The 406471-nt window shown below is 48.9% G+C and carries 348 protein-coding genes, 3 tRNA genes, 1 other RNA gene, 5 pseudogenes, 2 riboswitches and 3 other annotated features; of the genes and pseudogenes, 294 read left to right on the top strand and 63 right to left on the bottom strand.

Features of this window, described 5'->3' with window-relative positions:
• Positions 1-988 precede the first annotated feature (988 nt).
• From NFX39_RS01775 to NFX39_RS01750, 6 genes are all read right to left on the bottom strand, one after another.
• Positions 989-1432 carry a hypothetical protein gene (locus NFX39_RS01775; RefSeq protein ID WP_252442440.1) on the bottom strand — a complete coding sequence of 148 codons (444 nt, stop codon included), beginning with the start codon at positions 1430-1432 and terminating at the stop codon, positions 989-991.
• A 20-nt stretch (positions 1433-1452) separates the two neighbouring features.
• Positions 1453-1890 (bottom strand): hypothetical protein, encoded by a 438-nt coding sequence (locus NFX39_RS01770; protein ID WP_252442438.1) that lies wholly within the window; start codon positions 1888-1890, stop codon positions 1453-1455.
• Positions 1891-1893: 3 nt separating this feature from the next.
• A complete protein-coding gene (locus tag NFX39_RS01765; protein ID WP_252442436.1) occupies positions 1894-2115 on the bottom strand; it encodes a helix-turn-helix transcriptional regulator in 222 nt (73 codons plus the stop codon).
• Positions 2116-2254: 139 nt separating this feature from the next.
• A complete protein-coding gene (locus tag NFX39_RS01760) occupies positions 2255-2698 on the bottom strand; it encodes a hypothetical protein (protein WP_252442434.1) in 444 nt (147 codons plus the stop codon).
• A 98-nt stretch (positions 2699-2796) separates the two neighbouring features.
• Positions 2797-3759: a thymidylate synthase gene (locus tag NFX39_RS01755; protein WP_252442432.1), complete on the bottom strand. Its 963-nt coding sequence runs from the start codon at positions 3757-3759 to the stop codon at positions 2797-2799.
• Between the two features lie 172 nt (positions 3760-3931).
• Positions 3932-4408, bottom strand: a complete 477-nt coding sequence (locus NFX39_RS01750; RefSeq protein WP_252442430.1) for a deoxycytidylate deaminase — start codon at positions 4406-4408, stop codon at positions 3932-3934.
• Positions 4409-4498: 90 nt separating this feature from the next.
• On the opposite strand from NFX39_RS01750, the gene NFX39_RS01745 reads away from it, so the two are divergent.
• From NFX39_RS01745 to NFX39_RS01695, 11 genes are all read left to right on the top strand, one after another.
• The gene (locus NFX39_RS01745; RefSeq protein ID WP_252442428.1) at positions 4499-5353 is read left to right on the top strand and encodes a bifunctional 5,10-methylenetetrahydrofolate dehydrogenase/5,10-methenyltetrahydrofolate cyclohydrolase; all 855 of its coding nucleotides are present in this window, start codon (positions 4499-4501) and stop codon (positions 5351-5353) included.
• Between the two features lie 107 nt (positions 5354-5460).
• On the top strand, positions 5461-6396 hold the full coding sequence (locus tag NFX39_RS01740; RefSeq protein ID WP_252442426.1) for an ATPase, T2SS/T4P/T4SS family: 936 nt from the start codon (positions 5461-5463) through the stop codon (positions 6394-6396).
• Positions 6389-7414 carry a type II secretion system F family protein gene (locus NFX39_RS01735; RefSeq protein WP_252442424.1) on the top strand — a complete coding sequence of 342 codons (1026 nt, stop codon included), beginning with the start codon at positions 6389-6391 and terminating at the stop codon, positions 7412-7414. Before NFX39_RS01740 ends, NFX39_RS01735 begins: the two co-directional genes overlap by 8 nt.
• Positions 7411-7767: a competence type IV pilus major pilin ComGC gene (gene comGC, locus NFX39_RS01730; RefSeq protein ID WP_252442422.1), complete on the top strand. Its 357-nt coding sequence runs from the start codon at positions 7411-7413 to the stop codon at positions 7765-7767. Before NFX39_RS01735 ends, comGC begins: the two co-directional genes overlap by 4 nt.
• Complete coding sequence (locus NFX39_RS01725) at positions 7733-8158, top strand: type II secretion system protein (RefSeq protein ID WP_252442420.1); 426 nt, start codon at positions 7733-7735, stop codon at positions 8156-8158. Before comGC ends, NFX39_RS01725 begins: the two co-directional genes overlap by 35 nt.
• A gap of 227 nt (positions 8159-8385) precedes the next feature.
• Positions 8386-8850, top strand: coding sequence for a prepilin-type N-terminal cleavage/methylation domain-containing protein (locus NFX39_RS01720; RefSeq protein WP_252442418.1), 465 nt, complete (start codon positions 8386-8388; stop codon positions 8848-8850).
• The gene (locus NFX39_RS01715) at positions 8847-9155 is read left to right on the top strand and encodes a hypothetical protein (protein ID WP_252442416.1); all 309 of its coding nucleotides are present in this window, start codon (positions 8847-8849) and stop codon (positions 9153-9155) included. Before NFX39_RS01720 ends, NFX39_RS01715 begins: the two co-directional genes overlap by 4 nt.
• 37 nt (positions 9156-9192) lie before the next feature.
• On the top strand, positions 9193-10233 hold the full coding sequence (locus NFX39_RS01710) for a class I SAM-dependent methyltransferase (protein WP_252442414.1): 1041 nt from the start codon (positions 9193-9195) through the stop codon (positions 10231-10233).
• Between the two features lie 22 nt (positions 10234-10255).
• A complete protein-coding gene (locus tag NFX39_RS01705; RefSeq protein ID WP_252442412.1) occupies positions 10256-11488 on the top strand; it encodes an acetate/propionate family kinase in 1233 nt (410 codons plus the stop codon).
• A gap of 84 nt (positions 11489-11572) precedes the next feature.
• A complete protein-coding gene (locus tag NFX39_RS01700) occupies positions 11573-12784 on the top strand; it encodes an endolytic transglycosylase MltG (RefSeq protein ID WP_252442410.1) in 1212 nt (403 codons plus the stop codon).
• 185 nt (positions 12785-12969) lie between these two features.
• On the top strand, positions 12970-13914 hold the full coding sequence (locus NFX39_RS01695; RefSeq protein ID WP_252442408.1) for a GRP family sugar transporter: 945 nt from the start codon (positions 12970-12972) through the stop codon (positions 13912-13914).
• Between the two features lie 200 nt (positions 13915-14114).
• On the opposite strand, the gene greA is transcribed toward NFX39_RS01695, so the two are convergent.
• Both greA and NFX39_RS01685 read right to left on the bottom strand, forming a co-directional pair.
• Positions 14115-14606, bottom strand: coding sequence for a transcription elongation factor GreA (gene greA / locus NFX39_RS01690; protein WP_252442406.1), 492 nt, complete (start codon positions 14604-14606; stop codon positions 14115-14117).
• Positions 14607-14684: 78 nt separating this feature from the next.
• Positions 14685-17294: a YfhO family protein gene (locus NFX39_RS01685; RefSeq protein WP_252442404.1), complete on the bottom strand. Its 2610-nt coding sequence runs from the start codon at positions 17292-17294 to the stop codon at positions 14685-14687.
• A gap of 107 nt (positions 17295-17401) precedes the next feature.
• Between NFX39_RS01685 and NFX39_RS01680 the strand changes: the two genes are divergently transcribed.
• Positions 17402-19453 (top strand): peptidoglycan D,D-transpeptidase FtsI family protein, encoded by a 2052-nt coding sequence (locus NFX39_RS01680; RefSeq protein WP_252442402.1) that lies wholly within the window; start codon positions 17402-17404, stop codon positions 19451-19453.
• 119 nt (positions 19454-19572) lie between these two features.
• Here NFX39_RS01680 and NFX39_RS01675 read toward each other — a convergent pair whose 3' ends face one another.
• On the bottom strand, positions 19573-19983 hold the full coding sequence (locus tag NFX39_RS01675) for a Fur family transcriptional regulator (RefSeq protein WP_252442400.1): 411 nt from the start codon (positions 19981-19983) through the stop codon (positions 19573-19575).
• 131 nt (positions 19984-20114) lie between these two features.
• Between NFX39_RS01675 and NFX39_RS01670 the strand changes: the two genes are divergently transcribed.
• The 5 genes from NFX39_RS01670 to NFX39_RS01650 all read left to right on the top strand — a co-directional run bounded on the left by NFX39_RS01670 (position 20115) and on the right by NFX39_RS01650 (position 24494).
• On the top strand, positions 20115-20789 hold the full coding sequence (locus NFX39_RS01670) for a VIT1/CCC1 transporter family protein (protein ID WP_252442398.1): 675 nt from the start codon (positions 20115-20117) through the stop codon (positions 20787-20789).
• A gap of 12 nt (positions 20790-20801) precedes the next feature.
• Positions 20802-21518 (top strand): VIT1/CCC1 transporter family protein, encoded by a 717-nt coding sequence (locus NFX39_RS01665; protein WP_252442396.1) that lies wholly within the window; start codon positions 20802-20804, stop codon positions 21516-21518.
• Between the two features lie 101 nt (positions 21519-21619).
• Positions 21620-22981 (top strand): FAD-dependent oxidoreductase, encoded by a 1362-nt coding sequence (locus tag NFX39_RS01660; RefSeq protein WP_252442394.1) that lies wholly within the window; start codon positions 21620-21622, stop codon positions 22979-22981.
• Positions 22982-23047: 66 nt separating this feature from the next.
• Positions 23048-23905 carry a YihY/virulence factor BrkB family protein gene (locus tag NFX39_RS01655; protein WP_252442392.1) on the top strand — a complete coding sequence of 286 codons (858 nt, stop codon included), beginning with the start codon at positions 23048-23050 and terminating at the stop codon, positions 23903-23905.
• Positions 23889-24494: a DUF1054 family protein gene (locus tag NFX39_RS01650; protein WP_252442390.1), complete on the top strand. Its 606-nt coding sequence runs from the start codon at positions 23889-23891 to the stop codon at positions 24492-24494. The genes NFX39_RS01655 and NFX39_RS01650 overlap by 17 nt, the downstream gene beginning before the upstream one ends.
• Before the next feature lie 67 nt (positions 24495-24561).
• On the opposite strand, the gene NFX39_RS01645 is transcribed toward NFX39_RS01650, so the two are convergent.
• Entirely contained in the window at positions 24562-26631 is a 2070-nt protein-coding gene (locus NFX39_RS01645) for a cation:proton antiporter (protein WP_252442387.1), read from the bottom strand.
• A gap of 175 nt (positions 26632-26806) precedes the next feature.
• On the opposite strand from NFX39_RS01645, the gene NFX39_RS01640 reads away from it, so the two are divergent.
• Positions 26807-29341 (top strand): M1 family metallopeptidase, encoded by a 2535-nt coding sequence (locus tag NFX39_RS01640; RefSeq protein ID WP_252442385.1) that lies wholly within the window; start codon positions 26807-26809, stop codon positions 29339-29341.
• 53 nt (positions 29342-29394) lie between these two features.
• On the opposite strand, the gene NFX39_RS01635 is transcribed toward NFX39_RS01640, so the two are convergent.
• A complete protein-coding gene (locus NFX39_RS01635) occupies positions 29395-30747 on the bottom strand; it encodes an HD domain-containing protein (protein ID WP_252442383.1) in 1353 nt (450 codons plus the stop codon).
• Between the two features lie 76 nt (positions 30748-30823).
• On the opposite strand from NFX39_RS01635, the gene NFX39_RS01630 reads away from it, so the two are divergent.
• From NFX39_RS01630 to NFX39_RS01610, 5 genes are all read left to right on the top strand, one after another.
• Positions 30824-31243: a YwiB family protein gene (locus NFX39_RS01630; protein WP_252442381.1), complete on the top strand. Its 420-nt coding sequence runs from the start codon at positions 30824-30826 to the stop codon at positions 31241-31243.
• A gap of 46 nt (positions 31244-31289) precedes the next feature.
• Positions 31290-31850 carry a DNA-directed RNA polymerase subunit delta gene (gene rpoE / locus NFX39_RS01625; RefSeq protein ID WP_252442379.1) on the top strand — a complete coding sequence of 187 codons (561 nt, stop codon included), beginning with the start codon at positions 31290-31292 and terminating at the stop codon, positions 31848-31850.
• An 81-nt stretch (positions 31851-31931) separates the two neighbouring features.
• Positions 31932-32005 (top strand) — tRNA-Lys (locus NFX39_RS01620).
• Positions 32006-32200: 195 nt separating this feature from the next.
• Positions 32201-32416: a binding site (T-box leader), on the top strand.
• Positions 32417-32489: 73 nt separating this feature from the next.
• Entirely contained in the window at positions 32490-33878 is a 1389-nt protein-coding gene (locus NFX39_RS01615; RefSeq protein ID WP_252442377.1) for an amino acid permease, read from the top strand.
• A gap of 99 nt (positions 33879-33977) precedes the next feature.
• Entirely contained in the window at positions 33978-34691 is a 714-nt protein-coding gene (locus tag NFX39_RS01610; RefSeq protein WP_252442375.1) for a DUF975 family protein, read from the top strand.
• A 51-nt stretch (positions 34692-34742) separates the two neighbouring features.
• Here NFX39_RS01610 and NFX39_RS01605 read toward each other — a convergent pair whose 3' ends face one another.
• Positions 34743-36254, bottom strand: a complete 1512-nt coding sequence (locus tag NFX39_RS01605; RefSeq protein ID WP_252442373.1) for a glycoside hydrolase family 68 protein — start codon at positions 36252-36254, stop codon at positions 34743-34745.
• A gap of 642 nt (positions 36255-36896) precedes the next feature.
• Between NFX39_RS01605 and NFX39_RS01600 the strand changes: the two genes are divergently transcribed.
• From NFX39_RS01600 to NFX39_RS01585, 4 genes are all read left to right on the top strand, one after another.
• Complete coding sequence (locus NFX39_RS01600) at positions 36897-38519, top strand: CTP synthase (RefSeq protein ID WP_252442371.1); 1623 nt, start codon at positions 36897-36899, stop codon at positions 38517-38519.
• Positions 38520-38593: 74 nt separating this feature from the next.
• Complete coding sequence (gene uvrC / locus NFX39_RS01595; protein ID WP_252442369.1) at positions 38594-40393, top strand: excinuclease ABC subunit UvrC; 1800 nt, start codon at positions 38594-38596, stop codon at positions 40391-40393.
• Positions 40394-40707: 314 nt separating this feature from the next.
• The gene (gene obgE / locus NFX39_RS01590; protein ID WP_252442367.1) at positions 40708-42027 is read left to right on the top strand and encodes a GTPase ObgE; all 1320 of its coding nucleotides are present in this window, start codon (positions 40708-40710) and stop codon (positions 42025-42027) included.
• Positions 42028-42159: 132 nt separating this feature from the next.
• Complete coding sequence (locus tag NFX39_RS01585) at positions 42160-43587, top strand: DEAD/DEAH box helicase (protein ID WP_252442365.1); 1428 nt, start codon at positions 42160-42162, stop codon at positions 43585-43587.
• 42 nt (positions 43588-43629) lie between these two features.
• Here NFX39_RS01585 and NFX39_RS01580 read toward each other — a convergent pair whose 3' ends face one another.
• Complete coding sequence (locus NFX39_RS01580) at positions 43630-44934, bottom strand: APC family permease (protein WP_252442363.1); 1305 nt, start codon at positions 44932-44934, stop codon at positions 43630-43632.
• Between the two features lie 277 nt (positions 44935-45211).
• On the opposite strand from NFX39_RS01580, the gene mutM reads away from it, so the two are divergent.
• From mutM to NFX39_RS01530, 10 genes are all read left to right on the top strand, one after another.
• On the top strand, positions 45212-46042 hold the full coding sequence (gene mutM / locus NFX39_RS01575; protein ID WP_252442361.1) for a bifunctional DNA-formamidopyrimidine glycosylase/DNA-(apurinic or apyrimidinic site) lyase: 831 nt from the start codon (positions 45212-45214) through the stop codon (positions 46040-46042).
• 12 nt (positions 46043-46054) lie between these two features.
• Entirely contained in the window at positions 46055-46765 is a 711-nt protein-coding gene (locus NFX39_RS01570) for a DUF975 family protein (protein ID WP_252442359.1), read from the top strand.
• Positions 46762-47361: a dephospho-CoA kinase gene (gene coaE, locus NFX39_RS01565; RefSeq protein ID WP_252442357.1), complete on the top strand. Its 600-nt coding sequence runs from the start codon at positions 46762-46764 to the stop codon at positions 47359-47361. The genes NFX39_RS01570 and coaE overlap by 4 nt, the downstream gene beginning before the upstream one ends.
• Positions 47362-48798 carry a DnaD domain protein gene (locus NFX39_RS01560; RefSeq protein ID WP_252442355.1) on the top strand — a complete coding sequence of 479 codons (1437 nt, stop codon included), beginning with the start codon at positions 47362-47364 and terminating at the stop codon, positions 48796-48798. It begins immediately after the preceding gene.
• Positions 48799-48802: 4 nt separating this feature from the next.
• A complete protein-coding gene (gene dnaI, locus NFX39_RS01555) occupies positions 48803-49756 on the top strand; it encodes a primosomal protein DnaI (RefSeq protein WP_252442353.1) in 954 nt (317 codons plus the stop codon).
• 15 nt (positions 49757-49771) lie between these two features.
• Positions 49772-50854 (top strand): YibE/F family protein, encoded by a 1083-nt coding sequence (locus tag NFX39_RS01550; RefSeq protein WP_252442351.1) that lies wholly within the window; start codon positions 49772-49774, stop codon positions 50852-50854.
• Positions 50855-51643, top strand: coding sequence for a YibE/F family protein (locus tag NFX39_RS01545; protein WP_252442349.1), 789 nt, complete (start codon positions 50855-50857; stop codon positions 51641-51643). It abuts the gene before it with no gap.
• Positions 51618-51920 carry a hypothetical protein gene (locus NFX39_RS01540; RefSeq protein ID WP_252442347.1) on the top strand — a complete coding sequence of 101 codons (303 nt, stop codon included), beginning with the start codon at positions 51618-51620 and terminating at the stop codon, positions 51918-51920. Before NFX39_RS01545 ends, NFX39_RS01540 begins: the two co-directional genes overlap by 26 nt.
• Positions 51921-52011: 91 nt before the next feature.
• Positions 52012-52082, top strand: a tRNA-Cys gene (locus NFX39_RS01535).
• Between the two features lie 135 nt (positions 52083-52217).
• Positions 52218-52430, top strand: coding sequence for a type II toxin-antitoxin system HicB family antitoxin (locus NFX39_RS01530; protein WP_252442345.1), 213 nt, complete (start codon positions 52218-52220; stop codon positions 52428-52430).
• Between the two features lie 89 nt (positions 52431-52519).
• On the opposite strand, the gene NFX39_RS01525 is transcribed toward NFX39_RS01530, so the two are convergent.
• Positions 52520-52912 (bottom strand): DUF16 domain-containing protein, encoded by a 393-nt coding sequence (locus NFX39_RS01525; RefSeq protein WP_252442343.1) that lies wholly within the window; start codon positions 52910-52912, stop codon positions 52520-52522.
• Positions 52913-52948: 36 nt separating this feature from the next.
• Entirely contained in the window at positions 52949-53236 is a 288-nt protein-coding gene (locus NFX39_RS01520) for a hypothetical protein (protein ID WP_252442341.1), read from the bottom strand.
• A 340-nt stretch (positions 53237-53576) separates the two neighbouring features.
• On the opposite strand from NFX39_RS01520, the gene NFX39_RS01515 reads away from it, so the two are divergent.
• From NFX39_RS01515 to udk, 8 genes are all read left to right on the top strand, one after another.
• A complete protein-coding gene (locus NFX39_RS01515) occupies positions 53577-53891 on the top strand; it encodes a SemiSWEET family transporter (RefSeq protein ID WP_252442456.1) in 315 nt (104 codons plus the stop codon).
• A gap of 165 nt (positions 53892-54056) precedes the next feature.
• Positions 54057-56090 carry an ATP-dependent DNA helicase RecG gene (gene recG, locus NFX39_RS01510; RefSeq protein WP_252442339.1) on the top strand — a complete coding sequence of 678 codons (2034 nt, stop codon included), beginning with the start codon at positions 54057-54059 and terminating at the stop codon, positions 56088-56090.
• A 205-nt stretch (positions 56091-56295) separates the two neighbouring features.
• Entirely contained in the window at positions 56296-57324 is a 1029-nt protein-coding gene (gene plsX / locus NFX39_RS01505; protein WP_252442454.1) for a phosphate acyltransferase PlsX, read from the top strand.
• Between the two features lie 66 nt (positions 57325-57390).
• Positions 57391-57642 carry an acyl carrier protein gene (gene acpP, locus NFX39_RS01500; protein WP_252442337.1) on the top strand — a complete coding sequence of 84 codons (252 nt, stop codon included), beginning with the start codon at positions 57391-57393 and terminating at the stop codon, positions 57640-57642.
• 7 nt (positions 57643-57649) lie between these two features.
• Entirely contained in the window at positions 57650-58195 is a 546-nt protein-coding gene (locus NFX39_RS01495) for a SprT family protein (protein WP_252442335.1), read from the top strand.
• 182 nt (positions 58196-58377) lie between these two features.
• The gene (gene ccpA / locus NFX39_RS01490) at positions 58378-59385 is read left to right on the top strand and encodes a catabolite control protein A (RefSeq protein WP_252442333.1); all 1008 of its coding nucleotides are present in this window, start codon (positions 58378-58380) and stop codon (positions 59383-59385) included.
• 218 nt (positions 59386-59603) lie between these two features.
• Positions 59604-60950: an MFS transporter gene (locus tag NFX39_RS01485; protein WP_252442331.1), complete on the top strand. Its 1347-nt coding sequence runs from the start codon at positions 59604-59606 to the stop codon at positions 60948-60950.
• A 120-nt stretch (positions 60951-61070) separates the two neighbouring features.
• On the top strand, positions 61071-61700 hold the full coding sequence (gene udk, locus NFX39_RS01480; RefSeq protein WP_252442329.1) for a uridine kinase: 630 nt from the start codon (positions 61071-61073) through the stop codon (positions 61698-61700).
• An 86-nt stretch (positions 61701-61786) separates the two neighbouring features.
• Here udk and NFX39_RS01475 read toward each other — a convergent pair whose 3' ends face one another.
• Positions 61787-62650 carry a MurR/RpiR family transcriptional regulator gene (locus NFX39_RS01475; protein WP_252442327.1) on the bottom strand — a complete coding sequence of 288 codons (864 nt, stop codon included), beginning with the start codon at positions 62648-62650 and terminating at the stop codon, positions 61787-61789.
• A 136-nt stretch (positions 62651-62786) separates the two neighbouring features.
• On the opposite strand from NFX39_RS01475, the gene gnd reads away from it, so the two are divergent.
• From gnd to NFX39_RS01390, 17 genes are all read left to right on the top strand, one after another.
• A complete protein-coding gene (gnd, locus tag NFX39_RS01470) occupies positions 62787-63698 on the top strand; it encodes a phosphogluconate dehydrogenase (NAD(+)-dependent, decarboxylating) (RefSeq protein WP_252442325.1) in 912 nt (303 codons plus the stop codon).
• A 126-nt stretch (positions 63699-63824) separates the two neighbouring features.
• A complete protein-coding gene (gene gntK, locus NFX39_RS01465) occupies positions 63825-65378 on the top strand; it encodes a gluconokinase (RefSeq protein WP_252442323.1) in 1554 nt (517 codons plus the stop codon).
• 39 nt (positions 65379-65417) lie between these two features.
• A complete protein-coding gene (locus NFX39_RS01460) occupies positions 65418-66797 on the top strand; it encodes a gluconate:H+ symporter (RefSeq protein ID WP_252442321.1) in 1380 nt (459 codons plus the stop codon).
• A 134-nt stretch (positions 66798-66931) separates the two neighbouring features.
• Positions 66932-68569, top strand: coding sequence for an APC family permease (locus NFX39_RS01455; protein ID WP_252442319.1), 1638 nt, complete (start codon positions 66932-66934; stop codon positions 68567-68569).
• Between the two features lie 252 nt (positions 68570-68821).
• Positions 68822-70249, top strand: a complete 1428-nt coding sequence (locus NFX39_RS01450) for an APC family permease (protein ID WP_252442317.1) — start codon at positions 68822-68824, stop codon at positions 70247-70249.
• Between the two features lie 312 nt (positions 70250-70561).
• Positions 70562-73243, top strand: a complete 2682-nt coding sequence (alaS, locus tag NFX39_RS01445; protein ID WP_252442315.1) for an alanine--tRNA ligase — start codon at positions 70562-70564, stop codon at positions 73241-73243.
• Between the two features lie 164 nt (positions 73244-73407).
• Positions 73408-73659, top strand: a complete 252-nt coding sequence (locus tag NFX39_RS01440; RefSeq protein ID WP_213809093.1) for an IreB family regulatory phosphoprotein — start codon at positions 73408-73410, stop codon at positions 73657-73659.
• A complete protein-coding gene (ruvX, locus tag NFX39_RS01435) occupies positions 73659-74090 on the top strand; it encodes a Holliday junction resolvase RuvX (RefSeq protein ID WP_252442313.1) in 432 nt (143 codons plus the stop codon). Before NFX39_RS01440 ends, ruvX begins: the two co-directional genes overlap by 1 nt.
• 36 nt (positions 74091-74126) lie before the next feature.
• Complete coding sequence (locus NFX39_RS01430; protein WP_252442311.1) at positions 74127-74426, top strand: DUF1292 domain-containing protein; 300 nt, start codon at positions 74127-74129, stop codon at positions 74424-74426.
• A gap of 122 nt (positions 74427-74548) precedes the next feature.
• Entirely contained in the window at positions 74549-74932 is a 384-nt protein-coding gene (locus tag NFX39_RS01425; protein WP_252442309.1) for a hypothetical protein, read from the top strand.
• A 126-nt stretch (positions 74933-75058) separates the two neighbouring features.
• Positions 75059-75685, top strand: coding sequence for a glycoside hydrolase family 73 protein (locus NFX39_RS01420; RefSeq protein WP_252442307.1), 627 nt, complete (start codon positions 75059-75061; stop codon positions 75683-75685).
• A 148-nt stretch (positions 75686-75833) separates the two neighbouring features.
• Positions 75834-78086 (top strand): DNA helicase PcrA, encoded by a 2253-nt coding sequence (pcrA, locus tag NFX39_RS01415; RefSeq protein WP_252442305.1) that lies wholly within the window; start codon positions 75834-75836, stop codon positions 78084-78086.
• A gap of 87 nt (positions 78087-78173) precedes the next feature.
• Entirely contained in the window at positions 78174-80213 is a 2040-nt protein-coding gene (gene ligA / locus NFX39_RS01410; protein ID WP_252442303.1) for an NAD-dependent DNA ligase LigA, read from the top strand.
• A gap of 146 nt (positions 80214-80359) precedes the next feature.
• On the top strand, positions 80360-81499 hold the full coding sequence (locus NFX39_RS01405; RefSeq protein ID WP_252442301.1) for a CamS family sex pheromone protein: 1140 nt from the start codon (positions 80360-80362) through the stop codon (positions 81497-81499).
• 231 nt (positions 81500-81730) lie between these two features.
• Complete coding sequence (locus NFX39_RS01400; RefSeq protein ID WP_252442299.1) at positions 81731-82084, top strand: hypothetical protein; 354 nt, start codon at positions 81731-81733, stop codon at positions 82082-82084.
• A 168-nt stretch (positions 82085-82252) separates the two neighbouring features.
• Positions 82253-86149, top strand: a complete 3897-nt coding sequence (locus NFX39_RS01395) for a DUF1542 domain-containing protein (RefSeq protein ID WP_252442297.1) — start codon at positions 82253-82255, stop codon at positions 86147-86149.
• Positions 86150-86360: 211 nt separating this feature from the next.
• Positions 86361-92702 carry a DUF1542 domain-containing protein gene (locus tag NFX39_RS01390; RefSeq protein WP_252442295.1) on the top strand — a complete coding sequence of 2114 codons (6342 nt, stop codon included), beginning with the start codon at positions 86361-86363 and terminating at the stop codon, positions 92700-92702.
• A gap of 176 nt (positions 92703-92878) precedes the next feature.
• Here the strand turns inward: NFX39_RS01390 and NFX39_RS01385 are convergent, their stop codons facing one another.
• Entirely contained in the window at positions 92879-93772 is an 894-nt protein-coding gene (locus NFX39_RS01385) for a hypothetical protein (RefSeq protein ID WP_252442293.1), read from the bottom strand.
• A gap of 67 nt (positions 93773-93839) precedes the next feature.
• Positions 93840-93924, top strand: a riboswitch (SAM riboswitch).
• A gap of 101 nt (positions 93925-94025) precedes the next feature.
• Between NFX39_RS01385 and metK the strand changes: the two genes are divergently transcribed.
• Together metK and NFX39_RS01375 are read left to right on the top strand one after the other, a co-directional pair.
• Entirely contained in the window at positions 94026-95186 is a 1161-nt protein-coding gene (metK, locus tag NFX39_RS01380; RefSeq protein WP_252442291.1) for a methionine adenosyltransferase, read from the top strand.
• Between the two features lie 88 nt (positions 95187-95274).
• Positions 95275-95505 (top strand): hypothetical protein, encoded by a 231-nt coding sequence (locus NFX39_RS01375; RefSeq protein ID WP_252442289.1) that lies wholly within the window; start codon positions 95275-95277, stop codon positions 95503-95505.
• Positions 95506-95549: 44 nt separating this feature from the next.
• Here the strand turns inward: NFX39_RS01375 and NFX39_RS01370 are convergent, their stop codons facing one another.
• Genes NFX39_RS01370 through NFX39_RS01360 form a run of 3 tightly spaced genes read right to left on the bottom strand, consistent with a single transcriptional unit; the run spans position 95550 to position 98449 of the window.
• The gene (locus NFX39_RS01370) at positions 95550-96485 is read right to left on the bottom strand and encodes a hypothetical protein (RefSeq protein WP_252442287.1); all 936 of its coding nucleotides are present in this window, start codon (positions 96483-96485) and stop codon (positions 95550-95552) included.
• 58 nt (positions 96486-96543) lie between these two features.
• Positions 96544-98226 (bottom strand): ribonuclease J1, encoded by a 1683-nt coding sequence (rnjA, locus tag NFX39_RS01365; protein WP_252442285.1) that lies wholly within the window; start codon positions 98224-98226, stop codon positions 96544-96546.
• Between the two features lie 7 nt (positions 98227-98233).
• Entirely contained in the window at positions 98234-98449 is a 216-nt protein-coding gene (locus tag NFX39_RS01360) for an RNA polymerase epsilon subunit (protein ID WP_252442283.1), read from the bottom strand.
• Positions 98450-98642: 193 nt separating this feature from the next.
• Between NFX39_RS01360 and efp the strand changes: the two genes are divergently transcribed.
• From efp to NFX39_RS01295, 13 genes are all read left to right on the top strand, one after another.
• Complete coding sequence (efp, locus tag NFX39_RS01355; protein WP_252442281.1) at positions 98643-99203, top strand: elongation factor P; 561 nt, start codon at positions 98643-98645, stop codon at positions 99201-99203.
• A 93-nt stretch (positions 99204-99296) separates the two neighbouring features.
• Entirely contained in the window at positions 99297-99761 is a 465-nt protein-coding gene (locus NFX39_RS01350; RefSeq protein WP_252442279.1) for an Asp23/Gls24 family envelope stress response protein, read from the top strand.
• Positions 99758-100168, top strand: a complete 411-nt coding sequence (gene nusB / locus NFX39_RS01345; RefSeq protein ID WP_252442277.1) for a transcription antitermination factor NusB — start codon at positions 99758-99760, stop codon at positions 100166-100168. The genes NFX39_RS01350 and nusB overlap by 4 nt, the downstream gene beginning before the upstream one ends.
• 99 nt (positions 100169-100267) lie before the next feature.
• Entirely contained in the window at positions 100268-101062 is a 795-nt protein-coding gene (locus tag NFX39_RS01340; protein WP_252442275.1) for a TatD family hydrolase, read from the top strand.
• Positions 101055-101687, top strand: coding sequence for a ribonuclease M5 (gene rnmV / locus NFX39_RS01335; protein WP_252442273.1), 633 nt, complete (start codon positions 101055-101057; stop codon positions 101685-101687). Before NFX39_RS01340 ends, rnmV begins: the two co-directional genes overlap by 8 nt.
• Positions 101671-102561 (top strand): 16S rRNA (adenine(1518)-N(6)/adenine(1519)-N(6))-dimethyltransferase RsmA, encoded by an 891-nt coding sequence (gene rsmA, locus NFX39_RS01330; RefSeq protein WP_252442271.1) that lies wholly within the window; start codon positions 101671-101673, stop codon positions 102559-102561. The genes rnmV and rsmA overlap by 17 nt, the downstream gene beginning before the upstream one ends.
• 96 nt (positions 102562-102657) lie before the next feature.
• On the top strand, positions 102658-102888 hold the full coding sequence (locus NFX39_RS01325; RefSeq protein ID WP_252442269.1) for a Veg family protein: 231 nt from the start codon (positions 102658-102660) through the stop codon (positions 102886-102888).
• 59 nt (positions 102889-102947) lie between these two features.
• Positions 102948-103652: a metal ABC transporter ATP-binding protein gene (locus NFX39_RS01320; protein WP_252442267.1), complete on the top strand. Its 705-nt coding sequence runs from the start codon at positions 102948-102950 to the stop codon at positions 103650-103652.
• Positions 103642-104430, top strand: a complete 789-nt coding sequence (locus NFX39_RS01315; RefSeq protein ID WP_252442265.1) for a metal ABC transporter permease — start codon at positions 103642-103644, stop codon at positions 104428-104430. The genes NFX39_RS01320 and NFX39_RS01315 overlap by 11 nt, the downstream gene beginning before the upstream one ends.
• 159 nt (positions 104431-104589) lie before the next feature.
• The gene (purR, locus tag NFX39_RS01310; protein WP_252442263.1) at positions 104590-105417 is read left to right on the top strand and encodes a pur operon repressor; all 828 of its coding nucleotides are present in this window, start codon (positions 104590-104592) and stop codon (positions 105415-105417) included.
• A gap of 15 nt (positions 105418-105432) precedes the next feature.
• Positions 105433-106806, top strand: a complete 1374-nt coding sequence (gene glmU, locus NFX39_RS01305) for a bifunctional UDP-N-acetylglucosamine diphosphorylase/glucosamine-1-phosphate N-acetyltransferase GlmU (protein WP_252442261.1) — start codon at positions 105433-105435, stop codon at positions 106804-106806.
• A 180-nt stretch (positions 106807-106986) separates the two neighbouring features.
• Positions 106987-108333: a dihydrolipoyl dehydrogenase family protein gene (locus NFX39_RS01300; protein ID WP_252442259.1), complete on the top strand. Its 1347-nt coding sequence runs from the start codon at positions 106987-106989 to the stop codon at positions 108331-108333.
• Between the two features lie 105 nt (positions 108334-108438).
• Positions 108439-108927 carry a hypothetical protein gene (locus tag NFX39_RS01295; RefSeq protein WP_252442257.1) on the top strand — a complete coding sequence of 163 codons (489 nt, stop codon included), beginning with the start codon at positions 108439-108441 and terminating at the stop codon, positions 108925-108927.
• 52 nt (positions 108928-108979) lie between these two features.
• Here the strand turns inward: NFX39_RS01295 and NFX39_RS01290 are convergent, their stop codons facing one another.
• Positions 108980-109228 carry a hypothetical protein gene (locus NFX39_RS01290; RefSeq protein WP_252442255.1) on the bottom strand — a complete coding sequence of 83 codons (249 nt, stop codon included), beginning with the start codon at positions 109226-109228 and terminating at the stop codon, positions 108980-108982.
• A 154-nt stretch (positions 109229-109382) separates the two neighbouring features.
• Here NFX39_RS01290 and NFX39_RS01285 point away from each other — a divergent pair, with 154 nt between their 5' ends.
• From NFX39_RS01285 to NFX39_RS01255, 7 genes are all read left to right on the top strand, one after another.
• Entirely contained in the window at positions 109383-109604 is a 222-nt protein-coding gene (locus tag NFX39_RS01285) for a hypothetical protein (protein WP_252442253.1), read from the top strand.
• Positions 109605-109949: 345 nt separating this feature from the next.
• Positions 109950-111227, top strand: coding sequence for an exodeoxyribonuclease VII large subunit (gene xseA / locus NFX39_RS01280; protein ID WP_252442251.1), 1278 nt, complete (start codon positions 109950-109952; stop codon positions 111225-111227).
• Positions 111220-111447: an exodeoxyribonuclease VII small subunit gene (locus NFX39_RS01275; protein WP_252442249.1), complete on the top strand. Its 228-nt coding sequence runs from the start codon at positions 111220-111222 to the stop codon at positions 111445-111447. The genes xseA and NFX39_RS01275 overlap by 8 nt, the downstream gene beginning before the upstream one ends.
• Positions 111440-112315 (top strand): polyprenyl synthetase family protein, encoded by an 876-nt coding sequence (locus NFX39_RS01270; RefSeq protein ID WP_252442247.1) that lies wholly within the window; start codon positions 111440-111442, stop codon positions 112313-112315. The genes NFX39_RS01275 and NFX39_RS01270 overlap by 8 nt, the downstream gene beginning before the upstream one ends.
• A gap of 3 nt (positions 112316-112318) precedes the next feature.
• The gene (locus NFX39_RS01265) at positions 112319-113143 is read left to right on the top strand and encodes a TlyA family RNA methyltransferase (RefSeq protein ID WP_252442245.1); all 825 of its coding nucleotides are present in this window, start codon (positions 112319-112321) and stop codon (positions 113141-113143) included.
• Between the two features lie 50 nt (positions 113144-113193).
• Positions 113194-114873, top strand: a complete 1680-nt coding sequence (recN, locus tag NFX39_RS01260; RefSeq protein ID WP_252442243.1) for a DNA repair protein RecN — start codon at positions 113194-113196, stop codon at positions 114871-114873.
• A 414-nt stretch (positions 114874-115287) separates the two neighbouring features.
• The gene (locus NFX39_RS01255) at positions 115288-115713 is read left to right on the top strand and encodes a hypothetical protein (RefSeq protein ID WP_252442241.1); all 426 of its coding nucleotides are present in this window, start codon (positions 115288-115290) and stop codon (positions 115711-115713) included.
• 53 nt (positions 115714-115766) lie between these two features.
• Here NFX39_RS01255 and NFX39_RS01250 read toward each other — a convergent pair whose 3' ends face one another.
• Positions 115767-117074, bottom strand: coding sequence for an NCS2 family permease (locus NFX39_RS01250; RefSeq protein ID WP_252442239.1), 1308 nt, complete (start codon positions 117072-117074; stop codon positions 115767-115769).
• Between the two features lie 277 nt (positions 117075-117351).
• Here NFX39_RS01250 and pepA point away from each other — a divergent pair, with 277 nt between their 5' ends.
• The 8 genes from pepA to holA all read left to right on the top strand — a co-directional run bounded on the left by pepA (position 117352) and on the right by holA (position 125495).
• Positions 117352-118422, top strand: a complete 1071-nt coding sequence (pepA, locus tag NFX39_RS01245; RefSeq protein WP_252442237.1) for a glutamyl aminopeptidase — start codon at positions 117352-117354, stop codon at positions 118420-118422.
• On the top strand, positions 118422-119606 hold the full coding sequence (locus NFX39_RS01240; protein ID WP_252442236.1) for an FtsW/RodA/SpoVE family cell cycle protein: 1185 nt from the start codon (positions 118422-118424) through the stop codon (positions 119604-119606). Before pepA ends, NFX39_RS01240 begins: the two co-directional genes overlap by 1 nt.
• On the top strand, positions 119606-120178 hold the full coding sequence (locus tag NFX39_RS06430) for a YlbG family protein (protein WP_338030497.1): 573 nt from the start codon (positions 119606-119608) through the stop codon (positions 120176-120178). The genes NFX39_RS01240 and NFX39_RS06430 overlap by 1 nt, the downstream gene beginning before the upstream one ends.
• Positions 120179-120733 (top strand): 16S rRNA (guanine(966)-N(2))-methyltransferase RsmD, encoded by a 555-nt coding sequence (rsmD, locus tag NFX39_RS01230; protein WP_252442234.1) that lies wholly within the window; start codon positions 120179-120181, stop codon positions 120731-120733. It begins immediately after the preceding gene.
• A gap of 11 nt (positions 120734-120744) precedes the next feature.
• Positions 120745-121221 carry a pantetheine-phosphate adenylyltransferase gene (gene coaD, locus NFX39_RS01225; RefSeq protein WP_252442232.1) on the top strand — a complete coding sequence of 159 codons (477 nt, stop codon included), beginning with the start codon at positions 120745-120747 and terminating at the stop codon, positions 121219-121221.
• A 200-nt stretch (positions 121222-121421) separates the two neighbouring features.
• The gene (locus NFX39_RS01220) at positions 121422-122195 is read left to right on the top strand and encodes a ComEA family DNA-binding protein (protein ID WP_252442230.1); all 774 of its coding nucleotides are present in this window, start codon (positions 121422-121424) and stop codon (positions 122193-122195) included.
• Positions 122196-122413: 218 nt separating this feature from the next.
• On the top strand, positions 122414-124519 hold the full coding sequence (locus tag NFX39_RS01215) for a DNA internalization-related competence protein ComEC/Rec2 (RefSeq protein WP_252442228.1): 2106 nt from the start codon (positions 122414-122416) through the stop codon (positions 124517-124519).
• The gene (holA, locus tag NFX39_RS01210) at positions 124500-125495 is read left to right on the top strand and encodes a DNA polymerase III subunit delta (RefSeq protein ID WP_252442226.1); all 996 of its coding nucleotides are present in this window, start codon (positions 124500-124502) and stop codon (positions 125493-125495) included. The genes NFX39_RS01215 and holA overlap by 20 nt, the downstream gene beginning before the upstream one ends.
• A 615-nt stretch (positions 125496-126110) precedes the next feature.
• Here holA and NFX39_RS01205 read toward each other — a convergent pair.
• The gene (locus NFX39_RS01205; protein WP_252442224.1) at positions 126111-127073 is read right to left on the bottom strand and encodes a Dyp-type peroxidase; all 963 of its coding nucleotides are present in this window, start codon (positions 127071-127073) and stop codon (positions 126111-126113) included.
• A 230-nt stretch (positions 127074-127303) separates the two neighbouring features.
• Between NFX39_RS01205 and recX the strand changes: the two genes are divergently transcribed.
• From recX to NFX39_RS01045, 32 genes and pseudogenes are all read left to right on the top strand, one after another.
• Positions 127304-128104 (top strand): recombination regulator RecX, encoded by an 801-nt coding sequence (gene recX, locus NFX39_RS01200; protein ID WP_252442222.1) that lies wholly within the window; start codon positions 127304-127306, stop codon positions 128102-128104.
• Positions 128105-128186: 82 nt separating this feature from the next.
• Positions 128187-128756, top strand: a complete 570-nt coding sequence (ntdP, locus tag NFX39_RS01195; RefSeq protein WP_252442220.1) for a nucleoside tri-diphosphate phosphatase — start codon at positions 128187-128189, stop codon at positions 128754-128756.
• A 229-nt stretch (positions 128757-128985) separates the two neighbouring features.
• Positions 128986-132771: a PD-(D/E)XK nuclease family protein gene (locus NFX39_RS01190; protein WP_252442218.1), complete on the top strand. Its 3786-nt coding sequence runs from the start codon at positions 128986-128988 to the stop codon at positions 132769-132771.
• Complete coding sequence (gene addA / locus NFX39_RS01185; RefSeq protein WP_252442215.1) at positions 132764-136729, top strand: helicase-exonuclease AddAB subunit AddA; 3966 nt, start codon at positions 132764-132766, stop codon at positions 136727-136729. The genes NFX39_RS01190 and addA overlap by 8 nt, the downstream gene beginning before the upstream one ends.
• Before the next feature lie 200 nt (positions 136730-136929).
• Positions 136930-137181, top strand: a complete 252-nt coding sequence (locus tag NFX39_RS01180; protein WP_252442213.1) for a YqgQ family protein — start codon at positions 136930-136932, stop codon at positions 137179-137181.
• A gap of 163 nt (positions 137182-137344) precedes the next feature.
• Entirely contained in the window at positions 137345-138307 is a 963-nt protein-coding gene (locus NFX39_RS01175; protein WP_252442211.1) for an ROK family glucokinase, read from the top strand.
• Between the two features lie 128 nt (positions 138308-138435).
• A complete protein-coding gene (locus NFX39_RS01170) occupies positions 138436-139002 on the top strand; it encodes a GTP pyrophosphokinase (RefSeq protein WP_252442209.1) in 567 nt (188 codons plus the stop codon).
• A 113-nt stretch (positions 139003-139115) separates the two neighbouring features.
• Positions 139116-139910: an NAD kinase gene (locus tag NFX39_RS01165; protein WP_252442207.1), complete on the top strand. Its 795-nt coding sequence runs from the start codon at positions 139116-139118 to the stop codon at positions 139908-139910.
• 218 nt (positions 139911-140128) lie between these two features.
• Entirely contained in the window at positions 140129-141034 is a 906-nt protein-coding gene (locus NFX39_RS01160; RefSeq protein ID WP_252442205.1) for an RluA family pseudouridine synthase, read from the top strand.
• 89 nt (positions 141035-141123) lie between these two features.
• The gene (mgtE, locus tag NFX39_RS01155; RefSeq protein ID WP_252442203.1) at positions 141124-142491 is read left to right on the top strand and encodes a magnesium transporter; all 1368 of its coding nucleotides are present in this window, start codon (positions 141124-141126) and stop codon (positions 142489-142491) included.
• A gap of 129 nt (positions 142492-142620) precedes the next feature.
• On the top strand, positions 142621-142767 hold the full coding sequence (locus tag NFX39_RS01150; RefSeq protein WP_252442201.1) for a hypothetical protein: 147 nt from the start codon (positions 142621-142623) through the stop codon (positions 142765-142767).
• Between the two features lie 15 nt (positions 142768-142782).
• Positions 142783-144840 (top strand): annotated as a pseudogene (locus NFX39_RS01145) (AAA family ATPase); the annotation flags it as partial.
• Between the two features lie 468 nt (positions 144841-145308).
• Positions 145309-145983: a phosphatase PAP2 family protein gene (locus NFX39_RS01140; protein ID WP_252442197.1), complete on the top strand. Its 675-nt coding sequence runs from the start codon at positions 145309-145311 to the stop codon at positions 145981-145983.
• Positions 145984-146196: 213 nt separating this feature from the next.
• Positions 146197-146571: a hypothetical protein gene (locus NFX39_RS01135; RefSeq protein WP_252442195.1), complete on the top strand. Its 375-nt coding sequence runs from the start codon at positions 146197-146199 to the stop codon at positions 146569-146571.
• A 19-nt stretch (positions 146572-146590) separates the two neighbouring features.
• The gene (locus tag NFX39_RS01130; protein WP_252442193.1) at positions 146591-148081 is read left to right on the top strand and encodes a GH25 family lysozyme; all 1491 of its coding nucleotides are present in this window, start codon (positions 146591-146593) and stop codon (positions 148079-148081) included.
• A gap of 64 nt (positions 148082-148145) precedes the next feature.
• A complete protein-coding gene (locus NFX39_RS01125; RefSeq protein WP_252442191.1) occupies positions 148146-150197 on the top strand; it encodes a GDSL-type esterase/lipase family protein in 2052 nt (683 codons plus the stop codon).
• Positions 150198-150315: 118 nt separating this feature from the next.
• Positions 150316-151353, top strand: a complete 1038-nt coding sequence (locus NFX39_RS01120) for an acyltransferase (protein WP_252442189.1) — start codon at positions 150316-150318, stop codon at positions 151351-151353.
• 185 nt (positions 151354-151538) lie between these two features.
• A complete protein-coding gene (locus tag NFX39_RS01115; protein WP_252442187.1) occupies positions 151539-153083 on the top strand; it encodes a glycoside hydrolase family 68 protein in 1545 nt (514 codons plus the stop codon).
• Between the two features lie 24 nt (positions 153084-153107).
• Positions 153108-154556, top strand: a complete 1449-nt coding sequence (locus NFX39_RS01110; RefSeq protein WP_252442185.1) for a flippase — start codon at positions 153108-153110, stop codon at positions 154554-154556.
• Between the two features lie 52 nt (positions 154557-154608).
• Complete coding sequence (locus NFX39_RS01105; protein WP_252442183.1) at positions 154609-155241, top strand: sugar transferase; 633 nt, start codon at positions 154609-154611, stop codon at positions 155239-155241.
• Between the two features lie 28 nt (positions 155242-155269).
• The gene (locus tag NFX39_RS01100) at positions 155270-155893 is read left to right on the top strand and encodes a YveK family protein (protein WP_252442181.1); all 624 of its coding nucleotides are present in this window, start codon (positions 155270-155272) and stop codon (positions 155891-155893) included.
• A 9-nt stretch (positions 155894-155902) separates the two neighbouring features.
• Positions 155903-157297, top strand: coding sequence for a hypothetical protein (locus tag NFX39_RS01095; protein WP_252442179.1), 1395 nt, complete (start codon positions 155903-155905; stop codon positions 157295-157297).
• Complete coding sequence (locus NFX39_RS01090; RefSeq protein ID WP_252442177.1) at positions 157297-158067, top strand: DUF4422 domain-containing protein; 771 nt, start codon at positions 157297-157299, stop codon at positions 158065-158067. The genes NFX39_RS01095 and NFX39_RS01090 overlap by 1 nt, the downstream gene beginning before the upstream one ends.
• Positions 158067-159257: a UDP-galactopyranose mutase gene (gene glf, locus NFX39_RS01085; RefSeq protein ID WP_252442175.1), complete on the top strand. Its 1191-nt coding sequence runs from the start codon at positions 158067-158069 to the stop codon at positions 159255-159257. Before NFX39_RS01090 ends, glf begins: the two co-directional genes overlap by 1 nt.
• Positions 159258-159340: 83 nt before the next feature.
• Positions 159341-160297, top strand: a complete 957-nt coding sequence (locus NFX39_RS01080) for an acyltransferase family protein (RefSeq protein WP_252442173.1) — start codon at positions 159341-159343, stop codon at positions 160295-160297.
• Between the two features lie 119 nt (positions 160298-160416).
• Entirely contained in the window at positions 160417-161358 is a 942-nt protein-coding gene (locus NFX39_RS01075; protein ID WP_252442171.1) for a glycosyltransferase family 2 protein, read from the top strand.
• Positions 161359-161393: 35 nt separating this feature from the next.
• Entirely contained in the window at positions 161394-163157 is a 1764-nt protein-coding gene (locus tag NFX39_RS01070; protein ID WP_252442169.1) for a hypothetical protein, read from the top strand.
• Positions 163127-164134: pseudogene (locus tag NFX39_RS01065) on the top strand (glycosyltransferase family 2 protein). Before NFX39_RS01070 ends, NFX39_RS01065 begins: the two are co-directional and overlap by 31 nt.
• A complete protein-coding gene (locus NFX39_RS01060; protein WP_252442167.1) occupies positions 164121-165725 on the top strand; it encodes a hypothetical protein in 1605 nt (534 codons plus the stop codon). Before NFX39_RS01065 ends, NFX39_RS01060 begins: the two are co-directional and overlap by 14 nt.
• A gap of 21 nt (positions 165726-165746) precedes the next feature.
• Entirely contained in the window at positions 165747-167429 is a 1683-nt protein-coding gene (locus tag NFX39_RS01055) for a DUF6056 family protein (RefSeq protein ID WP_252442165.1), read from the top strand.
• Between the two features lie 41 nt (positions 167430-167470).
• Positions 167471-168439 (top strand): glycosyltransferase family 2 protein, encoded by a 969-nt coding sequence (locus tag NFX39_RS01050; protein WP_252442163.1) that lies wholly within the window; start codon positions 167471-167473, stop codon positions 168437-168439.
• On the top strand, positions 168423-169769 hold the full coding sequence (locus tag NFX39_RS01045) for a DUF2142 domain-containing protein (protein WP_252442161.1): 1347 nt from the start codon (positions 168423-168425) through the stop codon (positions 169767-169769). Before NFX39_RS01050 ends, NFX39_RS01045 begins: the two co-directional genes overlap by 17 nt.
• 299 nt (positions 169770-170068) lie before the next feature.
• On the opposite strand, the gene NFX39_RS01040 is transcribed toward NFX39_RS01045, so the two are convergent.
• Entirely contained in the window at positions 170069-171643 is a 1575-nt protein-coding gene (locus NFX39_RS01040) for a glycosyltransferase family protein (RefSeq protein ID WP_252442159.1), read from the bottom strand.
• 138 nt (positions 171644-171781) lie between these two features.
• Here NFX39_RS01040 and NFX39_RS01035 point away from each other — a divergent pair, with 138 nt between their 5' ends.
• The 8 genes from NFX39_RS01035 to NFX39_RS01000 all read left to right on the top strand — a co-directional run bounded on the left by NFX39_RS01035 (position 171782) and on the right by NFX39_RS01000 (position 181534).
• Entirely contained in the window at positions 171782-172684 is a 903-nt protein-coding gene (locus NFX39_RS01035) for a glycosyltransferase family 2 protein (protein ID WP_252442157.1), read from the top strand.
• 27 nt (positions 172685-172711) lie between these two features.
• Positions 172712-173608, top strand: coding sequence for a glycosyltransferase family 2 protein (locus NFX39_RS01030; protein WP_252442155.1), 897 nt, complete (start codon positions 172712-172714; stop codon positions 173606-173608).
• A 109-nt stretch (positions 173609-173717) separates the two neighbouring features.
• On the top strand, positions 173718-175262 hold the full coding sequence (locus NFX39_RS01025) for a glycoside hydrolase family 68 protein (RefSeq protein ID WP_252442153.1): 1545 nt from the start codon (positions 173718-173720) through the stop codon (positions 175260-175262).
• A 13-nt stretch (positions 175263-175275) separates the two neighbouring features.
• On the top strand, positions 175276-176619 hold the full coding sequence (locus tag NFX39_RS01020) for a DUF3329 domain-containing protein (RefSeq protein WP_252442151.1): 1344 nt from the start codon (positions 175276-175278) through the stop codon (positions 176617-176619).
• Positions 176620-176731: 112 nt separating this feature from the next.
• Positions 176732-178237, top strand: a complete 1506-nt coding sequence (locus NFX39_RS01015) for a glycoside hydrolase family 68 protein (protein WP_252442149.1) — start codon at positions 176732-176734, stop codon at positions 178235-178237.
• A gap of 119 nt (positions 178238-178356) precedes the next feature.
• Complete coding sequence (locus NFX39_RS01010; protein ID WP_252442147.1) at positions 178357-178767, top strand: GtrA family protein; 411 nt, start codon at positions 178357-178359, stop codon at positions 178765-178767.
• 129 nt (positions 178768-178896) lie between these two features.
• Positions 178897-180699 carry a C39 family peptidase gene (locus NFX39_RS01005; protein WP_252442145.1) on the top strand — a complete coding sequence of 601 codons (1803 nt, stop codon included), beginning with the start codon at positions 178897-178899 and terminating at the stop codon, positions 180697-180699.
• A 250-nt stretch (positions 180700-180949) separates the two neighbouring features.
• Entirely contained in the window at positions 180950-181534 is a 585-nt protein-coding gene (locus NFX39_RS01000) for a hypothetical protein (RefSeq protein ID WP_252442143.1), read from the top strand.
• A gap of 100 nt (positions 181535-181634) precedes the next feature.
• Here NFX39_RS01000 and rpsT read toward each other — a convergent pair whose 3' ends face one another.
• Positions 181635-181886 carry a 30S ribosomal protein S20 gene (gene rpsT, locus NFX39_RS00995; protein ID WP_213809475.1) on the bottom strand — a complete coding sequence of 84 codons (252 nt, stop codon included), beginning with the start codon at positions 181884-181886 and terminating at the stop codon, positions 181635-181637.
• 49 nt (positions 181887-181935) lie between these two features.
• Positions 181936-182205 (bottom strand): 30S ribosomal protein S15, encoded by a 270-nt coding sequence (gene rpsO, locus NFX39_RS00990; RefSeq protein ID WP_213809476.1) that lies wholly within the window; start codon positions 182203-182205, stop codon positions 181936-181938.
• Between the two features lie 222 nt (positions 182206-182427).
• Here rpsO and gatC point away from each other — a divergent pair, with 222 nt between their 5' ends.
• The 22 genes from gatC (at position 182428) to NFX39_RS00880 (ending at position 211609) form a co-directional block, all read left to right on the top strand.
• The gene (gene gatC, locus NFX39_RS00985; RefSeq protein ID WP_252442141.1) at positions 182428-182736 is read left to right on the top strand and encodes an Asp-tRNA(Asn)/Glu-tRNA(Gln) amidotransferase subunit GatC; all 309 of its coding nucleotides are present in this window, start codon (positions 182428-182430) and stop codon (positions 182734-182736) included.
• Complete coding sequence (gene gatA, locus NFX39_RS00980) at positions 182736-184202, top strand: Asp-tRNA(Asn)/Glu-tRNA(Gln) amidotransferase subunit GatA (protein WP_252442139.1); 1467 nt, start codon at positions 182736-182738, stop codon at positions 184200-184202. Before gatC ends, gatA begins: the two co-directional genes overlap by 1 nt.
• An 11-nt stretch (positions 184203-184213) precedes the next feature.
• Positions 184214-185668, top strand: a complete 1455-nt coding sequence (gene gatB / locus NFX39_RS00975) for an Asp-tRNA(Asn)/Glu-tRNA(Gln) amidotransferase subunit GatB (protein WP_252442137.1) — start codon at positions 184214-184216, stop codon at positions 185666-185668.
• 178 nt (positions 185669-185846) lie between these two features.
• Complete coding sequence (locus tag NFX39_RS00970; protein ID WP_252442135.1) at positions 185847-186905, top strand: diacylglycerol kinase family lipid kinase; 1059 nt, start codon at positions 185847-185849, stop codon at positions 186903-186905.
• A gap of 135 nt (positions 186906-187040) precedes the next feature.
• Positions 187041-188432 (top strand): 23S rRNA (uracil(1939)-C(5))-methyltransferase RlmD, encoded by a 1392-nt coding sequence (gene rlmD / locus NFX39_RS00965; RefSeq protein ID WP_252442133.1) that lies wholly within the window; start codon positions 187041-187043, stop codon positions 188430-188432.
• A 175-nt stretch (positions 188433-188607) separates the two neighbouring features.
• Positions 188608-191409: a DNA mismatch repair protein MutS gene (mutS, locus tag NFX39_RS00960; protein ID WP_252442131.1), complete on the top strand. Its 2802-nt coding sequence runs from the start codon at positions 188608-188610 to the stop codon at positions 191407-191409.
• Complete coding sequence (gene mutL / locus NFX39_RS00955; protein WP_252442129.1) at positions 191402-193684, top strand: DNA mismatch repair endonuclease MutL; 2283 nt, start codon at positions 191402-191404, stop codon at positions 193682-193684. Before mutS ends, mutL begins: the two co-directional genes overlap by 8 nt.
• A 115-nt stretch (positions 193685-193799) precedes the next feature.
• A complete protein-coding gene (locus NFX39_RS00950) occupies positions 193800-194288 on the top strand; it encodes a YehS family protein (protein ID WP_252442452.1) in 489 nt (162 codons plus the stop codon).
• A gap of 268 nt (positions 194289-194556) precedes the next feature.
• Complete coding sequence (gene murB, locus NFX39_RS00945) at positions 194557-195435, top strand: UDP-N-acetylmuramate dehydrogenase (RefSeq protein WP_252442127.1); 879 nt, start codon at positions 194557-194559, stop codon at positions 195433-195435.
• A 4-nt stretch (positions 195436-195439) separates the two neighbouring features.
• Positions 195440-197536, top strand: coding sequence for a cation:proton antiporter domain-containing protein (locus NFX39_RS00940; protein ID WP_252442125.1), 2097 nt, complete (start codon positions 195440-195442; stop codon positions 197534-197536).
• Positions 197537-197539: 3 nt separating this feature from the next.
• Entirely contained in the window at positions 197540-198364 is an 825-nt protein-coding gene (gene cdaA / locus NFX39_RS00935; protein ID WP_252442123.1) for a diadenylate cyclase CdaA, read from the top strand.
• Positions 198364-199311, top strand: coding sequence for a CdaR family protein (locus NFX39_RS00930; RefSeq protein WP_252442121.1), 948 nt, complete (start codon positions 198364-198366; stop codon positions 199309-199311). Before cdaA ends, NFX39_RS00930 begins: the two co-directional genes overlap by 1 nt.
• A gap of 55 nt (positions 199312-199366) precedes the next feature.
• Complete coding sequence (gene glmM, locus NFX39_RS00925) at positions 199367-200734, top strand: phosphoglucosamine mutase (protein WP_252442119.1); 1368 nt, start codon at positions 199367-199369, stop codon at positions 200732-200734.
• Positions 200735-200857: 123 nt separating this feature from the next.
• Entirely contained in the window at positions 200858-201553 is a 696-nt protein-coding gene (gene rnc, locus NFX39_RS00920) for a ribonuclease III (RefSeq protein ID WP_252442117.1), read from the top strand.
• A gap of 20 nt (positions 201554-201573) precedes the next feature.
• Positions 201574-205134, top strand: coding sequence for a chromosome segregation protein SMC (gene smc, locus NFX39_RS00915; RefSeq protein WP_252442115.1), 3561 nt, complete (start codon positions 201574-201576; stop codon positions 205132-205134).
• Between the two features lie 92 nt (positions 205135-205226).
• Entirely contained in the window at positions 205227-206693 is a 1467-nt protein-coding gene (ftsY, locus tag NFX39_RS00910; RefSeq protein ID WP_252442113.1) for a signal recognition particle-docking protein FtsY, read from the top strand.
• Positions 206693-207034, top strand: a complete 342-nt coding sequence (gene ylxM, locus NFX39_RS00905; protein ID WP_252442111.1) for a YlxM family DNA-binding protein — start codon at positions 206693-206695, stop codon at positions 207032-207034. The genes ftsY and ylxM overlap by 1 nt, the downstream gene beginning before the upstream one ends.
• 35 nt (positions 207035-207069) lie before the next feature.
• Positions 207070-208548, top strand: a complete 1479-nt coding sequence (gene ffh, locus NFX39_RS00900; protein WP_252442109.1) for a signal recognition particle protein — start codon at positions 207070-207072, stop codon at positions 208546-208548.
• Positions 208549-208611: 63 nt separating this feature from the next.
• Positions 208612-209418, top strand: coding sequence for an HAD-IIB family hydrolase (locus NFX39_RS00895; protein WP_252442107.1), 807 nt, complete (start codon positions 208612-208614; stop codon positions 209416-209418).
• A gap of 67 nt (positions 209419-209485) precedes the next feature.
• Positions 209486-210256 (top strand): class A sortase, encoded by a 771-nt coding sequence (locus NFX39_RS00890; RefSeq protein ID WP_252442105.1) that lies wholly within the window; start codon positions 209486-209488, stop codon positions 210254-210256.
• A 15-nt stretch (positions 210257-210271) separates the two neighbouring features.
• Entirely contained in the window at positions 210272-210886 is a 615-nt protein-coding gene (ruvA, locus tag NFX39_RS00885) for a Holliday junction branch migration protein RuvA (protein ID WP_252442103.1), read from the top strand.
• Between the two features lie 90 nt (positions 210887-210976).
• Positions 210977-211609, top strand: coding sequence for a deoxynucleoside kinase (locus tag NFX39_RS00880; protein WP_252442101.1), 633 nt, complete (start codon positions 210977-210979; stop codon positions 211607-211609).
• An 81-nt stretch (positions 211610-211690) separates the two neighbouring features.
• Here the strand turns inward: NFX39_RS00880 and mscL are convergent, their stop codons facing one another.
• The 4 genes from mscL to NFX39_RS00860 all read right to left on the bottom strand — a co-directional run bounded on the left by mscL (position 211691) and on the right by NFX39_RS00860 (position 214752).
• Positions 211691-212077, bottom strand: coding sequence for a large-conductance mechanosensitive channel protein MscL (mscL, locus tag NFX39_RS00875; protein ID WP_252442450.1), 387 nt, complete (start codon positions 212075-212077; stop codon positions 211691-211693).
• A 26-nt stretch (positions 212078-212103) separates the two neighbouring features.
• Positions 212104-213816, bottom strand: coding sequence for an NFACT RNA binding domain-containing protein (locus tag NFX39_RS00870; protein ID WP_252442099.1), 1713 nt, complete (start codon positions 213814-213816; stop codon positions 212104-212106).
• A gap of 148 nt (positions 213817-213964) precedes the next feature.
• A complete protein-coding gene (gene rpmF, locus NFX39_RS00865) occupies positions 213965-214138 on the bottom strand; it encodes a 50S ribosomal protein L32 (protein WP_091501350.1) in 174 nt (57 codons plus the stop codon).
• Positions 214139-214263: 125 nt separating this feature from the next.
• Positions 214264-214752, bottom strand: a complete 489-nt coding sequence (locus NFX39_RS00860) for a YbaK/EbsC family protein (RefSeq protein WP_252442097.1) — start codon at positions 214750-214752, stop codon at positions 214264-214266.
• Positions 214753-215043: 291 nt separating this feature from the next.
• On the opposite strand from NFX39_RS00860, the gene NFX39_RS00855 reads away from it, so the two are divergent.
• From NFX39_RS00855 to tuf, 7 genes are all read left to right on the top strand, one after another.
• On the top strand, positions 215044-215736 hold the full coding sequence (locus tag NFX39_RS00855; protein ID WP_252442095.1) for a DUF1361 domain-containing protein: 693 nt from the start codon (positions 215044-215046) through the stop codon (positions 215734-215736).
• A gap of 60 nt (positions 215737-215796) precedes the next feature.
• Positions 215797-215920, top strand: a sequence feature (ribosomal protein L20 leader region).
• A 12-nt stretch (positions 215921-215932) separates the two neighbouring features.
• Entirely contained in the window at positions 215933-216472 is a 540-nt protein-coding gene (gene infC, locus NFX39_RS00850; RefSeq protein ID WP_252442448.1) for a translation initiation factor IF-3, read from the top strand.
• 49 nt (positions 216473-216521) lie between these two features.
• A complete protein-coding gene (gene rpmI, locus NFX39_RS00845) occupies positions 216522-216719 on the top strand; it encodes a 50S ribosomal protein L35 (RefSeq protein ID WP_213809500.1) in 198 nt (65 codons plus the stop codon).
• Positions 216720-216761: 42 nt separating this feature from the next.
• Positions 216762-217181 carry a 50S ribosomal protein L20 gene (gene rplT / locus NFX39_RS00840; RefSeq protein ID WP_252442093.1) on the top strand — a complete coding sequence of 140 codons (420 nt, stop codon included), beginning with the start codon at positions 216762-216764 and terminating at the stop codon, positions 217179-217181.
• A gap of 223 nt (positions 217182-217404) precedes the next feature.
• Positions 217405-219237, top strand: coding sequence for a ribonuclease J (locus NFX39_RS00835; RefSeq protein ID WP_252442091.1), 1833 nt, complete (start codon positions 217405-217407; stop codon positions 219235-219237).
• Between the two features lie 89 nt (positions 219238-219326).
• Positions 219327-220241, top strand: coding sequence for a hypothetical protein (locus tag NFX39_RS00830; protein WP_252442089.1), 915 nt, complete (start codon positions 219327-219329; stop codon positions 220239-220241).
• 230 nt (positions 220242-220471) lie between these two features.
• A complete protein-coding gene (gene tuf, locus NFX39_RS00825) occupies positions 220472-221659 on the top strand; it encodes an elongation factor Tu (RefSeq protein WP_252442087.1) in 1188 nt (395 codons plus the stop codon).
• A 109-nt stretch (positions 221660-221768) separates the two neighbouring features.
• Here tuf and NFX39_RS06420 read toward each other — a convergent pair whose 3' ends face one another.
• Together NFX39_RS06420 and NFX39_RS00820 are read right to left on the bottom strand one after the other, a co-directional pair.
• Positions 221769-221903, bottom strand: a complete 135-nt coding sequence (locus NFX39_RS06420) for a hypothetical protein (RefSeq protein ID WP_256469564.1) — start codon at positions 221901-221903, stop codon at positions 221769-221771.
• Between the two features lie 56 nt (positions 221904-221959).
• Positions 221960-222481, bottom strand: a complete 522-nt coding sequence (locus NFX39_RS00820) for an SAM-dependent methyltransferase (RefSeq protein WP_252442085.1) — start codon at positions 222479-222481, stop codon at positions 221960-221962.
• 319 nt (positions 222482-222800) lie between these two features.
• On the opposite strand from NFX39_RS00820, the gene leuS reads away from it, so the two are divergent.
• The 3 genes from leuS (at position 222801) to NFX39_RS00805 (ending at position 228840) form a co-directional block, all read left to right on the top strand.
• Positions 222801-225230 carry a leucine--tRNA ligase gene (leuS, locus tag NFX39_RS00815; protein WP_252442083.1) on the top strand — a complete coding sequence of 810 codons (2430 nt, stop codon included), beginning with the start codon at positions 222801-222803 and terminating at the stop codon, positions 225228-225230.
• 116 nt (positions 225231-225346) lie between these two features.
• Positions 225347-227644: a putative polysaccharide biosynthesis protein gene (locus NFX39_RS00810; RefSeq protein WP_252442081.1), complete on the top strand. Its 2298-nt coding sequence runs from the start codon at positions 225347-225349 to the stop codon at positions 227642-227644.
• A 182-nt stretch (positions 227645-227826) separates the two neighbouring features.
• Positions 227827-228840, top strand: a complete 1014-nt coding sequence (locus NFX39_RS00805) for a YitT family protein (protein WP_252442080.1) — start codon at positions 227827-227829, stop codon at positions 228838-228840.
• Positions 228841-228885: 45 nt separating this feature from the next.
• On the opposite strand, the gene NFX39_RS00800 is transcribed toward NFX39_RS00805, so the two are convergent.
• Positions 228886-229380, bottom strand: coding sequence for a GNAT family N-acetyltransferase (locus NFX39_RS00800; RefSeq protein WP_252442079.1), 495 nt, complete (start codon positions 229378-229380; stop codon positions 228886-228888).
• Positions 229381-229526: 146 nt separating this feature from the next.
• Positions 229527-229623: riboswitch (purine riboswitch) on the top strand.
• 86 nt (positions 229624-229709) lie between these two features.
• Here NFX39_RS00800 and guaB point away from each other — a divergent pair.
• From guaB to NFX39_RS00715, 17 genes and pseudogenes are all read left to right on the top strand, one after another.
• A pseudogene (gene guaB / locus NFX39_RS00795) lies at positions 229710-230810 on the top strand (IMP dehydrogenase); the annotation flags it as partial.
• A gap of 3 nt (positions 230811-230813) precedes the next feature.
• Complete coding sequence (locus NFX39_RS00790; protein WP_256469568.1) at positions 230814-231731, top strand: IMP dehydrogenase; 918 nt, start codon at positions 230814-230816, stop codon at positions 231729-231731.
• 1 nt (position 231732) lies between these two features.
• Positions 231733-233274, top strand: coding sequence for a glutamine-hydrolyzing GMP synthase (gene guaA / locus NFX39_RS00785; protein WP_252442078.1), 1542 nt, complete (start codon positions 231733-231735; stop codon positions 233272-233274).
• Between the two features lie 298 nt (positions 233275-233572).
• Positions 233573-237349: a DUF1542 domain-containing protein gene (locus tag NFX39_RS00780; RefSeq protein WP_252442077.1), complete on the top strand. Its 3777-nt coding sequence runs from the start codon at positions 233573-233575 to the stop codon at positions 237347-237349.
• 343 nt (positions 237350-237692) lie between these two features.
• Complete coding sequence (locus NFX39_RS00775; RefSeq protein ID WP_252442076.1) at positions 237693-239387, top strand: lectin-like domain-containing protein; 1695 nt, start codon at positions 237693-237695, stop codon at positions 239385-239387.
• Between the two features lie 9 nt (positions 239388-239396).
• Positions 239397-240284, top strand: a complete 888-nt coding sequence (locus NFX39_RS00770) for a mucin-binding protein (RefSeq protein WP_252442075.1) — start codon at positions 239397-239399, stop codon at positions 240282-240284.
• Between the two features lie 157 nt (positions 240285-240441).
• Positions 240442-240648, top strand: a complete 207-nt coding sequence (locus NFX39_RS00765; RefSeq protein ID WP_252442074.1) for a hypothetical protein — start codon at positions 240442-240444, stop codon at positions 240646-240648.
• A gap of 155 nt (positions 240649-240803) precedes the next feature.
• A complete protein-coding gene (locus NFX39_RS00760) occupies positions 240804-241184 on the top strand; it encodes a hypothetical protein (protein WP_252442073.1) in 381 nt (126 codons plus the stop codon).
• Positions 241185-241289: 105 nt separating this feature from the next.
• Positions 241290-241520: a hypothetical protein gene (locus tag NFX39_RS00755; RefSeq protein ID WP_252442072.1), complete on the top strand. Its 231-nt coding sequence runs from the start codon at positions 241290-241292 to the stop codon at positions 241518-241520.
• A gap of 510 nt (positions 241521-242030) precedes the next feature.
• Entirely contained in the window at positions 242031-243962 is a 1932-nt protein-coding gene (gene dnaG, locus NFX39_RS00750; RefSeq protein ID WP_252442071.1) for a DNA primase, read from the top strand.
• Between the two features lie 8 nt (positions 243963-243970).
• The gene (gene rpoD, locus NFX39_RS00745) at positions 243971-245263 is read left to right on the top strand and encodes an RNA polymerase sigma factor RpoD (protein ID WP_252442069.1); all 1293 of its coding nucleotides are present in this window, start codon (positions 243971-243973) and stop codon (positions 245261-245263) included.
• A 198-nt stretch (positions 245264-245461) separates the two neighbouring features.
• On the top strand, positions 245462-246016 hold the full coding sequence (locus NFX39_RS00740) for a QueT transporter family protein (RefSeq protein ID WP_252442068.1): 555 nt from the start codon (positions 245462-245464) through the stop codon (positions 246014-246016).
• Positions 246017-246129: 113 nt separating this feature from the next.
• Positions 246130-246738 (top strand): annotated as a pseudogene (gene recU / locus NFX39_RS00735) (Holliday junction resolvase RecU); the annotation flags it as partial.
• A 104-nt stretch (positions 246739-246842) separates the two neighbouring features.
• Positions 246843-247412, top strand: a complete 570-nt coding sequence (locus NFX39_RS00730; protein WP_252442067.1) for an SLOG family protein — start codon at positions 246843-246845, stop codon at positions 247410-247412.
• 305 nt (positions 247413-247717) lie between these two features.
• Positions 247718-248077, top strand: a complete 360-nt coding sequence (gpsB, locus tag NFX39_RS00725; RefSeq protein ID WP_252442066.1) for a cell division regulator GpsB — start codon at positions 247718-247720, stop codon at positions 248075-248077.
• A gap of 44 nt (positions 248078-248121) precedes the next feature.
• Positions 248122-248489, top strand: an RNA gene (rnpB, locus tag NFX39_RS00720) — RNase P RNA component class B.
• A 259-nt stretch (positions 248490-248748) separates the two neighbouring features.
• Positions 248749-249675 carry an aldo/keto reductase gene (locus NFX39_RS00715; protein ID WP_252442065.1) on the top strand — a complete coding sequence of 309 codons (927 nt, stop codon included), beginning with the start codon at positions 248749-248751 and terminating at the stop codon, positions 249673-249675.
• A gap of 62 nt (positions 249676-249737) precedes the next feature.
• On the opposite strand, the gene fni is transcribed toward NFX39_RS00715, so the two are convergent.
• From fni to mvk, 4 genes are all read right to left on the bottom strand, one after another.
• Positions 249738-250778, bottom strand: coding sequence for a type 2 isopentenyl-diphosphate Delta-isomerase (fni, locus tag NFX39_RS00710; RefSeq protein WP_252442064.1), 1041 nt, complete (start codon positions 250776-250778; stop codon positions 249738-249740).
• 11 nt (positions 250779-250789) lie between these two features.
• On the bottom strand, positions 250790-252013 hold the full coding sequence (locus NFX39_RS00705) for a mevalonate kinase family protein (protein WP_252442063.1): 1224 nt from the start codon (positions 252011-252013) through the stop codon (positions 250790-250792).
• Positions 252006-252959 (bottom strand): diphosphomevalonate decarboxylase, encoded by a 954-nt coding sequence (mvaD, locus tag NFX39_RS00700; RefSeq protein WP_252442062.1) that lies wholly within the window; start codon positions 252957-252959, stop codon positions 252006-252008. Before mvaD ends, NFX39_RS00705 begins: the two co-directional genes overlap by 8 nt.
• 64 nt (positions 252960-253023) lie before the next feature.
• Positions 253024-253953: a mevalonate kinase gene (gene mvk / locus NFX39_RS00695; RefSeq protein ID WP_252442061.1), complete on the bottom strand. Its 930-nt coding sequence runs from the start codon at positions 253951-253953 to the stop codon at positions 253024-253026.
• Positions 253954-254230: 277 nt separating this feature from the next.
• Between mvk and NFX39_RS00690 the strand changes: the two genes are divergently transcribed.
• The 5 genes from NFX39_RS00690 to NFX39_RS00670 all read left to right on the top strand — a co-directional run bounded on the left by NFX39_RS00690 (position 254231) and on the right by NFX39_RS00670 (position 260991).
• Positions 254231-256630, top strand: coding sequence for an exonuclease domain-containing protein (locus NFX39_RS00690; RefSeq protein WP_252442060.1), 2400 nt, complete (start codon positions 254231-254233; stop codon positions 256628-256630).
• Positions 256631-257103: 473 nt separating this feature from the next.
• Complete coding sequence (locus NFX39_RS00685) at positions 257104-257631, top strand: hypothetical protein (protein ID WP_252442058.1); 528 nt, start codon at positions 257104-257106, stop codon at positions 257629-257631.
• Positions 257632-257638: 7 nt separating this feature from the next.
• Complete coding sequence (locus tag NFX39_RS00680; protein ID WP_252442057.1) at positions 257639-258832, top strand: pyridoxal phosphate-dependent aminotransferase; 1194 nt, start codon at positions 257639-257641, stop codon at positions 258830-258832.
• A 65-nt stretch (positions 258833-258897) separates the two neighbouring features.
• Positions 258898-260208 (top strand): asparagine--tRNA ligase, encoded by a 1311-nt coding sequence (gene asnS, locus NFX39_RS00675; protein WP_252442056.1) that lies wholly within the window; start codon positions 258898-258900, stop codon positions 260206-260208.
• A 66-nt stretch (positions 260209-260274) separates the two neighbouring features.
• Positions 260275-260991 carry a DnaD domain-containing protein gene (locus NFX39_RS00670; protein WP_252442055.1) on the top strand — a complete coding sequence of 239 codons (717 nt, stop codon included), beginning with the start codon at positions 260275-260277 and terminating at the stop codon, positions 260989-260991.
• A gap of 42 nt (positions 260992-261033) precedes the next feature.
• On the opposite strand, the gene NFX39_RS00665 is transcribed toward NFX39_RS00670, so the two are convergent.
• Positions 261034-261333, bottom strand: coding sequence for a hypothetical protein (locus NFX39_RS00665; protein WP_252442054.1), 300 nt, complete (start codon positions 261331-261333; stop codon positions 261034-261036).
• A 25-nt stretch (positions 261334-261358) separates the two neighbouring features.
• Here NFX39_RS00665 and NFX39_RS00660 point away from each other — a divergent pair, with 25 nt between their 5' ends.
• The 3 genes from NFX39_RS00660 (at position 261359) to NFX39_RS00650 (ending at position 272286) form a co-directional block, all read left to right on the top strand.
• A complete protein-coding gene (locus NFX39_RS00660; protein ID WP_252442053.1) occupies positions 261359-262498 on the top strand; it encodes a THUMP domain-containing class I SAM-dependent RNA methyltransferase in 1140 nt (379 codons plus the stop codon).
• 287 nt (positions 262499-262785) lie between these two features.
• On the top strand, positions 262786-271548 hold the full coding sequence (locus NFX39_RS00655) for a DUF1542 domain-containing protein (protein ID WP_252442052.1): 8763 nt from the start codon (positions 262786-262788) through the stop codon (positions 271546-271548).
• A gap of 195 nt (positions 271549-271743) precedes the next feature.
• Positions 271744-272286, top strand: coding sequence for a GNAT family N-acetyltransferase (locus NFX39_RS00650; protein WP_252442051.1), 543 nt, complete (start codon positions 271744-271746; stop codon positions 272284-272286).
• A 60-nt stretch (positions 272287-272346) separates the two neighbouring features.
• On the opposite strand, the gene NFX39_RS00645 is transcribed toward NFX39_RS00650, so the two are convergent.
• Together NFX39_RS00645 and NFX39_RS00640 are read right to left on the bottom strand one after the other, a co-directional pair.
• On the bottom strand, positions 272347-272622 hold the full coding sequence (locus tag NFX39_RS00645) for a hypothetical protein (RefSeq protein WP_252442050.1): 276 nt from the start codon (positions 272620-272622) through the stop codon (positions 272347-272349).
• A gap of 111 nt (positions 272623-272733) precedes the next feature.
• Positions 272734-273123 (bottom strand): ribonuclease HI family protein, encoded by a 390-nt coding sequence (locus NFX39_RS00640; RefSeq protein WP_252442048.1) that lies wholly within the window; start codon positions 273121-273123, stop codon positions 272734-272736.
• 91 nt (positions 273124-273214) lie between these two features.
• Between NFX39_RS00640 and NFX39_RS00635 the strand changes: the two genes are divergently transcribed.
• The 8 genes from NFX39_RS00635 to NFX39_RS00600 all read left to right on the top strand — a co-directional run bounded on the left by NFX39_RS00635 (position 273215) and on the right by NFX39_RS00600 (position 282722).
• Positions 273215-273571 carry an EbsA family protein gene (locus tag NFX39_RS00635; RefSeq protein WP_252442046.1) on the top strand — a complete coding sequence of 119 codons (357 nt, stop codon included), beginning with the start codon at positions 273215-273217 and terminating at the stop codon, positions 273569-273571.
• Positions 273564-274499, top strand: coding sequence for an RluA family pseudouridine synthase (locus NFX39_RS00630; RefSeq protein WP_252442043.1), 936 nt, complete (start codon positions 273564-273566; stop codon positions 274497-274499). Before NFX39_RS00635 ends, NFX39_RS00630 begins: the two co-directional genes overlap by 8 nt.
• 67 nt (positions 274500-274566) lie before the next feature.
• Complete coding sequence (gene pyrR / locus NFX39_RS00625; RefSeq protein ID WP_252442041.1) at positions 274567-275094, top strand: bifunctional pyr operon transcriptional regulator/uracil phosphoribosyltransferase PyrR; 528 nt, start codon at positions 274567-274569, stop codon at positions 275092-275094.
• Positions 275095-275136: 42 nt separating this feature from the next.
• Positions 275137-276216: a carbamoyl phosphate synthase small subunit gene (locus tag NFX39_RS00620; RefSeq protein ID WP_252442039.1), complete on the top strand. Its 1080-nt coding sequence runs from the start codon at positions 275137-275139 to the stop codon at positions 276214-276216.
• Positions 276197-278716 (top strand): carbamoyl phosphate synthase preATP-grasp domain-containing protein, encoded by a 2520-nt coding sequence (locus NFX39_RS00615; protein WP_252442037.1) that lies wholly within the window; start codon positions 276197-276199, stop codon positions 278714-278716. Before NFX39_RS00620 ends, NFX39_RS00615 begins: the two co-directional genes overlap by 20 nt.
• A complete protein-coding gene (locus tag NFX39_RS00610; RefSeq protein ID WP_252442036.1) occupies positions 278717-278998 on the top strand; it encodes a DUF7671 family protein in 282 nt (93 codons plus the stop codon).
• 102 nt (positions 278999-279100) lie between these two features.
• Positions 279101-280282 (top strand): DNA repair exonuclease, encoded by a 1182-nt coding sequence (locus NFX39_RS00605; protein ID WP_252442034.1) that lies wholly within the window; start codon positions 279101-279103, stop codon positions 280280-280282.
• On the top strand, positions 280272-282722 hold the full coding sequence (locus NFX39_RS00600; protein ID WP_252442032.1) for an ATP-binding protein: 2451 nt from the start codon (positions 280272-280274) through the stop codon (positions 282720-282722). The genes NFX39_RS00605 and NFX39_RS00600 overlap by 11 nt, the downstream gene beginning before the upstream one ends.
• A gap of 98 nt (positions 282723-282820) precedes the next feature.
• Here NFX39_RS00600 and NFX39_RS00595 read toward each other — a convergent pair whose 3' ends face one another.
• From NFX39_RS00595 to NFX39_RS00585, 3 genes are all read right to left on the bottom strand, one after another.
• A complete protein-coding gene (locus NFX39_RS00595; protein ID WP_252442030.1) occupies positions 282821-283720 on the bottom strand; it encodes a peptidylprolyl isomerase in 900 nt (299 codons plus the stop codon).
• Positions 283721-283846: 126 nt separating this feature from the next.
• Positions 283847-284065 carry a hypothetical protein gene (locus NFX39_RS00590; RefSeq protein WP_252442028.1) on the bottom strand — a complete coding sequence of 73 codons (219 nt, stop codon included), beginning with the start codon at positions 284063-284065 and terminating at the stop codon, positions 283847-283849.
• A 3-nt stretch (positions 284066-284068) separates the two neighbouring features.
• Positions 284069-284497: an HIT family protein gene (locus NFX39_RS00585; protein ID WP_252442027.1), complete on the bottom strand. Its 429-nt coding sequence runs from the start codon at positions 284495-284497 to the stop codon at positions 284069-284071.
• A gap of 71 nt (positions 284498-284568) precedes the next feature.
• On the opposite strand from NFX39_RS00585, the gene NFX39_RS00580 reads away from it, so the two are divergent.
• The 3 genes from NFX39_RS00580 to trmB are packed head-to-tail and all read left to right on the top strand — an operon-like array spanning position 284569 to position 287203.
• The gene (locus NFX39_RS00580; RefSeq protein WP_252442025.1) at positions 284569-285279 is read left to right on the top strand and encodes an ABC transporter ATP-binding protein; all 711 of its coding nucleotides are present in this window, start codon (positions 284569-284571) and stop codon (positions 285277-285279) included.
• Positions 285276-286529, top strand: coding sequence for an ABC transporter permease (locus tag NFX39_RS00575; protein ID WP_252442024.1), 1254 nt, complete (start codon positions 285276-285278; stop codon positions 286527-286529). Before NFX39_RS00580 ends, NFX39_RS00575 begins: the two co-directional genes overlap by 4 nt.
• 14 nt (positions 286530-286543) lie before the next feature.
• Positions 286544-287203 (top strand): tRNA (guanosine(46)-N7)-methyltransferase TrmB, encoded by a 660-nt coding sequence (trmB, locus tag NFX39_RS00570; protein ID WP_252442023.1) that lies wholly within the window; start codon positions 286544-286546, stop codon positions 287201-287203.
• Between the two features lie 49 nt (positions 287204-287252).
• On the opposite strand, the gene NFX39_RS00565 is transcribed toward trmB, so the two are convergent.
• Both NFX39_RS00565 and NFX39_RS00560 read right to left on the bottom strand, forming a co-directional pair.
• Complete coding sequence (locus NFX39_RS00565) at positions 287253-287510, bottom strand: hypothetical protein (protein WP_252442021.1); 258 nt, start codon at positions 287508-287510, stop codon at positions 287253-287255.
• A 404-nt stretch (positions 287511-287914) separates the two neighbouring features.
• Positions 287915-287988, bottom strand: a tRNA-Arg gene (locus tag NFX39_RS00560).
• 187 nt (positions 287989-288175) lie between these two features.
• On the opposite strand from NFX39_RS00560, the gene NFX39_RS00555 reads away from it, so the two are divergent.
• The 19 genes from NFX39_RS00555 (at position 288176) to NFX39_RS00465 (ending at position 307395) form a co-directional block, all read left to right on the top strand.
• Entirely contained in the window at positions 288176-288502 is a 327-nt protein-coding gene (locus NFX39_RS00555) for a DMT family transporter (RefSeq protein WP_252442019.1), read from the top strand.
• Positions 288503-288547: 45 nt separating this feature from the next.
• Positions 288548-289318 (top strand): nicotinamide riboside transporter PnuC, encoded by a 771-nt coding sequence (gene pnuC, locus NFX39_RS00550; protein ID WP_252442018.1) that lies wholly within the window; start codon positions 288548-288550, stop codon positions 289316-289318.
• Between the two features lie 186 nt (positions 289319-289504).
• Positions 289505-290116, top strand: coding sequence for a TetR/AcrR family transcriptional regulator (locus NFX39_RS00545; RefSeq protein WP_252442017.1), 612 nt, complete (start codon positions 289505-289507; stop codon positions 290114-290116).
• A 45-nt stretch (positions 290117-290161) separates the two neighbouring features.
• Positions 290162-290238 (top strand) — a sequence feature (ribosomal protein L21 leader region).
• A 13-nt stretch (positions 290239-290251) separates the two neighbouring features.
• Positions 290252-290551: a 50S ribosomal protein L21 gene (rplU, locus tag NFX39_RS00540; RefSeq protein ID WP_010690655.1), complete on the top strand. Its 300-nt coding sequence runs from the start codon at positions 290252-290254 to the stop codon at positions 290549-290551.
• Positions 290552-290578: 27 nt separating this feature from the next.
• A complete protein-coding gene (rpmA, locus tag NFX39_RS00535) occupies positions 290579-290890 on the top strand; it encodes a 50S ribosomal protein L27 (protein WP_274705056.1) in 312 nt (103 codons plus the stop codon).
• Between the two features lie 147 nt (positions 290891-291037).
• On the top strand, positions 291038-292129 hold the full coding sequence (locus NFX39_RS00530) for an aminopeptidase P family protein (protein ID WP_252442016.1): 1092 nt from the start codon (positions 291038-291040) through the stop codon (positions 292127-292129).
• Positions 292130-292239: 110 nt separating this feature from the next.
• A complete protein-coding gene (locus tag NFX39_RS00525) occupies positions 292240-293589 on the top strand; it encodes a bifunctional metallophosphatase/5'-nucleotidase (protein WP_252442015.1) in 1350 nt (449 codons plus the stop codon).
• 15 nt (positions 293590-293604) lie between these two features.
• Positions 293605-294591, top strand: coding sequence for a YutD family protein (locus tag NFX39_RS00520; protein ID WP_252442014.1), 987 nt, complete (start codon positions 293605-293607; stop codon positions 294589-294591).
• 125 nt (positions 294592-294716) lie between these two features.
• Positions 294717-295271, top strand: a complete 555-nt coding sequence (locus NFX39_RS00515; RefSeq protein WP_252442010.1) for a biotin transporter BioY — start codon at positions 294717-294719, stop codon at positions 295269-295271.
• Between the two features lie 29 nt (positions 295272-295300).
• On the top strand, positions 295301-296323 hold the full coding sequence (locus NFX39_RS00510; RefSeq protein ID WP_252442009.1) for a biotin--[acetyl-CoA-carboxylase] ligase: 1023 nt from the start codon (positions 295301-295303) through the stop codon (positions 296321-296323).
• Between the two features lie 132 nt (positions 296324-296455).
• On the top strand, positions 296456-297058 hold the full coding sequence (locus tag NFX39_RS00505) for a non-canonical purine NTP pyrophosphatase (RefSeq protein WP_252442008.1): 603 nt from the start codon (positions 296456-296458) through the stop codon (positions 297056-297058).
• Between the two features lie 209 nt (positions 297059-297267).
• Positions 297268-298299, top strand: a complete 1032-nt coding sequence (locus NFX39_RS00500; protein WP_252442007.1) for a tRNA dihydrouridine synthase — start codon at positions 297268-297270, stop codon at positions 298297-298299.
• A gap of 149 nt (positions 298300-298448) precedes the next feature.
• Positions 298449-299594 (top strand): cation:proton antiporter, encoded by a 1146-nt coding sequence (locus NFX39_RS00495; RefSeq protein ID WP_252442006.1) that lies wholly within the window; start codon positions 298449-298451, stop codon positions 299592-299594.
• A gap of 281 nt (positions 299595-299875) precedes the next feature.
• The gene (gene murE, locus NFX39_RS00490; RefSeq protein WP_252441996.1) at positions 299876-301411 is read left to right on the top strand and encodes a UDP-N-acetylmuramyl-tripeptide synthetase; all 1536 of its coding nucleotides are present in this window, start codon (positions 299876-299878) and stop codon (positions 301409-301411) included.
• A gap of 3 nt (positions 301412-301414) precedes the next feature.
• Positions 301415-302650, top strand: a complete 1236-nt coding sequence (coaBC, locus tag NFX39_RS00485; protein ID WP_252441994.1) for a bifunctional phosphopantothenoylcysteine decarboxylase/phosphopantothenate--cysteine ligase CoaBC — start codon at positions 301415-301417, stop codon at positions 302648-302650.
• 40 nt (positions 302651-302690) lie between these two features.
• Complete coding sequence (locus NFX39_RS00480) at positions 302691-302942, top strand: hypothetical protein (RefSeq protein WP_252441990.1); 252 nt, start codon at positions 302691-302693, stop codon at positions 302940-302942.
• 220 nt (positions 302943-303162) lie between these two features.
• Positions 303163-304854, top strand: coding sequence for an arginine--tRNA ligase (gene argS / locus NFX39_RS00475; protein ID WP_252441988.1), 1692 nt, complete (start codon positions 303163-303165; stop codon positions 304852-304854).
• Between the two features lie 72 nt (positions 304855-304926).
• Positions 304927-306996 (top strand): PBP1A family penicillin-binding protein, encoded by a 2070-nt coding sequence (locus NFX39_RS00470; RefSeq protein ID WP_252441986.1) that lies wholly within the window; start codon positions 304927-304929, stop codon positions 306994-306996.
• A 42-nt stretch (positions 306997-307038) separates the two neighbouring features.
• Positions 307039-307395: a YlbF family regulator gene (locus tag NFX39_RS00465; protein ID WP_252441984.1), complete on the top strand. Its 357-nt coding sequence runs from the start codon at positions 307039-307041 to the stop codon at positions 307393-307395.
• A 113-nt stretch (positions 307396-307508) separates the two neighbouring features.
• Here the strand turns inward: NFX39_RS00465 and lexA are convergent, their stop codons facing one another.
• Complete coding sequence (gene lexA, locus NFX39_RS00460) at positions 307509-308141, bottom strand: transcriptional repressor LexA (RefSeq protein WP_252441982.1); 633 nt, start codon at positions 308139-308141, stop codon at positions 307509-307511.
• Between the two features lie 194 nt (positions 308142-308335).
• Between lexA and NFX39_RS00455 the strand changes: the two genes are divergently transcribed.
• Positions 308336-308557, top strand: coding sequence for a YneF family protein (locus NFX39_RS00455; RefSeq protein ID WP_252441980.1), 222 nt, complete (start codon positions 308336-308338; stop codon positions 308555-308557).
• A 134-nt stretch (positions 308558-308691) separates the two neighbouring features.
• Here the strand turns inward: NFX39_RS00455 and NFX39_RS00450 are convergent, their stop codons facing one another.
• Positions 308692-309321 (bottom strand): lysophospholipid acyltransferase family protein, encoded by a 630-nt coding sequence (locus NFX39_RS00450; RefSeq protein ID WP_252441979.1) that lies wholly within the window; start codon positions 309319-309321, stop codon positions 308692-308694.
• Between the two features lie 63 nt (positions 309322-309384).
• On the opposite strand from NFX39_RS00450, the gene NFX39_RS00445 reads away from it, so the two are divergent.
• The 22 genes from NFX39_RS00445 (at position 309385) to NFX39_RS00340 (ending at position 333123) form a co-directional block, all read left to right on the top strand.
• Positions 309385-310152, top strand: coding sequence for a tRNA1(Val) (adenine(37)-N6)-methyltransferase (locus NFX39_RS00445; RefSeq protein ID WP_252441978.1), 768 nt, complete (start codon positions 309385-309387; stop codon positions 310150-310152).
• A gap of 190 nt (positions 310153-310342) precedes the next feature.
• Positions 310343-310636: a GIY-YIG nuclease family protein gene (locus NFX39_RS00440; protein WP_252441976.1), complete on the top strand. Its 294-nt coding sequence runs from the start codon at positions 310343-310345 to the stop codon at positions 310634-310636.
• Between the two features lie 154 nt (positions 310637-310790).
• Positions 310791-311564 carry a 30S ribosomal protein S2 gene (rpsB, locus tag NFX39_RS00435; protein ID WP_252441975.1) on the top strand — a complete coding sequence of 258 codons (774 nt, stop codon included), beginning with the start codon at positions 310791-310793 and terminating at the stop codon, positions 311562-311564.
• 87 nt (positions 311565-311651) lie between these two features.
• Positions 311652-312530 carry a translation elongation factor Ts gene (tsf, locus tag NFX39_RS00430; protein WP_252441970.1) on the top strand — a complete coding sequence of 293 codons (879 nt, stop codon included), beginning with the start codon at positions 311652-311654 and terminating at the stop codon, positions 312528-312530.
• 101 nt (positions 312531-312631) lie between these two features.
• Positions 312632-313357, top strand: coding sequence for a UMP kinase (gene pyrH, locus NFX39_RS00425; protein ID WP_252441969.1), 726 nt, complete (start codon positions 312632-312634; stop codon positions 313355-313357).
• 2 nt (positions 313358-313359) lie between these two features.
• On the top strand, positions 313360-313905 hold the full coding sequence (frr, locus tag NFX39_RS00420; RefSeq protein ID WP_252441968.1) for a ribosome recycling factor: 546 nt from the start codon (positions 313360-313362) through the stop codon (positions 313903-313905).
• 289 nt (positions 313906-314194) lie between these two features.
• Entirely contained in the window at positions 314195-315574 is a 1380-nt protein-coding gene (locus NFX39_RS00415; protein ID WP_252441967.1) for a DUF2130 domain-containing protein, read from the top strand.
• Between the two features lie 64 nt (positions 315575-315638).
• A complete protein-coding gene (glyQ, locus tag NFX39_RS00410) occupies positions 315639-316586 on the top strand; it encodes a glycine--tRNA ligase subunit alpha (RefSeq protein ID WP_252441966.1) in 948 nt (315 codons plus the stop codon).
• Positions 316586-318643: a glycine--tRNA ligase subunit beta gene (gene glyS, locus NFX39_RS00405; protein ID WP_252441965.1), complete on the top strand. Its 2058-nt coding sequence runs from the start codon at positions 316586-316588 to the stop codon at positions 318641-318643. The genes glyQ and glyS overlap by 1 nt, the downstream gene beginning before the upstream one ends.
• Before the next feature lie 209 nt (positions 318644-318852).
• Positions 318853-320028 (top strand): MrcB family domain-containing protein, encoded by a 1176-nt coding sequence (locus tag NFX39_RS00400; protein ID WP_252441964.1) that lies wholly within the window; start codon positions 318853-318855, stop codon positions 320026-320028.
• A 1284-nt stretch (positions 320029-321312) separates the two neighbouring features.
• Positions 321313-323166 carry a translation elongation factor 4 gene (lepA, locus tag NFX39_RS00395; RefSeq protein ID WP_252441963.1) on the top strand — a complete coding sequence of 618 codons (1854 nt, stop codon included), beginning with the start codon at positions 321313-321315 and terminating at the stop codon, positions 323164-323166.
• Between the two features lie 227 nt (positions 323167-323393).
• Positions 323394-324599, top strand: coding sequence for a zinc-binding alcohol dehydrogenase family protein (locus NFX39_RS00390; protein ID WP_252441962.1), 1206 nt, complete (start codon positions 323394-323396; stop codon positions 324597-324599).
• A gap of 193 nt (positions 324600-324792) precedes the next feature.
• Positions 324793-325683 carry a 50S ribosomal protein L11 methyltransferase gene (gene prmA, locus NFX39_RS00385; RefSeq protein ID WP_252441961.1) on the top strand — a complete coding sequence of 297 codons (891 nt, stop codon included), beginning with the start codon at positions 324793-324795 and terminating at the stop codon, positions 325681-325683.
• Positions 325684-325685: 2 nt separating this feature from the next.
• The gene (locus tag NFX39_RS00380) at positions 325686-326426 is read left to right on the top strand and encodes an RsmE family RNA methyltransferase (protein WP_252441960.1); all 741 of its coding nucleotides are present in this window, start codon (positions 325686-325688) and stop codon (positions 326424-326426) included.
• Positions 326427-326639: 213 nt separating this feature from the next.
• A complete protein-coding gene (locus tag NFX39_RS00375; protein ID WP_252441959.1) occupies positions 326640-327032 on the top strand; it encodes a hypothetical protein in 393 nt (130 codons plus the stop codon).
• Between the two features lie 97 nt (positions 327033-327129).
• Entirely contained in the window at positions 327130-328755 is a 1626-nt protein-coding gene (locus tag NFX39_RS00370) for an ABC-F family ATP-binding cassette domain-containing protein (RefSeq protein ID WP_252441958.1), read from the top strand.
• A 53-nt stretch (positions 328756-328808) separates the two neighbouring features.
• Positions 328809-329999 carry a hydroxymethylglutaryl-CoA synthase gene (locus NFX39_RS00365; protein WP_252441957.1) on the top strand — a complete coding sequence of 397 codons (1191 nt, stop codon included), beginning with the start codon at positions 328809-328811 and terminating at the stop codon, positions 329997-329999.
• Between the two features lie 125 nt (positions 330000-330124).
• On the top strand, positions 330125-330568 hold the full coding sequence (locus tag NFX39_RS00360) for a nucleoside 2-deoxyribosyltransferase (RefSeq protein ID WP_252441956.1): 444 nt from the start codon (positions 330125-330127) through the stop codon (positions 330566-330568).
• A gap of 100 nt (positions 330569-330668) precedes the next feature.
• The gene (locus NFX39_RS00355) at positions 330669-330935 is read left to right on the top strand and encodes an ACT domain-containing protein (protein WP_252441955.1); all 267 of its coding nucleotides are present in this window, start codon (positions 330669-330671) and stop codon (positions 330933-330935) included.
• 37 nt (positions 330936-330972) lie between these two features.
• Positions 330973-332316: a PFL family protein gene (locus NFX39_RS00350; protein WP_252441954.1), complete on the top strand. Its 1344-nt coding sequence runs from the start codon at positions 330973-330975 to the stop codon at positions 332314-332316.
• A 221-nt stretch (positions 332317-332537) separates the two neighbouring features.
• On the top strand, positions 332538-332822 hold the full coding sequence (locus NFX39_RS00345; protein WP_252441953.1) for a hypothetical protein: 285 nt from the start codon (positions 332538-332540) through the stop codon (positions 332820-332822).
• A complete protein-coding gene (locus tag NFX39_RS00340) occupies positions 332812-333123 on the top strand; it encodes a type II toxin-antitoxin system RelE/ParE family toxin (RefSeq protein WP_252441952.1) in 312 nt (103 codons plus the stop codon). The genes NFX39_RS00345 and NFX39_RS00340 overlap by 11 nt, the downstream gene beginning before the upstream one ends.
• A 130-nt stretch (positions 333124-333253) precedes the next feature.
• Here NFX39_RS00340 and NFX39_RS00335 read toward each other — a convergent pair whose 3' ends face one another.
• Entirely contained in the window at positions 333254-333502 is a 249-nt protein-coding gene (locus NFX39_RS00335) for a hypothetical protein (RefSeq protein WP_252441951.1), read from the bottom strand.
• A gap of 145 nt (positions 333503-333647) precedes the next feature.
• Between NFX39_RS00335 and xerC the strand changes: the two genes are divergently transcribed.
• The 5 genes from xerC to NFX39_RS00315 all read left to right on the top strand — a co-directional run bounded on the left by xerC (position 333648) and on the right by NFX39_RS00315 (position 337214).
• Positions 333648-334562: a tyrosine recombinase XerC gene (gene xerC / locus NFX39_RS00330; protein WP_252441950.1), complete on the top strand. Its 915-nt coding sequence runs from the start codon at positions 333648-333650 to the stop codon at positions 334560-334562.
• A 79-nt stretch (positions 334563-334641) separates the two neighbouring features.
• The gene (locus NFX39_RS00325) at positions 334642-335517 is read left to right on the top strand and encodes an aldose 1-epimerase family protein (protein WP_252441949.1); all 876 of its coding nucleotides are present in this window, start codon (positions 334642-334644) and stop codon (positions 335515-335517) included.
• A gap of 51 nt (positions 335518-335568) precedes the next feature.
• A complete protein-coding gene (locus NFX39_RS00320) occupies positions 335569-336453 on the top strand; it encodes a type I 3-dehydroquinate dehydratase (RefSeq protein WP_252441948.1) in 885 nt (294 codons plus the stop codon).
• Positions 336454-336702: 249 nt separating this feature from the next.
• The gene (locus NFX39_RS06445; protein ID WP_420842943.1) at positions 336703-336948 is read left to right on the top strand and encodes a type II toxin-antitoxin system Phd/YefM family antitoxin; all 246 of its coding nucleotides are present in this window, start codon (positions 336703-336705) and stop codon (positions 336946-336948) included.
• A complete protein-coding gene (locus NFX39_RS00315) occupies positions 336948-337214 on the top strand; it encodes a Txe/YoeB family addiction module toxin (protein ID WP_420842950.1) in 267 nt (88 codons plus the stop codon). Before NFX39_RS06445 ends, NFX39_RS00315 begins: the two co-directional genes overlap by 1 nt.
• 31 nt (positions 337215-337245) lie before the next feature.
• On the opposite strand, the gene NFX39_RS00310 is transcribed toward NFX39_RS00315, so the two are convergent.
• Entirely contained in the window at positions 337246-338094 is an 849-nt protein-coding gene (locus tag NFX39_RS00310; RefSeq protein ID WP_252441946.1) for an N-acetylmuramoyl-L-alanine amidase family protein, read from the bottom strand.
• Positions 338095-338205: 111 nt separating this feature from the next.
• Between NFX39_RS00310 and abc-f the strand changes: the two genes are divergently transcribed.
• The 4 genes from abc-f (at position 338206) to NFX39_RS00290 (ending at position 344252) form a co-directional block, all read left to right on the top strand.
• The gene (gene abc-f / locus NFX39_RS00305; RefSeq protein WP_252441944.1) at positions 338206-340128 is read left to right on the top strand and encodes a ribosomal protection-like ABC-F family protein; all 1923 of its coding nucleotides are present in this window, start codon (positions 338206-338208) and stop codon (positions 340126-340128) included.
• 78 nt (positions 340129-340206) lie between these two features.
• Positions 340207-341097, top strand: coding sequence for a DNA-processing protein DprA (dprA, locus tag NFX39_RS00300; RefSeq protein WP_252441942.1), 891 nt, complete (start codon positions 340207-340209; stop codon positions 341095-341097).
• A gap of 131 nt (positions 341098-341228) precedes the next feature.
• Entirely contained in the window at positions 341229-343352 is a 2124-nt protein-coding gene (gene topA / locus NFX39_RS00295) for a type I DNA topoisomerase (RefSeq protein WP_252441940.1), read from the top strand.
• Between the two features lie 84 nt (positions 343353-343436).
• Positions 343437-344252 (top strand): hydroxymethylpyrimidine/phosphomethylpyrimidine kinase, encoded by an 816-nt coding sequence (locus NFX39_RS00290; protein ID WP_252441938.1) that lies wholly within the window; start codon positions 343437-343439, stop codon positions 344250-344252.
• A 52-nt stretch (positions 344253-344304) separates the two neighbouring features.
• On the opposite strand, the gene NFX39_RS00285 is transcribed toward NFX39_RS00290, so the two are convergent.
• Together NFX39_RS00285 and NFX39_RS00280 are read right to left on the bottom strand one after the other, a co-directional pair.
• Positions 344305-345090: a glucose-1-dehydrogenase gene (locus NFX39_RS00285; protein WP_252441936.1), complete on the bottom strand. Its 786-nt coding sequence runs from the start codon at positions 345088-345090 to the stop codon at positions 344305-344307.
• Between the two features lie 77 nt (positions 345091-345167).
• Complete coding sequence (locus tag NFX39_RS00280) at positions 345168-345716, bottom strand: helix-turn-helix domain-containing protein (RefSeq protein WP_252441933.1); 549 nt, start codon at positions 345714-345716, stop codon at positions 345168-345170.
• A 176-nt stretch (positions 345717-345892) separates the two neighbouring features.
• Here NFX39_RS00280 and NFX39_RS00275 point away from each other — a divergent pair, with 176 nt between their 5' ends.
• The 13 genes from NFX39_RS00275 to pepT all read left to right on the top strand — a co-directional run bounded on the left by NFX39_RS00275 (position 345893) and on the right by pepT (position 355901).
• Complete coding sequence (locus NFX39_RS00275; RefSeq protein ID WP_252441930.1) at positions 345893-347155, top strand: tetratricopeptide repeat protein; 1263 nt, start codon at positions 345893-345895, stop codon at positions 347153-347155.
• 182 nt (positions 347156-347337) lie between these two features.
• Positions 347338-348540 (top strand): CCA tRNA nucleotidyltransferase, encoded by a 1203-nt coding sequence (locus tag NFX39_RS00270; RefSeq protein ID WP_252441928.1) that lies wholly within the window; start codon positions 347338-347340, stop codon positions 348538-348540.
• A complete protein-coding gene (locus NFX39_RS00265; protein WP_252441926.1) occupies positions 348541-349065 on the top strand; it encodes a dihydrofolate reductase in 525 nt (174 codons plus the stop codon).
• Positions 349052-349906, top strand: coding sequence for a DegV family protein (locus NFX39_RS00260; RefSeq protein WP_252441924.1), 855 nt, complete (start codon positions 349052-349054; stop codon positions 349904-349906). Before NFX39_RS00265 ends, NFX39_RS00260 begins: the two co-directional genes overlap by 14 nt.
• Before the next feature lie 12 nt (positions 349907-349918).
• Positions 349919-350494, top strand: a complete 576-nt coding sequence (locus NFX39_RS00255; RefSeq protein WP_252441922.1) for a YpmS family protein — start codon at positions 349919-349921, stop codon at positions 350492-350494.
• Positions 350484-350711, top strand: coding sequence for a YozE family protein (locus NFX39_RS00250; protein ID WP_252441920.1), 228 nt, complete (start codon positions 350484-350486; stop codon positions 350709-350711). The genes NFX39_RS00255 and NFX39_RS00250 overlap by 11 nt, the downstream gene beginning before the upstream one ends.
• 16 nt (positions 350712-350727) lie before the next feature.
• Positions 350728-351576: a ribosome biogenesis GTPase YlqF gene (gene ylqF, locus NFX39_RS00245; RefSeq protein WP_252441918.1), complete on the top strand. Its 849-nt coding sequence runs from the start codon at positions 350728-350730 to the stop codon at positions 351574-351576.
• On the top strand, positions 351569-352339 hold the full coding sequence (locus NFX39_RS00240) for a ribonuclease HII (RefSeq protein ID WP_252441916.1): 771 nt from the start codon (positions 351569-351571) through the stop codon (positions 352337-352339). The genes ylqF and NFX39_RS00240 overlap by 8 nt, the downstream gene beginning before the upstream one ends.
• Positions 352340-352450: 111 nt before the next feature.
• The gene (locus NFX39_RS00235; protein ID WP_252441915.1) at positions 352451-352672 is read left to right on the top strand and encodes an AbrB/MazE/SpoVT family DNA-binding domain-containing protein; all 222 of its coding nucleotides are present in this window, start codon (positions 352451-352453) and stop codon (positions 352670-352672) included.
• Between the two features lie 2 nt (positions 352673-352674).
• Positions 352675-353064 carry a type II toxin-antitoxin system PemK/MazF family toxin gene (locus NFX39_RS00230; protein WP_252441913.1) on the top strand — a complete coding sequence of 130 codons (390 nt, stop codon included), beginning with the start codon at positions 352675-352677 and terminating at the stop codon, positions 353062-353064.
• 69 nt (positions 353065-353133) lie between these two features.
• The gene (locus NFX39_RS00225; protein ID WP_252441911.1) at positions 353134-353826 is read left to right on the top strand and encodes a tRNA (adenine(22)-N(1))-methyltransferase; all 693 of its coding nucleotides are present in this window, start codon (positions 353134-353136) and stop codon (positions 353824-353826) included.
• Positions 353819-354610: a Nif3-like dinuclear metal center hexameric protein gene (locus NFX39_RS00220; protein ID WP_252441906.1), complete on the top strand. Its 792-nt coding sequence runs from the start codon at positions 353819-353821 to the stop codon at positions 354608-354610. Before NFX39_RS00225 ends, NFX39_RS00220 begins: the two co-directional genes overlap by 8 nt.
• A gap of 49 nt (positions 354611-354659) precedes the next feature.
• On the top strand, positions 354660-355901 hold the full coding sequence (gene pepT, locus NFX39_RS00215) for a peptidase T (RefSeq protein WP_252441901.1): 1242 nt from the start codon (positions 354660-354662) through the stop codon (positions 355899-355901).
• Positions 355902-356012: 111 nt separating this feature from the next.
• Here pepT and NFX39_RS00210 read toward each other — a convergent pair whose 3' ends face one another.
• Positions 356013-356198 carry a YjzD family protein gene (locus NFX39_RS00210; protein ID WP_252441900.1) on the bottom strand — a complete coding sequence of 62 codons (186 nt, stop codon included), beginning with the start codon at positions 356196-356198 and terminating at the stop codon, positions 356013-356015.
• Between the two features lie 192 nt (positions 356199-356390).
• Here NFX39_RS00210 and NFX39_RS00205 point away from each other — a divergent pair, with 192 nt between their 5' ends.
• From NFX39_RS00205 to NFX39_RS00120, 18 genes are all read left to right on the top strand, one after another.
• Positions 356391-359834 (top strand): DNA polymerase III subunit alpha, encoded by a 3444-nt coding sequence (locus tag NFX39_RS00205; RefSeq protein ID WP_252441899.1) that lies wholly within the window; start codon positions 356391-356393, stop codon positions 359832-359834.
• A 94-nt stretch (positions 359835-359928) separates the two neighbouring features.
• Entirely contained in the window at positions 359929-361308 is a 1380-nt protein-coding gene (pyk, locus tag NFX39_RS00200; RefSeq protein WP_252441898.1) for a pyruvate kinase, read from the top strand.
• Positions 361309-361401: 93 nt separating this feature from the next.
• Positions 361402-362403, top strand: a complete 1002-nt coding sequence (locus NFX39_RS00195; RefSeq protein ID WP_252441897.1) for a PhoH family protein — start codon at positions 361402-361404, stop codon at positions 362401-362403.
• Positions 362403-362885 (top strand): rRNA maturation RNase YbeY, encoded by a 483-nt coding sequence (gene ybeY, locus NFX39_RS00190; protein WP_252441896.1) that lies wholly within the window; start codon positions 362403-362405, stop codon positions 362883-362885. Before NFX39_RS00195 ends, ybeY begins: the two co-directional genes overlap by 1 nt.
• On the top strand, positions 362863-363393 hold the full coding sequence (locus NFX39_RS00185) for a diacylglycerol kinase family protein (RefSeq protein WP_252441885.1): 531 nt from the start codon (positions 362863-362865) through the stop codon (positions 363391-363393). The genes ybeY and NFX39_RS00185 overlap by 23 nt, the downstream gene beginning before the upstream one ends.
• A 3-nt stretch (positions 363394-363396) precedes the next feature.
• Entirely contained in the window at positions 363397-364308 is a 912-nt protein-coding gene (gene era / locus NFX39_RS00180) for a GTPase Era (RefSeq protein ID WP_252441883.1), read from the top strand.
• 78 nt (positions 364309-364386) lie between these two features.
• Positions 364387-365172: a DNA repair protein RecO gene (gene recO / locus NFX39_RS00175; protein ID WP_252441881.1), complete on the top strand. Its 786-nt coding sequence runs from the start codon at positions 364387-364389 to the stop codon at positions 365170-365172.
• A 3-nt stretch (positions 365173-365175) separates the two neighbouring features.
• Positions 365176-366141, top strand: a complete 966-nt coding sequence (locus tag NFX39_RS00170; RefSeq protein ID WP_252441879.1) for an asparaginase — start codon at positions 365176-365178, stop codon at positions 366139-366141.
• Positions 366142-366305: 164 nt separating this feature from the next.
• Positions 366306-367538: a serine hydroxymethyltransferase gene (gene glyA / locus NFX39_RS00165; RefSeq protein ID WP_252441877.1), complete on the top strand. Its 1233-nt coding sequence runs from the start codon at positions 366306-366308 to the stop codon at positions 367536-367538.
• A gap of 24 nt (positions 367539-367562) precedes the next feature.
• Complete coding sequence (locus NFX39_RS00160) at positions 367563-368123, top strand: 5-formyltetrahydrofolate cyclo-ligase (RefSeq protein ID WP_252441875.1); 561 nt, start codon at positions 367563-367565, stop codon at positions 368121-368123.
• A gap of 140 nt (positions 368124-368263) precedes the next feature.
• Positions 368264-369613 (top strand): Y-family DNA polymerase, encoded by a 1350-nt coding sequence (locus NFX39_RS00155; RefSeq protein ID WP_252441871.1) that lies wholly within the window; start codon positions 368264-368266, stop codon positions 369611-369613.
• Positions 369606-370007, top strand: coding sequence for a hypothetical protein (locus NFX39_RS00150; RefSeq protein WP_252441870.1), 402 nt, complete (start codon positions 369606-369608; stop codon positions 370005-370007). Before NFX39_RS00155 ends, NFX39_RS00150 begins: the two co-directional genes overlap by 8 nt.
• Positions 369991-370251: a WGR domain-containing protein gene (locus NFX39_RS00145; protein ID WP_252441865.1), complete on the top strand. Its 261-nt coding sequence runs from the start codon at positions 369991-369993 to the stop codon at positions 370249-370251. Before NFX39_RS00150 ends, NFX39_RS00145 begins: the two co-directional genes overlap by 17 nt.
• Positions 370252-370339: 88 nt before the next feature.
• Positions 370340-372157 carry a pyruvate oxidase gene (spxB, locus tag NFX39_RS00140; RefSeq protein WP_252441861.1) on the top strand — a complete coding sequence of 606 codons (1818 nt, stop codon included), beginning with the start codon at positions 370340-370342 and terminating at the stop codon, positions 372155-372157.
• Positions 372158-372277: 120 nt separating this feature from the next.
• Complete coding sequence (locus NFX39_RS00135; protein ID WP_252441859.1) at positions 372278-372997, top strand: 2,3-bisphosphoglycerate-dependent phosphoglycerate mutase; 720 nt, start codon at positions 372278-372280, stop codon at positions 372995-372997.
• Positions 372998-373130: 133 nt separating this feature from the next.
• Complete coding sequence (locus tag NFX39_RS00130; RefSeq protein WP_252441857.1) at positions 373131-373787, top strand: nitroreductase; 657 nt, start codon at positions 373131-373133, stop codon at positions 373785-373787.
• A gap of 158 nt (positions 373788-373945) precedes the next feature.
• Positions 373946-375025 (top strand): BspA family leucine-rich repeat surface protein, encoded by a 1080-nt coding sequence (locus NFX39_RS00125; RefSeq protein ID WP_252441855.1) that lies wholly within the window; start codon positions 373946-373948, stop codon positions 375023-375025.
• 125 nt (positions 375026-375150) lie between these two features.
• Positions 375151-375804 carry an NAD(P)H-binding protein gene (locus NFX39_RS00120; RefSeq protein WP_252441853.1) on the top strand — a complete coding sequence of 218 codons (654 nt, stop codon included), beginning with the start codon at positions 375151-375153 and terminating at the stop codon, positions 375802-375804.
• A 79-nt stretch (positions 375805-375883) separates the two neighbouring features.
• Here the strand turns inward: NFX39_RS00120 and NFX39_RS00115 are convergent, their stop codons facing one another.
• Positions 375884-376582: a YjjG family noncanonical pyrimidine nucleotidase gene (locus NFX39_RS00115; RefSeq protein WP_252441851.1), complete on the bottom strand. Its 699-nt coding sequence runs from the start codon at positions 376580-376582 to the stop codon at positions 375884-375886.
• Between the two features lie 155 nt (positions 376583-376737).
• Here NFX39_RS00115 and NFX39_RS00110 point away from each other — a divergent pair, with 155 nt between their 5' ends.
• The 8 genes from NFX39_RS00110 (at position 376738) to phnE (NFX39_RS00075) (ending at position 384197) form a co-directional block, all read left to right on the top strand.
• Positions 376738-377733: a YeiH family protein gene (locus tag NFX39_RS00110; RefSeq protein ID WP_252441850.1), complete on the top strand. Its 996-nt coding sequence runs from the start codon at positions 376738-376740 to the stop codon at positions 377731-377733.
• Positions 377734-378129: 396 nt separating this feature from the next.
• Complete coding sequence (locus NFX39_RS00105; protein WP_252441849.1) at positions 378130-378321, top strand: hypothetical protein; 192 nt, start codon at positions 378130-378132, stop codon at positions 378319-378321.
• Positions 378322-378421: 100 nt separating this feature from the next.
• Entirely contained in the window at positions 378422-379219 is a 798-nt protein-coding gene (gene proB / locus NFX39_RS00100; protein WP_252441847.1) for a glutamate 5-kinase, read from the top strand.
• Entirely contained in the window at positions 379212-380453 is a 1242-nt protein-coding gene (locus tag NFX39_RS00095) for a glutamate-5-semialdehyde dehydrogenase (protein ID WP_252441846.1), read from the top strand. Before proB ends, NFX39_RS00095 begins: the two co-directional genes overlap by 8 nt.
• Positions 380454-380888: 435 nt before the next feature.
• Positions 380889-381833, top strand: a complete 945-nt coding sequence (locus NFX39_RS00090; protein WP_252441844.1) for a phosphate/phosphite/phosphonate ABC transporter substrate-binding protein — start codon at positions 380889-380891, stop codon at positions 381831-381833.
• A gap of 35 nt (positions 381834-381868) precedes the next feature.
• The gene (gene phnC, locus NFX39_RS00085; protein ID WP_252441843.1) at positions 381869-382627 is read left to right on the top strand and encodes a phosphonate ABC transporter ATP-binding protein; all 759 of its coding nucleotides are present in this window, start codon (positions 381869-381871) and stop codon (positions 382625-382627) included.
• Positions 382627-383409: a phosphonate ABC transporter, permease protein PhnE gene (phnE, locus tag NFX39_RS00080; protein WP_252441841.1), complete on the top strand. Its 783-nt coding sequence runs from the start codon at positions 382627-382629 to the stop codon at positions 383407-383409. Before phnC ends, phnE (NFX39_RS00080) begins: the two co-directional genes overlap by 1 nt.
• Positions 383406-384197: a phosphonate ABC transporter, permease protein PhnE gene (gene phnE / locus NFX39_RS00075; protein WP_252441839.1), complete on the top strand. Its 792-nt coding sequence runs from the start codon at positions 383406-383408 to the stop codon at positions 384195-384197. Before phnE (NFX39_RS00080) ends, phnE (NFX39_RS00075) begins: the two co-directional genes overlap by 4 nt.
• A 123-nt stretch (positions 384198-384320) precedes the next feature.
• On the opposite strand, the gene NFX39_RS00070 is transcribed toward phnE (NFX39_RS00075), so the two are convergent.
• The gene (locus NFX39_RS00070; RefSeq protein ID WP_252441836.1) at positions 384321-384629 is read right to left on the bottom strand and encodes a heavy metal-binding domain-containing protein; all 309 of its coding nucleotides are present in this window, start codon (positions 384627-384629) and stop codon (positions 384321-384323) included.
• 127 nt (positions 384630-384756) lie between these two features.
• Positions 384757-386304 carry a multicopper oxidase family protein gene (locus NFX39_RS00065; RefSeq protein WP_252441834.1) on the bottom strand — a complete coding sequence of 516 codons (1548 nt, stop codon included), beginning with the start codon at positions 386302-386304 and terminating at the stop codon, positions 384757-384759.
• 147 nt (positions 386305-386451) lie between these two features.
• Here NFX39_RS00065 and NFX39_RS00060 point away from each other — a divergent pair, with 147 nt between their 5' ends.
• The gene (locus tag NFX39_RS00060; RefSeq protein WP_252441832.1) at positions 386452-386616 is read left to right on the top strand and encodes a hypothetical protein; all 165 of its coding nucleotides are present in this window, start codon (positions 386452-386454) and stop codon (positions 386614-386616) included.
• 211 nt (positions 386617-386827) lie between these two features.
• Here NFX39_RS00060 and NFX39_RS00055 read toward each other — a convergent pair whose 3' ends face one another.
• The 3 genes from NFX39_RS00055 to NFX39_RS00045 all read right to left on the bottom strand — a co-directional run bounded on the left by NFX39_RS00055 (position 386828) and on the right by NFX39_RS00045 (position 388527).
• On the bottom strand, positions 386828-387298 hold the full coding sequence (locus NFX39_RS00055; RefSeq protein WP_252441828.1) for a DUF2798 domain-containing protein: 471 nt from the start codon (positions 387296-387298) through the stop codon (positions 386828-386830).
• A 97-nt stretch (positions 387299-387395) separates the two neighbouring features.
• Entirely contained in the window at positions 387396-388154 is a 759-nt protein-coding gene (locus tag NFX39_RS00050; RefSeq protein ID WP_252441826.1) for an ammonium transporter, read from the bottom strand.
• Positions 388087-388527, bottom strand: coding sequence for a hypothetical protein (locus tag NFX39_RS00045; protein WP_252441824.1), 441 nt, complete (start codon positions 388525-388527; stop codon positions 388087-388089). Before NFX39_RS00045 ends, NFX39_RS00050 begins: the two co-directional genes overlap by 68 nt.
• 155 nt (positions 388528-388682) lie before the next feature.
• On the opposite strand from NFX39_RS00045, the gene NFX39_RS00040 reads away from it, so the two are divergent.
• A complete protein-coding gene (locus NFX39_RS00040; RefSeq protein WP_252441817.1) occupies positions 388683-388886 on the top strand; it encodes an NAD(P)H-binding protein in 204 nt (67 codons plus the stop codon).
• The gene (locus NFX39_RS00035; RefSeq protein WP_252441816.1) at positions 388880-389335 is read left to right on the top strand and encodes an NAD(P)-dependent oxidoreductase; all 456 of its coding nucleotides are present in this window, start codon (positions 388880-388882) and stop codon (positions 389333-389335) included. Before NFX39_RS00040 ends, NFX39_RS00035 begins: the two co-directional genes overlap by 7 nt.
• A gap of 486 nt (positions 389336-389821) precedes the next feature.
• Here NFX39_RS00035 and NFX39_RS00030 read toward each other — a convergent pair.
• From NFX39_RS00030 to NFX39_RS00015, 4 genes and pseudogenes are all read right to left on the bottom strand, one after another.
• Positions 389822-390304: pseudogene (locus NFX39_RS00030) on the bottom strand (IS30 family transposase); the annotation flags it as partial.
• Positions 390305-390865: 561 nt separating this feature from the next.
• Positions 390866-391492, bottom strand: coding sequence for a bacterial Ig-like domain-containing protein (locus NFX39_RS00025; RefSeq protein ID WP_252441813.1), 627 nt, complete (start codon positions 391490-391492; stop codon positions 390866-390868).
• A 189-nt stretch (positions 391493-391681) separates the two neighbouring features.
• On the bottom strand, positions 391682-401434 hold the full coding sequence (locus tag NFX39_RS00020; protein ID WP_252441811.1) for a DUF1542 domain-containing protein: 9753 nt from the start codon (positions 401432-401434) through the stop codon (positions 391682-391684).
• A 598-nt stretch (positions 401435-402032) separates the two neighbouring features.
• Positions 402033-404717 carry a hypothetical protein gene (locus NFX39_RS00015; protein WP_252441809.1) on the bottom strand — a complete coding sequence of 895 codons (2685 nt, stop codon included), beginning with the start codon at positions 404715-404717 and terminating at the stop codon, positions 402033-402035.
• Here NFX39_RS00015 and NFX39_RS00010 point away from each other — a divergent pair.
• Complete coding sequence (locus NFX39_RS00010) at positions 404694-405779, top strand: hypothetical protein (protein WP_252441808.1); 1086 nt, start codon at positions 404694-404696, stop codon at positions 405777-405779. The genes NFX39_RS00015 and NFX39_RS00010 overlap by 24 nt on opposite strands.
• Before the next feature lie 175 nt (positions 405780-405954).
• Here NFX39_RS00010 and NFX39_RS00005 read toward each other — a convergent pair whose 3' ends face one another.
• Complete coding sequence (locus NFX39_RS00005; protein ID WP_252441806.1) at positions 405955-406377, bottom strand: 5-methylcytosine restriction system specificity protein McrC; 423 nt, start codon at positions 406375-406377, stop codon at positions 405955-405957.
• Between the last annotated feature and the right edge of the window lie 94 nt (positions 406378-406471).

Below are 406471 nucleotides of genomic sequence, written 5' to 3'. Positions count from 1 at the left end.
AGAAACAAATGAATTGATTAGAATGTATTTAACGGACGTAGCTCAAAATATTTTATACACTTATTTTTGTCCAATTTCTTGACATATGAGCCTTTGGTCCTGCGGTAATCGATGCTCCAGATGCGTCCAAAATTTCGTATGTCTTGGTTGCTGCATTCTATTTTGTTTTAATTTGGCTTATTTTTGAATGGCGCACCAGTCGGAAAGCTGGAAGGAAGCTTTCGAAGAAAGGAAAGTGGTTGCTAGCTGCAACAGTCTTCTTATTCCTAAGTATTGGTGTGTCGACGATCGCTGAAATCGCCAATACGCCACATGATTATCAGAAAACGGATATGCAAAGTCGGCTTGCAAACGCATGGTACGATATAACGAATCAGAAGGATTCTGAAACATCATCCTCTAAGTAAAAAAGGCGTTTACTTTGGCGTGGGATGGTGGTATATTTTTGCTAGAAAGTCATATAAAGTTGCGATACCAACTTTCGAAGAACCACCGTGGGGACGGTGGTTTTTTTGTATCCAAAAAAGCCCCGGTGGGGACCGAGGCTAATGTGACTATTCATCCACGAGGGTGTCAAGCCACTTATTCAAGTAAGTTAATACTAGCTCCGCGACTAACTGATCTAGTACGGCGATTAGCACTTGAATTAAAAAGTCATATAAATCGTTCATGCACTACCTCCTTTCCTGGCACCTAACTTCAGTGCCGTAAAAGAGGATGAACTTTCCTAATCAACAAATAATACGTAATATCATCAAGGTTATTGCAAATAAAAAAGACCAAATGTCATTTTATGCAGGTGAGGAATAATGCGTTTACTTTGGATGGGGATGGTGTTATATTTTAAGCGTAAAAGCATAAAAAGTTGCGATGCCAACTTTCCAAAACCACTGCCGGACAGCGGTGGTTTTTTATTTGAATGAAGGCTGTTCATCATTGTGATGACATAGTAAAAAAGGCCCAGTGAAATGCTGGGCCTTTTTGTTTGTTAATATTCTTTGTCGTATTTGTACCAGAGGGTCATGAAACGATAGCCGGGTAAGAAACTCGCCAGTCCAACCCACAAAATGAAGACGCATTTTGAAAAAGCGAAGTCGACGTTGCCATCGGAAAAGAATAGCAGCCCCCATGAAAAAGCCAATATTCCGATAAAGAAATAGGTCTGCATCTGCTCGGCATTGACCTTCGTTAAGATATCGCGCTCCCGTTCATCGGCTACTAAGTCGATGCTTTTCACCTTCCACATGTTGATGTTCAATTTCTTTTTAACGTAGTAAGAAAAGGCAATGAAAGCGAGGAGGTCCAGTCCGATAACGATAAACGCGGCTAGTTCAAAATTAAAGATGAAAAGACCGGTAAAAATCATAAGCAGGACGGTTTGAAAGGTATTGCCATAAAAATTCCAAATGACATACTGTTTAATTTTAGACATGCATTAAGCTCCTTGTATTGTTAGTCTTTGTCGAACTTGTTCCAGAGGTAGTAGTATTCGACATTTGAAAAAATCATCGCCATGATCATGTAGGCAACGAACATCAGGACCTTCATCCACGTGTCATTCATCGGGTTGAAGACGAACATGCCGACAATGATGAGGGAAAAAGCCATGTGATCGCGGTTATACTTCATCGTCCGGTTCACTTTCTCGGCAATCGCGGCGTCGCGTTCGTCTGCGATGTAGTCGCTTTGTTTTGCGGAAAGCAAGTTGACGCCAAAGCGTTGGCTCACGATGTACGTGCCGGCCAGGTAAGTGAAAAAGAAGGCCAGCGTGAGATACCAGGCGAGGTCTTTATGATTAAACGCCTCAAAAATAACCATGGCAATCGCAAGGCTTTGCCAGAGAAGCTTCCAATAAAAGGTAAAGCGGACAAATTGTTTTGTTTTCGACATGAATCAGTTCTCCTTTTCCGATAGGCGGATGGGCTTGTCGTAGTGAAAGAGGTCTTGCACCGTCGTGTGCAGGACGTAGGCCAGCTCGAATGCCAAGGCGAGCGATGGGTCGTACTTGTTGTTTTCGATGGCGTTGATGGTCTGGCGCGTCACGCCAGTGCGCTGGGCGAGCTCGTCTTGTGAGAAACGTTGACTCTTGCGCATATCGCGAATGTTATTGATCATAAGATTTTCTCCAATCAAAATGTCAAAGGCGTTTGACATAAATAGTAAAACATTCTTTACATAAAATGTCAAAGAGCTTTGACAAAAATGAGCGAAGAAAAAGCACAACGTGTTAGCGCTGTGCTTTTCTTTACTGCATTTAATAATTATAGGGTTCGGACTTGGATGCAATTTCGTCCAGGTCTTTTGCACCGATGAACTTCTGGTAATCGTCACCCTTATAGGTAAAGGATTGAATCTTATTCGTTGGTTGTTTTGTGTAGATGGAGAAGTAGCCCATCCGGTAGTAGGACGCAACGACAGTCGTTTTCTTTCCATCAATGGTCATCTTAGCCGTCCAATAAGTGGCGCCATTATCAACCGTGCCATCCGTCATTGGGATGTGGGTCACCTTCTGTCCGGAATAGTAGCTGAGTTTATCGGAAGAAGAACTGCTTTGTTGGGCATTTACGTCCCGATTTTGATCTTGATAGTGGTCGGGATGGGACTTTGGCTTGCTGTCTTGGGTCATGAAGACCAAGCTTGCCGTGGCGATAATAACTAGTATGGTAAAGGCGATTTTGATTTTGTGTGATTGAAACATCGAATTCTCCTAATAAGCAAGCTCATTTTATCGTTTAAAACATGTTGATGCAAACATATAAAAAGCACAGCGTTGCATACGCTGTGCTTTTGCTTGCTTTAAACCGCAACCGGTGCCTTGATGGCGGGTTCTGATTCGTAGTCGACCAACTTGATGTCGTCCATCGTGTAGTCAAAGATTGACTTCACTTCAGGGTTCAACCAAATCTTTGGCAGGTCGTGCATTGGACGTGAAAGTTGTTCTTCCACTTGGTCCATGTGGTTCTTGTAGATGTGTGTATCACCAATCGTGTGGACAAAGTCACCGACTTCGAGGCCAGTTTGTGCTGCAATCATGTGAATGAGCAATGAGTAAGAGGCGATGTTGAAGGGGACACCCAAGAAGAAGTCACCGGATCGTTGGTAGAGTTGTGCTGACAACTTGCCGTCTGACACGTAGAACTGTGAGAGAACGTGGCAAGAAGGAAGCGGTGCTTGTGGTGTTGTTTCAGCGTTCCAGGCAGACAAAATCAAACGACGTGAGTTTGGGTTTGTCTTAATCTGGTCAATCAAGTTTTGAATCTGATCAACTTCTTGGCCACCGGGCTTAACAGAAGCCCATGAACGCCAGAGCTTTCCGTAAACTTCACCGATGTAACCAAACTTTTCCATGAAGTCATCGTCTTCCAAAATCAATTGAACGAAACGATCCTTTTGCTTCAGGTATTCGGCCTTGAATTCGGGGTCCTTTTCGGAACGAAGTCCGAAGTCCGTCATGTCCGGACCATCGTAGTCTTCTGATTCAACACACTTCTTGAAGGCCCATTCGTCCCAGATGTGGTTGTTGTTTTGGAGCAAGAAACGGATGTTGTTATCACCGCGCAAGAACCAAAGTAATTCAGACTTGATGAGCTTGAAGAAAACCTTCTTCGTCGTCAACATTGGGAATCCTTCGTCCAAGTTAAAACGCATCCGCGTTCCGAAAATGGAGTAGGTACCCGTTCCGGTACGGTCGTCCTTGTAGTGCCCTTCGTCCAAGATGCGACGGGCTAAGTCCAAATACTGTTCTTCGTTTTTGCTCATGTTGCAACCTCATTTATCGTAATTCATTATTCTTAAGTATGCCAAATTAGGGGCTGTATTTCAAGGTTGACTACCGAGCATTTTTAAGGGTGGCCGGACTGCTTTCCTGTTGGCGAGGCAAAGAGCTGTTGTTTGTATAAAAAAGCCGCGAAAGCGGCGTTTTCATAAAACATTACTTTAAAAATTGTGCCAAATTAATTTGCTCAGAAGTTTCTTCTTCGAATGGCACCTGGCGCAATGGCACGTTCTTTTCCTTCAACAAGTTTTCGGCAAACTCGTCGTTTCGGTAATCGCGCATGAAGTTAATCTTTTTGATTCCGGCTTGAAGGAGCAACTTCGTACAGAACACGCAGGGCGCATCCGTCACGTAAAGCGTTGAACCCTCCACTCCAATGCCCATTGAAGCGGCCTGCATCAACGCGTTTTGTTCGGCGTGAACCGCGCGGATGCAGTGGCCATCAACGATGTAGTCACCCACTTCGGTACAGTGTGGCGTACCTGAAACGGCCCCGTTGTAACCCGAAGCGATGATGCGATTATCCTTGACCAAGATGGCACCAACGTGGCGGCGGGTACAAGTTGAACGCGTCGACAAGATGGCGGACTGGGCGATGAAATACTGGTCCCAAGAGATTCGTTCGTCGGTCATTTTCTGCTCCTTTGCTGCTCAGCTTTGATAGAATATAAGATATTGATATTTTACAACACTTCACTGTCTCAAGGAACGAAAGGGGCTAAAATGACTAATATTTTAGACGGAAAAAAAGTAGCAAAAGAACTCCGTGAAAAACTGGCGGAAGAGATCAGCGTTGCCGGAGAGTCCCTTTCACTCGCTGTGTTATACGATCCAAAAGACGATGGGTCACGCCTCTACGTTGGAATGAAGCAACGTGCGGCTGCCAAAGTCGGTATCGAAACGAAGGACTTTGAAGTTTCAGCCGGTCAAAGTACCGAAGATGCCATTGCAATGGTAGAAAAGTTGAACGCCGACGATTCCGTAAACGGTATTTTGGTACAGGCACCGTTGCCGGAAGGCATCGACGATGCGGCTGTTTTTGCGGCCGTTGCTCCGGAAAAAGACGTTGATGGATTGGGCGTTACGAACCAAGGGCGCTTGTTTGCAAACGAAAAGGGAAACTACCCAATTGCCGCAACGCCAAAGGGAGTCATGACCCTTTTGGACCACTACAACTTGGACGTTGCGGGTAAGACGGCCGTTGTTGTTGGCCGTTCCCAACTTTTTGGTCGTCCAATGGCCGCGCTTCTTTTAAACGCGAACGCCACGGTAACAATTGCCCACCGTTACACGCCAAAGGAAGTGCTGGATGAGATGCTCTTGAAGGCGGACATCGTGGTGTGTGGCGTTGGAAAGCCCAACTTCATCCGAGGCGACCAGATTAAAGACGGTGCCATCGTTATTGACGTGGGGATGAACCTCGTCGACGGGAAGGCCTGTGGGGATGTGAATGACGAGGAAGCACGCGCGAAGGCTTCTTGGTTGACGCCCGTTCCGGGCGGTGTTGGTCCCATGACAATTGCCAAGTTACTCGAATCCACGCGGCAGGCGGCTCTTGAACAGAAGACGTTAAAGTAAAAAGATGACGTTGAAGTCGAACCCTTTTTGGGGTTCGGCTTTTTTTTATAAAAATTTTGCGATAAATCTGACGACCTTACGTAATATTCGCGTGAAGGGAGGAAGACATGGCAAAACACTGCGCACCCTGGCCCGCCGAAAACGGCTGGACCCCCAAAGCCTGGATCGAACGCATCCTCGTCCTAGCAATCGAACAACATTACGCTGATTTGTATTTTAAGTCAGTCGGCAATTCCTACCGCCTATCCGGACAAGTTGACGGAACGCTTCGCACTCTCCAACAGCTCACCCCTCGCTTTGCCGAGCACGTTCTCTCCGTCATCAAATATTGGGCGCTCTTGAATCTGGCTGAAAAGCGCCGTCCTCAACTCGGCCGCTTTACCTTTGAAGAACACTTTATTCGTGTTTCTGTTGTTGGCGATTTTCTCGGGAAAGAAAGCCTCGTCATTCGACTGCTACAGCCAAGCTTAGGCGTCCAACACTTCACGGATAACGGTCATTTCGATGAACTTCTCAACACGCAACCCAGTTCCGGCTTGTATCTTATCGCTGGACCAACAGGTGCTGGGAAAACCAGCACGCTCTACCGATTATTACGGAAGTGGTCCAAAAACCGTGCGGTCTTAACCGTCGAGGATCCCGTTGAGTACGTCGAACCCGAGTACCTACAGCTTCAGGTAAACGAAACTGCCAACATTTTTTACGAAGACCTCATCAAGGTCGCCTTACGACAGCGACCAGACATCCTTGTCATCGGTGAGATTCGTGATAAAAAAACGGCGCACGCGGCCTTGCAAGCCGCCTTATCTGGCCATCTTGTACTCGCGACCATCCACGCCAATTCTGCGATTTTGGTTGTCGACCGCTTGCTCGACCTTGGTTTAGATGCCACGCTCGTTAGCGCTGCGCTCGTGAAGAGTGTCTATCAACGTTTGGTGAAAACAAAGACAGACACCTTAGCAGCAAAACTGTCCTGGGTTGATTGGAAGGAGGGTGAAGCCATCCGTATTGTGGATGATGAAAGGGGAACACGTGATGTTTAGTCGAAATAAGCAGCTACTTAGTAAAGCTGATCAAGTCGTCTTTTTAAAAGAACTGGCAGAGCTCGGACAGGCTGGCTACTCGTTAAATCAGTCGTTGGGTATTTTAGTTGACGCCCACCACTCTTGGCAATTCAAACTCAAAGCCGTTCAAGAAGAACTGGCGTCAGGGGTAACCATTTCGGATTCTCTTGGACCTTTATTTGATCCAGGTATTCGGATTTACCTACACCTGGCACAAGAACAAGGTCGCTTTTCGCAAACCGTCCAGCACCTCGCTGACAAAATGCAGTTAATGATGGATTATCAGCGCCAACTAAAGGCAGCGCTCACCTATCCCGCTCTGCTGTTAGTTGTTTTGTTTGCCATGGTGTATGGCTTGGAAACGACGCTTTATCCCGTCTTTTCCACGTTGACGGGCGCCTTGGGACATGGGGAGGGAAACGTTGCGCTCTTTGCCCTCCATTTGATACTCGGACTCGTCCTTTTCCTTTCCGGATTTGGCTGTTTAGTTTACGTCGTTTTGATGAACAAACGTCCGTTAAAACGCTGCAGGCTCCTTTCTAATATTCCTTTTCTCTCATCCTTGAGTAAAACCCTGATCTCCGGTTTGGTTGCGGAGCAGCTGGCCCTTTTACTCGCTGCAGGGTTAACATTACCAGCCATTGTGTCCACCTTCTGTCAGAAAGAAAAAGGAAAAACGAGTCTTGCACTGGAGTTGGCTGAGGACTTGAAACGCTATTTAGACCGAGGTGAAGACGTTTCATCTTGGGTGGGAAAGCAGTCGTTCTTGAATCCAACTTTGGGTGCCTATTTAAGTCGAGGCTTTGAGTCAACTTTGCTAGCCACGTATCTGTCTTATTTTGCCAAACACGAGTTCATGAGTTTCGACCGAAGAATCAAACGAGTGTTCTCCTGGATTCAGCCCATTCTATTCACCGTCGTCGGTGTCGCCATTGTGCTGCTTTATTTAGCCATGCTTTTACCCCTTTACCAAAACTTAGGAGGATTACCCACATGAGAACAGAAAACCAAAAGAAGTTAGTCGTGACGAAGACACATTTCCTTTCCAAGAAGCGAACGGCCTTCACGTTGATTGAAGCCACGATTGTGCTCTTCATCATCGGTTTGCTGATGCTTTTAATTTTGCCAAACCTAACCAAGCAGCGTGAAAACGCTCAAGCAACACACCGTGAAGCCATGGCTGCAACGGTTCAGACGCAAATTGACTTGTATATGAACGACCATCCAGGGCAGGACAGTGTTAACTTGGGACAGCTTGAGTCAGAAGGATACCTAACGAAAAACCAAGTGCAAAAGGTAAAGGATTTGAAGATTAATGTTGAAGGCGATTCAGCACAACTTCCGGAATAGAAAGGCGGCCTTTACCTTAGTTGAATCATTAATCGTTTTAGCAATCGTTTCAGCCACATTGTTTCTCTGTGTGACTTTGCAACCTAAAAAAGAGACGGGGATGGTGATGGCGACCTTTAAAAAACGCTTTTCGCTTCTTTATCAAAGCGAACGGCTGTTAGCTCAGGAAAAAGAGCAGATGTTATCAATGACCTTTTCTAAAAACGCTCTGTGGACAGAACACGAACGACTCGTTTTGCCAGAAGGCTATCGGGTGAGGGGAGAAGAGGTTGTTAAAATATCTGCTAGTGGATTTGTGTCACCAAAAACCATTCTTTTTATCGATGACATTCGAAAGAAAATCTTTCGATTAGTCATCTTGTTTGGAGGTGGTGACTATTACTTTGAATAGGAATAAAATGACGGCCTTGGTTAAGAAACGCTCGGCGTTTATGTTGGTCGAGTCCTTTCTCGCCCTGACTTTATTTTGTGGAATACTCTTGATTGAAATGCAAACGGTCCAAAAGTATTTGAAACAGGAACGACAGTTGCGACAGGAAAGGGTAGAAGTTCATCGAGAGAAAGTAAGACTGTTGAAGACGTTGGAACAGCAGGCCAAATCGAAAGGGCAGAAGTGACATGGTACAAAAGAGAATGGGTAGACATAGCCCGTCTTTCACATTGATTGAAAGCCTCGTAGCTTTGTTAATCGTCGCGATCGTTATTCAGGGACTTTCATTTTTGATGCAATGGGAAAAGCGCGTCATCGATGTGCATGCGTCCGAAGATCAGCGCATCAGTTTTCAGCTCTGCTTAAGCCAACTCGAAGAACAGGGGTACTTGCTTAACGATGTTCACTCAAATAGCCTGACGCTTAGCAGTCGCGAAAACAATGAGTTAAAACTTCTTCACGTGGTAAAGGAGCGGCTCGTTTTAGATGGCGACCGAAACGGGCGCATGGTTTTACTTGGTGATGTTGCCCAACTACGCGTTGAAAAGCACGGGTGTTATCAAACACTTCGGGTGATGAATGGACGAAAACGGGTCTTTAGTGGGGAACTGCTATTGCCTGAAAAAGTTCGCGGCAATGGAGGCGAACAATGATAAGAAAGCGCACTGCCTTTATTTTGTTACCAACCATCACGTTGATCATGCTCTTGACTGTGTTTTATTTGGCTCAGGGGAAGATTTTCGTCAATCGACTTGAGAACGAACGGCTTTTGATTGAGCGGACCAAGGTTGATTGTGTACAAATTTCGGCAAGTCGTGATTACCTTTTAAAGCAGCAGACCAAAGGGAAAAGACAAGACTATGCCTATGAAATTGACGAGGAAAAGCATCAAATAACCATTCATTCTGAAAAAGTGAAACACCATCGCCCGTTATTAGGAAAGAAGCCGACCAAATAGCCTTGTTTGACTGCCTAAAAGAGGCTAAAATGAAAGCATGACAAAAGTACAAATTCCAGAAATTTTCCAACAAATTCAAAACGTGGCAGACCAAGTGGTCTCTGAAGAAAAGGTGAATTATCGCCAGGCGCTGATTCAGACTTTAGCCACTTTACATGAGCAAAAGTTATCAGAAAAAGATCAAGAGATGCTCGGTGAAAAAACACAAGAAGCACTCCAAGGGCTCTTCGAGATTGACTGGGCGAGCTTCTCGTACCAAGACAAGCGCCACATCCTTCAGCTCCTAGTTCTAAAGGCTGATAAAGAGGATAAGGTACCAGCAAACAACCAGTTAACCCCAGATGGTATTGGTTATCTATTGGGTGATTTGGTTGAAAAAACAGCCAATTTGAATAAAAAAGATGGTGGAGTGGCCACTCTTACTGACATGACGGTCGGAACGGGAAACTTACTTTGGACCGTTCAAGAAACGCTTGCCAAAAAGGACATCCAAGTCCAAGCAGCTGGAATTGATGGTTCGGAAGAGCAGTTGGCACTCGCCTCTGTTTTGGCTGATTTACTTGGTGAAAGTGAAACCGAGCTCTTCTTAGGGGATGCGGTGAGCCTTCCTAAGAATGAGTTGCAACCTGCTGACGCGGTGATTGCTGATTTGCCAATTGGCTACTATCCAAACGAAGCACCTGAGGGGATGGTCACTGCCTTTTCTAAGGAAAAGGATGACGATAAGTCCTACGCCCATTTCTTGATGATTGAAAAGTCCTTAGACTTAATCAAAGAAGACGGTTGGGCCTACCTCATCGTGCCCGCTAACTTGCTTTCAGCTGAAAAGCGGGAAAGTATCTTGAAGTTGCTTTCGACAAAGGCACAATTGAAGGCGTTTTTGACTTTGCCTCAGGGCTTCTTCAAAAACAAAAATCAACAAAAAGCCATCTTGGTTTTGCGTCATCAAAATGCACAACCAAAGACGGAAGTAATGCTCGGTCAATACCCTTCAGTTAAGGAAAGCCAGGCCTTGGAAGAATTTTTGCAAGATTTGGGTGACTGGGGTAAACTGAATAAAGAAAATGTGGAAGACTAGAACAAGGATAGGTGGATAAGACATGGCAAAAATCATGGCCGTTAACGCTGGATCATCATCATTAAAGTTCCAATTGTTGGAAATGCCAGCTGAAGAAGTAATTGCCCAAGGATTGGTTGAACGAATCGGGATGGATGATGCCATCTTTACGATTAAGTTTGCAGCAAATGATAAGGCTGCCTCAAACGATCAAGTTGAAGTAAAGGGAGCAAAAGCAAAGTTCCAAACGACGACTGCAATCAAGGATCACCAAGTGGCTATCAACATGATGTTGGAACACTTGTCTGACTTGGACATCATCGCCGACTTCTCAGAAATCGTTGGTGTTGGACACCGTGTTGTTGCCGGTGGTGAATACTTCGACAAGTCTGTTTTGGTTAACGATGACGTCTTAGCCAAGATTGATGAATTGGCTGATTACGCGCCATTGCACAACCCAGCAAACGCATTGGGAATTCGTGCATTCCAAAAGTTGTTGCCTAACGCAACTTCAGTAGCTGTCTTTGATACATCCTTCCACCAAACGATGCCAAAGGAAAACTACCTTTACTCATTGCCATACGAATACTACGAAAAGTATGGTGCCCGTAAGTACGGTGCTCACGGAACGTCACACCGTTACGTTGCTCAAAAGGCAGCCGAATTGTTGAAGAAGGATTTGAAGGACTTGAAGTTGATCACCCTTCACTTGGGTGCCGGTGCTTCAATCACTGCCGTTAAGAATGGTGAATCATTCGACACGTCAATGGGATTCACGCCACTTGCTGGTGTGACGATGGCCACTCGTTCAGGTGATATCGATGCCTCATTGGTTTCATTCATCCAAGGTAAGGAAAACTTGTCAAACGATGAAATGTTGACGGTCTTGAACAAGAAGTCTGGTTTGCAAGGAATCTCTCAATTGTCATCTGACATGCGTGACTTGCGCGCTGCCCGTAAGGACAACGAAAAGGCTGAATTGGCTATCCAAATCTTCGTTGACCGCGTGGTTTCATACATCGGTCAATACGTTGCAAAGATGGACGGTGCCGATGCCATTGTCTTTACTGCCGGAATCGGTGAAAACGCTGATTGGGTACGTGAAGAAGTTGCTGCTCGTCTTGGATACTTCGGTATCAAGATTGACGCAGCCAAGAACGAAGGTTGCCGTGAAGAAGCTGACATCTCTGCAGCAGACGCTAAGATTAAGACATTGGTTGTCCCAACCGATGAAGAATTGATGATTGCCCGCGATGTACAATCTTTGATGGCTTAATCATCACGATTAATGAATTACTGGAAGACACCGCATGAAAAAGCGGTGTCTTTTCCGTCATTTGCACTAAGAAAGCCAATTATTATGGAAATGGAATTTACAAAACGTCCACGTCAAAAGCAAAAGCACCCAATTCGAAACTTCTTCTTATTGATTGTTATTGCAGCCGTTGCAATCGTAGCTGGAACTGCCTACATGAATCACCGCGGTTACGCTGCCAAGAACCCGAACGACTTTTCATTGATTGAAGTGAAGGTTGCTAAAGACGACAGCACGAAAGATGTTGGGCAAAAGCTTGAAAAGGCTGGTGCCATCCACTGTGAAAAGTACCTGACGAAGTATGCCAAGCGCTATGGAGCCAAGGAGATTCAACCAGGCACTTACCAATTCTCACCTGTTCAAAGCATTGATAACGTCTATCAAGAATTGACGGAAGGGGCGGGGAATGGCCCAGTCTTGGATCCGCAATATACGTACATCAACGTAAACAAGACGGCTGAACAGACCGCTGGGATGTTGGCCGACAATGCCAATGTTTCGAAGAAGGCCCTGTTGAAGGCTTACTCTGACAAGGACCTGATGTCTAAGATGAAGAGTAAGTACCCACGCCTCTTTAAAAACGCAAAGTCTGATTTGACGCTCTATGACTTGGTTTACCCAGGTATTTACCGGATTAAGGACGCGAAGAGTGCTGATAACTTGGTTGAAACACTCTTGGAACGCTCAAATAAGGAAATGTCTTCTTACTATGACACCTTGGAAAAGCGTGGCATGCCGGTTGCGTCAGCCATCCTGTTGGCCGAAAACGGTGGGAAGAAAGAATTCGACCGCCGCTTAGCCTTCATTGATAAGATTTCTGCCTATGCTAAGGAATTGAAGAGCCAATACGGTATTCTGCCATCCATCTCGATTGCACAGGCTATCCACGAATCAAACTGGGATGACTCCGTTTTGTCTTCCAAGTACAACAACTTCTATGGGGTGAAGTCAGATGATGAAACCGCTGGTAAGTCCGTTGTTTTGGAAACGCAAGAAGTTGAAAACGGGGAAACGGTAACGAAGAAGGCGCGCTTTGCCGCATACTCTTCTTACAAGGATTCCATGAAGGCGCATTCCAAGACCTTAGTCAACGGAAATAGCTGGAACAGCAATCAGTTTAAGGATGTTTTGGCCGCTGACAACTACAAGGATGCTGCCCAAGCCCTCTATGATAATGCTTATGCCACGGATCCAAACTATCCAAAGGCAATCATTCGAATCATCGAAAACTGGAACTTGTCACGTTACGACAAGTAAAAAAAGACCCGTAAGGGTCTTTTTTTTATATTTCTTTTGGATGTTAAAAGGCTGCTGTTAGTGACTTTGACAGCGTTTCTTTAAAGAAAACGGATAAAATCGTGATTTTTATGTAAAAAAAGCTTGTGTAAGCGTTTACATCACGTTATAATAAATCATGTAATCAAGTGAAAGGAGTCCAGGACATGGATTTTGCAATTATTATGGCTTTGCTGCCCGCACTTTTTTGGGGGTCAGTTGGATTAGTATCAACTAAGATGGGAGGGTCTGCTGCACAGCAGACGCTCGGAATGTCAACTGGAGCATTGATCTTCGGTTTGATCACGATGTTTGGCTTCGTTATGCCAAACGGCTACTACATGGGCGTTGACGTCTGGGTAGTTGGTCTCTTGTCTGGATTGGTTTGGGCAATGGGAATGGCCTTCCAGTTCTTGCTCTTCAAGCAAATGGGTGTGTCACTCGGTGTGCCACTTTCAACTGCTGGACAAATCATCATGAACGCTTTGCTTGCCGCAACGCTTCTTGGTGAATGGACGACTGGTGCAATGTGGATCGTTGGAGTTGTTTCCATCGCTCTTGTTGTAACCGGTGCCGTCTTCATCTCAAAGCCTGACAAGGATGCTGTTGAAAAGTCAAAGATCGACTCAAAGTCAATCTTCTACTTGATCATGTCAACTGCTGGATTCATGCTTTACTTCGTTTTGCCAAACTTCTTGGCAAAGGTTGGCTACGTTTCAGAAGAAACGCGTGCTGCTGGTCACGGTTTGCACTACATGACGGCCATCGTTGGACCACAAGGAATCGGTCAAGCAATCGGTGCCTTGTTCATCGCCATCTTCGTTTTGCGCGAAGGTAAGACGATGATTTCAAAGCCAACGACTAAGAACTTGATCACCGGATTGGTTTGGGCCTTTGGAAACATCTTCATGTTCGCCTCAGCCGCTAACCCACACGTTGGTCAAACGATTGCCACGACGTTGTCACAATTGAACATCGTTGTTGGAACGTTCGGTGGAATCTACATCTTGAAGGAAAAGAAGTCTTCAGCTCAAATGAAGGCCATCATCTTCGGAACAATCTTGGTTGTTGTAGGTGCCATGATTATCGGAAACATCCACGCTTTCGCTTAATCGAATCAATTGAATATAAAACAAGCAGGTGAATCAAATGATTCAACCTGCTTTTTCTTTGCCGTAAAAGTCCCAACCGACCCCGCCTAAGAGTTTTAGGTGGGCGAGTTGAAAAGTGCTCGCCGCCACATTCAATCGCTGTCGTCTTGGACTAGGGCAATAAAAAAAGGACCACCTGATGTGGTCCTTTTTGATTTAAATTAAGCTTCAGCTTGCTTAACTTCAAGAATCTTAACTTCGATTTCCACGCCGTTTGGCAATGGCACCTTAATCGTTTCACCAGTCTTCTTACCGAGCAATGCGGCAGCCATTGGTGATTCGTTTGAAATTTTACCTGACATTGGGTCGGCTTCAACTGAACCAACAATCGTGTAAGTTTCAGGTTCTTCATCAGGCAATTCTTGGAAAGTGACGCTCTTTCCCATGGCCACTTCGTCTGCGGCTGAGTCGTCAGCAGAAATGATCTCTGCGTTTTCGATCATCTTACGCAATGTCACGATGCGACCTTCGACAAAGGCTTGTTCGTCCTTTGCTGATTGGTATTCAGAGTTTTCAGACAAATCTCCGTATGAACGGGCGATTTGGATTCGCTTCGTAATTTCTGGGCGCTGACGTGTAATTAAGTCGTTCACCTCAGCTTCTAATTTTTCACGGCCTTCGACCGTCATTGGAAATGTTTTTTCTTCCGCCATGTTAATTCATCCTTTCAATGCCAGTGGCATAAAAAATACAGCAAACTGACTATATCACGGGCGTTGGCCCGGTGCAAGTTAGAATCTTCTTTTATTTATCATAACACCAAACAGGCAGAGTGACGCAGTCAATCCTGAAATTACCGCCCCGTAAACCAAGAGGGGCGGGGTGTAAGTTAGAGAAACGTGGTGCTTACCGGCCGTCGTCGGTACCGCGAGCAAGCCGTCGGCAACGGTCTTGGTTTTGACCGCCTTGCCGTCCACCTTAGCCTGCCATCCGGGTCCGGCAGGTATGCTCGTCATCACTAGCGACTTGTCCGTCGTCGTTTGAATCGTTCCTTCGATGTGACGGCTGTTTTGCTTCGTCACGGTCATCGGATTTTGCTGCAGGCTCTGCAGGTCCTTGTCGACCGCCTCCTGGTTGAAGGAGTAGAGGGCGAAGTCGTCAAGGTAGCGGCTCTTGATGCCCTTGTTCAAGATGATGGACAGGGTCTGCTCCTTGCCCTTCGCGTCCTTGACGAGGTTCAAGGCCGCCGTGTGGTTGTAGCCGGTTTCCTGCGTCAGCACCTTGCCGTTCAAAACGAGCTGCACGCCGGATAGGTCAAAGGCACCACCCAAGTTTAAGTAGTAAGGGTCGTTGCTGTCGGGTGTAAAAGTCAAGGTCACCCCAGACCGCTTTTTCTTGTCCTCTGGATGCAGCAAGCCACCAGTTAGTCGTTCAGGTTCCGCCATGTTATCCAAATGGGTGATGGTCAATGGCTTTTGGCTCAGGAAGATTTCGTCCGGTTTACCTGCCAGGTGGGTCAGAATCCGTTCCTGATTTGCCAGTGGATAACGAACGGTTAACGGCGTCTTCAGAGCATCCTTGGAAGCCGCGTAGGCAACGGGAAGTGCGTTCTTGTTTTCCTTTAACAGCCAGTCCTTACCAGAAGCGACGGTCGTGGCCTTGTCGTAATCCGGACGGGTGCTCTTCTTTAGCGTGTGCGGCTTAACATCGAATTGGTTGTTTGGTGCCAAGTAGTACTTAAAGGAAAGAAGTGAATCGGAAACGACCGTTCCATTATTATAGGAAAGCTTTGAGTCGCCGGATATCTGTCCGATGTTTCGGTAGAAGGTTGCGGACTGCGCGGGTAGGAGGGAAGAAAAGTGGGAGCCTGCATTAAAGTGGCCGAGGTAGGCGTCGTTGTACGTGCGCCCCATTCCTTGTGCGACCCGGTAGAAGGAATGATCACCCTTCAGGGCTGGCTTCACGTCCGTGACGACCTTTGCACCCTGCTGGTACTCGCTGTTTGTCAGATACGCGATGTTATTCAGCGTGAGTGTTGCGTTTAAAAGCAAGAAGAGAACTGTTAAACCTCCTAGCGTTAGTAAGCGAAGCGTTTTTCCATGAACAAAAAGCAAGGCCACAAACAGCAGCAAGTAGCCAAACAAGAAGACCAACAGCCCCGTCTTTCCGATGTAGGACAGCTGGTTAATCTTCAGCGAACCGTACACCGTAATGCCCAGAATGACCGTCAAGAAGAAGGCCCGCGCCGGAATCGACGGCTCCCAGATTTCATCGAAGCCCTTGGCCGCCAACACAATGAGGAAGAAGGAAATTAAGAATGAGAAACGCGATGGGTACCAGATTGGGTACTGGCCACCGTGGAACAGCAGAATCAACGGCGTCCACGTCGTTGCCAGCACCAGCACCGTGATAACCATACCCGCCGCGATTTTTTGCGCCAGGCGGATTTGCTTGCTTGCAAAGAAGGCCCACAAAAAGAAGATGATGAGCGGTGCCACCAGCCAGTTTGCCTGGCCCGTTTGCATCTGGTCAAAGTCAAAAGAACCCGGGAGAAGCTTCAACAGCAGGTCCAACGGGTTGTTCTCGAAGCCCAGCGTCCAACGTACGGTGTGTGCCGTCTTTCCGAGCTGCAGCTGCATCAAGGTTGGCAGCCACAGCCAAGCAGAAAGCAACACGGCCAAGACCCCTGCGCTAAACAGCTTAAATGTCTTTTGCCAACAATGGTGTGCTTTCTTTTGTCCTAGCAGCATGAAGGGCAAATACCAAATCAAAAACAGACCGACCATCCAGGCGATGTAGTAGTTGGTCAAGATAGTGGCCATTAATAGGAAAAGAAAGGGGCGGACCTTGTTTGTTTGATAGAAGTGGTGCAGGGACCAAACCACTAGTGGCAGCAAAATCGCCGTGTCCAACCACAGCAAGTTCAAATCGTTTGCGATGAACCAGGCCGAAAGCGGGTAGTTGATGGCAAAGACTGGCAGGTAGTAACCGCGCACCCAGTCCATCTTCTTCAAAAAGAAGCCCATCGTGAGCCCGGCCGACGAAATCTTCAGGACCGTCACCAGCAGAATCCAAGCGGGCAGTGTTTTGGCCGTTGCCAACAAAAGCAGCAGGTTAAAGGGGGACATCAGGTAGTAGGACCATTCGCCCACCATGTCGCCACCGAGTCCCGTTGAAAAGGAGTAAAAAAAGGCGGACGGATCTTGCAAGAGCGTGTGCTTAAACTGAGCGAAGTAATCGAGATACTGCTGGCCCAAATCGACGGTCAAGATAGTCGATGAGCCAAAGGGCGTCATACCCCGGTAAGCAAAGTAAGACAGCATGATGAAAAAAGGCGCCCAAAAGGAAAGCGCCAGTGGTGAAAGAAAGGCTAAGTTAACGTGTTTCTTAAAAGATTTCATAACTTAAGAATACCAAAAAAACACGCCTTTTTTAGCGGAAAAATTGCCCGATATGGTAAAGTGGAGAAGATTACTCGTTTTATCTTAAATAATGGAAAGAATAACTCATGAATCGCAACCGCTATTTAGAAGATGCAAATAAAAACGACGCCCGGGCCAACCTACCTGGACGTTTGAAACTCCTCTTTGGATTGGTCGTGGCTTTGATTGCTGCCCTTCTCATTCAACTGGCTTTCCTGACGTTGAAGCAAGGGCCCGGCTACCAATCCGAAGTCGCCCGTTCCGACGAGACGGTTGAAAAGGGAAACGCCCCCCGAGGTCTCATCTATGATTCCACTGGGAAGGTCATCACTGGGAACCAAGCTTCGCCGGCTATCACGTACACGCGTGGTTCAACGACAACGACTTACAAAATCGCTGGTATCGCCAAGGAATTGGCTAAGTACATCACGGTGGACACGGCCCGCATGAACGCCCGTTCAAAGGCCGATTACTACCTGGTGACGAATCCTAAAAAGGCAACCGCCATTCAAGAAAAGCTGAAGAAGCAGTACGGAAAGACCTATTCCGAATGGTCTGGTGTCCAACAAAACACCGCCATGGCTAAGTATGTCATGGATAAGAAGCTCGCGGATGGCAAAGTCGATGACAACGTGGCCATGATCTTCCAGAAGATGTCTGGTGCCTCCGCCTTGTCGACAACCTACATTAAGGAATCCGACATCTCCGACGACGCCATGGCCAAGATTGCCGAACGCCTCTCGGATATGCCTGGTGTGAAGATTGGCGAATCCTGGTCTCGTAACTATCCAGAAGGAGACGACTTCAAGTCTTTGACGGGTACGGTTTCAAACGAAGCGGCCGGACTTCCCGAAGATCGTTTGCATCGTTTGCTGGCGCAGGGATATTCTCACAACGAACCAGTGGGAACGTCTGCCATGGAAAAGCAGTACGAATCATTGCTGAAGGGTTCACCTTCCCAGACAACGGTCACGACGATGGGTAACATTAAGACGTCCGACCTGAAGTATGCCGGACAGGCCGGGGATGCTTTGAAGCTTACGGTTAACGCCGAGTTCCAAAAGAAGGTCCAACAAATCTTGGAAGACAACCTTCCGGGTGGAAACGCCGAAGGGGCCTACTCAACTGTCATCAACCCTTACACCGGTGGTATCTATGCCATGGCTGGTGTGACGCGTGATCACGCAACGGGTAAGAAATCCGCCGACCAGTTGGGTAACATTAACCACGCCATCGTCATGGGTTCTGTTGTGAAGCCGGCTATCTTAGCCACTGGTTTCCAAAAGGGTGTGATTACCCCATCATCCAACACCATTAATGACCAAGGAATTTCAATCTCCGGTACGCCGAAGATTACCTCCTACTGGAACAAGGGTGGTAACCCGGTTCCAATCGATGCCAAGACCGCCTTGGAACGTTCTTCCAACACGTACTTCGTTCAGTTAGGAATGAAGATTGGTGGCCAGGAGTACAAGGCAAACGATACCTTGCATCTTCGCTCTGACGCCTTCCAGACCCTCCGTAACGGTCTTGGACAGTTCGGTCTTGGTACAAAGACCGGAATTGATCTGGAAGGTGAGACGGCCGGTTACCGTGGTTTGACGACTGGTTCTAACATCGGTAAGTATCTCTTTGCTTCCTTTGGACAGTATGATTCCTATACCACCTTGCAGCTGGCTCGTTATGTTTCGGCCATCGCAAACGGTGGTTATCTTGTCCAACCGCACTTGGTTGGATCCATCATGCAAACCGATAAGGCGGCTAAGCACCTGAATACGGTTTGGACTGCGCAACCACAGCTCCAATCACAAGTTCAGTTGTCAGACGACGAATGGCAAGTGATTAAGGACGGAATGAATCGCGTGGCTAACGGAAGTGATTCCCATAACACGGGTTCTGCACTGCATGGACTTGATCCAAAGGTCTACGCCAAGACTGGTACGGCCGAAACCACGACAAACGGGGCAACGACTTATACCGAATCAATGGTTGTCTACGTTCCTGGAACGCCGTTTGCCATGTCACTGGCCATCCCTGGTATGGATTCCTACCTGGATGGAACTAACGGACGTGTTGCCCGCGAGATTATCAACGCCTTCTGGTCGATGGTTATCTCAAAGGATGGCTTAGCAAAATAAGCTGTTAAAGTCGCGCGCGACTCAGATTTCGCCAACAAAGGAATTAATACTCGCGCACGCAAAACGCGCATAAAAAAATCGCCTGTTTCGAAAGAGAAACAGGCGATTTTTTCTTGTATTTAGTTGTTTGCCTTATCATCAGGTTCTACTCCGTAGAGATCGATTCGATAATCGGTGATCTTCAAACCAGTTGCGGCTTGCGCTGCCTTAATCAAAGGCGCTGGATCGAAGTTCGCGGCATCAATAATTTCATTGGTGTTCGTGTTGATTACGTGGTAGTGCGGGTGGTCAGCAGCGTCGTAATGGCGCTTGCCGTCTGAGATGCCATCAATAATGACGACCAACTTCTTCTCGACAAACTTTTCCAAGGTGTTGTAGACCGTGGCCAAAGAGATGTGAGGAAGATCGTTGTGAATCATCTCCGCCGTTGGGTGGGTGTCGTGAGTCATCATATATTCTAGCAAGGTCAGGCGCTGACTAGTTGCTTTTAACTTGTGTTCTTGGAGAACCGATTTCAATGGGTTCAGCATGTTAACCTCCTAGCTAATATTAACTACATTTCAATTATAACATTAGAATGAAACAAGACAAAAGATTGACATAAAGTATTTTTCTTGGTAGAATAGTTTAGATTCATTCTTAACAACTTAGGAGAAGTATTATGGAAAAGCAATCGTTGATGGCGCACAACAATTTGGTGCGTGCCGGTGTGATGGGTGGTAACGATGGGATTTTGTCCGTTGCCGGTATCATCGTCGGAGTGGCCGAAGCCGGGCAAAGCCTGGGAGCAATTATGCTATCAGGTTTTGCCGGGACTTTGGCCGGCATGGTCTCCATGGCCATGGGTGAATTTGTTTCGGTTCGGTCATCTCACGATGCGCAGCACAAGGCGCGCATTAGCCAAGAGAAGGCCCTTAAAGATGATTATGATAAGGAATTTAACTTTGTCAAAGAAAAGTATCAAGGCGATGGTATTTCGGAAGAATTAGCCACGCAGGCCACGAAGGAGATGATGCAAAAGGATCCGTTGGAAACGACGGTTCGTGAGCGTCACGGTTTCTCATTGAAATCAGAAGTGTCCGCCTGGGGAGCCGCTTTGGTTTCCTTCGTCACGTTCCCAACCGGTGCTGCATTGCCAATGGCCTTCATGGCTTTGGCGACGCCGAACTTGCGTATCATGGCGACTTTCTTAGCCGTCTTGATTGCCTTGCTTTTGACCGGATACATGGCTGCCGTTGTTAACGGTGCCAACCGGACAAAGGGGGCCATTCGTAACTTGCTTTCAGGAATTTTGACCATGGTTGTCACGTTCTTGATTGGATCACTTTTCAAATAAGGGAGATTGACCATGTTGACATTATTCATGAATTGGCAAAAGAAGCGGGCTGAAAAGCAGTCCGGACAAACGATGGAAGAACGCTTGAACGCCATTCGAGCTGGAATCCTTGGGTCAAACGACGGTATCTTGACCGTTGTTGGTGTTGTGTTCTCCGTTGCAGCCGCAACGTCAGACCGTTTGGTCATCGTGCTGGCCGGTTTGTCAGATTTGTTAGCCTGTGCCCTTTCAATGGGTTCAGGAGAGTTCGCTGCGGTTTCATCCCAGTCTGACTCAGAAAAGGTTGCCGAAACGCTCGAACGCGCCCGTTTGAAGGAAGCCTTTGGCGAACAAGTTGAGACGGTTCAAGCCTTCTACACGGACCGTGGGGTTAGCCCTGAAACCGCAAAGGCCATCGCCTGCGAATTGTTGGCTGAAAAGCCTTTGGAAACGGTGTTGTCCGTGAAGTACGACATGCAGTTGGGACACTACGTGTCACCAATGTCTGCCGCCTTTGCTTCAACCTTCTCCGCTGCCTTGGGTGGCGCGTTGCCTTTGATCGCCCTCTTGGTCTTCCCAGTGGAATACCAATACGTGGCTGCTATCTTGGCAACGGTTGTGGCCTCTGCTTTGACTGGATTGCTTTCCGCTGTGTTCTCACAGGGAATGATTGGTCGTGCAGTCTGGAGAAATATTTGGGTTGGTTTGGTAACGATTGCTATTCACTACGGCATTGGGTTGCTATTCTAATTAATTGGTTTAGTCTGGATTTTTCGAAATTCAGGCTTTTCTTATGTGAGAAAAGACACTATAATAGGTGTCAGTAATTGAGTTAAATATGGAGGAAGAAAATGAAAGTAGTAATTATTGGTGCATCGCACGGTGGTCACGAATCAGCGCACGAATTGTTGACGCGCTATTCCGATATGGACGTAACGGTATATGAAGCGGGAGATTTCATCTCCTTCATGTCATGTGGAATGGAATTGTTCCTCGAAGGTAAGGTAACGAAGCGTGATGACGTTCGTAACTTTAAGGAAGCTGACATCGAACAATACGGTGGTAAGGTTTTGAAGTCACACTTGGTTGAAGCTGTTGACACGGACAAGCAAGAAGTGACGGTGAAGAACTTGGTATCAGGTGATGTATTCACGGACTCATACGACAAGTTGATTATTTCATCAGGTGTGACGCCAATGACTTTGCCAGTACCCGGCGCAGACTTGGACAACGTGTTCTTGATGCGTGGACGTGACTGGGCACAAAAGATTGATGACAAGGTGAAGGATTCATCCGTCAAGAACGTGGTTGTCGTTGGTACTGGTTACATCGGTATCGAAGCCGCCGAAGTGTTTGCCGAAGCTGGTAAGAACGTCACGGTTGTCGACATGATCAAGCGTCCTTTGGGAAACTACTTGGATGAAGAATTGGCCGAACCAATCGCCAAGGCTTTGACTGATGGTGGCGTTAACCTCCACTTGGGTCACACGGTTTCATCATTTGAAGGAAACGGTGCTGTTGAAAAGGTTGTGGCTGATGACGGCCAAAGTTTCGACGCCGACTTGGTTATCGTTGCTGCTGGTGTTAAGCCAAACACTGACTACTTGAAGGGACAAATCGACTTGGACCAACGCGGTTGGATCAAGACGGACCCATACTTGCGCACGAACGCTAAGAACGTTTACGCCATCGGTGATGCCATCTTGCCACTCTTTACGCCTGCTGGACAACCAGCACCAATCGCCTTGGCAACAACGGCCCGTCGCGAAGCCCGTTATGTTGTTGAAAACATCATGATTGATCAACCAGGACGCGCCTTTGCTGGTGTGAACGGTTCTTCAGCCTTGGCGGTCTTCGACTACAAGTTGGCTTCAACGGGTGTGAACGCCAACAACGCCGAGAAGATGGGATTGAAGACGGCTGGTTCTTTGTACCATGCAACGGTTCGTCCTGAGTTCGTGACGGACGGCAACCCTGAAATTTGGGTAAAGTTGACTTACCAACCAGAGACACACGAAATCTTGGGTGGACAAGTATTGTCAACGCAGGACGTAACGGCTCATGCCAACACGATTGCCTTGGCTATCAAGGGTAAGATGACCTTGGAAGACTTGGCCGAAGCCGACTTCTTCTTCCAACCTGGATTCGACCGTCAGTGGTCCGTTTTGAACTTGGCAGCTCAGGTTGCTTTGGGACAAACGCCATCAGTTTAAGCTGGATTATGATTTTAAAACAAAAAGAACGCCCTAAGGACGTTCTTTTTTTATATAATAGGGATTATGATAAATCGAATTACAAAAGGGTGGGCGAAGTTAGATCGCCTGCTTCACGTTAATGATCTCGTTCTCTACTTCTCACGAGCTCAAATCGGGTTGGTTGGTCCGACCTTTGCCTACTATGTTTTGCTGACGCTGTTTCCATTGTTGATTGCCGTTGTTTTGGTGATTTCAGCCTTGAACGTAACCACGTCGCGCTTATCGGAAATGATGGCGGACTTCTTGCCGGCAACGGTGAACGAATTCATCCATCCCATTTTGAATTCAGTGGCGCATACGAATACGCAATCTTACTGGTCACTGTCTCTGATTTTTATTATCTGGGCGTTGTCACGGGTGATTACGGTCTTGCGTGAAGCCTTTAACCGAGTAGCAGATGCCGAAGAACCATTCTTGCCAATCTTGGCTCGACTCTGGTCCTTCCTCTGGCTCATTTTAATGGTCGTGGTCTTCACAGTTCTCATTTTTGCCGGAAACATCCTGGGCGTTTACATCCAGGATTTGACGGGCTTGGGCTTCTGGGTGAAGCCAACGCGCTGGGTGCTCATGTTTGGACTTTGGGCCGTGTTGATTTGGATGAACTATGAGTTACCAACGAAAGAAGCCCGTGCACCGTTCTTGGCCTCATTGTTGGGGTCACTCTTCGACTTGGTTGCCTTGAACGGGCTGAACAAGGTGTTTGCGCTTGTGGCCAAATTCCAGTTCGGAAAGTATGGCTTCTACCAATCCTTGACATCGATCATCGTGTTCCTGCTCTGGCTGAACTTGGTTGCCACGGTGTTGGTAACTGGTTTCGTCTTGATGAATTGGTTATCCGGGTTCAACTGGATTGGAAGGAAGAAAAATGTTTCAAAAGACTGACTTTGATATTTTCAACGATCAAACCTTAGAAGGACGAATGGACAAGGTTCGAAACGTCATCGATCCAAAGTTCGAGGCCTTCGCTGAGTTGGCGATGCCTATTTTGAACGCTGACGGTCGTCCCTGGGTGGCACACGTGGCCAAGCACAAGATGCGAAAGGTGAACCCACCTGAAAACACCTGGGTGGCCTTTGCGCCAAACAAGCGGGGCTACAAGATGGAAGCCCACTTTGAGCTTGGTTTCTGGGATGATCACTTGTACTTCTACTTGGCCATCGAAGAGAACATGAAAAAGGTGAAGGCGGATGGCCCACGCTTGGCTGAGCAGATGCACGCCTTGGCTGACCAGGTTGCCGCCTTGCCATCTGACTACGTGTTGTCACAGGACCACATGGATAACAACCGCCACGAACTTGGTGAATACGAGGCCATCGTGACGCGTTACGGAAAAGTGAAGGCAGCCGAGGTGCTTCTTGGACGCCAAATCCCAAAGGATAGCCCCTTGTTCGACGAACCAGAGCAATTGACCAACTTACTGCTCGACACGTTGAAGGAGCTCTTGCCCCTTTACGAACAATTAGCGGATTAAGCAAACAATTTGATCAGTTAAAAAAAGAAGCAGGCCAATGCGGCCTGCTTCTTTTTGTTTTCACAGATTAATCTTCGTGGTTTTCCTGTTCCATCAGAAGAAGTGTCTGCGCTTGATTAATCTCGTTGTAGAGTTCATCGGCGACAGCCGCCTTCACCTTCCCGGCTGCAAGTTGCGTTGACAGGTAGGCGTACTCATCGGCAAAGGCCTGAATGTACTCTGACGTTTTCACAGACACGGCTTGCTTACGGTAATCGTGGTTCACGATTCGGAAGAAACGGTCCAACAGCTGGCGAACTTCCGCCACGTTTTCGGTATCCTCGTGGTTTTCAAGCTCGTTTTGCAAGGCATGTGACAAGAGACCATCCGCCGTGTGTTGCATCTCCTTATTCAAGGACAGCATGGCTTCGCGGCCATCCTTCCATTGGCGAACGAGACGCGCGCGTTCGGGGTCACGGGCCAACATATTTTCGCGGTACCGACGACGCTGACCCTGCGTGAAGGTCTTCGTCTTCATGTGCCAGGAAAATTCATGCCGGTAATGGTGCAAGCGCTGCTTAATCTGCATCAACGGATGTCGGGAAGTAGCGGGTGAAAGTAAACCTCGAACCATGAATCGGCTGTAACGATCAACAATGTTTTGATCGTAGCCTTCTTCCACCATCTGGTCCAAGCGCTCCTGCAGTTGATCCGAGATTTTCGTCAACAACGCGATGGATTCTTGCTCATGGCTTGGCTTTGGATGCCCAACCGTCAACTTCTGCGTTTGCAAGGTTTGGGCAATCGCCGTCTTCGTGTCGTGGTCAGCAATGCGCTGTTCCATCTTGATGATGGAAGCGTCAATCATTTCAGAACGTGCATCGTTTAGTTCCTTTTCGCTGTAGGCAAGTTCTTCCTCGTCCAAGAGCTTTGGCAAGACGAGCGTTGCAGCGATAAGTGAAATCAAAATCACCAAGGTGGAGACCAAAAGGATTTCGTTCAAGAATGGCAACGGCTGTCCGTTCACCGTCTTTGGCAAGGACATCGCCAAGGCTAAGGTCACGGCCCCGTGGACGCCGGCGATTCCGAAGATTTGCGCGCGGTGAATGCGGTCTTCGGTTTGGTGTTCCCCAAAGAAAGAAACCAAGCGGTCTTGTTTCTGGAAGGAGACCCAGATGAAACGGGCGGCGTACATCACGATGTAGATGATGACGGCTAACCAGAAGAGGCCGAGTGACTTTTCAAAACCAAAGTCACCGATGAGTTTCAAAATCTTCGGGAATGACAGTCCTAAGATAACGAAGACGATTCCGTTTAGAAGTGTCGTCAACGTCTGCCAAATCGTACCGGAAATCACGCGCGATTCCGTTGCAATCAACTGTAAGCGGGATTGCTCGTAGTTGTGCACGATTCCAGCGGCCACAACGGCTAGGATTCCAGAGAGATGGAAGTGTTCTGCCAAAAGGTAGATGGCAAAGGGGGTCATAATATTCAGTGGAATTGTCGTAGCCTGTGCCGATGAAGCGTGGAAGGAGAGGTAGAGACGAAGCATCACAATTAAGGCGGATGCGAGGGCTCCTACAATCAATCCTCCAAGAGCTACAATGGTGAAGTGGCTTACGGCCGATACCAAACTGAAGTGGCCTTCCTTATAAACGGAAAGGGCCAAGTCCAACAAAACGATACCCGTGGCATCGTTAAAGAGGGATTCGAGTTCCAGTGATTGGTTTAATCCCTTTGGCATTTTCAAGCCGGTTGTCATGGACTTCACGGCAACGGCGTCTGTTGGGACGACGATGGCGGCCAAGGCGATAGCGAGCGTCAGCGGCCAGGCGGATTGAATTTTATCCGTCACGAAGGCGACAATCCCGACCACGAAGAGCGCCAACAATACCGACAATTGGAAAATGGCGTTGAAGTGCTTCTTCATCGTGGCAAAGGAAATACCTTGACCCTCTTGGAACATCAACGGCGCGATGATCAAGAATAAAAAGAACTCGGGGTCTAGTTCGAAGTTTTTAAAGACGGGGATGAAAGTGAACAATCCTCCGACGATAATCAATACAAGGGCTTCGGGTACCCGGGGGATGAAGGGTTTAACAATGTTGGCTGCGATAACCGCAACCAAAAGTAACGCGATCAAAAAGAGTGTTGTCATAATCGTCCTTTCTTGTAACAGTGTTGCACTAATGACTATTATAGAGGGGTTTTTGAGTGTGAGCAAGAAAGGACGGAATTTTAAAAATAAGGCTATCTTTTTTGAAAGGCTTTCGCTATACTGGGGCTAAGCGATATTTTTATCATAATTCTTTAATAAAAGGAGAGAAAAAGCGATGGCATCAATTCAACGACTTTACGAGATTTTTCAACCGGAGCACTATGATTTGCAAATCCATGTGTCCCGTGCTGAAAAGGTGATTTCTGGAACAGCGGTAATCACGGGTGAGGCGAAGCAAAAGAACTTGGCTTTGCACCAACACGATTTGACGGTTTCTTCTGTTCAAGTGGACGGCGAAGACGTTGCCTTTGAGATGGATAAGGAAAACGATCAGTTTACCTTTGAAAGTCCAAAGGACGGCAAGGTTGAAATCAAGGTAGCCTACACCGCACCTTTGACGGACAACATGAACGGGATTTACCCTTCTTACTATAAGGAAGATGGGGAAGACAAGCAGGTTGTTTCCACGCAGTTTGAAACGTACTTTGCCCGTCAGGCCTTCCCATCCATCGATGAGCCGGAAGCAAAGGCGACCTTTAAGCTCGCGCTCTCCTTTGACGAAAAGGATGGCGAAGTCGCCATCTCAAACACGCCGGAAGAAAAGGTGGAAGACGGGGTTCACTACTTCGAAAAGACCGTTAAGATGTCAACTTACTTGGTAGCCTTTGCCTTCGGTGACTTCCAATCCGTTGAAACGAAGACGAAGTCCGGAATCAAGGTCGGTATCTACGCCACGAAGGCCCACCCTGCAAAGGACATGGATTTCGCCTTAGACATCGCCAAGCGTTCCATCGACTTTTACGAAGACTATTACCAAACGCCATACCCATTGGCCCAATCCTTGCAAGTGGCTTTGCCGGACTTTTCAGCCGGAGCCATGGAAAACTGGGGGATGGTTACGTACCGTGAAGCCTACCTCTTAGTCGACCCCGATAACACAGAACTCGAAATGAAGCAGGTCGTTGCCACGGTGATTGCCCACGAATTGGCGCACCAGTGGTTCGGTGACTTGGTCACGATGAAGTGGTGGGACGAACTCTGGTTGAACGAATCCTTCGCTAACATGATGGAATTCGTCTGCATTGACGCAATCGAACCCGATTGGAAGATCTGGGAAAGCTTCAACGCCAAGGATGCGCAAGCAGCCTTGAAGCGTGATGCCGTTCCTGGCGTGCAATCCGTTCACGTCGAAGTACACCACCCAGAAGAAATCGACGCCCTCTTTGACCCAGCCATCGTTTACGCCAAGGGTGCTCGTTTGCTCGTCATGGTTCGTTCGTTGATTGGTGACGACGCTTTGCGTAAGGGCTTGAAGGCCTACTTCGAAAAGAAGGCCTACGGCAATGCTTCTGGTTCAGACCTTTGGGATGCACTTGGAAAGGCGTCTGGTCAAGATATTGGTGCTGTGATGGCCACTTGGTTGGAACAACCAGGTTATCCTGAATTGCACGTGGCCATCGAAAACGGTCGTGTGAAGGTCAGCCAAAAGCCGTTCGTCTTGGGTGAAAAGCCTGCAAACGACGACCGTCGTTGGGCAGTACCTTTGGCAGCGTCTGTCAAAGGCTTGCCTGACTTGCTTTCAGAAGAAAGCTTGGACTTGGGTGACTGGGAAGAATTGAAAACGGCTTCTGATGGTCCGTTCCGTTTGAACGTTGGAAACGCCAGCCACTACATCGTGTCATACGATGATGAAATCGTGGCCGAACAGGTCGAAGGATTGGCCGAAATGTCAGCCATCGATCAGGCGCAATTCTTGCAGAATCAACTGTTCTTGGCTCAGGCCGGACAAGTGGGAATCGCTGACATCTTGCCTGTCTTGCCAAAGTTGAAGGACTCCGATTCTGCCTTGGTTCAAAACTTCGTTTACCAGGTAATCGGTCAAGCGAAGGTCTTTGCGGATGGTGGCAGCCAATTGGAAAAGGATTTGAAGGCCTTTGTAAAAACGCTGTCTGACGACAGCTACCAACGCCTTGGTTTGGACAAAACGGCCTCTGATTCCGTATCCGACGAGTTGATGCGTCCAACGGTGATTGCCGCTGCCTTGTTTGGAAAGAACGAGGCCATGAAAAAGGATGCCCACGCCCGTTATGCCTCTACAACGTCGATTGAGGCGCTTGCAGCTGACGGACGTACCCAAGTTCTTCAAAACGAATTGGCGAACTTCAACAGCCAAGAAGTCTTTGACGAAATGGTGAAGGCCTACGTTGATACGAGTAATGCTTCTTTGAAGCGTGACTTGCGCGCTGCCTTGGTCACGACCCCGGACGCCGGTCAGTTGGAGACGCTCGTGTCCTACTTCATGGACGCTGATGTCATCAAGCCGCAAGATTTGCGTGATTGGTTCGGTGGTGTCTTGGCCAACGACAAGGGCAAGGACATGGCCTGGGACTTCGTAACGACAAACTGGGGTTGGTTGGAAGACCGCCTCGGTGGTGACATGTCCTTCTCTTCTTACATCACGGTGATGTCCCGTACATTGAAGAGCCAGGCCCAGTTGGATGCCTTCAACGCCTTCTTTACGCCAAAGGAAGACCAACCAGGAATCGCCCGCGAAATTGTGGTCGACCGCATTGTGATTGAAAACCGAGTAAAGTTGGTGGAAACCCAACAGGCTACGGTTGCAACTGCATTAGCTGGATTGGTTAAATAAAAATATTAGGACAGAAAAAAGCCTCCGATGAAAATCGGAGGCGTTTTTTTATGTTAATCTTCACCAGGAATGAAGGTGTCGTTTTTAATCAATGATTGGAAGGAGTCATGCACGGCTTCGAACAAGTCGTCCGGCCCATTGTCCAGCATCTCGCGTGGGAAGAAGAAGCGCTGATCCAATGATGCGTGCCCCTTAATCGCCCCAACAAGCGTTGAAAGCTCAGACAATTCCTTTTGCGTACCGTCCGCCAGCAACAATTCGATTTGCGTCCGTGGCTTCTTTGCCGCCGGCTTGTAATCGTCGTATGGCAAATCGTAGGCGTCGTTGCGCGCCGTGTAGTACTCTGGATCAAAGCCGGCGTCCTTGATGATCTTTTCGAGTCGGTCCAAGTGAGGGGCTGACTCTTCGTTGATCTGGATGGACTTAAATGGCTTACGTCCCAAGAAACGCTGTGACAAATCAGCAAGGATTGTATCGTCTGAATCCTGCCAGCCGTTAATCGCCGTCAAGAAGAGGTTGTCATCCAAACGAAGGTATTCGTGCACTGTTAAATCGTGGTCCGGTTGGAACACTGGCAAGAGGAGTGGACCGACCAATGATTCGGGTTCCTTACCCGCTGCCAAGAGTTCCTTCACGCGCCCCAGGATGTGTTCCAAGATGATTTCCATTCCGCGGGAAACGGGGTGGAAGTACACTTGCAAGTACATCTGGTAACGGGCTACCAAGTAGGACTCGACGGCGTGCATCCCACCGATTCCAACGGCAATTCCCTTTTTGCATGGGCGAAGCATCCGCAAGATGCGGGAAAGGTCGAACTCACCGTATGAAGCGCCAGTGTAGTAAGCGTCACGGAGCAAGTAATCCATGCGGTCAACGTCCAACTGGGAGGAAATCAACTGCACCACCTGTGGGTTGGGGTAAGTCTTTGCAATGACGGACGCGACCTTGTTCGGGAAGTCCGGACCTTCTTGCAAGAGCACCTTGTTAATTTCGGTGTCCCCCGTGATGATGTGTTGCGTCATCGCCTCGTGATCCGTGTGGAAGAGGTGTTCGAAGGTGTGGGAGAAGGCGCCGTGTCCAACGTCGTGGAGCAGTGCGGCAGCCAAGGTAACCATGCGTTCTTCGGGGTTCCAAAGACCATCGCCTTCTTCCTTGGTGCAGTAGTACTGCTCAAAGTGTTCCGTTACCCGGCGGGCCAGTTCGTAAGCACCCGCGCAGTGACCAAAGCGGTCATGGGTTGCGCCGTGGAAAATCGTGTTGGCCACACCAAGTTGTTGCACGCGGCGCAAACGCTGAAATTCCTTCGTATTGATCAAATCCAAAATCAGCTGATCTTGGATGTGAATAAAGTCGTGAATGGGGTCTCTGAGGACTTTTTCGTGTTCTAATTTTTCCAAAAGATTCACCTTTCCCTTCGTCGATATCCCTATTATAATAGAAAGAAGCAAAACTTGCGAAAAATGAGGCGAGAAAGCGTTAAAAATGACAGGAAAAACCGTACAAGTACAATTCCAATCTAAGATTTTCCAGGATGAAGGGGACGAAAGTTTCGACATCCAAGCAACAGGGCGCTTGGTCGAAAAGGGGGATGCCCTCTATTTGACCTACGACGAAGAAATCGCCGAACAGCCCGTGACAAAGGTCATGGTTAAGATGGAAGAGGGACGCGTTGCCATCAGCCGTTCGAACGTGAACAAGACTCGCTTGGTCTTTGAGCCGGGCTTGCTTGCTAACCAGCCTTATCAAACGGCGGCGGGGATGATGTTGCTCGACACCAACACTCGTCGGTTTGAACTCGATTTGGCCGACAACAAGGAGAGCGGAAAGGTGCTGTTGGACTACTCTTTGGCAGCCAACGGCGAAGTTGTCGGACAGTATCAGGTTTCCTTGCAATTTTCCTGATTTTTCAGTATAGTTAACTAGTTAGAAGTGCGAAAGGATACGAGTCATGTCACAAATCGAAAACGGTCAACTCAAAGAAGAAATGGCATTGGTGGAAATCGCCACTGCCATCCTATCCGAACAAAAGAAGGCAATGGCCTTCGCAGATCTCGTTGCAGCCATCGAGGATTTCCTCGGGGTTGATGACGAAAACTTTAAGTCCCGTTTGTCTCAGTTCTACACGGACTTGAACACGGACGGTTCTTTCATCTCACTTGGGAACAACGAATGGGCATTGCGTGCCTGGTACCCAGTTGACGCCATCGACGAATCAATCCACGAAATCGATGACGAAGAAGAAAAGCCAAAGAAGAAAAAGAAGGCTTCTAAGAAGGTTAACGTCTTTGCCGACAACGCCGCTGATGACGACGTGATCGACTACAACGACGATGACCCTGAAGACGATGACTTCGACGACATCGACGGACACGACGCCGAAGACGGTGACGGAAACGACTCCGAAGATGACGACGATTCAGAAAAGGAAGAATCAATCGACCAAAACCTGACTGAATTGGCAGGAACGGACGACTTGGATGACCTTTCTGACGGTGATGAAGAAAAGTAATTTTCGCTGAAAATTTTCGGCTAAAGTGTTGCTTTTTAGAGGCGCCTTAGGTAATATATATAACTGTGCTAAGCACTGATTGCTTCCGTAACTCAGTTGGTTAGAGTAGGGGATTTTTAATCCCAAGGTCCTCGGTTCGAATCCGAGCGGAAGCACTGATAGTTTTATCAGGAGACCTTGGGAGATTTCCAAAAAAGCGTTCGGTAGAAATACCGGACGCTTTTTGTTTTGTCTTTAATAAAAGTCGGGCCCGTGCCGGCCCGGGGCGGACTTTGAAAATTCTTTTCATTTTTCTTTCATTTTTCTTTTGAATTCACTTGCATTTCCGCTTTGTATCTTTTATGATAGATACAACATTAAGAAGACGAGTAAAGCAGCCTTGTTATACAGCGACGTCATGGTTGGTGAGAATGGCGAACAACCTGCTTGAAGACTACTTCTTAAAAATGACATACGAGTAGCGTGTGAAAGTATGCCCGGTATGACCAGCCGTTATGGAGGTCTTAAAGGTTACGTGTGTTAACGTAGCAAATTTGGGTGGTACCACGCTTAACAGCGTCCCTAGCCTTTTGGCTAGGGGCGCTTTTTTGTTAACCAAGACCTTTAAATTGTTAATTCATTGTGAATAGGAGTGCTGTTATGGCAGAAAATAAAAAAGAATTAAATCGTTCACTATCGTCTTTCCAGATGGAAATGATCGCCCTCGGTGGAACCATCGGGGTTGGGCTCTTCATGGGAGCCTCTTCTACCATTAAGTGGACCGGGCCTTCCGTTATCTTGGCCTACCTCCTTTCTGGTTTGGTTTTGTACATCGTCATGCGTGCCTTGGGAGAAATGCTTTACGTTGATCCTGAAGTTGGTTCCTTTGCCAACTACGCGAAGCGTTACATTCACCCAGCGGCTGGTTATTTGACGGTCTGGGCCAACGTCATCCAATGGTTGATGGTTGGGATTTCCGAAACCATCGCCGTTGGTGTTTACCTCGATTACTGGTGGCCAGGTATCCCGACATGGGTAACGGGTGTCATCGTTTTGGCCACGTTGACTGCTGCCAACCTGGTAACGGTTAAGGCCTATGGTTCAATGGAATCATGGTTCTCATTGATCAAGGTGTTAACGATTATCTTCATGATTATCATGGGATTCTTGGTCATCTTGCTCGGTGTTGGTAACCACGGACACCCACTTGGTTTCTCAAACCTTTGGTCACACGGCGCTTTCTTCGCCGGTGGCTTCAAGGGCTTCATGTTTGCTTTGTCCATCGTCATGACTTCTTACCAAGCCATTGAAATTATCGGAATCACGGCTGGTGAAGCAAAGAACCCACAAGAAGCGATTGTTAAGTCCATCAAGTCCATCGTGGCTCGTATCTTGATTTTCTACGTTGGTTCAATCTTCGTTATCATTACGATTTATCCATGGAACCAATTGGACCAAGTTGGTTCACCATTCGTTGAAACGTTTGCCCGTGTGGGAATTACAGCAGCTGCTGGTATCATTAACTTCGTGATGATGACGGCCGCTATCTCAGCCTTGAACTCAGGACTCTTCTCATCATCTCGTATGATTTACACGTTGGCTTTGAACAAGGAAATCTCACCTAAGTTCTTGAAGTTGTCAAAGAAGCGCGTTCCTGAAGTAGCCGTTTTGGCTATGTCAGCTGGAATCCTTCTGGGAATCATCTTGAACGCGGTCTTGCCAATGATTTGGCACGACTCATCAAAGTTGTTCGTCATGGTTTACTCCGCTTCAACTTTGCCAGGAATGGTGCCTTGGTTTGTCATCTTGTACAGCCAAATCAAGTGGCGTAAGGAAAACCTCGATCAATTGAAGGGACACCCATTCAAGTTGGCCTTGTCACCATGGTCAAACTACTTTGCAATGGGAATGCTTGTCATCACGTTGGTCTTCATGACGTTGAACGCCGACACGCAAGTGCCATTGCTCATTGGATTCTCCTTGTTGGTTATTGTGTTGATTGCTTACTTTATCAAGCACCGCAACGACGCAGCGGATGCGGAATATTAAAGAATACTTAAAAAGGGCCCTATGGGGCTTTTTTTGTTTGACAAAGTCAGGGGCGAACTTGATACAATGGCGGGAGTTTAATTTACCTTTGGAGGGAACATGACAAAAGCAGAAATTCGTCGCCAGATTAAGGCGCAAGCAAAAGACAAGTTGCAAGGGAACTGGGTGTACGCCCTCTTGATTACTTTGCCAGCATTCATCTTTGACTGGGCTGGTAGTCCATCAGACTTCGACAGCACGTTCACTGACATGGCAAACGGGTACGGGTTCACGTTCCCTGTTGGGGCTGTTGCGAACGCTTCAGTTATGAACATTCTTGGCTTCTTCGCCACGACTGCTGCGATGTTTGCGTTGTTGAACTTCTTCCGTTCAGAAAAGCGCGAAGCACAACCATTCTTGCAAACGATTAACGCATACGGCGAATCAAAGGGGCTCTTCGTGGGTACTTTGGTTATCGGAATCTTGCAAATGGTCTTCACAACGCTTTGGGCATTGCTCTTGTTGGTTCCTGGAATCATCAAGTCATTCTCATACTCACAAGCATTGTTCATCTACAAGGATGCCAAGGCTGCTGGAGAAGAAATTTCATACACTGACGCTTTGACTCGTTCACGTCAAATGATGGACGGCCACAAGTGGGAATTGTTTGTCATTTACTTGTCATTCATTGGATGGATGATCTTGGCTAACTTGGCCTTTGGACTTGGAAACATCATCTTGTTGCCATACATGTACTTGACAATCGCTGGTTTCTACAACCACTTGAAGGACGAAGCAGCAAAGGGTTCAGAAGACGTTACATCTGAAGCATAATGTTATAAGAAAAACACCGCCGAATTCGGCGGTGTTTTTCGTTTTTATACCTTACCAAGGCTGTGGCTTTGAAGGAAGCGTTGCCCCGTCTAGCGACAGTGCGCCCTGGTCATAGACCTTTTGGTTTTGCACCCAAGTCTCATTGCCCTTAATCGTCAGCCCGACCGACGGCGCAAAGGTTCGATCCCCCGTAAAGGACGTAATGAGGAAAGCGTCATCACGCTCGTCCTTCGGTGGCAACACCGTGTACGCGTAGGTGAATTTTCTCGTGTTTCGTTTCGTGTTCGAACCGAGAACCAGCCCCGTTTTGTTTAATTTCTCGTAGGGACCATCGATGCCGGTTGTTGACACATAACCGTACAAAAAATTCTCGTCCATGAAACGTCTGTCCGTCGTGGCCAAGGATTTGCCCTGGAAACAGGTGAAGAGATACCACTTGTTCTTATAGAAGAAAAGGTCCGGCCGCTCCGTGATGTCGTTGGCCGAAGAGGTCATCAATAACGGTGCCTTCACCGTCTTCACCGTGAAGTCGTGGTTCAACTCCAAGAGCCCGATGGCACCGGAAGCAAGGGCGACCTTTGAGCCCAGCTCATTGTTTGTCGCCATCTTCTTGCGCTCGGACGAATAGCTTTCGAGTGATCCGTAATCCTCGGGCGAGTTCAAGGTAACTTGCCCGTTTCCGTAGTTTTTTTCCGTGTTTCCTTCGAAGGTTAGGTAGTAGTGACCGTTTGCCGAAACGAAATGTGGATCGCGCATGGCAAAGGAATCGTTTTTACTTTTAATCTGATTGACCGTTTGGTAGATTTTACCGTCGCCCAGAAAGACCGTCTCGTGGTCGGCTGCCTTTTGGTGGTTCACCTTCAAACCAGAGGACCAGTTCGAACCGTCCTTCGGTTCGACACTGACTTGGACAGTGCTTAACGACTGCGCCTGACCGTGCTGGGTCATGGCACCAGTGTAAAAGACACGAATCGTGTCGTCCTGTGGATTCATCATCGCGGCTGAACCTGACCACTCGTTGTTAATCTTTTTGATGGTTTCATCGGAGCTTTCGCTGCCCTCCGTAAAGGAGTTCAACACGTAACCCAGGTAAATCCAGGAGTCGGGTGCGGTGTTCTTATCGTCAATCTTTTGCGCGAAGAGGGCCATTTTCACGCCCTTTTTATCGCGCCGTTTCCCAACGGCTGAGAGGGCGATGGTCAGCCGGTAACCGTGGTAGTTGGCCACGCGGCCATCTTGGTCAGTGACTGGCCATGAATCCCAGAGGGAAAGGGGCTTCACCTGACCGTCCTTTGGGTCGATACCCTTTGCGTCCGGCATCACCTGCGCGCTTTTCTCTTTATCAAAAGTCGGCATCGCAAAGCGGCTGTCCTTCATCTGCTTTTGGATGTCTAACAAGTCCAAGCGGGTGAAGTGGGCGATGCTGCTAGCAACCGGGTTGCTCTTGCCGAGCGGCTGCTGACTAATGCCGAGTAAAATGGCGGTTGTGGTGAGAGAGCCCATCAAAATCGTCGTATAAGGAACTTTCTTCAAGTTCAGAAATGACAATGGGTGCCGATTCATGATTCTAATTGCCTTCGTTCTTTTCTTATTAGAATCATTATAACAAAGTGGGTGAAGGGTGGCGGAAATAAAAAAGGCAACCATCTCGCTTTGGCCGGTGCGATGGTTGCTTTTTAGAACTATGAATCCTGTCGTCGTTTTAGCGGCTTTGCTAGGGAAGGGCTTCTAGCGAAAGCTAGGAGCTCTTTTCTATTAACAGTATAACACGTCTTTTGAATGTGAGTCGTGTTATGAAGAGATGGAATGTTCAAGAAATAAAAAAAGGCAACCCCTGGTGCGATGATTGCTTTTAGTAGCTTAAACAATAGTCGCCGTTTTTGCGTCTATATTAGACATCATTAAAATGCCATGGTTTATTTGAATTTTGCGTGATTATTCGTTATCATAATAGTCGTTATACGAATAAATAAACGGTTTTTATTTCGATTGGTCTAGTGGTCTAGCCCGCTGGGTGAAAAAGAATGAAAAATTCTTGACATCCCTAGGGGCAATCAGTAATATATATTAGGGCTCACAATTACTGTGAAAAACGTTTAATAGCTCCCAAGCATTGCTTGGGAGTTTTTCTATTTTATATATGGCCTGGTTGACCGTATCCCATCGGAATGACACCGGCAGTTTGGCAGAGCTACAGGAGGCAGTATGGCTAAGAAACAAACCAAGTACATTTTTGTCACGGGTGGGGTTGTTTCCTCACTTGGTAAGGGAATTGTTGCAGCATCATTGGGACGCTTGCTCAAGAACCGCGGATTGAAGTTGGCGATCCAAAAGTTGGATCCATACATTAACGTCGACCCAGGTACGATGTCACCTTACCAACACGGTGAAACGTACGTTACTGGTGACGGTCTTGAAACCGACTTGGATATGGGTCACTACGAACGTTTCATGGACATCAACACGAACATGTACTCAAACGTCACGACTGGACGAATCTATTCAGAAGTCTTGGCGAAGGAACGTCGTGGAGACTACAACGGTGGAACTGTTCAAGTTATTCCACACATCACGAACGCCATCAAGGATAAGATCGTAAAGGCCGGAGAATCAACGGACGCCGATGTTGTCATCGTCGAAGTTGGTGGAACGGTTGGTGATATCGAATCATTGCCATTCATCGAAGCTTTGCGTCAGATGAAGTCTGACTTTGGTAGCGAAAACGTCTTCTACATTCACACGTCACTCTTGGTTTACTTGCGTGCCGCTGGTGAAGCAAAGACAAAGCCAACGCAACACTCAGTGACGCAATTGCGTTCACTTGGTATCCAACCAGACATGTTGGTTTTGCGTACTGAAAAGCCATTGGCTGACAGCTTGATTGAAAAGTTGGCAACGTTTACAGACGTTTCAAAGGAAGCCGTTGTGGAATCACGTGACGTGGAAACGCTTTACGAAATCCCAATGAACTTGCAAGCACAACACATGGACGACGTTGTCTTGAAGCACTTGCAATTGGATGCTCCTGAAGCCGACATGAAGGAATGGGCTGCCATGGTCGAAAAGATCAAGCACCCTAAGAAGGAAATCAACGTTGCCGTTGTTGGTAAGTACACGGATTTGCCTGATGCCTACATCTCAGTTAACGAAGCGTTGAAGCACGGTGGATACGACCAAGATACTGATGTTCACATCGACCACATCAACTCTGAAACGGTTAACGCTGATAACGTGGAAGAATTGTTGAAGGGTAAGGACGGAATTATGGTTCCGGGTGGATTCGGTCCCCGTGGAACGGAAGGTAAGATTCAAGCTATCAAGTACGCCCGTGAAAACAACATCCCATTCTTGGGTGTATGTTTGGGTATGCAATTGGCTTCCGTTGAATTTGCCCGTGACGTCTTGGGTTACAAGGACGCCAACTCAATCGAATTGGATCCTGAAACAAAGCACCCAGTTATCTCATTGATGAATGAACAAAACGAAGTGACGGACCTTGGTGGTACGCAACGTTTGGGATTCTACCCAACTTGCTTGCTCGAAGGTTCAAAGACGGCCGCTGCCTACGGCAACAAGTCCGAAGTGGACGAACGTCACCGTCACCGTTACGAATTTAACACGGAATTCCGTAAGCAATTCGAAGACAACGGTATGCTTTTCTCAGCCGTGTCACCTGACAACAAGTTGATGGAAGTTATCGAATACCCTAAGAACGACTTCTTTATTGCTGCGCAATACCACCCAGAATTCATCTCACGTCCTAACAAGCCTGAAGGACTTTACCACAGCTTTATCACTGCTTCGATTAAGCAAAGCGAAAAGAACTAAGTTTCGTTCTTTTCCTCATAAAAAGACCGCCTTTCCGGGCGGTCTTTTTGTCACGAAAAGGATATAATGGAGCTATGCTAGCCAAAACCTCAAAACATATTGAACAAAAATTGTCGCTTTTGCCCAGCGAACCTGGTTCTTACCAAATGAAGGACTACCAGGGGAAGATTATCTACGTCGGAAAGGCCAAGAACCTTAAGAACCGTGTCCGCTCCTACTTTAAGCAGGACCACGAGGGGAAGACGGCCGAATTGGTGTCAAACATCGTCGATTTTGACTTCATCGTCACCAATTCCGATAAGGAAGCTTTCCTGCTCGAAAACGAGCTGATTAAAAAGTATAAGCCCTATTACAACATCCGTTTGAAATACGGAACGGGTTATCCCTATATCAAGATTACCCAAGAACGCGACCCACGCCTGGCCCTCGTTTCGGAGGTGAAAAAGGACGGTGCTTTCTACTTCGGTCCCTACCCAAACGTGTATGCGGCGCAAGAAACCATTCATTTCTTGGAGAAAAACTATCCTTTACGGCGTTGTAAAGGCCGCCAGGGTCGCCCTTGTTTGTATTACTCCATGGGGCAGTGCCTGGGGGCCTGTTTTAAAACCGTCCCAAAGGAAGAGTACGACGTACAGGTCGAAAAGATTAAGCGCTTCTTGTCCGGCGATACCAAGGTCGTGAAGCGTCGCCTGCAGGAAGAAATGGGGCAGGCCGCCGAAAACATGGAGTTCGAGCGCGCCGCCGATTTGCGCGACCAGTTGAAGTACATCGACGAAACAGTGGAAAGCCAGCGGGTTTTGTCCAAGGATTCTACGCCGCGTGACCTTTTCAACTACTACCTCGACAAGGGTTGGATGACGGTTTCCGTCTTCTTCTTGCGTCAGGCGCGGTTGATTCGCCAGTTTAAGGAAACCTTCGCCGTCGTGTCCGATGGTGTGGACGAATTGACGACTTTCATTCAACAATTCTACCTGCAAAAGAATATCCAAAAGCCAAAGGAAGTGCTCGTACCGGACGTCATCGACACGGATTTGCTCTCCGAGGCCTTGGACCTGCCGGTGCGCACGCCGGTTCGTGGTGAGAAGAAAGACCTGCTCGACCTGTCCGAAAAGAACGCCCGCATCACGCTGGAAGAAAAGTTCCGCTTGATGGAACTAAACGAACAGAAGACCACGCAGGCCATGAAGGAGATTACGGACGCTCTCGGCATCTCCATGGGACACCGCATCGAGGCCTTCGATCACTCGCACACGCAGGGGGATGAGATTGTGTCTGCCATGGTCGTCTTCGAAGACGGTCGTCCAAACAAGGACCTCTACCGGAAGTACAAGATTCGGACCGTGACCCACGCCGACGAATGGGCGGAGACCCAGGAAGTCATCCGGCGTCGCTATTCCCGCTTGTTAAAGGAACACGACGACATGCCGGACCTTATCCTGATGGACGGTGGCTTGGCCCAGTTGCACGCAGCCAAGGAAGTGCTGGAAGATGAGCTTGGGTTGGACATTCCTGTCGCTGCCATGGTCAAAAACGACAAGCACAAGACAGCCGATTTGATTTCGAGTAAGACCGAGGAAATTGTGCCTTTGGATCACCGCTCCCAGGGATTCTTCTTGCTTCAGCGGATTCAAGATGAGGTGCACCGCTTCGTCATTACCTTCCACCGCAAGTCCCGTTCCAAGAAATCCTTGGCTTCCCGTCTGGACGCCATCTCTGGTGTTGGGCCAAAGACTCGTCAGAAGTTGTTGACGAACTTCGGCTCACTGTCGAAGATTGAGGCGGCCTCGCCAGAAGAGTTGAAGGCGCTCGGACTGTCTGAAAAGACGGCCCAGCTCGTTCACTGGTCACTTTCGCAATCAAAGGTCGATAAGTAAGGTTGGAAGGTGGCGGGTGCGTCGAACCGTGCTGGTGAAAATTGGCAGGGTCGGGTCGGACTTTTGAAACGGTCGAAAAGATGGCTGATTTTAGAAAGAACAGCGCCGTTTTCGGTCAAAAGCCACGCAACATAATAAACAATAATGAAGGGTTCTAAAGTATGAAAAACTTTTCTTTAGAACCTTTTTCATTTGCGATGTAAGGCGTATAATTAAAGTCATATTGCTACTTTTCAGCTAGTCAAGCAGGCGCTTCTGTGTTAAACTTATATGTCTGAAGTACGATTTAAGAAAGAAAAAGGAGAAACCGGTTCATGGCATTCGTTGACCAAGCACAAGTTGAATTAAAAGCCGGAAAGGGAGGCGACGGAATCGTCTCCTTCCGTCACGAAAAGTTTGTTGCCATGGGTGGTCCCTTTGGAGGGGATGGTGGCCATGGAGGTTCCATCATCTTGAAGGTTGACGAAGGACTCCGTACGCTGATGGACTTTCGTTACAACCGCCACTTTAAGGCGCAAGCCGGTGGTAAGGGTGGAACAAAGGGGATGACTGGGGCTTCAGCCGAAGACCGCATCATCAAGGTGCCGCAAGGAACGATTGTTTCGGACGCGGACACTGGTGAAATCTTGGGCGACATGGTCTACGATGGCCAAACGCTCTTGGTTGCCCGCGGTGGTCGCGGTGGACGTGGAAACATCCACTTCGCCACGCCAGCAAACCCTGCTCCTGAACTTTCTGAAAACGGGGAACCAGGACAAATCCGTAACATCAAGATGGAGATGCGGGTTTTGGCCGACGTCGGTCTGGTTGGTTTCCCATCCGCTGGTAAGTCCACTTTGCTTTCCGTTGTATCAAACGCAAAGCCAAAGATTGCGGCCTACCACTTTACAACGATTGATCCAAACATCGGAATGGTGCGTCTTTCTGACGACCGTGACTTCGTCATGGCGGACTTGCCAGGATTGATTGAAGGGGCGTCCGAAGGTGTTGGACTGGGATTCCAGTTCCTCCGCCACGTCGAACGTACCCGTGTCATTCTCCACTTGGTTGACATGTCTGGAATCGAAGGTCAAGATCCTTACACGCAGTACCGTAAGATTTTGACTGAGTTGGAACAATACGATCCAACGATTTTGGACCGTCCACAAATCGTTGTGGCTACCAAGATGGACATGCCTGACTCCGAAGCATTCTTTGAAGAATTCGTGAAGCAGGTAAAGGCCGACTCTGGTTTGAAGGAAACGCCTGAAATCATGGCTATCTCTGCTGTGACCCACAAGGGCGTGGACGAACTCTTGCGTGAAACCGCTAACGTCTTGGACAAGGCACCGGTTGCCGAAGCCTACAAGGTGCAAGAAGAAGCAAACGAAAACGAGAAGGTTTACAAGTTCGAAGAAGACAAGCCTGACCTTTCAGTCGACTGGGATTCTGAGTACGAGTGCTGGATGATTTCTGGTCCAGAAGTCGAAAAGTTGGCCGCCATGACCAACTTGCAGCGTGAAGCGACCGTTATGCGCTTTGCCCGTCAGATGCGCCACATGGGTGTTGACCAAATGCTCCGTGACGCCGGTGCCAAGGACGGCGACGACGTTCGCGTGAACAACACAAACTTTGTCTTTGAATATTCTGATTAAGAAAAAACCTGGGCGACCAGGTTTTTTTAGCAGGATAAAGTCAGAAGCGGGGGCGATGGGGCCTGGTCGGTTCTGACTTTGATATAATGATTTTGAAAAAGGGTGACGACGTCATCCTTTCTGGAGAACGATATGATTTTACCCGAATTACAAGCGGAGTTTGAGAAGAACTTTGCGACAAAAACACCCATTCAAGAGGCGCTCTTCGAACGGTTAGCGGACGGTGAATCCCTCTTTGGACTGGCACCAACCGGTTCCGGAAAGACACTGGCCTTTGCCTTGCCACTGCTTTCCCGCTTGGACTTGGACAAGAAGGGACACCAGCTCTTGATCTTGGCACCGTCCCAGGAATTGGGCGCGCAGTTGGCCCAGGTCATCCGTCCCTACGCAGCATTGGTTGGTGTGAAGGTCGCCGCCTTGATTGGTGGGGCCAACGGAAAGCGCCAGGCCGACAAGCTGAAGAAGGAAAAGCCGGCCGTGGTTGTTGGAACGCTTGGACGTATCCAAACGATGATCGACGGAAAGGCTTTGAAGACGAACAACTTCTCAATGTTGGTCGTTGATGAAGCCGACGCTACGTTGACAGACGAGCACCGTGAAGATTTGGAAAAGTTGGCCGACAACCTGCCAAACTTGAAGCAGGTCACGCTCTTTTCCGCCACTTCTGGTGTCGATTTGGCCTGGGTTCAAGAACTCTTTGGTCAATCCGTGAAGCCGGTTTCCGTTGGGCAACAATCACCAAAGGAAATCGCGCACACTTACCTGCACGTCGATGCCCGCGCCAGCCACAAAGTGTTGATTGAGCTGGCCCGTCGCCACGTTCAAGCCTTGGTGTTCTTTAACTCCATCAACGCGCTGGTTGCCGCGCAGGCTGCTTTGCGTCACGAACACGCTTCCGTGATGTCCGTTGGAAACAACGAGAAGTCCCACTTGAAGCGCGCCGACGCTTTGCAGGCCTTTAAGAAGGGGAAGTTGGACTTGCTCTTGGCCACGGACGTGGCTGGTCGTGGACTCGACATCACCGGCTTGCCATTAGTTGTGAACGCCCAGGTACCACGCAATTTGACGGCCTACCTGCACCGTTCTGGTCGTACCGGACGGGCGGGAATGGCTGGTCAGGTCCTGACACTTGGAAACGACCACGACATCCGCTTGTTGAAGCAGTACCTGCCCGACGAGTTGGACTTGGACAAGTTCTCCTGGGCCTCCGTGGACGACAAGAAGACGAAAGCCGCTGCGGTCGCACGCCGTGAACTTGCTCGTCGCAAGGGTGCTGACGAACGTTTCGAAGGCCGAATCGACGACGAACCAGCGCCCGTTTCCATCGCTTCAACGAAGAAGGAAAAGCCGGGCCAACGTGCTCAAGCTAAGAGCTCGGCCAAGGGTGTGGCCAAGAAGGGCGATTCTTCCGTGAAGAAACCCGGACAAGGCTTTGCTTCCCGCAAGGCTGCCGCACGTAAGGCAAATGATCCATTGGCACAAAAGAAGGTGAAGCAAAAGCACCAAGCCCGCAAGAAGAAAAATAAGGGTAAGCCAAAATGGGCTGAAAAAAGAGACTAAACAAAAAGCCACGCAGAAAAGCGTGGCTTTTTTGATGGGCGATTAACCCTGGGCTTTTTTCGTTAAGAAGTAGAATGGCACGGCCAAGAGCAAGGCGCCGAGTCCCCAAATCAAGTTGGCTGGACTCACGTGGCTGAGCAACCAGAGCGAAGCGAGCAAGGCCACGACCGGAATGAGCGGACCAAACGGCGCCTTGAAGCCGCCTTCCTTGTCGCCGAACTTTTTGCGGAAGACCAGGACAGCCAAGATTGTTGGGATGAACTGCGCGAAACGGGACACCGCTGAAATCTGGGCGAGGACCGCAAACGAACCGGAGAGGGCGATGACCAACGAAGCCGTTCCCGAAATCAAGATGGCGACGTACGGCGCCTGCTTCTTGTTACGCTTCTGCAGGACACTTGGCATCATCTTGTTATCGGACAAGGCCACACCGGAACGGGGTGACACGAACGATGACGCAATACAGATACCACCGATTGAAAGCAACGTTCCAATCGCGATGATGTTCCCACCGAAGTTTCCGGCGATGGCCTGGAACGTATCTTTCAACGGCACCGTTGACGTTGCCAGACGGTCACCCAAGACACCGATTGACGTCACCATCACGAGGATGTAGACCGTCACGACAGTTGCCAGTGAAATCAACAACGCCCTTGGCAGGTTCTTTTGTGCGTTCTTCATGTCACCCGCGGTGATGACCACGCGCTCGAATCCGGAGAAGATGTAGAAGAGCGTGATGGCCGCCGTCGCGAAGTTCGGCACCGTCGCCAACTTTGTCACAAAGAAGGGGTCAAAGTGTGCTGGCTTCATGAAGAAGAGGCCAACCACGATGACCAAGATGATTGGCGTCAGCTTTCCAACCGTAATCACGTTGGACAAAATCGTCGCCATCCGAACCCCCGAAACGTTCAAGGTGATCAAGAACAAGTAGAGGCAGACGATGATGATTGTCTTGTCCGCCGGGGTTCCGAGTGCTGGGAAGATTCCTCCAAGGGCCGTTGCGAAGGCCGTGTACATTGTTCCTTCCGCGATGATCCAAATGGCCCAAGTCACGAAACCAACCTCGTAACCAACGAAGCGCCCGAAGGCCTCACGGGCATAGACGTAAGCACCACCCGTTTCCTTAAAGTAGGACGCACATTCCGCAAAACAAATGGCGATACAGAATGCTAAGACCGCATCGAAGAGGAGGACCAGAATGCTGGCCGGCCCGAACAACTTCATACCCGTTGAGGGCAGCAGGAAGATTCCTGATCCGATGATGGCGTTGATCCCGAATAGAATCAGGGAAATGAAACCCATTTTGGCTGCTTTTGGTTGCTGCTCGGTGTTGCTTTCTGTTTTCATGTCTTGACCTTATCTGTTTTTCAGTGGGGAGGAAATTGTTATCTAGTCATTGTTTTACATTTTATGATTATTTTGTAATTTTGTCACGGATGTTTTCTTTTCTGATTTGAAATGGAAAATTGACTTCGGCAAGAAGACGACGGACCAGAAAAAGCAGCGCTCAGAAAACTGCGCTTTGTACGGTGCTATGCTAAAATATGAAGGTATACACTCAACGCATTTTTTGTCGTTTATGGACGAAAAAAGCTTGAAGAAGCTGCCTAACGGAGGGAAGAAGATGCCTGAATTACCCGAAGTCGAAACGGTTCGCCGCGGCCTCACCGCCCTGGTGAAAGAAGCCATCATCGAAAAAGTCGACCTGCCTTATCCAAAGGCGGTCACTTCCGATTTGAAGGCCTTCCAAGAAGAACCTGTCGGAAAAACAATCGAAGCCATCGAACGGCGCGGTAAGTACCTGTTATTCCGCCTTTCTGGTGATCAAACCATCGTTTCCCATCTCCGCATGGAAGGGCAGTACTCGGTGGAACCAAAAGGGGCAACGCCCCACAAGCACACCGAAGTCATTTTCACTTTGAAGGACGACCGCGTTCTCTTTTATAACGACACCCGTCGTTTTGGACGCATGACCTTGGTGAAAACAGGCGACGAACTGACCCAGGTTTCCGGTTTAAAAGACCTTGGTCCAGAACCAACCGAGGAAGATTTGAGCCTGGACTACATGAAGCAAATCTTCAAGAAATCCAAGCGTTTGATTAAGCCCTTCTTGCTCGACCAGTCCAACATTGCCGGTCTTGGAAACATCTACACCGACGAAGTCCTTTGGCAGACTCGGATCCACCCGGAGACCACAACGGACAAAATCTCGGCTCAAAAAATTCGCGAGCTGCGCGAAAACATCATCAGCGAAATTGCCCGCGCCACAAAGCACCACGGAACGACGGTTCACTCCTTCTCCAACGTCTTTGGCGAAGTCGGCAAATTCCAAAACGAACTCGACGTATACGGACGTGCTAAGCTGCCTTGCCGTCGCTGCGAAACGCCCCTCGAGAAAATCAAGGTGGGCCAGCGAGGCACGACGTTCTGTCCAAAATGCCAAAAGAAAAAGTAAAACGATACACCTATGCTAAAAGTTGAACCCATTTCAAGAAAACGCGTTAAAGTAACCGCCAAAAAACAATTGAAAGAACACTTCAAGAAGGGACTCCAGGCAACCTGGCCCATCATCTTGTTCCAGTTGGTAAAGACGGGGATGCTCGCCTTCACCGTCTACATGTTCTACAAGGGCTTTGTTCTAAGCCGCTCCGGTGTCCATGATTCCGGTGCCGACCTTTACTTCTCACGGACGGTTTCCGGTGCGCTTGGTCTTTTGGTTTCCTGGTCAGCAAAGTGGTCCATCATCGACGCCTTCCAGAAACCCGACCGTAAGCTGTCCTGGGCGTCTGGTTTGCAAGGGTTCTCATTCAAGGTTTTTTTCCCGGCCTTTTTGCTCGCCTTTGTTCAGAAAATCCTCCTCTTTTTCTGGTCGTTTTTGACTTTGCCAGCCCTTGTCAAAATGTTTTCGTATTCGCAAACGTATTACGCCTACAAGATGGATTTGCTCTTTGACCGCAAGCAGAATTCGCTCACGGACTACATCACGATTTCACGTCGTGTCATGAGCGGTCGCAAGCGCGAGTTATTCTTGCTCGAACTGTCCTTTATCGGCTGGCACTTGGTCGGCATCATGACGCTTGGGCTCGCCTATATCTGGATTACGCCATACATCAATACTTGTCGCGTGGTTTATTCAACGCAAGTTTTCTCAAAAGCAATTGAAGGAGTACTGCAATGAAAGTGATTGCCATTACGGGCGGCATCGCCTCTGGAAAGTCCTTTGTGACAAATGAAATTCGAGAAGCCGGCTACAAGGTAATCGACGCGGACCTCGTTGCCCGCCAAGTCGTGGAACCGGGGACGCACACCCTGGAAGAAATTAAGGCGGCCTTTGGAAATCAAATCGTTAAAAACGGTGTTTTGGACCGTAAGGCACTGGGTGAAAAAGTCTTTGCCAACCCGGCCTTGTTAAAGCAGTTGACGTCAATCACCGGACCGGAGATTGAGTCGAGCATTCAAGATTCCTTGTCCTTCTTCCGGATGAAGGGCGAAGAAATCGTTTTCTGTGCGATTCCTTTGTACTACGAACAAAACTATGATCAAACCGGCTGGTTTGACGAAGTGATTGTTGTCGTTTCCGACGAACGCGTTCAACTGGACCGCTTGATGGCCCGCGACGGCCTCGAAGAATGGGCGGCCCAAACGCGCATCAAGTCCCAAATGCCTGCAGCTGAAAAGCAAGCAAAGGCCGACGTTGTCTTTGAAAACAACGGCACCGAAGAAGAATTAACCAAGCAGGTACAGGCCTACTTACAAAACCTAAAGGAGAACTAAATGGTTGAGCAGCAAACAACGGATTTTCAAGCTAGTAAGCCCTTCGTCTTAGGCGCCAAGAGCTCGATTTCTGCTGCCGATTTGGGATTGGTTTTTAACCTTTACCTGCCGTTTTTGGGACCGAAGGCCTATGCTCTCTACCAGTTCTTGGTCGAGGAAGAAGCGGGTGCGGACGGTATGCAAAGCAGCGTTTCGATTGCTGGAGCGGATGGTCGTGCTAGCTTTTCGGACCACTACTTAATTCTGGATTCCCTTTCCATGTCGGCGCCGGACCTCGTTCGTGCCAAGCAGGCCCTGGAAGCCGTTTCATTGCTCAAGTCATACAAGGGCGTGTTGATGGGCAAGGAAACTTACCGCTATGTGCTGAACCGTCCGTTGTCGGCCGCCGACTTCTTCAAGGAAGATCTGCTTTCTGGTTTGCTTTACCATTACGTTGGCGAAGACCGCTATCTGGCTTTGGCAAAGCGCTATCAAGGACGCACGGGTCAACCGTTGAACGAGGAACAGGACCAATCTGCTTCCTTCTTGAAGGTCTTTGGAATGCCTGAGGCCAACCAGAAGCCAGCCGTTTCCCTGCAAGACGACTCACCGGTCATCAAGAAAGAGGACTGGAACAAGGTCAATTTTGCCTGGGCCGGCATGTGCGAACTCGTACACGGCACGACAAAGGATAAGCTTGAACAGGAAAAGGACCTCATCATGGCCCAACAAGTGCTCTATGGCTTGAACGAATCCGAAATGGCCACGGCCTTAACCCGTTCGATCAACCTGGATGACCACGAGCTGAACAAGCAGGGCTTCCTGTCATACCTGAGTCAGAACTGGAACGGCCAACGCCGGACCGAACAGATGGCTGATTTGAAGAAGGAAGAAGCAGGTGCTGCCGAAGGAGTTGCCGCTAAAAGAGAAACGAAAGCAGCGAACAAGCAGCCAGTATCCACGAGCAATCCCGATGTGAACAAGGCATTGAAGCGTTTGTACGACGCGGCAAACTCCCTTTCACCAATCGACTTCATTGGCCAGATTAAGGAACAAAACCGCGGCTACGTCACAAACGGTGAAGTCCGAATCTTAAATGATTTGATTGACCATAAGACGTTGCCCGTCCCTGCCATCAACATCCTGGTCTATCAGGTGCTGGTGAACATGGATCAGGCGGATTTGAAGCGCAGCCTCGTGGATGCCATCGCGAATTCCTGGTCAAAGGCCGGCGTGAAGTCAGCCGAAGACGCTGTGGCTGCCATTAAGGCCCACCAGGAAAAGAGCGCGCAGGGTAAGCAGAACGCCCGCCAAGCGCCACGTCGAAACAACTGGTCCAACCGTGCCCAAAAGCAGGAACCAGCCTTTGCCAAAAACGAGCAAAAGCAGGATAATGTTGACCAGCAGGCAGTCAAGCAAGCGCTTGATATGATGAAGAAGTACAAGACAAAGGATTAAATGCATGCAAGACTTAGGAACGGTTCTGAACGAATTTATGAAGCGCTACCCAGCCATGACGGAAGGGGCAACGGCGAAGACTTTGGAGTCCATTCAAGCAGATCCTGATATTCAGGCCTTCTGGAAGGAACACCAAAACGAATTAAAGACCGACGCCCTCGTCGTTTCCATGATGGACCTCTTTGAATTCATCCGCGAAAAGAAGCGCGAAGAGGATTCAAAGAAGGCCCTTTATCCTGGCTACCGTCCAACTTTGGTCGTCGAGAAGGGTTACCCACACGTGGCCTACGAACCAACGGAAAAGACCATCAAGCAAATGAAGCAAAAGGAATTGCTCACGGCCTTTGCCGTTCCAAAGGCAGTTCAAAAGGCCGACCTGGATGAAATCATGAAGGAGTCAGCCAACGACGCTGGTCGCGCGAGTGCTTTGACCGCCGTGGTTGCGACTTTTACAGGGCTTGTTGAAAAGAAAAAGCAAAAGGACGGCCGTTTCGTTCCCGGCGTCTACCTCTCCGGAGACTTCGGGGTCGGAAAGACCTACTTGATGGGCGCCTTGGCCAACGCCTTGGCCTACAACGAGATTCCGGTCATGATGGTGCACTGGGCATCCATGATTGAGCAGTTGAAGTCCACCTTTAACAAGAAAAACGACGTCTCATTAGAGACGACGGTTAACCAGATGAAGCAAGCGCCCGTTTTGATCATCGACGATATCGGAGCGGACGCCTTGTCCGCCTGGTCACGTGACGCCATCTTGGCCGTTATCCTGGAATACCGGATGCAACACGAACTGACCACTTGCTTCACGTCAAACTTTGATTTGGCTTCGCTGGAGCAGTACTTGGCGCAGACCAAGGACGGAAACGAACCTGGAAAGGCTGCGCGTTTGATGCAGCGTGTCCTCTTCTTGTCCGAATCCGTGAACATGTCCGGTGAAAACCGCCGTTTACAACGTTAGTAAAGAAGGTATCAGATGCAAGTTGTCATTAAAAAAGCAGCCATTCTGCTTGGAATGGCCTTGCTCTTCTTTTTTATCAGTCGCTTCGATAGCTTCTGCTACCAACAACCCGTAGGGGAAGTGCTGTCCGAAAAGACCAGCTTCGTTTCAGATAGCGAAGACGAACACGGAAATCAGGATAAGAACTACAAGCAAACGTTAACCGTGAAAATCGTCAACCGAGGCGGAAAAGTCGTGGAGGTGGACAATGGTTTTTTGTCTTCCAAGGCCGAAAGTAGCCAGTACAAGGTACATGACCAGCTGCTACTGACAAAGGTGGGCCAGCAGTACCAGGTGGACATGCCAAAAAGAGATTCGCTTCTCTTTGGTCTCGTGGCGCTGCTTCTTACCGGTTTGTACATGGCTTCAGGTTGGCGTAAGTTTTCGTACTTAACGCTGTCCTTGGTGGTGAACGCCCTCTTGTTCTTGAGTGTGGTGATTTGGGATTCACATTCCCGGTCCTTTCCAGTTCTGCCAATCTTTTCGGTGCTGGCCTTGGTGCTCGCGGCCGTTGCGCTTGTCTTAGTTCTCGGAAAGAACCAACAGGCGCTGATTACCTGGGTAGCGACCTGTGTCGCCACTCTGTTGGCCTTGATTGCCATGGCGCTAGCCTTGGCGGTGACGGGCTCTTCCGGCGTGCACTTTGAGACCATGTCCTACGTCACGCAGGTACCGGCACCAATCTTCTACAGCCAGGCTGTGATTGGTGTGCTGGGGGCCGTAATGGACGAATCCGGTGACATCGTCGCCGGTCTGTACGGCATGCAACGTGAATCGACCGACAGAAGCTTTATGGAATACTACCGATCCGGTCTATCCGTTGGAAAAGAAATCCTTGGAACGTTGACGAACGTCTTGTTCATGATTTTTATCGCCGAGACACTGCCGATGGTGGTCCTGATGCTCCGGAATGGCAATAACTGGGGCTACATCCTCGACCAGGCCATGAACCTGGGCATTCTCCAAACGGTGGTCTCTGCCCTTGGAATCGTCTGGGCGGTACCGGTAACGGCCTTCTTGGCTGCCAAGGTGCTCACAAGAAAAAGGGAGGTGGGCTAAATGAATGCGATTCTACTGCTCATCATCTTGCTGTTCTTATCCCTGGCATGGGTTGGAAAGAAGCAGGGGATGCTGACCTTCTTGGGACTCTTCTTGAACTGCTTCTTACTCTTCTTGCTCATCACCTTGGTCAACTGGGGCTTTTCGCCTTTGATTGTGCTGGTCGTGATGGCTGTTTTGATTCTGTCTGTCGCCATCTTCTTGTCGACGGGCCGGAGTCGGGTACTGACGATTACGTGGCAGTCGGCAATCATCGTGTTGATCTTCATTGTGGGGCTGGCTTATTTGGCTCAGTACATGGGCTACCTGCAGGGCTACACCCTAGAAAACTCGGATGAGTTGGAGGGGCTTTCAATGGCGGTCGGGATTGACTTTGGTAGCCTTGCCGTCATTGTGATGGTCATCTCGGCACTAGGTGCCATTGCGGAAGCAGCGATGGCCGTGACGGCCGACCTTTTTGAAGTTGTTGAACGAACGCCTGACATCACCTTGGATAGCTTAAAAAAGCAGGGGCAGGTGATCGGCTCCCAGATTCTGGGGACGGCGATTAACACGCTGTTCTTCGGAATGCTCGGGGCCAACATCCCACTGCTCGTCTGGTTCTTCCGCCTGCACTACTCGCTGTCGGAATTCCTGAACGCAAAGTTGCTGATCTTTGAAGTGGTGACGATGCTGCTCGGAATGCTGGGCATTCTTGCTGCCATTCAGGTGGCCAATTACTTGGTGGAACACGCTTTTGCAAAAGAAGGAAGGGAGATTCTAAATGAATCTGACATTTACGTTGATTGAAGAAATTACTCGTAACGACGGGTCAATTTACTACGAATTGGGAAACATCACGGAAAATTCCCGCGCGGAATACGCAGCCGATCACGGCTTCATCAAGGAAGTGCGGATCTTGAAGATGAACGTTCCCCGTTCCTCTCACTTGGAAAAAGTCGAAGCCTACCTGAACGAAACTTACGAAGAATTGCCAATTGAATGCGACCACTTCCCTGAATGGAAGAAGACGCCTGAAATTCAAAAGGAAATGGATCAAATTCTGTTGGATAACAAGCTGGGTTAAGACTTCTTTTGAAATCCGAATTTGCTGGGCTGAAACGCTTGATATTTAGTCCACATTTCTTTATAATCATAAGCGTTGTTTAACGCTTTTTGGTGGTATAGCCAAGCGGTAAGGCATGGGTCTGCAACACCCTGATCACCGGTTCGATTCCGGTTACCACCTTCATAAAAAAACGCTCACTCGATAAGGGTGGGCGTTTTTTGTTTTGGAAGGGAGTGTCCTAAATGATATGAAAACTTTCCATTTTGAATGGTTGGTCCGATAATAAAGTCGATAACGACATTGAGGAGGATGCCCATGTCTAACAATTATCAAGTAAAGGTTGAACAAAGCTATGCCGTGATTATTCATAAAGAGGGTGGTATGTACTGGGGAAGTGCCCCAGATGTGCCGAGTGCTTTTTCAACCGGTGAAACGGTGGAAGCGTTGTTGGTACACATGAAAGAAGCTATTGAATTAGCATTGGCAACAACGAATACGGCTCTGACTCTGACGAAGTCTGCTGAATAAGTGATTTTGCCAAGTAAACGTTAGAGCAAAAATACAGCATCGTTTAAAGAAAACACCCAGCTACTAGCTGGGTGTTTTTTTATTTATGCTTAACGGTTGAACCAGAAGAGGCCGATTGTCGCCAGTAAGGTTCCCACAAGCCAAAGGGTATGATGAATCACTGACTTGTGAAGGGTTACTTCTAATTCCTTACCTAAAAGTTTGATGTCCGCGGAAACTTTTTCGGTAATGGCATCAATTTTGTCGTTCTGAGCATCAATTTTGTCCGTAATTGCATCGATTTTGACGTTCTGAGCATCAATTTTATCGGTAAAGGCATCGATTTTGACGTTCTGAGCATCAATCTTTGTGTTCTGTACTCCAATGTCCTTTCTCAAATCAGAAATTTCACCGGAGATTTTTTCGTGGGCGAGTTCGCTCTTATGGGCGAAGTCTTTGAATTCCGAGTGGGTGACGTAGTCGGTTAGTTGTGCTGTGGTCATGTGGACCTCCTTTCAGTTGTACCTCGATAGGTCAGTTTAACGATGAGCGGCCACTGCAAGAACGAGCATAACGATGAATGGCAAGAGTAGTAAAAAACTATCTGGAAACAGATTGTCGAAAACTGAGTAGTTAACTTTGATGAGTAGCCGTTCAATCTTACGATTCAGGTCGTCGATTTTAACGTTCTGTTTAACGATCTCCTTTCTGACCTCCTTAACCTCTCCGCATATTTTGTCTTGGGTGAGTTCATTCTTGTCGATGGATCCTTCAAATTCGGAGTGGGTCACGTAGTCGTTTCGTTGTGCAGTGTTTTCTTTATTCATGGGAAATCTCCTTTTCTTTTCCCTTCAAGGGGTTATACGGAAAGAGGGGGAATCTGTCTTAACCGTTTTAAAAATATTTTTGTCACCCCAATTATATTTCCTCACACACCCAAAAATTATTCCGATAGTGAATGTTACAGACCTTGACTAGAATAAAAATACACCTGTAAAAAAGTGAGCATAACGACTAACAAAAAGACATTAAATGAAATATAAAGTTAGTACAAAGCCTTTTTATCAAAATAATTATTGAGCAAATTGGCCTTTTTTGCTCAAATATGTGTTATACTATAAGCAATTATTCGAGCGAATAATGGAATAGGAGATATAATTCATGGGAATGCGTGTTGATAATTTTGTTCATCCCGATGAACGAAAGGTTGTTGATGAACGTCGGATTAAGATGCTGAAGCTCTTTTCAAAAGTTGCGACGGCAATGTGCATCTTGATGTACGTTTCATACATTCCACAAATTCAGGCAAACTTCTCTGGAAACCCAGTTAACCCAGTACAGCCATTGGTTGCGATGATTAACGCAACGCTTTGGGTTGGTTACGGTTGGTGCAAGACTTACAAGGATTGGCCAATCATCATTTCCAACATCCCCGGTGTTATCTTTGGGTTGGTTACCGTCATTACGGTATACGTTCACTAGAATCATCACTTTGGTCGCTGTTAAACACAGCGGCTTTTTTTGTGCCTGAAAAAGTCAAAACCGACCATGCCCGACTTGTTCACGCTTCTGTTTTTGAATCGATTCACCGCGTTTCTTTTCTTATCTACTGGTGGTAAAATATTGCTTATCAAAGAGGGGGTGCTTATGGCCATTTCAGTTGAAGATTCAGTCGACGTTTTGTCCGGTGTCGGGCCTAAGCGCATACAGGCTCTGCAGGACTTGGGGATTTTTACAATCTACGATCTGCTGTCTTACTATCCCTTCCGCTATGACGACATGGGCGAACGCTTGCCCTCCCAAACGATGGATGGTGAAAAGGTCACCTTCAAGGGCGTGATTTCCACACCACCCGTTGTTCGACGCTTTGGAAAAAGGTCGCAAACGGTCATTGGCCTTCTGGTCGACCGGGAAAACGTCCGCGTGACCTTTTTCAACCAACCCTGGATTGGAAAGAACCTAGAAGTTGGACAAGAGGTTGCTGTTTACGGAACCTACCAAGCCGCCCGAGCAGCCATGACCGCCATTAAGTTGGTGCCGGCTTCCGTCGACGGCCTGTCACCGATTTACCCGGTTTCAAAGGCCATCAAGGCCAAAACGTTAGCTGAACTCGTGGAACAGGCCTGGGGCCAGATTCGCGGACAGATGGATAACCTGGTGCCAAAGCACCTGCGCGACAAGTACCGCCTGCTCGACAAGAACGATCAAGTGGAATACAGCCACTTCCCAAAGGATAAGATTGAGGCCAAGGCGGGACGCCGATCGGCCGCTTTCGAAGAATTCTTCTTGTTTCAGATGCGTCTGCAACTCATCAAGCAGGCCGACCAACGCTTCCTGGGTGAGGCGCTGGACTATGACCGCCGGGCCGTTTCTGACTTTGAAAAGGCCTTACCCTTCGAACTGACGAACGCGCAGAAGCGAGTTATCGAAGAAATCCTGGCCGACCAGGCTTCGCCCCAGCACATGAACCGCCTGCTCCAAGGAGACGTTGGTTCCGGTAAGACCGTGGTTGCGGCCATCGCGATGTACGCGGCGGTGTCGGCGGGTAACCAGGCGGCCATCATGGCGCCAACCGAAATTCTCGCTCAGCAGCACGCCAAGGGGCTTGCCAAGCTCTTTGATTCAGCCGGCATTGAGCTCCGCGTCGAACTGCTCACGTCTGGGTTAAAGGCGGCCCAACGCCGTCAGATCTTAGAGGGCCTCGAAAACGGCGACATCGACATCGTCGTTGGAACGCACGCCCTCGTCCAAGACGGGGTGCACTTCCACCACCTCGGAATTGCCGTGATTGACGAGCAGCACCGCTTCGGTGTGAAGCAACGGGCCAAGCTGCGTGAGGGCGGGGTGAACCCCGATATCCTCGCGATGACGGCCACGCCAATTCCAAGAACCCTGGCCATCACGGCCTACGGGGAAATGGAGGTTTCCGTGATTGACGAGCTGCCAGCCGGCCGTAAGCAAATCATTACGAAGCAGCTGCCAAACCGTCAGTACGACCAAGCGATTGCCATGCTGAAGGTGGAGCTGGCCAAGGGGGCGCAGGCCTACGTCGTGACACCGCTGATTGAAGAGTCGGAGTCGCTCGACGTGCAGAACGTGACGGCCGTCTACCAGGACTTGCAGGACGAACTGCAGGGCTACACGGTGGGGTTGCTGCACGGCCGCTTGCCAAAGGAAGACAAAGACATCCTGATGGCCGGCTTTTCGGACAACCAGATTCAGGTGCTGGTCTCAACGACCGTCATCGAAGTTGGCGTCGACGTGCCGAACGCGTCGATTATGTTAATATTAGATGCTGACCGTTTTGGTCTGGCGCAGCTGCACCAGTTGCGTGGGCGTGTTGGTCGTGGTGACCGACAGTCCTACACGATTCTGATGGCTGACCCGAAGACTGAATACGGGAAGGAACGATTACAGGCAGTGGTGGACACGACCGACGGCTTCGAACTTGCTCAAAAGGATTTGGAGCTTCGTGGTTCTGGTGATATTCTAGGAACGAAGCAGGCCGGAGTGCCTGAATTCCAGGTGGGTGATCCGGTGAAGGATTTGACGATGCTCACCATCGCCCAGGAAGAGGCCCTGAACCTGGTCCGCGAAGACGGCTGGGATCAAGAGCCCGATAACCAGGCTCTGGTCGACCATCTCTCAAAGACGATGGCGTCCTTCCGGCACTTCGATTAGGCTGGCAAAGTCAAGACCGAAGGCGACCCGTTTGTGGCAGATAGCTAACCGCCAACCGCTGCCCGGCTGCGCACGTTTTCGAAGCAGGGCCGGGTTTGACTTTGACAGTGCCAGCCGGCAAAGGCCAATCGGGAACGCTTGCAAAAACCTAACAACAAACAAAGCAAATAAAGAACCAACTGAAACACAGAGGAGAACTGTTTTGATTAAGATTGCAATTGATGCCATGGGTGGCGACCACGCCCCAGAAGAAATCGTAAAGGGTGTTGAAATGGCCCGTGACCGTTACCCAGAGCTTGAATTCATGCTCTTTGGAACGGAATCAGAAGTAAAGCCATTGATTCAATCAATGGACCGTTTGGAACTCATTCCAACGACCGAAGTGATTGCGATGGGGGATGAACCCGTCAAGGCGATGAAGGAAAAGCAGGACTCATCCTTGGTCCAAGCAGCCAACGCCGTGAAGGAAGGCAAGGCGGATGCCTTGTTCTCAGCCGGTAACACGGGTGCGCTTTTGTCATCAGCCATCTTCATCGTGGGACGTATCCGCGGTGTGGAACGTCCAGCATTGGCAACGGCTTTCCCAGCCTTTGGTGGCCCACACCGTGAATTCGTGTTCATGGACTTGGGTGCCAACGCCGAAAACAAGCCATCCCACTTGTACCAGTACGGTATCTTGGGAACCTTCTACGCCGAATCCGTAATGGGTATTTCAAACCCACGCGTTCGCTTGTTGAACAACGGTGGTGAAGAAGATAAGGGGGACGACGTCCACAAGGCTGCCCACCAGTTGATGAAGAACACGGACGCCTTTAACTTCCTCGGAAACGTGGAAGCACGTGAAATCATGGAAGGAACGGCGGACGTCGTTGTGGCCGACGGTTTCTCTGGAAACGCGACGTTGAAGGCCATTGAAGGAACGGCCTTGACGATGATGGGCCAGATTAAGGAAGCCATTAAGGGTTCAGGAATCCGCGGAATCTTGGGTGCCTTGATGTTAAAGCCAGCCTTGAAGGCGATGAAGCACAAGATGGACTTCCAGGAAAACGGTGGCGCCGTGGTCTTGGGTGTGAAGGCACCGGTGGTGAAGACGCACGGTTCAGCGAAGGCAAACGCCGTGGCGAACTCAATGGGACAGATCCAAACGATGGTAGAAGGAAAGCTGGTTGATAAGACGGCTGAATTCATCAAGGAAAACGCCGATAAGTTGAAGGTAAAGAAGGCTGCAAAATAAATCGAACAGCCGTGGCTTTTTTGTGTTAGTATAAAATTCGATTTAAAAGCTTGAGGAGAGTAATCAATGGCCTTATCGAAGGAGCAAATTTACGAGCAAATCAAAGATGAAGTTGCTAAGCGTTTTGCGATTTCAGAAGATAAGATTGAGCCAAACGCGGACTTCGTGGAGAAGATTGGCGCGGACTCAATCGACGTGGTGGAGTTAGTCGTTGAGCTCGAGGATGAGTTTGACATGGAAGTACCGGACGAAGAGCTGGACGACCTGACGACGTTGAACCAGGTGACTGATTACGTGTATGCGCACCAGGGTAAGTAATTTCTTCATGAAAAAACGGGCCCGTCCCGTGCCCTCAAAACGCGTGTCGCCGCAAAACGCAGCGCCAACCAAAAAACGCCAGGGCTTTCAGTCGAGCTTGGGTACCCCAGTGCAGGCTGCCCTCCAGCAGCAGGTGGAAGCGATATCCCTGGCCGCCTTCAATCGGCCCTTCACCCACCAGGCGGTGTGGAACGCACGCTTGCAAACGACGGGCGGTCGCTACCACCTGAAAGATCATCACCTGGATTTTAATCCCAAGATGAAAGAGCAAGAAGACTTCGAGGCCATCATCAAGCATGAACTCTGTCACTACCACCTCCATTTGCTGGGGCGGGGATACAAGCATGCGGATGCGGATTTCAAGGCCTTGCTCAAGCAGGTTGGCGGGTCGCGCTACGCACCGGACATTGGGGCCAGGCGGAAGGTCCAACGGAAGTACCACTACGCCTGTTCGTCTGGTCACACCTTTGACCGGGCACGGCCGGTGGACACGAAGCGCTACCGCTGTGGTCGTTGCCGCGGCCGTCTTTCGCTCATCAAAAAAGACAACTAAAAGCATTTAAAAAGAGCACCTGAAAAGGGGCTCTTTTTGTTTGCGTCCCAGGCACCATAACCGATACAAAAAGTACATCAGAAAAGCACAGGACAATTTGCGACCCTGTGCTTTTTTTGCTATGATATTTGACAGTATAAAGCGCTTTCAAATAAGGGCAAAAAAGGTAGGCTCCGCGTAAAATGGACGAACAAAAAAAGAACGCAACAATCTATGACGTCGCCGCTGCGGTTGGCGTTTCATTGGCAACCGTATCCCGCGTGGTGAACGGTTCTGACAGTGTCCGCCCAGCAACGCGGGACAAGGTGCTCGCTGCCATTGAAGAGCTCGGCTACCAACCAAATGCCGTGGCCCGTGGCTTGGCGTCAAAGAAGACGACGACGGTTGGGGTGGTGATGCCGGACATCACCAACTTGTTCTACTCGGAGCTGACGCGTGGAATCGACGACATCGCCCGAATGTACCGTTACGACGTGTTGTTGACGAACACGGACGACGAAGAGGAACAGGCCGTGACGGCCATCAAGAACCTGGCACAAAAGCAGGTCGATGGGATTATCTTCATGGGAACGAAGCTGTCCGATAAGGTGCTTTTGGCCATTAAGGCGACGGGCGTACCGGTGGTTTTGGCCGGATCCGTGGCCGAAAACGGGGCTTTGCCTTCCGTGAACATCGATTACGAGGCGGCCTTTGAAAAGGTGACGAGCCTGTTCTTAGACAAAAAGCATGAAAAGGTCGCCTTGACGTTGGGCTCAAACGACCGAACGATTGACCAGAAGTTCCGCTTGGCGGGTTACCAGAAGGCTTTGCAACAAGCGAAAATCGCCTACGATGACGCGCTCGTCTTCACCGGGGCCAAGAATTACGCGGACGGACAGAAGCTCGCGGACGAAATCCTGGCACAGAAGGCCGACGCCGTGGTGGTATACGACGATGAGGTGGCGCTTGGGATCTTGAACGCGGCGCAGGATGCGGGCAAGAAAGTGCCGGACGACTTGGAAATCATTTCGTCGAACAACACGACGTACACGTTGGTGGCACGGCCGGAGTTGTCCTCGATTGACCAGCCAAAGTACGATATTGGGGCGGTGGCGATGCGAATGCTGACCAAGCTGATGAACAAGGAAGAGCTGGGCGACGACCAGATTACCTTGCCGTACACGCTGGTGGAACGGGCGTCAACGAAGTAAATCACTGGAAAAACGCGCGCCGCTCCCCGAGCGGTCTCGCCGCGCTTACAAACGCCAAGCTCCGCCCGGATCACACCGGGCTCCGCACCACAATAACAGCCTTTAAGCGACTAACTTTATAAGTTAGTCCTTTTTGTTTGGAATGAGAACAAAGTAATTGCCTTTTTTTCGCCTCTCAACTAAAATATAACAAGCTAGAATATACGGAGGGAAGTTCGATGAAGAACATTCGTAGCTTGTCAGCATTCTCATTGGTGCTGCTGTTTATTTCATTTACCATGTCGATTTCACAGTCGACGATGACGACCGCTTACCCAATCTTGATGAAGCAATTCGGGATTGATGCGGCTGCCGTTCAGTGGGTGACCTCAGCGTTCATGGTGGCCATGACGCTTGTCATGCCACTCTCCCCCTGGTTGCTCGACAACTTGAAGTTGCGCACCTTGCTCAACTTGATTGTCGCCACCTTCTTGGTTGGAACGGCGATCGCCATGGTGACGCCTAACTTCTTGGGTGTCATCGTGGGCCGCTTGCTGGAAGGAGTTGCCGTTGGTGCGCTCTTCCCAACGTACCAGGCGGTCATCATGGAAAACACGTCCGAAGAAAACCGTGGGGTGGCCATGGGTGCCGTTGGTTTGGTGATGTCATCCGCCTTGGCCGTTGGGCCGATCGTTTCCGGAATTGTTTTGCAGTTCGGAACTTGGCGCTTGCTCTTCGCCTTCTTCTTCGTGGTGTTGCTCACGTTGATTTTGTCCGTGCAGGGCAAGATTAAGAACACCCACGAATTGAAGCCACGTAGCTTTGACTTTTTGTCATCCTTCTTGTTGATTGGATTTGCCGGATTGCTTTACACGATTTCAATCTTGCCAAGCAAGGGCTGGTCAATGCCATTGGCGGCCACGCTCATCATTTCCATCATCCTCTTGGTGGCCTTTGTCACGCGTCAATTGAAGGAAAAGACGCCGTTCTTGGATTTGCGGGTCTTCTTGCACCGCGGTTACTTGTCTGCGATGTTGCTCACTGGAATGTCCTACTCTGGTTTGATTACCGCCACGGTGATCATGCCTTTGTACTTCCAAAAGGTCTTCCACTTTGCACCAATCGTGTCTGGTTTCTTGATGATTCCAGCCGCCATCTTCTTGTCATTCTTGAACCCCCGCGCGGGTCGCTTGCTCGGTCAAATTGGCTTGCGTCCACTTGTCTTGATTGGTTCAACGATGATGGTGCTTGGATACTTGACGCTTGCCGTCTTTGGAACGAAGTTCTTCCTCTTGGCCATCATTGGGGCGATGTTGTTGGAAGGTGGGAACGCCTTCATCATGATGCCAGCCGTAACGGCCGCATCAAACGCCTTGCCTAAGAATTTGATTTCACACGGAACCGCCATCATCACGACGATGCGTCAATTGATTGGTGCTTTGTCCATTTTGGTTGCGGGAATCTTGATTGGTTTCTTCCAGAACGGCAACAGCTACGGTGCGTCATTGAACTTGACAGCCGCTTGGTTCATCTTGGTACCACTTTCTGGTTACCTGTTGGCTACCCGTTTGAAGGTTCAAAAATAAATGCTCGAAGAAGTCAGGCCTGGTTGGGTCTGACTTTTTGCTAGCCTTTTGTTTGATAGTCCGGTAAAATGGGAATAATATATAGATAGAACAGCATAGCATTTTTTTGTGGAGGCTATTTTGGCAAAGAAACCGTTTCTGATTGGAATTACCGGGGGCTCTGGTTCGGGGAAGACGACCGTCTCAAAGGCCTTGATTACGCGTTTGTCGGATAATCATCCCATCTTGCTTCAACAAGATGTCTACTACAAGGATCAGTCTGACAAGCCGATGGAAGAACGGATGAAGACGAATTACGATCATCCGGATTCGATTGAAACCGACCGTTTCGTGGAAGACTTGAAGAAGTTGATTAACTACGAAGCGATTGATACGCCGGTTTATGATTATGCGGAACACACGCGTTCGAAGGAAACGACGCACGTGGAACCGGGTGACGTGGTGATCGTTGACGGTGTGTTGTTGTTCAACGATGCGCGCGTCCGTGACCTCATGGACTTGAAGGTCTATGTGGATACGGATGACGATGTGCGCTTTATCCGTCGTCTCCAACGTGACACGCACGAACGTGGTCGTACGGTGGAAGGTGTGATCGAACAGTACACGGCAACGGTTAAGCCGATGCACAATCAGTTCGTGGAGCCAACAAAGCGCTATGCGGATATCATCGTGCCAGAAGGTGGTGGAAACTTCGTGGCCATCGACATGTTGATGAACCAGGCCATCGCCATGGTGAAAAAAGAAGATTAATTAAAAAGCCTGCAGACACAAAAAAGACTCGGATAAAACCGAGTCTTTTTTATATGCCCTGACGGAAGCAGGCTTTCATATCATTCTTAATGCCTTCTCGTTCCCTCGATGACGTCACGCATTGTGTCGACCACGGCCTGCGTGGCCTTTGGCAACTTTGATCCTGCCAACGTGAAGAGTGTGTCGACAATCGTCAACTGGGCAATCAGGGATGACATCGATTCGGATCGATAGTTGACCTCTTCGGCCAGTGACAGCAAGACGATGTCGGCGATTTGGGCCAGAGGAGAGTCCGCAAAGGACGTGATGGCGATGAAGGGGACTTGATGTTCTTTCAGCTTCTGAGCCAAGAACAACGTGTCGTCGTTTCGACCGGAGTGGGAGATGACCACGGCCATGTCCTGGGGGGTTAACTTGACAGCCTGCATCAACTGGATGTCGTAGTCCGGGTGGGAGATGACATCGATTGGGGTGCGCAGGAACTTGTGGTAGGCGTTGAAGGCGACGATGGAGGAACCACCGATACCAAAGAAACCAACGCGCTTGGCCGAAACTAACCAGGACAGCGCCTTGTCCAGATTTTCGGCTGGAAGAGCGTCCGAGGTCATCATCAAAGCGTTTTGGGCACCGGAGAAGACCTTCTGGGCGATGGCCTTCGTGTTGTCGTCGTCCGAGATTTCACCGAACAAGTCCAGAGGGCCTTCCTTTTGCTTATAAGAAGCAAGGGCCATCGAGAAGTCTCGGTAAGATGAAAAACCGATTTTCTTGACGAAGCGGGAAATAGAGGCCGTTGAAACCTTGGTCTTTTCGGCCATCGATTGGATGGTGTCGGCGGCTGCCTGGTCCAAGTCTTCTTTAATATAGGAAACCAGCTTGGATTCCGTCTGATTGTAATTGTTGGGGCCTTGGCTCAGTTGAGCAAGGATGGCCCGGGCCTGACTTTCTTTCATAAATACTGTCCTCTTGTGTAAACCAATTCTACCCGAGATGAAAGTTATTTTCAATTTTCGCCTTGTATTATGTAAATGATTTTCATATAATAGGAGACGTAGTATATAGATTAAGAATTTAAAAGAGGTAATAGACATGAAGTTTGCCATGATTGGTCTTGGAAAGATGGGTCTTAACTTGGTTAAGAACGCTGTCGACAACGGCCACGAAGTTGTTGCATTTGACTTGAACAAGGACTTTGTTGCAGAAGCAGATGCTTACTCAGACAAGGTTGAAGGTGTCAACACGTTGGATGACATGCTTGCTAAGTTGCCATCACCTAAGGTTGTTTGGGTTATGGTTCCTGCAGGAAAGCCAACGAACTCAACGATCGACACGTTGATCGAAAAGATGGACAAGGGCGACATCATCATCGATGGTGGGAACTCAAACTACAAGGACAACCTTGAACAAAACAAGCGCACGACTGAAGCTGGTATCAACTTGTTCGATGCTGGTACGTCTGGTGGAATGTCAGGTGCCCGTAACGGTGGTAACTTCATGATCGGTGGAGACAACGCCGACGCATGGAAGACTTTGGAACCATTGTTTGAATCAATCGCCCAAAAGGACGGTTACTTGTACACTGGTCGCCTTGGATCAGGTCACTACTTGAAGATGGTCCACAACGGAATCGAATACGGTATGATGCAAGCCATCGCCGAAGGTTTCGAAGTATTGGAAGCTTCACAATTCGACTACGACTACGAAGCAGTTGCTAAGTTGTGGAACAACGGTTCAGTTGTTCGTTCATGGTTGATGGAATTGATCGAAGAACAATTCGCTAAGGACCCTAAGTTGTCAGCAATCTCTGGTCGTATGCACTCATCTGGTGAAGGTAAGTGGACGGTTGAAGAATCACTTGACTTGGAAGTTCCAGCACCAGTTATCTACTTGTCACTTGCAATGCGTTACCGTTCATTGCAAGAAGACACGTTCACTGGAAAGGTTGTTTCAGCTTTGCGTAACGGCTTCGGTGGACACGCAATGGACTCAGTTAAGAAGTAAGCTTTTACTCTTACCAATAAGCTCCCGTGTTCGGGGGCTTTTTGTTTGTCAGGTTACGTAAGCGTTAACATAGAATCACTGTTAGAACGAATCACGACTCAACATTGTTAGAAATGGAGAAATGACATGGACTACATGATTGGAATCGACCTTGGGACTACCTCAACCAAGGCGGTTTTGTTCGATGACCAAAATCAAGTCGTTGCTCAGGCCAACTACGGTTACCCGCTCTACCGCGAAACGACCGACATGGCTGAAGAAGATTTGGACGAAATTTTTGTTGCTTTCACCAACGCCTTAGGGGCAGTGGTACGTAAGGCAGAATTGTCAAAGGGAAACACCATCAAGGCCGTTTCCTTCTCATCTGCCATGCACTCACTCATTGCTTTTGATAAGGATTGGAACCCATTGACCCGTGTGATCACTTGGGCCGATACCCGTGCCGTGAACTTCACGGAAGAATTGAAGGCTTCTGGTCAGGGGATGGAAATCTACCAAAAGACTGGAACGCCAATTCACCCAATGGCCCCACTTTCAAAGATGCTCTGGTTGAAGAACGACAAGCCAGAAGTCTTTGAAAAGGCTGCCCACTACTTGGGTATCAAGGAATACTTGTTCCACCGTCTCTTCGGCGCCAACAAGATGGACATTTCCATCGCCTCTGGTACTGGGATGTTCAACATCTTTGAACTCGACTGGGACAAGCAGGCCTTGGAAGTGACCGGTGTTAAGAAGGAACAGTTGCCTGAAACGGTTTCTCCTTACGAATACGAAACGGGCATGCACAAGGAATTGGCTGCTGTTTTGGGCTTGCCAGAAGACGTGCCGTTTGTCTACGGTGCCGGGGATGGACCTTTGTCAAACCTTGGTGTTGACGCGGTTCAGCCAGGTGTCGCAGCGATTACGATTGGTACTTCCGGTGCCATCCGTGTCGTTTCAGACAAGCCGGTGATCGATCCTAAGGGTCGTACCTTCACATACGCCTTGGATAAGGACCACTGGGTTGTTGGTGGACCGGTTAACAACGGTGGGGACGTCTTCCGTTGGGCAAAGGACAACTTGTTCGATGCTGAAAAGTCCACGGCGGCCTTGCTTGGACAAGACCCATACGACTTGATGACGGAAATCGCCTCAAAGATTCCTGCTGGTTCTGACGGTTTGCTCTTCCACCCATACTTGGGTGGGGAACGTGCCCCAATCTGGGACGCAAACGCACGTGGGTCATTCTTCGGTTTGAACCACGGACACACGCGTGCCAACTTGCTCCGTGCGGTGCTTGAAGGAATTACCTTCAACGTCTACATGGTGTCATTGGCCCTGGAAGAAGTGGTTGGTTCATTGAAGTCCATCCAAGCAACGGGTGGATTCGCCCGTTCACCACTCTGGCGTCAAATGTTTGCGGACATCTTCGAACAACCAGTGACGGTGCCGCAAGCCTTTGAATCTGGTGCCTTGGCAGCTGTTGTGGTTGCCCAAAAGGCGCTTGGTCAAATCGATGACTTGTACGAAATTTCAAAGTACATCGGGAAGTCCAACACCTACCAACCAGATCCAGAAAACTTTGAAGCTTACCGTGAACTCGCGCCAATCTTCATTCGCCTTTCTCGTCAGCTCCAAACGGAGTATGATAACATTGCGGCCTTCCAACGGAAGCACGTAAAGCCATCTGACAAGAAATAACAAGAAAAGGGGCTAAGCCCCAGAAACGGAAACAATAATATGGAATTTATTATGTTAGCCGTGTCCATTTTGCTTTTGTTGGTCTTGATCACCAAATTCAAATTGAACACGTTCGTCTCATTGATTATTACGGCCTTTGTGTTGGCCTTGCTCTTGGGTATGAACCCAGCTGATATTCCAAATGCCGTTGGTATCAACGGAATGGGTAAGACGCTTGGTCAAAACGCCGCGGTCTTCATCTTCGGAGGAATGATTGGACGTTTGGTTGCCGATGCTGGTGGTTCTTACCGCATCGCCAAGACGTTGATCTCTTGGTTCGGATTGAAGCGTTTGCAGTGGGCTGTTTTGCTCGCTTCATTCATCATCGGAATCTCAATGATCTTCGGTGTTGGAATGGTGCTTTTGATTCCAATCGTCTTTGCCGTTGCCATTGAAGCCGGTGTGCCACTCTTGTACTTGGGTGTTTCCATGACGGCTGCCTTGTCATCAGCACAGGGATTCTTGCCTCCACAACCAGCTCCAACGGCCGTTGCAAACGAAGTGCACGCCAACATCGGGTTGATGCTTGTGGTTGGTTTGTTCATCGCTATCATCACGGCCGTTGTTGCCGGACCAGTCTTTACGAAGTTGGCTAAGAAGTACGCGCCCGATGCTTTCCAATTCAAGGAACACATCGAAGCCGTTGGTGAAGTGAAGGAATACGATTTGGACAAGACGCCATCATTTGGTCTTTCCGTTTTGACTTCTGTCTTCCCATTGCTCTTCATGATTGTGGCAACGGTTTACAAGTTGGTGGTTACTGGTGGTGTAAAGCCTGAAAACCCAACGGTGACTTACCAAGTCATTGATTTCTTGGCCAACCCAGCCATCGCCATGACGATTTCATTGATCGTGGCCATCTTTACGATGGGAACCATGCAAAAGCGTGACATGAAGACGGTTGCGGGTTCATTGAACGAAGGAATGAACGCCGTTTCAGGAATCTTGCTCATTGTTGGTGGTGGAGGTGCCTTGTCAGGTGTCTTGGTCTCATCAGGAATGTCAGCCAAGATTGCGTCATTGTTCCAGTCATCTGGTTCAATGTCACCAATCATGATTGTGCTCTTTGCCTGGGCGGTTGCCTCAATCTTGCGTGTGTCTGTTGGTTCAGCCACGGTTGCAGGAATGACGGCCGCTGGTGTGGTAACGGGAATCTTGAACGTTGCCCCACACAACGACATGCTCTTTGTTTTGGTTGCCTTGGCAATCGGAGCAGGTTCATTGATTGCTTCTCACGTGAACGACGCGGGATTCTGGATTTTCAAGGAATTCTTCGACCTCACGGTTAAGCAAACATTCCAAATCTGGACTGTTCTTGAAACAGTTATCTCATTGACAGGTTTGGCAGTTATCTTAATTTTGACGGCGATCTTAGTCTAAAAAACCAAAACCACCGAAAAAATTTCGGTGGTTTTTTTGTAACATGTTTTGCATTTTAGAAAATCTCTGGTAAAATAGTGACCATCGGTGATTATATTTGAGTGGTCACTTTGAATATGTGAAGAAAGGTTATTATGAAATCTAATAAAATTGGTTTAGTGCAGCTGGTCCTGCTCGGCCTTGGTGCATTAATTGGATCAGGTTGGTTGTTCGGGTCCTGGGAGGCCACACGAGTGGCGGGTCCAGCGGCTATTATTTCATGGGTGATTGGTGCCCTTGTTATCGGTGTCATCGCCTACACATACGTTGAATTGGGAACGATGTTCCCACAGTCTGGAGGAATGTCAAAGTTCGCTCAGTACACGCACGGTTCATTGCTTGGTTTCATCGCCTCATGGGCCAACTGGGTTTCTTTGATTACGTTGATTCCGATTGAAGCCGTTGCGGCTGTTCAGTACATGGCTACTTGGCCATGGGCTTGGGCAAACTGGACGAAGAACTTCTTGGATGGTAGCTCCATTACGACCCCAGGTTTGATGGTGGTATTCTTATTCATCATCATCTTTACCTTGTTGAACTACTGGTCAGTGTCATTGCTGACGAAGTTCACGTCATTCATCTCATTCTTTAAGTTGGGTGTGCCATTGTTGACGATCGTGATGTTGACGATTGCCTCATTCCACCCATCAAACTACGGGTCAAACTTGTCAGAATTTATGCCTTACGGTACTGCCCCAATCTTTGCGGCAACGACTGTTTCTGGTATCATCTTCTCATTTAACGCCTTCCAGACCATCATCAACTTTGGTTCTGAAGTGAAGGACCCAACGAAGGACATCTCACGTGGAATCGTGATTTCACTTTCAATCGCTGCTTTGTTGTACGTCTTGATTCAATCAACGTTCATCACGGCGATCGAACCTTGGGAAATCGCTAAGCACGGTTGGCACGGCATTAACTTCCAGTCACCATTTGCTGACTTGGCCATCTTGGTTGGTTTGCACTGGTTGTCTGTGATGCTTTATACCGACGCCTTCATCTCACCATTCGGTACGGGAGTTTCCTTTGCGGCCTCAACTGGTCGTGTGTTGGCTGCGATGGCAGACGACAAGCACATTCCTTCATTCTTGGGTAAGATTAACAAGAAGTATGGAATTCCACGTGTTGCCATGTTGACGGATGCTGTATTGTCCATGATCATGGTTTCATTGTTCCGTTCATGGGGCACTTTGGCGGCCGTTATTTCAACGGCGACGTTGATTGCTTACATGACTGGACCTGTGACGGTTATGTCACTTCGTGAAATGGCGCCTGAATTTACGCGTCCATTCCACTCAAAGGCCATGAAGTGGATGGCACCATTGGCCTTCATCTTGGCATCACTTGCCACTTACTGGGCAATGTGGCCAACGACGATTGAGGTTATCTTGATCATCATCTTGGGTCTGCCATTCTACTTCTTCTACGAGTGGAAGCAAGGATTCAAGTGGGAACGTCACAAGAAGCAATTGCAGGGTTCATTCTGGTTGCTTTCATACCTGATTGTTTTGTCAATTGAATCATACATTGGTTCCGTTGAATTTAACGGTATTGGTTTGGTCAAGTACCCACTTGACTTCGTGATGGTTTCCGTTGTTGCTCTTGGTTTCTATGCCTGGGGTAAGGGATCACACTTGATCACGAAGTACTTCAAGCGTGCAAAGAAGATTAACGATACGGTTGACTACGAAGAAGCCATCGAAGACGTTGAACACGCTATCGAAGAAAAGTAATTTTCATCTTTAAAAGTCGGCCCCGACCCGGGGCCGGCTTTTTGTATGCTTGTAAGAGCTTCGCAAATCGTGCTGTGCTGATGAATCGCCGACTAAAATATGGGCGGGGCGGCTGTGACTTTTGGAGAAGACTTGTCGATACAGTTATACGAAGAGTGTATGTCTAGACCAGACACGTCAGGTAAATTGACTTTACCTTTTAAAATTGGTAAAATTTTCAGCAGTTTATAAAAGACAGTTTTGGGGAAAATGATGAACAAAAATCGCGGATTAAACGCTTGGTTTGAAAAGGCAAACCCGGCAAACTTTGAAGCTTCTGACGCCCACTTGGAAAAGACGCTGGGCGTGAAGGAAATGCTCGCTCTTGGTGTGGGAACAATCGTTGGGGCGGCCATCTTCACCTTGCCAGGAATCGTGGCAGCCGAACACGCGGGAGCGTCGGTAACGATTTCCTTCTTGTTGGCAGCCTTGGTTTCCGGACTCACGGCCTTTGCCTACGCTGAATTTGCATCGGTGTTGCCCTTTGCCGGTTCCGTATACTCCTGGGCCTCCGTTGTGTTCGGAAAGGTCTTTGGATGGATTGCTGGTTGGGCCTTGCTTGCCGAGTACTTCATCTGTGTGGCCTTCGTTGCAGCCGGATGGTCGGCTAACTTTAAGCTCTTCTTGTCCTCCTTTGGATGGACGTTGCCAAACGCTTTGGCTAATCCCGTTTCCGATGGGAACGGGGGCTTCGTCGACCTCTTTGCGCTTCTGGCCATCTTGATTGTCGGAACGCTTTTGTACAAGGGGACGGCCAACACGGCAAAGGTTGAAAACATCCTCGTCGTTTTGAAGGTCGGTGTCATCATCCTCTTCATCATCGTGGGTGCCACTGCGATTAAGCCAGTTAACTACGCCAACTTCATCCCAGCCCACGTGCCAGGAACCACTTTTGGTGGCTGGCAAGGAATTGCGGCGGGTGCCTCACAAATCTTCTTGGCCTACATTGGGTTTGACTCAATCGCGGCCAACTCCGCTGAAGCCAAGAATCCACAAAAGACGATGCCACGTGGAATCATTGGTTCACTTTTGATTGCCACGGTGCTCTTCGTGACGGTGGCCCTTGTTCTGGTTGGAATGTTCCACTATTCTGCTTACAAGAACAACGCGGCGCCAGCTGCCTGGGCACTCTTGCACTCAGGTCACACGTTGACGTCTCACATCCTGTCCGTTGTGGCCTTGGCCGGAATGTTTACGGGACTCATTGGGATGATGTTGGCTGGTTCCCGTTTGCTTTACGCCTTTGGACGTGATGGCCTCCTGCCATCCTTCTTGGGAAAGGTGTCAAAGTCAGGGCAACCAAACAACGCCTTGATCTTCTTGGCAGTGATTGCCATTTTGATTGGTTCCTTCTTCTCCTTCAACGAATTGGCTGGTTTGATTTCAGCCGGAACGTTGATTGCCTTTATCATCGTTTCGCTGGGTGTCTATGCCCTTCGTCCGCGTGAAGGAAAGGACCTTCCGGTTCCTGGGTTTAAGATGCCGTTCTACCCAGTGTTGCCTGCTTTGGCAGCCGCTGGTGCCGGTTACATCTTCTACACCCTTGACGGCCAAGCCAAGCTTTACGCTTTGATCTGGTTCGTTCTGGGACTTGTGGTCTACGCCTTTTACGGACACAAGAATTCATCCACGAAAAAATAAGAATTAAGAGCCGGTCCCGGCCTCGTCGGGACCGACTTTTTTTATTAATCACAGCCTTTGATTGTGCTATAATAAAGTCATTAATTGGTCATGCAGTTTTCGTGATTTCTTCTAGCGAGGCCCCGGTTGGTGGAAGGGGCTAGAAATCAGCTTTCTGTGCTCCCAATCAACACGTCGTCGAAAGACGACCGCGACCCAGCGTTAACGGGCTTGAGGTAAGACTTTAGCAGTCATTACAAACAGCGGTGGTACCACGGTCACGCGTCCGCTCTTTGTGATGGCTTTTTATTTTGTTTTTAAAAGGAGCTTGAGATGAAAGAATTATCATCAGCAGAAATCCGCCAAATGTTCTTGGATTTCTTTGCTAGCAAGGACCACTTGGTTGTTCCAGCCAAGTCACTCATTCCAGAAAACGACCCATCACTGCTTTGGATCAACTCTGGTGTTGCCACGTTGAAGAAGTACTTTGATGGTTCTGTTGTGCCACCAAAGCCACGTTTGACCAACGCGCAGAAGGCCATCCGTACCAACGATATCGAAAACGTTGGAAAGACGGCCCGCCACCACACGTTGTTTGAAATGATGGGAAACTTCTCCATCGGGGACTACTTCAAGGAAGAAGTGATTCCTTGGGCCTGGGAATTGTTGACGTCACCTGAATGGTACGGTCTGGACAAGGAAAAGCTCTACGTCACGGTCTATCCTAAGGACCAAGAATCACGCAAGATTTGGGAAGAAAAGACTGACTTGCCTGCTGGCCACGTCTACGAAGTGGAAGACAACTTCTGGGATATCGGTGAAGGACCTTCCGGACCCGATTCTGAAATCTTCTACGACCGTGGGGAAGCCTTCCAAGACATTCCTTCGGATGACCCTGAAATGTATCCAGGAGGGGAAAACGAACGTTACCTCGAAATCTGGAACATCGTCTTCTCACAGTTCAACCACTTGCCTGGCTTGACGGATAACTCGCAGTACCCTGAATTGCCACACAAAAACATTGATACGGGGATGGGACTTGAACGTTTGGTATCCGTTTTCCAAAACGGACGCACGAACTTCGATACGGACCTCTTCTTGCCAATCATCCGCGCAACGGAACCGTTGACGGACGGTAAGGTCTACGACACCACAAAGGACACGGAAGACAACGTTTCCTTCAAGGTTATCGCCGACCACATCCGTGCCGTGGCCTTTGCCATCACGGACGGTGCCAAGCCATCAAACGAAGGACGCGGATACGTTATCCGTCGTTTGCTCCGTCGTGCCGTGTTGCACGGACAAAAGCTTGGCATCAAGAAAAACTTCTTGGCCAAGTTGGTGCCTGCTATGATTGGTACCCTCGATTCCTTCTACCCAGAATTGAAGGAAAAGCAAGGCTTGATTGAATCCATCATGACGGCCGAAGAAAAGCGCTTTAACAAGACGTTGAAGGCTGGACTTTCCATGTTCGACGACTTCGTGAAGGAAGCCAAGAAGAACGGCTCAACGGAAATCTCAGGGACAGACGCCTTTAAGCTTTCTGACACGTACGGATTCCCAGTTGAATTGACGGCCGAACAAGCCGAGGAAGTGGGGATGACGGTTGACATGGACGGCTTCAAGCAAGCCCTCCAAGAACAAAAGGACCGGGCCCGTGCCGCCCGTGGTGACCAACATGCCATGGGTGTTCAAAACGCGGCTTTGACCGATTTGAAGGTTGAATCAACTTACGTTGGTTGGTCAAAGACGGCAGTTTCCGGCGCTAAGATTGTGGCCATCATCGCCCACGACGACTCCGGTGTTGCGGTTGATACGGATTCAGCCAAGGCCGGAAACCCAGCCTGGTTGGTCTTCGATCAAACGCCTTTCTACGCTGAAATGGGTGGACAAGTTGCCGACTGCGGAACGGTCAAGGACGAAAACGGTAACGTTGTTGCCGAAGTGAAGGATGTTCAAGCCGGACCAAACGGTCAAAACATCCACGAAGTAACCTTGGCAGAAGACATCAAGGTTGGCCAAGTGGTGGACCTTCAAGTCGACATGGAACGTCACCACGCGGTGTCATTGAACCACACGGCCACGCACTTGCTTGACCAAGCCTTGCGCAACGTCATCGGTGGTGACATCCACCAGGCTGGTTCATTGGTTGAACCAGAATACTTGCGTTTCGACTTCAACCACGAAGGACCAGTTGACCAAGCAACCTTGAACAAGGTGCAAGACGAAGTGAACTTGCAGATTCAAAAGAACCTGCCAATTTCATGGAAAGAAATGTCCATCGAAGACGCCAAGAAGCTTGGTGCCGTTGCCGTCTTTGACGACAAGTACGGTGACACGGTTCGAATCGTTTCCATCGGGGACTACAACCAAGAATTCGATGGTGGAACGCACGCTGCTTCAACCGCTGAATTGAACTTGTTCAAGATCACTTCTGAAGCCGGTGTCGGTGCCGGAATCCGTCGGATCGAAGCCATGACGTCATTGCCTGCTTTGACGGACTTCCAGGCCGAAGAACAAACCTTGCAAGCCATCGCTTCAAACTTGAAGGTGCCAAACCTCTTGGCTGTCTCTGACCGTGTGGCTGAATTGTCAGCTGAATTGAAGGACGCCAAGAGCCAAATCGAAAGCTTGCAAGCCCAATTAGCGGCTTACCAAGCTCAAAGCCTCTTGGACAACGCCGAAAAGGTTGGAAAGTTGACCGTTGTCGCTGCTCAAGTGAAGGTCGACAACGCGGGTGCGCTCCGTCAAATGGCGGACGCCTGGCGTGATAAGGCGGCTTCAAACGTTTTGGTCTTGGCCGCTGCGATCGGCGAAAAGGTCAACCTCTTGGTTGCCGCCGACAAGGATGCCAACGCCGCTGGCTTGAAGGCCGGTGACTTGATCAAGACCATCGCCCCAATCGTTGGTGGTGGTGGAGGTGGACGCCCTGACTTGGCTCAAGCCGGTGGTAAGGATGCCTCCAAGATTGATGAAGCTTTGGCCAAGGCCAAGAGCTTCATCGAAGAAGTCTAAGCAAAACGGATTTTCTAAGAAAGTTCGTCTCTGACTTTCAAAGCTAAGGCCGTAGGTCTAGACCGAAGGCTGAATTTAGACCGATTTAAGGTTTAAAATTCGAAAACGTGTTAGAATAGAGCCAGCTAGAAAGTTAAGATTTGATAAAGAAAGGAGTGTGTACGATGAGCGTAAGTGATGAAACAGCCATCTTTGATTTTGGCAATCAAGAACCAAAAGACATTCACGAAACCATGGTTTTGGTTTACGCCGCCTTGGAAGAAAAGGGCTACAACCCGTTCAACCAAATCGTCGGCTACTTGATGTCTGGAGATCCAGCATACATTCCTCGTTTGCACGATGCTCGTAACTTAATTAAGCGTCATGAGCGTGATGAAATCATCGAGGAACTCGTACACGCTTATTTGAAAAAATAATGCGGATACTCGGATTAGACGTAGGCTCAAAGACTGTTGGTGTGGCCTGTTCTGACCCAATGGGATGGACGGCGCAGGGTGTGGAAATCATCCGCATCAACGAAGATGAAAAAATCTTCGGCTTGGACCGCCTTGGTGAAATCATCAAGGAAAAGGGAGCCAAGGCAGTTGTTTTAGGTCTGCCCAAAAACATGAACAATACCGAAGGGCCACGTGCTGAGGCGTCTCGCGCCTACGCGGTCATGGTTGAGGAAAAGTTTGGACTGCCAACTGATTTTCAAGATGAACGGTTGACCACGGTGGAAGCCGAACGGATGCTGATTGAAGAGGCCGACGTTTCACGAAAGAAGCGAAAGAAGGTCATCGACAAGATTGCAGCCGAATTCATCTTGCAAAACTACCTGGATCGAAACGGGAAGTTAACCAAATAAAAATCGCTAGCAAATACCCAGAAAAAGGATAGAATGATGGCAAAAGAACAACCAGAAATTGATAAGATTACACTCGTGGACGAAAACGGTGACGAAGCATTATACGAAGTGCTCTTCACGTTCCACTCAGAAGAATACGACAAGTCATACATCTTGTTGGTTCCAGAAGGCGTTGAAGAAGACGAACAAGTTGATGTTCAAGCTTACATCTTCAACCCAGAAGAAGACGGCGAAGCAAAGGATGGCGACTTGATGCCAATCGAAGACGACGCCGAATGGTCAATGGTCGAAGAAGTGTTGAACACGTTCTTGGACGATGACGCCAACTTCGAATAAAAGATAAAAAGCAGGAAGCCTTGGGCTCCTGCTTTTTTCTTTGAAAAAGAGAAGTGTATTTTTTAAAATTTGACCTTTGTTTAAAAGAAGACTAATCTAGGGAAGAAAGGAAGGCTTCATTCATGATTAAGGATTTTAAATTAAAAGATATGTCAAAGAAGAATAAGTGGATTGCGGGAATCGTGGCAGCGGTCATTGTGATCGCCGTTGCGGCAACCATTATCGGGTTGCAAATCAAAGCCAGCGCCACCCAACTTTCCGGAACTTACTCAAATAAACAAGTGAAAAATAAGATTGAATTTAAGGGCAACACGTACAAGCTCTACAGTACGGAAAACAGCCAACAGAAGGTCAACGGAACCTACTACGTCAAAGACAACGTTGTCGTACTGCTCTACCCAGAGGGTTCAGACACGGTTAAGCAATCGGGTGTTCGTGGTATCGCCTTCCAAATGAAGGACAACAAGAAGACCATTGATATCCAAGGGGCTGACTTTAAGAAATAAGTCGGCCTGGCTGTCCCAGTCGTTCCGTTTTTCGGGACGGCTTTTTTGTTTGGGACATTTGCCCAGGTACGTCGAAAAAGCGTATACTCTACTTTAGAAAGTTTTTGCAAGAAAGGGGGATGACCCATGGCCAGAAGAAAAAGAAAGTGGATTAAGCTGCCACGGAATAAAAAGGCAAAAAGACGTTATTTCGCTGGCCTGATAATCCTCCTGGCACTTGTGGTGGCCGCTGCCACCTTGACGCCATCCTTCCTGGAGCGCCGTCAGGACCAGTTGATTGAGGACGCGCATTCTAATCAACTGAAGGAATGGGCGCCCTACGCCCAACAGTTGCAACAGACCTACGGGGTCTTTGCTTCGATTTCTTTGGCCCAGGCGGCCTTGGAATCCGACTTCGGGCAATCAAGCCTGGCCGTTCGTGCCCACAACCTCTACGGGGTGAAGGCAGGTGCCGGTCAGCCTTCTGTGACAATGTCTACCAAGGAGTACGAGGACGGGGAGTGGAAGACAATTGACGCTGCCTTTGTCTCGTATCCTTCCTGGCAGGCATCAATGAAGGCCCACGCTGAGCTCCTGCGAAAGGGAACGGCCTGGAACCCAACCCAGTACGCCCACGTTCTCTCGGCAAAGACCTATTCGGAGGCTGCCCAGGCGCTGGTGAAGGATGGTTATGCCACTGATCCAGATTACGCGGCCAAGCTGGTGCACGTGATTGAAAAGTACAACTTGCACCGTTTTGATATCGCACAATAGAAGTTTGCTTTAAAAGTCCGGGTCGTACCGGACTTTTTATTTGGCTTTTTTAGCCTGAATTGTCTTGCTTTTAGGCCTGGTTCAACCCGAATTGAAGGTGGCTTTATGATAAAATAAGGGAAGTAAATTAAGACTTTAGGATGGCAAAATGACTGTTGAAGAACTAACCAAAGGGATGAATGACAAGCAGGCCGAAGCGGTCCGGACAACGGAAGGACCGCTTTTAATTATGGCCGGGGCTGGTTCCGGTAAGACGCGTGTTTTGACGCACCGAGTCGCCCACCTGATTGAAGATTTAGACGTACGACCATGGCGCATTCTGGCCATCACGTTTACGAACAAGGCCGCCCGTGAAATGCGCGAGCGTATCGCCAAGTTGGTCGACCCCGAAATGGCCGCGTCCATTTGGGTCTCCACCTTCCACGCCCTCGCCGTTCGAATCCTCCGTCGTGATGGAGAAGCAATCGGTCTGGGAAAGAACTTTACCATCTTGGATGGTTCCGCCCAAAAGACTTTGATTAAGCGCGTGATTAACGAGTTGAACCTGGACACGAACCAGTACGACCCACGGACGGTGCTGGGAACCATCTCAAACGCCAAAAACGAATTGCTCACGCCAAAGGACTACCAAAAGGAAGCGGGTAACTTCTACGAAGAACGCGTGGCCGAAGTTTACGTGGCCTACCAGAAGGCCCTGCGTCAAGCGCAGTCCGTCGACTTCGATGACCTGATTATGCTGACGATTGAGCTCTTCGAAAAGGTACCGGAAATACTGCAACGCTACCAAGAACAGTTCCGCTACCTGCACGTCGACGAGTACCAGGATACAAACGACGCCCAGTACAAAATCGTAAATATGCTAGCACAGGGTTCTCACAACCTTGCCGTCGTTGGTGACGCCGACCAGTCCATCTATGGTTGGCGTGGGGCCAATATGCAAAACATTTTGAACTTCGAAAACGACTGGCCAGATGCCAAGTCCGTCTTCTTGGAACAAAACTACCGGTCAACGCAAAACATCCTGGACGCCGCAAACGACGTCATTAACAACAACCAGGAACGCGTGCCAAAGAAGTTGTGGACGGACAACGGAAAGGGTGACAAGATCACCTACTACCGTGCCCAGTCCGCACAAGACGAAGCTTACTACGTGCTCGGTAAGATTCAAAAGGGTCAACGTGAAGAAAAGAAGTCCTTGTCCGACTTCGCCATTCTCTACCGCACCAACGCCCAGTCCCGTGCGATGGAAGAAGCGCTGGTGAAGGCCAACATTCCTTACACGATTGTCGGGGGACACAAGTTCTACGACCGAAAGGAAATTTTGGATATCATGGCCTACCTCTCATTGGTGGCCAACCCAGCCGACAACGCGGCCTTCGAACGCATTGTGAACGTGCCAAAGCGTTCCATCGGACAAACGTCCGTGGACCGTCTCTTTAGCTTTGCCGACCAGATGGGCTTGCCAATGTTGGCGGCTATCGACCAGATTGAGATGGCGCCGGACATCCGTCCAGCCGCCGCAAAGAAGTTGCTTGAGTTTTCGGAGATGATTCATAACTTCAAGCAACAGGCTGAATTCTTGGACGTGTCCGAACTCACGGACTTGATTCTGGACCAGTCGGGCTACCGCAAGGAATTGCAGGCGAAGTCCGACCCAGAATCCCAGTCCCGACTCGAAAACTTGGAGGAATTCATTTCCGTTACCAAGGAATTCGAGACGAAGTACGACCCGGATGCTGAAGACGCCGTTGACCCGCTAACGGATTTCCTTGGCTCAACCGCCTTGGTCGCCGAACTGGACAACGTGGAAGAAGATTCCGGTCAAGTGACCTTGATGACCTTGCACGCCGCCAAGGGTCTGGAATTCCCAACGGTCTTCTTGATCGGTTTGGAAGAGGGACTCTTCCCACTGGGCCGTGCCGCACAAGACGAGGACTTGCTCGAAGAAGAACGTCGTTTGGCCTACGTTGGAATCACGCGTGCCGAACAGAAGTTGTACCTGACAAACGCCTTCTCCCGTATGCTCTACGGAAAGACGCAGGCTAACCAGCCATCACGCTTCATCGATGAAATCTCAATGGACTTGATCGATAAGGTTTACCCAGCCGGTTCATCGGCTACGCAACCAGGATTATCATCCAAGTTCTTGGCCGCCACGCAGACGACCTATAACGGCCGTCCGGTTAAGGCCTCTGCCGTGCAGAAGTCTGAAGCCAAGACGACCGGTGCCGAAGGTGTCTCATGGCAGGCCGGCGACAAGGTGCAACACAAGAAGTGGGGAATCGGAACGGTTGTTTCTGTTACCGGTTCTTCCGAAGACCAGGAATTGAAGGTTGCCTTCCCAGAAGACGGCATCAAGCAACTCTTGGCTGCCTTTGCTCCGATTACAAAGGCGGAATAAAAAGAATCACAGTCGGGTCTGACTTTGACAGCGTAAAAACCGTCAAAGTCGCCCTTGTACATAGTAAGAAAGTAAGGAAGGTGCGAAATGGTCGACGAAAAAGACATTAAGACGCTCACAACCGATGAAGCCAAACAGGAGATTTTGGGTCTGCAGGACAAGCTAACGGACTACGGAATCGCCTACTACGAAGACGATGCGCCGCTCGTGGAAGACCACGTCTACGACGCGATGTACGCCCGCTTGGTCGCATTGGAAGCCGCCTTCCCACAGTTCGTAACGCAGGATTCCCCAACGCAAAACGTCGGTGGGGCACAGACCAAGTCCGGACTGCCAAAGGTTCAACACCCAGTGCCAATGTTGTCTTTGGGGGATGTCTTCTCCTTAGACGAATTGCAGGAATGGGAAGACCGCACGGTGAAGGCCTTGGGATTCCAGCCCAAGTACAACTTGGAGCTGAAGATTGACGGACTCGCCATCAACCTGAAGTACGAACAGGGAAAGCTGGTTCAGGCTTCCACCCGTGGAAACGGACTCATCGGAGAAGACGTGACGGCCAACGTCATGACCATTAACGACGTACCCAAGCAGTTGAAGGAACCCGTGACCTTTGAGGCCCGTGGTGAAATCTACATGCCAAAGGCTTCCTTCGCCAAGCTGAATGAGGAACGCGAAGCGGAAGGACAAGAACCTTTCGCCAATCCGCGTAACGCAGCCGCTGGATCTTTGCGTCAGCTTGACGCCAATGAGACAAAGAAGCGAAATTTGTCCGCTTTCATGTACTACACGGCGGAGCCAGATCAAATCGACGTCACAACCCAGGAGGGACTCTTAGAGCGCTTCCGTGAGTTGGGCTTGCCTACCAACCCCGACAACCGCGTCATCAACAAGATGGCCGAAATCAGCTCCTACTTGGAAGAGTTCACGGAGAGTCGTGACGACTTGCCATACGGCATCGACGGGGTGGTCGTGAAGGTCAACAACTTCGACGACCAGGTCGACCTTGGAAACACGGTGAAGGTGCCACGCTGGGCCATCGCTTACAAGTTCCCACCAGAAGAAGAGGAGACGGTTGTTCGCGACATCGAATGGACGGTTGGACGCACGGGTGCCGTGACGCCAACGGCCGCCATGGATTCCGTCCTCTTGGCCGGAACCACGGTACAACGTGCCTCCCTCCATAACCCGGACTACCTCGAACAAAAGGACGTCCGTATCGGGGACACGGTAACCTTGCACAAGGCCGGTGATATCATCCCTGAAATCGGGCAAGTGGTCTTGTCCAAGCGTCCAGAGGGTGCGGAAAAGTACGTGATTCCAACGACTTGTCCCGTCTGTGACGCCGAACTCGTCCACGTCGAAGGGGAAGTGATTCTTCGTTGTATGAACCCGGCCTGCCCTGCTCAAATTCAGGAAGGGTTGACCCACTTTGCCTCACGAAACGCCATGAACATCGACGGCTTGGGACCACAAATCGTGTCTCAGTTGCTCGACAAGGGCTTGGTAAAGGACGTCGCTTCCATCTACTCCGTGACGCGAGAAGAATTGTTGACCTTGGATAAGTTCAAGGAGAAGTCCGCGGACAACCTGATTGCGGCCATCGCGGCCTCAAAGGAAAACTCAGCGGACCGCCTGCTCTTCGGATTGGGCGTGCGTTTGGTTGGCGCTAAGGCTGCTAAGACAATTCTGCAGAGTCTGGGTTCACTTGGCCGAGTTGCTTCCGCTTCGGTCGAAGACATCGTCGCCATCGACGGGATCGGACAGGCCATCGCCGATTCCTTGGTGAAGTACTTCAAGGAACCGGAAGCCCAGGCCCTAATCGCTGAGCTTGCCCAAGCCGGCGTGAACATGGATTACAAGTCTGACCAGGGTCCAATCGACGAAAATTCATTTTTCTATGGTAAAAAGATTGTTTTGACTGGTAAACTAGAGAAGAGTTCGAGAAGCGAAATCGCTGCCTGGTTAGAAGGGCACGGCGCTTCCGTAACGGGTTCTGTCTCAAAGAAGACGGACTTAGTCATTGCGGGAACGGATGCTGGTTCCAAGCTCACCAAGGCCGAAGACCTTGGGGTAACGGTTTGGAATGAACAGGACTTCTTGTCTGCTCAGCAAAACGATGGGGAATAGTGAAACGCTTTCCATCGGCAAGCGACTGTCATAGAGCCTCGCTTTTAAGACAGCAGTAAGCCGATGACGCTGGTTCCTTTGGCTGAGGCCAAAGGAGAAAAGCGCGAATGCCCCACTTTCAACCAAGCAATTAAAGAGGAAACACGATGTTTAAACGTATCAAAACGAAAAGCTGGATTTGGATTGGTCTTGCACTGGTCATCGTTCTTGGCCTTTTCTTCTACTTTGTTAACTTGTCATCCGTTGGTCCTTCCATCAACAAGAACAAGGGTGTGCAACTGACACAAAACGGAGCTGGTCAATATCAGACGGTTATCAAAGACGGTCACTACTTGACCTCTGCAGCCCGTGGTTTGACGGCTACGTCTCAAGGAAACCAAGTGGACACGAAGGACTTTGAGTCTGGTTTGCTAAACGTTGCTAAGAGTCACTTCAAGACGGGGCGTTACATCTTCCAAGAAGGACAGTACCTGAGTTCCGATACGATGTCTTCCTTGCTTGGGCGTCAGTCGGATTCCAATCAGAACGGTTTGAATCCAAAGGATAACGGGAAGACAGACAGCTCCCGTGAGCCGATCTACATTCAGAGCATGACCGAACAGGACTTCATGACAAAGGATGGTTCCAACCTGCGTTTGGCGGGGATGGTTGTCGGTGTGGCAATGAACACGCAAGACATCTACCAAAAGGAACAGTTCGGGGCAAACTACTACCAAAACATTTCCGAAGAACAACGCATTAACTACGGAAAGAAGATTGCACCGAAAATCATCAAGCGTATCCGTGAACAGGAAGGGGTGGCCAAGAACATCCCAATCGTCTTGGCGATGTACGCCAACGCGCCTGAAGATTCATTGGGTGGTGGATACTTCTACTCAGAAGCCACGTCAAAGCGTAGTACGAGCTTGACGGCTTGGACGCCAATCGATCAGAAGACGGTGGTCTTCCCGAAGGAATCATCCGATGGCTCATCACTTGGTTCCGACGAAAACACCGGCTTTACGAACTTCAAGAACGACATCGCGAACTTCTTCCCAAACATCGCTGGAGCAACCGCTACGGGTAAGTTTGAGAACGGCAAGATGACGTCGATGAAGGTGACGGTTACCACGCAGTTCTACTCACAGACTGAAATTGAGGCCTTTACGAATTATGTCTCATCGGCAGCCGTGAAGTTCTTGCCATCGTCAGCAAACGTTCAGATCACCATCAAGACGGCCAACGAAACACAGGCCCTCCTGGTTCGTAAGTCAGACGATAAGTCTTACGAAGTAACGATGATGTAAGTTTTAATTGAATCATTTAAAAAGCAGCTGGAAAACCAGCTGCTTTTTTATTTTTAAAATAATTCAATAATTTATAAAAGTATGAGTATTGTAAAGAATGTTTCTAATTTAGAATAACCTTTTGTAACAAAAGAGACACAAGAATGACACTGAAATATAATCGTCACTTTTTTAGAACAGGACTAAAATAAGTTTGTTGTTAATCACAAATATACAGAGGTTATTTTTAAGATGAAACACTTAAATAAGTCTAATAAGAAAATGACCCGCACTTGTTTGTACACATCAATGGCCATCATGCTATTACTTGGAACAAACGGCGTCGGGCCCACAGCGGCTGCGACAATTACAGCACACGATCAGGCGGTAATGGCTGATCAGGTACAGCTCGGTGGAAGACCAGAGGATAATCTTCCAAAATGGGCTGGGCTACCATACGATTCAACTCCACATGCGTCAACTGATACGATTAAATTCAGTTCCCCAGAAGCTGCCGTTGTTGGAAAATACGTTGATTTACTTCCGGTCAATGGCGTTGCAAAGGATAGTAAGAATTCAAATGAATTCATTGATTATCAAGTTTAAAAAATTTTTGTTCACCAAGATTCAACAACAGGAAAACTGATTGCCGATTACATTGGTGGTGTTACTCAAATTAAACTGACATCTTGTGGTGGGGATAATTCAATTCATGTTTATACGTCAAACGATAACAATCCATCGCGAACAGATAACGGTAAAGATAAAGATCCCATGCTAGCCTTCTTCTACACTGGAACGAACTACGGTGGTCAATCTGATGAAGAACGAAACGCCATGGTTGGTGGACGTGATCACACGGTTCACAATGATAGTGGAACACTTTATACCCTCCCAGTACAAGACTATTCAAATCATTACATTAAAATTTCATACACGTCAAATTCGAGAAAAGGTGGGTCAGGACACGATAACTTCTTCACTACTGAAAAAATTGAATTTACAAGCAGTAATGACAAACTAAAAGAGCGTGTTGCAGACGACCAGAAGAAAGCCGACGCTTCCACGGCTGCTAAAGTCAGTGCCCGTTCTGACATCAACGCCGCTCGAAAGGCAGCCGAAGAAAAGATTGCGAATAACCCAACCTGGACGAACGCTGAAAAGGCGACCGAAAAGCAGAAAGTTGAAGATGCTTACACAGCATCAGAGAACTTCTTTAATGACCAAACTAGCTTGGATGCGGTCAATCCGGATAAGATTAAGGAAATGGGTACCAAGACTGTCACAACCATGCAAGGCTATGGAAATGAAAACGGTGAATCCATTGCCGACCGTATAAAGGATGCCCGTGCCGCTTTGAGCCAGACAAAGTTAGCAAAAGACGCTGAAATTGCTTACAACAAGGACTTGACGAAGTCGGAAGCAACCGGCTTCCAAACTTCTTCTGATTCGTTTAACACGAGTTTTGGAAACCAACTGACGAACATTGTTGCGACGGATAAAGATGCCGCCCAAAAGATTTTTGATATCGAAAACGACATCCAGACAAAATATAGGCAAATCGTTGTGAAGGGTGGCAAGAGCTTTAGTGATTCATCCAAGCAATCAACCACCAACTTAACAAACGCATACAACGATGCTAAGTCTGCTATTCAAAACAACAAGACGTTGACCCACGCACAGATTACTGGTCGATTGACGGATTTGCAAAACGACTACACAAAGGCCTTGGCTGACTTACAGGCAGCCAAGAAGACGCAGGATCTGGAAACGGTCGCGTCAAACTTTGCCGATAAGATTGCCGTGGATGAAAAGGACCTTGATCGAAACGACCAACTTCAAAAGTTGATCAATGATTTCAAGAACCGGAGCGACTACGAAAATCAACGAAACGCCATCTTGAATGACAAGACCATTGATACGCCCGAACGAAACCGTCAGTTGCAGGCTTTGGATGCTGCTTACAACGCTGTGATTAAGCGGATGAACAACGCCACTAAGATTACGGATGCCGAAGACACGTCTTCCGATACGGGCGCAAAGACGGAAATCACGACGATTAAGGGCACACACAAGTCCGGCGACTCGATTCCTGACCAAATTAAGAAGGGTCAGAATGCTATGGACCAACAGGGAACCGACGCAGATAACACGCTCGCTGGCATGACGAACCTCTCAAAGAAGGAACAGGCTGTCGAGAAGGCGAAGATTGATGCTTTAGTTGCGGACGCCAAGAAGGCTTACGACGGAAACGCCGATGCTGACGCTGTTGAAAAGACCACTAAGGACTCGACTTTGGCAGCTCAAATTCAGGCTATTTTGGATGCTGATCGAAAGAAGACCATCACGGACCTGAAGAACGATGCCAAAGACGCAATCGATGGTAAGGCAAAGCAGGCAAAAGACGACATCGACAAGCGCGACGACCTGAACCAAGACGAAAAGAACAAGGCGAAGGACGCCATCGACAACGCAGCCGGTAAAGCAAAGACCAAAGTCGATGGTGACAACAACGCCGATGACATCGATACGGATGGTGATGTTGACCCATCGAAGGACACAGTCGACGGTTTGAAGGGACACCCATCTTTGGATGACCAGAAGAACAAGGCCAAGGGTGACATTGACGACGCAGCCAACAAGGCTAAGCAGGCCATCGATAACAATCCAAACTTGCCAAAGGCAGATAAGGACAAGCACAAGGCCGACATTGATAAGGCGGCTAAGGACGCCAAGGGTAAGATTGACGGTTCGAAGAATGCCGACGATTTGAATGGTAACGATGGGCAGGGCGGAAACGCCGCTGCCGCCAAGGGCGACTTCAAGAAGGCGGCCGATGGTGTTAACGACGACGTGAATCATCACGATTCTTTGGATAAGCAGAAGAATGATGCTAAAAAAGGCATCGATGACGACGCTGACAAGGCCAAGACGGCCATCGATAACAACCCGAACTTGCCACAATCCGATAAGGACAAGGACAAGGCTGCCATCGACGATGCCGCCAAGAAAGCCAAGGGTGAAATCGACGGCGCGAAAGACGCCGATGATTTGCACGGCAATGATGGTAAGTCGGGTAAAGCAGGCCAGGCCGCTTCGGACTTTGACAGTGACAAGAACAAGGTCGATGGGGATGTGAACAAGCACGAATCCCTGGACGACCAGAAGAAGGACGCCAAGGGCGCCATCGACAACGACGCCGACAAGGCAAAGAAGGCAATCGACAACAATCCGAACCTGCCCCAGCCTGATAAGGACAAGGCGAAGGCAAAGATTGACGACGCCGCCAAGGATGCCAAGAAAAAGATTGACGGCGCGCAGAACGCCGACGACTTGCACGGAAACGACGGCAATTCTGGTAAGGCGGGGGAAGCCGCAGGTGACTTCAAGAAAGCGGCCGACGACGTGAAGAACGACACCGACCACCACGAATCGTTTGACGACCAGAAAAAAGACGCCAAGAAGGGCATCGATGACGCCGCCGACAAGGCCAAAAAGGCCATCGACGACAACCCGGCTCTGCCTGAAGAAGACAAGGCAAAGCACCGGGCGGAAATCGACGACGCGGCCAAGAAGGCCAAGGACAAGATCGACGGTTCAAAGGATGCCGCGGACTTGCACGGAAACGACGGTCATTCTGGTAAAGCCGGGGATGCCGCAGGTGACTTCAAGAAGGCATCAGATGATGTCAACGACGACGTCAAGAAGCACAAGTCTCTGGACGACCAGAAGAAGGACGCCAAAAACAACATCGACAACGACGCTGACAAGGAAAAGAAAGCCATCGATGACGATCCGAACTTGCCAAGTGATGACAAGAAGAAGGATAAGGACGCCATCGACGACGCGGCCAAGAAGGCCAAGAATAAGATTGATGGTGCCAAGAACGCCGACGATTTGAACGGCGGTGCCGGTAAGGATGCCAACGCCGACTTCAACAAGGCCAAGGGCCATGTCGATGATGATATGAACAACCACAAGCCGTTTGACGACCAGAAGAAGGACGCCAAGAGCGCCATTGACAACGACGCCGACAAGGCTAAGAAGGCCATCGATGATAACCCAGCTCTGCCAGCCGCTGACAAGGCTAAACACCGCAAGCAAATCGACGACGCGGCCAAGAAGGCCAAGGATAAGATTGACGGTGCCAAGACGCCGGACGACCTGAACAATGGGACTGGTAAGGATGGTAAGGACGGGTTCAAGAAGGACCTGGACGACATCAACGACGACGTGAAAAAGCACAAGTCTTTGGCCGACCAGAAGAAGGACGCCAAGGCGGACATCGATGACAAGGCCAAGAAGGCCAAGGAAGCCATTGATAACCTGCCAAACGTGCCGCAGGCCGACAAGGACAAGGCGAAGGCGGCCATCGACGACGAGGCCCAGAGGGCTAAGAACCGCATGGATGGCGCCGGCAACATCGACGACTTGGATGCGATTAAGTTCGACACCTCCTTTGATCACAAGACTGAAGGTATCGTAACGGATATGGAAAATAAGAATAAGACGGGTGTTAAGCCTGGCAAAGTCACGGCCGAACCGTTGGCCTTTGCTAAGCATGTCATGCCACAAACGGCTCGCAAGGTAAAGAAGCACTTCCTGGCCTTTATCATGCTCGTCGCGACAGCGGGTACGAGCATTTTCTTTGTGACGACGAAGAAGCACTAAGCAGCCAGCACACGTTTTAAGAAAAAGAGGACAATGTCTAAGACATTGCCCTCTTTTTCGTTTTTATATTCTAATTCTTTTTAGTCAATTCTAGCGCTTTGCAAAGTACGATATAAAAATACATCTTTTTGTCATAAAACGCGTCATCGCCCGCAATATTAGGCGTTTAAACTTATTTAGTCAAAATAAATTTAAACTAGGATTACTGTATATGATCACGAAAACAGAAATGCAAAAAAAGAAGAAAGTCGTCCTACAGTCTTTCTTAATCTCAATCGCCTTAACCGGTGGAATCGGTACCAGTACCTTTTCCGCTCTTTTGGGGATGTCACCGCTCGGCTTAGACGCCTCTGCTGATACCTATTCATGGCAGGCCGACCAAGCGGTGAACTCGGGAAATCTCAACACGAACACAGAGTACGACACAGTTGACGACGTTACCTTTGACGACCCTGAAAGTGCCGTTGTCGGTAAGTGGGTCAACCTGAAAAAGGTCGAAAAAGTTGCTCGTATCAGTAAGGAAATTCAACGAGCAAAAAACGAAGGACGCGACCAGTTCTACATCGACTACTTGTTAAGCCTTCCCGAATCCAAGGATAAGAATAACTACGACCAGTGGATCGACTACCAAGTGAAGAACGTTTACGTTCGTAAAGATCCCGATACTGGAAAGAACATCGCCGCCTACGTTGGTGGAAAGACACAGATTTCGATCTGGCCCATAGGACGCGCCAACTCCGTTTCCATTCTTACTGGAAAAGACGGGCAACCAAACAGCTATAAGGAATATAAGCGCTATAGTCGTAACCGAAACGACTATCGGAAGGTTGACCCGAAGGGGAGAGTTGTCTTTGCCGGGGTTGCCGTTGAACCAACGAAGACGATTTTCACGAAAGTTGAATATCCAAACCTTGGAAAAGAACATAAAATTGTACTATCTGACGATTTTGATAAGAACGTTGATAGCATCAAAGTTGGTTATACGCCTGACGGTAGTACCGATGCCTTGAATCTTCCAGACCAATACTATACAACGCCACGTCTGCAGGTCCGTACTCAGACCGTTTTGAAGAAAGAAATTCAAGAAGCCTTGGCCAAGCGAGTGGAATCAAAGACTAAGAAGGCAGCGGCTAAGGCTGAAATCGAAAAGGTCAAAAAGGAAATTCACGCTCGCATTGACCAAGACGATACGTTGAACCACCAAGAAAAGCAGGACCAACACTTTGAAGTGGACAAGGCCTTTGCTGGTATTGACTACGACATCGATAAGAAGGATAACGCGAAGGATGTTCAGGACGTCATTGACGACCGAAAGAAGGCCGCCGAAGCAAAGCATAAGTCAAACGCTGCGGTAAAAGACCGTAAGCAAGAGGTCTTTGCAGCCATTGATGCTGCTGCCAAACAAAAGCGTGCAGAAATCGATTCCGACCCTGATTTGACCAATGAAGAAAAAGAAAAGATTTATCCTGATATTGATAAAGTAACCGAAAAGTTGAAGCAGAAGTTCGACACGGTTCAAAACGCCGACGACTTGGAAGACAAGATTTTCAGTCACCTCCCTGGTGAAGCCTACGCTGAAGTTGTGGTGAAGCCCAACCAAACGCTGGACGAGCGAAAGGACAGCGCGAAGACGTCCATCGAAAACACTGGTGAAACGGTTAAGACGGATTTGGAGCAACGCGCCACGACCGCCAAGGCCAAAATTGATTTAGATGGTGGTTTAACACCTGACGAAAAGCAGACTCAAAAGAACGCCATCGATAACGCTGTTAAAAAAGCCAAGGACGACTTGGACTCGAAAGAGGCCAACGATGCCATGAAGGTGAACGCCATTCGCGCCAAAGCGGAAGCTGACCTTAAGATTTTGACGGATAAGAAGAAGGAAGCCCGTCGTTCCGCTGCCCGTTTGGTAAACGATAAGTTGACGGACATCAAGCACAACGACCAGTTGACGTCTGAACAAAAGGCTCAGTACGATAACGATTTGACTGGCGACTACCAAGACTTTGTTCACCGTGTTGATGCTGCTCGAACAACCGACGAGATTCCGTCGGTCACGGCCGGGTCTGACTTTGCCAAGAGCGTTGAAAACAGCGTGAAGGTTGATGCGGACGCCTTTGAAAAGACAAAGTCAAAAGCAAAGGATGACGTTCAAAAGAAGGCTAACAAGGCCATCGCTGACATTAAAGAGATGAACAACTTGACCGACGGACAAAAAGACGAGGCTTATCGTCAGGTTCAAGTGGAAGCCGATCGAATCAATAAGTCCATTGGTGAGGCTACTGATGCCGCCCGCGTTGAGGAACTCGTTAAGAATGCTGAAATGCCAATTCCGAACAACTTGCCAATTGATCAGCTGATTCAAGTTGCCAAGAATGACGCGGATGCGGATGCCAACGAGGCGGAAGGTGAAATCGCCGCCAACCAGGGATTGGAAGGCGACCAGATTGCGCAGCTTAAGGCTGATATTGAATCTGCCAAGAAGGCCTTTCAAGAGTCCTTTGATGGTGCACCGGATGCCAACGAATTAGCAAGACGAAAGAGCGAAAAGACGCTGGCGAACGCCATTGAAACGGCCAGAACCAACATGGCACAATTCGCGGCAGACAACCTTCGAAAGAAGGAGGAGGCGCTGAAACAAGCGAAGAACAGCGCTAAGGACACTGTTCAAAAGGATGCGAATAACAAACGCGCTGCCATCGATGAGATGACGGACTTATCGCAGAACCAGCGAGATAAGTTGAAGCAGCTGATTACGGATGCTGAAAATAAGGTCGATCAGCGGATTGATGGCGTGACGAACTTTGACAAGCAAGACGATGATATCGCAAAGGCGAAGCAGGGGAATGACCTCGAAGATGCTTTGAATAAAGCAAAGGGCGAACTTGCCGGCAAGCTTTTGGATAACAAGAAGCAGGCCCGCAAGGCGTTGATTGACCAAAAGGAAAAGGATGCTATAGCGACGATTGATAAGCTTAATAGCTTGTCGACCGATGAAAAGAATAAGGCTAAGTCCGACATCGCAGCAGCTGCTAAGAAGAATCGAGATTCGATCAGCGCTGCGACGGATGATACTGACTTTGAAAACAAAAACACTGACCTTTCTGGCGATAAAGGCTTAGCAGACATTGTCGAACAGGCCAAGAACGCGGACTGGAACAAGGCGTCACAGGCTGCGGCCGAAGCTGAAAAGTCGAAGAAGGATGCTGAACAAGCGGCGAAAGCCAAGGAAAAGGCAGATGGCGAAGAGGCATCCGCTAAAGAAACCAACCGAATTGCTCAAGAGAAGAAGCAATCAGAAGCTGAAAAGAAACGACAAGCGGACGAGGCTAAGTCAACAGCCGATACCGATAAGAAAAAGGCGGATGGTGATAAAGCTAAGGCCGATAACGAGTATCAAGTTGCTAAACAAAAGGCCGACGAAGCAGAGAAGCAGTCAGAAAATTCTGAAAATCATAATGAAAACACTGGTGGCTCTGGTGATTCTGAACATGCTGGAGGTCAAGAAACAGGCGGACATGATGATAACAAACATCAGGATGGTTCCGATTCAAAACCATCAGTTGAAGATCTGAAGAAGGATGCTTCGGACAAAAAAGAAGCAGCTGACAGAGCTGGAATTGCTGCAAATGATGCGGCACAAGCTGCTGAAACAGCGGCCCAGAACGCCGAAACAGCTAAGACGAATGCCGACAATGCGGCTAATGCTGCGAAAGGTACGGCCGCTACATTGACCGATAAAGAGGCCGCAGCCAAAAACGCCGATTCAGCGAACACTGCGGCACAGGAAAAAGCAGCTAAAGATGATGCCAAGCGCCGTGAAGCACTTGAAACAGCCAAGAAGGCCGCTCAAGCTGCCATCGACAAGCAAAAGGCCGATGCGGAAAAGAAGGTTAAGGCCATGTTGGACTTGGCCAAGGATACAAACGGTACCATTGATAGCGACGTGCAAAAGAAAGCCACTGATGAGTTGAAAAAGATTGACGAAGACTACCAGAAGGCCAAAACCGGTATTTCTAGTGCCCAGGATTCTGATTCTGTTGCAAACTCAAAGAACGACTTCAACGCCAATGGTGCTGTTGATTCTGTGAAGGACGAGTTGAACAACAAGAAGTCTTCCATCGAAGATCAAAAGCAGGCCGCTAAGGATGCCCTTAAAAAGAAGATTGCTGACGCCAACGATAGCTTGGATAAGCTCGACGGCTTGGATGAACAAAGCAAGGCCATCGTGAAGGATAAGCTGAAGGCGGATGCCAACAAGGCAAAAGACGACATCGAAAACCGTGTGGCCGGGTTGGATAAGCTGGTCGATGGTGGAAAACATGATACCGACTCCCTTGTCGACATTGTGAACAACACGAACTTTGACCAGGATGTACAAGACGCGAAAAACAAGGTGAAGCAGTTTGCGGATGCCTTGAAGAAGGCCGAAGACAAAGTGAAAAATGAGTCGAACGACCAACAGGCACGCATCGACCGGATGGACAACATTTCTTCTGCCGACAAAGAGAAGGCGAAGGAAAAGGTTCGTGCTGCTGAACGAGATGCACTGGCCAAGGTTGATGCCTCAACCAGTGCAGATGATATCAAAGCTAAGGAAGCAGACGGTCATTCCTTCCGAATGGAAACGGATAACGTTTTTGCTGACTTGAATAACCAGGAATCCTTGGACAACCAAAAGAAAGAGCTCATCGGCTTAATTGAACAGGATGCAAGCTTAAAGAAGGACGCCATCAACGGGATGGACAACTTGAGTCAAAGCGAAAAGTCGCAAGCCGGCAAGAGCTTGGATAAGGAAGCCGAACGCGTGATTAAAAAATTGGACGGCTCTAAGACGAAGGATGAGTTGACACAAAACTTCCAAAACGACCAGTACGAAAAGAACGCCGCTGAGATTCTTGAAGGTGTTGGAAAGAACGATTCCCTTTACAAACAAAAGGTGAAGGGAATGAATGCCGTTGATGCTGACGCGGACGCACTTAAGGCCGAAATTGACGCCCTGGATAAACTGTCTAAGGACGATAAAGAAAAGGCGAAGGCGGATATTGATTCTGCGGCCACCAAGGCCAAGGACAAGATTGACGATAGTTCAGATACCGACACGTTGATTAAGAATGGTTTGGAAGCGACTTTCCCAGCTGCTCGAGACCGAATCAAGGAGAATGTAGCGCAAAAGCCATCATTGGCCGATCAAAAGAGCGAAGCGAAGGCGGCCATTGACCGCGACGCGGAAGCTAAGAAGTCTTCTATCGACGGCATGGACAACTTGTCAACGAAGGAAAAGGCCAAGGCAAAGGCTGACCTGGATGCCGCTGTTCTAAAGGATAAGGCGGCGGTTGACGGCGCCAAGAACAAGGACGCCCTCGTGGTTCAAAAGTCGGCCGATTCTTACGGTGACAACGTCAAGAACGTTGATGACGACGTGAAGAAGACGCCGTCCTTGGATGACCAAAAGAAGGCGTCAAAGCAGCAGATTGACGACGATGCCGACCAGCACAAGGAAAACATCAACGCGATGGACAAGCTGGCCAAGGACGAAAAGAAGAAGGCCGGTCAGACCATTGACGAGGCAGCCGATAAGGCGAAGAAGGGCATCGACGCCACGGATGACAAGGATCAGTTGAACGTCCGAAACGACGATACAACGTACTCTGACGCCGTAAAGGATATTTCGGATAAGATTGATGCCATTCCGTCGCTTGCTGACCAAAAGGAAGCAGCGAAGGCGGATGTCGACAAGGTTGCCGCTGAGAAGAAAGCAGCCATCGACAAGATGAAGAACTTGACCAAGGACCAAAAGAACAAGGCCAAGGCCGCCATCGATGCCGCTGCTGAAAAGAACAAGGCGGCCATTGATACGACGGTTAACAAGGACAAGTTGACGGATCAAATCGATGACCCAACCTTCGACGACCAGGTGCAAAAGGTCGATGAACAGATGGCTTCAAATGGTTCGGTTGATGACCAAAAGGCAAGCGTTGCCAAGCAAATGGAAGACGCGTTGGAAAAGGCCAAGGCCCGCATCGACCGCGACCCGACCTTGAGCGCGGAACAGAAGGCTTCACAAAAGGCAGCCCTTGACCAGAACTGGTCACAAAAGAAGGCGGCTTTGATGCAGGCTGAAGATGCGGACGTCCTTTCATTTGAAAAAGAAGCTGTTATGGACCTCTTTGAAGACGTTCATTTGTCTGGCCTGTCTCTGGACGAACAGAAGGACGCCGCTAAGAACAAGGTGATGGCCATGAAGCAGGTCATCGAAAAGGACCTGAACCTGACACACTTCAAGAAGGAACTGCGCTTGAAGATGTTAGACAAGGTGCAAAGCGACTTCTTTGCTAAGCTTGAAAAGGCTGAATCAACGGACGACATCCGCGGTTTGCTGATGGCCTTCGAAGAGGCATTGTCTTCCGCACAGGACGGTCATTTGACCGCTCTTCCAGAAGCCGGAAAGCGTGAAGGCTTGGCCAACATGCTGACCGAAGTGATTCTTGGCGTGATGGCTGCGATGACTTCCGTTGCTTACTTTGCAACGAAGAAGCGCAACGAAGGCTAATCAGTCGCTTTGAGTAATAAAAGCTTATGGCTCCTTTGGAATCTCGAGCAGGCAACTGCGACAAGAAGTCAGATCAGGCATAAGACGTGATCATGATTCGTTGATTGTAGGAATGAAACGAATCAAAAAAGACCGGATGGTTTCAGAAGAAACCGTCCGGTCTTTTTGTTTGTTGCTTAGATAAAAAGCATGGTCAAGCAGAGGGCAATCGAAGCCACGATGGCTTGCATGCGGTAGGTGAGTGGCCGAATGAAGGAGAAGACATAAGTCCCCAGGGTCAACACCAGGGCGATCATCACGCCCGCATCCAACTGATGGAAGCAGAGGACGTTAATCAAAAAGGCGGACCCGGTGAACAAACCTAACAGGCGGCCTTTCGCCTTTGGTAACACCAAAGGCGTTAAATAAAAGAGCGTGGTGTAGAAGAAAGTCCAAGCGCCGTTTAAGAAGGCGGTGTCGACGTAGTTGTTCGCCAAGAAAGTGATGCAGACAGGCACCGTGAAGGCGACCATGAAGGTCAAGGCCAGTAGGCCGAGACCGTTTTGCAATTGGACAAGGGAAAACGGCAAGATGGCGAGCACCAATAAAAAGAGCAGCAACAGTGCCAGCACCTCAAAGCGTGTCCGCAACGACGAGTTCACCAGCACGATGAGCGATGCCGCCAGCGCCGCGTACACCCGCCAGTCCTTTTTCACGAAGCGTTCGCTAATCAAGAAACCGAGCGCCAAGGCCGTACAAAACGAGTACAGGAGCAGCGGCCATATCTGTTCGATGGGCAAGCGGCTCGACAGTGTCCCGTTCAAAATCGGCTTCAGCCACCAGATCAACGGGAAGGCCAGTGCGACGACCGGTACCGTCCAACGGTGCACCGCCGGCAATTTCGCGTACACATCCTTTGGCTTTGGTTGGTTCGCCTCCGCCTGCGCCTTTTCCTCACGACTTCGACGCGAACGTGAGAAGAAGTTTTGCGCCCCCGCTTGTCCAAACTTAAAGCCGGATGGCGACTGTGTTGACGGGCTTTCTTGCACCCCGTTTGGATTCATATTGTGTTGGCTTTCGTTTTCCGCCATGGTTCTTCCTCTTTACTGTAGTTGTGCTTTTTTATTTTATCATTTATAATATGTTTTATACATTACAACACTATCAAGAGCAGGGAAGTGATACAGCACGATGAACCTGCACCAACCGGCATTCGCACGGTGGTAATTCTGTAAGATAGACCAAGTCGCATTGATTCGCTCAGGCTGGTCCTGGGCGTTTTTTATTTGCCTTTCTTGATGTGTGCCAAAGTAAAATGTGTGCCAACTAAAAGGAGACAGAAACATGACAAAGTATTTCACTGCCGAATCCGTTGCCAACGGACACCCCGATAAGGTCGCTGATCAAATCTCAGACGCCATCTTGGACGCCGTCTTGGAAAAGGACCCACAAGCCCGCGCCGCCATCGAAGTGACGACTTCAACCGGTGACGTTTCCATCTTCGGTGAACTCTCAACCTCAGCCTACGTCAACGTGCGTCAAATCGCCGTTGAAACGGTTCGTGCCATCGGTTACGACAAGCCAGAACTCGGCTTCTCAGCCGACTCCATCAACGTCTCAAACAAGATCGTTGAACAATCAGCCGACATCGCCCAGGCCGTTGACGCCGCCGAAGACGATCCGGACCAGTTGGGTGCCGGTGACCAAGGAATGGTCTTCGGTTACGCGACCAACGAAACGGACGACTACTTGCCACTTGCCTTGGACTTGTCCCACCAAATGATGCGTCAAATCCGTGCCGTTCGTGAAGAGGGCAAGGTCGACTACCTCCGTCCCGACGCGAAGGGGGAAGTGACTTTGGCATTGTCTGACGACGGTGAAGTGGAACGCATCGCCGCCGTTGTCTTGTCAACGCAACATGGTGAGGACGTCTCATTGGAACAGTTGCGTGCCGACATGAAGAAGCTCGTCTTGGACCCCGTTTTGCCAGCCAACTTGGTTGATGCCGAAACGAAGTTTTACATCAACCCATCAGGACGCTTCGTTCTTGGTGGCCCACAAGCCGATTCCGGTTTGACTGGTCGTAAGATCATCGTCGACACATACGGTGGAGCCGCTCACCACGGTGGTGGAGCCTTCTCTGGTAAGGACGCAACGAAGGTTGACCGTTCTGGTGCCTACTACGCCCGCTACGTGGCCAAGAACTTGGTTGCTGCCGGTTTGGCTGACAAGGCCGAATTGCAAGTGGCCTACGCCATCGGTGTGGCCGCACCCGTGTCATTAAACATCGACACGTTCGGAACGGCGAAGGTTTCAGAAGCTAAGATTGAAGAAATCGTGGCTGAACTCTTTGATTTCCGTCCATTGTCCATCATCAAGTCCTTGGACTTGCGTCGCCCAATCTACAAGCAAACCGCAGCCTACGGCCACTTCGGTCGCCCTGACTTGGACCTCCCATGGGAAAAGTTGGATAAGGTGGAAGCGATTAAGGCGAAGTTGGGTTAATCAAATTCAATTGCTAAATTAGAAAACGACTAGCGTCGTTTTTTTTTTGATAGAATGAAGCGAACGAACGGGATGTTGGAGGAGTTTTATGAATAAGAAAAATCTGAACTTTTTTGGACTTGTCCAACTCTTTCTCTGCTTGCTTTATTTTAAGACAGGCAATCATTGGCTCATTATACTAGTGGGCGCTGTTGCTTTGATTTGGTTACTTTTGTCTTTTTACGTTGATAAGAAAGAGGCGAAGGACGCTGAAATGACGAGCGTCGCTCGTCTCGTTTTGAAGTTGAAGCGACGTGAATTGAAGAACCAAGAGAAGTGATTGGAACAAAAAAGACGACCGCGATGGTCGTCTTTTTTTCTGCTTTATTTATGATGTTTGTGCTTGTGTTCAGCTTTAACCTGAACCGCTTCAATCAATGGGTAAGTGCCCCATGTGGATAAGGTAAAGGTGTAGGCCCCGTTATCCAAGAGCCGACCATCGGTTTTAACCGATTGCAGGTCGCGAATGTGGATGTCGGCCTTCTCTTTCACGTCAAAGGAAAGAAAACCACGACGGGAAGGGTTTTGACGTCCCTTCTTACCCTGAAGGTAAGTGAGGAAAATCTTTGGCCAAGGCACCTGGTTCACCAAGCGAATGGTGTAGGGGGCAGCGGCATCAGCGCCGTTGTTCAGCACCTGCATCCCGAGCGTCTTTGAGAAGTGCTGGTAGGTGCCACCGTGGCGAAGCGTCCAACCGAAGGTTAAGGCGTTCTGGTTACTTGAAAGGAAGTTCCAGAAGTTCAAGAACTGACGCCAGGCTTCCTTGAAGGCGAACTTTTGGTCAAACTTTGGAAGTAGGGCGGAAAAGTCCTGTCCGACCTGGACGTAATCGAGGAAGTATCGCTGCCCCTTTGTTGGCACGTCGCCGACGATTTGCCCCACCGGCGCTTCTGTCACCTGCATCGCCGCAAGCGAAGTCATGATTTGGCTAATCAAGTGGTCGATGTGCGTTGCCTTTTCCGGCCATGACACAAGGAGAAGCGGGTGCTTCTTGCTTTCGTCAACGGCCAAAAAGCCGGAGAGCACTTCGTTTCTTGATGCCTTGTTTCCAACAACGACAACGGGCAGGTTTACGTCGGAAAAGGCCTTGTCACGAGCCACTAACTTAGCCTTTTGAAAGAGCGAGTGGTGGGGGCGGGACTTCCGAAAGGAGGGCGCAACGCCGTTTTGTGTCAATTGTCCTTCGAGTTGATCCAGCAACCCTTTATCCTTTTGACGGATGAGTCCGGATTCAACGAAGATGTGAGCTTGTGTGGGCATCGTTCACCCTCCTAAAGATTTGCTTGAAAAAAGGCATGCCGAAGCATGCCAATTGTCCTTAAACCATGATGAGCATTGGCAAAATCATTGGCTTTCGGGCAGTTTCTTTGTGTAGATACTTTGACAAGTCATCGATGATGGCCTGACGAATGTCGGATTCAGAAGGCGTCTTTTGAGACATGGCCTTACGAATCGTATTGAAAATCACGTGACGACCGTCGTTAATCAAGTCACCGGATTCACGCATGTAAACGAAACCACGGGAGAGGATGTCTGGTCCAGACAAGATTTCCTTTTTCTTCAAGTCAATGGTTGCCGTGACGATGACCAAACCATCTTGTGACAGCTTGAGTCGGTCGTGCAAGACAACGGAACCGATATCACCGATACCAGAACCATCAATGTACGTATCGTCCGCAGGGAAGTGTCCAGCCAAGCGTGGTTCGTTTACGCCGTCGAAGGCCAAAACGTCACCGTTTTCTTGGATGAAAGTGTTTTCCTTTGGAATGTCTAATTCTTCAGCCAAACCGGCGTGAACCTTCAACATGCGGAACTCACCGTGGACGGGCATGAAGTACTTAGGCTTCATCAAGGAAAGCATCAACTTCTGTTCTTCTTGGCCACCGTGACCAGAAGTGTGAATGTTGTTTAGCTTTCCGTGGATGACGTTTGCGCCACCTTCTTCCAACTTGTTAATCACGGCGTTAACAGAGGCCGTGTTACCAGGGATTGGAGAAGAGGAGAAAATCACGTTATCCTTTGGCTTCAAACGCACTTGCTTGTGCGTTCCGTTGGCGATTCGTGCCAAGGCAGCCATTGATTCACCCTGTGAACCAGTCGACATGATCAACAATTCATCGTCTGGGATGTTTTTAATCTGTGACTGTTCAATCAAGGCGTCTTCAGGGATGTCTAAGTATCCCAGGGCACGACCATTCGTGATGGCCGATTCCATTGAACGACCGAAGACCGCAATCTTTCGGCCGTTTGCGATGGCAGCGTCCGTTGCCATCTTAATTCGGTTCATGTTCGAAGCGAAGGTGGCGAAGATGATTCGACCATGCTTCAACTGCTTGAACAACTTATCAACCGTCTTTTGAACCCAGGCTTCGGACTTGGTCCATTCAGGACGTTCCGCGTTGGTTGAATCGGACATTAAGAGCAAGACACCTTCTTCACCGATGCGAGCCATTGACCAGAGGTTTGGCTTTTGCTTGGTGGTAGGGGTCAAATCAAACTTAAAGTCACCGGTTTCAACGATTGTTCCAACGGGTGTCTTGATGGCAATTCCGAAGACGTCTGGAATTGAGTGGGTTGTACGGAAGAATTCAGCAGAAGTCTTACCGAAGTCCACCACGGAACCGTCTGTGATTTCGTGGAGTTCCACCCGGTTTAACATTTGCTTTTCTTCCAGCTTGTTGCGGATCAAAGCCATTGCTAATGGACCCGCGTAAACCGGTACGTTAACTGCTTGTAAGAAGTAAGCAATCGCACCAATGTGGTCTTCGTGTCCGTGGGTGATGACAAGGCCTTTAACCTTGTCGATGTTTTCGACTAAGTACGAGTAGTCGGGGATGACGTAGTCAATCCCTAAAAGGGAGTCTTCCGGGAACTTGATACCAGCGTCCACGATGACGATTTCATCTTGGTATTCGATACCGTAAGTGTTCTTCCCGATTTCGCCTAGACCACCAAGGGCGTAAACCGCAACTTCGTTGGGTTTGATGTCGACTTTTTCCATGAATTAATTAAAAAGTCGTAATTGAGAATTCTGGATCAGCCTGTTCGTACACCAGTGCTGCGTCAGAGAGTTCTTCAACTGTTTCAATGTTAAAGTTCTTGTTGTTCTTTTGAGCCATTGCGTATGCGTCGGCGTGATTGTCAGCCTCTACGTAGAAAGATTGCGTAAATTCACGCTTTGGGTTCTTGTCCATACTGTCTTGGTAATATACTTTAAAAACCATGTTTAGGTTCCTCCAAATATGTTCTTTTATTTTGTCACGAATCGAAAACCTTAACTGCTATTTTACCATATATAGAAAGGATTGACGACTTTTATTAGACAAAATCGAGCTAAAAATTCGCAAGAGACCCGTGCGGAACAGCATTTTTTTTGCTATAATAACAGGTAATCAAGAAAAACGAGGGATATGCTTTATGGCAATCGGAATGAACGATTTGAAGACAGGTTTGACAATTGAGTACTCAAACTCAATCTGGCGTGTATTGGAATTCCAACACGTTAAGCCTGGTAAGGGAGCGGCTTTTGTTCGCTCAAAGTTGAAGAACTTGCGTACTGGTGCGGTGAACGAAGTAACGTTCCGTCCTGGTGACAAGTTTGAACAAGCAGAAATTACGACACGTCCAATGTCATACTTGTACGCCGAAAACGACGGACGAGTATTCATGGACACGGAAACGTTTGAACAAATCAACGTCCCTGATTCTCACTTGCAAGAAGCTTTGAAGTACATGCTTGAAGGTATGGAAGTGAAGATCACGATGTACGGTTCAGAAGTGCTCGGTGCTGACTTGCCAGTTTCTGTGACGTTGAAGGTCGAAGAAACGCAACCAGGTATCAAGGGTGCCACTGCAACGGGTTCTGGTAAGCCAGCCGTTGTTGAAACGGGTGCAACGATTACGGTTCCTGACTTCGTTAACGAAGGTGACATGATCATCGTTAACACGGAAGACGGATCATACAAGGGTCGCGCCTAAATGTAACGACTGCTTTCCTAAACGGTGAGCAGTCTTTTGTCTTTTGTGAGACTGGATTTCGAATACAAAACTGGTCATAGAGGAGGAAAGCTGATGGCAAAGTCAACGGATTTGACGAACAAGAACTTTTTATTAACCAAAGAAGAAATGGCTGACGGGCAAATGCTCGTATCCAAGTCAGCATTGGAAGCGGTTGCTTCTTCTGCTGCTCTGGGCGTTAAGGGTGTGGTTTCGATGCAAGAAAACGTCTACGACCACTTGCCAAAGTACTTGACGAAGGTCGCTGGTGCGATGCCAAAGGCTTCCGGTGTTTCCTTGAAGCAAGAAGACGGTGAAATCTTTGTGGACATGGCCGTTGTTCTTGAATACGGTGCGGTGATCCCAAAGGTTGCCTTTTCCGTGCAACAGGCTGTTAAGTCTGACTTAGCCAACTTGGCTGGGTTGACGGTGAATACGGTAAACGTGACCGTTTCAAGCCTTGTGCCTGACGACGACCACCAAAACATCGATCCAGAACACCTTTTTGATCAAAGCAAGCAAAAGGAGCCTGCGAAATGACCCAACTGTCACGACACGAGGAGCGACAGGCAGCCTTGCAAATTCTCTTTGCATCGCTAAACGATGTTCCTGATGATAATAAATTAGATTTGGACTACGATCTCGTGGTTTCAGATAACGAGTACCAAGCCTTTTTGCCACAGTTGGTAAATGGTGTCTTGGCTTCCCGTAAGGAATTGGACGAAAACTTGGCCAAGCACCTTGCAACGGGTTGGAAGCTCGACCGAATTGCCCGGGTAAACTTGGCAATTTTGCGAATCGCCGCCTACGAATTGACTTTGCCAGAACCAACGCCTTACAAGGTTGTGGTCGACGAAGCCGTCGAACTGGCTAAGGAATTTGCGACAAAAGAAGATGCTTCGTTTATCAACGGAGTTTTGAAGAATTATGCACCTGAAAATGCATAACGTCGGATTGGACTAACCTCTGGTTAGTCCTTTTTCTATGGGAAACAGGTGAAAACGCCCGTCCTGTGCTAAAATAAGACAAGATAAAAGGAGATTTTCATGGCCATTTACGACCCTAGTGAACAACCAAATCCTAGCTTTGACACGCACAACCACCTAAACGACGATGCGCTCTACTTCGACGTGCCCGCCTACCTCGGTCGCGCCCACGAGTTCCAAGTTTTGGAAATGAACGTTGTCGGCTGCGAAAAGGAAGGTAACGAGCGTGCCATCAAGATTGCCGAAGAAAACGAGGGCGTCAACGCCATCATCGGTTATCAGCCCGAAGACGCGCCGGAATTCGACGAAGCTGCTTTAGCGACTTTGAAGGAACAAATCAAGAACCCAGTCGTCGTTGGAATCGGAGAAACCGGTTTGGACTACCACTGGGACACCGACCGTGATGCGCAGATGAAGGCCTTCCATGCCCAAATCGAACTCGCCAAGGAATCCGGTCTGCCCTTGATCATTCACAACCGCGAAGCTTTCGATGACGTTTACGCGATTTTGAAGGAATCCGGCTTGAAGAAGGTGATTATCCATTCCTTCTCCGGTACGCCGGAACAGGCCAAGGCCTTCGCCGACCTCGGCTACTACGTGTCCTTCTCGGGGGTGGCGACCTTTAAGAAGGCCGAAGAGGTTCGTGAGGCGGCCAAGGTTGTGCCGCTCGACCACATCCTAACGGAAACGGACGCGCCTTACTTGGCGCCGACGCCAAACCGTGGAAAGACCAACGAGCCCGGTTGGGTGAAGTACGTGGTTGATTCACTGGCGGAAACGTTGGGGATGGACCGAGATACCTTCGCTGACCAGACTGTCAAAAACGCCCACCGAGCTTTCTTCGATCATGACTAAGGGCCACGCTTCTCAATCAAAGGAAACGGCGTCCTCGACGACGTTACCAGCAATCAAAGCGGCGGTCGTTGTCGAAGGTTGGTCGGACACGCAACGTCTGAGTTTAGCCGTCGACTGCGACACGATTGAAACCCGGGGTTCCGCCCTGGAAAAACCCGTCCTTGATCAAATCAAGCGGGCCGTCAAAGAACGCGGTGTCATCGTCTTGACCGACCCCGACTTTAACGGGAACCGCCTGCGGAATATGATTTTGAAGGCGGTGCCGGAAGTCACGCTCGCCGCCATCACCAAGGACGAGGGCCGGGCGGACCACGACAACCCGCACAAGTCCCTCGGCATCGAACACGCGCCGCTAAAAACGCTGCAGGCCGTTCTCCTGGAGGCCGACAAGAAGGCTTCCTCGGGCAAAGAACGTCCCGCTTCAGACATCACCTTCGACTTTCTCTTCGACCTCGGCTTGCTCGGGGCGGGGGAGTCCAAGAAGAAGCGGGAGCAGCTCGGAAACGAACTGTCCTTTGGTTACGCCAACGGCAAGCAGCTCTTGAGCCGCTTGGTCGCGCTTGGCTACCAACAAGAAGATGTCTTAAACGCACTTAAAGGAGGCCAACATGGCCAAAACAATTGATATTGCCACGCCAATGCGGACACAGGCGATTTTGAACCAGTACGGCTTGCGAGCTAAGAAAAAGTTCGGACAGAATTTTTTGACAGATGGAAACATTTTGTCCGGTATCGTCGACGCCGCTAACCTGACAAAAGAAGATCACGTGGTCGAAATTGGACCCGGTATCGGTGGATTGACCGAATACCTGGCCCGCGCCGCCAAGGACGTCTTGGCCTTCGAAATCGACTCTGACATGGTGAAGGTGTTGTCCGAGACGCTGGCACCCTACGACAACGTCGAAGTCCGCGAACAAGACGTCTTGGAAGCTGATTTGAAGACGGTTCTGGCCGAGAAGTTTGGCGAAGGGGAAGGCGTCAAAGTCGTTGCCAACCTGCCTTACTACATCACGACGCCAATCCTATTGGCGCTCTTGCAGGCCGGCTTCAACTGGCGACAGCTCGTTGTCATGATGCAAAAGGAAGTGGCCGACCGCTTGGCTGCCAAGCCCGGGACGAAGGAGTACGGTGTCTTGACCGTCATGCTCGACTACTACGCTTCCGTCGAGACGGCTTTGAAGGTGCCGGCCGCCGCCTTCAACCCAGCGCCAAACGTCGACTCTGCCGTCGTTTCCCTGACGCCAAAGCCAGCGGAACGCCCGGTTGAAAAGCCAGCCAAGCTCTTCTCCCTCGTGAAGTCCTGCTTCGCGCACCGTCGAAAGTCAATGTGGAACAACTTGACGCAGCGCTTCGGTAAGGAAGAAGAAACAAAGGACAAGCTGCACGCCGCTTTGGATGAGGCGGGGATTGATCAGGGAATTCGCGCCGAACGTTTGACGCTTTCCGACTTCACTGACCTCTACTTGGCTCTCCAAAAGAATGGAGTCTATGACATCTAACCGTAACAATCGACACGCCCGTAACATTGTTAGACATTGAACAAATTATGACAATGCGTTATAATAGGAATTGTCTAGATGAGAAAGGCGGTTTAAATGTCAACCTTAGAAGAAATTAAAGCGCGTTTAGACGCGCACATCGGAGAGACAGTTACGGTAGTATCACAAGCTGGCCGCAAGAAATATACAGAACGTTCTGGGATCTTACGTTCAACTTTTCCATCATTATTCGTGGTAGAACTGGACGAAGAAGCCCAGTTTAAACAAGCATCGTACTCATACACCGACGTCTTGACTAAGACGGTCGACGTGAACTTTGCTGAATAATGCCCTCAAAAAAAGACCCGGCCGGGTCTTTTTTTATTGCTAAATGAACAGGTGATTTGATGACAGCACAAGTAGCAGTAAGCAACTACACCGCCGCCTTCGGGAAGAAGGTTATTTTACAAAATGTTTCTTTCACAATTCCAAAAGAACAATTGACCGTTATTTTGGGTGAAAACGGGGCGGGGAAGACCACCCTGGTGAAGGCGTTATTAGACGCCTTCTTAAAGACTAAGAATGCGGACCAAAGCATCGCTGTGGAAGCAAATAGGTTAGCCTACGTACCCCAATTCCGCGACCTCGGAGCGGACTACCCGCTTTCAATTGCGTCGTTTGTAGGCCTGGCCGTTCGGCAGAAGGGCTGGCCGTTTTTAACAAAGGCTGAAAAATCCCGCGTACAAGACGCTCTCAAACTCGTCGATCTCGAAGACCAACAGGACCTGCCGCTCTCCAAGGCCTCCGGTGGCCAGAAGCAGCGCGCCTACGTCGCTCAGGCCCTCGCCCAAGAGCCCGACCTTCTCGTCCTAGACGAGCCGACCGCCGCCTTGGACGGCAAGCACAGCCAGGAGCTCGTCGCCGCCATCCGCAACGCCCAGAAAGAAAAGCAGGTGGGTGTCCTCTGGATTTCCCACGACACCAGCTGGGTCAAGGATTTCGCCGACAACTACCTCTGGCTCCACGACCAGACCGCCGACTTCGGGGCTGTCTCAGAGTTGCCCGACGCCGCTTTGTCCAAGCACCACGAGGAGGTCAACCATGCTAACTGAACCCTACATGCAACACGCCTTTACCGCCGGGACCATCATCGCGGTCATCTCCGCTCTGGTCGGGACCTTCGTCGTCGCGCGTTCCTACAACTTTTTGACCCACTCGCTTTCTGAGATTGCCTTTGCAGGCGCCGCCCTCGGCTTCTGGCTCGGCTTCGCGCCGCTTCTCGGCATGATGGTGGCCACCTCGGCCGCCGCCTTGTCCATCGGGGCCCTCGAAAACGCCAAGGTCCGCTCCGACAACGTGACCTCCGCCATCTCGGCCGGGGCCATTGGGCTCGGAATCCTCTTCCTGGCCCTCGGGAACTCATCGTCGACTGCCGCCACCGGTATCCTCTTTGGATCCGTCCTCGGCATCTCCGTCGGCGACATCGTCCTGCTCGCCGTGATGGCCGCCGTCGTTTTTGCCATCATCTTCCTGCTCTTCCGTCCCTTGTCACTGTTGGCATTCGACGAAGCAGGCCTGCTTTTGTCCGACAAGAAGAAGGGTGCCTTGCGCATCGTCTTCCTGCTGGTCATGGCCTTATCCGTCGCCATTTCGTCCCAATTGGTTGGTTCACTGTTGATCTTCGTTTTGGTGACGTTACCAGCGGCCTCCGCCCGGGCCTTTCAAAAGTCCGTCGCGGGTCTCATTGCCCTTGGCATTTTCTTTGCCTTGTTTGGAACATGGGCCGGTTTGGCCCTGGCCTACCTCACGAATTTGCCAACGTCCGTCTTTATCGCTTTGATCGAAGTCGGCATCTATTTACTCTCATTATCGTTAGCTAAGTTAGAATAGGGCTAAACAGCTCTGCAGAGGGCGCTGAGCGCCCCTCTAACGTAACAAATATTTCAAGCGGAAAAGACGAATGTTCGTTTTTTGCCGCTTTTTTTATGCTATAATTGTTTGGATATTTTGTTTAGTAAAAGGAGGCGGGCTTAGGCCCGACGACCCATTATGAAGATAAGACGTGCTGACCGACTGGTCGATATGACGCATTACCTACTGGAGCACCCACGCGAGTTGGTGTCCTTAAACTTCTTTGCGGAACGCTACGAGACCGCCAAGTCTTCCATCTCCGAAGACTTGGCCATCGTTCGCCGCGTTTACAAGACTCGCGGAACCGGTGACTTGAAGACCTACCCAGGTGCCGCCGGCGGTGTCTACTACACGCCATTGATGGGCCAAGAAGAAGCCGAAGAGTTCGTGAAGGGCATCTGCGAAGCCGTTTCCGACGAAAGTCGTGTGCTCCCAGGTGGCTATGTCTACCTGTCTGATTTGCTCGGCCGCCCCGACGTGCTCCGCGCCACGGGACGCCTGCTCACCACGCAGTACGCCAACCAGGAAATCGACGCCGTGATGACCGCCGCTACCAAGGGGATTCCTTTGGCCCAGGCCGTTGCCAACGAACTGAACGTCCCATTCGTTATCGTCCGCGACGACGCCAAGGTGACGGAAGGTTCGATGATTTCCGTGAACTACTTGACGGGTTCATCCAAGCGAGTGGAGAAGATGGCCTTGTCCAAGCGCTCTCTTCGCTCCGGTGCCCGCGTTTTGATTGTCGATGACTTCATGAAGGCCGGGGGAACGGTTCAGGGAATGCAAACCCTTGTCCGTGAGTTCGGTGGTGAAGTCGTTGGTACCGCCGTCTTTGCGGAAGGCCGTTCCAACGTTCGCCTGATCGAAGACTACACGTCTTTGCTCCACATCGACACGAGCCTCGATGGTTCATCATCCATCAAGGTTTCGGATGGAAACTACTTAGAACGCATTTACAAGAAGTAAGGTTAGGATCGATTTATGGAAGGAACAAACGTTGTTATTTTGGCGGCGGGAAATGGTTCTCGAATGAAGTCTGACCTCCCAAAGGTCCTCCATGAAGTGGCGGGCCAAGCGATGGTCGACTGGGTGATTTCCGCTGTTGAACCTTTGAAGCCCGAACAAATCTTGACGGTGACCGGTGTTGGTGCCGAGAAGGTGCAAGAACACCTGACCGGACGCTCCGACTTTGTCATCCAAGAAAAGCAGTTGGGAACGGGACACGCCGTCTTGCAAACCAAGGACGCGCTCGGTGGCAAGACCGGGGCAACCTTGATTCTGTCAGGGGACACGCCACTCTTCACGACGAAGACCTTGGAAGCCCTCTTGGAAGAACACGCCCGCACGCAAAACGCGGTGACGGTTTTGACCGCCCATGCCGACAACCCAACGGGTTACGGCCGCATCGTCCGCGACGACGAGGGGATGGTCTTGAAGATTGTTGAAGAAAAGGACGCCTCCATCACGGAGCGCCGCATCCAAGAAATCAACACGGGTGTCTACGTCTTCGATAACGAATTGCTCTTTGAGTCCCTTGGCAAAGTCGGAAACGACAACGCCCAAGGCGAGTACTACTTACCCGATACGCTGGACATTTTGCGTGAGGGTGGAAAGCCCATCGGGGCCTACGAAACGATGGACTTCTTCGAATCCCTCGGGGTCAACGATCGCGTGGCCCTGGCCAAGGCCAACGAAATCATGCGCCAACGCATCAACGAAAAGCACATGCGTAACGGTGTCGAATTCATCGCGCCCGACCAGACTTACATCGAATCCGGTGTTGTGATTGGTAAGGACACTTTGATTGAAGGAAACGTGACCTTGAAGGGAAAGACGGTTATCGGTGAACGCAACGTCTTGACCGCCGGCACGCGTATCGAAGATTCAACGATTGGGGATGACAACGTCATCACGTCATCACACTTCGAAGAAGCTACGGTCAAGAACAAGACGACCATCGGGCCATACGCCCACTTGCGTCCCGCAGCCATCATCGAAGACGAAGCTCACTTGGGAAACTTCGTTGAAGTGAAGAAGGCGACTGTTGGCCTCCGTTCAAAGGTCGGTCACTTGTCCTACGTTGGAAACGCCACGCTCGGCGAAGACGTGAACATTGGTGCCGGTACCATCTTCGTGAACTACGACGGCGTCAACAAGTTTGACTCCAAGGTTGGGGATCGTGCTTTCATCGGTTCCAACACGAAGATCATCGCGCCGGTTAACATCGCAGACGAAACGATTACGGCTGCCGGCTCAACCATCACGGATGACATTCAAAAGCACGAAATGGGAATCGCCCGAAGCCGCCAGGAAAACAAGGCTGACTTTTGGGACCGCATGCCACACAAAAAATAACGAGGTCGTTTTAAAAACCGCCTCACGTTGAAGCAGCAACCGAAAGGTTGCTGCTTTTTTTACACAAAAATATGTAATAAATTTCAGCTAGACCAATTTAAAATCAGCGCGCTTATGTGTTAAAATATAAGCGACGATTAGTAAGACAACTTTTAGAAAAATGTTTCAAAGGAGATGCTCATGGACTTTTCAGTACTCTACATCGGATCCGGTCAAGCCACCTGGAACGGTGCCGTTCCGCTCGCTAAAACCGGCGTGAAGGTCGGCGTTATCGAAGAATCACAGTACGGTGGTGTCTGCTCCAACAAGGGCTGCAACGCCAAGATTATCTTGGACAAGCCCCTGCAATTGATTGACCAAATCAAGGCTCTTCAAGGCCGCGGTTTGGACGGTGTCCCCGCCGTCAACTGGGAAGACCTCATGGCCCACAAGCACGAACTCATCGTGCCACAAGACCAACACGGTAAGGACCGCCTCGACAACGTTGGTATCCAAACCATCAACGGCCACGCCGAATTCGTCGACGCCCACACGGTGGAGGTCGGGGAAAAGACCTACACGGCCGACAAGATTGTCATCGCGACCGGTCTTCGTCCACACCGTTTGGATATTCCCGGTGCCGAAAACTTTGAAAACTCCACGGACTTCCTCTCATTGCCACACATGCCTGAACACGTGACGATTTTGGGTGGTGGTTTCGTTGCCATCGAATTTGCCACAATCGCTTCAGCGGTTGGTGCCAAGGTCGACGTCATCACGCGCGGTAAGCAAATCTTGAAGCAATTCCCTAAGGAATACGTTGCTTCCATCCAAGCCGACTTGAAGAAGGCCGGTGTACGCTTCATCCCTGACATGGAAATCAGCCATGCCGAAAAGGACGAAGAAGCCGGAACCATCACCTTGCAAGGGCCAAAGGCCTTTGAACTCACGACCGACTACGTCTTGGACGCCACGGGTCGCGTGCCAAACCACGACCAGTTGAACCTCGAAGCCGTCGGCGTGAAGGCGAACAAGAACGGAATCGAAGTCAACGAATACCTGCAAACAAACGTTGAAAACATCTACGCTGCAGGCGATGCGGTCGACAAGACCACGCCGAAGTTGACGCCAACGGCCGCCTTCGAATCCCGCTACTTGGCTGCTAAGTTCATGGGCGAAAACAACGACCCAATCAAGTACCCAGCCATCTCAGAAATCGTCTTCACTTCACCACGAATCGCCCAAGTGGGTGTTCACTTGGATGAAGCAAAGGCCAACCCTGACAAGTACGAAATCGAAGAAGCCTCATACGACGGTGACTGGTACCGCCAGGTCGAAAACGAACAGGGCGGACAGCTCGCCTTGATCTTCGAAAAGGACACCCACCAATTGGTCGGTGCCGCCGAAAAGGCCAACGCCGCAGAAGAAACGATCAACACGATTGTGCCTTACGTGCAGATGCGCTTGACGAAGGAACAGCTAAACGACTTCGTTTACGTCTTCCCATCCATCGCCTACACGTTGCAACGCCGCTTGCCATTGGTTTAATGAATATGCAAATGAAAAAAGTCCCATCCAAAGTGATGAGACTTTTTTCTTTTCGGCCCACGGGGGCCTGTGCTATACTCTTTTTGTTAAGCAAAGGAGAATCTTATGGAATTATCAGGAGAAACCATCGTTGACTTGGTTGAAAACCAAAGCTACGAAGAAAAAGTTGTTACTAATCCGGCCGGTAAGGAAATCGACCTGGATTCTCTTTTTGCAGCCTTTACGGACTTAGCCAAGTCCGAGCAACCGGTTCGTGCAGCATTGGATGTCGATGGCGGAATCGAACAGGGTGGGACCACCTTGTCGATGGAAGCAAACGTCATTAACCTGCCTTTGCGCTACAAGAACCAGGAAAAGAAGTTGGTCTACGTGGACAAGGCCTACGAGCTATCCGTCTACTTGATCGTGGACAACGCCCACGTCTCAAAGTCCGCGTTGAAGATTGAAAAGCTGTCTTCCTTGACGGCTTTCTTGGACGATTCAGAATCCGTTTTGGCCAAGGGGGCCAAATGGTTCGCTACGCAGTTGGACGCCATCCGAGAAAACCAGGCGGCGGCTACTCTTGAAGAAGAGAAGCAGGATGAAAGCAAGTAAAACGTTTTAAAAAAAGCTGGTTCGTGTGAGACACGAGCCAGCTTTTTGTTTTTTAATCTGCTTTGACATGGGCCGACAAATGATAGGCCTGCCCGTCCTTTTCCAGCGTTGCCTTCAGCACCGCTTTTGATGACACGTGCGACAGCGCCGTCACCTCGCCCAAATCATAGGCCTCAGCCACCGCCTTCGCCAGTTCCTTCTTCGACGCGTAGTCGCTTTCCGGTATCGCCAAGTCGTCCCAGTCGTAGGACTCTGCGCGCCCGTCGTTCTTCAATTCTTTCGTCTTAATTTTCGTGATCATTAACATAGCGTCAGTATACGGCCATTTCGGCTAATAGTAAAGTCAAACCCGACCATGATAAAATGCGCGAAAACACATTTGTTTTTTGTTTAGATTATGTGATAATGTAAACATTGTTAAGAAACTTTAGACCAACACCCGAAAGGAATAGGGCATGAGGACGGGAACTTTTATTACTTTTAGCTTTGGCTACGCCTTCGTTTTGTTTTACGTATACGAAGAGTACATTTCACGGTACATCAACGGTTTCTGGACCAACTACGCCATCCAAACCGCTCTGCTCGTCTTCGGACTGATCATCATCTTTGCCTTCAAGATTTACCTTGATTTGAAAGCCGGCATCCTCACCGACGAAGAAGAGGGATTAGAAGAGTAACAGGAAATCCTTGCTATTTCACGTCATTCCTGCCATAATATAGGTATGCGATGAGTCGAGAGCGCCTTTTAAGGCGCCACACGCGGCCTGCTCGGATTAAATTCCAAGCCACGGATTTGGTGCAGGTGTTATGACTGTTGTGGAACTTTCATATCTCACCATGACTACTTGCTTTTGCAAGGGTGACGCTGACTTGTTTCAATCGTGACTGATTGAAACCGCCCGTCGAAGCGAATTCGGCATGCCAAACTAAGAGCTAACTACGGTTAGCTCTTTTTTATTGCCAAATTTTAAGAGGGCTTTTGTTATAATAAAGAAAGCAGTTTTTACTTTTTAGGAGTCTCCATGGTCGATCAAGCACAGTATTTAAGTGTTGGTGCACTAACTAAATATCTCAAGGCCAAGTTCGATAACGACCCCCACCTTGGTAAGGTTTATTTGACGGGGGAAATTTCCAACCTTGGAAACCGGCGCTCCCGCCACCTCTACTTCTCCATCAAGGACCCAAAGGAGAAGGCGGTCATCCGTGCGGCCATGTTCTCTTACGCCTCCCGCTTGAAGTTCGAGCCGGAAGAGGGGATGAAGGTCCAGGCCATCGGTCGCGTCCAAGTTTACGAACCAGCCGGTTCCTACTCGATTATCTTGGAGCAGATGACGCCGGCCGGTGTTGGGGACCTCTTCATGGCCCTCCAGCAGTTGAAGGAAAAGCTGTCTAAGGAAGGACTCTTCTCCCAACCAAAGAAGGCCTTGAAGCCACTGCCAAAGAAAATCGCGGTCATCACGTCACCAACCGGGGCCGTCGTCGAAGACGTGGCCAAGACGGTCGAACGTCGTCTGCCGCAGGCACAGGTCGTCCTATTGCCGGCAGTGGTGCAGGGGGATGGTGCGGTGCCATCTTTGCTGAAGCAACTCGACCGAGTCGATGACATGGGTTTTGACGCCGTCATCATCGGTCGTGGTGGAGGTTCCATCGAAGACCTCTGGGCATTTAACGATGAAAGTCTGGTCCGCCGAGTGGCGGCCATGAACACGCCGGTAATTGCCTCCGTTGGTCACGAAACCGACAATACGCTCGTGGACTTGGTTGCCGACCAACGCGCGGCTACACCAACGGCCGCCGCCGAACTGGCCACACCCGTCTCCAAGCAAAACTTGGTTGACCGGGTGATGGAGTTGTCATCGCGCCTGACGTTGGCCGGACAGCAGCTGGTTCAAAAAAAGAAGCAGGCCTTGAACTACGTGGTCGAACGACCAATCATGAAGCAGCCCGACCGTTTGTACGCCGCCTACCAGCAGGAAGTCGACTCTTTGGAAAAGCGTCTCTATCAGGCCTTCTCCCGCCGCGTCGACAACCGTCGCTACCAGGAAAAGGCCCTGGTCGAACGACTGGCCGCACAACAAGGTCAGCTACTTCGTCCTTACCAAGAAAAGGTTTCCTTGGCCGCCGCCAAGTTGGACCTGGTGTCACCGTTGAAAATTCTTTCTTCCGGTTACACCTTCGTGAAGGGACCCGACGGTTCCATCATCAAGAGTAAAGAGGATTTGAAAAAAGACGACGAGGTGCGCCTGACTTTTGCAGACGGGGACTTAAGCGCCAAGATTTTAGGAGAGCAAAATGACTGAAAAAGTATCTTTTGAAGACAAGTTGAAGCAATTGGATCAAATCGTAACGGCCTTGGAACAAGGTGACCGCCCATTGGAAACAGCGTTGGCTGATTTCAAGACGGGTGTGACGCTCGCAAAGGACTTGCAAAAGACGTTGGCCGAAGCCGAAAAGACGTTGGCCCAAGTGATGGCCGACGACGGTTCCATGTCTGATTTGGAATTGACGAACAATGACTAATTTCAAGGACTTCATCAACCAATACAAACCACGCGTTGAAGAAGCTCTCGTGGAAGAAAGCAAGCAGCACGGAAAAGAAGTTTCCATCGACTTCGAAAAGGCCCTGCAGTACGCCTTGCTCACGCCAGGTAAGCGCCTGCGTCCCTTGCTGGCCCTTGCGGTGATTCAGTCCTTTGGGCAAACCATCGACGACGAAGCCGTGAAGGCGGCTTCCGCCATCGAATGGGTACACGCCTATTCACTGGTTCACGACGATTTGCCAGCCATGGACAACGACGCCTACCGCCGCGGCAAGCTTTCCGTTCACGCGCTGTACGGACCGGCTACCGGTGTCTTGGTGGGGGATGCGTTACAAGCGCAGGCCTACCAGATTCTGAGTCAGGTCAAGGGCGTGTCAGCCGAACAAGTCGTGGCAATGATTCAGACTTTGTCTAGTCGTTCCGGTGCCTTTGGCATGGTCTACGGCCAGGTCTTGGACATGCAAAACCATGACACGGTGAAGGATTCCGTCGCCTTGGCGAAAGTCCTGGACCAGGTCTACCAGAAAAAGACGGCCGATCTCTTGATTGCCGCCGCCTTAATCGGGGGCCACTACCTGGACTTGAAGCCGGATGCACTCGCCTTGGTTGAGAAGTACGCCCAGAGTCTTGGGTTACTCTTTCAAATTCAAGACGACGTCGACGATTACGAACAAGACGAAGAAGAGGGGGTTGTCTCCCTCGTTCACCTCGTCGGCATGGACCGCGCCAAAGCAATGGTCGACGAGCTGTTGGCTGACGCAGAAGTGGCGCTTTGCGCCTTGTCCGACATGGAACCCACCTTTGACAAGTCTTTGCTAGAAGATTTAATTAAACTAATTGGAGCATAATGTATGGCAGTCGCAAAAGAGCGCGTTGACATTCTACTAGTTCAGCAAGGCCTCTTCACCTCCCGTGAGCAAGCCAAGCGAGCCGTCATGGCCGGTCAGATTCTCGGTGAGAACGAAGAACGCCTAGACAAGGCCGGACAAAAGATTCCGGTCACAACCGAATTACATTTTAAAGGACAACCACTGCCCTTTGTGTCTCGTGGGGGCTACAAGCTCGTCAAAGCCATCGACACCTTCGGCATGGCCATGCAAGACCAAATCGTCTTGGACATCGGTTCATCCACGGGTGGTTTCACCGACGTTTCCCTGCAAAACGGCGCCAAGCACGTTTACGCCCTAGACGTTGGAACCAACCAACTCGCCTGGAAGCTTCGCATCGACGAGCGCGTCACGGTCATGGAAAACACCAACTTCCGCTACGCCAAGTTGGCGGACTTCATGGAAGGGCAGCCAACGCGCGCCACCATCGACGTTTCCTTCATCTCGTTGTCACTCATTTTGCCAACGCTGAAAGACATCTTAGCCAAGGGCGGTGAAGTCGCCGCCCTGATCAAGCCCCAGTTCGAAGCTGGGCGCGAAGCCGTTGGTAAGCACGGCATTATCAAGGATCCAGCCGTTCACCGCCAGGTGTTGGAGAAGACACTACCCATGATGGTCGAGAGTGGCTTCTCCGTTAAGGGGCTCACTTATTCCCCAATCAAGGGAGGCCAAGGAAACATCGAGTTCTTGGCCTGGCTCGAACGCGATGACGATGCCAAGGTCTTTGACGACGTCAACATTGACCAAGTCATCGACGACGCCCACGGTCAACTCGACCAAGAAGGGTAAAGACGGCTTTTACCGGTCGTCTTATTTAACAAGAAATTTTGGAGAAAGCGATGTTAGAACAACTCGTAATTGAAAATTTTGCGATTATCGACCAGGTCGATTTGTCCTTTGACGACCGCCTGACGGTCCTCACGGGAGAAACCGGTGCCGGTAAGTCCATCATCATCGACGCCCTCGCCATGCTGGCCGGTGGCCGCGCCTCAACCGAAATGATTCGAAAAGGGGCCGACAAGGCCGTCCTGCAGGCCGTCTTCTCCTTGGAAGACGCCGGGGATGATTTGATTGCTGCTTTTGAAGAAGCGGGCGTCGACGTTTCGGAAGGCCAAGTGGTCATCTACCGGGAATTCAACCAGAAGGGGCGCTCCGTCTCACGAATGAACGGCGTGATCGTTCCGCTGAAGACGCTCGCCGGACTTGGTGCGCGTTTGGTTGAAATCCAGGGGCAGCACGACACGTCCTTGCTCTTGAATCCCGACTCCCACCTGTCCTTGTTGGACGACTTCGCGGACGCCGAGTTAAAGGCTTCTCGGCTTAAGTACGAGGCGCTCTTTGAAGACTACCGCGCCTTGGCCCTTCGCCTGAACCAGGTCAAAAACCAGGCCCAGGACCTGAACCAACGCTTGGACCTCTTGACCTTCCAAGCCGAAGAACTGAAGCAGGCCAACCTGCAACCGGGTGAAGAAGACGAGCTGATGGCCGAACGGTCCAAGCTCGCCAACCACAAGAAAATCGCCGATTCCCTAGATCAGGCCCAACAAGCCCTGAACCCCGGACTCGACGGTGGGGCCATCGATTTATTGGCCGCTGCGAACGCCTCACTGCAAACGGCCGCTTCGTTCGATGCCGAATACGAAAACGTCGCCAAAGCAATCTCTGAGGCCTACTACGCGGCTCAGGACGCGGGTCGTGACCTGGACGAGTCCGTTGCCAACCTTTCCTTCGACGAAGAATCCTTAGTGAAGATTGACGACCGCCTCCAAGTGATTCACTCCCTGAAGCGCAAGTACGGTGAGACCGTTGAAGACATCTTGGCCTTCCAGCAGAAGGTTGAAAAGGACCTGTCCGACTTGGACGGCGGTGCCCTGGACATCGACGCTTTGACAGAGCAAAAGGACGCCCTGAAAGTGAAAATCACCAAGGCGGCCGAAGAACTGACGGCCAAGCGCAAGCAAGTGGCGGCAAAGCTCGAAGCTGCCGTCAACCAAGAACTCGGCGACCTGTTGATGCCAGAAGCCCTCTTCGAAGTGAAATTCGAGCCGGTCGAAGGCTTCCTGCCTTCCGGCTCCGACCGTGTTTTCTTCCTTGTTCAGACCAACAAGGGAGAGGGGATGAAGCCACTCGAAAAGGCGGCCTCCGGTGGAGAAGCTTCCCGTTTGATGTTGGCCTTAAAGACGGTCTTCATCGCCCAGCAGGGACTCTCCACGGTGGTCTTTGACGAAATTGACACCGGGGTTTCCGGTCGTGTCGGATCCGCCATCGCACAGAAGATGCGGGCTATCAGTCAAAACACGCAGGTTTTGGCCATTACCCACCTGCCACAGGTTGCCGCCGCAGCCGACCACCACTTCCTGATTCAAAAGGAAGCAGTGGGCGACCGAACGGTGACCCACGTGGAAGACCTGGCCGATGGTAAACGCGATAACGCCGTTGCCATGATGCTGTCTGGGGATGAAATCTCAGAAGCGGCCCTGGCCAACGCACGCGATTTGCGAGAAAACGCTGGTAAATAATAAATGATTGAAAAGCAGAAACACATGGCGGTTTCTGCTTTTTTTGTGCGGGGCAACGAGAAGGGGGCTAACTTATAATCGAAGGCGGGAAGGGCGTGACTTTTTTAGCATGAGGAACTGATTTTAGAGTGTCCTTCCGGGCTTCTGGACTGTCATAATCGGTATGAGAATAAGAAAGTGGTATACGGCTACTAGTGCATTAGAAAAGAAGTTTGTGATGTATTTTAGAAAAACTCCTCCAAAAACGGTCGTGTTATTTTTAAAAGTGCACAAAACAGGCGTTTTTAGGGCGATGTAACATTTGCAATTTTGTGAAATTTCGGTAATATAGTGTACGTATAAATAGAGAGAATTATGGTACTTGGTGATCCGTAACCAGTTATCCGTCCTGAACTTGTTTAGGGAGAAAGCAAGATGAACGAAAACCGGCGAGAAGATTTAGCCAAATTAAATCTGAATGAAAAGCAACCCCGTAACCGGGCTGCTTTTATTTTCAATTGGCTTGTTTCGCTGGCACTGGTGATCACCTCCGCTTTTATTATTTACCGTTTACATGCTTATCAGAGTCTGGCCGGGACCTACTCCGTGATTGCGGCTGAGGACGAACGCCGGATGAGTGACAGCATGACGCTACACGACAACAACGTGGTGACGAACTTTACACCGGGCGTTGATTGGGCTGAAGGGAAATTTCACATCGAGGGTGAGTACCTTGAACTTCGTTTGAATGGTGTTAAGTATAAGGGACACTACAACAAGCAAGAGAAAACCCTCGCCGTGATGGTTGATGGTAAGATTGAACTCTTCAAAAAGACTGCCAAAGCAAACGGCAAAGAATGATAAAAGCAAAAAACGCTTCCGGTTTCTAACCGGAAGCGTCTTTTTTATTTGAATTAATGGTGGGTGTAGAACAAGAAAGCGACGAAGATTAACGCCAGGGCGTACATGAACATGTTCACTTCCTTACCACGTTTGGCCGCAATCATCGTGATTGGGTAAGCGATGAAACCAAGGGCGATTCCATCGGAGATAGAGTAGGTCAGTGGCATACCGATAACAATCAGGAAGGCTGGGGCCGCCATGGCCATGTCTTCCCACTGAATCTTCTTCAAGTTGTTGGCCATCAAGATTCCAACCACAATCAAGGCTGGGGCCGTCACTTGTGACGTTACCACGGCCAAGAGTGGTGAGAAGAAGAGGGCCAAAGCGAAGAAGCCGGCAGTCACAACCGATGCAAATCCGGAACGACCACCCACGGCCATTCCGGATGATGATTCCACGAAGGCGGACGTTGGGGACGTTCCCAAGGTTGCACCGACCGTCATTCCAACGGCGTCGGCCATCAAGGCGCGACCAGCACGTGGCATCTTGCCGTTTTCGAGCATGCCGGCTTGTTCCGTCAAACCAATCAACGTTCCGGCCGTGTCGAAGAACACGACAATCAAGAACGTGAGGGCCGTGACAATCATTCCGAACGTGTTGATGTCACCGAGGTGCATCCAGGCCTGACCGAACGTTGGGGCCAATGAAGGTGCTGGCGCGAAGATGGCCTTTGGCATGGCAATCAAACCCGTCACGATTCCAACGATGGTCGTTCCAACCATTCCGAAGAAGATGGCTGCTGGGACCTTCTTGATGATCAAAATCAACGTCAAGGCGATGCCGAAGATGGAAAGGAGCGTCGTCTTTTCCGTCAGGTTTCCCATAGCCACCATCGTTTCGGGGTTCGCCACAATCAAACCGGCGTTGTGCAAACCGATGAAGGCGATGAAGAGCCCAATTCCGGCTGCGATGGCAATCCGCAAGTTAGCCGGAATCGCGTGGATGATTTTTTCGCGGACGTGCGTCAGCGTCAAAGCCAAGAAGATTAAGGCCGCCACCAGGATACCGGCGATGGCCGTTTGCCATGACACGCCCATTCCAATGACAACGGAGTAGGCGAAGTAGGCGTTCACACCAAGACCCGGGGCGATGGCGATGGGGTACTTGGCGACAAGTCCCATGAAGAGCGTGGCAACGGCTGCGGAAATCGCAGTGGCCGTGAAGACCGCGCCCTTGTCCATGCCCGCTGCGGACAAGACGTTGGGGTTCAAGAACAGAATGTAAGACATGGCAACGAAAGTTGTCAGCCCGGCAATCACTTCTGTCTTAAAGGAAGTGCCCAGTTCTTTGAACTGGAAGTATGATGCAATTTTAGACATTTGGAAAACTCCTCTAGTAATCTTTGCTACTTATCTAGTTTAGCAGTAAATCACGGACTTGTTTCTTTATATTTTGTAAAAAGACAGAATAAAACCGAACGATAAGATTAGATTTCACTAATTGTTCGCTAAAATGTCACTTTTACATTAAAAAGTTCGTTTTTTGCCCCTTTGCGGTTGGAAAAACGGAAAAAATTGGGCCGATTCGCCTCGGACTTTGCCTAGACCCAACCGACTAGGCTATAATAAGGAAAACGAAAACAAAAGGAGAGCACGCATGGATCAAGCCACTTGGGAACGCATTGTCAAATACACGGAGCTGCAAGGTACCTCCGGTCAAGAAGCACGGGTCCGTGCTGCTCTAAAAGAGGAAATCACGCCCTTGGTCGACCGCGTCGAGACCAACCAAATGGGTGGCCTCTTCGGGATTAAAGAAGGAAAGAAAGACGACCCCCGCGTGATGTTCGCGGCCCACATGGACGAGGTCGGCTTCATGGTTTCTAACATCCTACCAACCGGTGCCTTGAAGGTCGTCTCACTCGGCGGTTGGAACCCTGTCACGGTTCCCGCCCACCGTTTTACGCTCTTTACAAAGGCCGGAGAATTCCCAGTAATTTCCTCCTCCATCGCCCCACACCTGCTTCGCGGAAAGGGCGGCGCCGGCAACTTGTCCATCGACGACATTCTCTTTGACGCCGGCTTCGAATCAAAGGAACAGGCCGAAGCCTTTGGTGTTCGTCCCGGTGATTTTATCGTGCCTGAAACAAAGACGATGCGCTTGGCAAATGAGAACCGCGCCGTCTCAAAGGCCTACGACAACCGCTTTGGTGTGTCCGCCATTGCCTCTGCCTTGACGGATTTGAAGGGGGTACAAACGCCAAACACGCTCATCATGGGCGCCAACGTCCAAGAAGAAGTTGGACTCCGTGGCGCCTTGCCAGCCGTTCAACAGTTCAACCCGGACATCTTCTTTGCGGTTGATTCTTCTGCCGCAAACGACTTGGATAGCACGGTTGGTCGTCAGGGCGTGATGGACCAGGGAACATTGATTCGCGTCTTCGACCCCACGGTCGTTACCTCACCACGCTTGAAGGAATTCATTCTGCAGACCGCAGAAGACAACAAGATTCCTTACCAATACTTTGTCTCACAGGGAGGAACCGATGCTGGTGCTGTTGAACAGTACCGTGCAGGGCTTCCAGCCGTTGCCCTCGGTGTTGCCTCACGTTACATCCACACGCACGAAACGGTTTGGTCCATCCCAGACTTCGACGCCGCCCGCGAACTCATCGTGGCCTTGTCAAAGAACTTGGACCGCTCGGCGGTGGATAGCATCACGGAGTTCTAATGTTTAAAAAACTACAACGCTTAGATTACTGGATTGCCGTGCCATTCGCCGTGCTTTCCCTTCTTGGAATCGTCATGGTTTTCTCGGCAACCCAAAACGCATACTTGGCACCGCTCTATTCCTTTGCCAAGCAGGCCGTTTTCGTTGCGGTAGGCTGGTCAGCAGCCTTTTTTGCTTTTAAGGTGAACCGGAAGGTGATCCGTGGGGAAGGTTTCTTGACCATGCTCATGATTGTTACCTTCGGGCTCTTGGTTGTTGCTCGTTTGGCCCCCGCCATTAACGGTGCCCACGGTTGGATTAACCTAGGACCAGTGACCTTGCAGCCGGTCGAGTTGGCTAAGATTGCTTTGATCTTATACTTCTCACACTACCTCGCGGTACGACACTGGTTGCCTGGAAAGGGCGTTCGAGGCTTCCTCCGTTCATGGAACCAAAGCGGTTACCTGCCAAAGCTGATTCTGCCCATCATGATGCTCGGTATCACGCTTGTCATGCCGGACATGGGAAACCTCTTCATCACGATGGCCGTGTTGATGATGCTTTTGCTCGCTTCCGGTGTGAAGGTGAAGGACAACATCATCTGGGTGGTCCTCTTCTTCTTGATTTTGGCCTTCTTGCCCGAAATCATCTCCTTCTTTGACTTGAAGGAGTCGAGTTCCTATGCCATTCGACGGTTATCGAACTTCGTTGATCCTTGGTATAATATGGACCAGAGTCGTCAGCTCTTGTATTCCTACTACGCCATCTCCCACGGGGGACTCTTTGGTGTCGGTTTGGGAAACTCTTTGCTGAAGCCCTACTTGCCCGAATCAAACACCGACTTCATCATGGCCGTTGCGGCCGAGGAGTTGGGGGCCGTTTTGGTCGTGGTGGTTTTGATTTTGATGCTGATTTTGATTGGCCGTTTGGTCCTCGTTGGCATCCGTCAAAAGTCCCAGTACAACCGCCTCTTCATGTACGGTCTGGCCGGGCTACTGATTATGCAATCCTTTGTTAACTTGGGTGGGGTCTTGGGACTTCTGCCCATCACGGGAGTGGTTTTCCCCTTTATCTCTGGGGGAGGTTCCTCCTTTGTCTTCTTCTCGGCGGCCGTTGGGTACGCCTTAAATATCGCTGCGACTGCCAAGAAGCCTGCCCGGCCGAACCCGCAGGATGACGCAGCCCGAAGGGAACTGAAACACTAATGTTTACAATGAAAAAACGACGCGCGCTCTACGTTTTCATGCGCGGGTTAAAGCAGGTCGAACAATTGAAGAAGTTCGGAGACATTGCTTACATTTCAAATAAGATGAACTACGTGGCGCTCTACGTCAACGAAGAAGAGGTCGACGACTTGGTGGCCAAGTTGAAGAAGTACCGCTTCGTGAAGACGGTGAAGCCTTCCGCCCGTCCGGACATCGACCCCGACCTGGGTGACGTGCACGACGACGTGTTCTTTGAGGCCTACGACAAGGAAGTGGCCGGCGAGGGCACGTTGGATGAGGAGATTGAAAAGGCACAGAAGGGCATCGACCGTTCGAAGGACGGGGATGCTTCGGATGTGAACTTTGACGTGGACTTGTCGGACGTGACGGATGCGGCTGATGGAAAGGTGGCGAGTGACAAGGTGGCGACTGATGTCGCTAATGATGGGAAGCCCGCCGATGACAAGGTAGCGACTGACGTTGCTAATGATGGGAAGCCCGCCGGTGACAAGGTAGCGATTGACGTTGCTAATGATGGGAAGCTCGCCGCTTCAAACAGGGAGGACGACTAAATGCGTGTGATTGCAGGACGTTTTGGTGGCCTCCGTTTGGAGGCTGTGAAGGGGCGTGAAACCCGCCCGACGACGGACAAGGTCAAAGAAGCCATCTTTTCCATGTTGATGCCGTATTTAAACGGTGGAACGGCATTGGACTTGTACGCTGGAACCGGTGGCCTTGGAATCGAGGCCGTTTCTCGGGGAATGTCGTCTGCGACTTTGGTCGATAAACAGAAGGCAGCCTTGGCGGTGATCGAAAAAAACATCGAGAAGACGCACGCCGAGGATTCCTTTACGGTTATGAAAACGGCGGCTTCCGCCGCCTTACAACGCCTTGTGGCAGCGGGACAGTCCTTTGACCTCGTGCTGTTGGACCCACCCTACGCTAAAGAGAAGTTGAAAAAAGACATCGACCAGATGATTGAGGGCGGCTTGCTGAAGAAGGGCGCCGTCTTGATGCTGGAATCTGATCAGGTGGCTGATTTACCAGAAGCAAACGAACAGTTAACCCTCCTAAAGCAAAAGGACTACGGCATCACGCGTGTGTCCTTGTACCAGTTTGAGGGTTAGGGAGATTAGTGATGAGAAAAGCAGTATTTCCAGGATCATTTGATCCGTTGACGAACGGGCACCTCGACATCATCGAACGTGCATCCGAACTCTTCGACGAAGTGGTCGTGGCCGTTGGAAAGAACACCAATAAGGCCGGCCTTTTCCAGCCAGACGAACGACTCGAATTAGTTAAGGCCGCCGTTTCCCACTTGGACAACGTTGAAGTTGGTCAAATCGAAGGCTTGACGGTCGACTACATGGAAACCATCGGTGCCAAGTACATCGTCCGTGGTTTGCGTAACTGTAAGGACTTCGAATACGAACGAGATATCGCCGGAGCCAACTCCGCCTTGGACGACGTCGAAACCATCCTGCTCTTCGCAAAGCCTGAAAACCAAAACATTTCCTCATCGATGGTGAAGGAAATTGCTAAGCTGTCATCCAAGCGTCTGGACGCTTTCGTGCCGGCTGTGGTGGTGAAAGCTTTGCAGGAACACTTTGGGTAAATTAAATGAAAAAAGCTCGCTTGAAAGCGAGCTTTTTTTGATGGAAGAAGGTGGCTTTCTGCTAAAGCAGAAAGCTTTAGATGCAATGGAGATTTTTATGGTTTCACCATAAAAACGCTGATTGAAAGCCGGCGAAAATAGATAGGACGTCTTTATGGTCTTACCATAAAGACGATGGATTGAAAGCCTGCGGAAAATAAATGAAAGAAGTTCGCTTAGATGCGAGCTTTTTTTGTAGTCTCTGCGTATCATTCCGCGAGGAGGAAGAAGAGATGAAATTTAATTTACGCAGAGATGAATGGGAGGAGTGGTTGGTTGTCCATTGGCAGGTTGTCGGTGCGGTCTTGGTCGGACTATGTTTGCTCGTTGGAACCGTTGTGCTGTTGGTGGCGGGCCATCCGAACGAGGAGAGCCAGGGCGTTGACCTGAAAGGGAGTGGATTGAGTCCCAGCCGAAAGGCGAAGGCTGTTGGAAGTTCTGCTGTCAATGCTTTCGGGGGTGATGATAGTAAGGCGTCGACTGGAAAGATGGCCGTCGACGTTGAGGGGGCCGTCAAACATCCTGGGCTCTACGAGTTCGAGTCTTCGGCGGTGAGATTGCGGGACGCAATCGATAAAGCCGGTGGACTAACGGAGCAAGCGGAGCGGAAACACCTGAACCTGGCGGAGCAACTATCTGACGGGATGGTCGTTTACTTGCCAGCTGTCGGTGAGGAGGCGAAGCCGTTTTTCCAGAAGTCAGGACAGCTACCCGGTGGCGAGGACGGTGCTCAATCGAATTCGTCCAGCAAAGTGTCGCTCAACCATGCCAGTCAAAAAGAGCTCGAAGCGCTTGATGGCATCGGCCCCAAAAAAGCCGAGCAAATCATCGCCTATCGCCATCAGCATCCCTTCACCTCTGTTGATCAGCTCAAAGAGATTTCCGGCATCGGCGAGAAACGCTTCGATAAATTAAAAGACCAGGTCGTTTTATGAGACGTGAACGTTTCTGGATGCTTTTGGCCTTCGCCTGGGCGTCGGTAGCACTCGTTGTCTACCGCCCCAACGCCTGTACCGTCAGTTTGCTGTTCATCGTGTTATCTTGCTGCCTCACCTTAAAAGTCAAAAAAGACCTTCTTCGAGTAGGTTTATTTAGCGCGCTTTTCTTATCCTTTGTACTCTTTGACCATGCCCTCTTAGTGAAACAGAAAGGCATGTCTGTTGGCGAAGGGCGTTATCAGCTGACCGTCTTACCCGACGACTACGAGATAAACGATGAGGGCGTGATTCGCGGCCGTGGCCGTAATGAAAAAGGACAGGTTGTTTTGTTTCAATACCGTACCAGGGGACAGGCTGACCTCGATACCTTCTTACAGGAGGACGCCACCCTGCAGGTTATGGGAAACGGTGATTTTCAACGCATTACGCCCGCGACAAACGACTACCAATTCGACTGGGCGGCCTTCATGGAAACGAGGCGAATCACGCACCAAATTCACTTCAATGACCTGACCGTGAAAAGAGCGCAGCCCAAGAATTTCTGGCAGGTGCTGCTCTTTGCTATGCGCTCCTGGCATGCCAAGGCGGCAACGTGGACGAATCAATTGCCCAGCCCACTGGGGAATTACACGAAGACACTCCTGCTAGGTGCTAAGTCCGAGGAGCTCTACGCCGAGAATCCTAAGATTCAAGAACTTGGCCTAGTACATCTATTCTCGTTGTCGGGCTTGCACGTTGGTTTCCTGCTGGCGTCATTAATGCGCCTGGGACAGCGACTCCGTATTTTCAAGGAAATCACCTGTGGTGTTCAGGCCGTTGCTCTTCCAATCTTCTACCTCTTTACGGGAGCGCCGCCTGTTTTGGTTCGAGCGGTTGTTGCCGGAGAGACACGGCTGGTCAAAGAACGGTTTGGAACCGTTATCGAAGGCGAAGTCATCTGGGCCTGGTCACTAATGGGTGCCTTACTCGTGACGCCGCAAATCCTACTCACGCTAGGTGGGCAACTATCCTTCGGCCTGACGCTCGCCTTAACTTTTGCAAAGGACCTCGATTTCTGGAAGCAGGGCCTCTTCCTTTCGGTTGTGGCCTTTCCCATTCTGATTGCCCAACAGTACGGGTGGAATTGCTGGCACACACTGGCAAACCTGATTGGCGTACCGGTCTTTATGGCCGTCGTGATGCCGGCCGTTTTGCTGAATGTTGCGTTGGGCTGGTTGCCCGGCCTTTTGCTGTTTGCCAACTTCGCCGTCTGGCTATTCGATCGTGCCATTTACTGGCTTGGGATGCTTCCTGGATACGTGGTGCTCGGGGCCTTTTGCTGGCCGGTATTAGTGGCTTTATTTCTGCTGCCCTTTTTCTTCTTTGGAAAAGGGCGCCGAGTGAAAGTCGCACTAGGCGTGATTTATTTCCTGTTGTTTTCTGGCAACTTTCTAGCAGTAAAGCTGAACCGAAGCGGTGAGTTCACGACCTTTGACGTGGGGCAGGGGGATGCCGCAGCTTTAATCGAACCCTTTAAAAAGTCTGTGACGGTCATTGATACAGGTGGAAGGGTCAGCTTTGGCCGACCGCGCAAACTGAACTTGAGGGAGCGGCGGCCGAAAAAGGGGAGTGATAAGGCCGAATGCCTGAAGGAACAGAAACGAAAGGAGGGGCAGGCGCGGACCGTCATCCTTCCTTACCTTCATGCGCGTGGCATTTCAAAAATCGACACGCTGTCCTTGTCCCATCAAGATCAAGACCACATCGGGGATGCCCGCGTCATCCTTGAAAACTTCCGGGTGAAGCAGTTGGTCGTGCCAGCGGGGATGGAAGACGGGCCCGCCTTTCAAAAGAAAGTGCGGCCTTATTTGAGACGAACAAAAGTGATTTCCGCCACCAACAAGGTGAAGGTGAAAAACTGTCCGTTGAAAGTGCTCTATCCTTTCAACAGAGGCGAAGCCAAGAACGAGGATTCTCTTGCGTGGGGAGGAAAGATTGGCAATTTAATCCTCTTTTCGGCCGGTGACTTGGACCGGCCGGGAGAAAAAAGAGTGGTGGCACAGTACCCAAACTTTTATCCAGAGGTCGTTAAATTCGGGCATCACGGTTCGAAGACGGCGACTTGTCCCGTCGTTTTTGCCAAATGGAAACCCAAGTACGGCATTGTCTCGGCCGGCCGCCACTCCCGCTACGGCCATCCTCATCCTGAAACCCTCGCCACCGCCCAAAAAGAGCACATGATTGTCTTCAGTACACAGCGCCAGGGTATGCTAAGATATGTATACAATACGAATCACGCACATTTCGAGGTAACACTGAAGCATGACCCTTTCGGACCTTAAATCACAAATTGAACACGACGCGCTCCCTAACCTCTACCTGGTTACCGGTGAAGAAACCGCCTTGCTCCAAAAGGCCAAGCGCATCTTCACCTCCATCATTCCCGAAGAGGACCAGGAGATGAACTTCGGCTCCTACGACTTTGCCTCCGTTGGCCTCGACGACGCCATCGCCGACCTCACCGCGCCGCCATTCTTCGGCGACCACCGCGTCATCATGGTCACGAACCCGACCTTTTTGTCCGCTACCGGTAAGCTCTCCGAAGGCGTCGAAAAGGCCTTGCTTTCCGCCATCGACAATCCCGTTCCCGGCAACCTCCTTGTGATTTTTGCCGCCGACATGAAGATGGACAAGCGTAAAAAGATTACGAAGACCATCATGAAATCCGGTGAAGTCCTCGACCTCCCACGTCTAAACGACCGCCAAGTCGACCAGGCGCTCACTCAACTCCTCAAGCAACGCACCTTTAAGATTGAGCCCGCCGCCAAGCAAGAACTCCTTCTTCGCACGCAGGCTTCCTACAGCAAGGTACTTCAAGAACTTCCAAAGTTGCTGGCCTACGGAGCAGACGCCAAGGAAATCACGGCCCAAGCCGTCAACGACCTCGTCATCAAAGAATCGACCGCCCAGGCCTTCGATCTGACCGATTTGGTCATGAAAGGAAAGAAAGAAGCGGCCATCGCCACTTACCACGATCTCGTGAAGAACGGCGAAGCACCACTTCGTTTGAACGCGCTCTTGCTCGGTCAGTTTCGTTTGCTGTTGCAGGTGGCTGGACTGCAAGGGTCAGACGCCGATGCCGGCAAGGCCTTGTCCGTTCATCCATACCGTGTGAAGCTGGCGCGTCAAGCGCTTCGTACTTATCCGCTTGGTAAGGTGCGCGACGGGTACCTGAAGATTTTGGACATGGAGATTGCCATGAAATCCAAGCAGGTGGATCCGCTCTTCTTATTCGAATCGTTCATCGTGAACTTTTAAAAAGGGCGGTATACTGGAGTTGGCGCCAACCAACTCCTCGGCGTTGCCGCAAATTGCGGTACCCGCCTAATCGAATTCTAAGAAATCAGAACCGAAAGCCTGGGAAAGCTATTTGCGGTTCTTTTTCTTTTTTGAAAAAAGAGGTATACTGATAAAGAAAAGAGGAGTTGGCAGCCACCAACTCCTCGGCGTTGCCGCTCAATGCGGACCCGCCTAATCGATTACAAAAAAGAACCGAAAGCGGCTAAGCTATTTGCGGTTCTTTTTTTCTGCTTCTTTTTCCTTGATTCTAGCCATTATGAAATCGGCCACGATGTCAGAGACATCAGGCGGATTAAAGACTAGATTGAATAAGAACTTCAAAAAGTCGATCATCACTGATCGAAACCCTCCTTTCTATGGGAGTTGAGTCAATTTGATTTCTCAATCATATTAACTTCCTTTCCACGAAAGGCGGGTCCGCATTTTGCTTCAACGCTGCTTCTATTATACGCTCGTAGACGCCTCTGTAGCGCGCTTATTCAGCATTTTAATAGGGCGGTTACGATGTTATACGTCCGAGTAAAAAAAGTCTCGAAACGCGTTTAGCGCTTCGAGACTTTTGTTTTTATATGCTTAGTTTAATTCGCCGTCGGCGATGGCTTCCAACGTTTCGCGTGATGGAATAAAGAAGAGTTGTCCTGACAAGATGTCTGAGAACGTGAGCAAGAAGTCGGATTGGTCCAACATGTTGATCAACATTCCCTTGGTTACGTGCCAGTAACGTGAGTATCCCATGAAGTACGTACCTGTGTTACCCGTTGCTGGGTCTGAGTAAGGCACGTTCATACGGATAATCTTTTGTTCTTCGCCGTCTTCTTCGTACTGTGACGCCTTGTTGTGGGCGTTTTCGTACTTGTCTTCGTCTTCCAACTCCAAGTCGGTGAACTTTTCACGACCAACGGCCGCTTCCTGGTGTTCCGTCTTCATCTTGTTCCAGAAGTCCATGTTGTGACGCCACTTTTGGGCGAAAGCGTATGAACCGTTGATGTAGTCGGGGTCTTCGTCACCGATGATGGCGTATGGTGCGGCATCGGCCATGGCTGGTGCTTCGGTACCATCGATGAAGCCGATGATGGCGCGACCTTCGAAGTAGCGGAATCCCTGCGTTGAATCAACAACTTCCGTCAATTCCTTCAAGAACTTCATGAATTGCGTTTGGCATTCCACAACAACGGCTTGGTTGTTGGCACGAATGTGGAAGAAGAGGTCACCCTCGGTTGCCGGCATGCTGTACTTTGGACCTGAAAGTGTTTCGTAAGTTTCCAATTCCTTTGGCTTGGCCGTGTTTGGGAACAAGATGTCCCAGGCGTGGTTGGAAATTCCAAAGGCGACCTTCAAAGTTGAAGGGGAACCATCGTTTTGACCGTCGCGAATCGTAAGCGAACGGATGATGGCTTGGCTACGGTCGGCGAATTCTTGAATGAGTTCTTGCAAGTCTTCTTGAGATGCATCTTCCTTGAACTTCAAGACCGTAAATTGTACGCTTTGCCCGATGTCCTTCCAGACGTCTTGGGCTAATGCAGGGTTGATTGGCATTTTTGATAAATCCTCACTTCTCTTTGATAAGGAATATTATAGCGCACATTGCATGACTTCTTGTATCTTTTTAGAGTCATTTTAATGTAGTCTAATTTAACTCAAAAGATTAGAATAATACTGTCAAAGTCAGGCCCGACCAGGGCCTTTAATCCCACCTTCTCTATCTTTTTCAACCACCCATGATAAAGTGCCTTTCTTTTTTAAAACAGCCTCGCTAAAATAAAGCCATGGCAAAAATCACGAAAATCGCCACTCAGAAACGAGCAGGGCGATACAATCTTGAATTAGACGGACGCTTCGCCTTCGGTATCTCCGAAAACGTCCTGGCTAAGTTCGGCCTAATGAAGGGGCGCGAACTTGATAAAGAAGAAATCGAGCGCATCAAAGAAGCCGACCTGGTCGATCAGGGGTTGAAGGTCGCACTGAACTTCTTGTCGCCGGCGCTTCGGACGGAAAAGCAGGTGCGCGAACGCCTGGTAAAAAAGGAAATTGATCCATCCGTCATCGACAAGGTGATTGACCATTTAAAGGAACAGTTGCTCTTAAACGATGCGACCTACGCCAAGGCCTACGTCAACACGAAGCAGGTCTTCACGCCGAAGGGGCCACGCGCCATTTTCATGGAACTGAAGAAGGCAGGCGTTAAAGAAGAGCTGATTGAAGATGCCTTAGTGGAATACCCGGAAGAGGCACAACTCGAAGTCGCCACAAAGATGGCTGAGAAGATGGCTCGTACCCACAAGCGCGTGTCGACGCGTACTCGCCAGCAGAAGGTGGCCCAAGGGTTAGTCCAAAAGGGCTTCTCCTTTGACATCGCCAGCCAGGCCATCAATGCGGTGGATATGGCATCGGATGAAGAAGACGAACAGGAAAACGCGCTCAGGGAAGCGGAGAAGGCCGCCCGGCGTCAACGGACAGGGACGGCAAAGGAACGTTTCTACAAGGTGAAAGCCAAACTCTACGCCAAAGGCTTTACTGCTGAGATTATTGAGCGGGCACTCGAACAACTCGATTTCGGCGAGGAATAGAAAAACTCTAAAGCTTAATCTTTTTTGACAAAATATATGGTATACTCGAAAAGGAATTTTTTGTCAGAAAAGTGGGACGAGCATGATTGTTGATAAACCAAGTCGCGGTCCTCGCGAAGGTGATGTCATCACGATCAAAAGTTATAAACATGACGGCTCGTTGCATCGAACATGGCGCGACACCATGGTGTTAAAGACCAGTGAGAATGCCATCATTGGATTAAACGACCATACTTTGGTGACAGAAGATAACGGCCGTCGCTGGGTTACCCGCGAGCCGGCTATTGTGTACTTTCATAAGAAGTACTGGTTTAATATTATCGCGATGATTCGCGATAACGGGGTTTCCTACTACTGCAACCTGGCTTCCCCCTATTCGCTAGATAAAGAGGCGCTCAAGTACATTGATTATGACTTGGACGTCAAAGTCTTCCCGGATGGCGAGAAGCATCTGTTGGACGCCGACGAATATGCGGCGCACAGTAAGAAATGGCACTATCCAAAAGAGGTAGACCAGATCTTGAAGGCCCACGTTAAGATTCTCGTTGACTGGATCAACGAGGGTAAGGGACCTTTTTCAAAAGGGTATGTGGATGTTTGGTACTCCCGTTACCAATATTTGATGCAACAGCGGTTAAATGATCGTCGTTGACGCAAGAAGAAAAAAGCAGCCGAAAAGGCTGCTTTTTTGTTTGCTTTTTTAGGGTAGAGAATCGGGCTGATGACTTGTCGGCTGGCAAAGTCCCGGCCGACTCGGCCGGACGAATGATTTCCTTCTTCCAAATTTGCCCGGAATAAACTGCTAAATTCGCCCGGAATAAACCGGGCTTTTTTTGTACAATAAAGCTAACTGATTCTTAACTAAGAGAGGCAGCAAAAACATGGCCGTTATTGTCAACATCAACCCAGGCGAAGTGGACCAACGACAACACTTTGTTCAGGAAATCAACGCTCGCATCGAAGCAGGCGAAAAGCGACGCATCTACTATCTGGTGCCAAACCACGTTAAGTTTGACGGGGAAGTGGACGTCTTAAAGCGCCTTGGACAAGCACAGGGGAAGGCCGCACAAGCCACCTACGCCCAGTCACAGGTCCAAGTTTATTCGCTGACCCGTTTGGCCTGGCGCTTCCTGCAGGACCAGGGAAAGGTGCAGCCACCCGTGCTGGGTTCAGCCGGTCTTTTCGTGCTGGTCTCAAAGATTTTGCAAGAACAAAAGGACGCTTTGCCTGTTTTTGCCCGCATGGCGGCTAAGCAGGGCTTTATCGAAAAGCTGGTGAGCCAGCTTTCTGAACTGCGCGCCTCACGCGTTTCGGCCAAGGACCTGCTTTCAATCGTCGAAAAGATTGAGGGCCAGGACCAGCAAACGGCACTGACCGCCTCCGCCTTGAAGCAGAAGCTCCGCGACCTGGCCATTGTTGCGGATGCTTTCAACGAGAAGATGGGCGACGACTACATTCTTGCCCAGGAAACGCTGCCCTACCTGGTTGACCAGGTGCAGGATATGGACCTCTCGGACGCTGTCTTCTACTTTGACAGCTTCACAGGCTTCACCGCCGCCGAATGGGCGCTGGTTAAGTTGCTCATCGAGAAGGCCGACGTGCACTTTGCCTTGCTCGGGCGCGTGGACGCCTCCGATCCGCTCAAGTATCAAAACGGCGCTTCGGTTTATAACAAGCCACTCGATACGGCCCGTACGGTGCGCACGATGGCCCACAATGCCGGGGTTGACTTTACCGTGAACACTGGCCAAGTCCAAAGCGACCAGGCGCTTGAAAACAACGCTTCAACCGCAGCCGGCACTCCAAGCGAAAACGGCGCTTCCGAATCCGGCGCTCCAACCGAATCAGGTGCTCAGCACACAACGGACGGCTCAAGCAAACAGGCCACCCGTACCCACCTCCTCCGTGCTTGGGAAAAGCTCGGCGCCTACGAGGATTTTTCCGCAACGCCAGCCTCGCAAGGCGAAACGGAGCTCGATGCCTTCGTAGCAGCGAACGTTGTTACAGAGCTGGAAGAGGTCGCCCGCCGTATTCGTGAGGACCTGCGGCAGAACCCGGACCTCCACCTTCGCGACATCCTGGTGCTCGCTCGTGATTTGAGCCCCTACAGCGCCAAGATTCCGGCCGTGATGGACAGTTTTGAGCTGCCATACTTCCTGGATAATGACGTGAAGATGGGCAACCACCCGCTGGTTGAGCTGACCACGACGCTCCTCAAGAACACGCACAGCCTCTACCAAAAAGAAAACATTTTAACGGTCTTGAAGACCGGCTATTTGCGACCGGTCATCGACGGCCAGCTGCAGGACGAAAAGGCCTACTTTGAAGCGGTCGCCTACCTTGAAAACTACCTCGCGGGACACCGCGTGTCACGTAAGGTTTGGGAGGACGACGAAAAGCCGTTCGAACTCTATCAGGTGCCACTGGACGACGAGAGCCAGGTGACGGACCACGACCGGGCCGTGAACCTCGCCATCACGAACTTGAAGCAGCACGTGCACCACTTGCTAAAGGACCTGTCTGCTGCCTTCGAGGGCGCCACGTCCATTGAATCCGCCGGTCGTGCCTTCATGGCCTACCTCCAGGAAAAGAAAGTGCCCGAAGCCATCATGGAGCAGCGCGACAAGCTGATTGACGACGGCCAACTCATGAAGGGCCAACAGCTCATGGAAGTCTGGCAGCTCTTCATCAGCATCCTCGACCAGACGGTGCAGGTGGCGGGGCCAGACACCTTCGACCGCAAGACCTTCCTGCAGGCGCTGGAAGCCGGATTCTCAGGTGGAACCTTTGCCGGCATCCCGAACCAACTCGACCAACTGACGATTTCCGAAGCGGGAATCGTGCAGTCGCAAAGCTACAAGGCGCTCTACTTCATCGGCGGAACGCGAAACGCCTTCCCGGCCCAGGTGAACAACAAGACGCTTCTGTCCGATCAGGACCGCTTGCTCGTGCAGCCGGCACTGGCAGAACAAGACGACCCACGCTATCTCCAGGAAACGGCCAAGCAGCAGATGGCCGAGGAATCACTGGTCTTCTACAACGCGCTCCAGGCCGCAGCCAACAAGGTGACGCTGTCCTACCCACTGTTGGACCAGGACGGAAACGTGAACGAACCGTCACCTTATTTCACACGCCTTCAAAAGGCCTTTGGGCTGGAAAAGTCACAGGCGATTGCCGCCCAAGCCAAGAACCCTGTTGATTTAGCCCAGCACTTTGCCGGAACCACGGCAGCCACACTCGGCCAGCTCGTTAAGCTGCCAGAAGAACAACGCCAGTCCCAAGATTTCCAGGCGGTGAAGGATAGCTTGAAGAAGAGCGGGGATGCCGCGCGGGCAGACCGCGTGCTTTCATCGGCAGACTACGAAAACAAGCCGGAGAAGCTGACCTTCGAGCTCGCTAAGAAGCTCTTTGCAGCGCCGCTCGTCGTGTCGATTTCCCAGGTGGAATCGTACTACCGAAACCCATACGAATACTTCCTCCGCTACGGTTTGCGCCTGCGTGAAAAGCCAACGGTTGAAATTGACGCCCGCATCGAGGGAACGGTCTACCACGCGCTCTTTGAGCAGGTGGTGAACGAGGTGATCAAGGCAAACGGCCGCCTGGCGGACGTGACCGACGACACTTTCTCAGACCAAGTGCAAGCTAAGCTCCAAGACCTTAGCGATCAGGCCGAGTTCGCCGAACTGACCGAAGAGGGGCAGGGACAGGCTCAGGCCCGCTTTATGCAGAAGCAAGCCGTGAAGGTGCTGCAACAGCTCCGCACGGCCGCCCGTTTGAACAACACGTCCAAGCCGACGCGGGTGGAAGCGCCTTTTGGGTTCCCTGGTTCCGACCTGCCAATGGTCAAGATGGGACAGGGCGCGCACGAGGTGCTCATCCGTGGTAAGGTCGACCGTTTTGACCGCCAGGACGGCGCTGGTGCCTACGGAACGATTGTCGATTACAAGTTGAACGGCAAGAAGTTCTCATACAAAGATGCCGCAAATGGTCTGGAACTCCAGCTCTTAACTTACTGGCAGGCCGCCAACGAGAACGCCCAGAAGATGGGACTTTCAAACGGGGGTCAGGTTGGGGGTGCTTTCTTTGCGCCGATTAACCAACAGAAGACGGCCTGGAAGGACTTCCACGGTAACGTGGACGAGTTACTTTCAGGCGAGTTGCCAGCCCAGAGCGGGAAGCTCGCGGGGCTGACTTTGACAGACGACGCCTACATCGACTCGCTGGACCAGCTGGAGAAGAGCGAGAAATCATCCGCCTACAATTTGGCTAAGAAGAAGGACGGTGACCTCGCCGCCACCTCCGACGGCATTGCGCCCGAGGAGTTGGATTTGCTCATGGCCCACAATAAGCAGTTGATTTTGCAGGCCGCCCAGCAGATCTCAGCCGGTGCATTTCCAATGAATCCGGTGCAGAAGAGCTTGACCTACTCCGCCTACACGGACGTGATGCGCTTCGACCGGGCACTCGGTGATAGCTACCAGGAGCCGGTTTATAACGGGAAGAAAAAGGACATTTTGTCCGCACTTCAAGACGAAGCAGCCGCAAATGTCTCAGATAACGATGTGACGGGCTCCGCCCAAAACGCCGGCCCAACGGGTCCGGCTCACAACGTGAGCCAACCACAGGACGGCCTTGAAACCCAAGGAAAGGATGGCCAAAATGCCTAATTATACAAAAAATCAGCAAATGGCCATCGACCATTCCGGACACAACATCCTGGTTTCGGCTTCGGCGGGATCAGGTAAGACGACGGTCCTGATTGAACGCCTGATTCAAAAAATTATGGCGGGAACGAGCGTCGACCAGTTCCTGATTGTGACCTTCACGCGCGCCGCGGCGGGTGAGATGAAGGAACGGTTGGAGAAGGCCATTACGAAAAAACTGCAGGAGACTGACGACCAGAAAACCAAGGTCTACTTGCAGGAACAACTTGCACTCCTGCCAACGGCAGCGGTGACCACGATTGATGGATTCGCCCTGCAGTTGATCGAATCCTACTACTATGAAATCGACTTGGATCCGGCCTTCCGCTTGGTCGCCGACAACGCCGAGGTGAGCCTCTTTAAGAACCGCGCCTTGGACACGCTTTTCGACGAGCTCTACCAGGAGGAGCATCCCGACCACCAGGCCTTCATGCAGTTGATTGAAAACTTCGCCTCCGTCTCACGTCACCAGGGCTTGAAGGACATCATCTTGAAACTGGCGGACTTCGACGCCGCCCGTCCGCAGGAGGACCACTGGCTCGATTCATTAGGAGACGCCGAGGACACGAGCCAACCACTCCACGAACAGAAAGCCTACCAGACTTTCTTGGACGGACAAGTGCGTCCAACGGTTGAGCAGGCCTTGGCCGATTTGCCAGCCGCGCTCGCCGCGGTCGAAGGAGAGCCCGACGAAAAGAAGTTCCAGCAGGCCGCGACGGCCTTGGTCGAACGGCAGGCCTACCTGCAAAACCTGCAGTCGTTGATGGACGAAAAGGCGGATTACGAAACCTTCGCCAAGGCCATCCAGCAGGGCTTCTCGGACAAGTTCCCGAGTCGTTACACGGTCAAGCAAATCGCCGGTGACGACGAGGTCGCCCAGAAGGCCGAGTACCTCGAGAAGGTGATTGCCTTCAAGGATAACTACTTCGCCGGTAAGGATGCGACTTTGACAGCCTTAGCCAAAGGCTTCTTTGCCCTGACTGAAGAACAGTGGCAGACCATCAACGCCCGGGGTCAACGACTGGTCCAGGGGTTGGTCAAGGTGACGCAGGACTACCTCGACGTGTTGGAGGAGCAGAAGCAAGACGAAAACGTGCTGCACTTCTCCGATTTGGTGGTGCTCGCGCGAAAGATTCTGCAAAACGACGACGTAAGGCAGTTGGTGCAGAGCCAGTTCGCCGAGGTCATGGTCGACGAATACCAGGACGTGAACCGCTTGCAGGAAGCCTTCTTGAAGGACATGTCGAACGGGCACAACATGTACATGGTGGGGGACATCAAGCAGTCCATCTACGGGTTCCGTCAGGCGGCACCACAGCTGTTTGCCGGCAAGTACGCCGACTTTGCTAAGGATGAAAACGACGACGAGCGAATCGAGCTCGCCGACAACTTCCGTTCCGAAAACAACGTGACAGAGGTCATCAACCAGATTTTCACTCAGGTGATGGATGAGGAGCTGGGGGATGTTGCCTACCAGGGCTCGGCCAAGCTGATTGCAAAGGCCGCCTATCCGGAAACGGTGAAGCCGGTCTTCAACCTGGACCTTTTGGCCATGAAGAAGCAGAACACAGCTTCTGGTCAAAACGCTGACGAAGATACGGAACAAAACGAAGAAGATGATCGCGATACTCGCGAAAAGAAACTGACCTATTTGCTTGAAAAAGTTCAGGAACTCGTCGCGGACGGCGAGGTCTACGACCAGAAGGAAGAGGTGATGCGTCCCGTTCGTTACGAGGATATTGCTATTTTGACCCGGTCGAAGACGGTCTATCCGGACCTCCTGCGCCTGGCTAACGAGGCCGGTATTCCGGTTCAGTCGGAGTCGGTTGGTAACTACTACCAGGCCATGGAAGTGTACCTGGTGTTGGACGTATTACGCGTCATTGACAACCCGCACCAGGACATTCCGTTGGCGGCTATCTTGCGCTCGCCGCTCTTTGACTTCAAGGAGCAGGCGCTCGCCGAGATTCGCTTGGCGGACCAGGAACACGACTTCTACTCCGCTTTGAAAGCACGGGCAACAGAGGACAAAAAGGCGCAAGCTGTCTTAGAGCAGTTAGACAGTTGGTGCGTTTATGCCCGCCAAAACGACCTGGTTGGCCTCATTTGGGCCATCTACCAGGACACGGGTTGGCTGGACTATGTCGCAGGGCTCCCTGGTGGGGCACAGCGTCAGGCCAACCTGCACGCGCTCTACCAGCGTGCCTCAACCTTCCAGGAAAACGGCCAGTCCGGTCTGTTTGCCTTCACCCGCTACATCGAAGAGGTGCAGGCGGGTGGTGCCGAGGTGGGTGAGGTCGCCCAGGAATCCGCGGAATCCGCGGTGAACCTGATGACGATTCACAAGTCCAAGGGACTGGAATTCCCAATCGTGATCCTGCCGGACCTCGACAAGGAGTTCAACCAGATGGACAGTCGCGCTTCCTTTGTCTTGCAAAAGGACGCTGGAATCGGGCTGGACTACCTCGAACCAAACGCGCAGGTGAAGGTGCCAACCTTGGCGAAGTACGCCGTGAAGCTCGCGCTCAAAAAGCAGGCTTGGTCGGAAGAAATGCGCCTGTACTACGTGGCGTTGACCCGTGCCAAGCAACAGTTGCACCTGATTGGTCGGATTGACCCAATCGAGGACAAGCAGACGCGCGAGCAAAAGCTCTACCAGAACACTTTGCAGGCAAGCGAGCAATTCCTTCTTGAGGAGCAACGCTTGACGGCCAAGTCCTACTTGGACTGGACGCTCCAGTCCTTCGCTCGTCTGGAAAACGATGAGCTTGACGCCGTCTTGATGGGGGATGCCAAGCGCGAACGTGCTTGGGTCGGACCGGAGACGGACCGCAAGGGGCAGATTCAGGTGAAGGTGGTGAACGAGGACGAGCTGACAACGAAGGCTGACCTGATGGCCCAGTCGGCGAAGGTGACGGCCCAAATGGCGGCCGAGAAAAATGCGGAAGCAAATGAGGCCGACGGCCAAAGTGCTGAGAGCGCTGCCGAACCAAACAACAAACAAAGTGCTACCGAACCAAATACCAAGCAAAGCGCGGCCACTCTCGACCTTCAAGAACTCGAGGCAAAGCTGAACTACCGCTACGCCCACTTGCAGGCCACGAAGACGGCGGCCTACCAGTCTGTTTCGGAAATCAAGCAGCTCTTCGAGGACCCGGACCGACCATTTATGGAAGATTTGTACCTGGATGAGAACGGCCAGGCAAAGGTGGGAGAAGAGATAGCGGCGCAAGAAGATGCACAAGAAACCGCGGCCACGTCAAAGGCAACCCCAACCACCGAGCCCACCCCTCAAGACGATAAGTTGAAGGCCAACATGCTCGCCCAAAACGAGCTGCCAATGCCGGCCTTCATGTCGGACGGAAAGGTGAAACCATCACCGACGGCCGTGGGAACGGCGACGCACTTGATGCTGCAGTTGCTGAACTTCAAGAAGGACTACAGCGTGCAGGATTTAAACGACTTGCTGGACAGTCTCGTGAAGACGGGACAGGTGCAGGAAGAAATCGCGCCGCGCGTGAACGTGGAACAGATCCACGACTTCTTGCAGACGGACTTTGCGGAGCGAATCGCAAACCACCCAAGTACGCTGCAGCGGGAGGCAACGTTTGCGATGCTGGTCCCGGCAAAGCAGGTGTACGAAGGGCTGGACGACGAGGCGCCAATCCTGATTCACGGAATCATCGACGGATACTTCGTGGATGAGCGGAAGAAGACGGTGACGGTGTTCGACTACAAGACGGACTTCGTGCCGCGGGCGAAGGGCCCAAGGCAGGATGAGGCGCTGGCGAAAATGAAGCAGCGCTACAAGGGACAGTTGAACTTGTACCGGGAGGCGTTGCAGGACGAATTCCCAGGATATGTACTGGAAAAGCCAAGGTTGATCTTGCTGTCGGCGAATAAGGTGCTGGAATTGGATTAGGGTCGGTTGTGACTTTGACAGGGACATTTTGTATAAAAACGTCCGGCCTCCTGCCGGACTTAAAACGATAAACTGTCTTGAAACTTGCACTTTCAAAAGAGTCCGCCTATAATGGCAGACAAGTTCCACGCGTTCTGACATAAATGGTGCAGCGCTGGCGCTCAAAGCTCGATAAACCCCAGGGATAGAGGAGGCTGATGATGAAGAATTTCTATGACATTCTGCAGTATTTAAAGAAGTATGAAATCTACATTCACGTGGGCCACCGGCTCTGGGACATTGAAGTGGCGGCGTTGGAGGTCGATAACCTCTACAAGGCGAAGGTACTGTCAGAACCGATGTACGAGACGATGAAAATCATCTTGGCAAAGGAACACAAGGACGAAGCAAAACGCTCCGGCTTGACAAGCTACTCGGAAGAAGAAGTGCAAAAGGCGCAAAAAGGTCTCTAAACCGGTCGTTAGAAGCAATACAATTCTTCTTGAAATGCTGAAATAAAAGTTTTGTAAACGCTTGCATTTCACAAGCGAGCTCTGCTAAAATAAGAGAGTAATAAAAGAGAAATAGGAGGCGGTTCCCGGTGAGCCTGTAACAGGTGGGAGCCAAAGGACAACTATGGCAAAAGATAAGTTAATTGGTGTTGACCTTGGTGGAACGACAATCAAGTTTGCAATCTTGACCGACGAAGGAGAAGTCCAACAAAAGTGGTCAATCCAAACGAACGTGTTGCAAGACGGTGCACACATCGTTCCTGACATCATCGATTCAATCAACCATCACTTGGACTTGTACCAATTGGACCGCGAACGCGTCATTGGTATCGGAATGGGAACGCCTGGAACGGTTGACCGTGTAAACGGAACCGTTAAGGGTGCTTACAACCTTGGTTGGGCCAAGGAAGAAGCCGTTAAGGAACCAATCCAAGCCGGAACTGGTTTTCCACTCACGATTGACAACGACGCCAACGTCGCTGCCTTGGGTGAAGCATGGAAGGGTGCCGGAAACAACGACGCCGACGTGTCATTCATCACGCTTGGAACGGGTGTTGGTGGTGGATTGGTCGCAAATAACGACTTGATTCACGGAGTTGCCGGTGCCGGTGGAGAAGTTGGTCACATCATCGTTGAACCACACGGTTACAAGTGTACTTGTGGAAACCACGGATGTTTGGAACAATACGCCTCAGCAACGGGTGTTGTTCACTTGGCACAGGACTTCGCTGAACAATACGTTGGTGAATCAAAGTTGAAGAAGATGATTGACAACGGTGACGAAGTGACGTCAAAGATCATCTTTGACCTCGCCAAGGAAGGCGACTACTTGGCCAACGAAACGGTCGACAAGTTGTGCTTCTACTTGGGATACGCAGCCGCTACCATCTCAAACATCTTGAACCCATCAGCCATCGTTATCGGTGGTGGGGTTGCCGCAGCCGGTGAATTCTTGCGCGAACGCGTGGAAAAGAACTGGACGGAATTTGCCTTCCCAACGGTTCGTACGTCAACGACTGTTAAGTTGGCCGAACTTGGAAACGACGCCGGTGTTATCGGTGCCGCTTCATTGGCAAAGAACAACTAAGAAAATAAACGTTAAAGAGCAATCCGTATGGATTGCTCTTTTTGTTTTGCTGGCCTTTTTGCCATTTATGGTAGAATAGAAAGTAATCTAGGCGTTATTTTGCTAACGTCATAAAAGGAGGTCCGATCATGGAATGGCCAACATTTTTTGAGCCGTATGAACAAGCGGTTTCAGAACTCAAAGCCAAGCTCGGCTACTTGAAGCACGGGCAGTTAAAAAACGGGGCACGTCCCGTTGAAGCCGTGACCGGCCGCGTGAAGTCACAAGCCTCAATTGAAGAAAAGATTGTGCGTCGGCACCTGCACGAGGACCGCTTGGCCCTCGACCTGCAAGACATCGCCGGTCTGCGCATCATGACCAAGTACATCGAAGACATCTACACGGTGGTGGAATGGCTGCGGAAGCGCACCGACTTCACCATCTTGGAAGAGCGCGATTACGTGGTGAACGCCAAGCCATCCGGTTACCGTTCTTACCACATGGTCATCGAATACCCGGTGCAGTTGTACTCGGGTGAAAAGAAGGTCTTGGCCGAGATTCAAATCCGGACGATGGGGATGAACTTCTGGGCCACAATCGAGCATGACCTCCGCTACAAGCACGGGGACATCGACGAGGAAATGGCCAAGAAGCTGACGGAAATCTCCGAGCAGACCTTTGCCCTCGAACAAGAAATCTCAGACATTCGCGGCTAAGGTGTTACTGGCCCAGTCGCCCATACCCCGGACAAATTCAAGTAAGCTGTCTACCAACAGCGAAGCATTAATAAGACAAAGTGTCGAATAACTACTTAAAAGAAAGGAACTCTATGCGCGTCGCCCTCTATCACAATGACCAAGCACGGTCTTTAGCGATTGTGGAAGAACTAAAAGAAGAATTGACGAAGCAGGGCATGTCCCTCGATAACGACAATCCGGATTTGGTGATTTCCGTTGGTGGTGATGGGACGCTCTTGGGGGCCTTCCACGAGTACATCGGCAAGTCCGATGACATCCGCTTTGTCGGACTGCACACCGGCCACCTCGGTTTCTACACCGACTGGTTGGGAGACGAGGTGAAAGAGCTTGTCCAATCACTCGTGCAGGACAAGGGTGAGAAGGTTTCCTACCCACTCTTGAAGCTCACGACCCGTCAGTCGGACGGGACGGAGAAGTCTTACTTGGCCTTGAACGAAGCAACGATCAAGCAGCCAATCGGAACGCTGGTCGCTGACATTTACCTGGGCGAGCACCTCTTCGAAGGGTTCCGTGGTGACGGTGTGGCCATCGCAACGCCAACGGGTTCGACGGCTTATAACAAGGCCAACGGGGGAGCCATTATCCACCCAACCCTGCCGGCCATCCAGATGTCCGAAATCGCATCGATTAACAACCGGGTCTTCCGTACCTTGGGGTCACCGCTGGTGGTGCCAACGGGACAGAAAATCACGGTGAAACCCTACCACGATTCCTTCTTAATCACGTGTGACCAGTTGGAATTGTTGGCAGAAGACGTGGTGTCGGTCACCTTTGAGGTGGCGAAGGAAACCATCAACTTTGCCTCCTACCGGCATCTCGACTTTTGGCACAGAGTGCAACAAGCCTTCATTTCCGACAGTGAATGAAATTCATTGTCTGGGTAAAGTTCTGTCCATTCACCCGACGACAAGGCGAAGCCGAGTCGTTGTAGCAAAGCATTCATTGGCATTTTGATTCACTCGACCGAGAACGAGCCGTAGGCGAGTTCTTGTAGGCAGCCACTACCGCTGTCTAACACATACGTATTAATTCCAACCCATGAAAGGACGCGAAGACCTCCCGGTCACCGCGAAAATCACAGCACATGAAATTTACTTGGACATTTGAAGGAGACGATGAACGCAAGGTTCGCTCCTTCCTCCAGGGCCACGGCGTGTCCCACCGGATGTTTTCTCAGATGAAGCACAACGGTGGCGCCATCCTGGTTAACGATAAGCAAGTTTACACATCCGATTACATTAAAAAGGGTGACGAGGTCACCATCATCATGCCGGTGGAAGCAGGAAACGACCTGGTCGTTCCTGACTTTACCCCGCTTGATGTCATTTACGAAGACGAGCACTTCCTCGCCGTTGACAAGCCTTACGGGGTTACCACGGTGCCCGGCCACGCTGACCGTTTGCACACGTTGGTGAACCGCGTGAAGGGGCACTTGATCGACGCGGAGGCCGAGGACCTGGTGCCACACGTGGTGACGCGATTGGACCGGGACACTTCCGGAATCGTCTTGCTCGCCAAGCACCGCTTCGCCCACGCCGTTTTGGATCAGCAGCTGCAGGACCACTCGGTTGAAAAGTTTTACACGGCCTATGTGTCAGGCATTTTGCCTGACGACCACGGCATCATCGAGGCACCAATTGGCCGGCTCGAAGGTGACTTTATCAAGCGGACCGTGACCGAAGACGGAAAGCCTTCGAAGACCGAGTACTGGGTGGAGCAGCGCTATGAAAAGGACCCCGAGCATCCGATGACGCGCGTGAAGGTTCAGCTGCACACCGGGCGCACGCACCAGATTCGCGTGCACTTCAAGCACATCGGCTTCCCGCTGGTGGGGGATGACCTCTACGGTGGTCCGCTCTGGTACGGGCTGAAGCGCCAGGCCTTGCACGCCTACCAGATGGCCTTCTACGATCCGTTCGCAGAAGAGACTCGCCACCTGCAGACCGATTTGCCGGAGGACCTGGTGGCCCTGAAGGCGGTCGAGGATTAAGCCGTTCGTACTTATCCAAATCAAGCATCAAATCAAAAATCACACACTCTGAAGACTGCGACCCAGCAGCCTTGAAAGGAAACAAAACGATGGAATTAGACAACGACCAGCAGTTAGAAAACGCGGTCCACGAATTATCGAACTTAATCACGACGGGTCAAGACGACCTCTTCATGAACCAATTCACGTCCTTGCACGACTTTGAAAAGGCACAGGTTTACGCCGAATTGCCAGCCGCAATCCGTGAAGTGGCATGGCGCATTATGGACGATGAAACGTTGGCCACGGTCTTTGACAACTTGGAAATTGATCCAGAAGAAATCGTTTCCTTGCTCCAAGAAATGCCAATGCAAAAGGGTGCCGACATCCTGGTGGCGATGTTTGCCGATAACGAGGCGGACTTGCTCCAGGCGATGCCAGCCCGTACGGTGTCAGCTTACCTGGCCTTGATGCCAGCCGACGAAGTCAAGGAAATCAAGCAGTTGATTAACTACGACGACGAGACGGCGGGATCGTTGATGGCCACGGAATACTTGGCCGTGAAGCAATCGGAAAAGATTAAGGACGTCTTGGTTCAGGTGAAGAAGCAGGCCGAAGAGGCTGAATCAATCATCTACGTCTACGTGGTGGACGATGAACACCGTTTGATCGGTGTTGTGTCACTCCGTGACTTGCTCACGCACCCGGATGAGATGACGATTGATTCTATCACCAACACCCGTGTGATCTCTGTCAAAGCCGAAAACGACCAGAAGGACGTGGCTCAGGTGGTCGCGGACTACAACTTCTTCTCGATTCCGGTCACGGATGACGAGGACCACTTGCTTGGAATCGTCACGGTGGACGACATCGTGGACGTGATTGACGAAGAAGCCGTCAGCGACTATTCAGGAATGGCGGCCGTTGACGTTTCGGATACGGACGATACGGCCTGGCATTCAGCTGTGAAGCGGATTCCATGGCTGTTGACACTATTGGTCTTGGGACTCGCCTCAACGGCGCTCGTGGGCATCTTCGAGCACACAATTCGGGAGGCACCAATCTTGGCGGCCTTTATCACCATCATCGCGGGAACGGCGGGAAATGCCGGAACGCAGTCATTGGCATTGGCGGTCCGTCACTTTGGTAATGGACAGGATCAATCGGGATGGCGTAACTTGGTGTCGGAGTTTATCTCGGCGTTCGTACTGGCCATCATTGCGGGAGTGGTGCTTGGTGTGGTTACTCTGTTGTGGCAGGGCAACCAAGGCCTTGCCTTGGCCGTTGGCCTGGCGTTGGCACTCTCAATCCTGGCGGCCTCATTGTTGGCGCACTTGGTGCCAGCAACCTTAAACAAGCTAAACATCGACCCAGCAATCGTGAACGGCCCATTGGTCGCAACGGTGTGTGACTGGGCCTCAATCTTAATCTACTTCTCAATCGCAACAGGCATGTTGAGCCAGTTTGTGGGGAAGTAAAGATATTTAAAATCAAACACTTAAAAACAACCAATTCGAAGGAGTTGGTTGTTTTTTTATGAAGTCAGTTGTCTTCCTGTAACATATAGGAAATAATAGTAATGATTAGCTGAAAAGTGGAGAATTATTATGATAGATGTGATTGATTTACCGAGTGATCGTTTTGAATCTGAACAAATCAGTGGTTTAAGAAAGAAAAACTATATTTTTGGAAAAAATGGATCCGGTAAAAGTAGTTTAACTAAATTATTACGTAAGCAAAAGAATGAAGAATGAGATGTATATGTTTATGACGGACCCCATGACTATATTGAGGAGAAAGAAGGATTAGATGCATTAGTCTTGGGAGAAGACAACGTTGATACCTCAAAACAAATTAATAACATTAATATGAAGTTGATTGATGTGGACAAAGCGTTGAATCCGGAAATAGCTGGCAGTGAAAAAAGTGATTTTGTAAGTGCTGAGAAAATATTAAAAACGTTAGTAACTAAAAAAGATAACATTTTAAAAAAGTATGCGAAAGAAATTTTCGCTGATGAAGATTTGAGTTTAAAAAGAAATTACAACCGAACTTCATTAGAAGAAGTATATGAAGATTTCAATTCAGAGAATAAGTTGGGAAAAACCGAAGAACTGGCACTGAGAAAAAAGATACAACAACAGACTGCAAATGTTCATTTTCCAAACATGAAGAATTTTGCGTATCAGGAATTATTGGGTCGAATCAATAAAGTTAGACAAGAAAGTGTAATAAAAAAGTCAACATTGAGTTTCACTGTCGAGAGTGAAAAGTGGGTTAAAGCTGGTTATGATTTACATGATTTGTCAGAAAGTACCCATGAAATAAATTGTTACTTCTGCGACCAAAAAATTTCTGATGAACGAATTGAAGAGTTGTCCGAGTTATTTAACACGAACTATGAATCCACTCAAAATGAAATACACCGTATAAAAGTTGATATTGAACAAATGAAGAAAGATGTAGATGAGATTCCACTATTAGAAAAAGATAGGGCTTATGTTGAATTTCATGAGGATATAATTCAATTAAATGAAATGATAAGACATTTTCAAAAAAAGTCTACTACATTGTTACAAAACTTTTTAAACTATATTGATGAGAAAGATAGAAATATATTTAAAAAATTAAGCGTTTATTTACCCAAAAATCCGCCTAGTTCGTTAATTATTAACAATATGATTGATGATTTAAACTCTAGAATGACGAGTTATACAAATGATATTGAAAACCATAAATCCGAATATCGCAAACAGCTCCAACTCCACTTGGAAACAACTGTATTGTTGCGAAAGGAAATCAGAGATTGTTTGACTGAACTGAATCACCAAGAAAAAGAGGTTGAGGACAAACGGAAAATAATAGTGAGTTTGGAGAAAAATGCAGCTAGCCTTTCATTAGAAAAAAAGGAATTAATAGCTGAAACTAAGAATGAAACAGTCTTGGTTGAACGAGTAAACCGTATTCTAAAAGAAATGGGTAACAAATCATTTGAGTTGTGTTACGTAGAACCTAAAGAAGATGAGATGAAAGGGCAGTATCAAATTAAAGGATACGAAGGTCATAGAAGATCGATTCATGAATTGAGTAAAGGTGAAAAAAATCTAATTGCCTTTCTTTGGTTCGTAAATAACATTTCCGAGAACTCAGATAAAAATAAGAAGAATATTGTTGTTTTTGATGACTTAATGGATAGTAATGATGATCATTCTCAGTATTTAATGATTGCGGTATTAAATGATTTGATGACAAAGATGTGTGAAAATTCTGAAAATCAATTTTTCATTTTGACGCATAATATCCATTTTTACATGCAATTGAAGCCTTCTAAGCCGCAATACAAGGACTCATATCGGAATGGAACTCTAATTAAGCAATCTTCTAGTGCCTTCTTTCATTTAAATAAGACTGATAGTAGAACTGTCGTTAAAAAGATTGAAAATCAAAATGAAGATATCTCGACGGTTTATGATAACTTGTGGGGGGAACTATATTTTGCTTATTATAATCAGAAAAAAGCGTTTATGTGGAATACGATGAGAAGAATTTTTGAATCGTATTGTCGATTCGTTTACTCTAAAGAATCACCTAGGGATTTATCTGATTTTATTAAGAAGAATAATCCGAACGAAGGAAACGAGTTGCTTTATATAGCATTATTAAAAAGCTTGCATGTGAATTCTCATGTGGCGTACGAAACGGATACAGATTTAAGTAATGTGGATGTTGAAGGCTTGAAAGAAATGTTTGAACAAACATTTGTATACTTAAATGTCAAAGACCATTTTGATACTTACTGGAATCGCGGAAAAAAACAAGCAATATAGTGATTATGAAAAAATCGATATTTAAGATTTCTAATTCAATATAATGGCTTTAAAAAATATTGTTCTTATATTTCTTTCTTATTGAAATACAAAATAGAAAAAACTGTAATCGTGTTTTAGAACTTTTTTATTATTTTTCTATCCATAAAATTTGGTAAACTATTATCATCACTTTATAAACAAGGACACGCACATGAACGAGAATGATTCATCTAAAAATATTCCATTCACGATGCATCGCATTGAAAAAATTGGGATGATTTTCCTTATTGTGTTTTCGGTATTCGTCTTTACGATTGCCTATCGATACGATCAGGGAATTTCCCGTCCCTAATTAATAAAACATCTATTTGGGCTGTTTCCATCCAGAATTACACAGTTCAGGGGCTGAATGTCTTAAACTTTGTTTCGCTGCAATTCCTAGCCTGGGTTGCCTGGCGTAAGATTGGCGATCGTATTGCAAAGTATATGGCAACGGGAGGATTGCTCCTTCTCTCGCTACACGAAATGTTCGATGTCTTGTGGAGCTACATCTACGTCACAATGGCCGTGTTCAACGAATTAGTTAGCGGGAAGTCTTTAGGCGAAGCGGTTATGGTCTTAACTAGCCGCGATTCGTTGACCTACGAGATTCAACACTGGGTTCTTTCTATTATTTGCACGCTGATGTTCGCGGTATTTTCATATAAGTACGTAGCTAAGCAAAGTGACAAGGAATTAGATTATTCAATGCGCGTTGCGTTGATGGGAATTGTTGTTGGATTCGTTGCACAATCAAGTGTTGATGGTATGAAGACTTGGTGGGGACGTCCACGGCCAATCGATGTTTTTGATAATGGTCAGGCTTTTACCAAGTGGTTCCAAATTAACGGCCACACTGGCTTTACATCATTCCCAAGTGGACACACTCGTTTGAGTTGGCTATACCTGTATTTGCCATTCTTCGTTAAGCGAAACCAAATTATGGTTCAAAAGATTTTGTTCTGGCTAACTCTGGCAATCGGAATATTGTCCGCCTATGCTCGCATTGTCATTGGTGTTCACTGGCTGACTGACATCACGATGTCAACACTGATTGTAGTTTCGACTATCTTCTTGGCGAGTCGGATTCTGCAAGCTCACTTCTACGAGAAAGATGCATAATAAAGATAAATACCACTGAGAAAAAGCGTTCGAATCCGAACGCTTTTTTATATTGCCGTTTAGAACTTCTCGATAAAATCGCTATTGTCTAAGTAAAAGGAAAAATTTACTTCATTTTCCACAAAAATCTGCAAATTTTTTGAAACTCCTGTAAAATAAAATAAGTATTAAAATGTCGATTAGAGTATTTGAATGGCAGTATAGGAGAGATAAATGAAAAAAGTTGTTATCACCTTGGTTGCTTTGTTGGCAGTTGCTGGAATTGGATACGCAGCCTTTGCGGCTGGTGTAAACCATAATGCAAAGCAAGAACAAAGCAAGCAAAGTACTTCCGCTACTAAGGAATCACAAAGCAAGAAAGCAAGTACTTCTTCTTCAACAACGAAGGCTGGACCAGCTTTTGGTGGACAAGGAACGGTACGTCCTGAAGTGACACAATCAACGATTGATGATGCTGAAACGCAATTGAAGAACGCAGGTTTTCCAGTCGATCAGTGGGCACCTTCAGATATTGAAAAGATTGTTAGCGATGCCAACCAACAAGGTGTTTCAGTTGTTGATTTCGCACAACAAAACTTCCACAAGTAAGAATTAGGATTTAATATTTATGAACTTAAAAAACGCAATGCTTACCTTAGCTGCCTTTTCCGTTTTCGGAGTTGCAGCTAACCAAATGAACGGGGATATTGTTTCAGCCCAGGGGCCATACATGGTTGCGGGTCAAGGAAACCATCCTCGAATGGATGTCGTTGATGTGGCATCTTACCAAGGTAACCTTTCAGTAGATGATTACAACAAAATGAAGGCCGCGGGTGTCCGTGGTGTGATTGTTAAGTTGACGGAACGCGATAACTATGTAAACTCATACGCCCGTACGCAAGTTAACAATGCTCGTGCTGCCGGTTTGAAGGTTTCCGCGTACCACTTTGCTCGTTACCATAGCGAAGACGAGGCTCGTCGTGAAGCAAACTACTTCGCGAATGCAGCACGTAATCTGGGATTTGCTGAGACAGATTTGCTTATTGATGACGTTGAAGACCAATCCATGGTACGAGATAATGTTTCAAAGAATGCTCGTGTCTTCAACGACCAATTGCACTCACGTGGATTTGGCAACACTGCCCTTTACACATACGCAAGTTACAACATCGACCGTTCATTCTTACCTAAGAACCGTGTTTGGATTGCTTCATATCCTGACCAGCCTTCAGCTGATCGTCTTTGGAACACAGATTATGGAATGTGGCAGTGGACGGATAACGCCCATGTTAACGGTGTAACTGGAACTTTTGACATGTCCATTGATTACTCAGGTATGGCTTCAATGTATCAAGGATTCGTCTTTGTTCCTGGACTCGGATGGCGCTGGATGGAAAACAACCAGCCATTCACTGGGTTCCGCTTCTACATGGGAACGTACTACTGGTTCGAAAATGGTATTCGTTCCGATAGCTCATGGCACGAAGCCTGGGGACGTTGGTACTACACGAATTCAGAAGGTCGTGCCGTACAAGGACATCAGAACATCAATGGTCAAGACTTTGACTTTGGTAACGATGGTTCATTCTACATGCGTTCTTCTGGATATCTTCATGATGGATCATCGCAAAACGGTGGTTACCGCTGGTATGAAAACGGACAACTCTTCACTGGTTTCCGTTACTACATGGGAACGTTCTACTGGTTCGTTGACGGAGTTCGTCAAAACGCTGGTTGGCGTGAAGCATGGGGAATGAAGTACTACACGGATCAAGATGGACGTGCCGTTCAAGGTAGTCAAATCATTGATGGAAAGCTTCACTACTTCGGTGATGACAATTCTTACTTTGAACGTCCAGTATCTGGATACGTTCATGATGGCTCATCCCAAAACGGTGGGTACCGTTGGTATGAAAACGGACAACTCTTTACAGGGTTCCGTTACTACATGGGAACTTACTACTGGTTCGTTGATGGTGTACGCCAAAACGAAGGATGGCGCCATGCCTGGGGAATGACTTACTGGACGAACGCTGAAGGGCGTGCCATGCAGGGCATCCAGGTCATCGACGGAAAAACTTATAACTTCGGTAATGACGGAACGTACTACTTGCGTTAATCCAATCAGCCACTACTGAGGTAGTGGCTTTTTGCGTACTAAAAGATAATTAAAGGAGAATCCCATGCGGATTAAAATGTACAAGAGCGGCAAGAACTGGGCTATGTCTGGTCTGTTGATTGCGGCTGTTGCTGGAACAATGGCAGTAAGTCAAGCTAGCGAAGTTTCAGCTAACTTAGAAACAACGGTTGAACAACCAACTACAACAACGACAGAAGTAACCACTGGTTTGCAGGAAAAGGCTAACCACGAAGGTTATACTTATGTTCAAAGCAACGGACAGCTGTTAAAAAATGACTGGAATGGTGACTACTATTTCGATAATGATGGGAATGCTGTAAAGGGCTTTGTCACCATCCAAGATAAGTTGTACCACTTCGATGATGACTTCAAGGTAACCAAGTCTGAACAAAGTATCGACCACAAGTTGTACGCTTCAAATGATAAAGGTGTTTTGACTGCAAAGCAGGGATTTGAACCTTATCAAAACGGTGCTTTTTTGTACTACATTGATGGTGTGCGTGCCAATAACGTTTTTGAAAATGATCAAAATGGTTACACGTACTACTTCGGATTAGACGGTGTCTCGGTTAATGGCTTGCAGACGATTAACGGGGATGAGTTCTACTTCGAAAACTATAAGTTGAAGAAGTCCGCTGACTTTGAATTGAACGGTGTGCCGTATCACTCTGATCAGGAGGGACATGCAAAGGCTAAGAATGGTATTCTTTGGGGATTCGGTGATTCAACAACGGTTGGTTGGAACCCTTACAACGATGGTTCACGTTCTTATGATTACTACGCTGCTCAGAATTTGAAGAAGTTGTACAAGAACACTTCCGCTTATTCAGGTACGCAAATTGGTAGTGATATGACTTGGATGACGGATCAAGTCTGTGCTGATCCTTCATTCCAAAACGCCTCCGAAATTGTCATTGCCTTGGGTGTTAACGACCTCAATTATGGTATGGGTCTTAACTTGAATACCATCGCTGATATCTACCAAAATAGCTTGCGTCGTATTCATGAAGCTAACCCAAACATCAAGATTTACATCTTATTGCCTCAAGGTGAATTCCCTGAAGGCCGTAACAACGATTGGATTGGAAACGATGGTTTCTCACTCAATCAATTGAAGGATGTGCTGACTCGTTTGGGACACAACTTGGGTGTAACGGTGATTGATGCCGGTGTTGTAACGAACGACAACCACCATGAAACAATGCCCGACGGTGTGCATCCAACAAATGATTCGTACAAGAAAATCGGTCAAAAGATCACCGACGCCATTAATCAAAATCCAAACAACAACTTCCGTGCCAACTATACGAACTATTCATTGCCTAGCCAAAATGGCTATGTGAATACATTAGCTGGATGGCGCTGGCTTGAAAATGGACACGTATACTCTGGATTCCGTTACTACATGGGAACTTACTACTGGTTCGTTAAGGGTGTTCGTCAAAACGAAGGATGGCGTGAAGCCTGGGGACGTTGGTACTACACCGATGCTGATGGCCGTGCCGTTCAAGGAATTCGAAACATCAATGGTCAAGTCTTTGACTTTGGAAACGATGGCTCCTTCTACATGCGTTCCTCTGGTTACTTGTACGATGGTTCTAGCCAAAACGGTGGATACCGTTGGTATGAAGATGGAAAGCTCTTTACCGGCTTCCGATTCTACATGGGAACATACTACTGGTTTGTCGACGGAGTTCGTCAGAATGCTGGATGGCGTCAGGCGTGGGGAATGACCTATTACACGGATGAAACTGGCCGTGCCGTTCAAGGAACACATATCATTGATGGCAAGGTTCATAACTTTGGAACTGATAACTCATACTACGAGCGACCAGTTTCCGGATACCTTTATGATGGTTCAAACCAAAATGGTGGATACCGCTGGTATGAAAACGGACAACTGTTCACTGGATTCCGTTTCTACATGGGAACCTTCTACTGGTTTATCGATGGTGTTCGTCAGAACGAAGGGTGGCGTCATGCCTGGGGAATGACCTACTGGACAAACTCTGAAGGTCGTGCTGTTGAAGGTATTCAAACCATTGATGGGAAGACCTATAACTTTGGAAACGACGGTGGCTTCTATCTTCGTTAATCTAAGTTGATGAAAAAACACTGCTAGTTTTAGCAGTGTTTTTCTTTTTCGGAGCAAAATCGGGTAGAATGTAAGAAGATTAAATTAATGATGCGAATCATTAGCAACAGAGGTTTACATGAAACGTTATTACTACATGGATGTATTGAATATTTTAGCTACTTTTGCAGTAGTTATGCTTCATGGATCAAGCTATGCTTTTTCCAATGCAATGGACCATCGCTGGGATGTCTCAGTTTTGATTCAAGTGCTCTTCATTTTTGCTGTTCCAATCTTCTTTATGTTGTCTGGAGCAAATAATCTTGACTATCGTGATCGAGAAGATACTAAAACCTTTTTCTTAAAGCGACTACGACGCGTAGGAATACCATTTATGACATGGTCAGTGCTTTGGTTTGTCTATGAAAACAGTCAAAATTGGCATCTTTCATGGACTTCATTACGAACATACAGTCAGTTGTTTGACGGTTTAATGCATAACGGGATTCAACCAATTTTTTGGTATTTCTACTTCATCATTGGTTTCTACTTATCTGTGCCATTGTTGAGTAAGATAACGGTCGATAAGCAAAAGCAGCTTGTACAGTATTTACTTGTTTTAAACATCGTCTTTGTTGAATTGGTCAGCTATTACTATTCAATGCGTCAACAACCCGACACGTTACTGTCAGGAGGGCTCAGTATCGGATTCAGCGGATCCATTGGATTCTTCATTTTGGGGTGGTATTTGAAGCATTTTCCGCTGTCAAAAAAATGGGCACGAATTCTTTACGTTGCTGCAGTTGTTTCAGCTTTGATTATGATTGTTTTGACAGTCGTCTTATCAAAGCACCGGGGAGAGTTCCAACGTCAAGTTTATAACATCTGGGGGATCTTTGGATTCTTGTGGTCAGCCGGTGTCTTCGTGTTCTTCCAAAACCATTTTTCAGAATGGATCCCTTCAATAAAAATGCAAGGTCTGCTGAAGCGATTAGCTGGGGCCTCGCTAGGGGTTTACGTTATCCACTACTTCTTTATCGAAAGTCTTGAGCAGAATAACATCCTAATGCCAAGGTCATGGTGGCACATTCTAGTGATGCCAATTATTGTATGGGCCATTTCAGTTATTCTTGTTTGGTTGATTAAAAAGATTCCATATCTTAGAAGAATTGTTTAAAGTCAAAAGCTCAGTATTAAGCTGGGCTTTTTTATTTTGTTAAATTTAGTTAAGACTTAATCATTTTGAAATCGCTTTTCCTGTAGAATGGAATAGTTAGGTTTATTGTCTATAAAATGAACAAGACCACCAATACTCTATTTAAAGGATCTATTATGCCTCGTCATTTTAAAACTAAGAAGCGAATGAAAAAGAGTACGATTGTTCTCTTGCATCTTGCAGGAATCGCTGCAATTGCTGGAGGATATTACTCATTTGATTCACACCAGAAGCATCAAGAAGAAAAAAGCATCAAAGCGGAAGTAAAAAAGCAAGAAAATGCTCAACCTGCTCACATGACTCGCTTGGCGATAGAAGGTATTCAAAATAAGCATAAAGACACAAATGATTTCCGTGCACCGGACTTGTCAAAAACGGATTTGATAAGTTCTGACATCCCATCATCAAAGCAATACAACCCAAAGACGGGGCAATACGATAAGGTTGTTGCGTGGGATTCATGGCCTGTGACGACACCTGATGGCACCGTAGCTAACTTTCACGGCTACCGTTTGCAAATGGCTTTAACTAGCCTTGGACGTCGTGACGATGGTCATGGCGCTAAGATTGGTCTCTATGCCCAAAAGATTTCCGATAAGAATGAGGATATCTCAAGCTGGCAATACTTAGGGGATGTTTTTGCAACCTTTGGAGAGGGTCGCGATAAGAACAAAGAGGATGAATGCCTCGATTCAATTGTCAGTGAATGGTCAGGATCATCCTACTTGATGGATAAGAATGATAGCACGCTGCGTGTTTTCTACACGAATGCCATGCCTCGTGGAGGTGACCAAGGGCAAGCGTTGACAACAGCGAAAATCCAATTAGAACCTAAACAAGGAAAAGACTGGTCGTCTGGTTTGACGATTAATCATGAAAAAGCTAGTGATCACAAGACTTTGTTCACAGGGGATGGAAAGATTTACCAAACGGCAAAGCAGGCCACTCGATACCGTAGTGTCGGGGACTCCTTTGCGATGCGTGATCCTCATTTTGTGAAGGATGGGAACCGCTATTACCTGACTTTCGAAGGAAACACCGGGACTGATTTCCACCCTCAAGGTGAAAACAACTTCTTGAATGCCGACTACTACGGTAATCAAAAAGAGTTTGAAAACGAAACGAACCGTTTGAAGAATCCTGCTGCCCAGGCGGAATACGATCGTATTTACATGGCCAATGCAGCGCATGGAAAGTTGGAGTTGAACAAGGACTTTACCGTTAAAAAGGTTTTGAATCCTATCCTTACTGCTAATGCTTCTTATGACATGATTGAACGTCCAAACCTTTTCGAATATAAGGGGAAGTGGTATTTCTTCACTTGTTTCTTTGGGGATGGTTATTCATCTGTCTATCAACACCCTTACACCATTAAGAAGACTTACCTCTTTGGTTATGTTTCTGACGATGGAATCAATGGGCAATACAAACCGTTGAATGGAAATGGCCTCGTCCTTCAAGGGGCACAGCAAGATCCATACTTTACCTATGCCTACCTACCAGTAAAGCCTGAAAAGATTAAGAATGATGAAATCATCATCACCTCTTTCCAAAATAGTCGCACCTTTGCACCAAGTTACCTCCTTAAATTGGATGGACACAAGACTAAGGTTATTAACGACCGTGTTCTGTCTCCTGGTGCGTTGACGACGACAGGAAAGACATTTAAATCTCAGCCACAGCACGACTGATAAAAATGATGAAAGTGAATGCTTATGCAAGTTACTAAGAATTACTTATATAACGCTGCTTATCAGCTATTAAATATCATTGTCCCAATTTTGACGCTGCCATACTTGGCACGTGTTTTGGGAAAAGAAGCGGTTGGAATCGCTTCTTGGACAAATTCCCTTGTCACATATTTCTTATTAATCGCGTCACTGGGTATCGTGACGTACGGTTCGCGAGAAATTGCTTATGTACATGATAATGAGGAAAAACGTCAGAAAAAATTCTGGGAAATTCAAATCATCCACTTCATTGCTGGTCTGGTTGCTTTGATTCTATACGTGGGCTTTATCTACGGTGGTGGGGCCCTCAACACTCGTATCCACAATAACGAATTGTTCTTGTGGTACCAGATTTGGGTCATCTTCTCAGGAATTTTTGATATCTCATGGTACTTCATGGGATTGGAAGACTTCCGTAAGACGGTTCTTCGAAACATGATGATTAAAATCATGATGACCGTGTTGATCTTCATCTTGGTCAAGCAACCGGGTGATGTCGGTGCCTATATTTTGTTATTGGCTATCTCACAGGTTGTTGGGAACCTCTCCATGTGGCTATACTTGCTTGGAAAGTTCAGCTGGCCAAAGTTTAGCCAGCTAGATTTAAAAGGGCATTGGAAGCCGGTTTTCCTGATGTTCTTACCAACGATTGCCACGCAGGTATACTTGCAGCTAAATAAGACGATGCTGCCATTTATCACTGGTGCAACGGCGACCTCCGGGGTATATGATAACGCTGATAAAATCATCAAGGTTTGTTTAGCCCTCGTTACTTCAGTCGGATTGGTGATGCTGCCCAGAATGTCGGCGCATTTTGCTGCTGGTGAACACGATAAAATGAAGGCTGCGATTCATTCCTCAATGGACTTTGTTTCAGCGATTGCTATTCCCATTGCGGCTGGAATTGCGGCCTTGGGTCCTACCGCTATGCTTTGGTTCTTGGGAAAGAACTGGGGGGATGTCGGAGTAGCTCTAGTTTTGCTGACACCAATCATTGTCTTTATTGGTTGGTCAAACGTCATTGGTAATCAGTTCTTGATACCAACGCAGCGTTTGCATGATTTCACTTGGTCCGTGACCTTTGGTGCCATACTAAACGTGATTTTGAACTTCCCATTGATCTATCTCTGGGGGGTCGCAGGAGCTGCAATTGCGACTGCTTTGTCTGAATTCGCAGTCATTGCTTACCAGCTTGTTGTCACGCGTAAAGATATGTCGGTTCTTGGACACTTTACTGGAATATGGCGTTACCTCGTTGCCGGTACCGTGATGTACTTTGTTGTTAGTCAATACGTTCAAAGCCACAGTATTGGATTCACATCTACGCTTGTGGAGGGAACGCTTGGATTCGTAACTTATGTTGTGATGTTGGTCCTATTGAGAGCGCCAATATTAACGATGCTGTGTAAACGCGTTTCCTTTCGCGTTAAATAGCAGTCTGGTATAATTAACAGTCGTGTACAAATAAATAATCGGAGGATGGAACATGAAAAGAATGCTGTTCTATCACTTTCCCAAGCGAATCTTAGACATCGTCGTATCAGCCTGTGCCTTGGTGTTTTTATCACCATTGTTCTTACTGATTGCGCTCTGGATTAAATTCGCGGAAGGAACTTCTCACGTTTTCTATAGCCAAGAACGAGTTGGCCGTTATGGAAAACGCTTTAAAATATATAAATTTCAATCAATGGTCGATAATGCTGACGAGATTCTTCGTTCCAACGATGAACTCTATGCAAAGTTTGTTGAAAACGGCTACAAGCTGCCAACAAAGGAAGATCCACGAATTACAAAGATTGGGGCCATCTTAAGAAAGACCTCTTTAGATGAACTGCCACAGTTCTGGAACACGTTGATTGGGAACATGTCGATCATTGGTCCGCGCCCCGTAGTTGAAACTGAACTCGTTGAGTATGGTGATGAAGAACGAATTGAAGAGTTTTTGTCTGTTAAGCCAGGAGTCTTCGGCCTCTGGCAGGCTTCGGGACGTTCAAATATTGGGTATCCTGAACGCGCACAGATTGAGCTCGACTACGTTGATCGAGCAAACCTTGGTTTGGACTTCAAGATTTTGTTTTTGACGGTTATTGCGATTTTCAAAGGGGATGGCGCTTTCTAAAAGGTGTCGATAAGTAGAGGAGAAAATAATGGAATTTACATTTACAGATATGATGAAGCGCTTCTGGCGTTTTTCTTGGGTTATTGTCTTAGTGATGATTCTTTTTGCCGGTGCTGGTTTTGCTGGCTCAAAGTTAGCTAAGAAGAATACCAACTACGCTGCTTCACGTACGGTGATTATTGCAAAGGATAACACCAACGTGAAGGACCCTAACTCACGCTTTTCCGCAGATAAGGCGTTGATTGACACGTACAAGAAGTTGGCAAAAGATGATGCCATTGTTTCTTCAGTTAAGAAGGCTTTGCCATTTAAGATGACCACTGACGAAATCACGTCAGCAGTTTCAGTTGAAAACCCAACTGAAACGTTGATGTTGAATTTTGAAGCAAATAGCAACACCGTTGCAAAGGCAAAGGCATTGGCTAACACATACGCTGAAGTATACAGCCAAGTAGCTCCAAGCCTTTACCCAGACATGGGACAACAAAAGCTATTGTCAAAAGCAAACAGCTCTGACGTGAAGGAAGTTGGATCAAAGTCTACCAAGAAGATGACAATCTTTGGTGCGGCATTCGGTCTCGTTGTTGCGATGTTTACGGTATTGGTAACGGGCATCTGGTCTAATTACAAGTTGGCAAAGAAACAAGGGTAAGTAAATCCTATGGTGAATTTTCTTTTACCAATCACATTCTTTTCGAAGAATTATACAAGTTCGGTCGCTGAAACAACGGCAATGATTGCGTTTCCATTCTTCGTAGCAGTCATCCTGATTCAGTTGTTTCGTTTCCCGACAAGAATCAAGGACATCATTCCTTCAAAGCTAGCTTTGGGATTGGGTTCTTTTTTCTGGGCTGTGCAGCTTTTTGCGATGGCTTACTCATACGGTAAAACCGGGGATACGGTTTTAACTTCTGGGTTACTACATTCCGTCATCATGTTGGCGAGTTGGACGATTACGGTTTATGTTGCTTGGGCTGTCATTCAGCTGACCGTGACGAACGAATCAGAAGAAAAGTCGTTCTTGAAGTCTGGTTTAATTGCTCTTGCGGTTTACTTCGTCTTCGTTATCTTCCCTCAGTTGGTTGCGACACTCACTCATATGAAGAGTATCGAAGGCTATGTCAATCATTTAGCGGGTCTTTTCGAGCGTCACTGGCGCGTTCATGGCGAATCCTATGACTTCTATAAAAAGGGATCATATGCCGTAACGCAGGGACGAGTAAATGGATTCGAACCCGAAGCGGCATTCCTTGCTAACTTTATCGGTGTCGTCTTTCTTCCTGCTCTGATAGGTGTGCTATCTTCAGGTGCTAAGATTTGGGACAAAGTGAAAAGTGCCAATACCGAGAAAATGTTAAATGTCATTTTGGTAGCTATTATTTTTGGAACATTGCTTCTCGCAAAGACAACAACTGGTATTTTAACTGCTGTCGTTGCCTATGTGCTTTGGATTGTTTGGTCTAAGGGCAAGAGTCGAGTGACGCTAATCGTTTTGATGCTTGCTGGGATTGTGCTGCTGGGTATTGCCTACCTTAAGGTTCATGCAGTGCAGCACTTGTTGAACCAGTTCTTGTTTGCAAAGGGCGGAACCGATAATCGATTGGGAGGAACAATTGGTTTGTTCCTGACCTTCCTAACGCATCCTATTCAGGGTGTGGGTTATGGATTCACATCCTTCTTTACGCTTCAAAACGTTCCAGAATTTACAACTCACAACTTCGAGTTTGAACATATTTATTCACAATTTGGCTACCCCAATCTGTCTGACTTGCTCGGATGGTTCGCATCGTTTGGTGTGATCGTCATGATTCCGGCAATGTGGCTGCTTCTGCGCTTGGTTGCTCGAACAAACCTCATGAAACATCGATTGAACACAAGTTTGATGGATGATAGTCAATTGGCATGGAATAGGGGAATGCTAACTGCTTTCATTACGATGATCGTATTGGCAGCCTTCTCATCCATCTTTGTTATTCAGGTCTTCTTATGGCCTTATCTCTTAATGTTTTTCTTCTATCGAAAGCACGTCTTGCGATTGGAAAAGGAGCTTAGCTAATGACAGTATATGTCGCAACACATAAAGAATACGACATACCTCAAGATGGCTGTTACCAACCAATCATGGTTGGATCTGCATTGCGAGAAAAAATTCCAGATGGTTATCTCCGTGATGATACTGGAATTAATATTTCTAATAAGAATCCAAACTTTAATGAGTTAACTGCTATTTACTGGGCGTGGAAGAATTCAAACTCAGACTTAGTGGGATTAATGCATTATCGACGTTACTTTGGAAATAAGGCATCGCATGATGTTAAAGCACGTTTAACGAAGGTTCAGTTGGAATATCTTCTCCGGGACCACGACGTCCTTTTACCTAAAGCGCGTAACTACTTTATTGAAAATCAACGTAATCATTACTTGCATGCCCATGCAAATGAGCCATATTTCATCATGGAGGATGTGATAAAAAATGATTTTCCGGATTTTTATCCGGCATTTCAAGAGATGGAAAAGTCCACGAAGGCTCATCTTTTCAACATGTTCGTGATGAAGCAGGAAACGTTCGATGACTATGCGGCTTTTCTTTTCGGAGTCTTGGATAAAGTCGAAGAAAGAGTCGACTTATCAACACTTGAAGGACAGGATCTTCGAGTGTTTGGTTTTCTTTCTGAACGTCTCATGGATACTTGGTTAAAAACAAAAGGATATTCATACGCTGAATTGCCAGTCGTTTCGCTTGAAAAGACGAACTGGATTGATAAAGGAACACAGTTCTTAAAGCGTAAGTTCTTCCCAAATTCAAAGAAAAAGGTACATTTCTAATGGCTAACAAATTTAACACTAAAAACTACGACTACTTGATTGTTGGGGCTGGCCCCTTCGGAATGACGTTTGCTTACGAAGCTGCCAAGCGTGGTAAGAAGTCACTTGTTGTCGAAAAGCGTTCATTTATCGGTGGAAACACGCACACGCACGTTGAAAACGGAATCACGGTTCACGATTTCGGTGCCCACATCTTCCACACGGATAACAAGATGGTTTGGGACTACGTTCGTCAGTTCGCCGAATTCAACGGATTCCAAAACCAAGTGGTTGCAAACTATAACGGTAAGCTCTTCAATTTACCATTTAACATGAACACCTTCTACCAAATGTGGGGTACGAAGACGCCAGCTGAAGCGAAGGCCAAGATTGAAGAACAAAAGGCTGAAGCGTTGAAGGAATTGGGTGACCGTCAGCCACGTAACTTGGAAGAGCAAGCCATCTCATTGATTGGTACAGACATCTACCAAGCTTTGATTAAGGGTTACACTGAAAAGCAGTGGGGACGTAAGGCAACGGAATTGCCTGCCTTTATCATCAAGCGTTTGCCAGTTCGTTTCATCTACGATAACAACTACTTTAACCACCGTTATCAAGGGATTCCTGTTGGTGGTTACACACAGATCTTTGAAAACATGGTTGAACGTTCAAACGGTTTGATTGATGTGTTGACTGACACTGATTTCTTCGACCACAAGGACGAATTCTTGGCTGAGTTCCCACGTGTCTTGTACACGGGAATGATTGACCAATTCTTTGATTACAAGCATGGTGAATTGGAATACCGTTCACTTCGCTTTGAATCCGAAACAATCGATTCTGATAACTACCAAGGAAATGCCGTTATTAACTACACGGATGCCGACACACCATTCACTCGTCAAATGGAATGGAAGCACTTCGATGGATTGGCTGACGAAGGGAAGACAATCATTACGCGTGAATACCCACAAGATTGGGACCGCACGAAGGAAGCTTACTACCCAGTGAACAATGAAAAGAACACGGAGTTGTACAAGCAATACGTGAAGGAAGCGCGTGAAAACGCTCCTGAAGTGATGTTCGGTGGTCGTTTGGGTAAGTACCGTTACTTCGACATGGATCAGGTGTTCAACGATGCGTTAAACACGGTTCGTGAAGAATTCGGTATCGATGATGATTTCAACTTCGCACACGACGATGTGAAGTAAAACATTAAAGCAGCTGTTTAGCTGCTGTACATAAGATTATGATTTCAGAATTCACTGACTGAGGGAGAGAAGGAGAGTCGGACATGGATACGCAAAAGCCAAAGCGAATTGAATGGGTTGACGTTGCGAAAGCCGTTGGAATTTTACTTGTTGTATACGGGCACGTGCTTTTAGGAGCACATGATGCCGGCCTTTGGTCTGATACGTTGAACTACCGTATTCAACATAGTGTTATCTATACAACGCACATGCCGCTGTTCTTCTTCTTATCAGGTATATTTGCAGTTAAGTGGGGGAAACGTGCCGCTAAAACAGCTGTTTGGCAGAAGATTCGTACCTTAATTATTCCATACTTCATTTGGGGAATCTTCCAGGCTGTTGTGATGCAAGCCGTTGCGAAGAATACAAATAACGGACAGGGGCTTTCAAATGCATTCACACTTCCATGGATGCCATACGCGCAATTCTGGTTCTTGTACGATTTATTTTGGATTTTCTTGATTTACTATTTGGCTGTAAACGTCATGAAAATGGGCAAGAAAGTTCTGTTTGTTTTCTCATTCATCCTGTTCTTGTTGTCTCCATGGCTGCACACATGGGAAGTATGGCGAATCTTCTACCACTTGATTTTCTTCGTGGCCGGAACCTTTGTTTTGGAACAGCAAGATCAATTAAATCAAATTAAGCTACTACCAAGTTTTATCGCAGCAGTCATATTAAACGTCGTCTACTTTATGTTGCCAGCTAACCAGGAATTGACAACGTTCGTATCATTTTTCGTTGCAATGTCTGGTATCGCTTTCTTAATTAACTTATCAAAGTTATTGAAGCATTCTTGGATTGATTTTGTTGGTCGTAACTCAATGGCCATCTACGTTCTGCACATCATCTTTACGGCGGGATCTCGCGTTTTCCTAATGAAACTAGGATTAACGGCCTTACCTTTCGTTTTGACCGTAGGGCTCTTGGCTGGAATGATCGGACCATTAATCATTTTCGTAATCTTAAAGAAAATGAAAATCAATCAATATCTATTTTAGTTAATTTGTAAAAAACACTAAAACATGTATTATTTATCAAACAATTTACACACGGGTAGCGTGAGTTAGGTTATAATCGGGAAGGCTTAGAACTAGTCTCGTTTTTTCAGGAGAGAATAATGACCCAAAAAATCAAAGCAAACAGACTCTCATTGGTTGTTCCTGTACACAATGAAGAAGATACCATCTCAATGTTTTACGACGCGATTCAAGAGGTGAAGCCACAAATAACTGTCGACATTGACTTTCATTTTATCGACGATGGTTCTACTGATGAAACGCTAACTATCTTGCGTGACCTATCTGTTAAAGATGATCACGTTCACTACGTTTCATTCTCAAGGAATTTTGGGAAAGAAGCTGGACTGTACGCTGGCTTGAAACAAGCGCAAGGTGATTATGTTGCTGTCATGGATGTTGATTTGCAAGATCCACCAGAATTATTGCCCGAAATGTTAGCGGCTGTTCAATCAGGCGAATACGATGCTGTCGGAACACGACGTGCGGATCGAAAGGGTGAGGCGAAGATTCGGTCATGGTTCTCCGCACAGTTCTACAAGTGGATGAATAAGATTTCTCAGACGCATTTAGTCGATGGAGCACGTGATTACCGTGTGATGTCTCGCCAAATGGTCGATGCTATTCTTTCGATGTCTGAAAATCAACGTTTCTCTAAGGGAATCTTTACCTGGGTTGGCTTCAAGACAAAGTATATTCCATTTGAAAACCGTGAACGTGTAGCTGGAAATACCTCATGGTCGTTCTGGTCATTGGCTAAGTATGCCATTGAGGGAATCGTTTCCTTCTCAACAATGCCACTGACAATCGTTACGTTCCTCGGCTTGGTCTCTTTTGGAGCTTCAATATTAGCAGGAATCTTCATTGTTATTCGCGCATTGATTTCAAACACATCAGTAGCTGGTTGGCCTTCAATGGTAACCATTATGCTTTTTATTGGTGGAATCCAGATGTTGAGCCTTGGAATTATTGGCCGATACATCGCGGCCATCTTTATGGAAACGAAGAACCGTCCAATCTTTATTGCTAAAGAAGAAAAGTAAGTTAAATTATAAAAATTATGCTTGTTGAAAAAACTTTGAACAAATTTAAGACATGGTTGACAAGAATCCCTGCGTTGCCCGGATTCTTTTTTGTTGGGGCTGTTTTTGCGGCACTCCTTCTGATGGTGGGACACGGAAACGTTCTTTACTTTGGGGCCGATCAGCAATTCCATTACAATCGAATTTACGAATTGTACCGTAATATTCAGCACGGGAATTTCTTTCCAACCATTTCTACTTATTCTGCCAACCAGATTGGTAGTAATGTCATCGCAATGTACCCATCGCTACCAAATTATGTAGGAGCTTTCTTGCTCTTCATTTTTCCACGAGTACCAGCTATTTACGTGCTGCTTTGGTTACAATTTATGGTTCAGTATGGTATTGGCCGCTTCGTTGCTAAGAAGGTGGGATTAACTAATTTCAACGCTGATATTGCAGCTTTCCTATACACAACTGCAACCCCACTCGTTACACAAACCATTCAACAGTGGTTGTTTGGTGAAGTTTGGGCGATGTCATTTATGCCCTTGGTGTTACTTGGACTATATCGGGTTTCCAAACAGTTCTTGTTTAAGAACGACGAAACTAAAAGAATTGACTGGAGTATCATTTGGCCACTCGCCATTGGTTTCGCTCTGATGTTAAACTGTCACGTGCTTTCGTTTGCCATTTTAATTGCCTACACCGCAATCTTTGCAGTGATTGTCTTTATCTTTGGACATAATCGATTGAACCTCATTGTGCAAATGGCTGTTGCAGCATTATGGGCAATTGGGTTGTCAGCGGGGTTCTTGATACCATTCCTTTACAATTCATTGAACAATGATTTAACGAGTCCACAACCCTACGAATCGCTCAGTTACTGGGCTGCGCCAAGAGCACAGGAAATGATTTCGGCTTCCTATTCGTTCTTTTCAAACACAGTTGGATTGATTGCGTTACTCGCTGTCGCTGTCGGTTTCTTTTTACTCTTTAATAAGCAAATCACTATTAATTTAAAGCTGTCTTATGTTACTGGGGTTGCCCTTACATTAGCAGGGACGTATTACGTTTGGAAGCCAATTTACCACACTGCACTCGGTACTATTCAATTCCCACACCGTGTGTTTGCGGTTGCTATCTTTGTTTTGACTATTGTCTTGGTTATGATGATTCAACAAGCAGTAGAGAAGGAAAGAGTGCAAAAAATTCTTTTGGTTGGATTAGTATTGATTAGCTTGTTCACTTTGTTTACTGGCGCTCGTAAGCACTGGTTGAATCAGATTCGAGCAACAAGTTCTGAAGTCAATTACGTACCTTCAGTAAATCATAAACTACCAGTTATGGGATCAGGAGTTACTTTCTATACAAAATCTAATACACTTGATAACCTAACTAAGTATTGGGAAACGTTTGGGGCTTTTGATTACCTACCTAAGCAATTCGATTTGAGTGAAGATTTGTTATTACACCACGTTGAAAAAGAATCTCACGTCCTTGTAAATACGTCATACCAGTCTGCTTCAAATGGAATACGTTACAACGGAAGTTTTGGTCAAGGAAAAGTAATTTTGCCATTTTTGCACTACCATGGTGACTATTTAGTTACAGATCAAAATAAGCACGCTTTGCGCTTCCAAATTGCTTCAAATAAGCAATTCGTTGTTGAAACAACAAATGATACAAAGAAAATCATCATTCAGCGGAAGCATAGTTTGATTGAATGCGTAGCATACCTAATTAATGCGATTGCGTTTGTAGTAACTGTTTATTACATTTTGGTAAAATGGTTAAAGAGAAAAAAGGGGGAGATCTGAAATTGGAGAAGGAAAATAATCGATTAATCATTGTTGTTCCCGCGTACAACGAGGAAGAAATTTTATCTAAATCAGTTAGTGTTTTAACTGACGTGATGAAAAATCTGGTTAGTGAAAATCTAGCAGCCAAAGAAAGTAGAATTTTGTTTGTTAATGATGGTTCTAAGGATCGAACTTGGAGTCAAATCGTTTAATTTTCAAACGAGAATTCTTTCGTGACCGGTATTAATTTTAGTCGCAATTTCGGTCACCAAAACGCTATCGTTGGTGGACTTTCGGAGGCTTATCAATATGGTGATGTATTCATTACTATTGATGCTGATTTACAGGATGACCCATGGGCAATCGTTGACATGATGAAGGCCTATCAGAACGGATACGATGTTGTGTACGGAGTGCGTGATTCAAGGAAGACGGATACTTTCTTTAAGCGACAGACTGCAGGTTCGTTCTACAAATTGATGGATAACTTAGGTGTGAAGATGGTTCCACAAGCTGCTGATTTCCGTCTTACTTCTAAGCGTGTTGTTAAACAATTACTGAGCTATTCTGAACGAAACTTGTTCTTGCGTGGAATTGTACCTGATATCGGTTTTCCAAGTACGAATGTATACTACTCGCGGAAAGAACGTGAGTTAGGCGAAACCAAGTATCCATTACGTAAGATGATTGGGTTAGCTTGGGATGGAATTACTTCTTTCTCAATGGCTCCAATGCGCTTTGTTCTTTTCTTGGGTGTGTTCTCAATGTTAGTTTCTTTGGGAATGTTTGTGTATACTGTGGCCCAGCATTTCTGGGGTGATACTGTGCAAGGGTGGTCATCTCTGATGCTTTCTATCTGGTTCTTAGGCGGTGCACAATTAATTGGATTATCTATCTTTGGAGAGTACCTAGGGAAAATCTTTAACAATACTAAAAAAAGGCCACGATTTATCGTTCAAAGTAATTTAATGAGAGAGGACAATGATGAAAATTAATATAAGTAAAATTAAAAGATTTGCTCTCCCACTGTTTTTTATTTTTTTAGGTAGTATATTTGCGCTTGGAAGCTCTCCCATTTATGTTACTAATCCATGGGATGATACCAATGCTATGTTAACAATGGGAAGAGCTTTAACGCACGGAATAATTCCCTTTAAAGACCTAGTAGATCAGCGGGGACCGATTTTATATTTCTTGTTTTCATTTGCTTCCTTAATTAAAGGGAATAGCTTTTTCGGTGTATTTTTTATAGAACTGATTAATCTTCTCATTGTTTATTTTTTGACGTATCGTATTTTGCAAGTGATCGGAAAATCTTCACGTCAAAATGAATGGTATAGTTTGATAGGTCCAATTATTTTGATTGGAAATAGCACGTTCAATCTAGGGGGAGCCCCAGAAGAATTCGCTTTCACCTCAGTTTTATTTTTGTTTTATGTCATCATTCGTTTTAATCACGATTTGTTAGAAATTAACGAGAGATATTTATTTTTATTGGGGTTAAATTTTGCCATTGTTTTTTGGAATAAATATTCAATGGCGGGACCATTTTTAGTTTTCTTTCTTTTACTAAGTGTCCATTCAGTAAATAAAATGAATTTTAGAGAATTCATAAAAAATAAATTTTTACCAGCTTTTTATGGTTTTGCTTCCATTAGCTTCATAATTATTCTTTTCTTTCTTTTTTCTGGTGGCTTGGTGGATTTGATTAAAGTTTACTTCATTGAAAACTTATCATATGGTCATACACCAGGTACTTTGATACATAGATATTTTTCAACAATGTCGTACATTACAATTATTGTAGGTAGGCATATCTATATACTTTTTATGATTTTTGTTGGATGGTTCATTGCTTCTCGCGAAAAAGTAAACATATTTCCAGAAATATATATAACAGTTGGTAGTATTTTAGTTATGGCCATACCACAACAATATACAGACTACTATAATATGATTTGGTTGCCTGTCCTTATTGTTTCAGTGATTCGAATTATGGTTAAAATTTTCAATCGAAATGAATTAGACACAAATTTGATTGGAAAGTACGCTAAGTTTTTAATTGTTATTATGCTCGTTTGTTTGCCGTTTTCGAATAATATCGATTTAGGTCGTCTAATTGTTAAAGGAAATGAAAAGGCTCGTGATTATGGAACGAGAGATGCACAAAAACAATTTGGTGAAATTATGAATTTTAAGAAGCATGACAAGCATCCTTCACTTGTTATGTTGAACTCTTTAGACGATGGGTTCTTTTTGTCAGCAAAAACATTACCAACAACACGTTACTGGCATAAACTTAATATGACGAGATCACAAATGCCTGAAATGTATGAGGACTTTAATAAGACATTAAAATACGAAAAGGTAGAATTTGTCGTGGTCAAATTAAATGAACGTCCGGCAATGAATATAAAACGTTTAAAGAAACAAGTAGTTCAAAATGTTGATGATTCATTACAAAAAAATCTTCAACAAAATTATGATATAAGTGCTATTGCATCAAATAGAGATAATATTGGTTACGTTCTTCTTCAGAATAAGAAAACCGAGAAAAATACTAACTATCTCTCAACTTTAAATTAAACATAGAAACAAGGGATTTATATGATTTTTGTAAAAAGTATTAAAGATAATAAGAAGATAACTGGATTGATATCATTCTTATTTGTCATTTTATTAGTACCTAATTTATTATTACCATTTATTTCTGATGATGTTTCGTTTGGAATGATTACTGGTGCACATGGCTTTATTCATAATTTTTTGAGTATCACCTATCACTTCTACTTCGACTGGTCAGGTCGTTTATTAACAGACTTTTCATCAAGAATAATTCTACAGTTGCCAACTTTTGTAATTGCTTTAATAAAAACTGTAAGTTTATTAATTGTATTGTATTTAATTGTACGGTTACCTCAAAAACTACTTAAATTCGATAATAGTAAATTTGTAATTTCTTATTTGTTGATCTTTTTAACTTATTGGTTATGTAATCCAAATCTTGGTCAAACGACCTTTTGGCTTGTAGGTGCATCAAATTACTTATTCACAAATTTATGGATTCTTCTTTATCTAAATGTTGCGTTTTCCAATTATCTCAATGTTCGAAAAACGTTTAGAATTCTTATATTTATTTTTATTGCTTTTGCAGCTGGTTTATCTAATGAGAATACCGCACCAATAATTGTGGCTTTTGGATTAGGTATGTTTATTTATAAATGGCTTGTAGAACACAAAATTTCTTTTAATTGGTTAATTGGATTCTTTTTCTCCTTGTTAGGTGCTATTGTCCTCCTGGCGGCACCAGGTAACCAGGTGCGTCAACAAGCAGGATCTCCCATATTTGCACAAGAACCCATGTGGTTAAAAATCCATGACTTCTTTATAAATGGAAGTGTTTTTTATACTTTTTCAAATTATTCGATACTTTTTCCTCTGTTCATTCTAGTTTTGATTGGGATCTTTTATATTAAGAGTTCTTCTACACAAGCAATAAATTGGATGATAATTTTCTTCTTAATGGCTATTTGTTCAAATTTCATGTTTGCTTTTTCTCCGGAAATTCCATTGAGAGCACTGAATGGAGCATTTATCTTATTCTTAGTTTCGTTTAGTTTCATTCTCCAATTCCTGTTGAACAATGTATCCGAATCGAAAATGATTCGAAACATTTCAGCTGTGTTATTTATTTCATTAATTTTTGTATTTCTTTTTAGCTATGTACTTGAAGTAAATTCATTTAATTTAGCACGAAAGGAGAGCACAATTCGTGTAAACACGTTGAAAAGAGCTTCTGCTCAAAAAGCAAATTATGTAAATATTCCATCCTGGTATATTGGGCGTGTTATGAGACCACATAATGACTCTTACGATAAATACTTCAATGTAAAATTGGGTGAACATTATGGTTTCATGGGTCAAGTTAAGGAACAGGATACGCACTTCAATTACACTGATAAGAGTCTTTTACAAGAAGTACAAAAAGCAATTAAGAATAACGATTCTTTTGAAAAAATAAATATATATAACAATAATGAGAATTTAAACAAAAAAACAATGGTTGTATTTTTGAAAAAGGATACTCTGTTGAATAGAAAATATGATGTAAAACTAAACACTGAACGCGGAAGTATGAATTTCCTTCTGAATAGCGATCAAATCGTAAGTGTGGATGGTTTTAATTTTGTAAGTTTTGATTTGGGAACTTACTTGTATAAAAACAAAATCACAAATGTTGAAATAAAAGATTCCAACAATACCAGTAACTTGTATTCAGTTAACTATTAGCTGAGTAATTTCCAATTTGAAAAGATGAGATGAGGAAGAATTTGAATAATTTAGCAATCTTAATACCAGCGTACAATGAAGAAATGACAATCGGTAAAGTCATCTCCGATGTACAGCGAGAAACAAAAAATATTCCTGATACAGCTATATATGTTTATGACAATAACTCTAAAGATAATACGGTTGATATCGCGAAAAAATCAGGTGCAATTGTACGACATGAATACGCTCAAGGAAAAGGGGCAGTAATTAGAAGGATGTTTAGAGAAATCGATGCAGATGTCTATATCATGATTGATGCTGATGATACCTATCCTGTAGACGTTATTGAAAAGATGTACAACAAAGTTAAAAATAAAAGTGTAGATATGGTTGTAGGAGATCGTTTGTCTTCAACATACTTTACTGAAAATAAAAGATTGTTCCACAACTTTGGAAATACTTTGGTTAGAAACTTAATTAATCGTTTTTTCAAGACAAATATTCGGGATATCTTAACTGGCTATCGTGCATTTTCATATCGATTTGTTAAAACTTTTCCTGTTCTTTCCCGTGGATTTGAAATTGAGACTGAAATGTCAATCCATGCCGCTGAGTATAATATGCTTGTAGAAAATCAAGTAGTGGACTATAGGGATCGTCCTGAAGGTTCAGAATCAAAGCTAAATACACTTCAAGATGGGTTCTCAGTATTGATAACTCTTAGTAATCTATTTCGAACTTATCATCCATTAGCTTTTTATTCAGTATTTTCAGCGGTATTCTTAGGATTATCAACAGTATTATTTATATTTAGAGTTTTCTTACCATATTCATCAACACATACTGTTGAAAACTTTCCAACGTTGATTGTATCTACCATTCTGCTTGTACTTTCATTTATTACATTTTTCTCGGGTGCAATATTGGATTCTATACAATCAACTAATCGAAGAAACTTCGAACTCAATTTAATTCAAGTAGAGATGAAAAAGCAAAAAATGGATAAAGAAAATGAAGCAGAAATTTAAGTCGAGCCTTGTAGCACTGATTTGGTTTTGGATTAGTATTCTAACACTAGGAATTTTGTATTTACAAAATGTTGGGCCAAAATCAGTTGGGGATTATGAAATGCATATGTATAACACCTATGCATTAGCCACAGGAAATATTTCAAATAAATTTGATCATCACGCGGATCAGTTTAAGAATGCGAAGTCTGTAGTATACGGACCGGAAAGTATCTTAACTATGAATGGTGGGGATCCTGGGTATCCAGATCAGCGTGTAATGAAACCCTTTACTCGTGATTATCAAGTTGATGAACAATTAAAAAACAACCTGATTCCATCTGATTTGAAAGGAGTTCATCCCGTTAGATCACAGTATCCTTCAATCAATTGGCTTTTTCAGGCTATAGGATTCAAAATAGGTTTGAAGTTACACTTATCATCCTACAATATTTGGCAGTCAGCAAGAATTGCTAATTTAATTGCATTTATTATTGTTATTTCTTTATCAATAATTATTATTCCTCAGGGAAAATGGTTAATTTCGTTAGCAAGCTCCTTCCCACTAACTGTTTTTATTGCAGCTTCGATTAGTGCTGATTCTATAAATATTTCGGTGGCTACTCTTTTTGTTTCTTTTGTTATGAGTTTACGAGAAAAGAGTTATTCGACTTCTAAAATTAATAAAAAAGAAATAGCTGCGTTGATGTTATTTGTATTGTTATTCTTCTGTTTAAAAGTAGCGTATGTACCAATGCTAATTTTGATTTTAGTAATTCCAAATCACTTTTTCAATTTTAAGTTAAAGACCATATGTATAGGTTTGGCCGGCATACTTTCCATGATTTACTACTTGGTTTGGTCAAAATTAAATGCTACGGTTTTGCTTGACATTGCTGATTTAAATCAAAATATTCATTACATTAAAACACATTTAATTCAAACGATTTTTTCTCTATTTAGCTTTAGTGTTAATTTGTTACCAATGAAGTTGGGAATGGCGCAAATTGATGGGGAGAGTTTCTTAGGACCTGTCACTTTTGCTTTCATTTTGATTTTATTTGCCATTGCATTTTATGCGAATATTGATAAATTTAAAATCCTACAAAAATTAAATTTAAAGGAAAAAGTCATTTATGGCTCTCCTCTTATTTATGCAGTTATAGCGTATATCGGATCGATTATGATTACCTCAGCAAGTTTACTAGCAACGTGGACAACGGTGTATTTCAGAACTGATGGTCCTGTTCAGGCATTATCAGATGTTCAGGGTTTTCAAATTAGGTACATTTTACCTTTAATTCCGTTATTAACTATTATGTATTGTCTTACAGATAATAAAAATAAATAGTATAAAAGTAGAAGATAATCTCTTCTACTTTTTTTATATGATTACTGAATATTTTGAAAAGATTGTTATAGTTTCATGTACTTTATATGTATCTCAATATGAACTATTTTAGTTCATTGAAAAAATTCATTCTTTTAATTGCAAATATTGTGATTAGAAGTGGTAAATTTTAGTGTTGCAGGTGAAGTTTTATAAATAGTTGAATCTTAAACGGAATATTTTTTCCTATGACATATAAATGATAATAAAAAAACAGCAGATTGATTTCAGCTGTTTTTTTGATTTGTAAGTAAAACTATTTATATTTTGTTAATAACTTCTAGCTTAATTGAGTGTTTTCCTGTTTCTAGTCTTGTATACAAAATGTTAGGATTAAAAATCGTCGCTTTATGGCCATCAACATAAATTTGATATTGAAAGTTATTGTAAAGGACAGCCGGTAATGCAAAATCTCCAGGTTTATTTACATTAACTTTATATTCAATTCCATTATTATATTTGTTGGTAGAAAGTATTTCGATGTTTGATGTGTATTTTATTTCAACATCTATTTTTTCAACACCTAATGGCAGATAATCACCAAAACTATATCGTGAAGCTACAATGTTTAGATAATTTTCAGAAGTAATTAGGTCACGGTGGTTTTCGAATTTGGGAACAATCTTATGGATTTGATATGTTCCATATAGAGAAAATGTAGAAATCAATATGCTTACGATGATGATACTAAATTTCAGAATTAATCCGCTCTTATTTTTTAGATATTGAACAGTGGCCATTGCCAAGAACAGTACGATGAAAACATTTAGGCGCCCCAGGAACTGTATGAGACCTAATGGCGTATTCTTTAAACCTTCAAGGGGAATGACATTCAGTGTGAAAAAGAAAAGAACATCTGAGACAATTACCCAATTTTTCCAGGTAGCACCTGACTTTTTCAAGAAGATTGAAATGGTCAGAAGAATCTGAATAATGATTAGTGGTAGACCATATGTCCAAGGTGTATTTTCACCCATGTTGTTGGTGATGAGGTAATTAATGTACTGGCCGAAATCAGCACCGCTTACGCCCGTAAATGGTGTTTGAAAGGTCGTTGTTGCATACATCGAAACGATATTGAATAACGAGTAGGATCCGATAAGCAGCGCAAGAATTGCTGCCATGACGAGTCTTTTAAGAACTACAACGTTGAATTGCTTTTTAATAATCTGGACAATTTCATAGATAAAAATGAACACTGCAGTCATCAAAAGCGAGAGGAGATGGCTATTTGCCATCATCCCCATCGAAATCGCTAAGAAACCAACACCATTTTTTTCATTGCGATGGATTCGAATCAAACCAAGTAATACAAGCGGTAGCCATGCATATCCAAAACATTCCCCTAATGCCACACGAGAATATAGGTCGATCAAGTGAAAATTATTGAACTGATAAATAATGACACCAAGCCAGATTAACCAAATGTTTTTGGTGAAGGCTTTCATCAATAAACGAGTATTAATGATAGTCACCATGTTGAGGAGAATGAATCCAACTATGAGACCATGGTAGGGGTTTGAAATAAGTAGCCGCGGAATAATGAAGAAAAAGCCACCAATCCATGGATACATTGCGTTGATCGCAACCCCGGGATAACTAAAGTATGTCGGAGCAAAGTAAAAGTTAAATTTACCAGGCATCTCACCGTGCTGGAAAGTAGCGATGATATTTTCCAATCGGTTGAAATGGAAAAAGCCATCAGCGGATGAATTAAAGTAGCCATGCCAAAATGCTGGAATGACACTTAGAACAGAGAACCCGAGGATTAAGATTACCTCGAATAGAAACACTTTATGTTTATTAATCGAATTTTTGACTACGGTGCTATTCATAATTTTTTCCTTTTATAAAGTTACTTTCTCATTATACTAGAGATAGCTTTTAGAATTTTATTAACCTACCAGTAACTTTTCTACACTAGAGAGCCTTTATGATATAATCAACTAGATAAATTACGATAAGGATGAAGCATGACAAAATCTGTATCAGCAGTTGTGGTGACTTATAATCGCTTAGAGCTGCTCAAAGAAGTTATTGAAAGTATTCAAAAACAGACCTACCCAGTTTCTCATTTGATTGTTGTTGATAATGCAAGTGAGAAGGACACGCAAGAATATTTGGAATCACTTGGCGATTCAATTGATTACTTGCGACTCGAAGAAAACCTCGGGGGAGCGGGTGGCTTCAACAAGGGAATTCGTTACTTCATGGAAGAAACGGATGACGACCTCGTATGGGTGATGGACGACGATACAGTGACTCATCCTGACACGGTCGAGAAATTAATCAATTTTGCTAATAGCGAAGATAACTTCTCCTTCCTTGCTTCCGATGTTCGTTGGACTGATGGCCACCGATCAAAAATGAACTTGCCTTCCGCCGTTGCAAAGTTGCCGGGTGATGGTGAAGTTCCTGAAGACCAAGTCGAACCATTGCAGCTAAAGAATGCCAGCTTCGTATCCATTATGATTAAGCGATCAATCGTCGAAAAGATTGGATTGCCAATCACGGATTTCTTCATTTGGGGTGATGACATTGAGTACACGGAACGTGCCGCTCGTATCGCTCCTGGGTACTTCGTACCTGCTTCAAAGGTAACGCACAAGATGGCAAGTAACGTTGGTTCATCGTTGATGAACGATGGTCCTAACCGGACACCGCGCTACTTCTATTCATACCGTAACCGGATGTACTATGTACGTCAGCGTAACTTTGTTCCAAAGCTGAAGGGACTGGTAAAGCTGTACCTCGAATTGTGGCAAATGCGTTTGGCGAAGACGGAACGTAAGGATGAAAAGCTTGCCGTTCTGAAAAAAGGGTTGCGTGCGGGTCTGACTTTTAACCCCGTCGTTGAATTTGCGAAGCGTCGCTAATCATTAGTTTTAGATAGGATTATGAACATGACTGAACAGAAAAAAGTATCAGCTGTTGTTGTTACTTACAACCGCTTGGATTTGTTGAAGAAGTCGCTTGATGCGCTCTTGAACCAGGAATATGCTCTTTCACACTTGATTGTTGTTGATAACAACAGTGAAAACGATACCAAGGAATACTTGGAATCTCTTGGCGACAAGATTGATTACGTTCGTTTGAACGAAAACCTTGGAGGAGCCGGAGGGTTCAACCGAGGTGTTCGTTACTTCATGGAAGAAACGGATGACGATTACGTTTGGTTGATGGACGATGACACGATGGCTCATCCCGATTCATTGGCTAAGTTCATGGAATACGCAAAGGAACAACCGGAATTCTCATTCTTGGCCTCAAAGGTTCTCTGGACTGACGGTTCATTGGCTAAGATGAACGTGATGCACTACATGAACAACCGCTTGATTCCTGCAACGGAAACAAAGGCTGTTCAAACGCGTAATGCGACCTTCGTTTCTTTGTTGGTTAGCCGCGTTGCCGTTCAAGAAGCCGGATTGCCAATCACTAATTTCTTTATCTGGGGAGATGATATTGAGTATACGGAACGTATTGCCCGTGTTCTTCCAGGATACTTCGTTCCATCATCTCAAGTGACCCACGCAACGAAGGCAAACTTCGGTTCATCATTGTTAAATGATTCAGCTGACCGTACGCCACGTTATTACTACCACTACCGTAATAAGATTTACTACGCACGCCAACGTGACTGGTACCGTAAGACACGTGCCGAGGTTCGCCCATGGTTAGACTACGTTCAAATCTTGTTCTCAAAGACGGACAACAAGAAGGAAAAGTTGGCCATCATTAAGAAGGGTGTGAAGGCTGGATTTGCATTCAATCCAGTTGTGGAGAAGGTCGAAGGTAAGTGATTTAGATTCTGACGCTAAATTGACATATTACTTTGATAAAATATCCCGTGAGTTTTTATAACTTTCGGGATATTTTCCTGTGTAAGGATAAAATTGTACGGAGAGAAAGATGCAAAGTTTTAATCGAACGAAACAGAGTAAGAAAAAGACGATATTTAAAATTTCTGGAATCGTGCTCATTGTCTTGATTGTGGTATCGGGCCTTTACGGCTGGAAACACCGTCGCGGCATTCGGATCATGTTGAACCAAGTCGGCGTGACTAGTTTGACTCGTCAAGACATGGACGACATTGAGAAGAAGGTCAAGGGTAGCAAAGACTACCGAATTCCTGACTACAAAGAAGATTCTTTGTTAACGAACGTGCCTTCAAGCAAGGCTTACAATGAAAAGACTGGCAAGTGGGAAACGGTCTATGTTTGGGATTCATGGCCAGTAACGATGCCGGATGGTACCGTTGCGAACTACCACGGTTATCGCTTGACCATGGGGCTGACCAAGGCTGGTGGGCGAGCTGATGCTGCCGGAGCAAAGATTGGTCTTTATGCTCAGAAGATTTCTGACGATTCTACGGACGTTTCTTCATGGCAATACCTTGGAAACGTCTTTGCTACTTATGGAGAAGGACGTGATAAGTCAAAGAGTGATAAGTGGCTGGATGATATTCAAAGTGAATGGTCCGGAACCACAACGCTGATGAAGAGTTCGGATTCCACTCTTCGTGTCTTCTACACGAACGCCATGCTCCGAGGTAACCAAGGACAAGCTTTGACGACTGCACAAGTTTCTGTGGAGCCTAAGGATGGTTCTGATTGGGATTCTGGATTAACAATCAACCACGAAAAGGCGAAGGACCACAAGACTGTCTTCGTAGGGGATGGGAAGATTTACCAAAGCGTTGATCAGGCAGTCATGAAGGGTAAGGCTGGTGATTCATTTGCTATGCGCGATCCTCACTTCGTTACTGATGGCGATAAGTGGTATTTGACTTTCGAAGGTAATACCGGAACAGATTACGGCTACCAGGGCGAAAATAACTTCAAACATGCGAAGTACTTTGGAAGCAATGCTTTCTTAAAGAAGGAAGTAACCCGTTTGAAGAAAAAGGAAAATGAGAACGAATACAATTGGTCATACTTGGCTAATTCCGCCCTTGGAAAGTTAGAGTTGAATAAGGACTTCACGGTTAAGAAAATCATGAAGCCAATGGTCACTGGGAACGCCACGATTGATGAAACAGAGCGTCCAAATCTTTTTGAGTACAAGGGGAAGTGGTATCTCTTTACTTGCTTCTGGGGTGATAAGTTCGCTCAAAGCAATCCATACCTTAAGGGAAAGACTTACATGTTCGGTTATGTATCGGATAATGGAATTAACGGAACGTATAAGCCTTTGAACGGTAACGGGCTCGTGCTTCAAAGTAACACACCTGGTCCTGATCCTCGGATTGCGTATGCATGGCTTGTTGTTAAGCCTTCAAAGATTGTGGATGACCGTTTTGTGGTCACTTCTTTCCAAGAATCACGTACTTTCTCACCTAGTTTTATTCTGGAAATTAAGGGTAATAAAACTAAGATGATTACAGATCGTGTATTAGACCAAGGTGCGTTAGAAACAACGGGTAAGACTTATTCAGCTAAGTCTGCATCAGCTTAATTGAGGTGTTTAAATGCTAAAAACATTTATCAAAAAGAACTGGGGATACGCCCTGTTGTTGATTTTCAGTTTTGTGTACCTTCTTGGGATGAACTTGGATACGCAGTTGTTTGACGATGACTTGTACATCAACGGGCCACAAACTCTTTCCGCTTTGTACAACCAAGCCTACGGCGACTACATGGGGTGGAATGGTCGTGCCGTCGGTCAGACATTCTGGCGCATCTTGGTTGCCAACCAAGGAATGGTGACGAGCCTACTCGTTTCTGCTGTTTCCATTCTTTTCTTAGTTGTCGCAACGAAGATGGCGAAAGTTGATTCAAAGATGGTTAAAAGTTGGCAAGCTTACTTAGTTTTCTTTGCCACGTTCTTATTCTTTGCCCCTGTCATTGGTCAAACCATGTTCTGGCGAGCTGGTGCAGGAAACTATCTCTTTACAACGACGTTGATTTTGCTCTTTGTTTTGCCTTTCTACCAATGGTACAAAGAAAACCCAGTTAATCAGAAGTGGGGTTGGTACTTGATGCCGGTTCTCGGTTTTGTGGCTGGATGGTCCAATGAAAACACCTCCGGTGGTGGACTTTTCTTAGTTCTGTTCTTCATGCTTGTTGGTCGTTTTTACAAGCAGCTGAAGTGGACATGGATGCAGTTAATCAGTATCATCTTCTACCTCGTTGGATACGGATTCTTAGTGTCGGCCCCTGGAAACAAGGTTCGGACGCATGCCCAAATGCCTGATTGGTGGTTTGAACAATCAACGTTCACCCACTTTAAGACCGGTTTCATTGCAGTAACGAAGTCACTTTATCACCAATACTTGCTGCTATTGGCTTTGTTGGTTATCTTGACGGTCGTTGTCTTCTTCTTGAAGGGATACAAGTCAGTCATTGAAAGCACGGCTTTCTTTGCTGCAGGGATGGCAACCATTTATGTCTTGTCACTTGCGCCAATTGGTCAAGACGGTGGACGTTCATTCTTCGGTGGGGTTGTTTTCCTTCTGATTGCACTGGTTAAACTCTTGCTGATTTTGGCTAGCGATTTGTCTTTGAATAAGCTTTGGCGTGTCGGAACAATTGCTTTCGCCGCTCTCCTTATTCTCGGAAGTGGCTACAAGCTTGTCCGTGGTACAGTCGATGCTCATAAGACAAACAACGCACTACGCGAACGCTACGTTGAACTCGATAAGCTACGCGGATCAAAGAAGGTAATTTCAGTCAAGAAGCTGAGTTACTACCCACAAAAGAAATTTGCAGTTAGTTATCAGTTAGAAGAATTGAATTCAACCGACTCTCAGATGTTCCCTAATTCTGGATATAATATTCATTATGACTTGAAGGGGATTGTCCTTGATAAGTAAAGCGATTGATTAAAAAGCCTTGCATGCTGCAAGGCTTTTTTGCTTGGTTGTTGCCAATTTGGTTCTAGTTTATAATGAGATGGTTATTATGAATTAAAAGAGGGAGCTTTCCTTGAAAAATAAAGTATTTATACTAGCTAGTGCCGTTGTACTGGGCTGCATCGGTTACGCTGCATACCAGAACTGGCATAACGCACAGCAAAAGAAAAACAGTACGGTAACCCACTATACCCGTGCAGAAATGGATAGTATTCAAACATCCTTACAAGATAAAAAGTATCGGGCGCCTAAGTTTGAAAATGCCTCTTTGCTAAAAGATGTTCCGTCTGCAAAAGTTTGGGATGAAAAGCTGCAAAAAGAAGTTCCTGTTTCCGTTTGGGATTCGTGGCCAGTAACCGATCGTGATGGAGCGGTTGCAAACTATCATGGTTATCGCCTGGTCATTGGATTGACTGCTAAGGGAGACCGTGGTGACGATTCAGGAGTCAAGCTTGGCATGTATGCTCAAAAGATTTCGGATAAAGAAGATGACATTAGTACCTGGAAGTATCTGGGGGATGTTTTCTCAGACTTTGGTGAAGGCCGTGATTTGAGCAAAGAAGATTATAATCTTGATCACATCAAGAGCGAATGGTCTGGTTCAACGACCATGATGAATTCAAATGACCAAACGCTGCGTCTCTTCTATACGAATGCCTGGAATAAAGAGCAACGACAAGCGTTAACGACGGCTCAGATTGCTGTGGAACCTAAGGATGGCACTGACTGGGCCTCTGGTTTGACGATTAACCATCAAAAGGCTACTGATCATAAGACGGTCTTCACCGGTGATGGGGAAATCTATCAGAAAGCGGAACAGGCCGTTGCGATGAATGGCGTTACAGATTCATTTGCGATGCGTGATCCACACTTCGTCATCGAAAATGGTAAGTACTACTTAGCTTTTGAAGGAAACACTGGACCAAAAAGTGGTGACTACCAGGGAGATAATAATTTTAAGCAATCAAAGTATTATGGCCTGAATGCTTTCTTCAAAACTGAGAAGAAACGTTTGGAAGCGGATAAGAAGTCCGAAGAATATGCCCGTGCCTATCTTTCAAACTCAGCCATGGGTAAAATTGAACTGAATTCAGATTTCACGTTGAAGAAGGTGATGAAACCAATGGTCACCTCTAATGCTACCCACGACATGATGGAGCGTCCCAACTTGGTGAAGTATAAGGGGCGTTGGTATCTGTTTGCTTCCGTCTGGGGGATTTACTTTGCTACTTCAGATCAAAACCTACAGAAGCAAAACTTCATGTTGGGCTGGGTTTCGGATGATGGCATTAATGGCACATACAAGCCGTTGAACGGCAATGCTTTGGTTCTCGCTTCATCTCTCCCAATGAATGCGCCTGACTTCACCTACTCATACTTAGCCTTACCATCCAACCGTAAGGATAAGAGCGAGTTTGTGGTCACTGCTTTCCAAGCAAATAAGACCTTTGCACCAAGTATTCGTGTCAAAGTGAATGGTGATCGAACATCTGTGGTGAATAACTCCGTCTTGAATCAGGGAGCGGTCATTGACTCTGGTCATTACTATCAAGCTAAAGCACAAAAAATCAATTATTGATATGAGTAAAAGCAGTGGTAACACTGCTTTTACTTTTTATTAAATTGCTAATATTTATGGAGCGAACCGTTCGCTAGTTCGCTATAATGGTTAAGTAAACTTTTCGATTGGAATAAATAATGACTAAACTACTCGACTTATATAAGCAGTACGAAGAAACCCTGCTTTACTTATTCTTTGGAGGAGCGACCTTTGTCGTTTCCGTTGTGACATACTCCGTATTCTCTGCGCTTTGGTACTGGGAATACACCGTTGCCTACGTGGCATCATGGTTTTTGGCTGTGCTCTTCGCGTACGTAACCAACCGTATCTGGGTCTTTAAATCAGAAGTGCGTGATTTCAAGGGATTAGCACGGGAATTCTGGCAGTTTTACCTTGCCCGTCTTGTGACTGGAATCATTGGTTGGTTGATCTTAGCCTTTGGAGTTCGCGTCCTACACCAAAATGATTTGGTGTGGAACGGTATTCAAAATATCTTTGTTATCGTCTCAAACTATGTATTGAGTAAGCTGATTATCTTTAAAAAATAACATTTTAATAGACGATTTCTTAAAGACGAACACGAAAGTGTTCGTCTTTTAATTTTTGTTTTATTTTCCAAAAAAAGCGTTATACTTAAATAGACACATTTGTAAAAAATGTCATTCAGGAGAAAGAAAATGCATAAAAAGTTATACAAGGCTGGTAAAAACTGGGTAGCTGTTGCGATTGTAGCGGCAGGATTCGGTTTGGTAAGCACGACTGCTTCAGCCGATGAAAATAATGGTATAACAGCTACCACAACGAAGGTTGCTGATGTAAAGCCAGCTGTACAGGAGTCGACAGGTCAAACGACTACTGAAGAAGCTTCTAGTCAAAACACTCAAGGAACTTCTAGCCAAGCTGCTTCTAGCCAAGCGACTCAGGAATCAGCACAGGCTGCTCCTGAGGTAGCACCACAAAAGTCAGCGCGTGATCAAGCGCTCGACAACTTTGCGGCAAAGGGTGTTTCCGGTTATATCTACTCACCAGAAGTTTCTGGCGCAAACGGTGGGTACAACTGGTTTGAAGGTGGACACTTGTTCACTGGTTTTCGTTACTACATGGGAACTTTCTACTGGTTCGTTGACGGTGTTCGTCAAAACGCTGGTTGGCGTGAAGCCTGGGGCATGACATACTGGACCGATAACGATGGTCGTGCTGTTCAAGGTCACCGCAACATTAACGGACAGGACTTCTACTTCGGTGATGATGGTGGATTCTACCTTCGCTCTTCTGGATACCTTCACGATGGTTCCAACCAAAACGGTGGCTACCGTTGGTACGAAAACGGTAAGTTGTTTACTGGTTTCCGTTACTACATGGGTACTTTTTACTGGTTCGTAGATGGTGTTCGTCAAAACGCTGGTTGGCGCCAAGCATGGGGAATGACTTACTACACGGATGAAAATGGTCGTGCCGTTCAAGGAACGCGTATCATCGATGGTAAGTTGTACGACTTTGGAAACGATAATTCCTACTACATGCGTCCAATTTCCGGATACTTGTATGATGGTTCCAACCAAAACGGTGGGTACCGTTGGTATGAAAACGGACAGTTGTTTACAGGTTTCCGTTTCTACATGGGAACCTACTACTGGTTCGTTGACGGTGTTCGTCAAAACCAAGGTTGGCGTCAAGCTTGGGGAATGACTTACTACACGGATAACAACGGACGTGCTGTTCAAGGACGCCAATACATTGATGGTGCTGGATACTTCTTCGGACACGATGGTTCGTACTACATGCGCACCAACGGATACGTTGGTGACAACGATGGCATTTACTTTGTTGGTGGGGATGGTCGCTTCTTAACCGGTCACCAAAACCTTTACGGACGTGATGTTAACTTCTTTGGTGACGGACGTTTGGACATGAACGGCATCCGCATTGACTTTGGTCACTGGTCATTGAACCAGAACCAGTTGGGTGCTCCCGAAGGTTGTGAAGGTGTCTCATTCCAGATGGCACTTTCTGCCAAGGGAAAGGGCGTACCTAGTGTGCAAGATATCTACAACCGTATTGGTTATGGATGGGGTGTTTCACCATACAACGGCTTCCACGGAAACCCATTTGGCCGTGGCGCTGGCGAAACACAAACGGTCTTGGCCGGTGCACTTGCCAACCGTTTGAACGGTGCTTTTGGTGTTCAAACGAAGGACATCACGGGTGCTAACGCGAACGATGTTATTGGACAATTGTTGGCTTACAACCCAGTTATTTCATACATTCCATGGGACTACCGTGTTGGGGCTGATGGGGATCACTTCCACGTTCAATTGATCTACGGTTACCGTGATGGTGGTTTCTTGATTGCCGACCCATTGCAAGCTGGTCGTGGTGCTAACTACTGGATGTCTGTTGGTGAGTGGTCATATTTGAACTCTCACTTGCAGCCAGTTGGATATGGCGCACCTGCTTCAATGAACGTCGCTGTTATTTAAATTAAACAAAAAGCAGTTATCTTGACGATAACTGCTTTTTTATTCTGATTATCTATATTGGAAAGAAATTTTTAACATCTTCTTGAAATCTCAATGTAATGAATATACTATAGACATTGGATGGTATTCGGAAAAATACGGATGGAAATCACATTTAAATTGGAGATAGAACAGTGTGATTAAGCAACATAAATTATTGACAATGGTACTGGCCACAACCGTTTTAGCGGTCGCAGCCATGAGTCTCATTATGCGGGACATGAGAAGTTCTGCAGCACTTCGCGAGCAGGAGTCGCGAGCGACTTTGCCAAAGACTGCGGATGCTAGTTGGACCAAAAAGGCACGTTCGGAAGGAGCTGTTTTACAGGACGACTCGACGAACTCACCAGAGCGTTCAGATGCCAAGCAATCTTCGGGTAGCACGAGCGACAGCGGTTCAAAGTATAGCGGGAACGCCAAGAGCCAAACGCTCACAATGGACGATTTCCGTTCGAGCGATGCGATGGCTTACCGTCTTATTGCCTTTTACGGCATGGGAAACGGGGATGCAAGCTGGCAGCAACTAAAGCGCTCGGCAACCTCCGGGATTACCATGACACGGCAACAAGCCAATACGCCTAGCTTTGTGGCGACGGCGAACGCCGGCTCTTCGGTGAAGGCCTATTACCGCTACGTGATGTCGTCGTCTGATCAAAAGACGCAGGCGCGTCCGTTGTCCTTTAGCCAGAACGATGACGCGGCATACCGCGCAACAATTGCCGATGTGCTGGCTTATGCCAATAACAACGGTGGCCGTGCGGCGGTTGAGAAGATGAGTTTTAAGTTAGTGAACTAAACAAAAGAAAAAAGTCCCTCACTCGAAAGAGTGGGGGACTTTTTTACCTTGGTACTGTATAAAAAAAGAAGCTCACCGAAGTGAGCTTCTTTAAAGAATATTACTTTACGTACTTAGCCAAACGTGACTTTTGACGTGAAGCCTTGTTCTTCTTGATCAAACCCTTTGAGTGGGCGCGATCGATTGCTGAAGAAACTTGCTTGTACAATTCTGCAGTATCTGCTGAACCGTTCTTAGCAGCCTTAACGAAACGCTTTACAGCAGTACGGTAAGCTGAACGTTGTGGTTCGTTGCGATCGTGTTGCTTCTTAGTCAAGCGTACACGTTGAATAGATGATTCAATAATCGGCATATGTCTGTCTCCTTAAATTTGATGCTGGTTTTTGAAAAGCAAATGTTGCTTAACGGCGCAAACCTAAGCGCTTGATCAATTCACGGTAACGCGTAACGTCCTTACCACGGAGGTAACGGAGCAAGTTACGACGACGACCGATCTTCTTCAAAAGACCACGTTGTGAATGGAAATCATGCTTGTGCGCTCCCATGTGTTCGTTCAATTCTGCAATGTCTGCAGTCAAAACTGCAACTTGAACTTCCACTGAACCAGTATCGCCTTCGTGGCGAGCATATTCTTTCATGATTTCGTTCTTACGTTCTTGTGTAAGGGCCATAATCATTTCCACCTTTCCTAAATGTCTCCAAAGTTCTGAGAAAAACGACGGTGAGACGTTAATCTAAGAATCTGGACAGTTGTTTTGACAACAGTCTTAATTATACGGACTTTTCCCAGAAAATCAAGGGGCAGAAAGGGCCGTTTAATGGTAGAATAGAACAGTAATTACATTGAAAGGATAGCCATGGTATCGCCTTAGGCGAGCCATGCAGGTGAAAACATGGCAGCATCAATTTCAAAAGAAGAAATCGCCCACGTGGCCGACCTTGCCAAGTTGCGTTTCTCGGATGAGGAATTGGATCACTTTACCAACCAACTCCAAGAAATCGTGACGCTCTGTGACGAAATGGCGCAGGTTAATACAGACGGGGTGGCACCGACTTTTTCAGTAACCGAAAACATCAACCACTTACGTGAAGACGTCGCCGACAACTGGCATCAAAAGAAGGAACTGTTGGCAGAGGCTCCTGACGAAGCCGCTGACTTAATCAAGGTTCCAGCCATCTTACACGGGGAGGACGAAGCCTAATGACTTACAACTACTTCGAACACTCACTGGAAGACATCAACCAGGCTTTGAAGAACGGCGACATCACCGCCGTTTCTTTGACGAAGGAAACATTGGATAACATCAAGCAGACGGAGCCACAGCTCGAAGCTTTTGTGCGTTTGCACGAAGAAACGGCTTTGGCCGAAGCGGCTGCGGCCGATGAGAAGGGTAACTTCTCAAACGTCTTGGCCGGTATTCCAATGGCCATGAAGGACAACATCGCAACCAAGGGATTGGAAACGACCGCTGCCTCAAAGATTTTGGCCGACTTCAAGCCCGTTTACGACGCGACGGTTACCAAGAAGTTGAAGGACGACGGTGCTGTCATCATCGGTAAGGCCAACATGGACGAATTTGCCATGGGTGGTTCATCCGAAACGTCTGCCTACAAGCAAACGAAGAACGCCTGGGACGAAACGAAGGTTCCCGGTGGTTCATCCGGTGGTTCCGCCGCTGCGGTTGCCGCTGGTCAAGTGGCCTACGCCCTTGGTTCCGATACGGGTGGATCAATCCGTCAGCCAGCCGCCTTCAACGGTATCGCTGGAATGAAGCCAACTTACGGTCGAGTATCTCGTTTTGGGCTCTTCGCCATGGCTTCTTCATTGGACCAAATCGGTCCTTTGACGCGTACGGTTCGCGATAACGCCTTGGTCTTGAACGCCATCGCCGGTTTCGACCAAAACGACTCAACGTCATCTGAACGTGCCGTGCCGGACTTCACCGAAAAGCTCGGTGATTCCATCAAGGGGATGAAGATTGCCGTTCCAAAGGAATACTTCCAAGAAGGTTTGTCAAACGAAGTCGCCTTGCAAGTGCGCGCCGCCATCGAACAATTGAAGACGATGGGTGCTGAAGTGACCGAAGTGTCACTGCCACACACGCACTACGGTGTCGCTGCCTACTACATCTTGATGTCTTCTGAAGGTTCATCAAACTTGCAACGTTACGACGGTATCCGTTACGGACACCGTGCAAAGGACGCCAAGGAACTGGAAGAAGTTTACAAGAAGACTCGTTCCGAAGGATTCGGAAACGAAGTCAAGCGCCGCATCATGTTGGGAACTTACTCCCTTTCAGCTGGTGCCTACGACGCCTTCTTCAAGAAGGCCGCTCAAATCCGTACATTGATCATCCAAGACTTCAACAAGGTCTTTGAAGACTACGATTTGATTGTTGGTCCTACGACACCAACGCAACCATACGGCATGGGTGAAGAACTCGGCGACCCTAAGACGATGTACTTGGGTGACGCCTTGACCATTCCAGTTAACTTGGCTGGTTTGCCCGCCATGTCCGTGAACGCCGGCTTCAACGCTGGCTTGCCAATCGGTTTGCAAATCATTGGTCGTCCGTTCGACGAATCAACGATTTACCAATTGGCCTACGCCTTTGAACAAGGCAACGACTTTCACGAAAACGTTCCCGCCATCGGGAAGAACTACTAAGGAGGCCAAAAATGGGAATCGAAAATTTTGAAACCACTATTGGACTCGAAGTTCACGTGGAAATGCAAACGAACTCAAAGCTGTTGTCACCATCTCCCGTTCACTACGGGGATGCGCCCAACGAAAACACCAACGTGATCGACTGGGCCTACCCAGGGGTCTTGCCCGTTGTGAATAAGGGGGCCGTTGACTACGGAATGCGTGTTGCCATGGCCTTGCACTGTGACATCACCCGCGACATTCGTTGGGACCGTAAGAACTACGTTTACCCCGACAACCCTAAGTCCTACCAGACGACCCAGTTGCACACGCCACTCGGAACGAACGGTTACTTGGACGTGACGATGCCTGACGGAAAGGTCAAGCGCATCGGAATCGACGAATTGCACGTCGAAGAAGACGCTGGTAAGAACACCCACGGGACGGACGGCTACTCTTACGTCGACTTGAACCGTCAGGGAACGCCACTGGTCGAAATCGTTTCAAAGCCTGACTTGGCTTCCCCTGAAGAAGCCTACGCTTACTTGGAACAACTGCGCCGGGTAATTCTCTTTACCGGTGTTTCTGAAGCCAAGATGCAAGAAGGACAAATGCGTGCCGACGTCAACGTCTCACTCCGTCCCCACGGATCAGACAACTACGGTACGCGTGTGGAAATGAAGAACGTCAACTCATTCCACTACGTTCAATCCGCACTTGAATTCGAAGAAAAGCGTCAAGCCAAGGTGATGCGTGCCGGTGGTCAAATCCGCCAGGAAACGCGTCGCTACGACGAACCAACGAAGTCAACAATCCTGATGCGTGTGAAGGAACAAGCAGACGATTACCGTTACTTCCCAGAACCAGACTTGTCACCAATTCACATTGATGACGCCTGGATTGAACGCGTGAAGGCCGAATTACCTAAGTCAGCCGCCGACCGGCAAAAGTCTTATGTCGAAGAACTCGGCTTGGAACCTTACGACGCCGGTGTCTTGACGCAGACTTTGGCGATGTCAAACTTCTTCGATGCAACCATTGCAGCGGGGGATGCCTCTGACAAGTCAGCCGCCAAGCGTGTTGCCAACACGTTGATCGGTGACGTGAACGCCTACTTGAACAAGAACCAAGTCGAATTGGCCGACACGAAGTTGACGCCTGAAAACTTGGCCGGTATGGTCAAGTTGATTGAAGATGGTACCATCTCAACGAAGCAGGCCAAGAAGGTCTTCACCGCCATCATGGAAGGTGAAGAACCCGAAGCCTACGCCAAGGCCCAAGGCCTTGTTCAGATTTCTGACCCAGCCGTTTTGACGCCATGGGTTACAGAAGTATTGGATCAAAACCCACAGTCAATCGAAGACTTTAAGGGTGGTAAGGACCGTGCCACTGGCTTCTTGATCGGTCAGTTGATGAAGAAGTCCAAGGGTCAAGCGAACCCTGGAATCTTGAACAAGATTTTGTTAGAAGAATTGAACAAGCGTTAATCGTTTGCCGGGACTGTTCTTGCAGTTCTGCTTCGCTAAACGAGGCGCAGCCAAAAGCGGACCGAATGCGGTTCGCTCTTTGTGCTTAATGGAAGCATCCCGTTTTGGGGGCTTCCGTACATACTTTATGGAGGTAAAAGGAGCCGTCACGATCACGGATGGCCCCTTTGATAGTTTTATGAAACGTGCACGCATCATCTACAACCCAAGCTCCGGCCGTGAAATGGTTAAGCGGGACATGCTGTCCATTTTGAACGTCTACGAAGAGGCTGGCTACGAAACGTCCACCTTCGCCACGACGCCCGAAACACTTTCCGCACAAAAGGAAGCCAAACGTGCCGCTTTGGCCGGCTTCGATTTGATTGTCGCCGCCGGTGGTGACGGAACCATCAACGAAGTCGTGAACGGGATTGCACCCTTGGACAAGCGCCCAAAGATGGCCATTATTCCTGCTGGAACCACAAACGATTACGCCCGTGCCCTGAAGGTCAACCGCGATGATCCTTTGGAAGCCGCCAAGGTTATCTTGAAGGATCAAACCATCAAGATGGACATCGGAAAGATCAGCCCCAAGGATGAAGCCGGACAGGTGGGCGAAGCGCGCTACTACATGAACATCGCCGCCCTCGGAACGCTTTCCGAGTTGACTTACGCCGTTCCTTCCGCCATGAAGTCCTTGTACGGCTACCTGGCCTACCTGGTTAAGGGAGCAGAATTGCTCACCCGTTTGAAGCCCGTGAAGGCCAAGGTGACCTTCGACGACGGTGAATACGACGGCGACATCTCCATGATTTTCTTGGCGTTGACGAACTCCGTTGCTGGATTCGAAAGCCTCGTGCCCGACGCCAAGTTGGACGACGGTAAGTTCACCTTGCTCATCGTCAAGAAGGCCAACATGTGGCAAATCGCCCAGATGGTCTCCCAGGTTCTCCAGGGAGGAAACCACATTAACAACCCCAAGCTCATCTACAAGAAGACGAGCCGCGTTTCCATCGAGCCGCTCGATGCCGACCCTATCAAAGTCAACCTCGACGGGGAATACGGTGGGGACGCCCCAATGGTCTTCGATAACCTGAAGCAACACATCGAATTCGTTGCCAACCTCGAAGACATGAGCAACGACGCCGTGACCGAAAAGATTCAAGAACAGTTCGTCGAACAAGTCGAACAGTTGGAGAAGACGGGGGCCGACGACATCGACCTTCCGGCTGACCCAGAGGACACGGCTAAGAAGTAAAAGCAGGGGAGGGCGAGCGCCATCGCGCGTCGTCTGCCCAAGCTGCAAGCATGGTGGACAATAGCGCCGGATACGGCGCGTTTTCCCCAGAGCATTTGTTCGATAAAAACGATTTAGACAGAAGAGGATTTTTTGATGGCCAAAGCCAATCGCACATTTAAAAAGAAGGCGCCCGTTGTCAAAAACGACATCGTCACCGCCGACATCATCGACCTAACCTACCAAGGAATGGGTGTTGCCAAGCTCGACGGGTTCCCCGTCTTCGTTGCCAACGGCCTTCCCGGCGAACGCGTCGACATGGTCATCACCAAGGTTTTGAAGAACTACGGTTTTGCCTCCATCAAGAAGCTCGTCAAGCCGTCACCCGACCGTGTCGAACTTCAAGACAAGCTCGCGTTGACCACCGGGATTGCACCCATGGCCAACCTGAGCTACACCGCCCAACTCGCTTGGAAGCAACGCCAGGTCCGCGAACTCTTCAAGAAGGCGCAGATTCAAGTTTCCGTTGCCCCTACGATTGGAATGGAAGACCCCACACACTACCGCAACAAGGCCCAGATTCCGGCGCAGATGGTGAACGGCCGTCTTGAAACCGGCTTCTACCGCCGCGGATCTCACAAGCTCATCCCAACGGATTCCTTCTACATCCAAGACGAAAACGTCGACGAAGCCATCCGCGTAACCCGTGACGTCTTGCAAGAAGAAGGCCTCACCGCCTACGACGAAGAGACCCGCAAGGGAACGATTCGCCACGTCATGGCTCGCTATGGAAAGGCGACCGGCGAACTCATGGTCGTCCTCGTCACAAACGGCGACAAGCTGCCTAAGAAGGAAGCACTGGTCGAAAAGATTACGGCCCGCCTGCCAAAGCTTGTCTCCCTTGTCCAAAATGTCAACAAGGCCCACTCAAACGTCATTATGGGCTTTGAAAACCACCTCTTGTGGGGACAAGAAGAGATTAAGGACATCTTGCTGGGCAAGTCTTACATCATCGGCCCTAATTCCTTCTACCAGGTTAACCCGGTCACAACGGCTAAGCTTTACTCCTTAGCCAAGGACCTCGCCGACCTCAAGAAGACCGACACCGTGATCGACGCCTACTGTGGTATCGGTACGATTGCCTTGACCGTCGCCGACGACGTTAAGAAGGTGCTCGGTGTCGAAGTCGTCGAACCCGCCATCGAAGACGCCAAGCAGAACGCCCGTGAAAACGGCATTTGGAACGCCGACTTCATCGCGGCCGACGCCCCCGAGCAGATGCACGCCTGGGCCAGCGAAGGCAAGACGGCCGACGTCATCTTCGTTGATCCGCCCCGCAAGGGTCTGACTCAAGACTTCATCGAAGCCGTTGGTGTCATGAAGCCAGAACGCCTGGTTTACGTTTCATGTAACCCGGCCACTTTGGCCCGTGACGTTTCCGATTTGCTCGAACAGGGCTACGAAATCGACGGACGCGTTCAGCCCGTCGACCAGTTCCCACAGACGATGCACGTCGAAGCCGTCGTGAAGTTGGTTTTGAAGAAGTAAGAAGAACTTGAATCCGCTCCTTGGAGCGGACTCGATGATTGAAATGACCGTCCGCTTTGCCGGACGGCTGGCCTGAATTGACAGGCTTTTTTATAAGAAAGTCGCGCCCGACCGCTCGCGGTCGCCGCGGACTTTTGTACATAGATTTAACGAAACACCCAGGAGGACCGATACCGTGGCCAACGCAGCTGACACCCCAATGATGGTTCAATACCACCAAATCAAGGATTTATATCCGGATGCCTTCTTGTTCTACCGCCTTGGGGACTTTTACGAACTCTTTGAAGAGGACGCCATCGTCGGTGCCAAGATTTTGGAATTGACGCTGACCGCCCGCAACAAGAACTCCGAAAATCCCGTGCCAATGGCCGGTATTCCTTACCACGCCGCCTCCAACTACATCGACATCTTAGTCGACGCCGGGCACAAGGTCGCCATCGTTGAACAGATGGAAGACCCCGCCACGGCAAAGGGGATGGTGAAGCGCGACGTCGTGCAGCTCATCACGCCCGGGACCAAGCTCGCCAGCCAAAACGGGGACGGGAAGACCAACAACTTCCTGGCCGCCGTCGTATACGACAATGATGACATTTCTGTTCATCACGTTGGCGAAACGAACCGTCCCTACGCCCTGGCCTACATCGATTTGTCGACCGGTGAATTGAAGGCCACCCGCCTCGAATCCGTCGCCGAAGTCCAAGACGAACTCGGCGCTTTGGAAGTCAAGGAAGTCGTCCTGGCAAAGGAAGACGGTCTGAAGGCCGACGACGTCGCCCGTGCCGTCGGTGAAAAGGGACTCGTGGTTTCCTTCCAGGGACCAGCCGAAGCCTCATCCACAATCACTTACTTAACCAAGGACCTGAAGGACAGTTTGGGACAGGCCGTAACCGGTCTCTTGCTCCAGTACTTGTTCGATACGCAGAAGCGTTCTTTGGATCACATCATGCCGGTTCAGTCATACGAACGCCAGGCTTATTTGGTTTTCAACCAAGTGACCCGCGTGAACTTGGACTTAGTTCAAAACGCCCGCACGAAGCAGAAGGCCGGATCACTCTTCGCCTTGCTCGACCAGACCAAGACCGCCATGGGTGGTCGTTTGCTCAAGCAGTGGCTCATCAAGCCGTTGAAGAAGCTGAATGACATTGAAGCCCGCCAGGAAGTTTTGGCCGCCTTCAACGACGATTTCTTCACCCGTGGAACCGTTCAGGACCAACTGAAGTACGTCTACGACTTGGAACGTTTGGCTGCCAAGGCCGCACTTGGTACCTTGAACGCCAAGGACATGGTGCAGTTGAAGAAGTCCTTACAGGCCGTTCCCGCGTTGGAAGGCGCGTTGACGGGCACGTCTACGGGCGCCGTTTTGCAAGAGATGGGCGAGGGACTCGACCCCGTTTCTGATTTGGCCGACTTGATTGAAGCCGCCTTAGTTGATGATCCGCCCGTCTCCGTTCGTGACGGTGACCTCATCAAGCCTGGCTACGACGACCTCGTTGACTCATACAAGCAAGCCCTCGTCGACAACCAAGACTGGCTCGCTTCCTACCAGGAACAAGAGCGCGAAGCCACTGGTATCCCAACCCTGAAGGTCAAGTACAACAAGAACTTCGGTTACTTCATCGAAATCACGAAGGCCAACTTGTCTAAGCTTGAAGACGGGCGCTACACCCGCAAGCAGACGTTGACCAACGCCGAGCGTTTCACCACGCCCGAGTTAAAGGAGCACGAAGATTTGATCTTCGCCGCCCAAACCAAGCGCTTCGACCGCGAGTACGAACTCTTCTTGGAAATTCGCGCGACCGTTAAGCAAGAAATGCACCGCCTGCAAAGTTTGGCGCACGATTTGGCACGGATTGACGTGCTTGCTGCCTTGGCCGAAGTCGCCGAAGAAAAGCACTTCGTGAAGCCAAGCTTCCATACGGATGGTTCACGTGCCGTTAACATTACGCAGGGCCGCCACCCCGTTGTGGAATCACTGCTCGGGGCGGGGGAATACGTCGCCAACGACGTGACTTTCCCACAGGACAAATTCATTCAACTGGTTACCGGACCCAACATGGCCGGTAAGTCGACCTACATGCGCCAGCTCGCCATCATCGTGATCCTGGCCCAGATGGGATCCTTCGTACCAGCAGACGCCGCCGAACTCCCAATCTTTGATCAAATCTTTACCCGTATCGGGGCAAACGACGACCTCGTCGCCGGTCAATCCACCTTCATGGTCGAAATGGCCGAAGCCAACCTGGCTCTGCAAGACGCCACCGCCCAGTCCCTGATTCTCTTTGACGAACTCGGACGCGGTACCGCCACCTACGACGGTATGGCGCTGGCCCAGGCCATCATCGAATTTTTGGCCGACAACTTGCATGCCACAACCGTCTTTGCGACCCACTACCACGAACTCACGGCCTTGGCGGATTCTTATGCTGCCATCGAAAACGTGCACGTCGGGGCCAAGCTCTCCGACGACGGCAAGCTCCACTTCCTGCACCAGATTCAGCAGGGTGCCGCCGACCGTTCCTACGGTATCCAGGTGGCCGCTTTGGCCGGTTTGCCTAAGCCTTTGTTGAATAACGCCGAGGCCATCCTGGCTGCTTTGGAAGCACAGGGAGCAGGGCAGGTGGACGTGGATGCGGATGCGGAAGCTGTTGCGGCTGATGCTTCTGGCACGGTTACGACGAAGGCGCCGGAAAAGTCAGAAGCGACCGCCGTTGAAGGCACCGGTTCTGAATCAGGGGCTGCGGTTGCGAGCTTTGAGGCGCCAGCCGCTGGCGTTACCTCTGATAAGATGGCGCAAGAGCTGCCATTGTTTGAGGTTGCTGAAAAGCGTTCCGAGGACGCTAGCGCGGCCACGCGGACTTCGAAGGCCGAACAGGCCGTTTTGGCAGAGCTGAAGAAGGCCAACCTGAACAAGCTCACGCCTTTGGACGCCCTGAACCTCCTCTACAAGCTTCAAGACATGGAGGCCCACCATGGCTGAGATTCACGAACTCTCCGACCTCCTCGCCAACCAGATTGCCGCCGGTGAGGTCATCGAGCGTCCCGCCTCCGTCGTCAAGGAGCTGGTCGAAAACGCCATCGATGCCAACGCCGACCAAGTTCAGGTCGTCGTCGACAACGCCGGCCTCGACCTCATCAAGGTCATCGACAACGGAGATGGGATTCCGAGCGAACAAGTTCCTCTGGCCTTCGTTCGCCACGCCACCTCTAAAATACAAAATCGCCACGATTTGTTTAACGTCTTAACCCTCGGATTCCGAGGTGAAGCCCTGCCGTCAATTGCCTCCGTGGCCGACGTCACGCTTCAAACCAAGACGCGTAACGCCGATGACGGCTACACCTACCAAGTCAAAGGTGGCCAAGTTGTTCAACAAACGCCAGCCGCCGGCCGCCTCGGGACCATCGTTTCCGTCCGCAACCTCTTCTTCAACACGCCAGCCCGTCTGAAGTACCTGAAGAAGCCGCAGACCGAGCTTTCGTTAATCGTGGACGTCGTCAACCACCTTGCGTTGGCGCATCCCGAAAAGGCCTTGACCCTGACCCACAACGGGAAGACCCTCGTGAAGACCACCGGTTCCGGCGATTTGCGCCAGGTACTGGCCGCCATCTACGACCGCAAGACGGCCGAAAAGATGGTTGGTTTCTCAGGTGAATCCGAGCACTTCAAGGTCTCCGGTTACCTGACGCTGCCAGAACAGACGCGTGCTTCGCGTTCGTATTTGGCCGTTTTGGTCAACCACCGTTTCGTCAAAAACTTCTCCGTCTCCAACGCCATCATCAAGGGCTACGGCTCCAAACTGATGGTCGGCCGCTTCCCAATCGGGGCGGTATCAATTGAGTTGGATCCGCTGTTGGTCGACATGAACGTCCACCCGCAGAAGGCGGAAATCCGTCTGTCTGAGCAGGGGGAGTTAACGGACCTTTTGACGGAGGTTGTCCGGGACCGCCTGTCCGCCGAGAATCTCATTCCCGATGCGTTGGAGAACCTTGGCCAAGCGGCTGAGGATTCGGCCCATCCGGGAATGGCGTCAGCTTCGGGAGTGGGGCAGACCGCCACTTCTTCTAAGAAAGACGAACGCGATTACACCGGGATTCCCGACCTTGGGCACGAGATGCCACCCGCCGTTCGTGCGGTGAAGTTGGCGTCCTTGCCTCCGATTGAAATCGATGAAGGCCACATCATCCAGCTGTCCGACAAGGCCTTTTTGGATGACGCCGCCGTTTTGAACTTTGCCAACCGCTACGCCAAAGAAGACTTCGTTGAAATCTTCGAGGAAGCGAAGACGGGGAAGAACACGAGCACCGAGGGTGCTGGAGCTGGTGGATTTGCTGGGGCCGGCGCCTCTGTGGCCCAAGAGCCCGCGGCCTATGCGCCTACCCAGACTCGAACTGAAAGTGCGGTTCAAGATACAAATGAAGGTGGTAACCGGGATCGAACCGCAGGGTTCGACTCTCCCTCAGCGCATGACTGTGTTGCTGGGGGAAAAGCCCAAGCTGCACCGGAAGCTGTTGGTGGGGCGGAAGCCGAAGTTGGCAGGGACGGGTTTGACTTTGCCAGCCAGAGCCAAGGCAACGCGAAAAAGCAAAAGCCGGTGAACCTCGACCTCGACGTCGACAACCAGGAGAGCCAGGGCTTCCCGAACCTCGACTACATCGGCCAGATGCACGGGACCTTCCTGTTCGCGCAGGACAAGGACAAGCTTTACCTCATCGACCAGCACGCCGCCCAGGAGCGCCTGAACTACGAGTTCTACCGCAAGCAGGTCGGCGAGGTTTCCGACAACCAGCAGGTGCTTTTGCAGCCGCTGACCTTGACCTATTCCACGGCCGACGTCCTCAAGATTTTGGACAAGCAGGACACGCTGCAGGCCGTTGGTCTCGCCGTTGAAGAGTTTGGTCCGAACACGCTCGCCTTGTACGAGCACCCAACGTGGATCAAGCCCGACCAGGTCGAAAGTACGGTCAAGGAAATGATCGACTGGGTGCTTGCCCAGGGCGATTTGACCGTCGCCGCCTTCCGTGAGAAGGCCGCCATCATGATGTCCTGTAAGCGGGCCATCAAGGCCAACTGGCACATCTCGTCAGACGAGGCGCGCACGCTCTTGGCCGACCTGGCCAAGGCCGAAAACCCATACAACTGTCCGCACGGCCGTCCCGTTTTGACGGCCTTCACGCTGACCGAAATGGAGCGCATGTTCAAGCGCATCCAGGACTCCCACGAGTCTTGGCAGAACTACGACAACCACCCGTTCTAAAAGGGGAAGTCGGAGCTGGGCGTTTTATGGGCACTGTGGTCGATTTGAACACCGGGTCGCACTTCAAGCAGGCAGCCTGCCGTTTCAAGCAATTAAAAAGGAAGATTTCTTTATGATGAACAACAACGACGTCATTATTCGACTGCGCTACGCGTTGAATTTGACGAACAAGCAAATCGAAGCCATCTTCAAAGAGGGTGGCGTGACGGTGACCGATTCCGATTTGGACACGATTTTGACCCGTCAGGACCCGGAAGAAAAGTTCGACGCGTTTTTGTCTTCCCACGACTTGGAAGCCTTCTTGAACGGTCTGGTCATCGATAAGCGTGGCCACCGCAAGGACAAGGACGGCAACATCGTACCGCCAACCTTCGACATCAAGAACGCCAAGCTGGTCAACAACGTGACAATCAAGAAAATCAAGATTGCCATGTCCTACATGTCCGACGACATCCAGGAGCTGATGAAGCTCGCTGGTGACAGCATCTCGAACGGTGAGCTGTCCGCCATTCTCCGCCGTCCCGACCACCGCAACTACCGCGAGGCCGGCGACCGCTACGTCCGCAAGATGTTGGCGGGGATGGGGAAGAAGTACCGCGGCTAAGCGACTGCTGCCCAAGGCGAAGCGATGGCTGTCAAAGTCAGGGGCGGGGAGGCCGCTTGGCTCCCAGCTCAATTGACTTGTTGGATTCGAAGGGGCGTGGCTTGGCCACCGCGCTTCGAAGCAGCGCCTCCTTGCTCACAAAAGTCGGGCAAATGCCCGTGCTATCAATCAAATTTCTGTTTAAGACGACCATTTTGGTCGTCTTTTTTCATATATAAAGTGGAAAATTTGTTATGATAGAGAAGATAGAACACTTCTGGAGAACCTCATGCAAAAGACCGCAGCTGCCTTACTCGAAAACACAGACATCGCGCCCTACGCCTACACCCAAGCCGGTGGACGGGCCGATTATTTGGCGATTCCCAAGTCCCTCGACGAGCTTCAAGAGCTTCTCGACTGGGCTAAGGAGAAGGACCTACCCGTCCACGTCTTCGGCCGTCTGTCCAACCTCGTCGTCCGTTCTGGCGGGCTCCGAGGCCTGGTCATCCTCATGACGGAATTGAAGGCGGTCTCTGCTGTTGGCGAGAAGTTGACGGCGCAAGCCGGCTGTGACATCATTTGGCTGGCGGCAATCGCGCAAGATAAGGGCTTGTCCGGGCTCGAATGGGCTGCGGGGATTCCCGGTTCCGTCGGTGGTGCCGTCTTCATGAACGCTGGTGCCTACGGGGGCCAGGCGGACATGGTCGTGGAGAGCGTGACGGCCTTGATGCCGGACAAGACCTTGCAGAAATTTGGCAGGGACGGGCTTGACTTTGGCTACCGACAGAGCGTCTTTCAGAAAAACGGCGGGGTGATTGTGGAAGCAACCTTCGCCTTGAAGAAGAAGGACAAGCGCCTCATCCAAGAAAAGATGGACGAAAACAACTACGCCCGCGCCTTGAAGCAGCCGCTTTCCTGGCCGTCCAACGGGTCCGTTTTCAAGCGTCCAGAAGGGTATTTTGCCGGGAAGCTCATCATGGATTCCGGCCTTCAGGGCACGTCCGTCGGTGGTGTGATGGTCTCAACCAAGCACGCCGGCTTCATGGTGAACGTCGACCACGGCACTGGAAACGACTACGAGGATCTCATTCACCTCGTCCAAAAAGAGGTGTTCAAGAACTACCAAGTGAATTTAGAACCGGAAGTCCGGATTATAGGAGACCGCTAAAACCATGACTTTAATCGAGTTAATGGTCGTCTTAGTGACGGGGGTGGCGCTGTCCAGCATCATCTCCCACTTTGTCCCGGCCATCCCAATCTCACTATTTCAAATTGCCATCGGCTTCATCTTAGCCTGGGGAGGGCACATCTTCGTCGAGGTGGATTCCCACTGGTTCATGATGATGTTCGTTGCGCCCATTCTGTTCAACGACTCCTGGCGCTTTCCAAAACGGGAACTCTGGGAGCTGCGCGCACCAATTTTGCTGAACGCCATCCTGCTCGTCTTAGTGACGACCATCGTTGGTGGTTTCGGGATTCACTGGCTGATTCCACAGCTTTCCTTGCCAGTTTCACTGGCCTTGGCCGCCGTGCTTTCACCAACGGATCCCGTGGCCGTGCAGGCCATCGCCAAGCGAGTGAAGCTGCCGGAAAACCTGCTGCACGTTGTGGCGGGGGAGTCACTGGTAAATGACGCCACCGGGCTGGTTTCCTTTAACACGGCCGTCAAAGCGACCGTTGCGGGGACCTTCGTGCTGGGTGACGCCTTGCTAAACTTCGCCTGGATGACGGTCGTCGGCATCATCGCCGGAATCGTTCTCGGCGCGGCGATGATTGGTATCCGTAACTGGGTCTCCCAGTTCGGTTTGGCCGACGTGGTCTTCTACACGATTTTCACGCTGCTCATGCCGTTCATCATCTTCTGGGTGGCCGAAGGGCCGCTCAAAGCTTCCGGTTTAATCGCCGTTGTAACCGGTGGAATCACCGCCAAGATTATCTCGGACAACCGTTCGAACCTCTTGTCGGCCGAAGCCACGATCGTTTCGGTTCACTCCTGGGAAGTGGTCGTCTACGTGCTGAACGGACTCATCTTCGTTCTGCTGGGCATCACGCTGCCAAACGCCTTGAACAACATCTTGAAGGACACGGCCATCGCCAACTGGCAGGCCTTCCTCTACGGTGCGGCCGTTTGGTTCATCGTCTTTGCCCTCCGCGTGCTCTGGGCCTACGCCATTCAGCTGGGCCAGCACGTGCACCATCGCTTTACGGTGCCGACCTTCCGGTCCGCCATTGTTTCTGGTTTGACCGGGGTCCGCGGGGCCGTTACGATGGCCGCCGTCCTGACGATTCCGACCGTGACCGCAGCCGGGAAGCCCTTTGCCGGGCGCGACCTCGTGGTCTTCATCGCCGCGGTCGTTGTGGTCTTGTCTTTGGTGCTCGCTTCCATCATGTTACCTTTGGTGACAAAGGAAGCGTCTACCCACGATTTTACCCAGCCAGAATCAGCTGTGGCGATTGAGGACAAAGTCGAACGCCCCCAGGCGGATATCTCGGAGAAGCGCGCGCGTCTCTGGATCACCCGTGTGGGTATCCAGCAGCTGCGTGATTTGCAGCGCGAGGAAAACCGACGCATCATTCACGAACTGATTTCCCGCCGCCAAAAGACGGCCCGTGTTCTTCGTCACGCCTTGCACGACGACTTGGACCAGTCCGATTTTGCGGCCGAAAAGGAATTGGAACTGCAGGAAATCGCCTTGAAGGCTCAGCGTTCTGCTCTCCAAAAGCTCCTGGTCGACGAAGAAATCGCGCCTCTGACCTACAGCTTGCAGGCCAAGCGCCTCGACCAGTTCGAAGCCGATCTCGGTTCCGACCGCGACCTGGCAGGGTTGAACCACCTGCGTTGGACTTGGCGTCGAATCCGTGCCAACTACCGCATCTGGCTATCGGACCAGGACTCCGATAAGGTCTATGAAGAAGCCGACTTTGCCCACATCGAAATGGCCAAAGCCGCCATCAAGGCCTTATCTGACTTTGTCAGTGGCCAGGTCGGGGATACGGTGACTCACCGTGTCCTGCGCCAGACCGCCTATAACTTGATCGTCGTTTACCGCTACGAGATTGAAAAGCACAAGCACGTAGCTTCCTTCGACCAGCAGGAAAAAGACGACAAGATTCGTCTGGAACTTGAACTAAAAGCCTTATCTGCCGAGCGTGACATGGTCCAACAGCTCTACGACCAAAAGCGCATCACAAGACAGACAAGCATTAACTTACGACAGTACATTAATTACGCGGAGACCCGGGCTTTGGTCGGCCGCAACGAGGAGTAAAAAATGGGAATTTGGGCATACATGACCTCAAATAACTTGGTACACATCATTGATATCTTGATTATTTGGTTCTTACTCTATAAGGTCATTACGTTTGTGGAAGGCACCCGTGCCCTCCAAATTATGTTTGGTGTTGGGGCCATCGTTTTGGTCAAGGTTATCGCCTGGTCACTCGGGTTGGTGGTCTTGTCCTGGTTGATGGACCAAGTGATTACCTGGGCGCCAATCGCTCTGGTTGTCATTTTCCAACAGGAAATCCGTCGAGGACTAGAAAGTCTTGGACGACGCATGACCGTTCGAAAGCGCCACTTGGATAACGAACAGGTTCGCGAATTGATTAAGGCCCTGGACATGGCCTTGCAGTATATGTCCAAGCGTCGTATCGGTGCCTTGATTACCATTAACGGAAAAGACACCCTGGAAGAATACATCAAGACGGGAATCGCCTTGGACGCCGACATTACCGGTCAGCTCTTGATTAACATCTTTATTCCAAACACGCCATTGCACGATGGGGCCGTCATCATTAACGACGACCAAATCGCCACGGCCGCTTCTTACTTGCCCCTTTCGGAATCAACGCGTATTCCAAAGGAATTGGGAACGCGTCACCGTGCCGCCGTCGGTATCTCTGAAGCAACGGATGCCGTAACGGTTGTCGTTTCCGAGGAAACGGGTGAAATCTCCATCACGCAGCGTGGTGACTTGCTCCGCAACATGGATCAAGAATCTTACTTGAACTTCTTTGAAAAGCAGTGGATCACACCGGTTTCAAAGCAAAAGAAGTTTGCTTGGTTGCAATTCTTCTGGAAGGGAGGAAAGGAATAATGAAAAAGTTTACTTCATCAAAAACGATTAACATTATCTTTTCATTGCTGTTAGCCATTTTGCTCGCAGCCTACGTTCTGTCCCTCAAGAACTTCAACAGTAACTCCAACAACTCTTACTCCCTTGTTCCTCAAAAGAAGGAGAGCATGACCGTTCCGTTGAAGTTGCAGTATAATGAAGACGACTACGTGGTCGTTTCAGCACCAAGCTCCGTTTCCGTCTCACTCGAAGGATCATCCGCTTTGGTTACGGCCGCAAAGAACGGCAACACCCTGGTCGCCACGGCCGACATGCGTGGCCTTGGTGCCGGACAGCACTCGGTGAACGTGGAAGTTCTTGGTATTAACAAGTCTTTGACCGCAACCGCCAGCCCACAAACGGTTTCCGTGACGTTGGCTGAAAAGAACACGGCGAAGAAGGATGTCCGCGTCCAATACGATAAGGACAAACTCGCGGACGGCTACCATGTCACGGACACAACCGTCGATCCAAAGACGGTGACGGTGACCGGACCAAAGGCCAACGTGGAAGCCGTTGAATATGTTGGTGCCGATGTGGACTTGGACAAGAACACCAAGTCCAACATCAACCAAAACGCTAAGTTGACCGCCTACGACAAGAACGGCGAACCCGTTCAAGTCACGTTGTCACAACCAAAGGCGATGGTGAAGTTGCAGGTTGCCTCAACGGAAGATAACAAGAAAGTGAGCCTGAAGGCCCAGGCTAGCTCTGGTTCATTGGATAACTACAACGTGTCCTTTGACCCTACTTCCGTGACAATCTATGGGTCAGATGGTACACTGGATAGCATCGACTCGTTGCTTGTTCCGCTCGATTTGAGCAGCATTCAAGATAAAACAACGAAAACCGTTGATTTGAACAAGCCAAGCGGCGTTGACCGTTTATCTGAACAAAAGGTGAAGGTAACGATTAGTCCAAAGTCCTAAACGACTTTGAACGCTTTCATTTGATGACATGAACCAAATGTGGAGATAAAAAACAATGACAGAATCACAGTTAAAGTACTTCGGAACCGATGGTGTTCGCGGAGTCGCTAACGAAGGGTTAACGCCCGAACTTGCCTTGTCCCTCGGACGAGCAGGTGGGGCCATCTTAACCCGTCACAACGATAACCCTGACAAGAAGCCAGTCGTTGTTGTTGGACAAGACACACGGATTTCTTCAGAAATGCTCCAAGAAGCTTTGATTTCAGGGCTTCTCTCAGTCGGTGTTGACGTCTTGAACCTCGGCGTTATCACGACGCCAGCCGTTGCTTACTTGGTGGAAGCCTTGGAAGCGGATGCTGGTATTCAAATTACCGCCTCACACAACCCGGCCAAGGACAACGGCATCAAGTTCTTCGGTCAAGACGGTTTCAAGCTTTCCGATGATTTGGAAGCTGAAATCGAAGCCATCTTGGATGGCAAAGACGGTGACCAATTGCCACGTCCTTCAGCCGAAGGAATCGGTCTTGTGTCCCACTACCAAGAAGGTGCCCAAAAGTACATGGCCTTCTTGCAAAAGACGGTGCCATCCGACCTTTCTGGTTTCAAGATTGCCTTGGATGGTGCCAACGGTGCCACGGCGGACTTGCTGCCACGTCTCTTCGCAGACATGGGCTTGGACTTCGAAACCATGGGAACGGAACCAGACGGTTTGAACATTAACGATGGCGTTGGTTCAACGCATCCTGAAAAACTCGTTCAGATGGTTCAAGAAGGTGAATTCGACGCCGGATTGGCCTTTGACGGAGATGGTGATCGTTTGATTGCCGTTGACTCCGAAGGAAACATCGTTGATGGTGACAAGATCATGTATATCACCGCCAAGCACATGAACGACCAGGGTCGCTTGAAGCACCAAACGGTTGTTTCAACGGTCATGTCAAACATCGGTTTCTACAAGGCTTTGGAAGCAGAAGGCATGTCTTCTGTTAAGACCAAGGTCGGTGACCGCTACGTCATGGAAAAGATGTTGGAAGACGACGACAACCTTGGTGGTGAACAGTCCGGACACATCATCTTTAAGGACTGGGCTAAGACAGGGGATGGCCTCCTCACGGCTCTGCAATTGCTGAACGTGATGAAGGAAACTGGTCAATCCTTGCAAGAATTGGCTGCACCCGTGACGATTTACCCACAGAAGTTGGTAAACGTGACCGTTTCTGACAAGAACGCGGTGATGGCCGAACCTGCCTTGCAGGAAAAGATTGAAGAAGTCGAAAAGCAAATGGCCGGTGACGGTCGCGTGCTTGTTCGCCCTTCAGGAACGGAATCAATCGTCCGCGTCATGGCTGAAGCCAAGACGAAGGAATTGGTTGATGCCTACGTTGATGATTTGGTCCAAACGGTTCAAAACATCGCAAAATAATTCGATTTAAAAAAGCTAAGAAAGTCAGTTCGACTTTCTTAGCTTTTTTCGTCTCTAATGACCCGAGTTAGTGGGGAAAATCTGCTATAATGGAAAGTAACTGAACCAAGAGAGGAATGGACATTGTCACCTATAGATTTTAAAGATTATTTGAAAGAAAATTTCCAAATTGACTTTACGGATTTGGATCTCTTGAAAGAGGCGCTCACGCAGCGTAACTATTTAAATGAGAACCCAAAGGAGACGGGTCGTGACTACCAACGACTCGAATTTTTAGGGGACGCCATCATGCAGGCGTCTGTGACAGAATACCTATTCAAGCGTTACCCAGAATGGGATGAAGGCCAACTGACTGAAATGCGAATCACCATGGTTCAAACGAAGTCCTTTGCCCACTTCGCGTCATTAATTCACCTAAACGAAGCCATTCGTTTGGGGAAGGGGGAGGAGATGAACGGGGCCCGTAACCGTCCTTCCTTGCTCGAAGATATCTGGGAAGCCTTCATCGGTGCCTTGTTCTTAGACCAAGGGCAGGTAGCCGTGACGTCTTTGTTGAACCAGACGGTCTTTGCCGCGGTCGATGATAACTTCTTCGACCAGTTCATCGACTTCAAGTCCCGCTTGCAAGAAAAGTTGCAGGCCAAGGGAACCGTCGATATCTCTTACCAGATTGAAGACGAAGTACGCAACGAAGACAACAGCCAAGTCTTTACCGTTTCCGTATCATTGGACGGTGAAGTCTTGGCCCATGGACAGGGCTCATCCATTAAGGATGCCGAAAAGGCAGCCGCCCAAAAGGCCCTGAATGATTTAAAGTAAGCAGTTTTGAGTAGAGAAGTATGAAATTAAAGACACTGGAAATCATCGGTTTTAAGTCCTTTGCAAATAAGACCGTCATTGACTTTCAAAAAGGGATGACCGGAATCGTTGGACCAAACGGTTCGGGGAAATCAAACATTATTGAAGCGATCCGCTGGGTTATGGGGGAGCAGTCCGCAAAGGACCTCCGTGGTAACAAAATGGCGGACGTTATTTTTGCGGGAACAAAAAACCGTAAGCCGTTGAACCGGGCGGAGGTTTCCATTACCTTCGATAACTCGGATCACTACATCCAATCTGATTTTTCAGAACTTCGTATTACGCGTCGCCTGTACCGTTCCGGTGAGTCTTCTTACCAGCTGAACGGGGCGGACTGCCGTTTGAAAGACATCCACGAAATTTTCATGGACACTGGTTTGGGTAAGGATGGTTTCTCCATCATCTCCCAGGGACAGGTTGAAAAAATCTTTTCTGCCAAGCCCGAAGATCGCCGTGGAATCATCGAAGAAGTGGCCGGTGTCTACAAGTACAAGCAAAACAAGACGCAGGCCGAACGTGACCTTGCGGTGACCGACGACAACTTGGACCGTGTCCAAGACATTATTTCCGAAGTGGAAAGCCGTTTGGCACCGTTGGAAAACCAGGCCCAGACTGCCAAGACGTACCTGGAAAAGCGTGAGACTTTTGAAAAGCTCGACAAGGTACGCTTGACCCGCTCCATTTTGTCCTTGCAGGGACAGGTCGTCAATCAGGACGGCTCTTTGCAAGAATTGAATCGAGACGTTGAAGAAAAGCAGGCAGCGCTTGCCGACCGTAAGCAGAAGCTCACGGCAGCCCGTAACCAGCTAACGGAAGTTCAGGAAAAGAAAGACCAACTGAACCAAGACATTCTGGCCAAGACGCAGCAAAAAGAACAGCTGATTGGTAACCAAAAGCTCGCTTCCCAGGAAGCTGAAAGCCTACGCCACGAGCAAGAAACGCTGCAGGGTCAAGAAGAAAACTTGAAGGCCCAGGGTGAAAAGGCTGCCGCTGATTTGGCCGAAGCCGACGAGAAGGCAAAGGCTTTGACCGAAAAGGCCACTTCGTTGAAGGCAACCATTCGCCAAATCGAAGAAGAGCACGGACAAGCCCAGGTCGAAAGCATCAAGGCTGAACTGGAAGAAAACCGCCAGTCCTACGTTGCCGTGATGCAGGAATTGGCTGCCTTGAAAAACAAGGTGACCTTCGAAGACCGTGCGCTCGAACAAGCAAAGGACCAACAGGCCCGTAAAGAAGAAGCGCTCGCCATTGCCCAGAAGGCCCTGGAAGAAGCGAAGACCAAGTTGGCCGACTACGAAAAGGAACACCCCGACAAGACGACGGGTGAAAATCCTTACGACGCCAAGTTGGTCGCCGCAAAGGACGATTTGAACAAGGCGAAGGCTTCCTACCAAGAAGCACAGGAAGCTTGGCAACAAGCCGCCTACAACTTGGATAAGGCCCAGTCTATTTTCCAAGCGGAATCTTCCTTGGACGAATACGCGGGCTTCTACCAAGGTGTTAAGAACTTGATGGCACCGAAGGTAAAGCGCAACTTTCCCGGCATTCGGGGTGTTGTGGCCGAACTCGTAAACGTACCAAAGGACTACACCAAGGCCATCGAAACGGTCTTGGGTGGGGCTTTGCAAAACGTCGTCGTGGACAATACCAAGACGGCGAAGGCCATCGTTTCTTACATGACTAAGAACCGCCAGGGACGTGTGACGCTGCTTCCTGAAGAAAGCATCAAGCCACGTCAGGCGCGCGATGTCTACCGTGCCGAGAGCGAGCACGGATTCATTGGTATCGCTGCCGATTTGGTTTCGATGCCAAAGGGGATGGACAACATTTTGTCTAACCTGCTCGGGACGACCTTGGTCGTCTCCGACTTGGACGCGGCAACGCGTGTGGCAAAGGCCGTTCAAAACCGGATGCGTGTCGTTTCCTTGGACGGGCAGTTAGTGAACGCCGGTGGATCCATCACCGGAGGTGCCAACCACCGTCAAGGTCCTTCTGTCTTGTCCCGCCAAGCGGACTTGAAGGAAAAGCAAGATGCCTTGGACAAGCAGGAACAAGCTGTTAACGACCTCGCCGCTGCCCGTAACAAGCAGCAACAGGCTGTTAACGATTTGTCCGACCAATTGCAGGACTTGCAAGCCGCGTACTACGACTTTGAAAACCAAGGCAACCAGGTTGATTACCAGTTGACCGCCTTGAAGGACGCCGTTGCACAGGAAGAGACCAAGGTTCAAACCTTGACCCTCGACCTGTCCGACTTGAAGGCCGAAGAAGAAGATGCTTTGAATGCTCAGGCTGAATCCAAGCAAGCTTTGTCCGACAAGGAAAAGGCTCAGGGTGAAGCCGAGGCCAAGACCAAGGAGCTGACCGACAAGTTGGCCCAGGTCGAAGAAGAACAAGCGGCCTACCAAGAAGAAAAGGCGCAGTTCCAAGCCGAAGAGGCGACGGTTTCTGCCAAGCAAGAAGGGGCTTTGGAAAACAAGCACCGCTTGCAGACCTTGCTTTCTGAACTACAGAGCCAACAAAACGAATTGCAGGCCCGCCAGGCTGAAATCAAGGAACGCCTTGACCAAGCCGCAAACGGCCCAGCCCTTTCCGAACAGTTGGCTGCTTTGGAAGAAGCACTTTTTGAAGCCGGTTCAAAGACCGACGAACTCACGCAGTCCTTCACGGACTTGACCAACCGGGTCAACGAGTTGGAAGAAAGCCTTACTTCCGAGCAAGAAGAGGTGAACAAGGCCTTGGTTGACCAAGCCAACGCCGCCCACCGCTTACAAACCGCCCAAGAGAAGCTGGCCAAGCAGGTATCGACGCTGCAACAGACCTACGGATTGACGGTACAGTCTGAAGAAGACTTGCCGGCATCCGATTTGTCCGATGCTGAAGTGGACAAGGAACTTGCCTCAACCAAGCGCGCCTTGGACGGTCTTGGACCAGTGAACATCGCTGCCATCCAAGAATACGACGAAATTAAAGAACGCCACAGCTTCTTGAGCCAGCAGGCCGAAGACTTGCACCGTGCCAAGGCAACGCTGCAAGCAACCATCGATGAGATGGACGAGGAAGTGAAGGTTCGCTTCAAGGAAACCTTTGATCAAGTGGCCGAACACTTCAAGGACGTCTTTACGAAGATGTTTGCCGGCGGGCAGGCTGAAATCGAACTGACGGATCCGGAGCACCTTCTCACCACTGGAATCGACATCAAGGCACAGCCACCTGGTAAGAAGTTCCAGCAGATGTCCTTGCTTTCCGGTGGAGAAAAGGCCCTGACTGCCATTTCCTTGCTCTTTGCCATCCTGCAGGTTCGTCCAGTGCCATTTGCCGTGCTGGATGAGGCCGAAGCCGCGTTGGATGAAGCCAACGTTGACCGCTTCGCCGCCTACTTGAAGAACTTTGGTGGCAGCACCCAGTTCATCACCATCACCCACCGTAAGGGAACGATGGTGGCCGCAGCCGTCCTCTACGGAGTGACGATGCAGGAAGCTGGTGTGTCAAAGATGGTTGCCGTTAACATCGATCAGGCGGAACAAAAGTTGGCTGAATAGTCGTACTTTGCTCTGCCTATCCGTTACGTGACCACCTTTCTTTTCAAGCCACAGACGCTGAATCATAACGATCCGAACAATGGAGGTCTTTCATGGGACTCTTTGATATTTTCAAAAAGAATCAAGCAGTAGACAACCAAGAAAAAATTGACGACGTCAAACAAGACGATGTGACCGCTTCAAATGACGCTTCAGACCAGCCTGAAAATGACTCGGCTGAGCAAAGCGCCGAAGCTGGTGCCCAAAACGCAGCAGAAGAAATGGCGTCAGACGACGTCGTTTCTGATGAAGCAGACGCGGCGGCTGTTGAAGCCGTAGAAGAAGCGAATGCCGAAGCCAAGCAAGACGTCGCTGAAAAGACGGAAGCTGCTGAAGCTGAAGTTGACGCTGACGTGGCTGAAAAGACCGAAGCCGCTCAGGCTGAAGTTGATTCAGCTGCTGTTTCAGCCGACCAAGGGACTGGCCAAAGTCAGGCCCAGGCCATCGCTGAAAACTTGCAGTCAAAAGACGACGTCCAAGCCGAAGTCGATGCAGAAGCCGACACCGAAGCCGTGATTGAATCACCGGTTGAAGCTGACGAGGACGAAGCAAAGGCAGAAGGCAAGGATGATGCCGACGAAGAAAGCGAACGGGCCGTATACGAAAAGGGCCTCACGCAATCCCGTCAGGGCTTCGCCTCCCGCTTCAACAAGTTCTTAGCGAACTTCCGCTCCGTTGACGAAGACTTCTTCGAAGAGCTCGAAGACACCTTGATTGGCTCCGACCTTGGCTTTGATTTGGCCATTTCAATTTCAAATCAGGTTCGCGAAGCCGTGAAGCTTGAAAACATCAAGGACAAAAAAGAAATCCGTGACCTCATCATCCGTTTGATGGTCGAGCAGTACGAAGAACAGGGCCAAGACGAAGACCAAAGCATGCACTTTGCACCAAAGGGTGCGCCAACTGTTATCTTGTTTGTTGGGGTGAATGGTGTCGGTAAAACGACGACGGTCGGAAAGATGGCCCAGCGCTACAAGGACGAAGGCAAGAAGGTCATGATGGCCGCCGCCGACACCTTTCGCGCCGGTGCTGTGAAGCAGCTACAGGAGTGGGGGACTCGAGTGGCAGTGCCGGTGGTTGCCGGGGCTGAGAAAGCCGATCCCGCATCGGTTGTCTATGAGGCGGTCGAGAAGGCCGTGGCCGAATCGGCCGACGTTTTGTTCGTGGACACCGCTGGACGCTTACAAAACAACGTCAACCTCATGCAAGAGCTCGCCAAGATGAACCGTGTCATCCAAAAGGTTTTGCCCGAAGCTCCCCAAGAAGTTCTCCTCGTCCTAGACGCCACGACCGGTCAAAACGCCTTACAACAGGCCAAGCTCTTCCAAGACTCATCCGAAGTGACCGGCCTCGTCCTAACTAAGATGGACGGAACTGCCAAGGGTGGAATCGTCTTTGCCATCCGCGACCAACTCCACTTGCCCGTCAAATGGGTCGGTTTCGGGGAAAAGGTTTCCGATTTACGCACCTTTTCCGCAGAAGACTTCGTTTACGGTATGTTTAAGGACCTGGTGGAATAATGGACATCGAAAAGAAAAACCGGGTTTGCGCCCTGTTAGCCTTCTACGGTGAACTCTTAGCCAAGAAGCAACAGACCTACCTGCGTTACTACTACGAAGACGACTTTTCCATCATCGAGATTGCCGAAGAAGAGACCGTTTCAAGACAAGCTGTCTCGGATAATCTCAAAAAGGGTGTCGACGTTTTGGAGCATTATGAGGATGTTTTGTCCCTTTACAAGGACTCCCTTGCCCGACAGGAAGAAGAGCAAAAGCTCTTGGACTACGTCGAAGCGAACTACGCACAAGACCAACATTTGAAAGAAATGATTGACCGCATGGTCAACGAAGAAATCAATTAAAAAGGAGGCAAGCTGGGTTTCCCAGTGAGCAGACTATGGCTTTTGAAAACTTGACGGACCGCCTGAGCAAGGCGCTGAAAAACTTAACGGGACAGGGCAAGATCAAAGAAGAAGATCTTCAGGCCTCCCTCCGCGAAATTCGCCTGGCTTTACTTGAAGCCGACGTTTCTTACCCAACGGTTAAGAAGTTCATCGCAAACATCAAAGACAAGGCCAAGGGTGCCGAAATCCTCGAAGGATTGAACGCCCCACAGCAAGTTGTCAAGATCGTGAACGACGAATTGACGGCTTTGATGGGTGAAGAAGCAGCCCCACTTAACCAATCCGAAAAGATTCCAACCATCATCATGATGGCTGGTCTTCAGGGTGCTGGTAAGACCACGACGGTTGCCAAGCTTGCCTACAAGCTGAAGAAGGAAAATAACGCCCGTCCATTGATGATTGCGGCCGATGTTTACCGTCCAGCCGCCATTGACCAGTTGGAAATCCTTGGTAAGGACTTGGACGTTCCTGTCTTCTCCGAAGGAACCGACGTTGACCCACGCGACATCGTCAAGCACGGGTTGGCCCAGGCCAAGGAAAAGAACAACGATTACGTCTTCATCGATACGGCCGGTCGTTTGCAAATCGACGAAGACTTGATGACGGAATTGTCTGACATTGCAAACATCGCGAACCCAGACGAAATTCTGTTGACGGTCGATGCCATGACTGGTCAGAACGCGACGGAAACCGCCCAAGGTTTCGCTGACCGTTTGGACTTGACCGGTGTTGTTTTGACCAAGTTGGACGGTGACACCCGTGGTGGTGCCGCCCTCTCAATCCGCGACGTGACGGGTAAGCCAATCAAGTTCGTCGGACAAGGGGAAAAGCCAACGGATTTGGATGTCTTTTACCCAGACCGTATGGCATCTCGTATCCTTGGGATGGGAGACATGCTTACTTTCATCGAAAAGGCTCAAAAAGAAGTCGATGAAAAGAAGCAGGCCGAACAATTGGAGAAGATGCGTCAAAACACCTTCGACTTCAACGACTTCGTTGACCAATTGAAGCAGGTTCAAAACATGGGCCCAATGGAAGATTTGATTAAGATGATTCCTGGTATGGCCAACAACCCTGCCTTGAAGAACATGTCAATCGATCCAAAGACCTTCACGCACATGGAAGCCATCGTGTCTTCCATGACGCCAAAGGAACGGGAAAACCCAGACTTGTTGAACCCATCCCGCCGTCGCCGTTTGGCCGCCGGTGCTGGTCGTCCCGTTGTTGAAGTCAACAAGATGATCAAGCAGTTCGACCAGATGAAGAAGATGATGAACCAGGCCACGAAGGGAAACTTCTCTGGAATGGATCAGATGATGGGCGGTGCCGGTATGGACATGTCATCCATGATGGGTGGCCAGGGAATGCCTGGTATGCCTTCCGGTAACTTCGGTCAAAAGGTGCAAAACTTTGCGATGAAGCAAGCAGCCCGTAAGATGAAGAAGATGAAGAAAAAGCGTGGTAAGAAGTAAATCTTCTCCTTGTCACGCGTGTTTCTGAATGGCCAATTGGACATTACTAAATGGGGTAAAACCATGACAGTTAAATTAATTGCAACGGATTTAGATGCTACTTTCTTAAACAATTTGAAGGGCTTTGACCACAAGCTTTACGAAGAAATGGTCGCAAAAGCCAAAGAGGAGGGTGCGACTTTTGTCGTGGCTACTGGAAACCACCCAGACAAGGTCGCACAGTACTTTGCCGGAGTGAACCAGGACTACACGTTGATTGCCAACAACGGGGCCGAAGTCGTCTACCAGGGTGAAGTCGTGGCGACTTACGCCATCGACAAAGCGGCCTTTGAACCGGTCGTGAAGATTATGGAAACCATTTCTGATAAGGTCGAAATGGGCTTGGTCTTCACGGGGACGGATAAGGCATACATGTTGAAGTCCCAGGCACAGTTGGGCATGGGCACGAAGAAGGCCAAGACCTACTTCAAGTCCTTGACGATGATCGACGATTTGTCCGAAATCGAAGAACCCATCTTGAAGATGACGGTGAACATCCCGAACTACGAGATGCCATTCATTGAACAGGTACAGCAATTGAAGCTGCCCGTTCACGTGACCACGTCAGGCTATGGCGCCATTGACTTTGTCGCCCCAAACGTCAACAAGGGTGTGGCGCTCGCTGACATTGGAAAGCGCATGGGACTCGAAGCCGACCAGATGGCGGCCTTCGGGGATGGTCTAAACGACCTTGAAATGCTCGAACTCGTGGGGCATCCCTACATCATGCCAAACGCCGATCCGCAGCTGTTCGGCCGTGGTTTCTCAGAAGCCGTTTCGGATAATAACCACGACGGTGTATTGAAGACGATTTTACAAAAATTGTTATAGTCTGTCGTCTTTCTGCAAAGTTCGACGTGTACACTTATGAGTGAAATGTCTTGTTTGGGAGGGCGTTATGTCGGAACGTTTACGCAAAATCTTACATCGGTTCTTCGGCCTGTTGACCATCTTCTTCGCCGTGTTGCTTTGCTACCAGTGGGTGTCTGGACAACCAGCCACCTCGTGGTTCAAAACGGCACCAAAGAAGGTACTCACACAAAAGCCTGGAACCTACTCAAAGAAACAGCGACAAGAAATCGCCGATGCGGTTTCAAGAGAGGACCAAAAGGGCCTCGGATTGAACAAGCAGGGCTACGTGGCCATGCCAAAGCTTTCCATCTTGATGCCTATCTACGACAACGCCTTCTCAAAAGTTGCCCTTGATAAGGGGGCCAACACCTCACAGGACAAGGGGCAAGCCGTTCCCGTGATGGGGCAGGGTAATTACACCCTTGCCGCCCACAACTGGGATAACGGCTACACCGGCTTTTCTGCCTTGCAAGAAAAGTTGAAGCAAAACGCGCCGTACGAAGATGCCGCTGGTCACTTAGGAACCTCATCTTGGTTGAACGGGGAGTACATCTACCTCGCCAACAAAAACGGCATTTACCGTTACAAGATTGTGGGCCAGAGTACCGTTGATCAAGATGACGGAACGGTACTTAGTCCGGACGAACGCATCAACAATAAGGCCAAGCTCACCATCGTGACCTGCCTGTTCCCAGACACGACAAAGCGCATCATCACGAGCGCCGAGTATACGGACTACCATAGCTGGGACAAGGCCAAGTCGGCTGAAGTCGCCCTGTTTGATTTGAAGAAGCAAAAGACCAACGTTTTACCATAAGCACGAGGTTGATTCATGTATGAATACTTAAAGGGGCTGATTACCCAGGTTTCACCCGGCACAATTGTGCTCGAGACCAAGGACGGTGTCGGCTACAAAATTTATCCAGCCAATCCTTACCACTTTGAGGTGAACCAAGAAGCGCAGGTCTTCGTCGAACAAATCGTTCGTGAAACCGAAATGAGCCTCTATGGTTTTGCCACGTTAACGGAAAAGCAGCTCTTCAATAAGTTGTTGAACGTTTCGGGGATTGGGCCAAAGTCAGCACTTGCCATTCTGGCCGGTGCGAAGCCAGCCGACCTGGTGACTGCCATCGAGCAGAGCCAAGTCGACTACCTCACGCAGTTCCCAGGCGTTGGAAAGAAGACCGCTCAGCAAATCGTGCTCGATTTGTCTGGTAAGATGGATGATTTCGCCAGCTTGGTCGAACAAGCCTCTGCCTCTTTTGCCGACTCTGGGGCCACGGGGGCAGCAAAGTCTTCTTCCAACTTGGAGGATGCTTTGGCGGCTTTGGAAGCTTTGGGCTACGGTCCAAAGGACATCAAGAAGGTCGAAAAGGCGCTTCTTGGTCAGGACGGTTCAACGTCCGATCTCGTTTCCAAGGGTTTGACACTCTTGGTGACAGGCTAAGTTTTCTTAGCCAGCTTTACTTGCTTTGCTCGTTAGTCTTAAGACTGACGCAAAACGGCAAAGCCACAATCAGATGGAAATGGAGTATCTATGGTGATTATTACAGCGGGGATGATTGGTGTCGGAAAGACAACCTTAACAGAATTAGTAGCAAAGCACTTTGGCACCCAAGCCTTTTACGAACCAGTTGGGGACAACCCGGTTTTGCCGCTTTACTATAAGGATCCAAAGCAGTACGGTTTCTTGTTGCAGATTTTCTTCTTAAACCGTCGCTTTTCCATGATTAAGAAGGCGTTGGCCGATGACAACAACGTCTTGGACCGTTCCATCTACGAAGACGAACTTTTCACGAAGGAAAACCACAAGGATGGAAACATCACCGACATGGAAATGGATGTTTACCACAACTTGCTCACCCGTATGATGGGGGAGTTGCATGAATTGCCAAAGAAGGCACCGGACCTCATGGTCTATGCCGACGCTGACTTTGACACCATCCTGCACCGTATCCGGAAGCGTGGTCGTGACTACGAACAGTTCGACGAAAACGACGACTTGTACAAGTACTACCACAAGATTTGGTCCGCCTACCGCGACTGGTACGAAGAATACGATGAATCACCAAAGATTCGTGTTGACCTTCAAAAGTATGACTTGGAAGATCCAAAGAACCAAGAAATCGTCTTGAAGCAAATCGAAGCCGCCCTGGAAGAGATTCGCTAATCAGGCGTCCAACATAAAAATGTTTAATAAAAAAGAGCTTCGTTTCAAAACGAAGCTCTTTTTGTTTGCTTAAATATTGAATTACTTTTGCTTGTTTTGTTCAGCAAGCAAGTCCTTGATTTCGCGAAGCGTAACCAATTCGTCGGAAGGAGCCTTTGGTGCGGCTTCCTTCTTCTTCAAGAACGTCTTGTTCAAAAACTTGATGATCAAGAACACGACAAATGCCGTGAGCAAGAATGAGAAGACGTCGTTCAGGAATTGACCGTAAGTGAAGGTCAAACGTGACGAAACGCGGAACTGCAATTCCGTCAGTGGGTGGTCGGAACCAGTGAAGAGTCCCAAAAGAGGGTTAATCAAGTTGACCGTAAAGGACTTAACCAAGGTCGTGAAAGCACCACCAATGATAACACCGACGGCCATGTCGACGATGTTTCCGCGGTTAATGAACTGCTTAAATTCGTGTAAGATTTTCATGTTGCCTCCTGTTTTCCTGCTTATTTTCTGAGTTCTTGTACGAGTTGTGCCGTTGGCGTGACGTAGAGGGTTTGTTGCCCTTCGAAAATCACGAATCCTGGCTTGGCGCCGTTTGGTTTGCGGAGCTTACCGGCTGGCAAGTAGTCCACTGGGACGTTTGCTGAATCGCGGGCCTTTGAGAAGTAGGCGGCTAACATCGCAGCCTCTGTCAAAGTCTGTTCCGATGGATTCTCCGAATCAATCAGAACGTGCGAACCAGGCATCTTTTGAACGTGGAGCCAAATCTTGTGTCGGTTTTGCTTCTTCAAGGACAACTGGTCGTTTTGAAGGTTGTTCTTACCAACTTCGATCAGCGTGCCGTCCGTTGCGACAAACTGGTCGGACTTTCCCATGACGTGCTTTGGCTTTTTGGTCTGCTTCCCCTTGGTCTTGACCTTTGTCTTTTCCTTCAAGTAACCCTGTTCCACTAACTCCACACGAATGTCTTCGACATCCTTTGGTGAAGCAACGGAAAGCTGGGTTTGAATGGAGGAGAAGTAGTCAATTTCTTCTTGGGTTGCTTCCATCTGTTCGAGGACGTAGTCCTTGGCTGAACGAAGCTTCCGGTACTTGTTGAAGTAGCGGTTGGCGTTTTGCAAACCATCGAAACGGGGATCCAAAGCAATCTTCAACAGGTTGTTGTTATCGTAGTAGTTCTCGATTTCAACTTCCTGCATGCCCTTTTTGACCAGGTGAGGGTAGGTAATTAAGAGGTCACCCTTCACCTTGAAGCTTTCGGCGTTTTCGGAATCCACCAGAGTTTGTTCCAGCTTCTTTTGCTTTGATTCATTTTTCTTCAACTCGTTTTTCACGAGACGAACGAGCGTTGCTGCCTGCTGGTTGACACGGTCGGCTTCGGCCTGACCTGCAAAGTAGGCGTCCAACAACTCACCAAGTGAATCAAAGGATTGCTGTTCACCATCCTGATTCCAAGGAAAGGCCGCGTAGGACAGGTTGCCCTTTTCCGAACGGAAGAGGGTTGGCTTTGGTTGGTTAAAGTTTGCCAACCATTCCTTCGTGGTCTTCAATGCGTCGGGGGCATCCACCAAGTCTTTCACAAGAGCCTGAGCCGATTGCGTTGAAAAACCTTGGTAACTTTGTTGAATGCTTTTTGCCCAAGTGTCTTTTTCTTGGTCTAGCAAGATAGTAGCTAACGTACCAAGCGTTGAATCAAATGGGTTTTCCTTATCCTGCTTTGGTGGCAGGGTGTAGGTGGCACCTGGAATCAAGGAACGAACCCGGTTTTGGTCGGCGGGCACGTGCTTAACCAGCTCCAGGATGCGTTGGTCTTTTTCCCGAACCAAGAAGAGGTTCGAGTGACGTCCCATCATCTCGAGCGTGAGCAACAGCGTTTGCTCGTCACCCAGTTCATCGTGGGTCTTCACCGAGAAGTGGAGAATACGATCGTTTTCGACTTGGCTCACCGAATCCAAACGGGCACCTTCCAAGTTACGACGTAAGAACATCGCGAAGTTGGTTGGCGTCTTTGGATTCTGGTAAGGAATCTGTGTAATCTGTGCTCGGGCGTATGCCGGGTGAGCTGACAAGAGAACGGGGTAGTTCGTCTGGTTGTTACGAACCACTAAAATGATTTCGTTTTGGTAGGGCTGGTGCACCTTTGTAATGCGTCCACCGGCCAGTTTTTCATTTAATTCGTGCGCGATGGCGTGCACGAAGAGACCATCAAGGGGCATGAGCTCCTCCTTTTTATATCCTTACCATCCATTATAAAGCATGCAAGCCCGAAATAAAGGGGGCGGGCCTGACTTTTGAAGAGTCTTAAAAGAAAAAAGGGTATAAAAAAATCCTCGTACCAAAGCACGAGGAACTCTTTTATTTAAATTACTTCTTTTCAGTAACTTGCTTACCGTTGTACATTCCAGAAGGAGAAACGCGGTGAGCAACACGGTATTCACCAGTGGTCTTGTCCAAAGTAATGTTTGGCACGTTCAAACCGATGTGTCCGCGGCGGTTACGCTTGTGAGACTTAGAATTCTTGTTTGATGGGGTAGCCATTCCGGCACCTCCTTTCGGTTCAATTTATCAACTTTTTAAGTTTATCTAAGATTGTCGATGTTGTCAATAAGTAGGGCGCAAAGTCATTCAAAAAATCTGATTTTTTCTAAACAGAATTCGCTAAGTTATTCTGAAATGACCTGTGCGGGATGTGAGATAAATGAAAGAACTTTGTTGAATTGCTCCCAGGATATGATAACGGATGCTTCGTTTTGGTTTGGATGGCAGGACATGATGCCATCATCGATGATTTCCTGATCCACGAGGAACTGAATCTGGTTCTCAGTGTCGAGGGCAAGGGCCAAGGGGTTCACCGTTCCAGGCGTCAGCCCGAGCAGTTCGAAGAGGTCTTCGGGTGAGGCGAAACGCAGCTGGCTCTTGCTCGTGTTCAGTTGCTCGGCCAGGTGCTTGAAGTCCACCTTGTCTTGTTTCGTCATATAAAGGTAGAACTGTTGCTCTTTTTTCGTCTTCAATAAAAGGTTCTTCATTTTGGGCATTCCAGCGGGTGCCGAATCATCATCGAGATGGTGGAGTGGGGGATGCTCAACGTATTGGTAGTCAGCCTGTGCTTTAACCAGTAGGTCTAAGGCCGCTTGTTCAGTTGCTTTCGTCATGGGTGCTCCTTTCATGGCTAATCGCACGTCATGGTTTATTAATAGAACAAAACGAATGGTTTGTTTAGTAAAGGGTAACCGAGGACACTTGACCTGTCAACGCTTAAGGCGACTAAGCACTACCTTGACGGTGGTTGAAAAACGGGTGAATCCATTCGGAAAAACACGGCAAAGGAATCCCTCAAAATTCCCGTTAAAAAGCTTAACGCTTAGCATGAAAACTGTTAAAATAGACACGTTATCCCTTGCTTGCTTTTCCGCAAGCGAGGTATTCGTTTTAAGGGGAAAAACATGTCGCTATTCAAGAAGAATGCCAACAGCATAATCATGGTGCACCTGGTGGTCGGGCTTTTTATTGCTTTCGTCTACCTGACGCCAACCCACTTCGATTTCTTGATGTGGAACGTTTTCTTGGCCTTGCTGCCATTGGACTTTGCTTTGCTGGCTTTGGCTTCACGCTTGAAGATCACTCAGTTCAGCTTCTCCATTCTCTGGTTGCTGTTCTTCCCGAACACCATGTACATGATCACAGATTTCATCCACTTGCAGTACATCTCAACGGCCTTGGACGTTCGCTACCAATACTTTAACTACTCCGTTTTGGCGGCTGGCATCTTCATCGGGGTCTTCCTCGGTATCTTGTCCCTCGAACTCATGATGCACCGCTTCTTGAAGCGTAAGGGACCTTGGCCATCACTGATTACTTTGGGAATCGTTTCTTGGCTTTCCTCCTTTGGGATTTACCTCGGTCGTTTCCTCCGTTTGAACTCATGGGATGTCTTTACCAACTTTGACATGGTGGTCTACTATATGAAGACGTCCATTTCCCGGCACATGTTTGCCTTCGTTGGTCTCTTCGCCTTAGCACAGTTTGGAATCCTCGTGGCTTACCACTACGGTGGCCGCTTACTGATTCACTTGGCTGAGCAGGAAAAGGATGGTCTGGTCCAAAGCGACCCCGCCTTCGAAACAGAAGAAAATTAATTCAATAAATTGCCAGATATTCGTTGACACGAGCGGATGCATCGTCTATACTTAATGACGTTGAACAAGTAGAAGCGCCCGCTTCTCGCCTCGTGACTCGCGTTGCTAGGCAGATACACGTTGTACTTCAGTACAGTAAGGTAAAAGTGGGCGGACTTCGGTTCGTCCACTTTTTTTCTTCGTTGTTCACACAAAAATATTTTGGAGGTATCGAACCATAGCACGTCAACCACGACAAGTTGACTTAGTCAACGATAATATCCGTGCCAGCCGCGTTTTGTTAATTCATGACGGCAAGCAAGAAGAAATGTCGACTCGCGATGCGCAAAGCAAAGCGGACGATATGGGCCAAGACTTGGTTTTGGTTCAGGCAAACGCACAACCGCCTGTAGCTAAGATCATGGACTGGGGTAAGGCAAAGTTCGAAGCGCAAAAGCGCCAGAAAGAACAGCGCAAGAACCAGAAGGTCGTTCAGGTCAAGGAAGTTCGTATGTCACCAGTTATTGATTCTGGTGATTTCGAAACTCGTAAGAAGGCAGCCATCAAGTTCCTTGAAAAGGGAAACAAGGTGAAGTTGAACTTACGTTTCCGTGGTCGAATGATCACCCACCAAGATATTGGACGGGAAGTCTTGGAACGCATGGCCAACGAATTGGATGACATTGCCAAGGTTGAGCAACGCGCTAAGATGGACGGTCGGCAAATGTTCTTGGTATTGGCTCCTAAGAAGGGCTAAGCCAAAAACACCGACTAAAGATACTGGAATACGATAGGAGAATGGACACATGCCCAAGATGAAGACTCACCGCGCTTCAGCAAAGCGCTTCAAGAAGACAGCAAAGGGTGGCTTTAAGTCAGCCTCAGCCTTCACGTCACACCGTTTCCACGGTAAGACGAAGAAGCAACGTCGTCAATTGCGTGGAACACGCATGATGAACAAGACAACGATCAAGAAGTACGCAAAGATGTTGTCAACCCTCTAATTTCAGGGTTTTATAATTAACTATTTCTAGGAGGAAATTCCCATGCGAGTAAAGGGTGGAACAGTTTCACGCGCACGTCGTAAGAAGTTTATCAAGTTGGCCAAGGGTTACCGTGGTCAACGCCGTATCAATTACAAGGTTGCTAAGCAACAAGTTTACAAGTCATACTTGTACGCTTACCGCGACCGTAAGAACCGCAAGCGCGACTTCCGTAAGTTGTGGATTGCACGTATCAACGCAGCTGCACGTATGAACGGAATGTCATACTCAAAGTTGATGCACGGTTTGACTTTGGCAGGGGTTCAATTGAACCGTAAGATGTTGGCCGACTTGGCAGTTTCAGACTTTGACACTTTCTCAAAGGTTGCTGACCAAGCAAAGGAAGCCTTGAAGAAGGAAAACGTCTTGAGCAAGGAACGCACTGCTGCAACGACTGACAAGACTGTTAACGTTAACCGTTAATATTCATACAAAAAGCCAATCTTCGGATTGGCTTTTTTGTTTTGCTTTTATTAGACGGAAAAGTCAAAAACGTCCAGGAATGTTTCACAGAAGAAAAGGATTGTTTCGGCAAAGTTTGTATAGAATATGTTAAGATAGAAGTAATTGAAATCGAGACAAGAGTGACTTTCAACGTAAAGACACTCAAGTGATAATTAAATTACACGATACAAAAGGAAACAACATGACAGATTTGAATATTATTCCCTTTGGGGGCGTGCGCGAAAACGGAAAGAACATGTACGCCGTCAACGTTAACGACGAGATTTTTATCTTGGACGCTGGTTTAAAGTACCCTGACACTGAACAACTTGGAATCGACGTGGTCATTCCTGACTTTGAATACTTGATTCAAAACCAAGACAAGATCGCCGGTATCTTCTTGTCCCACGGACACACGGATGCCATCGGGGCCTTGCCTTACTTGTTGCAGCAAGTGCAAGCCCCAATCTTCGGTTCTGAAATGACGATTGAATTGGCGAAGTTGGCCATCAACAAAGAAGAAGCCAACCGCAGCTTCGACGACTACCACGTCGTAAACGAAAAGACCGAAATCGACTTCGGCACGGTGAAAATTTCCTTCTTCAACACGACGCACACGATTCCACAAGCTTTGGGAATTGTTTTTACCTTGGACGAAGGGCAAATCGTTTACACGGGTCACTTTAAGTTTGACCAAACGGTGAAGGAAAACTTTGCTACCAACTACCAACGTTTGGCTGAAATTGGTTCAAAGCCAGTTTTGGCACTCTTGGGTGACGCCGCTGGAACGGAAGAGACAGGAAAGCCTGCCGCTTCTGAACGCCAGATTCACGAATACATTCAAGAAGCCTTTGAAGAAGCAAAGGGAAAGCGCATCATCGTTGCTGCCGTTGCTTCAAACATCCAACGCATCCAACAAGTGATTGACGCCACTGCTAAGACGCACCGTCGCATTGTCTTGGCTGGAAACGACGTGGAAAAGGTCATCTCAACAGCCATGAACCAGGGCGCTTTGGATTTGCCTTTGCCAGAAGAACAACTCTTCGCCAGCTTGAAGGAATTGGACAACATGCCTGATTCCGAAACGGTTGTTTTGGAAACGGGTCAAACCGGTGAACCGGTTAAGTCCTTGCACAAGATGGCCAAGGGTGAAGACCCAGACGTAACCATTGGTTCAAACGACTTCGTCTTCATTACGATGACGCCTGCCTTCGCCGTGGAATCATACGTTGCGCAAACGCGTAACATGCTCTTTAAGAAGGGCGCCAACGTCAAGCAGATTTCTGCTGATTTGCGTTCTTCCGGTCACGCTTCAAAGGGTGACTTGCAGTTGTTGATGAACATCTTCAAGCCACAGATGTTGATGCCTGTCTCAGCGGAATTCCGCGTGATGGTCACGGCCAAGGAAGCCGCCGAAGAAATCGGCATGGACCCCGAAAACATTATCCTTGCTAAGCGTGGTGATCAAATCAACTTTAACGGTGAAGGATTTGAAAAGTCCGGTGCCGTCTCAATTGCCGAAACGATGATTGACGGTGATTCCTTGAAGGACATCGGAAACGTCGTACTGCGTGACCGTCGCATCTTGTCCGAAGACGGTGTCTTCGTCACGGTCGTGACGATTGACCGCAAAAAGCGTAAGGTTGTTTCAAAGCCTAAGATGACGTCTCGCGGCTTCGTCTACGTTAAGGCAAACCGCGACCTCATGAAGGAAGCTGGAAAGCTCACGATTGAAGCAATCGAAGACTACTTGAAGAACGCGAAGGCGTTCGATTGGAACGAACTCAAGAACGGAGTTCGTGAAAAGTTGGCCCGCTTCCTCTTCAACGAAACGCGTCGCCGCCCAATGGTGATGCCCGTCGTGATGGAAGTTAACCAGAATCGCCGTCCACACCACAAGGGACAGGAAGGCGACAAGAAGGGTAAGAAGCCTTCAAACGCTAAAAAGCAAAAGAATTCTGCTAAGGGCAAGAAGCAAAACCAATCAGCAAAGAAGCAAGACAACAAGCCAAATACTTCAAAGAACGCTGAATAGTTGTAAAACAAAAAGACCCTGACGGGTCTTTTTTGCTGAATTTGAAGCCGAGTCGCTTTTGGCTTTGACAACACCGAGAGGAGAACGAGATGACCTCAGTGAACGAATGGCGAGAAGAAGGGCAGCAAGCCTTCGATAACGGTGATTACGAATTAGCCGTACAAAACTGGTCACAGTTGTATGACAGTGACCGAACATTTGAAAACAACCAGCTCTTTGCGCGGGCCCTCTCAAAGAGTGGACAGCCTCAGGCTGCCTTGACTGTCGCAAAGGAGTACGTGGGGGAGTATCTCGGTCAAAAGAAGGACTACCAGTTCTACTTTGAGCTCTGCTTGAACGCTTCATACTTCATCATGGCGCGTCGAATGGCGGTGGAGTCAATCGAGCCTGAGGACAAGGAACGTCGTTTGAAGGAAGTCGATGCGGCTGAAAAGGTGGCACAAATTGAACAAGGGGAAGCGCTGAAAAGGGCTGCTCGCCGCTTCCATCACATCTCCGGATACGACGTTTTAGAGCAGCAACAAATCTATCAAGACGCACTGTCACTCCCGGTCAATGACTATGTGGCGGGAGCACGTGCGGTGCTTCAAGATCCATACACGCTGCCGCTCATTCAGGCAAGCATCCTGACGGATGTCCAGTGCTTGGTTTTGCATCAGGAATTCACGTACCGTTTCTTGGATGGCAAAGAATACACGACCATCCTGTGTGAACAACCACGCCCACTCCGTGATCCGAACTTCGAAGACGGTCGCGCCTACTTGCTGAAGGCGGTTGGTCAAGATGACCCGGTTGCCTTTGAAATGCTGATGGACCAGCTGAAGTTGGAAATGCACGTGCTGTTCCCGCAGATTCACCGAATCGAAAATCCCATCGCCTGGGTTCAGGCGGACATGACACTTTTCAACGGTCATGACGAGGAAAATTTCGAAGAGGAAAGTGACGAACAAAAGAATTTGCATCAAATGGTTCACCACGCTCTCGAAGAGATGGGCGCATCGTAAACTGTTATTCCATTTGAGACGATAAAAAAGGCTTTGCAAAGCCTTTTTTTTCTGCCGAAAAAGAAGTGAAAAAATGTTTACAAAAAAATTATATATTAGTATAATTAATTCCGGCTCATAGGCCAGAAAAAACGGTTTATTCGGTTGTTTTTATCGGGTAATCGTTGTAAAATGTAAACATACGATTTTTCTCGGGTAAACTGAGGAAATAAAATTTGGAGGAAACTACATTGGCTAAAGAAACATATGTACGTAACAAGCCCCACGTTAACATCGGAACGATTGGGCACGTCGATCACGGAAAGACTACTTTGACTGCCGCTATCTCAAAGGTATTGGCTGAAGCTCAAGGTAAGGACGCAACTGATTTCGCCGAAATCGATAACGCGCCTGAAGAAAAGGATCGTGGAATCACGATCAACACTTCACACATCGAATACGAAACGGACGCACGTCACTACGCCCACATCGATGCCCCTGGTCACGCGGATTACGTTAAGAACATGATCACTGGTGCCGCTCAAATGGACGGTGCTATCTTGGTTGTTGCCGCTACTGATGGTCCTATGCCACAGACGCGTGAACACATCTTGCTTGCCCGCCAAGTTGGTGTTGAATACTTGGTTGTCTTCTTGAACAAGACTGACCTTGTTGACGACGAAGAATTGGTTGACTTGGTTGAAATGGAAGTTCGCGAATTGTTGTCAGAATATGACTTCCCAGGCGACGACTTGCCAGTTATCAAGGGATCAGCTTTGAAGGCCCTTGAAGGTGATGCAGAACAAGCTAAGGTTATCATGGAATTGATGGATGCTGTTGACTCATACATCCCAACTCCAGACCGTGAAGCTGACAAGCCATTCTTGATGCCTGTCGAAGACGTATTTACGATCACTGGTCGTGGTACTGTTGCTTCTGGTCGTGTTGACCGTGGTGTTTTGACTACTGGTACTGAAGTTGAAATCGTTGGTTTGAAGGACGAAGTAGCTAAGACTACTGTTACTGGAATCGAAATGTTCCGTCGTACTTTGGACGAAGCACAAGCTGGTGACAACATCGGTGCATTGCTCCGTGGTGTTGACCGTGACCAAATCGAACGTGGACAAGTTTTGGCAGCCCCTGGCTCAATCAAGACTCACAAGAAGTTCAAGGCCGAGGTTTATGTCTTGACTAAGGAAGAAGGAGGACGTCACACGCCATTCTTCACTAACTACCGTCCACAATTCTACTTCCACACGACTGATGTTACTGGTGTGGTTGAATTGCCAGCCGGTGTTGAAATGGTTATGCCTGGAGACCAAGTAACGTTCGACGTTGAATTGATCGCCCCAGTTGCCATTGAACAAGGTTTGAAGTTTACTGTTCGTGAAGGTGGCCACACTGTTGGTGCCGGAACGGTTACTGAAATCGAAGGTTAATTACAACTTTCAAAAAAGTCTGCTTACGCAGGCTTTTTTCTTTTGCAAAATTTATTTGAATACAAAAAACGCCCGACTGCCTAAAACAGTCGAGCGTTTTTTTTTATGCTTAGTTTTCGTTTTTATTTTGACCCAAGGCCTTTTCTCGGTCCTTCTTTTCTTCTTCAGAAATTGGGTCAGGGAAGGAAATGAAATCTTCCAAAGGGTTATTGGTCTTTTCTTCTTGGTTAACAATGCGTCCCATCGTGTACTCCTTAATGAATGAACTGTGCTTATTATATCACGGTCAATTAAATCAATTTAATCGTCTGCTGATTGCTTTTCAAACAACCATGTTAAGCCGTCTTCTGCTGTAAAGCTGGCTGAAGATCCAAGACTGCCCAATTCCTCTGCGTAGGCTTCAACGAAGTTGAAACCGTTTTTCACGGAGAGTAAGACGGTACCAGCCGGTTTCACGTATGGCCAAACAGAGGTCAGCGCTTCATCCACAGCGTCTGGCGAAACCGCGTCGTCCATGTAGTCCAGTACGACGCGGTCGACCTTCGTCAAGCGACCGAGTTCTTGCTTCAAGGTGTCTTCAAAAAGGGCGCCGTTTACGATGGTTGCCCGTTCCTGTAGGCCAGCCATGAAGAGGGAAGCGGCCGTCTTGTTGGCCTCTTCCTTGGTGTTGTGAAAGGAGAGGACTTGTCCGTCTTTTCCAACCCGTGAGGCGAGAAAACGCGTGTTTTGACCTTCCTTGGCAAAGCCGTCGATAACCAGTTGGTTTGTTTTTACGTGTTGCTCCAAAAAGTTTTTGATAAAGTGCCGGTTCGTATAAGACATATCGGCCTCCTTTTACAATCTATGCCCTAGTATAGCGAATTTTAGCTGCCTTGTGTTATAATTAGGATACTTTTCAACACTAGTAGTAGTCGCGGAGCATCAGAAAGTAAGCGGGGCTGGAAGCTTGCCAACCAACACTACGAACTCGGTTGAAAGCGCGATTGGTGAACAGCAGTAGTCAATCCGTCTTACCGCGTTAAGGTACCGAGGCCGAGGGGAGACTTGAGGCGAAATGTAGGTGGGACCGCGGTTTCAACCGCCCTACGTTAGTTTTTTTAAGCTGACGTGGGGCTTTTTTTGTTAGGTAAAGGAGAAGAATATGGGATACGATCACCAAAATATTGAAAAGAAGTGGCAGCATTTCTGGCAAGACCACAAGACGTTTAAGGCAATTGATGGTTCAGACAAGGACAAGTACTATGTCTTGGATATGTTCCCATACCCGTCTGGTCAAGGATTGCACGTTGGTCACCCAGAAGGTTATACGGCAACGGACATCGTCTCACGTTACAAGCGTGCGCAAGGCTTCAACGTCTTGCACCCAATGGGATGGGACGCCTTTGGTTTGCCAGCCGAACAGTACGCCTTGAAGACGGGTCACAACCCCGCCACGTTCACGGATGAAAACATCCAAACGTTCAAGAACCAAGTACAATCACTTGGATTCTCATACGACTGGGACCGCGAAGTGAAGACGACCGACCCCAACTACTACAAGTGGACCCAATGGATCTTCGAACAGCTCTACAAGAAGGGCTTGGCCTACGAAGACGAAATGATGGTCAACTGGGCGCCTGACTTCCCAGGTGGTGGTTTGGTTGTTGCCAACGAAGAAGTTGTTGATGGTAAGACGGAACGTGGTGGTTACCCCGTTTACCGCAAGCCAATGAAGCAGTGGGTCTTGAAGATCACGGCCTACGCTGACCGCTTGATTGACGACTTGGACGACCTCGACTGGCCAGAAGCCATCAAGGAACAACAACGCAACTGGATCGGACGTTCAATCGGTGCTTCCGTTCGTTTCGACGTTGAAAACCACGACGACAAGATCGAAGTCTTCTCAACGCGTGCCGACACGTTGTTCGGTGCTTCATACATCGTCTTGGCTCCGGAACACGACTTGGTTGACCAGATTACCACGGAAGACCAAAAGGCCGCCGTTGCCGAATACCAGAAGCAGATTTCTTTGAAGTCTGATTTGGAACGTACTGATTTGAACAAGGATAAGTCCGGTGTCTTCACTGGTGCTTACGCCATTAACCCAGTGAACGGCGAAAAGCTGCCAATCTGGATTGCCGACTACGTTTTGGCATCCTACGGTACCGGAGCCGTGATGGGCGTGCCTGCGCACGACCAGCGCGACTACGACTTTGCCAAGAAGTTCGACTTGACGATCACACCCGTTATCGAAGGTGGAAACATCGAAGAAGAAGCCTACGCCGGCGAAGGAAAGCACATCAACTCTGGCTTTGTTGACGGCATGGAAAAGGACGAAGCGATCGACACGATGATCGCTTGGTTGGAAGAACACGGTGCCGGTGAAAAGAAGGTCAACTACCGTTTGCGTGACTGGATCTTCTCCCGTCAACGTTACTGGGGTGAACCAATCCCTGTTATCCACTGGGAAGACGGTACGATGTCACTCGTCCCTGAAGAAGAATTGCCACTCCGTTTGCCTGAATTGTCCCAAGACGAAATGAAGCCATCCGGTACTGGTGAATCACCACTTGCTAATGCCAAGGACTGGTTGGAAGTGACCCGTGAAGACGGCGTAAAGGGTCGTCGCGAAACGAACACGATGCCACAGTGGGCCGGTTCATCATGGTACTTCCTCCGCTACATCGACCCAACGAACCCAGATGCCTTCGCAGCAAAGGAAAAGTTGGACTACTGGCAAAACGTCGACCTCTACGTCGGTGGTGCCGAACACGCCGTTTTGCACTTGCTCTACGCGCGTTTCTGGAACAAGGTCTTGTACGACCTCGGGGTTGTGCCAAACAAGGAACCGTTCCACAAGTTGGTTAACCAGGGAATGATTCTCGGTGAAAACCACGAAAAGATGTCCAAGTCCAAGGGGAACGTTGTGAACCCAGACGACATCGTGAACGCCTACGGTGCCGACACGCTTCGTATCTACGAAATGTTCATGGGACCTTTGACGCAAAACAAGCCATGGTCCGAAGAAGGGGTGACGGGTTCCCGTCGCTGGTTGGACCGTGTCTGGCGCATGCTCGTTCAAGACAACGGCAGCCTCTCAGACAAGTTGTCTGACCAGGGCGAAGACGCCATGAAGAAGGTTTACAACGAAACGGTCAAGAAGGTCACGGAAGACTTGGAAGAATTGCGCTTCAACACGGCCATCTCCCAGTTGATGGTCTTCGTGAACGAGGCCTACAAGCAAGAAAAGTTGCCTAAGTCTTACATGGAAGGCTTCGTTCAGTTGTTGGCACCGTTTGCGCCACACTTGGCCGAAGAGCTCTGGTCAAAGTTGACGGGGGCAACGGAATCCATCGCTTACGTTGCATGGCCTACCTACGACGAAAAGGCCTTGATCGACGACACCAAGGAAATCATCTTCCAGGTGAACGGAAAAGTTCGTTCAAAGCAAGTGATGCCTGCCGATGCTTCAAAGGAAGACATGGAAGCAGCAGCTTTGGCTGATGACAAAATTAAGAAGTACTTGGAAGACGCTGACGTGAAGAAGGTCATCGCCATTCCAGGTAAGTTCGTCAACATTGTTGCGAAGTAAAACGCACGCATCGTTGCACAGTAAGTTGCTCGTAACCAAGCAGTCAGCCAAAAGATTGGCAAAGTCAGCACCGGCCCATCCCGGTGCTGGGTACATATAAAAAAGGAAACACGATCATGACAGAAAACGATCCACGAAATGATCAAAATGAATACCTAAGCGTTGATGAACTGCTAGCCAAGCTTGAAAACAACCTGCAGCCCAGCAATCAACACAGCAAGTGGGCCTTTTGGAACAAGCGTAAGGACGACGAGGAAGGCTTGTCTGCCCGTAGCCCAGAAGAGCGCTACCAGCTATTTCAGCAATTAGGAAAAGAAGCTGAGGTCGAAGAAAAGAAGGCGAAGGCGGAGATTGACGCCAAAGCAGCTCGCCAACAACAAGAAGCCCAGGCGGCTCGTGAGGCGGAAGAACGCCAAGCCGAAGCAGCGCGCCGCCGCCAGGAAGCGCAGGCGGCCCGTGAAGCGGAAGAACGCCAAGCCGAAACAGCTCGCCAACAACAAGAAGCGCAGGCGGCCCGTGAAGCGGAAGAACGCCAAGCCGAAACGACTCGTAATCCAGAACCAGAAGAAACGCCTGAAGAAGAACCTGTTTCAGAACCAACTCAACCGGTTCAAGTAGACGAGCAGCAGCCCGCAGCCAACCCAGCAGCCGTCGTCGCTCCTCAGGTCAAAGAAGCCACCGCCAGCCCTGCCCAGCGCCTCGCCCAAATGGCTAAGCAGCTTCTGCCAAGCCCAAACAAGGGAAAGCGCACCAAGGCCGGCAACCAAAACGATAACCAGGCCCTGGTCAAAGGTTCCTTCTGGCTCTCCATGGGAAACATCGTTTCCCGGTTGCTTGGGGCGGCCTTTATCCTGCCTTGGCTGGCCATGCTTGGCGCAGCGGCCAACCAGGGGAACGCCTTGTTCTCACAGGGTTACAACATCTACGGTATCCTCCTGTCGATTGCGACCTTCGGATTCCCGTCCGCCATTTCAAAGGTGATGGCCGAGCTCATCGCTAAAGAAGACGAGGACGGCCTCTGGCAGTTGACCAAGCAGTCGCTTCAAATCGGAACGATTTTGGGAATTATCTTTGCGGTCTTGCTTTACGTATCGGCACCGTTGCTTTCAAACGGCAACGAAAACGTGATACCGGTCTTGCACTCACTGGCACCAGCCGTCCTGGTCTTCCCAGCCATGTCCATGGTTCGTGGAATCTTCCAGGGACACCAGCTGATGCACATCTCGGCCATCTCCGAAGTGGTCGAACAGGTGGGCCGAATCATCTACCTGTTGCTTGCCACCTGGGTCGTGTTGTCGGCTGACCCAGCCAATTGGACGGGCGCGGTTGTGCAAGCAACCTTCGCCGCCTTCATCGGGGCGCTCTTCGCCGTCGCCGTCTTGGCCTACGGATGGGTTTCCTACAAGGACCTCATCCACCCAACGGTTAAGGCCGAAGAGGAGCAGGGCGGACGCCCACTCGTCTACCAAAAGAAGGTGAAGGTGAAGACGAGCGTCCTCGACTTCATCCGTCCGGGACAGACCCGTGCGATGGTCGCAAACGTTCTGAAGGAATCCTGGCCATTTGTCATCATCGGCGCTTCGACGAACCTTTTCTTGTTCGTGGACCAGTACTCCTTCTTTCCATTGATGAAGGCCTTCTTCCAGGAGACGGGCAACACCTTGCAGGTGCAGTTTGCGCTCTTTTCGGCCAACCCAAACAAGCTCGTGATGATCGTCATCTCCTTCGCCACATCGATTGCGGCGACGGCTTTGCCAATCCTTTCGGCTAAGAAGGCGGTGGGAGACAAGGCTGGCTTGCAGCAACAAGTGCTCACGACGATTAAGTTGACCTCTCTAGTCTTGTTGCCATCAGCCTTGGGGATGTACGCTGTTTCAGACGTGCTCTACAAGTTCTTTTACCCAATCGACGGCACGGCGCAGGCAGGAATTTACCTCCTGCAGTTCTCAAGTTTGCTCACAATCATCATGGCTTTGTTCATGCTCCTGGCCTTCGTGTTGCAAGCCTTGTCCGAGCCAAAGACCGTGGTTCGCGCCTTCTGCTGGGGACTCCTGGTGAAGGTGTTGTTACAAGCGCCATTGATCTTCCTCTTCCAGGGGATGGGGGCCTTGATGGCTTCCTTCGTTGGATTTGGTTGGTCGCTCTACCTGATGTTGGCCTTCTTGAAGAAGGAATACCAGGTCTCCTTCGACGACTTGAAGGTGACGCTGGTGCCGGCCTACCTGGCTTCGGCTGCCATGGCCATCCTGGCCTTCTTGGTATCCGAGTTCTCGGCCAACTTCATCTTGTCGGATGCGACAAAGATTGGGGCCGGCTTGGCCACCTTCCTCGGAATGGCGGCCGGTGGGGCCTTGCTCTTCTACCTTTACAAGCGATTGGGACTGCTTCGTGCAATCTTCAACCGCGGACGCTAAAAGCATTCGTTAAAAAGATTAATGATTCTGTCAAAGTCACCCACGCGGGTGACTTTTTTATTCGCCTTCTAAACTTATAATGAAATATTCGTAACCAAATCGGCTCCAGCTCTTCTATCAGGCGGCTTGTCTGTGATATGATTGAAAGAGTGATTTAAAACGATTAAAAGGGGGAGCACACGATGGCTAAACCACAAAAGAAATGGCGTAAAGTTGCCTTAATTGTCATCTTTTTCTGCTTGTCAGTCGCTCTGCAAGTAACCGGATTGAACTACTTCCTGATTCCGAATAACATCTTTTCCGTTGGTTTGAACGGTATCGCGCAGCTCTTCTCGCTGTCATCGTCAGCCTTCTTTAACCTGAATATTCAGACCGGTGTGTTCTTCTTGCTGTTCAACATTCCAATCGGAGTCATCGGTTGGAAAATGATCGGTGGCCAGTTTACGGTGCTCTCATTCTTGAACGCCGTTGTGGTTTCCATCCTGTTGATTTTCTTGCCAACGCACGCCTTTACGACTGAACCGCTTTTGGCAACGCTCTTCGGTGGCCTCTTCGTCGGTGCTGCCATCGGTGTGGCCATGCGTTACGGATTCTCAACCGGTGGTTTCGACATCATCGCGATGATTATTCAGAAGCGTACTGGAAAGTCCATCGGGGCCTTCATGAACATCGCAAACGGTGTGATTGTGGCCTTCGCTGGATTCTTCATCGGTTGGCAAAACGCCATGTTCACGTTGATTGGGATTTATGCAACCGGACAGGTGGTCGACGCGCTCTACACGGGTTACCGGAAGTTGACGGCCTTGATTGTCACGTCAAAGGGCGAAGAGGTCATCGACGTGTTGCACCGGGACTTGATCCGCGGAATTACGATTCTGCCATCGTCTGGTGCCTACACGAAGCGTGAATCAACGACGTTGATGATGGTGCTTTCCCGTTTCGAACTGTTCGAAATGCAGGAAGCGGTGCGTTCGGTTGATCCGAAGGCCTTCATCAACTTGCTGTCAACGGTGTCAGTTGCCGGTGAGTTCTGGGACGCTGACCGTCAGCTCCAGATGAAGAAGTCAATGGGACCAAAGGCGGTCACGATTGACGCCCAGCTCGAGGCCGAGCAACAGTTGGAAGAACAGCTGGCTCAGTTAGAAGAGCAAAACAACGCTGGTTTGGAAACAAACACGGATGGCACTGATAAATAATTTATAAAAACAAAAAGGATGGACGCATACGCGTCCATCCTTTTTTTACTTACGCCAGGTATAGCGATTGAAGGTGCCAACAGCACCGTCCGGGATAAAGCCAACCTTCTCGGCCACCCGGCTGCTCGCTGCGTTAGCGGGTAAAACATTCACGTAGAGCCCGTCCAACTTCAGTTTGTCGATGGCGTACTGTTTGATTTCTTCCAAGCCACACGTGACGATACCGAGGTTCTGGTGCTCCTCAGTAAGCCAGTAGCCAACCTCGGCCAACTTCTCGTCTGCTTGAATCCGAAGGTCAATCGCACCAACGGCCTGTCCGTTCACGACAAAGGCGAAGGAGAGGGGGTGCTTACGGAAACGACGACGCTTTTCTTGAATCAAGTAATCCTTTTGCGCTTGCAAGGATGGTTCCTTGGCCCAGTCTAAAAAGCGACTTAAGTTGTCTTTACTCATGACAATCGCATGGAACATGGGCGCGGCGTATTTGACCTGAACCGGCTTAATCTGGACTAGACCGGCAGGTGATTGGAAGTTTTTCATTTTGGAAACCTCGAACTTGGTCTTCTCGTACTTTTGTTAATGTAATATTAAAGGAAAATGAGAGAAAGTGCAAGGGCCGATACGAGGGATGATGACGGGCTTTTTGACTTGTAAAATAGGGGGCGAGTCTGTATAATTAACCTTAACAATTCAAGTAAAAACGAACAGATATATCGCTGGAAAATGGCCAGCAGTCTCTACCGCGCCCCAAAAGTCGTGACTATCCGTAAGTGTGTTTGAAAAAGGCTTTTTTCAATGGCACTCTGCGGATCTGGAGATCAGTTGCAGAGTGCCTTTTTGTATGCGATTGTCTTAGTTAAAGGAGAATCATGGCAGCATTTCAAAAGAAAAACAAGTTCGTGCCAATGGGCTTGACCTTTGATGACATGGCAATGGAGGACCACTCCGAAGCCATCCAAACTTCTGACGTATCATTGAAGACGTCTTTGACGCCAACTTTGAATTTGAACATTCCATTGTTGTCTGCAGCCATGGATACGGTGACGGAAGCTCGCTTTGCCACGGCCTTGGCCGAATTCGGTGGTTTGGGTGTCATCCACAAGAACATGACCATCGCGGACCAGGCAGCAGAAGTTGCCAAGGTGAAGCAGACGGAAGTGGACTTGGATAAGACGCCAAACGCTGCCGTTGATGCAAACGGTCGTTTGATCGTTGCCGGCGCCCTCGGGGTGACAAACGACACGGTTGACCGTGCCAAGGCATTGGTTGAAGCCGGTGTCGATGCCGTTATCTTGGATTCCGCTCACGGACACTCAGAAGGTGTCTTGCGGAAGGTAACGGAAGTGCGTAACACGTTCCCTAAGTTGAATATCATCGCCGGAAACATCGCCACGGAATCTGGTGCGGCAGCGCTTTACGACGCTGGTGCCGACGTGGTGAAGATTGGTATCGGACCTGGTTCAATCTGTACGACGCGTGTGGTTGCCGGAATCGGTGTGCCACAGTTGTCAGCCATTCGCGACGCCGCTCGCGAAGCAAAGAAGCGCCACAAGGCCATCATCGCCGATGGTGGTGCTAAGACGGCCGACGACATCTTGAAGGCCATCTCAATGGGTGGAAACGCCGTGATGCTCGGTTCCATGTTCTCAGGAACGAAGGAAACGCCGGGTGAGGTCTTCGAAGACAACGGTCAACAGTTCAAGTTCTACCGCGGAATGGGTTCAATCGCTGCCATGGAAAACGGTTCAAAGGACCGTTACTTCCAAGGGGAAGTGAACGAAGCCAAGAAGATGGTTCCGGAAGGAATCGAAGCCCGCGTGGCTTACAAGGGTGAGTTGAAGGATGTCTTGATGCCAATCTTGGACCACTTGACGCAAGGATTTGCGGACATGGGTGCTAAGACGGTGATGGACGCCATCAACCACGGCTCATCAATCAAGAAGACGACGCCTGCCTTTGACTACCAAGCAGCCTTGGTAGACGGCACGGATGCTGGTCACGGTTTGGGTTATGATGAAACGCTGCTGGTTCCAGCAGCTTCAAACGTCTTACCTCACACGGTCGCCCTCGAAACGACCATCGGCAAGCTCACACTTGCTAATCCACTTGCTGCTACTGACTTAACCGGTAAGCGTCAAGCTGCCTTGGCTAAGGACATGGCTGAAGCGGGGGCCTTGGGAATCGTACCTGCCGAAGAAAAGATTGAAGACCAAGTCGCATTGGTCAAGGAAGCCAAGTCAGCTGACTCAAAGGGCAGCCTTGCTGCTGAAGTTTGGTTGGCCGATGACAGCCAAGTGCGTGTTGCTGAATTGGTAACCGCCGGTGCCGACGCCATCGTCTTGTACTTGCCAAAGGCATTGGACGAAATGACATTGACGGCCGTTTCAGACTTGAAGGCCGCCTTGGTGGACGCGACGTTGATTGTTGGTACCATCGAAGACGCCGAAGCCGCTCAAAAGTTGGCGAAGGTTGGCGTTGATGCCGTTATCGCCGGTCGCTCGGTTGATTCAAAGTGGGCCGATGACGCGCACTACCCATTCTTGACAACGGTCATGACCGTTGTTGAAGCATTGGCTGGGCAAGACACAGCCGTCATCGCCGCCGGTGGTATCCACTACTCAGGTGACGTTGTGAAGGCCATCGCCGGTGGGGCAGACGTCGTGATGATTTCCGACTTCTTGCCTCGCGAAGCCGTTGTGGAAGACGCCGTCTTCCAGATGGACGGTGGTCTCCGTGCCGGAATGGGTTACACGGGATCACAAAACGTGGAAGCGCTCCGCATGGATGCGCAATTCGTTCAAATCACCGATAACGGTTTGAAGGAATCACACCCACACGATGTTGAAATTACGAAGAAAGCACCAAACTACGTCGAACAGGAAAGGGACTAATATGGTTCAAGCAAACGACAAAATCTTGGTACTGGACTACGGTTCACAGTACAACCAATTGATTACACGCCGTGTTCGTGAAATGGGTGTTTACTCAGAGTTGAAGTCAAACAAGATGACGGCTGCTGAAGTAAAGGAATACAACCCGAAGGGAATCATCTTGTCAGGTGGACCTAAGTCAGTTTACGACGAAGACGCCTTCACGATTGACCCTGAAATCTTTGAATTGGGAATCCCAGTTCTTGGTGTTTGTTACGGTATGCAACTGATTGCCTGGCATTTGGGCGGTAAGGTTGAAGCTAACCCAGGTAACGGTGAATTCGGTCAAACTGAAATCACGCAAACGGCTCCTTCAAAGTTGTTTGAAGGAACCCCTGAAAAGCAAATCGTTTTGATGTCTCACTCTGACAACGTAACCAAGTTGCCAGAAGGCTTCAAGGTGGCTGCTGGTTCTGACAAGACACCAATCGCTGCCATCGCAAACGATGAAGCTGGACTCTACGGCGTTCAGTTCCACTCTGAAACGACGCTTTCAGAACACGGTAAGGAAATCATCAAGAACTTCGTGATGAAGGTCGCCGGTGCCAAGGCAACTTGGTCAATGGCCGAATTCATCGACGAACAAATCGACGTCATCCGTAAGGAAGTGGGGGACAAGAAGGTCCTTCTCGGTTTGTCTGGTGGCGTTGATTCATCCGTCGTTGGTGTGCTCTTGCAAAAGGCCATCGGTGACCAATTGACTTGTATCTTCGTTGACCACGGTTTGCTCCGTAAGAACGAAGCGAACCAGGTCATGGAAATGCTTGGTGGTAAGTTCGGTTTGAACATCATCAAGGTTGATGCCCAAGACCGTTTCTTGTCTAAGTTGGAAGGCATCACGGATCCTGAACAAAAGCGTAAGATTATCGGTAACGAGTTCGTTGAAGTCTTCAATGACGAAGCAACGAAGTTGAACGGAATGGACTACTTGGCTCAGGGAACGCTTTACACGGACGTGATCGAATCTGGTACGGAAACTGCCCAGACGATTAAGTCTCACCACAACGTTGGTGGTTTGCCTGAAGACATGCAGTTCAAGTTGATTGAACCATTGAACACGCTCTTCAAGGATGAAGTTCGTGAATTGGGTGAACAGCTCAACATGGACCATGAATTGGTATGGCGTCAGCCATTCCCAGGACCCGGTCTTGGAATTCGTGTGATGGGTGCCATCACCGAAGACCGCTTGGAAATCGTGCGTGAATCCGACTGGATCTTGCGTGACGAAATCGCTAAGGCAGGATTGCAAGGGGATGTTTGGCAGTACTTTACGGTCTTGACGAACAACAAGTCCGTTGGAGTCATGGGTGACTTCCGTACGTACGAATACACGATTGCCATCCGTGCCATTACGTCAATCGACGGAATGACGGCTGACTTTGCCCGTTTGCCATGGGACGTTTTGCAGAAGGTATCTTCTCGAATCGTAAACGAAGTTGACCACATTAACCGTGTAGTCTACGACATCACGGCTAAGCCACCAGCAACGGTGGAATGGGAATAGAGAAACCCATATAAAAAGAGAGAAGTAAAAAAAGCAGCACCTACCAAGGGCTGCTTTTTTTATTCTAAAAATGTAAATTAATTCAGAATTTGATTAGAAATATACGAAATACTATTGTATTTTTAAAGGATACGTGTGTAAAATATAACTGAAAAGTTACGAATATAACAAACATGTTCGAACACGATTGAACCAACCCTCTTTGAATACTGAGTCGATCCAAGCAATGCGAGGCATGTCCAAGCGGTTGCTTGGTTTTTTATATTGGTGACAAAAAGAAATTGGAGGGAGTTTGTCTATGTTGAAGCATTCAACAGAAACGCGAGTAACAAAGCATTATAAGATGTACAAAGCCGGTAAGAAATGGCTCTTTGCCGGTGTGATTGGATTAACCGTTGCTGGTTCGGCCCAAGGCTTGACCCAGGCGGTTTCAATCCCTTCATTCCCAGCCGGAATGAAGGCCTCCGCCGATGATGACGGAGCCCGTCCTTACTGGTTCGGACAAAGCACCGACTACTTCAAGCACTATAACGAAACACCTGATAAATCGTCGGTTCCAGAAAGCTTGCAGAAATCTTGGGGAACGGCTAACGGTGATATTAGCCACTTCAATGAAATCAAGTTCTCATTCGATGGCTTGCAGTATGATAAAGCAAGCAATACATTCACCATGAACCTAACCTTTAAGGTTCCAATGTTGTCAACTTCTGGTGCTGGTCGTCACTCGTACTTTGACATGGCCTTCTCACCATCCATGACGTCAAAGACGGATAATCCTATCTTGACGCCTGCTTCTGGTAATACGACCACCTTGCAACCGAAGAACAATATTTACAGTAATGATTTTGATGCCGGCTCAAACGTCGGTGGTACGTCAACCTTAAAGATTAACATCAAGCCTGTTAAGATTGTTGATTCGGACAAGATTACCGCGATGTTCTCATCTGATACGACAACAACTGGTTACCACCCAATCTGGTCATCAGTCCGTACCTTGGGATACAACGACTTCGGTGACGCCTTCAACAACGCCTTGATTGACCAGTTGAAGAAGAACGCCAACGAGAACGTTGATAATAAGAAGCACTTAACACCAGATCAAAAGAAGAAGTTCCACGATGACATCAACGGCGAAGACACGCACAAGGACTTCGTTAACGACTTGGACGGCTTGAACAAGAAGGCTGACCAAGCGGATGACGACGCTGCTAACGCTGACGCTGCAAAGGACAATGCCAAGAAGGATATTGATAACGCCGCTGACGCTGCTAAGAAGATTGACGGTTTGAACATCCCTCAAGACGATAAGGACAAGGCAAAGGCCAAAGTCGACACTGATGCCAACAACGCCAAGGATGACGTTGACAAGGGAACAACCCCAGATGACATCAACAACCGTAAGAACAACGGTATCAACAACATCAACAACGATGCCAACGACGCCGAAGCCAAGGGTAAAGCCAAGGCCGATATCGATGATGCCGCTGGTAAAGCCAAGAACAAGATTGATAACGACCCAAACATTCCACAAGCCGACAAAGACAAGGCCAAGGCCAACATCGACAACGACGCTAAGAATGCTAAGAATGATGTCGACAATGCTAAGGGTCAGGACGACATCGATGACAAAAAGAAGAAGGGTATCGACAACATCAACAACGATGCCGATAACGCCGGTGCCAAGGGTGGTGCTAAGGCCGACATCGATAACGATGCAAACGACGCCAAGAAAAAGATTGATAACTTGCCTAACTTGACTCCTGATGAAAAGAAGAAGGCCAAGGACAAGGTTGATAACGACGCTAACAACGCTAAGAATGATGTCGATAACGCTAAGAACAAAGATGACATCGACAAAGCCAAGACCAATGGTAAGACAAACATCGATAACGATGGAAACGACGCCCAAAATGACTCTGACAAGAACGGTGCTAAGTCTGACATCGATAACGAAGCCAACAAGAAGAAGGGCGACATCGATAACTTGCCTAACTTGACCCCTGATCAAAAGAAGAACGCCAAGGACAAGGTCGATGACGACGCTAACAAGGCCAAGAACGATATCGACAACGCCAAGGATAAAGCTGGAATCGATGATGCCACGAATAAGGGTAAGGCAGCCATCGACAACGACGGTAACGACGCCAACAACGAAAACGATACGGCCGGTGATAAGAACAACGCCAAGAAGGCCATCGACGACGAAGCCAACAAGAAGAAGGGCGACATCGATAACTTGCCTAACTTGACCCCTGATCAAAAGAAGAAGGCCAAGGACAAGGTCGATGACGACGCTAACAAGGCCAAGAACGATATCGACAACGCCAAGGATAAGGCTGGAATCGATGATGCCACGAATAAGGGTAAGGCAGCCATCGACAACGACGGTAACGATGCCAACAACGAAAACGATACGGCCGGTGATAAGAACAACGCCAAGAAGGCCATCGATGACGAAGCCAACAAGAAGAAGGGCGACATCGATAACCTGCCTAACTTGACCCCAGATCAAAAGAAGGATGCCAAAGCTAAGGTTGACGATGATGCCAACAAGGCTAAGAACAAGATTGATGGTGACACCAACAAGGGTGATATCGATAACGATACCAACGACGGTAAGAAAGCCATCGACAATGACGGTGACGCTGCCAACAACGACAACGATACGGCCGGTGACAAGAACAACGCCAAGAAGGCCATCGACGACGAAGCCAACAAGAAGAAGGGCGAAATTGACAACCTCCCTAACTTGACGCCTGATCAAAAGAAGGACGCCAAGGCTAAGGTTGATAACGACGCCAACAAGGCTAAGAGCGACGTCGACAACGCCAAGGATAAGGCGGGCATTGACGATGCTACTGACAAGGGTAAGAAGGCCATCGATAACGACGGTAACGATGCCAACAGCGACAACGATACCGCCGGTGACAAGAACAACGCCAAGAAGGCCATCGACGACGAAGCCAACAAGAAGAAGGGCGAAATCGATAATTTGCCTAACTTGACGCCTGATCAGAAGAAGAAGTTCAAGGACGATATCGACAACGATGCCAACAAGGCAAAGGGTGATGTTGATAAAGGTCAAAACAAGACCGACTTTGATAATGCCGCTAACAAGGGTAAGTCAGATATCGATAACGATGCTAAAAAAGCGGATGACGCTAATGACGCCAACGGTGGCGCTAAGGACAAGGCTAAGAAGGATATCAATAACGATGCCAACGATGCCAAGAAGAAGATTGATAACTTGCCTAACTTGACCCCTGATGAAAAGAAGAAGGCCAAGGACAAGATTGACGACGATGCCAACAACGCCAAGAAGAAGATTGATGGGGACACGAACCCTAGCGACTTTAACAATGATAGCGACAATGGTAAGAACGCCATCGATAACGATACCAAGGGCGACACCGACGAAAATGATAAGAACGGTGCTAAGAACGATATCGACAACGATGCCAACAAGGCCAAGGATAAAGTCGATCACATGAAGAACTTGACTCCTGATGAAAAGAAGAAGGCCAAGGACAAGATTGACGACGACGCTAACAAGGCGAAGGGCAATGTTGATAGCGCCACCGATAAGGGCGGTGTTGATGATGCCAAGAACAAAGGAAAGCACGCTATCTTTAACGACGCCAAGGACGCTGGACACAAGGATATCGATAACGGTGCTAACGACGCCAAGAAGAAGATTGATAACTTGCCAAACTTGACCCCTGATGAAAAGAAGAAGGCCAAGGACAAGATTGACAACGATGCCCAAAACGCACACAACAAGTTGAACGGCTTGAACGGTGACAAGGACTCTGACTGGGATGACTTCTCAGATGACTTGAACCAAGCTGATCAAGCGATTAACACTGATGTTAAGGTTAACCAAGATACCAATGACGGTCGTCACCCAAGTGAAGCCAAGGTAACCCCTACGGCTGAACACCACGTCTTGCCAAAGACAGCTAAGGAATACGCTGACAACATGATGGCGCGTGCTTTGGTTGTGCTCGCACTCGGTGCTGGATTGACCTACATTCTCTTTGATAAGATGACATCAAAGAAAGAACACAAGAACTAATCAAGTTAGTCCGTTAAAAAGAACCTCGGAAATTTTCCGGGGCTCTTTTTTGTTCTAATAACGGGATGAAGGACAAATAAATGGCTATGTGCATAACGGCGCTTTTTATAAAAGACATAACAGTGACCAATGTTACCTAATGTTTACAATTATTCTAATTCGGTTATAATAGTAGTGTAATTAAAAAAAAGACAACCCAACAAAAGTATATGAGCTCTCCGTAACGGATGAGTGTCAACATCCTGAATTCCAAGAACACACTCCTTCGTTTGGTGGGGTGTGTTTTTGTTTACGACTGACTGGTGGGCGTAAATAGGGGGTTGGGACAATTTGGAGGAATCGCATGGCATTGAAAGAAACATACAAGCTTTATAAAGCAAAAAAGTTTTTAGTAACTGGAATGACTGGGTTAGCTATGATTTCTATTGCTTCTGCTGGTGTTAACCAAATGGTTTCCGCTGACAGTGTGCAGCCAAGAGCTGAATCTGATAGTGATGATAGCGGTACTGTGTCAAATGAAGATTTGAAGGTGACCGTTGATTCAAGCAACTTTGAAAAATACTTCAAGGTTGGTGGTAACGCGACCTATGATCATGCAAGTAATACGACAACGTTGACTCAGGATACAGATGGTCAAGACGGTAATATCACCTTAAAGACAAAGATTAATGGAAAAGTACCATTCACCATCAAGGGTCGGATTAACCTTGGATCCAAGATTGATAACAATGCGGGTGGAGATGGAATCGGAATGGCGTTCCACCATGGTAAAAACGGTGACATCGGTTATCAAGGAGGAGGAATCTCTGTGAAGGGATTGCCTAAGTCTTCCGGATTTGTGTTCGATACGTGGGATGCACCAGGTTGGGGAGATTTTGCCAAACCATACATGGCAGGATTCCACAGTGATGTTGATCAAACGGATCAAAATCAACCATTCCGTTACGCATCAGAACCTTATTACTTTGACGGTTCGGAAGTGGCAGGAAAAGATCTTCCATTCGAATTAACCTATGACGGTGCTGGAAAGATGAGCATTACCTATAATAACAGCGTCACACGAACAATTTCCGTTGATGACTACGAGTCGCCACTTTCTTTGTCCATTGGTGCCTCGACTGGAGCGGACTATAATTTACAGACGGTAAGTATTGATAAATTCCAGTTTGTTCCGGCTCAGACGAACAGTGTTCAACGTAAGGTGAACTACGTGGACGATAAGGGAAATAAGATTGCCCCTTCTACCATTCAACAAGCTGTTTATCGTCGAAAGGGTAGTTTGGACGCAAACAATGAACCGGTTTACACCGATTGGCAACTGATTTCAGGAAATAATCACTTTGGTGAAATCAAGGCACCAACAATCGATGGATACAATGTGGAATCAAATCAGCAAACCTCATTTGATCCAATGACGGTTGACCCAAATTCTGGAAATACGGAATACACAGTAAAGTACTCAAAGACACCAAATGAGTCAACGCTAAACGTGCAGGATAGTACGATTGTCGCTGGTCCAAAGCAAAACTGGAATGCGGGGGATAATTTCCTACAGGCCGTGAACTCCAACAACGAAAAGGTTGATTTGAAGGATCTGACGGTGAACGGAAACGTTGATCCACACACACCAGGTACTTACGATGTGACGTATCAATTTACAGATCAACGAGGAGAACTTCAAAAGAAGACTGCTAAGATTACAGTGGTCGCCAGCAAGGCGTCCCTGAAGGTTCATGATTCAACCATTACCGTTGGTGACAAGTGGAACGTTGGTGATAACGTGACCTCTGCAACAGATGAGTACGGTAACCAATTGAACCTGAAGGATGTTGACTTTAATGGTCGAGTCGATAACCAAAAGCCAGGTATGTATCCAATCACTTACACGTACACGGATCCTAGTGGTAATCAATTTAGTGAAAAGGCCATTGTGACTGTAAAGGGTAAGCAACACGAAGAAACCCACAAGAAGACGGTTAACCGTGAAATTGATTACGTTGACGAAAACGGGAAAGAAGTGGCTAAGCCCACGACGTAATCCGTCGAAATGAGCCAGAAGGGAATGGTGGATGAGTCGACGGGTGCCTTTACCCCAACGGGCGATTGGACTGCCAATGGTCATTTCGACAAAGCAACCCCAGAAGACCTAAGCGCCCAAGGCTTTGACTTTGACAAGGCAGAAAACAATGACGAAGTAACGCCAACCAAGGATACGATGAATAATATTCCAGCCGTTAAGTTTATCTACAAAGATAAGCGTTCAGCGGGAACACCATCTGATCACGGTCCTGAGGATATTCAAAAGTCAGTGACGCGCACGATTAATTTCGTGGATGGTAAAACAGGTCAGCCAATGTCAAACATGCAAGCAGAAATTCAGCATGTCGACTTTGAACGTTCTTCAACGAAGGATGAAGCCACGGGCAAGTGGACATATGGTGACTGGCATCTTGCTGGATCTAATGCACAATCTGGCAGTTTTTCTGACTATGAACCAAAGGCAGTGGATGGTTACGAACAACCGGCTGCTGTTGCTGCAGAAGGCAACGTTAAAGCAAATACTGCTAATAGCAGCGTGACGGTAACTTACCAACACAAGAGTTCGGCTGGAACACCATCCGATCACGGTCCTGAAGACGTTCAAAAGTCAGTGACGCGCACGATTAACTTTGTGGACGGTACAACTGGTCAACCAATGCCAAACATGCAACCGGAAGTTCAACAGGTTAACTTTGAACGTTCGGCAACGAAGGACGACGCTACCGGAAACTGGACGTATGGTGATTGGCACGTGGCAGGCTCCGATGCAACCTCCGGAAGCTTTGCTGGATATGAACCAAAGACAGTGGATGGCTATGAACAGCCAGAAGGCGTTGCTGCAGAAGCAAACGTAACCGCACAGACGGCTAACGCAAGTGAAACGGTAACTTATTAAGCCAATTCACCACGATGACAACGGTGGTGGAAACACACCATCAAACAATGGTGGAAACACACCTGCTAACAATGGTGGAAACACACCATCCGATAAGTCTGGTGATCAGCCAACAAACGGCAGTGGACAAAATAATTCAAGCAAAGACAGCAGTGCGGTGAACACTCAGAATGCTGCTAAAGAAGAGAATCAGGCAGCTTCTCGTCTTAATAAATTCCGCGATGGTCAGCGGCACATGCCAAAGACTGCTGCAGAATACATTGGAAACGCGATGACACAACTTTTGCTTGTCCTTACACTGGGCGCAGGATTAATCTACATTCTCTTTGATAAGTTGACCTCAAAGAAAGAACACAAGAACTAAGACGGATTAGCTCTTAAAAAAGAACCTCGAAAATTTTCCGGGGCTCTTTTTTATTTTCCATTCTAATTAGAAATTAGGCTAAAGTCTTCTAAATTCGCTATTTAAAGGCATCCGTGTTAGACTGAGGCATGCTAAAACGAGTAGAGGAGAGCATTATGCAGCAATCGAACCGTAACACCAAGCACCAACAAATGAATCACTTTATTCTGGGGTTTGGGTTGGCTAGTTTAGCAACTGCCTCCCTCGGATACTATGCCTATAAAAAGAAGTCCCTGCTATCGGGTACCTACCGCTATGCCTTTTACTTTTCAAACGACACGTTGATGACGGCTTCTTGTCTTTTCGTTGGACGTTTCTACCGATACCAGACGCAGTCTGAAACGGGACGGAAGGTCGTTCAGATTGGACGCTACGAAGTGGAAGGAAAGCATGTCATTTTCAAACGCCATGACGGCTATAACCGCATTGGTATGCTGTCGGAAGATCACCGTCTGATTGACTTTGGGGATGGCGTTATCTTGAGTAAAAAGAAGTAAATATAAAGTCAACTGGACGCTTTAGAACAGTTGGCTTTTTCTATTGAATTCACTTGACCAAGTTCATTTTTGGGACTACTCTTTTATTGAAGGGGTGTTAATGACATGAATAATCAATTAAGTAAAAGTCACGTTTTACGCAACGGTTTAATCTTTCTCGTTGTCTTACTGGTCGTGATGACGACCGCCTTTATTCTTGGATCTGATAACGCCCGTACGAATTCAAACATCAAGGTTAACCAACCAAGCACGAGCCACAAACTCTCAAAGGAAGAGTCTGAAAGTCAGGTGGTGCAGAAGGCAAACGGTGATGAGGACAACAAGAACTTAGGTTAGTCTGAAAAAATATAAGAAAGAAAAAGCGCTTCGTTTTAAACGGAGCGCTTTTTTCTACACAAAAAAAGTCCGTGCATGGTGAACACGGACTTTGGTCCCGAAATGAGGGGGTTGATTGGAAACTGGAAACCTCGGTGAAACAGAAGTACAAATACGAGGGGCTTTAAACTGAAAACTCACACTCACCCAGGTTTGGGAGTGGTAAACAACTGGGTGCAATCAACGTCTTTCGGGAGAATGGTAAGGAGGCTGACCTGGGGTTGTCAGGCCAGCGAAGGGACAAGAACCAAGCCCACTCCTTACGCTGCAAGCATAGCACGGAAGTGGGGGTGGAATTATTTCGTGTTGGAATAAAATATTCCCCTTCATCATATTCCAGCACGACCTGGAATAATTATGCTAAAACGTGCTTTAACTTTGACAGGAGGGGCGTTTACCTCTTATAATTGTAGCTAGACGGTTTGACAGAAATTACGGACATTTTGCGCCCAAAAACACAAAGGAGGGGTTATGGCTGAGCGGATTCCGCAACAACTAATTGACGAAGTTCGCTCCCAGAGCAACATCGTTGACCTGATTCAACAATACACTCCTTTGGTTAAGCGTGGTCGTGAATGGAACGGGTCTTGTCCCTTCCACGATGACCGCCGACCATCCATGTTCGTGGATGATAAGAAACAGGTCTTTCACTGTTTCTCCTGTGGTCGTTCCGGAACGGTTTTCTCTTTCTTAATGGAAAAAGAAGGCTACACGTATCCGCAGGCCATCTTAAAACTGGCAGAAGACGAGGGGATTTCTGGTTTGGACGAGTATTCCGGCCAGCCTTCGGCCCGCCAGGAAAAGTTCCAAAAGATTTACGACCTCTACGACGCGGCACAAAAGCTCTACACGCACATCCTGCTGAACACCACGGCGGGTGAGCAGGCCTTGGCCTACCTGAAGGACGACCGTAAGCTGGACGAGGACACCATTAAGCGTTACGCCTTGGGATTCGTCCCAAGCAACAACGTACTCTTGTCCTATGCCCGTGAGCATAACATTGATGAAAAGGTCATGGCCGAATCTGAGCTCTTCATCGAACGCGATGGCGAATTGGTTCGGGACCGTTTTAACAACCGTGTCCTCTGGCCAATCCGAAACGACCGTGGTCAGGTCGTTGGATTCTCCGGTCGTTCACTTGATCCGGACAACCCGGCCAAGTACATGAACTCGCCCGAGTCGCCCTTCTTTAACAAGGGAAAGTTGCTCTACAACTTGGACCAGGCGAAGGCCAACATCCGCTCCGGTCAAAAAGCCATGATCTTCGAAGGATTCATGGATGTGATTTCCGCTGACCTCGCCGGTGCCGGCGGAGCGGTAGCGACGATGGGAACGGCCTTGACGCCGGACCACGTGGCTGCTTTGACCAAGTTAACCGACCAGATTACGCTGGTGTACGACGGGGATGCCGCCGGTCAAAAGGCGGCCAAGCGCTCGATTCCGTTGATTCGCGAACAGGCGCCACAGGTGGAAATCGGTGTGATTTCACTGGCCGATAACCGGGACCCCGACGAAGTTCGCCGGGAACTTGGTTTGGACGCCTTGAAGCAGGCCTTGGAGCAATCGACGCAAACGCCAACCGAGTACTTGATTGGTACGGCGAAGCTCGGAAAGAACCTGCAGAACCAAGCCCAGTACCTGGACTTCTTGAAAGAAGTCTGGCCAGTCTTGGTGACGGCCTCACCGGTCGAGCAGGACTACTTCTTAAAGAAGATTGCCGAAGACTACGGCTCCTCGCTTGAGTCCTTGCAGTCGGAATTTAAGACCTACCAGCAGGAACACCCAGGCGGGCGTTCAAATGCCGGGTCAGGTTCCCACCAAGGCGGGCACTCAGTCGCCCCTGAATGGGACAGCGGCATGCCCAGTGAATGGGATGATTCCTTCATTCCAGACATTGACCCGCTGGCCGGCCGAAACGAGGCTGGTCCCTACAACGGGCCAAACTGGCAGGACGCGCCAAAGGAAAAGGTTTCCGTCGTCGAAAAGGCGGAGCGGGGCTTGTTAATGGCCATCATTAAATCGTCGAAGGTTTATGATGAAATCAAAAACAGGCCGGACTTTTCCTTCGTCCACCCCGATTACCAAATCCTCTTGATGCTCTTTGACGCATACAAAGAGGAGAACGAAGGGGATTTCGACCTCGCCACCTTCATGGACTACGTCCAAAAGCCCGAGCTCAACCAGAAGATGCTTGCCATCGACCGGGAGTTCGGCAGCCTGGAGGCAGGGGACGAAGCGGTGAAGGATTACCTGAAGGTCATCTTGAACCTGGCGCCCTATAAAGAACAGGAAACAAAGTTAAAGCAGCAAATTGCCCAGGCGAGAAACGAGCACGACGATGCCGCGTTAATCGCTTTGACAAACGAGCTCATTAACCTGAAGAAAAAGCACGCGCAACATTAGGAGAAAATATGGCAAAGATTACTAGTTCTAGCAAAATTTCTGAAATCAAGGCTTACTTGGATGAGCAACACATTGCTTACCACGGCCGCGCACGCAAGGTTGAACTCTTAGCCTTAGCCGAAGGAAAGACGGCGGAAGAAGCTGCTGAAATCGCGAAGAACGAACCAGCAAAGAAGCCTGCCAAGAAGTCTGGACCAATCAAGTCCGCTGCCTACGATAAGGCCGTTCGTGAATTGATCAAGGCCTACAAGCCAATGGCCCAAATCAAGTACGCGGAATTGTCTGAAAAGATTGCCGAACCCTTCCACTTGGATTCTGAAAACATCGAACGTTTGATGGAAAAGGTTGAAGATTCCGGTATCGCCATTGTTGACGAAAAGGGTGATCCAGCACCCGAAGTTTTGAAGGCTAAGCAAAACAAGCCTTCAGAAGAAGAACGTGCCGCCGAAGACGCTGCCACTGGAATCAAGATTAACGACCCTGTTCGCATGTACCTGAAGGAAATTGGTAAGGTGCCATTGTTGAAGGGTGACGAAGAAATCGAAATCTCAAAGCGTATCGAAGCTGGTGACGAAGAAGCCAAGCAGGAATTGGCCGAAGCCAACTTGCGTTTGGTTGTTTCCATCGCCAAGCGTTACGTGGGACGTGGTATGCAGTTCTTGGACTTGATTCAAGAAGGTAACATGGGTCTTATGAAGGCCGTCGACAAGTTCGATTACACCAAGGGATTCAAGTTCTCAACTTACGCTACCTGGTGGATTCGTCAGGCCATCACACGTGCCATTGCCGATCAGGCCCGTACGATTCGTGTGCCTGTCCACATGGTTGAAACGATTAACAAGTTGATCCGTATTCAACGTCAGTTGCTCCAAGACCTTGGACGTGAACCAATCCCTGAAGAAATCGGGGCTGAAATGGATTTGACGGCCGACAAGATTCGCGAAATTTTGAAGATTGCCCAAGAACCCGTTTCATTGGAAACGCCAATCGGTGAAGAGGACGACTCACACCTTGGTGACTTCATCGAGGATAACGAAGCCGTTTCACCAGCTGACTCAGCTGCCTACGAAATGCTCCGTGGTCAACTCGAATCCGTTTTGGACACGTTGACTGACCGTGAAGAAAACGTCTTGCGTTTACGCTTCGGTTTGGAAGACGGCCGTACCCGTACTTTGGAAGAAGTGGGACGCGTCTTCGGTGTTACCCGTGAACGTATCCGTCAGATTGAAGCCAAGGCCTTGCGTAAGCTCCGCCACCCAAGTCGCTCAAAGCACTTGAAGGACTTCATGGACGAAAACTAAAGCCTTAAAAAAATCCGACTTCGGCCGGATTTTTCTTATGGTAAGCTTTTAATAAGCTGTCAAAGTCTAACCCGACCCAGCTTCGGGTCTTGCTGACTCAATTCGAACAAGCGCCGATTTGAAATCGGTCGGAAACGAGCAAAATCGACAAACACGCGGTTCATCAACCATCCCGCGAGAACAAAACTAGGAGTTACAATGAACAACTTTAACAACACCCGCGCGTCAAAGGCGCAGAACATGACCTTGGTGGCCATCGTTGCCGCCTTGTACGCCGCAGTCACGATGGTGATTGCACCCATCGGATTCGGTCCCGTCCAACTCCGTTTGTCCGAAGGATTGAATCACTTGGCCGCTTGGAACAAGCGCTACATCTTGGCCCTTTCACTGGGTGTCTTGATTGCCAACCTGGTTTCACCAATGGGCTGGATTGACTGGGTCTTTGGTACCTTGGACACGGTGGCGATGACGTCGCTTACTTATTACCTGACCCGTAAGATTGCTTCACCATTCAAGAAGATTTTAATCTCAACTGTATCGGTTTTGACCGTCGGAATGGCTATCTTGGCTGCGGAATTCACGTTCGCCTTTGCCATCAACGCCACGGGCTCCTTTGCCCCTGACCACGCTGGTTCCATCTTTGCGAACTGGTTGTCCTACTACGTGATGCTCGTACCAGGGGAGTTTGCTTCGCTTCTTCTCGGTGGTGTGGTCATCTATGCTTTGTCTAAGTTCGTTAACCTAGCAAAATAACGTTTTTAAAAAAAGCTCCCGCGTTTAAAACGGGGGCTTTTTGTTTTTTCATTGAAAAAAGTAATACCCGTCCTATGCTAAAATAGGAGGAAAGCACACGGGAGGGGGATGACATGGTCAACTATCCAAAGGGCGTTCACGGGCCGCAGTCCGGCGTCAAGAATCAAATCAAAGCCGGCAAGCAGTCCAAGCGCGGCCTCACCTTCGGCAAGCGTGGGATGGGTCTCGAAGACGAAATCAACGCCGCAAACGACTACTACCTTGCCAACCACCTCGCCGTCATTTACAAGAAACCCACGCCGGTCACCATCGTCAAAGTCGACTACCCGGCCCGTTCCGCCGCCAAAATCACCGAGGCCTACTTCCAAAAGCCTTCCACGACCGATTACAACGGTGTTTACGCCGGCAAGTACATCGATTTTGACGCCAAGGAAACCAAAAACAAGACGTCCTTTCCGCTTAAAAACGTCCACGAGCACCAGGTGCAACACCTGGCCAACGTCGTCTCCCAGGGAGGCGTCGGATTCTTGCTCATCAAGTTCACCACGCTTGATGAGACGTTTTTGTACCCAGCACCCGACCTCGTCGAAGCCTGGATGCGCCTCGACGGCCACAAGTCCTTGTCCTACGACGAGCTGAAGGCAAAGTCCTACCAGGTGCCAGCCAAGCTGAATCCGTCGCTCGACTACCTGCAGGCCTTGGACTCCTACCTGGCCGATTTGGCAGCGGGCGTGAAGACGGACAGGCCGAAAAGTGGTCGCAAGAATGCCGCTTCTGATGCTAAGGGCGGCGCTGCGGATGCTAAGCGTCGTCAAGGTGGCCGTTCATGAGCCGGATTTGGGTGACGGGCTACCGTTCCTACGAGCTCGGCGTCTTCAAGGACAACGACCCCAAGGTGGACGTCTTGAAGTACGCGCTGAAGATCCGGTTAAAAGAGCAGCTGGACCAGGGAATGGACTGGATTATCACCGGTGGTCAGCCCGGCATTGAGCTCTGGACCGTGGACGTGGCCCAGGAGCTGAAGGAAGAGTACCCGCAACTTCGCGTGGCGCTCTTCGTGCCCTTTGAGGGCTTCGGCAAGAACTGGAAGGAAGGCAACCAGGGCAAGCTCGCAAAAGCAAAGAGCCAGGCGGACTTCTACGCCGCCACCTTCAAGGGCGACTACCAGGGTCCTTTCCAGCTGAAGGGTTACCAGGAGTTCATCCTGGAACACACAGACGGCGCCCTGCTCGTCTACGACACCGAGTTCGAGGGCAAGAGCCTCTTCGACGACAAGGCCATCAAGGCCTTCCAGCAACAAGCACCGTATCCGTTGTCACGCTTGGACATGGATCAGCTGCAGGATTTCGCAAACGATTACCAAGAGGCAATCAACGAAGAGAAGTGGAATAGCTAGGCGGTGGTCAGCTGTGTTAGACGCCCGGAGAAGAAGGCGCGCTGGTAGTGGAAGCTGTTAGCGAGGCAGTGGTGCCGGCAGTGCGGATAGTCCGTTTCGTTGGCGTGGCAGCTGACGGTTGGAATGGTGGACGATAGGCCGGGGGAGCCGGCCGTTTTTATATCAAAAAGAAGGCGATTTTTATCGTCATTTAATGAAACTTATTTAGAGTAAATGTATGAGATTCCAGTCTAATCTTGCTCTCAGCAGGGCATACTGGTATGATTAAATTAAATTCGAAGAATGAATTCAAAGGAGAAACTCTTTTGGCACAAGTAAAGTTTACGCAAAAAGATATTTACGACAAGATTTTCAAGCAAAAGCGCGTCGGTGTCGGTTACGATCCCGAAGACGTGGATGACTTCTTGGACGGCATCATCGCCGACTACGGTGTCTTCACGAAGCGCATCAAGGAGTTGCAAGACCAAGTTGGTCAATTGCAAGGTGCCTTGCAAGACGCACAGGACCAACTTTCTGGTCAACCTGCCTCAGCACCCGCTGAAAATCCTGCTCCAGCACCAGTTGAAGCTGCTCCTAAGCAAGAAGCTCAACCAACGAACTTGGACTTGATCAAGCGTGTGGCAAACTTGGAACGTGCCGTTTTCGGTGCTGACCACGAAGCCTAAATCTGTGGTACAATAAATCGTCAATAGTCTTTGACTAATTGGCAGGTATCGAGTAATTGCGCATCGGTTATCCGGTGTGAGGAAGGTCCATGCTCGCACACTCTGCGATGGGTGTAGTGTTTGTGCTGGGATAAAAAATAAACCCAGGCGTGCTTTGCACGACGGCGGCCAAAAGGACTAAGGCTCTGCTATGTCTGAGTCGGCCTGAAAGTGCCATAGAGACGTATGCCCAGGTGAAAGCCTGGGACTTGAGACGAGGTAAACCCCACAAGCGGGCAACCCAAACTTTGGTAGGGGCGGCTGACCTAGTGAATTGAAACGATGGTCGGTATGGCAGCAATGCTTAGATAGATGATTACTGAAGGTTAGTGGATCCCCAAAAGCTAACTGGAACAAAACATGGCCTACAGATACCTGTCGGGGAGCTCGCGTAAGCGGGCTTTTTTTATTGCCTTTTTAGATTGTGAGTCGATCGAATTGTTTGGAATAGTTGCGTTTTTATGACGTTTTTGAATCTTTTTGCCCTGTGCTTTTATGATGGGATTTCTTTTTGGTTTGTATGAAAACGCCGGGATAACCCGGCTAAAACGGCATTCTGCCGTAATGGTTCATTTGAAATAACGGGGGCATTTGTTTTACAATAGAATAGAAATAAATAAAGGAGGCAACACATGACAAGCAAGATTTTGCAAGAAACAACAAAGCTTTCAAACGGCGTTCAAATGCCAGTCTTTGGACTTGGTGTCTGGAAGTCATCCAACAAGGAAGCGGCCGAATCAGTCCAAACCGCCATCAAGAACGGTTACCGCATGATTGATACCGCCAAGCAGTACGGAAACGAAGCTGGGGTCGGCTACGGTATTCAAAAGGCATTGGTGGACAACCACTTGAACCGCAAGGACCTCTTCGTTACCACGAAGATCTTCAACGGTGACCAAGGGTTCGAATCAACGCTTGAAAACTTCAACGAACAGTTGGATGCCTTGCGTTTGTCATACGTTGACTTGCTTTTGATTCACTGGCCAGTGGAAGGCAAGTACGTCGACACTTGGTTGGCATTGGAAGAACTTTACAATTCAGGTAAGGTTCGTGCCATCGGTGTTTCCAACTTTGACGAAGCCAACTTGGCTGACATCGAAAACTTGGGCGGCTTGATGCCACACGTTAACCAAATGGAATTCAACCCATTGATTCAAGAAGAACACCTCTTGAACAAGATGAACGGCTTGGGCGTTGCCATGGAAGCTTGGTCACCACTCGGTGGTGGGGAAGCGTTGTCAAACCCAGACATCCAAGCCATCGCCGACAAGCACGGTAAGTCAACGGCCCAAACCATTTTGCGCTTCGACTACCAAATGGGTGTCATCACGATTCCTAAGTCAGCCCACGAAGAACGCATCATTGCCAACTCAGAAATTGATGACTTCGCCTTGTCAGAAGACGAAATGGCAACCATCAAGGGCTTGAACCAAGAAAAGCACACCATCTGGCATCAAGACTTCGCATGGCACAAGGGTTCAGAAGAAACCGGTGTGAAGGACGAAGTGTCATCATGGCCTGATTACGACGAATACTTGACGAAGAAGGTTGAGTACTAAAATCGTCATTTAAAATAAAAAAGAGCGACTCGTTTCGAGTCGCTCTTTTTTTATCGATCATTTTATAGCTGGTTGATGGTGTTGATGAGTTCGCCGGAATAGAGGCGAGGGGCGTGGGGCAGCTGCTTGATTTCCGTGGCGCCCAAGAGCGTCATGTACTTTGGCAACTGTTCCTGCCAGGTGCGGATGGTTTGCTCCAGGCCTTCTTCGCCGTCTTTCATCAACACCGAGAGGAAGTAGCCCGCTGACGACGCAGCGCTTGCGCCAAGCATCAAGGCCGTCGTCACGTCCTTTGCCGACTGAACGCCACCCGTCGCGATGATTGGCACGTCGATGTCCGCCTTCTGCGCGGCCAACAAAGCTTCCACCGTTGAAAGTCCGAAGGAGGAGAGGTCGAGTGGTGCCTCGTTCTTCCGGTCGCGGGCCTGCTCAATCTGATAGAACGAGGTTCCGTTTCCACCACCGATGTTGATGGCGGCGGGTTGAAGTGAGGCAAGCTCTCGAATCTCATCGACGCCCATGCCGAAGCCGACCTCCTTGATGATGACCGGCACTGGTGATTCTTCGATGACCTTCTGCAAGTTGTTCAGCCAGTGGAAACTGCGGTCACCCTCGGCCATCGACAGTTCCTGCCCCACGTTCACGTGCATTTCAATCGCGTTGGCATCGATCATCTCGATGGCCTTCAACACGTTTTCGATGGGGTGGTTGGCACCCAGGTTTGCGATTAAGAAGCCGTTCGGGTGCTTTTCACGGACAATCTTGAAGGATTCCGCTTGCTTGGGGTCCTTCAAGGCCACGGACTGTGAACCAACGGCCATCGCAATGCCCGTCTTTTCAGCGACCGTTGCCAGTTGTTCGTTTACTTTTTTCGTGGATTCTGAACCGCCGGTCATGGCCTCGATGTAGAAGGGCCACTGGAACGTTTCGTTTAGAAGCGTTGTCTGCGTGTTCGCCGTTTCCACCGCGCGGGTGTGCAACGTACCTGGCACCCAACGCACGTCGTCAAAGCTTGCGCCGACGACTGGCTTTTGATCGTCCCGCCAGAACTTCGTGGCGAGGGAGAGGTGTTCGTTTTTTCGGTTGGAGTGCGCTTCTGTCATCGACTCTTCCTTTATGCTTCAAATAGTGTGGTTTTAATTTGCGAAAGGCCAGCTTCTTCGACTTGCTGGTCTTCATCTTCCGTTAACGGGCGCTCTGTGAGCCAGAAACCGTTGTCACCAAATCCTGCGCCTGATACCTTGCCCGCGAGTGAATAGTCGTTCTTGAGTGCGAGAAAGGCCTTTAAGCGAGACGTCAGGTACTCGGCTGGCAGGGCGTCCACAAGGGCGTCCTGATTTTGGTCGAGCGCCTGCTTCAAGGCGTCGTAATCAGCTGCTTCAAAGGCTGCCTTCGCCTTCTGCACCGCGTTGGCGGAATGGGGAAGTAGTTCGCCTCGGTCGACCTTCTTGCCCAGCGCCTTCTTGGTGGAGGCGGGCTCTTTTGTCGCGAGGATGCTGAGTTGCCAACTATTTGGCCAGTTCAACTTCTTAATGGCCAAGTTGGTCCAGTCAAGGGTCTTGAAGTCAGCCAAGGTGAGGTTACGTGCGTGAACCTGCTTAATCCACGCAGGCGCCTGGTAGTAAATCAGGCCGGTGTGGCTGGAGGCGGCGAGGTCACCCAAGGAACCGGAACCCTGCACCAGGTAGTGGGCGAAGGCGGCTTCCTTGAAAATGGCCTTGAGCTTGGCGTCTTTGGCGTCGACTGTTTCATCGCCTGCTTGCTGGCTAGCAAAGAGCCGGTGCAGGGCGGATACAACGGCGACCGTCACGGCCGCTGACGAACCCAAGCCAAGCTTACCCTCGGCCGTCTTCATCTCGGAGTGGATGGCAAGGGTGATTTCGCTTGCTTGCTGTTTAAACCAGTCGCCGTGTTCAAAGACGACGATGGCTAAGGCGGCCTTCACGAAGGCCCATGTGTTTTCCTTGATGTCCTGGGTAGACCAGGAGGCGATGGTTGGCACACTGACCTGCAGCGGTTCGTCGAACTGTTCGGAGTGGACGGTGATGTGGCTGTCGTCCCAGCTTCGATTGACGCTAAAATCGAGGGGTTCGCTGCTGGAGGGGGTGGTTTGAACGCTTTGTTGGTTCAAGTTGTTCTGCTTGGCGCCCTTCGTAAGCACACCACTCTTGTTTGGTTTACTCGTGTACAAGACGTCACTCACTTCAACCAGCGTTCCCTTGATCGTCATCCCATGGTCCACCGCCGCGATAAGGGCGGGTTGACCCGGTGTCGTCACCGCGTATTCGCCGGCCAAGAATAGCTTGCCGGGGATTGTGAGGCGAACTTCCTTATTCATAGGAGATACCCGGTCCCGGCGTGGCGATGTCGAACTGAATCTTGCGGAACTGTTCGGCCAAGGCCTCCTTGATGGCAGGAGCCTGTTCCTGGTTCGTAATGATTTTGACATTTGGCCCGGCGTCCATCGTGGCGTAGGCGAGGTAGCCTTCCGCACGGAGCGCCTTGATCGCGTCTAACACCTTCATTGTGTTTTGGTTGAAGTAGGTGAAGCGCTGGTCTTCGGCCGTCAGGTTCAAGTCGTGCATGGAAAGGGCGTTTGCTTCGGCCAACTGACCGACCTTTTCGAGGTCCTTTGCCTCAAGCGCCGCCTTCATTTCTTCCAGTTGCTTGGCGGATTCGTCCACCCAGGACTGGTAGTTTGGTGACGTCTGGGCCCGCACCATACCATCGGAAGAGGAGACCTTCTTCACCGTGCCGGCAATCTTGCAGACGACAAGGGCGATGGGAAGGTCGGGCACGTCGATGTGGTGGGCGTAAGACGTCTTGTCGTCTTCACCCTTTTCCCAGATGGCAAAGTCGGGGAAGAAGGAGCGCGTTGCTGAACCGGATCCACGACGGGCCAAGCGGGAGAGTTCTTCGTTTGAAAGGTCCCAGCCGTTGAACTTGGCAACCGCAGCCGTCAAGGCCGCAAAGGATGAGGCCGATGAGGCCAAACCTGCTGAAAGGGGCACCTTGTTGATGGAGATGACCGTGAGCGGTGGGAAGTCACCCATCTCGGCACGGAGCACGTCCAAGAACTGGTGAACCCGCTTGCTGTCCTGTGGCAGTTCGTTAATGTAGAGCTTGTCTTCTGGTCCTTCTTCGACCGTCGTCTTCGTGTAGTACTCGTCTAACGTCAACGACAACGAAGAGGTTGTGGGCAAGTTCAATTTGACGTCGCGCTTTCCCCAGTACTTGATTAAGGCGATGTTGGTGTGCGCAATGGCCGTCGCATTCGTTGTCATAAGTAACCTCAAATTCCTTTAACTAAAAGCGCTGACCGACCGGTCAGCGAACGATAATCTTTCTTTAAAGCGGTTGAATCCACGTCTCTTTGGCGCCGGCCTTTTCCAAGGCTTGGGCGATGTCGGTCGCCTGCTCGTCGTCTTCGGCGATGGCAAACATGGCACCACCAATTCCGGAACCGGTTAGCTTGGCCCCGAGGGCACCGGCCTCAATCGCGGCGTTCACGAGCTGGTCCAACTTCGGGTGGGAAACCTGCAGGGCCTGCAAGTCGTGGTGGGCGGCGGTGAAGAGCTGACCCAATAATACGGGATCGTTTTCACCGAGCGCTTCCTTCACGCCGTAGGCCAGTTCACCGAGGTGCTTGATGGCACCCCAGGCGCTTTCTGGGTTTTCCTTGAGCTGGCTTTTGACAATGTTGACCGCCCGAACGGTTTGGCCGCGCACGCCCGTGTCGGCTAATACCAAAGTCGCTTCCAACCGCGTCTCAAAGTTTGTTGTTTGTTTGTGCATGAACCACACCGGTTCTTCCGATGACACCGTGGCGGCGTCAAGCCCAGAAGGGGAACCGTGGGAAATGTTTTCCGCAAGGGAAGTGTAGTGCGTCAACTTTTCCTTGCTCAACGCTTCGCCCCGCCATTCAAAGAAGGCACGAACAATGGCTGTCGCCAAAGCCGCCGAAGCACCGAAACCGCGTTCTTGGGGGATGACCAACTCGATTTCAAGCAAGAAACCGTCTTGTTCGCATCCGAAGTCCTTTTGCAAGGAAACAATCAGTTGACGAAGCCCTTCGAGGTCGTCGCCCAGTTCCGAGAGTTCCTTCGCCTGACCGGCTAAGATAACGGTCTGGTTTTGCGTGAGTGATTGGAAAGTCGCTTGTACTTCTAAGTTTAAGAGGGGAATGGCCACGGCCGGTTGATCATAAACAACGGCGTGGTCCCCGATTAAAATGGCCTTGGCGTGCGACCGCCCGGTTCCAATACTTTGTTTTTTCATATGTAAAAAGCTCCATTAATTAATAATATTGTACCGCACCGGGGGAAGTAGTGTAAAATGGGCAACAGATAGTCATTTTGTCTTAAAACGTGTCGACTGTTGTTATACAGAAAGCTGCGCTTTGTCCGCGACCTTTTGACGATGAAGTCAGTCTGCTTGAGAATCGGCCGGTTGCTTTGTCCGCAAGCTTCTGATGATTGGACTTGAGCCGTGAAAATCAACGACCTGGCCGCTTTTGACTTTGACAAGATGATAAAAAACGATGGAAGGAGTCCTGATGAAAGAATCAGCCGCCTTTGTCATCGTCGATCTGGAAACGACCTCGCCATCCGTCGAAAACGGCGGGCGAATTATTCAGATTGGGATGACCTTTGTTAAAAATAAAAAAATCGTGGAGCACTTCGACTCCTTCGTGAATCCAGCGCAACCGATTGATAAAAAGATTCAACAGCTGACGCACATTTCGCCAAAGGACGTGCAGGACGCACCGTTCTTCGAGGAAATCGCGCCATCTTTGCAAGCCCTCTTGAAGGGACAGGTGTTCGTTGCTCACAACGTGAACTTCGACCTCCCTTACCTGAACGCCGAGTTCGAACGCGTCGGCCTCCCCGCCATGGATTTGAAAGCCATTGACACCGTGCAACTGGCCCAGATTATGTTCCCAACGGCACCGGGATACCGCCTGTCCGACTTGACGACCTACTTGGACCTGCCACTCGTTCAGGCCCACCGGGCAAACGCCGACGCCGAGGCGACCGCCCACTTGATGTTGGCCATCTGGCAAAAGGCGCAGTCGCTGCCTGAAAAGACGAAGCGCGCCCTGCTTTCAATGGACTGGGGCCTTCTTCGCGAGAGCCAAGAGTTCTTGAAGATGGCCTGCAAGTCCAAGGGTTCCTTTGAAGAAGTCGCCGAAGGGGCCTTGAAGAAGGTTAACCACGAATCACCTTTCAAAAAGAAGGCCAAGAAGGAAAAAGACCAAAAGCAGACGACTTTCCCACGCTCGATGGAAGAGAAGCGTGCCATCCTTGGTCCTGATTTGGACATCGACGAGCAGCGAAACGAGGTCATGAATACGACCAACGACCTGCTGGCCCGTTCCCAAAAAGAGGTGACCGTCTTAACCACGCCACCGCGCCTGAAGAAGACGGGGGCTTACTTGTTCCCACTCTTCTTCCAGAAGCGAAACAAGGCAACCTGGTTGATTTCAGACGACATCGGCCTCATCGTTCACCAGAAGATGATGCTGCAAAACATCTGTGAGCGTCTGCCAAAGCAGATGATCTCCTACGTGTCACTTTACAAGCCGGAAGGGTACTTGGACGAAACGAAGTTCCGCGCCTCGTTGAAGAAGGCTTCGACCAGCGGTGCCAGCTTCTGGCAGGCCCAGATTCTGGTCTGGCTCTCCGAAACGCCGACGGCTTCCTTCGCTGAATTGCCGCGCGGTCTTCGCGCCCACCAGGACTTGAAGAGCGTGGCCGCCGACGAGAATTCCAAGGTCTTCCAAACGGCCTTCGAACTCGCCGAAAAGGCCGACGTCGTCTTGACCACTTACGACAGCTTCTTTGGCTGGGGTAAGAAACTGGCCGACGCCCAGGACCGTTCGGACAAACCGGCCGTCATCTTGGAAAAGCCAATGAGCATCAAGGACGCTTTCCAGGACGCCGTTGGCCTGACGCTGCCGCTTGGCTTCTACCAGGACCAAGTGGCCAAGGTTGCCGATCAGGCGGCCCAGCTGCCGGCCAAGTTGCGCGGCCGCTTCCAAGTGGCCCTCCACAACTGGTCGGTTGCCTGCCAAAAGATTGACCAGAACCTGACCGAAAAGGATGCTTTGAAGGCGGGAAAGGCCATCTTAGACCGCTTGCTTTCGGTTCTCGAACTGGTCAACAAGGCCAACCTGAACACCCGCCTCGCCGACTACGAACTCGTGCAAAAGCGTGAGAAGCTCGCCTTCCTCGCCGCCCACCAGGAAGTCATTAAGAAGACCTTCTGGAAGATTGATGACGAAAAGGGTCAGCAAGAGATTCACTTTGAAGTCGACGAAAAAAAGATTTACCAGCGTTACTTCCTGAAGCAGGTGAGCCAGGTGCTTGCCGTTTCCAGCTTCTATCCAGAAGACGTCGAATCTTTCCTGCAGGCCGTCCCACGCGGGGTCTTTCTTCCAGAAGAATCCCAGACGCTGCAGAGCGAAACCCAGCTCAAGACGATTTTGAGCACGGAGAAAAACGAGGACAAGCAACTGCTTTCCTTATTTGAAGCCAACCGCGACCACATCCTCGTGATCACGGAAGACGAGGCCAGCCTTCGTCACTGGTACTTCAAGCTCTCCGCCAAGTACGGGGAAGAGTACGTGACCTACGGACAAGACCTGTCCGCGCCGTTAAAGAAGGCGGCGTGGCAGGCTTCCGGGGAAGAGAAGTCCATCTTGGTCGTTGACCAAGATTACTTCTCCGCCCTCTTCGAACAAAACGTACCGGTTCCAGAAGTGGCCTTTATCCCAAGGGCCAACCGATGGGCCGACACAGATGACTTGCTTCAATTAACGATGGCTCTCCAAAAGGACGCCCACTCTCTTTTGCTTTCGCCTTTAAGTCAGGGTCAGCTAAAGGGACTGAGCGGCCACCTCGCCGTCATGAATCCGAGTCGCAAAGTCATGAAGAAAAAAGCCTTCGAACGCTAAGGTTTTGCTTTAAGAAAAAGACAGGAATCCCTGTCTTTTTTCTTTTGCATTTGCATTGGCATTGGCTGGCAAAGTCAGGGGCGGGGAGGAACGAGTGGGGACGTTTGGGTTCGGAGATAGCGGGGACTTTGAAAGCGGATCGAGGGCGTGCTTAGGTTCGAAGGTATCGGGGACTTTGAAAAAGGAGAAGGCCGGGAACGCCGCGGCTTTCGCCTGGTGTTTTTAAGCGAGGGCGGGGACTTTGACCAACGTTTGTTAGGCGGAGCGGCTTGCGCTGTTCTGGCCGTTTGCCAGGCGGGTTCGATTCATGTGTGTCCGCCATTTTTCCGGCGGGGTCGGGTCGGACTTTGACAGTGTCTTAAAGCCGATTTGAAAGCGGACAAAAACGGGGCTTTTTGCCTTAGAATTTCCCGGCGAATGGTCGCGTTTTTTGCTATAATAGTGAACAGTATAGCGAACGTGAAGAGGTTTCCATGGAAATTCATGACAACTTACGGGTCAGAATGGCCCGCCCAAAGAAATTTTCCTGGTCAAAGTTTATCGCGATCATCGTCGCCATCGCGGTTGTCATCATAGCCGCCTTGGCCTTCTACGCCTACTTGGCCCTTCGCCCAATGGCAAAGGCCGAAAGCAACGTGCAAACGGTGGTCAAGCAAAAGACCAATCTACAAAACTTGCACGACATGACCGTCGACTACCGTGACGGGGCGACCTACGCGGTGCTCGGGGATGAAAACGGCAAGCAGAAAGTAGCCATCATCCACGGCAAGAGCAAGAACGTGAAAATCTTTGATTACGGCAATGGCATTTCACCCAGCGAGCTGAAAAAACGCTTGAAGGGGGATGACTACTTGGCAAGCAAGATTTACTCCGCCAACCTTTCCGAATACCAAAACGCTTTGGTTTGGGAAGTTTCCTACCGAGACGAAGGCGACAGCTTGAACTACCTCACGATGGATTACAAGACGGGAACGGTGTACCGGGCCGTGAACGGAATCTAGGAGCAATATGTTAGCAGAAGAAGAGTTTACAAAGCGGTCACAAAAGGTTCAGCCCTCCGCTACCTTAGCCGTCTCAAAGAAGGCCAAGGAAATGGCGGCGGCCGGGGAAGATGTCATCAACCTCGGAACCGGGGAACCGGACTTTACCACGCCAAAAAACATTGCACAGGCCGCCATCAAGGCCATTGAAACCGGCAAGACGTCCTTCTACACGCCCGTCGGCGGTGTCTTGGAACTTCGCCAGGGAATCGCGGACTTGACCAAGAAATTGACCGGCCAAGAAATCAAGGCCAACCAGGTCACGGTCACAACCGGTGCCAAGATGGCCCTGTACGCCCTGGTCCAGATTCTGGTCAACCCGGGCGACTTGGTCGTTTCGGCCAAGCCCTACTGGGTCTCCTACGCCGAACAGGTCAACCTGGCCGACGGGAAATTCCTCGCTTTGTCAGATGACACGACGGCTGGTAAGCTTACTGTAGGAGCCTTGAACCAACTGCAGAAGACGCCGAAGTTGATTATCTTGAATAATCCAACCAACCCGTCTGGTATCCTGTACACCAAAGACGAGGTCCAAGCAATCTTGGACTGGGCCGAAGAACACGGTTCTTTCCTAATCGTGGACGAAATCTACGGTCGCCTGGTGTACAACAACGCGGTGTTTACAAGCGCTTTGTCGCTTCGGGAAATCGCCAACTCCAAGCTCATCGTCGTGGACGGGGTCTCAAAGTCCTACTCCATGACTGGATGGCGTTTAGGTTGGGCGATTGCCGATGAGACGGTGATCAAAAACATGAACAAGGTGCTGGGTCATATGACCTCGAACCCGTCAGCTGTTTCGCAAGCCGCGGCGCTGGAAGCCGTTACCGGCGACCAGGGCGCGGTGGAGGAGCTGCGTTTGGCATTCGAAGGTCGTTTGAACGAAACCTTCGCCCGCATCGAACAAATCGACGGGATCCAATTAGCTGAAAAGCCTGAAGGGGCTTTCTACTTCTTCATCCGGATCGAGGACTGGCTCCTTGAGAAGATGGGGCTTTCAAACTCAGCTGCCTTTGCCGAAAAACTTTTGGAAGATGAAAAGGTGGCGGTGCCGGCGGGCGAGGGGTTCGGAATGCCTGGTTACCTAAGAATGTCTTACGCCAAGGACCAAGCATCCTTGAACGAGGCGCTTTTGCGCATCGAACACTTTATTCACAATGCTTAATCCGGCTGTTTTCAGCCATACATAGTAAAACTAAAAAGGAGGCGGGGGTTAGCCCCGACAACAAGATGACAGAACAAACGATTCCAACGATTCAAATTAAAGACGCACCACAATACGTGGGTCAAACCGTAAAAATCGGTGCTTGGTTGCGGAATAAGCGTGGTTCCGGAAAGATGGCCTTCTTGCAATTGCGCGACGGTACGGCCTTCTTCCAAGCCGTTGTTGCCAAGGCTGACGTTTCAGAAGAACTCTTCGAAACGGCCAAGGAATTGAAGCAAGAATCATCCATGTACGTCACGGGTGTCATCAACCAGGACGAACGTTCAAAGTTCGGTTACGAAATGAAGGTTTCTGACATCCAAGTGATTGGTGAATCACACGATTACCCAATCACGCCAAAGGAACACGGAACGGAATTCTTGTTTGACGAACGTCACTTGTACCTCCGTCACATCAAGCCATTCGCCACTTTGAAGATCCGTAACACGTTGATCGCCGCCACTTACGAATTCTTCAACAACGAAGGCTTCATCAAGTTGGACGCCCCATTGCTTACGGGTTCAGCCCCAGAAGGTACGACGGAATTGTTCGAAACGGACTACTTCGGTCAAGACGCCTACTTGTCACAGACTGGTCAGCTTTACGCCGAAGCCGGTGCCATGGCCTTCTCAAAGGTCTTCACCTTTGGTCCTGCCTTCCGTGCCGAAAAGTCCAAGACCCGTCGTCACTTGACGGAATTCTGGATGATTGAACCAGAAATGGCCTTCTTTGACCAAGAAGCTTCCCTCGAATTGCAAGAACGCTACGTGGCCTTCTTGATTGAAAAGGTCTTGGAACGAAACGAACAGGAATTGGACTTGCTTGGCCGTGATAAGGACTTGTTGAAGTCATACACGCAATTGCCATTCCCACGTGTCTCATACGACGACGCCATCAAGTTGTTGCAAGACAACGACTTCGACGTTGAATGGGGTGTCGACTTCGGTTCTCCAGAAGAAACGTTCTTGGCAAACCACTTCTCAAAGCCTGTCTTCATCATGAACTTCCCTAAGGCTATCAAGGCCTTCTACATGAAGCGTCACCCAGAATGTGAAGACGTGGTTGTGTCAGCCGATTTGTTGGCCCCTGAAGGATACGGTGAAATCATCGGTGGTTCAGAACGTGACACGGACTACGACTACTTGAAGCAACGCATCGAAGAAGAAGGTCAGTCTTTGGAAGACTACAATTGGTACTTGGACTTGCGTAAGTTCGGTTCCGTGCCTCACTCAGGATTCGGTCTTGGTTTGGAACGTATGGTGACCTTCGTTACGGGTGAAGAACACATCCGTGAAGCCATCCCATTCCCACGTATGACGCACCGTTTGCGCCCATAAGCAATTGATATTCGTGTTAAAAGCGCCCATTTTTAGTGGGCGCTTTTCGAGCAATGAGGAGTATTCATGAACGATCAGGTGAAAGAATTAATTATGGCCGGTCAAACGACCGTCTATAATCAAGTGCTGATTCATTACCAAGATCTTGGGTTGGACAACGACGACCTTGTTATCTTTATTCAAATTAACCGCTTGCAAAACCAAGGGGACCAGGCGACGCCGGCTGGCATTGCCTCCGTCATGAAGGTGACCGAAAAGGCCGTCTCCACCCGGATTCAAGCCTTCATGAAGAAGGGCTTGGTCAAGGTTCAAAGTATCGGGGCGCGCCAGGAGTTCTTTGACTTTTCCCCGCTCTACGAGAAGCTGATTGAGGGGAAGGGTGCTGCCGTCGAAAACCACGTGGTGTCAACCGGACAACAATCCCGTCGCGAAGTCATGAAGATTTTGCAGGGGGAGTTTGGCCGTGTTCTCTCACCAATGGAGATGCAGACTGTCAACCAGTGGTTTGACCAAGACCACTTTGACCCGAACATGATGACCTTGGCCATCCAGGAGGCCGTGGCCAACAACGCCCGGTCACTCCGCTACGTGGAAACAATTTTGATCAACTGGAAGCGCGACAACCTAACGTCACCTCAGGCGGTGCAAATCGCCAAGGAAAAGCGCCGGGCCGTGAGCTACCAAACCGGTAACAGCCGCTATCAAAACCGCGCCAAGAAGCAAGGCGAGCAGACGACAGGTCCAAAGCCTAAGGTGCCAAACTTCAAATTTGACCAGTTTTAAGACAAAAGAAAAGTCGCCGGGAGAATTCCTGGCGACGCTTTCTTATTTTAAGACCAAAACACCACTTTCATCCTTGTGAAAGCCCAGAACGGCCCGGGCGTTTTGCTGGATGAGGCAAAAGAGCTGCGCCTTTTGCCCGACTTGAGACAGGCGGGTTTGCATCTGCTCCAAAGTCAACGGCTTCCCGTTTGGGTCGATGACAAAGCCAATTTGGCTGTCGTCTTCCAAGAAGCGGAGACCGGTAATCGGGGCAAAGTCGGATCGCTCTTTACCTAGCTGAGCATAAAGCTTAGTATTGGTATTGAAGAATGTGGTTAATGAAAAGAAGTCAAATACGTTCATAATAGCTATATTATAAAGGAAAATCATGGAAAAGAAATACACCATTATGGTTACGGTCGCCGCCGGATTAGAATCCGTCGTCGGGCAGGAATTAAAGAACATGGGTTACGACGTCCGTGTCGACAACTACCGCGTCTTCTTCGAAGGTACGCAGGCCGACATCTTGCGCGCCAACCTCTGGTTGCGTACGGCGGACCGTGTGAAGATTGTTATCGGTTCCTTTGAAGCCAAGACTTTCGAAGAGCTCTTCCAAGGCATCAAGGCCTTGCCAGTTGAAGACTACTTGAACTACGACTCTGAGTTCCCGGTGGCAGGTCGTTCCCGTAACTCCGCCTTGCACTCCGTGCCAGACGTGCAGTCGATTACGAAGAAGGCCATCGTTCAAAAGTTGCAGGAAGCCTACCACGTGCGGACGCGTCTGCCAGAAAACGGCTTCTTCGCCCAATTGGAAGTCATGATTTCAAAGGACCAAGTGATGTTGACTTTGGATACGACGGGACCATCCTTGTTCAAGCGTGGTTACCGTGTCGAAAAGGGACCCGCTCCTTTGAAGGAAAACTTCGCGGCTGCCTTGATCTTGCTCACGAACTGGAACAAGGACATGCCTTTTGTGGACCCAACTTGTGGTTCCGGAACGCTGCCAATTGAAGCGGCCTTGATTGGTCGTAACTTGGCGCCTGGTTTGACCCGTACCTTCGACATCGAGAAGATGGACTGGTTCGACCACGAACTCTCCGACACCATCCGTGACGAGGCCGAAGACAAGGCGGACTATGATTCCGAGTTGAACATCAAGGGTTACGATGTGGACGCCCGCATGGTCAAGATTGCCCAAGAAAACGCCAAGCACGCCGGATTGTCCCAGGACATCACCTTCGGTCACATGGACTTGGCCGACTGGTACCCCGAAGAGGAAGCCGGGGTTTTGGTTTCCAACCCACCATACGGTGAACGAATGGGTGAGTTGGAAGCGGCCGAAGAACTCTACAAGACGATGGGAATCTTGTACAAGCCGCTTAAGCACTGGTCAAAGTACATCTTGACCTCCGACTTAAACTTCGAAAAGGCCTACGGTCAAAAGGCCACGAAGAAGCGGAAGCTTTACAACGGTCAGTTGCGCGTTGATTACTTCCAGTACTGGGCCAAGCCAAATTTTAAAAAGTAAAAAATGATGACGAAGTCGAATATGGCTTTGCTTAGATGAAAAAGAAGATTGCTTTGGCAATCTTCTTTTTATTTGCTAAAAAATTGGCCGGGTCGGGTCGGACTTTTGAAAGATTTGAAATAATGAAACGTACTAAATTTAGGAAAATGTATTGTTTTGTCAAAGCATTTTAATTGAAAATGTATAACATCTTTTTATAAATTAAAAATATCTTGACATTTTTAAAAGTTTGACCTTATAATTTCTGTAGAATGAGTAGTTAAAGCAGAAAAAAGAAGGATGAACATATGACAAAGAAAAATAATTTGCTGTCCATTGCTCAGTCAAAGAAGACCTGGCTGATCGCCTCGTCGGTCTTTCTTTCAACGGGTGTGGGTGAACTGACAAACCGCCACCACGTGGTGAGCGCGGACGAAGGTGCCATCAGTCAACAAAAGACCAGTGGCAGTCAACAATTTAGTCCAACGACGGAAGCAGGGGAAAAGACTGCTTCTGCTGTTTCTTCCTCCGATGCGCCGGTTAAAGATGATTCGAGTGCTCAAGCTGATAAGATCGCTTCGACGACCATTGAACAAAAGCGTGAGCAACAGAAATCGAATCATGAAAGCCAGCAATCTGAGGTAAAAGCGACAGAAGAGACAATGAAGGATAAGAAGGAAGGCGGGATGACGACACGCGACAAAGACGAACAAGCCGTGATTAAGCAACTCGGTGAAGCCTTTAAGAAGGAACAAACACTCTTCCCACAGGCCGACCTGGTGATTGATGAGGGTACCCGTGATCAATTAAAGAAGATTGCGGAGGAGATTTTGAACGAGGTGGCCGAAGGGGTTGCCGCTCAGTACGACGAAAATAATGAAAAAGCAGGACAGAATAACCCTTTGGAACCACTCTACAAAGCGACGAAGACGTCATCTTACGAAGAGTTGGTTGATAGCTTGGGTGGTTTCTTGCCAAACTTTGCCCACCCGGGTGATGCGAAATTAAACGAGACGAAGGACTACGTGAAAAAGCCTGGCGTCTTGGAATTTGGCGTTCCGGAATACCGCTTCTTCGGTATGGGCAGCAAGCAAAACGATTACTCCAACGTGTCGTCAATGCGCCTGATTACGGACAAGTCCTTTGTCCGGAAGGTGGCTGATAATCTGATTTCATACATCGGGACGCCATACCGTGGAACGACGGCCTCCTACCGTCCGGAAACAAACACGCTGGTCTACTCCGGGGGCTTCCCATTCTATGCAGTGGTACAGTCATCGAACGGATCCGTTTTGAGTCCAAGCTTCTTCTTTGCTCAATTTAACCGCATGCTTCAAACGGTTTCCAACATGTTAACGAACGGTTGGGTGCCAAACTATCTGAACAACCAGTACGACGCCGGCCAGTACGGCATCTACCTTCGGATGGAAGCACCGGAAGGAACGAACCCAAACGACTTCGTAAAGACGCTGTCCCTTGATAAGACCAAGTTTGGGGCCCAGATGGACTTCAATATTAACCTTAGTGTTGACGAGTTACTAAACCGGGTACCCGGCTTGGAAAAGGTGATTTCCGCTTCCATCGGGATTCCGATTTCCGGCTATGCCGGTTCCGCCGTTGATTACTTGTTGGCCCATGTGCTGAACCAAGTGAACGAAAAGGAAGGAACCAATTACAGCGTGCGTGGTATGGATAGCCCGTTCTACCCAATCACGCTCTATCCAAACGACATCAAGACCAACGTGAAGGAAGACCCACGGGGGATGTACTTCCTGGTGTGTGGTTCTGAATTAAAGGACTTTTCTTCCCGCTACGTCCAAGCTAAAATCCTGGTGACGAAGTTCTTTATGAACGCGTTGTCATGGGGTGGCAACATCGTCGGTGGTGCCTATGGTTACCTGAACTTCGACCTCGATCAGTTCCCGGGAAACCTTTCGTCACACGAGATGAAAAAGCTTCTTGGAAAGGGCGCTGCGCAGAGTGATGCCATGAACGGCTACGCCGACAATAGTCCGTATAAAGTGCTGACGCGCGGCCAATTGCCTCCGGCACCAAACGGACGCTTGAACATGAAGTTAAACTCCTTGGACGCCAACGCGATGCTGTCCAAGAAGAACAAGTTCTACTCCGATGGTGACTTAGGTCGCGACATCGCCATCGATAAGAATAAGATGCACGATAACGAGCTGAAGACCGAGGACGTCAAGACATGGCGGGCCTACATTTCACCGTTTGATAAGCTTGAAAAGCTGAACACGAAGACCGTTGCTTCCTCCGTCACCGAGTGGCCGGAAGTGAAGGGCGAAGACCGCGTGCTTCCGGGAGCTGACCTCGACCACCGGAAGATTACGATGGCTGTGGGCGAGCGCTTCTACAACATGCACGACCGTTTCGACCGGGTGATTGATTACTTTACGGGGGATGTCTTGCTCGACAAGAACGGCTTCCACCCAAACGACGAGGTAAAGGGCATCAAGCTCGTAAAGTCGGTTGACCCGGAAGGACAAAAGACAAGCGAAGCCGACTTTGACATCTATAACCGGCCGTTTACGGTCTACTACACTGGTCAGATGAAGCTCCGTGACGGTTCGATTATCGCGCTTCGACCAACCGCCGTGTCGGTCTTACAACCAAACGAAGACTTCGTAAACGAGCTGAACCAAAAGCGTACGGCTGCCTATGACGCGATGCAAAAGCAAATGCTTTTGGTACGAAAGACCATTACAAACTTACGACCAAAGGTGGCAGATAAGTCCTTGGTGGACTACTTGCACCGCTTGGATAATCTTCTTGTCGAAGCCAATCTGTCGCTCGAAAAGCAAAGCTCTTCGGCTGACATCGAGAAGGTCGCCCTTCAAACGATGAAGGACGCCGGAAACATTCAAGGTGAGGCTGGTTTGGAAGACGCCATCGACCAGGCCGTGCTGAAGTCGGTTCGTCAGTTGAACATTAAGAAGCTGGTTGAAGCCGCCCACGAGCAAGAAGTTCTCGTGAGGGACGCCCTTGATTTGATGGACGATGAACGCACGGACACTGAAAAAGAAATCAAAAAGATTAAGGCCGAAACCAAGAAGTTGATTGTGAAGGCAGCCAAGCATCGCTCGGCGCGTTCAGTCGATAACAATGACACGTTGGCACAAATCGAACGGGATGCCGCGCGTGGAATTGAGGCCATTGAAAACCTTTACCTTTCACGGGATAAGCGGGATAACGCGGTGACGAATCTTCGTCTCGCCTGCTGGTTGAAGAAGAATGATTTCGACAAGATTCCAAACGTCGATTTGAATTCCTTAACTGAGCAAAAGAAGGCCGTTCACACCTTGTTTGCCGACTACGCCCAACGGCTCCAGCGCTGCCGTGATAAGTCAGAATTGCAGCAAACCCTAAACGAAGGACTGTTGCTGTTGCGTAAGATTGACGACCCGAAGACCGCCGTTGACCAAGAACTGGTCACAAAGGAAGACCAGCAACAAGCCAAGCAAACGTTAAAGAAGTTGGCTGATGAGAAGAAGGCCGGCTTCGATAAGATTGAACACGTGGATGAAAAGTCCTTGCTTGAACAAAAGAGTCTCGTGGACCAGTTGATTATCCGTTCTAACGAAGCCTTTGACCAAGCGCACCTTAAAAAGGATTTGAAGGCTGCCTTAGAAAAGGCCATCACCGAATTACAAACGATTGCGGACCCGATGGTTGCCTTGGAATACCAGGTGCCAACGAACGAGGCCCGTCAGGCAGCAAAGAATCAGGTGGCCGAAGCCGCAAAGCAAAAGAAAGCAGCCATGGCAGCCATCGAGCACGTCTTAGAGAAGTCCTTGTCCCAACAGACCCAGTTGCTCAATGAAGTGGCTGAACAGGCCAATAAGGCCATCGATGACGCTAAGAACGTGGCTGAGTTGAACGAAGTGCTTGCCGATGCGTTGTCAAAGATTGATGGTATTGCAGATCCTGAAAAGGACCCAGCCTACCAAGCAGCCTCACCAAGCAGCCGTGAAAACGCGGTTGAGCGTCTGAATAAGAAGGCACAATCGAAGAAGGCTGGCTTTGACGAACTCGACGGTGCCCAAGTCGACAGTGTCATCGCCCAAAAGAAGGAAGTTGACCAGCGGTTGGCCAAGGCCTTGAAGGAAGTTGCGAAGGCTGAGACAGCCGGTGCGTTGGACAAGGCCTTCCGCGATGGTTTGCTTGCTATTGATGGCGTTTTGGACCCAGAGGTTTTGGAGGGACAAAAGGCCGTGACCGACGAGGAACGTGCTAAGGCAACGCAGAAGTTGGAGGACTTGGCGGGTCGCCGACTGACTGAATTCGAGCATGTGGTGCACGTTGACGAGAACTCGCTTGCTGATCAAAAGCGTCTCTTAAACAAGCTGTTAAACGTTTCCTTGGAGGATCTGAAGAAGGCCGAAAAGAAGGACGATTTAGCCCTTGCTTTGAGCCGTGGAAAGAAGCTCATTCAAGAAGTGGCCTTGCCTAAGCTTTCCTATGACTACCGTCCGGCAACCCAAGCCGACAAGAAGCGTGTTTACAATAAGCTGAAGGAAGCGGCGGATGCCAAGAAGCAAGACTTCGACAGTATGAAGCACCTGGACGCGTCATCGCTCTTTGACCAGAAACAACTGGTTGACTACGCTCTGCAGTTATCGAAGGAAAAGATTGATGAAGTTGAATTAAACAAGGATTTGAATCAAATTTTCCAAGATGGCTTGAAGGCCATCCAAGACGTGGCCAAGCCAGACCTTGCGCTTCGCTTCCGTGAAGCGGACGAAGCGGCAAAGGACGAAGCGATTCAGACGATTAAGCAGGCCGGAGCGGCCAAGAAGGCTAGCTTTGAGGCGATGGCACACGTGGATGAAAGTAGTCTGAACGTTCAAAAGCTGGCGGTTGATAATCAGGTAAACATCGGTAAGGAAGCTGTGGAACGAGCCGAGACAAACGGTCAGTTATCCGCTGCATTGGCCCAAGCCTTAAAGAGCATCGATCAGGTCGCAAAGCCGGTCTTGTCCGACGACTACCGGGTGGCCGACAAAGCCTATAAGGATGCTGCTAAGAAGCGCCTGGAAGACGAAAAGTTAGTTGTTTACAAGGCCTTTACACAGGTTGAACACGTTGATACTGCCTCCCTTGAAAAGCAGGACAAGATTCTCGAAACGACCCTGCAAAACGCGCTGGGATTCGTCGATAAGGCCAATACTCGTGGACAGGTCAACACGGCGTTAGCCAACGGTTTGATTGCCTTGAACAACGTTTCTGTGCCAAACATCCAGGTGGACTACTTGCCGGTCACAAATGAGAACCGGAAGGCTGCCATTGCGATGTTGCAACGGGTAGCCGACCACAAGAAGCAGGACTTTGAAAAGATTGAACACGTTGATCAGGAGAGCTTGAAGAAGCAGGAAGGCGTTCTGGAACACAACCTTCAGCTTGGGGAGGACCAGGTGAACCTGGCCCAGTTCCAAGGTGAGTTGAACGACGCCGTTGAACACGGTTTGGAACTCATCTCGATGGTGGCCAATCCAAGTCTCGAAAAGGCCTACCAGGTTGCTGAACCGGCCTCAAAGGATGACGCCAAGAAACAGTTGGATAAGGCTGCCGAAGACAAGAAGAAGTCCTTCAAGGACATCTTCGGCGTTGACCCGGATGACGAGAACAAGCAGGATAAGAAGGTTGACGACGCCTTAGACAAGGCGAAGAAGGCCGTTGATGAGGCCCAAACGAACGGGGAGGTCGACAAGGCCTTCCGCGATGGTTTGGCTGCGATTGACGATGTGCCGGATCCAAGTGTTCAAGAAGCGTTTAAGCCAAGCACGGCAGCCGAAAAGGATGCTGGAAAGAAGCGCTTAGACGAGGCAGCCTTCGAAAAGAAGAAGAACTTCCACGCGATTCCACACGTTGACCAAACGAGTGAAGCTAATCAGGACGCCTTGGTTGATGGCGCGGTCGATAAGGCCAAGAAGGCCGTTGATGCCGCCAAGACAAAGGGTGAAGTGGAAAAGGCCGTGAAGGATGGTCTGGATACTATTCAAACCATCGCAGACCCAACGCTTGAACCGGCTTACCAAGCCGCTTCTCAAGCCGATAAGAATGAAGCAATCGCAACGCTTTACCAGGCAGTTGATGATAAGAAGAAGGCCTTTGAAGGCATTGAACACGTCGATCAAAACAGCTTGTCCAAGCAAGTCGATGAATTGGCAGACATTGAAAAGTCGACAACTGATCAGATTCAAGCCGCCCAAACTAAGGGTGGGGTTGACCAAGCTTTGAAGGAAGGGTTGGCTGCAGTGAACCGAGTCTTGCCACCAGTGGTGGAACGCGATTACCGGGAAGCGACAGCGGCTGAAAAGTTGCACGCCAAGAAGGTTGTATCGGACGCAGCGGAACAAAAGAAGCAAGCGTTTGATCACGTTGCGTTCGCTGACAAGAATAGCCTGACGAAGCAAAAACATCAGGTTGACTTGATTGCACACGACGCAAAGGAGAACATTGCCAAGGCTGAGACGAAGGGACAACTTGATGGACTCGTTTCAAAGGCCCTTTCCGACATTGAAAAGGTGGCCGAACCTTCATTGGATGAAAAGCATGCGCCAGTCGAAGACAGTCAGCGTGACATGTACTTGAACCGTCTTGAAGAAGAAGCGAACCGAATTAAGAAGGACTTTGCGGCCATTCCACACGTTGACCAAAACAGCTTGGAGGAACAAGTCTCTTTGCTTGACCAAGCCCTGGTTAAGGGAAAGGATAAGATTAAGTCAGCTGCAACTGGTGGTGAGTTAACCGAAGCCTACTTGTCCGCACAAGACAGCCTTCGCAAGGTGAGTCGCCCACAACTGCAATTTGATTACTTAGCGCCAACAAAGCAAGCAATCGAAGCCATGCAGAATAAGCTGAAGGCTGTTGCCGAACAGCAAAAGCAAAGCTTCGAACGAATTGAAAACGTCGATCAAGGCTCCTTGAAGGAACAGGAAACGGAAATCGACCGTTTAACCAAGTGGTACCTCGAGGACCTGGGTCGTATGGAAACGAACCGTGCGTTGACGAAGGCCTACAACAAGGCGGTGGAAGACATTCAAAACGTTGCCTTGCCAACACTCAAGCCGACAAGAGCAACGCTCGCTGATCAATCAGCCGCAAAGCAGCACTTACGCAGTGCCGGTGAGGAAAAGAAGCATCACTTTGAGATGATTCACCATGCGGACCGCGAACAATTGCATCAGCAGTGCGAACGCGTTGATGAGCTGGTGGAAGAATATACAAACAAGATTGATAAAACAGTTTTGAAGGCTGACCTACCAAAGGTTTTGGCTGAAGGAACAATGGCCATTTCAAGCGTGCAAGACCCTGCTTTGAAGTGGGACTACCGTCTTGTTTCAGAGGCCGACCGAAACGATGCGAAGAATGAAATTACCGAGTTAGCAAACGTGATGAAGCACGACTACGCAAGCATTTACGGCGTTGATCAAAAGTCTTTGCAAACACAAATGGCAGCCATTGATACCGCTTTGGCACACGGACTGAAAAGCCTTGATTTGGCGGTTTATAACAAGGAACTCGTTCCGGCGTTGCAGAATGCTCGTCAAGAGTTGTTGGCGATTCAAAAGCCAAAACTTGAACGACGTTATCAAGCGCCGAACGCCGAAGATAAAAGCCAGATGCAAAATGAAATGCGCGCCCTTGGTGAAAGCAAGAAGGACGGGTTCAAGGCACTCCAAGGAGCCGTGGCAGCGAGTCTGAACGCCCAGTGCGAGAAGGTGGACAAGGCCGTCCAAAACGGCCTGAACAAGGTGAATGATGCGCAGTTCGTTTGGGAATTGGACAGCGCCTTTGACCAGTTGGTCAAGGATTTGGCTAACATCGCTGGACCTGAGATTGAAGAGGACATGCGTCCAGTAACCGAGGAAGCCATTGCGGCGGCACTCGCCGAACTGGCACAAACCCGTGACCAACGTCAAAAGGAGATGGAAAAGATTCCGTCCGTTGACGCTGACAGCCTTCATGAGCAGCAAGCTAAGGTCCAAAAGGTTTATGAAAACTACGTCCCAACGGTAAAGGCTACCAAGACGATGGGGGAATTGCACCACGTGACAAGTTTGGTGAAGGCCTTGTTGATGAGTATTTCTGATCCTTTGAAGGAGGCCGTTTCACAGGCTGACCGCGATGCGGCCAAGAAGAAGATTGACGATGCGGCCAAGGACTTCGAAGACAAGGTCAAGGAAATTCCAAACCCCGACCCAGCCGACCGTGATGAAATCGAAAAGGACTTGCATGACGACGTCGACGAAGCCAAGGCGGCCATTGACCGTGCGAAGACACCGAAGGAATTGGATGATGCCGTTTCAGATGGCTTGGACAAGATTAACAACTTGCCACTGCCAACCCCTGACAACCCAGCCGATGAAAACGGTGGCGCAGGTGGCGATACCTTCCGTGACGGGGATGACGCCGATAATAACGGCAATGACTCCGACGGCGAGAACAATAACGGCAATGACGCCGACGGCAAGAACAATGACGGTAAGGATTCCGACGGCAAAAACGATGCCGACGCCGGTAAGGATGGAAAGGACGCTGATGGCAAGTCCGATAAGGACGACAACGACGACCAACCTGACAAGAACGGCGGAAAGAACGGACAGCCTGGTAAGGACGGTGACGACTCCGACGGTCATAATGCTGACAAGCCAGCCGATGGCAACGAATCAAATGGTTCGTCCGATAAGGATGACGCTGCAAAGAAGCACGATGCAAACGGCCGGGATAAGAAGGGCGGAGACGCCATAAACCCTGATGCAGCAAAGCCTGCCGATAACGCCCACTCTGATTCAGATGCCTCCAAGCGTGATGCAAAGGCTGAAAAGGACGCCGAAAATGCGAAAACTGCAAGCGACCGCGATGCTTCAAAGGATAGTGATTTAAAGTTGAAGAAGTCTGCTAATGCCACGACCGTGCGTCCGGTGGCACACGCTTTGCCTGATACCGCAGAAAAGGATTCGGGTAAGCTGAAGCAAACCTTGGCATTTGTTATCGTCGGTCTTGCCTCCGCTTTTGGTTACAAGAAGACGAAGAAAAATGACGAGTAAGTTACGCCGCCACACGGCGTTGTGAGAAGGGAAAAGGGCCCGTTTGAGCGGGTCCTTTTTTCTTCGTTTTTACAGGAAAAAGATTGGATGTTTTAGAAAGGTTGTAAAAAGATAATGTTGTGCTATAATTTTCATCTGATGAAAAAACGGAAAGGAGCCGCACGCTAAAAATTACTTTGGGGTGCAACCATTTTTATGCCAGTAGTATACATGCGTCGTGCAAAAGCGCGCGATATTGATGCGATTGTCGAAATTTTACAGACGGCAAAAGGGTATTTAAAGGAACAGGGAATCGATCAGTGGCAGGCTGATTACCCCAATTCCGACACAATTCAGGAAGATTTGGACAAGCATCAAGCCTTTGTCTTGATGTCTGATGACCAGGTTGCTGGATATGCGGCGGCTTTCGAAGGGGAAGACCCTCTCTACACTGCCTTGGAAGAAGGTTCATGGTTGAAGGATGGCCACGACTACGCGTCATTGCACCGTGTTGCCATCTCTGATAAGTTCCGTGGCCAACGTTTGACGCCACGCTTCATCACAGCCTTGGTTTCCTACTTCTACGCCCAAGGAGCGCGCGATTTCCGAATCGACACGCACCCAGGCAACTTGCCAATGCAAGGCGTTATCGCAAAGAACGGATTTGAAAAGCGTGGTACGGTTCACATGCAAGAAGCCGACCACATTTCAACGGCTCGTTGGGCATACCAATTGCTCATCAACGATGACGAAAACTAATCATAATAAAAAAACGCCGCTTGAGTTTTTCTCAAGCGGCGTTTTGCTGTCATGATTGTTTTATTGTTGCTTCGCATTCCGGGTTGACCAGAGGCGGTAACTAATCCAGATGGCAACGAGCAGTTGGACGAGAAGGAGCAGATTGTTCCAGTTCCAGAGATATCCCCAGTAATTATCCTGAAAGCACATCTGAATCGTGCTGTACGTTTCCGTCCCTGTCATGTAAAAGGCAAAAAGAGCGGCAATGGTCCACACAGCTCGGTTTGTCCGGTATTCTTGCTTCCGTTCGAAGATAAGGATACCGATGAATAGTAAAAGATAAAGTGATTGCGGCATAGCCTCTCCTGTTTAATTCTTTCTAAACAACTACCAATACTATATCAAAAAAATTGGGGGGGGACAAGACACAGGGCGTTTGTTCACGCCACGCTGACATCCGAAGAAAGCTTACCCCTTCTTCAACGCCTGATTCGCCAGGTCGTGTGGTCCGCGGTTGTTGGCGTCCTTCACCCAGACGAAGAAGGTGAGGTCGGGATTTGGCAACAAGGCGAAAATGGCGTCGACAAAATCCTGGTAGTGTTTGGCGTAGCGCTTTTGCAGGGCGTCCACGAGGAGCTTGGAATCCGATTGAATCTCGAGCATTTCGTCCTTGCTTAGTTCGGCTTGTACCGTCTTCAAACCAAAGAGGAGGGCCTTGAATTCGGCCTCGTGGTTATCCGCGCATTCGTCCAGAATGGTTGAGTAGGGATGCTGCTTCTTGTTTTTGATGAAGACGATGCCCGCGCTAGCTTTTTCGTCTTTTTGACGAAAGGCGGCGTCCGTTTGGATTTGAATCATGCTATTCTCCTGTTATTTACCAGTCTAACAATAACAGAAGGGCGGAAAAATGTTAAAATAATAAAGGTGAAAATCGTTGGAGGAGACGAAAATGGCAAAAGTATCAGGATTTTATCAGCCAGCAGGTGACTGGAACAAGACAAGCTGGTTATTGTGGGCATCCTTTTTGTTTGTGAGCCCCATCTGGGCTTCCGAGCTGCTCTATGCCGTGAACCTCTATTGGGTGCTCTACACGGCCTTTATCGTACTCATTGGCTGCGGTCTCTTCTTTGGTCGCTACTTCGTGATTGAAGATGGTCAGATACTGATTCACTCCTTTTTAACAAAGAAAACGGTGTCCTTTTCCGGTGTACAAGTAAAGGGAAGACACTTACTTATCAACAACACTTACGACTTGCTCATCAGCAAGAAAAACAAAGGACTAGTAAAGGATATTCTACATGGCTGAAACCATTGAATTGACAATTAAAGAAGGCGGCAAGCGAATCGATGCGGCCTTGGCAGCATCCGGGCTCGAACAGTCACGTTCAACCTTGGCTGCTTGGATCAAGGACGGCTTGGTTGTCGTGAACGGCACGGCGGTCAAGCGTTCTTACAAGGCAAAGGAAGGCGACACGGTCACCATCCAAGTGCCGGAAACCAAGGAAGTGGAAAAGCTCGAAGCAGAAAACATTCCGCTCGACGTAGTCTACGAGGACGACGACTTGCTCGTGGTGAACAAGCCACAGGGAATGGTCGTGCATCCGGCAGCCGGACACGCAACCGGAACCTTGGTGAACGCGCTGTTGTACCACGCGCCGCTTTCAACGATTAACGGGGAGTTCCGTCCTGGAATCGTTCACCGAATCGACCGCGATACGTCGGGCTTGCTCATGGTGGCTAAAAACGACAAGGCGCACAAGGCCCTGGCCGCTGAATTGAAGGAACACAAGACAGAGCGTTACTACTACGCTTTGGTGAAGGGTGAATTCAAGGAGCAGAACGGAACGGTCGACGCACCGATTGACCGGCATCCAAAGGACCGCAAGAAGCAGGCGGTTGTGGCCGGCGGTCGCGAGGCCGTCACGCACTTTGAGGTTGTGGAACGCTACATGGGTTACACGCTGTTGAAGTTGGCGCTTGAAACGGGCCGCACGCACCAGATTCGTGTGCACATGCAGTACATCGGTCATCCGGTGGTCGGTGATCCGACTTACGGGCACCAGGCCGAAATCGCTGGAATTCGCTTGAAGGGACAGCTGCTGCACGCCAAGACATTGGTGCTGACACAGCCGACGTCGGGGGAGCGTTTGACTTTTGACTCCGACTTACCAAAGACATTCCAACGCGTTTTGGATGCAATTGACGATTTGAAATTAAAGAAAGACGACAATTAAGTCGCTTTTACTAATGGAAAAACGGCGACTTCGTCGCCTTAAAACGACAGGCTTGAAAGGAAACGACATGGCAAACAAAGTGGTATTGGACCAAGCTTCCATGCAACGTGCTTTGACACGGATTACGTACGAAATTTTGGAACACAACAAGGGCGGCCAGAACTTGATTTTGGTTGGGGTTAAGACCCGTGGGGAATACTTGGCCCACCGCATCGCGGACCGTTTGGAACAATTGGAAGGCGAAAAGATTCCAGTGATGGCCATCGACATCACGGATTACCGTGACGACCGTCTGGACCAGAACACGCAACTTGGCTTGAACGAAGAAGAACGCTTGAACATCGTGGACCAAAACATCGTCTTGGTTGACGACGTGCTCTTTACTGGTCGTACAACCCGTGCGGCCTTGGACGCTCTGATTCAGATTGGTCGTCCGAAGACCATCACGTTGGCCGTCTTGATTGACCGTGGCCACCGTGAACTCCCAATTCGCGCGGACTTCGTTGGAAAGAACATCCCAACGGCCCAAAACGAAAAGATTCAAGTGATGGTGGATGAAATCGACGGCGAAGACGGCGTTGAAATTGTTCACTAAGCAGTAAAAGGCTGTTTGAAGCACTTGTTAACGAGGTAATCGATGGAACGGCACCTGATTTTAGAAGACGGGACGGTCTTTTCCGGCCAAGGGTTTGGGGCACCAGCCACGACCTTTGGTGAAATCATTTTTGATACCGCCAGCTCCGGCTATCAAGAAACCATAACAAACCCCATTTACGACGGGCAGATGATTGTTTTTGCCATGCCCGTTGTGGGCGCGGATGGCATTCACGCGGAAGCATACGAATCCATCAACCCAAAGATTCGGGGGATGATTGTCCACGACCTGGCCGAGGTTTCGACCAACCGCCAGCGCCGGATGAACCTAGACCGCTTCTTACAACAACATAATATTCCGGGATTGGCTCAGGTGGACACAAGAAAGCTGATTCGCCACCTACGTGAAACGGGCTCCCAGAAGGCCACGATTGTTGACGTGGTGGACGACCACGCAAGAGATCAGCTGGCCGCCACGGTCTTGACCAACAAGCAGGTGCAAAACACCGCCACGCCAAAGGCCTACGCTAACCCTGGTCGTGGTTTTCACATCATCGTCATTGATTTCGGGTTGAAACACGGGATTCTCCGCGTACTGGGGGACTACGATGCCAATGTCACCGTTCTGCCCTACACAACGTCGGTGGATGAAGTGCTGACCTTGGATCCGGACGGAATCATTTTGTCGACCGGTCCGGGGAACCCAGAAGACTTGCCGGAGTCGGTTTTGACTTTGATACGCGTCTTACAGACCAAGGTACCCATGCTCGGCATCGGACTGGGGCACGAACTCTTTGCCTTGGCCAACAACTCGGCTCTGGCAACGTTACCAGCCGAATACCACGGCATGAACCATCCCATTCAAGAAATTATCTCAAAAGAAATTATATACGCCCGACAGGGTAGAGGGTATGTCGTTGATCCCGACGAACTCGACTCGAAGAAGTTGTTCGTGACACACCGGGATTTGATTGACCACTCCATTCAAGGACTGCGTCACCGCGAATACCCCGCCTTTTCCGTCCAGTTCTTCCCCGACGGGGCACCAGGACCGGAAGAAGCAAAACGTGTTTTCTTGGACTTTTTCGAAACGGTAGTCGACTATGTACAAAAGAACAACTGAAGAACAAGTTAAACGAGTGCTCTTTTTTGGGGCTGGCGAAACCGATTTTGGAATGCAGGGTGAAAACGACGCTGCCATCTACCAGGCGCTGCCCATCCTAAAGAAGCAGGGCTACGAGCTCTTCGTCGTCGAAGACAACCCGTACTCGCTCTCCCTTGAATCCGCCTTTGCCAAGACCATCGTGGCGACCTTGACGGTTCAAAACATCAAGGCCATCATCAAGGAAAATAACATTGACGCCGTGGTCCCAGCATTCGCTGGTGTCCGCGGGATTCGCCTTTGGCAACAGGTGCTCTTTGAGTGGCGCGAGGAAGACGGCAAAAAGCCACAAAGCCTCGGGCTACCTGAGCAGACGGTTGCCTTGATGGCAGAGCCAACGGCTTTATACGACCGCTTGGTCGAAGCCGGTCTCTACATGCCGGAAGCCACGATTGTGAAGAGCCAGGACGAAGCGAACCAGCTCCTTCGTGACTTGGAGTTGCCCCTGCTCGTCCGAGCCCACAACCCCGCCCAGGGAACGACGCGACGCATCGTGAAACGCTTAGACGACTTCGAACAGGTGGTGGGCCGTGTCTTGGACCAGTCCTTGACCAAGGAAGCCGTTATTTCGAAGGCCATCAACGGGCTGAAAGAAGTGTCGCTTCTGGTGCTCCGCGACTCAGCGGGAAACTGCCTGCAGGTCGGGGCGTCAGAAGATATGGATCCAATCGGAATCCACACCTCTGACTCACTCTCCGTGGCACCGGTCTTGACGATTTCAGACCAAATCTTGCAGAAGATGCGGACCCAGGCCTTCTTGGTTGCCAACATCTTGAAGGTGCAAGGACCCGTTCACGTGCAGCTTGCCTTAGATGAAAAGACGGGTGACCTCTACGTGATTAAGGTGTCGCCTTACCTGAACCAGTTAACCAACCGAATGGCCTTGCTCACGGGTTACCCCGTGATGCTCGTGGCCGCTCAGTTGGCCATGGGCAGGACCATTGATCAGGTACGCTTACCTGATTCCTACCACGAAAAGACCGCCATGCTGGAACCCGTGATGGACCACATCGCCGTTAAGCTGCCGGTCTTCTCCTTTGGAGACCTGGAAGCGGCCAACGTTAAAGTGGATCGGAAGCTTTCTTCCATCCAGAAGTCCGTCGGATCCGCCTTAGGATTCGGTCGCACCTTCCTGGAAGCCATGGAAAAGGCCATCCGTGCCGCCCACTTTAACAACCGTTCCTTCTCACCTAAGCACATGAAAAGCATCACCGACGACGAGCTCATCCAGCAGTTGATTCACCCACAGGATAATCGGGTGCTCTTGCTGATTGAGGCACTTCGCCGTGGTTACGAAGTCGATGAACTGGCCGAACTCACGAAGATTGATGAATTCTACTTCTACCAGTTGGGCCACCTTCTAGACATTGAGCAAAAGATTTTGAACGCACGGCCAACGCCTTCCGTGTTGGCTGAAGCGAAGAAGTCTGGTCTGTCCGACGGCCTCTTGGCCCGCTTCTGGCAGACCGACTTCCAGGCTATCCGAAACCTGGCCAAGGAAGCGGACATCATTCCGACTTACAAGGCCCTGGAACCTTCTGCGGGTGAGTTCCCAGAAAACGCCCACCAGTTCTTTGCGACCTTTGAGGAAGAAAACGAATCGGTTCCGGTTTCAAGCGAATCGATGCTCTTGATTGGTTCCGGAGCCTTCCGGATGGGGGATGGATCAGCGGCCGGTTACATGGTGACCGTTGCCTTGTCCGAGCTCCGCGCTTTGGGTTACAAGACCATCATCATGAATAACAACGCGGCCGACGCGACCCTGTTGCCACACTTGTCTGACAAGCAGTACTTGGAGCCGTTGGAAGTCTCCGATGTCATGGCCGTTGTTGACCAGGAACATCCGAAGGCCATTCTGGTACCTGGTAACCGTCGTAAGCTGATTGCGGCCTTGCAGGAGCTCGGCCAAAACGTCATCGTCTTGCCGAAGGATAAGCACCAACCAACGGGACCTGAAAAGGGCCAGTCGGAATTTGCGCTGAACTTCTTCTACGATGGAAAGGACGCGTACCCACTCGTTGTGACGGAACACCAGGACGGTGAAATCCGCTTAATTGACGAGGACGTGTCCGACGTCAACTTGGACGCCATTGAACTCAGTTCTCCTGGGATGTTCCAGTTAATCTGGCGGACGGAAAGCGACGGCTGGGCGAAGCGCGTCGACCTGCCAGACTTCGCGGTCGACACGTGGTTGCGACCAATGCCATACGGTCAGATTGCCTTCTTGTCGAAGGTGCTCGGTTTGTCACTGGTGCGCCTCGTCATTCGTTCATGGCGTGGTGGTTTGAAGCCGGAAGACCTGGAGGCCTTGGTGGCCCACATGCCACAGCTGAAGGACGGTGAATACGCCATGGTCTCCGACCGCACGGACTTCGACTTGCACTTGAAGCCGGAGGGGGAGATTGATTCGACCCGCTTTGAGATGGGGGCCAAGATCGTCCGCCTTCAAAAGGAGGACTAAATGGCAAAGGATAAGTACGACACGGCCATTTTAAACGGTCTGCCGGTCCGCGAGGATGCCTCGGGGAAGGCGGTCGTGGAAGAGGGCGCCAAGGTTCATCCCTGGCGAATCGGGAAACATACCAAGGGAAAGCTTGGAAAGCCCGGCCAGATTTTCTTGACGGAGCAAAACCAGAAGGTGGTGCTCGTTTCGGTTGAAAAGTTAGCGTTTAAAGACCGGCATGATTACACACCGATGGGGCGTTTCACGAAGGAAACGATGGACCTAAACGATAAGATTTAATTGATGAAAACGACTCGATAATCGGGTCGTTTTTTCGTTGTCAAAAAGAGTGCTTCTAGTATAATGAAGGATACGAACACCTGTTTGCAAGAGGAGGCACAAATGGTTTCATTTCTTCACGCGGGGGACGTCCACCTGGGCAATCCCTTTTCTGGTTTGAGCCGGCAATTGAATAAGAAATTTGAAAAGGCCGTGCTGAACGCGACCTACGACGCCTTTCGGGCGATGGTGAACAGCGCCATCGAACGCCGGGTGGACTTCGTGGTTTTTCCGGGGGATTTGTTGCACGGTTCGGGGAACTCGGCAAAGATTGAGGCAACCTTGAGCCAGGCTTTTTTGGACTTGGACGAGGCGGGCATCCAGGTGCTTTTGTCATACGGAAACCACGACTACCAAGCGCAAAACGAGCAGGGACGGTCATGGCCGGAAAACGTGCACGTGTTTGGAAACGAAGTGGAGACGGTCGTGTTGGCATCCCGTGCGGGCGAGAAGGTGGCCTTTACTGGTTTTTCTTATGCTGACCGCATGGAAAAGACGGACCGGCTTTCCACCTATCCCATGCGTGCGGCCAACGTTGACTACCAGATCGGACTCTACCACGGCTCCCTTGGCCAGGCCGGCCGGGATCAATACGCGGCCTTTTCGCTTCAAGACATGCTCCAAAAGGGCTATGACTACTGGGCGCTTGGTCACATCCACCAACGAGAAATCCTGCACGAAAAGCCCTTCATTGCCTACTCCGGTAATTTGCAAGGACTCAACCGCAAGGAGCTTGGGCAGAAGGGCTGCTACCTCGTGCAGACGAGCGACCAAGGCGAGCTAACGCCAACGTTTTTGGACTTCACGCAGGTGCTCTGGGACAAGGTCGAATACGAGGACGTACCATCCTTTGACGCCTTGGTCTCAAGGCTTAAAAACGCCGGGACAGATCAGCCAACCTTACTGTCGGTTGCGATGACGGGAGAAGTCGGGGATGACTTGCACTCAGCCGACGCCAAGGGCCAGCTTTTAGAGCAGGTTCAAAGCCTGAACTTCGCTCATCCGGTCTGGCCGGTCAACGTGAGCGTGGTACATGAACAAAAGACCGAAAAGCCGGCCTTTGCCTCGATGTCATTCGACGAGGCCGTTCAGGACGTCTTACAAGAAGACGATGTATTGGCGGCGCTGTTGACCAATCAGGTGCCCCTTGAATTACGCCAGTACTTCTTAAGCAACGAAGGGAAGAAAGCGATTAAAGACCGCCTAACGGTCCTGTTGGAAGGAGGTGAAGGTCATGAAGATTAAGCAGATAACGATTTCCGGTTTCGGGAAATGGTCCAACGTGACCTTTACCGACTTAGAGGACTGGCAGGTCTTTTACGGACAAAACGAGGCGGGAAAGTCCACGTTGAAAGACTTCGTACTCGGGGTTTTCTTTGGTTTTCCAACGGGAGGAAAAGCCAACGTCCAACTGTACGAGCCACGTTCCGGCGCTAAGTACGGAGGTTTTGTTGACATCGACTGTCAAAAGGGTGCCTTCCGCATCACACGGATGGGTCGCGTGCAATCCAAGCTTTCCGTGACCGAAAGGGAAACGGGAATGGACATGCCAAACCCTGAGAAATTCCTGAACGACCTCTTCTCCCCGCTAACAAAAGAGGATTACCAAAACATTTACTCCTTTAACGAGGTCGAGCTGGGCGAAGTCCAGCGACTGACCGAGGTTGACTTAGAGCAAACGCTTTTGTCCTTCACGAAACCGCAGGCCCAACGCTTCTTGAACTGGGCGCAAGGGCATGACAAAGAAGCCGCTAAACGCTTCGGAAAAAGTGTCACCAGTAAGCGCGAATTGAACCTCGCCATCAAGGACTACGGCCGACTCGAAAACGAGAGAAAGCAGAAGCAGTCCGGATTGGCCGACTATCGCCGTGCCGAGCAGGCAGTGCTTTCAGTCAGCGAGAAGCAAAACGCAGCCAAGCAGGCCGTTGCTAAAAGACAGGCCGACTACCAGGCAAGCCTCGAACTCAAGAAGGCCTGGGCCATATACAAACAGAACCGCTCCGAGCAGTCGGAGGACGCTCCAAACGCGTCAGAAAACCCGGCCGCCACGGCTAGCCCTGCCAATTTTACGGTTCAAGCCGCACAGCTGGCCGACCAAGACTGGCAGCCCGCCTTAGAGGAAGCCATCAACATCGAATCCGAGCTGAAGTGGCTGTCCGAGCAAATCGAGAAAAACGGCAAGGATCTCGCAACACTTCAAGCCCAACTCAAAGCAAACGAGGGGAAGAGGAACACCAGCGACTTGAAGCAGAAGTGCAAGGCCCTATCACAAAACTTGGACCGCTTGTTCACGCTGAATCAGGAACTTAGCCAGGCGGAGGAAACCTTTGGTGGTCATATTCCGGAACCCCTCAGCCGACGTGAGGAACTCATTTTAGACAAAAGCCGAAACGGTGTCTGGCCGATGGTTATTACTGCCTTGGTTGCCGCAGCCGGCTTCGTGCTCTCCTTAGCCTTCGGTCTCGTGTTAAGCTGCGCTTTCATCGCCGTGGCCGCGCACTTTACCTTGGAGAACAAGCGTGCCAAGGACATACTCGACCGCTTTGCGCCACTCACGAAGGAAGAGGTCTTTGAAAAGCAGGCTGAGTTGCAAGCCATTGTCGCCAAGCGTCACGAACGACGCGAAACAAGCGAGCAGCAGCAGACGCTCACGCAGTCCGTCTTAAACGCCATGGTAGCGGCTGGACAGAAAGCCCAGGCCGAAGCCATCCAAGGCGAGTCTAGCCAACGGATTCTGCAAGTGGTCCAGCAGTACTTGGCCCAGGAGGAGAGCGAGGGGCAAAACCGCACCTTCGTTCGTCTGGATGAAGCGACGACACAGCAGGCTGACTTGTACCAGAAGCAAGGAGACGCGCAGAAGCGTTTGGCGCTGAACTTGAACCGCTTTGGTTTCGAGACCTTGGACGACTTCAAGGCCTTTTCAGTACAGCAACGTCAGATGCAACGGTCGAAGGACCGCGAAAATGCCGCGCGCGACCAGGTTGGTGAGGCGCTTTGGGAAAAGGTCCAGGCCATCGAAAAGGAATGCCAAGGGGATACCCAAAAAGTTGACGCTCGTTTGAACGAGACTTTGGCAAGCAAAGAGACCGACTTACAGGCTGAAAAGAAAAAGCAGGACGCACTCCAGAATCAATTGGAGGACGCTCGTGTGGAGCTCAATTCCCTGGCTGGGGACGAGAGTCTTTCGGCCGTGGATCAAAAGATGGAGAACCAGATGGCCTACATGAAGGACGGCTTCACGGATTACCTGGCGAAGCGTTTGCTCGTGCCGGTCGTGAACCAGGCGTTCTTAGGAAAGCAGGACCGCCTGTCGGACGAGGTGCTGGTACAGGGTTCCGCGTACCTGGCCCAGCTGTCGGAAGGCGACTACGAGGAAATCGTGCTGGAAGACGGCAAGTTGAGTGTGGCAGGGAAGGCGGAGAGTCGCTTTGCTATCCACGAGTTGTCGGCGGGGGCGAAGGATATTGTGTACTTGGCGCTGCGTTTGGCACTGGCCACGTCGCTTGAGCTGAAGGAAAGCTTCCCAATTATGGTGGACGACGCCTTCGTGCACTTGGATGATGAGAAGAGAAAACGGGCACTTTCGCTGATGCAAGAGATTGCTTTTGATCAGCAGGTGCTGTTCTGGACGTTTAACCCGGAAGTGGAAGGAAAGAAGAAGGTGGATTTGAACGCCTATTCTTAGGAGGTCGTCACTGACTTTGCCCATGAAAAAACGCGCCCCTTACGGCGCGCTTAAAACACACAAAAAGCCAGTCCTTACGGACTGGCTTTTTCATTTCGTTAAACGGCCGCTTTCATGTAGCCGGACAAGGCACCCTTCAAATCAGAGTCCTTAACCTTAACGTCGGCTGCGCTCAGGAGCTTACCGATAATCTTCTTCATTTCGTCTTGGTTCTTTGAATCGTTGATGAAGTCGTTGGTTAACTTATCCTTCAACTTTGATTCAACCTTTTCCTGGGCTGGCTTTTCATCCATGTGGTCCATGCGAACAACATAGTAGTTACCCTTTGAACCCTTAACAGGGGTTTCGGAGTAAGCGCCTTCGCCCTGGTTGAAGCCGGCCATGCGAACCTCTTGTTCAATGGTTGTGTTCGTCGAATCAAAGGCAGGCAACTGACCAGTACCAGATACGGCAGCGTTTTGCTTTGAGTACTGGTGGAAGACATCGTCCCATTCGGCACCGTCGTTCAAAGCGTCGATGGCCGCTTGGGCGTCGTCTTCGTTGTCTGTGGTAATCAAAGAAACCTTTGTGTCAGGCACGTATTCTTCGTAAGCTTGGTTCAATTGGTCGCGCGTTGGCTTGTAGTTTGCCTTCACGGCTAATTGCATAACTTGCTTGTCACGCAGGTTTTGCTTGAACTGCTTTGTCGTCATACCGTTTTGAGACAAGTAAGACTTAAACTTTTCTTCCCCGTACTGGGACTTCATGTTGTTGAAGGACTTGTCAATTTCAGAGTCGGTCACTTGCTTGCCGTACTTCTTGTCCAAGACCTTGTTAATCACCATTTGGGCGAATACTTGACGACCAGCAGAAGACTGCTTTAATTCGTCCACGTAGTCGGCCTGGGTAATTTTTCCGTTGTCCGTCGTGGCTAACGTCTTTGAGCCGTTCACGGCTAAGAATGTCAAACCAGCGATGAAGACAGCAGCCAAAACACCCAAAATTACTTTGCGGGGCATAGTGTGTCCTTCTTTCAATTGTTAATCTTTATCATTCTAACATAGAAAAGACCAGGAAGTGCCAGGCAATAGGAAATGTCACATTCCCATTCTGAATAAGGCAACGACCTGCAGAAAAGAAGCTGCTTATTTCTTCTTCATGTGGTCCAAGGTTTCTTGGATGCGAGCAAGGGGCGCCTTGTTCTTGAAGTTTAAACGTTCAACGCCACGTTGGACGTCTTCAATGTCTTTTTTGGTCCCTTCCATCGACTTTTGAAGAACCTTCACTTGAACCTTGGCTTTCTTTTGCAAGGTGTTCACGTCCTTCAAGTTTGATGCGAGGTTTTTGATCTTGTTAAATGCCATGGATTATTTGAACTCTTTCTTAATTTCGTCTGCGATTGCTTGGTAGCGTTCGGCTGCGTAATCAGCTGAGTGGTCAATGGTAGGAACGAGGGTTTCGTTCAAGTTGTCGTCTTCAAAACGAGGAATCAAGTGCCAGTGGGAGTGCAAGACCGTTTGACCAGCGGCTTCCCCGTTGTTTGAGGTGATGTTCATCCCCGCAATCGACGCATCCGACGCCTTGATGGCCTTCGCCAACTTTAGCAAAGTCAAGAGCACGTGCTTGGCTGTTTCTTCGTCGTAGTCGAAGATGTTGTCCACGTGCTTTTTAGGAATCAAGAGCGTGTGACCTGGCGTCACCTGGGAGATGTCCAAAAAGGCGAGGACGTATTCGTCTTCATATACCTTGTAAGACGGGATTTCACCGTCGATAATCTTGTCAAAAATGTCGACCATTGTGTGGCTCCTTTTCACGTTTTTCTACAACTATTATAGCAAAGGCTGAAGAGCCTGTTATAATAAAGAACATGGGATTACAAGTAAACAATCTAAAAGCTGGCTATGCCGGCAAAACCGTCGTGTCGGATTTGACTTTTACAGTTGCTAGCGGGCAAATTGTCGCCTTAGTTGGTCTGAACGGCGCTGGAAAGTCCACCACGTTAAAGCAGGTCATCGGGCAGGGACGCCTCTTGGGCGGCTCCATTAGTCTCGATGGTCGTGACCTGGCCACGCAGCCCTTTGAATACAAGCAGCTTTTGGCCTACATCCCCGAGCAGCCCATTTTGTACGAAGAGCTGACTTTGGCCGAGCACCTTCACCTGATGCTTTCCTCACACGGCCAAGACGATGCCACGCACTGGCGCCGTGTCGAAGAGCTTTTGGCAATTTTCCGCTTGGACAACAAGGAACACTGGCTGCCCATCCACTTCTCAAAGGGGATGAAGCAAAAGGTGCTGCTGGTTGCCGCCTTTGCGGTGGACAGCCAACTTTTGGTCATCGACGAACCATTCCTCGGTTTGGACGTCCTGGCTCAAAAGCAGTTGATTGACCTGATGAAGGAAAAGGCCGCAAACGGTACGGCTGTCTTGCTCACAACCCACTTGTTGGATCAGGCAAAGAAGTACGTTGACAACTTCCTCTTGCTAGAAGAGGGTGGCTTGACCTTTGCGGGAACTGCTGATGATCTCGTCAAGGAAAAAAACGGCGGAAACGACCAATTGGATGACCTCTTCTCATGAAAAAGGTAGATGCCACAATTGAATTACGCGACTTATACGCACTGAGACGGGGTAAGAGCCTGAAGGAAAATCAAAAGTATCTGAAGCTGCTTTTCAACGACCACTTTCTGATTTTCTTGATGATTGCCTTTGGTGGGGCGGTACTCGTTTACCGCTCGGTCATGAACCAGGATTTGACGATTGGCAGCACAGGCTGGACCTACTGGCAACTCGCCCTTTTTGTCTGGTTGTCGCTTGGCTTACTCTTTGGTAACCTGCAGACCTACTTCAAAAAAGCCGACGCCGTCTTTCTGTCGGCGGGGGATGGACTGCTCGTTCACGGTTACTTGAAGCAGGCAAAGGTCTTTTCATTCGTGCTTTCAGTTTTCTGGCAGGCGATATTCTTCATCGTATCATTGCCCATCATCGCAAACACGGACATGGACTGGGTGTCTGCCTTCTTGCTCTTCTTATTGGTGCTCTTTTTGAAGGTCGCCATGATTGAAGGACAGGTGGCAAGCTTGATTTCAGCCAAGTTGGCTGAGCAGCCAAAGCTTTTGGCCCGCGTCAACTGGACAATCGCTCTTATCACGCTCTGGTGCTTTATCTACCTGAACGTGTGGGTGGAAGCGATTGCTTTGTTTTTCTCCTTTCTCTTTGCTTTCTTGCGTGTCTACCAGACGCGTTACATGAAGAAGCGGGGAACAATTAGCTTTTACAACGCCATCGCCTTGGCGGAAAAAGAGGAAGGGAAGCGCTACGGCTTCTTCTCACTCTTTGCTCAGGTGCCGGGCCGTCAAAGCAGTAGCAAGCGTCGCGCCTACCTCGACGTTATCGTCAACTGTCTCGGCAAGCAATCCGCCTACCAGCAGCTCATCTGGAAGAAGCTGTTCCGCAGCCAGTCCGGTTTGAACTTGGTGGTACGACAAGTGCTGGTCTTTTACGTGTTGCTTTTGGCGGTTGATTCGACAAGCGCTTGGCTCTTCGCCGCGTTGACCGCTTTGCTCATCTACTTGATGGGCAAGCAGCTCCTGCCGTTTTACGAAAAGGTCGAAGCGGTCCTTTGGACGGACCTGCTCTTTGCCGATAAGGAAAAAAAGCAAAGCGACTTCCGTCGCGTGCTCACCAGTATCAACGGCTTTGTCACCGTGCTATTAAGCATCGCTTTGCTACCATTGCAAGGCGTGCAGGCAGCGGCCATCGTCTTGGTAGCTGGTTTGGTCACTACGGTCGTACTCGACCGATTTTACTTCAAACAAAATCTTAAATAATAGAGGATAACATTATGCATTTACGTTCAAAACCATGGGCTAAGCCATGGCTCGAAGCTCACGAAGACTTGGTCATCACACAGGACCACGCCCAAGAATTGAAGGGCAACTGGCAGGGCATCTTTGACAAGGAACAACCCATCCACGTTGAAATTGGTTCCGGTAAGGGACAGTTCATCTTGGGGATGGCCTTGGCACACCCTGAAATCAACTACATCGGAATGGAAATTCAAGAAACGGCAGTGGCCATTGCTGGTCGTAAGTCATACGACCAGGTTGGTGTGTTGCCAAACCTCCGTTACATCTACGGAAACGGTTCAGGAGTCGAAACATACTTCGAAAAGGCCGAGATTCAAAAGATTTACTTGAACTTCTCTGATCCATGGCCAAAGACGCGTCACGAAGCGCGTCGTTTGACTTACAAGTCCTTCCTTTCCTCTTACAAGGCTGTCTTGCCTGAAGGTGGGGAAGTGGAATTCAAGACGGACAACCGTCACTTGTTTGAATACTCCATGGTTTCTTTCATGGACTTCGGGATGCGCTGGACGCCGGAAGACTACACGTTGGACTTGCACGCCGACGAAGACAAGGTCGAAGGAAACATCAAGACCGAGTACGAAGAAAAGTTCTTGGCCAAGGGGCAACCAATCTACAAGATTAAGGCTCACTTCTAATTGAAGAAACAAAAAAAGGACTGCCGGATGGCAGTCCTTTTTTAATTATTTATTTATCCGTTTCGACAAAGCCGCGTGTGTTTCGGAAACCGTCGATGGCAAGCTTTGCTGAAAGTTGATCAGGGAAGCGTTGCACGTGGACGTTCACGACGTCGGAGTTGGCGAACAGCTCAACGCGTTGCACCAAGTAGTGGGGCGTGTCAACGCCTGTGGTGAGTGAGATGACGTCGCCTGCGCGTGGGGCGAGGGGTAAAGAAACGTTCGTTTCGACCCGAGCGGAAGCCACTACGAAATTGTATTGGACCATAGTTTCCTCTTTCGATTTTTCTTATCTAAAAATTCAATTTAATCTTCCCCCTTATTGTATGGGACTTCAGAAAAATTGCAAGGTGTCTTAAAGCAACCAGTTCACGCCCTAAACGACACTCAAGCTATAAAAGTCAGACCCGACCCAAGATAATAAAAAGGGGTGATAATTTGTGCTTCCAAAAAGAGTAGTACCGAGACAAAAAAATTGAATAAAAATACTGTCATGGGAACGTTTAAAGTAGTTTACAAAGAAAGAATTAGGGTATAAACTTTAGGTACATCAAGTCCCCAGGCGAAAGAGTCTGGGATTTTTTTATGCCCTAAATCACCCTGAAAGTAGCCAACCTTTGAACGGCTACCTATAATAAAAAACAGCCAGGCGAAAGCCTGACTGTTTGATCATGCGCTGAGGGGGAGTCGAACCCTCGACCTGCCGGGTAGAAACCGGCTGCTCTATCCAGCTGAGCTACCAGCGCGAAAAATTCATAAAGCACAGGACTTAGTTTAGCAGAAAGAACAGGGCATTTCTAGTCTAATTAAAGGCTTGGTTGCCTTTTTATCGGGGGCGTCTCAGACTTTTATAAAAGCGGTCTAGGGACGATTGTTGTCCTTGTTAATTTCTGGTAAATAAAGGATAATATTCCGGTAGTAAAGGAGACGGAAATGTTACCGTATTTTTATCTATTTTTAGCTGTTGCCGCTGAGACCAGCGGTACCATGTTAATCGGCTCGACAGACGGCTTTACAAAATTGTTACCGACAATCTTAACTTTGGCTTGCTACGGGGTTTCATTCCTCTTATTAGCAATTGTCGTTCGTTACATTCCAGTTCACCTGGCGTATGCCACCTGGTGTGCGAGTGGTATACTAATAATCACGAGCTTAAGTGTGCTCCTCTTCAAAGTCTCTTTGAACTGGCAAACGATTGTTGGCCTGATTTTACTCATTATCGGGGTGATTTTGGTCAACCTCTTCGGGCGCGTACATTAATTTTTTTGCGCGAATAGCCATCTTCGCGCGATACAGGAGGAAAACATGGCAGAACAACAAACAAAGTCTGGTTTCACTTGGCCTGAAGTTAAGGCAAACATGAAGCAGATTTTCACTTGGTCATACTATAAGGAAGGGTTCTCAGGTTGGGACCGTTCATCATACGTATGGCTCGCAATTGGTCTTATTGTCATCGTCTCAACTGGTTTGGCCCACGGCTTGAACTACTTGTCAGTGATGTCAATGCTCGGGGGAGCCATCGGGTTCACTTGTACTTTGGCCATTACGGCAAACCGTCGAATCAACGGTTTGTTAGGATTCATTTCCGCCATCTTGATTTCAATCGTTGCGTTCCACTCACGCAACTACTCAGACATCGTGATGCAAATGATTTACTTGGTTACCTTGGACTTGAACTTCATGCTCTTTGGTAACGCATGGCAGAACCGTAAGATCAAGGCCATGGATAAGAACGGATGGGTAATCGGTGTCGTTACGGCCATCGTTGCCTACATCTTGTTGTTTGCCATGGACGCGTACGTCTTCAACGCTCCCCGTCCTGAAATCGATGCGGCTGCCGCAACGATTGGTATCGTCGGTGCAACGTTGACGATTTCAAAGTACCGCGCTCAATACTGGATGTGGACTTTGCAAGGAATTATGTCCGTTTCCCTCTGGGGACTTACGGCTTTGCAAGGGGATGCCAACTGGGTTCTCTTCGCAACGTACATCTTGTACTTAGGTAACGACGTTCTTGGATTGTGGTTCTCACCATGGGCCCGTTCCGTAAAGAAGGAAATTGCCGAAAGAGTGTAATAACTCGTTAACTTATTTCTTGAATAAAGAAAAGAAAAAGAGGTCAAAAGTGTCGTTTAGGACGCGCTTTTGACCTCTTTTGCCATTTCGTGTACAAAAAAGAGCCTTTGGGCTTGACCCTTGCTATACTCAGCGTGAATTAGTGTTGATTATTCAGCACGAATAAAAAGCGATGGGAGAAAGCTCATGGAAAAATTAATGGACGCACGTGTCTTGCGTTCGAGACAAGTACTACGTAGTTCGGCAATTGCTTTAATGACGAAAAAGGAGAAGTTCTCAATTTCAGAATTACTGGTTCACGCCCACATTACCCGGGGAACCTTTTACCGGCACTATAATAACAAGGCGGATTTAATCTACGACGTGAACAGCCACTTAGTTGATCAACTGCTGCAGCACAGCGAGGGAACCTTCTCCTGTTACAGCATGCTGCTAGAGGTAGCGGACAAGGGGACCTTCTACCACGCCGTTTTTAACCATAATAAGGATGCGAGCCTTGTCTACCTGTTGGTTGAACGATTGCGAAAGCAGCGGGACACCGCCTTGCTCGACATGGTGCCGGGACCGATGAAGACGCGGATTGTGTTCCAGTGGGAAATGATGGTGGCCGCCTACTTTGCGGCCGTCTCCCTGTGGTTGGAGGAGGGGATGCCCTTTCCACCGGAAGAGCTGGTGGAAGAATTCAAGCTGCTCTGGCGCAACTCAACGGGAAGAACGAAAAAATCCGCCCAGGCCCTCTTTGACTTTTCCTGCCATGTCCAGCAGAATAGGGGAGAAGAATTCTTTATCCAGAGCTAATTCTTGCAATTTTTAAAGTCCCCTGCTATACTTAATGAGTTGTTAGCGCAGCTACAACCACACAATTCAGGTTGAAAGATCGTTGTTAAAACCGCCTCGGATTGGTGAGTCTAAGTATAAAAGGAGAATTCAATAATGGCATACGCAATTATTGTTACTGGCGGCAAGCAATACAAGGTCGCTGAAGGTGATACCATCTTTGTTGAAAAGTTGGACGCCCAAGAAGGAGACAAGGTTGTCTTCGACCAAGTAGTCTTGACCGACTCAAAGATCGGTACACCTTTTGTTGAAGGTGCTAAGGTTACTGCTACTGTGGAAAAGCAAGGTAAGGAAAAGAAGGTTGTTACTTTCAAGTACCGTCCTAAGAAGCACTCCCACACGAAGCAGGGACACCGCCAACCATACACGCGCGTGACGATTGATTCCATCGCGTAATCATCACTGTAAAAGGAGAATAGACTTATGTTGATGAATCAAGATAACTTACAACTCTTTGCCCACCACAAGGGAGGTGGATCATCTGCCAACGGACGTGACTCAGCGGGTCGTCGTCTTGGTACGAAGGTTGCCGACGGACAAGCATTGACGGCTGGATCAATTATCTACCGCCAACGTGGAACGCACATCTACCCAGGTGTTAACGTTAAGCGTGGAAACGACGATACGTTGTTTGCATTGACTGACGGAGTGGTTAAGTTCGAACGTAAGGGTCGCGAAAAGCGCCAAGTTTCCGTTTATACTCGGGAAGAATACAACAAGATGTTGAATGCATAATTTGTTGAGAAAACGCAGCCTTCGGGCTGCTTTTTTTGTGCAATTTTGATTGATTCCGCCTTTTTATGAGAATTGGATGAGAACTTGTGCTACAATGACAAAAACGAAGACAGATAAAAATAACGTTCAGACATTTGGAGGTTTACCATGGGATACTTTGAAAAGCGCATCGAAAGGCTACAAAAGCTGTTGAAGCAGTTGGAATTGGACGGCTTGCTCATCACTAACGGTTCAAACATGAACTACTTGACTGGTTTCTCTGGTGGAACGGGGGATGGTGCCTTGGTTGTCTCCTTGGCCGACGCCGTCTTGATCACGGACGCCCGTTACGAAAACGAATACGTGGACACCTTGCCTCAAGGTGTTTCCCTTTCCATCACGCGTGGCTACTATGAAGAAGCCGTTCGCAAGGTACAAGCTATGGGTATCAAGAAGCTCGGATTCGAAGCCGACATGCCATACGCCATCTACGAACAAGTCGAAGATTTGCTCCCAATGAAGGTGACCTTCGACGCCATTCCAGGCGCCGTTGAAGCCCTTCGTGAAGTGAAGGACGAAGCGGAAGCCGAAGCCTTGCGCAAGGCCGCTGCCGCCTCAACAAAGGCCTTCAACCAATTGATGGAAGAAATCAAGGTCGGTATGACGGAACGCGAAGTCGCCAACCGCTTGGACGCCTTGCAAAAGGAATACGGAGCCGACAAGCCATCCTTTGACACGATTGTGGCATCCGGTGCCCGGTCAGCGATGGCCCACGGAACCGCAACGGACAAGAAGTTGGAAAAGGGAGACTTGGTCACCATTGACTTTGGTTACTACGTTGACGGTTACACGTCCGACGTGACCCGTACCATTGCCATGGGCGAAATTGATCCCGAATTGAAGAAGATTTACGAGATTGTCTTGCAGGCCAACAAGGACGGCATCGACGTCTTGAAGCCTGGCTTGTCCACGTCTGAAGTGGACGCCGTGACACGTGACTACATCTCAGACGAGGGTTACGGTCAATACTACAACCACTCAACGGGACACGGTGCCGGATTGGACATTCACGAAGGACCAGTCTTGTCCACGCGCTCATCCGACGAAATCGTTGCGGGTAACCTCTTAACGATTGAACCCGGCATCTACTTGCAGGGCAAGGGTGGTGTTCGAATTGAGGACGACGTGCTTGTAACAGAAGACGGTCATGAAGTTTTGACGTCAGGGATTCCAAAGGAACTGCTTGTCATCGAACGCTAAGACGTTTTAGTCGCTGCCTGTGGCAGCGACTTTTTTTATTACCCATTTTTAGATGAAATTTAAGAGAAGTACGCCAAAATAATGTTAAGATAAAAGTTAAGGAGGGCAACATGGAAACACTCGACATCAGACACACCAATGACATGCATTCGCACTTCGGCCCCTGGCCAAAGATAAAGCGCTTTTTGCTGAAGGGGACCGACGAAAACGGCACCATCTTCCGCTTTGACATTGGGGATGCCATCGACCGTTTCCACCCGTTGACCGACATCACACTTGGGAAGGCCAACATCGACATTCTAAACGAGGCCGACTACGACGCCGTCACGATTGGTAACAACGAAGGCCTCGTCATGCCCCACAACGAACTGAACCACCTTTACGACAAGGCCAAGTTCGACGTTCTCTTGGCAAACATGAAGGACGGCGCTGACCGGACTCAGCCAGCCTGGGCCAAGCCATACAAGATTTATAATTCCGCAAACGGTGCCAAGATTGCCGTGATTGGAATGACGGCGCCATATATGCAGACCTATCACACGCTTGACTGGTATCCCGAAGAACCCGAAGACGTCTTGGACCGCTACCTCCCCGAGATGCGAAAACAGGCCGACGTCGTCATCCTACTTTCCCATCTGGGACTGCCCGTTGACCGTGACCTCGCCAAGGACTACGACATCGATTTGATCATCGGTGCGCACACACACCACTTGCTGCCTGACGGGGAACTCGATAACGGTACCTGGCTCGCAGCTGCCGGTCGCTACGGCGCAAATGTCGGTCAAGTAAAGATGACCCTGGACGACAATCACAAGGTGACTAACGTCTGGGTGAAGGCCTTCGATACGGACGACCTGCCGGAAGAATCAGGTGACGCCGAATGGGTCGCTGACATCGACCAAGAGGGAATCGACCAAGAAGAGACCATCATGGCCACGACCTACGAAAAGGCCATTACCAAAGAAGAGCAAGCACAGGACTGTCTTTTAGCCCTGAAGGACTTCATGGACCTGCCCGTTGCCATCGCCTCAACCGGTCTTTTCTTAAACGATTTGCCGGCTGGGCCAAAGTCCAAGTACACCTTCCTAAAGGACATTCCACATTCCATTCATCCCATGAAACTCACGCTTTCCGGTCATGACCTGAAGGCCTGGGTGGCTGAATGGGAGAAGAAGGCGGGCAAATTACTCACCCAAAAAATCAAAGGTTCCGGTTTCCGGGGCAAAGTCTTTGGTAAAATGGTGACAGCCGGTCTTGGCGTCGACGAAGCAGGCAATCTGCTTTACAACGGCGAAGTGGTGGAGGATGAGAAGCACTACGACCTCGCCACTCTGGACCACTACCGTTGGCTCGACTTCTTTACGATGGTCGACGAGGCGCCAGCCGAGATATACTTAGCAACGCTCCTGCGTGAAATGCAGGCCGACTACTATCAAAAACTAGAGGAAAAGCAGTTTTAAACTGTCAGTAATTCGATGGATCACGCAACCTTAAAAGATAAGACAATCGAGCAACAACAAAAGCGGCAGGCCGAATTCGACGTGTCTCGTTTTGGTGACGAGATTGGCGTTGACGGCATGAAGCTCGTGTTGGTGGATGACTTTAAGGAAGCCTTTTCAGAAGAAGGTTTGGCACTCCGCTACACGCCTTTGTTGAAGCAATACGACTACATCGTTGGTGACCTGTCCGCTGGACAGCTTCGCCTCCGTGGTTTCTACCACGAAGAGCGAGAGGTGCCAGCCGACCAGAAGATCAACACGCTGGCCGATTACCTGTACGAAACGGTAAACTTCGGTGCGCCGTACTTCATCTTGCAAAACGAAACCGTTGCCTTCCGTCCACGCGCGGCCAAGGACTACCTGGCCTACTGGGAAGAAGAGCAAGAACAAAAGCGCAAGGAACGCCAGGCTTCTCAAAAGAAGCACAAAAAGTCCGGTTCAAATGGAAACGGCAAGAACAACCATTCGAACCGAAAGAACCGTCCAAACGGGAAGCGCCGTTCCGAACGTGAAAACGAGAAGCAGGAAGCGCAAAAGAAGCAGGGGAAGCAAGGGCAATCCAAGCGTCGCCACCGCTTCACGACCAAGAACAAGGACGAAGAAAAGAAGAATCAACCGGCGGCAAAACCAAACCAAAGCAATCAAGGTGCAAAGCCAAACCAAGGGACGAAGCCAAACGCAGGTGGAAACGAGGGGGATGGTAAGCCCAAGAAGCGCCGACGCCGCCGGAATAACCGTAAGCCAAAGGACGCTGCGTCAAAGCAGGGCCAGGGCCAAGGTCAGAAGCAAGCGGCGCCAAACAAGCCGGCTTCTGCCAACAAGCCCAACCAGAAAAAGCAATCGGCCCAGGCGAAGTCAAAGCAAAACAACAATCAAAAGCAGCAAAAGCCAGCCCAAAATCAGGACGGTAAGCCAAAAACTGCCAAGAAAAAGCGTCATTTCACGATTCAAGAACGAAAGTAAAGCGCTTGATATAAAAGGAATCCCGAGGGGATTCCTTTTTTTTGTGCCCGAAAAAGTCAGGGGCGGGCTTGACTTTTAGTAACCCTTATAAATATAATTAGGTTACTTAATTTAAGGAGAGAATTATGAATCATTCAAAAGTACGTAACTTAACCATTGACGCGGTCTTTTTGGCCCTCCTCATTGTCTTTGCGATGGTGCCTGCCATCCCCGTCGGCTTCATCCCCGTTCCCATTGTCTTGCAAAACGTCGCGGTCATGCTCATTTCATTGCTCCTTGGCGCACGCCGCGGTTCAGCTGTCATGGCCATCTTCATTATGATGATTGCCATCGGAATGCCTGTTTTGACCGGTGGACACGGTGGGATGGCTTCCTTGGTCGGACCAACGGCCGGATACATTTGGGCCTGGTTGTTCCAACCAGCAGCCTTTGCCTTCTTGGCCCGCTTTGTTCCGAAGAAGGAAGGCGCTTTGATGCCAAACTTCTTCCTCTCATTTGCCTTGATTTTCATCTTGGACATGGTCTTGGTCTTCGGATTGGGATCCGCTTGGTTGGCTCACGTGGCCCACATGGACTTCTTCAAGGCCTACCTTGGAAACATGGCCTTTGTACCCGGCGACATGATTAAGGTCTTTATCGCCACAACAGTTGCCACGGCCATCCAAAGTCGGGTAAAGTAAGAGTAAGCAAAAACACGTTGGAGATTGCCATGGCAGACGCAAAGTTGAAAACAAAAGACCGAGTCTTACAAGACCTCCTGGAACACGTTGGTTCCTATGTTTCTGGTGACCAACTGGCCCAGGACTTGGACATCAGCCGTGAATCCGTCTGGAAGGCCGTGAAGTCCCTGCAAAAAGACGGGCACGTCATCACTTCTAAGAAGAAGACGGGCTACGCCTACATGCGTTCCAACCACATCGACCAGCGGGTTGTGACCCACTACTTGAACGGTCTGAGCCACGGCAAGCAGGCCTTCGACAAGATTGAAATTGTCGAAAATACCGCCTCCACACAGACCGATGCCAAGGACTACTTGGCCAAGCATCCCGCTGAAAACCCCACGCTCTTCTCCTCACGGACGATGGGCGCGGGGTACGGTCGTCGCGGTCGCGCCTTCTTTGCGCCAAAGGACCACGGGCTCTACATTTCCTTGTCCTTGCCGATTAAGGAAAAGAACCAGGTCGTGGCCAGCTTGCTCACCACATCGGCGGCCGTTGTCATTGCCCAGGTGATTGAGCAAAACTTTCCAAAAGTTTCCGTCGACCTGAAGTGGGTGAATGATTTGATCATCAACCGCCACAAGGTCGGTGGTATCATCACCGAAGCGGTTTTCGACATGGAAACCCAGCAGTACACGGCCCTCGTGATTGGCTTCTTCGTGAACATCTTACCGGCTGACTATCCGGATGAGATTTCGCAGAAAGCTGGTTCCGTCTTGACCACCAAGGAAGCTTGGGTCGACTGGAACTTGCTGCTCGCCCAGTTCACGCTCGCGCTCATCAAGATGGGGGACGACTACTTGGATGGTCGTTACCTGGAAGACTATCGCAAGCGCTCCCTCCTCATTGGCAAATCGGTGTCCGTTCAAGTCGGACAAGATGTCATCGCCGGTGAGGTACAGGGCGTTTCGGACCAAGCTGGTCTTGAAATCAAACAGGACGACGGTTCGGTAAAGACGCTTTACGCCGGTGAAGTCACCAAGGTGAAGCTGCTAGAAAACTTGAATTTGTAAGTAATCGAAAATGAGGCGCCTTAGCAGAATTGCTGGGGCGCCTTGGTTCGTATCCAGATGGCTCCGCCGGCTGTCAAAGTCCGGGGCGACCAGGACCGATTTTTCGGTGTTCGAATGTAAGAGGGGGCAGGCATGCGCTTCGTATTTGCCACGAATAACCAAAAGAAAATCATGGAGCTGAAAAAGTTCGGCGCCTTGCTCGACCAGGAAGTGGTTGGCTACGAAGAGGTGCTCGGTAAGCGCTTGGCCTTTCCGGCCGAATCCGAGGACAGCCTCGAGGACAACGCCAAGGCCAAGGCCAACTTTGTCCACCAGTACCTGCCAGATGAGTGGGTGCTGGCCGACGACACCGGCTTCTTCCTGGAGGCCTTTCCGGACCGTTTCGGCGTGACGGCCGCCCGTGAGATGAAGGAGCTCGGTCTGTCTGGTTCTGAAAACATCAACCGCTACCTGTTGGACTTATATAAAGACGTACCCGATGAGAAGCGGGGTGCGTACTTCTTGGCCACGATGGCCTTGGTTTCACCCGAAGGGAAAGTGGTTGTTGTTGCCGAGCGTGGTGGCGTTGCCATTGCGCACGAACCCCACGGGGGACCGGAACTCGGTGGTATCACGGACATCATCTTGGGGGAGAACGGGCAGACACTATCTGCGATGCCGTTAGAAGAGGTCCTCGACTACCACGATCGTTCACGGGCACTCCGTGCTCTAATCGAGGCCGTTTCAAAGCAATAACTCGTTTTAAGCCAGCTGACGGATGTCGGCTGGCGTTTTTATATGGGTGAGAAGCGGGGCCGGATAAACGGCATGGCACACCGGTGGTTGAAGTGCGAAGCTGGGCCGCTCGCAAGCGGTCTGGACCAGCTTTTGAAAGGGCAGGCAAATCGTGCTAAACTATATTAGTTAATCTCACGATAGCCCACTCGGGCCAAAAAGGAGCTCTCATGCGACAAGCAAAGTCAGCATACTGGCAAAAGGTGGTTGATTCCGCCAAAAACTCAGACGGCACACCGCGCCCATTCTTTTCCATGGCGCCCATGGAAGCCGTCACCGACACCATCTTCCGCCGCGTCGTCGCCAAAGCCGGCGGCCCCAACATCTACTACACGGAATTCACGAACGCCGCCTCCATGGTTCACCCCGAGGCCAAGTTCTCCGTCCAAGGCCGCTTAGCGGTTGCCGATGGCGAAGAAATGCCCATCGCCCAAATCTGGGGCTCCAAGCCCGAAGTCATCGCCGGCGCTGCCAAGTTGCTCCCAGAAATGGGCTACGAAGCCGTCGACTTGAACATGGGGTGCCCCGACGGAACCGTCATCAAGAACTCCGCCGGTTCCGACCTGATTCGTCACCACGACACGGCTTTGGCTCTGATCGACGCCGCCAAGGAATCCGGCCTGCCCGTTTCCGTTAAGACCCGTCTCGGCTTCTACCGCATCGACGAGTACGAAGAATGGCTGACGAAGATTCTCCAGGCCGACGTTCAAGTTTTGACCATCCACCTGCGCACGCGTAAGGAGATGTCCAAGGCCGACGCCCACTTCGAACTGATTGACGACATCGTCGCTTTGCGCGACAAGTACGCGCCAAACACGCTGCTCCAAATCAACGGGGACATCAAGAACTTCAAGCACGGGCTCGAACTCGCCGCCGCCCACCCGGGTGTCGACGGGATTATGATCGGTCGTGGTGTCTTGGAAGACCCATACGCCTTCAACCACGAAGAGCGCGAACACAAGCTGTCCGAATCGATTGACTTGCTGAAGCTACAGCTTGAGCTCTTCGACGAAGTGAACAACACGGTTACGCCAAAGCACTTCGAAGCCTTGAAGCGCTACTTCAAGATCTACCTCCGCGGCTTTGCCCACGCGGCCAAGCTCCGTCAAGCGTTGATGGAAACGCACTCGACGGACGAGGTTCGTGCCTTACTCGCCGAACACGAAGAAGACTTGGTGAAGTGGGAGAAGGAACAGCGCTAGAGTGCTGTGGCTGGCAAACACCATTTATGCTAAAATAGAATTAATTTGATACACACGTTTTTGGTCGAGGTCGTACTCGAGGACTAGTCTAACGGGGGAGTTAGGCGGTCTTTGAGACGGCCTTTTTTCTTTGCAATGAAAGGATGATTATGACGGGAATTACTTTAGCCAGCATGCTGTTTTTTGCTTTATTGCTGGGATACTTAGCTGAAAAAGTCGGCCTTCCGGCCGTCGTCGGACAGATTGGGGCCGGGTTGGTCTTAGGTCCCGCCGGCCTCCATTTTCTGGAAGCAAACAGTGCAAGTGAGCACTGGGCCGAGATGGGCCTCTTGCTCTTAATGTTCTTAGCCGGAATCGAATCGGACTTCGGTTTGCTCAAGCGCCACTTGAAACAGGCGGTCGCAGTCGCTTTGGCCGGGGTTGTCACACCCTTTGTCGTCTTCTTTTTCTTCGGCCGTTTGATGGGCCACGGCAATGAGACCGCTTTACTTTGGGCGGTGCTCTTTTCCGCCACTTCGGTGTCCATCACCGCACAAATCCTAACGGAATACGGGAAGCTGAAATCCGACGCCGGTGCGACCATCCTTGGGGCAGCCGTCTTAGACGACATCATCGCCGTCTTCATGTGGACGGTCTTCCAAACGGTCTTCGGCGTTGGAACGAAGTCGTTGCTTGGCCTTGGCGTAACGGGCGACACGCTCTTCATGATTGTGGTAGTGGCTGCTGTTTTAGCGCTCCTATCTTTTGGATTACCACGCGTTTTGCCTTTGCTTTCTCGGATTCCACAACCGGGGTTGGTGTTGACGCTGACATTCGTGCTCATTTTAGCGACGGCGTTTGGTGCTGAGGAATTGGGACTTTCGGGCGCCATCATGGCCTTCATGGTCGGGGTTATTTTCTCCCGCCAGCAGGGCGAAGCAAGTATCGAACACGCCATAACACTGATTGGAAACACGGTCTTTATCCCGGTTTTCTTCGTGAACATCGGGCTGAAGGTCGCCTTCGATGGGCTCGGTAATTCTTGGATTCTAGTGATTGCGCTTACGGTACTCGCCATTTTGACTAAGTACTTTGGCGCTTACTTCTCGTCCTTTTGGACCGGCCTGTCAAAGTCCGATGCGACCGTTGTTGGAATCGGGATGGTCTCAAGAGGGGAGATGGCCCTGGTGATCTTGGACCTGGCACTGGCCGCTTCGCTCGTCGGACGCCAGTTCTACACGGACATGGTGCTGGTCATCCTATTGACGACAATCTTCACACCAATCGCCTTGAAACCGTTGATGAAGCGGGGGTAAGTGGTGGTTTTGAAGCGGTAATGTTGTTGGTTAGGGCCGATAATGTTGTTGGTTGCGGCTGATAATGTTGTTGCTTGCGGTCGATGAGCAAGCGAGCGTGTGCATCCGCTGCCTTTCGTCCGCCGTTTTGGTGGATAACTGGGAGAAATAGAGCGGTTCGTGCACGCTTCGTGAATCAAAGCAGAATAAATTGACATTCGAAAGAAGACGGCTGGTACAGCCGTCGTTTTTTCATTTTGAACAGCCTTTTTTAGAAGGCAAAATGGTATAATATAGGCACTATGATTATTACTTCAAAACAAGTGACAACGCTCCTCGACGAGCATCATCTCCTTATCGAAGCCCCCGCCTTCGACCACGATTTCGCCTTTATGCACTACGACTCCCGCCAAGTGCAAGACAACACGCTCTTCGTCGTCAAAGGCGCCTTCAAGAAATCCTACCTCGATGGTGTTGCCGGCGTGACCGGTATCGTTTCCGACCACGACTACGGTATCGAAGCGCCGCTCTGGCTCGTTTCAGACACCCAAAAGGCACTCGCCGTCCTCTCGGCCGCTTACTTCGGCTACCCACAACAAAAACTCTGGATCGGTGCCTTCACCGGTACCAAGGGGAAGACCACCGCGGCCTATTTCGCCCATGCCATTCTCAACGAAGCGACCCAGGGCAAGACCGCGCTCTTCTCCACGGTCGACCGCATCGTCGGCCCTAATCTAGAAGACAAAAAGAAGTCCGACCTCACCACGCCCGAGTCCTATGAGCTCTTCAAGGACATGGCCCGCGCCGTCGACAACGGCATGACGCACCTCATCATGGAAGTGTCCTCCCAGGCCTACCTGAAGAACCGAGTCTACGGCCTGCGTTACAACGTTGGGGCTTTCCTGAACATCTCACCCGACCACATCGGACCAAACGAGCATCCAACCTTCGCCGACTACCTGGCACACAAGGAAATGCTTCTGGACCACTCCGACGCGGTCATCTTGAACGCGGGGATGGACCACTTCGAAGAAATCTTTGACCGTGCCGCCTCGAAGCACGACCAGGTCCTAACTTATAACCGCAAGGGCGCGGAATGCCAGAAGGCGAACTTCAAGCCAACGGTTTTGTTCGAATCCCAAAAGTCCGAACTGCACGACTCCTACTTTGAAGCCAAGGATTTGGCCGACAAGAAGGAACTCGCGCAAGTGAGCGGTTCTTACCGTCTGAACCTTCCCGGTGACTTCAACGAGGAAAACGCCGTGGCTTCTCTGATGATGACGGCCTTGGCTGACGCCAAGCAACCCGCCATGAAGAAGGGATTGGACGAAGTGACCATCCCAGGTCGCATGCTTTCACTTGCACTGCCTGGACACGGTGTCGCCTTCGTCGACTACGCCCACAACTACACGTCTTTGAACGCGCTCTTGGCCTTCGCCAAGAAGCAGTCACCAAAGGGGCAGGTCATCGTCGTCTTGGGGGCGCCCGGTAACAAGGGGGTCTCCCGTCGTTTGGACTTCGCCAAGGTTTTGTCCAAGCAAGCCGACACCGTCTTCTTGACGGCCGACGATCCCCAGTTTGAAAAGCCAGAAGATATCGCCCAGGTCATCGCGGACGCCATCACAAACGACGCGCTCACAATCAACTACCAGATGGACCGCATCAAGGCCATCAACGAAGCCGTGGCACTTGCCGGTTCTGACGACCTGGTGGTCGTTGCCGGTAAGGGGGAAGACCCTTACCAGAAGGTCGACGGCGTCGACGTGCCTTACATCGGTGACTTCGCAGTGGTTTCAAACTGCAAAAAAGCAATTGAAGAAGGAACTTTTGAAGGATAAGTCATGAAAAAGACTTTGTCAGACAAAAACATACTCTTAGCCGTTACTGGTGGCATCGCCGCCTACAAGGCCGCCGAACTCGTGCGCGCCTTTAAGAAGCGCGGCGCCAACGTGAAGGTTGTGATGACGGCTGCCGCAGAAGGCTTCATTCCAGCTAAAACACTCGCCATCCTGTCAAAAGAAGACGTGTTGACGGACGAATCCCAGGCGGCAACTGCCGAAGTGGCCCACGTGCAACTGGCCCGCTGGGCGGACGCCCTGGTTGTGGCACCCGCCACGGCCAACACGCTGGCTAAAATGGCCAATGGCATTGCGGATAACGTGTTACTCGAAACCATCCTCGCCTCGGCTGCACCCGTGAAGGTCATGGCACCCGCCATGAACGATCAGATGTGGGCGAACCCGGCGACGGCACGAAACGTGAACACGCTGATCTCAGACGGCTTCTCATTGGTCGAACCCGATACTGGCTTCTTGGCCGAAGGCTACGAAGCCAAGGGGCGCCTTGCTGAACTCAACACGATTGTGAGTCAGGTGGAAGAGGAGTTAAACGAACGTTCTGCTGAAGACGAAATCCTGAGCCACTTAAAGGGGCAAAAGGTGGTCATCACGGCAGGCGGAACGCGCGAGCCCATCGACCCCGTTCGCTTTTTGACCAACCGCTCGTCTGGTAAGATGGGCTACGCGTTAGCGGAAGCGGCGCGGTTGGCTGGTGCGGACGTGACTTTGGTCGCTTCAGTCAAGCGAGACTGCAACGCTGGGATTAAAGTGCGGATTGCCGAAAGTGCCGAAGCGATGCTTTCTGCCGTGCAAGAAGCGATGGTTGATGCCGACGTCTTCATCTCGGCCGCAGCCGTTTCTGACTACCGCTTGAAAGAGCCTTTCACAGACAAAGTGAAGAAGCAGGGGGACGACGACGGTCTGACCTTGGACCTCGTGCAAAACCCCGACATCTTGAAGACGGTGGGGATGGCCAAGAAGCCGGGACAAATCGTCGTTGGCTTCGCAGCTGAGACCAAGGACCTGCTTGAAAACGCCACGGCCAAACTTCAAAAGAAGAACGCCGACATGATCGTTGGGAACGACGTGACCAAGGCCGGCGCTGGCTTTGACAAGGACACCAACGTGGTCACGATGGTTCGCGATGGCTTAGCGCCCATCGAGGCCGGGCCCGCTTCCAAGTTGGCCATCGCAAAAGAGATTTTAAAACAAGTCGCTGATATTCAAGAACAGCGGTAAATATGGTATAATAAATACCTAATCGAAAAGGGAGGCTGACATGGCTAAAACAGACGAAGAAAAAGCAGCAAAGTACCATGTAGGTGACATCTTGTTGGCACCTGCCTATGGCAATTTGGAAAAGCCCTTTACTGGAAAGGTCGAAAAGGTTTACGACAACGCATTACTCGTTGAAATTACCGAAAACGACCCAGCTGACCAGCCTGCTGTGAACGAAATGAACCACCGTGGTGTTGTCAAGATGGACGATGTCGAAGTGATTCAAGAAGCAGCACCTGAAGAAGAAAAATAACAGAAAAAGAAGAAGGCAGGTAGGCCTTAGACAGTGACCAAGCGGTTGGTGAAAGCTTGGAAGTCCTCCTGACCCGCGCCACTTTTTCTGAGAGCAACAACATTTTCATAAAAAGTGGTTGGGCAACCGACTATTAGAGTGGTACCGCGGGCAGGGCTCGTCTCTTCATGACACATGGAGGGGCGGGTCCTCTTTTTAAAAAGAAAGATAGGAAGAAATTATGGCAGAACATCAAACAGTGATTACAGCACTTTCGGCTGTACTACCAGATTTAGCACCAGCAGACATCACGTCAAAGCTTGAAGCACCAAAGGACGCCAAGCTTGGGGACGTGGCGTTTCCGACTTTTACACTCGCTAAGGTTTTGAAGAAGGCGCCACAAATGATCGCCGCTGAATTGGTTGAAAACATCGACCAGTCCGCCTTCGAAAAAGTCGTGGCCACGGGACCTTACATCAACTTCTTCTTGGACAAGAAGGAAGTGACGGCGCAAACGTTGAAGACGGTCTTGGCTGCCGGCTTGGACTACGGTCAAAACGATGATGGAAAGGGCGCAAACATCGCCTTGGACATGTCATCACCAAACATCGCCAAGCCAATGTCCATGGGACACTTGCGTTCAACGGTTATCGGAAACGCTTTGGCTAACTTGTCAGCTAAGAACGGCTACAACCCCGTGAAGATTAACCACTTAGGTGACTGGGGAACACAGTTCGGTAAGTTGATCTACGCTTACAAGACCTGGGGTTCTGAAGAAGAAGTGAAGGCAGACCCAATCGCCACGCTCTTGAAGTACTACGTGGAATTCCATGACAAGGCCAAGGAAAACCCTGAATTGGACGACGAGGGTCGTGCCTGGTTCAAGAAGTTGGAAGACGGTGATCCAGAAGCCCATAAGCTCTGGGCCTGGTTCCGTGAAGAATCCTTAAAGGAATTCACGGAAATCTACGACCGTTTGGGCATCACCTTTGATTCCTACAATGGAGAAGCCTTCTACAACGACAAGATGGACCGCGTGGTCAAGGCCTTGGAAGACAAGGACCTCTTGGAAGAATCACAGGGTGCCCAAATCGTTGACCTCTCAAAGGTGAACGAAAACCTGACACCTGCCATGATCAAGCGTACCGACGGTGCCACGCTCTACATGACGCGTGACTTGGCCGCTGCCATGTACCGTAAGGACGAATACAACTTCGCCAAGTCACTCTACGTGGTTGGTGGGGAACAACGTGAACACTTCCAACAATTGAAGGCTGTGCTCTCACTCCTTGATTTGCCATGGGCAGACGACGTGGAACACATTCCATTCGGTTTGATCACCTTTAACGGTAAGAAGATGTCCACTCGTAAGGGTGACGTGGTCTTGTTGAAGGACGTGTTGGACGACGCCCACGAGTTGGCCTTGAAGCAAATCGAAGAAAAGAACCCAACGTTGGCCAACAAGGACCAAGTGGCCGAAGAAGTTGGGGCCGGAGCCGTGGTCTTCCACGATTTGATGAACGACCGGACGAACAACTTCGACTTCAAGATTGAAGAAGTGGTTCGCTTCGAAGGTGATACGGGACCATACGTGCAATACACGAATGCCCGTGCCCAATCCATCTTGCGTAAGGCAGGAGTCGAAGTGGATACGTCAAACATCAGCTTGGATGACGCCGCAACCTGGGATACGATCACCACGTTGAACGAATTCCCTAAGACGGTTCGCCGTGCCTTTCTAAACCGCGAACCATCCATCGTCGCAAAGTTCGCCTTGCACTTGGCCCGTACCTTCAACAAGTACTACGCCAACTCAAAGATCTTGGCTGATGACGAAAACAAGAACGGTCGTTTGGCATTAGTTGCGGCCGTTTCAGACACGCTTTCTGCTTCTTTGCAGATTTTGGGCGTTTCTGCACCAAAAGAAATGTAATTCTAGAAAATTCGTTTTTCTTAGCAAAGTCTGATTCAGACGTTTTTGGCCTTATGGCTGTTAGGAATCGAGATGAAAAAAACATTTTCACTTAAAAAGACGGCTCTTTGGAAGAGTGTGGCTCCGGTCTGGAACCGATACCAACTCGGTCGTCTGATCATCGTCGTCGTGATGGCCTTCTTCGCCGCCGCATCCGTTTATGGTGTGGTCAACGCAAAGAACGCCCACGTCGAAAACCTCCAATCCTCTTTGTCACAGACGACAGACGTCTACGACAACGCAGGGGATAAGGCGGGTTCCCTTTATTCACAGAAGGGAACGTACGTGAAGTACGATCAAATCTCACCAAACTTGCGTAACGCGGTACTGTCCATCGAGGACCGGGACTTCTACAAGGAACACGGTTTCTCTGTGAAGGGACTGGCCCGCGCCGGTTTCCTCTTGTTAAAGAACAAGCTCACCGGTTCCAACATCATCTCCGGTGGTGGTTCAACCTTGACCCAGCAGTTGGTGAAGAACGCCTACTTGACGCAGGACCAAACCTTTAGTCGTAAGTTCAAGGAAATCTTCTTGTCCGTCCAGGTCGAAAAGAACTATTCCAAGGACGACATCTTAACGATGTACATGAACAACGCCTGGTTCGGTCACGGTGTCTGGGGTGTTGAAGATGCCTCCGAACGTTACTTCGGTGTGCACGCTTCTGAGTTGAACACGGAACAAGCGGCCACGTTGGCGGGAATGCTGACGAACCCATCCGGATTCAACCCAATCGATAACCCAACCCGTTCAAAGAACCGTCGGAACCTGGTCATCCAAACGATGTATGAAAACAAGAAGATTTCAAAGTCCGAGGCACAAAACGCCAAGGCCCAAGAAATCGTCTTGTCCGACAACTACACCGGTGAGGAATCTTATCGTTACCCTTGGTTCTTTGACTCCGTGATCAACGAAGCCATTAACAAGTACGGCTTGTCCGAAAAGGACATCATGAACAAGGGTTACAAGATTTACACGACCTTGAACCAAAAGGACCAAGACAACTTGCAAAAGGATTACCAAAAGGGCAACCTCTTTGGAAACCAATCCGAGGCTGAAGCCGCCACGGTTGTCTTGAACGCCAAGACTGGTGGGGTTCGCGCCGTCATCGGTGGTCGAAACACCACCCACACGTACCGTGGGTTCAACCGTGCTAACCAGTCACAGTTGCAACCAGGTTCTATCATCAAGCCGCTGGTCGTTTACACGCCAGCCGTTATCGCTGGTCACTCCATTAACGAGAAACTACCGAACAAGAAGATGAACTTCGGTACGAACAACTACTCACCAAACAACGCCTTGAACGTTGAAACGGGTGACATCCCAATGTACGAAGCCCTGGAACGTTCTTACAACATTCCAGCCGTCTACTTGTTGAACAAGATGGGCGTAAACACGGGTTACTCATGGGGTAAGAAGTTTGGTTTGAACCTCTCACCAAACGATAAGAACTTCGCATTGGCCCTCGGTGGTTTGACGAACGGGGTTTCACCACAACAAATGGCCAGTGCCTACACGGCCTTTGCCAACGAAGGAAAGATGTCCGAAGCCCACTACATCACGAAGGTGGTGGATGCTTCCGGTAACGTCATCGTCGACAAGCCAAAGGCTAAGCAAGAGCAGCTCTTCTCCAAGTCCGTTGCCAACAAGATGACCAAGATGATGCTTGGTACTTACTACAAGGGTACCGGTGCTGGTGCTGCGCCAGATAAGTACAAGATCGCCGGTAAGACTGGTACGACGGAAAACCCAAACACCCCAAATAACTCAAACTCATCAAAGGATTCATGGGCCGTTGCCTATACCAACGATGTCGTGCAAGTTTCTTGGGAAGGGATTGAAGATAACCATTCGTCATTGCCAATCGGTTTGATGTCAACGATCGGTAACCTGGTGAAGACCTCAATGGGTCAGATTATTCCGAACACGGAAGAAAGCAGTTTCACCGTCGCTGATGCCAGTCAAGAAGGGCAGAAGGACAAGCAACAAGACACCCAGAATACTTGGGCCGATAACGCCAAGGAAAACATTCAAAATGGGATTAACACAACTGTTGCCGGTGCAAATAAAGTGTGGGATACTATTAGTGGATGGTTTGGCGGTTAAGCTGAACCACTGCCATTGATAGATTGGAAAGGATATTTAAACATGTCAGTTAATATTTACGATAACGCCAACGAAATGGCGAACGTTTTGAAGGAAACGGAACAGTACCAATCATGGAAGACGGCCTTTGACGCCGTTCAAGGGGACAACGAAGCAAAGGATTTGTTCAAGCAATTCCAAACGATTCAAATGACTGTCCAAAAGATGATGCAAGCACAACAAACGCCAACTCCTGACCAAGAAAAGGAATGGGATGCCGTTGCTAAGGACGTGCAAGCAAACGAAAAGATCAAGGCCTTGATGGCTGCCGAACAAGTGTTGAACACGTTGCTCGGTGAAATCAACGACATCGTGACGAAGCCTGTTTCAGAAAGCTACGCCGCAGCTCACCAAGCTTAAGCAATATAAAAAAGGACCGCTAACGGTCCTTTTTTTATTTGCGTTGCAGTGGGGCAGTTGGCATCACGGCCTAAAAAAAACGAACCCGAGGGTTCGTTTTTTGTTTTTTCATTTTAATAAATCGCATCACGGTAAAGTGACACCACCTTACCGAGGATGGATACCTGGTCCAAAATGATTGGCGCCATCGTATCGTTTTCCGGCTGCAAGCGGTAGTGGTTTCCTTCTTGGAAGAAACGCTTCACCGTCGCTTCGTCGTCATCGTTCATCGCCACGACGATATCACCGTTGTCGGCCGTTTGCTGGCGACGCACAATCACCTTGTCGCCGTCCAAAATACCAATGTTAATCATGGATTCCCCGCGGACGTTCAACATGAACAAGTCCCCGTCGTATGGAATCAAGTTTTCTGGGATAGGGAAGAACTCTTCGGCCTCTTGCTCAACCGCCAAAATTGGTTGACCAGCCGTTACCAAACCAAGCACCGGAATCTTACCGGCGTTTGATGAAATACCGAGCATCTCAAATCCCTTGGCCGTCACTTCAATGGCGCGGGCCTTTGTCTTTTCACCCTTCTTCAAGAGGTAACCATTCTTAATCAATCGTTCGATGTGACCGTGAATCGTTGAAGAAGAGGACAACCCCACGTGTTCACCAATTTCTCGAATCGTTGGCGGAAAGCCGTTCTTCGATTGGTATTCGTGAATGAAGCGGAGTACTTGAATTTGTTTTGAATCAGATCCCATAATGTTCTTCCCATCTCATTAATACTGCCTTAATTCTAGCGAAAATAAGGCGAAAAAGCAAACGCATGTTCGTAAGATTTCCTTAAGATAGCAGACATTTCTTTACTTTTTGTATCCTTGTGTAAATTCGTGAAAAGTTTGCTCACACCCTGTGTTATACTTATTCTTAGATTTTAGTCATAAAGGAGACCACTATGCTTGTACCAGTTGGTATTTTGGGCTTGGTCGTTGGTTTGCTCGGAGGATTCTTCTTGGCACGCTTCACGATGAAGTCATACTTAGCAAAGAACCCACCAATTTCTGAAGAGATGATGAAGTCCATGATGATGTCAATGGGCCAAAAGCCATCACAAAAGAAGTTGAACCAGATGATGAGCCAAATGAAGGCCCAGAATCAAAAGGCCGCTAAGAAATAATTTAGCTAAGAACGAGCAGGTGAGAGCCTGCTTTTTTCTTTGGTGGAATGTAAAAAGCACCGAGCAGGATTGCTCGGTGCTTTTGTTTTCATATAATGGGCATTCTGATTTGGAATGTTCAGTGACACAAGAAATTACTTCTTCGCCTTAGGGTCAACGTACTGCCAGTTCGGATCGATTTCCTTATCCAATTCCTTGTAGGCGTTTTCAATCTTGTCGTTGTATTCGGCAACGACTTCGTCGGTCAACTTGCCTTTGATGTCGACGTAGATTGGTTCACCGAAGTTCATCGTGACGCGCTTGCGCTTGAACATATCCGCAAACTTCACGGGGCCTTGGTAAACGGCTGGCACGATTGGCTTACCTGACAGCTTAGCAATCAAAATGGAACCGGACTTCAACTTCTGTGAGTGACGTGAACCAGTGGGGAACATGATGAGCGAACGGTCGCCCGTCTTCAGTTCGGAAACCGGAATACGAATCACGTCGGAACCAGCGTTCTTGCGGTCAACCGGGAAAGCGCCCAAAGCCGTAATCAACTTGCGAGCGAAGAAGTTTTTAAACAATTCCTTCTTTGCCATGAAGATAAACTTCTTTGGGTAGGCCGCCATGGCGAACCAGATGGGGTCCCACCAAGTACGGTGCGTGGCCGCCAGGATGTAATTTGTATCTTTTGGCAGACGGTTCTTGTTCAAATAATACGTCCGTCCGTTTATAATAGAAACCAAGGTCACAGTAAAGACCCGGATAAAGCGATAAAACATATGCTTGTCCCTTTCTGTATGACTTAACTTTCTAATTTTACTTGTAAAAGGGGACAAAGGCAAATGAATCAAGCGGAATTAAAAGCGGGTGAACGCCTGGATGGTCTGCCATCGCAGGGCGTTTCCATCATTCAAAATCCAGACATGTTTTCCTATTCACTGGACGCGGTTTTGCTTGCCTACTTTGCCAACCCAAACAAGAAGGGGCGGGGGCTTACGGTGGACCTCGGTGCCGGAACAGGTGCCGTTGGTCTCTTTTACGCTAAAAAAGTCACTGGCGAGGTCCGGTTAGTCGAAATCCAAGAAGATTTAGCCAAGATGGCCGCTCGTTCGGTCGCCTTGAACGACATGGACGACCGGGTTTCCGTCGTTCACTCCGATATGAAGGACGTCTTCGGCCAGGTGAAGCCTGGTTCCGTTGATACGGTTCTCTGCAATCCCCCTTACTTCCCCGTAAAGGAAACGACCAAGCAAAACGAGGACGAGCACTACCAGATTGCCCGCCACGAGGTGGCAATTGACCTGCCGGCCTTGGCCCAGGTTGCCAACAAGCTACTTAAAAACAAGGGGAAGTTCTTTATGGTCCACCGTCCGGAACGACTCGGCGACATCTTCGCCGCTCTGTCCGACCACGGACTCGAAGTGAAGCACGTGCAGTTTGTTTATGGAAAGGCGGACCGGGAGGCCAACATGGTCTTGGTTGAAGCCATCAAGCAGGGCCGTCCCGGTGGGGTGAAGATTCTGCCACCAATCGTGGCCTACACGGATCAAAACGACTACACGAAGCAGGTCGAAGAAATCCTGTACGGTGCACCTTGGTCGATGGACTAAGAAAAGACCGTGTTTGCCTGGGGCAAGGGACTAAGGAATGGCCGTGATTGCCTGGGACAATGGACTAAGGAATGGCCGTGTCTGCCTGGAATGATGGGCTGGAAAAAAGGCATGGTCGCCTTAGACTTTGGCATCGAAAAAAGCGTGAAAAGCATTTACTTGATAGAAAATTAAAGGAGCAGGTCCTTTCATGACCGAGACCAACAAAACATACGACTTCTACGTCCTATACACCGCCGACGGCTTTTTCTATGGGGGCTATTCCGATGATGCCAGGCGACGCTTCAAAGTGCATGAGTCGGGCAAGGGGGCAAAGTTTACGCGGGTGAAGTCCCGTCATCCCTTGCAACTCATTCATTTCGAGACCTTTGATAACAAGCGCGACGCGATGCATGCGGAAGCGACTTTTAAAGCCTTATCACGGGTCAAGAAGGAACAATATTTGAAAGAACACCAGGTTGATGAAAAAATCTGGCGAAAATAGTTAAAAATGCTTGTCAGGGTAGGGATTATCCTGTAAACTATTAACCGTTGTGAAATCGCAACAAAAAAATACACACGACCGAGGAGAACGCATAGGTGCAGCAATGTTCATGCGAACCTTGAATCGGTCGGAGGTTTAACCTAGGAGGCCAAACATGGCAGTTATTAGTATGAAAGAACTCCTCGAAGCAGGAGTTCACTTTGGACACCAAACTCGTCGCTGGAACCCAAAGATGGCACCGTTCATCTTTACGGAACGTAACGGAATCCACATCATCGACTTGCAAAAGACGGTGAAGATGGTTGATGAAGCTTACAACTTCATCCGTAACGCATCAGCAGACGGCGCAAACATCTTGTTCGTTGGTACGAAGAAGCAAGCTTCAGACGCAATCGCAGAAGAAGCTTCACGTGCCGGACAATTCTACATCAACCACCGTTGGTTGGGTGGAACTTTGACGAACTGGAACACGATCAAGACTCGTGTAAAGCGCATGAAGGACATCGAAAAGATGTCACAAGACGGCACTTTCGAACGTTTGCCTAAGAAGGAAGTTGTATTGTTGAAGAAGCAATACGCAAAGCTTGACAAGTTCTTGGGTGGAATCGAAGACATGCAAGACTTGCCTGACGTTTTGTTCGTTGTTGATCCTAAGAAGGAAGAAATCGCTGTTAAGGAAGCAAACATGTTGAAAATCCCAGTTGTGGCTATGATCGACACGAACGCTAACCCTGATGACATCGATGTTAAGATTCCTGCAAACGATGACGCAATCCGTGCCATCCGTTTGATCACTTCAAAGATGGCGGATGCTGTAATCGAAGGCCGCCAAGGTCAAGACCAATCAGCTGAAGACGCTTTCATCGAAGGTGACGAAAACACTGAATCAATCGAAGAAATTACTGACATTGTCGAAAAGGACAACTAAGCAATTTAGTATCTGATTTGCCGTTCCGGTGGACCTGCTTGGGACGCTGGAACGGCTTTTTATATGTAGAAATAAAGGAGCAATCTCATGGCTGTTACAGCAAAGATGGTAAAGGAATTACGTGATAAGACGTCTGTTGGAATGATGGACGCCAAGAAGGCTTTGGTTGAAGCCGAAGGTGACATGGAAAAGGCAATCGACCTTTTGCGTGAAAAGGGTATGGCCAAGGCTGCCAAGAAGGGTGACCGTGTCGCCGCTGAGGGTATGACTTACGTTACTGAAGAAGGTAACAAGGCTGCCATCATCGAATTGAACTCTGAAACGGACTTCGTTGCCGGAAACAAGGAATTCAACGACCTTTTGGCTACTGTTGCAAAGACGATCTTGGCCGCAGAACCAGCTGATGTTGAAGCTGCTTTGGCATTGCCAGTTGAAGATGGACGTACGTTGAACGACTTGATCATCAACGTGTCACAAATCACTGGTGAAAAGATCACGCTCCGTCGCTTCGAAACGGCTACTAAGTCAGACGACGAAGTATTCGGTTGCTACTCACACATGGGTGGATCAATCTCAGCATTGGCCGTATTCTCAGGTTCAGACGCTGATGCAGCCCGTGACGTTGCCATGCACATCGCAGCCATCGCCCCACAATACGTTTCAGATCAAGACGTTCCTGCCGAAGTTGTGGCAAAGGAAAAGGAAGTTCAATTGGCTTCTGAAGACTTGAACGGAAAGCCTGACAACATCAAGGAAAAGATGGTTGAAGGACGTATCAAGAAGTTCTTGGCTGAAATCTCATTGTTGGACCAACCATTCGTTAAGAATGGTGACCAAACGGTTGCACAATTCGTTGAAGCAAACAACATGACGGTTAAGTCTTTCGTTCGTTACCAAGTTGGTGAAGGAATCGAAAAGCAAAACACAAACTTGGCAGACGAAGTTGCTAAGCAAATCGGTCAATAAGACCTTTAAAAAAGAGTGTCCAAGTGTTATTTTGGACACTTTTTTTACGGACGTTTTTGTCGCGCTCTGATATAATGGATGTTAAGAAAAAAGGAGACACCATGACTGATAAGAAGTACAAACGTGTTTTGATGAAGCTTTCTGGAGAAGCTTTGGCAGGTGCTAAGGGTCAGGGAATTGATTTGGAGACGGTTTCTTCAATCGCTCAAGAAATCAAGTCCGTTCACGATATGGGAACGGAAATCGCCATCGTTGTTGGTGGTGGTAACCTCTGGCGTGGTGAACCAGCTTCTAAGGTTGGAATGGAACGTTCACGAGCTGACTACACTGGTATGCTTGGAACGACCATGAACGCCTTGGTTTTGCAGGATGCTTTGGAACGTGCTGGCGTACCAACCCGTGTTCAAACAGCCATTACCATGCAACAAATCGCGGAACCTTACATCCGTGGGCGTGCCATTCGCCACTTGGAAAAGGGTCGCATCGTGATTTTCGCTGCTGGTGTGGGTTCACCTTACTTCTCAACGGATACGACGGCCGCTTTGCGTGCCAACGAAATTAACGCCGATGCTATCTTGATGGCTAAAAACGGTGTTGACGGAGTCTACGACTCTGATCCACGGACGAACCCAGATGCACAAAAGTTCCAACACTTGACGCACTTGGACATCATCAAGAAGGGCTTGAAGGTCATGGACGCCACGGCATCAACGATGTCAATGGACAACAACATGCCTTTGGTCGTCTTCAACTTAAACCAATCAGGTAATATTCAAAAGGTCATTGCCGGTGAAGAAATCGGAACGACCGTCACAGGAGAAGAATAATCATGGCGATTGATTTTAATCAAACAAAAGAAAAGATGCAAAAGGCCCAAGACGCCTTGCGTCGTGAATTGGCCGAAATCCGTACTGGACGTGCCAACCCACGTATCTTGGACCGTGTCCAAGTGGAATACTACGGTGCCATGGTACCGTTGAACCAAGTGGCTTCCATCTCTGTTCCCGAAGCTCGTATGCTTTTGCTTACGCCCTTTGATAAGAACGCCTTGGATGCCATAGTGGCTGCCATCAACATGTCTGACTTGGGCTTGAACCCAGCTTCTGATGGAAACATCATCCGCTTGGCCATTCCACAAATGACGGAAGAACGTCGTAAGGAATTGGCAAAGGAAGTGAAGGCCGAAGCCGAAAAGTCTAAGGTTGCTATCCGTAACGTCCGTCGTGACGCCATGGATACGATCAAGAAGGACAAGGACTTGACGGAAGACGAAGTTCGCGACCACGAAGACAAGATTCAAAAGTTGACGGACGAAAACATCAAGTCCATCGACACGATTGCTTCTGAAAAGGAAGCGGATTTGATGAAGATCTAATTCACTCATTTATTAAAAGGCTCAAGCTGAATAGCTTGGGCCTTTTTTATGTAAAATGATAAAATGTGCTGCTTTTTTTCTTGCCTTTTTTAGCAAGAAATAGCATAATATGGATAAGCAATTCGACGTTGATTCGGTTTGGAACCCGAGGAGTTGAATATCAACGAAAGTGTCAGGGCTTCTTTGAAGCCCTGGAATTCAGGTGGAACCGCGCGCAAGCGTCCTGATGTCAATGAACTTTGGCATTGGACCGTTTGGCGCGGTTTTTTGTCTAAAAAAAGGAGGCGTTATGGCAAAACTTTCCTACCACCTGGCATCCGAAACGACACTGGTATTAGACCAGGCCGGTCAGGTGGGTGACACCATTGATTTAAAAGATGAGCAAAAGGTTGACACCGAAGGCTTATCAAGCGCCGTGCAAGCCGCTTTCGAGCAGAAGCTTGCTTCTGAGAAGGCAGCCTGGCAAAAGAGCCAAGAAGAGCTCTTAGAGGCGCGTATCGCACAAGAAAAGCAATCCGCGGCCGTGAATTTGACAGAGGCTAAACAGGCCGAAAGCAAAAAGGCTGAAGAGGAGACGAACAAGCTCAAAGAAGAACTCGCCAACCTGAAGGCCGAATTAAAGAGCCAACAGGATCAGGGAGCTTCCAAGCAAGCCCTGGCCTTGGCCGAGCAGGAAAAGCAGCTTCAAAACGCCTACCAGGCCGAAAAGGAGCGCCTGCAGGCTGATCTGAACAAGCAAAAAGAGGCGGCTGGTCAGGAAAAGCAGAACCTCGAGCAACAGGTCTTCGAGCTGAAGAACCAGGTCAACAACCAGGACCGCGACAAGGAACTGGCCCTGGTCAAGACGAAGGCCGAGTTTGAAGCCCAGCTGAAGGCAGCCGAGGAAAAGGTGGCCTTCTACCAGGACTTCAAGGCCCGCCAGTCCACCAAGGAAATTGGGGAGTCGCTTGAAGTGTACGCGCATCAAGAGTTTAACAAGGTGCGGCCCTACGCCTTTCCAAACGCCTACTTCGAAAAGGACAACGAGGTTTCAAAGGAGTCTGGTTCGAAGGGGGACTTCATCTTCCGCGATTACCAGGACGGCGTCGAGTTCATCTCCATCATGTTTGACATGAAAAACGAGGCCGACTCGACCGAAAAGAAGCATAAGAACGAGGACTTCTTCAAGGAACTGGACAAGGACCGCAAGGAGAAGGACACTGAGTACGCCGTGCTCGTTTCGATGTTGGAAGCCGACAACGACTACTACAACACGGGAATCGTTCAGGTGGCAAACTACGAGAAGATGTACGTGATTCGTCCCCAGTTCTTCGTTCACTTCATCGGGCTGCTGCGAAACGCCGCGCTCGACTCCGTGTCGTACAAGCGTCAGTTGATCGAAGAGAAGAACAAGAACATCGACATCACGAACTTCGAAGACAACATTAACAACTTCAAGAACAAGTTCGCGAAGAACTACCAGTCCTATTCCAAGAACTTCGGCGAGGCCATCGAGGAAATCGACAAGGCCATCCGCCGAATGGAAGAGGTCAAAAAGAAGTTGCAGACGTCGGGAAACCAACTCCGGTTGGCCAACGCCAAGCTGGATGACGTCACCGTCAAGAAGTTGACCCGGGGAAACAAGACGATGCAAGAGAAGTTCAAGACGCTCGACGCTGAGAATCAATAAGCTGGCAAAGTCTCATCCGAATCGCTTTGAGTAAGTAAGTATAGTTATAAAAAGGAAGATTAACATGGCAAATGATGCATTATCTGTACAAGATATTATCTTAACCTTGCAAGAGTTCTGGGCCGAAAAGGGCGCCAACTTGATGCAAGCCTATGACAACGAAGTCGGTGCTGGAACGCAGAGTCCATACACGTTCTTGCGTGCCAACGGACCGGAACCATGGAAGGCCGCCTACGTGCAACCATCCCGTCGTCCGGCCGACGGTCGATACGGAGACAACCCAAACCGTCTCTTCCAACACCACCAGTTCCAAGTGGTGATGAAGCCATCACCTGATAACATCCAGGAATTGTACCTCGCTTCATTGGAAGCCTTGGGTATCAAGCCTTTGGAACACGACATCCGTTTCGTGGAAGATAACTGGGAAAACCCATCAATGGGTGCCGCCGGTATCGGTTGGGAAGTTTGGCTCGACGGTATGGAAGTGACGCAGTTTACGTACTTCCAACAGGTTGGTGGAATCGAAGTTGATTCTGTCACTGCCGAAATCACGTACGGGTTGGAACGTTTGGCTTCTTACATCCAAGACGTGCCAACGGTCTACGATCTCGAATGGGGTCACGGCGTTTTGTACGGTGACATCTTTAAGGAACCGGAATACGAACACTCAAAGTACGCCTTTGAAGAATCAAACCAAGACATGTTGCTCCGCCACTTCGACGACTACGAAGCCGAAGCCAAGCACAACTTGGAATTGGGTCTCGTTCACCCAGCCTACGACTACATTTTGAAGTCATCCCACACCTTTAACCTCTTGGACGCCCGCGGAACGGTTTCCGTTACGGAACGTGCCGGTTACTTGCACCGCATCCGTGCGATGGCCCGTCAGGTGTCAAAGGTCTTCATCGAAGAACGTGCCAAGCTTGGCTTCCCTTTGTTGAAGGACGAAGCTTTGCGCGACAAGTACCTTGGTGAAAAGGGTAAGTACACGAAGAAAGAGGAGCAGAACTAATGGCAGATTACATCTTAGAAATTGGTTTGGAAGAAATGCCCGCCCACTTGGTGACGTCTTCTGAAAAGCAATTAGTAAAGCGCGTGAAGGACTTCTTGGACGAACACCGTTTGGCCGTTCAAGAAATCAAGCCTTTCTCAACGCCACGTCGTTTGGCCGTCTCACTTGAAGGCTTGGCCGATGGTTCTGAATCCATTTCAGAAGAAAAGCGTGGACCAGCCGTGGATCGCGCCAAGGACGACGAAGGGAACTGGTCAAAGGCCGCCCAAGGGTTCGCCCGCGGACAGGGGACGACGCCTGAAGAATTGACGGAAAAGGACGGTTACCTCTGGGCTAAGAAGGAAATCGCCGGTGTGCCTGCCAAGGAAATCCTCGCCCTCATCGGTAAGGAAGTGGTTGAACAAATGACTTTCACCACTTACATGAAGTGGGGGAACCACAGCTTCCATTACATCCGTCCAATCCGTTGGATCGTGTCACTTTTGGACAACGAAGTCGTGCCATTCTCAGTGCTCGACGTCGAAGCGGGGAACACGACCCGTGGTCACCGTTTCTTGTCCACTGATGATATCAAAGTCGCATCCGCCCAGGACTACGAATCAGCCCTCGAAGCTGCCTTTGTCATGGTGAACGCCGACAAGCGTAAGCAAACGATTGAAGACCAATTGAACGCCATCGCCAAGAAGAACAACTGGCAGCTCGACCTGAAGTCTGAACTCGCCGTTGACCTCTTGGAAGAAGTGAACAACATCGTCGAATGGCCAACGGCCTTTGCCGGAAACTTCGACGAGAAGTACTTGGCCTTGCCAAAGGAAGTCTTGATCACGTCAATGCGTGACCACCAACGCTTCTTCTTCGTGACAAACGAAGCTGGCGACCTCTTGCCACACTTCTTGTCCGTCCGTAACGGAAACGATGAACACCTTGAAAACGTTGCCCGTGGTAACGAAAAGGTGCTTGTTGCCCGTTTGGAAGACGCGGCCTTCTTCTACAAGGAAGACCAGCAAAAGACCATCGCCGATTACATGGAACGTGTGCAGAAGCTCGTCTTCCACGAAAAGATTGGAACGGTCTACGAACACATGGAACGCGTGTCTGGCTTGTCAGCCCAGATGGCCGACGCCTTGAACTTGGACGCTCAAGAAAAGGCCGACTTGAAGCGCGCAGCTTCAATCTACAAGTTTGACCTCATGACGGGGATGGTCGGTGAATTCGACGAACTCCAGGGTGTGATGGGTGAACACTACGCCAAGATGATGGGCGAAAACGACGCCGTCGCTAAGGCCATCTACGAGCACTACTTGCCAACGTCAGCCGAAGGTGAAGTTGCCCAGACGAAGGTTGGTGCAGTTTTGGCCATGGCCGACAAGTTTGATTCCATCGTGACCTTCTTTGCCCACGACATGATTCCATCTGGTGCCAACGACCCTTACGGACTCCGTCGTGCCGCAGCCGGGGTTGTGAAGACCTTGGAAGCACACGATTGGCACGTGAACCTCTTGGACATTTTGACGGCCTTCAAGCAGGCAAACGGCGAAGTGACCGACGCCAACTTGAACATGGTCTTGTCATTCTTGACGGACCGTGTGCGCAAGCAAGCGCTTGACGCTGGTATCCGCAAGGACATTGTGACGGCTGGAACGGCCAACGTGATTATCGGAGACTACGTTTACGTGGCGGACCGGACGAAGGTCTTGGCAAAGCACAGCGAAGACGAAGACTTCCGTGACGTCATGGAAGCCTTGTCACGTGTGGCCCGCTTGGCGAAGAAGGAACCTGTGCAGGCTCCGGTAGACCCAGCGCTTCTCGCAAACGACCAGGAAAAGGCCTTGTACGAAGCAACCAAGGATATGTCAGTGGACGCGTTGAAGCCGGAAGGGGCGGAAGCCATCTACCAGGCATTGGCCAAGTTGCAGGCGCCAATTGCGGCCTACTTCGACCACACGATGGTAAACGACGATGACGAAGCGGTGAAGAACAACCGTTACGCACAGTTGGGTGCCATCAACACGATGATCGACGCCCTCGGTGACATTGAAGAAATCGTGATTAAGTAAGTTATTTAAGCTGTAAAAGTCGGCCCCGTCCCGGGCCGGCTTTTTTGTTTGCCCTGGTGCGCACCAACAGCAGGGAATGGCGGCGAGCAGCGAGAGTGTGTGGAAGGAAAAGATGGGGGATGAGGCCTGCCAAGAGAATATTTCTTTTTATTCTAAAATAGAATATTTGTTATACAATTATCTGTGGATAGTATAAAAGGAAGTTTAAGATGAACATACACGATACACTGGAAACTGTATTAAACAATTATTTAACAGAAACAAAAAAAGATTTTGCAGGGAATTGGCTTGCGGCAACGTTGCGTCGTGGATTTGATGCTGACGAGTTGTCGTTCAATAATGATAAGATCAAAGTCTATGGGTCTGGAGGCTCAGGTGGATGGGCTGGAGCCCCCTGGATTGCCATTTGCGATACTGAAATGACTACTTCTGTACAACGTGGTTTCTTTGTTGTTTATCTTTTTTCAGAAGATATGAAACGTGTCTATCTTTCACTTAATCAAGGGTGGACTTTTTGGGAAAAAGAATTTAAGAATGACAACTTTGAACAATCAGCCGTGGACAAAGTAAAAGAAGTTTCTTCCTATTTCCAATCGAAATTGTCCATTCGAAATACGGCACTACCTATGAAGCTAGCAACTACTAGTTCAAAATCGAGTAAGTTAGCTTTGGGCTATGAAGCTGGTGAAATTTATAGTATTGAGTATGATGCGAATGACCTTCCAGGCAATTCTGTTTTGGTAAAGGACGTTGAGCTGATGTGGTCGAAGCTAATGGACGTTAAGTCCTTAATGCAAGATGCTGGGGATCTCACCGAGAGTGTTACCTATATTTTGAATTATCAACGTAATGCTTCTTTCACGAATAACGTACAGGAAACGGTGTCCATTACAGATAAGTTATCGGAAGCTAAACTTATTGAAAAGCAACGTCCCGTTTCTCGAAAGACTCGAAAAAATAGTTCTGGTAAAAAGAAAAGAATAGCTAAAAAAAAAGATTACCTTGCCCAGCATGAAAAGAACCAAGAATTAGGTTTGAGTGGAGAAGAACTTGTCTTAGAATACGAGAAGCAGCGGCTTGTCGATTATCCTCAATTACAAGCAATGGTTAAGCGTGTTTCAAAAGATGGGGATGGTGACGGATATGATATTCTTTCATACAACATCGACGGCAGTCCGTTATACATCGAGGTAAAGACCACTAATGGCTCTTCAAATACGCCGTTTTATATGAGTCAAAACGAGTATGAATTCGCTGTTGAAAATAAATCGAACTACGTGATCTATCGTTTATATAAGTTCACTGACTTAGCTAAAAATGATGTTAACCAGGTGCAGTTTTATAAGATTCAAGGTGATGACTTCGAAAAAAAAAAGTGCAAATGACACCTGCTGCTTATCAGGTGCACTTACAATAATTTGTCTAAATTCTCGTATTCACCAATAAAATCAAAGAAAAAAAGACGAGCCTCGTGCTCGTCTTTTTTATCCTTTTACTCAAAATTTGGGGATGAAAATTTGTGTATATAATCTGAACTTAAATGTCTTATAAACCGCGTTATGGTGCGTTTTTTGCTTCTTTTCTTTTTCGCAAAGCCTGCTATAATGACCGTGTAGCAAACAAGCAAAGTTGGTGGCTATCCTTCGAAAAAATCAAAGGAGGTGATGCTTATGAAAATAAGAGATCACTCCCTTAATTTATGAAAGGGAAAGCCGTTGTTAACATACAAAGAGGCGATAGAACTTGCTTTAGCATTCGGATCATTCATCATCTTGATGTTTAGCTCCGTACTAAAGATGGTTCTTAAGTTGATTGAATTTAGCAATAAAAAATAACCATCTCTGCTTTGGCCAGCCTGAGATGGTTATTTGTATAATCTAATCGGGTAGCCACCACTTTGTGGGTTTGCTACTAGCCGGGTAGTTGACGCTACCTGGCCTTTTCTATGCCTTTATTATAAACCATCCCCCAGAATCTGCAAGTACTCTTGAAGAGCTTCTCATGACCAATCAGCAAGCAATAAAAAATAACCATCTCTGCTTTGGCGGCTCGAGATGGTTATTTCGGTAACATAATCGGGTAGCTACCACTTTGTGGGTTTGCTACTAGCCAGGTAGTTGAGGCTACCTGGCTTTTTCTATGCATTTATTATAGCAGCTTAAAACGTTAACTTTGATTCCAAAATGGCATAACAAAAATTTTTTTCATTACTTCAATACTGGCCTCCAAAAAAAAGACGAGCCGTCAGCTCGTCTTCTAGAAAGGAGGTGATGCAGGAAATAATATCTCATTCGAAAGGAGAAATGCATCACGTTAGAAGAAAGGCACATGGGGATGCCGAACACCAAACGCGTTTTCCGCCACGTTTGATGCTTCCTTCTAACACCCACAGTATATACCGACTTTTGAAGGGACGTGATGAACGTTTGGAATATTTGAGTCAAGGGAGCGAATCAAGTTGATTAACATGGCTAAGACGTTATCTTGCCACTTTGATTACCTTATCGAAAAAGAGGGCGTGTCAGGTCAAATAAGATGGCAGAGGTGAGAACGATAAAACCTGGTCGAATCTGACTTTGACAAGAGCAAAACGGGGATGAACGCTTTATTTAAAGGCCTTTTTCGTGTAAGATAGAGAAGACTAATAACTCTTAAAAAGTAGGATATACATGGCAGATTTTACGATTGACCAATTAAAAGAACGACAAAAGCGGATTCGAAATTTCTCAATTGTGGCGCACATCGACCACGGGAAATCCACGATTGCCGACCGAATCTTGGAACAGACCAAGACGGTGGCCGAACGTGACATGCAAAGCCAATTGCTCGATACCATGGACCTCGAACGTGAGCGTGGGATTACCATCAAGCTGAACGCCGTTGAGGTGAACTACAAGGCCAACGATGGCGAAGAATACATCTTCCACCTGATCGACACGCCAGGGCACGTCGACTTCTCCTACGAAGTTTCCCGTTCCCTCGCCGCTGCCGAAGGAGCTATTTTGGTTGTGGACGCCGCCCAAGGTGTCGAAGCGCAGACCTTGGCCAACGTTTATTTGGCCATCGACAACGACCTTGAAATCTTGCCCGTCTTGAACAAGATTGACTTGCCTTCGGCTGACGTTGACAAAGTCAAGGGTGAAATCGAGGACATGATCGGCCTTCCAGCCGATGACGCCGTCTTGGTTTCCGCCAAGAAGGGAATCGGTATTCCGGAATTGCTCGAACGCATCGTTTCGGACTTCCCAGCCCCAGACGGTGACTTGGACGCGCCACTACGTGCACTTATCTTCGATTCCCAGTACGACCCATACCGTGGGGTTGTGGTTAACATGCGTGTTCGCGAAGGTTTCGTGAAGCCTGGAGACAAGGTTCGCATGATGAACACCGGGGCCGAATACGAAGTCACGGAAGTTGGTGTGATGTCACCAAACGCTCAAAAGCGTGACTACCTGATGGCCGGTGATGTTGGTTACATGACCGCCGCCATTAAGGACATCTCCACGACCCACTCCGGAGATACGATTACGCTCGTGGACAACCCAGCCGACGAACCATTGCCTGGTTACCAGCCAATGACGCCGATGGTTTACTCCGGTATGTACCCGGCCGACAACGCCAAGTACGGTGACCTGCGTGAAGCGCTTGAACGCTTGCAATTGAATGACGCCGCCTTGACCTTCGAACCCGAAACTTCCCAAGCCCTGGGATTCGGATTCCGTGTTGGATTCCTTGGTTTGCTTCACATGGATGTTATCCAAGAACGTTTGGAGCGTGAATTCGACCTTGAGTTGGTCACGACCGCGCCATCTGTTACCTATAAGGTGGAAACGGTTGACGGCCAAACGCTCATGATTGAAAACCCATCGGAGCTTCCTGAATCACCACAAATTAAATCCATCGAAGAACCATTCGTTCACGCCCAGTTGATGGTGCCCGAAGAATACGTCGGTGCCGTCATGGAACTCGCCCAAGAAAAGCGAGGGGAGTTCGACACGATGGAATACTTGGATGACAACCGTGTCAACGTGAAGTACTACATTCCATTGGCCGAAATCATCTTTAACTTCTTCGACCGCTTGAAGTCATCCACGCGTGGTTTCGCCTCATTGGATTACGAACTGGACGAATACCGCCCAGCCGACCTCGTGAAGATCGACATCCTCTTGAACGGGGACAAGGTCGATGCGCTTTCCTTCATCGTCCACCGCAGCTCCGCTGCCGAACGTGGTCGCGTGATTACCTCGAAGTTGAAGGAAATCATTCCTCGTCAAAACTTCGAAATTCCTGTTCAGGCCGCCATCGGAAACAAGATTTTGGCCCGGACCAACATCAAGGCCTACCGAAAGGACGTTACCTCAAAGATTCACACGGGTGACCCTGACCGTCGTGCCAAGCTGCTCGACAAGCAAAAGCGTGGTAAGGCCCGCATGAAGTCCGTTGGTACCGTTACGGTGCCACAAGAAGCCTTCATGGCCGTTTTGAAGACCGACGAAGACGAAAAGTACGCTCGTGGTCACTAGCATCGAGACGCCTTATACGCATTTAGATTAGAAGAAAAAGGACCGTTTAGGTTCTTTTTTTTATTGCCCACCTTTCTTTTTAATTTTTTCAACGAATTGACCATACTAGGATATAGTTAACGTCAAAATATTTGAAAAAATATTCATACGTATTGCAAGTTTGAAAAATACATTTTTCTGGTTTAGAATAACCCTAAAGAGAGGAAGTCTCGTTAGGAGTTTTAACTATGGCTTTTAAATCAGTAATCAATGCAATTTCAGATCACTTCCACCCAAAGATGGATGCCGTGGGTGTAACGCACAACGGTCCTTTGGAGGCCGAAGACGCCTTCATTGAGCGGTCCGTCAATAAACCAATGCCAAAGGAGAACGAAGTGCTCGTGCAGGTCCTGGCCTCTGCGGTTAACCCCGTGGATACCAAGATGCGTGCAGGATACACCAACACTGGTGTCTTCCGTATCTTTGGATTAGACGTCGTGGGACGTGTTGCCGCCGTTGGTTCATGCGTCACCCGTTTCTCTGTCGGGGACCGTGTGTTCTACGTCGGTAAGCAACGGCAAGAAGGGGCCGACGCCACCTACCAGGTGGTGGACGCTGACCTGATTGCCCACGCCCCAAGCCGCCTGGACGACGTTGCTACTGCCGCAATGCCTCTGACATCCGTTACGTCCCACGACATCATGCACCACGGTTTCCACTTGCCCGTTGAACGCAACGCGGCCCGTGAACAATCACTTCTCATCATTAACGGTGCCGGGGGTGTTGGTTCCGTCTTGATTCAACTGGCCAAGTACATGGGCATGACCGTCCTTGCGACCGCCGGAAGTCCCGAATCAAAGAAGTGGGTCCACAAGATGGGCGCGGATTTCGTCCTCGACTACCACCTCGACTTGGTTAAGCAGACCAAGGCCGCTGGCTTTGATCAGGTGGACTACATTGCCAACCTGCAGGACACGAACGGTTACTGGGACCTCATGGTGCGCTTAATTCGCCCTTACGGACAAATCGCCTCCATCGTCGACACGACGGTTCCCGTGGACTTGGGTGAATTGAAGACCAAGTCGGCTTCCTTCACCTGGGTTTACATGCTCGCCCGCGGAAACGAAAACGTCTTCTTAGCCGAACAGGGACAAATCTTGGAAAAGATTTCGCAGCTCTTAGAGAGCGGCGACTTGAAGTCGACCGTTACCAAGGTCTACCACGGCCTCACAGCCCACAACATTCGTTCGGCTAACCAGGACGTCGCCGGTCACCACGTGAACGGGAAGGTCGTCGTGGACTTCGCGCCAAACATCCTGGCCGACGGTGATAACCTTGGTGCAGAAGGAGACGCCAAGTCAACCTTCGAAGACGGTCCAGACGACGTGAAGGAGCACGAAGGACAGACTCAAAAGGAAAGGAAGTCCGACCTGTCCCACGACGAAGACAAGTAAAGGTGATCTTTTTAAGCGCGAAAGTGGCCTTGAGGCGCTTTCGCCGCTTGACCTTCTGAGTGGAGAACGGTATGCTTGTGTCGAGCATTGCTTCTCTTTTGTTATACGAGCGAAGCTCGTATCAACGACAAAACTATTAAGTAATATTAACCGGGAACCTGGTTCCCGGTTTTTTATTGGAAAAGGAACACAGATGACAACTTACCAAAAAGTGAGCTGGACGGTCGCTCCCGAGCTTCAAGACCTCGTCGTCTCCGTCTTAATCGAACTCGGCGCTGACGGTGTCGAACAAGGCGACGATTCATTAACCATCTACGAAGACCAAGCAAACGCTGGCTGGGAACAGCGCGTTGCCACCTACGCCACCGGTCTTTCCATCTTAAAGGAGCAGGGCCTCGATATCGACGCCACGCCCGTCGAAAACACGGCGCTCTCCTCCGACACCTACGAAAACGAGTGGAAGAATTTCTACCACGCCACCCGTGTCACCAACCGCTTCACCGTCGTTCCCGCCTGGGAAGACTACCAGAAGGCACAGGAACAAGAGCGCCTCATCGTCATGGATCCCGACCAAGCCTTTGGTACCGGTACCCATCCCACGACCTCGCTCATGCTCCAAGCCATCGAAGCCGTCGTCCGCGGTGGTGAAAAGACCATCGACGTCGGAACCGGTTCCGGTGTCCTAGCCGTGGCCGCCAAGCACCTTGGTGCTGGTGAATTACTCGCCACCGACATCGACGAGGCTGCCGTGAAGACCGCCGAAGAGAACTTGGCCCTGAATCCGGTGGCCAAAGACGTGACCGTCATCGCCTCCGATTTGATGCAGGACGTACCTGCGTCATTCACCGACGGTGGGGTGGACTTGGTCCTCGCCAACATCCTGGCCGACGTCATTTTGCCTTTGATTCCACAGGTCGCCCCAATCGTCAAACCAGGTGGTCACTTCCTGGTTTCCGGTATCTACGACGACGTGGCCGACGGCATTGAAAAGGCGCTTCTCGAGCACGGCTTTACCATTCAACAGAAGATGGTTTCAGGCACCTGGCACGCCTTCATCTGCCAAAAGAAGACCAAGGGGGAATAAGCATGCACCGTTATTTCTTAGACCAAAACGTCGACTCACACTTTGACCTGGACGCCGAGTCCAACACCTATCACCACCTGGTTCGTGTTCGTCGTGCCAAAGTCGGAGCCAAGGCGGAGTTCGTTGATGCCTCTCAACGCTTAGTCGTGGCCGAATTGAAGGCCGTTGACAAGGACGGCGCTTCGCTCGACGTCCTCGAAGAACTCGACCAGAAGGTCGAGCTCCCAGCCAAGGTGACCCTGATTGTGTCACCCGTCAAAAACGACCGCACCGAGTGGTTCGTCCAAAAGGCGACCGAGCTCGGGGTCGACCGCATCGTCTTGACCAAGATGGAGCGGACGGTCGTCGACTGGGGCAAGCAGCAGGACAAGAAACTGTCCCGTCTGGAAAAGATCGCGTTAAACGCCGCCGAACAATCCCACCGCTTGAAGGTGCCAGACATCGTCTTTGAGTCCTACGCAGACGCCATTGCCGAGGACAAGGACTTCGGTCTTGTCGCCTGGGAAGAATCCGCCAAGAAGGGGGAGAAGGCCACGCTTGTAAAGGTCGCCGAAGAGGTGAAGGCCGGACAACGTTTGGCCGTTCTCTTTGGCCCCGAAGGGGGACTCTCCGAAGAGGAAATCACCGGCTTGAAGGCAGCGGGCTTTGCACCTGCTGGTCTTGGCCCTCGCATTCTGCGTGCGGAAACGGCGCCCTTGTACACGTTGGGGGCACTCTCAACGATTTGGGAGTTGGGGCTGTAAGCTGCTGTTTGGTGGGCGGATGACTGTTGGATGCTAGTGTTGAGCGTGGCCAGGGGCGGGAAGCCGTTGGCCGGGTGAAAGCGTCGTTGGCATGGCGGGTTTAGGGCCCGGAGGGGCCGTTTTTCCATGGCCAGCCGCAGCATCCTGAATCTTCTTGCCAGCCTTTTTAAAAACCACTATAATGTGAATAGATTACTTTAAAAGGAGACGACCATGAATCGATTCAAAGAATGGGCCAACCGACCAGTTATTTTCTGGTCTTTGATGATTGCTATTGTCACCATCGTCTTGCCCATGCTTGCCTCTTGGTTGAACCTGAGCACGTTGACCAAAGTCATCGCCCTCTACTTCTTGATCAACGGCCTCTTTGCCTTAGCCTTCGGCGCCGTTATCAAGCACCAGGCCTGGAAGTTACCCGTTGTCCTCGCACAGCCCCTTGTTTTCGCCGTCCTCTCGACCGCGCTCTTCGGCTTTGTGAACGACACCTACGGCTACTACCTAGCCTTTCTATACCTCGTCTTAACCACGTTCACCTACCTGAACGCCGACGCCTTAGAGCCCTCACTGGACGAACTTCCAGTGGACGGCGGCTACCAGGATGTCTAACAACTGATTTCATTAATAACGCCCATTTTCGGGCGTTTTTCTGTTAGACTGTTATAAGGCAATTCACACATTTATTGAATTTTGGAGGAGAAACACCTTGATTACAGTTTCTGATATGACATTTTCATTCTCTGGTAAGAAGCTTTACCAGGACGTTAACCTCAAGCTGGTTCCCGGTCACACCTACGGAATCATCGGAGCCAACGGAGCAGGGAAGTCGACTTTCTTGAAGTTGCTCCAGGGGCAACTCGAACCCACTGAAGGACAAATCAACATCACCACCGGTGAACGCATGTCCTCATTGGAACAGGATCACTTTAAGTACGACGACTCAACGGTCATGGACACGGTTATCCAAGGTCACAAGCGCTTGTACGAAGTGAAGACCGAAATGGACGCCATCTACGCGAAGCCCGACTTCTCCGACGAAGATGGTGTTCGCGTCGGTGACCTCTCAGCCGAATTCGAAGAACTCGACGGTTGGAACGCCGAAGCCGAAGCCGCTCAACTCTTGACGAAGCTTGGCATCGACGAAGGCATGCAATACACGTTGATGGGTGAACTCACCGAAAACGACAAGGTGAAGGTCCTCTTGGCCCAAGCCTTGTTCGGTAACCCCGACATCTTGGTTCTAGACGAACCAACCAACGGTCTTGACGTCCAAACCATCGCTTGGTTGGAAGACTTCTTGGCCGACTTCGAAAACCTCGTCATCGTCGTATCCCACGACCGTCACTTCTTGAACGTTGTTTCAACGAACATCTTGGACGTGGACTACGGTAAGATCACGCCGTTCGTTGGTAACTACGACTTCTGGCGTGAATCAGCCGAATTGGCCCAACGCTTGGCATCCCAACAAAACGCCAAGAAGGAAGAGCAAATCAAGCAACTCCAAGAATTCGTTGCGCGTTTCTCTGCCAACGCTTCCAAGTCCAAGCAGGCCACTGCCCGTAAGAAGCAGTTGGACAAGATTACCTTGGATGACATCAAGCCTTCATCCCGTAAGTACCCTTACATCTCCTTCCCAATGAACCGTGAACTCGGAAACGACATGGTGAAGGTAGAAGGCATTTCAAAGTCAATCGACGGCGAAAAGGTCTTGGACAACATCACCTTCACTGGTCGTCCAGGCGAGAAGATTGCCATCTTGTCCCGCTCTGACTTGGCAACCACGACCTTGATGCAAATCTTGGCCGGAACCATGGAACCTGACGAAGGAACGGTTACCTGGGGTGTGACAACGTCACAGTCATACTTGGCCAAGGATTTGAACGACAACTTTGACAACCAAGAAGACGTGATCTTGGACTGGTTGCGCGAATACGCCGAAGAAGAACAAAAGGACAACACGTCACTCCGTGGTATGCTTGGCCAAATGCTCTTCAAGGGTGACGACGCCTTGAAGCAAATCAAGGTCCTCTCCGGAGGGGAAAAGGTTCGTATCGTTGTGGCTAAGATGATGCTTTTGAAGGCCAACGTCTTGCTGTTGGATGACCCAACGAACCACTTGGATTTGGAGTCCATCCAATCAATGAACGATGCCGTTTCAGACTTCAAGGGTTCTGTGATCATGACTTCTCACGATCACGAGTTCTTGGAAACGACGGCCAACCACATTGTGGAAGTTTCAAACAAGGGTGTCGTTGACCGTTTGGATACGACTTACGATGAATTCATCTCATCTGAATCCATCCAAGCCAAGGTCAAGGCTTTGTACGATTAATGTTTTATCAAAGCGCTGAAAGGCGCTTTTTTGCTTAAAAAAAGGAGTTTATTATGGCAGTTGGAATTGAAGGCATTTCCTTTTACACGCCCGGTTATTCCTTGGACATGGTTGATTTGGCCAATGCCCGTGGTGAAGAGCCCGACAAGTTCACGATTGGAATCGGACAGACCGTCCAGACCGTCATCCCCAACCACGAAGACGTGGTCACGATGGGGATTAATGCAGCGAATAAGCTGTTAAAGTCGGACGCGGACCGCGCCGACGTTGAAATGCTTTTGTTTGCCTCTGAATCCGGGGTCGACAACTCCAAGTCCGGTGCGATGTTTGCCAAGGACCACCTGGGTCTTCGTGACAACATTCGCGCCATCGAAATGAAGCAGGCCTGCTACGCGGGAACCTTCGCCTTGATGCAGGCCAAGGACTTCGTCACGCTGCACCCGGACAAGAAGGTCCTGGTCATCGCCTCTGACATCGCCCGCTACGGTTTGAAGACACCGGGTGAGGTAACCCAGGGTGGTGGTGCCGTTGCCATGTTGATTTCTTCAGACCCTAAGGTCGCGGTCATTAACGACGACTCCGTCTACGAATCAAAGGACGAAAAGGACTTCTGGCGTCCCATCGACTCCGACATCGCCCTGGTTGACGGGCACCTGTCCACCGACATCTACAAGTCCATGTTCTTGGATTTGTGGGCAGCTTATAAGGAAAAGACCGGCTTGAAGCTGAACGACCTGACTGGTTTTGCCTTCCACCTGCCTTACACGAAGATGGGGAAGAAGGCTTTGGAGCAAATTCTTGATGAAGTGAAATCGACTGAACAGGCCTACTTCATGGAACAGTTAGCGGCCGCTCAGTTCTACAACCGCTACGTTGGTAACTTGTATACCGGTTCCGTTTATCTTTCACTGCTCAGCCTCTTGAAGGAAGGAAAGGGCTACAAGGCGGGCGACCGCGTGGGGGTCTTCTCATTCGGATCAGGTGCCGAAGCGGAGTTGTTCTCTTTGACGCTTTCTGATGGCTTTGAAGATGTCTTGGCAGCACAGGACGTGCAGGGCATGTTAGACGCGCGTACGAAGTTGACGGTTGCTGAATACGAAGACATCTTCGACAGTCAGAAGCTCGATTCATCTGATGAAGGGGCGACGGCTGGCGTTGAACTCGCTAAAGCCGGAAAGCTTTCTGACGGGCAGTGCTACTTTGCCGGTTGGAAAGACCACTACCGGGTGTATAAGACGAAGTAAGGGAGTCTTGTCCGCTCGATACCGAACACTTTATTCCAATTTGTTCTTTAAAAATAATCAGAAAAAGACCCCGTTTGGGGTCTTTTTTGATAAACTATAGAACAAGTAGAAAAGAAGGAGTTCTTATGGCAAAGAAAGTGTATCTCGCAGGACCATTTTTCTCTGAAAAGCAGGTTGACGAAGTCGCCCGCTTAGAAAAGGTCTTGGCGGACCATCCCCAAGTCGGTGACGTGTTCTCGCCACGTCAACACCAACACGAAGAGTTTGAAATGTTCTCACCTGAATGGCAGGTGGCCGCATACAACTCCGACGTGCAAGCCATCGATGACTGCGACGTCATGATTGCGCTCTCTGATTTCGATGGCGCCGACGCTGATTCTGGGACTGCCTGGGAAGTGGGCTACGCCTATGCCAAGGACATCCCCGTTATCATCATCAAAGAAGACGATGTGACGTTGAACCTGATGTTAGCGAAATCGTTGACGGCCTACCTCCACAAGGTGGAGGCCGTCTTAGACTACGACCTTGATAAGATGGAAGAAATTCCATACGACGGGTCCGTTATCTAAAAAGTGAACCAAGGCTGTTAGCCTGTCGTTAGGAGGCCCCGAAAGACCGCAAGGGAGCGGGGCCGTTTTTATAAAAAAGAAAGAAAAAAGAGGAATCACTATGCAAGCTGTAGTTACCGCCGTCGGAAAAGACAACACCGGAATCGTTGCCGGCATCGCCAACTGTCTGGCCGCCCACGAAGCCAACATTTTGGATCTCTCCCAAACCATCATGGGCACGACGTTTACCATGTCCATGCTCGTTGAAATCTCAGCTGACGAAGCTTTCAACGACCTCCACCAAGCCTTGAAGGACGCCGGCTCAAAGCTCGGCGTGACCGTTCACGTGCAACGCGAAGAACTCTTCGACTCAATGGCCCGGGTCTAAGCTACCCCCTAATCATACGCAAAGGATAGCCGAAAACATGGAAACCAATCAGATTTTAGAAACCATCAAGATGGTCGAAGAAGACAACTTCGACATCCGTACCGTGACCATGGGAATTTCCCTCTTGGACACCATCGGTGGAACGGTAGACGAAACCGCTGAAAACGTCTACAAAAAAATCACGAAATACGCCAAGGATTTGGTCGCCGTTGCGCAACAAATCGAACGCGAATACGGTGTGCCCATCACGAACAAGCGTATCTCCGTTACCCCAATCTCATTGATTGCCGGTTCAGCCAACGAAGAAGAAATTCTCGTTTTGGCCCACGCTTTGGACGACGCGGCCAAGGAAGTCGGCGTTGACTACGTCGGTGGATACGGGGCCTTGGTTCAAAAGGGCTTCTCACATGGTGACTTGGCCTTGATCAAGTCCTTGCCACGCGCCTTGACGGAAACGGACCTCGTGATGTCATCCGTGAACATCGGATCATCAAAGGCCGGCATGAACCTGGACGCCGTGAAGTTGATGGGTGAAACCGTCAAGAAGATTACCGATTTGTCCGACACGGCCAACGCCAAGATGGTCATCTTCGCCAACGCAGTCGAAGACAACCCATTCATGGCTGGTGCCTTCCACGGAATCACCGAACCCGACGTTGTCATCAACGTTGGTGTTTCCGGACCTGGTGTCGTGAAGCGCGCCTTGGACAAGGTGAAGGGCGAATCCATCACGACGGTTGCTGAAACCATCAAGAAGACCGCCTTCAAGATTACCCGTGTGGGACAACTCGTCGGTTCATTGGCTGCCGAACGACTCGGCGTGCCATTCGGAATCGTTGACTTGTCACTCGCGCCAACGCCAGCCCGTGGTGACTCCGTTGCCGAAGTACTCGAAGCCATCGGTTTGGAACAAGTCGGTGCCCACGGAACCACCGCTGCCTTGATGATGCTAAACGACGCCGTCAAGAAGGGTGGGGTCATGGCCGCACAAGGTGTTGGTGGTTTGTCCGGTGCCTTCATCCCCGTTTCTGAAGACGCCGGTATGATTGACGCCGTGAAGGCCGGAACGCTTTCACTTGCTAAGTTGGAAGCCATGACGTCCGTTTGTTCCGTTGGTTTGGACATGATCGCCATCCCTGGTGAAACGCCAGCCACAACGATTTCTGCGATGATCGCCGACGAAGCGGCCATCGGTATCCAGAACAACAAGACGACGGCCGTTCGTATCTTGCCAACAAACGGTGCCAAGGTCGGTGACATGATCGACTACGGTGGCTTGCTTGGAACGGCACCAGTGATGCCCGTTGTGGACCGTTCTTCGGCCGACTTCATCAACCGTGGGGGACACGTGCCCGCACCAATCCACTCATTTAAGAACTAATTGTCTAGTAGCTTAGCGGACAATTTTGGCTTAATTGTGGGCAATAATAAAGTAACTGTATAAAAACGCGTAAAGTGCTGATATTAAACACTTTGCGCGTTTTTGCTATATGCAGGGAGCGGGCAATCTTGTATGCTTTTTTCGAATAGAAGGTTTGAAGGCACGGCGCTGGGCCGGGCCGGACTTTGCAGCTTAAAAAACAAACAGGAGGACGATTGCCTATGCCCATTGCACTGACACACGCCACGTTGAAAGAGGACCTGCAAGCCTACTTGGACGACCTGAAGAAACGGCAGGGTGGCGAACTGACGATACCGTGTTCGAAGAGCGAGTATCCCTACATTCACCGGGATTCGCTCGAGTTGATCAAAATCGTGATTGAGGGCGAAGAAGGCTCGCTTGATTCGTCGATTGCCGAAGAGATACTGGAGGAGCGGGACCTGTTACCCTCGAATAGTCCCACCTCGAAGTACCGCAACTACCTAGCCGGCCGTGATGAAGTATAAAACGACCGAGAAGTTTGACCGAGACGTGCGTCGGCTGATGAAAGTCGACCCATCTATCTCGAAGGAAGCCTTTGAGATTTTGGATTTGCTCTGCGAAGAGATGGATGTCCCGGATGCCCTGCGGAACCATCGCCTACGGGAGAATTGGCAGGACTTCTTTGAGTGCCATGTTCGCACCCCAATCCACGGGCAAAAGCCACACGAGGGGAATGACGTTCTCTTGATTTATCGGATTCGACTCAGGGACTCATTGTTAGTGGCTGTTCGCTTGGGGTCGCACCGCGTGCTGTTTGGGAAGTAGTGGACCTGGTTGTGCTTACTTCTTGGAAGGCCTTTTTGATAAAAGAAAAAGGGAAGAATAGCCGGAATTTACAAGACAAAAAAGCCCTCTGCATCATGCAAAGGGCTTTTCTTTGTATTTTTTTTTGATCTTAACGGCGCTTGTTTGAACGGAATCCGTAAGCGTAACGGTCGTTTTCGGCAATCACACGCTTCGTCAAAAGGTCGTCTGCTTGGTGGTGTTGCACTTCGTATTGACGACCTTCTTCCATGGCAACGCGCTTGTCGCGGTTGTTCAGGATGTTGTCTCGGAAACGGAGGAAGAAGGCTTGAACCTTAACCTGCTTCAATTCCAAGTTGTGACGCATGTAATCTGCTGTTGAATTCATTGGTAAGTTCATGTTGTTGCCTCCTAGCACTTGTTTAACTATGTACACTATACTGCCCATTTCGTTTCATTAGTAGGCCTTTTGACGAATCGTAAGGGTCTTTACTTCTTCTTAACATTTGGCTTTTTGAATGCGGGTCTTATCGTATAATAAAGGTATGAACAAAGAAGTGGCACAATACCAATCGTACTTGCTGGCTGAGCGTGGTTATTCACGCTTGACCATCGAGGCCTACATGAAAGACATCGAGGGCTTTGAGGCCTACCTGAGCGAAAACGGGGGCTTTACCACCTTTCAAGTCGTGAAGCCGCTGGACGTCCGCGTCTTTTTGGCGAGCCTCTACGATGCGACTTTGGCCCGAACAACGATTGCACGGAAGGTCTCATCTTTGAAGAACTTCTATGCGTACTTAGTAAAAGAAGGGCAGGCGTTAGACAATCCGTTCGAGGGTGTGGCCTTGCGTAAGCATCAGGCACACTTACCTGAATTTTTATATGAAAACGAGCTCCAAGAGCTCTTCAAGGTCGCTTACGATCAAAAGGACCATCCGCTATTCAAAAGAGATGCCGCGCTCTTAGAATTTTTGTTTGCGACCGGTTGCCGTGTTTCCGAAATCGCCGGCCTTGCCGTCTCAAACATCGACTTGAGCAATCAACTCGTCCTCGTCCACGGAAAGGGGAACAAGGATCGTTACGTGCCCTTTGGTTCCTATGCCAAGAAGGCGCTCGTGAACTACCTTGAAAACGACCGACCGGAATTGCTAGCGAAAAACAAGGAAGTGGATAAGCCGGATGAGCTCTTCTTGAACTCAAACGGGGGGGCCTTAACCTCAGCGGGTATCACTTACATCTTGAACCAGTTAATGAACAAAACGTCCTTAACTGCTAAGATACATCCGCACATGCTTCGTCATACATTTGCGACGACTTTGTTGAATAACGGGGCGGACATGCGAACGGTCCAAGAACTGCTCGGACACGCCAACCTTTCTACCACGCAAATCTACACGCACGTTTCTAAAAAGATGTTGCAATCGTCTTATAATAACTTTTTCCCACGGGCGAAGCGTTAAAGAGTGTTACCGCTTTCAATTCCCGTTTAAAGGCGTTTTTTCCATTGTCAGAAAGCCACTTTGGTAGTAAAATAAAAATATGATTACGTTAGAAAATGACAACATGATAGTAAAGATTGACGAGCACGGAGCCGAGCTCGTCTCTGCCTGGAACAAGGAAGCGGAACTGGAATACATCTGGTACGGAGATCCAAAATACTGGGGTCGCCACGCGCCAAACCTCTTCCCAATTGTTGGACGATTGCAGGGCGATCAGTTCAACTTAGCCGGACAAACTTATTATATGAACCAACACGGTTTTGCCCGCAACATGGACTTCCAAATCATCGAAAACGACGTGGACCACGCCCGATTCCGTTTACAGGATTCGGAAGCCACTTGGCGTGTTTACCCGTTCAAGTTCCAGTTTGACGTTGTCTTTGATTTGAAGGGGACCGAATTGTTCATGAAGTACGAGGTGACAAACCCTGATAAGCAGGAATCCCTCTTCTTCTCAGTGGGTGGACACCCAGCCTTCAATTTGCCTTTGGACGGTGGAAAGTTCTCCGACTACTACTTGTCCGTGAAGCCGGAAAAGGTTTACGACCGCATCCGCTTAGTTGGTCCATACTCAAATCCTAACGTACCATCACCATTCAACGCCGACATTCCGCTTCGTTTGCGCCAAGAAGATTACCATGACGATGCCATCATCTTGAAGCTGGACCGTCAAAAGGCAACCTTCCTCTTGGCCCGCTTGGCGAACCAGCACGGAATGGAAATGACGGTGGATAACGCCCAGTTCCTTGGAATCTGGACGCCTGCTGGAAAGAACGCACCGTTCATCGCCATCGAACCTTGGTGGGGAATCGCCGACACGGTTGACGCGACCGGAAACTTCAAAGAGAAGTTTGGAAACAACGTCTTGGCCGCTGGTGATACATTTACCGCGTCCTACTCAATGAACTTTTTCTAAAACAAATAAAGGAAAGCCAGTTGCTTCGCAGCTGGCTTTTGTGTGATTATCATGGATTTCAAAACGCTCATTTCAGAAAAGCAAAACATTAACCAAGCCGCCTTGGCCGTGCCAATGGCACTCGGACCAAACGACAAGTTTACCCCCTTCAAGCACGCACTCGACGAACAAAACCCAGACGTTGTTATCTGGCAGGCGGACGCCATCGCCGATGACTTCTCAAAAGAGGTCATCTGGGACCAGGTGAAGCAAGGGGGCGCAAACGCCGTCGACGAGGGTGAGATGTCGGCCATGAAGAAGGCGTCGATGAAAGCTGAGCTCGACAAGGCCTACGAAGAGTTCATCGGCAACTGGCCGGCCATCCAAAAGCAGATCGTTCAAGAACTCGTTCAAAACGCTGCGCAGACGGCAAACGACCGTTTCCTTTTCTTGTCTTATGCAACGAAGGAAGAAGGCGGCATGGGCGAAATGGCACCAGCTGACCAGACGCTCTTCTTGGTTTCAGCCTTGAAGGTGTCAAACGGGGCATTCTCAGCCGTTTATCTGCCTGAGAACCTGGATGAGAACCTACAAGATAAAGTCCGTGAGGCCGCAAAGGAAGCCGGTGTTCTCGTCATTGAAACGATGACGATGCCAGACCTCGAAGAGGACACGATTCAATCAGCATACGACGCCTTTGTTCAAGCAGGATCAGATATCGTGAACTTGCAGGTGCCAAACGAAGTGTTGGGTGCCGCCGACGTGGCCGACGTAGAAGGCTACTTATCTGCTTTGAAGAAGGACGTGCCCGTGATGGTGACGTTGACCGGCTTGCTTACAAAAGACCAGGTGGAAGCCTGGTTGGTCTTCCCATCCGCGCTTGTTACGCTCGCTTTGGGTGAAAACTATCAAACACCATTGATTAAAAGCACGGTTCGCGAATTGGGTTGGGCCTAAAACGGATTGATGACAAAGGAGCGTTTCGCTTCTTTTTCTTTTAGAAGAAGCGTGCTATACTAGTTCTTGACCAACTGGGTAGTATCTATCTACCTACCCGGCACCCGCAAGGGTGCCGTTTTTTTTATGCTTTCTTTTCTTGATGAAAACGGCGTGTCCTAAATGACTGTCGACATTGACTTTTACAGCTTGGCCATCAATACTTAAGGCGACGTCAGAACGTTTTCGAATTTATAAGCAAAGGAGATTATGATGCAGGCAGTTTCGTACGTAAAAGCACAGAACCATCTGAACCGATTGATTGATCAGGTCAATGAGAAAGCAAAGCCGATTCTGATTAGCTCTAAACGGAGCAACGAAAAGGCGGTCTTGGTGAGCAAGGCAGAATACGACAACATGGTGGAGAACATCTATCTTCGGACGGATGCGAACCTTGAGAACATTCGAGAATCGTTGGCCTATCTTAAACGACACGATGAGAGGTACCATTCTTGATTTTTGATAGCTATATTTGGACGCCGACCTCGTGGTCAGAGTTCGAGTGGTGGCTCGACCATGACAAGAAAAAAGTGAAGCGAATTCGACAAATTATTAAAGACGTTGGGCGGAATCCCTTTGTTGGCATCGGAAAGCCCGAGCCGCTAAAACAGGGGATGGCCGGTTTATGGTCGAGACGGATTACCGATGAACACCGTTTTGTTTACATCATTCAAGAAGGTGAACTTAAAATTGTATCCACCCGCTACCACTACCAGAGATAACAAAAAGACCAGCCAATAGGCTGGTCTTTTTTTAGTTGTTTTCGAGGTAGCTGTCGAGTCCGACTTTGATGTCGTGGGCAGCCTTTTCTTGATAGCTTTCCGATTGGATGTAGGCGAAGTCCTTATCCGAATTGATGAACCCAAGCTCGAGCAAGACGGCCGGGCGGGACACGTCTTTAATCACGAGGTAGGGGATGGATTCGTAGCCACGGTTTTGCAAAGGCAGGTTGTCCAAGGACTTGTTCAAAGCCTGTGCAAGTGGCAGCGAATTATCATTGTAGTAGAACTGTGAAATTCCTGACGCGGAGTTGTGCGTGTCAGACGAGTCGAAGTGGAAGGAGATTTGAGCATCTGCCTGGTACTTCTCAGCCGTGCGGGGGATGTGAAGCAGCGGCACAATCACGTCTTTATCACGGGTGAGTAAGACGCGGGCGCCGGCCTTCGTCAGCTCCTTCTCCGTTACCTTAGCGGTCTGAAGCGTGTAAGTCTTTTCGTACTTCTTCTTATTCCAAGCCATGGCTCCGGTGTCGGAACCACCGTGACCAGGATCCAACACGATGGTGGCTTCTGAAAGCTTCGTTGGCTTCTTCAACCAAGTGTTGTTAGCCACCCAGGAGGCGACCCAACCCTCGTCGTTGTTCTTATCATCCTTCACACGCCACCAACCGTTCTTTCGTTCCAAAACGGTGAGCTTAGTGCCGGCTTTTAGACTGGCCAGCTGCTTCGACGTTCGGTTAGGCCCTTTCCGAAGGGGCACACCGTCTGGTCGCGTGGTTAATTGATTCTGTTGTGAAAGGGAAAAGACTAGCAGAAAAGTCGACAGCGCAATCAGTCCTAAGACCGAGAGGCCGACCTTTGTTTTTTGAATCCAAGCAATCATGGTGTACTCATTTTTTCTTTTTGTTTTATATCTTTTTTATTTTATCACGTGCGGGCAAGAATTTTGGCATGAGAGCCGACAAATGCCTCGGTTTTCAGTATAATAGGAGGCATGAAACAATTTCGAGTCGACAATTTAACTTCAGTTTACGGTGAAAAGGTGCTGTTTGACGACCTTTCCTTCATGATTGCCTCTGGTGATCGCGTCGGTTTGGTCGGTGTGAACGGTTCGGGGAAGACGACCTTGTTGAACGCGTTGTCCGGTAAGCACCCGGCCGACAAGGGCACCATCACCACGCAAAACGATTACCGCATCGGTTACTTGGAGCAGGAGCCACCACTGGATGGGCACCTGACCGTTTTGGATGCCATCTACGCGGGGGACCAACCGGTCTTTGCCACGATTCGTGCCTACCAGGAAGCGCTTGATTACTTCTCCTTGCATCCGGAAGAAGAGAAGGCGGCGACCCGCTTTGAAAAGGCCCAGGCCGCCATGGACACGGACGATGCTTGGACGATTGAATCACAGATTAAGACCATCTTGACCCAGTTGCACTTGACGGACTTGAAGGCCGAGGTGAAGCACTTGTCCGGAGGTCAGAAGAAGCGTGTTGGAATGGCGCAGGTTTTGATTCAAGAACCTGATTTGCTCATCCTAGACGAGCCCACCAACCACCTGGACTTCGATTCCATCGCCTGGCTGGAACAGTACTTGGCCAAGTACAAGGGGGCGCTTTTGACTGTCACCCACGACCGTTACTTCCTTGACCGGGTAACCAACCGCATCTTCGAGCTTTCCTTTGGAAAGCTTTACGAGTATGCCGGTAACTACCAGGACTACTTGGAAGGAAAGAAGGAGCGTCAGGCCGACGAAGCGCTCGCTGAACACAAGCGCGAGAAGAAGTACGAGCAGGAAAAGATTTGGATGAACAAATCCGCCCGTGCCCGTACAACGAAGCAAACGGCCCGTGAGAAGGCCTTTGCGGACTTGGAAGCCTCAATGGGCCAAGTCAAGCAAGACGAAGACATCGAGCTCTCCTTGGGCCAATCACGCCTGGGAAAGAAGGTCATGGAACTTGACCACGCCACGTTGTCATTCGGCGACAAGCTCATCTTTAAGGACCTGAGCTTGATTCTTGGTCAGCGTGACCGCATTGGAATCACGGGACCAAACGGGGTTGGGAAGTCTTCCTTGCTGAACGTGCTGGCTGGTAAGCTGCCACTGACAGACGGAACCTACGAAATGGGGCAGACCGTTAAGATTGGTTACTACACCCAGGTAACCGAGGATATTCCAGCCGACAAGCGCGTCATCGAATACCTCACCGACGTGGCTTCCTCCATCAAGAATCAGGACGGCGAGATGCTTTCCGCAAAGGACTTGTTGGAGCAATTCCTCTTCCCATCCTTCATGCACGGGACACTTGTTCGCAAGCTCTCGGGTGGTGAAAAGCGTCGCTTGTACCTGTTGAAGATTTTGATGCAGGCGCCAAACGTGCTGCTCTTGGATGAGCCGACAAACGATTTGGACATCGGAACGTTGACGGTCTTGGAGAACTTCTTGCAGACCTTTGAAGGAACGGTCATCACCGTTTCCCACGATCGTTACTTCCTGGATTCCGTGGCCGACTTCGGTTACTACCTGGAAGGGGATGGCGTTGTCGACCGTTATAACGGGGCCTTCTCGGCCTACTTGGACGACGTTGTGCTCGCAAAGGAGAGTGCTTCGACGCCTTCTTCAACCACTGCAGAGACGGACGCTGGCAAAGTCAAAAACGAGGGCGATGCAGCTTCTGATAAACCAAAGCCTCGTAAGTTAACTTATAAAGAAAAGCAAGAATGGGCTGTGATTGAAGATGAAATCGCAGCACTTGAAGAAAAGGTTGACCGTTGCAACGAGGAAATCGTTGAAAACGGATCTGACTATGAAAAGATTGCCGTCATCCAAAAGGATTTGGAAGCGACACAAGCAGAACTAGACGAAAAGATGGACCGCTGGGCGGTGCTTTCAGAAATCGTTGAAGGGCAGGGCTAAACGCCACTGCTCTTTTTATTTGGCTAAAAGGTGACGGTGTATCTTCCTCTTCGTATCACTTACTAAAGGAGGAAGACGATGCAAGAACGCGATTTTTTACTAGCCATCCATTTAACCAAGGGGCTCGGACGAACGAAAGAAGCACGGGTGATTGAAGCCATTCAAACCGGACGGATGAAACGACATTATCCTTGGTCGAAGGCGGCCTTGGGCTTTGTACTCTACGGGGGTCACATCAGCGCAAAGGATTGGGCATTATTTGAAAACTACGACAAAGCCATCCAAGAAGTGGAACATTCGCTTGATGTACAGGTAGCACGAGAGCCCTTCATCACTTACTTTGACGCGGCCTATCCGGAGATGTTGCGCCAGAGTTACCAGCCACCGCTTATTCTTTTCTACCGGGGCGACTTACGGTCGTTGCAGTTACCGCTTGTATCAGTTGTGGGTACCCGAACCGCTACACACTATGGCTTAAAAGCACTGAGAAAGCTACTCCCGGAAGTGATTGAAAACGGGGTAGGGATTGTCTCCGGTTTAGCGAAGGGAATCGACGTCATGGCGCACCAAATCACCATTTCTGCTGGCGGCGTCCCCATTGGAGTTGTCGCTGCCGGACTGAACCGTTCCTATCCTTACGTGAACCACTTAATTCAACAGGAAGTTAGCCAGCAGGGGCTGTTATTGTCCGAGTATCCCGCAGATACGCTGGCTCACCGTGGGCACTTTCCAGAAAGAAACCGGATTATTGCGGGCCTGTCGTCCGTGACTTTGGTCGTCGAAGCCAAACACAAGTCGGGCTCGCTCATCACAGCCAACTTAGCGCTCCAAAATAACCGGGAGGTGATGGCCGTCCCTGGTTCCATCTTTTCTTTAGAATCAGTGGGCTGCAACGAGCTCATTGAAGCCGGTAGCTTGCCAGCGTGTTCGGCCAGTGCTATTATGAGAGCTGTGAAGCTCATAAATTAGAAAATCTCGCTATTCTATAGAAGAAAGGTGTCTTTTTCGGCTAATTTATCAAGATTGGCTGGTACTTTTCTGTGTCATTTGATATTCTGAATGCTATGAGATTTTGAAATCGAGAACTGTGAGGATCTTTTGTGGTAGAAAAGAAGACCAGTAAAACGACGACTCGGAAAACAACGACTCGTAAGAAGACGACTAAGTCTGCTAAAAATAAAAAATTGGTGATCGTGGAGTCACCTTCAAAGGCGAAGACCATTGAAAAGTACTTGGGCTCCACCTACCAAGTGGTGGCTTCCATCGGGCACGTTCGTGACTTGCCAAAGTCCACGCTAGGTGTCGATGTCGAACAAGACTACCAACCAAAGTACATTAACATCCGCGGTAAGGGACCTGTCATCAAGGACCTGAAGAAGGCCGCTAAGGCTGCCAAGCAAGTCTACCTCGCATCCGACCCGGACCGTGAAGGTGAAGCCATTGCCTGGCACTTACAATACATCTTGGGCTTGGACCCAGAAAAGGCGAACCGCGTGGTCTTCAACGAAATCACGAAGGACACGGTTAAAAACGCCTTTAAGGAACCACGTACCATTAACCAGGATTTGGTCGACGCCCAACAAGCCCGTCGTATTATTGACCGATTGGTGGGATACTCGATTTCACCCGTCTTGTGGAAGACGGTGAAGCGTGGTTTGTCAGCCGGACGTGTGCAGTCCGTTGCCCTCGGTTTGATCATCGCTCGTGAAAAGGAAATTCAGGCCTTCCAGCCCGAAGAATACTGGACGCTGGATTCTGAATTCAAGAAGGGCCGTTCAAAGTTCAAGGCGAACTTCTACGGATTTGACGGCAAGAAGCAACCGCTTCCTGACAACGCCGCCGTGCAGAGTGTGATGGCTGACTTAGACACGACAAAGCCATTCACGGTTTCATCCGTGAAGGCTAAGGAACGTAAGCGTCAGCCACAACCTCCGTTCACGACATCAACGATGCAGCAAACGGCCAACACGCAGTTGAAGTTCCGGACGCGTAAGACCATGATGACTGCCCAACAGCTTTACGAAGGAATCAACCTTGGAAAGGGCTTGGGTCAGGTCGGATTGATTACGTACATGCGTACCGACTCCACGCGTTTATCATCCGTTGCAAAGAACGCGGCTGCGCACTACATCCACGACACTTGGGGCGAAGAATACTCAAGCCACAAGCCAGTGGCCGGTACGCCGCAAGAAGGAGCACAAGACGCCCACGAAGCCATCCGTCCAACGGATGTTACGAAGACGCCGGACTCCATCAAGGATAAGTTGACGCCCGATCAATTCAAGCTCTACTCTTTGATTTGGTCACGCTTCGTTGCGTCATTGATGACACCAGAAATTCTGGACACCATGGCCGTTACGGTTGAACAAAACGGTGTGCTTTTCCATGCCAACGGTTCAAAGACGAAGTTCCCAGGGTTCACGAAGGCCTACCCAGCCGCAAAGGAAAAGGACAACCTGCTTCCTGAGCTGGCTGAAGGGGACAGCGTGGACTTGTCGAAGACAAATCCAGAACAGCACTTCACGATGCCACCAGCTCGTTATTCCGAAGCCGCTTTGATCAAGGCCTTGGAAGAAAACGGTGTTGGTCGTCCATCAACCTATGCACCAACGTTGGACACCATCCAACGACGCAACTACGTCCGTGTTGACGCCCGTAAGTTCGTGCCAACTGAACTTGGTGAAGTGGTGCAAAACATCGTGGACGATAAGTTCCCGGACATCACGGACACGAAGTTTACGGCCCAGGTCGAACACTCACTCGATGACATCGAAGTCGGGGAGAAGAAGTGGGTCCCAGTCGTTGACGAATTCTACAAGCCTTTTGCAAAGGAAGTGGAGTCAGCCGAAAAGACGCTGGAAAAGATTACGATGCACGACGAACTCGCCGACATGGACTGTGAAGTCTGTGGTGCCCCAATGGTTATCAAGATGGGCCGTTACGGAAAGTTCTACGCTTGTTCTCGTTTCCCAGACTGTCGAAACACAAAGGCCATCGTCCAAGAGATTGGTATTGAATGTCCAAAGTGTCATAAGGGACAGGTCGTTGAACGAAAGACCAAGCGTGGTCGTAAGTTCTACGGTTGTTCCCGTTATCCAGACTGTGACTTCGTCTCATGGGACAAGCCAAAGGCACCTGGCGAAGAAGAAAAGACTGAAAAAGATTCAAAGAAGACTTTAACCAAGAAGTCAACAAAAAAGGCCACAAAGAAAGCAAGCAAGTAGTAAGTGTGCTTAGCAAAAATGAGGTCGTCGCAACCAAAAGACTGGCTTTACCGCCAGTCTTTTCTTTAGAGGAGGGATTTTACAATGGTTAAAAAGATATTGACCATCGCTGGTTCCGATTCGCTTGCAGGCGGAGGACTCCAGACAGATTTAGCAACATTTACCACGATGGGGATGGCGGGCTTTGCCGTTATTTCCTCCATTGTTTCCATCAAAAAAGACGGGGTTCAAATTGATCCTGTCCCAATCGAGACTTTTCAGGCTCAACTCGACAGCCTTGACCAAGTGGAACGCTTTTCTGCCATTAAGATCGGCTTGCTACGTTCCGTCGAGCAGATTGAGGCGGTCGCCGACTTCTTAAAAGACTACTTCGGCCCCGTTGTGGTCGACCCCGTGATGTCCTTTAAGGAGGGCGAAACGGAATTGAGCCGTGATGTCATTAAGGCCTACCGGGAAAAACTCTTGCCAGTTGCCTCCGTTGCCACGCCGAACCTAAACGAAGCCATGCTCCTCTTGGATGATGAGGACCGAACAGCACCAAAGAGTCGAAACGGCGCCTTGACCTTGGCGGCAGACCTTAGCCACCTGGTACGTTGTGCTATCTACTTGAAGGCTGGTGAAGGGATTCTTGAGGGGCAGTACACGGACGTCTTGATTGATGAAAGCAACCACGGCGTTGTGTTGCACTACGATGCTTTAAACGATGCTTACAACCACGGTTCTGGTTGTGTACTTGCCGCTTCCATGGCTGGGTTCTTAGCCGACAACTTAGATTTGAACGAAGCATCCCGGGCCGCCGCGGACTTTACCCGCCAAGCCCTCGTTCATTCCTATTCGTTGAACCGAGACGAAGAGGAAGGAAACGCCTTTCCAAATTGGCGCACACTAAAATGGGTATAAAAAAAGACGGACAGTTTTGACTGTCCGTCTTTTTGTTTGCTTGAATTGATGATTAGCCCTTACCATCCTTGAAGGCGGGGTAGAGCTTCATACCACCGTCGACGTAGAGCGTGTCACCGGTGACGTACTTCGATTGATTGGATGCCAGCCAGACCGCAGCGTTCGCCACGTCTTCCGGATCACCAATCTTAGCCATTGGAATCATGTCCTGTGTGGCCTTGTATTGTTCTGGGTCCGCAAACTTTTCGGCGTTGATTGGCGTGTTAATCGCACCTGGGGCGATGTTGTTCACCCGAATACCTTGAGGGGCGTATTCCATGGCGAGTGTCTCGGTAAAGAGCTTAACGCCACCCTTGGCCGTCGCGTAGGATGCAAAGGTTGGCCATGGGATTTGCTGATGGACGGAGGACATGTTGATGATGACACCTTGTTGCTTCTTAGGTAGCCAGTAGTTCAAGGCTTCCTTTGCGCCAAGGAAGACACCGGTCAAGTTGATGTCCAAGACCTTCTTCCAATCTTCCAGGCTCACTTCGTGGGTCTTCGACTTCAATTCCATCCCCGCGTTATTCACCCAGATGTCCATGCCACCGAAGTTTTGGTCCGCCGCTTCTAGGAGGGCCTTCACGCCTTCCTCTTTTGAAACGTCGGCTTGAACCGCCACGGCGTCACCACCGTTTTCCTTAATGGCGTTCACCGCTTTATCGGCGCCTGCTTTGTCAGAGTGGTAGTTGATGACCACCTTCATTTGTTCTTGGGCAAAGCGGAGGGCGATGCTTTGTCCGATTCCCTTGGAACCGCCGGTGATAACGGCGACTTTTCCAGTCAAATCCGTGTACATAAAAAACCTCCTTTATGCAAAAATCCCATTCACAAGTCCACTTTAGGACAAGGTGAATGGGATTGCAAATGGTGGCCTTAGCCTTGCTTTCGGTATTGAACAGCCGTCATACCAACTTGTTGCTTGAAGACCGTGTTGAAGTAGGAGAGGTTTGGGATACCAACCTTTAATCCAATGACGGCAACACCTTCGTTTGTTTCCTTCAAGCGCTTCTTTGCATGGTACATGCGAAGGCGAACGAGGTAAGCCTGTGGGCTTTCTTCTGTTGCGGACATGAAGGCGCGGTGCAAGACACCGCTTGAAACCTCAAATTCCTCGGCGATTGATTCAAGGGTCAATCGCTTTTGGTAGTTGTGTGCCAAGTATACTTTCACGTCGTAGACGAGCTTCTCTTTATCGGTTAAATCACCGAAGGGGTGACATTCAGGGCAGGGGATGAAGCCTTCGAATAAAGCTTCATCGGTCGTCTTGAAGATTTCAACCTCTTCTGGAACACAACTCTGTTCTTTTGGACAGGAAGGGCAGCAGACCCGGTGGTCGTCTAAAATCCCGTAGATGAACTCACCGTCGTAAGAAGCGTCTTTTTCGTGGATGGCTTGCCAACGTTTTTTAGTAAGTGAGTACATCGCTTGTCCTTTCTAAAAAATCTAAAATTTTGGTTTAAAGAAAAATGCCAATAAATTTATTCTAGCACGAATTGGTCTATTGCGAAATTGAAATTATGACCAGCTTTATTTTGTGCTTTTGAAGAGTGCTTAGTATAATAGAGTATTGATAAAACAGAGTTTGGAAAGGTGTTTTCATGACGAATTACGCAGAAGAAATGTTAGCCGCTTTGCGGCTCGGCCAGGTTGAAAAGGCCAAGGCCGCCTTTGTTTCCTCTTTGAAAGAAGATGACGACGACATGGTTTTCTCATTGGCAGAAGATCTTTACGCCATGGGTTTTGTGGATGAATCCAAAACCGCTTATAAGCACCTCTTAGAAAAGTACCCGGACGAAGACCAGTTGAAGTCCGCCTTGGCTGAAATGGCTATCGAAGAAGATAAGCTGGAAGAAGCACAGGATTACCTGGCACAAATCAGTCCGGATTCCGAAGCCTACTTACAAGCTTTGATGGTGAAGGCCGACCTCTACCAACAAGAAGGGTTGAATGAATCCGCTGAGTTGTCATTAAAGAAGGCACGTGAACTCGCCCCTGAAGAACCAATCGTGGCCTTTGCGCTCGGTGAGTTCTACTTCTCAACGGGGGAGTACAACAAGGCCATTGCCTTGTACCGTGGCCTCTTGTTACAGGGTCAACGACACATCGCTCAAGTTGATTTGGCTGCCCGCATCGGTACGGCCTACGCCGCGGTCGGAAACGTTGATAACGCCATTGCTTACCTTGAACAGATTAAGCCCGTTGACTTAACCATCGACACGAAATTCCAGTTGGCCTTTTTGTACCAAGAACAAGGGGATGTCGACAAGGCCATCGAGTTGTACGAAGACATCTTGGACCAAGACCCACACTACACATCGGTCTATCCATTACTTGGACAAAGCCAAGAAAAGAAGCAGGAACAAAAGCAAGCCCTTCAAACTTACCAAGCGGGTATTTCATACGATCAAACGAATCCATTATTGTTCCGTTTGGCCGCCGACTTGGCCTTCCGAATGCAAGAAGACGATCTCGCAAAGGAATACTTCGAGAAGTCACTCTCACTTGACGACATGGACATCACGACCATCCTGTCCTTTGCGGACTTCCACTTGGCCTTGCACGACATGGACGCCGTGGTTGCTTTGATTAAGCAGGCCAAGGACAAGGACCTTGTTGATCCAAAGTTCAACTGGGACCTTGGTCGTGCCTACCACGCCTTGGAAGACGACGAAAAAGCTAAGGAGTTCTTCGAAGCCGCCAAGGTCGACTACCCACAAAACATCGAGTTCCTACAAGACCTCGCCGACTTCTACCACGAAACCGGTGCGGTGAAGGATGAAAAGGCAACCTTGGAGAAGGTGGTCGCGTTGAACCCCGATGACTTCGACCTTGCGGAACGTCTCGCTGACCTAGAATTCTAAGCGTTCGCGTTCGAACTTGGAATGAGACGTGCAACTTGGTCGTTGGACACGTCGTTTTGAAATGGGGCATCACGTTTTAAGGCAGCCTTCGGGCTGCCGTTTTTTCATGACCAGCAGCGTGCATTTGACTAGAATTCTTGCTAAGATAAGAGGTAGTGTAATTTCCAACATGAGGTGACCAAATGCACTTTGATCAAGTACCGAGTGAATTAGAGGCTGCAAAGCCCATCCTAGAAAAAATCAACGATGCCGGTTTCGAGGCTTATTTTGTCGGCGGATGCGTTCGGGACATGATCTTAGGCCAGGCCATCCATGACGTCGACATCGCTTCGTCCGCCTACCCCAAGGAGATTAAAGAAATCTTCCAAAAGACGGTCGACACCGGCATTCAGCACGGAACCGTCATGGTCTTAGACCACGGTGAAGGCTACGAAATCACGACCTTCCGTACGGAATCCACCTACACGGACTTCCGTCGTCCCGATTCCGTGACTTTTGTTCGTTCTTTGTCCGAAGACCTGAAGCGCCGTGACTTCACCATCAACGCCTTTGCCCTCGCGGCAAACGGGGATGTCATTGACCACTTTGACGGCCTCACCGATTTGAAGCACAAGCAAATCAAGGCCGTTGGTGTCGCCCACGAGCGCTTTACTGAAGACGCGCTCCGCATGATGCGTGCCTTGCGCTTCGCTTCCAAGCTCGGCTTCAGCATTGAAGAGAAGACGCGGGACGCCCTGAAGGACCTCGCACCGAACTTGGAGAAGATCGCCATTGAACGTATCCAGGTGGAGTTCGAAAAGCTTCTGATGGGACAGGCGGCCGGGGATGGCTTGCGCGACCTCGTCGACGTCGATTTGCTCAGTCACATGCCGGGTGAAGCGGGAATGATGAGTGCCGAGCACGTCTTGCACTTGGCTAAACACCTCGATAAGAAACAGCCAAAGACACTACCTGTTTGCTGGCTTTTGTACCTCGGCACCGCTGGCTTATCAGCCGACGAACTCCAAAAGGAGCTTCATAGCTACAAGCTTTCCCGTGAAATTATGGGAACGGTGACCCGTCTGGCACCGATCGTACAAGCACCTGAAAAGGCAACGGTCTGGGACCTGTACCGGGTAAACGACCTGTCAGATGCACTGGTCGAAGCCCTCGCCATCCTCGAGGTAGACGAAGCAGTGCGAACGCGAGTACGAGAAACCCTTTCAAGCCTGGCCATCCGTTCACCACGCGAGCTCGCCTTGAACGGGGGACAGTTAATCAAAGAGGGCCTGGCCACGCCAGGGCCCGCTTTGGGCAATCTCTTAAAACAAATTGAACACGCTGTTGTTCTAAATGAATTAGACAACGATGCAGAGGCGATTCGCGCCTTTACAAAGGAGGCCTAAATGAAGACAGTTCGAATGGTCTGGGCTGAAGACGACAAGTACGCCATCGGTAAAGACGGCACACTACCTTGGCGCCTGCCAAAGGACTTGGCCCACTTTAAAAAAGAGACCATCAATTCTACAATGGTAATGGGACGTGCTACATGGGAATCCATCGGGCGCCCCTTACCAAAACGGAAGATGGTCGTTTTGAGCACCCAGCTCGACTTCGACCCCGGTTATGAAGAGGTGACGGTTGTGCACTCCCTCCGTGAGTTGCAAAACCTCATCGACGCGGAGTTAACGTCCGAACGCTTGGTCACCGTGGCCGGAGGGGCAACCCTCTACAAGTCCCTGATGCCAATCGCAACGGAACTGTCCATCACAAAGGTCGCCGGTGACTTTGACGGGGATACCTTTGTCGAGCCAGTCGACAACGCGTCTTTCGAACTCGTTTCCTCTCAAAAAGACGAGGACAACGGGCAAGCCATTGAATTCTTATTGTATAAACGAAAGCCATTAGGAGGCAGTCATGACGAAGGTTAAAATTGTTACCGATTCTGGTGCAAAGTTCACGAAGGAAGAGTTGGAAAAGTACGACATTAAGATCGTGCCCCTCACTGTTCAAATCGATGACACAATCTACCAGGACGGTGTGACGATTACACCAGAAGAGTTCTTGGACAAGATGGAAAAGAGCCAGAACTTACCACAAACTTCTCAACCATCCATCGGTGTGTTCCAAGAAACATACGAAGAATGCTTGAAGGAAGACCCTGAAATGGACATCTTGTCCATGCACATCTCATCCGGTTTGTCTGGAACGGTGAACGCCGCCCGCCAAGCTGGTGCTTTGGTCAAGGGGAACGTGGAAACGTTTGACACTCGCCAAGCCGATCAAGCCGAAGCCTTTGTGGTCCTTGCGGCTGCTCGGGTTGCGGCCGAGGGTGGTAGCTTAGAAGAAGTTATCGCCGCAGCTGAAGATGCCCGTTCAAAGACGCACATCTACTTGTCATTCCGTTCACTCGACAACATGGTTGCCGGTGGTCGTTTGTCTAAGACACAGGGGCTCATTGGTAACGTCTTGAATATCAAGGTCGGAGCCAAGGTCGACGACGAAGGAAAGGTCGACGTCGTCGTGAAGGGCCGCGGAATGAAGACCATCAAGGCCTTCAACCAAAAGGTCGTTGACGAGATGAAGACCAAGAAAAAGATGCTTTCAATCGGTGTGACCCACACGGGTATCCCCGAAGAAGCACAAGCCATGGCCGATGAACTAAACACCATCTGGCCTGATGTAAACATCGAAGTGATGGTCGCCTCACCATTGATTGCGACGCACACGGGGATGGGTTGCTTGGCTATTTTGTTTGAAGCAGAAGATTAAAAAGAGGCTGTCATGAAGAAACGTCGTTCGATTTGGTTTTTCTTATTTTGGTTATTAATTGTCGCTATCCTGGCTGGTGGTGCCTACACGGCCTACTTGGCCATGGTGCCAACGCGCACGAGCTTTGTCTCACAGCCTAAGCAAAACGAAACAACCGTTGACTTGTCACTGAACCGTGACCAATTGAACGCCTTAGCCAAGACGTACTTAAACGAACAGTCAAACGGTCAATTCGACTTCAAGGTGAACCAAGACAACGTGACGGCTTCTGGTACGGTTAAGATTTACGGCCAAAAGCTGGACACGAAGTTGACGATGTTGCCTAAGGTTGCCGAAGGCGGCAACGTCATCATGGACGTGCAAAAGGTTGAACTCGGGAAGCTCGACTTGCCAGTCAACGTGGCCTTGGGTTACGTGAAGGAAATGTATTCTGGTCCAAAGGGCGTTCAAGTCCAACCGGACCAAAAGCAAATCGCTTTGGATTTGACGCAGTTAACCAAGAAGAATTCTTGGTCAATTCGCGCTTCAGAATTGAACTTACAAGACAACAAATTTAACTTTACCGGAGTAATGAAGAATGCCCAGTAAATCACGGAGCTTTTACGGTTGGCTCATGACCAACCGCAATGCAGTTGCCGCAACTGAAATCCAACAATTCGCCAACAACGCCTTTTTGGACCCCGCTTTTCCAAAGCAGTCCATGGATTTTGACGAACTGTCCGAATACTTAGAGACATCAGCATCCTACCTGATGTCCATGACGATTTTTGATGAAGCCTGGGCCGAGTACCAGGCTTCTCGTTAGTTAGAAAGGAATTTCGATGGGAAAGAATATTCAATGGTATCCAGGCCACATGGCCAAGGCTTTCCGCTTGATGCGTGAAAACCTTTCCCTGGTCGATATTGTGTTTGAATTGGTAGACGCCCGTTTGCCACTTTCATCAAGAAATCCCGAAGTGGATAAGCTGATTGGTGATAAACCACGTCTGCTTGTTTTGACCAAGGCGGACTTGGCGGATCCTAAAGAAACCACGGCTTGGAAGAACTACTTTGAAAAGCAGGGCCTCCACGTGGCTGTTTTGGACACGCGTGGACCTAAGACCGCGCAGGTCATGTCAAAGAAGGCCAAGGATATCTTGGCGGATAAAATTGCCGCCCAAGAAGAGAAGGGGATTCACGACCGTCCCATCCGCGTGATGTTGGCCGGAATTCCAAACGTCGGGAAGTCCACTTTGCTGAACCACTTGGTGCAAAAGAACGTGGCCATCACGGCTAACAAGCCTGGTGTCACGAAGAAGGTCGCCTGGTTAAAGACGTCAACTGGTCTTGAAATTTTGGACTCACCAGGTGTCCTCTGGCCAAAGTTTGAAGACCCAAAGACTGGTCAGCGATTGGCTTTGACCGGTGCCATCAAGGACACCATCTTTGCCACTGATGACGCGGCTTTAGCTTTGTTGGCCTTTTACCGTGGTTATAACCCACAGGCCGTTGTCGACCGCTACCACTTAGCTGACGACGCCTTTGACACCATGACCGACGTCGAGGTGCTCTTGGAAATCACTTCGAAGCTCGGCTTTAAGGATGACTACGACAAGGCAGCCGTCAGGATGCTAAACGACCTCCGCTCAGGTAAACTGGGCCGCTACACCCTGGATCACGAACATGACTGAGACGATTGCGGCGATTAAGGCTGCTTTAAAAGAAGAGAACGTTACCGAATCAACTTTGGCCGCTTGGCGTTTAGACGAGCGAGCCGGCGTAAAGACCGCGCTTGCGAGCTACGACAAGCGCCTGGAGAAGAAGGCCAAATTGAAGGCTGACTTCATGACCCGCTTTAGCTTCGAGTCTGAATTGTGGGAGCAGGGTTTTCAGGCGATAGCCGGCATTGATGAAGTTGGTAGGGGACCGCTTGCGGGGCCCGTTGTCGCGGCAGCGGTGATTTTACCAGCCGACTTCGACGTCTACGGTGTCATCGACTCCAAGCAGCTTTCCGAAAAAGTCCGAGACGACCTCGTTTCGAAAATCAAGGAACAGGCCATTGACTACGGCATCGGAATCGTTGACGCCGCTCGCATCGACGAAATCAATATCTACCAGGCCAGTCGTGAAGCCATGAAGCAGGCAGTTTTGGCCATGGACGTGCCCGCTGATTACATGCTCGTCGACGCCATGAACGTTGACCTGCCCATCCAGCAGCAGTCTCTCATCAAGGGTGACGCCCGCTCTAATTCCATCGGTGCGGCTTCCATCCTTGCCAAGGTGACCCGTGATTCGTTGATGAAGGCCTATGACAAGGAATACCCTGGTTACGGCTTTTCACAAAACGATGGTTACGGCACCAAGGCGCACATGGAAGGGTTGGCGAAGTTGGGGCCATGTCCCATCCACCGCAGAACTTTTGCGCCAGTTAAAAAGTTACTTGAAAATGATTAAAATGAAGGCCGGAAACGGCTTTTTTTGTTGCCTAAATGTTAGTTAGGACAGGGCTATAGGGGATTGGCTGGGGGTGACCGTATAATAAAAGAAAAAACAGGAGGATTTGAAATGACGGTTACAACTTTACGTGAACACGGTGATTCCTATACCTTAACGTTGCCAGAAGAACTCAATCTCACAGCGGGTAGTCAGTATGTTGTCTTCGAAGAGGGGGACGGAACGCTGATTTTGTCGCCAAGGGTCCCTTTTAAGTTTGCGGACTCAGCTCCAGGAAGCGAATACGAAGGGGAAGACCCAATTTCCTTTTTCGAATCCGAAATTGGAGAATAGTCATGTACCGGCCGAAGCAGGGAAATCTTATCTGGGTAGACTTTGACCCTGCACTAGGAATTGAAATTAAAAAGCGTCGTCCTGCACTTGTGATTTCAACGAATTACTACCATGGCGTCACGAAAATGGCCATTCTCCTTCCGATAACCAGTCAGTTACGAAATTGGAAGGCACGATTCGATTTGAAGGGCTATCAAGTGATTGGTCAGATTAATACCAGTCAAATTTATTCCTTTGATCTGAGCAAAAGACATCCGGTTTACATTCAAACTTTGAAGAAAAATGAATTCTACCAGGTGATTCAGATGGTGCAGCAAAACGTCGACAGTACGCTCATCGATAAAAAAGCCCTTAGGGCTTTTTTTATTTCCCTTGATTGGATTGCCGAATAGGTTTTGAACCCGTATAATTAGAGTAATCTAATAATTCGTTTACAACCTTTTGATTTTAAGGAGTCTTTCATGTCCCAAATTAAGCTCACACCACGATTAGAAGCCGTCGCCAACCTGGTGGATGACCAAGCCAAGATGGCTGACATCGGTTCCGACCACGCCTACTTGGCGACCTATTTGGTCGAACAAAAGAAGAGTCCGGAAGCCATCGTCGGTGAAGTGGCGAAGGGACCGCTCGAAAACGCCAAGAGCACGGTTCGTGCACAAGGGCTGAGCAGCCGAATCGACTGTCGTTTGGCCGATGGCTTGGCCGCGTTGAGCAAGGACGACAACGTGCATTCTGTCGTGATTGCCGGGATGGGTGGTTTGCTCATCAAAAAGATTTTAGACGCGAAGAAGGAATTGGGGACTTTCCCGCAGTTGGTCTTGCAACCGAATACGGATCAGGACGCCTTGCGCGCCTGGTTGGTTGAAAACGGTTATGCCATTCAGCACGAGGAAATGGTGGCCGAAGGCCGTCACCGCTATGAAATCATCGTGGCTCGTCCAGGCGAGCAAACGTTGTCACGGGCGGATTTGACTTTTGGCCCAATCTTACGCAAAAAACAGGGACCAATTTTCAAGGCAAAGTGGCAGCACGAACGCGACCGCTACGCCCAGGTCGTCGACCGCTTGGAACAGAGCGGCCAGACGGCCTTACCTAAGTATCAGGAAGTCAAAGAATGGATTGAAGCCATTGATTCGGAGGTTTTCCATGGTTAAAGCACAGGATTTAGTAGACAAAATTGAAGCTTTTGCCCCTAAGGCATTGGCTGAAAAGGGCGATCCAACCGGTTTGCAGATTGGTGACCCAAAGCAGGAAATCAAGAAGGTGATGACCGCCTTGGACGTGCGGCCTGAAATAGTGCAAGAAGCCATTGAAAACGACGTGGACTTCATCTGGGCCCACCACGAGCCACTGTTCTTCCCAGCGAAGAACTTGGACTTGTCGGACCCGCAGAACAAGATGTACGCGGATCTGATTAAGCATGACATCGTCGTTTACTCCTCGCACACGAACTTGGATTCGGCAAAGGGCGGCTTGAACGACATGCTCTGTGCGGCCTTTGACATCGAAGATGCGAAGCCGTTGATGGTCGATGAAAACGACGCCGAAGCAGGCCTTGGTCGCATCGGACACTTGAAGGAGCCGGTAAAGCTGTCGAACTACGCCAAGCAGGTGAAGGCGATCTGCGGAGTTGATCAGCTACGCTTGATTGCCAAGCATCCGGATATGGTCATTAAAACCGTCGCCGTCTTGGGCGGCGACGGTGGCAAATTCTGGCGGCGTGCCCAGTCGCTCGGGGCCGACCTCTACATCACCGCCGATGTTTACTACCACGTGGGACACGACATCCTCGCGTCCGATTTTGCCGTGCTCGACCCCGACCATCACATGGAGGCGCTGGCCAAAAAACCAATGCAGCACCTTGTTGAACAATGGTTCGGCGATGGCGTGACCGCCATCTCAAGCCAAGTTAACACGGATCCCTATACCTATCTCTAAGCAGTTTGCTTAAGTAAACCAGCCATCGTTGAGGCAAAAGGAGGCCATTATGTCAGAAAAGTACCCTAAGCTCATCACACGTTTCTTGCGCGACGTGAAGATTAATACCCGTTCGAACGAAGAATCAAAAACGATTCCTTCTGACCCAAAGGAAGTCGCCTTCTTGAAGAATTTGGCTGCTGAGTTGCAAGAGATGGGGGTTTCCGACGTACAAACCATGAAGGACGGCTACGTCTTCGCCAAGCTCTCGGCAAACGGCGTGGACAACGCACCAACCGTCGGCTTCATCTCCCACGTGGACACGGCTGACTTTAACAGCGAGAACGTGAACCCGCAGGAAGTGAAAAACTACGACGGCCAATCCATTATCGAATTGGGTGATTCCGGTTTCTCCTTGGATCCGAAGGTCTTCCCAAACTTGCACAACTACAAGGGACACGACCTGATTACGACTGACGGAACGACTTTGCTCGGTGCCGATGACAAGGCGGGAGTCGCTGAAATTTTGGCGCTCATCGATTATTTGATTGAGCACCCGGAAGTGAAGCACGGACCTTTGGCCTTTGGGTTTGGACCCGACGAAGAAATTGGACGCGGTGCCGACAACTTCGACGTGAAAGCCTTTGGTGCGGACTTCGCCTACACGGTTGATGGGGGACCGCTCGGTGAACTCGAGTGGGAGACCTTCAACGCTGCTGGTGCCAAGATTGACATCAAGGGACAAAACGTCCACCCAGGAACAGCTAAGGACACGATGGTCAACGCTTTGCAGGTGGCCATCGATTTGCACAACGCCTTGCCAGACAACGAACGCCCCGAAAAGACGGAGGGGCGTGAAGGCTTCTACCACCTCTGCGATTTGACGGGAACGCCGGATGAAGCCAAGATGGCTTACATCATTCGTGACCATGATAAGGAAGCGTTTGAAGCCAAGAAGGCGAAGTTGCAAGCTATCGCTGATGAGCTGAACAAGGGCTTTGGTCAAGAACGTGTCTCAGTACACTTACAAGACCAGTACCACAACATGGGCGACATATTGAAGGATAAGCAAGAGATTGTTGCCATGGCCGAACGTGCCATGAAGAAGCAAAACATCGAACCGGTCGTTGAGCCAGTCCGTGGTGGAACGGACGGATCAAAGATCACCTTCCTTGGTTTGCCAACGCCAAACCTCTTTGCGGGTGGCGAAAACATGCACGGACGTTTCGAATTTGTTTCCAAGCAGGTCATGGAACAGGTAACGGACGTTCTGCTTGAAATCGTTCAAGAAGCGAGTGAGATGACGAAGTAATCAAACGTGTCGAGACTGGCGGAGAAAAGCGTTTCGAGGCCGTTTCGATAAGACATGATGTATTAAAAAAAACGCACCCAAGATTGGGTGCGTTTTTGTTTTTATATAAGATTACTTAGCAGCTTCTGTCTTATCCTTTGACAAGGCTGGCACGACGATCAATGCGGCTTCACCAACAATGATTGTGACCAAAGCAGAAAGGGCTGGGTTGAATGCAACAGAGGTCATTTGACCGACCAAGTAGCCAATCAAAAGTCCAAAAAGGGCCGACCAGAGTGCGGTTACGATATAGCGCATTTTTTCACCACCTTTTTTATTTACTGACAATCTTACGCTTTCTCGTAGAATATTCAAGGAATAAAGCAGACTTTTTCTAAACAAAGTTTGAACGTCTCGATGGGACCCGTAAAGAAATCCTCTAATTTCTACCTAATGAGAACAAATTTTCGATATAATGCTTGTAGCAAGAAAGATTCTTTGGAGGCATCTATGTACGCACCCTTACAAGTGAAAAGTGGCTATTCCTTACTCCAAAGCCCAAGCAGCATCGAGCAAATCGTTTCCACGGCCAAGGCGCGCGGCTACCAGGCCGTTTCCATCGCCGAACAAAACGTGCTCTATTCCTTGGTTGACTTCTACAAGGAAGCCAAGAAAAAAGACATCAAGCCCATCTTTTCCCTTCAGTTACAGGTGAACGGTTTAATCAACCTCGCCACGCCTTTCTCCGTTTTACTGACGGCCATTAACCAAGAAGGGTACCAAAACCTGGTGCAACTCTCATCCAAGAAGATGACCTTAGATGACGAGCCGATGACCTTTGCCATGCTAAGGGGTCACCTGGACGGCATCGCGCTCACGCTGACAGCCGAATCCGAACTCGGGCAGCTCATTTCCTCGTCGGATGCCTCGGCCAACAACTACCTGGACCTCTTGTACAAGCAGGTCGACGCCATCGACAAGCTCTATATCGGATTCAACCCGGACCTTTCTTTCGTCCAACAGAAGTCCTTGTCAGCCTACGCCAAGGAACACGACTTACCACTTTTGGCCTGGGACCGCGTGGACTACATGGACCCAGACGACGCTTTCACGGCTAAGGTGCTCCGCTCCATTAACGCCGGGACAACCTTGACCGACGGCTTGGGACGCATGGCCCACGAAAAAGGGAACCTTTACTTAAAGGACGAAGCCGAACTCCGTGCCGCTTACAACCAGAGTGCTGAACTCAAGCAGGCCTACGACAACAACGTTGCTTTGATGGACAAGGTGCAGGTCGAGCTTGCCTTCAAGAAGCCCGCACTGCCTGTCTTCCAACAGGATTCCGGCCTTGATTCAGCGACCTACCTAACGAACCTGGCGCAAGCCGGTTTGAAACGCCGGCTTCAGATGGAAGGGGTGCAGGACGCAAGTAACTACCTGGCGCAATTGCAACGGGAGTTGAAGGTTATCATTGACCTGGGCTTCTCGGATTACTTCCTCATTGTTTGGGACATTTTGAAGTTCGCCCGTGACCACCACGTGCAAACGGGGGCGGGTCGTGGATCAGCAGCCGGCTCTTTGGTGGCCTACTGCCTGGGTATCACTAACGTGGACCCCATCAAGGAAGGACTGCTCTTCGAACGGTTCTTGAACTCGGACCGAGCTCAGATGCCCGATATCGATATCGATTGGCCCGACGACCGTCGTGACGAACTCCTGGCCTACCTGCACGATAAGTACGGACAGGCGGACTTTGCCCAAATCATCACCTTCGGAACGTTGGCGGCCAAGCAGGTGCTTCGTGACGTTGGTCGTGTGTTTGGCTTGGATGCCAAGGAGCAAAAGAAGCTCACCGACTGCATTCCAGCAGGGAAGAACGGTCGAAAGGTCAGCCTGGCTCAAACGCTGGAAGACCCAAAGAACCGTTTGGAAGTTGCCTTGTCCAAGTTGGACTTCGGTGACTTGCTACTGAAGACCGCTAAAAAGATTGAAAACCTTCCCCGTAACTACTCGACCCACGCGGCCGGTGTGGTGTTGTCCGATCAGCCACTGGTTAACACGCTGCCCGTTCAACGTGGAAACGATGGCTATTTGATGACCCAGCTGCCAAAGGGACCCGTCGAAGAACTCGGACTATTAAAAATCGATGTGCTGGGGCTGACGACCCTAAAGATTCTCGCTAAGGGAATCGAGTTGGCGCGTCCGGTCCTCGGCAGTGATTTTGACATCAAAAAGATTTCCTTGAACGACGAGAAGACGCTCGGACTGTTTGCTGCCGGGCAGACGAACGGGGTGTTCCAGTTTGAATCGGCGGGGATGCAGCGGATGTTGCAGCGCTTGAAGCTGGACAACTTCTCACTCATCGTAGCCTCAACAGCCCTCTACCGTCCGGGTCCAAGTCAGCACATTGAAACCTTTATCAAGCGCCGGCTTGGACAGGAACCCGTTCCGAAGTCCGACCCCATCGTGGATCAGATTCTGGCGGAAACCTACGGCATCCTGGTCTACCAGGAACAGGTTATGAAGGTCGCCGAAGCCTACGCCGGCTTCTCGCTGGCCCAGGCCGACTCACTCCGTTCTGCCATGGCGAAGAAGAAAATGAAGCAGATGGAAGAGTCAAAGGTCGCCTTTATCAAGGGTGGAGTGGCAAACGGTCACTCCAAGGAAGAAGCCACGCAGCTCTTTGCCTACATCGATCAGTTTGCCAACTACGGATTCAACAAGTCCCACGCCGTTGCCTACGCAACGTTGTCCTACAGTCTGGCTTATTTGAAGGCGCACGCACCGCTTGCCTTCTACACGGCCTTGTTAAACGCCAACCAGGGTGTAGCCAAGGCTCAGGGCTATCTGTCTGAAGCTAAGCGCCGCCAGGTGAAGGTCCTTGGACCAGACATCAACCGCTCTGCTGCAGAATGGTCCATTCAAGATGACAGCCTGCTCATGGGTCTGTCCAACATCTCAGGACTTTCCACGCCCTTTATCAAGGACTTCCTGGAAGTTCGCGAGCAGGTTGGTCCCTTTAAGACGATTCAGGAACTGCTTCTGGCGTTGCCTGAAAAGTGGCGCCGTGAAAAGGAGTTGGCGCTTCTTGTGTACGCCGGTGCGCTCGACCGCTTTGGCTACAATCGTCGCGAGCTGATTGAAAACATTCCGGACATGCTGACGGCCGCCGCCTTCGGTGACCAGGTGTTGAAGGAAACCAAAGTGAAGAAGGTCGCTGATTTCGGCCTCGTCGAACGTCTCCAAAAGGAAAAGGACGTCCTCGGCTTCAACCTCTCCGGACACCCAACAGAAGCCTTCCAGTCCGACTACGACCAAAACAAGGTGCAGCCAATCGCCGCCTTGAAGGAAAATCAGCAGACGGCCATCTACGGATTGGTGAAGCAGGTGAAGGTCATCAAGACAAAGAAGGGGGACCAAATGGCCTTCCTCTCTGTTTCCGACATGACCGGCTCCCTCGACGTCACGGTCTTTCCAAAACTTTTCGAGCGCTTAGCCGACCAGTTGAAGGTTGGCGCGGTCTTCTTGCTGAAGGGAAAGACAGAGTACCGTCAGGGGCTCTCGCTGATCGCCAACTCACTTTCGAGGGTCAACCCAAACGAGGGGAACAAGCAACGCGAGCAGGATGCTCTGGTTGGTAATTCCGCTGGTTTTAAGGAATCACAGGGGCAAGAAACGGTGGCAAAGTCCAAAACGACTCAGCCTGAAGCGACCGCCACCGGAACCTGGTTCCTCCGCTTGAACAAGAGCGAAGACGACGAGCAAGAAAAGAAACAACTCTGGCAAATCATGCAACGCTACCCTGGAAAAAATCCCGTTACTTTATATTGGCCAAATGAGAAAATTCGGAAGAATCTTCCAAAACAGTATGGCCTTGCGGATTCTAAAGAAGTTTTTCAGGCATTATCCGACTTTTTGAGCGAAAAAAACGTCGTTTTTAAAGAAAAACACTAAATTCTATCTTGTGAACTGGTTATAGAGTGTATTACAATGTTTGTAGGAAGTTGTGTGTCGCAACTCACCAAGATCTCAAAGGAGCAATTTACCCATGAAAAAGACGAAAATCGTCTCAACACTTGGTCCCTCATCATCTGATGTCGAAACCATTGTGAAGTTAATCGAAGCTGGTGCGAATGTTTTCCGTTTCAACTTCTCCCACGGTGATCACGAAGAACAGTTAGGCCGTATGAAGAACGTTGCCGAAGCTGAACGAATCACTGGTAAGATTGTTGGTCGTTTGCTTGATACGAAGGGTGCGGAAATCCGTACTACGAAGCAAGCTGACGGTAAGATCAAGTACGCTACTGGTGATGTATTCCGTATCTCAATGGATGCATCATTGGAAGGTACGCACGACAAGATCGCTGTTACTTACCCAGGATTGTTCGACGACGTGAAGGTTGGCGGACAAGTGCTCTTTGATGATGGTTTGCTTGCAACGACTGTCATGGAAAAGGACGAAGCCAACAAGGAATTGGTTGTTAAGGCCGAAAACCACGGTTTGCTCGGTTCACGTAAGGGTGTTAACGCACCTGGTGTTTCAATCAACTTGCCAGGTATCACTGAAAAGGATGCTGATGACATCCGCTTCGGTCTTGACCACGAAATTAACTACATCGCGGCTTCATTTGTTCGTAAGCCTGAAGATGTTTTGGACATCCGTGCCTTGTTGAAGGAAAAGAACATGGAACACGTTCAAATCATCCCTAAGATCGAATCACAAGAAGGTATCGATAACTTGGATGCTGTCTTGGACGTATCTGATGGTTTGATGATTCCTCGTGGAGACATGGGAGTTGAAATCCCAGCCGAAAACGTTCCTTTGATTCAAAAGGAAATGATCGTCAACATGAACAAGCGTGGATTGCCAGTTATCACTGCCACTCAAATGCTTGACTCAATGGAAGACAACCCACGTCCTACGCGTGCCGAAGCAGCCGACGTTGCTAACGCCGTATTCGACGGAACTGACGCAACGATGTTGTCAGGTGAATCAGCTAACGGTGAATACCCAGTTGAAGCCGTTACGATGATGGCAAAGTTGGATGAAAAGGCAGAAACTGCCTTGCCACTTTACGCTCGTCACAAGGAAACGTTCTACCACAACGACGCAATCGAATCAGTTGCTTCAGCAGCTGCTCGTTTGGCTGACTCAGTTGCCGCTAAGGCCGTTGTTGTTGCTACGGAGTCTGGTTACGAAGCACGCATGGTTTCAAAGCACCGTCCAAACGCTCCAATTATCGCCTTGAACGATAACGACCGCGTATTGCACGGATTGACTTTGAACAACGGTGTTGTTCCAGTTAAGTCTGCTTCAGCAGACGAAGCTGCTGCTAAGTCAGCTGCTAAGGACCAAGGTTTGGCCCAAGCTGGTGACAAGATCGTTATGGTTTCAGCTGATCACGAAGTATCAGTTGTTGCCCTCTAATTTAAGTCATTTAGACTGAAAAGTCCGACATTGTCGGGCTTTTTTTGTGTTAGAATTAAGGAAGTTAAATACTTTAATTGAGGGATTCCATTCTTGACAACGCAAGCTGAAAAAATCTTTACTTTTCAAAACATGGAGCAGCAAACGAAATTGACCGGTCCAAAGGATCAGCTTCTCATGCTGATTGAAGAAGGCCTGTCCGTTAAGCTGCACGTACGTGGCTCCCAAGTCACGATTAACGGAGAAGACGAGGCACCTTCCAAGGCTTATAAGGTCTTGGAGGTCTTGTCCGAATTAGTTAAAAAGCAAATCACGGTTGGTCCGGCCGATGTGGTTTCCGCTACGACAATGGCGGAAAAGGGGACGATTTCTTATTTCTTGGACCTCTACCAGGGTTCCATTATCAAGGATAAGAAAGGGCGTTCCGTTCGCGTCAAAAACTACGGGCAACGCCAGTACGTCTCAGCCATCAACCACAATGACTTAACCTTTGGAATTGGTGCTGCTGGAACTGGGAAGACCTTTTTGGCCGTTGCCATGGCCGTCGCCGCTCTGAAGAAGGGGGAGGTCGAGCGAATAATCATCGCCCGTCCTGCCGTTGAAGCCGGTGAGTCGCTTGGGTTCTTGCCTGGTGACTTAAAGGAAAAGGTCGACCCATACATGCGTCCGATTTACGACGCCATGAACACCTTGATTGGTGCCGACCACGTCGAACGGCTCATCGACCGGGGCGTCCTCGAAATCGCGCCTTTGGCCTACATGCGTGGACGAACACTGGATGACGCCTTCATCATTGTCGATGAAGCGCAAAACACCACGAACGCGCAAATGAAAATGGTCTTGACCCGTCTTGGCTTTCAGTCCAAGATGGTGGTAAACGGGGATCCATCCCAAATCGATTTACCAAAGGGCGTTAAGTCAGGATTGATTGCCGCTCAAAAGATTTTAAAGGACGTGAACCGAGTGGGCTTTGTCCGCTTTGATTCAGCTGACGTCGTCCGCCACCCAGTTGTCGGACAAATCGTCACGGCCTACGAAGAAGCCGACCAGAAGCTGGCCGAATTAAAACAAGCACGTGAAGAAGGACGAGCATAATGGATTTAGCTTTAATTGATCAAACCAAAGACGGTGTGACACAGTTCCACCAAGATTTGGTAACCTACGTCTTGGACTATGCCGGTAAGTACATTGACTTGCCAGACAACACGGAAATGTCCGTGACCTTTATGAACAACGATGCCATTCAGGCTTATAACCGCGATTACCGTGGTAAGGATAAGCCAACGGACGTTATCTCATTTGCCATTGAAGAAGATGGCGATGATAGCCCGGTTCTGGCTGACCCCGACATGGATGCCGAAATCGCCAAGAACATTGGTGACATCCTCGTGTCGGTCGATATTATCGAATCCCAAGCGGAATACTTGGGCCACTCCTTTGAGCGCGAGCTTGGGTTCTTAGTCGTGCATGGTTTCTTGCACTTGAACGGCTACGACCACATGCTTGGCGACAAAGAAGAAAAAGAAATGTTTGATTTGCAAAGGAAGATCTTAGATGACTATGGACTCCGACGTTAAAGTACCAGTGCAAAAAGACGAACTGGCGACTTACCAAGACGAAGTAAGCTCAACGCTTGGTCGTGAGCAACAAGCCCACCAAGACAAACACCAAATCACCCGTAATCGGAATTTCTTCCGTTCGATGTTTAACGCGTTGAAGGGAATCTTCCTGGTACTCGTTCGGGAACGCAACATGCGCTTCCATGTCGGCTTTGCCATTTTCGTTTTGGCAGCAGGACTTTACTTGGGCTTGAACCGTTCAGAATGGCTCTGGGTCGTGATTGCCGTCTTCTTGGCTGTCTATGGCGAGTTCATGAACACCGTCGTGGAAGCCGTGATTGACCTCATGGTCGACAAGCGCTACCACCCGCTGGCTGGACTCGTAAAGGACGTTTCAGCCGGAATGGTTTTGGTATCAGTGTTTGCTGAAATGATTATCTTGTTCTTGATCTTCCAGCCACACCTTTGGCACTTTTTCGGAATCGAAACGGATTTCTCTCGTTTCATTTACCAACTGAAAGGATAAATTATGACAAAAGAAGGATTTAAGTCCGGTTTCGTGGCGATCATTGGTCGCCCAAACGTCGGAAAGTCAACCTTGTTGAACCGTATCGTTGGTGAGAAGATTGCCATCATGTCTAACAAGGCCCAGACCACTCGTAACAAGATTCAAGGAATCTATACGACGGATGATGCGCAGGTTGTCTTCATCGACACGCCTGGTGTCCACAAACCCCAAAACTCTTTGGGGGACTACATGGTGAAGTCTGCTTTCTCTGCTTTGCACGAAGCTGACGCCATCTGGTTTGTGATTGACGCGGACAAGAAGCGAGGTGCCGGTGACAACTACATCATCGACCGTTTGAAGGACGTCAAGAACACGCCAATTTACCTCTTGATTAACAAAGTGGACTTACTTAAAAAAGAAGACCTCTTCGAAGTCATCAACACTTACCAAGAAGATGCGCCGGAATGGACGGAAATCTTCCCAATTTCAGCTCGCGAAGGGGACAACGTTCCCGAACTCTTGGACACGGTGGTTGATACCTTGGACGAAGGTCCTCAGTACTTCGACGCCGACCAGTTGACGGACCACCCCGAACGATTCGTTATCGCTGAATTGATTCGTGAAAAGGTCTTGCAGTTGACGCAACAGGAAGTGCCGCACTCCGTCGCCGTTGTCATCGACAAGATTGAAACGGGTGACGATGACATTGTGCACATCCAGGCGTCAATCGTCGTTGAACGTCCAACGCAAAAGAACATCGTCATTGGTAAGCAGGGAAAGATGATCAAGCAAATCGGTACGCGTGCCCGTAAGGACATCGAGCGTTTGCTTGGTTCCCGTGTCTTCCTGGAAACCTGGGTGAAGGTGGAAGAACGCTGGCGTGATCGTCCGCAAGCCCTCCAATCATTGGGATACCGCAAGGACGACTTCTAAAAGAATGCAAGAAGGACGGCTAAGAACACTTTAGCCGTTTTTTCGTACATAGAGATTAAAAGAGAAGGGAGGTTGCCCATGGCTTTAATTGAAGGACTGGTTTTGAGCACAACGGCTTATCGTGATAACGATTTGCTCGTCAAAGTGTTTACCAAAGACGAAGGAATTATCACCGTCATGGCCCGCGGGGTGAAAAAGTCCAAGTCGGCCATGCGCCCGATTGGGCAACCCTATACCTGGGTGGTGCTTGACGGAATCTATCCAAAGAACAAGCAGGGCCTTGGCTTTGCCAACTCCGTTCAGGAAAGCAAGATCTACCGACACGTGGTCGAAGACCTGACGACAGCCGCCTACGCCGCCTTGATTGCCAAGTTGGTGACCGTTGCCTTTGAAGAGCACGTGAAGCAGCCGGAATGGTATCAAAAACTCTTGGCCGCCTTTGAGCAGTTGAACGCGCAAAAGGATCCACAGGTGGTGACGAACATCATCGAGCTGCAGCTGTTGCCAATCTTCGGTGTGGCCCCTAATTGGCAGGCGGACCCCATGACGGGCGCGGTCGAAGGTGACTTTGACTACTCCGATAAGTACAACGGGATTATTGAAAAGTCCCACTTTGACATGGATGACCACCGCCTGCACTTGGACCAGAAGACCGTTTACTACCTGCGTCTCTTTTCGACCATCGATCTGTCGAAGTTGGGGTCCGTGACGCTGTCCACCGTGACGAAGCGAGGAATTCAGCGAGTGGTCGATTATTTGTACGACCGGCAAGTTGGTTTTCAACCAAAAGAGAAGCGTTTTATTCAAAAGATGGCCGCCTTCGAAGGGCAGCTTACCATCAAACCGAGAAAGAGAGAGGATTAGCTCATGAAGAAGATTCTGGTATTACACACCGGTGGGACGATTTCCATGCACGTCGCTGAAGACGGCGACGTCGAGATGGGTGAGAACAATCCACTAAACGACGCCAACTTCGGAATGCAGGACGTGCAGCTTACCGTTGAAAACATCTTTAACGTGCCTTCTGAGCACATTAAGCCTTCGCACATGCTGACACTCTACAAGCGCCTGAAAAACGCTGACAAGGACTTTGACGGCGTTGTCATCACACACGGAACGGATACGCTCGAGGAAACGTCCTTCTTCTTGGACAAGACGCTCGGTTTGGACATCCCCGTCGTCATGACCGGTGCCATGCGTTCCTCAAACGAGCTCGGTTCCGACGGGCTTTATAACTTCCAAATCGCGCTCCGGACGGCGATGGACGACCAATCCTACGGACGCGGCGTGATGGTGGTGTTAAACGACGAAATCCACGCGGCCCGTTTCGTAACGAAGACCCACGCGACCAACGTAGCGACCTTTGCTTCACCAATCTCCGGCCCAATGGGAATGATTACCAAGCAACAGATTATCTACTTCTACAACCTGCCCGAAACGATGGTTTACCCAATCGAACAGGTCGAAAAGAAGATTCCCGTCATGAAGGCCTACGCCGGAATGGACGGTCAGATTCTGTCACTCTTTGCCAACAGCGAGCACGTTGACGGCATTATCATCGAAGCGCTTGGTGCCGGGAACCTCGGCGAAGACGCCGCTCGTGGTGTGCAGGAATTGTTAGACGAAAACATTCCCGTTGTCATCGTTTCCCGTTCCTTTAACGGAATTGCCGAACCGGTTTACGATTACCTTGGTGGGGGAATTCAGCTTGAAAAGTCAGGTGCCATCTTCGCCCGGGCCGTCAACGGTCAGAAAGCGCGTTTGAAGCTTTTGATTGGTTTGGAAAACAAATTATCACAAGAAGAGTTGACCAACTTTTTGCACGAGTTTTAATGGTTTAAAAGCAGCCCAGCCTGCTTTTTTATTTTGCCTAAAATTAAGTGAATTATTTTGCGTCAATGATAAGAAAGTTCGGTATACTTAAAACAATGCTTTTGGATTTTTAGACAATCGTGTCTAAAAGCCATCCGGATCACATATACGTAGGAGAAAAGCACATGACACAAAAGTACAAGGACACCCTCATCTTCTCTGCCATTGAGCAGGAAGCCGCCCGTCAAAACCGGACCATCGAATTGATTGCGTCCGAAAACTTTGCCTCACCGGCTGTTCGCGCAGCCCAGGGCTCTGTTTTGACGAACAAGTACGCCGAAGGTTACCCATACAAGCGTTACTACGGAGGGACGGAATACGTCGACGTTATCGAACAGGCTGCCATCGACCGTTTGAAGGAACTCTTCGGGGCTGAATATGCCAACGTGCAACCACACTCTGGTTCACAGGCTAACGCTGCCGTTTACATGGCCTTCTTGAAGCCGGGCGACACGATTTTGGGAATGGGCTTGGACGCCGGTGGTCACTTGACCCACGGTGCTAAGGTTTCCTTCTCAGGTAAGATGTACCATTCTGAAAGCTACGGCTTGGACCCTGAAACGGAAACGTTGGACTACGACGCGATTCGTAAGCAGGCCCTTGAAGTAAAGCCACAGATGATTGTGGCCGGTGCTTCCGCCTACTCGCGTTTCATCGACTTCAAGAAGTTTCGTGAAATCGCAGATGAAGTTGGTGCTTACCTGATGGTCGACATGGCCCACATCGCTGGATTGGTTGCGGCTGGTTTGCACCAAAACCCAGTCGGTATCGCAGACGTTGTGACATCAACGACGCACAAGACGTTGCGTGGGCCACGTGGGGGAATCATCCTGTCACAGGAAAAGTACGCCAAGCAAATCAACTCAGCCATCTTCCCTGGATCACAGGGTGGTCCTTTGGAACACGTGATTGCGGGTAAGGCCGTTGCCTTCGGGGAAGCCTTGCAGCCAGAATTCAAGGAATACGCTGCTCAGGTCATCAAGAACTCAAAGGCCATGGCCGAGGTCTTTAACGAAGCTGACAACATCCGCGTTGTCGCAGGTGGAACGGATAACCACCTCTTTAACTTGGACCTCATGGAAACTGGTTTGACTGGGAAGGAAGCCCAGGAACTTTTGGACCGCGTGTCCATCACGACCAACAAGGAAGCCCTGCCAAACGAAACGCGTTCACCGTTCGTGACGTCTGGTATCCGAATCGGTACCGCGGCGATTACGACGCGTGGTTTCGACGAAGAAGCCAGCCGTAAGGTGGCGCACTTGATCGCCGACGCCTTGAACAACGCCGACGACGAAGCAAAGTTGAAGCAGATTAAGAAAGAAGCGGAACTTCTTGTGATGGCGCACCCAATGCCATAAGTTTACTTATAAATTGAGGTGGTAATGACGGATTTATTAGCTAAAAAAGTCGTGCGCGAGGGCCAGCGATTACGCCTCCGAAACCTTGCTGAAAGTGCTGCTTCGAAAAAGCGGGCGGAAGAAAAACGCTTGCACCAACTGCTCTTTGACTCGGTCGTCTGGCAGTCTTCGCAGTGCGTTGCCGTGACGCTTTCGATGCCCTTTGAACTCGACACCAAGCCGGTGATTGAACGGGCTTGGGAAGAAGGGAAGGCGGTGGTACTCGCGAAGGTCGAGCCAAATCGAGGATTGTCTTTTTGTCACTATGACGAAGAAACGAAACTGGTGGCTACGCCGCCATACGGCTTACTGGAAGCCGTTGATAGCGAGGTAGTCTTGCCTTCGAAAATTGACCTTGTCTTGGTTCCGGGCTTAGCCTTCGACGAAGACAGTCAGATGCGACTGGGGTTTGGTGGCGGTTACTACGACCGCTTCTTACAAGGTTACCAAGGCGAGTCCGTGAGCCTCGTGCTGGAAGAACAAAGCATTTCGGGAAAGTGGGCGGTTGATGAGTTCGACCAGCCCGTTAAACACTTGATCAAATAATAGATGGAAGGGACTGTTTAGGCAGTTTCTTCCTTCTTTTTTTATGGTGTTTTTCCGTCGAAAACTTTCGGCATTTTTTGCTTGCATATACGAACATCTGTTCGTATAATGAAAAAGGAACAAACCGAAAGGGGGACGTCATGGAAGCAAAATCGATTGAATCCGTCTTTGAAAAAGAGCAGCGCCGAGTCGTTTTTCTGATTGATTCAAAGAGTTTTTACGCGAGTGTTGAATGTGTGGAGCGACATTTGAACCCGTTGAAGGCAATGCTTGTTGTGATGTCCCATCAAGAAAACATTTCAGGGGGACTCGTTTTGGCCTCGTCACCGATGGCCAAGAAAAAATTAGGTATCTCCAATGTCACGAGACAAAAGGATGTACCGGACATGCCGGGCTTAGTGAAGGCTGAACCGCGCATGAATTTATACATTAAGAAGAATCTGGAAATCAATGGTATCTACCAGCAGTACGTGGATGCTGATCACTTACTGCCGTATTCGATTGATGAATCAATCTTAGACGTGACCGATTTCTGGCGCCTGTTCGGGGAGTCGCCGAAGGAAGTGGCGCAAGCGATTCAAAAGCACGTCCTAAGAGAAACCGGGATTTACGTTTCGGTTGGGATTGGTGAGAGTCCTGTCATGGCAAAGCTCGCCTTAGATTTAGCCGCAAAAAAAGACAAGCACCTGCTGGCGGAATGGCATTTCGAGGATCTGCCCGAAGTGCTCTGGCCCGTTTCTGACTTTGGCAAAGTTTGGTCAATTGGTAAGAAAACGGCGGAAAAGTTAAAGCGCTGGGGCATTAACACGGTGGGCGACTTGGCCCACTACAACCCGTACATCTTGAAGAAGAAGTTGGGGCTTTTAGGTGAGCAACTCTTTGCCCTTGCCTGGGGAATTGACCGTTCAGACATCACAGAAGACATAAAACCAAAGGACAAGACCTATGGCAACTCACAGGTTTTGCCTTACAACTACGTGAAGCGGGCCAACTTAGAGGTCGTCATCATGGAGATGGCCGACCAGGTGGCCTCCCGCTTGCGTGCCCACAACGTGCAAGCCTCGCTGGTCAGCCTTTATCTCGGGTACGCGAAGGAGTACGCGGCCTTTGATGAACGACACGACCCAGAGCGCGGGCTGCACAAAACCGTGCGTATCGAGCCAAGCAACAACAGTCAGAACTTGATGGCTGTTTTGCGTCGCGTCTTTAACGAAAATTGGACGGGACAGGCGGTGCGAAACGTCGGGGTATCGATGGGTGGATTGAATGAAGACAACGTCCAAACGCTATCTTTGTTTGAGCAGCCAGCAGAAGATACCGTCCCGGAGAAAGCGGAGAAGCAGTCACCACTCGATGAAGCGGTCGATCAGATTCGAAAGCGTTTTGGAACGGCCGCCATTGTTCGTTCGATTTCCTTGGAACAGGGGGCAACGGCGATTTCCCGTGCCAACCTTGTGGGTGGACACAATGGAGGAAACGCTTATGAGTAGTGAGTCTTTGAAGGAAGAAGAGTGGCTTTCAACCGTCAAAGCCTACTTCGAACACGACTACCGCGAACGCGGCAAGGTGAAGTGGAACGGCTTTTTCCTGTCTGACCACACGGCCAAGCTGAAGGAGAAGGCACGCTTAGCCGAGAGGCAGGAACAGGCTAGTTGGCTGCCTGCACTACCATTGGATGAGATGATGGCCCGGGTGAAAGAGGCACAGGAAATCATTCAGCCCATTCGCTTACAGGAAAATCAACTGGATAAGGATGGGCAAATTCCATTGGTCAAAGAAGGGGTCGTTTCGGACTTTCATCGGGAGGGCTTTTATCTAGGAGAAGAGAAACTGAACTGGGAGAGCATTCGTTTTGTGGAGGTATTACATGGCAAACGAAGCTGACATCAGAGCGATTGTGCAGACAATCGAACCGCTTTTTAAGAAGCTGCACAACACCTTGTATGAAATCATCTTGGTGGACATTGAAAAAAAACAAACCATCAATGTGTTCTTTGAATGGGGACGCATTGGCCACGCCACGATTTCGCGACAAGTGAAGGCGGTTTCCTACCGAAGCGAACAAGAAAAGGCGTCTTTCTTAAAGGCGTTAAAAGCCAAGACGCCGCTTCCAATTAGCTGGCAATAACAAATCACGTCCTGTATTTCTTAAAAATTTAACAAAGTGAAAAAGGAAGACTATACTGAAGTTAAATTGAAGAACAGGAGATAGCTTTATGTCAGAAAAAACCGTGTCAGCAAGCGTCGCAATGTTACAAGTATTGGAGAGTTGGGGTGTCGACCACCTCTACGGCTATCCTGGAGGTTCCTTTAACTCCACGATGGCTGCACTCGCCGATGAAAAAGATCGATTGAAGTACGTCCAAATTCGCCACGAACAAGTTGGGGCGATGGCGGCTTCAGCCGATGCCAAATTAACGGGTAAGATTGGGGTTGCCTTCGGGTCAGCCGGACCTGGTGCCACCAACTTACTCACCGGGCTCTACGATGCCCGTGAGGATCACGCACCAGTCTTAGCCTTAGTCGGACAGACCGGAACCGCTGTGATGAACAAACACTTCTTCCAGGAGTTTAACGAAGACCCAATTTTTGAAGACGTGTCCGTCTACTGCCGGACTGTCATGACGGCTAAGAGTCTGCCACAAGTGGTCGACCAAGCCATTCGCGAAGCCTACAAGAACCGCGGTGTGGCCGTCGTGATTATCCCAAACAACTTGGGATACGAACAGATTCCAGAACGGAAGTATTCATCCCACAGTTCGAGTGACGATAAGGTCGCGCCAAAGGTTGAACCAAGTGAGCATGAAATCCAGGAGTTCTTACGCATGGTCAAGGATGCTAAGCGTCCGGTCATCCACGTTGGACGTGGTATTCAAGACGGTGGCGATGCCTTAATCGAACTGTCAAAGAAGCTTCAAATTCCTTTGGTTATGACTGGATTGGCCAAGGGTTACGTGGACGAATCCTACGAAGGAAACTTAGGGATGTCTAACCGTGCGGCTCACAAGGCTGCCGATGAAATCATGGCTTCGGCCGACTTAGTCATTGCGTTGGGAACCGATTTCCCATTTGCAGATTTGGTCTATCAGACCCACGACTTCAAGTTCATTCAGGTCGATAACGACCGGGTTGAACTTGGTCGTCACCACGAACTTGACCTGGGGATTTGGGCCGACGCCACAGCCTTTGTCGAGGCAGCCTTGAAGGAATCAGAACCCGTTCAACAACGCCCATTCATGCAGGCAGCCATTGCGGATAACAAAAACTGGCAGTCTTACATGAAGAAGCAGGAAGACAACACAAAAACACCAATCCGCGCCGAAAGCATCTACAAGCAAATCAACCGAATTGCCGAAGATGACGCCATCTTCTCAATCGACGTTGGTGACAACATCATTAACGCCTTCCGTCATTTGCACGTGTCAAAGAAGCAAAAGATGGTGATTTCAGCGCTCTTTGCTTCCATGGGAACTGGATTGCCTGGTGCCTTGGCAGCGAAGATGTCTTATCCAGACCGTCAAGCCATTCAAGTGGCTGGTGACGGTGCCTTCTCCATGATCATGCAAGACCTGGTCACAGAACGTAAGTATGGCTTGCCAATCATCAATGTGATTACCTCAAACGCTACCTTGAACTTCATTAAGTCTGAACAAGATGACGTTTCCATGTACCACTCTGGTATTCACTTGGCCGACCAAAACTTCGCTAAGATTGCGGATGGCATGGGGGTTGAAGGTGTCGAAGTACGCGACCCTCAGGATTTGCCAGCGGCCTTTGACCGTGCGGTCAAGGTCACTAAGGAAGGTCGTCCATTCTTAATTGACGTTAAGATTTCGGATGAGCGTTCATTGCCAGTCGAAGAATTGCAGCTGAAGGAAGTGGATGGTCATTTTGAAGAAAGCATCAATCCAACCTACAACAGTAACCTTGAATTGAAGCACCCAAAGAACGTTCGCGAGTTCTTGGACAGCTACGATGGTCAAGAACTGAAGACGCTGCCTGAATTCTTCGAAGAATACGGCGTAAAACTTTAATTGTTTAAGTGCGCTTATATGAAAGTCGCCCAATCGGGTGGCTTTTTTATTTGCCTGAAAAGCTTGAATTGAGGGGCTTAAAAAGGGTAGAATAGGTCTCAAGAAATAGGGAGGACTGCGATGCCAACGCTTGTTTTAATCCGTCACGGGCAAAGTGAATGGAACCAAAAGAACCGTTTTAACGGGTGGATTGATACGCGACTGTCAGAAAAGGGCATGGCCCAAGCACGTGAGGCCGGACGCTTGCTTGCTGATCAGGAGTTGAACATCCAAAAAGCCTACTCATCCGTCCTTTCCCGGACCATCATGACCATTAACCGTGTTTTGGAGGAAATGGGACAGAGTTATGTCTCACAGGAGAAGACTTGGCGTTTGAACGAACGCCACTACGGTATTCTTCAGGGAGAAGAAAAGGACGAGATGCGGGCCAAGTACGGTAAAGATCAGGTGCAAACTTGGCGCCGTTCTTACTCCGTCTTGCCACCAAAAGCGCCAGGTCTCTTCCCAGAAGTTGAAGTGGACGGTGTCACTTATCCAGCCTTTGACCACCGTTATGCGAACGTGCCTTACGGCTTGCTCCCAGAAAGTGAAAACATCCAGACAACGGAAGAACGTGTGAAGCCTTTCTATGAAGAGCATCTTTTGAAAGAGCTGAAGGCAGGGCACGACGTCTTAGTCGTTGCGCACGGAACCTCAATTCGAGCCTTAACGAAGTTGATTGAGGGCCTCACACCAGAAGAAGTGACGCAGGTTGAGATTCCAAACGGCGAACCCATCTTGTACGACTACAGCAACGATTTGACCGTTCGGCAGAAGACAACGCTGACAACAGCGGACTAAGCAAAGCACAACACAACAACGCTAGAAAGAACGAAAGGACCGCTGTAAGCGGTCCTTTTTGCATGGTTTGAAACGATTCTAATAAAAGTTCATAATGGAGACACATAACATTAACTTGCAAAGGAGATTCATTTTGGAACTTTCAAAAGCCATCACATTACGTCAGTCCAAGCGTTGGTTTACGGATAAGGCCGTTCCAACCGAACTGTTAGAAGAGTTAGTGAATCAGGCACAACAAAGCCCATCCTGGATTAATTCACAGTCCGTTCACGTGACCATTGCAAAGGGTGAAAAGCTTGAAGCGATGCGGAAGCAACACGCCGAATTAAACCATGATGACAACGAGCCTAGCCGGCCATTCATTCCTTTCCGTCCAATTCCTGAATGGGAGGAACCATCTCAATCCAACATGAAGAGTTGGTTTGGCGATGTGAAAGAAGCGATGGGGGACGAGGGTTCCCAAAAGTTGGGCGAAGCTGGTGATCAGCTCTACAACGCCCAGGCCGTGGTGTACTTGACTTTGCCAAAGGATTATTCCGACTGGACGTTGATCGACTTAGGACTCTTTGCCGAAACGTTGATGCTTTCTGCAACGGACGCCGGTCTTGGCTCCATTCCGGCCTACCAATACGTTCAGTATCCCGATAAGCTCCAAGAAAACCTCGGATTACCAGAAGACCGGGTGCCAATCCTTGGAATCGGTTTGGGTTACTTTGATTCGAAGGAAGGGCTCAACAAGATTCATTCAAAGCGCATGCCTCTGAAGCAGATGTTAGACATTATCGATTAGAAAGTTTAATAACGTCGTTATTTTTAAAAATAACGGCTTTTTATTAAAAAATATTCTTGTCAGTGGTAAAAAACAGGGCTAGAATTAAATTAATCAGTACTTTTGAAAGAGACGACGTCTGTTAAGGGCACTGAAAAAATAACGAAGGAAAGTAAACGATGACAACAAAGAATTTTGTAAATCAAAGCATGAAGAGCACGATGCTGATTGGTGCTTCATTCTTGGGCCTTGCGGCCTTGAATCAACAGGAGCAGGTAAATCTGCCAGCTCCGGCCTTCTTATCAGCCAGTGCCAATACTGACCCACAAGTCGCAAACGACCAGTTGAAAGCCGGAAAGTGGGGGGCGGCTGACTACTCATTCAACGAAAACACGGGTGAACTGACCCTATCCAATGGTGACTTGCAAAGCGTTGACAATAAGGACGACGCCCTGAAGTCTTTGCAACCTTCAGTGAAGAGCATTAAGATTGGCGACAACGTGACCGTTTCAAAAGCATCGAATTTGTTTGCCGGTTTTACTGCCGTTGAAAGCTACACTGACTTGAGCAAGCTGCAATTTGCCGAAAACAAGCAGTTCGACAACATGTTCATCAATAATACGGCATTGAAGAGCATCGACCTGTCCTTTATGGCTAACAACGTGAAAGAGGCCAAGTTCTTATCTGGTATGTTTGCCCACGACACGTCCTTAACGTCAATTAACTTAAACGGTTGGCAACCAAAGGCTCGCGATTACCAGGACATGTTCTACGACTGTCACTCCCTGGAGTCTTTGGATTTGTCTGGTTTTGACATGACAACCGAAAAAGTCAATGTGAACAACATGTTGTACAACGCCATGGCGTTGAAGCACCTCGTTCTCGGTCCAAACACCAAGGTGGACGGCACGAATTTGCCAGAATTCGAATGGAAGAACAAGGATGACGGCAAGGACGAAGACAGTGGTGATCTGTCAGATGGTACTTGGGACTACGAAGGTCCAGCCGTGACGCCGACGAAGCCAGGTCAATCAGGTGGTAATGGGAACGACACCAATGGTGGTTCAAAGGCCAATGACCAAGACAACAAGGATGACGCCAACAAGGCGGCCGAAGCAAAGCAAGGGCAAGAACAGCCAGCCCAAGCCAAGCAACCTCAAACCGCTAAGGAAGCCCCTAAGCAAAACTTCAGCGCTTTGCTGGGACTGACGGCTTTGTCCGCTGCGGCTTTTGCCTTCTTCACAAAGAAGACGAAGTAAGCAATTGAAATAAAAGAGGCGCTCAAGCGCCTTTTTTTGTACATCGATTGATTTAACAAGGAACCGTATCTTTGTTAGAATCAAGGAAAAGGCACAAAGAAAAAGAAACAAAGGAGACAGTCTTCATGGCAAATGTACTTGTAATTGGTGCCCACGGTCGCGTGGGACACCGCATTGTTGAACAATTAATCGCCGCTGACCAGAACGTGTTTGCCGGTTACCGTGACGAGAATCAATTTGAAACCACACCGGTTTCCGACCGTTGCACGCCAGTCCTTTTCGATTTGGACATGGAGACGAAGAAGATGGTCGCCTTGATGACGGACTACAAGATCGACCAAGTCATCTTCACGGCCGGTGCTGGTGGTAAGGGTGGCGACGCCCGCACGACGCAGGTTGACCTCGATGGTGCCGTTAAGACGATGGAAGCAACGAAGCAGGCCGGATTGAAGCGCTACCTCATGGTGTCCGCCGCTGGTGCGGATGACCGCAACGTTTGGGTTGCTTCCGGCATTTACACGTACTTCATGATGAAGCACTACGCCGACATGGTTTTGCAGGATTCAGACCTTGACTACACCATCCTACGTCCAACGACGCTAACGGATGATGCGGGTGCTGGTTCAATTCAAGTGCTCGACCAGAGCCGCGAGGGCGCCTCATCGGTTTCACGTAACGACGTAGCCAAGATGGCGGTTGCTGCTTTGGCTTCTGACAAGGCCATCAAGCAGGTCGTGGAATTCACCGCTGGTGAGACGCCAATCGATCGCGTTTTCTAAAAGAATAATTTAGCTAATGAAAAAGTCACAGACGTGGTTGACCCTCGTCCGTGACTTTTTATTTTTATTCGTTAGCCTCTCAAGCTTGATCCAGTAACGTTTGGAGTTCGGAGAGGGAATTGACGGTTGTTGTCGCCGTAATATCTGATGGGAGCGTCTTACCATCCAGGTTGACCCAGATGCTGTCGATGCCATAGCGTTGCGCACCGAGCATGACGGAGTAAACGCCATCCCCAATCATCACCGTGTTTTCCTTAGTCATGTCGGGATTGTCGTTAAAGATGGCTTGGTAGAAGGACTCGTCCGGCTTAGCGTGGCCAACTTCTTCAGACGTGTAAATCTTATCGAAGTACTGGTCGAAGCCTGTTTCCTTCAAACGACGACGTTGCGTTTCGTTTTGACCATTTGTCCCAACGAGGACCGTGTAGTGTGCCGCCATGGTTTGGAGCGCTTCTTTTGCGCCATCCAACACGCGGTAGTTGTGGTCACGCATGACAGCGTAGTCAGCTTCCATGGCCTTGGCATCCGCCGTTAATCCGAGTTCCTTCAAGACGCTTTCGTAGCGGGTGTCAAAGATGGTTTGACGTTTGATTTCTTTCAGCTCGTACTTCGTCCAGAGGGATTTGTTAATCTTTTGGTAGACCTTCAAGGCTTCTTCCACTTGCGCTTGGTTCAAGCCACAGTGCTTTTCGAAGACAGCCTTAACGTCGGCGATTTCACCACCCTTAAAGTCCAAGACGGTGTCGTCGAGGTCGACGATTAGAAAACGTTTGTTCATGTTTCATTTCCTTTAGATAAAAATAACGATGTATCTATCATAGCATTGACGCCCTGCATGCCATATTAAAAAAAGTTAAATATTCTGTTAAAGGGTGAAATGAAACAGGTATAATGAAATTTGTATTATCTCATTTCATCACAAGGAGTGCTCACATGCGCATCAAAAAAGAACAGTGGCAGGGGATTGGTCTCGTATTGATTCTTTCCATCGTTTCCACCTACTTAGCTGCTTACTTCCCAAAAATCGGAGCCGAGGGAATCGCGATGATTCTCGGCTTAATCTTGGGAAACACGGTGTTGTCTTCTTCAAGCTTTGCACCAGGTGTGAAGTGGTCGGAGAAGTATCCGATTGAGGTTGGCATTGCGCTGCTCGGTTCGACCTTGACCTTTCAAACCATTAAAAGCCTTGGCGTAAACGGCGTGTCCTTCATCGTCATCAACATGGCCCTCATCATCGGGACTGTCTTTCTACTCGGTCGGTACGTCTTCAAGGTGTCATTGAAAGAGAGCATGCTCATGGGTGCCGGAAACGCAGTCTGTGGTTCATCCGCCATCGCCGCCGTTGCACCGGTGATCGACTCAAAGGACGACGACCGCCGAACGGCTGTGGCGACCGTGTCCTTGACCGGGATGCTCCTGCTTTTCATTTTGCCAGCCTTGACCGGCTCACTTTTTGGCACTGACGACTTGCTTCGTGGTGCCATGGTCGGTGGAACGGTTCAGTCCGTCGGTCAGGTGGTCGGAACGGCTGCCCTGATCAACCCAACGGTCGTGACATACGCCACGCTGTTCAAGTTGCTTCGTGTCATGATGCTTGTTGTGGTGGTCTTGAGCTTCGCAGCCATCGCCAAGCGACAGAACCAACAAGAAGATGGCGCCTCTAAGAAAAAAGTGACACTCTTTCCTTGGTATGTCATCGCCTTCGTTGTGCTCGTCGCAGTGAACTCGCTTCTGACACTACCTGACGGTTGGCACCACGTGGCCAAAACACTGTCATCGTTCTTCGGGGTGGTCAACTTGGCCGCCATCGGCTTAAACCTGAAGTGGACGGTCATCAAGAAGTCCGGTGTGAAGTTCCTGTCCTTTGGGTTCGTGGTTGGGGCCATTCAGGTGATCTTGGCCTTCATCTTGATTAAGACCTTCCTTTAGTTATACGAGAATCTACCCAACAGTTAGACGAATCCAACTGACCGTTAGACGAATCCACCCATCAGTTATACGCATCCAAACCGGATTATTGCAATCGTTATCAAATTGACGCATTTGACGGAAAGCAAATAATAAACAAAAAGCGCTTAAATGCCTGAATCAAAAAGGCTTTGAGTGCTTTTTTTATTGAAAGTGCGGCCTTTTCAACCGTTACATCTTGTTAAGAAAACGCAACATATTACTTATTAAATAACAGCTGTTATGAAAGGGAAAGAAACGTATTTTCTTATCAATAGGAATCCCTTAGACCCGGTGCTAATCTAAGGATAGTGATAAACGAGTGAAAACAAGAGTCAACCGGCGTGGGTCGGGTTTGACTTTGGAAAGGGCAAAAAGATGCTTAAGTCATTACCAGAAATTTTAGTTGGGACGTTCGTTGTCTTCATCACGACGTTCCTCGGTTCCTACTACAACATCACGCCAACGAACATGGTGGCCAACGTGGCCCTGGAATTGATTTTCTTCCGCTTGGTCTACATCGGTGTGCACTTCCTCTTCGCGTGGAAGAAGGGCCGCTACCAATCATAAGTGATAAAGCCCGCCATGACAGTCGTCATGGCTTTTTTATTTGCGCCAATTTTCAGAAAAACTTGCTATAATAAATTAACGAAATTAAAGGAAGAAAAAGATGGCAAATTGGCAAAGAGTTGTGGTTAAGGTCGGGACATCGACCATCGTTTCAACCGAGGGGCAAGTGAACTACCCGGTCATTAATCGTTTGGCGCAGGTGCTGGCCACGTTGCGAAAGGACGGCAAAGAGATCGTCTTTGTGACGTCCGGGGCCATCGGGGTCGCAATGAATCAAATGGGTGTTTCGAAGCGGCCGCAGGCCATTCCCGAGCAGCAGGCCTTTGCGGCCATCGGGCAGGGTTACTTGATGTCGCTCTACCACCAGAGCTTTGCCTTCTACAAGCAGCAGCTCGGCCAGGTGCTGTTGACTTACGATGTGTTCGAGCAGAAGACGATGCTTGAGAACACGAAGAACGCGATTGAAGCGCTCTTGGAGAAGGGCGTGATTCCGGTCGTGAACGAAAACGACGTGATTGCGGTCGACGAGCTGGACCACCAGCATTCCTTTGGCGACAATGACCACCTCGCGGCCTTGGTGGCAGAAGAAATCGACGCGGATGCGCTGATTATCCTGTCGGACGTGGACGCGCTGTACACGGCGAACCCGGCCAAGGACAAGAACGCGAAGCCGATTCACCACGTGCCGGTCTTGACCGAGGCGCTCTGGCAGGCGGCAACGGGCTCAACTTCAGGGTTAGGAACGGGTGGCATGGCGACGAAGATTGCGGCTGCCGACCACATGATGAAGCAAAACAAGCGCATGGTGCTGGTGAATGGAAACGACCCCGAGAACATTTTGAAGGCCATGAACGGCGAACTCGTGGGGACAGACTTTGGAGGACAAGCCGATGCTTAATGTACAAGAAATCGGACGTCGCGCGAAGCTGGCGTCGCGTCAGGTGCAGGGACTATCCATTGAAAAACGCAACCAGCTCCTCGAGCTGCTTGCTTCAAACGTGAGCCAACAGCAGGACGTCATCATTCAAGCAAACGCCCTGGATCTCGCCAAAGCCAGTGAATTGACCGAGCCAATGAAGAACCGCCTGACGTTGTCCGAAGACGTGCTGGCCGACATCCAGGTATCGCTGCGGGAACTGGCTGAATTGAAGGACCCGCTCGCCGCTCCCTATCCAGAGTGGACACATCCAACTGGCTTTAAGATTGTTAAGAAGACGGTGCCGCTCGGCGTACTCGCCATGGTTTACGAAGCGCGTCCGAACGTGACCGTTGACGCGGCGGCTCTGGCCATCAAGTCCGGAAACGCGGTAATTCTACGTGGTGGAAAGGAAGCCATCCAATCGAACATCGCGCTTGTGCAGGTGATGCGCAGCGTGCTCAAAGAAGCCGGCTACGACGAAAACATCATCCAGCTCATCGAAGACACGTCCCACGACTCCGTGAACGAATTGTTGCACCTGCGTGAGTACGTGGATGTCCTCATTCCGCGCGGTTCCGCCCGTTTCATCGACTTCGTTGTGCAGAACGCGACGGTTCCCGTGATTGAAACGGGTGCTGGAAACACGCACATCTTCGTGGACGAGAGCGCGGACTTCGACCAGGCGATCAAGGTGATTGTGAACGCGAAGACGCAGAAGCCTTCCGTCTGCAACGCTGCTGAGAAACTGCTGATTCACGAAAGCATTGCGGCAGACTTCTTGCCTCGTATCGCCGACGCCTTAATTCAAAAGGGCGTTGAGCTGAGAGGGGACGAGGCCGCTGTTGCCATCGACGGCCGCTTAAAGCAAGCAACGGATGAAGACTGGGACACGGAATACAACGACCTCATCATGGGCGTTCGCGTGGTCGCCGACCTGGACGAAGCCATCGACTGGATTAACGCGCACACCACGCACCATTCGGAAACCATCCTGAGTAAACAGGCGGAAAACGTTGCGGCCTTTATGAACCAGATTGATGCGGCCGTGTTGTACCAAAACGTGTCGTCCCGCTTCACGGATGGCTTCGAGTTCGGCTTTGGGGCGGAGATCGGGATTTCGACGCAGAAACTCCATGCTCGCGGCCCAATGGGATTAGAGGCTCTCACCACCATCAAATACGAGGTGTTTGGTGAAGGGCAGGTGCGGGGTTGACTTTGCCTTGAGACGCCTAGGTTTAAATTCGCCGGGTTTCAATAGTGGGCAGGTGCGGGGGTGACTTGGACCCCCGCTTTAAATACCAAACTTTGGCGCCTGCCTTAAATACCTGACCTTATTCTCACTTTAAATAAGACAAGAAACCGACCGAGATGTCGGTTTTTTTATTGACCTGAAAGAAAATCGAACAGAAAATCCCAAACCCCCGTCCCAAGCCATTTTCCGAAATTCAATTTATGAAAAACAACCTTTTATCCATTAAAAGCCGAACGTTAATGTCTGTTTATGAGAAGATTATGGCAATAAAGACCGGAAAGACGTCCTTTAAACCGGATGATAGGGTTGATAATTCGTCTTATATACGGGATAATATAAAAGTTGTCGAAAAGAACTTATCTTTATTTAATGAAAAGGATATAGGAATAACCCATCATGAAGAAAATGATCCTAGCGATTGCTGGTTTTGTGATTGTTGTCTTTGGTTACTATGGCGTCAAAAGCCACGTCATGCCAAAGCAAAGCACGCAAAGAAACGCAGCCGCCACGATTTCAATGAAGGAATTGAACATCCAGTTCATTCCTTCCGTTCAAGCTGACACGATGCTTGCCAAGGCAAAGCCACTGGAAGCGCTTCTGGAAAAAAAGCTCGGCGTACCCGTTCACGTGTCTGTTGCGACAAACTACAACACGATGTTGGAAGCAATGGGATCAAAGAAGGTGGACATGGGCTTCTTGTCACCCGACGGTTACTTGAACGCCCACAAGCAATACGGGGCAAAGGTTATTCTGCAATCCGCCCGTTATAAGACAAAGAATGAGAACACATCGGAATTGAGTAATGAATTGACTGATTCATACCGTTCGATGATTGTCGTTAAAAAAGATTCAAACATTAAATCAGTAAAGGACTTGAAGGGAAAGAAGATTGCCGTGCAATCCGCCAACTCCACTTCAGGTTATATTTATCCCGTTGCGACACTCTACAAGCAGGGTGTAAACGTGGTCAAGGACGCCAACCTGGTTCAGGTGAAGGGACACGACCAAGGTCTCTTGTCCGTCTTGAACGGTGACACGGACGCCGCCTTCGTTATTGAAGCAGCCCGTAGCATTGTGCAAAAGGACAAGCCAAACGTGTTTAACGAAACGCGCGTCATCGAATACACGAAGCCAATTCCAAACGATACGATTACCTTGCGTAAGGATATCTCGGAAAAGGATACGCAAACGATCAAGACGGCCATGAAGGAAGTCGCTGAATCAAAGGAAGGTTCCGAAATCTTCAACAAGATTTACTCATGGGCCGGCATCCTGGATTCAAAGGATTCAAACTTCGACCGCATTCGTGAGTACAGCGACACCGTCTCAAAGATTAAGTAAGCACACTTAGTGGGCAAAGGGATAAAGGAATAAACATGACTAAAGGTACGATTAAGGTAGAACACCTCACGAAGGTTTACAAGACTGGCGTGAAGGGGCTTGATGACATCAACTTGGATATCGAATCCGGTGAATTCGTCGTCGTTGTTGGACTGTCAGGAGCGGGGAAGTCAACGCTCTTGCGTGCGTTGAACCGTTTGATCACGGCCTCAACGGGACGCATCTTTGTGGATGGCCAAAACATTACGGATGCACAAGGAAAGCGCGTGCGCCACATCCGTCGTTCCATCGCGATGATCTTCCAGAACTATAACTTGGTAAAGCGCTCATCCGTTATCCGGAACGTGTTGAACGGCCGCGTGGGTTACTACTCAACAATTCGCTCAGCGCTTGGTCTCTTTAAGAAGGAAGATTACGAACGCGCTGCTGAAAACTTGAAGCGCGTCAACATGCTTGAAAAGTACTACAACAAGGCCGACGAATTGTCCGGTGGACAGCAACAACGTGTTGGAATCGCCCGTGCCATGATGCAGGAACCAAACGTGATTTTGGCCGACGAACCCGTTTCTGGTTTGGACCCAAAGACGACCTTGGTTGTGATGGACGACTTGAAGCGATTGAACCAAGAAGACGGTATTACCGTTTTGGCCAACTTGCACTCCGTTGAACTCGCCATGGCTTACGCGACGCGCATCATCGGTTTGAAGGCCGGAAAGCTCGTCTACGACGAAAAGATTGAAAACGTGAAGAAGGAAGACTTCCAAGCCATCTACGCTGAGAAGGGGGACAAGTAATGGTTGAACAGCCAAAGCGTCCCTTCATCAAGGAATGGCACTTGAAAGGTTACTTCACGTTCTTAGCCTTCACGCTTGTCATCTTGATGTCAGCGGACTTCACTGGGGTGGGGCAGCCCTTTTCCGGTGACCAATTCATGGATCTTGTTTATAAGATGCTGCACCCGGACTGGTCTTACTTGCCAGCCATCATCACGCCGCTCCTCCAGACCATTCAAATGGCCTTGGTTGGAACGTTGGTCGGCTGTCTCTTAGCCGTTCCGCTCGCTTTCTTGGCCTACAAGAAAATCGTGAAGAACAAGTACATCCGATTGGCTATCCGATTGGTCTTGAACCTCATGCGCTCATTGCCTGAAATGCTCTTGGCCGCCTTGTTCGTTGCGGTCTTTGGAATCGGTGCCTTCTCCGGTGTTTGCGCCTTGACCGTCTTCTCAATGGGTATGATGTTCAAGTTGCTCTACGAAGCCATCGAAACCATTGACAAGGGCCAACTCGAAGCCTTGAAGGCGGCGGGGGCCACGAAGATTCAGATGGCCATCTTCGCCATCGTGCCCCAAATCTTCAAGTACTACCTCGGTTTCTTCCTTTACACGTTGGAATTGAACGTTCGTGCTTCAACGATTTTGGGTTACTTGGGAGCCGGTGGAATCGGTCTCTACTTGAACACGACCTTGGAATCACTCCGCTATGACCGGACGGCCGTCGTTATCCTGGCCATCTTGGTTGTGGTTGTGCTCGTTGACTTCCTTTCAAACCGACTCCGGGAGGCATTGTCCGCATGATTGTTCAAAAGAATCGTACACAGTTAATAAAGCGCTGGGCCATCGCCATCGCTTTGATTTTGCTCTTCGGTTGGGCCTTTTCAGGGGTACCGCTCACTGGTGTGAAAGATACGGCCGGTGAGGTCTTCGGTGCCATCGTGAAGGGATTGGTTCACCCGGACTGGTCATACGTTTATACGGGTGATGGGGAAGATTTGCTTTCCGCCTTGCTTGAAACGCTGGCCATCGCCTTCTTGGGAACCTTTATCTCAGCCTTCTTGGCCGTTCCAATCGCTTTCATTGCCGCCAAAACAAGCAAGAAGTTCATCTCGGTTCACTCAGGATTGGCCAAGTTCTTCTTGACCTTCATCCGTGTGTTCCCACAGATCGTGTTGGCCATCATGTTCACGAAGGCCGTTGGACCTGGTGCCTACGCAGGTGTCCTGGCCTTGGCCGTTCACTCCATTGGTATGATGGGAAAGCTCTTCTCAGAAGGGATTGAAAACGTGGACAAGGGTGCCAACGAAGGAATCAAGGCCGCTGGTGGTTCAAAGCTCGCCATGTTGAGCGTGGCAACCTTCCCAGAAGTCTTGCCAGAGTTCATCAACTACACGCTTTACCGTTTCGAAATTGCCGTGCGTTCCGCTGCCATTCTTGGTATCGTGGGTGCCGGTGGAATCGGTGCGCCGTTGATCTTCGCTTTGTCCGCCCGTGCTTGGTCACGAGTTGGAATTATCCTGATTGGGATCGTCGTGATGGTGACCATCATCGACTTAATCTCTGGTCAAATCCGTAAAAAGTTGATTTAAGGACTGGAAGGGAAGATGACTGGAAAAGTCCGACCCGAACATGCCCGTTAAATAAGCACACATACAAAAAGCACCTCAATCATGATGATTGAGGTGCTTTTTTACTTGACTAAGAATCAAAGGTTAGTTGAACTTCACAGCTGTTCCATAGGCCACAACAGATTGCATGTCATTGCCAATTGAACCTGAGTCAAAACGCATCATGACGATGGCGTCGGCACCTTTGGCCGTAGCTTCGTCCACCATCCGGCCGATGGCTTCTTCACGGGACGTGTGCAACATCTCCGTGTAGCCCTTGATTTCGCCTCCGACGAGGTTCTTCAAGCTGGCACCAAAGTTGCTAACGAAGTCACGTGACTGAGTCGTCACACCGAACACTTCGCCGAGCACTTCGTAATCCTTACCGATGTTTTCTGTTGTTGAAATAAGCATGTTTCATTCTCCTTTATGCTTTGATGACTACATTATAAGACAAAGCGAGTGGGGCAGATGCTAACAAGTTTGTAAGCAAAAAGCCGTGGGCTGTAACGCCAACGGCTTTGACTTTGACATTTGATTCTTAACACATGTCCATGCCCATCTTCTTGTATGAATCAAGGGCTGAAATCTTCAATTCTTCAACCTTGCAGCCACGTTCTTCCGCAAGTGCGTTCATCAACGTGTGCATTGGCATCAAATCGTACTTCTTGTAAGGGTTCTCCTGCGTGTAGACCTGCATTTGAGCCATCATACCACCATCTTCGTGTTCGATGATGTGGCAGTGGTACATGAAGACACCTTCGTAGTTGAAGCGCATCTTAATGCGGACCGTTTCACCAGGGTTAACGGAAACCGTGTCCTTCAATCCCATTTCGTTAGGGTAGGGCGCTTCACCGTTACGAGAAACGATCTGGAATGAACCACCATGCATGTGGTAAGGGTGCAACATTCCACCACAGCAGTCGTTCGTGTTCGTGATGTCCCAGTATTCGGACTTACCAAGTTCTTGGCGGTCGTCGATGCGCATCATTCCGAACTTCTTACCGTTGATGCCAACTTCTTCGTCTGTTCCTGACAAGACAACTTGGTGAATCAAATCGTCCTTGTCTGGTTCAGGATAGTTGATTTCGTTCAACACTTCAGGCAATTCCGTGTTGTCTTCTGCGAATTCCTTGATGTTGAAAGTCAAAATTGGAACATCGTCAGAGTAGAGCTTTACTTCGTCGCCAGGCTTGTAGTCCTTGAAATCAAGGATGAATTCAGCACGTTCGGCACAGGTGATCATGAACTTCGTCATCTTTACGGGCTCTGGTAACAAACCACCATCCCCAGCGATTTGCGTCATCACGAGGTCGTCAGATAAGTGCAAACGCCATTCGCGACGATTAGAGCCGTCCAAGAAGCGAACGCGCAACTTTTGTGTCGTGACGTCGAAAGTAGGGTTAACCGTTCCGTTCAACATGGCCGTTGGACCAGCCGTTCCGTCGGGATCGTAATCTTCATCGTAATCCCATTGGTTATCTTCGTGGAAGCGACGATCTTGCAAAACAACAGGGATGTCATCGACACCGTAGTTGCGTGGCAATGGCAATGAGGCTTCGTGTTCGTCCTTCACGTAGGCCATGGCAGCCAAACCGTGCCAGACGACCCAACCAGTCAAAGGACATGGGTGGGCGTGCAACCAAGTCGTTGCGGCTTCCTGGTTCACCGTGAAAGTGATTTCCTTTGATTCACCCGGGTAAACAGGGGCGTGACATCCACCGTCGATGAAGGGACCAGGTACGTCCAATCCGTGCCAGTGGAACGTCGTCAATTCAGGCAAACTATTCTTTAACGTAACGTGATAAGTCTTTCCGCTATGGAAAACAATAGTTTGTCCCAATAGACTTTGGTTGTAACCCCAGGTCTTGGTTTTAGCACCAGGCAAGATTTGCGTTTCGCCGGGTTGCGCGTGGACGGTCATCCAGACTTCGTTTTCTGTTTCTTTGTCTGGTTGCAAAACCGTTGGAATGTTCAAAGGTGAAGGTGCTGCTTCGTGAACTTCCAATGGGATGTAACCGCCGTCGTGGTAGTCATAGGCTGACTCGTTGAAAAAGTAGTCGTTGTAGACTTGCTGTTCTTTTGTCATATTTCCCTCCAAATTGGTCTATTGGTAGTATACAGAATGCCCCATGGTTTGTCATTAGAAATAGACTAAATAAACTTTATTGCCATCTTATATCGTGGTATGCTCATAGAGGCGAGAAAGCCAAAATAACAGAGGGGAGAATCGAAAATGACATTTAACCGTGCATTCAAAATTGTGATGGCCTTGGTTTGGGCCTACACGTTCTACCTCACGGCAACCATGCAGATGATGCTTGCGATGTACGTGATGGCTGGTGGTATGTTCGTCGAATCTGCCTACGCCGCAATCTGCGACAAGAAGGGCTGCTCATAAGCACCTGATTATTTCACACTTGGCCTTGGATCAGAGCCGGCTACATCGTTTGATGATGTATCGAATGCTGACCCATAAACCTCAGATAAAAAGCCCACAGCATGATTAGACATGGTTTCCATGAATAACGGTTCTGTGGGCTTTTTTGTGTGGTGATGTGTTGGTGGTGACTGTTTAACTTTAATTGTGTAGTTGAACAGTCTCGTCATCTTTATACTGCAGACGCGTTATCCGCCTTGGCCTGCACCTTGCCAAGAACAGCGCGTGCGATTGGCGCAACGACGATGAGCTGCAAGGGAAGGGCGACAATCAAGTTCATGATCCAGGCGTGGCCGTACATTGAGACGGCTTGGCCGTTGATGAGGACACCGAACAGTGACATGCACGTCACCATGCCGAGTACCATCAACACGGAAATGGTGAGCCCAATCTTGATTGGGCTCTTTTCCTTGTACTTTGGGATGATAGCTTTGAAGGCGATTCCCTTGGCGATTGGCCCAACCAAGAAGCCGTCAAGCAACATGGCAACGGCCAATGCGATTGGGTAGCCAAAGATGATTTCAGACCAGAAACGTTCGTCAATTCCCTGTGCGAGGTAAACGTTGTAGATGGACATTCCAAGGACCATCAAGCCGGCCATCACCAGCATAAATACGAGTTCTTCTTTTAAATTACGGGGCATACTGTTTCTCCTTTAAAAACAGTATTCACTCTAGCACATAAAAATTTTCTTCGTAAGTAACAATTTGATGACATTTTATCTGCTATTTTTGATGGCATTATTCCCCCTTAACACCGGCAATCTTGGCGATAAAGAACGTTAACGAAGCGGTCAAAATAACCGTGATAACGATCGCTTCAATTTGGCTCACCAGGAGGTTGAAATGACCATCAATCAAGCCGCCAACTGCTGAACCGGCATGTTTGCTGGCAAAGATACCCGTGAGGATGGCACCGACGATGCCACCAACGCCATGAATGCCAAAGGCATCGAGTGGCTCGTCGTATTTAAAGAAGACCTTCAAGGTCGTCGTAGCCCAGTGAATGGCAGGCGCAGCGAGCAATCCAATGACGATTGCTGCCCAAGGCGCAACGAAACCAGCAGCCGGTGTAATGGCAACCAGACCTGCGAGTGATCCGTTGAAGAGGTTGGTCACAGATACTTCGCTGTTCTTTCGGTATGCGAGAAAAGAAAAAGCAAGTAAGGCCGCAGCGGAGGCCAGGAAAGTGTTCACCATCGCAACGACGGCCTGTTTGTTTGCCGCAAGCGCTGAGCCACCGTTGAATCCAAACCAACCAAGCCACATCAGCAATCCACCAATGAAGACGTAAGAATCCTTTGGCTGCGTCACGGCTTTGTTCTTACGTGGCCCAACAATGAGTGCAAGCACAAGCGCTGTAACTCCACACGAGATATGCACGACTGTACCACCGGCAAAGTCAATGGCGCCCAGTTGTGAGATGAAGCCGTTATCCCAAACCATGTGGGCGAGGGGAGAGTAAACAATAATTAACCAAAGGGCAGTAAAGCACAGCAACGACTTTGCCTTGGTGCGGTTTAATCAAGGCGCCGGCGAAGATCATGGTGGTGATTATCGCAAAGGTGGCCTGAAACAGCGCAAATGAGGCGTCTGAAATGGTCAAACCTCGTGTTGAATCGGTAAAGGAGATGTCGTTTAAGCAGAAATGATGAACAATTCCGCCAAATCCGTCTTTCCCTGAGAAGGCTAAGCCGTAACCAAGGACAAACCAAAGGATTGTGACCAATCCGATTAGGATTAAGGCTCCTTTTAATAGTGGTAAACGATTCTTTTTCTCGGTCAGACCGGCGTAAAACAGCGCTAAACCAGGCGTCATTAACCAGACCAGCAGTGTCGAAATTAAAACAAATGCGATGTCTCCCGTATTCATAGATATCTTCCTTTCAAACTTCTATAGGTAGAAGTGTATTGGACTTTTATAGAAAGAACGTAAAATTGGGCAGGTTGTCAGACAAACTCACGCGTCTTGGCCTTGAGATGCGAAAAAAAGAAACTATAATGGGTGCTGAATAGGAGGCTATCTCAATGAAAGTATTAATTATTGGTGCAACAGGAATGGCTGGTTCTAAATTGGTACAGGAGGCTGTCGAGCAAAAGCTGAGAGTTGTAGCCAACGGACGAAACGCTGATAAGCTGAAAGATCTAAAAGAAGAACATCCTGAAATCGAATTGCTTGAAAAAGATGCTTTTGATCTAAAACAAGACGATTTGAGAGACTTTACTTGGTGATTGACGCCTTTAGCGCCGCTCCGATGAAAGCGCACTTACAAGTTGATTTAGCAACAAGACTGATTTCTTTATTACGTGAAAGTCAAACACGAATCGCGTTCGTTTTGGGCGCCGGAAGTCTGTATGTTGACCAAAGTAAGCAACAAATTGTCTATGATTTGATTAAATCAGACCCAAGTACGGAACCGTGGCGTGCAACGCCGGAGAATCAGTTGTACGAATTAGAGTTCCTTCGGAACGTCAAAAATGTTAATTGGTATGGTGTGTCACCAGGATCAAGTTTTGTAGCTGGACCTAAGTCTGAAAAGATATTAACTGGGACGGATTATCTATTAACGAATGATCAAGGCGTTTCTGAGACAACGTCAAGAACAATGGCGTATGCGGTTATTCAGGAAGCATTAAAAAATGAGCACAACCGGGAACGATTCACGGTAGCAAATGGTTAAATAACAGAGCCGTCGTATAATCGCATTCTGAGGACAAAAATCAAATCGATGTGTATGATTACGCATCAAAGCATAATAAAAAGCCAATCCAGTAAAATGGGTTGGCTTTTTTGTGTATCTTTTTAAAGTAAGTAGAAATGAAGAGGCGTCCATAATATAATCGAAATATCTGTCATCGATAGGTAATGTCTTTAGTTGATACTGATGTTACTTTCGATAATATATATTATGTAAAGTAAACGGATGGTGGTGAATTGCAACCCCTAAATTAACAACTTTTATTATTCGTTTAAAACGCCTGTGTTATGGGCTTTTTGTCACACTCTTTTGTAACTGAGTGAAAATTTGGTGCCATAAAGAATTTTATATAAGCATTCTTTATCGCTTGGAATAACTTATTATATCGAATATCTGTTCGGATTACCAACGCAAAAAGCCCAGTCATCTTTGACTGGGCTTTCTTTATGTATTGGTGTTGTTATGCCTTTAACTTAGTATCGTTGCTAGATTGATGTTGCGATACTGACAATGACGCTTAAAGGCCTGTAAACGGCTCATATAGCGATGGATACGCATTGGTCGTGTGTTGATACTCATGACGCTTTCATTAAGCTCAGACTGACTCACTTTAGCGAAGTCTGTCTTTTTTGGATAATACTCCCGTAAGAGCTTATTAAAGTTCTCATTGGATCCACGTTCGTATGGTGAATACGCATGGGCGAAGTAATATTTGACCTTGTTTTTGTTTAGAACTTGTCTAGTTTGTAAAGCGATAAACTCAGACCCGCGATCACAAGTAACACTATCGACGCAACCTTGATATTTTAAACAAAATTCTTCAATGGCTTTGCTAACTGTATAAGCAGACTTATTCTTCACAACCATTGAAACAGCGTATCGGCTAAAACGTTCCACGAATGTTAATAATAAATGGCTGGATTGACGGGACTCAACACCGTCAATAGACCAAAAATATCACACCTTCTGTAACTAATTCGTTATGAAAGTCCCTATTTCAAAAGGAAATTGTGTAATTGATCCTTACTTACAGATGAACAGATAAAGAAATTCAAAAATTATTTGTCCCCTATTTACTTCCCCAAACCGACTAACCCTTATCGCACCAGTTCTAAACAACTTCTAAATAATCAGCTTTGTCGTAGACATTACCTGTCTCAAACTGACAAATATTTTTCATTAAAATGTATATCCATATCGTAAAATGACTATATCCTATTTCACAATATTAGTTAAATGACTAATAATCGTTTAACTATCTCTGATTAGCAAGAGAAATTTTTCTTTCAAATTATAATACGACGTATCCTATTATTTTATTAGACTAAAAAATCGTTTTTTTTAGTAAGTAACTTTTTTAATTAAAAAAACGTCTGATAATTTATCAATATCCATCTAAGATTATTAACTCAGTTGCATAGATTATGAAAAAATTTTTCAGGATAACAAAAAAAGACCGAAAAAATCGATCTTAAATAGTATCACATTCTTAATTTAAACCAATGATCCTAGCTAATTTAACCTATCTCGCATTGATTTTTTGAAATCTAAAAGTCGCAAAAACAGTAGAGCACTAAAACCAATGATTATCAACACAGTAGTAATGAGTGTATTAGATGATTTTGTTAACCGTCCTGTAAATGGTAAAGCGTTTGACTTATTCTGTTTTTCATGACTAATTGGATCTTGCTGTGACATGCCGGCAAAACTAACTGCATTCCATCCGTCACTTTCTAACCCAGATTTATCTGATTTAAAGTCCACTGAATTAGTACTTTTTCCTACTTCGGATTGAGCAATTGGAGACACCAGTATAGTGGCAGTCTTTATCAAAACATTGCCACTACCATCTGTGTAGATATACGTAACCGGATACATACCCGCTTTGGTCAAATCCACCCAACCATCCGTACGAACCTCGGTAATATTAATTGAGTGACCGTATTCATCAGTGGCTGAAACGAAGTTGTCTTGCGCTGACCATTTACCAGCTTTATTAGCTAACACTGTACTGTCAGTAACAACTAGTGATGCTTTTGATTCAATCACATGAACTTGCAATGGTACCGTTATATACGTACTACTCAGTTCATCCCAAAACTCAACTGCCACCGAAAGGAACTTTTGAACGATAATCAAACCGAAATTATCCCTCAAAATCAATCAACTGAGATCCTAATTCAAAATTATGTGAATAATCAACTGGTACATCAACAACAACTTACAATTAATATTCCGTAAAATTTTGCGTACAAAAAAAGCAACACACATTTTGTGTGCTGCTTCGCTTTAACACCTTAAAAATTTTTTCCAATCTCTTCGATGTCTTTACTTTTCGCATTGCCGACGCCTGTTCATCTTAGAAAGGAAGAATCCGGCCATGGAATCTACCAAAGCTTCAGCAACAAGCGCTTCTTCATGTTTTTTTTCTGTTTCGCCAGTTTGTGGCAAAACAGAAATTGTTTCAGGAGTTGTTGATTGTTTCTCATCATATTGCTCCTGAACCTTTTGTTGGTATGCAGCCTCAAGCTGAACCGTACCGTAATCCAAACCAGCAACAATTTCATCAGCATTCAAAGCAGCGTTCACCTGAGACTTAGCCTTAGCAACTGCACCCTCTACCAATTGGTAATCAATGTCCTTCTGCGCTTGCGTCAAACGACTATCATTGGCAATTTGTGCTCGAATTTGGTCTGCCTTTTGGCGAATGATTGCGATTGCATCGGCCTTTTGTTCAGCTAATGGCTTACCTTGATGATGGAAACCATTAAGCGAGGCCAATGCTTTGCTGGTTACGTCCAAACGGTCTTGATACTTAGTTAAGCCAGCAATTTTGGCCTTCGTTTCAGTAACAAAATTATCAACCGCTTGTTTCTGCGCAGCCTTATCAGTAGCCTTAAGCGTTACATCAGCGTCAATTTCAGCCTTAATTTTAGCAGCCTGGTCATCAATCTGTCCGTTCAACTCCTCTGCTTGTTGAGCAGGGGTTTTTGTTGCAGGAACATGTCCTTGATTAATTTTCTTAACAGCGGTTGAACCATCTGGAATGCCATTAATCGTTAGAACATCTTGACCATTATCGACGTTAGTTAATGCTTGTTTCAAAGCAGCATCAACGGCATCTTTTTGAGCTTGCTTTTCAGCATCACTCAAGTTGTCATCAGCATCAATAGCTGCCTTTGTTGTTGCTGCATTATTTTGCAATCTTGCACGCGCATCAACCTTTGATTGGTTTAACTTTTCAAAAGTTGGCACAACCGTTGGGATGAAGTCCACGACAGCTTGAGCGTTTGATTGATCATCCAACTTTGCAATGGCTGCTTGCGCTTGCTGTTTCAAAACGGCAATCTGACGAGTTTTAGCATCGGCATCCAACTTTGGATTGGCGTTTACTTCATCAATAGCCTTTTGTTCAGCGACGTTAATCGTAGCAACGCCAGCTTGCTTTCGTTCAGCCAAAGGTGTGACCTTTGAGAAATCAGTGGCCGACTTAACAGCGTTATCAAAGGCTGTCGTTTCATTTGCAGTCTTAATTTCGTCTGGCGTCACAGCCTGATCGATGGCATCACTTGCAAGTTGATGAGCCTTATCTAAATCACTGATTCGAACCTGCTTTTCGGCATCTGTCAAATCATTGTTGTTTTGGATAGCTTTTTTGGTGTCGTTGTAAGTTTTATTTTCTGTTTGATGCGCATCACTCTTGGCCTTGTTCAATGCATCGAATGTTGGCAAGTTCGTTGCCTTTGATACATCGACCTTAGTTGCAGTCGTTGCAGCATCAACTTGGTTTTGAGCAATCTTCAATGCCTGGTTAATTGCTTGCTTTTGCGCAGTCTTTTGGGCGATTGTCAAAGTCTTATCAGCGTCAATTGCTGATTTAGTCTTATCAGCTGCGTCTTGGAGCGTCTTCTTGGCATCCGTCTTGCGGTCTGCAAGAGTTTGCACACCGGCATCAGACGTTGCATCCTTCAATGTTTCTGAGAAGGCAGTAGCCTTACGTGCAGCATCCACACCTGGCAAATCAATTGCTTCATTGATGGCATCGTGAGCATCTTGCAGAGCCTTAGCAACAGCTGCCACTCGGGTTGCCTTTTCATCGTCCGTGAATGATGGGTCAGCATTGACTGTATCCGTTGCCTTCTTGGATTGGGTATCCAAATCAGTCAAAGCATCTGTCTTTGACTGGTTCAATCCATTGACCGTATTCAAAACATCAACTAGCGTCTTTTTCAAGTCATCAGCGTTGGTTTGGGCATTCAACTTAGCCGTTCCGTCAGACAAAACCTTCTCCAATGCCATCTTTTGAGCACCAGCATCTGGCCCAGACAAGGCATCCTTGGCTTTGTTGACGGCCTCCGTCAACTTTTCAATAGCGGCATGCACTTGGTCAACCAATGATGGCACCTTAGCAAGATCGTCCGCGATGTCTTGGAGAGCCTTGTTGTAGGCAGCTTGATTGCCAGAATTAACAACATCCTCGGCATTTGTTGTGTGATCCGTTACTGCTTGCGCATTCGTCAAAGCTTTGGCAACTGCTTCGTGTGCGGCTTGTTTCTGGTCTGTTGTCAAAGCATTGTTAGCATCAATGGCGTGATTGGCATCATCTGCTTGCTTTTGTAACTTGCTCAACGCATCAGCCTTTTGATCATGAATGTTATTCAAAGCGTCAGTCATGTTGATTTGAATTTTGTTGATACTATCCGCGTCCATTGCCTGGTTAATGGCGTCAGTAGCTGATTTCACAATGTCATCAATGGCAGCCTTCTGGTCATTTTTTTGAGCACCTGTCAACGTCTTGTCGACATCGATCGTTTGCTTTGCCTGATCGGCTGTTTGTTGGATGGCGGCGATGGCAGCCTTTTGTTGCTCGGCAACTGATGGTATGCCGTCAGTTGCTATTACCTTTGCCAAACTATCGGCAATATTCAAACCAGCATTTTTTGCAGACGATGGCGTTGTCGCTTGATTAATGGCATCTTGAGTATTCTTTTGTGCCTCATCAATTGCCTGATTGCGTTCTGCCTTTTGGGCAGTGGTCAACGCCTTGTTGGTATTTACGGCATCATGCGCATTTTGAACATCAGATGCTAATTTGGCATTCGCTTCAGTTTTGGCATTTGTTAGGTCTTGCAAGGCCTTTACGCCAACATTTTGGGCCTTTGTAATATCATCGGCTGTTTGAGCATTTTGAATATTTTGCTTAGCAGCATTGGCTAAACTATCCAAAGTTGCTTTTTGAGCCGCTTTATCAGCGTCACTCAAATTTGTGTCGGTATCAACCTTAGCCTTGGCGGTTGCATTCGCAGCGTCAATGGCTTTTTTAGCATCGGCTTGCTGCTGTTCAATGGTTTCAACACCATTAGTGTCAGTAGCAGTTGTTAAAGCAACCTTAAACTCTGATGAATCAGCAATTGCTGCGTTAACTGCATCAGGCGTTGTTGCTTGATTAACAACACCTTGTACCTTACTTGCAGCAGTGTCAATGGCCGCATTTCGACTGGCTTTTTCGGCAGTCGATAATGCCGGGTTGTTGTTAATTGCGTCATGAGCCGTCTTCGCAGCCTTCACAATCATGTCATCAGCTGATGTTTTAACATTTGCTAAATCGTTGATGGCCTTGACACCTTGAGCTTGGGCTGTGTTGACGTTATCGGCATCGTTGGCGTCGGCAATGGCCTGTTTAGCGGCCGTTACTTGTGAATCAACAACTGTCTTTTGAGCTGTTTTATCGGCGTCTGACAAATTCTTGTCAGCGTCAATGCCTGATTTTACAGTGTTGGCTGCGTTATCAATGGCTTGGTTAGCCGTCGTCTTTTGGCTATCTAATGAAGGGATTGACGAAGCATTTGTCAAAATATTTTGCAACTGCTTGGCATAATCACTGTTTAGAGTGTCAACTGCTGCTGAGGCAGTTGATGGATCAGTTGCTTTATTGACAATTTCTTGTGCTGCATTTTTAGCATTGTCAATTTGCTTGTTAAAGCCATCTTTTTGCGCTTGTGTCAAAGCAGGATTGCCGTTAATTGTTGCATGAGCATCCGTTGCCTGCTTAGCCGCACTTTTGTCATTTGCCGTTTTATCCATGTTGCTCAAGGCATTGATACCATTGTCTTGAGCTTGATTGATGTCGTCGGCCGTTGCTGCTTGTTGAATGGCTGTCTTAGCTTGATTAGCCACTATGTCTAAAGCATCTTTTTGAGCTTGCTTATCAGTGTCGCTCAAATTTGTGTCAGCATTAACTACTTGTTTTGCTGCATCCGCTGCTTGTTGAATAGCAACAATGGCGGCTTTTTGCTGGTCAGCGACTGAAGATACATTGGAAATATCTTGTGCGTTCTTCATTGCCTTGTCATAGTCAGATCCGTCAGCCAAAGCACCATCAACACCATCTAGCGTCGTTGCTTTGTTAATTACATCTTGAGCTGCTGTTTTAGCATCTTCTATTTGCTTGTTACGTGCATCCTTTTGTGCTTGCGATAAAGTTTTGTTGTTGTTCACAGCGTCATGTGCATTTTGAACATCTGATGCTAATTTGGCATTCGCTTGCGTTTTAGCGTCCGTTAAGTCCTGCAAGAACTTAACACCTGCAGCAGTGTTCTTACTAATATCATCGGCGTTGTTTGCAGCATTAATCGCTTTCTTGAACATATCAGCTTGGCTGTTGATGACATCCTTTTGTGCTTGTTTATCAACATCCGTTAAGGTCTTGTCAGCATCAATCGCTTGTTTTGCTTTAGCAGCTGCATTGTCAATTTCCGTACCAGCGTCTACTTGCTGGCCTGCGATGGTTTTAACGCCGTCACTTGACGTTGCTGATTTCAAAGCGTTATCCAACGTATTTCCGGAAGAAATAACCGTGTTAGCATCGTCAATTGTTGTTGCCTTATTGACAACATCTTGAGCAGCTTTGGCAGCATCGTCAATTGCTTGATTGCGCCTCTGCTTTTCGGCAGAACTCAAAGCAGGATTATTGTTGACCTCTGCATGGGCAACTTGTGCCTGCTTTGCTAAATTAGCGTCAACAGAAGTTTTGTCCAGATTAGTGATGCTGCCAACACCAGTCGTCTTGGCTGCCACAACACCATCGGCATTTGTGGCGGCGTCGATGTTTGCCTTGGCCTTGTTTGCTAAATCATCGATGGTTGCTGCTTGCGCTTTTTTGTCAGCATCGCTCAAGTTTGAATCGGCTTTGATCTTAGCCCTAGCTGTGTCCACCGCATCATTAATTGCTTTGGCAGCGGTAGCTTTTTGGACAGCCAAAGGCTTCACTTCTGTTGTTGAGCTTGCCTTATTGATGGCACTATCGAAATCAGCACCGTTTGCAAGTGCCTTTGCAATATCGTCAAGGGTTGTTGCCTTATTAATAGTGTCTTGCACAGTCTTAGTAGCCGCGTCAATTGCTTGATTACGGGCATCTTTTTCAGCTTGTAACAAATCATTGTCACTATTTACAGTAGCATGAGCTTGGGCAACCTTGTCAGATAATTGCTTATCGGCAGTTGTTTTATCTAAGTCATTCAATGATTTTACACCAGTATTTTGGGCCTTTGTAATGTCATTGGCTGTTTGAGCATTTTGAATATTTTGCTTAGCAGCATTGGCCAAACTATCCAAAGTTGCTTTTTGAGCCGCTTTATCAGCGTCACTCAAATTTGTGTCGGCATCAACTTTAGCCTTGGCGGGTGCATTCGCAGCATCAATGGCTTTTTTAGCATCAGTTTGTTGTTGCGCAATGGTCTCAATGTTATCCATGTTTGTTGCGTTTGCAAGCACACTCGAGAAATCAGATGTATCAGCGATTGCTGCATTGACTTCTTCAGGTGTTGTTGCCTGGTTGACCTTGTCTTGAACTTCACGGATAGCGGCCTTGATTTTATCGTTACGGTTGGCCTTTTCATTGTCTGACAAAGCCGGGTTGTTATTGACTAGGTCAGAGGCATCCTTGGCTTTTGAAGCAATCGTTTCATCAGCCTTCGCCTTATCCAAGCGGTTTAGGGCGTTGACACCATCAACTTGTGCTTGATTAACGGCATCGGCTGTTGCTGCTTGTTGAACAGCCTGTTTTGCTTGGTTAGCAACTTTGTCTAAAGTAGCTTTTTGCGCTTGCTTGTCAGCATCGGCAAGGGCTGGGTCTGCGTCAACCTTTGCTTTTGCAGCCGTGTTGGTATTATCAATTGCTTGATTGGCAGCCGTTTGTTGCGCTTGGATGGACAGTGCTTGGCCTGCTTGGGTCAAAACATTTTGCAACTGCTTGGCGTAGTCGCTGTTTTGTGAATCAATCAATGATGCGACGGTTGATGAATCTGTTGCATTATTAACATTGCTTTGAGCAGTTTGTTCAGCATCATCAATTTGCTTGTTAAAGGCGTCCTTTTGAACTTGCGTCAATGCAGGATTGCCGTTAATTTTCACATGAGCGGATGACGCTTGGTCAGACACTGCTTTATCGGCGTTTGTCTTGTCCAAACTATTCAAAGCGTCAGTACCATTATCCCGAACTTGGTTAATAGTATCAGCTGTTGCTGCTTGTTGAATGGCTGTCTTAGCTTGATTAGCTACTGCATCTAAAGCATCTTTTTGAGCTTGCTTGTCAGCAGCTGTAATCGATGAATCTGCATCAACCTTTGCCTTGGTGGCTGTGGTAGCTGTATCAATTGCTTGATTAGCCGCAGTTTGCTGCGCTTGGATGGACAGTGCTTGGCCTGCTTGGGTCAAAACATTTTGCAACTGCTTGGCGTAGTCGCTGTTTTGCGAGTCAATTAATGATGCGACGGTTGATGAATCAGTTACCTGATTAACATTATCTTGAACCGTTTGTTTAGCGGCATCAATTTGCTTGTTAAAGGCGTCCTTTTGAGCCTGTGTCAATGCAGGATTGCCGTTGATAGCTGCATGAGCGGATGACGCTTGGTCAGACACTGCTTTATCGGCGTTTGTCTTGTCTAGTCCATTGATTGTCTGAACGGCGACATTCTTAGCAGTCACAATACCATCAGCATTGGTAGCTGAATCGATCACATTTTTCTTAGATGCGGCTACTGCGTCAATTGTTGATTTTTGAGTAGTCTTGTCTTCACTACTTAAGTTTGTGTCGGCATCAATATTTGCCTTAATCACAGCAGTTATGTCATCAATTTGCTTGTCAGCTGCAGTCTTTTGATCGGCTAATGACAAAACGTTTGAAAAGTCCGTTGCTTTGGCAACTGTATTGGTAAAGCCAGTCGCGTCTTTTACAGATGCAATAACTTGAGAATCGGTTGCGCTATCTACAGCGGTTGTTGCCTTATCGTAGGCGTCTTGAATTTGTTGGACTCGGGACCTTTTTTCATCGGAAGTCAAGGCGTCGTATTGGTTGATTTTATCAATGGCGTCTTGTGCATTTTTTGCCAATGATTGTCGGGCGTCTACCTTATCGCTCGTCATTTTCGAAATCGCAGCTACGGCTAGGTCTCGTGCTTTAACAACATCGTCGGCATTGGTTGTGCTTGCGATGCTTCTTTTGGCATTTGTCACCGCTGCATCAATTGCCGTTTTTTGCATTGCTTTTTGCTCAAAGGTTAAACTACCATCTTGGTTGATTGCGTTTTCCGAAGCTGTTTTGGCAGCATCAAGTGCATCTTTAGCCTTTTGACCGGCGTCTGTCACGGCAGCCCCTGCATTGGCTTGTTGATCATTTAATGAAGTAACGTTTGAAAAGTCTGTTGCATTTTTAACGGATTTATCAAAATCTGAACCGTTTGCGGGGATTTTAGCAATCACATCAGCGTCTGTTGCCGCATCAACGGCTTGGTTTGCCGCTGTTTGGGCAGCCTCAATTTGGTTCACACGCTCTCTTTTTTCATCAGCGGTCAAAGCATTATTGTTGTTGATCTTCGCTTTGGCACCTTGTGCGGCATTGTTGATGGTCGTGCGTGCATCAAGTTTTTGGCTATTCAAATTACCGACAACGCTTTTTCCATCATTTAAGAGGGTATTGATATCATCGGCATTCGTGGCGTTGTTTATTTTGGCAAGAATTGCCTCTGCTGCCTTTTCGATTGCTTGCTTTTGAGCGGCCTTTTCATCATCTGTCAAATAATGATTATTGTTTACGTCGTTGTTAGTCTGGGCAACCTGATCATCTAAATTATGCTTAGCGGTTTCAGCAGTTGCTTGTAAATCTTTTTCGGCGTCTTGTTGACGGTCAGGTAGGGGTTTTCCGGCGACATAACTGCCGGCAATTTCACCTTGTGCTTTTGAGACGGCATCAGCAACAACTTGCGCAGACCCACTGGCTATCGCTGCTTTGGCTTCAGCGGCTGCCTTATCAACATTGGCTGATTGAGTGGCTTTTTCTTGAGTTGTTAAAGTTGGGTCTTGGTTGATTTTTGCCTTCGTATCAGAAACCGCTTGGTTAATTTGTCGATTGGCATCCTCACGGCGCGTGCCGATTGGCGTGATGCCCTTGTTTGACGTTGCCGTCGCGATGGCGGTATCTAAATCAGGGCTGTTCTTTAAGCTATCAATAACACTGGCATCAGTGTCTTGATCAATTTGATCAGTGAGCTTCTTCAAAGCGTCTGTTACTTGACTCTTTTTTGTTGCTTTTTCAGCGTCTGTCAAGTTTTCATCGTTGTTGATTGTTGCAATAGCAGCCTTTGCCTTATCGGTCAATGTCGTATAGGCATTTGGCTTTGCTGTGTCTAAATCAGTCAGATTCTTAACACCGGCAGCTTGTGTTGCGTTGATGTCGTCAGCACTCGCTTTGGTGGCAATGTTGTTTTTCACAGCTGTTCCGATGGCATCGATTGTACTATTTTGCGTACTTTTTTCAGCCTCTGTCAAAGCGTTGTTGTTGTCGACCAATTCTTTTGACTTTGCCACTTGTTCATCAACGGCGGCTTGCGCACTTTTAATTTGAGATGCTAAGTCAACTCCCGGCTTATAGGCTGACGCAATAACGTCGTCCTGAGACGTATCAGCAATTACAGCGGCTACGTCATCAGAATCTGTTGCGTTTCCCAAATTGCCATTAATAATTGCAAGGGCGTCTTCAATCTGTTTTGATTGTGCCGTTTTTTGGTCGAAGGTCAACGTTGGATCGTTTTTGATTTTTGCCAACCACTCGTCAACATGGTGTGCATCCTTATATTGTTGCAAGGCAGTAGCACGCTGAGTATCAATTGGAACAGCATTGATCTTGCTTTTTGTATCAATTTCTTTGTCGATGTCTTGCAACTTATTGACAAAATCGTCGTCGGTTGTAACACTGTCCACTTTTGCTTGTTCAGCGACTTTCTGCTTCGTTGAAAGCTTCGAGCTGCTGATGTTGTTTGTTGAATTAGTTTTCATTTGCTTCAACAGTGTTTGGTTGAATTGCAAACCAAATTCATTGTAGCCCATCGTACGAACGGTCGAGAAGATGGCGTGGTATCCGGTTGTACCTGTATCGGATGAATACATTACTGAAATTCCATCGTTCTTTTGGATCTTAACAGGGTTAATTTGAATCGAGACAGTTGACGTACCACCAACATATGAGCCTGCAGAGAAGTTGTTACTGAAAACACCATTGCCGTTTGTAGCCAAAGTACCAGGGTTACCGTTAGCGGCAATCAGGCTTGGAATTCCGGCTGTCTTGGCGGACAAAGAATCAGAAAAGCCTAAATCAAGATACGAGGTACGGCCTGCACCATTTGTGGCTAGTACGGGAACGTTCATTTTGATTGTTAATGTATAAAGTCCTGTTGTTGTGTCATAACTCAAACTATCAAACTTAAGGTTTGTTTGTTTTTGCAACTTCGGGATCTCAGCGCCTGCATAACCCCATTTTTTCTGAAGAGATTGAGGAATGGACGTTTGTCCTGGTAGCTCAGTATACCGTTTGTAGTAATCGGCGTTTTGACCGAACCAATAATTTGTTGAGCTGTCGGCGGCATGGACAATAATATCTTGGCCAAAGTTAATTGGCGCATGGCCCGTCACGATTTGACCAGCAGATGCTAGGGCAAAGGTTGCCATCCCTGCAACTAGCCATCTTTTTCCGGCCTTGTACATCTTATAATGTGTTCTTTTTTGAAACTTATCTACTCTAGTATTCATTTCAGCACCTCCATTAAACATTTATACAGTGAAAACCACACACCAACGTAACAAAAGATACAAATATACAGTGAAAACATACACCAACGTAACAAAAAATACAAATGAAAAGAGTGACATATAAATGATATAATATTTGAATAAATTCCCTAATCTTCATTTTTCATCACAAGAGATAAAAATTATAACCACCAGAATATTTACACGGTCAACACTTGAATTTAAATTATACTCAGATACTTTTGAAAACCTATTTCAATAACAATCAGAACAGGTGATAATATCAGAATTTTCTACGTTAGACCTACTAGATACTAAATATGATTGCAAGATGTTAACTAAATTTCTCCTTAAGTAGTGGAAAAATTACCCCATTTTGATTGAATTTTTTGAAAGGCAATAAACTCGGACAAGTGAAATACCATTTTGATAACTGAAGACTTTTTTCTAGTCTATTAATTAATCAACATATTCGTTATTGTGAATCATAAATAACAGGTCACTAAGTCCTCTCTTTATAAATCATAAAGAACGATCAAACGATTAAATATTTCATAACTCAACAAAAAAAAAGGCCACTAAAGTGGCCCTTCCGTCATCATGAATCTTGCTTCCTTTTTACGAGATATGAAAGCATTGTAATAAACCCAACTATAGTCGAGGCTAAAATAAATTGATCTCGGTAATCAATCACAATATTATCAGCTAAGGATAAATTCGTTAATTTTCGATCAAAATATGAATTTTTTGCCCCTTCCCAATGTGAGACTGCATGTTGATTTTGAGAATGTCGATTGAGATAGGAACCTTGATTCAATTGCAAGGAATTTTTTCTACCCAAAGAATCATTCAAGCTCGCAGAGATGGCTGAATTATAATTCAAATTGACAAAAAATTCTTGTGATTGAAAAGAAGACCGACTCACTCCATGGTAGTTAGATTGAAAGACAAATATCGCGTGCCAAAAAGTAACGGATGCTAATAAATTATCCTGAAAGACTGTTGGAAGTGTCCAATTTCCTAAAGGATTAACGGACACAGCATGTTTCGCTGATTGAATTGCCTGATCTAAAACACTCCAATTTGTTGCTGGATCTTGTCCCTTTTGTACGCGAGCAATGCCCTCTAATACTGATTTGGCTAGATCATATCCTGTTCGAGGTGCCTCGTTATCAAGATTAAAGTCTAATCCTAAAGTTAAACCCTTTTGGAATCCAGATAAACTATCTGACATGGCCTTAAACACCATTTTCTGGTCATCTGTTCCTAAAATATCACTGATATCAAAACTTTGTCCACCTTGACTAAACTGCTCTAGACCTTTTTGGTAGGCCCGATATAAGCGCATCCAACCTTGATGGAAGCCATACTGGTAAGCTGCGTTGCCAATAATAACAGTTGGTTTTTGATCTGGATTAACCAAAATTTCTTTCAAAGCATCTTGATACCCTTGTTGAGCACTATTATAACTATTTTGATCGACAACTGTTCCCTCTGTTTTGGACAACAAAGCTTCTCTTGCCGCTTGACCTGATTGATAACCTAAGTAGTACTTTCCTTGACTTTCATCTGCTTTTTGACCTGCTACCCCATCATTGAAACCAAGCTGTGTTTTCTGATAGCCTGCCAAGCTAACCTGGCTATTTAAATCGCTCTGGTGTGGTAGTTGATAACCTTTTAAGAAAGCCTGAGATCCAGCAGAATATGCTATTTTACCAGATTGCTTACCTATTAAGTATGCATCCTGATAAGCTGGTGACTTTCCAGTCAAATCAGGTTCAGCAACCTCAGTTTCATCAATTTTGTACCCATCCCGAATTCCATAATAAGCATCTGATAAGCTTGTTGACGAGTTAACTGGTAGATTTGCTAAAGTAATAGCTAAATTCTGACCAGATTGGGCATCTTCATAAGCTTGATAGCCAATCATAAAAGCGTTATCTTCTTTTTGGTCTGAAGTTAACTCTTGACCTGGATAATCAAGCTTCCATTTATAACCGTTTTGACTAACTTGATATCCATTATTCATGGCTTGATTCAAGATTCCAAAACCATTCGAATTACGTTTGCCTTGAATGTAATCTTGAGCACCAGCAATACGACTGTCTTGAACTTCTTGAACTGCAAGTTGGTAAGCCAATTTTTCCGGATCAGTTAATTGATTCAGCTCAACTTCTCCCTTAATTTGACGAGCTAAACCATTTTGAAATCCTGTTTGCGCACCAGCAAAGACTTGCTCAGAAAAAATATCATTAACATGCGGAGATGCCTCCTGATCTAGTGCCGACTGGTAGGCCTTTTTAAATATATCGGCAGCGTCAATGCCAGCCTGCTGACCAAAGTTCGCTTGAGAAATTGACGAGCTTTTAGGAACAACAATTGATTTCAAGCCGTTTAAGTAGTCCATCCGTCCCTGGTCAAAAGCCCAAGATGGAGTTATCGGATTTTCCTGAGACTCCATAGATCTAACACCGGTCAGATAAGCTTTTTGATAATTCAAAATCGCTTGATCATACACCAATTGATCAAATGTGTGGTCGAAGGTACTTTGATCAGTCGTTTTTGATTTTTTTTGAAAATCTTGTTTCGCCTCTAATACTATTCCCTTAATCTGGTTTTGTATGGCTATGGGGAGCTCTTGATCCCCCACATATGAATCTTCTAGAATAGATTGCACATATAACCGAGCCTTTCGCCCTATCTCTAAACTAGCCTCAACTTCTGGGCTGGTTTCTGCTATTGACTCCCCTTGGAATCCAGATAGAAAAGCCTTTTTACCGGCACTCATAATTTGATTAGCCAATGCTTGTAATTGCGAATTTGGACTAATATCCATGACATTATCAGAGAGTGGATTATTTAAAAGTTGTTCCAATGCGGCTTGCTTAACTTGATTGGCCGATTGTTTACCAGCCTGATATGCTAAGTCATTAACGGGATTATCTGATAACGTTTTCGAATTTTCCCCTTTATTGACATCGGCCACCCCTTGGTAAAACGCTTGAATGGCCTGTTTGTAAGCAATCTGATTAACCTCATTAAGACTATGATTTTCAGATTTTTCTTGATCTTCAATTGCTTGAAGTGTTGCTTGGCCCACTTGAAATCCAAACATAAAGGACGGAGTAGCAAGTTCTGTTTGAGTTAATGGTTTCATAGAAGAACTAATGCCTGCCAGATAACCAGCTTGAGCTTTCTGATATCCATATTGGTACAAATCATTGCTTAGTGGCTCTTGATCTTGACCGGTAATAAAGGCTTGAATTCCTTTGTTAACTTTCATATTACAAGATACGAACAAACAACTGAACTTAGTCAAATTTTAAAGAAAAATCATCCTGATTTATTCATTCCTCTGCGTGATCTCAATAATTTTGTGCTATTTTTTCCAGATAAATCTTTCCTGTTTGTTGAATACTTTTTCTTTTTCAGGCATTCAATCTCGCATAATATAAGGAAAAGCAAAAAAGATTGGTTGATTAATTTTTCTGCCTTTTTCTTGAGATTGTTATTTGTTTTTTATATGTTTGGAATGGTAAAAAGTTTAATAAAGGCTCAAAACAATGAATTATGGTTTTGGGGATATATACTTTGTATCTTGTGCGCTTTTATCACTACTGTTCTATTAGCGCTAATCTACGTTGATTGGATTGAGAAAAATCCTGACTATTTGATACTCAGACAACTTAATCACATTTCAAAATACGACGTAAATACAAACGAAGATATTAATAAGTTGATTAAACAGTTAAAGTCAGACGATTTTAACTTACAATTTTTGATTAATTTTTCTAGAATTAAATTTTTTAATTATCTTGGGGTAGCTGTTCGTTATTTAATTGATAGAATTTTTTTAAGCTTCATTGTTGGTGCTATCGGTTTCTGGCAATTGCGGGAACATTGGAATGAAGTCAAGCATATGTATCATGCTTTTTTGAATATCGTTGCTGAGATACCATCCTATTTTCAAACTATTATTTTAATTGGCATTGTCTTTGGATTTCCATTTTTAATAATTTATTTTGGTAGGAAGTTTTTGAATTTACTTTTTTGTATAGCTATTTTTGTTTTATGTGAACTTAACTATGTAGAACAATTGCTAAAAAAACTCATGATTAATGAAGAGTTCACAGGAATTAATCTTGTAAAAATTGTGTTTTTACTACAAATAAGCTATTTTCTATTTAGATTAAGATGGTTTTTAATTTCATTTCTAAATCGAGAAAGAAAAAAAGTTTCGTTAACAAAACGAGATTTAGAAAAAAAGAGATCTGAAAAGTTAATTAATGACTTAAGCATCTTGAATGAGGAATTTTTTTCTATCGAAGATGGATTTAAACCGTAACTGACAAAACTGAACTTTTGCGTATTAAAACTACTTATGGATTCACGAGTTTGGTTCCACGAGTCAATCTTGAAAAAATTAATAACATTAAAAAAGTGTATAAACTCTAGATACTAATTATTGTAATAAAAAAGGGTGAACTTCATTTCTTTAACGAAGTTCACCCTTTTTTATTCTATTCCTTCCGTTTACCAATAAATTTCTCTAGAAACTCGGATTCATTCTGCACCAATCGAAATACAAAATCCTCAAACGATTCCGCATCTCTTGGTATCGTCAAGCCGCACTTGGTAACGCTGATATCTTCACGTGCTGCAATGTTTTTCTCGTAGCTTGACCCTTGGTTCAGATTCATCTGTAGATCAGCTTCATCGCTATTATTAGGATATAGATAGTAGCCTTTAGCTGCATCGAATCGGAACATATAAGCGAGAACCTGCAGATAATCCCTGTTTCCAATGTTTTCGATTGGCTTGTATTTGGTATCTGCTACGATTCGGTTTTCAGAATCCTTACTAATGAAGTCTGGATAGATCAGACCGGTTTGTCCATTAGACGTAGTGAAGAGCTTCTGTGCCCCCTTTCCACCCTTGTTCATTGGATGGTAAAACTTATGGCTCCTATGATTAAATTATGGACAAAAATGTTCGATATAATTTAATCATAGGAGCTTTTTATGCAAAAAATATCAC

The sequence above is a fragment of the Fructobacillus apis genome, assembly GCF_023893635.1.
GTDB lineage: Bacteria > Bacillota > Bacilli > Lactobacillales > Lactobacillaceae > Fructobacillus > Fructobacillus apis.
The sequence above is the reverse complement of the archived record's forward strand: the minus strand, read 5'-3'. Positions and strand labels throughout refer to the sequence as shown.

Coding starts and splice junctions, on each gene's coding strand:
- NFX39_RS01775 (WP_252442440.1), bottom strand. CDS start 1,432: ATGTCTAAAATTAAACAGTATGTCATTTGGAATTTTTATGGCAATACC.
- NFX39_RS01770 (WP_252442438.1), bottom strand. CDS start 1,890: ATGTCGAAAACAAAACAATTTGTCCGCTTTACCTTTTATTGGAAGCTT.
- NFX39_RS01765 (WP_252442436.1), bottom strand. CDS start 2,115: ATGATCAATAACATTCGCGATATGCGCAAGAGTCAACGTTTCTCACAA.
- NFX39_RS01760 (WP_252442434.1), bottom strand. CDS start 2,698: ATGTTTCAATCACACAAAATCAAAATCGCCTTTACCATACTAGTTATT.
- NFX39_RS01755 (WP_252442432.1), bottom strand. CDS start 3,759: ATGAGCAAAAACGAAGAACAGTATTTGGACTTAGCCCGTCGCATCTTG.
- NFX39_RS01750 (WP_252442430.1), bottom strand. CDS start 4,408: ATGACCGACGAACGAATCTCTTGGGACCAGTATTTCATCGCCCAGTCC.
- NFX39_RS01745 (WP_252442428.1), top strand. CDS start 4,499: ATGACTAATATTTTAGACGGAAAAAAAGTAGCAAAAGAACTCCGTGAA.
- NFX39_RS01740 (WP_252442426.1), top strand. CDS start 5,461: ATGGCAAAACACTGCGCACCCTGGCCCGCCGAAAACGGCTGGACCCCC.
- NFX39_RS01735 (WP_252442424.1), top strand. CDS start 6,389: ATGTTTAGTCGAAATAAGCAGCTACTTAGTAAAGCTGATCAAGTCGTC.
- comGC (WP_252442422.1), top strand. CDS start 7,411: ATGAGAACAGAAAACCAAAAGAAGTTAGTCGTGACGAAGACACATTTC.
- NFX39_RS01725 (WP_252442420.1), top strand. CDS start 7,733: ATGTTGAAGGCGATTCAGCACAACTTCCGGAATAGAAAGGCGGCCTTT.
- NFX39_RS01720 (WP_252442418.1), top strand. CDS start 8,386: ATGGTACAAAAGAGAATGGGTAGACATAGCCCGTCTTTCACATTGATT.
- NFX39_RS01715 (WP_252442416.1), top strand. CDS start 8,847: ATGATAAGAAAGCGCACTGCCTTTATTTTGTTACCAACCATCACGTTG.
- NFX39_RS01710 (WP_252442414.1), top strand. CDS start 9,193: ATGACAAAAGTACAAATTCCAGAAATTTTCCAACAAATTCAAAACGTG.
- NFX39_RS01705 (WP_252442412.1), top strand. CDS start 10,256: ATGGCAAAAATCATGGCCGTTAACGCTGGATCATCATCATTAAAGTTC.
- NFX39_RS01700 (WP_252442410.1), top strand. CDS start 11,573: ATGGAAATGGAATTTACAAAACGTCCACGTCAAAAGCAAAAGCACCCA.
- NFX39_RS01695 (WP_252442408.1), top strand. CDS start 12,970: ATGGATTTTGCAATTATTATGGCTTTGCTGCCCGCACTTTTTTGGGGG.
- greA (WP_252442406.1), bottom strand. CDS start 14,606: ATGGCGGAAGAAAAAACATTTCCAATGACGGTCGAAGGCCGTGAAAAA.
- NFX39_RS01685 (WP_252442404.1), bottom strand. CDS start 17,294: ATGAAATCTTTTAAGAAACACGTTAACTTAGCCTTTCTTTCACCACTG.
- NFX39_RS01680 (WP_252442402.1), top strand. CDS start 17,402: ATGAATCGCAACCGCTATTTAGAAGATGCAAATAAAAACGACGCCCGG.
- NFX39_RS01675 (WP_252442400.1), bottom strand. CDS start 19,983: ATGCTGAACCCATTGAAATCGGTTCTCCAAGAACACAAGTTAAAAGCA.
- NFX39_RS01670 (WP_252442398.1), top strand. CDS start 20,115: ATGGAAAAGCAATCGTTGATGGCGCACAACAATTTGGTGCGTGCCGGT.
- NFX39_RS01665 (WP_252442396.1), top strand. CDS start 20,802: ATGTTGACATTATTCATGAATTGGCAAAAGAAGCGGGCTGAAAAGCAG.
- NFX39_RS01660 (WP_252442394.1), top strand. CDS start 21,620: ATGAAAGTAGTAATTATTGGTGCATCGCACGGTGGTCACGAATCAGCG.
- NFX39_RS01655 (WP_252442392.1), top strand. CDS start 23,048: ATGATAAATCGAATTACAAAAGGGTGGGCGAAGTTAGATCGCCTGCTT.
- NFX39_RS01650 (WP_252442390.1), top strand. CDS start 23,889: ATGTTTCAAAAGACTGACTTTGATATTTTCAACGATCAAACCTTAGAA.
- NFX39_RS01645 (WP_252442387.1), bottom strand. CDS start 26,631: ATGACAACACTCTTTTTGATCGCGTTACTTTTGGTTGCGGTTATCGCA.
- NFX39_RS01640 (WP_252442385.1), top strand. CDS start 26,807: ATGGCATCAATTCAACGACTTTACGAGATTTTTCAACCGGAGCACTAT.
- NFX39_RS01630 (WP_252442381.1), top strand. CDS start 30,824: ATGACAGGAAAAACCGTACAAGTACAATTCCAATCTAAGATTTTCCAG.
- rpoE (WP_252442379.1), top strand. CDS start 31,290: ATGTCACAAATCGAAAACGGTCAACTCAAAGAAGAAATGGCATTGGTG.
- NFX39_RS01615 (WP_252442377.1), top strand. CDS start 32,490: ATGGCAGAAAATAAAAAAGAATTAAATCGTTCACTATCGTCTTTCCAG.
- NFX39_RS01610 (WP_252442375.1), top strand. CDS start 33,978: ATGACAAAAGCAGAAATTCGTCGCCAGATTAAGGCGCAAGCAAAAGAC.
- NFX39_RS01605 (WP_252442373.1), bottom strand. CDS start 36,254: ATGAATCGGCACCCATTGTCATTTCTGAACTTGAAGAAAGTTCCTTAT.
- NFX39_RS01600 (WP_252442371.1), top strand. CDS start 36,897: ATGGCTAAGAAACAAACCAAGTACATTTTTGTCACGGGTGGGGTTGTT.
- uvrC (WP_252442369.1), top strand. CDS start 38,594: ATGCTAGCCAAAACCTCAAAACATATTGAACAAAAATTGTCGCTTTTG.
- obgE (WP_252442367.1), top strand. CDS start 40,708: ATGGCATTCGTTGACCAAGCACAAGTTGAATTAAAAGCCGGAAAGGGA.
- NFX39_RS01585 (WP_252442365.1), top strand. CDS start 42,160: ATGATTTTACCCGAATTACAAGCGGAGTTTGAGAAGAACTTTGCGACA.
- NFX39_RS01580 (WP_252442363.1), bottom strand. CDS start 44,934: ATGAAAACAGAAAGCAACACCGAGCAGCAACCAAAAGCAGCCAAAATG.
- mutM (WP_252442361.1), top strand. CDS start 45,212: ATGCCTGAATTACCCGAAGTCGAAACGGTTCGCCGCGGCCTCACCGCC.
- NFX39_RS01570 (WP_252442359.1), top strand. CDS start 46,055: ATGCTAAAAGTTGAACCCATTTCAAGAAAACGCGTTAAAGTAACCGCC.
- coaE (WP_252442357.1), top strand. CDS start 46,762: ATGAAAGTGATTGCCATTACGGGCGGCATCGCCTCTGGAAAGTCCTTT.
- NFX39_RS01560 (WP_252442355.1), top strand. CDS start 47,362: ATGGTTGAGCAGCAAACAACGGATTTTCAAGCTAGTAAGCCCTTCGTC.
- dnaI (WP_252442353.1), top strand. CDS start 48,803: ATGCAAGACTTAGGAACGGTTCTGAACGAATTTATGAAGCGCTACCCA.
- NFX39_RS01550 (WP_252442351.1), top strand. CDS start 49,772: ATGCAAGTTGTCATTAAAAAAGCAGCCATTCTGCTTGGAATGGCCTTG.
- NFX39_RS01545 (WP_252442349.1), top strand. CDS start 50,855: ATGAATGCGATTCTACTGCTCATCATCTTGCTGTTCTTATCCCTGGCA.
- NFX39_RS01540 (WP_252442347.1), top strand. CDS start 51,618: ATGAATCTGACATTTACGTTGATTGAAGAAATTACTCGTAACGACGGG.
- NFX39_RS01530 (WP_252442345.1), top strand. CDS start 52,218: ATGTCTAACAATTATCAAGTAAAGGTTGAACAAAGCTATGCCGTGATT.
- NFX39_RS01525 (WP_252442343.1), bottom strand. CDS start 52,912: ATGACCACAGCACAACTAACCGACTACGTCACCCACTCGGAATTCAAA.
- NFX39_RS01520 (WP_252442341.1), bottom strand. CDS start 53,236: ATGAATAAAGAAAACACTGCACAACGAAACGACTACGTGACCCACTCC.
- NFX39_RS01515 (WP_252442456.1), top strand. CDS start 53,577: ATGCGTGTTGATAATTTTGTTCATCCCGATGAACGAAAGGTTGTTGAT.
- recG (WP_252442339.1), top strand. CDS start 54,057: ATGGCCATTTCAGTTGAAGATTCAGTCGACGTTTTGTCCGGTGTCGGG.
- acpP (WP_252442337.1), top strand. CDS start 57,391: ATGGCCTTATCGAAGGAGCAAATTTACGAGCAAATCAAAGATGAAGTT.
- NFX39_RS01495 (WP_252442335.1), top strand. CDS start 57,650: ATGAAAAAACGGGCCCGTCCCGTGCCCTCAAAACGCGTGTCGCCGCAA.
- ccpA (WP_252442333.1), top strand. CDS start 58,378: ATGGACGAACAAAAAAAGAACGCAACAATCTATGACGTCGCCGCTGCG.
- NFX39_RS01485 (WP_252442331.1), top strand. CDS start 59,604: ATGAAGAACATTCGTAGCTTGTCAGCATTCTCATTGGTGCTGCTGTTT.
- NFX39_RS01475 (WP_252442327.1), bottom strand. CDS start 62,650: ATGAAAGAAAGTCAGGCCCGGGCCATCCTTGCTCAACTGAGCCAAGGC.
- gnd (WP_252442325.1), top strand. CDS start 62,787: ATGAAGTTTGCCATGATTGGTCTTGGAAAGATGGGTCTTAACTTGGTT.
- gntK (WP_252442323.1), top strand. CDS start 63,825: ATGGACTACATGATTGGAATCGACCTTGGGACTACCTCAACCAAGGCG.
- NFX39_RS01460 (WP_252442321.1), top strand. CDS start 65,418: ATGGAATTTATTATGTTAGCCGTGTCCATTTTGCTTTTGTTGGTCTTG.
- NFX39_RS01455 (WP_252442319.1), top strand. CDS start 66,932: ATGAAATCTAATAAAATTGGTTTAGTGCAGCTGGTCCTGCTCGGCCTT.
- NFX39_RS01450 (WP_252442317.1), top strand. CDS start 68,822: ATGAACAAAAATCGCGGATTAAACGCTTGGTTTGAAAAGGCAAACCCG.
- alaS (WP_252442315.1), top strand. CDS start 70,562: ATGAAAGAATTATCATCAGCAGAAATCCGCCAAATGTTCTTGGATTTC.
- NFX39_RS01440 (WP_213809093.1), top strand. CDS start 73,408: ATGAGCGTAAGTGATGAAACAGCCATCTTTGATTTTGGCAATCAAGAA.
- ruvX (WP_252442313.1), top strand. CDS start 73,659: ATGCGGATACTCGGATTAGACGTAGGCTCAAAGACTGTTGGTGTGGCC.
- NFX39_RS01430 (WP_252442311.1), top strand. CDS start 74,127: ATGGCAAAAGAACAACCAGAAATTGATAAGATTACACTCGTGGACGAA.
- NFX39_RS01425 (WP_252442309.1), top strand. CDS start 74,549: ATGATTAAGGATTTTAAATTAAAAGATATGTCAAAGAAGAATAAGTGG.
- NFX39_RS01420 (WP_252442307.1), top strand. CDS start 75,059: ATGGCCAGAAGAAAAAGAAAGTGGATTAAGCTGCCACGGAATAAAAAG.
- pcrA (WP_252442305.1), top strand. CDS start 75,834: ATGACTGTTGAAGAACTAACCAAAGGGATGAATGACAAGCAGGCCGAA.
- ligA (WP_252442303.1), top strand. CDS start 78,174: ATGGTCGACGAAAAAGACATTAAGACGCTCACAACCGATGAAGCCAAA.
- NFX39_RS01405 (WP_252442301.1), top strand. CDS start 80,360: ATGTTTAAACGTATCAAAACGAAAAGCTGGATTTGGATTGGTCTTGCA.
- NFX39_RS01400 (WP_252442299.1), top strand. CDS start 81,731: ATGAAACACTTAAATAAGTCTAATAAGAAAATGACCCGCACTTGTTTG.
- NFX39_RS01395 (WP_252442297.1), top strand. CDS start 82,253: ATGCTAGCCTTCTTCTACACTGGAACGAACTACGGTGGTCAATCTGAT.
- NFX39_RS01390 (WP_252442295.1), top strand. CDS start 86,361: ATGATCACGAAAACAGAAATGCAAAAAAAGAAGAAAGTCGTCCTACAG.
- NFX39_RS01385 (WP_252442293.1), bottom strand. CDS start 93,772: ATGGCGGAAAACGAAAGCCAACACAATATGAATCCAAACGGGGTGCAA.
- metK (WP_252442291.1), top strand. CDS start 94,026: ATGACAAAGTATTTCACTGCCGAATCCGTTGCCAACGGACACCCCGAT.
- NFX39_RS01375 (WP_252442289.1), top strand. CDS start 95,275: ATGAATAAGAAAAATCTGAACTTTTTTGGACTTGTCCAACTCTTTCTC.
- NFX39_RS01370 (WP_252442287.1), bottom strand. CDS start 96,485: ATGCCCACACAAGCTCACATCTTCGTTGAATCCGGACTCATCCGTCAA.
- rnjA (WP_252442285.1), bottom strand. CDS start 98,226: ATGGAAAAAGTCGACATCAAACCCAACGAAGTTGCGGTTTACGCCCTT.
- NFX39_RS01360 (WP_252442283.1), bottom strand. CDS start 98,449: ATGGTTTTTAAAGTATATTACCAAGACAGTATGGACAAGAACCCAAAG.
- efp (WP_252442281.1), top strand. CDS start 98,643: ATGGCAATCGGAATGAACGATTTGAAGACAGGTTTGACAATTGAGTAC.
- NFX39_RS01350 (WP_252442279.1), top strand. CDS start 99,297: ATGGCAAAGTCAACGGATTTGACGAACAAGAACTTTTTATTAACCAAA.
- nusB (WP_252442277.1), top strand. CDS start 99,758: ATGACCCAACTGTCACGACACGAGGAGCGACAGGCAGCCTTGCAAATT.
- NFX39_RS01340 (WP_252442275.1), top strand. CDS start 100,268: ATGGCCATTTACGACCCTAGTGAACAACCAAATCCTAGCTTTGACACG.
- rnmV (WP_252442273.1), top strand. CDS start 101,055: ATGACTAAGGGCCACGCTTCTCAATCAAAGGAAACGGCGTCCTCGACG.
- rsmA (WP_252442271.1), top strand. CDS start 101,671: ATGGCCAAAACAATTGATATTGCCACGCCAATGCGGACACAGGCGATT.
- NFX39_RS01325 (WP_252442269.1), top strand. CDS start 102,658: ATGTCAACCTTAGAAGAAATTAAAGCGCGTTTAGACGCGCACATCGGA.
- NFX39_RS01320 (WP_252442267.1), top strand. CDS start 102,948: ATGACAGCACAAGTAGCAGTAAGCAACTACACCGCCGCCTTCGGGAAG.
- NFX39_RS01315 (WP_252442265.1), top strand. CDS start 103,642: ATGCTAACTGAACCCTACATGCAACACGCCTTTACCGCCGGGACCATC.
- purR (WP_252442263.1), top strand. CDS start 104,590: ATGAAGATAAGACGTGCTGACCGACTGGTCGATATGACGCATTACCTA.
- glmU (WP_252442261.1), top strand. CDS start 105,433: ATGGAAGGAACAAACGTTGTTATTTTGGCGGCGGGAAATGGTTCTCGA.
- NFX39_RS01300 (WP_252442259.1), top strand. CDS start 106,987: ATGGACTTTTCAGTACTCTACATCGGATCCGGTCAAGCCACCTGGAAC.
- NFX39_RS01295 (WP_252442257.1), top strand. CDS start 108,439: ATGGAATTATCAGGAGAAACCATCGTTGACTTGGTTGAAAACCAAAGC.
- NFX39_RS01290 (WP_252442255.1), bottom strand. CDS start 109,228: ATGATCACGAAAATTAAGACGAAAGAATTGAAGAACGACGGGCGCGCA.
- NFX39_RS01285 (WP_252442253.1), top strand. CDS start 109,383: ATGAGGACGGGAACTTTTATTACTTTTAGCTTTGGCTACGCCTTCGTT.
- xseA (WP_252442251.1), top strand. CDS start 109,950: ATGGTCGATCAAGCACAGTATTTAAGTGTTGGTGCACTAACTAAATAT.
- NFX39_RS01275 (WP_252442249.1), top strand. CDS start 111,220: ATGACTGAAAAAGTATCTTTTGAAGACAAGTTGAAGCAATTGGATCAA.
- NFX39_RS01270 (WP_252442247.1), top strand. CDS start 111,440: ATGACTAATTTCAAGGACTTCATCAACCAATACAAACCACGCGTTGAA.
- NFX39_RS01265 (WP_252442245.1), top strand. CDS start 112,319: ATGGCAGTCGCAAAAGAGCGCGTTGACATTCTACTAGTTCAGCAAGGC.
- recN (WP_252442243.1), top strand. CDS start 113,194: ATGTTAGAACAACTCGTAATTGAAAATTTTGCGATTATCGACCAGGTC.
- NFX39_RS01255 (WP_252442241.1), top strand. CDS start 115,288: ATGAACGAAAACCGGCGAGAAGATTTAGCCAAATTAAATCTGAATGAA.
- NFX39_RS01250 (WP_252442239.1), bottom strand. CDS start 117,074: ATGTCTAAAATTGCATCATACTTCCAGTTCAAAGAACTGGGCACTTCC.
- pepA (WP_252442237.1), top strand. CDS start 117,352: ATGGATCAAGCCACTTGGGAACGCATTGTCAAATACACGGAGCTGCAA.
- NFX39_RS01240 (WP_252442236.1), top strand. CDS start 118,422: ATGTTTAAAAAACTACAACGCTTAGATTACTGGATTGCCGTGCCATTC.
- NFX39_RS06430 (WP_338030497.1), top strand. CDS start 119,606: ATGTTTACAATGAAAAAACGACGCGCGCTCTACGTTTTCATGCGCGGG.
- rsmD (WP_252442234.1), top strand. CDS start 120,179: ATGCGTGTGATTGCAGGACGTTTTGGTGGCCTCCGTTTGGAGGCTGTG.
- coaD (WP_252442232.1), top strand. CDS start 120,745: ATGAGAAAAGCAGTATTTCCAGGATCATTTGATCCGTTGACGAACGGG.
- NFX39_RS01220 (WP_252442230.1), top strand. CDS start 121,422: ATGAAAGAAGTTCGCTTAGATGCGAGCTTTTTTTGTAGTCTCTGCGTA.
- NFX39_RS01215 (WP_252442228.1), top strand. CDS start 122,414: ATGTCTGTTGGCGAAGGGCGTTATCAGCTGACCGTCTTACCCGACGAC.
- holA (WP_252442226.1), top strand. CDS start 124,500: ATGACCCTTTCGGACCTTAAATCACAAATTGAACACGACGCGCTCCCT.
- NFX39_RS01205 (WP_252442224.1), bottom strand. CDS start 127,073: ATGCCAATCAACCCTGCATTAGCCCAAGACGTCTGGAAGGACATCGGG.
- recX (WP_252442222.1), top strand. CDS start 127,304: ATGGCAAAAATCACGAAAATCGCCACTCAGAAACGAGCAGGGCGATAC.
- ntdP (WP_252442220.1), top strand. CDS start 128,187: ATGATTGTTGATAAACCAAGTCGCGGTCCTCGCGAAGGTGATGTCATC.
- NFX39_RS01190 (WP_252442218.1), top strand. CDS start 128,986: ATGGCCGTTATTGTCAACATCAACCCAGGCGAAGTGGACCAACGACAA.
- addA (WP_252442215.1), top strand. CDS start 132,764: ATGCCTAATTATACAAAAAATCAGCAAATGGCCATCGACCATTCCGGA.
- NFX39_RS01180 (WP_252442213.1), top strand. CDS start 136,930: ATGAAGAATTTCTATGACATTCTGCAGTATTTAAAGAAGTATGAAATC.
- NFX39_RS01175 (WP_252442211.1), top strand. CDS start 137,345: ATGGCAAAAGATAAGTTAATTGGTGTTGACCTTGGTGGAACGACAATC.
- NFX39_RS01170 (WP_252442209.1), top strand. CDS start 138,436: ATGGAATGGCCAACATTTTTTGAGCCGTATGAACAAGCGGTTTCAGAA.
- NFX39_RS01165 (WP_252442207.1), top strand. CDS start 139,116: ATGCGCGTCGCCCTCTATCACAATGACCAAGCACGGTCTTTAGCGATT.
- NFX39_RS01160 (WP_252442205.1), top strand. CDS start 140,129: ATGAAATTTACTTGGACATTTGAAGGAGACGATGAACGCAAGGTTCGC.
- mgtE (WP_252442203.1), top strand. CDS start 141,124: ATGGAATTAGACAACGACCAGCAGTTAGAAAACGCGGTCCACGAATTA.
- NFX39_RS01150 (WP_252442201.1), top strand. CDS start 142,621: ATGATAGATGTGATTGATTTACCGAGTGATCGTTTTGAATCTGAACAA.
- NFX39_RS01140 (WP_252442197.1), top strand. CDS start 145,309: ATGGCAACGGGAGGATTGCTCCTTCTCTCGCTACACGAAATGTTCGAT.
- NFX39_RS01135 (WP_252442195.1), top strand. CDS start 146,197: ATGAAAAAAGTTGTTATCACCTTGGTTGCTTTGTTGGCAGTTGCTGGA.
- NFX39_RS01130 (WP_252442193.1), top strand. CDS start 146,591: ATGAACTTAAAAAACGCAATGCTTACCTTAGCTGCCTTTTCCGTTTTC.
- NFX39_RS01125 (WP_252442191.1), top strand. CDS start 148,146: ATGCGGATTAAAATGTACAAGAGCGGCAAGAACTGGGCTATGTCTGGT.
- NFX39_RS01120 (WP_252442189.1), top strand. CDS start 150,316: ATGAAACGTTATTACTACATGGATGTATTGAATATTTTAGCTACTTTT.
- NFX39_RS01115 (WP_252442187.1), top strand. CDS start 151,539: ATGAAAAAGAGTACGATTGTTCTCTTGCATCTTGCAGGAATCGCTGCA.
- NFX39_RS01110 (WP_252442185.1), top strand. CDS start 153,108: ATGCAAGTTACTAAGAATTACTTATATAACGCTGCTTATCAGCTATTA.
- NFX39_RS01105 (WP_252442183.1), top strand. CDS start 154,609: ATGAAAAGAATGCTGTTCTATCACTTTCCCAAGCGAATCTTAGACATC.
- NFX39_RS01100 (WP_252442181.1), top strand. CDS start 155,270: ATGGAATTTACATTTACAGATATGATGAAGCGCTTCTGGCGTTTTTCT.
- NFX39_RS01095 (WP_252442179.1), top strand. CDS start 155,903: ATGGTGAATTTTCTTTTACCAATCACATTCTTTTCGAAGAATTATACA.
- NFX39_RS01090 (WP_252442177.1), top strand. CDS start 157,297: ATGACAGTATATGTCGCAACACATAAAGAATACGACATACCTCAAGAT.
- glf (WP_252442175.1), top strand. CDS start 158,067: ATGGCTAACAAATTTAACACTAAAAACTACGACTACTTGATTGTTGGG.
- NFX39_RS01080 (WP_252442173.1), top strand. CDS start 159,341: ATGGATACGCAAAAGCCAAAGCGAATTGAATGGGTTGACGTTGCGAAA.
- NFX39_RS01075 (WP_252442171.1), top strand. CDS start 160,417: ATGACCCAAAAAATCAAAGCAAACAGACTCTCATTGGTTGTTCCTGTA.
- NFX39_RS01060 (WP_252442167.1), top strand. CDS start 164,121: ATGATGAAAATTAATATAAGTAAAATTAAAAGATTTGCTCTCCCACTG.
- NFX39_RS01055 (WP_252442165.1), top strand. CDS start 165,747: ATGATTTTTGTAAAAAGTATTAAAGATAATAAGAAGATAACTGGATTG.
- NFX39_RS01045 (WP_252442161.1), top strand. CDS start 168,423: ATGAAGCAGAAATTTAAGTCGAGCCTTGTAGCACTGATTTGGTTTTGG.
- NFX39_RS01040 (WP_252442159.1), bottom strand. CDS start 171,643: ATGAATAGCACCGTAGTCAAAAATTCGATTAATAAACATAAAGTGTTT.
- NFX39_RS01035 (WP_252442157.1), top strand. CDS start 171,782: ATGACAAAATCTGTATCAGCAGTTGTGGTGACTTATAATCGCTTAGAG.
- NFX39_RS01030 (WP_252442155.1), top strand. CDS start 172,712: ATGACTGAACAGAAAAAAGTATCAGCTGTTGTTGTTACTTACAACCGC.
- NFX39_RS01025 (WP_252442153.1), top strand. CDS start 173,718: ATGCAAAGTTTTAATCGAACGAAACAGAGTAAGAAAAAGACGATATTT.
- NFX39_RS01020 (WP_252442151.1), top strand. CDS start 175,276: ATGCTAAAAACATTTATCAAAAAGAACTGGGGATACGCCCTGTTGTTG.
- NFX39_RS01010 (WP_252442147.1), top strand. CDS start 178,357: ATGACTAAACTACTCGACTTATATAAGCAGTACGAAGAAACCCTGCTT.
- NFX39_RS01005 (WP_252442145.1), top strand. CDS start 178,897: ATGCATAAAAAGTTATACAAGGCTGGTAAAAACTGGGTAGCTGTTGCG.
- NFX39_RS01000 (WP_252442143.1), top strand. CDS start 180,950: ATGCGGGACATGAGAAGTTCTGCAGCACTTCGCGAGCAGGAGTCGCGA.
- rpsT (WP_213809475.1), bottom strand. CDS start 181,886: ATGCCGATTATTGAATCATCTATTCAACGTGTACGCTTGACTAAGAAG.
- rpsO (WP_213809476.1), bottom strand. CDS start 182,205: ATGGCCCTTACACAAGAACGTAAGAACGAAATCATGAAAGAATATGCT.
- gatC (WP_252442141.1), top strand. CDS start 182,428: ATGGCAGCATCAATTTCAAAAGAAGAAATCGCCCACGTGGCCGACCTT.
- gatA (WP_252442139.1), top strand. CDS start 182,736: ATGACTTACAACTACTTCGAACACTCACTGGAAGACATCAACCAGGCT.
- gatB (WP_252442137.1), top strand. CDS start 184,214: ATGGGAATCGAAAATTTTGAAACCACTATTGGACTCGAAGTTCACGTG.
- NFX39_RS00970 (WP_252442135.1), top strand. CDS start 185,847: ATGAAACGTGCACGCATCATCTACAACCCAAGCTCCGGCCGTGAAATG.
- rlmD (WP_252442133.1), top strand. CDS start 187,041: ATGGCCAAAGCCAATCGCACATTTAAAAAGAAGGCGCCCGTTGTCAAA.
- mutL (WP_252442129.1), top strand. CDS start 191,402: ATGGCTGAGATTCACGAACTCTCCGACCTCCTCGCCAACCAGATTGCC.
- NFX39_RS00950 (WP_252442452.1), top strand. CDS start 193,800: ATGAACAACAACGACGTCATTATTCGACTGCGCTACGCGTTGAATTTG.
- murB (WP_252442127.1), top strand. CDS start 194,557: ATGCAAAAGACCGCAGCTGCCTTACTCGAAAACACAGACATCGCGCCC.
- NFX39_RS00940 (WP_252442125.1), top strand. CDS start 195,440: ATGACTTTAATCGAGTTAATGGTCGTCTTAGTGACGGGGGTGGCGCTG.
- cdaA (WP_252442123.1), top strand. CDS start 197,540: ATGGGAATTTGGGCATACATGACCTCAAATAACTTGGTACACATCATT.
- NFX39_RS00930 (WP_252442121.1), top strand. CDS start 198,364: ATGAAAAAGTTTACTTCATCAAAAACGATTAACATTATCTTTTCATTG.
- glmM (WP_252442119.1), top strand. CDS start 199,367: ATGACAGAATCACAGTTAAAGTACTTCGGAACCGATGGTGTTCGCGGA.
- smc (WP_252442115.1), top strand. CDS start 201,574: ATGAAATTAAAGACACTGGAAATCATCGGTTTTAAGTCCTTTGCAAAT.
- ftsY (WP_252442113.1), top strand. CDS start 205,227: ATGGGACTCTTTGATATTTTCAAAAAGAATCAAGCAGTAGACAACCAA.
- ylxM (WP_252442111.1), top strand. CDS start 206,693: ATGGACATCGAAAAGAAAAACCGGGTTTGCGCCCTGTTAGCCTTCTAC.
- ffh (WP_252442109.1), top strand. CDS start 207,070: ATGGCTTTTGAAAACTTGACGGACCGCCTGAGCAAGGCGCTGAAAAAC.
- NFX39_RS00895 (WP_252442107.1), top strand. CDS start 208,612: ATGACAGTTAAATTAATTGCAACGGATTTAGATGCTACTTTCTTAAAC.
- NFX39_RS00890 (WP_252442105.1), top strand. CDS start 209,486: ATGTCGGAACGTTTACGCAAAATCTTACATCGGTTCTTCGGCCTGTTG.
- ruvA (WP_252442103.1), top strand. CDS start 210,272: ATGTATGAATACTTAAAGGGGCTGATTACCCAGGTTTCACCCGGCACA.
- NFX39_RS00880 (WP_252442101.1), top strand. CDS start 210,977: ATGGTGATTATTACAGCGGGGATGATTGGTGTCGGAAAGACAACCTTA.
- NFX39_RS00870 (WP_252442099.1), bottom strand. CDS start 213,816: ATGCCCCTTGATGGTCTCTTCGTGCACGCCATCGCGCACGAATTAAAT.
- rpmF (WP_091501350.1), bottom strand. CDS start 214,138: ATGGCTACCCCATCAAACAAGAATTCTAAGTCTCACAAGCGTAACCGC.
- NFX39_RS00860 (WP_252442097.1), bottom strand. CDS start 214,752: ATGACGAAAGCAACTGAACAAGCGGCCTTAGACCTACTGGTTAAAGCA.
- NFX39_RS00855 (WP_252442095.1), top strand. CDS start 215,044: ATGTCGCTATTCAAGAAGAATGCCAACAGCATAATCATGGTGCACCTG.
- rpmI (WP_213809500.1), top strand. CDS start 216,522: ATGCCCAAGATGAAGACTCACCGCGCTTCAGCAAAGCGCTTCAAGAAG.
- rplT (WP_252442093.1), top strand. CDS start 216,762: ATGCGAGTAAAGGGTGGAACAGTTTCACGCGCACGTCGTAAGAAGTTT.
- NFX39_RS00835 (WP_252442091.1), top strand. CDS start 217,405: ATGACAGATTTGAATATTATTCCCTTTGGGGGCGTGCGCGAAAACGGA.
- NFX39_RS00830 (WP_252442089.1), top strand. CDS start 219,327: ATGACCTCAGTGAACGAATGGCGAGAAGAAGGGCAGCAAGCCTTCGAT.
- NFX39_RS06420 (WP_256469564.1), bottom strand. CDS start 221,903: ATGGGACGCATTGTTAACCAAGAAGAAAAGACCAATAACCCTTTGGAA.
- NFX39_RS00820 (WP_252442085.1), bottom strand. CDS start 222,481: ATGTCTTATACGAACCGGCACTTTATCAAAAACTTTTTGGAGCAACAC.
- leuS (WP_252442083.1), top strand. CDS start 222,801: ATGGGATACGATCACCAAAATATTGAAAAGAAGTGGCAGCATTTCTGG.
- NFX39_RS00810 (WP_252442081.1), top strand. CDS start 225,347: ATGACAGAAAACGATCCACGAAATGATCAAAATGAATACCTAAGCGTT.
- NFX39_RS00805 (WP_252442080.1), top strand. CDS start 227,827: ATGGCTAAACCACAAAAGAAATGGCGTAAAGTTGCCTTAATTGTCATC.
- NFX39_RS00800 (WP_252442079.1), bottom strand. CDS start 229,380: ATGAAAAACTTCCAATCACCTGCCGGTCTAGTCCAGATTAAGCCGGTT.
- guaA (WP_252442078.1), top strand. CDS start 231,733: ATGGTTCAAGCAAACGACAAAATCTTGGTACTGGACTACGGTTCACAG.
- NFX39_RS00780 (WP_252442077.1), top strand. CDS start 233,573: ATGTTGAAGCATTCAACAGAAACGCGAGTAACAAAGCATTATAAGATG.
- NFX39_RS00775 (WP_252442076.1), top strand. CDS start 237,693: ATGGCATTGAAAGAAACATACAAGCTTTATAAAGCAAAAAAGTTTTTA.
- NFX39_RS00770 (WP_252442075.1), top strand. CDS start 239,397: ATGAGCCAGAAGGGAATGGTGGATGAGTCGACGGGTGCCTTTACCCCA.
- NFX39_RS00760 (WP_252442073.1), top strand. CDS start 240,804: ATGCAGCAATCGAACCGTAACACCAAGCACCAACAAATGAATCACTTT.
- NFX39_RS00755 (WP_252442072.1), top strand. CDS start 241,290: ATGAATAATCAATTAAGTAAAAGTCACGTTTTACGCAACGGTTTAATC.
- dnaG (WP_252442071.1), top strand. CDS start 242,031: ATGGCTGAGCGGATTCCGCAACAACTAATTGACGAAGTTCGCTCCCAG.
- rpoD (WP_252442069.1), top strand. CDS start 243,971: ATGGCAAAGATTACTAGTTCTAGCAAAATTTCTGAAATCAAGGCTTAC.
- NFX39_RS00740 (WP_252442068.1), top strand. CDS start 245,462: ATGAACAACTTTAACAACACCCGCGCGTCAAAGGCGCAGAACATGACC.
- NFX39_RS00730 (WP_252442067.1), top strand. CDS start 246,843: ATGAGCCGGATTTGGGTGACGGGCTACCGTTCCTACGAGCTCGGCGTC.
- NFX39_RS00715 (WP_252442065.1), top strand. CDS start 248,749: ATGACAAGCAAGATTTTGCAAGAAACAACAAAGCTTTCAAACGGCGTT.
- fni (WP_252442064.1), bottom strand. CDS start 250,778: ATGACAGAAGCGCACTCCAACCGAAAAAACGAACACCTCTCCCTCGCC.
- NFX39_RS00705 (WP_252442063.1), bottom strand. CDS start 252,013: ATGAATAAGGAAGTTCGCCTCACAATCCCCGGCAAGCTATTCTTGGCC.
- mvaD (WP_252442062.1), bottom strand. CDS start 252,959: ATGACAACGAATGCGACGGCCATTGCGCACACCAACATCGCCTTAATC.
- mvk (WP_252442061.1), bottom strand. CDS start 253,953: ATGAAAAAACAAAGTATTGGAACCGGGCGGTCGCACGCCAAGGCCATT.
- NFX39_RS00690 (WP_252442060.1), top strand. CDS start 254,231: ATGAAAGAATCAGCCGCCTTTGTCATCGTCGATCTGGAAACGACCTCG.
- NFX39_RS00685 (WP_252442058.1), top strand. CDS start 257,104: ATGGAAATTCATGACAACTTACGGGTCAGAATGGCCCGCCCAAAGAAA.
- NFX39_RS00680 (WP_252442057.1), top strand. CDS start 257,639: ATGTTAGCAGAAGAAGAGTTTACAAAGCGGTCACAAAAGGTTCAGCCC.
- asnS (WP_252442056.1), top strand. CDS start 258,898: ATGACAGAACAAACGATTCCAACGATTCAAATTAAAGACGCACCACAA.
- NFX39_RS00670 (WP_252442055.1), top strand. CDS start 260,275: ATGAACGATCAGGTGAAAGAATTAATTATGGCCGGTCAAACGACCGTC.
- NFX39_RS00665 (WP_252442054.1), bottom strand. CDS start 261,333: ATGAACGTATTTGACTTCTTTTCATTAACCACATTCTTCAATACCAAT.
- NFX39_RS00660 (WP_252442053.1), top strand. CDS start 261,359: ATGGAAAAGAAATACACCATTATGGTTACGGTCGCCGCCGGATTAGAA.
- NFX39_RS00655 (WP_252442052.1), top strand. CDS start 262,786: ATGACAAAGAAAAATAATTTGCTGTCCATTGCTCAGTCAAAGAAGACC.
- NFX39_RS00650 (WP_252442051.1), top strand. CDS start 271,744: ATGCCAGTAGTATACATGCGTCGTGCAAAAGCGCGCGATATTGATGCG.
- NFX39_RS00645 (WP_252442050.1), bottom strand. CDS start 272,622: ATGCCGCAATCACTTTATCTTTTACTATTCATCGGTATCCTTATCTTC.
- NFX39_RS00640 (WP_252442048.1), bottom strand. CDS start 273,123: ATGATTCAAATCCAAACGGACGCCGCCTTTCGTCAAAAAGACGAAAAA.
- NFX39_RS00635 (WP_252442046.1), top strand. CDS start 273,215: ATGGCAAAAGTATCAGGATTTTATCAGCCAGCAGGTGACTGGAACAAG.
- NFX39_RS00630 (WP_252442043.1), top strand. CDS start 273,564: ATGGCTGAAACCATTGAATTGACAATTAAAGAAGGCGGCAAGCGAATC.
- pyrR (WP_252442041.1), top strand. CDS start 274,567: ATGGCAAACAAAGTGGTATTGGACCAAGCTTCCATGCAACGTGCTTTG.
- NFX39_RS00620 (WP_252442039.1), top strand. CDS start 275,137: ATGGAACGGCACCTGATTTTAGAAGACGGGACGGTCTTTTCCGGCCAA.
- NFX39_RS00615 (WP_252442037.1), top strand. CDS start 276,197: ATGTACAAAAGAACAACTGAAGAACAAGTTAAACGAGTGCTCTTTTTT.
- NFX39_RS00610 (WP_252442036.1), top strand. CDS start 278,717: ATGGCAAAGGATAAGTACGACACGGCCATTTTAAACGGTCTGCCGGTC.
- NFX39_RS00605 (WP_252442034.1), top strand. CDS start 279,101: ATGGTTTCATTTCTTCACGCGGGGGACGTCCACCTGGGCAATCCCTTT.
- NFX39_RS00600 (WP_252442032.1), top strand. CDS start 280,272: ATGAAGATTAAGCAGATAACGATTTCCGGTTTCGGGAAATGGTCCAAC.
- NFX39_RS00595 (WP_252442030.1), bottom strand. CDS start 283,720: ATGCCCCGCAAAGTAATTTTGGGTGTTTTGGCTGCTGTCTTCATCGCT.
- NFX39_RS00590 (WP_252442028.1), bottom strand. CDS start 284,065: ATGGCATTTAACAAGATCAAAAACCTCGCATCAAACTTGAAGGACGTG.
- NFX39_RS00585 (WP_252442027.1), bottom strand. CDS start 284,497: ATGGTCGACATTTTTGACAAGATTATCGACGGTGAAATCCCGTCTTAC.
- NFX39_RS00580 (WP_252442025.1), top strand. CDS start 284,569: ATGGGATTACAAGTAAACAATCTAAAAGCTGGCTATGCCGGCAAAACC.
- NFX39_RS00575 (WP_252442024.1), top strand. CDS start 285,276: ATGAAAAAGGTAGATGCCACAATTGAATTACGCGACTTATACGCACTG.
- trmB (WP_252442023.1), top strand. CDS start 286,544: ATGCATTTACGTTCAAAACCATGGGCTAAGCCATGGCTCGAAGCTCAC.
- NFX39_RS00565 (WP_252442021.1), bottom strand. CDS start 287,510: ATGGTCCAATACAATTTCGTAGTGGCTTCCGCTCGGGTCGAAACGAAC.
- NFX39_RS00555 (WP_252442019.1), top strand. CDS start 288,176: ATGTTACCGTATTTTTATCTATTTTTAGCTGTTGCCGCTGAGACCAGC.
- pnuC (WP_252442018.1), top strand. CDS start 288,548: ATGGCAGAACAACAAACAAAGTCTGGTTTCACTTGGCCTGAAGTTAAG.
- NFX39_RS00545 (WP_252442017.1), top strand. CDS start 289,505: ATGGAAAAATTAATGGACGCACGTGTCTTGCGTTCGAGACAAGTACTA.
- rplU (WP_010690655.1), top strand. CDS start 290,252: ATGGCATACGCAATTATTGTTACTGGCGGCAAGCAATACAAGGTCGCT.
- rpmA (WP_274705056.1), top strand. CDS start 290,579: ATGTTGATGAATCAAGATAACTTACAACTCTTTGCCCACCACAAGGGA.
- NFX39_RS00530 (WP_252442016.1), top strand. CDS start 291,038: ATGGGATACTTTGAAAAGCGCATCGAAAGGCTACAAAAGCTGTTGAAG.
- NFX39_RS00525 (WP_252442015.1), top strand. CDS start 292,240: ATGGAAACACTCGACATCAGACACACCAATGACATGCATTCGCACTTC.
- NFX39_RS00520 (WP_252442014.1), top strand. CDS start 293,605: ATGGATCACGCAACCTTAAAAGATAAGACAATCGAGCAACAACAAAAG.
- NFX39_RS00515 (WP_252442010.1), top strand. CDS start 294,717: ATGAATCATTCAAAAGTACGTAACTTAACCATTGACGCGGTCTTTTTG.
- NFX39_RS00510 (WP_252442009.1), top strand. CDS start 295,301: ATGGCAGACGCAAAGTTGAAAACAAAAGACCGAGTCTTACAAGACCTC.
- NFX39_RS00505 (WP_252442008.1), top strand. CDS start 296,456: ATGCGCTTCGTATTTGCCACGAATAACCAAAAGAAAATCATGGAGCTG.
- NFX39_RS00500 (WP_252442007.1), top strand. CDS start 297,268: ATGCGACAAGCAAAGTCAGCATACTGGCAAAAGGTGGTTGATTCCGCC.
- NFX39_RS00495 (WP_252442006.1), top strand. CDS start 298,449: ATGACGGGAATTACTTTAGCCAGCATGCTGTTTTTTGCTTTATTGCTG.
- murE (WP_252441996.1), top strand. CDS start 299,876: ATGATTATTACTTCAAAACAAGTGACAACGCTCCTCGACGAGCATCAT.
- coaBC (WP_252441994.1), top strand. CDS start 301,415: ATGAAAAAGACTTTGTCAGACAAAAACATACTCTTAGCCGTTACTGGT.
- NFX39_RS00480 (WP_252441990.1), top strand. CDS start 302,691: ATGGCTAAAACAGACGAAGAAAAAGCAGCAAAGTACCATGTAGGTGAC.
- argS (WP_252441988.1), top strand. CDS start 303,163: ATGGCAGAACATCAAACAGTGATTACAGCACTTTCGGCTGTACTACCA.
- NFX39_RS00470 (WP_252441986.1), top strand. CDS start 304,927: ATGAAAAAAACATTTTCACTTAAAAAGACGGCTCTTTGGAAGAGTGTG.
- NFX39_RS00465 (WP_252441984.1), top strand. CDS start 307,039: ATGTCAGTTAATATTTACGATAACGCCAACGAAATGGCGAACGTTTTG.
- lexA (WP_252441982.1), bottom strand. CDS start 308,141: ATGGGATCTGATTCAAAACAAATTCAAGTACTCCGCTTCATTCACGAA.
- NFX39_RS00455 (WP_252441980.1), top strand. CDS start 308,336: ATGCTTGTACCAGTTGGTATTTTGGGCTTGGTCGTTGGTTTGCTCGGA.
- NFX39_RS00450 (WP_252441979.1), bottom strand. CDS start 309,321: ATGTTTTATCGCTTTATCCGGGTCTTTACTGTGACCTTGGTTTCTATT.
- NFX39_RS00445 (WP_252441978.1), top strand. CDS start 309,385: ATGAATCAAGCGGAATTAAAAGCGGGTGAACGCCTGGATGGTCTGCCA.
- NFX39_RS00440 (WP_252441976.1), top strand. CDS start 310,343: ATGACCGAGACCAACAAAACATACGACTTCTACGTCCTATACACCGCC.
- rpsB (WP_252441975.1), top strand. CDS start 310,791: ATGGCAGTTATTAGTATGAAAGAACTCCTCGAAGCAGGAGTTCACTTT.
- tsf (WP_252441970.1), top strand. CDS start 311,652: ATGGCTGTTACAGCAAAGATGGTAAAGGAATTACGTGATAAGACGTCT.
- pyrH (WP_252441969.1), top strand. CDS start 312,632: ATGACTGATAAGAAGTACAAACGTGTTTTGATGAAGCTTTCTGGAGAA.
- frr (WP_252441968.1), top strand. CDS start 313,360: ATGGCGATTGATTTTAATCAAACAAAAGAAAAGATGCAAAAGGCCCAA.
- NFX39_RS00415 (WP_252441967.1), top strand. CDS start 314,195: ATGGCAAAACTTTCCTACCACCTGGCATCCGAAACGACACTGGTATTA.
- glyQ (WP_252441966.1), top strand. CDS start 315,639: ATGGCAAATGATGCATTATCTGTACAAGATATTATCTTAACCTTGCAA.
- glyS (WP_252441965.1), top strand. CDS start 316,586: ATGGCAGATTACATCTTAGAAATTGGTTTGGAAGAAATGCCCGCCCAC.
- NFX39_RS00400 (WP_252441964.1), top strand. CDS start 318,853: ATGAACATACACGATACACTGGAAACTGTATTAAACAATTATTTAACA.
- lepA (WP_252441963.1), top strand. CDS start 321,313: ATGGCAGATTTTACGATTGACCAATTAAAAGAACGACAAAAGCGGATT.
- NFX39_RS00390 (WP_252441962.1), top strand. CDS start 323,394: ATGGCTTTTAAATCAGTAATCAATGCAATTTCAGATCACTTCCACCCA.
- prmA (WP_252441961.1), top strand. CDS start 324,793: ATGACAACTTACCAAAAAGTGAGCTGGACGGTCGCTCCCGAGCTTCAA.
- NFX39_RS00380 (WP_252441960.1), top strand. CDS start 325,686: ATGCACCGTTATTTCTTAGACCAAAACGTCGACTCACACTTTGACCTG.
- NFX39_RS00375 (WP_252441959.1), top strand. CDS start 326,640: ATGAATCGATTCAAAGAATGGGCCAACCGACCAGTTATTTTCTGGTCT.
- NFX39_RS00365 (WP_252441957.1), top strand. CDS start 328,809: ATGGCAGTTGGAATTGAAGGCATTTCCTTTTACACGCCCGGTTATTCC.
- NFX39_RS00360 (WP_252441956.1), top strand. CDS start 330,125: ATGGCAAAGAAAGTGTATCTCGCAGGACCATTTTTCTCTGAAAAGCAG.
- NFX39_RS00355 (WP_252441955.1), top strand. CDS start 330,669: ATGCAAGCTGTAGTTACCGCCGTCGGAAAAGACAACACCGGAATCGTT.
- NFX39_RS00350 (WP_252441954.1), top strand. CDS start 330,973: ATGGAAACCAATCAGATTTTAGAAACCATCAAGATGGTCGAAGAAGAC.
- NFX39_RS00345 (WP_252441953.1), top strand. CDS start 332,538: ATGCCCATTGCACTGACACACGCCACGTTGAAAGAGGACCTGCAAGCC.
- NFX39_RS00340 (WP_252441952.1), top strand. CDS start 332,812: ATGAAGTATAAAACGACCGAGAAGTTTGACCGAGACGTGCGTCGGCTG.
- NFX39_RS00335 (WP_252441951.1), bottom strand. CDS start 333,502: ATGAACTTACCAATGAATTCAACAGCAGATTACATGCGTCACAACTTG.
- xerC (WP_252441950.1), top strand. CDS start 333,648: ATGAACAAAGAAGTGGCACAATACCAATCGTACTTGCTGGCTGAGCGT.
- NFX39_RS00325 (WP_252441949.1), top strand. CDS start 334,642: ATGATTACGTTAGAAAATGACAACATGATAGTAAAGATTGACGAGCAC.
- NFX39_RS00320 (WP_252441948.1), top strand. CDS start 335,569: ATGGATTTCAAAACGCTCATTTCAGAAAAGCAAAACATTAACCAAGCC.
- NFX39_RS06445 (WP_420842943.1), top strand. CDS start 336,703: ATGATGCAGGCAGTTTCGTACGTAAAAGCACAGAACCATCTGAACCGA.
- NFX39_RS00310 (WP_252441946.1), bottom strand. CDS start 338,094: ATGATTGCTTGGATTCAAAAAACAAAGGTCGGCCTCTCGGTCTTAGGA.
- abc-f (WP_252441944.1), top strand. CDS start 338,206: ATGAAACAATTTCGAGTCGACAATTTAACTTCAGTTTACGGTGAAAAG.
- dprA (WP_252441942.1), top strand. CDS start 340,207: ATGCAAGAACGCGATTTTTTACTAGCCATCCATTTAACCAAGGGGCTC.
- NFX39_RS00290 (WP_252441938.1), top strand. CDS start 343,437: ATGGTTAAAAAGATATTGACCATCGCTGGTTCCGATTCGCTTGCAGGC.
- NFX39_RS00285 (WP_252441936.1), bottom strand. CDS start 345,090: ATGTACACGGATTTGACTGGAAAAGTCGCCGTTATCACCGGCGGTTCC.
- NFX39_RS00280 (WP_252441933.1), bottom strand. CDS start 345,716: ATGTACTCACTTACTAAAAAACGTTGGCAAGCCATCCACGAAAAAGAC.
- NFX39_RS00275 (WP_252441930.1), top strand. CDS start 345,893: ATGACGAATTACGCAGAAGAAATGTTAGCCGCTTTGCGGCTCGGCCAG.
- NFX39_RS00270 (WP_252441928.1), top strand. CDS start 347,338: ATGCACTTTGATCAAGTACCGAGTGAATTAGAGGCTGCAAAGCCCATC.
- NFX39_RS00265 (WP_252441926.1), top strand. CDS start 348,541: ATGAAGACAGTTCGAATGGTCTGGGCTGAAGACGACAAGTACGCCATC.
- NFX39_RS00260 (WP_252441924.1), top strand. CDS start 349,052: ATGACGAAGGTTAAAATTGTTACCGATTCTGGTGCAAAGTTCACGAAG.
- NFX39_RS00255 (WP_252441922.1), top strand. CDS start 349,919: ATGAAGAAACGTCGTTCGATTTGGTTTTTCTTATTTTGGTTATTAATT.
- NFX39_RS00250 (WP_252441920.1), top strand. CDS start 350,484: ATGCCCAGTAAATCACGGAGCTTTTACGGTTGGCTCATGACCAACCGC.
- ylqF (WP_252441918.1), top strand. CDS start 350,728: ATGGGAAAGAATATTCAATGGTATCCAGGCCACATGGCCAAGGCTTTC.
- NFX39_RS00240 (WP_252441916.1), top strand. CDS start 351,569: ATGACTGAGACGATTGCGGCGATTAAGGCTGCTTTAAAAGAAGAGAAC.
- NFX39_RS00235 (WP_252441915.1), top strand. CDS start 352,451: ATGACGGTTACAACTTTACGTGAACACGGTGATTCCTATACCTTAACG.
- NFX39_RS00230 (WP_252441913.1), top strand. CDS start 352,675: ATGTACCGGCCGAAGCAGGGAAATCTTATCTGGGTAGACTTTGACCCT.
- NFX39_RS00225 (WP_252441911.1), top strand. CDS start 353,134: ATGTCCCAAATTAAGCTCACACCACGATTAGAAGCCGTCGCCAACCTG.
- NFX39_RS00220 (WP_252441906.1), top strand. CDS start 353,819: ATGGTTAAAGCACAGGATTTAGTAGACAAAATTGAAGCTTTTGCCCCT.
- pepT (WP_252441901.1), top strand. CDS start 354,660: ATGTCAGAAAAGTACCCTAAGCTCATCACACGTTTCTTGCGCGACGTG.
- NFX39_RS00210 (WP_252441900.1), bottom strand. CDS start 356,198: ATGCGCTATATCGTAACCGCACTCTGGTCGGCCCTTTTTGGACTTTTG.
- NFX39_RS00205 (WP_252441899.1), top strand. CDS start 356,391: ATGTACGCACCCTTACAAGTGAAAAGTGGCTATTCCTTACTCCAAAGC.
- pyk (WP_252441898.1), top strand. CDS start 359,929: ATGAAAAAGACGAAAATCGTCTCAACACTTGGTCCCTCATCATCTGAT.
- ybeY (WP_252441896.1), top strand. CDS start 362,403: ATGGATTTAGCTTTAATTGATCAAACCAAAGACGGTGTGACACAGTTC.
- NFX39_RS00185 (WP_252441885.1), top strand. CDS start 362,863: ATGACTATGGACTCCGACGTTAAAGTACCAGTGCAAAAAGACGAACTG.
- era (WP_252441883.1), top strand. CDS start 363,397: ATGACAAAAGAAGGATTTAAGTCCGGTTTCGTGGCGATCATTGGTCGC.
- recO (WP_252441881.1), top strand. CDS start 364,387: ATGGCTTTAATTGAAGGACTGGTTTTGAGCACAACGGCTTATCGTGAT.
- NFX39_RS00170 (WP_252441879.1), top strand. CDS start 365,176: ATGAAGAAGATTCTGGTATTACACACCGGTGGGACGATTTCCATGCAC.
- glyA (WP_252441877.1), top strand. CDS start 366,306: ATGACACAAAAGTACAAGGACACCCTCATCTTCTCTGCCATTGAGCAG.
- NFX39_RS00160 (WP_252441875.1), top strand. CDS start 367,563: ATGACGGATTTATTAGCTAAAAAAGTCGTGCGCGAGGGCCAGCGATTA.
- NFX39_RS00155 (WP_252441871.1), top strand. CDS start 368,264: ATGGAAGCAAAATCGATTGAATCCGTCTTTGAAAAAGAGCAGCGCCGA.
- NFX39_RS00150 (WP_252441870.1), top strand. CDS start 369,606: ATGAGTAGTGAGTCTTTGAAGGAAGAAGAGTGGCTTTCAACCGTCAAA.
- NFX39_RS00145 (WP_252441865.1), top strand. CDS start 369,991: ATGGCAAACGAAGCTGACATCAGAGCGATTGTGCAGACAATCGAACCG.
- spxB (WP_252441861.1), top strand. CDS start 370,340: ATGTCAGAAAAAACCGTGTCAGCAAGCGTCGCAATGTTACAAGTATTG.
- NFX39_RS00135 (WP_252441859.1), top strand. CDS start 372,278: ATGCCAACGCTTGTTTTAATCCGTCACGGGCAAAGTGAATGGAACCAA.
- NFX39_RS00125 (WP_252441855.1), top strand. CDS start 373,946: ATGACAACAAAGAATTTTGTAAATCAAAGCATGAAGAGCACGATGCTG.
- NFX39_RS00120 (WP_252441853.1), top strand. CDS start 375,151: ATGGCAAATGTACTTGTAATTGGTGCCCACGGTCGCGTGGGACACCGC.
- NFX39_RS00115 (WP_252441851.1), bottom strand. CDS start 376,582: ATGAACAAACGTTTTCTAATCGTCGACCTCGACGACACCGTCTTGGAC.
- NFX39_RS00110 (WP_252441850.1), top strand. CDS start 376,738: ATGCGCATCAAAAAAGAACAGTGGCAGGGGATTGGTCTCGTATTGATT.
- NFX39_RS00105 (WP_252441849.1), top strand. CDS start 378,130: ATGCTTAAGTCATTACCAGAAATTTTAGTTGGGACGTTCGTTGTCTTC.
- proB (WP_252441847.1), top strand. CDS start 378,422: ATGGCAAATTGGCAAAGAGTTGTGGTTAAGGTCGGGACATCGACCATC.
- NFX39_RS00095 (WP_252441846.1), top strand. CDS start 379,212: ATGCTTAATGTACAAGAAATCGGACGTCGCGCGAAGCTGGCGTCGCGT.
- NFX39_RS00090 (WP_252441844.1), top strand. CDS start 380,889: ATGAAGAAAATGATCCTAGCGATTGCTGGTTTTGTGATTGTTGTCTTT.
- phnC (WP_252441843.1), top strand. CDS start 381,869: ATGACTAAAGGTACGATTAAGGTAGAACACCTCACGAAGGTTTACAAG.
- phnE (WP_252441841.1), top strand. CDS start 382,627: ATGGTTGAACAGCCAAAGCGTCCCTTCATCAAGGAATGGCACTTGAAA.
- phnE (WP_252441839.1), top strand. CDS start 383,406: ATGATTGTTCAAAAGAATCGTACACAGTTAATAAAGCGCTGGGCCATC.
- NFX39_RS00070 (WP_252441836.1), bottom strand. CDS start 384,629: ATGCTTATTTCAACAACAGAAAACATCGGTAAGGATTACGAAGTGCTC.
- NFX39_RS00065 (WP_252441834.1), bottom strand. CDS start 386,304: ATGACAAAAGAACAGCAAGTCTACAACGACTACTTTTTCAACGAGTCA.
- NFX39_RS00060 (WP_252441832.1), top strand. CDS start 386,452: ATGACATTTAACCGTGCATTCAAAATTGTGATGGCCTTGGTTTGGGCC.
- NFX39_RS00055 (WP_252441828.1), bottom strand. CDS start 387,298: ATGCCCCGTAATTTAAAAGAAGAACTCGTATTTATGCTGGTGATGGCC.
- NFX39_RS00045 (WP_252441824.1), bottom strand. CDS start 388,527: ATGAATACGGGAGACATCGCATTTGTTTTAATTTCGACACTGCTGGTC.
- NFX39_RS00040 (WP_252441817.1), top strand. CDS start 388,683: ATGAAAGTATTAATTATTGGTGCAACAGGAATGGCTGGTTCTAAATTG.
- NFX39_RS00020 (WP_252441811.1), bottom strand. CDS start 401,434: ATGAATACTAGAGTAGATAAGTTTCAAAAAAGAACACATTATAAGATG.
- NFX39_RS00015 (WP_252441809.1), bottom strand. CDS start 404,717: ATGAAAGTTAACAAAGGAATTCAAGCCTTTATTACCGGTCAAGATCAA.
- NFX39_RS00005 (WP_252441806.1), bottom strand. CDS start 406,377: ATGAACAAGGGTGGAAAGGGGGCACAGAAGCTCTTCACTACGTCTAAT.